This window comes from Komagataeibacter sp. NFXK3, assembly GCF_054182245.1.
Genome location: NZ_JAPIVJ010000001.1, coordinates 110,018 through 450,335, shown reverse-complemented (window position 1 = coordinate 450,335; position 340,318 = coordinate 110,018). Strand labels below are relative to the sequence as shown.

314 protein-coding genes, 6 tRNA genes, 1 other RNA gene, 1 pseudogene and 3 riboswitches (1 of these 325 only partly in view) are annotated in these 340,318 nt (G+C 64.4%); of the genes and pseudogenes, 166 read left to right on the top strand and 156 right to left on the bottom strand.

The genetic code is table 11. The annotated features are described in order from the left end of the window. Positions 1-8: 8 nt before the first annotated feature. Positions 9-710, top strand: coding sequence for an IS21-like element helper ATPase IstB (gene istB, locus OQZ28_RS02200; protein ID WP_458135025.1), 702 nt, complete (start codon positions 9-11; stop codon positions 708-710). A 196-nt stretch (positions 711-906) separates the two neighbouring features. Then, entirely contained in the window at positions 907-1,650 is a 744-nt protein-coding gene (locus OQZ28_RS02195; protein WP_207303420.1) for an amino acid ABC transporter ATP-binding protein, read from the top strand. Between the two features lie 175 nt (positions 1,651-1,825). Here the strand turns inward: OQZ28_RS02195 and OQZ28_RS02190 are convergent, their stop codons facing one another. The 9 genes from OQZ28_RS02190 to hpnA form a co-directional block, all read right to left on the bottom strand. Then, positions 1,826-4,195 carry a phosphoketolase family protein gene (locus OQZ28_RS02190; protein ID WP_130730882.1) on the bottom strand — a complete coding sequence of 790 codons (2,370 nt, stop codon included), beginning with the start codon at positions 4,193-4,195 and terminating at the stop codon, positions 1,826-1,828. Between the two features lie 38 nt (positions 4,196-4,233). Beyond that, the gene (locus OQZ28_RS02185; protein ID WP_458135011.1) at positions 4,234-5,448 is read right to left on the bottom strand and encodes an acetate/propionate family kinase; all 1,215 of its coding nucleotides are present in this window, start codon (positions 5,446-5,448) and stop codon (positions 4,234-4,236) included. A gap of 92 nt (positions 5,449-5,540) precedes the next feature. Then, complete coding sequence (locus OQZ28_RS02180) at positions 5,541-5,747, bottom strand: hypothetical protein (protein WP_458135010.1); 207 nt, start codon at positions 5,745-5,747, stop codon at positions 5,541-5,543. A 26-nt stretch (positions 5,748-5,773) separates the two neighbouring features. Then, positions 5,774-6,454, bottom strand: coding sequence for a phosphorylase family protein (locus OQZ28_RS02175; RefSeq protein WP_458135009.1), 681 nt, complete (start codon positions 6,452-6,454; stop codon positions 5,774-5,776). A 278-nt stretch (positions 6,455-6,732) separates the two neighbouring features. Then, the gene (gene hpnE, locus OQZ28_RS02170; protein ID WP_458135008.1) at positions 6,733-8,046 is read right to left on the bottom strand and encodes a hydroxysqualene dehydroxylase HpnE; all 1,314 of its coding nucleotides are present in this window, start codon (positions 8,044-8,046) and stop codon (positions 6,733-6,735) included. A 4-nt stretch (positions 8,047-8,050) separates the two neighbouring features. Beyond that, positions 8,051-8,932 (bottom strand): presqualene diphosphate synthase HpnD, encoded by an 882-nt coding sequence (hpnD, locus tag OQZ28_RS02165; protein WP_458135007.1) that lies wholly within the window; start codon positions 8,930-8,932, stop codon positions 8,051-8,053. 84 nt (positions 8,933-9,016) lie between these two features. Further along, on the bottom strand, positions 9,017-9,880 hold the full coding sequence (gene hpnC, locus OQZ28_RS02160) for a squalene synthase HpnC (RefSeq protein ID WP_458135006.1): 864 nt from the start codon (positions 9,878-9,880) through the stop codon (positions 9,017-9,019). Next, on the bottom strand, positions 9,877-11,109 hold the full coding sequence (locus OQZ28_RS02155; protein WP_458135005.1) for a glycosyltransferase: 1,233 nt from the start codon (positions 11,107-11,109) through the stop codon (positions 9,877-9,879). Before OQZ28_RS02155 ends, hpnC begins: the two co-directional genes overlap by 4 nt. Positions 11,110-11,119: 10 nt before the next feature. Further along, complete coding sequence (hpnA, locus tag OQZ28_RS02150) at positions 11,120-12,115, bottom strand: hopanoid-associated sugar epimerase (protein ID WP_061273926.1); 996 nt, start codon at positions 12,113-12,115, stop codon at positions 11,120-11,122. Between the two features lie 193 nt (positions 12,116-12,308). Between hpnA and OQZ28_RS02145 the strand changes: the two genes are divergently transcribed. Together OQZ28_RS02145 and OQZ28_RS02140 are read left to right on the top strand one after the other, a co-directional pair. Then, positions 12,309-13,376, top strand: coding sequence for a lysylphosphatidylglycerol synthase domain-containing protein (locus OQZ28_RS02145; RefSeq protein ID WP_130730874.1), 1,068 nt, complete (start codon positions 12,309-12,311; stop codon positions 13,374-13,376). A 47-nt stretch (positions 13,377-13,423) separates the two neighbouring features. Then, complete coding sequence (locus OQZ28_RS02140; protein ID WP_458135004.1) at positions 13,424-14,326, top strand: prephenate dehydrogenase/arogenate dehydrogenase family protein; 903 nt, start codon at positions 13,424-13,426, stop codon at positions 14,324-14,326. 118 nt (positions 14,327-14,444) lie between these two features. Here OQZ28_RS02140 and pyk read toward each other — a convergent pair whose 3' ends face one another. The 4 genes from pyk to OQZ28_RS02120 are packed head-to-tail and all read right to left on the bottom strand — an operon-like array spanning position 14,445 to position 18,133. Next, a complete protein-coding gene (gene pyk, locus OQZ28_RS02135) occupies positions 14,445-15,884 on the bottom strand; it encodes a pyruvate kinase (RefSeq protein ID WP_130730872.1) in 1,440 nt (479 codons plus the stop codon). A gap of 27 nt (positions 15,885-15,911) precedes the next feature. Beyond that, on the bottom strand, positions 15,912-16,910 hold the full coding sequence (locus tag OQZ28_RS02130; RefSeq protein WP_130730871.1) for an SH3 domain-containing protein: 999 nt from the start codon (positions 16,908-16,910) through the stop codon (positions 15,912-15,914). Between the two features lie 15 nt (positions 16,911-16,925). Beyond that, the gene (locus tag OQZ28_RS02125; protein ID WP_130730870.1) at positions 16,926-17,312 is read right to left on the bottom strand and encodes a DsrE family protein; all 387 of its coding nucleotides are present in this window, start codon (positions 17,310-17,312) and stop codon (positions 16,926-16,928) included. Beyond that, positions 17,309-18,133, bottom strand: coding sequence for a HesA/MoeB/ThiF family protein (locus OQZ28_RS02120; protein ID WP_130730869.1), 825 nt, complete (start codon positions 18,131-18,133; stop codon positions 17,309-17,311). The genes OQZ28_RS02125 and OQZ28_RS02120 overlap by 4 nt, the downstream gene beginning before the upstream one ends. A gap of 198 nt (positions 18,134-18,331) precedes the next feature. On the opposite strand from OQZ28_RS02120, the gene OQZ28_RS02115 reads away from it, so the two are divergent. Beyond that, positions 18,332-18,958: a DUF2939 domain-containing protein gene (locus tag OQZ28_RS02115; protein ID WP_458135003.1), complete on the top strand. Its 627-nt coding sequence runs from the start codon at positions 18,332-18,334 to the stop codon at positions 18,956-18,958. A 97-nt stretch (positions 18,959-19,055) separates the two neighbouring features. Here the strand turns inward: OQZ28_RS02115 and OQZ28_RS02110 are convergent, their stop codons facing one another. Further along, positions 19,056-19,283, bottom strand: a complete 228-nt coding sequence (locus OQZ28_RS02110; RefSeq protein WP_110568538.1) for a DUF3126 family protein — start codon at positions 19,281-19,283, stop codon at positions 19,056-19,058. Between the two features lie 268 nt (positions 19,284-19,551). On the opposite strand from OQZ28_RS02110, the gene OQZ28_RS02105 reads away from it, so the two are divergent. Then, positions 19,552-20,109, top strand: a complete 558-nt coding sequence (locus tag OQZ28_RS02105) for a hypothetical protein (RefSeq protein WP_242621738.1) — start codon at positions 19,552-19,554, stop codon at positions 20,107-20,109. On the opposite strand, the gene OQZ28_RS02100 is transcribed toward OQZ28_RS02105, so the two are convergent. Further along, the gene (locus tag OQZ28_RS02100) at positions 20,081-21,868 is read right to left on the bottom strand and encodes a hypothetical protein (RefSeq protein ID WP_458135002.1); all 1,788 of its coding nucleotides are present in this window, start codon (positions 21,866-21,868) and stop codon (positions 20,081-20,083) included. The two genes, OQZ28_RS02105 and OQZ28_RS02100, sit on opposite strands and share 29 nt — an antisense overlap. A 346-nt stretch (positions 21,869-22,214) precedes the next feature. Here OQZ28_RS02100 and OQZ28_RS02095 point away from each other — a divergent pair, with 346 nt between their 5' ends. The 7 genes from OQZ28_RS02095 (at position 22,215) to OQZ28_RS02065 (ending at position 30,989) form a co-directional block, all read left to right on the top strand. Then, positions 22,215-23,111: an MIP/aquaporin family protein gene (locus OQZ28_RS02095; RefSeq protein WP_130730866.1), complete on the top strand. Its 897-nt coding sequence runs from the start codon at positions 22,215-22,217 to the stop codon at positions 23,109-23,111. An 89-nt stretch (positions 23,112-23,200) separates the two neighbouring features. After that, a riboswitch (FMN riboswitch) is annotated at positions 23,201-23,360 on the top strand. Between the two features lie 135 nt (positions 23,361-23,495). Next, complete coding sequence (gene ribD / locus OQZ28_RS02090) at positions 23,496-24,494, top strand: bifunctional diaminohydroxyphosphoribosylaminopyrimidine deaminase/5-amino-6-(5-phosphoribosylamino)uracil reductase RibD (protein ID WP_130730899.1); 999 nt, start codon at positions 23,496-23,498, stop codon at positions 24,492-24,494. Positions 24,495-24,503: 9 nt separating this feature from the next. After that, positions 24,504-25,121 (top strand): riboflavin synthase, encoded by a 618-nt coding sequence (locus tag OQZ28_RS02085; protein ID WP_458135001.1) that lies wholly within the window; start codon positions 24,504-24,506, stop codon positions 25,119-25,121. Further along, on the top strand, positions 25,121-26,371 hold the full coding sequence (gene ribB, locus OQZ28_RS02080; protein WP_458135024.1) for a 3,4-dihydroxy-2-butanone-4-phosphate synthase: 1,251 nt from the start codon (positions 25,121-25,123) through the stop codon (positions 26,369-26,371). Before OQZ28_RS02085 ends, ribB begins: the two co-directional genes overlap by 1 nt. Before the next feature lie 120 nt (positions 26,372-26,491). Next, a complete protein-coding gene (gene ribH, locus OQZ28_RS02075) occupies positions 26,492-26,977 on the top strand; it encodes a 6,7-dimethyl-8-ribityllumazine synthase (RefSeq protein WP_061275522.1) in 486 nt (161 codons plus the stop codon). Positions 26,978-27,049: 72 nt separating this feature from the next. Then, positions 27,050-28,054, top strand: coding sequence for a lysylphosphatidylglycerol synthase domain-containing protein (locus tag OQZ28_RS02070; protein ID WP_458135000.1), 1,005 nt, complete (start codon positions 27,050-27,052; stop codon positions 28,052-28,054). 340 nt (positions 28,055-28,394) lie between these two features. Beyond that, positions 28,395-30,989: an MMPL family transporter gene (locus OQZ28_RS02065; protein WP_458134999.1), complete on the top strand. Its 2,595-nt coding sequence runs from the start codon at positions 28,395-28,397 to the stop codon at positions 30,987-30,989. Between the two features lie 144 nt (positions 30,990-31,133). Here OQZ28_RS02065 and OQZ28_RS02060 read toward each other — a convergent pair whose 3' ends face one another. The 7 genes from OQZ28_RS02060 to gmk form a co-directional block, all read right to left on the bottom strand. Further along, complete coding sequence (locus OQZ28_RS02060) at positions 31,134-31,370, bottom strand: DUF3297 family protein (RefSeq protein ID WP_061275528.1); 237 nt, start codon at positions 31,368-31,370, stop codon at positions 31,134-31,136. Positions 31,371-31,429: 59 nt separating this feature from the next. Continuing rightward, entirely contained in the window at positions 31,430-32,056 is a 627-nt protein-coding gene (locus OQZ28_RS02055) for an IMPACT family protein (protein WP_458134998.1), read from the bottom strand. Further along, positions 32,053-33,459 (bottom strand): DNA repair protein RadA, encoded by a 1,407-nt coding sequence (gene radA / locus OQZ28_RS02050; protein WP_458134997.1) that lies wholly within the window; start codon positions 33,457-33,459, stop codon positions 32,053-32,055. The genes OQZ28_RS02055 and radA overlap by 4 nt, the downstream gene beginning before the upstream one ends. A gap of 162 nt (positions 33,460-33,621) precedes the next feature. Continuing rightward, the gene (locus OQZ28_RS02045) at positions 33,622-34,416 is read right to left on the bottom strand and encodes an ABC transporter ATP-binding protein (protein WP_130730860.1); all 795 of its coding nucleotides are present in this window, start codon (positions 34,414-34,416) and stop codon (positions 33,622-33,624) included. Beyond that, positions 34,413-35,198 carry an MlaE family ABC transporter permease gene (locus OQZ28_RS02040; RefSeq protein ID WP_458135023.1) on the bottom strand — a complete coding sequence of 262 codons (786 nt, stop codon included), beginning with the start codon at positions 35,196-35,198 and terminating at the stop codon, positions 34,413-34,415. The genes OQZ28_RS02045 and OQZ28_RS02040 overlap by 4 nt, the downstream gene beginning before the upstream one ends. A gap of 121 nt (positions 35,199-35,319) precedes the next feature. Further along, complete coding sequence (locus OQZ28_RS02035; protein ID WP_458134996.1) at positions 35,320-36,558, bottom strand: multidrug effflux MFS transporter; 1,239 nt, start codon at positions 36,556-36,558, stop codon at positions 35,320-35,322. Between the two features lie 229 nt (positions 36,559-36,787). Then, positions 36,788-37,450, bottom strand: a complete 663-nt coding sequence (gene gmk / locus OQZ28_RS02030; protein WP_458134995.1) for a guanylate kinase — start codon at positions 37,448-37,450, stop codon at positions 36,788-36,790. 93 nt (positions 37,451-37,543) lie between these two features. On the opposite strand from gmk, the gene OQZ28_RS02025 reads away from it, so the two are divergent. The 6 genes from OQZ28_RS02025 (at position 37,544) to OQZ28_RS02000 (ending at position 45,059) form a co-directional block, all read left to right on the top strand. After that, positions 37,544-38,374, top strand: a complete 831-nt coding sequence (locus OQZ28_RS02025; RefSeq protein WP_458134994.1) for an SDR family NAD(P)-dependent oxidoreductase — start codon at positions 37,544-37,546, stop codon at positions 38,372-38,374. A gap of 58 nt (positions 38,375-38,432) precedes the next feature. Then, the gene (locus OQZ28_RS02020; RefSeq protein WP_458134993.1) at positions 38,433-41,726 is read left to right on the top strand and encodes an efflux RND transporter permease subunit; all 3,294 of its coding nucleotides are present in this window, start codon (positions 38,433-38,435) and stop codon (positions 41,724-41,726) included. A gap of 153 nt (positions 41,727-41,879) precedes the next feature. Further along, positions 41,880-41,956 (top strand) — tRNA-Arg (locus tag OQZ28_RS02015). 183 nt (positions 41,957-42,139) lie between these two features. Beyond that, positions 42,140-42,526: a hypothetical protein gene (locus OQZ28_RS02010; RefSeq protein ID WP_242621736.1), complete on the top strand. Its 387-nt coding sequence runs from the start codon at positions 42,140-42,142 to the stop codon at positions 42,524-42,526. 124 nt (positions 42,527-42,650) lie between these two features. Next, positions 42,651-43,862, top strand: a complete 1,212-nt coding sequence (locus OQZ28_RS02005) for a cytochrome b (protein WP_458134992.1) — start codon at positions 42,651-42,653, stop codon at positions 43,860-43,862. 59 nt (positions 43,863-43,921) lie between these two features. Continuing rightward, a riboswitch (TPP riboswitch) is annotated at positions 43,922-44,019 on the top strand. A 74-nt stretch (positions 44,020-44,093) separates the two neighbouring features. Next, positions 44,094-45,059 carry an ABC transporter substrate-binding protein gene (locus OQZ28_RS02000; protein WP_458134991.1) on the top strand — a complete coding sequence of 322 codons (966 nt, stop codon included), beginning with the start codon at positions 44,094-44,096 and terminating at the stop codon, positions 45,057-45,059. Between the two features lie 62 nt (positions 45,060-45,121). On the opposite strand, the gene OQZ28_RS01995 is transcribed toward OQZ28_RS02000, so the two are convergent. After that, positions 45,122-45,631: a DUF2721 domain-containing protein gene (locus OQZ28_RS01995; RefSeq protein ID WP_165399110.1), complete on the bottom strand. Its 510-nt coding sequence runs from the start codon at positions 45,629-45,631 to the stop codon at positions 45,122-45,124. A 170-nt stretch (positions 45,632-45,801) separates the two neighbouring features. On the opposite strand from OQZ28_RS01995, the gene OQZ28_RS01990 reads away from it, so the two are divergent. Both OQZ28_RS01990 and OQZ28_RS01985 read left to right on the top strand, forming a co-directional pair. Continuing rightward, positions 45,802-46,041, top strand: coding sequence for a hypothetical protein (locus OQZ28_RS01990; protein WP_130730852.1), 240 nt, complete (start codon positions 45,802-45,804; stop codon positions 46,039-46,041). A gap of 480 nt (positions 46,042-46,521) precedes the next feature. After that, complete coding sequence (locus OQZ28_RS01985) at positions 46,522-48,291, top strand: porin (protein ID WP_458134990.1); 1,770 nt, start codon at positions 46,522-46,524, stop codon at positions 48,289-48,291. 148 nt (positions 48,292-48,439) lie between these two features. Here OQZ28_RS01985 and OQZ28_RS01980 read toward each other — a convergent pair whose 3' ends face one another. The 17 genes from OQZ28_RS01980 to OQZ28_RS01900 form a co-directional block, all read right to left on the bottom strand. Then, a complete protein-coding gene (locus OQZ28_RS01980) occupies positions 48,440-50,110 on the bottom strand; it encodes an ArnT family glycosyltransferase (RefSeq protein WP_458134989.1) in 1,671 nt (556 codons plus the stop codon). 12 nt (positions 50,111-50,122) lie between these two features. Next, positions 50,123-50,878, bottom strand: coding sequence for a glycosyltransferase family 2 protein (locus OQZ28_RS01975; protein ID WP_130730895.1), 756 nt, complete (start codon positions 50,876-50,878; stop codon positions 50,123-50,125). Positions 50,879-50,899: 21 nt separating this feature from the next. Next, positions 50,900-51,394 (bottom strand): F0F1 ATP synthase subunit B family protein, encoded by a 495-nt coding sequence (locus OQZ28_RS01970; RefSeq protein ID WP_130730850.1) that lies wholly within the window; start codon positions 51,392-51,394, stop codon positions 50,900-50,902. Positions 51,395-51,424: 30 nt separating this feature from the next. After that, positions 51,425-52,039: a F0F1 ATP synthase subunit B family protein gene (locus OQZ28_RS01965; RefSeq protein WP_061275558.1), complete on the bottom strand. Its 615-nt coding sequence runs from the start codon at positions 52,037-52,039 to the stop codon at positions 51,425-51,427. 16 nt (positions 52,040-52,055) lie between these two features. Then, complete coding sequence (locus OQZ28_RS01960; RefSeq protein WP_003616715.1) at positions 52,056-52,280, bottom strand: ATP synthase subunit C family protein; 225 nt, start codon at positions 52,278-52,280, stop codon at positions 52,056-52,058. A 60-nt stretch (positions 52,281-52,340) separates the two neighbouring features. Next, positions 52,341-53,090 (bottom strand): F0F1 ATP synthase subunit A, encoded by a 750-nt coding sequence (locus tag OQZ28_RS01955; protein WP_130730849.1) that lies wholly within the window; start codon positions 53,088-53,090, stop codon positions 52,341-52,343. A 12-nt stretch (positions 53,091-53,102) separates the two neighbouring features. Further along, positions 53,103-53,444 (bottom strand): AtpZ/AtpI family protein, encoded by a 342-nt coding sequence (locus OQZ28_RS01950; protein WP_130730848.1) that lies wholly within the window; start codon positions 53,442-53,444, stop codon positions 53,103-53,105. A gap of 123 nt (positions 53,445-53,567) precedes the next feature. Then, complete coding sequence (locus tag OQZ28_RS01945; protein WP_458134988.1) at positions 53,568-54,338, bottom strand: hypothetical protein; 771 nt, start codon at positions 54,336-54,338, stop codon at positions 53,568-53,570. 96 nt (positions 54,339-54,434) lie between these two features. Then, positions 54,435-56,015, bottom strand: coding sequence for a bifunctional phosphoribosylaminoimidazolecarboxamide formyltransferase/IMP cyclohydrolase (gene purH, locus OQZ28_RS01940; RefSeq protein WP_458134987.1), 1,581 nt, complete (start codon positions 56,013-56,015; stop codon positions 54,435-54,437). Positions 56,016-56,029: 14 nt separating this feature from the next. Then, complete coding sequence (locus tag OQZ28_RS01935) at positions 56,030-56,224, bottom strand: hypothetical protein (RefSeq protein WP_458134986.1); 195 nt, start codon at positions 56,222-56,224, stop codon at positions 56,030-56,032. Between the two features lie 39 nt (positions 56,225-56,263). Then, positions 56,264-57,073 (bottom strand): aminotransferase class IV, encoded by an 810-nt coding sequence (locus OQZ28_RS01930; RefSeq protein ID WP_458134985.1) that lies wholly within the window; start codon positions 57,071-57,073, stop codon positions 56,264-56,266. Then, positions 57,070-58,446: an anthranilate synthase component I family protein gene (locus OQZ28_RS01925; protein ID WP_458134984.1), complete on the bottom strand. Its 1,377-nt coding sequence runs from the start codon at positions 58,444-58,446 to the stop codon at positions 57,070-57,072. The genes OQZ28_RS01930 and OQZ28_RS01925 overlap by 4 nt, the downstream gene beginning before the upstream one ends. After that, entirely contained in the window at positions 58,439-60,277 is a 1,839-nt protein-coding gene (ptsP, locus tag OQZ28_RS01920; RefSeq protein ID WP_458134983.1) for a phosphoenolpyruvate--protein phosphotransferase, read from the bottom strand. The genes OQZ28_RS01925 and ptsP overlap by 8 nt, the downstream gene beginning before the upstream one ends. Next, positions 60,264-60,563: an HPr family phosphocarrier protein gene (locus OQZ28_RS01915; protein WP_458134982.1), complete on the bottom strand. Its 300-nt coding sequence runs from the start codon at positions 60,561-60,563 to the stop codon at positions 60,264-60,266. Before OQZ28_RS01915 ends, ptsP begins: the two co-directional genes overlap by 14 nt. Further along, positions 60,553-61,014: a PTS sugar transporter subunit IIA gene (locus OQZ28_RS01910; protein WP_458134981.1), complete on the bottom strand. Its 462-nt coding sequence runs from the start codon at positions 61,012-61,014 to the stop codon at positions 60,553-60,555. Before OQZ28_RS01910 ends, OQZ28_RS01915 begins: the two co-directional genes overlap by 11 nt. Beyond that, positions 61,011-61,982 carry an RNase adapter RapZ gene (gene rapZ / locus OQZ28_RS01905; RefSeq protein ID WP_458135022.1) on the bottom strand — a complete coding sequence of 324 codons (972 nt, stop codon included), beginning with the start codon at positions 61,980-61,982 and terminating at the stop codon, positions 61,011-61,013. The genes OQZ28_RS01910 and rapZ overlap by 4 nt, the downstream gene beginning before the upstream one ends. Positions 61,983-62,116: 134 nt before the next feature. Next, the gene (locus OQZ28_RS01900) at positions 62,117-62,560 is read right to left on the bottom strand and encodes an HPr kinase/phosphorylase (protein WP_130730840.1); all 444 of its coding nucleotides are present in this window, start codon (positions 62,558-62,560) and stop codon (positions 62,117-62,119) included. A 71-nt stretch (positions 62,561-62,631) separates the two neighbouring features. On the opposite strand from OQZ28_RS01900, the gene OQZ28_RS01895 reads away from it, so the two are divergent. Then, positions 62,632-63,003: a RidA family protein gene (locus OQZ28_RS01895; protein WP_458134980.1), complete on the top strand. Its 372-nt coding sequence runs from the start codon at positions 62,632-62,634 to the stop codon at positions 63,001-63,003. Between the two features lie 51 nt (positions 63,004-63,054). Here OQZ28_RS01895 and OQZ28_RS01890 read toward each other — a convergent pair. Next, positions 63,055-63,130 (bottom strand) — tRNA-Ala (locus tag OQZ28_RS01890). 144 nt (positions 63,131-63,274) lie between these two features. Here OQZ28_RS01890 and OQZ28_RS01885 point away from each other — a divergent pair. Both OQZ28_RS01885 and OQZ28_RS01880 read left to right on the top strand, forming a co-directional pair. After that, the gene (locus OQZ28_RS01885) at positions 63,275-63,595 is read left to right on the top strand and encodes a YggT family protein (RefSeq protein WP_458134979.1); all 321 of its coding nucleotides are present in this window, start codon (positions 63,275-63,277) and stop codon (positions 63,593-63,595) included. Positions 63,596-63,687: 92 nt separating this feature from the next. Continuing rightward, on the top strand, positions 63,688-64,125 hold the full coding sequence (locus OQZ28_RS01880; protein ID WP_458134978.1) for a YjjA family protein: 438 nt from the start codon (positions 63,688-63,690) through the stop codon (positions 64,123-64,125). A 30-nt stretch (positions 64,126-64,155) separates the two neighbouring features. Here the strand turns inward: OQZ28_RS01880 and hemJ are convergent, their stop codons facing one another. The 3 genes from hemJ to hemE are packed head-to-tail and all read right to left on the bottom strand — an operon-like array spanning position 64,156 to position 66,376. Then, positions 64,156-64,605, bottom strand: a complete 450-nt coding sequence (gene hemJ, locus OQZ28_RS01875) for a protoporphyrinogen oxidase HemJ (RefSeq protein WP_130730837.1) — start codon at positions 64,603-64,605, stop codon at positions 64,156-64,158. Beyond that, the gene (locus OQZ28_RS01870) at positions 64,598-65,311 is read right to left on the bottom strand and encodes an HAD family hydrolase (RefSeq protein ID WP_458134977.1); all 714 of its coding nucleotides are present in this window, start codon (positions 65,309-65,311) and stop codon (positions 64,598-64,600) included. The genes hemJ and OQZ28_RS01870 overlap by 8 nt, the downstream gene beginning before the upstream one ends. A 3-nt stretch (positions 65,312-65,314) precedes the next feature. Further along, the gene (hemE, locus tag OQZ28_RS01865; protein WP_458134976.1) at positions 65,315-66,376 is read right to left on the bottom strand and encodes a uroporphyrinogen decarboxylase; all 1,062 of its coding nucleotides are present in this window, start codon (positions 66,374-66,376) and stop codon (positions 65,315-65,317) included. A gap of 407 nt (positions 66,377-66,783) precedes the next feature. On the opposite strand from hemE, the gene OQZ28_RS01860 reads away from it, so the two are divergent. Together OQZ28_RS01860 and OQZ28_RS01855 are read left to right on the top strand one after the other, a co-directional pair. Beyond that, positions 66,784-67,428, top strand: a complete 645-nt coding sequence (locus tag OQZ28_RS01860; protein WP_242621734.1) for a Maf family protein — start codon at positions 66,784-66,786, stop codon at positions 67,426-67,428. A 97-nt stretch (positions 67,429-67,525) separates the two neighbouring features. After that, positions 67,526-67,601: transfer RNA gene (locus OQZ28_RS01855), tRNA-Ala, on the top strand. Positions 67,602-67,815: 214 nt separating this feature from the next. Here OQZ28_RS01855 and OQZ28_RS01850 read toward each other — a convergent pair. Then, the gene (locus OQZ28_RS01850; protein ID WP_458134975.1) at positions 67,816-69,249 is read right to left on the bottom strand and encodes an MATE family efflux transporter; all 1,434 of its coding nucleotides are present in this window, start codon (positions 69,247-69,249) and stop codon (positions 67,816-67,818) included. 580 nt (positions 69,250-69,829) lie between these two features. On the opposite strand from OQZ28_RS01850, the gene OQZ28_RS01845 reads away from it, so the two are divergent. Further along, positions 69,830-70,450: a hypothetical protein gene (locus OQZ28_RS01845; RefSeq protein ID WP_458134974.1), complete on the top strand. Its 621-nt coding sequence runs from the start codon at positions 69,830-69,832 to the stop codon at positions 70,448-70,450. A gap of 210 nt (positions 70,451-70,660) precedes the next feature. Continuing rightward, a complete protein-coding gene (locus OQZ28_RS01840; protein WP_061275262.1) occupies positions 70,661-70,864 on the top strand; it encodes a hypothetical protein in 204 nt (67 codons plus the stop codon). Between the two features lie 73 nt (positions 70,865-70,937). Here OQZ28_RS01840 and OQZ28_RS01835 read toward each other — a convergent pair whose 3' ends face one another. From OQZ28_RS01835 to OQZ28_RS01805, 7 genes are all read right to left on the bottom strand, one after another. Further along, positions 70,938-71,876, bottom strand: a complete 939-nt coding sequence (locus OQZ28_RS01835; protein ID WP_130730831.1) for an electron transfer flavoprotein subunit alpha/FixB family protein — start codon at positions 71,874-71,876, stop codon at positions 70,938-70,940. 2 nt (positions 71,877-71,878) lie between these two features. Then, positions 71,879-72,628 (bottom strand): electron transfer flavoprotein subunit beta/FixA family protein, encoded by a 750-nt coding sequence (locus OQZ28_RS01830; protein WP_130730830.1) that lies wholly within the window; start codon positions 72,626-72,628, stop codon positions 71,879-71,881. Between the two features lie 72 nt (positions 72,629-72,700). Further along, a complete protein-coding gene (locus tag OQZ28_RS01825) occupies positions 72,701-74,341 on the bottom strand; it encodes an electron transfer flavoprotein-ubiquinone oxidoreductase (protein WP_130730829.1) in 1,641 nt (546 codons plus the stop codon). Between the two features lie 147 nt (positions 74,342-74,488). Next, positions 74,489-75,130: a 2OG-Fe(II) oxygenase gene (locus OQZ28_RS01820; protein WP_458134973.1), complete on the bottom strand. Its 642-nt coding sequence runs from the start codon at positions 75,128-75,130 to the stop codon at positions 74,489-74,491. A gap of 67 nt (positions 75,131-75,197) precedes the next feature. Continuing rightward, the gene (hemN, locus tag OQZ28_RS01815; protein WP_458134972.1) at positions 75,198-76,562 is read right to left on the bottom strand and encodes an oxygen-independent coproporphyrinogen III oxidase; all 1,365 of its coding nucleotides are present in this window, start codon (positions 76,560-76,562) and stop codon (positions 75,198-75,200) included. Positions 76,563-76,566: 4 nt separating this feature from the next. Next, a complete protein-coding gene (locus OQZ28_RS01810; RefSeq protein WP_130730826.1) occupies positions 76,567-77,367 on the bottom strand; it encodes an OmpW/AlkL family protein in 801 nt (266 codons plus the stop codon). 121 nt (positions 77,368-77,488) lie between these two features. After that, the gene (locus tag OQZ28_RS01805) at positions 77,489-77,974 is read right to left on the bottom strand and encodes a hypothetical protein (protein ID WP_242621733.1); all 486 of its coding nucleotides are present in this window, start codon (positions 77,972-77,974) and stop codon (positions 77,489-77,491) included. Between the two features lie 209 nt (positions 77,975-78,183). Here OQZ28_RS01805 and OQZ28_RS01800 point away from each other — a divergent pair, with 209 nt between their 5' ends. Further along, positions 78,184-78,954 carry a Crp/Fnr family transcriptional regulator gene (locus tag OQZ28_RS01800; protein ID WP_130730825.1) on the top strand — a complete coding sequence of 257 codons (771 nt, stop codon included), beginning with the start codon at positions 78,184-78,186 and terminating at the stop codon, positions 78,952-78,954. On the opposite strand, the gene OQZ28_RS01795 is transcribed toward OQZ28_RS01800, so the two are convergent. After that, positions 78,951-80,153: an AI-2E family transporter gene (locus OQZ28_RS01795; RefSeq protein WP_130730892.1), complete on the bottom strand. Its 1,203-nt coding sequence runs from the start codon at positions 80,151-80,153 to the stop codon at positions 78,951-78,953. The two genes, OQZ28_RS01800 and OQZ28_RS01795, sit on opposite strands and share 4 nt — an antisense overlap. Positions 80,154-80,511: 358 nt before the next feature. Between OQZ28_RS01795 and pqqA the strand changes: the two genes are divergently transcribed. The 5 genes from pqqA to pqqE are packed head-to-tail and all read left to right on the top strand — an operon-like array spanning position 80,512 to position 83,690. Then, the gene (gene pqqA, locus OQZ28_RS01790) at positions 80,512-80,592 is read left to right on the top strand and encodes a pyrroloquinoline quinone precursor peptide PqqA (RefSeq protein ID WP_010508617.1); all 81 of its coding nucleotides are present in this window, start codon (positions 80,512-80,514) and stop codon (positions 80,590-80,592) included. A 59-nt stretch (positions 80,593-80,651) separates the two neighbouring features. Then, positions 80,652-81,575, top strand: a complete 924-nt coding sequence (gene pqqB / locus OQZ28_RS01785; protein WP_130730824.1) for a pyrroloquinoline quinone biosynthesis protein PqqB — start codon at positions 80,652-80,654, stop codon at positions 81,573-81,575. Beyond that, the gene (pqqC, locus tag OQZ28_RS01780) at positions 81,572-82,309 is read left to right on the top strand and encodes a pyrroloquinoline-quinone synthase PqqC (RefSeq protein WP_130730823.1); all 738 of its coding nucleotides are present in this window, start codon (positions 81,572-81,574) and stop codon (positions 82,307-82,309) included. The genes pqqB and pqqC overlap by 4 nt, the downstream gene beginning before the upstream one ends. Beyond that, positions 82,306-82,587: a pyrroloquinoline quinone biosynthesis peptide chaperone PqqD gene (gene pqqD, locus OQZ28_RS01775; RefSeq protein ID WP_130730822.1), complete on the top strand. Its 282-nt coding sequence runs from the start codon at positions 82,306-82,308 to the stop codon at positions 82,585-82,587. Before pqqC ends, pqqD begins: the two co-directional genes overlap by 4 nt. Beyond that, a complete protein-coding gene (gene pqqE, locus OQZ28_RS01770; RefSeq protein WP_130730821.1) occupies positions 82,584-83,690 on the top strand; it encodes a pyrroloquinoline quinone biosynthesis protein PqqE in 1,107 nt (368 codons plus the stop codon). The genes pqqD and pqqE overlap by 4 nt, the downstream gene beginning before the upstream one ends. On the opposite strand, the gene OQZ28_RS01765 is transcribed toward pqqE, so the two are convergent. After that, positions 83,671-85,341 (bottom strand): stimulus-sensing domain-containing protein, encoded by a 1,671-nt coding sequence (locus OQZ28_RS01765; protein ID WP_242621741.1) that lies wholly within the window; start codon positions 85,339-85,341, stop codon positions 83,671-83,673. The two genes, pqqE and OQZ28_RS01765, sit on opposite strands and share 20 nt — an antisense overlap. A gap of 110 nt (positions 85,342-85,451) precedes the next feature. Continuing rightward, positions 85,452-86,162 (bottom strand): response regulator transcription factor, encoded by a 711-nt coding sequence (locus OQZ28_RS01760; RefSeq protein ID WP_061275238.1) that lies wholly within the window; start codon positions 86,160-86,162, stop codon positions 85,452-85,454. Positions 86,163-86,406: 244 nt separating this feature from the next. On the opposite strand from OQZ28_RS01760, the gene OQZ28_RS01755 reads away from it, so the two are divergent. The 5 genes from OQZ28_RS01755 to metK all read left to right on the top strand — a co-directional run bounded on the left by OQZ28_RS01755 (position 86,407) and on the right by metK (position 92,858). Next, a complete protein-coding gene (locus OQZ28_RS01755; RefSeq protein WP_458134971.1) occupies positions 86,407-87,027 on the top strand; it encodes a nucleotide exchange factor GrpE in 621 nt (206 codons plus the stop codon). A gap of 186 nt (positions 87,028-87,213) precedes the next feature. Then, positions 87,214-89,118 (top strand): molecular chaperone DnaK, encoded by a 1,905-nt coding sequence (gene dnaK / locus OQZ28_RS01750; protein ID WP_458134970.1) that lies wholly within the window; start codon positions 87,214-87,216, stop codon positions 89,116-89,118. A gap of 189 nt (positions 89,119-89,307) precedes the next feature. Continuing rightward, a complete protein-coding gene (gene dnaJ, locus OQZ28_RS01745; protein ID WP_458134969.1) occupies positions 89,308-90,432 on the top strand; it encodes a molecular chaperone DnaJ in 1,125 nt (374 codons plus the stop codon). Positions 90,433-90,616: 184 nt separating this feature from the next. Then, positions 90,617-91,405 carry a 4-hydroxy-tetrahydrodipicolinate reductase gene (gene dapB / locus OQZ28_RS01740; protein ID WP_458134968.1) on the top strand — a complete coding sequence of 263 codons (789 nt, stop codon included), beginning with the start codon at positions 90,617-90,619 and terminating at the stop codon, positions 91,403-91,405. Positions 91,406-91,670: 265 nt separating this feature from the next. Next, the gene (gene metK / locus OQZ28_RS01735; protein ID WP_130730815.1) at positions 91,671-92,858 is read left to right on the top strand and encodes a methionine adenosyltransferase; all 1,188 of its coding nucleotides are present in this window, start codon (positions 91,671-91,673) and stop codon (positions 92,856-92,858) included. Here metK and OQZ28_RS01730 read toward each other — a convergent pair. Continuing rightward, on the bottom strand, positions 92,848-92,988 hold the full coding sequence (locus OQZ28_RS01730) for a hypothetical protein (protein ID WP_165399108.1): 141 nt from the start codon (positions 92,986-92,988) through the stop codon (positions 92,848-92,850). The two genes, metK and OQZ28_RS01730, sit on opposite strands and share 11 nt — an antisense overlap. 39 nt (positions 92,989-93,027) lie before the next feature. Between OQZ28_RS01730 and trmB the strand changes: the two genes are divergently transcribed. Beyond that, complete coding sequence (gene trmB / locus OQZ28_RS01725; protein ID WP_458134967.1) at positions 93,028-93,732, top strand: tRNA (guanine(46)-N(7))-methyltransferase TrmB; 705 nt, start codon at positions 93,028-93,030, stop codon at positions 93,730-93,732. Here the strand turns inward: trmB and OQZ28_RS01720 are convergent, their stop codons facing one another. Together OQZ28_RS01720 and OQZ28_RS01715 are read right to left on the bottom strand one after the other, a co-directional pair. Continuing rightward, positions 93,733-94,674 carry an SDR family oxidoreductase gene (locus OQZ28_RS01720; protein WP_458134966.1) on the bottom strand — a complete coding sequence of 314 codons (942 nt, stop codon included), beginning with the start codon at positions 94,672-94,674 and terminating at the stop codon, positions 93,733-93,735. Then, the gene (locus OQZ28_RS01715; RefSeq protein ID WP_242621732.1) at positions 94,671-95,339 is read right to left on the bottom strand and encodes a DedA family protein; all 669 of its coding nucleotides are present in this window, start codon (positions 95,337-95,339) and stop codon (positions 94,671-94,673) included. Before OQZ28_RS01715 ends, OQZ28_RS01720 begins: the two co-directional genes overlap by 4 nt. A 96-nt stretch (positions 95,340-95,435) precedes the next feature. On the opposite strand from OQZ28_RS01715, the gene OQZ28_RS01710 reads away from it, so the two are divergent. After that, complete coding sequence (locus OQZ28_RS01710; RefSeq protein ID WP_458134965.1) at positions 95,436-97,412, top strand: S9 family peptidase; 1,977 nt, start codon at positions 95,436-95,438, stop codon at positions 97,410-97,412. Between the two features lie 48 nt (positions 97,413-97,460). Here the strand turns inward: OQZ28_RS01710 and OQZ28_RS01705 are convergent, their stop codons facing one another. The 3 genes from OQZ28_RS01705 to OQZ28_RS01695 form a co-directional block, all read right to left on the bottom strand. Further along, positions 97,461-98,939, bottom strand: a complete 1,479-nt coding sequence (locus tag OQZ28_RS01705) for a sugar porter family MFS transporter (RefSeq protein ID WP_130730811.1) — start codon at positions 98,937-98,939, stop codon at positions 97,461-97,463. Positions 98,940-99,003: 64 nt separating this feature from the next. Further along, the gene (locus OQZ28_RS01700; RefSeq protein WP_458135021.1) at positions 99,004-100,437 is read right to left on the bottom strand and encodes a protein adenylyltransferase SelO family protein; all 1,434 of its coding nucleotides are present in this window, start codon (positions 100,435-100,437) and stop codon (positions 99,004-99,006) included. A 25-nt stretch (positions 100,438-100,462) separates the two neighbouring features. Then, on the bottom strand, positions 100,463-101,524 hold the full coding sequence (locus tag OQZ28_RS01695; protein ID WP_458134964.1) for an enoyl-CoA hydratase/isomerase family protein: 1,062 nt from the start codon (positions 101,522-101,524) through the stop codon (positions 100,463-100,465). A 126-nt stretch (positions 101,525-101,650) separates the two neighbouring features. On the opposite strand from OQZ28_RS01695, the gene OQZ28_RS01690 reads away from it, so the two are divergent. The 5 genes from OQZ28_RS01690 (at position 101,651) to OQZ28_RS01670 (ending at position 105,108) form a co-directional block, all read left to right on the top strand. Further along, positions 101,651-102,145 carry a flavin reductase gene (locus OQZ28_RS01690; RefSeq protein ID WP_130730809.1) on the top strand — a complete coding sequence of 165 codons (495 nt, stop codon included), beginning with the start codon at positions 101,651-101,653 and terminating at the stop codon, positions 102,143-102,145. Between the two features lie 197 nt (positions 102,146-102,342). Then, complete coding sequence (locus OQZ28_RS01685) at positions 102,343-102,474, top strand: hypothetical protein (protein WP_275100972.1); 132 nt, start codon at positions 102,343-102,345, stop codon at positions 102,472-102,474. A gap of 75 nt (positions 102,475-102,549) precedes the next feature. Then, the gene (locus OQZ28_RS01680) at positions 102,550-103,038 is read left to right on the top strand and encodes a transcriptional repressor (protein ID WP_458134963.1); all 489 of its coding nucleotides are present in this window, start codon (positions 102,550-102,552) and stop codon (positions 103,036-103,038) included. An 88-nt stretch (positions 103,039-103,126) separates the two neighbouring features. Beyond that, entirely contained in the window at positions 103,127-103,648 is a 522-nt protein-coding gene (locus OQZ28_RS01675) for a hypothetical protein (protein WP_458134962.1), read from the top strand. Between the two features lie 44 nt (positions 103,649-103,692). After that, positions 103,693-105,108 carry a sugar porter family MFS transporter gene (locus OQZ28_RS01670; protein ID WP_130730806.1) on the top strand — a complete coding sequence of 472 codons (1,416 nt, stop codon included), beginning with the start codon at positions 103,693-103,695 and terminating at the stop codon, positions 105,106-105,108. 92 nt (positions 105,109-105,200) lie between these two features. Here the strand turns inward: OQZ28_RS01670 and OQZ28_RS01665 are convergent, their stop codons facing one another. From OQZ28_RS01665 to trpB, 4 genes are all read right to left on the bottom strand, one after another. Further along, positions 105,201-106,523: a bifunctional folylpolyglutamate synthase/dihydrofolate synthase gene (locus OQZ28_RS01665; protein ID WP_458134961.1), complete on the bottom strand. Its 1,323-nt coding sequence runs from the start codon at positions 106,521-106,523 to the stop codon at positions 105,201-105,203. 17 nt (positions 106,524-106,540) lie between these two features. Continuing rightward, positions 106,541-107,407 carry an acetyl-CoA carboxylase, carboxyltransferase subunit beta gene (gene accD / locus OQZ28_RS01660; RefSeq protein ID WP_130730804.1) on the bottom strand — a complete coding sequence of 289 codons (867 nt, stop codon included), beginning with the start codon at positions 107,405-107,407 and terminating at the stop codon, positions 106,541-106,543. 217 nt (positions 107,408-107,624) lie between these two features. Continuing rightward, positions 107,625-108,461, bottom strand: a complete 837-nt coding sequence (gene trpA, locus OQZ28_RS01655) for a tryptophan synthase subunit alpha (protein WP_130730803.1) — start codon at positions 108,459-108,461, stop codon at positions 107,625-107,627. After that, the gene (trpB, locus tag OQZ28_RS01650; protein WP_130730802.1) at positions 108,458-109,687 is read right to left on the bottom strand and encodes a tryptophan synthase subunit beta; all 1,230 of its coding nucleotides are present in this window, start codon (positions 109,685-109,687) and stop codon (positions 108,458-108,460) included. Before trpB ends, trpA begins: the two co-directional genes overlap by 4 nt. A 196-nt stretch (positions 109,688-109,883) precedes the next feature. On the opposite strand from trpB, the gene OQZ28_RS01645 reads away from it, so the two are divergent. Further along, on the top strand, positions 109,884-110,849 hold the full coding sequence (locus OQZ28_RS01645) for a magnesium transporter CorA family protein (RefSeq protein ID WP_130730801.1): 966 nt from the start codon (positions 109,884-109,886) through the stop codon (positions 110,847-110,849). Positions 110,850-111,003: 154 nt separating this feature from the next. Then, complete coding sequence (locus OQZ28_RS01640; protein WP_130730800.1) at positions 111,004-112,311, top strand: outer membrane beta-barrel protein; 1,308 nt, start codon at positions 111,004-111,006, stop codon at positions 112,309-112,311. A gap of 203 nt (positions 112,312-112,514) precedes the next feature. Here the strand turns inward: OQZ28_RS01640 and OQZ28_RS01635 are convergent, their stop codons facing one another. The 3 genes from OQZ28_RS01635 to OQZ28_RS01625 form a co-directional block, all read right to left on the bottom strand. Further along, positions 112,515-113,093 (bottom strand): helix-turn-helix domain-containing protein, encoded by a 579-nt coding sequence (locus OQZ28_RS01635; protein WP_130730799.1) that lies wholly within the window; start codon positions 113,091-113,093, stop codon positions 112,515-112,517. Between the two features lie 43 nt (positions 113,094-113,136). Beyond that, the gene (locus OQZ28_RS01630; protein ID WP_458134960.1) at positions 113,137-114,888 is read right to left on the bottom strand and encodes a Hint domain-containing protein; all 1,752 of its coding nucleotides are present in this window, start codon (positions 114,886-114,888) and stop codon (positions 113,137-113,139) included. Between the two features lie 308 nt (positions 114,889-115,196). After that, the gene (locus OQZ28_RS01625; protein WP_458134959.1) at positions 115,197-116,033 is read right to left on the bottom strand and encodes a glycosyltransferase family 92 protein; all 837 of its coding nucleotides are present in this window, start codon (positions 116,031-116,033) and stop codon (positions 115,197-115,199) included. 369 nt (positions 116,034-116,402) lie between these two features. Between OQZ28_RS01625 and rho the strand changes: the two genes are divergently transcribed. Beyond that, the gene (rho, locus tag OQZ28_RS01620) at positions 116,403-117,713 is read left to right on the top strand and encodes a transcription termination factor Rho (RefSeq protein WP_061275141.1); all 1,311 of its coding nucleotides are present in this window, start codon (positions 116,403-116,405) and stop codon (positions 117,711-117,713) included. 141 nt (positions 117,714-117,854) lie between these two features. Here rho and OQZ28_RS01615 read toward each other — a convergent pair whose 3' ends face one another. Both OQZ28_RS01615 and OQZ28_RS01610 read right to left on the bottom strand, forming a co-directional pair. Next, positions 117,855-118,826, bottom strand: coding sequence for a quinone oxidoreductase family protein (locus OQZ28_RS01615; protein WP_458134958.1), 972 nt, complete (start codon positions 118,824-118,826; stop codon positions 117,855-117,857). Between the two features lie 30 nt (positions 118,827-118,856). Continuing rightward, entirely contained in the window at positions 118,857-119,309 is a 453-nt protein-coding gene (locus OQZ28_RS01610) for a methylated-DNA--[protein]-cysteine S-methyltransferase (RefSeq protein ID WP_458135020.1), read from the bottom strand. A 99-nt stretch (positions 119,310-119,408) separates the two neighbouring features. Between OQZ28_RS01610 and mnmE the strand changes: the two genes are divergently transcribed. The 13 genes from mnmE (at position 119,409) to OQZ28_RS01545 (ending at position 133,850) form a co-directional block, all read left to right on the top strand. Further along, positions 119,409-120,716: a tRNA uridine-5-carboxymethylaminomethyl(34) synthesis GTPase MnmE gene (gene mnmE / locus OQZ28_RS01605; protein WP_458134957.1), complete on the top strand. Its 1,308-nt coding sequence runs from the start codon at positions 119,409-119,411 to the stop codon at positions 120,714-120,716. A gap of 12 nt (positions 120,717-120,728) precedes the next feature. Further along, complete coding sequence (gene mnmG / locus OQZ28_RS01600) at positions 120,729-122,600, top strand: tRNA uridine-5-carboxymethylaminomethyl(34) synthesis enzyme MnmG (protein WP_130730794.1); 1,872 nt, start codon at positions 120,729-120,731, stop codon at positions 122,598-122,600. Beyond that, positions 122,600-123,226, top strand: coding sequence for a 16S rRNA (guanine(527)-N(7))-methyltransferase RsmG (rsmG, locus tag OQZ28_RS01595; RefSeq protein ID WP_458134956.1), 627 nt, complete (start codon positions 122,600-122,602; stop codon positions 123,224-123,226). Before mnmG ends, rsmG begins: the two co-directional genes overlap by 1 nt. Further along, positions 123,219-124,046 (top strand): ParA family protein, encoded by an 828-nt coding sequence (locus OQZ28_RS01590; protein ID WP_130730792.1) that lies wholly within the window; start codon positions 123,219-123,221, stop codon positions 124,044-124,046. Before rsmG ends, OQZ28_RS01590 begins: the two co-directional genes overlap by 8 nt. Further along, entirely contained in the window at positions 124,043-124,942 is a 900-nt protein-coding gene (locus OQZ28_RS01585) for a ParB/RepB/Spo0J family partition protein (RefSeq protein ID WP_458134955.1), read from the top strand. The genes OQZ28_RS01590 and OQZ28_RS01585 overlap by 4 nt, the downstream gene beginning before the upstream one ends. A gap of 83 nt (positions 124,943-125,025) precedes the next feature. Beyond that, positions 125,026-125,101, top strand: a tRNA-Lys gene (locus tag OQZ28_RS01580). A 134-nt stretch (positions 125,102-125,235) separates the two neighbouring features. After that, positions 125,236-125,970, top strand: a complete 735-nt coding sequence (locus OQZ28_RS01575) for a gamma-glutamyl-gamma-aminobutyrate hydrolase family protein (RefSeq protein WP_458135019.1) — start codon at positions 125,236-125,238, stop codon at positions 125,968-125,970. Continuing rightward, positions 125,967-126,743 carry a pseudouridine synthase gene (locus OQZ28_RS01570; protein WP_130730790.1) on the top strand — a complete coding sequence of 259 codons (777 nt, stop codon included), beginning with the start codon at positions 125,967-125,969 and terminating at the stop codon, positions 126,741-126,743. Before OQZ28_RS01575 ends, OQZ28_RS01570 begins: the two co-directional genes overlap by 4 nt. Then, entirely contained in the window at positions 126,743-127,318 is a 576-nt protein-coding gene (gene rsmD, locus OQZ28_RS01565) for a 16S rRNA (guanine(966)-N(2))-methyltransferase RsmD (RefSeq protein WP_458134954.1), read from the top strand. Before OQZ28_RS01570 ends, rsmD begins: the two co-directional genes overlap by 1 nt. A 155-nt stretch (positions 127,319-127,473) precedes the next feature. Then, a complete protein-coding gene (locus OQZ28_RS01560; RefSeq protein ID WP_458134953.1) occupies positions 127,474-130,296 on the top strand; it encodes a DNA translocase FtsK 4TM domain-containing protein in 2,823 nt (940 codons plus the stop codon). Further along, positions 130,293-131,051, top strand: a complete 759-nt coding sequence (locus OQZ28_RS01555; protein ID WP_458134952.1) for an RluA family pseudouridine synthase — start codon at positions 130,293-130,295, stop codon at positions 131,049-131,051. Before OQZ28_RS01560 ends, OQZ28_RS01555 begins: the two co-directional genes overlap by 4 nt. After that, positions 131,033-133,144, top strand: coding sequence for a hypothetical protein (locus tag OQZ28_RS01550; RefSeq protein WP_458134951.1), 2,112 nt, complete (start codon positions 131,033-131,035; stop codon positions 133,142-133,144). The genes OQZ28_RS01555 and OQZ28_RS01550 overlap by 19 nt, the downstream gene beginning before the upstream one ends. 34 nt (positions 133,145-133,178) lie before the next feature. Then, on the top strand, positions 133,179-133,850 hold the full coding sequence (locus OQZ28_RS01545) for a histidine phosphatase family protein (RefSeq protein WP_458134950.1): 672 nt from the start codon (positions 133,179-133,181) through the stop codon (positions 133,848-133,850). Between the two features lie 146 nt (positions 133,851-133,996). Here the strand turns inward: OQZ28_RS01545 and tldD are convergent, their stop codons facing one another. Continuing rightward, positions 133,997-135,457: a metalloprotease TldD gene (gene tldD, locus OQZ28_RS01540; RefSeq protein ID WP_458134949.1), complete on the bottom strand. Its 1,461-nt coding sequence runs from the start codon at positions 135,455-135,457 to the stop codon at positions 133,997-133,999. 743 nt (positions 135,458-136,200) lie between these two features. Here tldD and treF point away from each other — a divergent pair. After that, positions 136,201-138,363: an alpha,alpha-trehalase TreF gene (treF, locus tag OQZ28_RS01535; RefSeq protein WP_458135018.1), complete on the top strand. Its 2,163-nt coding sequence runs from the start codon at positions 136,201-136,203 to the stop codon at positions 138,361-138,363. Between the two features lie 194 nt (positions 138,364-138,557). Here the strand turns inward: treF and OQZ28_RS01530 are convergent. The 3 genes from OQZ28_RS01530 to OQZ28_RS01520 all read right to left on the bottom strand — a co-directional run bounded on the left by OQZ28_RS01530 (position 138,558) and on the right by OQZ28_RS01520 (position 140,515). Continuing rightward, positions 138,558-138,634: transfer RNA gene (locus OQZ28_RS01530), tRNA-Pro, on the bottom strand. Between the two features lie 56 nt (positions 138,635-138,690). After that, positions 138,691-139,275, bottom strand: a complete 585-nt coding sequence (locus OQZ28_RS01525; RefSeq protein ID WP_458134948.1) for an LOG family protein — start codon at positions 139,273-139,275, stop codon at positions 138,691-138,693. 46 nt (positions 139,276-139,321) lie between these two features. After that, the gene (locus tag OQZ28_RS01520; RefSeq protein WP_458134947.1) at positions 139,322-140,515 is read right to left on the bottom strand and encodes an MFS transporter; all 1,194 of its coding nucleotides are present in this window, start codon (positions 140,513-140,515) and stop codon (positions 139,322-139,324) included. Between the two features lie 212 nt (positions 140,516-140,727). Here OQZ28_RS01520 and OQZ28_RS01515 point away from each other — a divergent pair, with 212 nt between their 5' ends. After that, complete coding sequence (locus OQZ28_RS01515; RefSeq protein WP_130730781.1) at positions 140,728-141,303, top strand: NUDIX domain-containing protein; 576 nt, start codon at positions 140,728-140,730, stop codon at positions 141,301-141,303. 121 nt (positions 141,304-141,424) lie between these two features. Here the strand turns inward: OQZ28_RS01515 and OQZ28_RS01510 are convergent, their stop codons facing one another. Further along, positions 141,425-142,177: a methylenetetrahydrofolate reductase gene (locus OQZ28_RS01510; protein ID WP_130730780.1), complete on the bottom strand. Its 753-nt coding sequence runs from the start codon at positions 142,175-142,177 to the stop codon at positions 141,425-141,427. Further along, positions 142,174-143,091: a bifunctional methylenetetrahydrofolate dehydrogenase/methenyltetrahydrofolate cyclohydrolase FolD gene (folD, locus tag OQZ28_RS01505; protein WP_165399112.1), complete on the bottom strand. Its 918-nt coding sequence runs from the start codon at positions 143,089-143,091 to the stop codon at positions 142,174-142,176. Before folD ends, OQZ28_RS01510 begins: the two co-directional genes overlap by 4 nt. Positions 143,092-143,319: 228 nt before the next feature. On the opposite strand from folD, the gene OQZ28_RS01500 reads away from it, so the two are divergent. After that, positions 143,320-144,819 carry an FAD-dependent monooxygenase gene (locus tag OQZ28_RS01500; RefSeq protein ID WP_458134946.1) on the top strand — a complete coding sequence of 500 codons (1,500 nt, stop codon included), beginning with the start codon at positions 143,320-143,322 and terminating at the stop codon, positions 144,817-144,819. A gap of 192 nt (positions 144,820-145,011) precedes the next feature. Here the strand turns inward: OQZ28_RS01500 and OQZ28_RS01495 are convergent, their stop codons facing one another. From OQZ28_RS01495 to OQZ28_RS01485, 3 genes are all read right to left on the bottom strand, one after another. Beyond that, entirely contained in the window at positions 145,012-145,812 is an 801-nt protein-coding gene (locus OQZ28_RS01495) for a putative phage abortive infection protein (RefSeq protein WP_458134945.1), read from the bottom strand. Positions 145,813-146,094: 282 nt separating this feature from the next. Then, complete coding sequence (locus OQZ28_RS01490; RefSeq protein WP_458134944.1) at positions 146,095-147,669, bottom strand: Do family serine endopeptidase; 1,575 nt, start codon at positions 147,667-147,669, stop codon at positions 146,095-146,097. Between the two features lie 122 nt (positions 147,670-147,791). After that, positions 147,792-148,253: a nucleoside deaminase gene (locus tag OQZ28_RS01485; RefSeq protein WP_458134943.1), complete on the bottom strand. Its 462-nt coding sequence runs from the start codon at positions 148,251-148,253 to the stop codon at positions 147,792-147,794. A 207-nt stretch (positions 148,254-148,460) separates the two neighbouring features. Between OQZ28_RS01485 and OQZ28_RS01480 the strand changes: the two genes are divergently transcribed. Beyond that, a complete protein-coding gene (locus OQZ28_RS01480) occupies positions 148,461-148,583 on the top strand; it encodes a hypothetical protein (protein ID WP_458134942.1) in 123 nt (40 codons plus the stop codon). 462 nt (positions 148,584-149,045) lie between these two features. Here OQZ28_RS01480 and OQZ28_RS01475 read toward each other — a convergent pair whose 3' ends face one another. From OQZ28_RS01475 to OQZ28_RS01460, 4 genes are all read right to left on the bottom strand, one after another. Further along, the gene (locus OQZ28_RS01475) at positions 149,046-149,792 is read right to left on the bottom strand and encodes a pyridoxine 5'-phosphate synthase (protein ID WP_458134941.1); all 747 of its coding nucleotides are present in this window, start codon (positions 149,790-149,792) and stop codon (positions 149,046-149,048) included. Then, on the bottom strand, positions 149,789-150,778 hold the full coding sequence (pdxA, locus tag OQZ28_RS01470; protein WP_458134940.1) for a 4-hydroxythreonine-4-phosphate dehydrogenase PdxA: 990 nt from the start codon (positions 150,776-150,778) through the stop codon (positions 149,789-149,791). Before pdxA ends, OQZ28_RS01475 begins: the two co-directional genes overlap by 4 nt. Beyond that, positions 150,771-152,177 (bottom strand): dipeptidase, encoded by a 1,407-nt coding sequence (locus tag OQZ28_RS01465; RefSeq protein ID WP_458134939.1) that lies wholly within the window; start codon positions 152,175-152,177, stop codon positions 150,771-150,773. The genes pdxA and OQZ28_RS01465 overlap by 8 nt, the downstream gene beginning before the upstream one ends. A 173-nt stretch (positions 152,178-152,350) precedes the next feature. Beyond that, on the bottom strand, positions 152,351-152,638 hold the full coding sequence (locus OQZ28_RS01460; RefSeq protein ID WP_130730772.1) for a hypothetical protein: 288 nt from the start codon (positions 152,636-152,638) through the stop codon (positions 152,351-152,353). A 121-nt stretch (positions 152,639-152,759) separates the two neighbouring features. On the opposite strand from OQZ28_RS01460, the gene OQZ28_RS01455 reads away from it, so the two are divergent. From OQZ28_RS01455 to OQZ28_RS01445, 3 genes are all read left to right on the top strand, one after another. Next, on the top strand, positions 152,760-153,176 hold the full coding sequence (locus tag OQZ28_RS01455; protein ID WP_458134938.1) for a LapA family protein: 417 nt from the start codon (positions 152,760-152,762) through the stop codon (positions 153,174-153,176). 43 nt (positions 153,177-153,219) lie between these two features. Continuing rightward, positions 153,220-153,939: an orotidine-5'-phosphate decarboxylase gene (gene pyrF / locus OQZ28_RS01450; protein WP_458134937.1), complete on the top strand. Its 720-nt coding sequence runs from the start codon at positions 153,220-153,222 to the stop codon at positions 153,937-153,939. A gap of 114 nt (positions 153,940-154,053) precedes the next feature. Then, a complete protein-coding gene (locus OQZ28_RS01445) occupies positions 154,054-154,680 on the top strand; it encodes a phosphoribosylanthranilate isomerase (protein ID WP_458134936.1) in 627 nt (208 codons plus the stop codon). Between the two features lie 255 nt (positions 154,681-154,935). Here the strand turns inward: OQZ28_RS01445 and OQZ28_RS01440 are convergent, their stop codons facing one another. The 3 genes from OQZ28_RS01440 to OQZ28_RS01430 all read right to left on the bottom strand — a co-directional run bounded on the left by OQZ28_RS01440 (position 154,936) and on the right by OQZ28_RS01430 (position 156,533). Further along, positions 154,936-155,334: a hypothetical protein gene (locus OQZ28_RS01440; protein ID WP_458134935.1), complete on the bottom strand. Its 399-nt coding sequence runs from the start codon at positions 155,332-155,334 to the stop codon at positions 154,936-154,938. A 135-nt stretch (positions 155,335-155,469) separates the two neighbouring features. After that, on the bottom strand, positions 155,470-155,796 hold the full coding sequence (locus OQZ28_RS01435; protein ID WP_130730768.1) for a hypothetical protein: 327 nt from the start codon (positions 155,794-155,796) through the stop codon (positions 155,470-155,472). A 236-nt stretch (positions 155,797-156,032) separates the two neighbouring features. Beyond that, on the bottom strand, positions 156,033-156,533 hold the full coding sequence (locus OQZ28_RS01430) for a DciA family protein (protein WP_130730767.1): 501 nt from the start codon (positions 156,531-156,533) through the stop codon (positions 156,033-156,035). 10 nt (positions 156,534-156,543) lie between these two features. Between OQZ28_RS01430 and mutY the strand changes: the two genes are divergently transcribed. The 3 genes from mutY (at position 156,544) to hemH (ending at position 158,928) form a co-directional block, all read left to right on the top strand. Then, entirely contained in the window at positions 156,544-157,617 is a 1,074-nt protein-coding gene (mutY, locus tag OQZ28_RS01425) for an A/G-specific adenine glycosylase (RefSeq protein ID WP_458134934.1), read from the top strand. Positions 157,618-157,674: 57 nt separating this feature from the next. Beyond that, entirely contained in the window at positions 157,675-157,800 is a 126-nt protein-coding gene (locus tag OQZ28_RS01420; RefSeq protein ID WP_458135027.1) for a hypothetical protein, read from the top strand. Between the two features lie 72 nt (positions 157,801-157,872). Beyond that, positions 157,873-158,928, top strand: coding sequence for a ferrochelatase (hemH, locus tag OQZ28_RS01415; protein ID WP_458134933.1), 1,056 nt, complete (start codon positions 157,873-157,875; stop codon positions 158,926-158,928). A 118-nt stretch (positions 158,929-159,046) separates the two neighbouring features. Here hemH and OQZ28_RS01410 read toward each other — a convergent pair whose 3' ends face one another. Together OQZ28_RS01410 and OQZ28_RS01405 are read right to left on the bottom strand one after the other, a co-directional pair. After that, positions 159,047-159,634 (bottom strand): hypothetical protein, encoded by a 588-nt coding sequence (locus OQZ28_RS01410; protein ID WP_458134932.1) that lies wholly within the window; start codon positions 159,632-159,634, stop codon positions 159,047-159,049. Positions 159,635-160,172: 538 nt separating this feature from the next. After that, positions 160,173-161,243: a COX15/CtaA family protein gene (locus tag OQZ28_RS01405; protein WP_165399186.1), complete on the bottom strand. Its 1,071-nt coding sequence runs from the start codon at positions 161,241-161,243 to the stop codon at positions 160,173-160,175. A 117-nt stretch (positions 161,244-161,360) separates the two neighbouring features. On the opposite strand from OQZ28_RS01405, the gene OQZ28_RS01400 reads away from it, so the two are divergent. From OQZ28_RS01400 to OQZ28_RS01385, 4 genes are all read left to right on the top strand, one after another. After that, positions 161,361-162,053, top strand: a complete 693-nt coding sequence (locus OQZ28_RS01400; protein ID WP_458134931.1) for a TVP38/TMEM64 family protein — start codon at positions 161,361-161,363, stop codon at positions 162,051-162,053. Positions 162,054-162,139: 86 nt separating this feature from the next. Further along, positions 162,140-163,438, top strand: a complete 1,299-nt coding sequence (locus OQZ28_RS01395) for a multidrug effflux MFS transporter (RefSeq protein WP_130732175.1) — start codon at positions 162,140-162,142, stop codon at positions 163,436-163,438. Positions 163,439-163,623: 185 nt separating this feature from the next. Beyond that, positions 163,624-164,154 (top strand): adenine phosphoribosyltransferase, encoded by a 531-nt coding sequence (locus tag OQZ28_RS01390; protein ID WP_129551551.1) that lies wholly within the window; start codon positions 163,624-163,626, stop codon positions 164,152-164,154. A 136-nt stretch (positions 164,155-164,290) separates the two neighbouring features. Next, a complete protein-coding gene (locus OQZ28_RS01385; protein WP_130732174.1) occupies positions 164,291-166,525 on the top strand; it encodes an FUSC family protein in 2,235 nt (744 codons plus the stop codon). 159 nt (positions 166,526-166,684) lie between these two features. On the opposite strand, the gene accC is transcribed toward OQZ28_RS01385, so the two are convergent. From accC to aroQ, 3 genes are read right to left on the bottom strand one after another with little or no spacing between them, the layout of a single operon-like run. Beyond that, the gene (gene accC, locus OQZ28_RS01380) at positions 166,685-168,034 is read right to left on the bottom strand and encodes an acetyl-CoA carboxylase biotin carboxylase subunit (protein WP_130732173.1); all 1,350 of its coding nucleotides are present in this window, start codon (positions 168,032-168,034) and stop codon (positions 166,685-166,687) included. Beyond that, entirely contained in the window at positions 168,034-168,498 is a 465-nt protein-coding gene (gene accB / locus OQZ28_RS01375; protein ID WP_130732171.1) for an acetyl-CoA carboxylase biotin carboxyl carrier protein, read from the bottom strand. Before accB ends, accC begins: the two co-directional genes overlap by 1 nt. Then, complete coding sequence (aroQ, locus tag OQZ28_RS01370; RefSeq protein ID WP_061274471.1) at positions 168,495-168,950, bottom strand: type II 3-dehydroquinate dehydratase; 456 nt, start codon at positions 168,948-168,950, stop codon at positions 168,495-168,497. The genes accB and aroQ overlap by 4 nt, the downstream gene beginning before the upstream one ends. A gap of 222 nt (positions 168,951-169,172) precedes the next feature. Here aroQ and OQZ28_RS01365 point away from each other — a divergent pair, with 222 nt between their 5' ends. Then, positions 169,173-169,625 (top strand): septal ring lytic transglycosylase RlpA family protein, encoded by a 453-nt coding sequence (locus OQZ28_RS01365; RefSeq protein WP_458134930.1) that lies wholly within the window; start codon positions 169,173-169,175, stop codon positions 169,623-169,625. A gap of 71 nt (positions 169,626-169,696) precedes the next feature. Here the strand turns inward: OQZ28_RS01365 and OQZ28_RS01360 are convergent, their stop codons facing one another. Next, positions 169,697-170,638 carry a YihY/virulence factor BrkB family protein gene (locus OQZ28_RS01360; RefSeq protein ID WP_130732167.1) on the bottom strand — a complete coding sequence of 314 codons (942 nt, stop codon included), beginning with the start codon at positions 170,636-170,638 and terminating at the stop codon, positions 169,697-169,699. A 378-nt stretch (positions 170,639-171,016) separates the two neighbouring features. Here OQZ28_RS01360 and OQZ28_RS01355 point away from each other — a divergent pair, with 378 nt between their 5' ends. Further along, complete coding sequence (locus OQZ28_RS01355; RefSeq protein ID WP_078525700.1) at positions 171,017-172,147, top strand: type III PLP-dependent enzyme; 1,131 nt, start codon at positions 171,017-171,019, stop codon at positions 172,145-172,147. A 123-nt stretch (positions 172,148-172,270) separates the two neighbouring features. Continuing rightward, a complete protein-coding gene (locus OQZ28_RS01350; protein WP_458134929.1) occupies positions 172,271-172,675 on the top strand; it encodes a copper resistance CopC family protein in 405 nt (134 codons plus the stop codon). 5 nt (positions 172,676-172,680) lie between these two features. Here OQZ28_RS01350 and ccmB read toward each other — a convergent pair whose 3' ends face one another. Together ccmB and ccmA are read right to left on the bottom strand one after the other, a co-directional pair. Continuing rightward, positions 172,681-173,361, bottom strand: coding sequence for a heme exporter protein CcmB (gene ccmB, locus OQZ28_RS01345; RefSeq protein WP_110569641.1), 681 nt, complete (start codon positions 173,359-173,361; stop codon positions 172,681-172,683). Then, positions 173,358-174,002: a heme ABC exporter ATP-binding protein CcmA gene (gene ccmA, locus OQZ28_RS01340; RefSeq protein ID WP_174520941.1), complete on the bottom strand. Its 645-nt coding sequence runs from the start codon at positions 174,000-174,002 to the stop codon at positions 173,358-173,360. Before ccmA ends, ccmB begins: the two co-directional genes overlap by 4 nt. Before the next feature lie 281 nt (positions 174,003-174,283). Between ccmA and acnA the strand changes: the two genes are divergently transcribed. Together acnA and OQZ28_RS01330 are read left to right on the top strand one after the other, a co-directional pair. Beyond that, positions 174,284-176,977: an aconitate hydratase AcnA gene (gene acnA / locus OQZ28_RS01335; RefSeq protein ID WP_130732163.1), complete on the top strand. Its 2,694-nt coding sequence runs from the start codon at positions 174,284-174,286 to the stop codon at positions 176,975-176,977. Between the two features lie 224 nt (positions 176,978-177,201). Continuing rightward, positions 177,202-178,098, top strand: coding sequence for a LysR family transcriptional regulator (locus OQZ28_RS01330; protein ID WP_110569639.1), 897 nt, complete (start codon positions 177,202-177,204; stop codon positions 178,096-178,098). A 123-nt stretch (positions 178,099-178,221) separates the two neighbouring features. On the opposite strand, the gene OQZ28_RS01325 is transcribed toward OQZ28_RS01330, so the two are convergent. The 3 genes from OQZ28_RS01325 to OQZ28_RS01315 all read right to left on the bottom strand — a co-directional run bounded on the left by OQZ28_RS01325 (position 178,222) and on the right by OQZ28_RS01315 (position 181,136). Beyond that, entirely contained in the window at positions 178,222-179,163 is a 942-nt protein-coding gene (locus OQZ28_RS01325) for a hypothetical protein (RefSeq protein WP_458134928.1), read from the bottom strand. A gap of 66 nt (positions 179,164-179,229) precedes the next feature. Then, on the bottom strand, positions 179,230-180,501 hold the full coding sequence (locus OQZ28_RS01320; protein WP_159261302.1) for an AAA family ATPase: 1,272 nt from the start codon (positions 180,499-180,501) through the stop codon (positions 179,230-179,232). Beyond that, positions 180,498-181,136, bottom strand: a complete 639-nt coding sequence (locus OQZ28_RS01315; RefSeq protein WP_130732157.1) for a hypothetical protein — start codon at positions 181,134-181,136, stop codon at positions 180,498-180,500. Before OQZ28_RS01315 ends, OQZ28_RS01320 begins: the two co-directional genes overlap by 4 nt. Positions 181,137-181,266: 130 nt before the next feature. Here OQZ28_RS01315 and rimP point away from each other — a divergent pair, with 130 nt between their 5' ends. Genes rimP through OQZ28_RS01285 form a run of 6 tightly spaced genes read left to right on the top strand, consistent with a single transcriptional unit; the run spans position 181,267 to position 187,456 of the window. Continuing rightward, the gene (gene rimP, locus OQZ28_RS01310) at positions 181,267-181,932 is read left to right on the top strand and encodes a ribosome maturation factor RimP (protein WP_165399185.1); all 666 of its coding nucleotides are present in this window, start codon (positions 181,267-181,269) and stop codon (positions 181,930-181,932) included. 20 nt (positions 181,933-181,952) lie between these two features. Further along, positions 181,953-183,491, top strand: a complete 1,539-nt coding sequence (gene nusA / locus OQZ28_RS01305; RefSeq protein ID WP_130732154.1) for a transcription termination factor NusA — start codon at positions 181,953-181,955, stop codon at positions 183,489-183,491. A gap of 34 nt (positions 183,492-183,525) precedes the next feature. Further along, positions 183,526-184,158: an RNA-binding protein gene (locus tag OQZ28_RS01300; RefSeq protein WP_458134927.1), complete on the top strand. Its 633-nt coding sequence runs from the start codon at positions 183,526-183,528 to the stop codon at positions 184,156-184,158. Further along, a complete protein-coding gene (infB, locus tag OQZ28_RS01295) occupies positions 184,155-186,848 on the top strand; it encodes a translation initiation factor IF-2 (protein ID WP_130732150.1) in 2,694 nt (897 codons plus the stop codon). Before OQZ28_RS01300 ends, infB begins: the two co-directional genes overlap by 4 nt. Continuing rightward, positions 186,845-187,300 carry a 30S ribosome-binding factor RbfA gene (gene rbfA, locus OQZ28_RS01290; RefSeq protein WP_408884468.1) on the top strand — a complete coding sequence of 152 codons (456 nt, stop codon included), beginning with the start codon at positions 186,845-186,847 and terminating at the stop codon, positions 187,298-187,300. Before infB ends, rbfA begins: the two co-directional genes overlap by 4 nt. A gap of 6 nt (positions 187,301-187,306) precedes the next feature. Further along, positions 187,307-187,456: a hypothetical protein gene (locus OQZ28_RS01285; protein ID WP_458134926.1), complete on the top strand. Its 150-nt coding sequence runs from the start codon at positions 187,307-187,309 to the stop codon at positions 187,454-187,456. Positions 187,457-187,465: 9 nt separating this feature from the next. Here OQZ28_RS01285 and OQZ28_RS01280 read toward each other — a convergent pair whose 3' ends face one another. Then, complete coding sequence (locus OQZ28_RS01280) at positions 187,466-188,437, bottom strand: MlaD family protein (RefSeq protein ID WP_458134925.1); 972 nt, start codon at positions 188,435-188,437, stop codon at positions 187,466-187,468. Positions 188,438-188,688: 251 nt separating this feature from the next. Between OQZ28_RS01280 and truB the strand changes: the two genes are divergently transcribed. From truB to OQZ28_RS01260, 4 genes are all read left to right on the top strand, one after another. Next, positions 188,689-189,609 (top strand): tRNA pseudouridine(55) synthase TruB, encoded by a 921-nt coding sequence (gene truB / locus OQZ28_RS01275; protein ID WP_458134924.1) that lies wholly within the window; start codon positions 188,689-188,691, stop codon positions 189,607-189,609. A 24-nt stretch (positions 189,610-189,633) separates the two neighbouring features. Beyond that, positions 189,634-189,903, top strand: a complete 270-nt coding sequence (gene rpsO, locus OQZ28_RS01270; protein WP_061274462.1) for a 30S ribosomal protein S15 — start codon at positions 189,634-189,636, stop codon at positions 189,901-189,903. Between the two features lie 304 nt (positions 189,904-190,207). After that, positions 190,208-192,346: a polyribonucleotide nucleotidyltransferase gene (pnp, locus tag OQZ28_RS01265; protein ID WP_458134923.1), complete on the top strand. Its 2,139-nt coding sequence runs from the start codon at positions 190,208-190,210 to the stop codon at positions 192,344-192,346. A 92-nt stretch (positions 192,347-192,438) separates the two neighbouring features. Continuing rightward, entirely contained in the window at positions 192,439-193,857 is a 1,419-nt protein-coding gene (locus OQZ28_RS01260; protein ID WP_130732144.1) for an NAD(P)H-dependent flavin oxidoreductase, read from the top strand. A gap of 138 nt (positions 193,858-193,995) precedes the next feature. Here the strand turns inward: OQZ28_RS01260 and rdgB are convergent, their stop codons facing one another. Continuing rightward, a complete protein-coding gene (gene rdgB / locus OQZ28_RS01255; protein ID WP_458134922.1) occupies positions 193,996-194,610 on the bottom strand; it encodes an RdgB/HAM1 family non-canonical purine NTP pyrophosphatase in 615 nt (204 codons plus the stop codon). Continuing rightward, positions 194,607-195,335 carry a ribonuclease PH gene (gene rph / locus OQZ28_RS01250; protein WP_458134921.1) on the bottom strand — a complete coding sequence of 243 codons (729 nt, stop codon included), beginning with the start codon at positions 195,333-195,335 and terminating at the stop codon, positions 194,607-194,609. The genes rdgB and rph overlap by 4 nt, the downstream gene beginning before the upstream one ends. Before the next feature lie 127 nt (positions 195,336-195,462). Here rph and hrcA point away from each other — a divergent pair, with 127 nt between their 5' ends. The 13 genes from hrcA (at position 195,463) to rimI (ending at position 209,101) form a co-directional block, all read left to right on the top strand. Beyond that, positions 195,463-196,542, top strand: a complete 1,080-nt coding sequence (hrcA, locus tag OQZ28_RS01245) for a heat-inducible transcriptional repressor HrcA (RefSeq protein WP_061274403.1) — start codon at positions 195,463-195,465, stop codon at positions 196,540-196,542. 111 nt (positions 196,543-196,653) lie between these two features. Further along, complete coding sequence (locus tag OQZ28_RS01240) at positions 196,654-197,541, top strand: aldo/keto reductase (protein WP_130732141.1); 888 nt, start codon at positions 196,654-196,656, stop codon at positions 197,539-197,541. A gap of 99 nt (positions 197,542-197,640) precedes the next feature. After that, positions 197,641-200,196, top strand: a complete 2,556-nt coding sequence (locus tag OQZ28_RS01235; protein ID WP_458134920.1) for a penicillin-binding protein 1A — start codon at positions 197,641-197,643, stop codon at positions 200,194-200,196. A gap of 68 nt (positions 200,197-200,264) precedes the next feature. Then, positions 200,265-201,396, top strand: a protein-coding gene (prfB, locus tag OQZ28_RS01230; RefSeq protein WP_458134919.1) for a peptide chain release factor 2 whose coding sequence is annotated in 2 segments (ribosomal slippage) — positions 200,265-200,333 and positions 200,335-201,396 — 1,131 coding nt in all. Because the reading frame shifts where the segments join, the coding sequence is not laid out codon by codon here. Between the two features lie 223 nt (positions 201,397-201,619). Then, positions 201,620-201,949, top strand: a complete 330-nt coding sequence (locus OQZ28_RS01225; protein ID WP_242621882.1) for a hypothetical protein — start codon at positions 201,620-201,622, stop codon at positions 201,947-201,949. Between the two features lie 108 nt (positions 201,950-202,057). Continuing rightward, the gene (locus tag OQZ28_RS01220) at positions 202,058-202,825 is read left to right on the top strand and encodes a MotA/TolQ/ExbB proton channel family protein (protein WP_061274394.1); all 768 of its coding nucleotides are present in this window, start codon (positions 202,058-202,060) and stop codon (positions 202,823-202,825) included. A 197-nt stretch (positions 202,826-203,022) separates the two neighbouring features. After that, positions 203,023-204,246 carry a hypothetical protein gene (locus tag OQZ28_RS01215; protein WP_458135017.1) on the top strand — a complete coding sequence of 408 codons (1,224 nt, stop codon included), beginning with the start codon at positions 203,023-203,025 and terminating at the stop codon, positions 204,244-204,246. Positions 204,247-204,482: 236 nt separating this feature from the next. Then, positions 204,483-205,256, top strand: a complete 774-nt coding sequence (locus OQZ28_RS01210) for a response regulator transcription factor (RefSeq protein WP_130732138.1) — start codon at positions 204,483-204,485, stop codon at positions 205,254-205,256. 102 nt (positions 205,257-205,358) lie between these two features. Next, the gene (locus tag OQZ28_RS01205) at positions 205,359-206,630 is read left to right on the top strand and encodes an ATP-binding protein (protein ID WP_242621885.1); all 1,272 of its coding nucleotides are present in this window, start codon (positions 205,359-205,361) and stop codon (positions 206,628-206,630) included. A 132-nt stretch (positions 206,631-206,762) separates the two neighbouring features. Then, positions 206,763-207,326, top strand: a complete 564-nt coding sequence (locus OQZ28_RS01200; RefSeq protein WP_130732136.1) for a NifU family protein — start codon at positions 206,763-206,765, stop codon at positions 207,324-207,326. Between the two features lie 35 nt (positions 207,327-207,361). Further along, positions 207,362-207,946 (top strand): malonic semialdehyde reductase, encoded by a 585-nt coding sequence (locus tag OQZ28_RS01195; RefSeq protein ID WP_130732135.1) that lies wholly within the window; start codon positions 207,362-207,364, stop codon positions 207,944-207,946. A 4-nt stretch (positions 207,947-207,950) separates the two neighbouring features. Further along, positions 207,951-208,661, top strand: a complete 711-nt coding sequence (tsaB, locus tag OQZ28_RS01190) for a tRNA (adenosine(37)-N6)-threonylcarbamoyltransferase complex dimerization subunit type 1 TsaB (protein WP_458134918.1) — start codon at positions 207,951-207,953, stop codon at positions 208,659-208,661. After that, the gene (rimI, locus tag OQZ28_RS01185) at positions 208,658-209,101 is read left to right on the top strand and encodes a ribosomal protein S18-alanine N-acetyltransferase (RefSeq protein ID WP_458134917.1); all 444 of its coding nucleotides are present in this window, start codon (positions 208,658-208,660) and stop codon (positions 209,099-209,101) included. Before tsaB ends, rimI begins: the two co-directional genes overlap by 4 nt. Here the strand turns inward: rimI and OQZ28_RS01180 are convergent. Then, positions 209,082-209,330 (bottom strand): sulfurtransferase TusA family protein, encoded by a 249-nt coding sequence (locus tag OQZ28_RS01180; RefSeq protein ID WP_061274383.1) that lies wholly within the window; start codon positions 209,328-209,330, stop codon positions 209,082-209,084. The genes rimI and OQZ28_RS01180 overlap by 20 nt on opposite strands. A 93-nt stretch (positions 209,331-209,423) precedes the next feature. On the opposite strand from OQZ28_RS01180, the gene OQZ28_RS01175 reads away from it, so the two are divergent. The 5 genes from OQZ28_RS01175 (at position 209,424) to OQZ28_RS01155 (ending at position 213,527) form a co-directional block, all read left to right on the top strand. After that, entirely contained in the window at positions 209,424-209,831 is a 408-nt protein-coding gene (locus OQZ28_RS01175; protein ID WP_130732133.1) for a Ros/MucR family transcriptional regulator, read from the top strand. 56 nt (positions 209,832-209,887) lie between these two features. Further along, positions 209,888-210,379 carry a Fur family transcriptional regulator gene (locus OQZ28_RS01170; RefSeq protein ID WP_458134916.1) on the top strand — a complete coding sequence of 164 codons (492 nt, stop codon included), beginning with the start codon at positions 209,888-209,890 and terminating at the stop codon, positions 210,377-210,379. Then, entirely contained in the window at positions 210,376-211,221 is an 846-nt protein-coding gene (locus tag OQZ28_RS01165) for a GNAT family N-acetyltransferase (protein ID WP_130732130.1), read from the top strand. The genes OQZ28_RS01170 and OQZ28_RS01165 overlap by 4 nt, the downstream gene beginning before the upstream one ends. Positions 211,222-211,257: 36 nt before the next feature. After that, the gene (gene lnt / locus OQZ28_RS01160) at positions 211,258-212,808 is read left to right on the top strand and encodes an apolipoprotein N-acyltransferase (RefSeq protein WP_458134915.1); all 1,551 of its coding nucleotides are present in this window, start codon (positions 211,258-211,260) and stop codon (positions 212,806-212,808) included. Between the two features lie 257 nt (positions 212,809-213,065). Next, positions 213,066-213,527 carry a helix-turn-helix domain-containing protein gene (locus tag OQZ28_RS01155; RefSeq protein ID WP_458134914.1) on the top strand — a complete coding sequence of 154 codons (462 nt, stop codon included), beginning with the start codon at positions 213,066-213,068 and terminating at the stop codon, positions 213,525-213,527. A 118-nt stretch (positions 213,528-213,645) separates the two neighbouring features. Here OQZ28_RS01155 and OQZ28_RS01150 read toward each other — a convergent pair whose 3' ends face one another. The 6 genes from OQZ28_RS01150 to OQZ28_RS01125 form a co-directional block, all read right to left on the bottom strand. Beyond that, positions 213,646-214,308 (bottom strand): tyrosine-protein phosphatase, encoded by a 663-nt coding sequence (locus OQZ28_RS01150; RefSeq protein WP_130731863.1) that lies wholly within the window; start codon positions 214,306-214,308, stop codon positions 213,646-213,648. Between the two features lie 94 nt (positions 214,309-214,402). After that, positions 214,403-215,185 (bottom strand): succinate dehydrogenase iron-sulfur subunit, encoded by a 783-nt coding sequence (locus tag OQZ28_RS01145; protein WP_130731862.1) that lies wholly within the window; start codon positions 215,183-215,185, stop codon positions 214,403-214,405. Between the two features lie 26 nt (positions 215,186-215,211). Further along, positions 215,212-217,023: a succinate dehydrogenase flavoprotein subunit gene (gene sdhA, locus OQZ28_RS01140; protein WP_130731861.1), complete on the bottom strand. Its 1,812-nt coding sequence runs from the start codon at positions 217,021-217,023 to the stop codon at positions 215,212-215,214. Between the two features lie 97 nt (positions 217,024-217,120). Beyond that, the gene (gene sdhD, locus OQZ28_RS01135) at positions 217,121-217,552 is read right to left on the bottom strand and encodes a succinate dehydrogenase, hydrophobic membrane anchor protein (RefSeq protein ID WP_061274364.1); all 432 of its coding nucleotides are present in this window, start codon (positions 217,550-217,552) and stop codon (positions 217,121-217,123) included. Between the two features lie 2 nt (positions 217,553-217,554). After that, complete coding sequence (sdhC, locus tag OQZ28_RS01130) at positions 217,555-217,947, bottom strand: succinate dehydrogenase, cytochrome b556 subunit (protein ID WP_082770802.1); 393 nt, start codon at positions 217,945-217,947, stop codon at positions 217,555-217,557. A 243-nt stretch (positions 217,948-218,190) separates the two neighbouring features. Then, on the bottom strand, positions 218,191-219,210 hold the full coding sequence (locus tag OQZ28_RS01125; protein ID WP_130731860.1) for an aspartate-semialdehyde dehydrogenase: 1,020 nt from the start codon (positions 219,208-219,210) through the stop codon (positions 218,191-218,193). A gap of 280 nt (positions 219,211-219,490) precedes the next feature. Here OQZ28_RS01125 and zwf point away from each other — a divergent pair, with 280 nt between their 5' ends. Next, a complete protein-coding gene (gene zwf, locus OQZ28_RS01120) occupies positions 219,491-221,035 on the top strand; it encodes a glucose-6-phosphate dehydrogenase (RefSeq protein ID WP_458134913.1) in 1,545 nt (514 codons plus the stop codon). A gap of 153 nt (positions 221,036-221,188) precedes the next feature. On the opposite strand, the gene OQZ28_RS01115 is transcribed toward zwf, so the two are convergent. The 4 genes from OQZ28_RS01115 to OQZ28_RS01100 form a co-directional block, all read right to left on the bottom strand. Further along, the gene (locus tag OQZ28_RS01115) at positions 221,189-221,719 is read right to left on the bottom strand and encodes a Spy/CpxP family protein refolding chaperone (protein WP_458134912.1); all 531 of its coding nucleotides are present in this window, start codon (positions 221,717-221,719) and stop codon (positions 221,189-221,191) included. 51 nt (positions 221,720-221,770) lie between these two features. Then, positions 221,771-222,127, bottom strand: a complete 357-nt coding sequence (locus OQZ28_RS01110; protein WP_458134911.1) for a hypothetical protein — start codon at positions 222,125-222,127, stop codon at positions 221,771-221,773. An 88-nt stretch (positions 222,128-222,215) separates the two neighbouring features. Next, positions 222,216-222,860, bottom strand: coding sequence for a 2OG-Fe(II) oxygenase (locus OQZ28_RS01105; RefSeq protein ID WP_458134910.1), 645 nt, complete (start codon positions 222,858-222,860; stop codon positions 222,216-222,218). Positions 222,861-222,968: 108 nt separating this feature from the next. Next, the gene (locus tag OQZ28_RS01100) at positions 222,969-223,307 is read right to left on the bottom strand and encodes a carboxymuconolactone decarboxylase family protein (protein ID WP_308719642.1); all 339 of its coding nucleotides are present in this window, start codon (positions 223,305-223,307) and stop codon (positions 222,969-222,971) included. Positions 223,308-223,427: 120 nt separating this feature from the next. Between OQZ28_RS01100 and zapE the strand changes: the two genes are divergently transcribed. The 4 genes from zapE (at position 223,428) to lpdA (ending at position 231,024) form a co-directional block, all read left to right on the top strand. Continuing rightward, on the top strand, positions 223,428-224,624 hold the full coding sequence (gene zapE, locus OQZ28_RS01095; RefSeq protein WP_130731854.1) for a cell division protein ZapE: 1,197 nt from the start codon (positions 223,428-223,430) through the stop codon (positions 224,622-224,624). Between the two features lie 347 nt (positions 224,625-224,971). Further along, a complete protein-coding gene (locus OQZ28_RS01090) occupies positions 224,972-227,845 on the top strand; it encodes a 2-oxoglutarate dehydrogenase E1 component (RefSeq protein ID WP_130731853.1) in 2,874 nt (957 codons plus the stop codon). Positions 227,846-227,967: 122 nt separating this feature from the next. After that, positions 227,968-229,227 carry a 2-oxoglutarate dehydrogenase complex dihydrolipoyllysine-residue succinyltransferase gene (gene odhB, locus OQZ28_RS01085; RefSeq protein WP_130731852.1) on the top strand — a complete coding sequence of 420 codons (1,260 nt, stop codon included), beginning with the start codon at positions 227,968-227,970 and terminating at the stop codon, positions 229,225-229,227. Between the two features lie 69 nt (positions 229,228-229,296). Continuing rightward, a complete protein-coding gene (gene lpdA, locus OQZ28_RS01080; RefSeq protein ID WP_458134909.1) occupies positions 229,297-231,024 on the top strand; it encodes a dihydrolipoyl dehydrogenase in 1,728 nt (575 codons plus the stop codon). 222 nt (positions 231,025-231,246) lie between these two features. On the opposite strand, the gene OQZ28_RS01075 is transcribed toward lpdA, so the two are convergent. From OQZ28_RS01075 to OQZ28_RS01045, 7 genes are all read right to left on the bottom strand, one after another. Beyond that, positions 231,247-232,983 (bottom strand): putative bifunctional diguanylate cyclase/phosphodiesterase, encoded by a 1,737-nt coding sequence (locus OQZ28_RS01075; protein WP_130731849.1) that lies wholly within the window; start codon positions 232,981-232,983, stop codon positions 231,247-231,249. Positions 232,984-233,033: 50 nt separating this feature from the next. After that, positions 233,034-235,256 carry an EAL domain-containing protein gene (locus OQZ28_RS01070; protein ID WP_458134908.1) on the bottom strand — a complete coding sequence of 741 codons (2,223 nt, stop codon included), beginning with the start codon at positions 235,254-235,256 and terminating at the stop codon, positions 233,034-233,036. Between the two features lie 307 nt (positions 235,257-235,563). Continuing rightward, a complete protein-coding gene (locus OQZ28_RS01065) occupies positions 235,564-235,815 on the bottom strand; it encodes a DUF6587 family protein (protein WP_458134907.1) in 252 nt (83 codons plus the stop codon). Further along, on the bottom strand, positions 235,815-237,650 hold the full coding sequence (gene feoB / locus OQZ28_RS01060) for a ferrous iron transport protein B (protein ID WP_458134906.1): 1,836 nt from the start codon (positions 237,648-237,650) through the stop codon (positions 235,815-235,817). Before feoB ends, OQZ28_RS01065 begins: the two co-directional genes overlap by 1 nt. Continuing rightward, positions 237,647-237,895, bottom strand: a complete 249-nt coding sequence (locus tag OQZ28_RS01055) for a FeoA family protein (RefSeq protein ID WP_130731845.1) — start codon at positions 237,893-237,895, stop codon at positions 237,647-237,649. The genes feoB and OQZ28_RS01055 overlap by 4 nt, the downstream gene beginning before the upstream one ends. Before the next feature lie 161 nt (positions 237,896-238,056). Continuing rightward, entirely contained in the window at positions 238,057-238,335 is a 279-nt protein-coding gene (locus OQZ28_RS01050) for a DUF6881 domain-containing protein (RefSeq protein WP_458134905.1), read from the bottom strand. A 72-nt stretch (positions 238,336-238,407) separates the two neighbouring features. Beyond that, a complete protein-coding gene (locus tag OQZ28_RS01045; protein ID WP_458134904.1) occupies positions 238,408-239,736 on the bottom strand; it encodes a cobyrinate a,c-diamide synthase in 1,329 nt (442 codons plus the stop codon). A 67-nt stretch (positions 239,737-239,803) separates the two neighbouring features. Here OQZ28_RS01045 and OQZ28_RS01040 point away from each other — a divergent pair, with 67 nt between their 5' ends. After that, the gene (locus OQZ28_RS01040) at positions 239,804-240,898 is read left to right on the top strand and encodes a cobalt-precorrin-5B (C(1))-methyltransferase (protein ID WP_458134903.1); all 1,095 of its coding nucleotides are present in this window, start codon (positions 239,804-239,806) and stop codon (positions 240,896-240,898) included. Positions 240,899-241,047: 149 nt separating this feature from the next. Here OQZ28_RS01040 and ggt read toward each other — a convergent pair whose 3' ends face one another. Next, the gene (gene ggt / locus OQZ28_RS01035) at positions 241,048-242,799 is read right to left on the bottom strand and encodes a gamma-glutamyltransferase (RefSeq protein ID WP_458134902.1); all 1,752 of its coding nucleotides are present in this window, start codon (positions 242,797-242,799) and stop codon (positions 241,048-241,050) included. Between the two features lie 116 nt (positions 242,800-242,915). Here ggt and OQZ28_RS01030 point away from each other — a divergent pair, with 116 nt between their 5' ends. From OQZ28_RS01030 to OQZ28_RS01020, 3 genes are all read left to right on the top strand, one after another. After that, positions 242,916-243,827: a LysR family transcriptional regulator gene (locus tag OQZ28_RS01030; RefSeq protein WP_458134901.1), complete on the top strand. Its 912-nt coding sequence runs from the start codon at positions 242,916-242,918 to the stop codon at positions 243,825-243,827. Between the two features lies 1 nt (position 243,828). Further along, positions 243,829-245,085 (top strand): MFS transporter, encoded by a 1,257-nt coding sequence (locus OQZ28_RS01025; protein ID WP_458134900.1) that lies wholly within the window; start codon positions 243,829-243,831, stop codon positions 245,083-245,085. 114 nt (positions 245,086-245,199) lie between these two features. Continuing rightward, positions 245,200-247,686, top strand: a complete 2,487-nt coding sequence (locus OQZ28_RS01020; RefSeq protein WP_458134899.1) for a TonB-dependent receptor — start codon at positions 245,200-245,202, stop codon at positions 247,684-247,686. Positions 247,687-247,839: 153 nt separating this feature from the next. On the opposite strand, the gene cobM is transcribed toward OQZ28_RS01020, so the two are convergent. From cobM to cbiE, 3 genes are read right to left on the bottom strand one after another with little or no spacing between them, the layout of a single operon-like run. Further along, positions 247,840-248,592, bottom strand: coding sequence for a precorrin-4 C(11)-methyltransferase (cobM, locus tag OQZ28_RS01015; RefSeq protein WP_130731840.1), 753 nt, complete (start codon positions 248,590-248,592; stop codon positions 247,840-247,842). Then, the gene (locus OQZ28_RS01010; RefSeq protein ID WP_458134898.1) at positions 248,589-248,963 is read right to left on the bottom strand and encodes a cobalamin biosynthesis protein; all 375 of its coding nucleotides are present in this window, start codon (positions 248,961-248,963) and stop codon (positions 248,589-248,591) included. Before OQZ28_RS01010 ends, cobM begins: the two co-directional genes overlap by 4 nt. Further along, entirely contained in the window at positions 248,960-250,198 is a 1,239-nt protein-coding gene (gene cbiE / locus OQZ28_RS01005) for a precorrin-6y C5,15-methyltransferase (decarboxylating) subunit CbiE (protein WP_458134897.1), read from the bottom strand. Before cbiE ends, OQZ28_RS01010 begins: the two co-directional genes overlap by 4 nt. 32 nt (positions 250,199-250,230) lie before the next feature. On the opposite strand from cbiE, the gene OQZ28_RS01000 reads away from it, so the two are divergent. Beyond that, a complete protein-coding gene (locus OQZ28_RS01000) occupies positions 250,231-250,974 on the top strand; it encodes a cobalt-precorrin-6A reductase (protein WP_458134896.1) in 744 nt (247 codons plus the stop codon). Positions 250,975-251,091: 117 nt separating this feature from the next. On the opposite strand, the gene cobJ is transcribed toward OQZ28_RS01000, so the two are convergent. The 8 genes from cobJ to OQZ28_RS00960 all read right to left on the bottom strand — a co-directional run bounded on the left by cobJ (position 251,092) and on the right by OQZ28_RS00960 (position 260,305). Then, the gene (cobJ, locus tag OQZ28_RS00995; protein ID WP_458134895.1) at positions 251,092-251,853 is read right to left on the bottom strand and encodes a precorrin-3B C(17)-methyltransferase; all 762 of its coding nucleotides are present in this window, start codon (positions 251,851-251,853) and stop codon (positions 251,092-251,094) included. Beyond that, complete coding sequence (locus OQZ28_RS00990; RefSeq protein WP_458134894.1) at positions 251,850-252,575, bottom strand: precorrin-2 C(20)-methyltransferase; 726 nt, start codon at positions 252,573-252,575, stop codon at positions 251,850-251,852. Before OQZ28_RS00990 ends, cobJ begins: the two co-directional genes overlap by 4 nt. Continuing rightward, positions 252,572-253,213, bottom strand: a complete 642-nt coding sequence (locus tag OQZ28_RS00985) for a precorrin-8X methylmutase (RefSeq protein WP_458134893.1) — start codon at positions 253,211-253,213, stop codon at positions 252,572-252,574. The genes OQZ28_RS00990 and OQZ28_RS00985 overlap by 4 nt, the downstream gene beginning before the upstream one ends. Next, a complete protein-coding gene (cobG, locus tag OQZ28_RS00980) occupies positions 253,210-254,439 on the bottom strand; it encodes a precorrin-3B synthase (protein ID WP_458134892.1) in 1,230 nt (409 codons plus the stop codon). The genes OQZ28_RS00985 and cobG overlap by 4 nt, the downstream gene beginning before the upstream one ends. Beyond that, positions 254,436-257,801 carry a cobaltochelatase subunit CobN gene (cobN, locus tag OQZ28_RS00975; RefSeq protein WP_458134891.1) on the bottom strand — a complete coding sequence of 1,122 codons (3,366 nt, stop codon included), beginning with the start codon at positions 257,799-257,801 and terminating at the stop codon, positions 254,436-254,438. Before cobN ends, cobG begins: the two co-directional genes overlap by 4 nt. 25 nt (positions 257,802-257,826) lie before the next feature. Then, positions 257,827-258,879 carry a cobalamin biosynthesis protein CobW gene (gene cobW, locus OQZ28_RS00970; RefSeq protein ID WP_458134890.1) on the bottom strand — a complete coding sequence of 351 codons (1,053 nt, stop codon included), beginning with the start codon at positions 258,877-258,879 and terminating at the stop codon, positions 257,827-257,829. A 5-nt stretch (positions 258,880-258,884) separates the two neighbouring features. Then, positions 258,885-259,280, bottom strand: a complete 396-nt coding sequence (locus tag OQZ28_RS00965) for a DUF1636 domain-containing protein (RefSeq protein ID WP_458134889.1) — start codon at positions 259,278-259,280, stop codon at positions 258,885-258,887. 151 nt (positions 259,281-259,431) lie between these two features. Then, positions 259,432-259,660, bottom strand: a riboswitch (cobalamin riboswitch). A gap of 39 nt (positions 259,661-259,699) precedes the next feature. Then, positions 259,700-260,305 carry a histidine phosphatase family protein gene (locus OQZ28_RS00960; protein WP_458134888.1) on the bottom strand — a complete coding sequence of 202 codons (606 nt, stop codon included), beginning with the start codon at positions 260,303-260,305 and terminating at the stop codon, positions 259,700-259,702. Between the two features lie 93 nt (positions 260,306-260,398). Here OQZ28_RS00960 and OQZ28_RS00955 point away from each other — a divergent pair, with 93 nt between their 5' ends. Beyond that, positions 260,399-260,620, top strand: a complete 222-nt coding sequence (locus OQZ28_RS00955; RefSeq protein WP_061275445.1) for a CbtB domain-containing protein — start codon at positions 260,399-260,401, stop codon at positions 260,618-260,620. Between the two features lie 181 nt (positions 260,621-260,801). Here OQZ28_RS00955 and acuI read toward each other — a convergent pair whose 3' ends face one another. Continuing rightward, positions 260,802-261,782: an acrylyl-CoA reductase (NADPH) gene (acuI, locus tag OQZ28_RS00950; RefSeq protein ID WP_458134887.1), complete on the bottom strand. Its 981-nt coding sequence runs from the start codon at positions 261,780-261,782 to the stop codon at positions 260,802-260,804. Positions 261,783-262,098: 316 nt separating this feature from the next. On the opposite strand from acuI, the gene OQZ28_RS00945 reads away from it, so the two are divergent. From OQZ28_RS00945 to OQZ28_RS00925, 5 genes are all read left to right on the top strand, one after another. Further along, positions 262,099-262,950, top strand: a complete 852-nt coding sequence (locus OQZ28_RS00945; RefSeq protein ID WP_458134886.1) for a nitroreductase family protein — start codon at positions 262,099-262,101, stop codon at positions 262,948-262,950. 141 nt (positions 262,951-263,091) lie between these two features. Next, positions 263,092-264,183: a branched-chain amino acid aminotransferase gene (locus OQZ28_RS00940; protein ID WP_458134885.1), complete on the top strand. Its 1,092-nt coding sequence runs from the start codon at positions 263,092-263,094 to the stop codon at positions 264,181-264,183. Between the two features lie 208 nt (positions 264,184-264,391). Beyond that, positions 264,392-264,784 carry a hypothetical protein gene (locus OQZ28_RS00935; RefSeq protein ID WP_458134884.1) on the top strand — a complete coding sequence of 131 codons (393 nt, stop codon included), beginning with the start codon at positions 264,392-264,394 and terminating at the stop codon, positions 264,782-264,784. Positions 264,785-264,900: 116 nt separating this feature from the next. After that, a complete protein-coding gene (locus tag OQZ28_RS00930; protein ID WP_458134883.1) occupies positions 264,901-265,053 on the top strand; it encodes a hypothetical protein in 153 nt (50 codons plus the stop codon). Between the two features lie 150 nt (positions 265,054-265,203). Then, complete coding sequence (locus OQZ28_RS00925; RefSeq protein ID WP_458134882.1) at positions 265,204-265,683, top strand: hypothetical protein; 480 nt, start codon at positions 265,204-265,206, stop codon at positions 265,681-265,683. 94 nt (positions 265,684-265,777) lie between these two features. Here the strand turns inward: OQZ28_RS00925 and thiC are convergent, their stop codons facing one another. Continuing rightward, on the bottom strand, positions 265,778-267,619 hold the full coding sequence (gene thiC, locus OQZ28_RS00920; protein ID WP_458134881.1) for a phosphomethylpyrimidine synthase ThiC: 1,842 nt from the start codon (positions 267,617-267,619) through the stop codon (positions 265,778-265,780). 395 nt (positions 267,620-268,014) lie between these two features. Between thiC and ade the strand changes: the two genes are divergently transcribed. The 4 genes from ade to OQZ28_RS00900 are packed head-to-tail and all read left to right on the top strand — an operon-like array spanning position 268,015 to position 272,116. After that, positions 268,015-269,715, top strand: a complete 1,701-nt coding sequence (gene ade, locus OQZ28_RS00915) for an adenine deaminase (protein ID WP_458134880.1) — start codon at positions 268,015-268,017, stop codon at positions 269,713-269,715. A gap of 22 nt (positions 269,716-269,737) precedes the next feature. Beyond that, entirely contained in the window at positions 269,738-270,604 is an 867-nt protein-coding gene (locus OQZ28_RS00910; RefSeq protein WP_458134879.1) for a tyrosine-type recombinase/integrase, read from the top strand. Next, complete coding sequence (locus OQZ28_RS00905) at positions 270,597-271,301, top strand: hypothetical protein (RefSeq protein ID WP_458134878.1); 705 nt, start codon at positions 270,597-270,599, stop codon at positions 271,299-271,301. The genes OQZ28_RS00910 and OQZ28_RS00905 overlap by 8 nt, the downstream gene beginning before the upstream one ends. Beyond that, positions 271,298-272,116, top strand: a complete 819-nt coding sequence (locus tag OQZ28_RS00900) for a segregation/condensation protein A (protein WP_130731820.1) — start codon at positions 271,298-271,300, stop codon at positions 272,114-272,116. The genes OQZ28_RS00905 and OQZ28_RS00900 overlap by 4 nt, the downstream gene beginning before the upstream one ends. A gap of 71 nt (positions 272,117-272,187) precedes the next feature. Here OQZ28_RS00900 and OQZ28_RS00895 read toward each other — a convergent pair whose 3' ends face one another. Further along, on the bottom strand, positions 272,188-272,367 hold the full coding sequence (locus OQZ28_RS00895; RefSeq protein ID WP_458134877.1) for a hypothetical protein: 180 nt from the start codon (positions 272,365-272,367) through the stop codon (positions 272,188-272,190). A gap of 372 nt (positions 272,368-272,739) precedes the next feature. Here OQZ28_RS00895 and OQZ28_RS00890 point away from each other — a divergent pair, with 372 nt between their 5' ends. The 6 genes from OQZ28_RS00890 to OQZ28_RS00865 all read left to right on the top strand — a co-directional run bounded on the left by OQZ28_RS00890 (position 272,740) and on the right by OQZ28_RS00865 (position 279,817). Further along, positions 272,740-273,408: a TonB family protein gene (locus tag OQZ28_RS00890; RefSeq protein WP_458134876.1), complete on the top strand. Its 669-nt coding sequence runs from the start codon at positions 272,740-272,742 to the stop codon at positions 273,406-273,408. 88 nt (positions 273,409-273,496) lie between these two features. Continuing rightward, positions 273,497-274,531 (top strand): MotA/TolQ/ExbB proton channel family protein, encoded by a 1,035-nt coding sequence (locus OQZ28_RS00885; protein WP_458134875.1) that lies wholly within the window; start codon positions 273,497-273,499, stop codon positions 274,529-274,531. Between the two features lie 2 nt (positions 274,532-274,533). Then, the gene (locus tag OQZ28_RS00880) at positions 274,534-274,956 is read left to right on the top strand and encodes an ExbD/TolR family protein (RefSeq protein ID WP_130732640.1); all 423 of its coding nucleotides are present in this window, start codon (positions 274,534-274,536) and stop codon (positions 274,954-274,956) included. Between the two features lie 54 nt (positions 274,957-275,010). Beyond that, positions 275,011-275,448: an ExbD/TolR family protein gene (locus tag OQZ28_RS00875; protein WP_078525813.1), complete on the top strand. Its 438-nt coding sequence runs from the start codon at positions 275,011-275,013 to the stop codon at positions 275,446-275,448. 489 nt (positions 275,449-275,937) lie between these two features. Then, a complete protein-coding gene (locus tag OQZ28_RS00870; protein ID WP_458134874.1) occupies positions 275,938-278,433 on the top strand; it encodes a TonB-dependent receptor in 2,496 nt (831 codons plus the stop codon). Between the two features lie 85 nt (positions 278,434-278,518). Next, entirely contained in the window at positions 278,519-279,817 is a 1,299-nt protein-coding gene (locus OQZ28_RS00865; protein ID WP_458134873.1) for a nucleobase:cation symporter-2 family protein, read from the top strand. Positions 279,818-279,933: 116 nt separating this feature from the next. Here OQZ28_RS00865 and OQZ28_RS00860 read toward each other — a convergent pair whose 3' ends face one another. From OQZ28_RS00860 to xseA, 4 genes are all read right to left on the bottom strand, one after another. After that, complete coding sequence (locus tag OQZ28_RS00860; protein WP_110569812.1) at positions 279,934-280,650, bottom strand: OmpH/Skp family outer membrane protein; 717 nt, start codon at positions 280,648-280,650, stop codon at positions 279,934-279,936. A gap of 126 nt (positions 280,651-280,776) precedes the next feature. Next, the gene (locus tag OQZ28_RS00855; RefSeq protein ID WP_130732642.1) at positions 280,777-281,184 is read right to left on the bottom strand and encodes a helix-turn-helix domain-containing protein; all 408 of its coding nucleotides are present in this window, start codon (positions 281,182-281,184) and stop codon (positions 280,777-280,779) included. A 328-nt stretch (positions 281,185-281,512) separates the two neighbouring features. Next, complete coding sequence (locus OQZ28_RS00850; RefSeq protein WP_458134872.1) at positions 281,513-281,893, bottom strand: hypothetical protein; 381 nt, start codon at positions 281,891-281,893, stop codon at positions 281,513-281,515. A gap of 20 nt (positions 281,894-281,913) precedes the next feature. Further along, positions 281,914-283,374, bottom strand: coding sequence for an exodeoxyribonuclease VII large subunit (xseA, locus tag OQZ28_RS00845; RefSeq protein ID WP_458134871.1), 1,461 nt, complete (start codon positions 283,372-283,374; stop codon positions 281,914-281,916). Positions 283,375-283,440: 66 nt separating this feature from the next. On the opposite strand from xseA, the gene purD reads away from it, so the two are divergent. Then, a complete protein-coding gene (purD, locus tag OQZ28_RS00840) occupies positions 283,441-284,733 on the top strand; it encodes a phosphoribosylamine--glycine ligase (RefSeq protein WP_458134870.1) in 1,293 nt (430 codons plus the stop codon). 44 nt (positions 284,734-284,777) lie between these two features. On the opposite strand, the gene OQZ28_RS00835 is transcribed toward purD, so the two are convergent. Continuing rightward, on the bottom strand, positions 284,778-284,918 hold the full coding sequence (locus OQZ28_RS00835) for a hypothetical protein (RefSeq protein WP_458134869.1): 141 nt from the start codon (positions 284,916-284,918) through the stop codon (positions 284,778-284,780). Between the two features lie 29 nt (positions 284,919-284,947). On the opposite strand from OQZ28_RS00835, the gene OQZ28_RS00830 reads away from it, so the two are divergent. Further along, positions 284,948-286,333: an MFS transporter gene (locus tag OQZ28_RS00830; RefSeq protein ID WP_458134868.1), complete on the top strand. Its 1,386-nt coding sequence runs from the start codon at positions 284,948-284,950 to the stop codon at positions 286,331-286,333. Positions 286,334-286,427: 94 nt separating this feature from the next. Here the strand turns inward: OQZ28_RS00830 and ybaK are convergent, their stop codons facing one another. The 6 genes from ybaK to metH all read right to left on the bottom strand — a co-directional run bounded on the left by ybaK (position 286,428) and on the right by metH (position 293,891). Further along, positions 286,428-286,904, bottom strand: coding sequence for a Cys-tRNA(Pro) deacylase (ybaK, locus tag OQZ28_RS00825; RefSeq protein ID WP_458134867.1), 477 nt, complete (start codon positions 286,902-286,904; stop codon positions 286,428-286,430). Further along, a complete protein-coding gene (locus tag OQZ28_RS00820) occupies positions 286,901-287,641 on the bottom strand; it encodes an SDR family NAD(P)-dependent oxidoreductase (RefSeq protein ID WP_458134866.1) in 741 nt (246 codons plus the stop codon). The genes ybaK and OQZ28_RS00820 overlap by 4 nt, the downstream gene beginning before the upstream one ends. Beyond that, positions 287,638-289,152 (bottom strand): amidophosphoribosyltransferase, encoded by a 1,515-nt coding sequence (gene purF, locus OQZ28_RS00815; protein ID WP_458134865.1) that lies wholly within the window; start codon positions 289,150-289,152, stop codon positions 287,638-287,640. The genes OQZ28_RS00820 and purF overlap by 4 nt, the downstream gene beginning before the upstream one ends. Before the next feature lie 52 nt (positions 289,153-289,204). Then, complete coding sequence (locus OQZ28_RS00810) at positions 289,205-289,729, bottom strand: CvpA family protein (protein ID WP_130732649.1); 525 nt, start codon at positions 289,727-289,729, stop codon at positions 289,205-289,207. 175 nt (positions 289,730-289,904) lie between these two features. Further along, complete coding sequence (locus OQZ28_RS00805) at positions 289,905-290,312, bottom strand: phosphoribosyl-ATP pyrophosphatase (RefSeq protein WP_458134864.1); 408 nt, start codon at positions 290,310-290,312, stop codon at positions 289,905-289,907. Between the two features lie 69 nt (positions 290,313-290,381). Further along, a complete protein-coding gene (metH, locus tag OQZ28_RS00800; RefSeq protein ID WP_458134863.1) occupies positions 290,382-293,891 on the bottom strand; it encodes a methionine synthase in 3,510 nt (1,169 codons plus the stop codon). A gap of 185 nt (positions 293,892-294,076) precedes the next feature. Here metH and OQZ28_RS00795 point away from each other — a divergent pair, with 185 nt between their 5' ends. After that, entirely contained in the window at positions 294,077-294,460 is a 384-nt protein-coding gene (locus OQZ28_RS00795) for a hypothetical protein (RefSeq protein ID WP_458134862.1), read from the top strand. Between the two features lie 341 nt (positions 294,461-294,801). On the opposite strand, the gene OQZ28_RS00790 is transcribed toward OQZ28_RS00795, so the two are convergent. The 3 genes and pseudogenes from OQZ28_RS00790 to OQZ28_RS00780 form a co-directional block, all read right to left on the bottom strand. After that, positions 294,802-296,298, bottom strand: coding sequence for a hypothetical protein (locus OQZ28_RS00790; RefSeq protein ID WP_458134861.1), 1,497 nt, complete (start codon positions 296,296-296,298; stop codon positions 294,802-294,804). Positions 296,299-296,797: 499 nt separating this feature from the next. Then, positions 296,798-297,629, bottom strand: a pseudogene (locus tag OQZ28_RS00785) (transposase); the annotation flags it as partial. Between the two features lie 24 nt (positions 297,630-297,653). After that, the gene (locus OQZ28_RS00780) at positions 297,654-299,135 is read right to left on the bottom strand and encodes a hypothetical protein (protein ID WP_458134860.1); all 1,482 of its coding nucleotides are present in this window, start codon (positions 299,133-299,135) and stop codon (positions 297,654-297,656) included. 458 nt (positions 299,136-299,593) lie between these two features. Here OQZ28_RS00780 and OQZ28_RS00775 point away from each other — a divergent pair, with 458 nt between their 5' ends. The 7 genes from OQZ28_RS00775 (at position 299,594) to OQZ28_RS00745 (ending at position 311,466) form a co-directional block, all read left to right on the top strand. Continuing rightward, positions 299,594-300,388 carry a polyprenol monophosphomannose synthase gene (locus OQZ28_RS00775; RefSeq protein ID WP_458134859.1) on the top strand — a complete coding sequence of 265 codons (795 nt, stop codon included), beginning with the start codon at positions 299,594-299,596 and terminating at the stop codon, positions 300,386-300,388. A gap of 204 nt (positions 300,389-300,592) precedes the next feature. After that, on the top strand, positions 300,593-302,839 hold the full coding sequence (locus OQZ28_RS00770; protein ID WP_458134858.1) for a peptidase domain-containing ABC transporter: 2,247 nt from the start codon (positions 300,593-300,595) through the stop codon (positions 302,837-302,839). Continuing rightward, on the top strand, positions 302,836-304,290 hold the full coding sequence (locus tag OQZ28_RS00765) for an HlyD family type I secretion periplasmic adaptor subunit (RefSeq protein WP_458134857.1): 1,455 nt from the start codon (positions 302,836-302,838) through the stop codon (positions 304,288-304,290). The genes OQZ28_RS00770 and OQZ28_RS00765 overlap by 4 nt, the downstream gene beginning before the upstream one ends. An 11-nt stretch (positions 304,291-304,301) precedes the next feature. Beyond that, positions 304,302-306,047 (top strand): tetratricopeptide repeat protein, encoded by a 1,746-nt coding sequence (locus tag OQZ28_RS00760; protein WP_458134856.1) that lies wholly within the window; start codon positions 304,302-304,304, stop codon positions 306,045-306,047. Then, complete coding sequence (locus tag OQZ28_RS00755) at positions 306,044-308,977, top strand: glycosyltransferase (RefSeq protein ID WP_458134855.1); 2,934 nt, start codon at positions 306,044-306,046, stop codon at positions 308,975-308,977. The genes OQZ28_RS00760 and OQZ28_RS00755 overlap by 4 nt, the downstream gene beginning before the upstream one ends. Before the next feature lie 79 nt (positions 308,978-309,056). Beyond that, on the top strand, positions 309,057-310,190 hold the full coding sequence (locus tag OQZ28_RS00750) for a hypothetical protein (RefSeq protein ID WP_458134854.1): 1,134 nt from the start codon (positions 309,057-309,059) through the stop codon (positions 310,188-310,190). Between the two features lie 28 nt (positions 310,191-310,218). After that, positions 310,219-311,466, top strand: coding sequence for a glycosyltransferase (locus OQZ28_RS00745; RefSeq protein WP_458134853.1), 1,248 nt, complete (start codon positions 310,219-310,221; stop codon positions 311,464-311,466). A gap of 104 nt (positions 311,467-311,570) precedes the next feature. On the opposite strand, the gene ppa is transcribed toward OQZ28_RS00745, so the two are convergent. Beyond that, a complete protein-coding gene (gene ppa / locus OQZ28_RS00740; RefSeq protein WP_061272287.1) occupies positions 311,571-312,098 on the bottom strand; it encodes an inorganic diphosphatase in 528 nt (175 codons plus the stop codon). Positions 312,099-312,361: 263 nt separating this feature from the next. Here ppa and OQZ28_RS00735 point away from each other — a divergent pair. The 4 genes from OQZ28_RS00735 to OQZ28_RS00720 all read left to right on the top strand — a co-directional run bounded on the left by OQZ28_RS00735 (position 312,362) and on the right by OQZ28_RS00720 (position 315,981). Next, positions 312,362-312,435: transfer RNA gene (locus tag OQZ28_RS00735), tRNA-Ile, on the top strand. 98 nt (positions 312,436-312,533) lie between these two features. Then, entirely contained in the window at positions 312,534-314,213 is a 1,680-nt protein-coding gene (gene ettA / locus OQZ28_RS00730) for an energy-dependent translational throttle protein EttA (RefSeq protein ID WP_130732100.1), read from the top strand. 75 nt (positions 314,214-314,288) lie between these two features. Continuing rightward, positions 314,289-314,819, top strand: a complete 531-nt coding sequence (locus OQZ28_RS00725) for a GNAT family N-acetyltransferase (protein ID WP_458134852.1) — start codon at positions 314,289-314,291, stop codon at positions 314,817-314,819. 178 nt (positions 314,820-314,997) lie between these two features. Next, positions 314,998-315,981, top strand: a complete 984-nt coding sequence (locus OQZ28_RS00720; protein WP_458134851.1) for an isoaspartyl peptidase/L-asparaginase family protein — start codon at positions 314,998-315,000, stop codon at positions 315,979-315,981. A gap of 321 nt (positions 315,982-316,302) precedes the next feature. Here the strand turns inward: OQZ28_RS00720 and OQZ28_RS00715 are convergent, their stop codons facing one another. Then, on the bottom strand, positions 316,303-317,385 hold the full coding sequence (locus OQZ28_RS00715) for a hypothetical protein (protein WP_458134850.1): 1,083 nt from the start codon (positions 317,383-317,385) through the stop codon (positions 316,303-316,305). 115 nt (positions 317,386-317,500) lie between these two features. Here OQZ28_RS00715 and OQZ28_RS00710 point away from each other — a divergent pair, with 115 nt between their 5' ends. Then, a complete protein-coding gene (locus OQZ28_RS00710) occupies positions 317,501-317,785 on the top strand; it encodes a hypothetical protein (RefSeq protein ID WP_458134849.1) in 285 nt (94 codons plus the stop codon). Between the two features lie 251 nt (positions 317,786-318,036). Here the strand turns inward: OQZ28_RS00710 and OQZ28_RS00705 are convergent, their stop codons facing one another. The 3 genes from OQZ28_RS00705 to thyX form a co-directional block, all read right to left on the bottom strand. After that, a complete protein-coding gene (locus OQZ28_RS00705; protein ID WP_130732092.1) occupies positions 318,037-318,651 on the bottom strand; it encodes an MlaC/ttg2D family ABC transporter substrate-binding protein in 615 nt (204 codons plus the stop codon). A gap of 19 nt (positions 318,652-318,670) precedes the next feature. Further along, positions 318,671-319,405 carry an MlaA family lipoprotein gene (locus tag OQZ28_RS00700; RefSeq protein WP_242621880.1) on the bottom strand — a complete coding sequence of 245 codons (735 nt, stop codon included), beginning with the start codon at positions 319,403-319,405 and terminating at the stop codon, positions 318,671-318,673. A 419-nt stretch (positions 319,406-319,824) separates the two neighbouring features. Then, on the bottom strand, positions 319,825-320,781 hold the full coding sequence (gene thyX / locus OQZ28_RS00695) for an FAD-dependent thymidylate synthase (protein WP_130732120.1): 957 nt from the start codon (positions 320,779-320,781) through the stop codon (positions 319,825-319,827). Between the two features lie 163 nt (positions 320,782-320,944). Here thyX and ssrA point away from each other — a divergent pair. From ssrA to OQZ28_RS00675, 4 genes are all read left to right on the top strand, one after another. Continuing rightward, positions 320,945-321,267, top strand: a transfer-messenger RNA (tmRNA) gene (gene ssrA / locus OQZ28_RS00690). Positions 321,268-321,461: 194 nt separating this feature from the next. Beyond that, the gene (locus tag OQZ28_RS00685; protein ID WP_458134848.1) at positions 321,462-322,046 is read left to right on the top strand and encodes an SspB family protein; all 585 of its coding nucleotides are present in this window, start codon (positions 321,462-321,464) and stop codon (positions 322,044-322,046) included. A 104-nt stretch (positions 322,047-322,150) separates the two neighbouring features. Then, on the top strand, positions 322,151-323,803 hold the full coding sequence (locus OQZ28_RS00680) for a fumarate hydratase (RefSeq protein WP_130732088.1): 1,653 nt from the start codon (positions 322,151-322,153) through the stop codon (positions 323,801-323,803). Between the two features lie 65 nt (positions 323,804-323,868). Further along, the gene (locus OQZ28_RS00675) at positions 323,869-324,261 is read left to right on the top strand and encodes a VOC family protein (protein WP_061272305.1); all 393 of its coding nucleotides are present in this window, start codon (positions 323,869-323,871) and stop codon (positions 324,259-324,261) included. 92 nt (positions 324,262-324,353) lie between these two features. Here OQZ28_RS00675 and OQZ28_RS00670 read toward each other — a convergent pair whose 3' ends face one another. Together OQZ28_RS00670 and OQZ28_RS00665 are read right to left on the bottom strand one after the other, a co-directional pair. Continuing rightward, positions 324,354-324,848, bottom strand: coding sequence for a kinase inhibitor (locus OQZ28_RS00670; RefSeq protein ID WP_130732084.1), 495 nt, complete (start codon positions 324,846-324,848; stop codon positions 324,354-324,356). Between the two features lie 61 nt (positions 324,849-324,909). Beyond that, positions 324,910-325,137, bottom strand: a complete 228-nt coding sequence (locus OQZ28_RS00665; protein ID WP_061272309.1) for a hypothetical protein — start codon at positions 325,135-325,137, stop codon at positions 324,910-324,912. A gap of 341 nt (positions 325,138-325,478) precedes the next feature. Here OQZ28_RS00665 and queA point away from each other — a divergent pair, with 341 nt between their 5' ends. From queA to OQZ28_RS00640, 5 genes are read left to right on the top strand one after another with little or no spacing between them, the layout of a single operon-like run. Beyond that, positions 325,479-326,537, top strand: a complete 1,059-nt coding sequence (gene queA, locus OQZ28_RS00660) for a tRNA preQ1(34) S-adenosylmethionine ribosyltransferase-isomerase QueA (protein WP_458134847.1) — start codon at positions 325,479-325,481, stop codon at positions 326,535-326,537. Next, positions 326,534-327,694: a tRNA guanosine(34) transglycosylase Tgt gene (gene tgt / locus OQZ28_RS00655; protein WP_458134846.1), complete on the top strand. Its 1,161-nt coding sequence runs from the start codon at positions 326,534-326,536 to the stop codon at positions 327,692-327,694. Before queA ends, tgt begins: the two co-directional genes overlap by 4 nt. After that, on the top strand, positions 327,694-328,761 hold the full coding sequence (gene queG / locus OQZ28_RS00650; protein ID WP_458134845.1) for a tRNA epoxyqueuosine(34) reductase QueG: 1,068 nt from the start codon (positions 327,694-327,696) through the stop codon (positions 328,759-328,761). The genes tgt and queG overlap by 1 nt, the downstream gene beginning before the upstream one ends. Beyond that, positions 328,758-329,057, top strand: a complete 300-nt coding sequence (locus tag OQZ28_RS00645; protein ID WP_242621876.1) for a ribbon-helix-helix domain-containing protein — start codon at positions 328,758-328,760, stop codon at positions 329,055-329,057. Before queG ends, OQZ28_RS00645 begins: the two co-directional genes overlap by 4 nt. A gap of 26 nt (positions 329,058-329,083) precedes the next feature. Beyond that, entirely contained in the window at positions 329,084-329,899 is an 816-nt protein-coding gene (locus OQZ28_RS00640) for a TerB family tellurite resistance protein (protein WP_130732076.1), read from the top strand. A gap of 515 nt (positions 329,900-330,414) precedes the next feature. On the opposite strand, the gene OQZ28_RS00635 is transcribed toward OQZ28_RS00640, so the two are convergent. After that, entirely contained in the window at positions 330,415-331,554 is a 1,140-nt protein-coding gene (locus OQZ28_RS00635; RefSeq protein ID WP_130732073.1) for an Mrp/NBP35 family ATP-binding protein, read from the bottom strand. A gap of 223 nt (positions 331,555-331,777) precedes the next feature. Between OQZ28_RS00635 and OQZ28_RS00630 the strand changes: the two genes are divergently transcribed. The 4 genes from OQZ28_RS00630 to OQZ28_RS00615 all read left to right on the top strand — a co-directional run bounded on the left by OQZ28_RS00630 (position 331,778) and on the right by OQZ28_RS00615 (position 337,228). Next, positions 331,778-332,929, top strand: coding sequence for an OpgC family protein (locus OQZ28_RS00630; protein WP_458134844.1), 1,152 nt, complete (start codon positions 331,778-331,780; stop codon positions 332,927-332,929). Positions 332,930-333,009: 80 nt separating this feature from the next. Further along, complete coding sequence (locus OQZ28_RS00625) at positions 333,010-334,593, top strand: DegQ family serine endoprotease (RefSeq protein WP_458134843.1); 1,584 nt, start codon at positions 333,010-333,012, stop codon at positions 334,591-334,593. 5 nt (positions 334,594-334,598) lie between these two features. Beyond that, the gene (locus OQZ28_RS00620) at positions 334,599-335,744 is read left to right on the top strand and encodes an FUSC family protein (RefSeq protein WP_130732066.1); all 1,146 of its coding nucleotides are present in this window, start codon (positions 334,599-334,601) and stop codon (positions 335,742-335,744) included. Between the two features lie 17 nt (positions 335,745-335,761). After that, positions 335,762-337,228: a mannitol dehydrogenase family protein gene (locus OQZ28_RS00615; RefSeq protein WP_130732064.1), complete on the top strand. Its 1,467-nt coding sequence runs from the start codon at positions 335,762-335,764 to the stop codon at positions 337,226-337,228. Positions 337,229-337,250: 22 nt separating this feature from the next. On the opposite strand, the gene OQZ28_RS00610 is transcribed toward OQZ28_RS00615, so the two are convergent. Beyond that, positions 337,251-337,895, bottom strand: coding sequence for a GNAT family N-acetyltransferase (locus OQZ28_RS00610; protein WP_458134842.1), 645 nt, complete (start codon positions 337,893-337,895; stop codon positions 337,251-337,253). Between OQZ28_RS00610 and OQZ28_RS00605 the strand changes: the two genes are divergently transcribed. From OQZ28_RS00605 to mdoH, 3 genes are all read left to right on the top strand, one after another. Beyond that, entirely contained in the window at positions 337,894-338,238 is a 345-nt protein-coding gene (locus tag OQZ28_RS00605; RefSeq protein WP_130732061.1) for a winged helix-turn-helix domain-containing protein, read from the top strand. The two genes, OQZ28_RS00610 and OQZ28_RS00605, sit on opposite strands and share 2 nt — an antisense overlap. Before the next feature lie 136 nt (positions 338,239-338,374). After that, positions 338,375-339,880, top strand: a complete 1,506-nt coding sequence (locus tag OQZ28_RS00600; protein ID WP_458135016.1) for a glucan biosynthesis protein — start codon at positions 338,375-338,377, stop codon at positions 339,878-339,880. Further along, a protein-coding gene (gene mdoH, locus OQZ28_RS00595; RefSeq protein WP_458134841.1) for a glucans biosynthesis glucosyltransferase MdoH crosses the window boundary here: on the top strand, positions 339,868-340,318 show its 5' end (the start). The gene runs 1,724 nt beyond the window's last position; only the first 451 of its 2,175 coding nucleotides appear in the window; the start codon lies at positions 339,868-339,870; its stop codon lies beyond the right edge, outside the window. Before OQZ28_RS00600 ends, mdoH begins: the two co-directional genes overlap by 13 nt.

Sequence of the window (340,318 nt, the reverse complement as noted above, 5' to 3'; positions counted from 1 at the left end):
TCCAGGCGATGGCGGAACTGAAACTCTACGGTATGAAAGCCGCCTATGATGAACTGGTGACCCATGCGGTCAAACGACAGTATCTGCCCCAGCAGGTCATAGGAGAACTGCTCCAGGCCGAAATACATGAAAAGCAGGCCCGGTCGATACGCTACCAGATGACCATTGCCCGGATGCCGCGGGCACAGGATGTCGAGGACTTTCAGTTCGCGGATACGCCCGTCAACGAAACCCTTGTCCGTGACCTGGCTCGGGGCGAATTCCTCGACCTCAAGCGTAATGTCGTGCTTGTGGGGGGCACAGGTACCGGCAAAACCCACCTGGCCACGGCCATTGGCCGGAGCTGCATCCGCACAGGTCGGCGTGGCCGGTTCTTCAACGTGGTGGACCTGGTCAACCGGCTTGAGGCTGACAGTCGGGCGGCAAGGGCGGGTCGGCTGGCCGAACAACTCGGCCGACTGGACTTTGTCATCCTCGACGAACTGGGATACCTGCCCTTTGCCCAGTCTGGCGGACAGTTGCTGTTCCATATGATCAGCCGCCTTTATGAACAGACCTCGGTCATTGTCACCACGAACCTGTCCTTCGGTGAATGGGCCAGTGTATTCGCCGACGCCAAGATGACCACGGCACTGCTCGACCGTCTGACCCATCACTGCGACATCATCGAGACAGGGAACGAAAGCTGGCGGTTCAGGAACCGTAACTGAACCTCTCTCCAGATCCATACCTGCCCCGGCCTGTCTCCTTACGCCTACGGCTTCAGGAGACAGGCCGGGCCTTCAACAGGGGGTTAATATTGCATGCCGATCAGGGGTTATTTTTGAGTGCCGATTGACATCCTGCTGGTGCAAAAGCGCGTCGAGCGCCGTTTTGCATGGGCCGGGCATGACACGGCGGGCGCGCATGCAGCCTGACCCCGGCGCCGTGCTGTCGATACGCAACCTGAGCAGGCTGTACAAGGGGTTCGTAGCCCTTGACCGCATCAGCCTTGACGTGCGGCGCGGCGAAAAGGTCGTGGTGCTCGGGCCATCTGGCGCGGGCAAGTCAACGCTGATCCGCTGCCTCAACCGTATCGAACCCCATGACAGAGGCTCGCTGCACATCAATGGCCAGCCCATTACCGCACGGACCGACCTGATCCGGCTGCACGCGCTCGTGGGGCTGGTGTTTCAGAACTACAATCTGTTCCCGCATCTCAGCGTGCTCGACAACTGCACGCTGGCGCCGCGCATGGTGCGCAAGATGCCGCGCGCGCAGGCCGAGGCACTGGCCATGCGCCTTTTGCAGCAGGTCAATATTGCCGGGCAGGCGCGCAAATACCCCATCCAGCTTTCTGGCGGCCAGCAGCAGCGCGTGGCCATTGCGCGCGCGCTGTGCATGCAGCCCGAGATCATGCTGTTTGATGAACCCACCGCCGCCCTCGACCCCGAGGCCGTGTCCGGCGTAGCCACGATCATGAACGACCTTGCGGCCCAAGGCATCACCATGCTGTGCGTCACGCATGAAATGCGCTTTGCGCGCCATATTGCCGATCGCATCGTGTTCATGGACCAGGGGCGCATCATGGAAATCACGCCCTCCGAGCAGTTCTTCACCAACCCACAGACCAAGCGGGCACGGGAGTTCCTGAACCAGATGATTGGCTAGGATCATAAACGTTTCCGGGTGCCGCCTTTTTTCAAAAAGGCGGTGTTCCTTGAAGCTTTTTGAAAAAAGCTTCACCAAAAACTTTGATCGTTAACGGGTTTTTTAAAACGCGCTTTTCATACCCCATGAAAAAAGGAGCCTTGCGGCTCCCTTTCCCATAACGATTGGACAGGTCTTATGACCAGCGCCAGTTCCTGATTTCGGGCAGGTCCTGACCGTACTGCGCCACATAGCGCGTGTGCTCGACCAGCTTGTCGCTGATCGCCTCGTTGGCATAGGCCGCCTTTTCGGCCAGGCCCGGCACGCGACGGATCACGTTCTGCACCAGATGGAAGCGGTCGAGGCTGTTGCGCACCGTCATGTCGAACGGCGTGGTGGTGGACCCTTCCTCGCGGTAGCCATGCACATGGAAGTTGCGGCAGTTGGTACGCTTGTAGATCAGCTTGTGGATCAGCGCCGGATAACCGTGGAAGGCGAAGATGACCGGCTTGTCGGTGGTGAACAGGCTGTCAAATACATAATCCTCCAGCCCATCCGGGTGCTGGCTGCGTGATTCAAGCGTGAGCAGGTCCACCACGTTGATGACGCGTATCTTGAGGTCCGGCAGGTGCTTGTTGAGCAGTTGCACGGCCGCCAGCGTCTCGATGGTGGGCACGTCGCCCGCACAGGCCATGACCACATCGGGCTCGCCGCCCTTGTCGTTGCTCGCCCATTCCCAGATGCCGATGCCCTTGGCGCAGTGGGCGATGGCGGAGTCCATGTCCAGCCATTGCGGCTCGGGCTGCTTGCCCGCCACGATCACGTTCACCCGGTCGCGGCTTTCAAGGCAGGTTTTGGCCGTGCACAGCAGGGTGTTGGCATCGGGCGGCAGGAACACCCGCACGGTCTTGGCCTTCTTGTTGAGCACATGGTCAATGAAGCCGGGGTCCTGGTGGCTGAAGCCGTTATGATCCTGCCGCCACACATGCGAGGTGAGCAGGTAGTTCAGCGATGCGATCGGCGCGCGCCACGACACCTCATCCGCCTGCTTGATCCACTTGGCATGCTGGTTGACCATTGAGTCCACAATGTGGATGAACGCCTCATAACACGACAGGAAGCCGTGCCGCCCGGTCAGCAGGTAGCCTTCCAGCCAGCCCTGGCAGGTATGCTCGCTCAGGATTTCCATCACGTGGCCATCAACGGCCAGATGGTCATCGTAATCGAAGGTCTCGGCGTTCCAGGCGCGGTTGGTCACGTCCAGCACGGCATTGAGGCGGTTGGAGTTGTTTTCATCCGGCGCCAGCACGCGGAAGTTACGCGCGGGCAGGTTTTCCTTCATCACATCGCGCAGCCACGTGCCCAGCACGCGCGTGCCCTCGCCCAGCGCATGGCCCGGTGATTCCACGCTCACGGCATAATCCGTCACATCCGGCAGGCGCAGGTCACGGCGCAGCAGGCCGCCATTGGCATGCGGGTTTGCACTCATGCGGCGGTCGCCTTTGGGGGCAAGGGCCGCGATTTCGGGCATCAGGGTGCCGTTTTCGTCAAACAGTTCCTCAGGCCTGTAGCTGTGCAGCCATTCATCAAGCAGCTTGAGGTGGGCGGGGTTGGTCATGTCGGTAATGGGCACCTGGTGGGCGCGCCAGTACCCTTCCGTGCGCAGGCCGTCCACCGTCTTGGGGCAGGTCCAGCCCTTGGGCGTGCGCATGATGATCATGGGCCAGGCTGGGCGCGTGGTGTCGTTCTTCTCACGCGCGGCTTTCTGGATCTGGGCAATCTTCGCAAAGGCCGTGTCCATCGCCACGGCCATCTTCTGGTGCATGATGTCCGGGTCATGGCCTTCCACCACGATCGGGTCGTAGCCGTAGCCCTTGAACAGGCTCACCAGTTCATCGGGCGAGATGCGGGCCAGCACCGTGGGGTTGGCGATCTTGTAGCCATTGAGGTGCAGGATCGGCAGCACCGCGCCATCGGTCCTGGGGTCGAGGAACTTGTTGCTGTGCCATGACGTGGCCATCGGCCCGGTCTCGGCCTCGCCATCGCCCACAACGCAGGCCACGACCAGGTCGGGGTTGTCGAACGCCGCACCATAGGCGTGCGAGAGCGAGTAGCCCAGTTCACCGCCTTCGTTGATCGAACCCGGCGTGGTGGGGGCAGCATGGCTGGGAATGCCACCGGGGAAGGAGAACTGCTTGACCAGCCTGGCCAGCCCGTCCGCATCCTGCGTCACTTCGGGGAAGTATTCGGTGTACGTGCCTTCAAGGTAGGTGCTGGCCACCACGCCCGGCGCCCCGTGGCCGGGGCCTGCCACGAACAGGATGCTGCGATCCTGTTCGCGGATGATGCGGTTGAGGTGCAGGTACAGGAAGTTCAGCCCCGGCGTGGTGCCCCAGTGCCCCAGCAGGCGCGGCTTGGTGTGTTCGAGCTTGAGCGGCTCGCGCAGCAGCGGATTGGCCAGCAGGTAGATCTGGGCAATCGACAGGTAGTTGGCTGCGTGCCACCATTTGTTGAACAGCGCGACATCCGCTGTGGACAGCGGTGTTGCGGATGCGGTTTCACTCATTTCCGTTCCTTCCAGAATGGTCCATTCCTGCCCGGCGCTCAGCCCAGACATATCAGCACGTGGCGGCGGATTGTCGTTTCCTCGTCGGTGGGGATCACCCGCACCTCCACGGCGCTATCGGCCGTGCTGATGATTTCGTGGTGCGCGGCATTCGCCGCCGCATCGAGGCGGATGCCCGCCCAGCCCATCCGCGCGCACACGGCGGCGCGGATGATGGCGTCATGCTCGCCAATGCCTGCGGTAAACACCAGCCCGTCCAGCCCCTGCAGGGCCGCCATCATGCCCCCCGCCTGCTGGGCGAAGCGGTAGACAAACAGGTCCAGCGCCTGTGTCACCTCGGCGCTGGTGCCTGCCTTGGCGTGCAGGTCGCGCATATCGGCCGAAACGCCGGACACGCCCAGCAGGCCGGAGCGGTGATAGAGGATGTTCTCGATCTCGGCCGCCCCCAGCCCCTCTTCCTTGAGCATGTACAGGATCACGCCGGGGTCGAGATGCCCGCACCTTGTGCCCATGACCAGCCCGTCCAGCACCGAAAAACCCATGGTGGTGTCAATGCTGCGCCCGGCCTGAAGCGCGCACAGGCTGCCACCGCTGCCGATATGGGCGACAAGCGTGCGCCCATTGGCCAGGTGCGGTGCGCGCTCGCGCAGGGCGGAGGCGATGTATTCATATGACAGGCCATGAAACCCGTAGCGCCGCACGCCACGCGCCGCATAGTCACGCGGCAGGGCCTGCGCCTGCGCCACGGCAGGCAGGGTGTGATGAAAGCCGGTATCGAAACACGCCACCTGCGGCAGGTCGGGATATTGCGCCAGCAGCGCGCGGATGGGGGCAAGGCTGCCGGGCTGGTGCAGGGGCGCAAACGGCGTCAGCGCCGCAAGCCGCGCCAGCACATCAGGCGTAATGCGCACGGGGGCGATGAACTCAGGCCCGCCATGCACCACGCGGTGCCCCACGGCCATGAGGTCCACGCTGCCAAGCTGTTTGCCCACCCATTCCATGAGGGTGGCCATGGGGCCGAGATGCGCCTTGTCGAGATTCGCGCCATCGGCGGTGGGGGCCCATGTCTCGTCCACCAGCACGCGGCCACCCGCGTCATGGGCGACAAAATGGGGGTGGCTGCCGATTCCCTCAAGCTCGCCCGAGGCGATGCGATGGCTCGGGGAGGTCGCCGTCTCGCCTTTTTCAATGGCGAAGAGGGCAAATTTCAGGCTGGATGAACCTGCGTTGAGTGCGAGCACCGCCCGTGTCATGCCTCTCTCCCTGCTGCGTGCCTAGAACCGGCAGCATGTCACGCCCATCTGCCGGACCTGACATTGATGCGAATCAATTGGCCGCACCCAGCCTAACCCAAAGCGGGCAGGAGAACAGCCATCACGCCACATGGCGCCTCCGCGCCACGCAGGTGGCCCAATGGCCGGGAAGGAGAAAAGTTTTTTCTGACCGAAGCAGAATCAGGGAAAGACGCCGGATAAAAGGCCATAAAAGGTTCCGGATGCAGCCTGTTTTCAAAAAGGCTGCATTCTTCAAAGCTTTTTGAAAAAAGCTTCACCAAAAACTTTTCCCTGATGCGGCATGTCAGCCAAAACGCCGGGCCAGAACGGCCCTGGCCGCCGTGCGCGCATGCCCCGCATCACGCCCCACCTGGATCAGGGCGGGAATCTGGAACGGATTGCACACGATGCTACGGGCCAGTGCGCCCACCGCAAGGCTGCCATCAGGCCGCAGCGCCACCACGGCGGCAGGCGGCAAGGTGCGGTCCGCGGGGTCGCACACCACGCGCAGCACGGCGAAGGGCACCTTGCGGGCAGCGGCCATTTCCGCCACCACGCCGCTTTCCATGTCCAGCGCCACGCATCCCGTCTCGCGGTACAGCGCCATCTTGCGGCTGGCGGCGGTTACGATCACATCGCTATGCAGCAGGTCGCCGCCCACCACATCCGCCCGGTCAGCTCCCAGCCATGACAGCAGCGCGGGGGCAGCGGGCAGGCGCTCGCCATTGACCAGCACATTATGCGGCACGACCACGGCACCGGGCTGCAGCGCCGGGTCAAGCCCTGCCGCCAACCCGAAGGAGAGCAGCGCATCCACCCCGCCTTCAAGCAGGTCAAGCACCGCCTGCCGCGCGCCAGACAGGGTCGCGCCACTCAGGCCAAAACGGGCATGGGGCACGAAGGGGCGGATAAGGGCGGCTTCCGCCTCCATGCCCACCACGATGCCCAACCGGGAAAACGGAGAGACTGCTGTGCTACCGGACATATTGATGAATCCCCCTGCCATTATCACAAGCCATGACCGGGGTGGCCGGGCAGTGCGCAACACGGCCATCAGCCCTGATCACACCCGCCCGACACCCGGCTGAAGCCAGTCGTGCCATACGGTGGCCGCTGCCCTTTCCCGCGCTCCGTGCGAACTGAAAGGACAGCACCACCCTGTCGGCGCGACACATACGCAACGCGGCGCCTGCCCCGGTCGCCATGGCCATCATATATTATCGCCCGCGTGCAGGCGCAGGCCGACAGGCCGCCTGTCGTGCCTCATCCCGGTCGGCCCGGCGCGCCCTTGCGGTCATGCACCGCGCGTGCGGCCGCAGCCCCGGAGCGGATCGCGCCCTCAATGGTGGCGGGCAGGCCCGTGGCCGTCCAGTCGCCTGCCAGCAAAAGGTTGGGCACCATGGTGTGCGTGCCGGGGCGCAGGCGGTCCTGCGCGGGCGTTGCGGCAAAGGTGGCGCGCTTTTCACGCACGATGCGCAGCGGCGGCATGGCCACCGGCAGCGGTGTCGTGGCCGCAGGGTCGATGGCGGCGCGCACCTCGTTCCAGATCAGGGGGGCCAGTTCATCCAGGTCACGGCTGGCATAGCGGTTGGCGGCGCTGACCGTGACCGACAGGATGCGGTCCTTGGCGAACACCCATTCACTGATGCCACCCACAACCCCGATAAAATGCGCCTGCGCCAGCCCGCCGGTCAGCACCGGGGCCTGCGGCAGCAGGAAATGCACGTTCAGGATCGCCTCGAACGCATCAGGCGCGCCAAACCCGGGCAGGTCCGCCAGCAGGCCGGAGGCCACCGGGGCGGGCACGGCCATGATGACCGTATCATCGGGGCTGATTTCAATGCGTTCCGCGCCCAGCAGCAACGCCGTGACCGGGCCGCCACGGGTGAACTCCACCGCGCTGACCCGGCTGCCCGTGCGCACCCGCGCCCTGAGCACGGCCAGATGGGCAAGGGCGGGGTCCACAAAACTTTCCGAAAGGCCAATGGCGGGGAAGCGCGGCAGGCAGTTGCGCCCGCCACGGGCCAGGCTTTCCTTCACCACGGCGCCCAGCAGGGCGGCGCTGCCGGTATCGGGCATGGTGTTGAGCACCGATATGGCGAATGGCTCGAGCAGGCGGCGCGAGAGGCTGCCCGCAGGCAGGCAGTCCGCCACCACCATGTCGGGCGTGGCCTCCATCAGCGCCAGCAGGCCACGCAGCTCGGCCAGCCGCATGCCCGGCACACGCCTGCGCTTTGAAAGCACCCATAGCGGCACCCGCCCGCGCGAGAGGTCGAGCGTCCAGCGCAGCCGGTCGGCCAGGTCAATGAACGGAAAGACCGGGCGCTTTGGCCCCACCAGCGTATCCTGCGCCCCGATCAGGCCCAGATAGCGGTACACCGCCGGGTTGCCCGACAGCAGCAGGTGGTTGCCATTGTCAATGCGGCAGTCAAGATGCCGGTCATGATAGGAGCGCGCGCGGCCACCACAGGCGGGCCCGGCCTCGTACACCGTAACCTGCTCGCTGCCACCCGCCAGCTCGACCGCGGCGGACAGGCCCGCAAGCCCACCGCCAATGATATGGACATGACCCGCCATGGCCTCAGCCCGCCAGCGCGCGCAGCGCGATCAGCACCTTGCGCGGGCGTGAGAGCGACACGCGCTTTTCTGGCGTGCCCCAGCCCTGCCGCTCCTGCGCGCCGAGAATGGCGGCATAGGTCGCCCCCATCAGCCGCGCGGGCCGCATGGCCGTGCGGTCGCACCGCGCCATGGCAGCGGCCGCCGAGCGGAAATGGTCATGCGCGCGGGCCGCCAGGATGCGCCCCACCTGCTCGAGCCGCCCGGCATGCACCACCGCCGACGGCTTTGGGGTGATGTCAAAGCGCTCGAGCAGGTCGCGCGGCAGGTAAAGGCGGCCAAGGCGGGCATCCTCGGCCACGTCGCGCAGGATGTTGGTAATCTGCAGAGCACGGCCCAGATGGTAGGCCACCTGGTCGGCCGCGGGCGAGGAATCGCCAAACACCCGCACTGAAAGCCGCCCCACGGCGGAGGCCACGCGGTCGCAATACAGGTCGAACGTCGCCTCGTCGGGGGCGACGATGGGGCCGCGCGCATCCATCTCCATGCCGTCGATCACGTCATTGAAGTCCTGCTGGCGCAGGTCGAAGCGGCGGATGGTGGCCATGAGCACGCGGTCAATGCCATCACGCGCCTCACCGCCGTAGAGCCGGGCAATGCGGGCGCGCCATTCCTCAAGCCTGCGGCTCTTGTCCTCCGCCTCGCCCTCGTCATCGGCCACGTCATCGACAAGGCGGCAGAAGGCATAGACGGCATACATGCCATATCGCCGGTCAGGCGGCAGGATACGCATGCCCTTGCCAAAGGACGTGCCCGACCGCACCACGACCTGCTCGACCTCGGCGAGGTCGGCAGCATCACAGCCCAGTACCGGCGCCTCATCATGCCGCGCGCGCAAAAAACCCATTCCCGCGTGTTCCGTTCACTTTACGAATTAACAGTTGCGCCTGTTCTTAGCGGCAATCACCCCCAAGGACAAAATCACGCCTGATCAGACCAGCGTGCGCACCGCCCCCGCAAGGGCGGCGAGCACATCCCCGCGTGACAGCTTGACCCGGCCCGCCACCGGGTCTTCCCCGCGCAGCCGGGCCGCCAGCCGCTTTGACAGCCCCACGATCACGGCCGCCTCCATGCGCATGCGCCTGTCACGGATCAGGCCGGGCAGCAGGGAGGCGCGGCGGTTGAGTTCATCAACCCGGTCAAGCATCTGGTTGAACACCCGGCGCAGGCCGGGGCTGGCATGGCGGCCACGCAGGTCATCAATGCTGGCCCCCGCCTGCGCAAGCCACGGGCGCGGCAGGTAGCAGCGATCAAGATTGCGCAGGTCATCGGCGCAGTCCTGCAGGTGGTTGAGCACCTGCAATGCCGTGCACAGCGCATCCGACGGGCCGAACGTGCCGGGATCCTCATCATGCAGCTCAAGCAGGAAGCGGCCCACGGGGTTGGCGGAATAGCGGCAGTATTCCTCCAGTTCCTCCCACGAATCGTAGCGGTTCTTCACCGCATCCTGCCGGAACGCCACGATCAGGTCGGTGGCCGTGGTGGTGGGCACGCCTGTCTCGCGCAGCGTCTGGCCCATGCGCACCGCCGTCTGGGCATCAGCGCGGTGGGGGGCGAGGCGCGTGCCGAGCACCACCTCCTCCATCGCGTCGAGGCGGGCGATCTTGGCAGGTGGATCAAGCTGGTCGGTATCGACGATATCATCGATCACGCGGGCGAAATCATAATAGGCATGCACATGCGGGCGCAGCCTGCGGCTGATCAGCAGGGAGCCTACGGGAAAGTTTTCATCCCCGGCATCCTTGCCCGACGAGACATCCGCGCTGCCCCATACATCCTGCTCATCCGTGTTCACCCTACGTCATCCCCCATGGTGCGGTTCATTACCGTTGCAGTACCCTCGCCGCGCATATGTGTCGAGATCGCGCCATCGGGTTCGGTATAGGCGCGGCTTTTCCAGACCACGCCCCGCCCCCGATGGTGGTCGAGCGCCGAGCCGATGGTGGCCAGCGTATAGAACCCCGCAATGACCGGCAGCAACACCGCCCAGGCGGGCGACTGGCCAAACCGGCGCAGCGTGGGCGTGTAGGATGCCATGGACAGCACCCATGCCCCCGCGCCAAGCCCGCAGGGCAGCCCGTGGGTGAACAGCGCAAGCTGCATCGGCAGCATCCATACCAGCACCATGCCGATTACCGTGCCCGCCAGCAGGAGCGGGGAATAGCCAAGCTGCACATAGGCCGTGCGCGCCACCATGCGCCAGATGTCGGACGGATGCGGATAGGGCCGGATGGAGCGCGCCAGGCAGCTATGGCCCAGATAGATCCGCCCCCCGCTATGCTTGACGTGGGCCGCCAGCGTACAGTCATCGATCAGCGCGCCGCGCAGGCTCTCGATGCCGCCAATGCGCGCCAGCGCACTCCAGCGCACCAGCACCGTGCCGCCAGCCGCCCCCGCCACCCTGCTGCGCGGGTTGTTCACGCTGGCAAACGGATAGAGCAGCGCGAAAAAGAAAACGAAAGCTGGCACCAGCATGCGCTCGGCAGGGCTGGCGCAGTTCAGCTCCACCATCTCCGATACCTGGTCGAGCCCGTCTGCCTGCGCCTTGGCCACCAGGGTCGAGACATGGCGCGGGTCGTGGGTGATGTCGGCATCGGTCAGCAGCACGAAACCGCTGGAATCGGGGGCGAGTTCACGTGCGCGCGCCACACCCTGCGCCACGGCCCACAGCTTGCCGCTCCACCCCGCAGGCCGCGCCTTTCCGGTTACCACGGTCAGCCGCCGGTGCGGGTCGGGCACGGCGCGCGCCAGCCGCCCGGTGCCATCGGTGCTGTTGTCATCAACCAGCACGACATGCAGCGCACCGGGATAATCCTGTGCCAGCAGCGAGCCGATGCACGCCGCGACCGACGGCGCCTCATCGCGCGCGGGCACCACCACGCACACATCGGGGCAGGTGGCCGCATCAAGCTGCGGGCCTGGAACGGGGGCCAGCACCGGCCCCGCCTGCCAGAAGCGGCCATGACAGAAAATAAGCCCGAGCCAGATGACCGCTGTCAGAATGGAAAGGGGAAGCACAAGCATGGCAGATGGCTCAATCCAGCATGCCGTGCTGGCGGAACCAGTCGATCGCGTCCGTCACCGCCTCACGCGCGGGGCGCGGGGCGTAGCCGAGTTCACGGATCGCCTTGTCTGACGAGAAGAACATCTTCTTGTGTGACATGGCCAGCATCTCGCGCGTGACGCGGGGCGCAATGCCAAAAGCGCGGGACAGCCATTCGCTCGCCACCGCCACCGGCCAGATCACCGCCTGCGGCAGGCTGATGCGCGGCGGCGCCACCCCCGCGATCTCGGCAGTCATGGCGAACAGGTCGCGCAGCAGGTAGTTCTGCCCGCCCAGGATGTATTTCTCGCCAATGCGCCCGCGTTCCAGCGCCAGGGCATGGCCCTCGGCCACGTCATCCACATGCACGATGTTCACGCCGGTATCGACATAGGCGGGCATGCGACCCGCCGCGCAGTCGAGAATCATCTGGCCGGTGGGCGTGGGCTTGATGTCGCGCGGGCCTACGGGCGTGGAAGGGTTCACGATCACGGCAGGCAGCGCGCGCTCATGCACCAGGCGCAGCACTTCCTGCTCGGCGCGGTATTTCGAGCGCTTGTAGATGCCGATCACGCCATGTTCATGCACCGGCGTTTCCTCATCGGAGATGGTGCCATCGCCAATCAGCCCCAGCGCCGCGACCGAGGAGCAGTACACGATCCGCTCGACCCCCGCCTTCTGCGCCGCCAGCATCAGGCCACGCGTGCCCTCCACGTTGGCCACCATCATCGGCACCGGGTCGGGCACCCACAGCCGGTAATCCGCCGCGACATGGAACACGTAGCGGCAGCCCTTCACGGCCGCATCAAAGCTTTCGGGGGTGGAGAGATCGCCTTCCACCAGCTCGGCGGGCAGATCGCGCAGGTTGGTCAGGTCGCTGCCTTTGCGCACCATGAGCCTGAGCGTATGGCCACGCTCCACCAGATTGCGGGCAACGGCCGAGCCGACAAAACCGGTCGCACCGGTTACAAGGGTTGGGGCAGTCATGGTCTGAACGATCACTCCGTCAGGGGACAGAATTCACGATTGCGATACGGACTCGCAACCGGCGGGCGTTCCATTTATCCCGACACCTCCCGGTGGCGCCAGACCCTGCTGTAGTGTAAGTCAGGCAAAACCAGCCACGGCGGCATCAATTTTCCCCGGTGTCCTGACGCCAACAGACCAAGACGGATCTTTTTTGAGAAAGCTCACAATCCTGCTGGCCCTCCTCGGCCTGGCCCTGCTGACTGGCTGCACCGCCTGGTTCGGGGCCGGATCGGTGATGAAGGCCATCGTCTCCATCGGGGCAGTCGGGTTCATGGCGACCGTGGTGGCACAGCTTGCAGTCGACGCAATACTGGGTCTTGCCTGGCACGCGGCTTGCCGGGACATTCCCTTCGTGCAACTGGTGGTATCGCGCATGATCCGTGATGCCGCCGCGTCGTGCCTGCCCTTCTCGCAGCTTGGCGGCATGGTGCTGGGCATCCGCGCCACCTGCTCGAGCGACCTGTTCGCCCCGCGCGGCAAGGGCCGCCCGGTCGATGGCAGCGAGGCGGCCTGCGCCAACCTTGTCGACATCACCACCGAGGTGATGGGCCAGATCCTGTTCATCCTGACCGCCGTGCTGTGCCTCGTGGCCCACCAGCAGTCCAGCCCGTTCGCGCGCCCGGTCATCATCGGCCTCGTGCTGCTGACCATGGGCATTGCGGGCTTTGTCTATACCCAGCGCCGGGGCGGCGACCTGCTCAAGCGCGCGGGCAAAATGCTTGGCCACAACATGGCCGCCCAGTGGCAGGACGCGATGCTGAGCAGCGCTGACAGCATACAGGAGCGTTTCGACGCCATCTGGTCGCATCCGCGCCGCATCATGGAGGGCGCGCTGCTGCACTACGTGGGCTGGCTGGGCAGTGCCGCCACGATCTGGGTGGCCTACTACTTCCTCGGCGCGCATCTGAGCTTTGGCGGGGCGGTTGCGATCGAGGGCGTTGCATGTGGCATCATGTCCGTCTCGTTCCTCGTGCCCGCGGGCCTTGGCGTGCAGGAGGCGGCCTACATCACCCTTGGCTCGGCCTTTGGCATCGCACCTTCCATCTCGCTGGGGCTGTCGCTGCTGCGGCGCGGGCGGGAACTGGTCATCGGCATTCCCATGCTGCTGTTGTGGCAGGCGATGGAAATGCGCGCCCTGCGCCACAAGAGCCCCGCGCAGCCGGAAGAGGCGCCCGCCCCCATGCCAGCAGCCGAGCCCGCCAAGCCGCCGCAGGACTGAGCGCGCAGCCCTTTCGTGTCACACCCAACAGCCAGACAGACCGCCCCATGACGGACACGCCCGCCCCCCTGTTCGAGACGCTGGTCATTATCGGCCCCGGCCTGATCGGCTCCTCCATCCTGCGCCGCGCACATGAGGACCGGCGCATCGCGCGCAGGCTGGTCGCGTGCGACATCAGCCCCGAAGTGCGCGCCCGCGTGGTGGAGCTGGGCATTGCCGATGACGTCGAAGCCGACCCGGCAGCAGCCGTGCGCGATGCGGATTGCGTCATCATCTGCGTGCCGGTGGGGGCCATTGCCATGGTGGCGGCCCAGGTGCTGCCCGCCATGAAAAAGGGCGCGATCCTGAGCGAGGTCGGCTCGGTCAAGGTGACGGTGATGGAGGCCATGGCCCCGCTGCTGGCGGCCTACCCCGATATTGCCTTCGTGCCCGCGCACCCCATGGCGGGCACCGAGTTCTCCGGCCCCGATGCCGGTTTCGCCACCCTGTTCGAGGACCGGTGGTGCCTGCTCACGCCGCCTGCGGGCACGCCCGCCCCGGCCCTCAGGCGCATAACGACCCTGTGGGAGATGATGGGCGCCCGCGTGCGCGACATGACGGTGGAGCACCATGACCGGGTCTGCGCCATTGTCAGCCACCTGCCGCACCTGCTGGCCTTTACCATATGCGGCACGGCGGATGACCTGGCGGATGAAACACGCTCGGAAGTGCTGGATTTCGCCGCCTCGGGCTTCCGTGACTTCACGCGCATCGCGGCGTCCGACCCCACGATGTGGCGCGACATCTTCCTGAACAATCGCGAGGCGCTGCTCGACATGCTCGACCGCTTCATTGCCGATGCGCAGGCCATGGGCCACGCCATCCGTACCGGCAACGAGGATGTGATTGTCAGCCGCATCAAGCGCGGGCGCGCCATCCGCCGCAGCCTGATCGAGAACCGGCAGGCCTGAAAGACGCTTTGATAATAAAAAGATAAAAGTTTGTGGTGAAGCTTTTTCCCAAAAAGCTTCTAAAGAACGCCGCCTTTTTTGAAAAAAGGCGGCACCCAAAAACTTTCACCATTTTTCTTCAGGTCAGCGTGGCGACCCGCAATGTATTGGTACTGCCCGCCACCCCGAAAGGCAGCCCCGCCACGATCACCACCGCATCGCCCGCAACGCCATAGCCATCGCCCTTGGCCACGGCCAGCGCCTGGTCCACCACGCTCTCCACGGTATGGACCGGGGTTTCCTGCCCGACCGAGATCGCCTGCACCCCCCAGGCCACCGCCAGCCTGCGGGCGATCTCGTCAGTCGGGGTCAGGCCAAGAATGGGGCAGGAAGGCCGCTCGCGCGCAATGCGCAGCGCGGTCCGCCCCGACAGGGTAAAGGCCACGATGGCGGCGGCATCGACCGTGGCCGCCACCTGCCGGGTGGCGGCGGCAATCGCGCCCGCAATGGCGTGGTCCGGCTCGGGGCTGGAGGTTTCCATCTGGCGGCGCCAGACTTCATCCTCCTCAACACGGCGCACGATGCGGTCCATGATCGACACCGCCTCGCGCGGGTATGACCCCACCGCCGTCTCGGCCGAGAGCATGACCGCATCCGCGCCGTCGAACACCGCCGTCGCCACGTCGGAGGCCTCGGCGCGGGTGGGGGTGGGCGCGTTGATCATGCTCTCGAGCATCTGGGTCGCCACCACCACCGGGCGGCCAAGCTGGCGGGCGATGCGGATGATGCGCTTTTGCGCCAGCGGCACGCGCTCGGGTGGCAGTTCCACGCCCAGATCGCCCCGCGCCACCATGACCGCATCCGACAGGGCGATGATCTCGTGCAGGTTGTCCATCGCCTGCGGTTTCTCGAGCTTGGTCATGATCCAGGCCCGGTCACCAGCCAGCGCGCGGGCCTCGCGCACATCCTCGGGCCGCTGCACAAACGACAGGCCGACATATTCAATGCCCAGGTCAAGCGCAAAGGCCATGTCCACCCGGTCCTTGTCAGTCAGGGCGGGAATGGGCAGCACCACATCGGGCACGTTCACGCCCTTGTGGTCCGATAGCGGCCCACCCACCACCACCTCGGTCAGCAGGAAGTCGGGGCCGCGCTCGCACACGCGCAGGGCCAGCTTGCCATCATCAAGCAGCAGCGTGCTGCCCACCTGCGCTGCCGCGATGATTTCGGGATGGGGCAGGTTCACGCGCTTTTCGTTGCCGGGTTCGGCGTCAAGATCGAGCCGGAAGGGCGCGCCCGGTGTCAGCTGCACCCTTGCATTGGCAAAATTGCCCACCCGCAGCTTGGGGCCCTGCACATCGGCCAGGATGCCGATGGGGCGGCCAAGCTCGGCCTCCACATCCCGAATGACCGCGTGGCGGGCGGCGTGGTCTTCATGGGCGCCGTGGGAGAAATTGAGCCGGAAAACATCCACCCCCGCCACGGCCAGGGCGCGGATGGTGGCATGGTCGGTCGTGGCCGGGCCGAGGGTCGAGACGATCTTGGTCCGGCGCATGGCACGGTAGGGTGTATCCGGCATTTCTTTCTCCGCCTGTTCACGTCATTTTCAGGAGGGCGCTATGACCTCCTGCGGCAACAGCCCCCACATGGCGCTGCGCTCGATCCAGCCACTGTACTGCTTGACCGAGACCTTGCACCACGGCGTGCCCGCCTGGCACTGGCGCAGCGTGCCCACCACGCCGGGGCGCAGCACGGCCACCACGGCGGATGAGGTGTTGGCATCCGCATGCAGCATGACCGCACCCTTGATGTCCGCCGCATCGGCCACATCCGCCACATGGCCCACGATGCGGGTATCGGCCCGGCCAATCACGTCGGTCTCCTTGGCGGTGGGCTGGCCCGCCTGCCGGGCATCACCCTGGGGGGGCAGGCCCGGTATGACAAACGTGCGGGTTCCCACCAGGGTTGCCTGATGGACCCAGCCCTTCTGCCCGTCCGAATCCTCGACAAGGCGCCACACATCGAACTCGCGCTCGATTTTTACCGGCAGGCCCCGGCGGTGGTACACCCAGTCAATGGGGTAGCGCTGGCCCGGCCCGGTGCGCAGGTTGACCTCATCGGCACGGAAGGAGGCAAAGCGCGGCAGGGGCAGGCCGGTCACGCTGCCCTTGGTGTTATCGACGGGCGCGAGTGCTGCGGCATCGGGCGGGGCGGCGGGCGGCGTGGCGGGGGCCGGGTGGGCAGCGCTGGCCGCAACCCCCGCGCCTGCCACGGCACCTGCGCCCACACCGGCGGCCACGGCTGCCGCATGGTGATGGTGACCCGCCGCATGCGCGGTTTTCCCGGCTTTTTTTTCCGCCTCTTTTTCCGCCTTTTTTGCAGCCTTGCCAGCCCCATGCACATGGGCATGGCCAAGGCTGGTGGCCGCCTTGTCCGCAGCCGCATGGGCGTGATGGTGGGCCGTGGCCGTTGCGGCCCGCACCGGCCCCGCCTCCATGCCCAGCACCGCCACGCAGGCCGCCAGATACCCCCACCGCCGGGTGCCACGCACCAGCGGCCTGCTGGCCACCCGCGCAAGGAATTCATGCCGCACGCACTGCGCCATCGTGTTCTTCAATCCTTAAAGGGTTATGATCTGCCGCCCCCGGGCGGCTTCGAGAAAGGTGGGAATACCCGCCACCTGCACGCCATCGAGCATCTGCCCGGGCGCAAGGTCGCACAGCTTCAGCGCGGCCTCGCACACCATGAGCGTTGCATCAAGTTCAATCACGGCTTCGCGCAGCGTATCCATGCCCGCAACGCCGCGCGCACGCACGCCCGCGTCATCCGCCGCATCATGCAGGCCACGCCAGTCGCGCGCCAGCGCATGCACGCCCCGCCCCGCCGCGAACACGATGACCGGGCGGCCAATGGCCAGCGCGCCCGCCGCCACCACAAAGGCATAATGCGCGCGGGCATAGGCGCCATCATACAACAGGATGGCCAGCGCCCCGTCATCGCGCATCATGGCGCAGCTCCCTCGGGCACGCCGCACTGGACGGGTGCGGGGTTGTGATGGGCCGAGAGGTCATGGATGGCGGGGTGCGCGCCACACAGGGCGCAGTCAGGGTCGGGCGGCAGGGTAATGGTGTGAAAGCGCATGGCCAGCGCATCCCATACCAGCAGGCGACCGGACAGGCTCTCGCCAATACCGAGGATTTCCTTCAGCGCCTCGGTGGCCTGGAGCGTGCCCATGACCCCGGTCACGGCGCCGAACACGCCCGCCTCCGCGCAGGACGGCACGGTGCCCGCGGGCGGGGCCTCGGGGTAGAGGCAGCGATAGCACGGCCCGCCGGGGCGGAAGGTGGAAAGCTGGCCCTCAAAACGCAGCACGGCGGCGGAAATGAGGGTGCGCCCCTCCAGCGCGCAGGCATCGGCCACGAGGTAGCGGGTGGCGAAATTGTCGCTGCCATCGCATACGAGGTCATATTCCCGCACCAGCGCGCGGGCATTGTCAGCCGCAAGCCGCACGTTATGACAATCGACCCGTGTTCCCGGATTGATCGCGCGCATGGCGGTTGCTGCCGACTCGACCTTGGGCTGGCCGACCCGGTCGGTTACATGCGCGATCTGGCGTTGCAGGTTCGACAGGTCCACCACGTCATCATCAACCAGCCCGATGCGGCCCACGCCTGCGGCAGCCAGGTAAAGGGCCACGGGCGAGCCCAGCCCGCCCGCGCCAATGACCAGAACACTGGCGTTTTTCAACGCTTCCTGCCCCGTGCCACCCACCTCGGGCAGGAGAATGTGGCGCGCGTAGCGCTGGATCTCTTCGTCGGAAAAATTCATTCCTCTCTCCTGCCCCGCCCGTTGCCGCACCCATGGCGGATACACCCTGCCCGACCCCGGCGCAGCCGGGAGAGACAGGCTTTCGATCACGATTACGTGAAAATTATGTCACGCAATCATGAAACCAATGCATGCCCGATATGTTTGCAGTATAAGCTCAAGGGCAAGGTGAAACCATTTTGGGGGGAGTATAAATCAATGTCTTATCTTTCCCGCATGGAAATTCCCGCCAACCTGTCCACCCTGCGCCGCCAGCAGGCGCGGTGGGTATGCGCGGGCACGCTGGCTGCCGCTACCACGCTGTACGCGGCGTCACCCTTTTTTACATTATGGTCCATCACGTCGGCCATCCGCAGCCATGACATGGGCAGCCTCAACACCTGCCTCAAATGGGAATCGGTGCGCAACGGGCTCAAGACACAGGTGGTCGATGACCTGATCGGGCCGCCCGTGGCCGATGATGAGCTGCCTGCCTTCGGGTCATCCTTCGCTTCATCCGCTGCATCCAACGCGATTGACGAGGAAGTGCGCCCCGACAAGCTGGGCATGCTGGTCGATCACCTGATGCCACATGAACAGCAGCCCGCCACGGCGGGCACGATGCTGGGCATGCTGTGGCGGGTGCATGCGCATTTCACCCACCCCGGCGTGTTCGAGGCAAGCGTGCTCATGCCCGGCCATGAAAACGAGACCCCGCTGCGGCTGCAGATGCGCATTCATGCCTTCCAGTGGAAAATCCACCGAATCGACCTGCCCGCGCGCCCTCCGCAGCCTCTTGTCGAGGCATCGGCAGGCCCCGTGCCCCAGCCGCTGACGCAGCCCTAGGCTGGCCAGGCCGCTCGACGGGGCCGGAACGCCGGGCCACGGTTCCTGAAGCTTCCTGAAAAAAGCTTCACCAAAAACTTCTTCCTGTTTCCGGGCCTTACTTCGCGGGGGGAAGGTCTTCTTCCAGCACGGTCATGTGGATGGCGTAGGACACTTCGCCCTCGTCTTCATCACGATGGACGGTGCCCACCACTTCACCATTGACCGCGAGTTCAACCGACAGCCCGGCGCGCGGCGGCGCATTGACGGTAAGCCCCGGCGAGCCCAGCAGACGGCGCAGGCAGACCTGAAGACGCGAAAGTTCGGAAGAGGACATGGCACCCATGAAACGTCTGTTCTCCACAATGGCGAGACCCGCCAGAAACAACAATTCAGGGCCTTGTCCGCCCCTTTGGTCAACGCGCGTGGCAGGTCCGGTCAGGATCGCGCGGCTGCCCCGTGACACAGGCGGGCATGGCCGCAGGCTATAAGCACATGTGCCCACCCCTGCAACCGGCGTGCCCATGATTTTCCCCATCCATGCCCCGCCCGCGCCACGATTGCGGTGTTTCCTCACCATAACGCAACACCAGTAAGAAGGGAGAACAAAGACAATGCGCCCCAGCACTTTTCCCCGGCTGATGCTGTTTGCTGCCCTGCTTGCCCCCACCATCGGGCTGACAGCACTTGCCGCCAGCCTGCCCCCCGCGGGCGCCCCCACCGAGGCCGGAATGGGCCTGAGCGCACGCGCCCTTGCCCGCCAGCTGCATGAAGACGGGGCGGATGCGACCATCAAGGCGCTTGACGAGCACAAGGCCTGGCCGCAGCTGCGCCGCGCCGTGGCGGCTGGCTGGTCGGGCTGGATCGAGCTGGTACCCGAGCTGATCACCCATACCGATGACCAGACGACGGCACGCCTGCGCACGGCCCTGCGCCTGGCCCTGCCACGCAACCCGCGTGCCGTGCTGGCGGTGGTTGATCCGGGCAACGGGCCGCTGCTCGGCGCGGGCGCGCTGTGCACGCCCCACGGCATGACCGCGCATTGGCGCACGACCACCATCCGCGCCGTAAGCGAGGTGCATGACATTCATCTCGCCCATCAGGCCGCCGATTGCCAGGCCGCCCTGGCAGCCAGCAGCGCGGCTACTGGAACGGCAAATAGCGGAACGTGACGTAGATGGTGTTGCCCCCCGTGGTGGGGCTGGCACCATCGCCGCCCCTGTAGGCGAATTTGCGCAGGTAGGTGTACTGCACGCCCGTCATCACCGCGCCATAGCCGCCCTGCAGCACATGCCACCAGCCGCCCACGGTCAGGTCGGCGATGGTATGGGTCTGGGCATCGCAGCTGCCGCCGGTAATCAGCTCCACGTTGCAGCTGCTCAGCGACAGGTCATTCACGCCATAGCCATATTCAAAGCCATCGCTGCCGGTATAGGTCCGCCTGCCAGCACTCTCCACGCCGCCATACAGATAGACCAGCAGGTTTGAGGTCGGGTGGCCGATCAGCCCCATGCTGCCGATGATCTCGGGGATGGGGGCGGGCGAGCCATTGGCCTTGAAGGTGGCGTCGGGCAGCATGGCGGGGCCATAACGGCCAATCCCCTCGCCTGCCAGCACGTTGCCGGTAAACTGCAGGTAGCGCGGGATGACATGCACCGTCACGTCGCCGCCCACGCCACCGGCGAAGGACACATGCTCGCGGATCGGGCCGCCCGGGGCCTGCCCCATCGCCTTGAACCAGCGCGCAAGACCATAGACCTCGTAATGGGCGGGCTTGGTGTCGAGCGCGCCCTTGAGCACGATGTCAGGTGCCACGTCCATGCTGTATTTGGCATTGGGGTTGAGCATGCCCGAACCGGCGTTGTTGTAGAGCAGCGTGGTGCCCGATGAGGCGAGGGTGTCATCATCCGTGCCGGTCATCATCGGGTGGTCGCCCGCGCTGCCCGAGGCCGCATAGGCCACCTGCGGCGCCTCGAGCGAAAGCCCGAGCCACCACTTGCGCCCGAAATCCTTGATGAAGCGGATCTGCGGCACGCGGGTGAACACGATGCCGGGGATCTGGTTGTTATCAACGACCGGCGGCAGCTGCTCATGGCGCGACAGCAGGCCCTGCGTATAGCCCGTGGTCAGGCTCCACGCCTGCCCAGCCAGCACATGGAAGCCCCATTTGGTGTTGCTGTAGGTCATGTACGCCTGGCGGATGCGCGGCGTGTAGCTGTTGGTCTGGTAGCTGTTGGCGGTGCCGGCCGCGCCGCCAAAATCGGTCTCGATATAGCCTGACAGCGTCTCGTCCTTGGTGGGCGAGCCCTGCAGCAGCACGCTCAGGCGGGTAAGCTGGGCGGAGGGGCGGTACTCGCCGGTATGGGCGTTGGGGCTGTTGGCGTAGGGAAACGCGCCCCAGCTTGTGGCGGGGCCGCTGGTCAGGTTCTTGCTGCGATAGATGTTCGAGAAATCGATAAAGCCACCCAGCCTGACCGAAACCCCGCCAATGCGGAAGATGGGCGGCAGGCTGTCCACCCCGGTCTGGGTAATGGCCAGCGGGCTGGAGGAATCAAGGTCGAGCTTGGGCTGGGTGGGCACGATGGATTCGGTCATGGTGTTTTCAGCCGCAGCAGCCGCCTGCGCGTCATCCGACAGGGCGGGGCCGCCGATGGTCAGCCGTGACAGGTCGGGCATGGCCGTGATCTGGCCCGACGGGTTGGTGACCGACGTGCTGCTGGCACCCGGGCGCGGGCCCGAGCGCAGCGTGCGCCCCGCCAGCACATGCGCGTTGCCCGCTGCCATGCCATGACGGGCCTCGAGCTGCTGCACCTTGGCCTCCAGCCGCTGCATCTCGGCATGGAGGGCGCGGATCTCGGCCATGTCATCGGCCCGGGCCGCCACAGGCGCCGCCATGCCCCCCAGCACGACCATCAGCCCGCCCAGCACCATGCGGGGCCTGCCCGCCCTGTCGGCCCGACATGAACAGCGGCCTTCTTTCCAACAGCAATCCATCAGCCTGGCGCGTCTGCCCCTGAATACATGATTGATAAAAACCCCGCCCGCCAGCCTGCCTGCAGCAACAGGCACCGACGGGGGGAAGAAACCTGCCACTACCCGCACCCCATGCCTGACGGGATACAGGATGGGTGGCGCATCCTATTATAGAAAAAACATTCAGCTGCTATGCATTAACTATTCTCATGCACGGCTTATATTCGCATGATTTCCTTTATTCCACACCATTCCCTGCTTTAATTCAAGGCCTCTACATGTGCCACGAAGGGAGTAACACGACATGACCGCACCCCGGCAGACCGGCTCCCCACCCCAGGAGGACCGGCCCCTTGCCGGCGCGCCCCACCCCGACCATCCGCTGCACTGGAAGCTGTATGCATGCGAGATGGTGGCGACAACGGTGCTCATGCTCTGCGGGATCGTGTCGGTTACGGTGCTGACCACGCCCTATACCCCCATTGGCCGTGCGCTCGCCCCCCACCCGCTGGTGCAGACCGCGCTGTGCGGGCTGTTCTTTGGCCTGTCGGGCACGGTGGCGGCGTTCACGCCGTTCGGGCGGGTCAGCGGGGCGCATGTCAGCCCCTCGGTCTCGCTGGCGTTCAGCCTTGCGGGCAGGCTGGGGGTGATCGACCTGTGCGGCTACATCGCAGCCCAGATGACCGGCGCCTGCCTGGCCACGGCACTGCTCGCGGGGCTGGGCCATGTCCTGCCAGTATGGGGGCAGATGGCGCAGGCCTCGGCCTATGCCGCCACCATCCCGTTCCCGCATGTATCGGTGCTGTGGCCACTTGTGACGGAACTGGTGCTGACCGTGCTGCTGGTGCTGATGATCTGTGCCCTTGCCGCCCACCCCACGCTGAAATGGCTCACGCCGTGGGCGGGCGGGCTGTTTTTCCTGGCGTGCAACCCCATCTCGGCCTGGCTGTCGGGCAACAGTTCCAACCTTGCGCGCAGCTTTGGCCCGGCGCTGGTTGCGGGGCAGTGGCAATCTTTCTGGATCTATGCGCTCGGGCCCTTCATGGGAGCGGCGCTGGCCATTGCCATCATCCGCTCGCGCCTGCTCGGCCGCATCGAGGTGGAGGAGGCACGGCTGGTCAATTTCGGCCATCATGGCCGCATCCCCTCGCTGCTCCATCCCGGCCGCCACAGCCAGGCGCGCGAACGGGACACATTATAGTTCCCCGCATGGGGGTGGGTTGCAATCGGCGCGAATTGTTCCCACTATCAGTGTCATTGAACACGAATCGGGGTTCTATCCCGGTTTACAGACGTTCTCAGGGCGGGGCGAAATTCCCCACCGGCGGTAATTGGTCCTGCATGCGGGGCCATAAGTCCGCGAGCGCCCGGCCGCGAAAGCGGGCGGGGTCAAGCAGATCCGGTGAGATTCCGGAACCGACGGTTACAGTCCGGATGAGAGAGAACGGAAACTATAGCCCTGCTTTCCCGCATGGAAGGCAGGCATGTGGTTTTACGCGCCCTGGGTCCGTCCAGATGGATGGAGTACTGTGTTTTGGACGCGTTGCCACAGGGTTCCCACGCCAGCACCGCGCAGGCCGCCGCCCTGCCACGCGCCATCGCCCACGCCTTTCGCGCGGCGGTGGACGAGGCGGCGCGCCATGTGGGCGCGACCGCGCCCAACCCGCCCGTGGGCTGCACCATCCTTGACAGCGAAGGCACCATCCTCGCCACGGGCGGCCACCACCGCGCGGGCACCCCCCATGCCGAGATCCAGGCCATAAACCAGTGCCGCGAACGCGGCCTGCTGGCACGCGCGCATACGGCGGTGGTTACCCTCGAGCCATGCAACCACACCGGGCGCACCGGCCCGTGCTCGCTCGCCATCCTCGCAACGCCCATCCGCACCGTATGGATTGGCGTGCGCGACCCCAACCCGCATGTGCAAGGCGGCGGGGCCGACACGCTGCGCCAGCGCGGCTGCACGGTGCATGTGCTCCAGCCAACCGGCGCGCAGGCCGCCATGCAGGCCCTGTGCCGCAGCCTGCTGGCCCCCTTCACGCATTTCACGCGCACCGGCCAGCCATGGATCACGGTCAAGCAGGCGCTTGATGTCAATAGTGCCATGGTGCCCCCTGCGGGCCGGACCACCTTCACCACCACGGCCTCGCTCGACCTTGCGCACCGCCTGCGCCGGGCGACCGATGCCGTGATTACCGCCACCGGCACCATCCGTGCCGACCGCCCCGGCCTGGACGTGCGCCGCGTGCCCGACCACCCGGATCGTGCGCCGCGCATCCTCGCCATCTGCACCCGCGCGGGCGAGGTGGATGAAGCCTACCTCACCGCCGCACGCAACCGGGGCTTTGAAATACGGGTCTGCACCGACATCGCCGCCCTGCCCGACATGCTCGGCCAGGCGGGTGTTACGTGGGCGATGGTGGAGGCGGGCCCAAAACTGCTGGCCGAAATCGAGGCCCGCGGACTGTGGCATGACTGGCTGAGCATAACCCATGGCCCCGATGGCACGGACCGGTACGCCGTGCGGGTGCGCGAGGGCTGTGTAACCCCGCTGCGCCTCTTCCCCGAACTTGCCGCCGCATAAGGAGTAAGCATGTTTTCTGGCATTATCGAGCACCAGGGACAGGTCAGCGCCGCGCGGCGGCTTGACCGGGATCTGGACATCACGGTGGAAACGGGCATCACCGACCTTGCCCTTGGCGAGAGCATCGCCGTCAATGGCGTGTGCCTGACCGTGACCTCCTTTGATGCGAAAGGCACGGCCACCTTCTTCATCAGTTCCGAGACGCTGGACCGCACGGCGCTTGGCCGCATCGAGGCCGGGCACACCGTCAACCTCGAACGCGCGGTCACGCCCGCCACGCGGCTTTCGGGCCATATCGTGCAGGGCCATGTCGATGGCACGGGCCGCCTGCTCGCCGTGCGCACGGAAGGCGAGGGGCGGCACATCACCTTCACCATTCCCGCCCGGCTGCGCCGCTACCTCGTCGAGAAAGGCTCCATCACCATCGATGGCATCAGCCTCACCCTGAACGAAGTGGGCGCACCGGGCGAGGATGGCTGCGATGCGGATGCATTCCGCATCGCCCTGATGATCATCCCCCACACATGGGAACACACCACCCTTGGCAGCCTGAAGCCAGGCGACGCCGTGAACATCGAAGTCGATGTCATTGCTAAATATGTGGAGAGCGTATGTCAGTATCGTTGATGCCCCCGGCACTGGCGCAGGCCGTGGAAACCATCCGCCGGGGCGGGATGATCATCCTTGTGGATGACGAGGACCGCGAGAACGAGGGCGACCTGGTCATGGCCGCCGAACTCATGACGCCAGAAGCCATGAACTTCATGGTCACCCACGCGCGCGGGCTGGTGTGCATGCCCATGTCGCCCGAGCGGATCACGCAGCTCAACCTGCCCATGATGACACAGGTGAACACCTGCCCGCGCGGCACGGCGTTCACCGTCTCCATCGAGGCGCGCGAGGGGGTGACCACCGGCATTTCCGCCGCCGACCGCGCCGAGACCGTGCTGGTGGCGGCAGCGCCGGATGCGAAGCCCGCGGATCTGGTCTCTCCGGGCCACATCTTCCCGCTGCGCGCGGTGCCCGGCGGCACGGTGGCGCGCCCCGGCCACACCGAGGCCTCGGTGGACCTTGCCCGCATGGCGGGGCTGATCCCGGCTGCCGTGATCTGCGAGATCATGAACGAGGACGGCACCATGGCCCGCATGGACGACCTGCGCCCCTACGCCAGGCGCCACGGGTTGCAGATCCTGTCCATCGCCGAACTGGCGAAATGGCTGAAAGACAACCCGATCGCGGCAGAAACGGAAGAAAAGCCCGCCATCGAGCAGGTCGCCCGCGCCCGCCTGCCCAGCCGCTTTGGCGGGCCTGACATGATGATCCACGCCTTTCGCGCGCCCGATGGCACGGAGCATGTGGCCATGGTCAAGGGCGAACCCGGCAGGCCGGGGAGCGTGCCGCTGGTGCGCCTGCATTCGGAATGCGTGACGGGCGATGCGCTGGGCTCGCTGCGCTGCGATTGCGGCGCGCAGCTACAGGGCGCGCTCGAGCAGATTGGCGCAGCCGAGTCCGGCGTGCTGGTCTATGTGCGCGGGCATGAGGGGCGCGGCATTGGCCTGGCCAACAAGATCCGTGCCTATGCGCTGCAGGATGACGGGCTGGACACGGTGGACGCCAACCACCGCCTTGGCTTCGAGACCGACGCGCGCGACTGGCAGGCCGCCTCGGACATCCTGCGCGCGCTGGGTGTTGACCGGCTCGACCTGCTGACCAACAACCCCGACAAGGTCCATGCCCTGCAACGCCACGGCTTTGACGTGCGCAGGCGCATTGCGCTGGCCATTGCGCCCAACCCCTTCAACCGCGCCTATCTGGAAGCCAAGCGCACCCGGATGGGCCACGCCCTGTGCGAACCCGCCACGGCGGATGCCGACTGACAAAAGTTTCTGGGCGCCGCCTTTTTTCAAAAAGGCGGCGTTCTTCAAAGCTTTTTGAAAAAAGCTTCACCAAAAACTTTCATCACTTTACCTCACCATAAAAACGGACAACGCCGGATAATGAGCACCAACATCCCCTCCACCACGGTCGAGCTCAGCTTCGCCCACCCGCCGCGCCTTGCCATCGTGGTCAGCCGCTTCAATGAAGAGGTGACCCATGGCCTGCGTGACGGCGCGCTGGCGTGGCTGAAGGAACACGCCATTTCCATGCGTGATGAAGATGTAATGTATGCACCCGGCGCATATGAACTGCCGCTCATCGCGCAGACGCTGGCAAAGACCGGCCGCTATGATGGCGTGGTGTGCCTTGGCTGCGTGGTGAAGGGAGATACCGCTCATTTCGAGTTCATCAGCCTCGGGGCGGCGGTTGGCCTGCAACAGGCGGCGCTGAACACGGATGTGCCGATCGCCTTTGGCGTGCTGACCACCTACACCGATGAGCAGGCCATCGTCCGCTCGCGCGATGACGTGCACAACAAGGGCCGCGAAGCCGTGGCGGCCTGTGTTGAAAGTCTCGCATTGCTTCAGAAAATCAGAGGCTGTTAAAGTAAGGCCGGGCCACATGAATGGCTGAAAACAGCCTTTCTGCGGTCCTGTTTTGGGTGACAGGGATGGCGGATGCGGCTGCTTACCTTCCTCGCCGGGGCATTCGGTGTCGGTCTTACGATCTGGATGCTGGGGCGTTTCGGCCTGCATGACATCCTCGGGCTGATCGCAGCCGGGGGGTGGAGCATTCCTGCCATCATCATTTTCCATGCAACCCAGGTCTGCGCCTCGGCGCAGGCATGGCGCCTTCTGGCCCAGACCGGGCGGCCAAAGCTGGCCTTTGCCGATTTCTTTGCCCTGCGCTGCGCGCGCGAGGGCATCAACAACCTGCTGCCCGTAGCCCAGGTGGGCGGCGAGGTCATCACCACCCGCCTGCTGGCCCGGCGTGATGACACGGGCATAAAGCAGGCCGCCGCCGCGACCATATGCGACCTGACCATCGAACTGCTCAGCCAGGTCACCTTCACCCTCATCGGGCTCGGGGTGCTGTTCTGCCTCGTCAACCGCTCGCCCGTGACCGATGAACTGATGGAAAGCGCGGGTGCGGCCCTGCTGCTGGGTGCTGTGTTCTTTGGCAGCCAGTACCTGGGCGCCATTGCACTGGTGGAAAAGCTGCTGGTGCGCATCGCCGCCCATCTGGGGTGGGACGGGGTGGACGACATCCGTGGCCTGCATGCGCAGATCCTGACCCTGTACCGCACCCGCGAGAACTCACTGCGCGCGGGTGCGCTGCAACTGCTGGGGTGGTCGCTGGGCACGTTCGAGGTTTTTGTGGTGCTCACGGCGATGGGGCACCCGCTTTCGCTTGCTGACAGTTTCGTGATCGAGAGCGTGGGGCAGGCCGCGAAATCGGCCGGGTTTGCCGTGCCGGGGGCGCTTGGCGTCTCGGAGGGCGGTTATATCCTGATTGGCGGGCTGTTTGGCCTTTCCCCGCAGGAGGGGATCGCGCTGTCGCTCATCAAGCGCCTGCGCGAGATTGCCTGGGGCCTGCCCTCGCTTGTGGCGTGGCAGGTGATGGAAATGCGCTGGGTCCACCCCGATCCCGCCAAGGACATGCGCCTGCCCCACCAGTCCTGACCGGAGCGGATCGGCTTTTTGTAAAAGAGTGTTACCCATCAAATAACTGGCAAGAAAAAATAACAGTTTCCGGGTATCGCCTTTTTTCAGCAAGACAGCATTTTTCAAAGCTTTTTGAAAAATGCTGTCCCAAAAACTTCTTTATGATTTGCCAGTTTTTCCGTGGGCAGGCTTTTCAGGCACGATGAGCCGCGCGGGCCCGCGCAACACAGGGGCCGTGCCCGCAGCGGTAAAGAACCACCTTGCATCGGCACCGCATCATGGGCCAAACCGTACCTCTTCACCGGATGCCGCATTCATGCGGCACGGGATCAGGTTTCTGAAGGGCTGAATACTCGTCATGCTATCGGTACCGCTTGGGCGTCTTGTCGCTTTGTGTTCCCGCCATGCCATTGCTGTCGTGCTGGCGTTTGCCGTGCTGATTGCTGGGGCGACCTATGCCAGCTACGCGCTGCTTGGCGTCACCACCGATACGGACCAGATGTTCTCGTCCTCGCTGGACTGGAAGAAGCGCTCGGACGAGATGGGCCGCCTGTTCCCGCAAAAGCAGGACCAGCTCGTGGCCGTGATCGACGCGGCCCTGCCCGAGGAGGCGCAGCAGACAGCGCTCGGCCTTGCAGCCAGGCTGCGCGGCGACCATGAGCACTTCAATTACGTCACCACCCCCCAGACCGATCCGTACCTGGTGCGCAACGGGCTGATGTTCCTTGACCCCAAGGCGCTCGAGCGCGTGCTTAACACCACCATCACCGCCCAGCCCTTCCTCAGCGAGCTTGCGGCCGACCCTTCGGGGCGCGGGCTGTTCAGCGCGCTCAACCTGATCGCGCTCGGCGTGGCGCAGGGGCAGGCCAACCTTGGCAACTTCCACGCTGCCCTCGATGGCTTCGCCACCACGTTGCAGCATTCGGTCGATGGCACGCCCGAGCCCCTTTCATGGGAGCGGCTGCTGGCGGGTGACCTGGCCGACCTTGGCGGCAAGTTCCAGTTTGTCGTGACCCAGCCCAAGCTGGATTATGATTCCTTCCAGCCCGGCGGCGCGGCATCGGACGCCATCCGCGCTGCCGCCAATGACCTGCCTTTCGTTAAAAGCGGGCGGGCGCATGTGCATATCACGGGCGATACCCAGATCGCGGATGAGGAATTCGCCACCGTGGCCGAAGGCATGGTGGCGGGCCTGCTCGGCTCGCTGGTGCTGGTTACGCTGTGGCTGATTCTGGCGGTGCATACGTGGCGCATCATCGTGCCCATCATCATCACGCTGGTGTCGGGGCTGCTGCTGACCACCGGGTTTGCCGCCATCGTGGTGGGCAAGCTCAACCTGATCTCGGTGGCGTTCGCCATCCTGTTCGTGGGCATCGCGGTGGATTTCGCCATCCAGTTCTCGGTCCGCTTCCGCGCGCAGGCCAACCCTGATGGCACGGCACTCAGCCTGCCCGCAGCCCTCGAGCAGACTGGCAACGAGACCGGCCACCAGATCCTTGTTGCCGCCATGGCCACCTCGGCGGGGTTCCTGGCCTTTACGCCCACCGCCTTCGTGGGGGTTGCGCAGCTGGGGCTGATTGCCGGTTTCGGCATGGTGTTCGCCTTTGTCTGCACGCTCACGCTGCTGCCCGCGCTGCTGCGGCTGTTCCGCCCCACGGCGGGGCATGGCACGATCGGCTTTGCCTTCGCGCGGCCCATCGACACCGCCATCCGCCACCATCGCAAGCCCATCCTTGCAGGCTTCGTGGTGGTGGCGCTGGTGGGGCTGGCGCTGGTGCCGCGCCTGACCTTCGATGCCGACCCGCTGCATACCAAGAACCCCAAATCCGAGGGCATGGTCACGCTGGGCATGCTCATGTCCGAGCCGCAATATTCGCCCTATACGGTCGATGTGCTGATGCCTGACCTCAAGCAGGCGGCCGCCATGTCGGACCGGCTCTCGGGCCTGCCGCTGGTGCATGACGCGCTGTGGCTCGGCTCGATGGTGCCTGCTGACCAGAAGACCAAGCTGCCGCTGATCCAGGATGCGGCCAACATCCTGCTACCCACCCTGATCGTGCCCGACCCCAAGCCCGCGCCCGATGCCGATGCCCTACGCAATGCTGCCGCCAAGACGGCGGGCGATCTGGGTGGCGTGCTGGACAAGCTGCCCGCCAACGACCCGCTGCGCCGCATCCAGTCAGCACTGGCCCAACTGGCGAAGGCTGATGATGCCCGCGTGCTGGCCACCAACGAGGCGCTGGTGCGCTTTTTGCCCATGCAGTTGGACATGCTGCGCGACATGCTGCAGGTGAAGGAAGTGGGCATCAGCGACGTGCCGCAGCAGCTTGCGCGTGACTACCTGCTGCCTGATGGCCGCGCGCTGGTCGAGGTCCACCCCAGCCATGACATGCAGGGCAATCGCGCGCTGCACCAGTATGTGGGCGAGATACAGAAGATCGCCCCCACGGCGGCGGGTTCGGCCATCGACATCGTGCAGAGTGCAGCCACCATGGTGCATGCCTTTGTGACCGCGGCCGGGGCGGCCATTGTCATGATCGCGATCATCCTGGCCGTAGCCCTGCGCAAGCTGCTTGATACCGCGCTGGTGCTGGCCCCGCTGCTGCTTTCCGCACTGATGACGGTCATCCTGATCATCGTGGTGCCCGAGCAGCTCAACTTCGCCAACATCATTGCCCTCCCCCTGCTGCTTGGTGTGGGCGTGTCGTTCAACATCTATTTCGTCATGAACTGGCGGGCGGGCATCAAATCGCCGCTGTCCAGCCCCACGGCGCGCGCGGTGCTGTTCTCGGCGCTGACCACGGGCACGGCGTTCGGCTCGCTTGCGGCCTCGCACCATCCGGGCACGGCCAGCATGGGCCGGCTGCTGCTGCTCTCGCTGGCCTGCACGCTGGTTGCGACCCTGATCTTCGTGCCCGCCCTGCTGCCCAAGCGCGCGATTGACAAGGAATGACCCTGTAGGGGAAACAGCAAAAAGGCCGCATCCCCTCAGGGTGCGGCCTTTTTTAGTTATAAAAGTTTTTGGGTACCGCCTTTTTTCAAAAAGGCGGCGTCTTTTGAAGCTTTTTGAAAAAAGCTTCACCAAAAACTTTTATCTTCAGGACTTGAACCAGACCTCGACCGGCCCCGTCACCTTCATGGTCATGGGGTTGCCAAAACGGTCGGTGCCACGCCCCACGGCCAGGCGCACCCAGCCTTCGCTGATGCAGTATTCCTCGACATTGTTCTTCTCGATGCCCTTGAAGCGCACGCCAATGCCGCGCTCGAGCAGGGCTTCGTCATAAAAAGGGCTGGTCGGATTGACGGACAGGCGATCGGGAGGGGTATCGGTCATGGCTGGTCTTTTTTCCGTATGCTGAACGTGAAACGCTGTCTGACATAGCGCCAATGCCGTTACGCTCCAACACCCTCCGCGCCATCTTCCTCCACTGTGCGGATGGTGGCCTGCCCGCGGGTTATGTCGGTAATGCGCGTGCGCACCTCCGCCTCATGCACCACGGGCACGGTTATGTGCAGGCCCACGCCCTCGGCGCCAAATTCCTCGGCCACGATCTGGCAGTCCATCGCCTCAAGGCGCGCGCGCAGCAGCGCGTGCTCGGAAAAGCCGCAGCCAAAAGTCAGATCCACCATCTCCACAATCGGCACGCGGGGGGCCGTGCGCAGGCATTCCGCCGCCGTGCCGCCATAGGCGCGCACAAGCCCGCCAGCACCCAGCTTGGTGCCGCCAAACCAGCGCGTGACCACGACTACCGTGCGGTCAAAGCCCTGCCCCTCGATCACCTGCAATATGGGGCGCCCCGCCGTGCCGCCCGGCTCGCCCGCGTCATCGCTGCGATAGGTCTGGCCAATCAGGTAGGCCCAGCAGTTATGCGTGGCATCGGGGTCGCTGACGGATGCGATGAACTCCATGGCCTCGGCCGGGGTGGCAACGGGGGCCGCCTGCGCCAGGAAGATGCTTTTTTTCACCTCCCGCTCCAGCATGGCGGGGGCGCTGAGCATGAAGCGTTCCGGCGTGCTCACGCCTCCGCCTCCTCCGTCGCCCCCGTAAACAGGCTGACCAGATCGCCCAGATGCCCGATTTCATGCAGGCCCAGCCCATCGGGCGCGGAAGGCTTGCGGTTGCCGCGTGCGATCCGGCGTGGCAGGAACGCCTGCTCAAAGCCCAGCTTGTGCGCCTCCTTGAGCCGTGTATCGGGCTGCGAGACCTGACGCACCTCGCCTGAAAGCCCGACCTCGCCAAAATAGACCGAGCCCGCGCTGGTGGGCTGGCCGGTCGCGGCAGAAACCAGGGCGGCGGCCACCGCCATGTCGGCCGCAGGCTCGCCCACGCGCAGCCCGCCCGCGATGTTGAGATGCACGTCCATGGCGTTGAGCTTGATGCCGCAACGCGCTTCGAGCACGGCCAGCAGCATGTTCAGCCGCCCCGTCTCCCACCCCACCACGGCACGGCGCGCGCCGCCATCGCCCGCCTTGGGGGAAAGCAGGGCCTGCACCTCGAGCAGCACGGGGCGCGTGCCCTCCATGCCCGCGAATACGGCGGAACCCGCAATGTGGCCCCGCCGCTCGGCCAGGAACAGGGCAGAGGGGTTGGGCACTTCCTCCAGCCCCTGATCGGTCATGGCGAATACGCCAATCTCGTCAGTCGCGCCAAAGCGGTTCTTGGCGGCACGCAGGATGCGGAACTGGTGGCCGCGATCGCCCTCGAAATACATCACCGCATCGACCATGTGCTCGAGCACGCGCGGGCCGGCCAGCGCCCCTTCCTTGGTCACATGCCCCACGAGGATGAGGCTGAAGCCACGCTGCTTGGCCAGCCGGATGAGCTCAAACGCACATGCCCGCACCTGGCTGACGGTGCCCGGCGCGCTCTCCACCGTTTCCATCCACATGGTCTGGATCGAGTCGATCACGACCAGCGCCAGATCCTTCTCCGCCTCGAGCGTTGCCACGATGTCGGCCACGTTGATGGCGGCGGCGAGTTCCAGCGTGGGTGCTTCCAGCCCCAGCCTGCGCGCGCGCATGCGGATCTGGTCCACCGCTTCCTCGCCCGAGATGTACATTACCTTGCGCCCGGCCCGCGCTAGGGCGCAGGCCCCCTGCAGCAGGAGCGTGGACTTGCCGATGCCGGGATCACCGCCCACCAGCACCACCGAGGCCGGCACCAGCCCGCCGCCGAGCACGCGGTCAAGCTCGCCGATATGCGTTTCAATCCGTGGGGGTGGCGGCGTATCGCCCGCAAGGCCGACCAGATTGATGCGCGCGCCGGTGCGCCTGCGCGCATTGGTGCCCCCGGTGGCGGTAGGCTCGACCGTCTCCTCGACAATGCTGTTCCACGCGCCACAGGCATCGCACCGGCCTGACCATTTGGGAAAGACCGCCCCGCAGGACTGGCAGACAAAACGGTTAGCGGGCCGACGCGCCATGATGGCTCCTTGGGCAAGAACAGATCGTGTATATCATATATGGAACGACCGGCCGCCTAGCCAAACGGGGAAAAGTTTTTGGTGAAGCTTTTTTCAAAAAGCTTCAAAAAGAACGCCGCCTTTTTGAAAAAAGGCGGCGCCAAAAAACTTCTGTCTTTTCAATTATTTCCCCACATCCACCTTGATCGGCCCCTCGCGGCGGCCGTGGGTGAACTGGTCCACCACCGGGTTGCCGCTGTCGAACAGGGTGGAAGGCAGGCCCTGCCAGATCAGCCTGCCTTCATAGAGCATGCCCACCCTGTCGCCGATACGCTGGGCGGAGGCCATGTCGTGCGTGATGGCGATGGCGGTGGAGCCGAGCTTGCGCACGCAATCGGCAATCAGCCCGTCAATTACCGCCCCCATGATGGGGTCGAGGCCGGTGGTGGGTTCATCAAAGAACAGGATCTCGGGCCGTGCGGCAATGGCGCGGGCCAGCCCCACGCGCTTTTGCATGCCGCCTGAGAGTTCGGCGGGTGAAAGCGCGCCCACGGCAGGGTCCATGCCCACCTGCTCAAGCAGTTCGCCCGCCCGCGCGCGCGACTGCGCGCGGGTCAGGCGCGGGCCGTGACCCATGCGGGCGGCGGCGGTCAGGCCGAAGGTCACGTTCTCCCACACGCTCAGGCTGTCGAACAGCGCGCCGTTCTGGAACAGCATGCCGATCCGCGCCATGTAGGGCTCGCGCTGGCGGGGCGTAAGCGTGGTCACGTCCACGCCATCAATCTCGATGGAACCTGCATCGGGCGTGATCAGGCCGAGGATGCAGCGCAGCAGCACCGACTTGCCAGTGCCCGAGCCGCCAATGACCACGAACGACGTGCCACCCATCACATCAAGGTCCACCCCATCGAGCACCACCTTGGGGCCAAACGCCTTTTTCAGGCCGCGAATGCGGATCTTGGGGGTCGGGTCGGTCATTGCGAGAAGAACACATCCGTCAGCAGGTAATCGAAGGTCAGCAGCAGGATCGACGCCGCCACCACAGCCGCCGTGGTCGCTGCTCCCACGCCCTCGGCCCCGCCACGGCTATGATAGCCGTGATAGCAGCCCATGAGCGTGATCAGGAAGCCGAAGATGGCCGCCTTGACCAGCCCCACCGTCACATCCATCACCTTGAGCGAGGCGATGGTGGCCGCGATATAGGCGGATGCCGAGAAATCCAGCTTCATCACGCATACGGTAAACCCGCCCAGCACGCCCAGTATGTCGGCGATCAGCACCAGGAAAGGCAGCGCCAGCGTGCCGGCCACCAGCCTTGGCGTGACAAGGTATTTCATGGGGTTGGTGGAGAGCGTGGTCAGCGCGTCGATCTGGTCGGTCACGCGCATGGTGCCGATCTCGGCCGACATGGCCGCCCCCACGCGGCCTGCCACCATCAGCCCCGCCAGCACCGGCCCGAGTTCACGCGTGACCGCAAGGATTACGATGCCCGCAATGGCGTTCTGGGCATGGTACTGGGCAAAGCCGGTATAGGATTGCAGCGCGATCACCCCACCCGAGAACAGGGCGGTCAACGCCACCACGGGCAGCGAGAAATACCCGATCTCGACCAGCGCCCCCCACAGCGTGCGCCAGTAAAACGGCGGGCGGACAACATGCGACAGCGCCACGGCCCCGAACAGCGCCACCTTGCCGGCCATGCGCACCACGTCCAGAACGGCCCTGCCCAGCCCGGCAACAAAATCGAGAATGCCGTTCACCCTGCCTCCCGCGCATAAGGATAACGGCCCGACCACGCAGCAGGCGCGGCCAAGCCTGTCCCTGCCGTAGCGCGGCAGGCCACCCACGTCAAAGCGAAAGCGCATGACCCTGATGGCCGCCTCAGGCCGCGGGAGTTTCCTTCGCCCGGCGTGCGCTGGCATGCCGCCAGATATTGCACGCCACCGTGCAGCACACGCCCGCCATCACCACTACCGCCAGCGGCGTGGGGCTGCGAAAGGTGACATGGCCCAGAATGAAGCCGCTGCCCGCGGCGAGCGAGAACTGGATCGTGCCCATCAGCGCCGAGGCGCTGCCCGCCTGGTGGCCATGGTGGGTAAAGGCCAGCACCGTGGCGTTCGGCCCGATAAAGCCGAGGCTGCCGGTAATGCAGCCCACCAGCACGCACACCAGCAGCGGGTGCGCGGGCCCCGCAACACCTGCCAGCGACAGGGCAAGGCAGGCGGAAGCCGCGATGATGATGGCCAGAATGCCATAATCAAGCAGGCGGGAAAGCGCGACATGATGCACCAGCCGCCCATTGACCTGCGCACAGGCGATGAACACCCCTGCATTGAGCCCGAAGAACAGACCAAACTGCCCCGGCGTAAAACCCAGCAGGTGCTCGAACACCATGGGGGCCGAGGTGATGTAGGCGAACATGACAAAGGAAGAGAAACTGTTGATCAGCGCGCTCGACATGAACACCGGCTCGCGCACCAGCCCTGCGTAGCGGCTGATCATGCCGGTGGGCGAGAACGCGATGCGCCGCTCGGGCGGCATGGTGTCGGGCAGGCTTGCAATGACCGTGACCAGACCCAGCACGCCATAGCCCACCGCAATCCAGAAAATCCAGCGCCAGTGCCCGAACGAGAGCACAAGGCTGCCCAGCGAGGGCGCCAGGATAGGCATGACGCCAAACACCAGCATGAGCTGCGACATGATACGCGCGCCTGCAGCCCCCGTGGCCACGTCGCGCACGATGGCGCGCGGAATGACCGCGCAGGCCGCCCCGCCCAGGGCTGCGATGAACCGGCACAGGCAGAACAGCCCGAAGCCGCCGGCCAGCGCACACCCCACCGAGCCGATGATGAAGAACGCAAGCCCGCCCAGCAGCGGCGCTCTGCGGCCCAGCCGGTCGGAGATGGGGCCCATGCTGAACTGCCCCACCGCCAGCCCCGCAAACCACGCGGCCAGCGTGACCTGGCTGCTGCCCGCATGCCCACCCACGAGTTCACGATCCATGACCGGGAAGGCAGGCAGGTACATATCCGTGGCCAGCGGCCCGATGGCCGTAAGCAGCCCGAGCAGGGCAATCATCCAGAACGGCATGACGGGGGCGGGGCGGCTACGGGCAGGCATGGGAATCCACGGTGGAAGAAACACAACGGCGCGCGACGGGGGCGCCGGTGCATATCCCCGTATTTCAGGCGGGTTGTCCATGCGGTGCGGCTGCATGCAACACATGCATTGCGGGCTGAAAAAGTTTTTGGTGAAGTTTTTTTTCAAAAAAGCTTCGATAACGCCGCCTTCCCTGAAAAAGACGGCGCACCGAAACTTTATCCCTTACGCCCCGCGATGAAGCGCGTGCTCACACGCCAAAACTGGCCACGAGGTCGATCAGCCCCACCTGGCGGTGGCGCTCGAGGCGGGCGGCGACCAGCACGGCGCGGGCCTCGGCAATGGCCTGATCGAGGTCAGAATTGATGATAACGTGATCGAATTCGTTCCAGTGCGAAATCTCGTCCCGCGCGGCCTGCATGCGGCGCGCGATCTCATCGGCCTCATCTGAAGCGCGGCCGTTGAGCCGGCGCTCGAGTTCCTCGATCGAGGGCGGCAGCACGAACAGGCTGATCACGTCATCGGGCAGCGCTTCACGGATCTGGCGGTGGCCCTGCCAGTCAATGTCGAACACCATGTCGCGCCCATCGGCCAGCGCCTGCTCGACCGGCGCGCGCGGCGTGCCGTAGCCACGGCCGAACACGGTGGCCCATTCCAGCATCTCGCCTGCGGCAGCCATGCGGTTGAATTCGTCCATGCTGCGAAAATGGTAATGCACGCCATCACTCTCGCCGGGGCGGGGCTGGCGCGTGGTGACCGAGACCGAGTGCAGCAGTTGCGGCTCGGAGGCGCGCAGGGCATTGGCAATGGTGGACTTGCCAGCGCCCGACGGGGCGGAAATGACCAGGCAGACCCCCCTGCGCCTGACCGGCGCCACGGGGGTTGGGCGGGGGGGGGTGGCAGGCTGGCTCATGCGGCTCTCCTTGGTCGGCGGTCCTGTGCAAATGCAGGCCGGGTAGGCAAACGGGGTAGCGCAGTTCTAACAGGGTGTATGTATTCTGCGAATATGAAACAGGATTCGATACTCATCACAGGCGCCTCGTCCGGAATCGGGCGCGGTCTTGCCCTTGCCCTCGCACGCCCTGGCCGCACGCTGCACCTTGGCGGGCGCAATGCCCGCAACCTCGAGGCCGTGGCCACCGCCTGCATCGCGCGCGGGGCGGATGCCCGCATGAAGGTGCAGGACGTGCGCGACGCGGGCGGCATGGAAGAGTGGATCACGAAGGCAGGCACGCTCGACCTCGTGTTCGCAGGTGCCGGCATTACCGCCTCGACCCGGGGCGGGGCGGATGCGCCCCATGAGCCCGATGCCCAGATCCGCCGCATGTTCGACACCAATGTCGATGGCGTGCTGAACACCGTGCTGCCCGCGCTGCGCGTCATGCGCGGCCAGCCACGCGGGGTGGACGGGGTGCGCGGGCGCATCTGCGCCATGGCCTCGGTGGCGGGGCTGGTGTCATTTCCGGGCACGCCGTCATATTGTGCCTCCAAGGCGGCGGTGGACCGCTTCATGGTGGCGACGGGGGCGAACATGAAGCGCGCGGGCATTGTCATGACCAGTGTGAGCTGCGGGTTTGTTGCCACCCCCATGACCGCTCAGAACAATTTCCACATGCCCGGCCTGACCCAGACAAATGATGCCGTGCGCGCCATCCTGTCCGGCATTGCACGGGGCAAGCGGCGCATCGCCTTCCCGTGGTGGCTGGCGGCGGGCTCGCGCTTCATGGACCTGCTGCCCATCTCGATTGCCGAGCACTACTACTTCCGCCAGCCCGCAGGCCAGGCAGGCACCATGCCCGAAACCGGGCTGACGCCGGACGCCGCCCCTTCTTCATGACCATCAATACCCGCGAGACAGGAACCGGCAGCATGGCCACGGGCACCGGGCGGCAGAAGTGAACCTGTGCCGCGTTTTCATCCTGCGCCCGGTGGCGACCACGCTCATGGCGCTGGCCATCCTGCTTTCAGGCATGTTTGCCTACAGGCTGCTGCCGGTGGGCGACCTGCCCAACATCGCGGTGCCGGTCATCTATGTCATGGCAACGCAGCCCGGCGCCTCGCCGCAGCAGATGGCCACATCCGTCACCACCCCGCTCGAGCGCAGGCTGGGGCAGGTGGCGGGGGTGAGTTCGATTGAATCGGATTCAAGCCAGGACAGCGCCTTCATCCTGCTCATATTCGATGAATCGACCAATATCGACGCCGCCGCCAATGACGTGGAGGCCGCCCTGCGCGCCGCCCGTGCCGACATGCCCGCCACCCTGCAGTCCCAGCCGCAATACTGGAAGGCCAACCCCTCCGACAACCCGATCCTGATCCTGGCCCTCACATCGGACACGCAGCCGGTATCGGAGTTGTACGACATTGCCAAGACCCGCCTGCAACCCCTGCTTGCGCAGGTACAGGGCGTGGGGTGGGTCGAGATCGCGGGCAGTTCCGCGCCCGCCGTGCGGGTGGACATCAACCCCTGGCCCCTGTTCAAATACGGGCTGGGGTTCGAGGATATCCGCTCGGCGCTGGCCTCGGCCAATGCCAACACGCCCAAGGGCATCATCGAAAACGACACGACGCGCGCCATGCTGGCCACCAATGACCAGGCCCGCACCGCCGCCCAGTACCGCGACCTCGTGATCGGCTACCGCGACACCCGCCCCGTGCGGCTGAGCGATGTCGCCACCGTGCGCAACGGCGTGGAGAACGAACGCCAGATCGGCTACCTCAACGGGCACCAGGCGGTCATGGCCATCATCCGCCCGCGCGCGGGTGCGAATGTCATCCGCGTGACCGATGACATCAAGGCCCGCATTCCCGCCCTGCGCACGGCGCTGCCGCGCGGGGTGACGCTAAGCCCGGTGATGGACCGCTCGATCACCATCCGCGCCTCCCTTGCCGATACCAAATGGACGCTGCTGGCCTCGGTCGTACTGGTGGTGGGCGTGGTGCTGGCCTTCCTGCGCACGCCGCGCTCGACGCTGATCCCGGCCATTACCGTGCCCATCTCGCTGGCGGGCACGCTGGCGCTGATGGCGGTGTTCGGCTTCTCGCTCGATATTCTCTCGCTCATGGCGCTGACCATCGCCACGGGCTTTGTTGTAGATGACGCCATCGTGGTGCTGGAAAACATCGCCCGCCACATGGAGGCCGGGCTGAACCGGCGCGAGGCGGCGCTGAAGGGCTCGCGCGAGATCGGATTCACGGTGCTGTCCATCACCATCTCGCTCGTAGCCGTGTTCCTGCCGCTGCTTTTGCTGGCGGGCACGCCGGGCAAGGTGTTCTTCGAGTTTTCGATGACGCTGGCCATCACGGTCACGGTGTCGCTGCTGCTGGCGCTGAGCCTCACCCCCATGATGTGCAGCCTGTTCCTTGAAGTGGGCGAGATCGCCCCCCTGCCCCCCACCGCCCCGTGGTGGCGCCGGTGGCCGCGCCAGGCAGGCGACTGGCTGGAGGCGGGATACCAGCACCTGCTGCGTGCCTACGAACGCACGCTTGACGTGGCACTGCGCCACCATGTGCTCACCGCCCTGACCCTGCCCGCAAGCCTTGCGGTGATGATCGGCGTGATCGTGCTCATGCCCAAGGGCATCTTGCCCAAGGAGGACGTGGCCATGGTCATGAGCTTCTTCCGCGCCGACCAGACCACCTCGTTCCCCGCCATGAAGGAAAAGATACGCGCCATCAGCAACGCGCTCTCGACCGACCCGGACACGGAGGAGGTCGTGGCCTTTTCAGGCGATACCAACATCGAGGGGCAGGCCTTCGCGCAGTTGCACGACCGCACGCGCCGCCGCGACAGCATCGATGACATGATCGCGCGCGTGCATGAGCGCCTCGCCGCGATACCGGGGCTGGACATATCGCTGTTCTCGGCCGGTGACATCAGCGGCGGCGGCGGGCGGCAGAAGGAGGGCGCCTACCGCTACCAGCTCACCAGCGACAATGCCGATGACCTGTACAAATGGGCCCCGATCCTGACGGCTGCGCTGCGCACGAACCCGGTGATGCGTGATGTCACGACCGATGTCATGAACAATGGCGCCGCCATCCATGCCGACATCATACGCGACCTCGCCGCGCGTTACCTCATTACGCCGCAACTGGTCAGCAACACGCTGTATGATGCCTTTGGCCAGCGCACGGCGTCCAACATCTCCACCCCGCTCACCACCTATCATGTGGTGATGGAAGTGGCGGATGCGTACCGCACCAGCCCCGAGATCCTTAGTTCCATGCGCATTTCCACCTCCGGCGGGAGTGCGGGCGGTGGCACGGTGTCGAACACGGTGCGCGCGCGCACGACCACCACCACGCAGGCCAGCCGCAGCACGCAGCTCAGCCAGCAATCCTTTCGCAACCAGATCGCCAACCGGCTGGCAGGCGGGGCCGGGGCCTCGAACGGGTCGGCTGTCTCGTCAAGCACCGAGACCATGATCCCGCTCTCCGATGTGGCGCGCCTTGAGCCGCGTGTCACGCCCATCACCGTCTCGCACCAGGACGGGTTCGTCTCGGCGGCCATTTCCTTTGACCTCGCACCCGGCATGGCGCTGAGCGATGCCTCCGCCGCCATTGCGGACACCATGATCCGGCTGCATGTGCCGCCCTCCATCCATGGCGGCTTCAGCGGGCAGGCGGCGCAGTTCAAATCCGCCATCATCAACGAGGTGCTGATCTTCATCGCGGCCCTTGTCACGATCTACGTGACCCTGGGCATATTGTATGAAAGCTACATCCACCCGCTGACCATCATGTCCACCCTGCCCTCGGCGGGGGTGGGGGCGGTGCTTGCCCTGTGGGCGCTGGGGCAGGAGTTCTCGCTCATCACCATGATCGGGATGATCCTGCTCGTCGGCATCGTGAAGAAAAACGCCATCCTGATCGTGGATTTCGCGCTGCATGCCGAGCGTGACCGGGGCATGGACCCCGCTCCCGCCATACGCGAGGCATGCATCCAGCGCTTCCGCCCCATTCTCATGACCTCGCTTGCGGCAGCCCTTGGCGCCGTGCCGCTGATTACCAATAGCGGCTACGGCATGGAAATGCGCCGCCCGCTGGGCATTACGGTGGTGGGCGGGCTGATGATGAGCCAGTTGCTGACACTCTACACCACGCCGGTCATCTATCTGTACATGGAGCGCATCCGTGTCGGCACGCGACGGCTGGGCCAGCGCCTGCGCACGCGGATGCGGCGATAAGCATTTGTTTGAACATTAAAAGCTTCACCAGAAACTTTTTCCTGATTGCAGGTCATTCCTGGGATGGCATTTCAGGCCGCCAAAAAAATTTTCCCAAAGCGAAAAAAGGGGCTTGCGGGGTGCAAGCACCTCGGCTAGAAACCGCCTCACAGCGCACCCGTAGCTCAACTGGATAGAGCACCAGACTACGAATCTGGGGGTTAGAGGTTCGAGTCCTTTCGGGTGCGCCACTTTCCTTAAAAATCTGGTCAGGCTGAACGTGGCATCTCAGGCAGATACCTGTTGCGTTTTTGCGGTCGTGACCGGATGCGCCACCATCCATCCTCCCCTATGCAACTTCCCCCGCCACGCGCGGTTCTACGGCGTGGCGCAGGGCGGGTCATGCCTGCGTTCTGGCATGAAGGATGAAGGCAATGGGCTACCGTTCACTCATGATGGGCGCACTCGCCGGCTTTGGCCTGATGGGGGGCCTGCCCCTGGCCATGGCGCAGACCCCCGCAGCACCCAACCCGCAGGCGATCCTGGCGGCGGCACCCGGTGCGCGGCTGGCGGGGTACCTCAATTTCTGCATCGGCAACGGGCTTGCCCGGCATGATGAGGCAACGCCGCTGCTGGTCGCGCTGATTGAAAAGACCCATGCCGTGCCGCCCGATGAAAAAGGCAACATGGATTACGCCTACGGCACGGCAGGCGTGCTGCACCCCGGCACGCCCGAGCGGGCACGGCTGACGGATCTCGACATACCCCAGCGCCGCGACCTGTGCGCGCAGGCGGTGCAAAAAGCCGGTATGGGCGCGTAATGACCTGCGGGCCGTAAAATCATGCGCCCCGCCCGCCACCTGATGAAAAAGAGAGCGTGCCCAGCCCCCGCCGGGCTGCTACACTACGGGCTGATTTTTCCGTCGTCTGATTCAGGAACCGAGAATGAGCGGGCCCAGCCTCCCCGAACATAGCACCACGCCTGCGCAGCCTGCCTCGGGTGGCGTCCTTTCATGGATTGACCGCAGGCTTCCCGTCATCAGCGGGTTTCGCAAGGAATATATCGATTTCCTCATGCCAGCGAACCTCAACGCGCTGTGGAATTTCGGGGCGATTCTGACTGCGGTGCTGGTGCTCATGCTGGCCACCGGCATCTTCCTGGCCATGAACTACACGCCCACGGCCAGCGGGGCGTTCGCCTCGGTCGAGATGATCGAGCGCCAGCTGCCCGGCGGGTGGATGCTGCGCGCGCTGCATGTAACAGGCGCCAGCCTGTTCATGGCGGCCCTTTATATCCATCTCTTCCGGGGGCTGTATTACGGCTCGTACAAGCAGCCGCGCGAGATCCTGTGGCTCAGCGGGCTGGGCCTGCTGCTCATGGTCATGGTCACGGCGTTTGCGGGCTACGTGCTGCCGTGGGGGCAGATGTCGTACTGGGGCGCCGACGTGGCGGGCAAGGCCGTGGGCGCCGTGCCGGGCATCGGCCCCATGCTTGAACACATCATGGAAGGCAGCGACACGCTGGGCGATATCTTCATTCACCGCTTCTTCGTGCTGCACTTCCTCATGGCGTTCGCGATCGTGGCGGTGGTGGGGCTGCATGTGGCGGCACTGCATGTGAGCGGGCCGAACAACCCCAGCGGCAGGCCGGTGCCCGCAAAGGAGAGCGTGCCCTTTCACCCCTATTACACCACCAAGGACCTGACCGGGCTCGTGCTGTTCGCGCTGGTGTTTGCAGCCCTTGCCTTCCTGTGGCCCGACCTGTTGAGCGAGCCGGAAAACTACCGCCCCGCCAACCCCATGCACACGCCTGCCGATATCGAGCCGGAATGGTATTTCCTGCCGTTTTACGGGCTGCTGCAATCCGTGCCCTCCAAATTCGGCGGGCTGGTGGCGGCTGCGGGTTCCATCCTCATCCTGTTCGTGGTGCCGTGGCTTGACCGCTCGCCCATCCGCTCGGCACGCGAGCGCCCGGCCTGCCGCCTTGGCATGGCGGGGCTGGTCATCGCCTTCGTGATGATGGGGCTGGTCGGCCGCCACCATGCCGAAGGGGGCTGGATGATCGCGGGACGGATCGCAGCGCTTTACTACTTCAGCTACTTCCTCGTGCTGCTGCCGCTCTGTGCGCGGCGTGAAATGAACCGGGCTGCCGCATAAGTCCTGCCCACGCGGTCCTGCATCCGTGACTTGACGCAGCTTGCGCCTGCCCACACTGTGCCGCCTGACCGGGGTGCCCCTCCATTGATGGGCTGAGATCATACCCGTTGAACCTGATCTGGGTCATGCCAGCGAAGGGAGACAGCACGGCCCCGCCACGGGGCCATGATACCGCTCCCTGCCTGCCGCGCATGCCCCATGTCCATGCTGGCCAGGGGGGCCTTTGATACCATGCACATCTTCAGGCACGCGCTGGGCATGATGGCCATTGCGGCCTGCACGCTCATGGCCCGGCCCGCCATGGCAGCAGGGCAGCCGGTCACGGTCGTGCTGGACTGGTTCCTCAATGCCGACCATGCCAGCCTGCTGGCCGCGCAGTACAGCGGGGCGTTTGCCCGCCACGGGCTGGATGTCAAACTCATCGCCCCCGCCGATCCCGGCTCACCGCCGCGCCTGGTGGCCGCCGGGCAGGCCGATCTTGCCGTGTCCTATCAGGCGCAGCTTGGCATGCTGGCCGACCAGGACATTCCGCTGGTGCGCGTGGGCACGCTGATCGATACGCCGCTGAACGTGCTCATCACCGGCGCAGATATTCACGACCTTGCGGCACTCAAGGGCAGGACCATCGGCATTTCCATGCCCGGCGTGGATGATGCCTCGCTTGACGCCATGCTGCATTCGGTGGGGCTGGGCCTGGGCGATGTCAGGCAGGTGAATGTCAATTTCCAGCTTGAGCAGGCCCTGATCAGCCATGCGGTGGATGGCGTGATCGGCGCGGTGCGCACCTATGAACTGCTCGACCTGCAGCAGAAGGGCATCAAGGTTTCCGCCTTCTACCCCGAAGAACATGGCGTGCCGATCGCCGATGAACTGATTTTCCTCGCCGCCCGCTCTCATGGGCATGATGCGTGGGTAAAAGCCTTCATGGAGGCGCTGGCCGAGGGCACGAACACGCTGATCAACCACCCCGACGCCATTCTGGCCCAGGCCATTCATGACCACCCGGAACTCGATACGCCACTCAACCGCGCGGCCTGGCAGGCCACGCTGCCGCGCCTGTGCAAGCAGCCCGCCCTGCTCAACCGGCCGCGCTATGAGGCCTTTGCCGCCTTCCTGCACGCGCACGGGCTGATGACGCATGACATTGCGCTGGAACAGTACGCGCTGGATCCCTTCAGCAGTCCCGCATCACCCTGAATAGTAAAGCTTCAAGGAACACCGCCTTTTTGAAAAAAGGCGGCACCTAAAAACTTTTATTTTCAATCGACCTGGTTCTCGAGCATTTCCTGCTTGTGCGGCAGGAAGGTGGTCACGCGCAGGCCATGCCACGCGACGATGCTGTCACCCAGGAACATGGCCAGCGCGATGACCGTGCACACCAGCGCATTGCCAAACATGAGCACCAGCCACCAGGCAATGGCGGAATCACGCACGCTGCCCAGAAAGAGCGCGAAAGCGGACCCGCAGGCCGAAGCCCCGCCCACGCCGCCAAACAGGATGGCGGCATCAAGCAGCAGGGTGCGATAATGCAGGTGGGTCAGGCGGCGCAGCAGCACGGCGCTGCTTTCACTGCCCTTCTTGTCATCGGCATTTTCCAGCTTGTCGCGCACGGTCTCGATATGGTCGCTGACGCGCGCAAGCCGCGTGTTGAACATGTTGAGCAGCGTGCCGATGCCTGACAGCATGAATACCGGCGTCAGCGCCGTCTGGATCAGGTGGGCAACGCCATCAACAGATTCATCAGGCACAAGGCCGGGAAAAGGGGACACGGGCAGGCATATCCTTGGCTGCGGGCAACCGTGCGTTTTTTGGGGTTATCCGCCGCCCCGTCAAGGGGCAGACTTGCGCCCTGAAGGTGGTTGAAAAGCGCGTTCCCCAAACATCAAGCACTCATAAGGACGTTTGTGGGGAACGCTTTTTGGAAAAAACGGAGGCACCCATGTCCCATAACTACGCAACGCCGCTTACACCCGAGAAAAGGCAGGCCCGCGTGCTGGCGCGCATTCCCGCCCCCTGGGGCATCACTATCGAACGCCTGCCCGAAGCGCCTGATGCCGCATGCTGGCGCGCGCGCCTCGACGTGCCCGGACACCCCCCGCAGGACTGGACCGCGCCCGCGCCCACCATGGTCGATGCGCTGGAGCAGGCCTGGCGGCAGGCCCGCACCCTGCTGGCCTGAACCGGCGGGCACGGAAGATACGGTCAAGAATTAAGTTAATAAAATACAAACACAGCTTTGTGAGGATATGCTGTGTATTTCTATGGCGGCAACCGACCTGCCCATGCCGTTTTATTGAACAGAAACCATGAACGGGACCGAACACGATTGTTTGATGGATCTTTGCACTCCTTGCGAAACCGGACTGTTCCAGTCCACCTGGCACCCTGACGTACTGCTCAGTCGCACACCACAAGACCGAAAACGCACATGTGTTCCGTTATGACCATTTTTTGAACATTGCATAAAAAAAAAGGAAGATTAACCAACGAATCCATAACAGAACCGGCCCCGAGCACCCTGCTTCTCCCACCATTGGGGGAGGAGTCCCTGCACGCTCCCGCGCCCTGCGGCCCGTGCACTCCCGCCTGCCAGGGCCAGCAGGGGCCATTGACCCGCCGGGTTTTATACAACAGGAATGCGCATAGGGAGTTTAATACTATGTCGGCAGGAAAATTGGCGCGTATTGGCGCGGTGGTTGTTATGGCAAGCGGGGGGGCGTCGCTTGCCTATGTCGATGAGGCATGGGCTGACGATTATAGTGAACTTCTCGATATCCTGAAGGCCAAGGGCAGCCTGACGCAGGGTGAATATCGCGGCCTGCTCGCCCATCACCTGCAACATGTGCATGAGGCTGCGGCCAGCGCGGCCCGCACGCAGCAATACGTGCCTGCTGCCCGCCACATGGGCACGACAGCCGGCCATGCCCCCATGCGCACCGCCATGGGGCAGGCGGTCCAGCCCCCAGGCCAGATCGAGATTGGCGGCAACGGCATGGACCCCGACTATGTGCTGGCCCAGGCGCAGCAGGCAGCGGCCAACGCGCAGGCCAGCGCGGCCTCGGCTGAGTCCACCTGGCTTGCCGCCCAGCATTCCATGGGGCTTGGCGGCGGCAACTCGCTGGTGCGGATGGAGAAATACGTGCCCGGCAAGGGCCTGACCTTCAAGGCCGGGCCGATCGACATCAACCTCTCGGGCTTCATCAACGGGTTCTATACCTATAACAGCCCCGCTGGCGGCATGCCGGTGGCGGGCGGCGTCTCGTCAGGATCGAGCGGGTTCGATTCCTCGGCGCTGCGTAACGGCCTGCTGCCCGCGGGCCTGATCCTCAAGCTTTCAACCACGCAGAACGGCATCGACCTTGCCGCCGTGATGGGCATGTATCCCGGTATCGACAATGCCAAGAACGGCGCCTTCAACGCCAATACCGGCGGCAGCCCGGTGGGCCTTGGCACCGCCGGCATCGATTTTCGTCAGGTTTACGTGACGGCGGGCAACAAGAAATGGGGCACGTTCAAGATCGGTCGTGACCTTGGCATCTTCGGTGGCGATGCCATCCTTGATGACGCGACGCTGCTCAGCGTGGGCTCCACCGGCAGCAACTCGGCGCCGGGCAATACCTCACTTGGCCGTATTGGCGTCGGTTACGTGTATGCCGACTGGATTCCGCAGATTTCCTACCAGTCGCCCACCATCAAGGGCTTCCAGGGCACGATCGGCATCCTGCAGCCGCTTGATGAGTTCGATTTCTCGGGCACGGATGGTAGCGGCAACGACTACTCGGCCTCCTCTACGCAGCACAGTTCGCCCATGATCCAGGGCAAGGTGACGTACGACTTCAAGGTCGGTGGCCTTACGGCGCGCATCTGGGCCAGTTTCCTGACACAGCACCAGCAGGATCTGACCCGCAACGAGATGACAATGGGGGCGGCTTCTCCCGTCCTGATCGATGGGGCTGCCCATACGCTGTCTACCGAGGCCAGCACGGCAGTGCCGGTTGTTCCCGGCCAGAAGCGTGGCGTTACGGCGGAAGCGGGCGAAATCGGCACCAAGCTGACCTACGGCCCGGCGCAGTTCGTGGGCTACTACTATCGCGGCAGCGGCCTTGGCACGACCGGGCTATTCTTCGATGGCGTGGCCAGCAATGGCCGCAAGCGCGCATCGGAAGGCTACTATGTCCAGATGATGTATAACTTCACCAAGAAGTTCAAACTCGTGGGCAGCTATGGTGTCAGTAACCTGTATCTGGCACCGGGCGAGAAAGACCCCGACCTCGTGCGCCGCAATGAATCCGAAGTGGGTGCCGCCTACTACAAGATGACCGACTGGCTGAACCTTGTGGCCGAATACGCCCATACCAGTTCCGCAGCCCACGGCCCCTACAAGGAAAGCGACAACAGTGCCTCGGGCGGTATGATCCTGCTGTTCTGAGCCCCTCCCCCCAAAAACAAAAAAGGCGCTGCCGGGCAGAACCCGCGCAGCGCCTTTTGTTTAAGAAGTTCTTGGTAAAGCCTTTTTCAAAAGGCTTTAAAGAACGCCGCCTTCTTGAAGAAAGGGGGCACCCGAAAACTTTTATCCTTTACGGCGCCACGGACGGCATCACCACATACAGCCCGATTTCCAGATGCTTGCCGGTTGAATAGTTCAGCCCCGTCTGCTGACCGAGTTCATGCAGGTCCAGGCCATCTTGCAGCGCGCGGGTGCTGAACGCCGCAAGCTCGCGCGCGCCCACCAGCACCATGCCGCATTTCTGGTTCTGCTGCAGGAAATCAGCCGCCGCCGTGGGCGTGATCAACCGGGTGTTTTCGCCAAGCAGAAAGACAAGGCTGGGTTCGGAATCCGATGTCGAGGCTACAATGCTCTCGCTTCCGCAGCGGCGATGGTCATCCACCATGGCGGCCAGCCGCGGGCTGAGCCATATGGTCTGCAGGCGCGGGATGACGGTTGTAAACAGCCCGACATGGATGATGACCGCTGCAGCAACCGCCGCCATGACCGCCCGCAACACCTCGCGGTGCAAAATGAGATAGGCCGACAGCCCCAGCACCGGCAGCGCCCCCACCGGGATCAACATGGCGGCGGGCGACACCGTGCCTTCCATGCGCCACAGCAGCACAGGCCCTGCAAAGGCCAGCACGGAACCGACCGTAAACCAGATCAGCGCATAGGCCGCGAGCAGGCCACGTGCCCACAAGGCGCGGGGCCATGCCCACTCCGTGGGAAAAGAGACCACGGCCGCAGCCGTGAGGATGGCAATGGCCGGATAGGTCGGCAGCACATAATGCGGCAGTTTGGTCGCGATGGCCTCGAACACCAGCCAGTGCGGCACGATCCAGCACAGCAGGTAGCGCACATGCGGCTGAAAACGCTGCGCCCACACAAAGGGCAGGCTCATGGCGGCAAAAAGCGAGCCGGGCCAGAAGGCAAGCGCAAACACGGCCAGATGATAGCCCGGCGGCAGGCCATGCGTTTCCTGCCCGCTCGCCACCTTGCCCAGAAAATTGCGCCCCACCGCGCGCGAGAAGAAATCACCATGGCTGATGACCCCGATGGCAATGCACCACGGCAGCACGATGGCCAGCATGAGCAGCCAGCCCCAGGCCGGGCGCAGACGGCGCCACCAGTCAATGCGCCGCTCCACCAGCGCCAGCGCCAGCGGCGTGCCAAAGCCGGGAATCAGCACCACCGGCCCCTTGAGCATGAGGCCACAGCCCAGCGCGATCCAGTATAACAGGGCTGCAGCCAGCGGCGTGGCCAGATCGCGCTCGCGGTCAAGATAGGCACGCAGCAGCCCGCATTGCGCCAGCAGCACGAACAACAGCAGGGTGGTATCAATCGTGGCCATGCGGCCTTCGGCGGTCATCAGCACCGAGACTGCCAGCAGGGCTGCCGCCAGCAGGCCACATTGCGGGCCGAACAGGGCCGCGCCAATCCATGCCGTGAGCACGGCAGCGGCCGTTACGGCCAGCAGCGACGGAATCCGGTAGGGCCACGTGGCGTGGCGGTCCTGCATGCCGGTCAGGCTTACGGCAGCCGCCTCCAGCCAGTAAATGCCGGCGGGCTGAAGGTAGCGGGGCTGATCAAGAAACCGCACATCGACATAATTGCCGCTGTGCAGCATCTGGGCCGTGGCTTCCATGTAGCGGGGTTCATCCCGGTCCAGCGGCGGCAGCGAGGCCCGCCCGGGCAGGAACAGGACAAACACGGACAGCGCCACAAAAACATAGTGGCGCAATGTCAGGCGCGTCATGGCACGGTCCCTTCAGCGTTCGGTAACGCGTTTCGGTATCCTGGCGCGGTTATTGAGCCACATGACACCCAGTATATCGCGGATGCCAACAATCGCCCGGTTGAGATTGGTGTATTTGGAGGAACCATGCAGCCGGTTACGGTGATGAACCGGCATGCACACCAGCGGCACGCCGCGCTGCCCCATCAGGGCAGGCAGGAAACGGTGCAGTCCCTCGAATTGTGGCAGCGGCAGGAAATCTTCCCGCCGGAAGGCCTTGAGCGAGGCCCCCGTATCGGGGCAGCCATCATCAAGCAGGCGGCGGCGCAGGCCATTGGCAAAACGCGAGGCCAGCCTGCGCGACAGGGTATCGCGCCGCTTGGTGCGCACACCCACCACCAGGGGCGCGCGCCCGCTGGCCTCCTGGCACAGCGCCATCATGTTGATGAAGTCGATGGGGTTATCCTGCCCATCGCCATCAAGCAGAATGACCCATTCCCCCCGCGCGGCTTCAACACCCGTACGCAGCCCGGCGGATTTGCCGTAGGCGGCCTCATGGCCGAGAATGCGCAGATGCGGCAGGATGCCATCACGCCTGACCGCTTCAAGCTCCGCCCCCGTGCCATCCGTGCTGCCATCATCCACAAAGATGATTTCAGCAGGGGGCAGGCGGTCGAGTACGGCCGCGATTTCCTCGCAGAGCGGGCGGATGTTGCCGCTCTCGTTCAGTACGGCAGCGATAATGGACAAAACGGGGCGTGAAGACGCCCCGTTATTGCTGTCCTGCATGGCGGGCGGCTGCAAAGGCAATCAGGCAGCGCGCTGGGAAAGGGCTGACGGCAGGTCGCCGATCGCCTTGTCGATGATCTTGGCATCAGCATCTGCGGGCAGGCTTGCAGCCAGCGTCTCGCGGGCGGCCTGGATGGCGATGTCAACAGCCGTCTCACGCACTTCGCGCAGGGCGGAACGCTCGGCTGATGTAATCCGGTCCTTGGCCATCTGCTCACGCCGCGCGGCAATATCCTCGGCGTCCTTACGGGCTTTTTCCGCAATGTTCGCAGCTTCGCGCAGGGAGTGCTCGACCAGTTCCTTGGCTTCGGCGAGTGCCGCCTCGCGGTCGCGCGTTGCGTCCTCCAGCATCTGCTCGGCCTCGCGGCGCAGGCGGGCTGCCTCATCAAGCTCGGCACGGATGCGCTCTGCCCGCCCGTCGAGCGCGCTCACCAGGGGTTTCCACAGTGAACGCCCGAACAGGACGAAAAACAGGACAAAGGCAACAGCCGACCAGAAACGGGGATCATGAAACATGATTATGACCTGTCTGTCTTGGGCAGCGGGTCAGAGACCACGTGCTGCCGCAGCAGAACCGACCTTTGCCGTCACGAAATCGGCCGGGGCGGCAATGCCAGATAACTGATTGATCAGCGTTTCCGCCGTGTTTGTGGAAATCTCGCGAACGGATGCCAGTGCCTGTGTCCGGGCCTGCGCGATGCGGGTCTCGGCATCACTGATCTCGGCGGCAAGGCGTGCGTTCATTTCCTCGGTCTGCCGGGCGGCGGCCAGGCGGGCCTCCTCGACAACCTTGTCCACATTGGCCTGTGCATCGGCCAGCGCCTTGCGGCGTGCGGCATGCAGGTCGGCCACGGCTTCATCAGCGCGGGTCTTGGCCTTGTGCGCGATGCCAAGGTCGGTCTCGATGGTCTGACGACGCAGCGAGAGAACCTTCTCCACCTTGGGCAGGGCCGAACGGCTCAGCAGCAGGTAGAGAACCAGAAAAATGCCAGCGCCCCATATCACCTGACCGATGACATAAGGATTGCCAAAATCAAGCTGGGGCATGCCCTCGGCGCGCGCGCCAGGGGCTGCCATGGCCATCAGCGGCAGAGCCAGCGCGGACGAAGCCAGGAAAGACTTCGCCCTTCGGATGTTGTTATACATCACGGCGCGCGCCATGTTCGCCTCCAGCGTATCAGACGAACAGGATCAGGAACGCGATCAGCAGCGCATAAAGGGCCACGGCTTCCGTCAGGGCGAAGCCCAGCATGCCAAGGCCGAACACGTGCGGGCGTGCGGACGGGTTGCGCGCGATGCTGCTGACCAGCGTAGAGAAGATGTTACCCAGGCCAATGCCAACGCCAGCGAGGGCGATAACGGCGATACCGGCACCAATTTCACGGGCTGCTGCGATATCCATGTCTTGTTTTCCTTGTTTCAGACGTTCTGGATTGAAATAGATGGAAGCGGGTGCGGCCTGTTAGTGGGCCACCGCCTCCCTCAGATAGATGCAGGTCAGGATTGCAAACACATAGGCCTGCAAGGCACCAACCAGCAATTCGAGTGCCATCAGCGCGATATTGATGACCACGGGACCAACGGCGATGATATCACCGAAGAAGCCCAGACCGGCCAGCATGATCGTGAAGGCGGCAAACATATCGAACATCACGTGACCCGCCACCATGTTGGCGAACAGACGGATCGACAGGCTCACGGGACGCGAAAGAAAAGAAAGGATCTCGATCGGGATCAGCAGCGGGGCCAGCGCCTTGGGCGCGCCCGCGGGCATGAAGTGGGCAAAGAACTTCGCCCCCTGCACCTTGAGCGATACGATGATCGAGAGACAGAACACCATCAGCGCCAGCGCCAGGGTCACGGCGATATGGCTGGTGAAGGCGAAGGAGAAAGGCAGCAGGCCAAGGTAGTTACCGGCCAGGATGAAGAAGAACAGCGTGAACACGAACGGGAAGAAGGCCTTGCCCTCCACGCCGATGGTGTCGACCGCCATGTTGTAGATGAAGTCGTAGCACATCTCGGCTGCGGCCTGAAGGCGACCCGGCACCACTGCAGCAGGGCGCATGCCCATGTACAGGAACGCCAGAACCAGCAAGGCGGCCACAATCATCATCATGGGGGACTGGCTGAACCGCAGGGATTCGCCCAATGCACCCAGAACTGGATGGAGCTCGAACTGACCGAGCGCGTCGATAGATGATCCGGCCGCCAACTTCGTTCTTCCCTATAACCGTCCGGGGCCGCCATCCGGCCCGTCTGCCTTAGTGCTTATGGCATCGGGCCTGACAAGACGCCAGACATTAAGTACACCTGCCACACCGCCAAGAAGCGAGAAGACGATGAGGAACCAGGGCTTTGTGCCCAGCCAGTGGTCAAGACCCCAGCCAATGCCAACCCCGACCACAAGAGCCGACACCAGTTCCGTTCCCGACCTGATGACCAGGCCCAGATCGGACATTGTCCCCCCCGTGTCGCGTTCAGCGGCCTTGCGGGGCTTCATGCGCTCGCGGGCCGCTTCCAGTCGCCGGTTGAAGGACTCGCCGGAAGGATCGTTATCCTTATCCACTTCTCGCACCTCCTTGAGGGTGCAGGCGGTAGCTAACGGGGCTGCAATAACCTGTCAAGCAAAGGGGGGCAAACAAAGCGGTTCCCCCGCATCTTTTTTGCCGGTCGTGCGTTTGGCGCACCTTTATTGCGCCGTGGCACTGCCCGGAATCACGTCATAACCCGCGCTGCCGGGAAAGGCGCCCGGCGGCGGCGCATCGGCGGGCTCGATGTGAATGGCCTGGTTCACGTCCGGCCCGATTTCACGCGCGTTGATGGCGGTGCCACGCTCGCCGCTCACGCCAATGCCGATGGCATGCAGGTTCGCACCCGGCCTGAGCCAGGCGGCAAGACGGGCGGCGTTGGCCTCACCCACATACACCACGCTGTGGTCGTGCATGATCGCACCCTGCACCTTGCCCTGCATGTCATAGAGCGGGGCGAGCACGGTGCCATCAACCGGCACGTCGGGGCCGATGGAGGGCGAATCATAAGGTGCCGGGGCCGTTGCGGGGCGCACATCGGCAATCCGCTGCCCGCGCGGGCCGGTTACGGCATAGGCCCGCACGATGGGGTGGCCAATGCCCTTGAGCCCGCTGATCGAGACCTGCTCACCGGGGCGGGCGATGGCGGGCATGTTCTCGCCAAGGTCCTGCGGGCAGAAAACCTGCGTGCCATCGGCCAGCAGCAGCCCTGCCACCTGCCCTGCCGGGCTGAGGATGTACTGCACGAGCTGCCCGCTGGTTACGGGCAGCGGGGCGAGGTCGAACACGGGGGCTATCTGCGTTGCGGCAGGGGGGGCGGCAGCAGGCTGCGCGCCCGTCTTGCCAGCCGCATGGGCACTACCCGCCGCCAGGCTGCCAGCAACAAGCACGCCCGCGAGCAGGCGGCAGGAGGAACGTCGATGAATGTCCATGCGGGTACCCGTCTTTCGTCTGTCTTGACCGGCACGCTGCCGGGCGTGCCATCTCATTCCATCCCCGCCCCGCAGACAAGGGGGCTTGACGACGGATCAGTGCCGGAAATGGCGCATACCTGTGAAGACCATGGCGATGCCTGCCCTGTCGGCGGCGGCGATCACCTCGTCATCACGGATCGAGCCGCCGGGCTGGATCACGGCGGTGGCCCCTGCTGCAATCGCGGCCTCAAGCCCGTCGGCAAACGGGAAGAACGCATCGGATGCCACGACGCTGCCCTGGGTCAGCGGGTGGTCGATCCCGGCTTCCTTCGCCGCATCGGCGCTCTTGGTCGCGGCGATGCGTGCGGAATCAACCCGGCTCATCTGGCCCGCGCCAATGCCCACCGTGCTCTGGTCCTTCACGTACACGATGGCGTTCGACTTGACGTGCTTGGCCACGCGGAAGGCGAAGATGAGGTCCGCCATCTCGGCGGGAGTGGGCGCGCGTTTGGTCACCACCTTCAGCGCATCAGGCGTGATGCGGCCGCTGTCACGCGTCTGGGCCAGGAAGCCGCCAGCTACCGAGCGCACCACCACGCCCCCGGCTGCGGGGTCCGGCAGGGCGCCGGTCAGCAGCAGGCGCAGGTTCTTCTTGCGCGACAGGATCTCGCGCGCTTCGGCCGTGGCGTCGGGAGCCACGATCACCTCGGTAAAGATGCCAGCGATGCGCGCCGCCGCTTCGGCTTCCAGCGTGCGGTTGAGTGCGACGATGCCGCCAAAGGCCGAGACCGGGTCGCAGCGCAGGGCGCGGTCCCAGGCTTCGGCCTGGGTGGGGGCGACAGCCACACCACACGGGTTGGCATGCTTGACGATGACAACGGCGGGCGCGTCAAATTCCGCCACCGCCTCAAACGCCGCATCGGTGTCGTTGATGTTGTTGTAGGACAGCGCCTTGCCCTGAATCTGCGTGGCCGTGGCCACACCGGGGCGGGTCGAGCCATCGGTGTAGAAGGCCGCCTTCTGGTGCGGGTTCTCGCCATAGCGCAGGCTTTCACGCTTTTCGCCCGCGATGACCATGCGCGGGGGCAGCACCTCGCCTTCCTGGCCTGCAAACCATGCGGCGATGGCGGCATCGTAAGCGGCGGTGCGGGCATAGGCTGCCCCTGCCAGCTTCGTGCGCTGGGCCAAATCCGTGCCGCCATTTTCCAGCGCGGTGATGATCTCGCCATACTGGGCGGGGTCGGTCACGATGGCCACGTGGGCATGGTTCTTGGCGGCGGCGCGGATCAGGGCGGGACCGCCGATATCGATGTTCTCGATGCAGTCCTCCGGCCCCGCGCCAGAGGCCACGGTGGCCTCGAACGGGTAGAGGTTGACGGCCACGAGGTCGATCGGGGCGATCTTGTGCTCTTCCATCTGCTGCACATGGGCAGGCAGGTCGCGCCGACCAAGGATGCCCCCATGCACCTGCGGCACCAGCGTCTTGACGCGGCCATCAAGAATTTCCGGGAAGCCGGTATGCTCGGACACGTCGCGCACGGCAATGCCGGCCTCGCGCAGGGCGCGGGCGGAGCCGCCGGTGGAAAGGATCTCGGCCCCGTGGGCGACAAGCGCGCGGGCCAGATCAAGCAGCCCCTTCTTGTCAGACACGGAAATCAGGGCACGCCGGACCGGCACGGTGGTGGGGGGGGTCATCTGCAAGTGACCTTTCACGCAAGCTGGAAATGAGCCAATGCGGGTTGGATTAGTCCAACCGCGCCGGAATGGGCAATAAGTGAAATGTTATGGCTGGCTTTCCCCGGCGCGGTTTGAAAAGTCCGCTTCTGAAACACCAGAAAGTTTTTGGTGACGCTTTTTTCAAAAAGCTTCGTAACGAACACCGCCTTTTTGAAAGAAGGCGACACCCGGAAACTTTTATCACTTTCCTTCAGACGGGCGCAAAATCAGCCATCAAGATGCGCCGCCAGCCCGGCCAGCAGGGCAGGCTGGCGCGGCAGTTCGTGGCCGTCAATTGCCACCACTTCCCGCGCGGAGAGGCTGTTCAGGGCAAAAACCGCCCCGGCGCCGCGCAGCATGGCAGGGCTGAGGCGGCTTTCGCGCAGCAGGCCTGCCGCCAGCAGCACGCCACGGGCAATGCCGGGCAAGGCGCCATCATGCACCGGGGGCGTCAGCGCTTCCCCCTCAATGATGGCGACAAGGGTGCTGGCGCTCGTCTCGGCCACATGCCCCGCCCGGTTGAGCAGCAGCGCATCATCCGCCCCCCGGCCTGCCGCCTCCATCCGTGCCAGGATGGAGGGCAGGTAGTTCAGGCTCTTGATGCGCGAAAGCACGCTCTCCTCATCGCGCCGGTGGCTGGCTGTCACCAGCCGCACGGGGGTTGCGGGTGGCAGGCTGGCGGTTGCGGTCAGCAGCACGGTGGGGCGCACCTCGGGCGGAGGCAGCAGCCCGCGCGGGCCGGGGCCACGGGTAAGCGTGAGCCGCAGCGCGCCATTCTGCACCCCACAGGCGGCCAGCAGGTCGGCCGCCGCCTGCGCAATCAGGCCCCTGTCGGGTGGCGGCAGCATGAGCACGCCAGCCCCATGCGCCAAGCGGTCCATATGAAGCGGGAAATGCCGGACCACGCCCCCCGCCACGCGCATGGTCTCGAACAGGCCATCACCCAGCAGCAGCCCCCGGTCCGCGGGGTCGATGCGGGCCTCGGCCTGATCGATGATGCGGCCATTGAGCCAGACGGGCAGGCCAGCAGGGGTCATGGCGTGTTTCCTTCACCTGGCTGCGGCCCGAACAGGGCCAGCAGGGCCGCGATTTTCAGCTGCATCTCACGGTATTCGCGCGCCGGGTCGGACTCCACGGTAATTCCGCCCCCTGCCGCCGCCGTAACGTGGTCGCGCGTGAACACCAGCGTGCGGATGATGACGGCGCTGTCCATCGCGCCATCGCAGCCGATCCGCACCACCGCGCCGCAATACGCCCCACGGGGCGAGGCCTCGAGCGTATCGATCACCTGCATGGCGCGGTGCTTGGGCGCGCCGGTTACCGAGCCGGGCGGCACGGTGGCGGCCAGCAGGTCACAGGCATCGCGCCCCGGCTCCAGCCGCCCGGTTATTTCGGATACCAGATGGTGCACATGCGCAAACTGCTCGACCGTAAAAAGTTCTGGCACCGCAATGCTGCCAAGCTGCGCCACGCGCCCGATATCGTTGCGCATGAGGTCAACGATCATCAGGTTCTCGGCCTGCTCCTTGGGGTCACGCCGCAGGGCATGGGCCAGGCGGGCGTCATCCTGCGCGGTGGCGCCACGCGGGGCCGTGCCCTTTATGGGCCGGGTGCTGACCCTCCCCGCCCCATCAAGGCTTAAAAAACGCTCGGGCGAGGCGCCGAGCAGCGCAAACCCGCCCTCACCCACCACAAACGCCCCGAACGGCGCGGGCGATGTGGCGCGCAACGTGCGATAGGCATCAACCGCCGAAAGCCCGGGCGGGCGGCTAGCCTGCATGCGCCCGGTAATGTTGACCTGAAACACTTCCCCCGCCGCGATCCGGGCCACGGCCTGCGCCACGGCGGCGCGATACGCCTCCTCCTCCTGGTCGGGCCGGAAACACAGCACGGGCAGGGGGGTGGGTTTGGCGGCCGGGCCAATCGCCGCCCACTGCGCGGCCAGATGCGCCGCGCGCGCGGCATCAAGCCCCGTGCCCGCCAGCCAGGCGCGGCCCGTCTCGCGATCAAGCACGAAGGCATGGTCATACAGGCCGAAAGCGGCTTCGGGCCCATCATCCCCTGCCTCATGGCGCGTGCCGACGCCTTCCATGCGCTGGCCCGCGCCATAGCCGATAAAGCCGACAGCCCCCCCGGCAAAAGGCACCTCGGGCGGGCAGCCGCCACCCGGCACGCACTGCCGCAGCAGGTGGGGCAGGTCATGCGCCACCTGCGTGCCATCCAGCCAGCACGCGCCATCGCGCTGCTCGATCCAGTGGGTGGGATCGCGGCAGATGATGGTCCAGCGCGCACGGGGGCCGACGGGGCCGCCACTGTCAAGGCAGGCAAAACCCGGGCAGTCGCCCCATGCGGCCAGCACGTCATCCACATGCCGCCAGGCCACGGGCAGGCAGGGGGTGGGACTAGCCATCTCCGGGGTGTCGCAGGGTGGCGGCATAGGCCATCAGCATGGCGCTGACTTCCGGCCCGTCGGCCGCTTCAAGCGCGCGGCAGGCCATGCGGCGGCAGTCATCCATCGCTGCCGCCCGCACCGCGCGCTTGACGCGTGGCACGGCGGAAGCATGCATGGAAAACGACCGCACCCCCAGCCCCACCAGCAGCGGCACGGCCAGCGGGTCGGATGCCATCTCGCCACACAGCGAGACCGGCCTGCGCTGGCGCAGCCCCGCATCGGCGGCAAGGCGCACAAGCCGCAGCACGGCGGGGTGCAGCGGGTCATACAGCCCTGCCGCATCCGTCGCCGCCCGGTCCGCCGCCAGGGTGTACATGGTCAGGTCATTGGTGCCGATGGCGAGGAACTCGGCCTCCTGCGCCAGCACATCGGCCATGAGGGCGGCGGCTGGCGTTTCGATCATGATGCCAAGCGGCGGCAGCGGGTCGGGTATGTCCCCCCCCCTGCGCCGCAGCCTGCGCCCCACGCGGACATAGGTTTCACGTGCCTCATGCAGTTCCGCCGGGCTCGACACCATGGGCAGCAGCACCCGCACCGGCCCCGCGGTGGCCGCGCGCAAAATGGCGGCGAACTGCGTTTCAAGCAGGGCGCGGTGGCGCAAAAGCAGCCTGATGCCGCGCAGGCCCAAAGCCGGATTGACATCGCTGCCCGCGCCAATGCCCGCCTGCGTCAGGGCATCGCTGTTCTTCTCGCTGCCCCAGTCCACCACGCGGATCGTGACCGGATCGCCCGCCATGGCCTCGACAAGGGGGCGGTAAAGCGCTTCCTGCCGGGCTTCATCGGGCAGGGTCTCGGCATTCATGAACAGGAACTCGCTGCGCAGCAGCCCGATGCCGGCGGCACCTGACTGCGCGATCATGGGCAGTTCGGCCGGAATTTCCAGATTGGCCTGCAATGTCAGCACCTCCCCGCTCGACAGGCGGGCAGGCAGGCGGCGCAGGCGGCCAAGCGCCTGGCGTTCACGCGCATAGGCCGCCACCTCCACCCGGGCTGCCGCCGCCGTGCGGGTGGAAGGCCGGATGATGACATGCCCGGTCGTGCCATCCACCACCAGCCGCGTGCGCCGCCCTATCTGCGCCAGCAGGCCGTGGGTGGCCAGCACGGCGGGGATGCCAAGGGCACGCAGCAGGATGGCGGTATGACCAGTGCTGCCGCCTTCCTCCGTTACCACGGCGGCAATGCGCGAGGGGTCGATCAGGGCGGCATCGGCAGGGCGCAACTGCTCGGCCACAAGGATCGCGCCATCGGGAATGGTGGAAAACGACCGGTAGGGCGTGCCGCTGAGGTTGCGCACCAGCCTGCGCCCGATCTCACGGAACTCGCCCGCCCGCCGCCGTGCCGCCACCGCATCCTCGCCCTCGGGCGCGGGGCGGCCGGGCGGGTTGAGCATGAAGGCGGCCAGGGCCTCGGTCTCGAGCTGCACCGCAGCCTCGGCCAGCATGCCATGGCCAAGCCGCGCCTCGATGCCGCGCCGCAGGCGCGAGGGGCCGAGCATGCGGCGATAGACTTCAAGCAGGGAGCCGATTTCCACCTGCCCATCCTCAGGCAGCAGGGCCAGGCGATCATGCAGCCGGCGCAGCTGGGCGGTGGAGCGGGTGATGGCCTCATGCAGGCGGGCGCGCTCATGGGCGGGATCACAGTCGCGCCGCGTGGTGTCGATGGGCGGCAGGGCGGGATCATGCGCGATGGCGGCATAACCAATGGCCACGCCTGATGAAACGGGCTGGCCTTCAAGCCGCACCTCACCGGGGCGGGGGCGACGGGAGGTGCTGCGTTCAGTCGTCTTCATCAAAACCGGCCCCGACCAGCCGCACGAGGGCCGCGAGTGCCGGTTCCGCCTGCGGGCCGTGGGCCGTGATGTCGATTGTCTCGCCTTTTCCGGCCCCCAGCATCATGAGCCCCATGATGGAGTGTCCTGAAACCGTCATGCCCGCATGGGTCACGTCGATGGTGGCATCGAATTTTTCCGCCACCGTGACGAATTTGGCCGCCGCCCGCGCATGCAGCCCACGCTGGTTGACAATGCCCACATCCGCCCGCCGGGGTGGCTCCTGCGCCACGGGTTCAGCCCCCATGGCCCGCAACGCTGTCCGTCGCCTCGCCCACGCAGGCCCCCACGCCCGACAGGCAGGCAGGCGGCAGGTGCGAGGCAACCGAAATATAGCGCCTGCCCGCCTCTTCCGCGCCACGCAGGCAGTCCTGCAGGCCCACCTGGCCGCGCATCTGCGCCAGCTTGACCAGCATGGGCATGTTGACGCCGGCCAGCACCTCCACGCGGTTGTTCTCCAGCACGGAAATCGCGACATTGGACGGCGTGCTGCCGAACATGTCGGTCAGCAGGATCACGCCCTGCCCGCTATCGACCGAGTCGATGGCCTGGCGCAGCGCCGCGTGGCAGGTGCCGGGCAGCGAGGCCGCCGTGACATTGAACACCGTGGCCTGCGCCTGCGGGCCCACCACATGTTCGAGTTCCGCCTTCAGGGTCTCGCCCAGAACGCCATGCATCACGAATACAAGACCGATCATTGCGGGTCCGTGTGCTCCGTTGGTTCAGTCAGCCCGCGCGGGCGGTTGGCCCAGCGCCAGCTGCTGCGACCCTGGCGGGCCAGTTCACGGTGCATGATCACGACGGGCCATGCATCCTGGGGGTGGGCACTGTCGGCACGCTGCGCCAGCCGCCGCGCAAGTGCCTCGACAAGGGTAACCGAGCGGTGCCGACCGCCCGAGCAGCCAATGGCGATGGTGGCGTATTTCTTGCCCTCGCGCACGAAGCGCGGCAGCACGAGCTCGAGCAGGCTGGCCATGCGGTCGAGGAATTCGGCGTAATCGGGGTCATTGGCCACGTAATCCGCCACGGCCGCATCAAGCCCGGTCATGGCCGACAGGGCGGGGTCGTAATACGGATTGGTGAGGAAGCGGGCATCGAACACCATGTCCGCCTCGCGCGGGAGGCCGGCGGGAAAGGCAAACGACATCAGTGCGACGGTCAGCCCGTCGAGGCCGCCTGCCGACCATTCGCCAAACCGCGCCTCGACAAGCTGGCGCAGCTCGGGCGGGGGCAGGTCGGAGGTGTCGATCACCACATCGGCGGCCTCGCGCAGGGGGGAGGTGAGGCGGATCTCGGCCTCGATCCCTTCCTTGACCGTGCCGTGCACGGCCTGCGGGTGGCGCCTGCGGGTGGCGGTATAGCGGCGGAGCAGCACGCTTTCCTCCGCCGTGGCATAGATCAGCTCGGCATTGAGGGCGGGGTTGACGCGCAGGCGGGCCAGGGCTGCCAGCACGGCGGAGGCATCGAAGCCGCGCGTGCGCGAATCCACGCCAATGGCCACCGGGCGCTCGGCACGGGCCACGATTTCATCGAGCATGCCCAGCGGCGGATTGTCGATCACCTCATGCCCCAGATCCTCCAGAATGCGCAGAATCGAGGATTTGCCTGCCCCGGACAGGCCGGTCACAAGCAGGATGCGACGGGGGAGAGGTGTGTCTTCATGCATGGTGTCAGTCACGCAAAACCCTGACTTCTCTCAGCCATTTGCCGGATGACAGATCGCTGTATCATGGCGGGATCGAAACCTTTTCCTGAACCCATTCTCCCCCGAAAGGGCAATCATGGAAAGTGGCAGCCGCATCACATCTGTCTTTCATCCAGCAATTGGCTGCGTCCGGCAACACAGTCAAGGATCAGCCCCACGCGCGCCACGGCCGAGGGCCGGGCCGGGTCGAGGCGGAACGCGGGCACGCCGGTCAGCGCATCGGGTTCGGGGGCCGGTGGCAGGCGGGGGGCATGATCGGGCGGCGTCACCAGCCGTGCAAGGGCTGCCACCCGCACCCGCTCCTGCCACGCCATGCGGATGATGCCGATGCCACGCACCTCGAGCAACCCCGCAAGGGCAGCGGGCGGGCTCGCCCACCCGGCGCGCAGGCAGACCTGGTCATCGGCCACGAGGGCATAGCCCGCATCGATCAGGCGCAGCAGCAGGTCCGACTTGCCCGCCCCCGATGGCCCCATGAGCAGAATGCCCTGCGCACCGCGCGCGGCACAGGAGGCATGGATGTGGAGCGGCGCGTTCATGACCGTGCTTTACCGGACAGGGCGTTGTTTCGGGAAAGGAAAAATTTTTATGGACAAAACATGGCGACTTCATGATTCTTTTACAGATGGAAGAAAACACGTCGTTGCGCCCGCAGCCTGAACTTCACCTCCGGCACCTGACCGGGATCAACGCACAGACCGGTGACTTCTCCCCTGAACTGTTCGGCCAGATCCGCCAGGCGCTCATGACAGGCATGGACCAGCTGGCCAGTCAGGGCCTGGGGGCGGAGAACGTCACGCGCATCATCTTCATGCTGCACGACACGGCAGGATTTGCCGCCTGTTTCCCGCTCCTCAATGACCTGTTTGGCCGCACCTGCCCGGCCACCACGCTGCGGCTGGTCAAGGCGTTTGAACAGCCGGGCCAGCTTGCCGAGATCGAACTGGTGGCCGCAACCGCGCCGGGCGACACGGAAGGCTGAAAGGCACCGGCCCGAAGGGCGTGCCGTCATTTTCATGAAAGAGGGGGATCGTGGTGGAGCTGAGGGGAATCGAACCCCTGACCTCCTCATTGCGAACGAGGCGCTCTCCCATCTGAGCTACAGCCCCACAATCCTCGCGCGATAGATAACCTGCAACCGGCGCAAGTCAAGGCCAAATTTTTGGTCATATATAATTTCAGGCAATGGGCTGGCGGTTCACGGCGGTTGTATGCGCCCCGTGACAACACTAGATTCCGGTGTGTCGTCCCCTATGAAAGTTGGCCCGTTGATCTCCATAATCTTTAACCTGCTGGCTGAACTGATACAGCTTTACACCTATGTGGTGCTGGTCTCGTGCCTGTTCAGCTTCCTGCTGGCCTTCGGCATTCTCGACCAGCGTAACCAGGTCGTGTGGAATATCGGTAATTTCCTGTACCGCATGACCGAACCTGTGCTGCGCCCGATCCGCAGCGTGCTGCCCAATTTTGGCAATATGGATTTCAGCCCGCTGGTACTGCTGCTGCTGATCCAGTACCTGGCGCTGCCGCTTCTGTGGCAGGTACGTTACATGCTGCTCACGGCCCTGAGTTAAGCGGACTATCCCCGCCGCCGCCGTGCGGCTTATAGTAAGAGCACGGGCCCTGCTTTTTTACTCGGACCGCATTTTCAGGAGTTGATATTCACATGAAAAAATCGAACCGTTTCCTGGCACTTCTCGCTGCCCTGCCCCTGACCGCAGTCCTCGCGGCCGCGCCGGCACATGCGGAAGGCTTTGGCGGGCTCGGCGGCCTGGGTGGCGACGCATCGAACCTGCTGTCGGGCAGTGGCATGAGCGTGCCCTCCGTTTCCTCGCTCGCGCCTTCCAACGTCACGGGCCTGCTGAGCTACTGCGTGCAGAACAACTACCTGCAGGGCAACAGCCCCACCACCCTGCTGTCCTCGCTCAAGCAGAAGGCCGGGCTTGATACCTCGGGCAGCCAGTATTCAAACGGCCAGAACGGCATTCTTGATACCGGCAATGGCAACACCTTCTCGCTGGCCTCGCTGAAGGGCAACCTCAAGCAGAAGGTGACCACCAAGGTCTGCAACGCCGTGCTCAAGCAGGGCAAGTCGCTGCTCTGATCCACGACTGACAGGGTCCGCCCAACCGGTTCAGAACGGGCGGACCACCACCATGATGACGATGACCATCATCAGCACGGTCGGCACTTCATTGGCCATGCGATAGAAGCGTTCGGGCCGCGTATTGCGGTCATGGGCGAAGTCACGCCGCCACCGCCCGCACGCCCCCTGAAAGCCCGCCATGGCGAGCACGCAGGCCAGCTTGACCACCCACCACCCGGAATGCCAGTCGATCAGCCCCGGTATGGCGGCCAGCAGCCCGCCAAACACGAACGTGCTGATCATGGCAGGCGCCATGATGAAGCGCAGCAGCTTGTATTCCATCACCTTGAAGCGCGCTGATTCCGGTGAGCCGGCCACCACCTGGCAGTGATAGACAAACAGGCGCGGCAGATAGAACAGCCCCGCCATCCACGCAATGAATGACATGATGTGGAACGCCTTGAGCCACAGCATGAAGGGAATGAGGAAGCTACCCATTCACGCGGCCCGCCTGCTTCTGGCTGGCCAGGATGCGGCCGAGCAGCGGCACGAATTCATCCAGATGCGCGATCCGCAGCAGTCCCGGCCATGCGGGCGCAGGCAGGTCGGGCGCGCGCAGCAGCACGCAGCCCATGCCGGCAGCCTGGGCCGCACGGGCGCCGGTATCGGTATCTTCCAGAACGATGCAGCATTCCGGCGGCACGCCCTGCGCCTTTGCTGCCGCCAGATAGACCGCCGGGTCCGGCTTGGGCTGGCCCATGTCGCGCGCGGAATGGATGTTGGCGGGCGCAATCAGTGCATCGAGCCCGGTGCGGCCGAATTTGGCCTCCATTTCCTCTACCGATGAGTTGGAGCCAATACGGTAGGGCAGCCCCAGCTTTGTCACGCCACGCAGCATGGCGGGCGCGCCCTCGATGGTTTCCGCCTCATCGCGCATGAGGGTGACGAGGTTGCGCTGCATCCGGGCGGGCCAGTCAGCAGGCAGGCTGATGCCCTCCGCATCCTCGATCTCGTGCTTGAGCGCGGTCAGGGCGTGGCCTGCAAAGCGGTGCACGGCCTCTTCATCGCTGATCTTGGGGCCATAATCGCGCAGGGTGCGGGCGATCATGCGGCATGACGGGCCTTCGCTATCGATCAGCACGCCATCACAATCAAAAATGACCAGCCTGAGCGCGCCATCAGGACGCAGGGCGGAGGGCAGCATGGCTCAGACCTCCCTGATGGTCTTGATCAGGTCGCCCACATGCTCGGGTGGCGTGGTGGGAATGACACCGTGGCCAAGGTTGAACACATGCGGGCGGCCCTTCATGGCATCGCGGATGGCCCGCGCCTCGGTGCACATGCCTTCGCCGCCAGCGAGGACGCGGATCGGGTCGAGATTGCCCTGCAGCACAAGTGTGCCGGGCACCTTGTCGGCCACGGCCTTCATGTCCGCCCCGGTATCGAGCGCCATCGCGTTCACGCCGGTTTCACGGCCATATTCAACCGCCATCAGCCCCGCCAGCCGGGGGAAGCCGATGACCGGCACGCCAGGATGGCGGGCATTGATGATGGCGGTGATGCGCTTTGCCGGTTCAATCACATGCTTGCGGAACTGCGAGGGCGGCAGCAGGCCCGACCAGCTGTCGAACAGCATGACCGCTTCGGCCCCGGCCTCGATCTGGGCGCACAGCATATCCGCCGTTGAGGTGGTGAGCAGATCGATCAGCCGGTCAAAGAACGCGGGATCGGTATAGGCGAGTTTGCGGGTTTCCTCGAACTCACGCGAGCCATGGCCTTCCACCATGTAGCACGCCACCGTAAACGGCGCGCCCGCGAAACCGATCAGTGTCACCTGCCCCGGTCGTGCAGGGCCAATCGCATCCGGACCATCGACAATGGCCCGCAGCCTGCGCAGTGCCTGCATGACCGGTTCGACCGCCTGCGCCACCCTGCCCGGGTCAAGCCGGTCGAGATCGGCCTGCGAGCGCACGGCCCCCAGGACGGGGCCACGGCCTTGCACGAATTCCAGCGACTGCCCCATGGCCCAGGGCAGGATCAGGATATCGGAAAACAGGATGGCCCCATCCATGCCGAAACGGCGGATGGGCTGGAGCGTGATCTCGACCGCCATGTCGGGGGTCATGCAGCGTGTTATGAAATCAGCCTTTTCACGCAGGGCCCGGAATTCCGGGAGGAACCGGCCCGCCTGCCGCATCAGCCATACCGGAGGGGGCCAGGTCGCCTCTCCCATCAGGGTGGCGAGCAGGGGTTTGCGTGTATCTGTCATCGATCCGTCGTTCTGTTTCGTTGTGGCCGGACTATCTCGTACTTTCGAGCCGACGGATAGCGGGCAGGACGCACCGCGCGCGCCCCTTTCAAAACAATAAAAGAAAAGAGAAAGAAATTTGTTGATGTGCTTTTAGTGCTGTGGATCACGGGGTACCCATGTTTCCGAAAATGTACCCCGTTTTCCCCACAGTGTGTACCGTTTCCGACTCCAAGGATTCCCACGGAGTCGGAAAGTTATCCCGGATGTACCGACATAAGGCTGTGTACAACTCACCGAAATGGGGCGGGTACACGTTGTCCACGGTACTCGGTACGGCACAGAATTGTTTGGAGTACTGTCCCCATGTACCCCAGTACTCCAGAGCCCCGAATTAAATGTTTCACTTCCGCAGTACGGAGAGCGCGATGCCAGACGACTCCAGTTTAGTACTAAAGCCCGCCCCATTACAGGTGGAGTCGCCACCGATAGTACTGGCCAGCGGCTCCAGCGCGCGGCGCGCATTGGTGGAATCGGCGGGGCTTGCGGCCGGGTTCATGGCGGCGGATGTGGATGAACACGCCATTCGCGCGGCCATGCGTACTGCTGGGCACGACGCCAGCGCGGCAGCCCTTGCGCTGGCGCGCGCCAAGGCCCGCGCGGTCAAGGTCGCACCCGGCACGGTGGTGATCGGCGCGGACCAGATCCTGTCGTGCGGGGAGGAATGGTTCGACAAGCCTGCCGACCGCGGCACGGCCCGCGCGCAGTTGCGGCACCTGCGCGGCCGCGCGCATGTGCTGCATACGGCGGTGAGCCTGCTGCATGATGGCCGCGAACTCTGGCACCATGTCAGCTGCCCGGTGCTGCATATGCGTGCCTTCAGCGAGTCCTTTCTTGAATGGTATCTGGCCACCGAGGGCGAGGCGATTCTGTCCTGCGTGGGGTGCTACCGGCTTGAAGGGCGTGGAATCCAGCTTTTCTCCCGCATCGAGGGGGAACAGTCGGCCATCATGGGCCTGCCGTTGCTGCCCCTTCTCGCCGCCCTGCGCACGCATGGCATTATCTTGCCCTGAATCGGTTCAAGGGGGGTTGCATCGGTCTGCGCTTGCGGTTATACCCCCGTCACCGGACCACGGTGGCCATGCAGATGGCCTGCACCGTCGGAACAGTGGGGCCATAGCTCAGTTGGGAGAGCGCCTGAATGGCATTCAGGAGGTCAGGGGTTCGACTCCCCTTGGCTCCACCAGATTCCTTGATCTGGTACCCCCACCCTTTCTCGTTAAGGCCTTCATGTGCTGCATGAGGGCATTATGCGTTCTGGAATCCAGAAAAAGTTTTGGGTGAAGCTTTTCTCAAAAAGCTTCCAAGAATGCCGCCTTTTGGAAAAAAAGGCAGCGCTAAAAAATTTTATCATTTTATATCAAATGGTTATTTTCATGGCATGCGGCATCGCGCTTTGATCAGGCCGAGTGGTCGAGCTCGTCGAGTTCGATCAGGCCCGCTTCGCCGGTCTGGGGCGGGGGAATGACCGGCATGGCCTGCTGCGTGGCCTGGTCGCCCGGATGCAGGCGCCGCACCACGGAAAAGGCGGTAAGCACCGCGCAGGAGCCAAACAGCACGCTGCCCAGCACCTGCCCCACCTGCACGCCGCCCGGCCCGTAACGCATGCCAATCCACACGAACGGAATGGTGCCCAGTGTCGCCCGCCCCCAGTTGAACAGCGTGGAATACAGCGGGTGGCCCAGATTGTTGAAGGCGGAATTGGCCACGAACAGCATGCCGATGAACACGTAGCCCGCAATGGTCCAGTTACAGAACAGGTGGATCAGCATCGCCGCCGTGCCCTGCGCTGAAAACACCCGCACCACCAGGTCCTGGGTCAGGAACAGGATGACCCAGGTGAGCGCCACGCAGCCTGCCACCAGCCACAGCGAGGCCACGAGTGTTGCCCGCACGCGCTCGAGTTTACCTGCGCCAAGGTTCTGCGACATGATCGGTCCTACCGATCCCGTCAGGGCAAACACAAAGGCGAAGGCCACCGGCACGATCCGCTCGATGGTCGCCTGCCCTGCCACTGCCGCCAGCCCGAACCCCGCCATGGCATGCGTTACGAACACGCTGCCTACCGGCGTTGCCAGGTTGGTCAGGATGGCGGGCATGGCCACCTGACCAACCAGCCTTGTGTCCGCCACGACATGGGTGCGCACGGGCCAGGCCAGCAGGCCATGACGGCGCGCGCAGCGAAAGCCCATCAGCGCCACGATCCCGCGCGAGAGAATGGTGCTGATCGCCGCCCCCTTCAGCCCCAGCCCGAGGATCAAGATCAGCACGGGGTCGGCAATGGCCGAGATCATAGCGCCGATCAGTGTCACGTTCATGGAAATGCGTGCGGCCCCGATGGCGCGCAGCAGGCCCGAGCACCCCATGCCCGCTGCGATCAGCGGCAGGCCGGGCGAGATGATGCGCAGGAACGTGGCCGCCTGCCGTGCCGCATTCCCCTGTGCCCCGAGCAGGGCCAGCAGCAGCGGTGCGAGCCATGCGGTGAACACCCCGATGAGCAGGCAGAAGCCGAGCATGACAATGCCGAACGATGACGCGACCCGCTGCGCCTGCTCCATCTTGCCCGCGCCGATCAGCCTGCCGGTAATGGCGCCGATGCCAATCGACAGCCCGATGGAAACCGCGATCTGCACGAAGCTGATCACGCCGGAAAAGCCGATGGCTGCCGTCAGCGCGGGGTCACCAAGCCATGAAATGTAGAAAAGGTTCAGCAGGTCAACCAGGAACACCGCCATCAGGCCAATGGCACCCGTACCGGCCATGACCACCACATGGCGGACAATGCTGCCTGTGCAGAATGCGGCTTTTGGTCGGGTCGCGGGTTGTCCCCCCATTCGGGTGTCCTGTCTGCTGCAGTGGGGGCGGCCTGGCCGGTGCCGCCATGGTCACGCCCCATGATGCGGGGCATTGAAACCGGGCACAAGACCCCCCGCCCGGCCTGTCCTGGCTGCCGGGCAGAAAATGGCCGCGTTATTGCTGTATATAATAAAATTTGATTGTGCAGTGCAAAATAACCATATCGATTGTGCAGTGCAAAAAAAGTAAAATCGAATTTTTATTTATATTTATTGTTGACGTTTAAATAGGGGAATGGCATAAGGGGTTACACGAAGCCGCTGGCTTCCATAAAAATCAATAAAATCCGGTCATGATGCCGGGCTGGACGTGTTACCCTCCGGTATCGACGTTCCACTGACAGGGTCGCCCTATGGGAGGCCCTGTCTTTTTTTGTTCCCTGCCCTTCTCGTATAATGTCCTGCAGGCCGCAACGGTTGCAGGCTGCGCTGGTGCCACGATGGCGGGCGTCAAGCCGGGTTACAAATTGGACTGTACCAGTCTATTTAAAAAAATCGCAGCCTTGGCTGCCGTGTAACCCGATCTGTCAGAGTGCCGCCCCTTATGAACAGACTGTCCTTGCTGCAAAAACACCCCTACCTGCTGGCTGGCGGCATGGGCATGCTGTCTGGCGCGGTGGATGTGCTGCTTGAGCCGGAAAACCCCTTTATCAAAGCCTTCGGCAGCCCGCAGATGCAGCATACCCTGCACCACCTGTCGGGCATCCTTGGGGCCGAGGGGTTCATGGTCCTTGTGTTGCTTATAGGGATTATCGCCGTGGTGCTGGTCAATCTTGTGGGCAATGCCGCATGCATGAGCCTGCCGTACTGGCTGATCGGGCGCCTGTCCCGGCTGCAGGCATGGCAGAAAAATGGGGTGTTTTTCATCGTTGCCATGGGCCTGCAGGGGGTGTTGACCTACTGGCAATGGGGTTACAGAAATGCGACCCATCTTGGGCTCGAGGTGCTGGAAATGCTGTGCATGACAGCCGCCTATCTCATGCCCGTCAGGCACAGGCTGTTGCTGAGCGTGTATTGTGGCATGATGTCCTGCGTTGTGCTTTTTGGTTTTTATTGCATCGAAGCCATGCCGACCCTGCGCGCGCAGATGCACCCCGTGGAGACCGCGCAGCCCCTGCCCGGTGGCCTTGCGCCTGACGGGCGGCATCACGTGGCCCATGAGGTCGAGCAGGATCTGTAAGTTTTCTGCTGCAAGAAGTTTCTGGTGCAGCTTTTTTCAAAAAGGCGGCACGCAGAAATTTTTATCATTTTTCATCAATGATCGGGGCAAGGGGTGATGGCAGCGCGGGAGACCAGCGCTTTTACCGCTGGTCGCGAATGGGGCGCCTCCATTACGCTAAAGCCGGTTCCCGCCCGTGGCAGGAACCCCTGCATTAAGGGAGGAATACCGATGTCCAGACTGACGGCGGCCGAACGCGATGCCCTGCCTGATTCAGCCTTTGCCCTGCCGGGCCGACGCTACCCCATACCTGACGTGACCCATGCGCGTGATGCGCTGGCCCGGGCAAGCGAGATGCTGCACCGTGGCGACCTGAGCCAGCAGGAATATGACACGGTGGTCGCCCGCGCCCATGCCGTGCTGGAAAATGAATAGGCCTGCATGACAAAAAAGGGGTGCCGGACAACCGCCCGGCACCCCTTTTGTGTTGTGATTTACCCGCAGGGGATCAGCCTGCCTTGTCGAGTTCCGCCTCAAGCTGCGGCAGGATGGTGAACAGGTCGCCCACGATCCCGTAATCCGCCACCTGGAAGATCGGGGCCTCCGGGTCCTTGTTGATGGCAACAATGACCTTGCTGTCCTTCATGCCGGCCAGATGCTGGATCTGCCCGGAAATGCCCATGGCGATATACAGTTCCGGCGCCACGATCTTGCCGGTCTGGCCCACCTGGTACTCGTTCGAGACAAAGCCCTTGTCCACTGCCGCGCGGGAGGCGCCAATGGCGGCGCCCAGCCGGTCGGCCAGCGGCTCGAGCAGCTTGAAGTTCTCTTCATTGAGCATGCCGTTACCGCCCGAAACCACCACGCGGGCGGATTCCAGTTCCGGCCGCTCGGATTTCGAGAGCTCGGTGGCGACAAAGGTGGAGCCACCCGGGCCTGCGGGCAGGGCAATCTCCTCAATGGTGGCGCTGCCACCTTCCGCCGGGGCGGGATCGAAGGCGGAGGCGCGTACCGTGATCACCTTTTTCGCATCAGCCGACTTCACTGTGGCCAGCGCGCTGCCCGCATAGATGGGGCGCACGAAGGTTTCGGCATCGTTGATGGCGACGATATCGGGGATCGGCTGCACATCGAGCAGGGCCGCCGCACGCGGCAGCACATTCTTGGCCGTGGCGGAAGACGCAGCCAGGATGTGCGTGTAACCGCCCGCAAGCTGTGCCAGCAGGGCGGCTACCGGCTCGGCCAGTTCGCTGTTGCCCGTGGTGTCGGTTACGGCAAACACCTTCTTCACGCCGGGAATGGCGGCAGCCGACTTGGCTGCTGCTGCGGCATCGGGGCCGGTGACCAGCACATCGACATCACCGAGCCTTGTGGCAGCCGTGATGGCGGAGCGCGAAGCCTGGCGGATCACGCCGCCTTCATGATCGAGGTAAACGAGAACGGTCATGATCAGATCACCTTTGCTTCGTTACGCAGGCGCGAAACCAGTTCGGCTGCCGAGTCGAGCTTTACGCCCGCCTTGCGCTCGGCCGGTTCTGACACCGAGATCACGCTCAGACGCGGGGTCATGTCCACGCCCAGGTCGGCGGGCGTGATCTTTTCCATCGGCTTCTTGCGCGCCTTCATGATGTTGGGCAGCGAGGCGTAGCGCGGCTCGTTGAGGCGCAGGTCGGCGGTGATGATGGCGGGCAGCGCCAGCTTCACGGTCTGCGATCCCCCATCGATCTCGCGTGTCACCGTCACCGCGCCGTCAGCCACTTCCACCTTCGAGGCGAAGGTGGCCTGCGGGCGGTCGAGCAGACCGGCCAGCATCTGGCCGGTGGCGTTCATGTCATCATCAATGGCCTGCTTGCCCAGGATGATGAGCTCCGGCTTTTCCTTTTCCACCAGCGCCTTGAGCACCTTGGCCACGGCCAGCGGCTCGGTCACCACATCGGTCTCGACCAGGATGGAGCGGTCAGCGCCCATGGCCATGGCGGTGCGCAGCGTGTCCTGCGCCTTGGCCTCGCCAATGGAGACGGCGATGATCTCGCTCACCACGCCTTTTTCCTTCAGGCGCACGGCTTCCTCGACCGCGATTTCGTCAAACGGATTCATGGACATCTTGACGCCAGCGGTCTCCACGCCGGAACCGTCGGCCTTCACGCGGGGTTTGATATTGTAGTCAATCACGCGCTTAACGGGTACAAGAACCTTCATTGCATATTTGCCTGTCTGTCTTCGGATAAGGGCAATCGGTGTGGCGGATACATTACCGTACCCGCCGGGCAATTACATCCCGCCCGGATAGTTCGGGCCGCCCGCCCCCTCCGGCGTGGCCCAGTCGATGTTCTGCGCCGGGTCCTTGATGTCGCATGTCTTGCAGTGCACGCAGTTCTGCGCGTTGATCTGCAGGTGCGGGTCGGTCGCCTCATCGGCCACTTCATACACGCCCGCCGGGCAGTAGCGGCTTTCGGGCGCGCGGAACACATCCCAGTTCACCGTCTTCCACAGCGACATGTTGCGCACCTTGAGGTGGACGGGCTGGTCCTCCTCATGGTTGGTGGCCGACAGGAACACCGAGGAGAGGCGGTCGAAGGTGATCTTGCCGTCGGGCTTGGGGTAGTCGATTTTTGGCGAGATCGAGGCCGGTTCCAGCACTTCGTTATCGGCGTGGCGGGTGTGCAGCGTCCATGGCGCGCGGCCACGCAGCAGCATGGCGTCGATGCCCGCGTACAGCGCGCCGCCCTTCATGCCGAATTTGGCGAAGGCGGGGCGGATGTTGCGCACCGTGCGCAGTTCATCCCACAGCCAGGAATCCTTGATGCGGCGGGTATAGGAGCCCGGCTCAACGCGGCTGGTGGCCAGCGCCTCGCCCACCGCCTCGGCGGCCAGCATGCCCGACTTCATGGCCGTGTGCGTGCCCTTGATCTTGGGCACGTTGAGGAAGCCCGCCGTATCGCCAATCAGCGCCCCCCCGGGGAAGGTCAGGCGCGGGATGGACTGGATCCCCCCCTCCGACAGCGCGCGCGCGCCATAGGCGATGCGCCGCCCGCCCTCGAAATACGGACGGAAGGACGGGTGCAGCTTCACGCGCTGCATCTCGTCAAACGGCGAGAGCCATGTGTTGGGGTAGTCCAGCCCCACCACGAAGCCGTAGGAGACGAGGTTGTCGCCAAAATGGTACATCCACGCCCCGCCATAGGTCCGGTCATCAAGCGGCCAGCCAAAGCTGTGCTGGATCAGGCCGGGGCGATGCATCTCCTTGGGAATTTCCCACAGTTCCTTGATGCCCAGCCCGTAGGTCTGCGGGTCCACGCCCTGGCGCAGGTTGTACATCGCCATGACCTGCTTGGTCAGCGAGCCACGGCAGCCTTCGGCAAACAGGGTGTATTTCGCGCGCAGTTCCATGCCCGGCGCGTAATTGCCGGTGGGCTCCCCGTCGCGGCCCACGCCCATGTCGCCCGTGGCGACACCGGCCACGCGCCCGCTGTCATCAACCAGCACTTCCGCACCCGCAAAGCCGGGATAGATCTCCACGCCAAGCTCCTCGGCGCGGCCCGCCAGCCAGCGGCACAGGTCGCCAAGGCTCACGATGTAGTTGCCGTGGTTGCGCATGTGCGGCATCACGCGGTCAAGAAACGGGATTTCAAGCCCGCTGTCGCGTGTCAGGTAGAGCATCTGCTCCTCTGTCACGGGGGTGTTCAGCGGTGCGCCTTCCTCGTGCCAGTGCGGCAGGAGTTCCGCCAGCGCGCGTGGCTCGATCACCGCGCCGGACAGGATATGGGCGCCAATCTCGCTGCCTTTTTCAATCAGGCACACGGTGGCATCAGGGGCAACCTGGCGCAGCCGGATGGCCGCGGCCAGGCCAGACGGGCCGCCACCAACAATGACGACATCGAATTCCATAGTCTCGCGCGGGGTCTCGCTCATACCTCTGTTGTCCTCTTGCGTCATGACCGGATGACATGGGATGAAAGGGGTTACACCTGTATAGTGTGTGTTTCCTAGAACCGATTGATGCGCGAATAAAGCCTTGCGCGCGCATTCTGTTGCGTCCAGCCGCATGGCGGGCCGTATTCAGGCGGAGTGTGGCCTCTGGGCCAGTTCCTCTGTCGCCCGCCATTCAGGGCTGACGTAATTGACGATCAGCGTGCGCCGCACGCCGTGCAATGGCCTGCGCACGAAGCCATGCCATGATTGCGCGGACGGAATGAACAGCAGCCCGGAATTGAATACCCCCGAGGCACGCGCCACCGGCGTGCCCTCCGCTGTCATGATATCGGTGCCCCAGTCCATCGCCTCGGCGCCCATGGAGAGCGAGACCAGAAGCGTCAGCCGCTTGGCGCCGATATCGGTATGTGGCTCAAGCCAGAAGCCATCGGTATCGAGGCACAGTTCAAGGCGCAGGGCGGCATCGTCCAGCCGGGCATTGCACTGGCGGGTGAAGTCCGCACGCGTGGCGGCATCATCGAACAGGCAGGCAAGCTGGTCGAGTGCGGGGTGGGCCGCGCGCTGGGCCGGGGTTACGAACAGCCGGTGCCCGTTGCGGCCCGCGCGCTGGCCACCGCTGTCGCCGCCGATGAACCGCGCGCCGGGCACCCACTGCACCAGGGCGGCGGCAATGGAGGCGGGCAGCACGTCATGCAGTTGCCAGTGGGGATAGGGCCACGGCAGGACTGGGCTTGCGGCAAGGGCGGCGGTGACGCAGTTGGTTTGCATGAAGGTCTGCTGCTGGCTTTGGGTTTGGGGCGTGCCGGGGAACTCCCCCGAAAAACGCTAGGCGGCGCTAGAGGGCGCTGGCGTGGCGGGTGCGGCTCTGGGCCGTGAGGTAACGGTCAAAGATTGCGGCGACGTGCCGCACGAAAGGTCGCCCCTTTTCGGTCAGATGCACCGTCCGGCCCGTGAGGGTGAGCAGTCCGTCAGCCACCATTGGCGCAAGGCGGTCACGTTCGGAGTCGAAATGACTGGCGGGCAGGCCGTGGCGGGCACAAAGTGCTCCAAGATCGACCTGCATGGCGCACATGAGCTGTTCAATAATGTCGGCACGGGCCCGGTCATCTTCGTGCAGGCGCACGCCACGCGCCACGGGCAGGCTGTCGGGGCGGGACATGAGGCGGGCATAGGCTGCGGCCGAGACGGCGTTCTGCGTCATGCCGCCGGGCAGCGAGGAGATGGCCGAGGCCCCGATGCCGATCAGCACCGGCGCGCTGTCAGTGGTATAGCCCTGGAAATTGCGGTGCAGCCTGCCCGCCTGCAGGGCATGGGCCATGCTGTCATCGGGGCTGACGTAATGGTCCAGCCCCACGGGCAGGAAACCGGCCGCGCGCAGCACGGTGTCCATCGCCGCGCGCTGGCTGATACGCTCCTGTGCGCCCGGCAGCTCGCCCACGGGCATGAGGGCCTGGCGCTTCTGCTTCCACGGCACATGGGCGTAGCCGAACACGGCCAGCCGGTCGGGCCTGAGGCTGGCCACGGCCTGCGCCGTGCGGGCCACGCCCTCGGTATCCTGCCGGGGCAGGCCGTAGATCAGGTCGATGTTGATGGAGGCGACACCCGCGCCGCGCAGCGCCTCGAGGCAGTCACGCGTCTGCTCCCAGCTCTGGATACGGCCACAGGCCTGCTGCACGCTGGCATCAAGATCCTGCACGCCCATGCTGGCGCGGTTGAAGCCGAGTTCATGCAGCAGGGCCGGGTATTCGGGGGGGAGATGGCGGGGATCGACTTCGATGCTGATTTCCGCATCGGGGGCGATGTCAAAGTCGCGGCGGATGGCTTCCATCACGCGGCGCATTGCACTGGCCGGGAGCGTGGTGGGCGTGCCGCCACCCCATTGCAGGTGGGTTACACGGCGGCCGGGGCCGATCAGGGCCATGATGCGGCGCAGTTCCTCGTGCAGCAGGGCGGCATAGGCGGCCCGCGCATCCGCATTGCGCAGCACGGCGGTATTGCACCCGCAGAACCGGCATAGCGTGTCACAGAAGGGAACATGCAGGTAAAGGGAGACCGGCTGGTCCGCCGGGAGGGAGGACAGCCAGTTGCGGCTGTCATCCGGGCCCACCGCATCCGTGAACTGGGCTGCGGTGGGGTAGCTGGTATAACGCGGCAGGTTGCCCCCGTAGCGCGAAAGCAGGGTGCTGTCCGCCGCGTTCATGCCATTAGAACCGGTAGGCGATACCGGCGGAAATGACGGTCGGGTCCAGAGAGTCGTGGGCCTTGACCTTCAGGCTTTCGTCGCTGTTTTCAGCCCAGGCGTGCATGCGCACGAACATCTGCTTCACGTCGAAGTTGAAGAACCAGTTGCCAACCAGCTGGTAATCCACACCGGCATTGATGGACGGACCACCGGTAAAGCCGGAGTTCAGCTTGCTCAGACCCAATGCACCGCTGGCATTCATGTTGTGGAACCACATGAAGGTGCCACCAATGCCCACATACGGGTTCAGGCGCTTGTGGGGGCGGAAATGCCAGGCCACCGTGACCGTGGGGGGCAGAACCCAGGCGCTGCCGACATCGGTCTTGCTGGCGCCGGTCAGCCCGGACAGGGCACCGCCATTGGCCTGCACTTCATGACGGGTGCTGGTCGCGATCAGGTCCAGCGAGATGTTGTCGGTCACGAAGTATTCGAACGTCAGCTCCGGCATGACCTGGTTGGTGGTCTTGACGCGGGTACCAGTCAGTGCCGCGCCGTTCGCCCATACCTTGCTGTCACGATCTTCGGGCAGCACACCCACGGCGGACAGGCGGATCATGAAGTCGCCGCGGCCCAGGCCGATCTTGGTCGACGCACAGGTCTCGAAGATGCCGCAGTGGCCCTTGGGCCGTGCGGGTGCGACGGGTGCCACCAGCGGGGCATTGACGTAGGTGGACGGCGCCGTCGTCTGTGCATGGCCTGCTACCGGTGCCAGCGCGGAGGCGCCGAGCACTGCCGACAGGGCGAGTTTGCGGATGTTCTTCATGGTAAGCAGACCCCAGTTTCTTTCCCGGCTGGCAGGCAGGCGAGAGGATTAAGAATATTCAAGTTCATTTGATGTGTGCAGAAATCACGGCCACCTAGCACTCGGCCTTGATATGAATCAATCAACCACGCGGAACTATTTGCGTGTTATGGTCCAGCCTGACTGTTCTTTCGGTAATGTTGCCGGATGAACACAGTTTCAGAACCGGGCTGTATGGTTTTGCAACGGGTTTACTGTGGGTAATGGTGCGCATGGCGTCACATCCCCACTCGCGTGCCAGTGTCTCCATGGCCGGGAGCAGCGCGTCGATAATGGTCTGCGCGCGGGTGTAGGACAGGGTGATGATGTAGTCCGATGTCAGGGTATCGCCTGAACACAGGTCAAACCCCCGGCGGAAGGTGGCCATGCCGCAGGGCGGTCTGTCATCGCCATAGCGGGCGACAAGGATGCCCTGCCGCGCCCGCGCGCCGGGGCGGGCCAGCCTGCGGCCGATCCGCATCCATTCGCGCAGCGTCAGGTGTGGAAAGGACAGGCGCACAAGCGGATAGAGGAGCGGGACATCGGCGGGGTCCAGTCGTCTGACCATGGGCGGGGGGACGGCCTGCACGCGTCGGGAGTTCCTCGGGTTAAGAATTTTTTGTTATGATCGGTCGTGTTTACCTTATATTTCCGGGTTGACCGCATTGATTTACATCAACCCATCAGCCATAGTCGGTGCTCTTGGCGAATGCATTTATTGTATTTCTAGGGAGCCAGGGCATGTCCGGTTACTTCGGCGCCGGAACGCGGGCGCCTGAAAGTGAATTGGAAATTATCATGTCGGATATGCCTTCGTGTCAGTTTGAATCGAGGCCACGGCGTATCGTGATCGGGTCGGGTGGCGTGCAGGCGGATTTCTGCACCAATTGCAGCGTTCGCCCCACCAGCGTCTGCAGCGTGATCGAACCCTCCGATATCTCGCGTCTGGCCGAGGTCGCGGTGGAGACCATCGTTTCCCCCGGTCGCGGCTTCATCGAGGAAGGCGCGCCCGCAACCGACTTCTTCAACGTGACATCGGGCACCGTGAAACTGTTCAAGGCCCTGCCCGACGGGCGGCGCCAGATCACCGGTTTCGCGGCGCCGGGGCATTTCCTTGGTCTTGCCGTGTCGGACAGCTACGCCTTTGGCGCGGAGGCGATCGATACGGTGCGCGTATGCCGCTTCTCGCGTGAGAAGATGGGCGAACTGCTCGATGATTTTCCCAAGCTCGAGCGCCGCCTGCTCGAGGAAGCCTCCAACGAACTCGTGGCCGCCCAGAACCAGATGCTCCTGCTGGGCCGCAAGACCGCGCGCGAGCGCGTGGCGAGCTTCCTGCTTGACCAGATGCAGGCAGGCCTCCTGCCCGGCCAGCCACCGCCATCGGGGGGCCGGCTGCACCTGCCCATGACCCGTGGCGATATTGCCGACTATCTCGGCCTGACCATCGAGACCGTCAGCCGCACGCTGAGCTGGATGCGCGGGCAGGGCATGATCGAGGTGGGCAAGGGCTACGCCATTACCATCGTGTCAACGGCCAAGCTTGAGGTGCTGGCTGCAGGCAACAGCTAGTCTTCCAGTCGGTCGGGGTCTTCATCCGGCGTGGCGCTGTCGGGCGTTTCGCTAAACAGCGGTTTTTGTGGCGCGGGATGGGCCGGACCACCGACGATGTGACCCAGCGGGGTCAGGATTTCCACATGGTCGCAGATGATCTTGAACACTGCCAGCAGGGGCACTGACAGGAACGCCCCGAAAATGCCCCACAGCCAGTCCCAGAACATGAGTGACGCCATGACCAGCACCGGGTTGAGCGTAAAGCGCCGCGCCAGCACCATGGGGGTTATGGTCTCGCCTTCCGTCAGGTGAATGCACAGGTAGATGGCCGGGGGCAGCAGCGCCTGCCACACCGACGGATAGACGAACAGCCCCACCAGGAAATAGATGATGATGCCCATCATCGGCCCGATGATGGGAATGTAGTTGAGCAGGAATGCCACAACCCCCCACAGCAGCGGGTTGGGCATGCCCAGCAGCCAGCACTGCACCATGTTCACCATGCCCACGAGGCTGTTGATGATGGTGATGGTGGCCAGGTATTCCGACACGTTGCGCTCGATCTGATAGGCGATCTGCACCGTGCGGCGCTTGTCGGCGAAGGTGGGCATGATCTCGACAAAGCGCCTGAGTAGGCTGTCCCCCTGCGCGAGCAGGAAAAACAGCATCAGGATCATGGTGAAGAACTGGCCCATGAAGGCCTGCGTGCCCAGCAGGATGGAGGAGGAAAAGCGGTCCAGCCCCGCCACCCCGCCACCGCCTGCGGGCGTGGAGACGATGATGACATGCCCGTCCGGCGTCTGCTGTTCTGTGCTGGCGGCGGCATGGCCGCCTGCGATGGTGAGGAAATTGTGGATCCGGTCCGAAGCCCCGGTCAGGAGCTGGAACGGCCCGCGCAGGAAGGCCAGGCGCTCCTGCAATGTATTGATGGCATCGGGCGCGCGCTCCAGCCAGCCCGTGGCGGGCACGGAAATGGCGGTGCCCACCGCTCCCACCACGCCAAATACGCACAGGATCAGGCACAGCGCCGCCAGCGGCTTGGGCAGGTGCAGCCGCGTGTGCAGGAAGCGCAGCGGCGAGGACAGCAGGAGGTTGACCACCAGCGCCAGGATCATGGGCAGGATGATGGCCGAGGCGAAATACAGCGTATAGAACACCGCCAGCACGCTGAGCAGCAGCAGGCAGGCCGTGCGGGTGTCGATGCGGCTATGGCGCATGACCTCGATGGCGCGCTGCTGCTGGACCTGCTCGTAGGATGGTGGCGGCGGGGGCGGTGTCTCGGGCGGCATCGGTTCAGGTCCTGGCTTGTGCTGGCTTGGCCCGTATGGCCGGGGGGGCTTGTCGTCCGCGTTTCCGTGCCAACCCGCTTCTTATGGCGGTATCGGGCAGGCAGGACCAAGGATTTTGGCACATTCCCGCTACGCAGCCATTGCAGGGGGCGGCATGGTACACGCTAACGTGAATTTTCAGGCCCCATATGACCCCACACACGACTTGAAAGTGGCGGGAGACCGGGCTCAAATACACCTTAGACGAAGGTTCCTGCCTTTCGCATACAATCAGATGGAGAGTCCCATGGCCTGGAATACCCCCAAGATCGTTGAAGTCCCCCTGGGCGCCGAGATCAACAGCTACGTCTGCGGCGAAAAGAAGTAAGATGGAAACATCGCCGCCTGTCTCGCACAGGCGGCGATTTTCTTTTACACTCTGCGTCCATGATCGACATTATCGTTCTCGGCGCGGCGGCGGGCGGCGGATTTCCCCAATGGAACTCCAACGCTCCCGGTTGCAGGCGGGCCAGGGCCGGCGATCCGGCAGCCCTGCCCCGCACACAGGCTTCCATCGCCATCAGCGGAGATGGAAAGAACTGGTTCGTGGTCAACGCATCACCTGACCTGCGCACCCAGATCAACCAAACCCCTGCCCTCCACCCCAGCGAGGGCCTGCGCTCAACGCCCATCGCCGGCGTGATCCTGACAGGCGGCGAGGTGGATACCATCACCGGCCTGCTCACCCTGCGCGAGCGACAGCCCTTTACCCTTCTGGCTACGCCCGAAGTGCTGTCCATGCTGGATGCAAACCCCATTTTTGAGGCCCTGAACCGCGCGGTCGTGACCCGTGAACCGATGGGACTGGACCAGCCCGTGGCGCTGAAGCTGACCGATGGCGCGCCCGCGGGCCTGACCATCGTGCCCTTCGCCGTGCCCGGCAAGGTGCCGCTTTATGCCGAGTCCGGCCCTGACCCTGCGGCCATCTGTGAAAATGGCGAGACGATCGGCCTCGAAATTTCCGATGGCAGCCACCGCGTGTGCTTCGTGCCCGGCTGCGCGCGCATGACCGATAACCTGCGCGTGCGCCTGCGCGGGGCGGATGCCGTGTTCTTTGACGGCACGCTGTGGGTGGATGACGAGATGGTGCGCGCGGGCCTGGGCGAGAAGACCGGCCGTCGCATGGGCCACATGTCCATGGACGGGATGGACGGCACCATCGCCGCCCTGCGTGACCTGGGCATCAAGCGCAGGATTTTCATACACATCAACAATTCCAACCCTGTGCTGCTGGCGGATACGCCCGAGCGCGCCGCCGTCGAGGCCGCAGGGTGGGAAATCTCCCATGACGGGATGAGGATTACGGCATGAGCGCACCCCTGCTTTCCCCCGATGAACTTGAAGCCGCACTCCGCGCCATCGGGGCGGAACGCTACCACAACCTGCACCCCTTCCACCGTGCGTTGCATGATGGCAGGCTCAACCGTGCGCAGGTGCAGGCCTGGGCGCTGAACCGCTATTATTACCAGGCCAGCATTCCCGCCAAGGACGCAACGCTGCTCGCCCGCCTGCCCACGGCGGAGCTGCGGCGCGAATGGCGCCGGCGGCTGGTTGACCATGATGGCGACGCACCGGGCACCGGTGGTGTCGCGCGCTGGCTCAAGCTGACCGACGGGCTGGGGCTGGACCGCGCCTATGTGGAGTCGCTCGAAGGGCTGCTGCCCGCCACCCGCTTTGCGGTGGATGCGTATGTGGCCTTCGTGCGCGACCGCTCCATCCTCGAGGCCATCGCCTCCTCGCTGACCGAGCTGTTCTCGCCCACCATCATCAGCGAGCGCGTGGCGGGCATGCTGCGCCATTATGACTTCATCACGCCTGAAACACTCGCCTACTTCCAGCCGCGCCTGACACAGGCCCCGCGTGATTCCGATTTCGCGCTGGGTTACGTGAAGGAACATGCCCGCACGCCCGAGCAGCAGCAGGCCGTGCTCGGCGCGCTCAAGTTCAAGTGCGGCGTGCTGTGGGCCATGCTGGATGAGCTGGAATATGCCTACGTCAATCCCGGCCGCATCCCCCCTGGTGCGTTCCGCCCGGATGCGGCATGAGCGCAGCCCTTACCGACGAGACGGTCATCCGCTTCGCGCGCGGGGTGCGGCTGCAGCATGACCGCGTGCGCGAGCGCTGGATCATCCAGGCGCCGGAGCGGGCCTTCATTCCCGACCCCATCGCAGCAGAAGTGCTCAGACTGGTCGATGGCACGCGCACGCTGGGCCAGATCATTGCCGATCTGGCCAGCCGCTTTGCCGCCCCGGTTGATGTGATCGGGCGCGATGTCCATGTCATGGTCAGTGACCTCATGACCCGACAGGTGCTGGTGGCATGACCGAAACCATTCTCTCGCCCATGAGCCTGCTGGCGGAACTCACGCATCGCTGCCCGTTGCAGTGCCCGTACTGTTCCAACCCGCTGGCGCTGGAGCCGCGTAAAAACGAGCTTTCCACCGCCGAGTGGATCAGCGTGCTCGACCAGGCTGCCGAGATGGGGGTGCTGCAGGTGCATTTCTCCGGCGGCGAGCCGATGAGCCGCCCCGACCTGCCCGAACTCATCCGCCATGCCGTGGGGTTGGGGCTGTACACCAACCTCATCACCTCCGGCGTGCTGCTCAACGAGAAGACCTTTCCCGCGCTGGTGGCGGCGGGACTCGATCACGTCCAGCTTTCGTTTCAGGATATTGATACGGCGAATGCCGAGCTTGTCGGCGGCATGAAGGGCGCGCAGGCCCGCAAGATCGAGGCGGCGCGGCTGGTTGCAGCCGACGGCATGCCGCTGACGCTGAACTTCGTCATCTACCGCGAAAATGCAGATCGCGTGCCGCAGATGCTTGAAGCGGCGCTGCAGATGGGCGCGCGCCGGGTCGAGATCGCCCATACGCAGTATTATGGCTGGGGGCTGGCCAACCGCGAGGCCCTCATGCCTACCGCCGCCCAGCTTGAGCAGACCACCGAGGCGGTGGAAGCCGCGCGGAAAAAATACGAAGGCCGCCTGACCATCGATTACGTCACCCCCGATTACTATGCCGATCGGCCCAAGCCGTGCATGGGCGGCTGGGGGCGGCGGTTCATCAACATCTCGCCCTCGGGCCGGGTGCTGCCGTGCCATGCGGCGGAGACCATCCCCAACGTCGCCTTCCCTGACGTAAGGCATGACACGCTGGACCATATCTGGCGTGAGGCCCCGCTTTTTACCATGTTCCGCGGCACGGACTGGATGCCCCAGCCCTGCCGGAGCTGCGACCAGCGTGAGAAGGACTGGGGCGGCTGCCGCTGCCAGGCCCTGGCGCTGGCGGGCAATGCCGCCGCGACCGACCCGGTGTGTTCGCGCGCACCCGACCATGAGCGGGTCAAGGCCGTGCTCGACACCCTGCCTGCCGAGCCGCCGCCCTTTCGCTACCGGCGTTACGCGCGCGCTACGGATGAGGTCGGCTGACCTCGCCCTTCACGTCCACGCGTGGCAGGCAGATCACGAAGCGCGCACCCTGCACGTGGCCATCGGCATCGACGCGGTTTTCGGCGCTGATGGTGCCGCGCAGGGCCTCGATGATCTGCTTGCTGATGGACAGGCCCAGGCCGGAATGCTGGCCAAAATTCTCGCTGCTCGGCCGCTCGGAATAAAAGCGGTCGAAAATGTTGTCGAGCTTGGCCTGCGGAATGCCGGGCCCTTCATCGCTGACCGCAATCTCCACCATGCCGCCCGCGGGCACCGCGCTGAGCAGGATCTTGCCATCAGGCGGCGAGAACGAGATGGCGTTGCCGATCAGGTTGCGCAGCACCTGCACCAGCCGGTCCTCCACCGCCAGCACCACCAGCCTGCGCTCCGGGCTGTCGCCGCTGCTGGCCACCGCCATGAAGGGCTGGCCCGGCTGGCGCGTGGCCTGATGGATTTCGGCCAGCACGGACAGCAGCGGCACGATGGCCACCGGCTCGGCGCGGGTGCGCGAGAGTTCGGCATCCACGCGGCTGGCATCGGAAATATCGGTAATCAGCCGGTCGAGCCTGCGCACGTCGTCATTGATGATGGACATCAGGCGGCGCTGGCGCTCGGGGTCATCAATGCGCAGCAGGCTTTCAATGGCCGAGCGGATGGAAGAGAGCGGGTTCTTGATCTCGTGGCTGACATCGGCGGCAAAGCGCTCGATGGCGTCCATGCGGGCCCACAGCGCGCTCGCACTGTCCTGCAATGCGCGGGCGACCTCGCCAATCTCGTCGCGCCGGGCCAGCAGGCGCTCGGGCACCATGTCGGTGCGGTCTGAGGATTCGCGCATGGTATGGGCCGAGGCGGCCAGCCGCAGCAGCGGGCGCGCAATGGTGAGCGACAGATACCACGAGAGCAGGATGGTCAGCGCCAGCGCCATGAGGAACAGCGACAGGATGGAGGAGCGCACCGCAAACAGCGAGCGATCGACATCCCTTGCCTCGCGCGTAAGCTGGATGATGCCCACCGTGGTCTGCCCCGCATGCATGACCGGCTCGGCCACGGTCACCATGAGCTGGTGGTCGGCGTTGCGGCGGATATAGGGCGGGATCTCCATCACCCGCGTGCCATCGGGCTGGGTCACGGGCTGGATCGACGGGTCTGAATCCGGCGTGTCCAGAGTCATGATCCGCTCGCCCGAGAGGGTGGGCAACTGCGCCAGAAGCCAGTTATACAGCCGCTCGCCCATATTGATCGATGTGCCGTGGGGCGGGCTTGCATGCTCATCTTCCTCCGCCGGTGGCAAAGGCGTGGCCTTGATGCCGAAGCCTGCCTGTTCCACGCGGCTGTCGGCCACGACCTGGCCATCGGGGGCAAACAGGCGGGCATGGGCGCTCGGGCTGGGCTCGGTCAGGCGCAGCAGCAGCGGGCCCGCGAGGTCAGGCGCCAGGGTCACGTCGCGGCGCGACACGATCACGGCACTCTGCCCCAGCGCGCCGGCATAGATGCGCGCCTGCTCGCGCAGGGCCGAGACCTCGGCCTCGAGCAGGCTGTTCTGGAACTGGGTCAGGTAGAGCAGCGTCAGCGCCAGCAGGCCAAGCGGCAGCGTATTGACCAGAAGGATGCGCCGCATGAGCGGCGAGACCAGCCGGGTGCGGTATTCCATGAATTCCGCGACCGCGTTCTGCCGCTCCCCGCTCCACCGCCGGGGCAGCAGGCGGCGCAGCGGGCGGGGAAGCGGCAGGGAAGACAGGAGGAGACGGGACACCGGCGTGGTCATTCCTCCTTGTAGCGGTAGCCGATGCCGTACAGCGTCTCGATCTGGTTGAACTCGTCATCCACCTGCCGGAACTTCTTGCGCACGCGCTTGATGTGGCTGTCGATGGTGCGGTCATCCACATAGATGTTCTCGCCATAGGCCGCATCGATCAGCTGGTCGCGTGACTTGACCAGGCCGGGGCGCGCGGCAAGCGCCTTGACGAGCAGGAACTCGGTGACCGTAAGCTGGATGTCGCGCCCGTGCCACAGGCACTGGTGGCGGGTTTCATCCAGCGACAGGCCGCCGCGCACCATGGTGCCGGTGGGGCTGATGCCCGCCGCCTCGCTGCGGCTGACCTCGTTGCGGCGCAGCAGCGCGCGGATGCGCTCGAGCAGCAGGCGCTGCGAGAACGGCTTGGTGATGTAGTCATCCGCCCCCAGGCGCAGGCCCATGAGCTGGTCCACCTCCTCATCCTTGGAAGACAGGAAGATCACCGGCAGCTGCGAGCGCGCGCGCAGGCGCTGGAGCAGTTCCATCCCGTCCATGCGCGGCATCTTGATATCAAGTACCGCCAGGTCGGCCGGGCGCGATGACAGACCATGCAGCGCGCTCTCCCCATCGGTATAGGTGCGGACGATGAAGCCTTCCGCCTCCAGTGTCATCTGCACGGAGGTCAGGATGTTCCTGTCATCATCAACCAGCACGATCGTCTGTTTCGTTGGCTCCATGGGGGCTCTCTTTTTGCTCCTTCGCCGATCCGGGCATGACCGCCAGCACCTTGCCTGGCAGGCGCGCGCAGCATAGCGTCATAACCGCCCGCATGTCATGAGGGGATGCGGGTGCCGGGATCCACTGGAATGATAACGTCATTCCGGCTGCTCCGTTCACGGCAGGGACGTTGCGCAAAATCGGCATGCCTGCCGGGAGCGCAGTGCCTTGTCCATCGGTCAGTCGTTACCTACTTGTAAGAGCATGAGCGAGAACACAGACCCCAACCCCTTTGCCGACGCCCCTCACGGCGACGGCACGCCCTCCGATGCGCATGAAGCGCAGGCCCAAGATGAAGCGCAGGCTCATGAAGCGGCAGCGCCCGAGGCGGAAGCCACGGCCGACCCGCGCATAGCCGAGCTTGAAGCCGAAGTCGCTTCCCTGCGCGACAAGTGGATGCGCGCGGAAGCCGATATGCAGAACCTCCGCGTTCGCACAAAGCGCGAAGTGGAAGAAGCCCGGCAGTATGCCGTGCAGAAATTCGCCAAGGACGTGGTCGAGGCTGCCGAGAACCTCAAGCGCGCGCTCGCCAGCCTGCCCAAGCCCGTCGAGGGCGAGGACAGGCTGATCACCAGCATGCGTGAAGGGATCGAGGGCACCGAGCGTTCGTTCATGGGCATTCTCGAGCGCAACGGCATCAAGGCGGAAGACGCGAAGGGCAAGCCCTTTGACGCCAACCTGCATCAGGCCATGAGCCAGCAGCACAGCGACGAACACCCCGAGGATACCGTGCTGGATGCCTGGACCCCGTCATGGACCCTGCACGGGCGGCTGCTCAAGCCGGCCATGGTGGTCGTGTCAAAGGGGCCGGCGCAGGAAGGGTGAAATCCCGCCCGTGCATGGCTGGATCCTCTTGAAAGCGACGCACGGGCTGCCTACATCGGATAATGATAACGGCGTGCGGGTGGATGTGAAAAAAGACAGTCCATGCCACGCGCCGGAATACTGAAAAAAGAAGGGTCTGTCCCGATGCTTCGGGTCCGGACAGGCCGCTGAAAAGGAGAAGATTACATGAGCAAGGTTATCGGTATCGACCTTGGTACGACCAATTCCTGCGTTGCCGTGCGTGAAGGCGACGAGACGCGGGTTATCGAGAACAGCGAAGGCGCACGCACGACCCCGTCGATGGTCGCCTTTACCGCCAGCGGCGAGATGCTCGTAGGCCAGGCCGCCAAGCGCCAGGCCGTCACCAACCCGGCCAACACGCTGTACGCCGTCAAGCGCCTGATCGGCCGCCGTTATGACGACCCGACCGTGGAGAAGGACAAGACCCTTGTTCCCTACGCGATCGTCAAGGGCGACAACGGTGATGCATGGGTCGAGGCACAGGGCAAGAAATACGCACCCTCGCAGATCGCCGCCTTTATCCTGGGCAAGATGAAGGAAACCGCCGAGTCCTATCTGGGCGAGCCGGTCAAGCAGGCCGTCATCACCGTTCCGGCCTACTTCAACGACTCCCAGCGTCAGGCCACGAAGGATGCAGGCCGCATCGCGGGCCTTGAAGTGCTGCGCATCATCAACGAGCCGACCGCTGCTGCCCTGGCCTATGGCCTGGAGAAGAAGAAGCAGGGCACTGTCGCGGTCTATGACCTTGGTGGCGGCACGTTTGACGTGTCCATCCTCGAGATCTCCGAGGATGTGGTCGAGGTGAAGTCCTCCAAGGGTGATACCTTCCTTGGCGGTGAAGACTTCGATGCCCGCATCATCGGCTTCTTGGCCGACGAGTTCAAGCGCGAGCAGGGCATCGACCTGCGTAAGGACGAGATGGCCCTCCAGCGCCTGAAGGAAGCGGCGGAAAAGGCCAAGATCGAGCTCTCCTCCGCCAAGGAGACCGAGATCAACCTGCCGTTCATCACCGCTGACGCGTCGGGCCCCAAGCACATCCAGGTCAAGCTGACCCGTGCGAAGCTGGAAAGCCTGGTCGATGACCTGATCCAGCGCACGCTCGAGCCCTGCCGCGAGGCGATGAAGGATGTGTCCCTCTCGGCGGGCCAGATCGATGAAGTCATCCTCGTGGGCGGCATGACCCGCATGCCCAAGGTGATCGAGACGGTGAAGGAGTTCTTCGGCAAGGACCCCGCCCGCAACGTGAACCCCGACGAAGTGGTCGCCATTGGCGCCGCCGTGCAGGGTGCGGTGCTGCAGGGTGACGTGAAGGACGTGCTGCTGCTCGACGTAACCCCGCTCTCGCTGGGTATCGAGACGCTTGGCGGCGTGTTTACCCGCCTGATCGACCGCAACACGGTCATCCCGGCCAAGAAGAGCCAGACCTTCTCGACCGCGGCGGACAATCAGGACGCCGTGAACATCAAGGTCTATCAGGGCGAGCGTGAAATGGCGGCTGACAACAAGCTGCTGGGCAACTTCGACCTGACCGGCATCGCACCCGCACCGCGTGGCGTGCCGCAGATCGAGGTGACGTTCGACATCGACGCCAACGGCATCGTGTCCGTCTCGGCCAAGGACAAGGCGACCGGCAAGGAACAGCAGATCAAGATCCAGGCTTCTGGCGGTCTGTCCGAGTCCGACATCGAAAAGATGGTGAAGGATGCCGAAGCCAATGCCGAGTCCGACAAGGCCAAGAAGGAGCAGGTCGAGGCCCGCAACCAGGCCGAAGGCATGACCCATCAGGTCGAGAAGTCGCTGGCTGAAGGTGGCGACAAGATCCCGGCTGCTGAAAAGACCGAGGCCGAAGCCGCGATCGCCGCCGTGCGCAAGGCACTTGAAGGCACGGACGCCGAGGCGCTCAAGGCCGCGACCGATCACCTGACGCAGGTTGGCATGAAGATTGGTGAAGCCATCCACAAGGCAGGTCAGGCCGCGGGTGCCGCAGGGGCCGCTGGTGAGGCCGCGCCGAAGGACGAAAAGGTTGTCGACGCCGACTTCGAGGACGTGGACGACTCCAAGAAGTCCTGATTGCCGCAAGGCGTCATACAGGCTCCGGAAAGCGGGGCGCGGGCCTGAGGGTCCGCGCCCCCTTCCACCAAGGTGGCGCCCGTGCTTCTTTGAAGACGGGCGCTTTTCATATGCTGCCCAACAACGACAGATGGAACGCGAGGATCGTGCCGCGACAAGCCGGGCGGCCGCGTTTGCTAGAGGACCGACATGGCCACCAATATAGATTATTACGCAACCCTTGAGGTTGCGCGCGATGCCAACGGCGACGAGATCAAGCGGGCATATCGCAAGCTGGCCATGAAATACCATCCCGACCGCAATCCGGGTGATGCGGAAGCGGAAGACACCTTCAAGAAAATCAATGAAGCCTACAACGTGCTGAAGGATGACCAGAAGCGCGCCGCCTATGACCGCTTTGGCCATGCCGCGTTCGAGGGCGGTGGCGCGGGAGCGGGTGGCTTCGATTTCGGTGGCGACGGGTTTGGCGACATCTTCGAGCAAATGTTCAACGCAATGGGCGGCAGGCGTGGTGGCCGCCGCTCGGGTGCCGATATCCAGGTGCAGGTCAGCATCACCTTTACCGAGGCCTTTGTGGGGGTGAAAAAGGAAATCACCATTCCCACCCGCGTCATCTGCAAAAGCTGTGATGGTTCCGGCTCCGCCGACAAGGACCAGGCGCCCGAAATCTGCCCCTCATGCCACGGCGCGGGCAAGGTGCGCGCGCAGCAGGGCTTTTTCTCCATGCTGGTTCCCTGCCCGACCTGCCACGGCACCGGTCGCCTGATCCGCAACCCGTGCAAGAAATGCCATGGCGCGGGTACGATGGAAAAGAACCGCACCATTGAGGTGGCGATCCCCGCAGGCGTCGAGGATGGCATGCGCATCCGTGTCAGTGGTGAGGGCGAGGCCGGCGGCAAGGGCGTGCCTGCAGGCGACCTGTATGTGAATGTGTCGGTGGAGGCGCACGGCATTTTCCAGCGTGATGGCGCCAATATCTATTGCCGCGTGCCGGTGCGTATGGGGCAGGCCGCCCTTGGCACCGAGATCGAGGTGCCGGTGGTTGATGGCTCGCGCGCCAAGGTCAAGATCCCGGCAGGCACCCAGACGGGCGAGCACTTCCGCCTGCGTGGCAAGGGCTTCTCGGTGCTGCGGTCTTCCGCAAGGGGCGACATGTATATCCAGGTCGTGGTCGAGACCCCGCGCCACCTGAGCAAGCGCCAGCGTGAACTGCTGGAAGAATTCGAGGCCGATGCCGTAGGCCACGCCAAGGGCAGCCCCGAAAGCACCGGCTTCTTCAGCAAGGTGAAGGACTTTTTTGAAGGCAAGCCATAAGCCTGTCCTCACGCCATGGCGACCATGGCCTGCAGGTGGTTGAAATTGCTTATGGGTCAGGTGTAGGGTCGATCCACTATTCATGGTGAATCCCCCCCAACCTGCACCATGGATAGAGTTCAGGCGGCGCGATCCCCCGGTCGCGCCGCCATTTGCATATCTGGGTACTGGTGGAGAAGACAGCATGAACGCGCAGCCCCTGCGGATCGGGATTACGGGCCTTAATGGCCGTGTCGGTCGCCTTCTGGCGCAGGAAGTGCCAGCGGCGGGGGCCGTGCTGGCTGGTGGCACGACGCGCGATGGCTGCCCTGTCGAGGGGATCGACTGCCCCGTGCATGGCAATATTGCTGATCTGGCGCGGGAATGTGATGTGGTGATCGACTTCACCCATGCCAGCACGGTGGTGGGCCATGCCCAGGCCCTGGCAACGGCAGGCACGGCCTGGGTGCTGGGCACGACCGGCCTGTCAGTGGCCGACCAGCAGGCGGTCGATCAGGCCGCGACCCGCATTGCCGTGGTGCAGGCGGCCAATTTCTCGCCCGGGGTGACGCTGGTCACCCGCCTTGCCCGCCAGATGGGTGCCGTCCTGCCCGGCAGCGAGTATGATGCCGAGATCCTTGAAATGCATCATCGGCAGAAAGTGGATGCCCCCTCGGGCACCGCGCTGGCCATGGGCCGCGCGGTGGCGCAGGGGCGGGGAATCAGGCTTGAGGACCATATTGAAAGCGGGCGCGATGGCCATACCGGCCCGCGTGCCGATGGCGCGATCGGTTTCGCGGCCCTGCGCGGCGGGCAGATCGTGGGCGAGCATTCGGTCATTTTTACCTCCAGCCATGAACAGATCAGCCTGACCCATCGTTCCTTTGACCGCAGGGTGTACGCCACGGGCGCGGTCCGCGCCGCGTACTGGCTGCGCGGGCATGAGGTGGGGCTTTATGACATGGAAGATGTGCTGGGCCTGCCGCGCGATTGATGTCAGATTATTGATAATAAAAGATAAAAGTTTTCGGTTGCCGCCTTTTTTCAAAAGGGCGGCGTCATTTGAAGCTTTTTGAAAAAAGCTTCACCAAAACCTTTTTCATGACAGTGCTTCGACCATCCGCGTGCCGCAGGCCATCCGGGAGGGTGGTATTCAGGGAAATGGCTTGACGCTTGGGCGGGTTTCGGCCAAACGCATGCGATCGTACGCCCGGTTTCGCAGGCGTTATTCTACTCCATACGAGGCAGACAGGACCATCATGCGCAATAAAGGCGATTTTCTGTTTACATCGGAATCAGTATCCGAAGGGCATCCCGACAAGGTCGCTGACCGGATCAGTGATACCGTTCTCGATGCATTCCTGACAGCAGACGGTGAATCCCGCGTTGCGTGTGAAACGATGGTCACCACCAACCGCATCATCCTTGCCGGTGAAGTGCGTGGTCCGTCTTCCGTAACCCCTGACCTGCTGATTCAGGGCGCGCGCGATGCGGTGAAGGACATCGGCTACGACCAGGCCGGTTTCTCATGGCGCAATGCCGAGGTGGAATACTACCTGCATGCCCAGTCCGCCGATATCGCCGTGGGCGTTGACAGCGCGGGCGAGAAGGATGAAGGCGCAGGCGACCAGGGCATCATGTTCGGCTTCGCCACGCGCGAGACCGAAAGCCTCATGCCCGCGCCGCTGTTCTACGCGCATGACATCCTTCACCGCGTGCGCGACCTGCGCAAGGCGGGCGACCCGCGCGCCGCAGCCCTGCAGCCCGATGCCAAGAGCCAGGTCACGCTGCGCTATGTCGATGGTAAGCCCGTGGGCGCCACCTCGGTCGTGATCTCGACCCAGCACGTGGAAGGCGCCAGCCAAGCCACCATCCGCGAGGAACTCGGCAGCATCGTGCGCGATGTGCTGCCCGAGGGCTGGATGCCGCCGGAAGATGAATTCTACGTCAACCCCACCGGCGTGTTCGTGATCGGCGGCCCCGATGGCGATTGCGGCCTGACCGGGCGCAAGATCATTGTCGACACCTATGGCGGTGCGGCCCCGCATGGCGGCGGCGCGTTCTCGGGCAAGGACCCCACGAAGGTGGACCGTTCGGCAGCCTATGCCTGCCGCTACCTGGCCAAGAACGTCGTGGCCGCAGGCCTTGCCGATCGCTGCACGCTGCAGATCTCCTACGCCATTGGCGTCTCGCACCCACTTTCGGTCTATGTGGACCTTGATGGCACGGGCAAGGACATTGATGAGGCAAAGCTGGGCCGCGTCCTGCGCGAGGTCATGGACCTCAGCCCGCGCGGCATCCGCAAGCACCTGCGCCTCAACCGCCCCATCTACACCCAGACCTCCGCCTACGGCCATTTCGGCCGCACGCCGGATGCAGCGAAGGACGACTTCACCTGGGAGCAGACCGATCTGGTCGATGCCCTGCGTGGCGCGTTCAACCGCTAAAAGACAATAAAAGTTTTTGGGTGCGGCTTTTTTTCAAAAAGGCTGCACCAGAAACTTCTGTATCAAGGGGGCTTGCCATGGCTGCTTGCAAAAGCGGGTCGTGGCGGCCCCCGATGCGTTTTTCAATCATGCCGTGCATTACGGCAGCAGGAGCAGGATTTTCGGATAGATGACGGCCTCCGTGGATGTAAAGCCATCGCCAGACCGACTGTACGGACGCCCGCGCGGCCATACGCTGCGCCCCCGCCAGCAGCGTCTGCTCGACCAGACGCTGCCGCGCATGCGTTTTCCCGAGGCTGCCATTGCTGATCCGGCCACGGGCTTTGGCCATAAGCCCGCGCAGATCTGGCTTGAGGTGGGTTTTGGCGGGGGCGAGCATTCGCTGGCCCAGCATGCCGCTCACCCCGACATAGGCTATATTGCCTGCGAGGTGTTCGAGAACGGCCTGTGTTCCCTGCTTTCGCGCGTCGTGCCCGATGGCGGCGAGGACACCGCCCCCGTCCCCGACATGCTGCGAATATGGGATGAGGATGCGCGCATCCTGCTGCGTGGCCTGCCTGACCAGTCGATCGACCGCATGTTCCTCATGTTCCCCGATCCGTGGCCCAAGTCGCGCCATGCCAAGCGTCGCTTTGTCCACCCCGAGACAGTGAAGCTGGTCGCCCGCGTGCTGCGCCCTGGCGCCCTATGGCGCGTGGCCAGCGATGACCCGACCTATCAGGCCTGGGTGGAGGAAGTGATGGGCGCGCAGGACCTGTTTGATACCGCACCTCCCGCCACCGTGCGGCCCGAGGGCTGGGCCCCCACCCGGTACGAGGCCAAGGCAATCAGGGCAGGTCGCCAGCCGCTGTACTGGACCTTCACCCGCCGCTGATCACGACAGCGACGTGCCGGTCAGCCGTTCGGCCGCCTGCCACAGCCGCCTGGCAATGGTCAGGTCGCGGGCGGCGGGCGGCACGAAGGCCTCGGTCACTGGCCCCCGGCGCTCGCCCCAGCCACCGGGGCCGTAGTAACCGCCATCACGCGCCTCGGGCGCCATGGCGGCGAATTCGATGGGCAGCGCCCCATCGGCAGCGGACTGCCCCATGAGCCGGAACGCCCATACCGCGCCAAAGCGGGTCATGCGTTCATGCAGGCCCTGTTCGGTATTGAGGCGGCTGGTGGCGATATCGGTCATGGACCAGCCGGGATGGGCTGCGATGGAATGCAGGTTCCAGCCATGCGTGCGGGCCTGCCGGTCAAGCTCCAGCGCCAGAATGAGATCGGCCAGCTTGCTCTGGCGGTAGGCGCGGAACGGCGCGTAGCGGCGGCGGGCCTGCAGGTCGTCAAACACGATCTGGCCGGTCAGCGCCGCAAGGCTCGCCACCGTCACCACGCGGCCGCCATGGCGGGGCGCGCACAGCAGTGGCCGCAGCCGCGCGGTGAGCGCGAAGGGGCCAAGGAAATTGGTGCCGAACTGCAGTTCGAACCCGTCGCGCGTTTCCAGCCGGTGGGGCGTGCCCATCACGCCCGCATTGTTGACCAGCACATCGAGCGTATCGGTCTCGGCGGCGAGGTCGCGGGCAAAGGTTGCGATGGATTCAAGCGAGGCGACATCAAGCAGGCGGAAGGAGGCGCTGGCTCCCGGTGCGTCCTGTTGCAGGCGCGTGAGTGCCGCCAGCCCCTTGTCGGGGTTGCGGCCCGCCAGCATGACCCGCGCGCCGCGCCGTGCCAGGCCAAGGGCGGTCTGGTAGCCCAGGCCACCGGTCGCACCCGTGACCAGGGCCAGGCGCCCGTCCATGCGGGGGGCCTGTTTTATGGTCCAGTGTCTGCTCATGGTTCAGCCTGTTCTCCGGGTTGGTTCATTTCTTTCTCGGCAGTGGCTTCCGCCTCGGCCGTCAGCCGTGCTTCGTTGCGGCGCAGGAAGATGATGGCACACACCAGCACGATCCCGCCACAGATGGCGACCGTCATGCCCACCGGGCCGGACAACCGCGTGATGCGGTTGCCCAGGTAATAGGCCGCGTAGGCATAGCCCCCCGCCCATAATATGCCCCCCATGGCATTGAACAGCAGGAATTTGGGCCATGACATATGGTTGGCGCCCGCCAGCAGGGCAACAAACACCCGCAGGATGGCGATAAAGCGCCCCACGAACACGATGATGCCTCCATGCCGGTGGAACAGGAAGCGCCCCAGTTGCAGCCGCCGCGCAGTCAGCCCGATCCGCGCGCCCTTGCGCTCGAGCAGCGGGTAGCCCAGCCATTTGCCAATCAGGTAGCCGCAGTTGTCGCCCATGATCGCGCCTATGATGGCAGCCGTCGCCACCCATCTTATGTCCAGCCTGTGGGTGGTGGCGCAGTAAAGGGCTGCGGAGATGACCAGTGTTTCCGCCGGGAGGGGGATGCCCATGCTCTCGAGCATGACAATGACGCCGATTACGCCATAGCCGTAATGCTGGAAAAGGGATTCAAGATGGTGAAGCAGCGGACTACCTGTCACAGATAAGAAGATTATGTAGGGTACGGGCACAGGCCGTGAAACACGGTTTGGGCAATCCCGATACCATTGTCACGCACAAATGGCAGGAGCTAAAGCATGACCCAGTCCGGCACCAGCAGCAAGGCGGACATCGCCATACGACCTTACGGCACATGGTCCTCACCCGTCAGTGCGGCGCTGGTGGCGGGGCAGACGGTGTCGCTGTCTGATGTGCGGGTCGATGGGCGGGATATTTACTGGATCGAGGGCCGCCCGGCCGAAGGCGGCCGCCGGGTGCTGGTGCGTGCCCGCGCGGGTGTTGTGGCGGACATGACCCCTGCCCCGTTTGATGTCGGCACGCGCGTGCATGAATATGGCGGCGGGGCATATGCGGTCTGCCAGGGCCGGATTGCACTGAGCAACCGGCGTGATGGCAGCGTGTGGCTGATGGAAGGCGGGCAGTCGCGCTGCCTTGCCGCAGGTGCGGGCCTGCGCTTTGCCGACCTGACCTTCAGTGCCGATGGCCGCTTCCTGTTCTGCGTGCGTGAGGATCATGGCGTGGAAGAGGGCGAGCCCGCCGCCGCCATCGTGGTGTTCGACTGCATGGCGGTGGTGGAAGACCCTGCCTTCAATGGTGGCACCCCGCTGGTGATGGGGCCGGATTTCCTGTCCTCGCCCCGTCCCTCGCCCGATGGGCGGTACCTGGCCTGGATCGAGTGGGACCACCCCGCCATGCCGTGGGACACCACCCGCCTGCGGGTCGCCACCCTGCTGCAGGAAGGCTGTGACCCCCCTCGCCTCGCCGCACCGTGGACGCTGGCGGGCGAGGATGGGCAGGCGGAATCGGTCATTGAACCAAGCTGGGATGCGGCAGGTCGCCTGCTTGCCCTGTCGGACCGCAGCGGGTGGTGGAACCTCTACCGTTTCGACACCACATCCTCCGCCCCGGTGGCGGTGGCCCCCATGCAGGCCGAAATTGGCCAGCCGCACTGGATCTTTGGCCTGCGCAGCTACGCGCTGCTGGCCGATGGCGCGATCCTGGCCATGATCGTAAGCGGTGGTGAAGCCCACATGGCCTGCCTGCGTGATGGCGTGGCGACACCCGTGGCCCTTGGCCACCCCGCCGGCTGCCCCGTGCCGGTGGAAGGCGGCGGCTTTGCGTGGCTTGACGCGCCGCCTGACAACGCGGCGGCGGTGGTGACAGGCAGCCCGGGGCAGACGCATGTGCTGCGCCGTGCAACCGATCTGCCGCTTGCACCCGCTGATATTGCCCTGCCGCGCGCCATCACCTTTCCCCTGCCTGCGGGCGAGGGCACGGGCCAGGCCTTTTTCTATGCGCCTGCCAGCAGCCGCTGCGGCGGCCCTGCGGGTGAAAAGCCGCCGCTGGTGGTCATGGCCCATGGCGGGCCGACCGGGCGGGCAAGTGCCGCCTTCTCGTTCAAGGTGCAGTGGTGGACCAGCCGGGGCTTTGCGGTCGTTGATGTCAATTATGGCGGCTCGACCGGCTTTGGCCGTGCCTACCGCCAGCGGCTTGAGGGCCAGTGGGGCGTGGTGGATGTGGATGACTGCATCGCCGCCTGCCATTATCTGGCGGCGCAGGGGCTGGTCGACCCCACCCGCATCGTCATACGCGGCAGCAGTGCTGGCGGGTTGACGGTGCTGCTGGCTCTGGCGCGCTCCGACCTGTTTGCCGCGGGCACCAGCCTGTATGGCGTGACCGACCTGCGGGCGCTGGCAACCGATACCCACAAGTTCGAGTCACGCTATCTTGATACGCTGGTTGGCCCCTACCCTGCCGATGAAGCGACCTATCTGACCCGCTCTCCCATCACGCAGGTCGCGCACATCAAGGCGCCGGTGCTGTTTTTGCAGGGGCTGGATGACAAGGTGGTGCCGCCCTCGCAGGCGCGCTCCATGGTTACTGCGCTGCGGGGGCAGGGCGTGCCGTGTGCCTTGTATGAATTTGCAGGCGAGGGCCACGGTTTCCGGCAGGAGGCGACCATACGGCAGGCCTGGGAGCTGGAACTGGCCTTCTACCAGCAGGTGCTGCGCCTGCCCGTGACCCCTGCCCTGTCGGTTGAACTGAAGGCGTAAGGCAGAATGCCGCCTTTTTGAAAAAAGGCGGCACCCAGAAACAAACTTTTATTCTTCTTCCTCCACGATCGCGGTGTTGCCGCGCGTGGGGCGGAAGCGCCCTTCACGCAGGGCCTCCTCGATATCCTCAAGCGAGGCGCCGCGTGTTTCAGGCACCATGAAATACACGAACAGCACCGAAAGCAGGTTCACCCCGGCATAGAACCACATGGTGCCCCCCAGCGTGATCTTGGTGACCAGCGTGAGCGCCGTGCTGGTGACCAGCAGGTCACTGCCCCACAGCATGGCCGAATGCAGGCTGGTGGCGTTGCCGCGCATGGAGAGCGGGAACATCTCGGCACCGAGCAGCCAGCCCACCACCTGAATGCCACCGGCGTTGAACACCATGAACAGCAGCATGAACACAATGATCAGCCAGCTGCCCATGCTGCCCGGCTGCGGGTGGGCGAGGAACATGATGCCCAGCCCGATCAGGCTCAGCACGCTGCCCGGCCCCATGACCAGCACAAGGCGGCGGCGGCCGATGCGGTCGACAATGTTCGAGCCCAGTACGGTCATGACCAGGTAGATGATGGAAATGCCGATGCTGGCCATCAGCGCCGATGAGCTGCCAAACCCCGCATCCGACAGGAAGGTCGGCGCGTAGTAGATCATCATCTCCAGCCCGCCTGCCTGCGTGAAGAACGCGACGCCAAGGGCGGCCACGAGTGCGGGGCGCACCCAGGGCTGGCGGATGCCGCGCCAGCCGATGTCGCGCGGGTCGGTCTCTTCATTGGCGTTGGCGTGGATGCGGCGCATCTCGCGGCGGATCTCGCGCTCGGAGGTGCGGATGCGCTGGAGCTGCTCAAGGGCGGAATCCAGGCTTTCATGCTCCGCCGCCCAGCGCGGGCTCTTGGGCAGGAAGAACATGGAGATGAACACGCCCGCCGCCGGAATGGCCGCAATGGCCACCATCGGCCGCCAGCCCCACGCATCACGCGCGGCAAAGCCTATGATGTTGGCGGCAAAGATGCCGATGCCGATGGCGATGTTGAACATCGTGACCATGTGGCCGCGCTTGTGCGCGGGGGCGAGTTCCGAGATGTACATCGGCACCACCTGCGTGGAGCCGCCGACTGCAAGCCCGAGGAACACGCGCGCCGCGATGAGCGTATAGACATCGGGTGAAAACGCGCAGGCCAGCGCGCCAAGCACGAACACCGCCGTGACGATCATGACCGATTTGCGCCGGCCATAATGCTCCGACAGCCAGCCGGTGAGCAGCGAGCCGAGCACGGCACCCGCGAGAATGGCGGAGGCCACCATTTCCTGCAGGAAGCTGCTGAGATGGAAGTCCTTGGTAATGAGCAAGAGCGCGCCCGACACGATGCCGGTATCGTAACCATAGAGGCCGCCACAGATTGCGGCCACGATGGCTGCGAGCCACAGGGTCTTGCGCGCGTTGGGTGAAATCTCGATCTGGGACAGATCGGGTAGCGGTTCGGTTGGTTGCTGGGTGTTCTGGGGTGGGGGGGACTGGGTGTTCATGCGGGTGCCTTTTCCTTTCCTTGTTGTTATAATTCATCCGTATCGGCCCGGTTCCCCCGCAGGGTCAGCCTGCCCCTTGGTGGGGCATGGCGTTCAGGGCGGCTTTCATGCGGGCAATGTGCCCCATGGTGGCGTGCAGGCCGCTCCAGTCATCGGCCGTGGCGATGGGCTGCCACAGGGCTTCCACTGTTTCGACCGGCATCAGGCATGGCGCCCCGTCGCTGAAATAGGGGTGCGACAGGTCACAGCCCGCCACGGGCTCATGCTGCATGAGCGCGCCCTGCACGGGACGGAAACTATCCTGTGCATAAAAGGATGCATGTGGCCCCGATACAGCCCGTTTCTGGCTCTTGGGGCCACCATACCAGTCAAAAAACGGAAATTCAAACCCAATCTGGCTTTCTTCCATGAATGAGAACAGACATTCACGTAGATGTTGCGATGATTTTCTTGAAATTTCGTTGATACCAAGCCGGTTTAATACAGAAATATCAAGGAATCTTTCATATCTGATCCAGAAGTCATCAAAAATACTTTGAATTTTCTCAAGTGACGAAAGCGCGATCAGGCACTCGCCCAGCCGGGCCACGTTCCACATCATCGCCTCGGGCTGGCGGCCATAGGCATACAGGCCCGAATGGTCGAAATAGGCGGCGGTGAAACGGGGGTCAAAGCTGGGCAGGAACCGCCACGGGCCGTAATCAAAGCTCTCGCCGGTCAGGTTTATGTTATCGGTATTGAGCACCCCGTGCACGAAGCCTGCCGTCATCCATTGCGCCGTCATCTCGGCCATGCGGGTGGTGGCGGCATCGTACAGCGCCGCCGCCGGGTCGGGTTCATTGGCAAGGTGGGGGTAATAGGTCTCGAGCACATAGGCCACGAGATGTTTCAGGCTGGCCTTGTCATCATTGGCGACAAGGCGCTGGAACGTGCCGATGCGGATGTGCGAATGGCTGAGCCGCGCCAGCACGCATGACCGCGTGGGCGATGGCTCGTCGCCCCGGTGCAGGGCCTCGCCGGTTTCGATCACGCTCAGTGTGCGCGAGGTGCGCACGCCCATCGCGTCAAGCCGTTCGCTGGCCAGGATTTCGCGCACGCCGCCCTTGAGCGTCAGCCGTCCGTCCCCCCCGCGTGACCAGGGCGTGGTGCCGCTGCCCTTGGTGCCGATATCGAGCAGGCGGCCATCCACGCTGTCCATGAGCTGCGCGAACAGGAAGCCCCGCCCATCGCCAAGGTCGGGGTTGTACGACCGGAACTGGTGGCCATGATAGCGCAGGGCCAGCGGCTGGGGCAGCGAGCCGGGCAGGGGGTCGAAATGACCGAAATGGCGGACCCATTCCGCATCCGTCAGCCCGTCAAGGCCGATGCGGGGTGAAACATCATGATTGCGGTAGCGCAGGATGTGGGCGGGAAAGGTGGCGGCTTGCACCACGTCATAGAATTCATCGCCGAGGCGGCTGTGATGGGTGGCGGGGGCGTAGCAGTCGGAGAAGGGCATTTTCATCTACTTTACGGGTGATAACTTATTGTTCCTGATCCGTATCGAGTACGGGCAGGTCAAGGGAAAAGGATGCATGGTTTTGCAGGCAGGAGGCAATTTCCCGCCCCGATACAGCACCCAGCGTGGCCGGTGACCAGTGCGGCGCGTTGTCCTTGTCGATCAGGCGGGCGCGCACGCCCTCGGCAAAATCGGGGCGGCGGAGCAACTGGCTGATGAGCTGGAATTCCTGCTCCAGCACATGGTCCAGGTCAGGCAGGGCGCGGGCGGCATGATAGGCGGCAAAGGTGATGCACAGCGAGAACGGGCACGCCCCCTGCAGGGCGGCAAGGTCGGCCTGCGCCCAGGGAGCCGGATAGGTTTGCAGCCGCGCCATGATCGTTGCCACGTCCGGCGCGTCATAGACCGGGGCGATGGTGGCGGTGTCCGGGCCGCCGTCAAGGGCAGGGCAGGGCGGCAGGCTGTCCATTACCAGCCCCGCGGGCGTGTGGGTGAGTGCGTGCCTTATGTTTTCAAGCTGGCCGGAGGGGGCCTGCCGGTCGGCAAAGCCTGCGGCTATGGCCATGGTGGCGTTCATGCGCCCGCCGGTCAGGCCAAGGCGCAGCCCGCTCAGCCCCGGCGCGCGCGCGAGCAGGTAGGACCCGCCTGCATCCGGTGTCAGCGCAATGGCGTTTTCAGGCATGGCCACGCAGGCGCGCTCGGTCACGATGCGGTGGCGCACATGCCCGCCAAGCCCCACGCCGCCGCCCATGCAGATCCCGTCAAGGAACGAGACAACCGGCTTGGGGTAGCCCGCCAGCATCGAGGCCAGCCGGTAGCTGTGGCGGAAGGGTTGTGTTGCCGCCTCCACCCCGCGCTCGCGCAGCAGGGCGCGGATGGCGCGGATATCACCGCCCGCGCAGAAGGCGCGCGGGCTGGTGCTGTCAAGCAGCACGGTTTCAACGCCCGGGTCATGGCGCCACGCGCGCAGGATGGCGGCAAGGTGGTTGATCATGTCCAGGTTAAGGGCATTGAGCGCCTCGGGGCGGGCGAGCGTGATGCGGCCGAGCGCGCCCTGCACGGTGGTCTGGATGGGTTCGGGGGGCACGGATTGCGTCCTTTCATGTGGTTTTGCGGTATTCAACGAGGGTAGAATGCGCTACCTCCGCTGCTGTCCGGCGTCACGGCTGCGTGCGGACCACAGGCATGCACAGTTACCGAAGGCAGAAGCACCATGGGGATTGACGCCCTCACCTTTCGCAACGCCATGGCCCGCCTGGGCGCGGCCGTGAATGTTGTCACGACGGGAACACTTGATGACCCGGCGGGTTTTACCGCCTCCGCCGTGTGCTCGGTGACCGATACGCCGCCCACGGTCCTCGTCTGCCTCAACCGCAACTCCCGCGTGCGCGACCGCTTTCGGGTGGATGCGGCCATGTGCATCAACGTGCTCGCCGCCGACCAGCAGGACATATCGGGCGTGTTCGCAAGCCCGCTCGAGCAGGCCGAGCGCTTCCGCTCCGGGCACTGGGATACGCTGACCACGGGTGCGCCGGTGCTGAACGAGGCGGTGCTGTCGCTTGACTGCCGCATCGAGCGGATTGTGGAAGTCGGCACCCACAGCGTCATGTTCGGCGCGGTGGAAAGCCTGCGCAATTCCAGCCCCCGTGGCGGGCTGGTCTATTTCAACCGCAGCTACCACATGTTGCCTCACGCGCCGGGCGAGTAAAGCACTGTTTGAAAACAGTTCATTGATAAAAAATGATAAAAGTTTTTGGGTGCCGCCTTTTTTCAAAAAGGCGGCGTTCTTCTAAGCTTTTTGAAAAAAGCTTCACCAGAAATTTTTTACACTTCTTCATATTAAGAAAAAATCCAGCCTTTTGCCGCATGCACAGCGCAGTAATGCGATGAGAAGGAGCAGATGCCATGGCACAGACCCCGCGCGCCCGCCCCCCGCAGGTTCCTGTCTTGACGCTGCGCGGACTGATCTGGATACATGCGGGACTTGCCCTTTTCGTGGCCCTGATGGCCATGTGGGTGGATCACCTGCCGGACTGACCGCCTGCCGGGGCGCAGGGCAGGGTGGTTGGAGCCCCCCGGCAAACCGCACAGGAGCACAGCATAGTGGCCCGCATGACACAGACGGCCGGAACCGGCCTGCCCGCGGGGACCGAGTCCCTGCTTGAGCAGGCTGCCAGCCTGTGCGCCGCGCGCGCGGTTAGGCTGACGGACATGCGCCGCCTGGTGCTCGGGCTGGTGCTGGCTGCCGAGCGGCCGCTGGGTGCTTATGAGCTGCTTGAGCAGATCCGTGCCAGCCGGGGCAGGCCGGTGGCGCCGCCCACGGTATACCGCGCGCTGGATTTTCTGATGGAGCAGGGGCTGATCCACAAGATCGAGCGGCTTTCGGCCTTTGTGGGGTGCAGGCACATGCTGGAATCGGGGCATGCCTGCCACGGGCATGTCCATGCGGCGCAGTTCCTGATCTGCAGTGCGTGCGGGCGCGTGACCGAACTCGATGATCCCCATATCCTCAAGGCCCTGCTGGAGGTGACGAAGGCACGGGGCTTTACGGTGCGGCAGACCACCATCGAGGCCGAAGGCCTGTGCGCCGCGTGTGGCTGAGGGTGGTTGAACGGAGCAGGCGCGACCCTGAGGGGGCGTGAGCCGGGATTGATGGGGCGGATGCATGGGGCAGGGGCGCAAGGGCAGGATGACAGGGCTGCCGCTCATACCGACCGCGCCCCGGCACCCGCGGCGCAGGCGGCCTGCGGCCCCACCCGCGCCGCCGCCGCCACCCGGCGACAGGGCGCAGCCCGACCTGTTTGCCGCGGCTGCGGCGGACCGCCCGCATGCGCTGACCTATCTTGATATCGCGGGCCTCGGGCTGGCCGTGGTGCCGGCCCGCACCCTGCGCCCTGATGACGGGCCGGATGGCTATCTCTACCACATCACCACCACCACCGGGATGGACACGCTGCGCGCGCGTGGCACGCTCCTGTTCTCGCCCCGCGCGCCGCTTGTGCTGACAGAACGCCCGGGCATATTGCCATGGCTTGCAAATATGATGGAAGTCATGGAATCGGACTGTGAAGCAGGGCATAGAGCGGATAGCCCTGTTGTTTTTAGGGTAAAACGATTTGTCATTGACAGGCTGCTGGAACATGATCCCGACCGGACGCGCGAATATGGTGTATCGTTCTTTCTCCTGACCGGCCTCGCGCGACAGGAATAATGTGGTCACCGGCAACAATAAGAATATCAAAGGACCGGATTTTAATGGAAAATCAGCCTGCGCCCGCCGTATTTGATCCGGCCCGGATGCGTACCCTCATCATTGGCTGCCTTGCCGCGCTGGCAGGCCTCATGGCCGGGCTTGACATCGGGGTCATATCCGGTGCGCTCGACCTGCTTGCCGCCACCTTTCATGCCACCACCCTCCAGCAGGAATGGATTGTCAGCGCCATGATGGGCGGCGCTGCCGTAGGTTCCCTGTGCGGGGGCTGGATGTCGCACCAGATCGGGCGCAAGCATGCGCTGCTGGTGGGGGCGGCGGTGTTCGTGGCAGGCTCGCTGGCCTGCGCGCTGGCGTGGTCGATCCCGTCCATGATTGCAGGGCGGCTCATCATGGGGCTGGCCATCGGGGTGGCGGCGTTCACGGCGCCACTCTACCTGTCCGAGATTGCCAGCGAGCAGGCGCGTGGCGCCATGATCTCGACCTACCAGCTCATGATCACGGCGGGCATTTTCATCGCCTTCCTGAGTAACACCATGTTCAGCTACGCGGGTAACTGGCGCGGCATGTTCGCTATTGCCGCCGTGCCGGGCGTGCTGTTCCTCATTGGCGTGCTGTTCCTGCCCTACAGCCCGCGCTGGCTCATGATGCGTGGCCGCAGCAAGGAAGCGCTGGAAGTGCTCGAAGACCTGCGCAACGACAAGAGCGTGGCCATGCAGGAGATCCAGAACATCAGCCGCCAGCTCCAGCAGAAGCAGCGCGGCTGGAGCCTGCTGCGCAACAACCGCAATTTCCGCCGCTCCATTTTCCTGGGCATGACGCTGCAGGTCATGCAGCAGCTCGCGGGCGTGAACGTGGTGATGTATTACGCCCCCAAGATATTCGCCCTTGCAGGCTATGTCGGCCCCGCGCAGCTCTGGTGCACGGCCATGGTGGGACTGGTGAACATGCTGGCCACCTTCATCGCCATCGGCCTTGTCGACCGCTGGGGCCGCAAGCCGATCCTGTATACCGGCTTCCTGATCATGGCCGTGGGCATGGGCAGCCTTGGCTTCATGCTCAACCGCCCGCATCTCGACCAGTCGGAGCAGATCATCGCGGTGTTCATGCTGCTGATTTACATCTCGGGCTTCGCCATGTCGGCGGGGCCGCTGATCTGGGTGCTGTGCTCGGAGGTGCAGCCGCTGCAGGGGCGTGACCTTGGCATTTCCATCTCCACGCTCACCAACTGGATCGCCAACATGATCGTGGGCGCAAGTTTCCTGTCGCTGCTGCAGTGGATGGGCAATGGCCCGACCTTCTGGCTGTTTGCGGGGTTCAACCTGTTCTTCGTGCTGATTACATGGCGCTTCATTCCCGAGACACGGGACATGTCGCTTGAAAAGATCGAGCAGCGCCTGATGGCCGGGTTGCCGCTGCGCGAAATCGGCCGGGGCGCGCCGCTGCCGGAGGAAAAATAGAAAGTTTTTGGGTGCCGCCTTTTTTTCACAAAAAGGCGGCGTTCTTCTTGAAGCTGTTTGAAAAAAGCTTCACCAGAAACGTTTATCCGTTTTCAGTCCGGCTGCCAGCCATCGTGCTGTAGCGCAACACCGGCCAGGTACAGGCTGCCGCATATGATAACGCGCGCAGGCGGGGCGTCAGGCCCAGCCTGGGCCGCAAGATGGCTCAGGGCAGCGTGCAGGGTCGGGCCTGCCGTGGCGCGCCCGCCGGATGCGGCCACGATATCGGCCACGGGCTGGGCCAGGTGCTGGCCTTCTTCCGCCACGGCCTGAATGGACGCGGCACGCGGCAGGAGCGGGGCGAGGAAGCCGGTGGCGTCCTTTGTCTGCTTCATGCCAATGACCAGATGGGTGGGCTGGTCCGACCACTCATCCATTACCTGCGCCAGAACGTGGCCTGCGCCGGGGTTGTGGCCGCCATCGAGCCACAGTTCCCACCCGGCAGGCAGCAGGGCCGCCAGATGGCCCGACAGGCGCTGCATGCGGGCAGGCCAGCGGGCCTGCGCAATGCCCGCCCAGCCGCTGGCTGGCACGGGCAGGCCACTGGCCCGCAGGGTGGCGATGGCAAGGCCCGCATTGTCGATCTGGTGGGCACCACGCAGGCCGGGTGGGGGCAGGTGCAGCGTGCCATGGGCATCGCGGTAGCGTAGGGCTGTGCCCCCCTCTACAGCTTCGATGAACCATTCATGGTCGCGCCGCCATAGCGGGGCGGCCTGAGCGTGTGCAGTGCGGGCGATGACCGCCATCACCTCGGCAGGCTGGCGGCCGGTGGCAACCGGCACGCCGTGCTTGATGATGCCAGCCTTTTCGCCCGCGATGGCACCTAGCGTATCGCCCAGAAAGGCCTCGTGATCCATCGAGATGGCGGTAATGGCACAGGCTGCCGGGCGCTGTATCACGTTGGTAGCGTCAAACCGGCCACCCAGCCCCACTTCCACGATTGTCAGATCCGCCGGGTGGCGGGCGCAGAGCATGAAGCCTGCTGCCGTCAGCACCTCGAACACCGTAATGGGCGCGCCTGCGTTGACCTGCTCGATCTCCTCCAGCACGGCGGCGAGTTCGTGCTCGCTCACGATCTGGCCCGCAATGCGGAAGCGCTCGGTCACATGCACGAGGTGGGGCGAGGTGAGCACATGCACGCGCCAGCCCGCAGCCTCGGCTACGGCGCGCATGAAGGCGCAGGTGCTGCCCTTGCCGTTGGTGCCCGCCACATGCACGACAGGCGGCATGCGGCGCTCGGGGTGGCCAAGGCGGCCAAGCAGCGTTTCAAGCCGGGTGAGCGACAGGTCGATCAGGGCCGGATACAGCCGGTTCAGGCGTTCCAGTATCTGCCCTGTGCGGCCCACGAATTCCGGCCCGAGGGCAGGCGCTTTCATGTGCGGGGTTCCGTAGCTCAGGCGGCGCGGGGGGCGATGTGGCGGTAGTTGAGCTGCGCTGTCAGGCGGCCAAGCACCGCGCGCAGGTCGCCGCGCTTGACCACCATGTCGAGCATGCCATGCTCAAGCAGGTATTCCGCGCGCTGGAAGCCTTCAGGCAGCTTCTCGCGCACCGTATCCTCGATCACGCGCTGGCCCGCGAAGCCGATCAGCGCATTGGGCTCGGCAATCTGCACATCGCCCAGCATGGCAAACGAGGCGGATACGCCACCCGTGGTCGGGTTGGTCAGCACCACGAAGTAGGGCAGGCCCGCTTCCTTGAGCATCTGCACCGCAACCGTCGTACGCGGCATCTGCATCAGGCTGATCATGCCCTCCTGCATGCGCGCCCCGCCCGATGCGGTGAACACGATCAGCGGCGACTGCTGCAGGATGGCCAGGCGGGCGGCGGCGAGGAAAGCTTCGCCAAGCGCTGCCCCCATGGTGCCCGCGATGAACTCGAACGCCATCACCGCCACTACCGCGTTATGGCCACCAATCTGGCCGTGGGCCACGGCCATCGATTCCTCAAGGTGGGACTTGGCGCGTTCATCCTTGAGCCGGTCGGTATAGCGCTTGCGATCACGGAAGGAGAGCGGGTCAACCGGCACCTTGGGCAGTTCGATGCGGGTGTATTCCCCGTTATCGAACGTCCATTCCAGCCGCTCGGGCACGGTGGCGCGCATGTGGTGGCCGCAATGCGGGCACACGTTCAGCGCCTTGCGCAGGTCCTTGGTCAGGATCATCTGCTCGCATGATTCGCAGTTGGTCCACAGGTTGTCCGGCACTTCCCGCTTGAGCAGGCCGCGGATCTTGGGGCGCACATATTCGGTCAGCCAGCTCATGTTGCCTCTCCCTTAAGCTTTCTGGAGGCCTGTTCCATACAGGCAGATGAACGATTGGGCCAGATTGTCATTGCAGGGAGCGTTCCGGAAAATTGCCTGTGAAACGGCCTGCAGACTGTAAAAAGTTTCTGGTGAAGCTTTTTCCAAAAAGCTTCGAGAGAACGCCGCCTTTTTGAAAAAAGGCGGCACCCGAAAACTTCTGTTCTGTATCAATGGATTATTTTGAGGCGGTTTTGCTCACGGCATGCACGGCGTCAGCCAGCCCGCGCAGCTGCTCCAGCACGGCGGGCACGGTTTTCGCTGTTGCCTGTCCATCCGCGTCAAGCGTGCCCTCAAGCGTGTTGAGCAGGGCCGAGGCCACCACGGCGGCATCCGCCACGCTTACGGCATTGGCCGCGAGTTCTGGCGTGCGGATGCCAAAGCCGATGGCGATGGGCAGGTCGGTCGCCTTGCGCAGGCGCGGCAGGGCAGCGGCCAGTTCATCGGTGCTGGCGGTGCGCGTGCCGGTCACGCCCGTGATGCTGACATAATAGACAAAGCCCGACGCGCCATTGAACACGATGGGCAGCCGCGCATCCGGCGTGGTGGGGGCGACAAGGCGGATGATGTCCAGCCCGGTGGCTGCTGCCGGGCCTGCCAGCAGGTCGGCTTCCTCGGGTGGCATGTCGACCACGATCAGCCCGTCCACGCCGGCTGCTTTCGCATCCGCGCAGAAGCGTTCGGCGCCGTAGGCTTCGATGGGGTTGGTGTAGCCCATCAGGATGATGGGCGTCCCGTCATCGCCTTCGCGGAAGGCACGCACCATCTCCAGCACGCGCTTCATGGTCGAGCCGCCCTTCAGCCCGCGCAGCGCGGCCTTCTGGATGGTCGGGCCATCGGCTGACGGGTCGGAGAAGGGCACGCCCACCTCGATCAGGTCGGCGCCAGCGGCGGGCATGCCGCGCAGGATGGCGAGCGACGTGTCATAATCGGGGTCGCAGGCCTCGACATACGGGATCAGGGCGCCACGGCCCTGCGCGCGCAGGGTGGCGAAGCGGCGGGCGATGCGGCTCACAGTTTCACTCCCAGGTGTTCGGCAACGGTGAAGATGTCCTTGTCACCCCGGCCGGAGATGTTGACCACGATGATCTGGTCCTTCGCCATGGTGGGCGCGAGCCTGGCGGCATAGGCGATGGCATGCGCGCTTTCCAGCGCGGGGATGATGCCCTCGGTGCGGGTGCAGAGCTGGAAGGCGTCGAGCGCCTCCTGGTCGGTGGCACCCACGTATTCCGCGCGGCCAATGTCGCTGAGCCATGAATGCTCGGGGCCGACGCCGGGGTAGTCCAGCCCTGCGCTGATGGAATGCGCCTCGGTGATCTGCCCGTCATCATCCTGCAGCAGGTAGGTGCGGTTGCCATGCAGCACGCCGGGCCTGCCGCGCTCGATGGAGGCGGCGGTGCGCCCGCTATCCAGCCCGCAGCCTGCCGCCTCGACGCCGATCAGCTTCACTTCGGGGTCATCGAGGAAGGGGTGGAAGATGCCCATGGCGTTCGACCCGCCGCCAATGGCGGCAACGATCGCATCGGGCAGGCGGCCTTCGGCTGCCATGATCTGCTCTTTGGTTTCCACGCCGATGACGGACTGGAAGTCACGCACCATCTGCGGGTAGGGGTGGGGCCCTGCCACGGTGCCAACCAGGAAGTAGGTGTCATGCACGTTGGTCACCCAGTCGCGCATGGCCTCGTTCATGGCATCCTTGAGCGTGCCCGCACCTGCCGTGACGGGAACCACTTCAGCGCCCAGCAGCCGCATGCGGAATACGTTGGGCTTCTGGCGCTCGACATCGGTGGCCCCCATGTAGATGGCGCATTTCATGCCGAACAGCGCGCACACGGTGGCGGTGGCAACGCCGTGCTGGCCGGCACCCGTCTCGGCCACGATGCGCGTGCGGCCCATGCGGCGGGCGAGCAGGATCTGGCCCATGACATTGTTGAGCTTGTGCGAGCCGGTGTGGTTCAGCTCCTCGCGCTTCATGTAGATCTTTGCGCCACCGAGCTGCTCGGTCATGCGGCGGGCAAGCCACAGCGGGCTGGGACGGCCGACATAATCCTTGAGGTAGTAATCCAGCTCGCGGTGGAATTCGGGGTCGGCCTGGGCGGCCCTGTAGGCGGCGTCCAGCTCCAGCAGGAGCGGCATCAGGGTCTCGGCTACGAAGCGGCCCCCAAAAATGCCGAAACGGCCGCGCCCGTCCGGCCCGCTGCGCAGGCTGTTGGCGCCTGCCTGTGTGTCTGTTGCGCTCAACTTCGCTACTCCGCAAGAAATAGGTGCGTGGCTCAGGTTCTGTCATGCAGCCGTCCCGGGCTGCCGTGTCATGCGGTTCTGGACCGGATGGCGGCAAAATACCAGCCCCCGCGGGCGAGGGGACATGTGTCATGATTTGACATGTTTGCCCCGGCATGATGGATGAACAGCGACAGGAATTAACGAAAGACAGCCCATGTTTCTAGCGCATCGCCCCGGCGCCCCGGCCCGCACAGTGACCGCAGCGGCCGATGTGGCCGACGCAGCATGGCTGGACCTGCTTGACCCCACCACGGATGAGGAAGCCCTTGCCGCCGAACTGACCGGCCTGCGCATTCCCACCCGTGCCCAGCTTGACGAGATCGAGAGTTCCTCGCGCCTGTTCATGGAGGGGAATGCCGTCTATCTCTCCACGCCGCTGGTGCGCAAGACGCCGGATGACTTTTTCGTCTCGCCCGTGGGGTTCGTGCTCATGCATGAGCGGATCCTGACCATCCGCTATACCGGCTTCAGCGCGTTTGACGTGGTGGCGCGGCAGGTGGCGGGGCAGGACACGCCGCTCAGCGCCAACGAGGCGGGAATCATGCTGCTTGAGGCCATCGTGGACCGGCTGGCCGATATCCTTGAACATCTGGGCCAGTCGCTTGATGGCATGTCCAAGGATGTCTTTCAGTCCGAGGCGCCAAGCCAGGCGCAGGCCGCCAACCTGCTGCGCAACATGCTGCGCCGGGTGGGGCGCTCGGGCGACCTGAGTTCATCCGTGCGCGACAGCCTGCTGGGGCTTGAGCGGATCTCGATCTTTCTGGGCGAGAACAAGCGCCATGACCTGAGCGAGCGGCTGCAGGCGCGGCTGGGCACGGTGGGGCGTGATATCCGCTCGCTCAACGATTTCGTGTCACAGACCGCCAACAAGGTGCAGTTCCTGCTTGATGCGACGCTGGGCTTTATCAGCATCGAGCAGAATAACGGCATGAAGATCCTGACCGTGGTCAGTTTCATTGGCGTGGCCCCCACGCTGGTGGCCGGTATTTATGGCATGAACTTTCACGATATACCGGAACTGAACTGGAAATACGGCTACTGGTATTCGCTCGCGCTGATGGCGGCCACCGTCGTGCTGCCGCTGTTGTGGTTCTGGCGGCGCGGATGGCTGGGAAAATAAAGATATATCTTATAGGGTATTGTTATAAGATCGAACCATTTCAATAATTTAGGTTTCAGACTGCCGGAAAATAAAATAAAAGAAATTTCATGATTGCCGGACAGGGCTGCACAGCCCTGGCGCTGTCGGCAGGTGCCGGAGGGGAAAACCGATCATGAAATCACACCACCGGGTTTGGGGCCTTCTGGTGGTCGCCTGCCTTTTTACCGGCGTTTCAGGCAGGGCGCGGGCGCAGGTCAAGGTTTTCTCGGGGTTGGGGCATGACACGGGTTTCACGCGCTGGCTTGGCGGCGTGACCCTGACGGGCCAGATCGAAGGCGGTATCATGGCCAACCCCGCCCGCCCCCAGCCCGGCTACAATTTTGGTGATTTCTTTGCCGACCACGCCAATCAGGTGCAACTGAACCAGGCGGAATTCACGCTTGCCAAAGCCATCGATTCCACCCGCAATACCTATCAGGTCGGTTTCACGCTTGAAGGGATGTACGGCTCGGATGCCCGCTATTACCAGCTGCTTGGCGTGAGTGACCGGGAATGGAACGCGCGTTACCAACTCATTCCGGCACAGGCGCATATGGATGTGCACCTGCCGTGGGCCACCCGCGGCGGGCTGGACATGCAGGCAGGCATATTGCAGGCCCCGATGGGGGTGGAAGGGCTGGACCCCACCTCGCGCCCTTTCTACACGTTGGCCTATACATCTGAATATTCGGTGCCGTTCCAGCATATCGGGGCCATGTTCAACTGGCATGTGACGCCGATGGTTGACGTGACGTTCGGGATCGATACCGGCAACCAGACATCTTTCGGCCATGCGGATAATAACAATGCGCCCGCGGGCTATTTTGGCTTCAACCTGAACAATCTGGCCCATGGCAGGCTGAAGATCGTGGAACTGAGCCGGGTCGGGCCGGAAAATGCCTGGCGTGACATCGGGCATTACGAAGCCGATCACACCCAGCGTTTCTGGAACGATGTCAGCGCCTATTACCAGGTCAACAAACGCCTGAGCCTGACGGCGGAGTTCAATTACCTGCATGATGAAGGCACGCGCGGCATGGGCGCGCGCGGGCAGTTTGCAGGCGTGGATGCGGAGAGCTTCATCAGCTTTCTCAGTTACCGCATCAACCGCGACCTGACCTTCAACTACCGTGGCGAGATCTATCGCGACAACAACAACGCCATGGTGGCTACCTTCCGGGGGAACAATTCCTACATGGAGGCCCTGGCGGGCACGGGGGGCGAGGTGGTGCCGGGGCCGCAGGCCTCGAGCCATGGCACCACCTATGGGGAAATGACGCTGGGGCTGAGCTACCGCCCGCAGATTGGCCACCATGTGCGCGTGTTCATGCTGCGGCCCGAAATCCGCTTTGACCGGGCGCTCAATGGCACCACGCCGTTCAATGGCGGGCGCAATAACGGCATGTTCACCTTTGGCGGGGATGCGGTGATCGGGTTTTAAGAGACTGTTTGAAAACAGATCATTGATAAAAATGATAAAAGTTTTTGGGTGCCCCTTTTCTACAAAAAGGCGGTGTTCTTCGAAGCTTTTTGAAAAAAGCTTCACCAAAAACTTTTTTATGATTTCTGGATGTCTGTGGGACTGACTTTTCAGGCAGTCTCTAATATTTGGAAGACGCTTTGTTTTTCAAGTCCTGTAATGCCTTACGAAGAATGTAGGTGCCTCTTATAAAGCATTTCCATGCGTTTTATCGCCTGGAGCCTGTCATCTATTGGAAGGGCCCTGTAGAGGTTGATGATATTTTCCTCGTCCCTTGTAACGGACATCTGGGTTTTTTCGCTGCTCTGCCCATTGAGGAAAACTTCCTCGCTGATACCAAAAATCTTTGCGATGCGGGGCACATGCCTGCTGATCCTGTTGGGGCGCCCCGTTTCCCAAAAACCAACGGCAGTACGCGAGACCCCGAGCATGTTGGCCAGTTCCTGCTGGCTCAGCCCCGCCGCCTTGCGCAGGAGCTGGATCCGCTGCCCGATTTCGCGTGATGGGGAAAACCCATGCATGCTGGCAGCACTCAGCCCATCACTGGAGATGGCCTGACTCTGCTGGATCCATTTGCGAAATCCCATGATCGTCGTGGTCTGATAGGTCAGGAAACGGCGCCTGGAGGTCTGTTTGTGAAACGAGACCTGGGTTTCCCCCACTTCGTCAATGCCGCGTATTTCGCGGCGGGGCGGCGCGCCGGTCCAGATCTGTCCGGCTTTGAGGGTAAAGGGTGCATTCATATGGCTGGTCGGCCCCTGCGCCCAAGGGCGCAGGGATCCTCTCTCATGCTGTCAGGGACTGCGGCTGGGGCGTAGCGCTGATGACATAGGGGCCACCTGCAAGGATTTCGAGGCAGAGCAGCCCCATGAGCGTGGGGTGCCGGGCGCCGAGGTGCACGGTGGCCTGCCCGTCTGTCCAGCGGCAGGGAACATTTTCGGGTGCGTACCAGCCATCATGCCAGCCCTCGGGCGCCTCATGGGCAAGGTGGGTGGTAATGGGGCGGGCCACGCTGCCGTCGAACAGTTTGATGTCCTTGACCAGAACGCCAAGCTGGCGGCGGTCGTCAATATAGGGGCCGATCGTGTCCGACGGGCGGCTGGTGCGGGACATGATGCGTACGCTCTCCACCCCCGGTGGGATCATGAAGAAGGCAAACCCGTTTGCCTCGCGCATCTTGTGGATGATGACGCCAGCCTGCGTCATCAGGTGCAGGTCGGCCTCGTCCGTCATGGTGGCGGCCTGTGCCTGGGGTTCATGCCCTGAAGCAGCGGCGCGGGCCGCGATCTGGCGGAACAGCGGCTCGACGAAGCCCGGCGATACGTCAAGCGGTGCGGCGGCCTGCGCCCATGTCAGGTTGCGGCTGCCACCGAGCAGAACGACATTGCCCTGTTGGCGGAAGGCACGGCGGTTTCCGGTATCGAGATAGCTTTCGGTCATCATGCCATCAGCGATGATGACCGCGTGTTCCTGCGTTTCAATATGGTAGTAATCATACGACGTGATCGTGCGATCGTAGAAAATGGACGTGTTATTGACGAGCATGCGGGCGGGCACGAACCGCCCCTCGAAATAAAGGCAGTGCTCCGCCGTAATCAGCATGTCCTTGTAGGGCACGCCCGCGCTTATGGCATCCTTGAGGATACGGACCGGGTAGCCTGCTTCATCATCGGGCAGTCCGGGGTGAACCATGGCATGCGCCCGGCCAGCCCATGTAATGGTGCGGGGCTGTGGCGCGCCATTCACCATGGTGATGATGGTGTCGCCCGCGCACAGGTCTTCAATGGCGATGTCAGCATCCGGGGTGCGGATCATGGAGCCGGCGAGGAAGCACACCAGGACCGTGCCTTCCCCATCCGCATCGGCCACGGTGGAGACGTAACCGGCGGCCTGCGGGTTGGTGTCCTGATACTGGCCCTGAAGCGCCAGCGTATCCCCGTTGGAGAAGGTGAGGGTGGAAGAACCAAGCAGGCTATCATAGCTGACGCCGGTTACCGTTGCGGGGGTGCCATCACTCTCCACGATAATGGAATCACCACTGCCGAAGTTGTTGATGGATGCGCCCGACAGCAGCGCAAGCCCCGTGTCGGAACCGGCAAGGTTGAGCGTGCCGCCGCCGCTGCCAAAGTTGATGGTGGCGCCCGCCAGGGCGGAAATGATGCCAGACCCGTTGAATGTGCCGCCATTTGTCAGGTTGATTGTCACCCCGCTTGCCGCGTTCAGCAGGCCGCCAGCCAGCGCCACCGTGCCCCCATTTGCATCGAGGGTGGTTGTGGTCAGCGTGTTTACGGCGCCCGCGCTGACTGTCACGACCGTATTCTTTTCAGCGGTGACGGTAAAAGAGGCAGCGGCGGTTACGGGCAGGTCAAGCAGGCCTGCGAGGTCGATTGTCGCATCAACGGGCTTGCCGTCTGGAGAGGAGACGGTGATGGCCGCAGGCGAAAGGAGGCCGAGCAGGCCGCCGGGGTCCAGTGTATATGAGCCGCTTTCGGTTACGGTGTTGCCTGTTCCATAATAAACGCCGAGGATATCGGACATATTCATACTCCTGAATCTGGATGGCCGAAATATTTTCTTTTGGAAGTTGCAGAATATGCGCCAATGAATAATATTTATTTAAAGATCTGGTTATGATTTCTTTTTGTAAGCATGATATGAATACCTGTCTGAAAAGTTGAGCCTGAGGCAGGATGGAGGGGACCGCTCATGTGAAGTCATGAGGGCGATCTTTTGGGGTGAATGCTTCATAAGTAACTGGAATTAAAAAAGTTTTTGGCAAAGCTTTTTTCAAAAAGCTTTGAAAACGGCCGCTTTTCTAAAAGGTATGCGGTGCACGCCCTGCCCGCTCATGACAGGCTGGATAAAAGATCGACTGCGGAAATGATTTCTTTTGTCCGTTTTAAAAAACGCAGGGCTGATACATCGACAACATCATTCAGGTCAGCATAGCGGAAACCTTCCATGATCTTGTCATTGTCAAATGCTGATGTATCCATATCGGGATACCCGCGTTTTATTTTACGAATCCACTCGCTCTGGCTTCTGGTATAATAATGATTGATCTGGCATTCATCATAGATAGGCCCGTGATTGACTATGCCCGGCTTTTCCCATGTCGGTTCACGATGCAGGACATTGATGCTCCTGCCATCAATTTCAAAAACATGAGGATTGATGCAGTGTTTTGTTTTTTTGGGGTTCAGAATGGTTTTGACATGGCGGGTATTGTAAAAATTTTCATCCGATCTTCTGGTGAAGGATTCCATCATCAATCCTTCGGGCGCATTGATATGGCCTGATGACCCGAACATGGCCCAGTTGAGAACCAGGGCATCATACGCATCATATTTTTCAAGAAAATCGTTTATATTCTCGTCGTTTTTTGGAACGATAAATTCATCGGAATCAATGAAAGCCATCCATCTGAATTCCTCACGATAGGTCGAAATACAGAAATTATAAGCATCTATCTGATAAAAGAAGTCCTCCTTTTCCCATAAATGGTATCTGACATCCATGAACCTGCCGAGTTTTTCAATTTCAGGGCGGGTATTATCAGTTGAATTGTTATCAAGTATAATGATTGTATCGAATCCCAGTGCCTTGTGGTAGCAGACCCATTCCTTGATGTGGGCTTCTTCATTTTTGATAATCATGCACACAGAGGACTTGGAGGGATGCATTTTCAGGGCCTAAAATATTCCAGCAAGGTCAGGCACTAGACGGGATAATCTTTTACAATCTGTAAAAATGGCCCGCAGGCGGCGTGTGTCGCGGAGAATGCCTGGCCGGACCTGCTGTGTGTATGGACCTTCCGGTCTATAGATAATGCTGTCCGGCTGTGCAAAAGCTTGACCTTGGGCGGGGAAAAGCATATTATGGCGACCATTCCTGATGGTGCTCCGGCCCAGATGGAATCCCTTCCTGTCAGTCAAGCAGCATCAACCGTTTCATCCGAACATGGTCAGGCCCCTTTCGTGGCGCGCCTTCGTCCCTCTGATTGCTGACTTTTCTTTCCCTCCGTGAACTGCCCACTTATAGGCACATCCTGCATGCAACTCGCCGAACTCAAGGCCAAAACTCCAGCAGACCTTCTGGCTTATGCTGAAAGTCTGAACATTGAAAACGCATCATCTCTTCGCAAGCAGGAGCTGATGTTCACGATCCTCAAGACCCTGGCTGATAACGACCAGGCCATCTATGGGGACGGCACGCTTGAAATCCTGTCCGATGGATTTGGCTTCCTCCGCTCGCCCGAGGCCAATTACCTGCCAGGGCCGGATGATATCTACATCTCTCCCAGCCAGGTCCGCCGCTTTGGCCTGCGCACCGGTGATACGGTGGAAGGCCAGATCCGCGCCCCGCGCGATGGGGAGCGGTATTTTGCGCTGCTCAAGGTCAACGCCATCAATTTCGAGCCGCCCGAGGCCGTGCGCCAGCGCATCAACTTCGACAACCTGACTCCGCTCTACCCCGAGCGGCGGCTGAAGATGGAAGTCGAGAACTCGGCCGTGGGTGGCGCTGAAGCCCCGGTGCCCACCGGCAAGGGGAAGGGCAAGACCCCGAACCGCGATTTCACTTCCCGCGTGATCGACCTTGTCTCGCCCATCGGCATGGGCCAGCGCGCTCTGATCGTAGCCCCCCCGCGCACCGGCAAGACCGTGATGCTGCAGAGCATCGCCTCCTCCATTTCCGCCAACCACCCCGAGGTCTTCCTCATCGTGCTGCTGATTGACGAGCGGCCCGAGGAAGTGACCGACATGGCGCGTTCCGTGCGCGGCGAGGTGGTGTCCTCCACCTTTGACGAGCCCGCCACCCGCCACGTGCAGGTGACGGAAATGGTGCTGGAAAAAGCCAAGCGCCTTGTCGAGCACAAGCGTGACGTGGTGATTCTGCTGGATTCCATCACGCGCCTGGCCCGGGCCTACAACACGGTCGTGCCCTCATCGGGCAAGGTGCTGACCGGTGGCGTGGACGCCAATGCGCTGCAGCGCCCCAAGCGCTTCTTCGGTGCGGCCCGTAACATCGAGGAAGGGGGGTCGCTGACCATCATCGCTACCGCCCTGATCGATACCGGCAGCCGCATGGATGAGGTCATTTTTGAAGAGTTCAAGGGCACCGGCAACTCGGAGCTGATCCTTGACCGCAAGCTGGCCGACAAGCGCACCTTCCCCGCGATCGACATCACCAAGAGTGGCACGCGCAAGGAAGAACTGCTGGTTGATCGTGCCGACCTGGCCAAGATGTGGGTGCTGCGCCGTATCCTTGCGCCGATGGGCACGATGGATGCGATGGACTTCCTGCTCGACAAGCTGAAATACAGCAAGACCAACCACGACTTCTTTGATGCGATGAATACCTGATCGCATCAGGACGTGTGATGAATCAAAAAACCCCGGCTTTGCAGCCGGGGTTTTTTATTGAAAGTTTTTGGTGAAGCTTTTTTCAAAAAGCTTCGGAAGACGCTGCCTTTTTGGAAAAAAGGGGGCACCCAAAAACTTTTATCAGGGCAGCAGGATGGTGCTGCCGGTGGTCTTGCGCGATTCCAGTGCGATATGCGCCTGTGCCGCATCCTTGAGCGCAAAGGACTGGCCGATGCGCGGCGTCAGCACGCCTTTCTCAACAAGGGCAAACAGTTCATGGGCTGCATGCTCAAGGGCCGTGCGCTGGGCGATATAGGTCATGAGCAGGGGGCGGGTCAGGTAAAGGCTGCCATGGCTGGCCAGCGTGCCCACATCCACTCCGGTCACGGCACCTGTGGCATTGCCGTAGCTGACCATCAGCCCCCGTGGCCGGAGGCAGGACAGGCTGGCCTCGAACGTGGCCTTGCCGAGACTGTCATACACCACGGGCAGCATGCGGCCTTCGGTCAGGGTGCGGACCTGTTCGGCCACAGTGTCGGTGCCGATGATGACATCCGCCGCGCCATTGGCCTTGGCCAGTGCAGCTTTTTCCGGCGTGGAGACTACGCCGATCACGCGCGCGCCCAGATGCCGTGCCCACTGGCACATGAGCAGCCCCACGCCGCCTGCTGCCGCATAGACCAGAATGTCATCGCCCGGCTGCACGCAGTACACCTCGCGCAGCAGCATGTGCACGCTCAGGCCGCGCAGCATCATGGCGGCGGCTGTCTGGGCCGTGATATCGGGCGGAAGCACCACGACCCGGTCTGCCGCGATGGCGCGCAGGGTGGCGTATCCACCCGGTGTTGCGGGGTAGGCCACCCGCATGCCGACCTCCAGCCCCGTTACGCCTTCACCCACTGCCGTGATGGTGCCAGCCCCCTCCATGCCGGGAATGGCGGGCAGGGCGGGGAATTTGTACAGCCCGCTGCGGAAATAGGTATCAATGAAATTGACGCCGATCGCCTCCTGCCGCAGCACAACCTCGCCGGGGCCAGGTGTCGGGACAGGCAGCGTTTCCACGCGGAGGACATCGGGCCCCCCATAGTCATGCACGCGGATGACGGTATTCATGATCGTGGCTCCTGTTCTGCTATGCGGGGTTCAAAGCGGGGTGGCGGACAGGGTTTCAAGGTCAAGCAGGAACTGCCGGTCACGGGCACCTTCATCGCCGGGATAGCTGTCGGGGTCATAATCCGGGCAATCGGCAAAATCGATGCGGTGGCAGGGAATGAAAATGGGGATGGGGTTCTCGGCGCAGGCACTGAGAATGGTCTCGGGCGATACGCCTGCCCGGCGAGCGGCATCGCGCCAGTTGACCTGCTGGCCCACGGGAATGGTCTGCATGAACTGCCACGCCGCCTGCTGCTCTGGCGTGCCATAGGGGGCAAGCGGCAGGTCGCACAGCGCGACCTCGCCATCAAAATAGGCTTCCAGCCAGGAGCGGGCTTTATCGAGCAGGGGTGTTTCTTCCTGGTCGCGGCCCCAGCCCCAGTCAAGCGCCACGATCTGCCCATCCTCGGCGGAGACGGTCAGGGGGGCCAGTGGCGAATGCATTGAAAGTTGTGGCATGAGTCACCTTGATCAGGACAAAGAGGTGAACGATAACGCCGTTCGCAGCACCGGCAAAATGATGATGACCTGATGGAGGCAAGAATGCAGGACAATGATGGCTCTCCCCCGGTCATTTTCGCCCTGGCCAGCGGCCTGTCGCGCGCGGCAATCGCCGTTATGCGCCTGAGCGGGAAGGGGAGTGGCCGGATGCTTGAAAGCCTCTGTGGCCGCCTGCCTGCGCCCCGCCGGGCCTCGCTGCGCGGGTTGTGGAACCGGCAGGGCGCCACGCCCGTGCTGCTCGATCGCGCGCTGGTGCTGTGGTTTCCCGGCCCGGACAGCTACACGGGCGAAGATAGCGTGGAACTGCACCTGCACGCTGGCCCTGCCGTGATCAATGCCGTGGCTGATGCGCTCGTAGCCCTTGGCGCGCGCCCAGCCGAGCCGGGCGAGTTCAGCCGCCGGGCCTTTGGCAACGGGCGCATCGACCTCATGCAGGCGGAAGGTATTGCCGACCTGATCGATGCCGAGACCGAGGCCCAGCGCAGGCAGGCGCTGGCGCAGGTTGATGGCGCGCAGAGCCGCCTGTATCACGCATGGGCTGACAGGCTGCGCACGCTGCTGGCCCATCAGGAAGCGCTGATCGACTTCCCCGATGAAGAACTGCCGCCGGAAGTGGAGCAGGGCCTGCTTGATGGCCTGACGGCGCTGCACGCAACCATGACGGCCTACCTGCGCGAGGGCGCGGGAGCAGAGCGGCTGCGGCGCGGGCTTGTCTTTGCCATTGTGGGCGAGCCGAATGTGGGCAAGTCCAGCCTGCTCAACGAGCTGGCGGGGCGGGATGCGGCAATCGTATCCGCCCGTGCCGGTACCACGCGCGATGCGATCGAGACCCGTATCGTGCTGGGTGACGTGCCGGTAACGCTTGTCGATACCGCCGGATTGCGCGAAACAGAGGATGAGATTGAAGCCGAGGGTGTGCGGCGCTCGATGTTTCACGTGAAACAGGCGGATTGCGTGGTGCAGGTCTTTACCGGCAGCACCCTTCCGCCCCGGCTGGAAGAGGGTGGCCTGCTGGTGTGCAACAAGATCGACCAGCACCACGCGCCTGAGGGGGCAATTGGCATCAGTGTTCTCACCCATGCGGGCATGGATGTGCTACGGACAGTGCTGGCCGAGAAAGCCCGCGCCCTGACAGCAGGCCGGGCCAATGCCCCGCTGACCCGCGCGCGCCATCGTGCCGCAATCGAGGAGACGGCGCACCATATCGGGCGCGCGCTTTCGCTGGCGTGGCCGGAAATGCGGGGTGAGGAAATGCGGCTGGCCATGCGCGCGCTTGGCCGCCTGACCGGGGCTGTGGATGTGGAAGCGCTGCTGGATACCGTGTTTGGCCAGTTCTGTATTGGCAAGTAGGAGCAAGGGGTGATGGATCGGGCCTATGATGTGATTGTCGTCGGGGGCGGGCATGCGGGGTGCGAAGCCGCCGCTGCCGCCGCGCGCACGGGTGCCCGCACCCTGCTGCTCACGCACCGGCGCGATACGGTGGGCATCATGTCGTGCAACCCGGCGATTGGCGGCATTGGCAAGGGGCATCTGGTGCGCGAGATCGATGCGCTGGACGGGTTGATGGGCATTGCCGCCGACCGGGCGGGCATCCACTTCAAGCTGCTCAATCGCTCCAAGGGCCCAGCGGTCCATGGCCCGCGCGCGCAGGCGGACCGCACGCTGTACCGGCAGGCCATACAGGACCTGCTGGAACAGACCGCGGGGCTGGAAATTGTGGAAGGCGCTGCGGGTGACGTGCGGCTCGATGCGCAGGGCCGCGTGGGCGGCGTAGTGTGTGAGGATGGCCGGGTCTTTTCTGCCGGTGCCGTCGTGCTGGCCACCGGCACCTTCCTGCGCGGCACCATCCATGTCGGGCATGACAGTGAGCCGGCGGGCAGGGTAGGGGATCGGCCCGCCAATGCGCTGGGTGAGCGTCTGGCCGCACTCGGCCTGCGCATGGGTCGCCTCAAGACCGGAACACCCGCCCGCATCGCGCGTGACAGCATCGACTGGGACAGCCTGCCCGAAGACCGGGGCGATGCCGAACCCGAACCCTTCAGCCGCATGACGGACGCCATCACCAATCCCATGGTCTCGTGCCGCATCACGGCCACCACGCCGCGCACGCATGAGATCATTCGCGAGAACCTGCACCTCTCGGCACTGTATGGTGGTGCAATCTCGGGGCGGGGGCCGCGCTACTGCCCCTCCATCGAGGACAAGGTGGTGCGGTTCGCGCAAAAGGATTCGCACCAGATCTTTCTTGAGCCCGAAGGCCTGCCCGGCAACCCCGATGGCGGGCTGGTCTACCCCAATGGCATTTCCACCAGCCTGCCTGCCCATGTGCAGCTTGAAATGCTGCAAAGCATTCCGGGGCTGGAAAACTGCCGCATCGTGCGGCCGGGCTACGCCGTTGAATATGATTATGTCGACCCGCGTGAACTCGCCCCCACGCTGGAACTCAAAAGCCTGCCCGGCCTGTTCCTGGCGGGGCAGGTCAACGGCACGACGGGTTATGAGGAAGCCGGGGCGCAGGGCCTGATCGCGGGCATCAACGCCGCCCGGCACGCAGCCGGTGAGGCAGGGGTAACGCTGGAGCGTGGCGATGCCTATATTGGGGTTATGATTGATGACCTGACCACGCAGGGCGTGTCCGAGCCATACCGCATGTTTACCTCGCGCGCGGAATACAGGCTGACCCTGCGGGCCGATAACGCTGACCTGCGTCTCACGCCGCGTGGCATGGAATGGGGGTGTGTTGCGGCACCACGCGCCGCGCGGCTCAAAGCGGAGCGGGCGGCCATTGATGCAGCCACCCGCCGGGCCGGGCAGGAAACCTATGCGCCGGAACTCCTGCGCCGGGCCGGGATCAGTGTCTCGGCAGACGGGCGCGCGCGCTCGCTGCTTGATGTGCTGGCCACTGACGCAACGCCCGCCATGATTGCCTCCATCGCCCCGTGGTTTGCCGACCTGCCGCCCCGCGTGGCCCGGCACCTGGCCACCGAGGCTCGCTACAGCGGCTACATTACCCGTCAGGATCGTGAGATCCGCCAGCTTGCCACCGAAGGCCGCATCACCCTGCCGCCTGACCTCGATTATGCGCAGGTTGGCGGGCTGAGCAGCGAGATGCAGGAGCGCCTTGCGCGCGTGCGGCCCGTAACCTTTGGCGCTGCCCAGCGCATTCCCGGCATTACGCCCTCAGCCCTTGTGGCGCTCTTGGCCCATATCCGCCAGCGCCAGGTTGCAGCCTGATGGCGCGCGACGACGCCGTAGCGGTGCTGGCCGATGTTTCACGTGAAACAGGCGAACGGCTGGAGCAGTATGCCGACCTGCTGCTGCGCTGGAATGCGCGCATCAACCTTGTCTCCCCCCATGACCTGCCGCATCTGTGGTCACGCCATATCGGCGATAGCCTTCAGCTTGCCAGCCTGATCCCCCCCGGCGGGGTGGATCTTGTCGATATGGGCTCGGGCGGGGGGTTTCCCGGTCTGGTCATTGCATGTGCGACCGATGCGAATGTGACGCTGGTTGAATCCGACCAGCGCAAGGCCGCCTTCCTGCGTGAGGCGGCGCGGGTGGCGGGGGTGAAGGTGCGGGTCTGCGCGCAGCGGCTGGAGGTGGCCGATGTGCCGCCAGCGCAGGTGGTGACGGCCCGGGCCCTCGCACCCCTGTCGCGCCTGCTGGAATGGGGCACGCGGTTCCTGCGGCCCGATGGTGTCTGCCTGTTTCTGAAAGGACGCAACGCAGAGGAAGAATTGACGATGGCCCGTGCCGATTGGCACATGGCGACAACCCGGATTCCAAGCCGTACCAATACGGATGGTGTGATTCTAGAATTGAGCGATATCAGGCGTGTCAGAGACCATAACAATGAATGATACGGGAAGCCGGTCCGCGTCTTCCCCCCGCATTATCGCGCTGGCCAACCAGAAGGGCGGCGTAGGCAAGACAACCACCGCCATCAACGTGGCGGCGGCGCTGGCTACCTCGGGGCTGAAAGTGCTGCTGGTCGATCTCGACCCGCAGGGCAATGCCTCGACCGGTCTGGGCGTTGGGTATGACGCCCGCAGCAGCGGCACCTATGCCATGCTTGAAGATGGCGCGCGCGCCGCAGGCGTGGTGCAGGCCAGCGCGGTGCCGGGCCTGTCGCTGATTGCGGCGGATACCGAACTGGCTGGCGCCGAACTGGAACTGGTCATGGCGGAAGGGCGTGAATACCGCCTGCGTGAGGCGCTGGCCCAGATTGGCAGCGATTATGACGTGGTGCTGATCGATTGCCCGCCCAGCCTTGGCCTGCTCACGCTCAACGCGCTGGTGGCGGCGCAGTCGGTGCTCGTGCCGCTGCAATGCGAGTTCTTCGCGCTTGAAGGCATCAGCCAGCTGGTGCGTACCGTCAACAGCGTGAGCAAGGGGCTCAATCCCGCGCTCAAACTCGATGGCATCGTGCTGACCATGTATGACCGGCGCAACAACCTGTCGGAACTGGTGGCTGATGATGCCCGCAGCTTCTTTGGCAACAAGGTGATGGAAACCCTCATTCCCCGCAATATCCGCATCTCCGAGGCACAGAGCCATGGGCAGCCGGTCATGAATTATGACCAGCGCTCGTCGGGCAGCCAGGCCTATCAGGCGCTGGCAACCGAACTGGCCCAGCGCCTTGGCCTGTCGGCTGGCCATAAAGGGAAGGCACGCGCGTGAAAACCAAGAAGGAAGCAGGCCGCCCCCGTCTGGGTCGCGGGCTTGCGGCATTGCTGGGCGAGCAGGTCAATGCGCTGCCTGCCGCGCCGGCTGTTGAAGGACGCAAGGCGCCGGAAGCCATTTCCAGCCTGCCGGTTGATGTCATGGAGCCAAGCCCCTTTCAGCCGCGCCAGCAGATGGAACCGGGCGCGCTGGATGAACTGGCCAGTTCCATCCGCGTGCGCGGCATTTTGCAGCCCATTCTGGTCCGGCCCCATCCGCAGCGCCCGGGCACCTACCAGATCATTGCGGGCGAGCGCCGGTGGCGGGCTGCGCAGATCGCCGGGCTTCATGACGTGCCGGTGCATATCCGCCCGCTTGATGATGGCGATGCCATGGCCGCGGCCCTGGTCGAGAACCTCCAGCGCGCCGACCTCAACGCCATCGAGGAGGCCGAGGGCCTTCAGCGCCTGCTTGATGACTATGCCCTGACCCAGGATGAACTGGCCGGCGCCATCGGCAAGTCGCGCCCGCATGTGGCCAACATGGTCCGCCTGCTGCAACTGCCGCCGCCCGTGCGCGATGCGGTGCGCCATCAAAGCCTCTCCGCCGGTCATGCCCGGGCCCTGCTGGCGCATCCCGATCCGGTGGCCGCACTGAAGGTGGTGCTGGCGCAGGGGCTGAACGTGCGCCAGACCGAGGCCCTGGCCAAACAGCATGAGCGCAAGGTCGCTACCGCGCGCGAGAAGGGGGAGAAGGCTGCCAGGAACCCCGAGATCACCGCCCTTGAGCGCGATCTTGCCACAAGGCTGGGCCTGAAAGTGCAGATCAGCTTTGATGGCAAGGGTGGGAGCCTGAAGATCGATTACCGTTCTCTCGAGCAGTTTGATGGGCTGCTGCGGCTGCTCCAGCGCTAGGGAGTATAAAAAAGTTCAAAAAACCCCTTGCCACCCAACGGGGTGACTGCTAGAAGCCCTCTCACCCGAGAGGGTAACCCTGTGGGCGCATAGCTCAGTTGGTAGAGCAGCTGACTCTTAATCAGCGGGTCCAAGGTTCGAGCCCTTGTGCGCCCACCATAGGGTTTAATAAGATTACATAAGTCCCCATCAAGGCTCTGCCGGTGGGGATTTTTTGTATCATGCACGCAGCACAGAAGGGGGAACAGCATGATGACTCCGTTCCGCCCGTTCGCCGGTCCCGCAGGGCCATGATCTCTTCGCGTGCCCCCCTGATCGGTATCACGCTCGATAGTGAGCCACCCTCCACCACGGGCGGCTATTCCCGCTTTGCATGGTACGCGCTGCGCCAGAACTACATGGACATGATTTCCGCCTGTGGCGGCCTGCCCGTGGCTGTGGGGCATGATGCGGCGCAGGCTGCGCAGATGATGGCGCGGCTCGACGGGCTGGTGGTGACCGGGGGCGCCTTTGACGTGTCGCCACAGCTTTATGGCGATGAACCGCCGCATGCCACCGTGCAGACCAAGCCGCGCCGCACGGCAGCGGAACTGGCGCTGCTGGGGGCGGGACTGGATCTGGGGCGACCCGTGCTGGGCATTTGCGGCGGCATGCAGCTGCTCGCCGTGCTGCTCGGTGGGCGGCTGGTGCAGCATATTCCCGATACCTATCCCGCGGCCCTGGCGCATGAACAGCCCAACCCGCGTGACGAGGCGGGGCATGTGGTGCATGTCACCCCCGGCACGCAGCTTGCGCGCCTGGTGGGGCGCGATACGCTGGCCGTCAATTCATCGCACCATCAGGCGGTGGCGGATGCCGGGCGCGGAGTCGTCTGCGCCACGGCGCCCGATGGCGTGGTCGAGGCCATTGAGCTTTCCGGCTATCCGTTCTGTATGGGGGTGCAGTGGCACCCCGAATTTGGCATATCGGCAGGAGACCGTCTTCTGTTCGAAGGGTTGATCGACGCTGCGAGGCAGACAGGAACATGACACAGGACCATTCCACCGAAGCCCCCCCCGCGCGTGGCGACCGTATTGCCAAATGGCTGGCCCGTTCGGGCGTGTGCAGCCGGCGCGATGCCGAGCGCCTGATTGCCGAGGGCAAGGTGCAGCTCAACGGCGCGCCCGTCACCCATCCGGCCACTTTTGTCGATGAAGGCGATATCGTTCAGGTCGAGCAGAAGGTGGTCGGCGCGCCCGACCGCACGCGGCTGTGGCGCTACCACAAGCCCGACGGGCTGGTCACGACCCACCGTGACCCCGAGGATCGCCCCACCGTGTTCGATTCCCTGCCGCCGGGCATGCCGCGCGTCATCAGCGTGGGCCGCCTTGACCTGAATAGTGAGGGGCTCTTGCTGCTCACCAATGATGGCGCGCTCGCGCGCAGGCTGGAACTGCCCAGCAATGGCTGGATCAGGCGCTACCGCGTGCGCGTGTTTGGCGTGGTTGATGAGCGCGCGCTGGCATCCCTGATCAGGGGCAGCGAGTTTGATGGCGTGCGCTATGGCCCGATCGAGGCGCAGCTTGATTCCGTCAAGGGCGATAATGCCTGGCTGACCGTATCGCTGCGTGAAGGCAAGAACCGCGAGATCCGCAAGGTGATGCAGGGGCTGAACCTGCATGTCAGCCGCCTGATCCGCACTTCCTACGGGCCGTTCCAGCTTGGCACGCTCAAGCGGGGCGAACTCGAGGAGGTGACCGGCAAGGTGATCCGTGAGCAGATCGCGGGCCTTGCGGGCGGCAAGACCCCGCGCGGGGCCTGATGCGCATCATCGCGGGCGAATGCCGAGGTCGCAGCCTGCTGGCGCCGCCGGGGCAGGTCACGCGGCCCACGGCGGACCGGGTGCGCCAGGCCCTGTTTGATACGCTGGCCCATGCGGCATGGGCCGGGGCGGACCGGCTGCGCGGCGCGCATGTGCTCGACGGGTTTGCCGGAACGGGTGCTCTGGGGCTTGAGGCCCTTTCACGCGGGGCGGCATCGGCGCTGTTTGTCGAGCGCGACCGCGCGGCCCAGCGGTGCCTGCGCGAGAATGTGCGCGGCTGTGGCGTGCAGGACCGTGCCACGATTCGCGCCTGCGACATGCTGCGCCTGCCGCCGCGTGGCACTGCTGCCCCCGCTGATCTGGTCTTTCTTGATCCACCCTATAACCAGGATCTGCCCACAAGGGCGCTGGCCGTGCTTGAACGGGGCGGGTGGCTGCATGCCCGCACCCTCATCGTGGTCGAGACGGCGGCGGCGGAAGAGGCTCCCGTGGCGGCGCAGCGCCTGCTGCTCGAGCGGCGGCACGGGGCGGCCTGCCTGTATGCCTGGCAGCATGGGGTGGATGATAACGGGTGATTCATCGCCGTATTTTATCCTGTCGGCCTTCTTTCTGTCGTGTGGACAGGGTTATAGTTGTTTCGTTTGGCGGGAATGGCAGGCGCGGCATGCAAGGTCATCTCCCTCGTGCTTTTGGTCCCCGCAGGCGGGCCTTATGATCGGGATGTGGATTTTTGGCGATCTTCAGCCGTTTTTTTCCTGAATCACTTTCCTCTGGCCCGGCCCGTTCGCGCCTGCGCGAACGGTTGGCCGAAGCCGGTGGCGTGGGGTTGTGGATTCTGGCGCTGTGTCTCGTCATCGCGTTATGGAGTTACGATCCGCGCGATCCCTCCGCCAATACGTCAAGCGCGCAGCCGCCAGGCAACCTGCTCGGGCGGCCGGGCGCCTATATGGCGGACTTCATGCTCCAGAATTTCGGGATCGTGGGCACGCTGACCATTTTCTGCCTCATGGCATGGGGCTGGCGCCTGATCCGCCATCATGGGCTGGCATCGGCACTGCTGCGTCTCATCGCGCTGTTGTGCGGCCTGCCGGTCATTGCGGCTGATGTCGCGGCCCTGCCGCTGCTGGCGGGGCTACACGCGCCGCAATGGCCCACGCAGGCGGGCCTGGGCGGTGCGGTTGGCCTGTCGGTCGCGCATATGTCGATTCAGGCCGCCACCGTGTTCATGGGGCGCGGCGGCCCCTTTCTCGTCTGGGTGCTGGGGCTGGTGCTGGGTGGCCTGCTGGTGCTGCTGGCGCTCGCCCTGTCCCTGTCGGAATGGCAGGGCATGGGGCGTGGCTTCCTGTCCGGGCTGCGCCAGCCCATGGTGCTGGTGGCCTGGCTGCGCCGCATGACGGCCCGGCCCGAAGCAGGGCAGGGCAGGGCGCAGGCACCGGCCTGTCCACCCGCCTCTCAGGCTGTCCCTGCCGCAGCGCCCCCTTCATCACAGGCCGCGCTGATGGAGGAAGAGGACGAACCGCTTTTCAATACCGCCCTGACAGTGTCCACGCCCCATGCTGAAGCAGCCGTTCCCGCGACCGTTCCCGGCACGGGCCTGACGCCGGTGAATGATGCGGCCTCCCCGGGCAGCCTGCGCGCGAACGTGCCCGCCACCACGACAAAGCCGGATGCGGCGCGCCCGGCGCTGCCCGGCAGCCGCAAGGTGGAAGGGGGGCGACCGGCGCAGGTGTCGTTGCAGAGCAACTGGATGCACCCGCCCGGCATGGATGAGGACATTCCCCAGCCGCTGCTGATGGGGGGGGATGACACGCCCTCTGACCGCGCGCCATGGCATGACGAGCCGCCTGCGCCTGAAAACAGGGCCATCACCGATCATCCGGGCACGCCGCCCGCTGTTGAGGAACCCGCGCGCCCGAACATCTTTTCGCGCCTTTTCTCCGGCGGCTCGCGCGCTGAAGAGGCGCCCGCCCGCCCGGATGCATATGAGTCGCCTGCGCCCGCAGCGTCCGCCACGCCCGCCTATACGCCGCCGCAACAGCCGCAGTGGCAGTTTCCCTCGCTGTCACTCCTGACCCCGCCGCCGCCGGCCTCCACGACCAAGCCGACCGAGGAACTGCTCAAGGCCAATGCCGCCCAGCTCGTGACCGTGCTGTCCGAATACGGGGTGCAGGGCACGATCGTGGCCTATCATGCAGGCCCCGTGGTCACGCTGTATGAACTCCAGCCTGCTGCCGGCATCCGCGCCGCCCGCGTGATTGGCCTGGCGGATGACGTGGCGCGTTCCCTGTCGGTGCTCAGCGTGCGCATCGCCACCGTGCCGGGGCGCAACGTGATTGGCATCGAGGTGCCGAACTCACGGCGCGAGACGGTCTATTTCTCCGAATTGCTCATGGACCCCAGATGGGCGCATTCTCCCGCGCGGCTCAACCTTGCGCTTGGCAAGGATATTGCGGGTGAATCGGTTTACAGCGACCTTGCCGCCATGCCCCACCTGCTGATCGCGGGCACCACGGGGTCGGGCAAGTCGGTGGGGGTGAACTCCATGATCCTGTCGCTGCTCTACCGCCTCTCGCCCGAGCAGTGCCGCCTGATCCTGATCGATCCCAAGATCCTCGAGCTGTCCATCTACGAAGGCATTCCCCACCTCATGACCCCGGTGGTGACGGAACCGGCCAAGGCGGTCGCGGCCATGAAATGGGCGGTGCGCGAGATGGACCGCCGCTACCGCGCCATGGCGCACCTGCAGGTGCGTAACATCGCCAGCTACAACGAGCGCGTGACCGAAGCCCGCGAACGCGGCGAGATCGTGACCCGGCGCGTGCAGACCGGCTACGACCCCGAAACCGGCAAGCCGACCTTCGAGGAGCAGCAGCTTGCCCTTGATTCGCTGCCGTACCTTGTCATCGTGGTTGATGAGATGGCCGATCTCATGATCGTGGCGGGCAAGGAGATCGAGTCCCTGCTGCAACGCCTTGCACAGAAGGCGCGCGCGGCGGGCATCCATCTCATCCTTGCCACCCAGCGCCCCTCGGTCGATGTGATTACCGGCACCATCAAGGCCAATTTCCCCACGCGTATTTCCTTTCAGGTCATCAGCAAGTTCGACAGCCGCACCATTCTGGGCGAGCAGGGGGCCGAGCAGCTTCTGGGCCGGGGCGACATGCTGTTCATGCAGGCGGGCGGGCGGATCACGCGCGTGCATGGCCCCTTCGTGGCGGATGCGGAGGTGGAAGCTGTCGTGGCCTTCCTGCGCACGCAGGGCGAGCCGATCTATGATGATGACGTCATCTCGCCGCAGGAAGAAGACAGCGCTGACAAACCGTTTGCCGCCCCCTCTGGCGGCGCTGATGAAGATGGCCTGTTTGCCCAGGCGGTCGAGGTGGTGGCGCGCGAGGGCAAGGCCTCGACGTCCTTCATCCAGCGCCATCTCTCCATCGGCTATAACCGTGCGGCCAAGATCATCGAACAGATGGAAAAGGAAGGGCTGGTCAGCGAGGCCAATCATGTGGGCCGCCGTGAAGTGCTGATGCGCCGCTCGACAGAAGACGAATGAGGCCATCTTCGCCCCGACCCGCATCCGTGCAGCCCACTGGCTCCCTGCCGTTCACGGTTCTGTACCGTGACAGCCGCTTCGTGGTGCTCGACAAGCCGCCGGGGTTGCCGGTCCATCCCGGCCGCAGGGGTGGGGCGAGTGTCGAGGACTGGTTTCCCCTCCTGTCCCGCCACCGCAACGGGCCGTGGCTGGCGCACAGGCTGGATCAGGATACGGCGGGCTGCCTGGTCGTGGCGCTGCGCAAGCAGGCCCTGGTAGCGGCGCAGGCCTGTTTTGCTTCAGGCCTGGCCCGCAAGACCTACTGGGCCATCGTGCATGGCACGCCTGCGGGCCTGTCTGGCGTGGTTGCAGATCCCCTGGGCCGCGTGGAAGAGGCCGGGCAGTGGCGCATGCAGGCCAATGTGAAGGACGCGCAGCCTGCCCGTACGCGGTGGCGGGTGCTGGGGCAGGGCAGGGATGCGGCCGGTGCACCCATAAGCTGGCTGGAACTGGTGCTGGAAACCGGGCGCACCCATCAGGCCCGCGTGCATTGCGCCCTGATCGGCTGCCCCATACGGGGGGATGAGCGCTATGGCGCGCCCACGGCCGGGGCGCTACACCTCATGAGTCGCGGCATCAATCTGCCGCTTGACCCGCCCGTGCGGGCCATGGCGCCCCCACCGGACCATATGCGCCGCATCATGGCCGAGGCAGGCTGGGTCGTGCCGCCCGCCAACGTGGAAAAGGAAACAGCACGGTGTTCGCCCATACTCTGACGCAGGAGCTGCTGCGTGTTCTGGAACGGCCAGACCTGCGGGTGATTGCGGGCGCGCGGCGCATCGTGCTGGACCCGGTGCTGCACGCACCCTTCCGCATCCTGCCCGATGGGGGGATCGTGCTTGGCCTGCCGCTTCAGGGTGACCTTGAGCAGACGGCCTTTTTCCTGCGCCATGCGCTTGAACTCGCCGCCCTGCTGGAACGCGCGCCCCGGCAGCCTTTTCATGCCGCCTTCTGCGCCGCCCGTACGGCAGCGCTGTTCTGGTACCTCGATACGGGCCGCGCCGATACGGATGCGCCAGCCGCATGGGTGCCCCTGATGGCCGGGGCCTGTGTGCCGGACAGCGCCACCCTGCGCGCGACATGGCCTGCCCTGGCCCCCCTGCAGCCCGCACTTGCCGCCACGCCCGTGGAGGCCGATTTCACGGCATTGCAGGGCGCGCTGACCCGGTTATGGAAGCTGCTGGGGCCGATCGAGACCCTGATGGCAACGGGCGGCGATGCCCGGCTGGCGCTGGACCCGGCAACGGGGCTGAATCATTACGGCTGTTCGCACCGGCCCCGGCCCTGGGCCATCACCTTTGCCTCGTCCACGGCCTCGTCCCTGTCCGAGCGTGGCTTTGCCGGCGCCGAAACGGCCCGTCTCGCCCTGGTGGCGGGGGCCTTGCAGGACCGGGCGGAGGAGGCGGCCCGGGCACAGGATGCCGATATACAGGCCCGTATCGCCACCGCGTTTGGGCTGACCGGGCAAGAAGGCGTGGTGCTGGCCCCGTCGGGCACGGATTGCGAGCTGTATGCGCTGGCCCTTGCGGCGCTGGCGCCCTGTGGCCGCCCCGTCAGCAATATCCTCCTTGCCCCCGAGGAGACGGGCAGCGGTGTGCCCCTGGCCGCGCAGGGCCGTCATTTTGCCAATGACACTGCCCTCGGCCACGGCGTGACACGGGGCGCGCGCATTGCGGGTTTCCCTGATGACACGGAGGTGGTCAACGTGCCCATGCGCGATGGGGCGGGCCATGTGCGCGCCCTGGCGGATGTGGATGCACAGACGCGCCGCCTGACGCATGAACTGCGCGCGGCAGGCCGCCATGTGCTGCTGCATCGGCTTGACCTGTCCAAGACGGGCCTGCTCGCACCGGGGCTTGCGGCGCTGGAAGAGGCGACCGCCCCGCTTGGCGCAGGCCCGGATGACCGGCCCGACGTGGTGGTGGATGCCTGTCAGGCACGGCTCGACCCGGCACGGGTGCGTGCCTATCTGGACATGGGCTGGATGGTGATGGTGACCGGCTCCAAATTCTTTACCGGGCCGCCCTTTTGCGGGGCGCTGCTGCTGCCTGCCTGCGTGCGCCGCAGGCTTGATGGACCGCGCAGTCTGCCCGCCGGGCTTGCGGATTACAGCTATCAAGCCGCCTGGCCAGCAGGCCCGGCGCGTGATGGCCTGGCGCCGGGGCACAATATCGGCCTGATCCTGCGCTGGCAGGCGGCCCTGGCTGAAATAACGGCGTTTGGCGCCATACCGCGTGCCGTGGTGCGCGACCGGCTGCGCACTTTCCTTGCGGCCGTGACGGCGCAGATCGCGGCCAGCCCCGTGCTGGAACTGCTGCCGCCTGTTGCGCCCGCCCGGCCCGGGCCCGATCAGGCATGGGACTGTCTGCCCACCATCATGAGCTTTTTTGTCCGTGCGCCCGACAGCCCCGAAGGCGGCTTTCGCCCGCTGGCGGTGGCCGAGGCGCGGCAGTTATATGCGTGGCTCAATACCGATCTTTCCGGCTGTATTCCCCCTGATGACGCTGATGCAGCCCTTGCCGCGGTGTTGTGCCATGTAGGCCAGCCGGTGCCGCTGGCCCATCCCGACCTGCCCGATGCACTGGCGGGGGCGCTGCGCATTTCGGCTGGCGCGCGGCTGGTTTCGGGCGAGCCCTCGCATGAGGGCATGGACCCGACCGAACGCCTGCACCGCGAGGCGCGCAATGTCGGGCGCATCCTTGACAAGATTGGCCTGATCCTGCGGCACTGGCCCCGCCTTGCCGCCATGGCGCCCGTGCAGACCTACCTGCCGCATGGCTGGCGCGCGCGTGCGATTCTGCCTGCCTGACCTTTTCCTGTTTTTTCCATGATGGATTTCCGGTGTGACGATACAGACCAACCACGGCAATTTTCTTGATACCCCGCAGCTGGAAAAGGGGGTGACCCGCTTCTGGCTGATCCGCCACGCCCTGGTGGAACAGAATGCCCGCATGCGGCTGTATGGGGCGATGGATGTGCCGCTCTGCCCCGACAGCCTCGTGGCGCAGCGCGAAATGTATGAAACGCTGGCCCGCCGCCTGCCAAAACCCGCCTTGTGGTTTACCTCGCCGCTGTCACGCACCCAGCATACCGCGCGCGCCATCCAGAAGGCCGGGTATGGCCCGCATGAATGGTGCGTGGAGCCTGACCTGACCGAACAGTCGATGGGCGAGTGGCATGGCATTACGCATGATACGCTGCCTGACAAGCTGAGCCTGCCCGCTCATCCGTTCTGGTCAGTGGGTGCAACCGAGCTGCCGCCGCAGGGTGAAAGCATGGTGCAGGTATGCTCGCGCGTGGGGGCCTGCCTTGACCGCCTCGCTGCCGAGCATGAGGGGCAGGACATGGTGGTGGTCAGCCACGGGGGCGCCATTCGCGCGGCCCTGGCCCATGCCCTGCGGGTTCACCCCGAAACGGCGCTGCATTTCTCCATCCAGAACCTGGCGCTGAGCGTGGTCGAGCGCCTGCCTGAGGGGTGGCGCATCGTGACCGTAAACGACCTGCCCTTGCCCTGAACAACAGGGGTCATGAATCAATAGGTCATGCCCCTACCGTGTGGGGCCAGGAGCATACAGGCGTTAAGGGCACGATCATTTACTGCCAGGTTGACGTGTGCGGGGTCGGGAGCATGCCGGCGGCATGATCCCCAGTCCGCCCATCATCAGCCCCCCGTGCCACCCACGGTCAGGCCCGTCATTTTAAGGGTTGGCTGGCCCACGCCCACCGGCACCCCCTGGCCTGCCTTGCCGCAGGTGCCAATGCCGGGGTCAAGGGCGGGTTCGCCGCCAATCATGGTCACCTTGGTCATGGCGTCCGCGCCATTGCCGATCAGGGTGGCGCCGCGCACGGGGGATGTGATCCTGCCATTCTCGATCATGTAGGCCTCGGATGCGGCAAACACGAACTTGCCCGAGGTGATGTCCACCTGGCCGCCGCCAAAATTGACGGCATACAGGCCGCGCTTCGTGCTGCGGATCATGTCCTCGGTCGTGGCATCGCCACCGAGCATGATGGTGTTGGTCATGCGCGGCATGGGTGCATGGGCGTAAGACTGGCGGCGGCCATTGCCGGTGGGGGCAACCCCCATCAGGCGGGCATTGAGGCGGTCCTGCAGGTAGCCGGTCAGGATGCCATCCTCGATCATGACCGTGCGGCCGGTCGGCGTGCCTTCATCATCAATGGTCAGGCTGCCCCGACGTTCGGGAATGGTGCCATCATCCACCACGGTCACGCCAGGGGCCGCCACGCGCTGGCCCATCAGCCCGGCGAAGGCCGACGTGCCCTTGCGGTTGAAATCGCCCTCAAGCCCGTGGCCCACGGCCTCGTGCAGCAGGATGCCGGGCCAGCCCGCGCCCAGCACCACCTCCATCTCGCCCGCGGGTGCAGGGCGGGCATCAAGGTTGACCAGCGCCATGCGCAGCGCCTCGTCCACCGCGTTCTTCCACACTTCGGGGGCAAGCAGGCGGCTGTAGGCATAACGGCCGCCCAGCCCGTGGCCGCCGCTTTCGCGCCGCCCGTCCTGCTCAACCACCACCGACACGTTCAGCCGCACCAGCGGGCGGATATCGGCCATGCGCTGCCCGTCGGGCCGCAGGATCTGGATGGCCTGCCACTCCGCCGAGATCGAGGCCATCACCTGCACCACGCGCGGGTCACGCGCGCGGGCATAGGCATCAAGCTCCGACAGCATGGCCGCGCGCGTGGCGAATTCGCCCTCCGCCAGCGGGTTGATGTCGGGGTAGAGGCGGTGATTGGTTGAACGGGGGCCTGCAGCCAGCATGCCCGAACGGCCCGCGCGCACCTGGCTTACGGTCTCGGCGGCGCGGCGGATCGCGCTTTCGCTGATCTCGTCGGAATGGGCGAAGCCGGTTTCCGTCTCCAGCACGGCACGCAGGCCGAAGCCTGATGACGTATCGAAGGTTGCGGAGCGGATCACGCCCTCATCAAGCGAAATGCCCTCGCTTTCACGATATTCCAGGAAAAGCTCGCCATCATCCATCCCCTCGAGCGCCTGCTGCACAAGGCGCTCGGCATCGGGGCGGCCAAGGCGGGCACCGGCGCGTTCAAAGAACAGGGCATCGGTTGTGGCCAGCGGGGTGAGACCCTGAAGGGATGAGGGCATGAAAGGACGACTCCGGTTTGGCGGAACAGGAAAAACACGAACGCTCAGGCCGCGCAGGCCGGGAGGGCACATAGCATAGCCGGATTTGTACCCTATGGAAAAGCAGGGACATGTTCATGACAGCCACCATGCCTGAAAATGAACTTCCCTTCATCTGCATGGTTTCCCTTTGTGGTAGGCAGGCAAGGCAGGGCATGGTGCACGGATCATATTTATCTTTTTATTATCTGGAGAATTGGCGTCTCGTGAAAGTTTTACTCCTGTGCGGTTCAAACCTGTCCCGGTCCGCGCCCCGTCAGGCCGGGCTCGTGCTGGCCAGCCTTCTTTACGCGGGTGCGCCCGCCGTGGCCCAGACAGCGCCTGAGTCCACACAGGCCACGCCTGGCGCCCAGACCCCCGCTGCCATCCCGTCCGCGCCCACCGGCACGGAACGGACAGCAGCGGCACCGTCAGCCCCTGCCGCCGCTGCAAGCCCGGACGCAGCAGCGGAGCAGACCTATTCGGTGCCAACGCCCGAACCGCTTTCGGGGAGCGGAAGCATGCCACCTGCACCAGCCGCCACCACGCCATCCGTAAGCCCCACGCCGCCGCAGGCCACGCCGGGTACTGCCACGCCCCCCGTGCCCACACCCGCCGCACCGCAGGCGGGCGCTCCCCCGGCCAGCCCGCCCACGGCCACGCCGGGCACGGGCAGCGCCGACCATGCCGATGCCACCCCGCCGGGCACCCAGCCCGGGCAGACCATGCACAAGGATGGCCCGGCATCGAGCGGCAGCAGCCCGGTCCCGCCCGCCGATGCCCTGCTGTCCGATGCCGCAGCGCCTGCGGCCCTGGCACAGGACCTGCGCCCGCCCTCGATCGCGCTTGACGGCCTGTTCCAGGCCATTGGCGAGGCGCATATCTACACCGATGCCAAGACCGCGGCCGACGCCATACCCGATGAAGCGCCCGCCGACCTCATGGCGCAGTACAACCTGGCCCGCCAGCGCCCCGATTTCTCGCTCAAGGATTTTGTGGCCCAGCACTTCACCCTGCCCGAGCGCAAGACCGTCTCCTACCAGCGCACGCCTGATGAAAACGTGCGCGACTACATCGTGGGCATGTGGGAAGTGCTCAGCCGCCCGCCTGATACGCAGGTAGCCTATTCCTCGCAGCTGCCCCTGCCTTTCACCTATGTGGTGCCCGGTGGCCGTTTCAGTGAACTGTATTACTGGGACAGCTACTTCACCATGATCGGCCTGTATGAAAACCAGAAGATCGACCTCATGCGCGACATGGTGCGCGACATGGCCTCGATGATCGACCGGTACGGCCATATCCCCAACGGCAGCCGCACCTATTACCTCAGCCGCTCGCAGGCGCCGTTCTTCTCGCTGATGGTCGACCTGCTGGCCATGCATGACGGGCAGGTGGCCTACACCACCTTCCTGCCCGAACTGCAGGCGGAATATGACTACTGGATGGACGGGCAGGATTCGGTCGCCCCCGGCGGCGCCTACCGCCACGTGGTGCGCCTGCCCGATGGCACGATCATGAACCGCCACTGGGATGACCGCGACACCCCGCGTGATGAAAGCTACCCGCAGGACATCGCCACGGCTGCCGAGTCCGGTCGCCCGAAGAACGAGGTGTACCGCGACCTGCGCGCAGGCTCCGAGACGGGGTGGGACTTCAGCTCGCGCTGGCTGGCGGACGGGCATACGCTCTCCACCATCCACACCACGGAACTGCTGACCGTGGAGCTCAACTTCCTCATCCCGCACCTGCAGCAGACACTGGCCCACGCCTATGACCTGAAGGGCGACAAGGAGGAAGCGGCCCGTTACGCGCACCTGGCCGAAGAGCGCATCAGTGCCGCACAGCGCATCCTGTGGGATGAGCGGCGCGCGGCCTATATCGATTATGACTGGAAAAAGGGCGAGTCGACCTCCATCCTGTCAGGTGCCACCGTCGTGCCGCTGTTTTTGCAGATGGCAACGCCCGAGCAGGCCAAGGCCGTATCGGAAACCGTGCGCAAGAACCTGCTCAAGGTTGGCGGCCTGATCGCCACCGAGCGCACCAATAGCGGCCAGCAGTGGGATGCCCCCAATGGCTGGGCCCCGTTGCAGTGGATGGCGGTCAAGGGCTTCAACCAGTATGGCTATGACCAGCTTGCCAGCGACATCGCGGCCCGCTGGATGGGCCGCGTGATCGGCACCTACGAGAAATCGGGCGTGCTTCTGGAAAAATATGACGTGGTCAATCCCTATATCAGCCCCAAGGGCGGCAAGGGTGGTGGCGAATACCCGATGCAGATCGGCTTTGGCTGGACCAACGGCACGCTGCTTGGCCTGATGAACCGCTACCCGCAGAACACCCGCGTGGTGCTTGACCGCAACCCGGCGGCGGATCAGCCCTCGCCCCAGCCCCTGCCGCCCATGAACGCCTATGGCGTGCAGAGTGACGCCGATGCGCTGAACCGCTACACCCAGCCCACCGTTACCCTGACCCCGCGCCCGGTGGCTCCCACCCCCACGCTGCCACAGGTTTCGAGCGTGGGTGCCAGCGCGCCGACCGCAGCCACCGAAGTGCCGCCTGCCCCAGCGCCCGCGCAGGCGGCGGCACCAGCCACGCCGCCTGCCGAAGCACCCGCGCCAAGCGCCACCCCGGCGGAAATCGCGACACCTACGGCCCCGGCTGCACAGCCTGCCGCAAGCGCGCCCGCAACGCCTGCGGTGCCGGATACGACCAGCGCTTCCACTCCTGCGGCCAGCCCGCCCGCGCCGTCCACGGCGCCTGAACCCACTACGCCGCCCGCAGCCCAGCCAGCACCGGCTAATGCGCCTGCCAGCGATGCGACAGCCCCAGCCAGCCAGCAGGCAGCCCCCGCAAGCCCGGCCACGCCGCCACAACCGGCCCAGCCGTAAAAAACACAGGGGGAGACCTGCAGGTCTCCCCCTTTTTTAATGGAAGCCACAAAGACGTTTCTGGTGAAGCTTTTTTTCCGAAAAGCTTCGAAAAGAACGCCGCCTTTTTGAAAAAAGGCGGCACCCCAAAACTTCTGTCATTCAGGCAGATACGAAAACAGGCCGACCGCCCAAGGGCAATCGGCCTGCAAATCTGGTCGGAGTGAGAGGATTCGAACCTCCGGCCCCTGCGTCCCGAATACAGTGCTCTACCAGGCTGAGCTACACTCCGTTGCACGCGGCTATACTAGCCTGCTCCCTTTTGCGCAAGGGGATAGATGAAAAGTTTTACAGCGTTGCCACCGCATCGCGCGCGCCGGAGGGTGCCGGAAGGGTTGCAAGGACGGCCATGAGGGTGGCCACATCCGGCACCACCGCAAACAGGTCACGTGCGCTGGGGGAGGCGAATCCATCCTCGATACAGGCATCGATCATGGCCAGCAGCGGGTCGGCCCAGCCTGCGATGTTGACGATATAGATCGGCTTGTCATGCTGGCGCAGCTGCCGCCATGTCATGATCTCGATCGTCTCGTCAAACGTGCCCAGGCCGCCGGGCATGACCACAAAGGCATCCGAGCAGGCAAACATGCGCGCCTTGCGGTCATGCATGCTGTCGGTCACGGTCAGGTCGGTCACACCTTCATGCATGATCTCGCGTGAATGCAGGAAGCGCGGGATCACGCCCGTCACGGTGCCCCCTGCCGCCAGCGTGGCATCGGCCACCGTGCCCATGAGGCCGACATGCCCGCCCCCATAGACCAGCCGCAGCCCCGCATGCCCCAGCGCCGTGCCCAGCGCGCGCGACTGGGCTGCATATTCCGGCCTTGAGCCGAAACGTGATCCACAAAAAACCGCTACAGATGAAATCTGCATCTATCCAGCTCAGCTCCCGCAAGGTTGGTCATGCGCCACGCACCCTTCAGCGCGGCAGGAATTTCAATGCCATGGTGACACCCACGCCTGCCAGCGTAAACAGGGCCGAGACCAGAAACAGCGCCCCGTAGCCCATTGTCTGGATCACCAGCCCCAGCAGCGGGCCGGACAGCCCCACGGCAATATCGAGAAATACGGAAAAAGCGCCCAGCGCCGCCCCCCGGTTCTCCGCCCCCACGCGGCCCACGGCCAGCACCCCCATGGCGGGAAACACCAGCGAGAACCCGGCCCCGGTCAGTGCCGCCCCAAGGGCTGCGCCTTCCACGCTCGAGCACTGCCACAGCACGCCCAGGCCCAGCGTTTCCACCAGCAGGGAGATGAGGGTGACCTGTAACCCGCCCCGGCGGTCGATCTGGCGGGCGAACAAAAAGCGCATCATCACGAAGGTCAGGCCAAAACCGGCCAGCGCCACGGCGGCGCCATTCCAGTTGTTATGGGCATAGAACAGCGCCAGGCAGGCGGAAATGGTGCCAAATCCCACCGACCCGCAGGCCAGCACCATGCCATGGGGCAGCACGCGCATGAACACCTGCCCGAAGGGCATGGGCGGCGCCTTGGCAGGCACGGGCGGCACTGGCGCATACTGGCGCGCCAGCACGAAACCGAACAGCGTCAGCCCCGCCGAGAGCGCGCCCACCAGCGTCAGCCCCCCATAGGGCATGGGCAGGCCGGACAGGATCTGCCCGATCGGCGCACCAAGGGCGATGCCGCCATAAGAGGTCACGCCATTCCACGAGATCACCTGCGCGGTACGTCCTGCGCCCACGCGGCCGATATTCCACATGATGGCGCCCGTCGCCGTCCAGCTTTCGCCAATGCCCAGCAGCACGCGGCTCAGGATCAGCAGCCCCACCGACAGGGCCGCAAAATGCAGCAGCACGCCCGAGGCCAGCAGCATCAGCCCCGAGAGCGTGCACATGGCCAGCCCCACGATGACCGTGGGCTTGGCGCCGCGCCGGTCGGCCTGGCGCCCCGCGCCCGCGCGCGAGGCGAAGGTTGAGAGATACTGCACCGAGACCGCCATCCCCGCCAGCACGGTATTGTAGCCCAGCACCTGGTGCACAAAAACCGGAATAACCGCCATCGGCAGGCCGATATCGATGTAACACAGCAGATTGAACAGCACGACGGGCAGTATCCGCCGTGTCGGTGACGCCGATGATGCCTGCGGCCCGGTCATGATATGCCTGCACTCCCCATAGAAAACGAACGCGCCGCACCAGCGCGCATGACAACCCTGATTTTTCGCGCCGCAAAAGAGCTTGGGCACAACGCCGGATACGGCTTATGGAAAAAACTGAAAAAACCAACCCGCAACCATTCGTTCCCGCACCACAGCCCCGTGCAGGATGCATGGACATGCCTCAACAGGCCACGAAGGAGACAGGTTTCATGACGCAACGCCCCACCCCCGATGCAGGCGGCTACACCACGCTTTCCACCCGCACGGCCTACGAAAACCCCTGGACCCGCGTGCGCGAGGACATCATCCTGCGCCCCAATGGCCGCGAGGGGCTGTATGGCGTGGTGGAGCGCGGTGATTTTGTCGTGATCCTGCCCTTGTGGGAAAGCCCCGAGGGTCCCCGCGTCACCCTGATCCGCCAATACCGCTATCCCATACAAAAGCGGATGTGGGAACTGCCCATGGGCATGTGGGAAAACCGCCCCGACGCAACACCCGATGAGGTGGCGCGTGGCGAACTGCGCGAGGAAACCGGCCTCATGGCCGCCGAGATGCGCGATGCGGGGCTGCTGTATCAGGGCGCTGGCTACACCACCCAGAAGGGCCGCGCCTTCCTGGCCACCGGGCTGACGCAGGGCAGCCACCAGCGCGAGGAGACGGAGGAGGACATTACCTGCCACACCGTTCCCCTGTCCGAGATGGAGGCGATGATCCTGGACGGGCGGATCACCTGCATGGTCACGATTGCGGCATTTGGCCTGATCCGGGCGCGTGGCTGGATCTGAACACCTGGGTAGCGTGAACCCTGAAAAAGTTTTTGGGTGCCGCCTTTTTTCCAAGAAGGCGGCGTTCTTCGGAGCTTTTTGAAAAAAGCTTCACCAAGAACTTTTTCCTTTTATCAATATTCTAGTCTGAAACGCCCTGATCACGCCGCAGCGGCGTCAGGTAGCGCTCAAGGTTGACGCGCAGCGGCATGAGGTAGGTGTTGCCGCCCGCGCGGGCCACGACCTCCATCATCTGCCGGGCAAAGGTGATATTGGCCTCGAATGTTGGCTCAAACCCGTGGGGGAAGATGACGTGGTTCGTCGTCTCCCAATATGAGCGCGATTTTGGCCCCACCACGGGCGAGATGCCCCAGAACACGTTTTCCCCATGCAGCCAGTTCATGCACAGATCCAGCATGGGCAGGTCGAATATGGGCTGGGTGAAGAAGCCGATGGCACCGGCTTCCTTCTTGCGCGCGATGGCTTCCATTTCCAGATACGGTGCGCGGCGATACGGGTCGAACGCGGCATAGACATCCAGATGCGGCGCCTCGCGGCGATAACGCGCGATCACGCTCTCGCTGCTGTTGGGATAGGTGCGGTGGCGCAGGTCCGATGGCGGGTCGCCCTTGACCACCAGCACCTCGCGCAGGCCCGGATCATCCGCGCCCGGCAGGGGCGCGTCAGGCGCAATGTCAATGGCGCGGATATGCGGCACCACGCGCGCGAAAACCGGGCGCACCAGCCGCGCCGCCTCCCAGCTGCGCAGCGGAAAGCGCAGCAGGTCGGGGATATTGATCATCCCCGCATCGGGGAACAGCCGGGCGACTTCATTGGCGTCACGCAGCAGGGTTTCCGCATCCCGCGGGATCAGTTCAACGGAGGTCAGGGTCATGAGCGTGCCTGCCCCGTCACGATCTGGCGGGCCGCATCAAGGGTGTTGCGCAGCAGGCAGGCAATGGTCATTGGCCCCACGCCGCCGGGCACGGGCGTAATCAGGCCCGCGCGCTCAACGGCCTCGTCAAACTTCACGTCGCCCACCAGCCGCGTCTTGCCCGAAGGCAGCGTAACGCGCGAAATGCCGACATCGATCACCGTGGCACCCGGCTTGATCCAGTCGCCGCGCACCAGTTCGCGCACGCCGGTCGCCACCACCACGATATCGGCCTGACGGGCCAGGGCCGCCGTATCGCGCGTGTCGACATGCGCCACGGTAACGGTGCAGCCCTCCTGCAGCAGCAGTTCGGCCATGGGGCGGCCAACGAGGTTCGAGGCCCCGATCACCAGCGCATCCTTGCCACGCATGTCGCCCACGTAATGGCGCAGCAGCAGCAGGCAGCCCAGCGGCGTGCACGGCACGATGCCCGGCAGCCCCAGCGCCAGCCGGCCGGCATTGACCACGCCCAGCCCGTCCACGTCCTTTTCGGGCGCGATGGCGTTGGTCACGGCCACGGGGTCGAGCCCCGCAGGCAGGGGCAGCTGCACGAGGATGCCATGGATCTCGGGATCGACATTGAGCCGTGCGATCAGGCTGAGCAGTTCGTTCTGCGCGGTGGTGGCGGGCAGCATGTGCATGAACGAACGCATGCCCGCGCGGTGGGTCTGGAGCGCCTTGTTGCGCACATAGACCTCGCTTGCGGGGTCATTGCCCACCAGCACCACGGCGAGGCCGGGGGTGACGTGGTGCTTTTCATAAAAGGCGCTGACATCGGCTGCGATATCCTGAGTGAGGCGGGCGGCGAAACCCTTGCCATCAATCAGGCGCGCGCGAGACGACCCCTGGGCATCGGATAGTGCTGGACCGGTCATCATCCCCTCCGGAAACGAACATGCAATGCGTGCAGATACGGCAAGAAACCCTGCCACGACAATCAGGGTGGGCCGTTTTTTTAAGGAAACGGGGGGAAAGTCGCCCCATTTCCGTGCCACAACCGCCTGCCTGCCCGGGAGCAGGCAGGAACAGTCCGGCTGCGTCCGGCGTTAACGTGGTGGCATCCGTTCATATGGCCTGACACGTCCTTTCCTTTGGATAAAACCATGTCGAAGCCCGTCCTTGTTAGCGGTGCGGGGCCTGTCGGCCTGATCATGGCCGCCGAACTGGCCCGCTACGGTACGCCTGTCAGGGTTATTGACAGGTTGCCGGCTCGCACCACCCAGTCCCGCGCCCTGGCCATCTGGCCCCGGACACTGGAACTGCTTGATGCAGCGGGCTGTGCCGATGCGTTTATGGCCACCGGGCTGCGTGCGGATGCCGTGAGCATTCATGTTGGCAACACGACACTGGCCCGGATCCCGTTCGGCACGATCGCCTCATCCTTCAATTACCTGCTGATGATTGCGCAATCGGAAACCGAGCGGTTACTGGAAGACCATCTCGGGACTTTTGGCCAGACTGTCGAACGCGGGACCGAACTGACCGACTTTACTGGCAGGGATGACGGTGTGTCCTGCACGCTCAGGCATGCGGGCGGCAGGATCGAGACCGTGGAAGCGGCGTGGCTCATCGGGTGCGATGGGGCGCATTCCCTTGTGCGCAGCACGCTGGGCCTGGCATTCGCGGGGGACACGCTGCCCATGGGTTTTGTCATTGCTGACGTGCACGTGGCGGGCCTTGCGATCCCGCCTGACGAACCGGCGATTTTCTGGCACCCCGACGGCGCTGTCATGTTCTTTCCAATATCGCGGGGCCATTACCGTATCATCGCTGATCTGGGGCCGGTTGCATTGCATAGGCCTGACCTTGCGGAAATGCAGGCACTTGTTGACCGGCGCGGACCGGGCGGGGTCATCCTGTCCGATCCGGTGTGGCTGTCGGATTTCGGGGTTAATGAACGCAGGGTCAGGGATTACCGCAGGGGCCGCGTGTTCCTGGCTGGCGATGCGGCCCATATCCATAGCCCTGCCGGTGGTCAGGGCATGAACATGGGCATGCAGGATGCCTTCAATCTTGCGTGGAAGCTGGCCCTGGTCGAGCGGCAGGACGCCAGCCCGCGCCTGCTGGACAGCTACAGTAGCGAACGCAGCGGTGTTGCGCGGCAGATCCTGTCGGATTCCAGCCGCATGACCAGAATTGTCCTGCTCAGAAGCCATCTGGCGCAGAGGGTGCGCAACTTCATTGTAAAGCAGGGCTTCCGCATTCCGGTGGTCCGGCGTGCCATTGCCAATCGGCTTTCCGGAATCCTGATCGGCTACCCGGACAGCCCCCTCAATATGGGTTCAGCCCGGGGGGTGCGTGGCCCCGGGCCGGGGCAGCGACTGGTTTCACGGCGATGTTCCGGACAGGGCAACATGCCGCCCCGCTTTGTGCTTGCGGCCAGGAACAGCGCTGCAGCGCGGGCCATGATCGCACGCCATCCAGCCCTGCTGATGCCCGAACCATGCCTGCCACCGGATGAAAACGGTATCTGGCTGATACGACCCGATGGCTATGTCGCTGCCACTGCGAAATGTGGGAACTGGGCGGTCATCGACATGGCCCTGAAGAATATGGCAGGCAGTCAAAACATCAGGGCTTATGATAAAATTGAAAGACATTGATGGTACCCGGTTATGAAACCGGGTGGGCGGTAGTCGCCCTCCTTGGCGACATTTAGAAGCCTTGTGCGAGCGTTGAGGAGCAGACATCGATTGAAACGGGAAAGGCGTTTTGACAACGCTTTAGACCCGATTACAAAGCGGACGAAATAAACAATCCTTAAAATAAAGATGTGGCAAATTTAGACTTTTCACTTAGCCTCGCCGGATAAAAGTTTCCGGAGGAAAAATTTCTTTTAGATTGTTCTTAAGGACTGAATTTCCCATATATCTGAGCAATCTAAAATATATAACTAATTGTTCTAGGTCGTTAGAGTATTTCGTAAGTGCATTAACCCCGAGAATGGCTACATCTGCTGATGTTAGCTGTCCACGTATTAAGTTCCCATAATTCCGCTTTTCCTCATCTGTCAGAAACTTGTCAGATCGAATTTTATCGAATGTGTAGTATACAACTCTGAAGAAAGCACCAACTCTACTCTCAAAGCGAGAATGGAAGCCTCTCGAGTATATTGTCGCGAGGCGTTCCTTAGGTAAGAATGCCCCGGCATGGGTAGCTCTGTAAGATAATATTTGATCTATTAAATACCTTTCAACTTGCCTTGTGGCATCTCTGCCATGATATTTATTTTTTGTTGCAGAATTCACGAAGATGATCTCATCCCTAGTTTCTCTTATTAAACGAATTTGTTCAAATATTGTAGACTCAAATCTCTGTTTGTGCAGATCAATTTTCTGGTTGGCGTTCGCGACATATTGCATTGATATTGTAAAGATAATTCCAACGAAACCTAACGCACTAATCAGTGCGTTTAGTGCTCCGTAAGTATCTCCCCACGTCCCGGTGGTTTGATAGTAGTCTTTTTTTAAAGATGTTCCTGTAATATATTTGAATATGCTATATTCGTTTTTACCCCACTCATACCAAGTAAAGGAGAATATAATTAATAAAACAAATGGAGCAGCATAGGCGGCGATATTCTTGTACTTATTCATCTTGTGTTTATTTTCTTCAAAATTTCCGATCTTATTGAATTTTATCAATTTGTGTATTTTTTTGCAAGCAATCAAAACCTAGGACGCGCGGCGTGAATATTGGCACAGGCTTTTCCTTAAAACTTGGGGGCGACAAATGTCCGTATCAGCGTATTCTTGCCAGAAAGTGGACATTCTGCTTCCCCAGCAAAACAGTCACAGCTCCATCCCCGCCCCCACACAAAAAAGGCCGGGACAGAACTGCCCCGGCCCTCATGCCAATCCGTTCAGTTCACCCGGATATTACTGATCGTCATCATCATCCGTCGCCGCATCGTTATCATCGGCATTGGGGCTGACCGCCACGAACACGCTCTGCCCGTTGCGCACCACGCGCAGCAGCACCGAGTGATTGGCCTGGAAAGCCTGCCTTATGGCCGAGACGGTGGCGCGCGGGTTTTCAACCGGCACTTCGCCCACCGCCTGAATGACGTCACCGGCATGGATACCGGCCTGCTCGGCGGGCGAGCCGGGCTGCACGTCGCTCACCACCACGCCGCGCACGCTTTCCTCCAGCCCGAGCTGCTGGCGCAGGTCAGGCGTAAGGGGCGCAAGGGTTACGCCGAGTTTTGGACCTTTGTCAGCATCATGCGTGCTGTCGCCCACCGTGCCATCGGCTGTGCTGCCCTTGCCCAGGCTTGAAATCAGCACGGTTGCCGTCTGCGGCTTGTTGTTGCGCAGGTAGGCAATCGACGCCTTGGTGCCCGGCGTAATGGAGGCCACATTGACCGCCAGCGTGTGGGGCGTATCGATGTTCTGGCCGTTGAGCTGGGTCACCACGTCACCGGCCTTGAGCCCCGCCTTTTCGGCCGGGCTGCCCACGCTCACACTGGCCACCAGCGCCCCGGTGGCCGGCGCACCCGTGGCCGAGGGCTTCATGCCCAGCGCGCTGGCCATCGACGGCGTGATTTCCTGCGCCGTCACCCCCAGGTAGCCGCGCGTGACATGGCCGGTCTTTTCAAGCTGCTCGACAATGTTCTTCACGGTATCGGACGGAATGGCGAAGCCAATGCCGATCGATCCGCCCGAGGGCGAGAGGATGGCGGTATTCACCCCCACCACCTTGCCATCCTGCGTGAACAGCGGGCCGCCAGAGTTGCCACGGTTGATGGGCGCATCCACCTGGATGAAGGAATCATACGGCCCATCGCCAATATCACGCCCGCGCGCGGAGACGATGCCCGCCGTCACCGTGCCGCCAAGGCCGTACGGGTTGCCCACGGCCACCACCCATTCGCCCGGCTCGACCTTGTCGGAATCACCAAGTTCGATAAAGCGCAGCTTGCCCGAGGGCGAGACCTTGAGCAGGGCGATATCGGTCTTTGAATCGCGGCCCACGATCTTGGCGGGCAGCGCCGTGCCATCATCAAGCGTGACCGTGACCTTGGTGGCGCCCTTGACCACATGGTTGTTGGTCACGACGTAGCCATCGGGCGAGATGACGAAGCCCGAGCCACGCGCCTCAACCGTGCGGTGCGCCTGCTGCGGCATCATCTGGAAAGGGAACGGGAACGGAAAGCCGCCCGGCATGCCGCCACCGCCGCCCATTTCCTCGCCCGTGTCAGCATCCTTGATGCGGGCCGTGATCGAGACCACCGCCGGTTTGACCTGCTTGACCAGATTGACGAAGTTGGGCAGCTGCTGGATCTGGGTATCGGGGTGGATGACCCCGGTTTCATCGGCCCGCGCCACAGGTGCGCAGGCCAGTCCCGCCCCGGCAACCGCGCTGGCCACCAGAGAGGCCAGCAACCGCGTGCGAAACCGGCGGGAGGAAAGGGTGTTCGACCGTACTACGTCTGACATGGCATCCCTGAGCATGGAGGTCCTGCTGAAATCTCGAAACAACGGGGCGGGACTGGCCGCCTGGGCATGACAGTCCCATTCCCTGCATTGTGCCGCAAGAGAGCCGACCCGTGTTATACCGTTGCATGACAAATAGGTTAGGCGCGCCTTTGGGCAAAAAAATCCCGTAGCAGCGCCCCGGCCTCGCGCTCGCGCACGCCGCCCACCGTTTCGGGCCGGTGCAGGCAGCGGGCTTGCGCAAACACCCGCGGGCCATGCTCCACGCCCCCGCCCTTAGGGTCATAGGCGCCAAACACAATCCGGCCGATACGGAAATGCACCGCCGCCGCCGCACACATGGGGCATGGCTCAAGCGTGACATAAAGCGTGCAGTCCGCCAGGCGCTGGCCGCCACGCAGGCGGGTCGCAGCGCGCATGACCTGCATTTCGGCATGGGCGGAGGGATCATGCCATTCCTCCACCCGGTTGCCCGCGCGCGCGAGCACCTGCCCCTGTGGCCCGGCAAGGACGGCCCCCACCGGCACCTCGCCACGCAGCGCCGCGGCCCGTGCCTCTGCCATCGCAATATCCATGAAATAAGCCGGGAGCGGACGTGTCATGCCCGCATGATACCCGGCCCCCCCGGCACGGGCCAGTCCCGCGCGGCGGCACAACTTTTCCGCGATGGGCGCAACCGCGTCCGGCCCTGGTGGTTAACCGTTTACGGGCCGGGCGTTACAGCCGCCCTGCCTCATGCAGACAGGCCGCGCGCGACCGGCCACACGGCGGATCGGCGCATGGTTATCCCACACGCGGAGGAAAGGGTCATGCACATGCTTTCGCTCATTCTGGCAACCGCCGCGATCGTGGCGGGCCTGGCCGCATCAAATGACCTGCACCCCGCTGCACGCCCGGCCGGGACCTGCCTGCTCACCTGTGCCCTGCCGTGACCCTCTGCGCTTACGCAGGCCGTGATGCCAAAGCCACCACGTACGCGGCCAGGAGCTGCATGATTCCTGTGGCATCGTCCGTGCCCCCTTATTGAGCCGCCCCGGCCGCTTTCACTGATGAGACAGGCCATTCTGGAAGCCTCTGATTTGGGGCACGATATTATCGCCTGATCCGTGGCGCATGATGGCTGCGACCCGCTGGCGGTATCAGAATGGCAGGAAATGGCGGCATATCCGCGTTGGGCAGAGGTTATGTTGATGGTCTGCCCAGCGTTTCATCCGTTGGGTAAAGAATTGCACCCGCGAGCGTCTACAGTTGGTTCAGGAACGACAGGCACCTGCGCTGGGCATGGCCTCTTTCGGTCGATGGCACGAACATGAGGGCCGACGGCCAGGCGGCCTTATCCTCATGGGCGAGGTCATGTTGAAGCGCCTGGCCGCCCCGTGCCAGGCCGGTTCTTCTCATCCACGCGCCGCAGCAATTACGGCCTTCATGTGCCTGATTACCGCAGGCAGTCCGTCAAAAATGGCCTGCCCGATCAGGAAATGCCCGATATTGAGTTCCATGACCTGCGGCAGGGCCGCGATGGGGGGCACGTTATCGTAAGTCAGGCCATGGCCCGCATGCACTTCCAGCCCGCAATGGGCGGCATGGGCCGCGCCCGTGGCCAGGCGGCCCAGTTCCGTTGCGCGTGCGGCGGCATCAGGCGCATCGGCATAGGCGCCGGTATGCAGTTCCACCACGGCGGCCCCCAGTTCTGCCGCAGCCTCGATCTGTGCGGCATCGGGATCAATGAACAGCGAGACACGGATGCCCGCCCCGTTCAGCCGCGCAATACGCGGGGCCAGCGTTCGGGCCTGCCCCAGCACGTCCAGCCCGCCCTCGGTCGTGACTTCCTGCCGCCGTTCGGGCACCAGGCAGCACGCATGGGGGCGCAGGCGGGTGGCGATGGTGGTCATCTCCTCGGTCGCCGCCATTTCCATGTTCAGCGGAATGGCCAGCTCCGCGCGCAGGCGCTCGAGGTCGGCATCGCGGATGTGGCGGCGGTCCTCGCGCAGGTGCGCGGTAATGCCATCAGCGCCCAATTTCTGGGCCAGCAGTGCGGCCCTGACCGGGTCGGGATGCGTGCCGCCGCGCGCGTTGCGCACGGTGGCGACGTGATCGATGTTCACGCCCAGCCTGATGGCGGCGGGAGAAGATGCGCTCATGACCTGTTCCTGTGTTCGGCCATCTGCATGGCCATGCGTAATGCCGCGACAAGGCTCGAGGGGTCTGCCGTGCCGTGGCCTGCAATATCGAAAGCGGTGCCGTGATCGGGCGATGTGCGGATGATGGGCAGCCCCAGCGTGGTGTTGACCCCCTGCGTCATGTCGATGGTTTTGAGCGGGATCAGCGCCTGATCGTGATACATGCACATCGCCACGTCATAGCGCGCGCGGGCGGGGGGCGTGAACATCGTATCCGGTGGCCACGGGCCGCTTACATCCATGCCGTGCGCGCGCAACGCCTCGATGGCGGGGATGATGATGGTCTGTTCTTCCGTGCCCATGGTGCCCCCTTCGCCTGCATGCGGGTTCAGCCCGGCCATGGCGATGCGCGGGCGGGCGATGCCAAAATCACGCATCAGGGCCGCATGGGTGGTGCGGGTGGCGGCGATGATGCCTTCAGTGGTGAGTTCATCAAGCGCGCGGCGCAGGCTGACATGGATGGTAACGGGCACCACGCGCAGTTTTGGGCAGGCGAGCATCATTACCTCGCGCCCCGGCACGTTGCACAGGGCGGCCAGGTATTCCGTATGGCCGGGATAGGCGAATCCCGCCTTCTTGAGCACGATCTTGCTGATGGGGTTGGTGACCACACCTGCCGCATGCCCGTGGCGGGCCAGTTCCACCGCGCGCGCGATGGAGGTGGTGATGGCACCCGCATTGCGGCTGTCTGGCTCTCCGGCCACGACGGGGGCCGCCAGCGTGACCGGCAGCACCGGCACGGCATCGGCAAACACGCCCGCGGCCTCGCCAATGCTGCCAATCTCGCGCACTTTCACGCCATGGCGGCCAATCAGCCCTGCATCGCCAATCACGGCAAAGGCCGTGGGGCCAGCCCGCATGGCCCGCCAGGCGCCTGCGGTAATTTCCGGCCCGATCCCGGCGGGGTCGCCCATGGTCAGGGCGAGGGGGGGCGTGGCCTCAGGCATCGGTCGTGGCCAGGGCGTGCAGGATGCGGATCCATGAGCGCATGCCCTTGTGGAAGGAGGTCAGGTCATATTTCTCGTTGGGCGAATGGGCGCGGTCATCGTCAAGGGCAAAACCCACCAGCAGGGCAGGCATGCCCAGCACGCGCTGCATGTCGGCGGCTACCGGGATCGAGCCGCCACAGCCGATGGTCACCGCAGGCGTGTTCCATTCCGCGCCCAGCGCGTCGAGGGCGGCTTTGAGGCCAAAGGCATCCTCAGGCAGGGCGCTGGCCACCGATCCGCCGCAGGGCGTAAACGTAACCGTGCAGTCATCCGGCACCATGTTGCGCACATGGCTGCAGAAGGCCTGGCGGATATGCACCGGGTCCTGCCCGGCGACGAGCCGGAACGAGACCTTGGCTACGGCCTCGCCGGGCAGCACGGTCTTGAAGCCCGCGCCGGCATAACCGCTGGCAATGCCATTGATCTCGAAGCTCGGGCGGCACCATGTCTGCTCGATGGCGGTGTAGCCTTTTTCACCCGCCGGGCATGAAAGCCCGACTTCACCCAGAAAGGTCGCGTCATCGGGCGCAATCTCGCGCCAGCGCGCGCGCAGTTCGGGCGTGGGGTCCTGCACGCCCGCATAGAAGCCGGGCAGCGTGACCCGGCCCGTGGCCTCATCACGGATGGAGGACAGCACCTGGCACAGCACCTCGGCGGGATTGCGTGCGGCATTGCCGTATATGCCGGAATGCAGGTCGCGCGTGGCGCAGCGCAGATGCACCTCCTCGCCCAGCATGCCGCGCAGCGTGGTGGTGATGGCGGGCACGCCGGGCAGCATGGCGGTATCGCAGATCAGGCCGACATCGGCGCGCAGTTCCTTGCGGTGCGTTTCCATGAAGGGCAGCAGGCTGGGGCCGCCGCATTCTTCCTCGCCCTCGATCAGCAGCGAGATGCGTACCGGCATCTGCCCGCCCGTTGCCCGGATGGCGCGGATGGCCTCGATAAAGGTCATGACCTGGCCTTTGTCATCCGAAGCCCCCCGGGCGACGATGCGCTTCGTGCCATTTTCCCCCGTGACCAGCCTGGGTTCGAACGGCCCGCTCTCCCACAGGTCCAGCGGGTCGACGGGCTGCACGTCGTAATGGCCATAGAACAGCACATGCGGGCCTGCGGGCGGCGTGCGGTCATGGGCTGTAAGAATGGGGTGGCCGGGGGTCTCGTGCAGGGTCACGTCAAAGCCGAGGCCATCGAGTTCATCACGCAGCCATTGCGCTGCGCGCCTGCAGTCATCGGCATGTTCGGGCTGGGTGGAAATGCTGGGAATGCGCAGGAAGGCAAAAAGCCGCTCAAGGGCCGCATCGAGCGTGCGGTCCGCCTGTTCCAGAACGGGAGAAAGGGGGGAGGCGGTCGCGGTCATGAAATCTCCGTTTGCTGCAATCGGCTTGTGGCCGGGCATGGGCCTGACCGCGCTTTATACCATACCCCACGGCGGGTGAGCGAAGGCGGGGGCAGGGAAAAAAGCTTCAGAAGAACGCCGCCTTTTTGAAAAAAGGCGACACCCAGAAACTTTTACTGTTTTTAATCAATTAATTAGTGGCATTGCCCATGCAGGAAGCCCAGCGCGGGCAGGGGGCGCCACGCACGGGGCAGGTCCGCGCGGCGATAGGGGCGGATGCTGTATTGCGGCACCGCCACCGCATTGCGCTCGAGAAAGGCGCGATAGGCCATGACCTGCTGGTTGCGCCACGCGCAATCGGCCTCGGCCGCGGCACGGGTGGCATAGATGCTGGCGATGCAGGTCTCGCGCCCGGTGCGGGCTTCCACCGCCCAGGATTCATCACGCCGCGCCGTGTTGCGAAAAACGACAACCTTGCCCATTGCCACGCTCCCTGCACCCTGTGTCCTGCAGGCAACCATGCCCGTGCCGCGCGATCAAGGCAGCGCCGCATGAATTGATTTTCTTGCAGGCTCTGGTTGTTGGGGGTAGGGAAACAGGATCATGATACGTCTTTTCATCACCCTGCCCGTGACCGTGGCACTGATCGTTTTCGCGGCCTGCAACCAGGCGCCGGTGGAACTGTCATGGCTGCAGTGGAAGTGGACGTCATCCCCCGGCGTGCTGGCGCTGCTGGTGGCTGCCCTGTTCTATGCCACCGGCTCGGCCAGTGTCTGGATCGTGGTGCTGCGCCAGATCCGCCGCGCCCGCCGCGCCGAGCTCGAACTGCGCACCCTGCGCGCCAGCCAGCCTGATGCCGATGCAACTGCCCGCCCGCCGGGCCTGACATCGGCCCCGGCCAATTCCCCCATGCTCAAGGCCTATGCCGCGGCCCAGCCGGTCGAGACGCAGCCCGAACCCGAGGTGGACCCGGCCCCTCAGACGGCCGCGCAGCTGCCCAGGCCGCCCGAGCATTCCTGATCCCGACCAACCCGCCATTTTATCTGCCTGAGGAGCGCCGCCAATGAGCCATGGACGGTCCACCCGCCTGATCGTTGCCCTTGACACCAAGGACACGGCGCAGGCCGTAAGCTGGCGCGAGCAGGTGGCGGGGCCTGCCAGCATGGTCAAGCTGGGGCTTGAGTTCACCTATGCCTGCGGGCTCGATGCGGTGCGCAAGGCGGCAGGCGAAAGCCCACTCTTTCTTGACCTCAAGCTGCACGACATTCCCAACACCGTGGCCTCCGCCATTGGCAGCCTTGCAGCCCTGCGGCCCGCCATGCTGACCATCCATGCCAGTGGTGGCCGCGCCATGATCGCCGCTGCCCGCAGGGCGGTTGACGAGACCTTTCCCGAAGGGGCCCGCCCGCTGCTGCTGGCCGTGACCGTGCTGACCAGCATGGATGAGGCCGCCCTGCACGAAACCGGGGTGCAGGGCAGTGTGGAGGCGCAGGTGCTGCGTCTCGGCGCGCTGGCCATGGAATCCGGGGCGGATGGGCTGGTCTGTTCCTCGCACGAGATCGCGCCGCTGCGGGCAGCGCTTGGTGATAAACCGGTGCTGGTGGTGCCCGGCATCCGCCCAGCAGGCAGCGCCTTGGGCGACCAGAAGCGGGTCATGACCCCGGCACAGGCCAGTGCCGCTGGCGCAGACTGGATCGTGGTGGGCCGCCCCATTACCCGGGCCGACAACCCCGCTGCTGCCGCCGCCGCGATTGCCGCCGAACTGCAAACAGCGCATTCCTGAAAAAAAGTTTTTGGTAAAGCTTTTTTCAAAAAGCTTTGAAAGAATACCGCCTTTTTTGAAAAAAAGGCGGCGCCCGAAAACTTTTTGAACCTTAAAATTGGCGGCAGGACCACAATGACAGTCAGGGTCAAGATATGCGGCATCCGTGACGAGGCGGGTCTGGAGGCTGCCAGTGCCGCCGGGGCCGACTGGGTGGGGTTCGTGTTCTTCAGCCGCTCGCCGCGCCATGTCACGGCCCCGCAGGCCGCTCCGCTGGTGCGCCGCCTGCCGCCTGGTGGCCCACGCGCCATCGGCCTGTTCGTGCGCCCGAGCGATGATGAGATCCGTCACGTGCTGGATGCGGTCGCACTTGATGGGGTGCAGATCTATGACACCGCAGCCCGTGCTACAGCCATCCGCGCGCGGTTTGGCGTGCCTGTGTGGCTGGCTGCCGGTATTGCCGCCCGCGCCGACCTGCCGCAGAGCTGCGCGGTGGATGGGCTGGTGATTGAATCCCGCCCGCCCGCCGGTGCACAGCGCCCCGGCGGCAATGCCCAGGCCTTTGACTGGAGCCTGACCGAGGGCTGGCAGGCGCCAGTGCCGTGGATGCTGGCTGGTGGCCTGCGGCCCGATAACGTGCGCGAGGCCGTGATGCGTAGCGGGGCGCGGGCAGTGGATGTCTCATCCGGGGTGGAAACCGCCCCCGGCATCAAGTCGCCCGCGTTGATCCATGAATTCGTGCGGGCGGCCCGCACTCTTTGATCGTGTTTTGGTGCGGCCTTTTTAGAGACTTTGAAAAGTTAGCTCAGCAAACATCCAGGAATCATGAGGGAGTTTTTGGTGAAGCTTTTGTCAAAAAGCTTCAAAGAACACCGCCTTTTTGAAAAAAGGCGGCACCCAAAAACTTTTATCATTTTTTATCAATGAGTTGTTTTCAACAGTCTCTTAAATGGCGGTGTCTTTACGAAGCTTTTTGAAAAAATCTTCACCAGAAACTTTTATCTGTTCTTGAAGTATTTAGCCGTATTTGACCGGGTCCAGATGGGTTTCATCTGGCAGAAGCCTGCTGGCGTCAATGCGGTACAGCGTGCGCTCGGGCGCAAGCCAGCCGGGAATGGTGGCGATGTGCTCGTAGGCCTCGAGTACCAGCAGCACGTTATCGAGGTCATAGGTCGTCGTGCCGTCCAGATCTGTAGCCATGGGGCAGTAAAGCAACAGGCCATCCGTCATGTAGTCGGATGTTTCGATTTCCAGCCACAGGTCAGGCTGGGTCGCGGCAGGGTTGGCGCGAACGCGGCCCATGCGGTCCCAGATACCCCACAGGCCGTCAATTTCCTTCAGGTCCATCATGATATTGTACTGGTGGCGCGTGAGGACGCGCGTGCCCAGCGCATCAGCGCGGAGGGGAGAGAGCATGCGATCCTTTCCTGCCCTGCCTTGGCCCAACCCTAGCGCCATTCCACTGAACTCTGGCGCGGTGGAATTGCCCTAACTCATTGTTTATCGAGCACCTTCACCAGTTCAAATGTGTCCATTCAAACTGGATCTGCTCTAGCGGTAATAACCATAATAGGCCGGAGGCGGCGGGGGTGGTGGCGGCGGATAGGCATAGACCGGGTAGGGCGGCGGCGGATAGCCGTAAACCGGATAGCCATACCCGTAGCCATAAGGCCGGTAGCGATAGGGCGACATGGCTACCCCAAGGGCCGTGCCAGCGGCCATGCCCACGCCAAAGCCGCCCCAGCCCCAGCCACGGTGCCAGCCGCCCCCCCAACCGGGGCCACCTCGCCAGCCACCACCCCATGCATGGGCGGCAGGGGCGGGCAGGACGCCAGCCAGTCCCATGGATACAGCCAGCAACAGAGCCAACTTACGCATCTGACGGGTTCCTTTTGTGTACCATTGCAAAGCCGATATTGGCACGGATCGGCCAGATATCCAGCCCCGCTACCTCACCGTTCCGTGATGTCGCGTGTCAGGAAACCCCCGGAACAGGGCGACGCATCCGGGCTGCTTCCAGCAGAATAAAATTGCCCGGGTGCCGCCTTTTTTCAAAAAAGGTGGCGTTTTACGAAGCGCTTTGAAAAAAGGCGGCACCCAAAACTTTCATCTTTTCAGCGATCCTGTCGGGCGCGGAGCCATCCGCCGAGTGAAGCCAGCGCCTCTTTCAGCGGGCCGTCGGGCATGTCGTCAATTTCCACCGGGGGTGGGGGGGTGCGCGGCGGGGCAGGGGGTGCGGCCTGCCGGGGCGCGGGCAGCAGGTCCTGCACCATTTTCAGCCGCTTGACCACGCCGGTGCCGCAGGTGGTGTTGATGCGGGCAATGACGGTGGGGGCGAGGTGTTGCAGTTCCATCGCCACCGGCCCCTGGCAGCCTACCGTCAGCGTGCCGGCCGAGAGCCTGCGCGGCACGGTTAGTGCTGCCAGATGGGGGCCGACAATATCCGCCCAGTCCGTCATGACCTGCACGGCGGCAGCCGACTGCTTGCGAAAGACAGGCTGGCTGATCTGGGGCAGAAGGGCGGCCATGCTGCGCGCGCGAAAGGCCCGGCGCGGCGGCTCGGGGGCAGCGGCGGCTTCGTTCTTTTTCTTGCTGCGTGGCGGCGGGTTCGTCATAAACGGGTCCGTGTTACCTTGTGCTACCGATCTGTTACGCTGGTATGACCGGCACCGTCGCATTCTGCCATGGCGCGCGCTGCCCGGCCAGAGCGTTGATCCCTATCGGGTCTGGCTGAGCGAGATCATGCTGCAGCAGACCACGGTTACGGCGGTCATGCCCTATTTCGAGCACTTCCTTGCCGCCTTCCCCGATGTGACGGCACTGGCCCGCGCGCCGCAGGACCGGGTCATGGCGCTATGGGCGGGGCTTGGCTACTATGCCCGCGCGCGCAACCTGCATGCCTGCGCCAAGGCCGTGGCGGCACTGGGCGGCACCTTTCCCGATACGGTGGAAGGGCTGCTGGAACTGCCGGGAATCGGGGCCTATACGGCAGCGGCCATCGCCGCCATCGCCTTTGGCCGCCCCGTGGTGCCGGTGGATGGCAACGTGGAACGCGTGACCAGCCGCCTGTTTGCCCTGACCGACCCGCTGCCCGGCGCCCGCAAGGCCATTGCCGCCCGCGCCGTGACCCTGAACGCGGATGCGCAGGCAAAAGCCCGCCCCTCCGACTTCGCGCAGGCCCTGTTTGACCTTGGGGCAGGCATCTGCACGCCGCGCAACCCCGCCTGCGTGCTGTGCCCGTGGCGCGACGCCTGCGCGGGCCACGCGCAGGGCATTGCCGCCACCCTGCCGCGCCGCGCGCCCAAGGCCGTGCGGCCCGTGCGGCACGGCGTGCATTTCTGCCTGGTGGATGAAGCCGGTGGCCTGCTGCTGGTCCGCCGCCCCGAAAAGGGGCTGCTGGGCGGCATGATGGGCCTGCCGGGGCCGCACTGGCGCGATGACCCGTGGCCTCAGGCGGAAGCGCTGGCGCAGGCTCCTGCCGCCCCCTGGCTGCAACCCCGCTGGCGCATGGTGGGGCAGGTGAAGCATGTATTCACCCATTTTACGCTGCTGGTGGATGTGTACGCAGCCACGATCGCGGCCTTTCCCAACAGCATGGCGGCAGGGGGGTGCGTGCATTACCCCGGTGACGATGCCTTGGCGCTGCCCTCGCTCATGGGCAAATGCGTAAAGGTTGCACGCAAGGCCGGTATTTTTTGATTGACGCCGGTATGATCCGCGCTGTTGAGTAATGGGTGTCCGATCAGGAAAGGGACCGTGATGTTCGCTTTTGTCCAGATGCTTTCCCCCGTTGTGGCCCTGCTGGGCCTTGTTGCCGCCGCCCGTTACTGTTCAGCCCCCGCGCGCGCCATGCAGCCGGTCCGGGTGCGCGCCCGCCGCTAGGGCGCCCCTTGTGCAGGGTGAGGGTCCGCTGTTCCTTTGCATCCACCTCCGGCTTCCTGTAGCAGCCGGAACATGACATTCATTACCGTAAAGCGCGCGGCGGGGCATGAAGATGCGCCGCCGCGCACCGGGGTACTGCTGAGCAATCTTGGCACCCCCGATGGCACCGGCTATGGCGCGGTGCGCCGCTATCTGGCTGAATTCCTGTCAGATCGGCGCATTATCGAAGCCAGCCCCCTGGTCTGGAAGCCGATCCTGTATGGCCCGGTGCTGACCTTCCGCCCGCGCAAGTCGGGCGAGGCCTATCACCGCATCTGGCACCATGACCGTAATGAAAGCCCGCTGCGCACCTATACGCGCGACCAGGCGGAAATGCTGGCAAAAAGGCTGGCGGCTGACGATGTGCCGGTGGCCTGGGGCATGCGCTATGGCCAGCCCTCCATCAAGCAGGCGCTGCATGAGCTGGTGGCCCAGGGGTGCGACCGCATCCTGCTTGCCCCGCTCTACCCGCAATACAGCGCCACCACCACGGCCACGGCCAATGACCAGGCGTTTCGCGCCCTGATGCGGCTGCGCAACCAGCCTGCCATCCGCACACTGCCGGCCTTCCCCGACCATCCGGCCTATATCGCGGCCCTCGGGCGCTCGATCACGGCCCGGCTCGAAACGCTGGATTTCAAGCCGCAGATGATTGTCGCCTCCTTCCATGGCCTGCCCAGGGTGTATGTGGAAAAGGGCGACAGCTATGCCGATGAATGCGCGCGCACCATCACCGCGCTGCGTCATGCCATGGGGTATGACGAGCGCATGATGCCGCTCACCTTCCAGTCCCGCTTTGGGCCGGCAAAATGGCTGGAGCCCTATACCGCGCCGTTTATCGAGTCGCTGCCCGCGCAGGGCATCGAGCGCATTGCGGTGATTACGCCGGGCTTCATTTCCGACTGTATCGAAACGCTTGATGAAATCGGCAACGAGGCGGCGGAAGACTTCATCAAGGCTGGCGGCAAGGAACTGGCCCTGATTCCGTGCCTGAACAACTCGCCCGATGCCATAGACCTGCTCGAGACCCTGGTGCGCGAGGAACTGGCAGGCTGGCTGCCCCGTAAAGCGGAAGCCTCTGCTGGCTGAGGTCTCTCCCGCCCGCTAACGGAGAAGAGTTTTTGGTGAAGCTTTTTGCAAAAAGCTTCAGGAAGTGCCGCCTCCGGCAAAAAGGCGGCACCCGAAAGCATTGATGATGCGCCCCCTGTCAGGGCCGGTCGCAGCTTTCGGTCAGGTCGTTATAGACCTGCCCTTTGGGGCATGAAGCCGGAGGGCGCTGCGGTGCAGGCTGGCCATTGCCCTGCGGGCCGCCGGGCTGCGGCTGCGCGGGGGCCAGCAGGGTGGACAGGTCCTTGTCATAGACGGAATCGTCTTCAGGCGCGTTGTTGCCCGTGGCGTTATAGACTTCGGGTGCGGCCCGATAGCTGGCACTTGCCGCGGCAGCCCCCATTGCAGCCCCCGCGCCATAATAGCCGGGCCAGCCCCAGCCACCCCAGCCGCCGCCCCAGCCCCAGCCGCCCATGGGGTAACCCCAGCCGACATAGCCGGGGTAGTAGCCAGCCCCCCAGCCACCCCAGCCCCATCCACCATGCCAGCCGCCGCCACCGTGCCAGCCCCCGCCGCCATGCCAGCCGCCACCACCGCCGCCACCATGCCAGCTCCCACCGCCACCGCGCGGGCCGCCGCCACCAAAGCCGCCGCCGCCATGGGGGGCAGCATGGGCGGGCAGGCTCAGTGAGCCGCATGCGATCAGTGCCAGCGTCACGCCTGTCAGTGCCTGTTTCAGCTTGTGCATGTTCCATTCCTGCATGTCTTGATGGGGTTTATCGCAGAAAATCACCGAGCGGGAAAAGACGCGGCGCGGCCGCTCTCCTGACGCCGCATTGCATAACGCAGGGATTGCCGCGCCGGATGCCCTTGTGGGGCAGGGAGACGGGTGCGCGCCTCTTTATTCATGAATGGCATTTCTGCCCGGTTTGGGCCGATGCGCAAGCGTGGGGTGCAGCGCCGTAACACTCCGTAGCATAAACCCGCCTCAGCGCCGGATCAGGTGTGCATGGCCAGCAAGCCGTTATCGAAACAGACAGAAGCTAAGAGACTGTTTGAAAACAATTCATTGATAAAAAAATGACAAAAGTTTTTGGGTGCCGCCTTTTTTCAAAAAGGCGGTGTTCTTCGAAGTTTTTTGAAAAAAGCTTCACCAAGAACTTCCTTATGAGTTCTGGATGTTTGCTGGGCTAACTTTTCAAACAGTCTCTAAATTAAAAGTTTCCGGTGCCGCCTTATTTTTCAAACGGCGGCGTTCTTTTGATCCATCGCGTATTCCAATACGCTCAGGGTCGGCCAACCCCACGCAGCCGGTGCAGCGTGATGATGGCCGCCGTCAGCACGATGGCGGCACAGGTCTGGTGCACCGTGCCCGCCCATACCGGCACGACCAGCAGCAGCGTGGTCACACCCAGCGCATATTGCACCAGCACCAGCCAGCCCAGCATGGTCAGGGCCGCATGCACGTCCTTGCCCAGTTGCGGCGTGCGCAGCCCCAGCACGATTGTTACGCCAATCAGCACCACCGTGGTGGTGGCCAGCAGCCGGTGGTCGAACTGGATGGCGGGAATGTTCTGGAACCAGTTCAGCCAGAAGGGATGCAGCTTCGCATAACCCTGCGGGATCAGGTGCCCATCCATGAGGGGGAAGGTATTGTAGGCGAAGCCCGCATGCGTGCCTGCCGTAAAGCCGCCCGCGATCACGGTTATGCCCACCAGCAGGCAGATGGCCCAGACCAGCGCGTGCACGCGCCGCACTTCCGGGATTGCGGGAATGAAGGCGGGGCGTGGCGTGCGCACGGACAGCGCCGTCCACAAGATGGCGATGTAAAGCGCGAAGGCGCAGCACAGGTGCAGTACCAGGCGCACGGGGGCGACCGCCGTGCTGTCCGGGTTGAAGCCCGATGCCACCATGAACCACCCGATGGCGCCCTGTAGCCCGCCCAGCACGAAAAACAGCACCAGCCGCAGCGCCAGCCCCCGGCTCAGCGCCCCGGTGATGGAAAACCACACCAGCGGCACCAGCAGCACGAAGCCCATCAGCCGCCCCCAGAAGCGGTGCGTCCACTCCGCCCAGAAGATCTGCTGGAAGCCCGCAAGCCCGAAGCCATCATGCAGGATCTTGTATTGCGGGATGGTCTTGTACAGTTCGAACTGCCGCTCCCACTCCGCATGGCTTAGCGGCGGGATCATGCCGGTAATGGGCCGCCAGTCCATGATCGACAGGCCCGAGCCGGTCAGGCGCGTGTAGCCGCCAAGGGCGATCATGCCCACGAGCATGAAGCAGATGGCGAACAGCCATGTGGAGATACGCTGCCTGTTGCGCAGATCCTGCGCGGAAGGGGGCGTGCGGCCCATCAGGGAGCCAGTGGAAGGATATGCGGACATAACCGGATTTAGACTGGCCTTGCAGTCAGCCGCAAGGCGATGCTAGGCGCGGAGGAACATATATTCTTCCATGACCGGGACGCACGCATGACCGCACCGCACGCCGCACCGCCCGCGCCCGGAGTACAGGGCAGCCTGCGCGTGATGGCCCGGCCCCTGCTTCTGCTGGCAGCCTTTGTCGTGCTGACGGTGGTGCTGGGCCGCCTGCCGGGCGTGCGCGGCATGCTGGCGGCGGGGCATGGCCTGCAGGCAGGCGCGGGCGGCGTGGCCGTGTTCGTGCTGCTGGGCAGCGTATTCTGTGGGCTGGGCCTGCCCCGGCAGGCGGTGTGCTTTGCCGCGGGCGCCGCCTACGGAATCGGGGCCGGATGCGCGTTGGCCACGCTGGCCACGGTGGCCGGGTGCCTGTGGGGCTATGGCTGGGGCCGGTGGGCGGGGCGCGTGCGCATGCCCGCCCGCCTTGGTGCAACCCTGGCGCGGGTGGAAGGTTGCGTACGCGCGGCCCCCTTCGCCTCGGTGCTGGCGCTGCGGCTCATGCCGGTGGGCTCGGCGCTGCTGCTCAACCTGGCCGCGGGCATGCTGGGGGTCAGGGTCGTACCGTTCGTGCTGGCTACCCTGCTGGGCAGCCTGCCGCAGACCGTGGTGTTCGTGCTGGTGGGCACGGGCATGCGGCTTGGCGGGGGTGCGCGCATCGGGGTCGCCATCGGGCTGTTTGGCCTTTCCGCGCTGGTGGGGCTGTGGCTCATGCGCCGCATGCGCGGCTTGCCGCCATGGCGGGAATGAATTGCAGTGATGCTGTAATTAGAGGGTGAAAAAATGGACCACGCTGGTCTACTAGTCCCCACAGTCCTTTAATATTGGAGCGCCTCATGGGCTCATCCGTAACGGCGGGCCGTCCGGCAGAAACCCCCGTGCCTGAAACGACCGGCCGCCCCATGGGCTGGATCGCAATCCTGCTGGGGTTCCTGACTGCGGTCGGCCCGGTCTCGACCGATATCTACCTGCCCGCCTTCCCCGAGCTTGAAGCCACGCTGCATGGCCGTGCGGGCTCGGCGCAGATGACGCTGGCGGTATGGTTCGTGGGACTGGCCATCGGCCAGATCACCATGGGCCCGCTATCGGACCGATTCGGCCGCCGCAGGCCCATGCTGCTGGGCACGCTGGTCTATACGCTGGCCTCGGTCGGGTGCGCCATGGCGCGTGACATTCCCACCTTTTCGTTCTTCCGTTTCGTGGCCTCGCTCGGGGCTTCGGCCAGCCTGATCATTCCGAGTGCCTGCGTGCGCGACATGTCGCATGGCAATGAATCCGCGCGGCTGATGTCGCGGCTGGTGCTGGTGATGGGGGTCGTGCCCATCCTGGCGCCCACGCTGGGCGGGCTGGTGCTGTCGATCGCGTCGTGGCGGTCGATCTTCTGGGCGGCGGCGGTCTATGGCGTGATCTGCATCGGGCTGATCTGGCGCGTCCTGCCCGAGACCCTGCAGCCCGCCAACCGCAGCGAGTTCTCGCCGGTAACCCTGTTCAGCCGCTATGTCATGCTGGCGCGTGACAGGGGGTTCATCACCCATGCCATGATTGCGGGTTTCGCGTGCTTCATGTCCTTTACCTACCTGTCGGCAGCGCCTTCGGTGTTCATCCACCAGTTCGGGCTTACGCCGGCGCATTTCGGCATGATGTTTGGCGTCTTCGCGGTGTGCATGATCGGGGCCTCGCAGCTTAACGGCGTGCTGGTGGGGCGCATTGATGCCGCCCGCATCCTCGGCGTCTCGGTCGGTGTTGCGGTGGCAGGCACCATTTCCATGACGGTGATGGCCGTTGTCATTGCGTTTGCCATGCAGCATGGCGGCCACCCGCCACTGTGGATGATGGGGCTGCTGATCCTGGCCATGATGGTCTCGCTGGGCACGACCGGCATCATCGGCCCCAATGCCACGGTGGGCGCGCTGGCCGACCACCCGCGTTTTGCGGGCAGTGCCTCGGCTTTTGTCGGCACGCTGCAATATGTGCTCGGCGCCGTGGCCGGTGCGTTCGTGGGCATGCTGCCCGCCAACTCGCCGCTGCCCATGGCGGGCGTGATGCTGATGGGGGCCGCGATCATGATGGTGATGGTGCTGCTGCGCCCCGCCCGCGTGCCCACGTCCCTCCCAGCCGGGGCGGCTGAGGAATAAAATCTTCTTCCTCCCGCCCTGGCGCGTGATGGATGCCAAAGCATGCGCAAGGGGTGCGGATGGGGTTGTCGGGCTGGCGCGTGGCGGCTACAGCGGGGGGCCGTCCAGTGGGCGACAGTTTTTCGTGAACGGGGCGCGTATGTCCCGGATTTGTATGACCATGCAACGGGGACCGTGCACCGATCATGACGACCGCCCAGATCGACCTGAAACAGTATATTCGCCATATCCCGGATTTTCCCAAGCCCGGTATCCTGTTCTACGATATCTCGACGCTGATGCGGAACGCCGATGCCTGGCAGATCGCCATGGGCCGCCTTGCCGCCGCCGTCGCACCGTGGGCGCCTGATGTGCTGGCCGCCATCGAATCGCGCGGGTTCCTGACGGCAGCACCCCTTGCCAGCCGCCTGGGCTGTGGGCTGGTCATGCTGCGCAAGCCGGGCAAGCTGCCGGGCGAGACGGTATCCTACAGCTATGATCTGGAATACGGCTCCGATTCGCTGCACATCCAGGCCGATGCGATCCTGCCCGGCCAGCGCGTAGTGGTGATGGATGACCTGCTGGCGACCGGCGGCACGCTGGTGGCCTCGGTGGCCCTGCTGCACAAGGTGGGCGCCAATGTGGTGGGGGCTGCCACCCTGATCGAACTGACCGGCCTTGGTGGCCGCGACCGGCTGGATGTGCCGGTCAAGACGCTCGTCTCTTACGACGAATAACCTGCCGTCCGGGCGCTGGTGGCATGCGGCATACGCTTTCTTCCATGCGGCCATTCGGCTGTGAGCCTGTTCGTACAACCGGTATGGTGTACGATATGCAGGCATCGTATCTGGACAGGGGGAGCCACGCGCCGGGATGAAAGGTCTTGAGCTTTCCCTGACCCGTTTTCAGGATCAGATACGGGCATTTTTCCGGCGGCTGTGGCCGCCGGGCATGACCCTGCGCCAAGACCATCTGCGGTGGCTGTACGCGCCGGGCATCTTCACCTTCGGCTATGCGCTGCGCACCACCATCACCTCGCTCATCGCGCTGGGTATTGCGCTGTGGTGGGAGCTTGGCAGCCCGCAATGGGCGGCGCTCACGGTGTGGATGGTGGCGCAGGGCACGCGTGGCAAGAGTGTTGCCAAGGCGCGGTGGCATCTGTTCGGCATGGTGGTGGGCACGATCTGCGCCGTGCTGCTGGTGGCGGCGTTTCCACAGGCGCCGCTCATGTTCATCCTGCTGCTGGCCATCGGCATCGGCACGTTCTGCTTTATCGGCACGTTGCTGCCTGGCCCCGCCACCATGACCAACTACCGCATTCACGGCATGCGGGCGAGCGGGTTCACCTATGCCATCATCTCGCTTGATGGCATTGCCGACCCGCAGAACATCTTCATGACCGCCATGTCGCGCGCGACCTATATCGTGCTGGGCATCGTGCTCGAGAGTACGGTCTCCTCGCTGTTCCAGTTCAAGCTGGCCAAGCGCGCGGAAGACCGGCTGGCCGACAATTTCATGACCGCCATCAACGGCGCGGCCCAGACATTGGCCTCCCTGCTGTCGGGCAATACGCAGGTGCTCAAGCAGGCGCGGGGCGTGTTCTCCAACATCACAACGCTGAGCGACCAGATCGAGTTTGCCGAGGTCGAGATGGGTGCTCATCGCGGCCATGAAGGAGACCATGCCCGCGCGGCCCTTGCGCGTGTGGCCATGCTGCTCTCGCGCGGGCTCGACCTTGCCGCCCTCATGCAGGGGCCGGTGGGCCAGCCCGATGCTGCCTTCAACGCGACATCGAGCAAGGTGCAGGCCTTCCTCAAGGACATGGCGGGCGAGCTTGAGGCCAGTGACGACATCCACCCCGTGCTGGCCCGGCTGGCGGAACTGCAGGCGGCGTGCCGGCAGAGCGTGGCCGATTCCCTCGACCAGGAAATGGGCAGCCCCGGCAGCCTGCCGGTCGACCCGCAACTGGTGCAGATGCTCTCGCAGCAGCGCATGCTCAATTACGCGCTGGGCCAGATCCTTGATGAACTGGAACAGGCGCTGATCCAGTTCGACGCCAGCCGCAACCCGCTGGCGCATGACCATTTTCACTACCGGCTCAAGACCTTCCGCGACTGGCAGCAGGCCTTTACCAACAGCCTGCGCGCGTCTGTCACGATCTTCGGGGCGGGGGTGATCTGGATCACGACCGCATGGTCGGCGGGGCTGACCTTCATCATGTTCGTCTCCATCGTGTGCAGCCTGTTCTCCACGCTGGAAAAACCTGCCCTTGCCACCCGCGCTTTCCTAGGCGGCGCCATTATCGCCTCGATCGTGGGGGGCATACTGGTGCTGTGGCGGCTGGCCGAGCCCACCACGTATGAAATCATGGCGGTGTGCCTGTTCCTGCCCATGCTGGCGGGCGGGCTGGCCTTTGCCTATCCGGCGCTGATCCTTGGCGCCGTGTCGTACAACCTGTTCCTGCCCATCCTGCTCGGGCCGGGCAACCAGAGCCGGCTGGACGAGGTGGCGTTCTTCAACACCGCCATGCCGCTGGTGGTCGGGCTGTGGTATGCGATGTGGGCGTTCAGGCTGGTGCTGCCGTTCGATACGAACGACATGCGCTGGCAGATGCGCACCGGCATCCTGCGCGGGCTGCGCTACGTGGCGCGCGCGCGCACGCTGCCCACCACGCTGTATGTGGTCGAGCACAACGTGGACCGCTTCGTGCGCCTGCTGACCAATGCGGAAAATACGCCCGACACCATTATCGACGCCTACCTGCAGGGCATCCTGTCAGCCATGACCATCGGGCTGAACGTCATCCGCCTGCGCGCCATCCTTGAGCGGCACCTCCTGCCGCCCGAGGCGCAGCGCGTGGTGGGCGAGATGATGGGCCGCATGGCGCAGTTCAGTGGCCGTTATGGCGGGCATTACGGGCGCACGGCGCGCTCGGCCAAATTCGCCATTGTGCATCTGCAGCAGCTTGCGGGGCAGACCGATAATCTGGGCGTGCGGCTGGAAATAGACAGCGCGCTGGGGTGCCTGTACGTGATTTCGTTCGAACTGGACCACAACCAGAAATTCTTTGATGCTTCCAGCCCTTACCTTGATCCGGTCATGGCGTGACGCGCGGTATGATTTCGATGCCGTCATGCATGAGGGACGTTATCTGACGTTTCTTGGGAAAAGCTTCACCAAAAACTTCCTTCTTACGTTTTCAGCCATAAAAAAAAGCGGCCCCTGCTGTATGGCAGGAGCCGCTTTCTGTTTTGATGTAATGCGTGATCAGCCCTGCTGCTGGCGGGCCACGAAGTTTTCCAGCCAGTGAATGGTGTAGTCACCCTTGCGGAACTGGGGGTCTTCGAGGATCTTGCGGTGCAGTGGGATGACCGTCTTGACCCCTTCGATCACGAATTCATCGAGCGCGCGGCGCATGCGCTCGATCGCCTCAAGCCGGGTCGGCGCGCGCACGATCAGCTTGGCGATCATGCTGTCGTAATAAGGCGGCACGCGGTAGCCCGCATACAGCGCGCTATCGATTCGCACGCCCAGGCCACCCGGCGGATGGTAGACCGTGATCGTGCCCGGCGTGGGCATGAAGGTCTGCGGGTCCTCGGCGTTGATGCGGCATTCGATTGCATGGCCGGAGAAATGGATGTCCGACTGGCTGTAACCAAGCGGCTCGCCCGCCGCGATGCGGATCTGCTCGCGCACGAGGTCCACGTCGCACACCATTTCCGTCACCGGATGCTCCACCTGCAGGCGGGTGTTCATCTCGATGAAGCAGAACTGCCCGTCCTGGTACAGGAACTCCAGCGTGCCCGCGTTGCGGTAGCCGAGCTTGGTCAGGGCGGAGGTGGCAATCGCGCCGATCTCGTCACGCTGCGTGGCTGTCAGGGCGGGGGAGCCCGCCTCTTCCAGCAGCTTCTGGTGGCGGCGCTGCAGCGAGCAGTCACGCTCGCCATAATGCACCACGTTGCCATGCGTGTCGGCCATGATCTGGAGTTCGATATGGCGCGGCTTGTCGAGGTATTTTTCGAGGTAGACCTCGTCATTGCCAAAGGCGGCGCGGGCCTCGGTGCGGGCCACGCTCCATGCCTCCTCAAGGTCGGCCTCGGTGGGGGCGACCTTCATGCCGCGCCCGCCGCCACCGGCGGCAGCCTTGATCAGCACGGGGTAGCCGACTTTCGCCGCAACCTCGCGCGCCTGCTCCAGGCTCTCCAGCGCGCCATCCGAGCCGGGCACCAGCGGCACGCCCAGCGCCATCATGGTGGTCTTGGCGGTGATCTTGTCGCCCATCATGCGGATATGTTCCGCCGTCGGCCCGATGAAGGTCAGGCCGTGGGCCTCGACCGTCTCGGCAAAATCGGCGTTTTCCGACAGGAATCCATAGCCGGGATGGATGGCGTCCGCCCCGGTGATGGTGGCCGCCGAGAGGATGGCCGCGACATTGAGGTACGAATCGCGGCTGGCGGGCGGCCCGATGCACACGGCTTCATCCGCAAGGCGGACATACATGGCATCCGTATCGGCCGTGGAGTGCACGGCAACGGTCCGGATGCCCAGTTCGCGGCAGGCCCGCAGGATGCGCAGGGCGATCTCGCCACGATTGGCAATGAGGATCTTGGAAAACATTACTCTATGATGACCAGCGCTTCGCCAAACTCGACCGGGTCGCCGGACTGCACCAGGATCCGGCTGACCGTGCCTGCGCGCGGGGCCTTGATCTGGTTGAAGGTCTTCATGGCCTCGATCAGCAGCAGCGTCTGGCCGGCAGCCACCTGCTGGCCTTCGGTCACGAAAGCGGGCGAGGACGGATCGGGCGCCAGGTAGGCCACGCCCACCATCGGGCTGGTGACCGCGCCGGGGTGCTTGGACAGGTCGGCCGGGTTGGCGGCGGGCGGGGCCACCGGCGTGGGCGCAACCGGTGCCGCGGCCACGGGGGCCGGGGCGGGCACGGCATGCGCCACGGGGGCGGCGGCGCGCACCACGCGAATGCGGTTGTCCTTTTCCGCGATCTCGATTTCGGTCAGGCCGGTATCGGTGAGAATTTCAGCCAATGCCCGTATGGCATCCGCATCCACGAGCAGTCGGCTCATTGATCGTCCTCGTCCAGAATCATGTCTGTCATGGCCTGAAGCGCCAGGGCATACCCCCGTACGCCCAGCCCGCATATGACGCCAATGGCGGCCTGGGAGACGTAGGAGTGATGACGGAAGGCTTCACGGCGGTGAATGTTGGAGATGTGCACCTCGATCACCGGCAGATCAACGGCCAGCAGCGCGTCGAGTATGGCAACCGAGGTGTGGGAATAGGCCGCCGGGTTGATGATGATGCCGCGTGCGCGGCCCCGGCATTCCTGTATCCATGAAACGAGTTCCCCCTCGCCATTGGTCTGGCGGAAGTCGATGGCGACATCGAGCCGTTCGGCGGCCTGGACACAGACCTGCTCCACGTCATCAAGCGTGGCATGGCCATAGACCTCGGGCTGTCGCAGTCCGAGCATGTTCAGGTTTGGGCCGTTCAGCACGGCAATGAGAGGGCGCTCCATGATGCACGCGCCTAGCACGCCCGCCGCCCGGTTCCAAGTCCGATCATGCGTCAGGCCCTCCTTGCAGCGCCCCTGCGCCCGGCCTGCAGGCTGAATTATGCCTTGCGGGTCCAATTATGCTATGGTGGCGTCATGACAGGAATAACCGATCATAGGCCAGCAGGCGGGGCGCGGGGCGGTAATGCGGCGCGTCTCGGGGCCTCTGTGGCGGTGGCATGCCTGATGCTGGCAATATCGGGCCAGCCCGGCGCGGCGCAGGCGGCGGCACGGCATGCGGCCACCACCACGCGGCACGGCGCGCGCACCAGCGTAAGGCGCCCGCCCGCCATGGCGCATGTGCCTGCCAACTGGAACCAGCACGGCCTGGCAAGCTGGTATGGCACGGGCAGGCAGAACGGACATACCACCGCCTCGGGCGAGCAGTTCGACCCCGATGCGCTGACCGCCGCCCACACCCAGCTGCCGCTGGGCACGCGGGTCAGGGTGCATGCCGTCAGCACCGGGCGCTCGGTCGTGGTCAGGGTCAATGACAGGGGGCCGTATCGTGGGCACCGCATCATCGACCTGTCACCCGAGGCCGCGCGGCAGCTGGGCATCATGGGCCGTGGCGTCTCGACCGTTGAAATAGAACCCGCGCGCGAGGCGGATGAGGAAGTGGCCAGCGCCACGCGCTAGGAACGCTTCCTTAATAAGGAAGCATCACGCATGAATAAGGAAGCATCACGCATGCGGGGGCCTGCGCATGTTCAGAGGCGCTGGTGCTTGGTCCAGCCTTCCATTGTCTTGTTGGGCGAGCAGCGCAGCTTCATCTCGATCTCGAGTCCCGCATTCAGTTCCGCGCCGAGCAGCACCACATAGGCCGAGACATAAAACCACATCATGATGGCGATGAACGCGCCCAGCGGCCCATAGGTGGCGCTGTAGCCCGCGATATGGCTGACATAATACGAGAACCCCGCCGAGGAGAGCAGCCACAGCAGCGTGGCCCCGATCGAGCCGGGCAGGATGCACCGCCAGTAGGTATGGGGCCGGTTGGGGCCAAAGCGGTACAGCGCCGAGCACAGCGACAGCACGAACAGAAGCATGAGCATGGGCCCGCCCATGCGCACCAGCAGCTCGACCGAGCCGGGCGGGGGGGCGAGTTCAAGCTTCTGTGGCAGGTAGTCGAGCAGGAACGGCAGGCCCACCATCAGCGCCAGCGTGAGGATGCCGCCGCAGATCGAGCAGAAGGTCAGCGCCATGCCCATGGCCTGAAAGCGCAGGAAGCTGCGGGTTTCGGGCGTGTTGTAGGCCACGTTCATCGCCAGGATGAGCGAGCGCGTGGCGGCCGAGGCCGACCATGTGGCGATGGTGGTGGAGATGATCAGGTTCAGTGTAAGCGATGAATGCGATTCGGCTACCAGCAGGTGGATGCGCGCGCCGATCATGTCATAGGCCGAAGGCGGCAGCACGTTGCGCAGCACCACGAGCTGGGGCTCCACCGTCTGCGGGTCGAACAGGAGGCCATAGAGCGAGATGAGCGTGCTCATGGCCGGAAACAGCGAGAGCGTGGCGTAGAACGCACAGCCTGCCGCAGCCAGCGTGATCTGGTCAGATACGATGTTGCGGGCGACCTGCCGCAGCACTTTCCTCACCTGCTGCATGGAAAAATGCGGCAGGTGGGGCGCAGGCGGGGGTATGTCCGTCATATCGATTTCAGTAGATGAGGAACCAATCAAGGCGGGCTTCTTGTCCTGTTGTGCGGTGGCACGCCGGGCGCGGAGTGGCGCGGCCTGTGTGCATTGTGCCACGATCGTGTGATCCTAAAGGAAAAATTGCAGACCGTGAGGATTTTTCTATTGCGTCGGGCGCGTATTGTGCGCATATGCGCTCCCTACGCAACAACGCACGTGCCACTGGCCCTCTGAGGTTACGCAACGACGTCAAGCGTTCTGGCAATCGGGCCACCACATGGTGGGGGTCCTTATTGGTCGCTGGTCCGTTAGACCGTTTCGCAACATCTGTCCGTTTGTGCAATTCCAGAATTGTGTTCATCCGGGCGGCAGTACAGAAGGGATTTGGGTGCGATGACTCCCAAAATCGCTCGTTATCTGGCTGAGCAGGCTCCTGCCACGCCATGCCTTATCGTTGATGTCGACCGGGTGGAAGAACGCTACCGCGCCCTGCGCGAGGCGCTGCCGCTGGCCCGGATCTACTACGCCGTAAAGGCCAATCCCGCCCGTGAGATCCTGACCCGCCTGGTGGGTCTTGGCTCGTCGTTCGATGCCGCCTCGTGGGAAGAGATTTCCATGTGCCTCGAAGCAGGCGCGCGGCCGGCCGATGTCTCGTTTGGCAACACGGTCAAGAAGGCCTCGAACATCGCCCGCGCATTTGCCGCAGGCGTGGACATGTTCGCCTTTGACTGCGCGGAAGAACTCGAGAAGCTGGCCCGCCACGCACCGGGTTCGCGCGTCTATTGCCGCCTGATCGTGGAGAACGAGGGCGCTGACTGGCCGCTGTCGCGCAAGTTCGGCACCACGCTGGACAATGCCCGCGACCTGATGCTGCGCGCGCGTGACCTCGGGCTTGACCCCTATGGCCTGTCCTTCCACGTGGGCAGCCAGCAGACCGAGACCGGCGCGTACGAGGCGGCGATCGCCCGCGTGGGCATGCTGTTCACCGACCTCAAGGCCGCGGGGCTTGACCTGCGCATGGTCAACCTTGGTGGCGGGTTCCCCATCCGCTACCGTGACGACGTGCCGGGCATCGATCGCTTTGCCGTGGCCATCAGCCACGCCATGACCGAGCATTTCGGCAATGACCTGCCGGAAATGATCATCGAGCCGGGCCGCTTCATGGTGGGTGATGCGGGTGTCGTGTCATCGGAAGTGGTGCTGGTCAGCCGCCGTGGCATGGATGACGGCGTGCGCTGGGTCTATCTCGACATCGGGCGGTTCGGCGGCCTGGCCGAGACCGAGGGCGAGGCCATCCGCTACGGCATCCGCACCCCGCATGATGGCACGGCAACCGGCCCGGTCGCCATTGCAGGCCCGACCTGCGACGGGGCGGACATCATGTATGAAAAGACTCCCTACGCCCTGCCGCTGGGGCTGGAATCGGGCGACCGGATCGAACTGCTGTCCACCGGGGCATATGTCTCGACCTACTGCTCGACCGGGTTCAATGGCCTCAAGCCGATCCAGGAACACTATATCTGATCGCGTCCTGCACGGTCTGGACACGTCTGAATAACAGGGCGGCGGGACGAAAGTCTTGCCGCCCTGCGTGTATCGGGGGGATACACAGGGCAGTTCCATCCATGCCGGAGGTGTTCCTTGCCCGTGTCCCGTGTTTCAACGCTGCGTTTGCTGGGCCTGTCCTTCCTCGGGTGTGTCGTGGCGGTGCGGGTGTCTGCTGCCCCCGTGCTGGTTCACGCCACGCCAGCGGCAGGGCAGCATGTGCCTGCGGGCAATGTGGCGATCAAACTGAACTATAACAGCGTGATCGACCCGTTCCGCGCGCGCCTGCTCCTGCTGGGCCCGAGCGGTGTGCCGCAACTGCTTGCGGCCTCTCCCAGTGATGATGAACAGCAGGGCCTGGCCACCACCGTGGCGCTCACGCCGGGGCATTACGTGCTGCACTGGCGCATGCGCGCGCCCGGCGGCACGCCTGCGGAAGGCAATGTGCCCTTTGATGTCGACCCCGCAGGCCCCGCAATTGCAGCAGCGCCCGCGGGCGGGAAGTAGCCGCCTTATTCCACCGCCGCCCGCAGCCCGGCGCCTGCTGCCAGCGGGCAGAGTGGCAGGGCCGCGGCAAGGAACGCGCCCAGCAGTTCAAGGTCCGGCCCCCATGACAGGCCGGTCTGCGCCGCATCAAGCGCTGCCGCGCCAAAGATCAGCGCGGGTGTGGTCAGCGGCAGCACCAGCAGCGGCAGCAGCACGCCGCCGCGCCGCGCGCCCAGCACGACCGATGCCGCCATGCCGCCAATGAGCGAGAGGATGAGCGTGCCCAGCAGCAGCCCGGTCAGCAGTACCACCATGGAGGTGGTGGGCATGCCGAGCATGATGGCCAGCGGCCCTGCTGCCAGCAGCAGCGGCAGGCCGGTGGTCAGCCAGTGGGCCATCATCTTGGCCAGCGCGATGAGCGAGGGCGGCAGGCCGGTCATGAGCAGCTGGTCCAGCGAGCCATCTTCCAGCTCCGAGCCGAACAGCCGGTCAAGCGGCAGGAGGGCCGCAAGCAGCGCGCACACCCACACGATGCCCGGCGCCATGCGCCGCAGCAGCTCGGGCGAGGGGCCAAGGGCGAGCGGGAACAGCGCGCCCGCAAGGATGAAGAACAGCACCGCCCCCAGCGTGTCGGCCCCGTGGCGTAGTGCGAGCCGCAGGTCGCGTTCAAGGATGGCGGTGATGAGGGCGGGAATCCGGAGTGTCACAGCAGGTCGTCCTCGGGGAAATCCTCCAGCGGCTGGGGGATGTCGGATTCGTTCAGCCCCGGCAGCGCATGCGTGCGGGCATCGGGCAGGGGCAGGGGAACATGGGTGGTTGCAATCACAATTCCGCCAGCCTGCCGGTGGGCGGCGAACAGGGTGCCAAGCAGCCCCATGGTATTGATATCCAGCCCCAGGCTCGGCTCATCGAGCAGCCAGAGCGGGGCCTGCGCCAGCAGCACGCGCGCCAGCGCCGCGCGGCGTTTCTGCCCCGCCGAGAGCATGCGCGCGGGCAGGTCGGCCAGGCCGGAAATGTTGAGTGATTCCATGCACAGGTCAGGATTTCCGCCGCTTGCGCGCGCGGCCAGCGTCAGGTTCTCGCGCAATGTCAGCCCCAGCTTGAGCGCATCCTGGTGGCCCAGATAGGCCACCCGCCCCGCATGCTGGCTGCGATCGGCCAGCGCATCCACGCCAGACCACAGCACATGGCCGCCTTCCGGTTTGTGCAATCCCGCCAGCACGCGCAGCAAGGTGGACTTGCCAGCCCCGTTCGGGCCGGTCAGGAGCAGGGCGTCACCAGCTTCAAGCGTAAAGCCGACACGGTCCAGAACCAGCCGTTCACCGCGGAAAACCGAGATATTTTCCACTTCCAGCAGCGGGCGGCCGGGGGGAGTAAAGGCAGGAATGACGGAAATCCTCCGGGCAATGGGCAAAGGATGGGAGTGGGGCAAAAAAATGCCTGCTCCCGGTTTCTTGTTACCGGCTCCAGCTTGTGTCGCAACCGCGTCCGGGTATGTTCTACCACCGTTGGGAGATCAAGCAGGTTGTCCCCGACAAGGTCACAAACCCCGCGCCACAAAAAGGGCAGCGGAGGATACACGATCACACGGGACGATCCGTTGCTGATGCCTCGGAGGAAACAAAGCCAATGAAGACGGTTGGGCACGACTCACTGAAAACGGGCCGCACACTGAACGTGGACGGCAAGACCTACCATTATTTCTCAATCCCGGAAGCGGAAAAGACCATCGGTTCCGTCAGCCGCCTGCCAGTCAGCCTGAAAGTGCTGCTGGAGAACGTGCTGCGGTTCGAGGACGGGCATTCCTATTCCGTGGAAGATGCCAAGGCCATCGCCGAATGGCTGAAGGAAGGGCGCAGCACGAAGGAAGTGCCCTTCAAGCCCGCACGCATCCTCATGCAGGATTTCACCGGCGTTCCCGCCGTGGTTGACCTTGCCGCGATGCGCGATGGCATTCTCAAGCTCAAGGGCGACCCGCAGAAGGTGAACCCGCTGGTTCCCGTCAACCTCGTGATCGACCACTCGGTCATGGTGGACGTGGCCGGCACGCCCGACGCGCTGCAGGACAACGTGACCATCGAGTTCGAGCGCAACGGCGAGCGCTACGCCTTCCTGCGCTGGGGCCAGGAAGCGTTCGAGAACTTCTCGGTCGTGCCGCCGGGCACGGGCATCTGCCATCAGGTGAACCTCGAATACATCGCCCAGGCGGTGTGGACGGCCAATGTCGGCGGCAAGGACTATGCCTACCCCGACACCCTGTTCGGCACCGACAGCCACACCACCATGGTCAATGGCATGGGCGTGCTGGGCTGGGGCGTTGGCGGCATCGAGGCGGAAGCGGCCATGCTGGGTCAGCCCATCGCCATGCTGATCCCCGATGTGATCGGCTTCAAGATGACCGGCAAGCTGCCCGAGGGCGCCACCGCCACCGACCTGGTGCTGACGGTGACCCAGATGCTGCGCAAGAAGGGCGTGGTGGGCAAGTTCGTCGAGTTCTTCGGCCCCGCCCTTGACCACCTGCCGGTGGCCGACCGCGCGACCATCGCCAACATGGCGCCGGAATACGGCGCGACCTGCGGTTTCTTCCCCGTTGATGACCTGACGCTGGACTACCTGCGCCAGACCGGCCGTGAAGAGCACCGCATCAAGCTGACGGCGGAATACCTCAAGGCGCAGGGCATGTTCCGCCACGCCGAATCCGCCCACCCTGTGTTTACCGACACGCTGGAACTCAACCTCGAGACCATCGTGCCCTCGATTGCAGGCCCCAAGCGCCCGCAGGACCGCGTGGTGCTCAAGGGTGCCGACAAGGCCTTCGAGACCGAGCTGACCGGAAGCCTGGGCGTGCCCGCGGCCGACAAGGACAAGAAGGCCAAGGTGGCTGGCACCAATTACGAGATCGGCCACGGCGACGTGGTGATCGCGGCCATCACCTCGTGCACCAACACCTCCAACCCCGCCGTGCTGATCGCGGCAGGACTGGTGGCGAAGAAAGCCCGCGCGCTGGGCCTGAAGCCCAAGCCGTGGGTCAAGACCTCGCTCGCGCCGGGCTCGCAGGTGGTGACGGATTACCTCAACCGCGCAGGCCTGCAGGACGAGCTGGACGCGATGGGCTTCAACACCGTGGGCTATGGCTGCACGACCTGTATCGGCAACTCCGGCCCGCTGGAAGATCACATCGTCGATGCGATCGAAGGCAACAAGCTGGTGGCGGTTTCGGTGCTGTCGGGCAACCGTAACTTCGAGGGGCGTATCTCGCCCAACGTGCGCGCCAACTACCTGGCCAGCCCGCCGCTGGTGGTCGCCTACTCGCTGCTGGGCACGATGCGCGAGGACATCACCACCGCGCCGCTGGGCACCTCCAAGGACGGCAAGCCGGTGTACCTCAAGGACATCTGGCCCACCAACCACGAGATCGCGGCCCTCATGGGCACCGCCATCACGCGCGAGGAGTTCATCAACCGCTACAAGCACGTAAGCCAGGGCACGAAGGAATGGCAGGCGCTGAAGGTTGCCACCGGTTCCGAGACCTACAAGTGGGATGCCTCCTCCACCTACGTGCAGGATCCGCCGTATTTCCAGGACATCACGCCCGAGCCCAAGTCGCGTGGCGACATCATCGGCGCGCGCCTGCTCGCGCTGCTGGGTGACAACATCACCACCGATCACATCTCGCCTGCCGGCGCGATCAAGGAAAGCTCGCCCGCGGGCAAGTACCTTGAAGAGCATGGCGTGGCGAAGAAGGACTTCAATTCCTACGGCTCGCGTCGTGGCAATGACCGGGTGATGGTGCGTGGCACGTTCGCCAACATCCGCATCAAGAACGAGATGCTGCCCGGCACCGAAGGGGGTGTTTCCAAGCACTTCCCCGATGGCAAGGAAGGCTCCATCTATGATGTGGCGATGGAATACAAGAAGGAGGGCGTGCCCCTGGTCGTGATTGGCGGCAAGGAATACGGCATGGGCTCCTCGCGCGACTGGGCGGCCAAGGGCACCCTGCTGCTGGGCGTGCGTGCGGTCGTGGCCGAGAGCTTCGAGCGTATCCACCGCTCCAACCTGGTGGGCATGGGCGTGCTGCCGCTGCTGTTCGAGGAAGGCACGACGCGCAAGACGCTGGGCCTGAAGGGCGACGAGACCTTCGAGATCCGTGGCCTGGACAAGATCACGCCCCGCATGACCATGACCATGACCATCACCCGTGCCGATGGCTCCAAGCAGGACGTGCCCCTGCTGTGCCGTGTCGATACGCTGGATGAGGTGGAGTATTTCCGCAATGGCGGCATTCTCCAGACCGTGCTGCGTGGCATGACAAAGGCGGCCTGATAACAGGCGGCACCATCCTGGCCTGCGCCGGGATGGAGCGATGAAGACGGCGGCCCGTAGTATGCGGGCCGCCGTTTTTTTATGGCCGCTCATCTATGCGTGGGTAGTATAAGTTACCTCTGCGTCACACACATATCGGCGGTGTTTTTTCTCTATATTGTGTATAAATACGATGCCGTTTAAAGCCGTAATTGTGTAATAACATACCGGATGTAATAGGCCCCATGGATCTGCTTTCCGCCCTGCACAGCTTTGTCCGTGTGGCTGCGACGGGATCGTTCTCCGCCGTATCAAGGGAGACTGGTGCAAGCCAGCCGACCATTTCCCGCCATATTGCCCTGCTTGAGGCTCATTACGGCGCAACCCTGTTTGCCCGCACCACCCGCAGCCTGATGATGACGGAAGACGGGCGCAGCCTCCTGCCGCATGCCTATGAAGTGCTGGAAATTCTTGAAACGGCGGAAACCGCGCTGGGCCGCAGGCGGGCCTCGGTGTCGGGGCTGGTGCGGCTGGGTGTGACCACGGCGTTCGGGCTGTACCTGACCAGCCGGCTGAGCAGCCTGCTGGAGGAACATCCCGACCTGTCGGTCGAACTGGTCATGCGCGACGGGTTTGGCGACCTGGTGGAAGAGGGACTCGACCTTGCCATCCGCATTGGCTCCATTGCCGAGGGGTCACTGATTGCCCGCCGCCTGGGTTCGGTGCATCGCTGCGTGATCGCCTCAAGCGATTACCTTGCCCGCCGTGGCACGCCCGCCCATCCACGCGACCTGCTCAATCACCCCTGCATTGCCTACAGCTATGGCGGCACGCGGCATGACTGGCAGTTCACACGCAAGGGCGAGAGCGAGACCACGGTGGCGGCAAACGGGCCCTTCCGCGCCAATAGCAGCGAGGCCGTGCTGCAGGCCGTGCGGGCGGGGCTTGGCATTGGCATGCTGCCGACATTTCAGGTGGAAGAGGACATCGCGGCAGGCCGCCTGGTGCACCTGCTGCCGGAATGGACCATTCCCGAACTGCCCTTCTATGCCGTGCACACCGGCCCGCGCACGCTGCCGCTGCGCACGCGCACGGTGCTTGATTTCCTGATCGAGATATCGGACGTGCTGCGTCAGGGCTAAAAGTAGAATATTGATAAAAAACAACAAAAGTCTTTGGTGAAGCTTTTTTCAAAAAGCTTCAGAGGAACGCCGCCTTTTTGGAAAAAGGCGGCACCCAAGAACGTTCCGGGTTTCAGGCCCCGTTCAGTCCAGCGGGTTGCCCTCGCCGGGGCGGGGGGCTGCCGGGTCAACCGAAAGCCGGGCGCGCTGCTCGTCGCTCGAGGCCAGCATGTCGCTGTTGAAGCCATCATGCAGCACCGGCGCCCAGCCTGCCATCCATGTATTCATGTGCTTGACGAAGGTGTCCGCGGCCGGTTGCTGCGCCAGCGCGTCCTTGGTCCAGAAATCAGGCGAGCGCAGGATCTTGGTATCGTTGACATTGACGGGGTTGAGATAGATCGTCACCGTCTCCGCATTCATGTTGTCATCGGTGGCGGGCGTGCTGTTGACCCAGTTCGCCCTGAGCATGACCGGCGGCAGCACGAAGCCTTCCTGCTGCAGTCGCCCGGCAATGACGTTCATGTGGTTGATCGAGGCCGGATCAACCAGACGCGTGAACCAGCATTCCGTCATGGGCGGGTGACTGGCCCCGACATGCGACATGTAGTTGCGGTCGTCATGGCATTCTATGTCCATCGGCGGGCTGGCCACGTCCGGTACCGGCTGTGTCGTGCCCTTGGCCACGATCAGGCCGGTCACGACATGGCCCTGCACCCGCACCAGGACATTTTCCAGCAATTCGCCATGCGGGCCTTCGATCACGTTGATGATCGGGTGCCATACGCCTGCGGGCAGCGGCAGGATGCGCCCGGCAAACGGAATGGCCTTGGTCAGCCTGTCGGTCATGGGCATCATGGTCACGACCCCATCGCCCGGGCTGCCGCCACCGGGCTGGTCACCATCGGCCGGTGCGTCCTGCATGCCCAGGCGGTTATGGATGGCCGTGGCGATCTGCGCCAGCCGGGGCAGCCTGCGCGTAAGATAGGCTGGCGGGAAGACGAACGTCAGCACCACGAAGGGCAAAATGAGATACAAGCACAGCCGCCATAGCGGCGCACGATACCAGAGGCGCGAAAAAGCGGACATTCAGCAGGCCATGCCTTTCGCCATGCGGGAGGCCACGGGGGCAGGGCGGAACAGCGCGGCCATGGGTCAGGAACTGATCCGGGCCTGCTGCGCGTCGCTCTTGTCCGCGATTTCGGCCACGATGCCATCTTCGTTCTGCACCACGCGCACCAGCTTGGCGCCCTGCTGGCGGGCGGTGATGAGCGAGTCGCTGATCATGTCCTCGATCGAGCGGGCCAGGTCGCGCGCGCTGGCGGCGGGGCCCATGCGGTCCTGGCGGCGCATGACCTCGAACAGCAGGGCGGGATCGATGCCCCCGGTCTCGACCTTGAGACCATAGCTGTCGATCATCGACTCGATTTCCAGCGCGGAAACGCGGGCGATATCCAGTCCTTCGAGCGGGCGGAACACAAAGATGCGGTCCAGGCGGTTCAGCACTTCGGGCGCAAAGCCTGCCTGGCGCAGCGCCTCGACCGACTCGGCGCGCATCTTGTCGGGTTCATCGGCCAGCCGGTCCGCGATCTCGGACAGCGCATCGGTGGCGATGTTCGAGGTCAGGATGAAGATGCAGCGCACGGTCGAGATCTGCTGCCCCGTCGAGGCCTCGGTTACGTGCCCGTCATTCCATGCGGTGAGGAATTTCTTGAACACATCGGGATGCGCCTTCTCGATTTCATCGAGCAGCACCACCGCATCGGGCTTTTCCTTCAGGCCGCCGGTCAGCTTGCCGTAGGTGTCCGAGCCGACATACCCCTTGGGTGAGCCGAACAGCTGCGTTGCGGCATGCGGCGAGCTCATCTGCGTCATGTCGAAGTTGAGCAGCGGGCGATCGAGCTGGCGGGCGAGCTGCTTGGCAAGATAGGTCTTGCCCGTGCCCGGCGGCCCTGCCAGCAGGAAGATCCCTACCGGCTTGCCGCGCACCTGCAGCGCCAGGCGGCGGCGCAGCTGGGTTGCCACGTCCTCGCATACCTGGTCCTGCCCGATCACGCGCGCGCGCAGGCTGGCTGCGAGTTCCTCGGCATCGATCACGGTTTCTTTCTGTTCGCGCGCCAGCATTTCTTCAAGTGCGCTACGATTTGTCAGCCTGGCCAGTACGTCCATCATCCATCCCCGTCTGCGTCGGATTCCCTTGCGGGCGAGTTTCTCGGCCCGGCTCTCGAACCACAGCCCGCTCAGCGCCAGCAGGGCGCTCGCCGCCGCTATGACCGGATAGGCCGGTGCGCACCATTCCATGAAATGCCGTATGCTGGCGAGCGAAAGATGCAACGCCATCGCGGCCTGAAAACTGCCGAGCACCAGGAAAATGACCATGGCGATCGGCACGACCCGTTCCATCAGGATCGGATAGAGCGGCTTCATTGCACCACAACCCCGATGACAAGATGGGCCCCGCGCATCAGCACCGGCAGCGGTGTGGGCCCCGGCACGAACACCGCCCCGGCATGCACGCCCATCGGGCCGGGGTCGCCCGCCGGCGTAATCGACACATCGCCTGCGATGCGGATGGGCAGGATCACGCTGCGGGGCTGCGGCCCGAGATGCACGGTCTGCACGAGACCAAGGGATTCCACGTTCACGACTGCTCCGCTGCCTGTCATGTCATACATCGGCATGTCGGCGAGTATGATCTCGCGCCGCCGCAACGCCGCCATGATCTCGGCCTGCTGCTGCAACGTAAAGCTGGTCTGGCGCAGCATGTCCGCCGCGCGCTCGGGCGAGATCATGGGCATTTCGCCCATCATGTCGGGCTTGCCCTGCACCGGCGCGTTGAGTGTCAGGTGATTGCCGCCACCGCCCCGGCCGCCGCCAGCCTCGGCCGCGACGGGGGGCGTCTGGCTGCCGCTGCCGCCCTCCTGCGGGGTCAGGAACCCGCCTGCGCCCAGGCCCCCGCCTGCCACGACGGCCGCGATCAGCCCCACCACGACCAGCTTGCGGCTGGATGGGCGTTCGCTGCGTTCCCGTGTCGGTTCCGGCGGGGAGGGCGTGGGCATCATGCGTACATAATGCGGGCGAGGCGGGGAGAATGGCAAGACGTTAAGAGAGAGGAAATGTAACCCCCGCGTGCCCATATAGTCCTTGCGGTCAGGCATGGCGTGACCTATGTTGCCGGTTATTCCTTCATCTATGGTTTTTTCTTTGGGGGGTGGCCGCAGGGCTGCCTTTTTTGCATTGGACGCTGATCTGCCTTTCCTGTCGGGCCTTGATGCCCGCATCGCCGCAATGGTCGCCCCGGCGCTGGCCGACATGGGGTTCGACCTCGTGCGCGTGGCGGTGCTGGGCCGCGAGTCCCCTACCGTGCAGATCATGGCGGACCGTGCTGATGGCACGCTCCTGCTCATTGAGGACTGCGAGCAGATCAGCCATGCGGTTGGCGCGATACTGGACGTGGAAGACCCGCTGCCCGGCGCATGGACGCTGGAGGTCTCATCCCCCGGCATCGACCGCCCCCTAACCCGTGCGAAGGACTGGGAGCGGTTTGCCGGCCACCTTGCCCGCGCCGAGATGAACATGCCCGTTGAAGGCCGCAAGCGCTTTGCCGGGATCGTGCTCGGCGCGCGCGAGGGCCATGGCCTGATGCGGCTTGATGACGGGAGCGAGGTTGCGCTGCCTTTTGCCGAGATGCGCAAGGCGCGCCTTGTCCTGACCGATGAACTGATCGCGGCGAGCGCCCGGATGATGAAGCCGGCCGCAAGCCCCGAGGAGACTGGCCTGGAGGAAGATCCTTCCCCGGCTGAAGACCGCAAGCCCGGTGTTAAGTCGGGTCGCAAGTCGGCCCGCAAGGCCAATTGAACGATGTTGTGGAGACACTGATGGATACGTCCGTTGCCCGTCCCGAACTGCTGCTGGTGGCCGATGCCGTAGCGCGGGAAAAGTCGATTGACCGCGAGGAAGTGCTCGAAGCGATGGAGCAGGCCATCCAGAAGGCCGGCCGCGCGAAATACGGTCATGAAAAGGATATCCGCGCCACCATCGACCGCCGCACCGGCGATGTGCGCCTGTCGCGCTGGACCGAGGCGGTCGAGGCGGTGGAGAACGAGGAAACCCAGATCCCGCTCTACATCGCGCGCAAGTTCAAGCCCGAGATCCAGCTTGGCGAATACCTGATCGACCCGCTGCCGCCCATCGATTTCGGGCGCATCGCGGCGCAGACGGCCAAGCAGGTCATTGTCCAGCGCGTGCGTGAGTATGAGCGCCGCCGCCAGTTCAATGACTTCAAGGACCGCGTGGGCGAGATCGTCAACGGCACCGTCAAGCGCACGGAATATGGCAACCTGCTCGTCGAGATCGGCGATGCCGAGGCCCTGCTGCGCCGTGACGAGCTGATCCCGCGTGAAAGCTTCCGCAACTCCGACCGCGTGCGCGCCTATATCTATGACGTGCGCGACGAGCCGCGTGGCCCGCAGATCTTTCTTTCGCGCACGCATCCGGCGTTCCTCGCCAAGCTGTTCGCGCAGGAAGTGCCCGAGATCTATGATGGCATCATCGAGATCAAGGCCGTGGCGCGTGACCCCGGTTCGCGTGCCAAGATGGCCGTCATCTCGCGTGATGCCTCGATCGATCCGGTCGGTGCCTGCGTGGGCGTGCGTGGCCGCCGCGTGCAGGAAGTGGTCAAGGAACTCCAGGGCGAGAAGATCGATATCATTCCCTGGAGCCCGCAGGCCGCGACCTTCGTGGTCAACGCGCTTGCGCCGGCTGAAGTCAGCAAGGTGGTGATGGATGAGGAAGCGGGTCGCGTCGAGGTTGTTGTGCCCGATGACCAGCTCAGCTTGGCCATTGGCCGCCGCGGCCAGAACGTGCGCCTTGCCAGCCAGCTTACGCGCTGGGACATCGACATCCTGACCGAGGCCGAGGAATCGGAGCGCCGCCAGGAAGAATTCCGCCGCCGCAGCAACCTGTTTGTTGAAGCGCTGGACGTGGATGACGTGATCGCGGGCCTGCTGGTGACCGAAGGCTTCCATTCCATCGAGGAACTGGCTTTTGCCGACCCCGAGGAACTGGCCAACATCGAAGGCTTTGACGAGGACGTGGCCAGCGAACTGGTCCGCCGCGCCGAAGGCTATCTGGCCGGCCAGGAAGAGGAACTCGACACCAAGCGCCGCACGCTGGGCGTGAGCGATGATATCGCCGTGCTGGGCGTGTTCACCAACCAGATGCTGGTGACGCTGGGTGAAAAGGGCGTGAAGACGCTGGATGACCTAGCCGATCTGGCCGGTGACGAACTCGTCGAGATCCTGGGCAGCGATGCCATTGACGAGGACGCGGCCAACGAGATCATCATGGCGGCGCGCGCCCACTGGTTCGATGATGATGAGGCGAAGCCCGCGCAAGAGGAGACGTCCGACGTCTGAGCAAACCGACCTGAACGTGCAGGGGCCGGACGGCATGGAGCCTGAAGAGCGCGGGCCGCTGCGCCGTTGCGCCGTGACCCGGCTCCGGCTCCCCAAGGAGGAAATGATCCGGTTTGTCATTTCCCCCGATGGAGTCGTGATCCCTGATCTGGCCGCACGGCTGCCCGGACGGGGAATTTGGTTGAGCGCACGCGCGGATGTGCTAGAAACAGCACGCACACGCGGCGTATTTGCCCGCGCGGCGAGGGGAAGGGTTGTTATTCCCCCTGACCTGACCCATCTTGTGCGAGATGGGCTGCTGCGGCGCATGATGGATGTCGCGGGGCTGGCACGGCGGGCCGGGCAGATTGTCTGTGGTTTCGCCAAGGTGCGTGAGTGGGTTGTGGGCGGTCGTGCCGGTCTGGTCATACAGGCCGCCGATGGCAGCCCCGACGAGAGGAAGAGAGTTTTGTCTGGTGCACGGGAACTGCCGGTTGTGGCTGTTCCTACGGCATCGGGTCTGGGTGCGGCATTTGGCCGCGACCATGTTGTTCATGCAGCGATTCTGCATGGTGAACTGGCGCGCCGTTTCCGTATCGAGAGTGAACGTTTTGCGGGTCTGTCCGGCAGGATTGGCCCGAATTCGGCGGATCGTTCCGCCGGACGGTGTGAACAGGCGGGTACATGAGCGAAGGCAACGATCAGGATCAGGGTAAGGGACGCTTGTCTCTGCGGCCGGCGGGCCGCAGGGAGGTCGGACGGACGGTGGATGCCGGTTCCGTGCGACAGAGCTTCAGCCATGGTCGTTCAAAGGTGGTTCAGGTCGAGGTGCGCAAGAAGCGCGGGGCCGGGGCCGCAGGTAACGGATCGGGGCCGGCTGGCGGTCGCGCCGGTGGTCGGGGCGGTCGCGCGCTGACGGCAGCGGAACTGGCGACACGCCAGCGCGTGCTCGATGAGCAGCGTCGCGCCGCCATCCAGCGTGAGAAAGAGGCCCGCGAGCAGGAGAAGATCACGATCCTCTCCGCCGCGGAGGAAGCCCGCCGCGCTGAAGAGGAAAATGCCCGCCGTGCTGAAGAAGAGGCACGCGCCAAGGCAGATGCCGCAGCCGCGGTCGAGGAAGCCCGCAAGCAGGAAGCCAGCAGCGCACCGGCTCCCGCGGCACCCGACTCGACAGATCCGGCAGGTCCGGTTGTCTCGTCCGTGCCCATTCCGGGTGAAGTGACGCTGGCGCCGCCCATGCAGCGCCTGCGCCCGCTGGCCGAGCGCGCGATCATGCCCGCCCAGCCGCTGCGGCCGTCGCGGCCCGCTGGTGGTGGTGCGGCTACTACGGCACGCCCCGCAGGCGGTGCTGGCGAGACGCTGCGCCTGCGCACGGGCCGTGCGGATGGCGGCGAGGAAGAACGTCGCCCCAGCCGTCGCCCCGGCAATGCCGTGCCGAACCGCCGCCCCTCGGGCGGCGCCAAGAAGAACAACGACAGCCGTCGCGCAGGCCGCATTGACGTGCAGGCCGCGATCGAAGGGGATGACGACAAGACCCGCTCGCTCGCCTCGGTCCGCCGCCAGCGTGAGCGTGAGCGCCGTCAGGCCGAGCTTGAGCGCCTGCGCTCCGACCAGGTGCGCGTGGTGCGCGATGTTGTTCTGCCCGAGAGCATTACGGTGCAGGAACTCGCCAACCGCATGGCCGCCCGCCAGGGCGAGGTCATCAAGGCGCTGATGAAGATGGGCGTGATGGCCACCGTGACCCAGTCGCTCGACGCGGACACGGCGGAACTGATCGTGCAGGAATTCGGCCATCGCGTGCGCCGTGTTTCCGACAGCGATGTCGAGATCGGCATCGAGGGCATCGAGGACAGCGAAGAAGACCTCATGCCCCGTCCGCCGGTCGTGACCGTGATGGGTCATGTCGATCACGGCAAGACCTCGCTGCTTGATGCGCTGCGCACGACCGATGTCGCCAATGGCGAAGCCGGTGGCATTACGCAGCATATCGGCGCGTATCAGGTCACGCTGGCCTCGGGTGCCAGGATCACCTTCATCGATACGCCGGGCCATGAGGCGTTTACCGCCATGCGTGCCCGTGGCGCCTCGGTGACCGACGTGGTCATTCTGGTAGTGGCGGCCGATGATGGCGTGATGCCGCAGACGATCGAAGCCATCAAGCATGCCAAGGCGGCTGATGCCCCGATCATCGTGGCCATCAACAAGTGCGACAAGCCGGGTGCGAACCCCGACCGCGTGCGCCAGGAACTGCTGAACCACGAGATCGTGGTGGAAAGCATGGGTGGCGATACGCAGGATGTCGAAGTCTCGGCGCTCAAGCGCACGGGTCTCGACAAGCTTGAGGAAGCGATCCTGCTGCAGGCCGAAATCCTTGACCTCAAGGCCAATCCCGACCGGGTGGCCGAGGGCTCGGTGATTGAAAGCCGCCTTGACCGTGGGCGTGGCCCGGTTGCGACCGTGCTGGTCCAGAAGGGCACGCTGCGCCGCACCGACATCGTGGTGGCCGGGGCCGAATGGGGCCGCGTGCGCGCCATGATCGACGACCGCAACCGCCAGCTTGGCGAGGCGGGTCCGTCCATGCCGGTGGAAATCCTGGGCATTACCGGGGTTCCGGGCGCAGGCGAGCCGTTCGTGGTGGTGGAAAACGAGAATCGCGCCCGCGAAATCTCCGAGTTCCGCCAGCGCGTGATCAAGGAGCGCATGGCCGCTGGCCAGACTGCCGCACGCGGCACGCTCGACCAGATGCTCGCCCGCATCCAGGCAGGCGCGCAGAAGGAAGTCGCGGTTCTGATCAAGGCCGATGTCCAGGGTTCGGCGGAGGCGCTTGAAGCCACCGTGCAGAAGCTTGAGCATGAGGAAGTCAAGATCCGCGTGCTCAACGCGACCGTGGGCCAGATTACGGAAAGCGATGTGCAGCTTGCCAAGGCATCGGGCGCGATCATCATCGCGTTCAATGTCCGCGCGACTGCACAGGCCCGTGAGCTTGCACAGCGCGAAGGCGTTGACATCCGCTACTACTCGATCATCTACCAGGTGGCAGATGACGTGGAGCAGCTGGTGCGTGGCAAGATCGCGCCCAAGCATCGTGAGAAGTTCCTGGGTTATGCCGAGATCCGCAAGGTTTTCGAAATTACCAAGGTTGGCAAGGTTGCCGGTTGCTACGTGACCGAAGGCGTGGTCAAGCGTGGCTGTGGCGTGCGCCTGCTGCGTGACAACGTCGTGATCCATGAAGGCGATCTGAGCCAGCTCAAGCGCTTCAAGGATGACGTGAAGGAAGTGGCGCGCGGTTACGAATGCGGCCTGTCCTTTGCCGGGTATAATGACCTGCGCGAGGGTGACGTGGTCGAGTGTTATGAAATGGAACTCGTCCCGGCATGAGCCGTAATTCATCCAGAAAAGGGATGAGCGAGAGCGGGCCGGCAGGGAAACTTGCCGGCCATTCCGCGTCTGGTCCCTCGCAGCGCCAGCTGCGCGTGGCGGAAGAAGTCCGTCGCGTGCTGGCGGAGATATTTGCCCGCACCGAATTCCGTGACCCGGATCTGGCTGATGTGCGCATTACGGTCACCGAAGTGCGTATCTCGCCCGATCTCAAGCATGCCACGGTTTTCGTAGCCCGCCTAGGTCGGAGCGATGTGGCGGAACTGCTGCCCGCGCTCAAGCGCGTGACGCCGTTCCTGCGCACCCGCCTGTCGCATGCGCTCAGGCTGCGCGGCGTGCCGGACCTGCACTTCCAGCCCGATACGGCGCTCGATTACGCCATGGAAGTCGATACCATGCTGCGCCAGCCTGAAGTGCAGCGCGACCTTGAGGGTGATGAGGGAACAGAATAAAAGTTCTTGGTGAAGCGCGTACGGAAAGCTTCAAAAAATGCCGCCTTTGTAAAAAAAGACGGCATCCAGAAATATTTATTCCTGAAAAGTCAGTTCATGGAAAAGGCCGGTTGGGGCAATACCCTGACCGGCCTTTTTCACAATGCGGGCGGGTGAAACGCCCGGTCAGTTGCGCCGTCCCATGAGCAGGAGCTGGGGGTTGCGCTCCACGTCGGTCGCGAACCCGCGCAGGGCGGCGGCGGCGGCGGCAAGGTCACGCAGTGACGAATCGATATTGGAGCGGTCAGCCGAACTCGGGGCGGTAATGTCATGCAGCCCGGCCAGAGCGCCGCGGGCCTCGGTTACCGTATCGTTGGAGTTGACCAGCAGCGTGTGCAGTTCGCCGCCACGCGCATCAAGCTGGGCGGTGCCGGTATCGGCCAGATGGTCGATGGAGGCCAACGTGGTGTCCAGGCGCTTGTCGAGGTCGCGGATGGTATCGGTCGCGGTGTCAACGGTCACGCGCGTATGGTCGGATGTGTCGCGCACGCTATCCACCAGCGGCGGCAGGTCCTTGTCCAGCTTGTCGGCCAGGGTGCGGATGCTGACCAGCATGGCGTCGGCATTGTTGGCGATGTTCTTGAGCGGCAGGGCCGTCAGGGCATCGGTCAGCTTCTGCATTTCCGATTCGCGGGTCGGGATCTCGATCAGCGAGCTCAGGCCGGGATGCAGGTGGGCGGGGATGCCGGGGTCGAAGGTCAGGTCGATCTCTTCCTGCCCGGTCACGAAGCTCTGCATGTGCAGCTCCGCGCGCAGCCCGTTTTCAATCAGCTTTGGCAGTTCGTTGGCATCGAGCGCGCGACCGTGCGAGCCTGCCATGCGCGCGCCATTGGCCTCGAGTTCCACCGTGACCGGAATATAGGCCTGATGGGTCTGGGGGTCGAACTGAACGGCGATGTGGTCCACATGGCCCACCTGCACGCCATCGAACGTGACCGGCGCGCCCACGCCCAGCCCGTTGATGGGGCTGTCAAAAACGACCACGGCGCGGTTGGTGGGCGAAAAGGGATGAAACTGTCCGAACAACGCTATGGCCGTCACACCAAGCAGGGCTCCACCCAACACAAATGCACCGACCGTGGTCTGCCGTTCAGCCATGGTGTTCAGGACTCCCTAGACGCGGAATGAAAATACTGTGGCACACGGTTATCCATGCATCCGTTTGCTGCAAGATGGCACTCCATGCCCCGTTGGCCAAGCAGGCTGGGGGGATGGCAGGCATGTGCCCGCCCTAACCTTTTAACATGTGTGGCGCAGGCGGCCAGCCCCCGTGGCTCAATGGGGCATTGAAGTGCATGCGTGCCTCGTCTAAACGCACGGCACTCCCATTCCCTGCAAGGTGCCGTGCAATGCGACGCAGACGTGGCCGCCCGCTTGACGGCTGGCTGATCATCGACAAGCCCCTGGGCATGACCTCCACGCAGGTGGTTGGCCGCGCGCGCTACCTGTTCGATGCCGCCAAGGCCGGGCATGGCGGCACGCTCGACCCGCTGGCCACCGGCCTGCTCCCCATAGCCTTCGGCAAGGCCACCAAGACGGTGCCCTACATCATGGATGGCACCAAGCGCTACCACTTCACCCTGCGCATCGGCGAGGCGCGCGATAGTGATGATGCCGAGGGTGCGGTTACCGCCACATCGGACGTGCGGCCCGACAATGCCGCGTTCGAGGCTGCCCTTGCCGCCTTCCGCGGCGAGATCATGCAGGTGCCCCCGGTGTTCTCTGCACTCAAGGTGGGCGGCCAGCGCTCTTATGACATGGCGCGCGCGGGCAATGCCCCCGAACTCGTACCACGGCCCGCGCGCATCGACCGCTTCGAGCTGATTGCCCGGCCTGATGCCGATACGGCAGTGTTCGAGGTGGAATCGGGCAAGGGGGTGTACATGCGCGCCCTCGCGCGTGACATTGCGCTGGCCTGCGGCACGGTGGGGCATGTGGCGGCGCTGCGGCGGCTGAACGTGGGGCCATTTGATGAATCCCATGCGATTCCGCTGGACAAAATTGTCGCAAGCGCCGACAACGCGCCTGCCCCACCGGATCTGCTGCTTCCGGTCGCGACCGCGCTGGCCGACATCCCGGCGCTGGCCCTGACCCGTGAGGAAGCGGATGCCCTGTCATTTGGCCAGGTGATCGACCTGGACCGGCTGGCAGGCCGGATGCCCGCGCACACCGACCCCCGCAGCGGGGTCGTGCGTGCGATGGATGGGGCGCGCGTGGTCGGGCTGTGCCGCCCCGAGGGCGGCGTGCTGCGATCAGTGCGCATGCTGTGAACCGAATGATCAATGGAGAGAATGATGTCGATTACTGCCGAACGCCGCACGGCGCTTATTGGTGAATACCGCAACGCCGCTACCGATACCGGCTCGCCGGAAGTGCAGGTCGCCCTGCTGACCGAGCGGATCGTGAACCTGACCGACCATCTCAAGACCCACGCGAAGGATTTCCATTCCCGCCGTGGCCTGCTGATGCTGGTTGGCCGCCGCCGCCGCCTGCTTGACTATGTCAAGCGCAAGGACGTGGCCCGTTACGAAACGCTGATCAAGCGCCTCGGCCTGCGTCGCTGATTTGCGACCGCGCGGGAGGGCGGGCATAATGCCCGCCTCCCGCGTGGCCCATGCGGGCATGGCGCGTGCACAGGCATGGCCATGCCCCGCAGGGCCGCATTTTTTCAGGCGCCCCTGACGGGCGCCGCCAACACGCTGCCGACGCCACGGCGGAGATGTCCGGACCGGATCGCAGCGTTTCAGGCCACATGGTGTTCTGGCGGTATGTGCCGCCATCGCTCCATGCCGTCCGAGGCGCTGCCATCATACGTTCCAATGTCCGGCCCGCCTGCATTGCGGCAGTCAACGGACAGGGTTTGTCTGGATGTTCAATTATTTTCGCAAGGAAATGGAATGGGGCGGTCGCCCGCTGGTGCTGGAAACGGGCAAGGTCGCCCGTCAGGCCGATGGCGCGGTGGTCGTAACCTATGGCGACACGGTGGTGCTGTGCACGGCCGTTGGCGCCAAAAGCGTCAAGCCGGGGCAGGACTTCTTCCCGCTTACGGTCAACTATCAGGAAAAGGCCTACGCGGCTGGCAAGATCCCCGGTGGCTTCTTCAAGCGTGAAGGCCGCCCGAGCGAGGCCGAGGTGCTGAACTCGCGCCTGATCGACCGCCCGCTGCGCCCGCTCTTCCCCGAGAACTTCCGCAATGAAGTTCAGGTCGTGGCCACCGTGCTCAGCCACGACATGGAAAATGATCCCGCCGTCGTGGCGCTGATCGGCTGCTCGGCGGCGCTGACGCTGTCGGGCATTCCGTTCTTCGGTCCGGTGGGCGCGGCCCGCGTCGGCTATTCCGATGGCAAATACGTGCTGAACCCGACCATCTCGCAGCTCAAGGACAGCGCGCTTGACCTGGTCGTGGCCGGCACTGCCGAAGGCGTGCTGATGGTCGAGTCCGAGGCGGTCGAGCTGTCCGAGGACGTGATGCTCGGCGCCGTGACGTTCGGCCACGAAGCCTTCCAGCCGGTGATCGACCTGATCATCGACCTCGCCGAAGATGCCGCCAAGGCCCCGTGGGACCTGGCCGAGCCGACGGCAGAGGAAATCAAGCTGCGCAAGAAGGTGGACAAGGCCGGTCGCGCCCTGATCGCCGAGGCTTACAAGGAACGCGCCAAGCAGGTGCGCTACAAGAAGGTCGCCGCCGCCCGTGAGGCGATCCTCGCCAAGATCGGCGAGGCCGAGGCCGACGCCGCCAAGCCGATGATCAAGGACCTCGAGGCCGATGTGGTGCGCACCGAGGTGCTCGACACCGGCTACCGCATCGATGGCCGTGACCTCGAGACGATCCGTCCGATCGTGTCCGAGGTTGGCATCCTGCCGCGCGCGCATGGCTCCGCCCTGTTCACCCGTGGCGAGACGCAGGCGCTGGTTGTCGCCACCCTCGGCACCGGCCAGGACGAGCAGATCGTGGACGCGCTGGAAGGCGAGTACCGCAACAACTTCATGCTGCACTACAACTTCCCCCCGTTCTCGGTGGGTGAGTGCGGGCGCATGGGCTCGCCGGGCCGCCGTGAAATCGGTCATGGCAAGCTGGCATGGCGCGCCATCCACCCGCTGCTGCCGGGCAAGGACACCTTCCCGTACACCATGCGCGTTGTGTCCGAGATCACGGAAAGCAACGGTTCGTCCTCCATGGCAACGGTGTGCGGCACATCGCTGGCGCTGATGGATGCGGGCGTGCCGCTCAAGCGCCCCGTGGCCGGTATCGCCATGGGCCTGATCAAGGAAGATGACGACTTCGCGGTTCTGTCCGACATCCTTGGTGATGAAGACCACCTTGGCGACATGGACTTCAAGGTGGCGGGCACCGAGCAGGGTGTGACCGCGCTGCAGATGGACATCAAGATCACGTCCATCACCCCCGAGATCATGAAGATCGCGCTGGGCCAGGCGCGCAATGGCCGCATGCACATCCTGGGCGAGATGGCCAAGGCGCTGACCGAAGGCCGCACGGATGTCTCCTCCTCCGCGCCGAAGATCACCACGATCTCCGTGCCGAAGGAAAAGATCCGTGATGTGATCGGCCAGGGCGGTAAAGTCATTCGTGAGATCGTTGAATATTCGGGTGCGAAGATCGATATCAACGATGACGGCACGATCATGATCGCCGCCTCCTCCGATGATCAGGCCGCCAAGGCCATCGAGCGGATCCGTGGCATCGTGGCTGAACCTGAAGTGGGCCACATCTACAACGGCAAGGTGGTCAAGACCGCCGATTTCGGGGCGTTCGTCAACTTCCTCGGCCCGCGTGATGGTCTGGTGCACATCTCCGAGCTGGGACAGGGCCGCGTTTCCAAGACGACGGACGTGGTCAAGCAGGGCGACGAGGTGAAGGTGAAGGTTCTGGGCTTTGATGACCGCGGCAAGGTGAAGCTGTCCATGCGCGTGGTTGATCAGGAAACCGGCGCCGACATCACCGAGACCGTGGGCGCCAAGCCCGGCCGTGCTCCCGCCGCACGCTAAGCGCGCGGTTCCGGCCTATAGACACCCCGGCCATCAAGGCGCGCCTGCCGGGCGCCCTTGTGGCCGGGTAGACACATGACGATGGAATGGTGATGAAGCCGATCAATGCGATCCGTATGGGCGGGACGGATATTCTGCCCCTGGTCGAGGGGGGGAAGGGCGTCTCGATCTCGACCGGCATTTCCGCCGGGCACTGGGCGGCAGCCGGGGGGGCGGGCACGGTCTCGATCGTGAACGCCGATTCCTATGATGCGGACGGCAACATCGTGCCGCAGGTCTATCACGGCAAGACCCGGCGCGAGCGCCATGAGGAACTTGTTGACTACGCCATTCGCGGCGGCATCGCCCAGGCCCGCATCGCGCACGAGATTGCCGGTGGCAGGGGCCGTATCCACGCCAATATCCTGTGGGAAATGGGCGGGGCGGAACGGGTCATCAATGGCGTGCTCGAAGGGGCGCCGGGCCTGATCCAGGGCCTGACCTGCGGCGCGGGCATGCCGTACCGCCTGTCGGACATCGCGGCGAAATTCGGCATTCATTACTACCCCATCGTCTCATCCGCCCGCGCGTTCAACGCCCTGTGGCGGCGGTCGTATCACAAGACCGCCGAACTGCTCGGCGCGGTGGTGTATGAAGACCCGTGGCGGGCGGGCGGGCATAATGGCCTGTCCAATACCGAGAACCCGCTGGCGCCGGAAGACCCGTTCCCCCGCGTGCTGGCGCTGCGCCAGCAGATGCGCGCCTTCGGGCTGAATGATACCCCCATCATCATGGCCGGTGGCGTGTGGTGGCTGGAGGAATGGCAGGACTGGATCGACAACCCCGAACTCGGGCCGATCGTGTTCCAGTTCGGCACCCGCCCGCTGCTTACACAGGAAAGCCCGATTCCGCAGGCATGGAAAGACCGCCTGCTGACGCTGAAGAAGGGGGATGTGTTCCTCAACCGCTTCTCGCCCACGGGTTTCTATTCCTCCGCCGTCAATAACAGCTTCCTGCGCGAGTTGCGCGGGCGCTCGGAGCGGCAGATCCCGTTCTCGCCCGAGGCACTGGGCGAGCACACCATGGCGCTTGCCATTGGCGCGCGCGGGCGGCAGGTGTTCGTCACCCCCGCCGATGGGCAGCGCGCCCATCTGTGGATGGAAGAAGGCCACACCGAGGCCATGCGCACGCCGGACAACACGCTGGTGTTCGTCTCGCCCGAACGCGCGCGTGAAATCCTGACCGACCAGGGCGCCTGCATGGGCTGCCTGTCGGAGTGCCGCTTTTCCAACTGGTCGCAGAAGCCGCCTGCCTATTCCAACGGGCACAAGGCAGACCCGCGTTCCTACTGCATCCAGAAAACCCTTCAGGATGCGGCGCACGCCCACGGGCCGGACCAGGCCGAGGTGATTGACCACAACCTCATGTTTGGCGGCACCAACGCGTGGCGGTTTGCCACCGACCCGTTCTATGCCAACGGCTTTGTGCCCACCGTGGCGCAGCTTCTCGAGCGGATCATGACCGGGCGCTAAGCCTGATCGGATCACGAAAAAAGGCCGGTGCCCGCATGGGACCGGCCTTTTTCAATAAAGACGTTTTTGGTGAAGCTTTTTTCAAAAAGCTTTGAAAAGAACGCCGCCTTTTTGAAAAAAGGCGGCACCCAAAAACTTTTATTCCGCTGCCTTCGGTAGGCAGGCTTCGCTAAACAGCGCGAAGGCCAGGCCACGGTGGCTGATGGCGTTCTTTTCGGCGTCCGTCATGTCGGCAAAGCTGCGCGTGCCGGTGCCGGGGGCGAAAAGCGGGTCATAGCCATGGCCGTTGGTGCCATGTGGCGGCCAGATGACGTGGCCATCAATCCGGCCCTCGAAGGTTTCGGTGCGGCCATCGGGCCAGGCCAGGCACAGCACGGAAATGAACCACGCGCTCCGGTCGGGGTTGTCGCCCATCTGCTCATGGATGCGGCGCATGGCGTCGGGGTAGTCCTTGGCGGGGCCAGCCCAGCGGGCCGAGAAGATGCCGGGCGCGCCACCAAGGGCCGCGACACAGAAGCCGGAATCATCGGCCAGCGCAGGCAGGTTGGCAGCCCTGGCGGCGGCCAGGGCCTTGATGGCGGCATTGCCAGCAAAGCTGTCCGCCGTCTCGTCCGGTTCGGGCAGCGACAGGTCGCCCGCGGACACGACGCGGATGCCGTAGCCGCCCAGCAGGGCCGCAAATTCGGCAATCTTGCCCCTGTTATGCGTGGCAAGCACCAGCGTGTCGCCACGCTTGAGGTGGGGGGTGGTCATGATGCGAGCGCCTCGTTCACGGTTACGGTCTGGATATGGAACAGTTCGGCGGTGCCCGTGCGGGCCAGGCGCATGAGCGTGTTGAACTGCGCCTCGGTAAAGGGATCCTTTTCCGCCGTGCCCTGAATTTCCACAATGCCGCCATCAGCGGTCAGGACAAAGTTGGCGTCCGCGCTGGCATTGCTGTCTTCATTGTAGTCAAGGTCAAGCACGGCGCCCGCCGCGGTCAGCCCGCAGGATATGGCCGCGACCTGCCCCTTGAGTGGCACGGCAGGCAGCGTGCCCTCACGCACCAGCTTTTCCAGCGCGAGGCGCAGCGCGACCCATGCGCCGGTAATGGCCGCGCACCGCGTGCCGCCATCAGCGTTGAGCACATCGCAATCTACCGTGATCGAGATCTCGCCAAGCGCCTTGAGGTCCACCACGGCGCGCAGCGCGCGGGCGATCAGGCGCTGGATTTCGAGCGTGCGGCCGCTCTGCTTGCCGCGCGCGGCCTCGCGCGGGCCGCGGTTATGGGTGGCGCGCGGCAGCATGCCGTATTCCGCCGTGACCCAGCCCTGTCCCTTGCCACGCAGGAAGGAGGGCACGCGCGGCTCGATGCTGGCGGCGCACAGCACCTCGGTGCCACCCATGCGGATCAGGGCGGAGCCTTCCGCATGACGGGCAAAGCCGGTCTGGATGAAGACGGGACGCAGCGCGTCGGGGGCGCGGCCGGATGGGCGCATGGGGCAACTCCGCAAGGTGAGGGGGCGGCATAGCGCGCAATCCGCTTCTATTTCCAGTCCCGCGTGGGCACGGGCGTGCGGGATCTGCTATGATGGGGGCTTGCGGATGACTGCGTGCAAAGGAGGCATGGCGATGGAAACCCGATCACCGGTATCGCAGCCGGCCCTGCTGTCCGGGCTTGATGCGCGTTCCGCCGCGATCCTGCGCGAGATCGTGGAACAGTATGTGGAAACGGGCGAGCCGATGGGCTCGCGCACCCTGTCGCAGCGCCTGCCGCTCTCGCTCTCGCCCGCCACGATTCGCAACGTGATGGCGGACCTGACCGATGCGGGGCTGCTGTTCTCGCCCCATGCCTCGGCCGGCCGGCTGCCCACCGAGAAGGGTGTGCGGCTGTTTGTCGATGGCCTGCTGCAGTTTGGCAGCCTGAGCGAGGAGGAGCGTGAAAGCATCGCGGGCACGCTCGATGTCAAGGGCCGCTCGCTCGAGGACATGCTGGCGCAGGCGTCATCCATGCTCTCGGGCCTGTCTTCGGCGGCGGGGCTGGTCATGGCGCCCAAGAGCGATTCCTCCACCATCAAGCACATCGAATTCGTGGCCCTTGGCCCGGGGCGCGCGCTGGTCATTCTGGTCAGCGCGGATGGGCAGGTGGAAAACCGCGTGATCGAGACACCCCCCGGCCTGCCGCCCTCGGCGCTGGTGGAGGCGGGCAATTACCTCAACGCCCACCTGTCGGGCCAGACGCTCGACCGCCTGCGCGAGACGGTCAGCACCGACATGACCGCCAACCGCAACGAACTCGACCACCTGACGGCAGGCGTTGTGGCCAGCGGCCTTGCCACATGGAGCGATGCCGAGGAGCGCGGCGGCACGCTGTTCATCCGCGGGCAGGGCCGGCTTCTGGCCGATGTGACCGAGATCGAGCGCCTGACCACCATCCAGATGCTGTTCGAGCGGCTGGAAACGCAGGAGACCATGCTGCGCCTGCTCGACCTTGCGCGTGAGTCGGAGGGGGTGCGCATCTTCATCGGGGCGGAAAGCGGGCTGTTCGGCATGGCGGGCATGTCGGTGGTGGTCGCACCCGCGCGCACCGACACCAACCGCATCGTGGGCGCGATTGGCGTGATCGGCCCTACCCGCATCAATTATGGCCGTATCATCCCGGTCGTGGACTACACCGCGCGCGTGATCGGCCGCCTGCTGGGCTGAACTGCCGCATCTTCATGCAACCGTGCCCGCCACGCGCCCTTATGGTGGGCAGGCAGCAACCGCACGCCCGCCATACTGGCGCGGGCGTGCCCATCAAGCAGGGAGAAAGCCATGTTCACGCCTGATGCACGCCAGTCCGGGTCCTTCATGATCGGGGGCGATATCGAGGTGACAAGGCTCGGCTTCGGGGCCATGCGCATTACGGGCCCGGGCATATGGGGCGAGCCTGCCGACCGGGCGAAAGCGCTCGCCACGCTCAAACGCCTGCCCGAACTGGGCATCAATCTTGTCGATACCGCCGATGCCTATGGCCCGGAGGTGAGCGAAAACCTCATCCGCGAGGCGCTGCACCCCTATGAGGGCATGCTCATTGCTACCAAGGGCGGCCATACGCGCCACGGGCCGGATATATGGAAGCCGGTGGGCAACCCCGATTACCTGCGCCAGTGCGTGCTGATGAGCCTGCGCAGGCTGGGTATTAAGCGCATCGACCTGTGGCAACTGCACCGCGTGGGCGCCGACTGCACGCCCGAGCAGCAGTTCGAAGCCATTGCCGCCATGCGTGCGCAGGGGCTGATCCGCCATGTGGGCCTGTCGGAAGTGACGGTGGAGATGATCGAGCGCGCGCGGCTGTATTTCCCGGTCGCGACGGTGCAGAACCGCTTCAACCTCGTCAACCGCTATTCGGAGGATGTGCTGGACTACTGCACGCGCGAGAATATCGGCTTCATCCCGTGGGCGCCGCTTGCGGCGGGCGGGCTGACCAAGGGCGATACCGTGCTCACGCGCCTTGCGGGGGAGAAGGGCGTGCAGCCCGGCCAGATCGCGCTGGCGTGGCTTTTGCGCCGCGCGCCGGTCATGCTGCCCATTCCCGGCACGTCCAGCCCCGAGCATGTGGCCGATAACGCGGCCGCCGCCGCGATTGAACTCAGCGACGAGGAATTCCGCCAGCTTGACAATGATGGCCGGGCTGAATGGGCCCGCCGTAACGCGGGCTGAGCGAGCCGGGGCGGATCGGGGGCGACGGCAGCGCGGGACAATGCTAGACAGGGGCCTTACGACATATGATGGCCCCTTTCTCTCCTTATTGGACACCGGATGACGCTTGCTGACGGATCAGGCCGCGATGGCCGGATGGATGGACCCTCCCGCCCCGGTGGGGGTGGCCCGCGCCGCCCGCGCTACCGCATGGTGCGCTGGCTGGCGGGCACCACGCTGGCGGTGCTGCTGCTGGGCAGCGGCGGCGCAGGCATCGTTGGCTGGTACGAATACGAGCGCCTGAGCGAGGGCCTGCCCACCGTCGATGGCCTGCGCACCTACCAGCCCCCCGTCATGAGCCGCCTGTATTCCGGTGATGACCAGGTCATGGCCGAGCTTGCCGCCGAGCGGCGCATCTTCGTGCCCTACAGCGCCATACCCGAGCGCGTGCGCAGCGCCTTCCTCGCCGCCGAGGACCAGAAATTCTTCAGCCATGGCGGCGTGGACCCGCTCGCCATCCTGCGCGCTGGCGTGACCGACATGATGATGCACGGCACCAAGCACCGCCCCATCGGGGCCTCGACCATCACGCAGCAGGTCGCGCGCATCATGCTGCTGGGGTCGAATGCCGTTTCCATCGACCGCAAGATCAAGGAAGCGCTGCTGGCCATGCGGCTGGAGCAGACGCTGAGCAAGGAGCAGATCCTCGAAATCTACCTCAACGAGATCTATCTGGGCGAGGGCGCGTACGGCATCGGCGCCGCCGCCCAGACCTATTTCAACAAGCCGCTCGACCAGCTTGACAATGCCGAGGCCGCCTTCCTTGGCGCGCTGCCCAAGTCACCCACCAACTACAACCCGCACCGCTACGTGCAGGCGGCGACCAACCGGCGCAACTGGGTGCTCGACCGCATGGCCGACCTCAGGGTGATCACGCCCGAGGAGGCGCGCGCAGCCCAGCTTGAGCCCCTCGTGCCCGCCAACTTCACCCGTCCCGGCCCCGTGCCCGGCTCGGAATGGTTTGCCGAGGAGGTGCGCCGCGAACTGATCGAGCGCTACGGCATCGGCACCACCATGGAGGGCGGGCTTTCGGTCCATACCTCGCTGGATTCGCACCTGCAGCAGGTCGCCACCGGCGCATTGCGCGAGGGGCTGCTGCGCTATGACCGCGCCCATGGCGGCTGGCGGGGCGCATTCGCGCATGTCGGGGCTGCTGACGTGGCGGGCGACTGGGCCAATGCGCTGGCGCATGTCACGGCACCCGCCGCCATGCTGGAGCAGTGGCGGGTGGCCGTAGTGCTGTCGGCCACCACGGGCCGGGTGGGCTGGCTCGAGGGGCGCGATCCCGTCATGCCCCATACCGGTGTGATGCTGGCGCGTGACATGGCGTGGATGCGCACCGGCAAGGGCGTGCAGACCGGCGACGTGGTGCTGGTCGAGCCCCAGGCCGATGGCGGCGGCGTGGCCATCCGCCAGGTGCCGCGCGTGGAGAGCGCTCTTGCCACCATCGATGTGCGCACCGGGCGCGTGCTGGCCATGGTGGGGGGCTGGTCGTTCCGCGAATCGCAGTTCAACCGCGCCATCCAGGCGGCACGCCAGCCGGGGTCGTCGTTCAAGCCGTTCGTCTATCTGGCGGCGATGGAGCAGGGGATCTCGCCTTCGCAGAAATTCGATGACTCCCCCGTAAGCTATGGCGAGTGGCACCCCAACAACTACGAGAAGGATTTCTGGGGCCCCACCACCCTGCATGACGCGCTGCGCGAATCGCGCAACCTCGTCACCATCCGCCTTGCCGCCCAGATCGGCATGAAGCCGGTGGCCAGCCTCGCGCAGAACCTTGGCCTCGTGCATTCCATGCCGCTGGTGCTGCCCGCGGCGCTTGGCGCGGTCGAGACCACCGTGATGAAGGAGGCCGGAGCCTACGCCACCATCGCCAATGGCGGCAGGCTGGTCACGCCTTCCCTGATCGATGACATCAAGGACCGCAACGGCAATGTGGTCTGGCGGCCCGAGGGCGTTGCGTGGCAGCCCGGCGGCACGCCGGCCACCGGCCCGCAGGTGGCTGATACCCGCCCGCAGGTCGTCTCCGCCACCAGTGCTGCCCAGATCGTGGCCATGATGCAGGACGTGGTGCGCCGGGGCACGGGCGTGCGCGCGGGTGCGGGCATCGACCGGCCCATCGCGGGCAAGACCGGCACCAGCCAGGACTTCAATGATGCGTGGTTCGCGGGCTTCTCGCCCGATCTGGTCACGGTGGTGTGGATCGGGTTCGACACGCCGCAGTCGCTGGGCAAGAACGAGACCGGCGGCGTGATCGCGGGCCCGATCTGGAACCAGGTGATGAAGGTGGCGCTCGCCACCCGCCCGCGCCTTGACTTCCGCGTGCCTGATGGCGTGCAGCTCGCACGCTACGATACCGGCATGGGAGTCGCAATCGATGCGTTCAAGCCCGGCCAGGTCCCCGGTGAGAGCGTGGATCTGGGCGCAGGCTCGGGCATGGCGCTGACGGCGGCGGATACGGGGGCCGAGAACATGCCCGATTCCGAGAACGACATGGCCACGATGCCCGTCAGCCCCACCGCCCAGCCTGATGGCACGACATCGGCCGGGCATGCGGCCGTGCCTGCCCCCGCCCCGCCTTCCGGGGGTGACATTGGCATGGGCGGGCTGTATTGACGCCGTTCATGGCCGGGCGTGACATGGCGCACGCCCGCACTGTTGACCGTTGACCAAGGAGCAAGCCCATGTCTGCCGAGACAGAGGCCCTGAACGACCAGATCAAGCAGTCGGTGGCGCTGCTGAGGAGGCATCTTTGACTGGGATGTCGCAATCGACCGCCTCGCGGAACTGAACAACCGGGCCGAAGATCCCGACCTGTGGAACGATTCGGACGCAGCGCAGAAGCTCATGCGCGAGCGCACCATGCTGGCCAGCCAGATCGAGGGCGTGCAGCGGCTTGAAGCCGATGTAAACGATACGATCGAACTTGTTGAACTGGCCGAGATGGAAGGCGACGAGGCCGTGGTGGCCGAGGCGCTGGCCACCCTGCGCGCCCTGGCCGAGGAAGCCAAGCGCCGCGAGACCGAGAGCCTGCTCTCTGGCGAGGCGGACAGCAATGACTGCTACCTCGAGGTCAATGCGGGCGCGGGCGGCACCGAGGCGCAGGACTGGGCCGAGATGCTGCTGCGCATGTACACCCGCTGGGCCGAGCAGCATGGCTACAAGGTGACCATGATGGAAAGCTCGGAGGGCGAGCAGGCGGGCATCAAGTCAGCCACCATCCAGGTAACCGGCCCCAACGCCTATGGCTGGCTCAAGACCGAGGCGGGCGTGCACCGGCTGGTGCGCATCTCGCCGTTCGATGCGGCGGCCCGGCGGCAGACCTCGTTTGCCTCCGTATGGGTGTATCCGGTGGTTGATGACTCGATCGAGATCGAGATCAACGAGGCCGACCTGCGTGTCGATACCTTCCGCGCCTCCGGTGCTGGTGGCCAGCACGTCAACAAGACGGAATCGGCCATCCGCATCACGCACATCCCCACCGGCATCGTTGTGGCGTGCCAGACCGACCGCTCCCAGCACCGCAACCGCGCCACCGCCATGACCATGCTCAAGGCGCGGATGTACGAGCAGGAACTCCAGCGCCGCGAGGCCGCCGCCGCCCAGACCGAGGCCAGCAAGACCGATATCGGCTGGGGGCACCAGATCCGCTCCTACGTGCTGGCCCCCTACCAGCTGGTCAAGGACCTGCGCACCAACGTCGAGAAAACCAACCCGGACGCGATTCTGGATGGTGACATCGATGACTTCATGGCCGCCGCCCTTGCCGCCCGCGTGGGGGCCACCCGCTCGGAAGCCAGCGCCCAGGCGCAGTAACGCCGCAACCGGGGCGTGCAGGCAGCCAACCCCGTGGCCCAGGCCACGGGGTTTTTTCATGCCGTGGGCGCTGGGCCATTGTTCTGCCAAGAGAAAATTGTTTCGAATCTGTGTTATATGATGCTTGACACAGCGCCCCTGAGCACGCCCAATTCCGCTCAGGGCAATTTGAACAGCAGGCGCCCGCGCGGGATGCCGCGCAGGGGGGCTGGACAGGAGCGGCATGTGGTCTGACGAAGTCATGGGAAAGGATTATGCCGCCAGGCAGCGACGGCGCACGCCGTACCTGCGCGTGGCGGGGGTGATCGTGCTGGTCCATGTCGTTGTCGTGTCGGCGCTGGCCTACGGGCTGCGGCCCAAGGCCAAGCCCATGTTTCCCGAGCCTTACCGCCCCCTGCCGCCGCTTGCGATCCGGATCATTCCCGAGCCGCCGCCGCCCGTGCCCCCCGCGCCGCCGCCGGTGCGCCCGGTCATGGTCATGCCGGTGGTTCCGGCCATTCCCGCCCCGGTCATCGGGCGTGATAACAGGGTCCGCCAGCCGGAATTGTTCTGAAAACGATACAGGTGGATTGATTTTCAGCGTCCGGACTGGTCAGATAACAGTCATGAAATGTGTTGCGGGCCAGAAGCATGGCCCTATTCGTCAGAGGATTTGAGGTAAATGACCCGACAGCATCGTAAACCAGTCATGGCGGCCGCGCTGCTGACCGCCTTTTCGGCACTGGCCTACGCCACGCCCGCCGCCGCGGCCGACAATCCCTACGGGCTGGGCGCGCTGTGGTCGAATGGTGACTTCATTGCCCGCACCGTGCTGATCATCATGGTCGTGATGTCTGTCGGGACATGGTACATCATGATCACCAAATTCCTCGAGCAGGCCCGCATGATGAAGGCCGCCAAGGAAGTGAAGGCCAAGTTCTGGCCCGCGCACGACATCAAGGAAGGGGCGGCCCTGCTCGATACCGCATCGCCCTTCCGCTACATTGCCGATACCGGCATTACCGCCGCCGAGCACCATGAAGGCACGATGCAGGAGACGATCGACCTGTATTCCTGGACCACCATGTCCATCCAGCGCTCGGTGGATTTCATCCAGAACCGCCTGCAGGGTGGCCTTGCCTTCCTCGGCACGGTGGGGTCCACCTCGCCGTTCGTGGGTCTGTTCGGCACCGTGTGGGGCATCTATCACGCCCTGACCGCCATCGGCATCGCAGGCCAGGCCTCGATCGACAAGGTTGCCGGCCCGGTGGGTGAATCGCTGATCATGACCGCCATTGGCCTCGGCACCGCCGTTCCCGCCGTGCTCGGCTACAACATGCTGGTCCGCCGCAACAAGGGCGCGCTGGACGAGGTGCGCAACTTCGCGGCCGACGTGCAGTCCATCCTGATTGGCGGTTACCGCCATGAAACGCACGATCCGGCGGAATAAGCCTGCCATCCGCACGTAACCTGATTTCAACGTCACGACGCGGCGGCCCGATGGAGCCGCCGCGCCAGCGGTCGGGGGCGGATTGAATGATGGGCCGCACGGGTCCATCGTGATGCCCTGGCCGATCATTCGGGCCATGACCCGTTCATGGAAGGACATCACAGTTGAAAAACATCACATCCAAATCGCTGTTCCGGCTGCGTGGCCGCCTGCTGGCCGGGGTCATGATGGCGCTGCCGATGGCGGGCGTCCTGCCCATGCACGGCGCGCATGCGGCTGACCAGCTTGGCCAGAAGGTGGGCACGGCGCTGCAGAAGGCCCAGACCGACCTTGCCGCCAAGAAATACCCCCAGGCCATGGCCGATGTGGACGAAGCGGACGCCGTAAGCGGCAAGTCCGACTACGAATCCTACACCATTGCCCAGATGCGTGCCGCCGTGGCTGCCCAGTCGGGCAACGTGCCTGCCGCCATCGCGGCCTATGACAAGCTGATCGCCTCCCCGCGCACGCCTGCCGCCACCAAGGAGCAGATGGCGCTGGCCGAAGGCAGCATGGCCTTCACCGCCAAGGATTACCCCACCGCCGTTGCGGTGAGCGAGAAATACATCAAGGCGGGTGGCAAGAACCCGCAGATGCTGACCATCCTGATCCAGGCCTATTACCTGCAGCATGACTTCGCCAACGCCGCCCGCGTGCAGCAGGGCCAGATCGATGCCACGATCAAGGCAGGCGGCAAGCCGACCGAGAACCAGCTCCAGCTCCTTGCCGCCTGCCAGGCGCAGCTCAAGGACAACGCGGCGCTGACCAAGACCTACGTCATGCTCGCCACCTACTACCCCAAGCCCGATTACTGGGCGCAGGTGGTGCATTCCGTGCTGAGCAACCCCAACATGGCGCCGGGCCTGCGGCTTGATATCGACCGCGTGCGCCTTGAGTCCGGGCTGGTCAAGACCTCGGCCGAATACATGGACATTACCGAGCTGGCCATGCAGGCGGGCCTGCCCCAGCTTGCGCTCGACATCATCAACCAGGGCTATGCCAGCGGCGTGGTGGGGCATGACGCCTCGGCACCCCGCAGCGAAAAGCTGAAGGCGATGGTGGCCCAGAATGCCGAGAGCACCAAGGCCAACCTCGATACGGCGGCCTCGCAGGCGGCAACCGGCAACGCCATGCTCACGGCAGGCTACAACTACGTGCTGAATGGCCAGGCCGACAAGGGGCTGGCGCTGATGCAGCAGGGCCTGGCCAAGGGGCCGACGGACATCAATATCGGTCGCCTGCATTATGGCCTGGCGCAGGCGGCGGCAGGCAAGAAGGATGCCGCCATCGCCACGTTCAACAGCGTGGAAGGCACCAATGGCGCGCGTGACATCGCGCAGTTCTGGGTGCTCAAGCTGAACGCGGCGCCTGCCGCGCACTGATAAAGACAGGAGTTTCTGGTAAAGCTTTTTTCAAAAAGGCGGCACCCAAAAACTTTTGACCTTTACAGGTTGTCTGCCAGACGGGGCGCCGGATTATCCGGCGCCCCGTTTGCGTGTGTGGCAGACATTTTATGATATGATCGGTGGCCTTATCCGCATGCCGTGCGTTGGTTATGCTGGGTGCTGTTGCATGAAGGGCATCATGCCTGCCCCTGAACCGGAACATGGCCAAGAGAATGACACAGATACCCGCCACAGCCGATCTGCCCGCCCGCATCCTCGTGGTGGAAGATGATCCCGGCATGCGCACCCTGATCGTCCGCGCCCTGCAGGGCGATGGCTACCGCGTGCGCGGCGTGCAGGATGGGCCTGAAATGTGGGATGCGCTCAAGGCGCAGGCCGCCGACCTCATCATCCTTGACGTGATGCTGCCGGGCACCAACGGGCTGGACCTGTGCCGCAGCCTGCGCGCGCATGCCGACCCCTGCGTGCCGGGCGAGGCGCCGCTGACCGAGGTGCCGGTCATCATCGTCTCCGCCCGTGGCGAGGAACTCGACCGCGTGCAGGGCCTCGAACTCGGCGCGGATGACTACGTGCCCAAGCCCTTTGGCCAGAAGGAACTGCTTGCCCGCGTGCGCGCGGTGCTGCGCAGGCGCGGCGGCGGCGTGACCACGCCCAGTGCCGGGCGGCAGCGCAAGGAAACCGTGCGCTTTGGCGGGTGGATGCTCGACCTGCGGCGGCGCGAACTGACCGACCCCTCGGGCATGGCGGTCGAGATTTCAGGGGCGGAGCATGACCTGCTCACCAGCTTCCTTGACAATCCGCAGCGCGTGATCGGGCGTGACCGGCTGCTGGAACTGTCGCGCACGCGGCTGGGCGATGTGTCCGACCGCAGCGTGGATGTGCTGGTCAGCCGCCTGCGGCGCAAGCTGGGGCCGGATTCGGATGGGCTGATCCGCACCGTGCGCGGCATGGGCTACATCTTCACCGCCGAAGTGGAGCGGGTCTGAGCGCGCGCCGTGGCGGGGCAGGGGAACGCACAGGCCGCGCGGGTGCCGCAGGCGGTTGCACGGCGCATCACGCTGTGGCCGCGCGGGCTGGTCGGGCGTGTCATGTTCGTGCTGCTGGTTGCGGTGGCGCTCGTGTTCGTGGGCAGTTCCGTTTTCTATGAGGAAGCCGAGACCTACACCATAGACGACGCCCAGCTTGAACAGGTGGGCGAGCGGCTGGTGATCGATGCACGCGTGCTGGCGGCAACGCCAACCTCGCAGCGCATGGTGCTTGCCGCCATGCTCTCCACCAGCGACCTGACGGTAGACTGGCGCAACCAGGGCCAGCAGGGCGCGCTCAAGGTCGAGCCACCCTCGCTGCGCAAGCTGCATGACCGTCTGGCGGGCACATTGCCGGTGCTGCAGGGCGATGCGCTCAACCTGTCGGGCACCATCATGGGCACGGCGGATGTGCGTGGCACGCTGCGCCTGCCCGATGGCAGCTACATGGGCTTCCTTGCCCCCGATATCCTTGAGCCGCACCATATGCGCCGCGGGCTTGTCTCGGCGGCCATCCTTGCGGGCGCGGTCATCGGGGCGGCCGGCATGCTGGTGCGCGCGCTGAGCATGCCGCTGCGCGCGCTGGCCGATGTGGCCGATACGGTGGGCTCGGGCCGGTGGGTGCCACTGGCCGACAAGGGCCCGCGTGAGGTGCGCTACCTTGCCCGCGCCATCAACGCCATGCAGGAGCGCATCAACCGCCTGATCGCCGACCGCACCGAGGCCCTTGCCGCCGTATCGCACGACCTGCGCACGCCGCTGGCCCGCCTGCGCCTGCGTGCGGGTTTTCTGGAGGATACGAACGCGCAGAAGGAGATCGAGGCCGACGTGACCGAGATGGAGGCCATGATCACCGGCGTGCTGGCCTACCTGTCGGGCGAGAAGGACCCCGAGCCCGCGCGTTCGGTCAACGTGGCCTCCATTCTGGCCACGCGCGTGGATGACGAGGCCGATCAGGGCCGCGACGTGACCTATGATGGCCCCGACCAGGCGCAGGCCATGGTCCGCCCGCTGGCGCTCAAGCGCGTGGTGGGCAACCTGATTGACAATGCCGTGAACTATGGCGGCAATGCCCATGTCAGCCTGACGCTGATGGAGGATGCGCTGTGCATCCGCGTGGAGGATAATGGCCCCGGCCTGCCCGAGGCCGAGCTCGACCGGGTCACCACGCCATTCTACCGCGTTGAGGGCTCGCGCTCGCGCAGCACGGGAGGGCTGGGGCTGGGGCTGGCCATCGTCAGCCGCGAGGTGGCGCGTGGCGGCGGGCGGTTCAGGCTGTTCAACCGGCTGGGGGGCGGGTTATGCGCGGAAATTGTCCTGCCGCGCATGCCGTGATAGGCCACGGGGCGTAAATGCACGCCGTGCGTGTGCGTGGGGTTGGATTTGCGGGCGGGTCGATCATATAACAGGACCCGGGAAGTACTTTTGCCTGTCCCCCCTTTCCCGTCATGTCTGGAAGACCGAGCAATGTTCATCGAAACGGAAGACACACCCAATCCCGCCACCCTGAAGTTCCTGCCGGGGCGCGAGATCATGGCCAGCGGGGCGACGGCCGACTTCATCAGCCCCGATTCCGTGGCGGGCCGCTCGCGCCTGGCCGAACTGCTGTTTGACCTTGATGGCGTGGCCCGCGTCTTCTTTGGCAATGACTTCGTGGCCGTGACCCGCGCCGATGCCACCGAGTGGGAGGCCCTGCGCCCGCAGGTGCTCGCGGTGCTGGCTGATTACCTCTCCACCGACCAGCCCGTGGTGGAAAGCGAAGCCGTGGTGGTTGAAGACCTGATCGCGCCGGGAGATGAGGAGATCGTGCAGCAGATCAAGGAACTGCTCGACACCCGCGTGCGCCCCGCCGTGGCGGGCGATGGCGGTGACATCGTGTTCCGTGGCTACCGCGATGGCGTGGTGCGCCTGACCATGCAGGGTGCGTGCTCGGGCTGCCCGTCGTCACGCGCCACCCTCAAGCACGGGGTCGAGAACATGCTGCGCCATTACGTGCCGGAAGTGGTATCGGTGGAGCAGGTAGAGGCCTGATCGGCAGGTCTTGCGCGTAAGCTTGGGAATGTTTCATGGCGCTTGATGACGCTGGGCTTGACCTTCTGTTCCGTAACGCACGCACGCCGGTGGCGTGGAATGACCGGCCCGTCGGCACCGATACGCTGCGCCAGCTTTATGATCTGGTGCGCCTTGGGCCGACATCGGGCAACAGCTGCCCCGCCCGCTTCGTGTTCCTGACCACGGAGGGCGCGCGCGAGCGCCTGCGCCCCGCCCTTTCGGCAGGCAACGTGCAGCGCATGATGACCGCGCCGGTTACGGTGATCGTGGCGCATGACCCGCTGTTTTTCGAGCGCATGGACACGCTGAACCCGCAGGCCCATGTGCGCCAGTGGTTCGCCGCCGATGTGGGTCTGGCCGAGGAAACCGCCCAGCGCAACGGCACGCTGGAAGGTGGGTACATGATCATGGCCGCCCGTGCGCTGGGCCTGTCGGCGCTGCCGCTTTCGGGCTTCGATGCCGCGATGGTGGAGGACGCCTTTCTGGCCAATCAGGGTTGGCAGGCCAATTTCCTGCTCTGCCTGGGCTATACCGACGGGCCGCCGCCCACGCCGCGCGCGCCGCGCCTGGGCTTTGATGATGCCTGCGTGATTGTCTGACCCCATGCGCATTGTGGTTATGGATGGTGCCGCGACCGGGGCGCAGGCACAGGCCCTGATTGCCTGCCTTGCACCCGATGCTGCGGGCAGGCCCGCAATTCTCGCCACCCGTATCGCCACCGGGCGTGGTGCTGCCGAGCAGTTCCCGCTGCTGGCCACCGAACTGTTCGCGCAGTGTGGCTGGGGCCATGCCATGCCTGACCTTGCGGGCGTGGTGGTGGGACCGGGATCGTTCACCGGGCTGCGGGCCTCGCTGGCATTCGCGCACGGGCTGGCCGCGGGTTCGGGCTGCACGGTGGTGGGCGTGACCGGGGGCGAGGTCATGGCCCCGGCCCTGCGTGCGGCGGCCGCCCCGCTGGGGGCTGTAGCACTCCATTGCACCATGGCCCGCCGGGGCCGTGTGTTTATTGAAACGCTGGGTACGCCATCGGCATTGGCGCCTGTGCGCGCCTGCATGCTCGCGGCACCTGACCTGCCGCCGGGGCCCCTGCTGCTGGCCGGCAATGGCGCGCAGGCGGTTATGGAGGCAGCGGGCGGGCGCGACGGTCTGCACCTGCTGCCCGATGCGCCACCCGACCCGCAGGCCATTGCCGCCGCCGCCCTGCTGCGCCTGCGGGGTGACCTGCCCCCGCGTGCAGCCCAGCCGCTTTATGTCGATGCGCCGGAAGCCAAACTGCCCGCAGCCGGCCTGCGCCCGGCCCCCGTTACGCCATGACGGACGATGCCGTGCCCGCAGGGCAGGCCGGGCTGCTGGCCCGCATCCATGCTGCGGCCTTCCCCCCCGTGCACCGGTGGGACGCGCAGACCATGGCAGCCCTGCTGGCCATGCCCGGCGTGTTCGTGCTGTTTGCGCAGGGTGAGGGTATTCCCCCCGCTGCCGGTTTCATCATGGCCCGCGCCTTGCTTGATGAAGCCGAGATCCTGACCTTTGCCGTGGACCCCGCCTGGCAGGGGCAGGGCATTGGCCGCGCCCTGCTGGCGCGCTGCCTGGATGAGGCCGCGCGGGAAGGGGCAGTACACCTGTTCCTTGAGGTGGCGGATGATAACGTGGCCGCGCTGGGGCTTTACCACGCGGCGGGATTTGCGGTGGTGGGGGTGCGGCGGCGGTACTACCCCGATGGCACCGATGCGTGTGTCATGAAGCGGGAGATTTGAGCACGGTCAGCCGGTGGGTTATGCCATCTGTTTCTGTCTGTATTTCTTCCACGACATGACCAAGCAGCTTCAGGCTGCGCGAAACATTGTCCAGCGGGCCTGCGCCGCGCAGGCGGACAAGCAGTTTTTCCCCGGCTGGAAGTCTGTCAAGAGCCAGACGGGTGTGCACGAAAGTCATGGGGCACACTTCATGGGTGATATCCAGTTTCACCATCTCTATATCAGACATATTACCATAAAACCTCTGCTATGGCCGGTTGCGATCCTTCTGGAATTATTTATATAAGATGCATCATTATTCCAGAGTGACAGGATCAGATTAATGGCTGATGCAGCGGCAGAAGTTGAAGTGCGCGAACTCGCTGCCGAAATCGTTTCGGCATATGTCTCGCGAAATGAAATCGACGCGGAGAGCCTCCCCGATCTGATTCATCAGGTCTACGAGGCTGTTGCCTCCCTCGGGCGCGCCGAGCCCGTGCCCGAGAAGCCGGTGCCCGCGGTGCCGCTCAAGAAGTCCGTCTTCCCTGACTACATCGTCTGCCTCGAGGACGGGAAGAAGCTCAAGATGCTCAAGCGCCACCTCAAGACCGCCTATAACATGACGCCCGATGAATATCGCGAGCGCTGGGGCCTGCCGCATGACTACCCCATGGTGGCGCCGAGCTACGCCAGCCACCGCTCAACCCTGGCCCGCAAGATCGGGCTTGGCACGAAACAACGCGAGGACTGACCCATGCCGGGCGGTCATATGGACAGGTATCGGCATGATCGGCTACGTCCATAGACATGGCAACAGATCGTAATGGACTACAGACGCGCATCGAGCGCATGTGCATGGAGCGCGGCCTGAAGATGACAGGCCAGCGCCGTGTCATTGCGCGCGTGCTGTCCGAGGCCCATGACCATCCGGATGTGGAGGAACTCTACCGCCGTGCCTCGGCACTTGACGGGCGCATATCGGTTGCCACGGTCTACCGTACCGTTCGCCTGCTGGAAGAAAACGGCATTCTCGAACGCCGTGACTTTGGCGGCGGTCGCGCGCGTTACGAGACCACGGAGGAAGGCGATCACTACCACCTGATCGACGTGGAAAGCGGGCAGGTCGTTGAGTTCACCCATGCCGCCCATGCCGAACTGCTGCGCCAGATCACGGCTTCCCTGGGGTTCGAGCTGGTGTCCCATCGGCTGGAACTGTTTGCGCGCAGGCTGCCCGACGTGGCACAAGAAAACACGGACCACACGGTGCAAACGGAGCAGAAGGGCGGGTCACGGCCTTGAGTATCGAGAAAACCATACAGTCCCTTTCCACCCTGGACCTTGAGCGCAACGGTTTCCCCGAATTGCGGGGGGGGAACCTTGGCGTCAGGATCGCCGCGACGGATGAAGAGCGCGATGCCGCCCAGGCGCTGCGCTACCGTGTCTTCTATGAGGAAATGGGCGCCCGCCCCGATTCCCGCACCGCGCGGCTCAAGCGCGACGTGGATGAATTCGATGAATATGCCGATCACCTTCTGGTGATCGACCATGCCATCTCATCGGGTGCGAAGGGCGTTGTGGGCACCTACCGGCTCATGCAGGGGGATGCGGCGAAGAAGCTGGGCAAATTCTATACTTCGGGTGAATATGACATCTCGCGCCTGACCGAGTTTCCCGGCCGGTTGCTTGAGGTGGGCCGGTCTTGCGTGGACCAGAACTATCGCGGTCGCGCGGCCATGCAGCTGCTGTGGCGCGGCATTGCCTCCTACATCTTCCTGCACCGCATTGACGTGCTGTTCGGCTGCGCGAGCCTGCCGGGCACCAATCCCGATGCGCTGTCTGATGAACTGACCTACCTGTATCACAATCACCTTGCCCCGCCCGCGCTGCGGATCAGCGCCGTGCCGGAGCGCCGGGTGGAGATGCTGCGCTCCGACCCGCAGACGCTCGACCACCGCCGCTCGCTCGCGCGCCTGCCGCCCCTGATCAAGGGTTACCTGCGGCTTGGGGGCTATGTGGGCGATGGCGCGGTGATTGATGAGCAGTTCAACACCATTGATGTCGCCGTGCTCGTCAAGAGCGAGCTGCTGGCTGACAAGTATTACCGTCACTACGAGCGCCGCCTGCGTGACGCGCTGGACTAGGCGCGTCCTCCCCCACGGCGCGGGTCGTGGTGCTGCATGAGATTCCTTCGTGATCTGTATATGAGGCTGTCGCGCCAGCATGGCTGGCGCGCGGACCTTGTCATGGTGCTGGCGGGCGGCTTGTACGCGCTGGGCTTTCCGCCCGTGCATGCGGTCGTGGTGCTGCCGGTGGCCTTCTGCCTGCTGGCGCTGGCCATTGATCAGGCGGCTGGCTGGAAAGAAGCCGCACGGCGTGGCTTCATGTTCGCCATGGGGCTGTACACCGTGGGCCTGTACTGGCTCATGTACGCCATCCTGCTCCGGGCAGATGATTTCTGGTGGCTGGTGCCGCTGGCCTCGCCGGGCTGCGCGGTAATCCTGGCTCCCCTCAGCGCGCTTTCGGCCGCCCTGAGCCGTCTTGTGCCGCGCGGCACCGGGCGGCTGGTGGTTCTGGCGGCGCTATGGACGCTGACCGACATGGCGCGGGTATACGTGTTCAGCGGTTTTCCGTGGAATCCGCCTGGCAGCGTGTGGGCGTTTCCGGGGCTTGCGGGCGATGTCATGCTTCAGCCCGCCGCGTGGATCGGGGTGGATGGGCTGACACTGCTGACCTGCCTGCTCTCGCTCGCGCCGCTTTATGGCCGCACGGGGCGCCTGGCCTGCGCGGGCGTGCTGGCCGCATGGATGGCGTGTGGTGCGCTGCGGATGGCCAGTATCCATGACACCTATGGCCACAACCCCGAGGTGGTGCTGGTGCAGGGCAATGTGCCCGAGACCGAGAAAATATCACGCGACTCAGATGTGGCGGTGTTCCGTCGCTATCTGGATCTTACGCATGCGGGCGTGCAGGCGGGGCTGCGCGAGGCGGAGAATCGGCCGGTCGTGTTCGCGTGGCCGGAATCGGCCTTTCCCGGCCTGCTGCTGGAAGATGACATCGCACGCCCCATGATCATGCGGGCGGGGCAGGGAGCGGCAGCGGGCGTGATCGGCACGCTGCGCTGGCTGGAGGACAAGCACTGGCGCAACAGCATGGTGGCCCTGCTGCCTGATGGAGAGCCCGCCCCGCCCTATGACAAGGCGCATCTGGTGCCGTTTGGCGAATACCAGCCCGCGTTCCTGCCCTTTCATGTCGTGCCGGGGGATGGGCTGACCCCCGGCCCCGGCGTGCAGACCTGGCACCTGCCGGGTGTTGCCCCGGTGGGGCCGCTGATCTGCTACGAGGTGATTTTCTCGGGTCAGGTGGTCGACCCGCATGATCGCCCCGCCTGGCTGCTCAACAGCACGAATGATGCCTGGTATGGCAACAGCGCCGGCCCGCGCCAGCACCTTGCCGCCGTGCGCATCCGCGCGGTGGAGGAGGGCCTGCCGGTGGCGCGTGCCGCCAATACCGGCATTTCAGCCATTTTTGACGGGCGTGGCCACGAACTGGCCCGGCTGGGATGGGACCGGCAGGGCGTGCTGGTCCATGCGCTGCCCGATGCGCTGCCCGGCACGTTTTTTGGCCATTATGGCCGTCTGGTGCCCCTTTTCCTGGTTGGGGTCACGGGGCTTGCAGGGTTGTTCTGGCGGCGGTCAGGTCATAAAGAAGGTTCTGGAATACCGCTTTAGGACAAGGTCATTTTTTATTCGTGCATTTAAAATGCATGAATATTTTCCTAATTTTCCTCTGCCTGTCGCAGTGGGAAAGTTTTATGCACGCCTGCCTTATTTGAACGCAGACAGTGCAGAAAATAGCGTATGTATTGTATCCGGCGCGGCTTTAAAAAAGATTAACGCCCGGCCCATCATCTGATGGGTATCGGCACGTTCCAGCGGTTTGCGCCGCGTGAGAGAGGAAAGGTAAGGCTATTACTGTGATCGGGAAAATGGCTGCTGCGTCCAACCCGGTGGATGTGCATGTTGGCAACCGTATCCGCCTGCGCCGCACCCTGCTTGGCATGTCACAGGAGCGGTTGGGCAATGCCCTTGGCCTCACATTTCAGCAGGTGCAGAAATACGAGCGTGGTCGCAACCGTGTTGGTGCGTCACGGCTGTATGATCTTGCCTGCGTGCTCGACGTGCCGGTGGCCTTCTTTTTTGATGGCCTGCCCGATCGTGGCATGGAACACGATGGCAGTGCGGATGAAGTCGCTGGCATGGCTGAACCGGCGGCCTGCGTGGCCCCGATCCCTGCCATGAAGGAAGAAGGCAGGGGGGAGATGCGTGCCGATGATCTCGCCCTGCTGTCGCGCCGCGAGACGATCGACCTGGTGCGCGCCTATTACGGAATCGAGGATAGCGGCACGCGCCGCCGCGTGCTCGACCTTGTACGCTCCATGGGGGCGTAAGCCTGCCATCATGAGAAAATTGTTGGGTGCCGTCCGTTTTGAAAGAGGCGGCGTTCTTTAAGCTTTTTGAAAAAAGCCGCGCCAGGAACTTTTTTATGATGGCTGGCGTCCCTTGCTTTCATTCGCGCCGCAGCACCTGATCGGTCATGAAGGATGCGATTTTGCCGGCGCGGAAGTCGTGGCGCAGGCGGTCTTCGTCATATTCCGTGCGCACCCAGTCCATGAAGGGCATGCGCCCTTCCGCCTCTGCCTGATAGCGCAGGAAGAAGGCATCCAGCACGCCGGTGCGGGATGAATTGAAATGCCCGTTCTTCCATGAAAGCTGGCGTAGCGCCTGCTGCGCCGTGCCGCCCTCGAACAGGATGACCAGCCCTGCTGCAAGCCCGGTGCGGTCAGCACCCGACTTGCAGTGCATGAGCATGGGAAAGCGGATATCGCGGTAAATCCGCTCGAAGCGCTCGATGCGGTCGCGGTGCGGGGCGTTGCGGCTTTCGAATGCCATGTCGATATGGCGCAGGCCAAGGGCGTGCGCCGCCTCGCGTGACAGCGCATCGGAGCCACATTTGCGGTGCCCGCGCAGGTTGACCAGCGTTTTCAGGCCCAGCCTGCGCGTGGCCAGCCGCAGGCGCCACGGGGTTGGGTGGTTGCAGCGATAGACCCGACCGGGAATGACCGTGCGGAAGTTGGTCCAGGTCTGGCGCAAAATGGCATGGTCAACAAACAGGCTATCGATCCACGCACGGCTTCGGCCAGCGGGGGTGGACAGGTTTCCCTCAAACACCGGCCTTGTCCTTTCAGGTGGGTGGAGACGAAAAAAGCGCTGGATTTTTCACATCCAGCGCTTTCCACGTCAATCAGGAATGAAGGGGCAGGGGCTATGCCTTGCGTTCGAGCTGCAGTTCCTTGATCCGGCCAATCGCCTTGGCGGGGTTCAGGCCCTTGGGGCAGGTCTGGGTGCAGTTCATGATCGTGCGGCAGGCATAGAGCTTGAGCGGATCTTCCAGCGCATCAAGCCGGTCGCCCGCATGCTCGTCGCGGCTGTCGGCAATCCAGCGGTAAGCCGCCAGCAGCGTTGCCGGGCCAAGGTAGCGATCGCCATTCCACCAGTAGGACGGGCACGAGGTGGAACAGCAGAAGCAAAGGATGCACTCCCACATGCCATCCAGCTCGGCGCGTTCCTCAATGCTCTGGCGGCGCTCGGAATCCGGCGGCGGTGCCGTGTCGGATTTCAGCCACGGGTCGATCGAGCGCAGCTGGGCATAGGCGCCATCAAGGTCGGGCACCAGATCCTTGATGACCGGCATGTGCGGCAGCGGGTAGATGGCGACATCGCCCTCGATGTCGCGGATGGGCTTGAGGCAGGCCAGCGTGTTCTCGCCCGCGATGTTCATCGCGCACGACCCGCAGATGCCCTCGCGGCACGAGCGGCGGAAGGTGAGCGTGGAGTCCACATCGTTCTTGATGTGGATCAGCGCATCGAGCACCATCGGGCCGATCTTGTCGAGGTCGATCTCGTAGGTATCGACCACGGGGTTGCTGTCATCATCCGGGCTCCAGCGATAGATCCGGAAGTTCTTGACATTGGAGGCACCGGGAGCGGCCGTGAAAATGCGGCCTTTGCCCACCGTGCTGTTCTTTGGCAGTCTGAATTCGACCATCGTCTCGTTCCTTTTCCGCCGTTACGTCAGTAGACGCGCTTCTTGGGGGGGAAGACCTGCACATCGTCGGTCAGCGTTTTCATGTGCACGGGGCGGTAGCTCAGCGTGACATCGCCCGCGTCGGTCATGTGGGCGACGGTGTGCTTCATCCAGTTCTTGTCATCACGATCGGGGTAATCGTCATGCGCCTGCGCGCCGCGGCTTTCGTGGCGGGCATCGGCGCCAGCCATGGTCACAGTGGCGTTGGCCAGCAGGTTCTCGAACTCGAGCGCTTCCATCAGGTCACTGTTCCAGATCAGCGAGCGGTCGTTGATCGAGATGTCGGGCAGTTCCGACCAGATTTCCTTTATCTTCTCCACACCCTGCGCCAGGCTCTCGGTGTTGCGGAACACGGCGGCGTGCTTCTGCATGGTGCGCTGTAGCTTGGAGCGCATGTCGGCCACGTGGGTCTTGCCCTTGGCGTAGCGCAGCCTGTCAAAGCGTGCGATCGCGGCTTCGCCAGCACCCTCGGGCAGCGGGCGGATCACTTCCTCGCTCTTGATGGTGGCGGCGGCGCGCTGGGCGGCGGCGCGGCCAAACACCACAAGGTCGAGCAGCGAGTTGGTGCCAAGGCGGTTGGCGCCATGCACGGACACGCAGGCCGCTTCACCCACGGCCATCAGGCCGGGCACCACCGCATCGACATCATCAGCCGTGGGGCGGATGACCTCACCATGGTAGTTGGTGGGGATGCCACCCATGTTGTAGTGCACCGTGGGCAGGACCGGCACCGGCTCCTTGGTCACGTCGATGCCCGCGAAGATGCGCGCCGTCTCGGAAATGCCGGGCAGGCGCTCATGCAGGATCTCGGGGCCAAGATGCTCGAGATGGAGCATGATGTAGTTCTTCTCCGGCCCGCAGCCACGCCCCTCGTTGATCTCGATGGTCATGGCGCGCGAGACCACATCACGCGAGGCGAGGTCCTTGGCGGTGGGCGCGTAACGCTCCATGAAGCGCTCGCCCTTGGAGTTGGTGAGGTAGCCACCCTCGCCACGGCAGCCTTCCGTCAGCAGGCAGCCTGCGGGGAAGATGCCGGTGGGGTGGAACTGCACGAACTCCATGTCCTGCATGGGAATGCCCGCACGGATCGCCATGCCGCCGCCATCGCCGGTGCAGGTATGGGCCGAGGTGCATGAATGGTAGGCGCGGCCATAGCCGCCGGTGGCCAGCACCACCTTCTGCGCGCGGAAGCGGTGCAACGTGCCATCTTCAAGGCACCAGGCCATTACGCCACGGCAGGCGCCTTCCTCATCCATGATCAGGTCGATGGCGAAGTATTCGACAAAGAATTCGACGTTATGCTTCAGGCACTGCTGGTACAGCGTGTGCAGGATGGCATGGCCCGTGCGGTCGGCGGCGGCGCAGGCGCGGGGCACGGGGGCCTCGCCATAGTTGCGCATGTGGCCACCGAAGGGGCGCTGGTAGATCTTGCCATCTTCCGTGCGTGAAAACGGCACGCCCATGTGCTCGAGTTCCTGCACGGCGGGCACGGCCTCGCGGCACATGTATTCGATGGCGTCCTGGTCGCCCAGCCAGTCCGACCCCTTTACGGTGTCGTACATGTGCCAGCGCCAGTTATCCTCGGCCATGTTGCCAAGCGATGCGCCAATGCCGCCCTGGGCTGCAACGGTGTGGCTGCGTGTGGGGAAAACCTTGGTCACGCAGGCGGTCTTGAGGCCAGCGGCCCCCATGCCCAGCGTGGCCCGAAGGCCGGAGCCACCAGCGCCTACGACAACCACGTCATATGCGTGGTCAACGATCCTGTAGGAGCCGGTGAGTGGTGAAGTGGTCGCGTTCATGTCTTGGACGTGTCCCGATGCTCGTTCGGACGGCCAGCCGGAAGTGCGGCCCGCCGGTCCGCGAATGTCATGTTCTGCTCAGGCGATGGCGCGGGGCTCAGCCCGCGGCAATCGTGCTCCGGCTGCTGCCGGCGAGCGCCAGCTTCAGTACCGAAACGGCGCCGAACAGACCCAGAAGGAAGACGATCCCCTTCATCAGCAGCCCGGCAGGCAGGTGCGCCTTGCCGTGCACGTAGTCATCAATGATGACCTGCAGCCCGAGCTGGGTGTGATAGAAGGTCAGGATCACCAGCGACAGCATCATGGTGGTGTTGAAGGGGCGTGCCCCCCACTTCGCCACTTCCGGCTGGGATGCGCCAGCCAGGCGGAACACCTGGATCACGAACCAGCCCGAAAGCGGCACGAGGGCCACCGCCGAGGCGCGCTCGGCCCACCAGTGGCCGACACCGGCCTGCCCCGAACCCAGCCCGCGCGCGCGCGAAAGCTGCGAGCGCATGACCGTGACATGTGGCTTCTTTGGATTGCTCATGGTCAGGATGCCTTCTTGCGGGAGCGACAGATCGCAACGCCAACGATACCGGCGACAAGGGCCAGCGTGGTGCCGACCGTGACACCCACGGCAACCGGACCATCCTCGTTGATTTCCTTTTTGGAGAAGCGATAGCCGCTATCCCACGCCAGATGGCGCAGCCCCGCCACGAAGTGGTAGACCAGAGCCAGCGCCCAGCCAGCCATCAGCATCTGGCCGAGCGGGTTGCCGGTCACTTTCTGGACCTTCTTGAAAGATTTTGGTCCCTTTGCCGCCGCGCTGATCCAGCACAGGCCAAGTGCCGAACCGCCTGCGGCGGCGACACCGGCGGCGCGGTTCGCGATTGAAAGGAACATGGAAAGACGGAAGCGGTAGACCTGGAGGTGTGGGGACATAGGCCGCCTGGTCAGAGTTCCGTCGCTTCGCTGCCCTACATAGAGCGCATCACGGACATCCTGCATGGTCGTCTCGTCAATTTCCCTGTTATGGCTTCGGTTTGTTCCGTCGCCTTGTCTGAATTCGGTCCTACGCCGCGCGGCGGGCGGGGTCAACGCAGGCAGGGAACACGAGGTTGAGAGACCCAGCCCCCGCCATGGTGGCGGTACAGCCGCGCTGCACCGCCACCAAAGACCTGTGCTTCAGTGCCCGAGCAGGTCGAGGGCAACCATGGTCTCGGCAATCTGCACCGCGTTCAGGGCAGCGCCCTTGCGCAGGTTGTCGGCAACACACCAGAAGCCGAGTCCGTTGGGCACGGTGGGGTCGATGCGCAGGCGCGAGACATAGGTCGCATCCTCGCCCACGATCTCGAGCGGGGTGGCGTAGCCGCCATCCTCGCGCTTGTCGTGCAGCACCACGCCCGGCGCCTCGCGCAGGGCCTCGCGGGCGCGTGCAAGATCAACGGGTTCCTCGAATTCCACGGTAATGGCCTCGGCATGGCCAATGAATACCGGCACCCGCACGCAGGTGGCGAAAACCGCGATGTCGGGGTCGAGGATCTTGCGGGTCTCGACCGTCATCTTCCACTCTTCCTTCGTCGCCCCGTCATCCATGAAACGGTCGATGTGCGGAATGCAGTTGAACGCGATCTGCTTGGTGAACTGCTCGGCCTTGATCGGGTCGCCCACAAGGCTGCCACGCGCCTGGTTGAACAGCTCGTCCATGCCGCTCTTGCCAGCCCCCGCAACCGCCTGGTAGGTGGCCACCACCACGCGCCTGATTGTGAACAGGTCGTGCAGCGGCTTGAGCGCCACCACCATCTGGATGGTCGAGCAGTTCGGGTTGGCAATGATGCCGCGCTTCGCCTTCTTCACATCGTTGGGATTGACCTCGGGCACCACGAGCGGCACATCCGGTTCCATGCGGAAGTGGGATGTGTTGTCGATCACGATGCAGCCTGCCTTGGCCGCGCGCGGCGCGTGCACGGCCGAGACCGCGCCGCCGGGCGAGAAAAGGGCAACATCCCAGCCGGTGAAGTCGAAGGTCTCGAGGTTCTGTACCTTGAGCACTTTTTTGTCGCCAAACGAGACTTCCTTGCCCGCCGAGCGGGCGGAGGCGAGGGCCACGATCTCATCCACAGGGAACTGGCGCTCGGCCAGAGTCTTGAGGATTTCGCGCCCCACAGCACCGGTGGCGCCCACCACCGCAACGCGGTAACCCATAATCTTCTTTCCTGTCCTGTCATGCCGGTCCATTCGCGCGGAACGGGCCGTTTTCCGTCACTGTAGGGACACCTAGAGCCTGTATCGCCAACGTGCAAGCAACCTGTGCCGCCCCGAACGGAGGAATCGAATCGGGGGCAGGTCAAGGTGGCGGGTTCCATGCGATGATAGGTGTTGTGGCGTACCGCGTGCCCGAGGCACGCTTGACCCATCGCGCCCGTGCGTGGGGGCCTTTGTGGCCTGCCCCGCGGCCGCGCAGGCAAGGACGGTTAAAGAGATCATGGCCCCATCAACTGATATTCCCGCAACGCCCGCCCCGGTGCGCCCGGTCACCCCTGCGGGCGCGCACCGTGCGCCGCCGTGCACGCTGGTCATATTCGGCGCGCATGGCGACCTGACCAAGCGGCTGCTCATGCCCGCGCTGTACAACCTGGTGGGCAGCGGCCTGCTGCACCCGGATTTCCGCGTGATCGGGGTGGACCGGGTGGACAGCACCACGGCGGCGTGGCGCGATGGGCTGAATGCAATGATGCAGTCCTTCACCCACGACCCCAATGCCGAATTCCACCCCGCCAGCATCAATGCCGCGCAGTGGGACTGGCTGGCCCAGCGGCTGGAATACGTGAAGGCGGATTTCAGTGACGTGGCGGCCATCCGCGCGCTTGGTGAAACACTGCCCGCCAATGCCATCTTCTACCTTGCCATCCCCTCGCGCTTTTTCGCCACCGTGGTGGAAACGCTGGGCGCTGCCGGAGTCGTGGCGCAGAAGGATGGCGCCTTCCGCCGGGTGGTGATTGAAAAGCCGTTTGGCTCGGACCTTGCCTCGGCCAGGGAACTCAACCGCCGCGTGCTGTCGGTGCTTGACGAGTCGCAGGTGTTCCGCATCGACCATTTCCTGGGCAAGGAGACGGTGCAGAACATTCTCGCCATGCGATTCGGCAACCTGATTTTCGAGCCGCTGTGGCGCAACGAATATGTCGACCATATCGAGATCACCGCCGCCGAGACCATTGGCGTGGAGCAGCGCGGCGCGTTCTATGAGCCCACCGGCGCGTTGCGCGACATGGTGCCCAACCACCTGTTCCAGCTTTTCGCCATGGTGGCGATGGAGCCGCCCAACACCTTTGATGCCGAGAGCGTGCGCAACGCCAAGGAGCAGCTGTTCGAGGCCGTGACCCCCATCGCCCCGGAGGACGCCGTGCGCGGCCAGTACGCAGCCGGCACCGTGGAGGGCAAGCCCATGGTGGGCTACCGCGAAAGCCCCGGTGTTTCGCCCCACAGCAATACCGAGACCTATGTGGCGCTCAAGCTGCATGTCGATAACTGGCGCTGGGCGGGCGTGCCGTTCTACCTGCGCACCGGCAAGGGGCTGGGCGGCCGGCGCACGGAGGTGGTGGTGCAGTTCCGCAAGCCGCCGATGCTGATGTTCCGTGATACCGAGACCGAGAACCTGCCGCCCAACCGCATCATCCTCAACATCCAGCCCGCACAGGGGCTGACGGTGGAGCTCGGCGCCAAGAAGCCGGGGCCGGAAATGGACCTGACCGACGTGCAGGCCCGTTTCCGCTACGAGGACGTGTTCGCCAAGTCACCCAACGTGGGTTACGAAACCCTGCTCTATGACTGCCTGATGGGGGATGAGACCCTGTTCCAGCGCGCCGACAATATCGAGGCGGCGTGGAAGGCGGTCGATCCGGTCCTGCAGGCCTGGGCGCAGGACAGCACCGGCCCCGAACTGTATGAAGCTGGCACCACCGGCCCCAGGGGCGCGGATGCGCTTCTGGCACGTGACGGACGGGCCTGGTACCCGCTGGACAAAGCCTGAAAGAACGGACGTTTCCGGGCGCCGCCTTTTTTTCAAAAAGGCGGCGTTCTTTCGAAGCTTTTTGAGAAAAGCTTCACCAAAAACTTTTTCACTTAACAAAAAAGCCCGCACCATCATGGTGCGGGCTTTTTTTAATGCCTTTGGCGCAGTTGGTTACTGCGCGGCGGGGGCCGCTGTTGCGCCCTGCGTTGCGGCGGCACGCTCCTGCTGCTTCTCGGCATGCTCGCTGTCGCCCTGCACGAACAGGGTATCGGCATGCTTGCGCTGCTTTTTGGAGAAGCTGCCATAAAGCGGTGCAAACGCGCTGTTCAGCGTCTGCATGTCATGCGCGCGCTCGGCCACGAGGTCGGCATAGGACTGCATGTTTTCCACCGCGTTCATCTTGGGCAGCTTTTCGCGGCGCGCCTCGATGGCGTCATGCAGGCGCTGGGCGTTGTCCATCATGTCCTGCGCGAACGGCGTCCAGAGCGTTTCCTGTTTTTTGGTGATGCCCAGCTCGTCATGCAGGGCCTTGATGTGGGCCTCGACCTCATCGGGGGCCGGGTCGCGCGGGGTGTGGGCGAGCGATGCGGTCGTGTTGGGCGTGCCCTGCGCTGCGGGGGTTGCGGCCTGCGGGTCGGCGGCCATGGCCATGGCGGGCAGCATCATTAGGGCGGCAGCGGGGAGAAACCGGCGGAACATCATGTTGTGTATTTTCCTTCGCGGGAGAGATCAGGTGCGTGGGATGTCAGGCGGTCAGTAACCGCCGCCATACGGGTAGTAGGCCGGGGGCGGGGGCGGCGGAGGGGGGGCCGGATAATAGGCGGGCGGCGGCGGGGCGGCGCCCCGTTCGGCAAGTGCGCTGCCCAGCATGGCGCCAACCGCAAGGCCGGCAATGCCGCTGCCTACGGCAAGCCCCGCGCCACCACCGCCACGGCGGTAGCCACCACCACCATGCCAGCCGCCACGGGGCGGGCCGCCATGCCAGCCGGGGCCGGGACCGCGCGGGCCGCCGTGCCAGGGCTGGGCATGGGCCGCAGGCATGGCGGTGGCCAGCAGGCCAAGGGCGAAGCTGGCTGACAGGAGGGAAGCAGTGAGTTTACGCAGCTTCATGGGCTTTGAGTACCTCGGCATGACGTGAAGGCGAAGAACAGGAGCATGATAGGCGCCCCGCGTGGCGAAACAATGGCCCGGGCCGTGTTCAGGCCACCCAGGGCAACCGCTTGGTCAGGGCGGATAACCGGTGGCGGCGCAGTTCGTTGCGTGCGCGGGTGTCATTGGTCATGTAATTGAGCTGGATGGTATGGCGTGGGCCGACATACTGCCGGTGCCCATGCCATGTGTCCGGCCCGTTGGGAAAGATGAGCAGCGTGCCATTGACCGGCGGGATCTCGGCGGCGAAATCCTCCAGGTCGTGTCCATTGCGCAAAAGGCGCAGGCAGCCTTCATGCCGGGCCCAGGCGGCCTCGTCGGCAGCGTTGAGGTACAGCAGCACGGTCACGCGCTTGCTGTCGGAATCGCGGTGGATGCGCCCGTCCTTCGCCCGCGTGCGCCCGCGCAGGGTCAGCATGGTAGGGGCGCCATCAAGATCGAGGCCGAACTTGGCGGCGATGGCCTGCCGTAGGCGCGGCCCTTCAAGCTCCGCCACCAGGCCCGCCATGAGCGGTGAGAGGCTGAGGGCCGCAGGCGGGAACGACCCGCCCGAGCGGATGTCGGGCAGGCTCGTGGCCAGCGCCTTGAGGTCGGCGGGGGGAATGAAATGCGGCACCACCACGTGGGCGAAAGGCGTGGCTGCGACCGGCGTCGCCTCAAGTGCTGCATAGTCGGGGGTGACGGGTTGGATCATGCCATCTCTGCAGGCACGCGGGTGAAAATGGCCCCGGCAACCGGGGCCTGCATGCCAATACGCGCCAGATTAGGGCCAGTTGCCTTCACCCGCAAGTGATCGCGCGGATCAGGGCTTGAGCGTATCCACCGCATCAAGCACGCGGCTGGAATAGACCACGGCGGCCCCCGCGTTCAGCGCCACGGCAACGCCCAGCGCCTCGGCTATTTCCGCCTTTGTGGCGCCGGCCTTTACCGCCGCGGTGGAGTGGACGGAAATGCACCCGTCGCACCGCGTGGTCACGGCCACGGCCAGCGCGATGAGTTCACGGGTCTTGGCATCGAGGTGGCCGGTTTCGGCGGCGGCGCGGTCGAGGGTCTGGAGTCCCTTGAGCGTGCCGGGCGAGAGGGTGGCGAACGCGCCGATGGACTCGCCAAGATGGGCGCGGTAGGCGTTCCAGTCAGTCATCACAAATCCTCCATCTGGTAGGGTTTGAGTTCACCAGATGGAGAGAACCCCTGTCATGACACAGTTTGGCGAGATCGGGGCCTTGCTGGGCCTTTTTTAACGGACTATCGCCAAAATATCATGAATACCGATATCGCACCCGCCCGCCTGTCCGCTGCGGCGCAGCCCGCAGGCACAGGCCCCTTCGCCGCCTATGAGGCCCGCGTGGCTTCAGGCCGTCTGGATCGCGACCCCGAGCAGGAAAAAGCCGCCCGCAGGCTCGACCAGCTCTGGCGCGAACTGCGTGACTACCACCCGGTGGTCCAGTCCACCCCGCCCGCGAGTGGCTGGCTGGGCGGGCTCAGGGCGCGGCTCGGCCTCGCCCGCCCGGCTCATGAACAGGCCCGGCCGCGTGGTGTGTACATGGTGGGGCAGGTGGGGCGTGGCAAAACCATGCTGATGGACCTGTTCTTCAGCCTCGCCCCGGTCGAGCACAAGCGCCGGGTGCATTTCCACCGCTTCATGCAGGATGTGCACCAGCGCCTGCATGACATGAAGGAAGCCGACCCCTCCCTGTCCGACCCCATCCCGCCGCTTGCCCGCCAGATCGCGCAGGAGGCGTGGCTGCTGTGCTTTGATGAATTCCAGGTCAATGACATCGCGGACGCCATGATCCTTGGCCGCCTGTTCGACTACCTGTTCGCCGATGGCGTGGTGGTGGTGGCCACATCCAACACAAAGCCCGAGGACCTGTTTCAGGACCGTCCCGGCGCCGATGCGTTCAAGCCCTTCATCGCCGCGATCCTCAAGGAGGTCGATACCGTCATCCTCGATTCCCCGCGTGATTACCGCCGCGGCAACGCGCGCGGCATGCAGACATGGATCATCCCCGTCGATGCGGCGGCGACGAAGGAACTCGACTCGATCTTTGCCCGGCTGGCCGATGGCGCGCCGGTGGCGCCTGTCGCGCTCGACATCATGGGCCGCACCCTGAACGTGACGCGCGCCGCAGGCCCTGTTGCACGGTTCAGCTTTGCCGAGCTGTGCGGCAGGCCGCTCGGCGCGGGCGATTACCTGGCACTGGCCACGCGCTTCCCCAACCTCGTGCTTGATGGCGTGCCGCGCATGGGGCCGGACAATTTTGACGAGGCGCGGCGCTTCATCGTGCTGATCGACACGCTGTACGAACAGAACGTCAAGCTGTTTGCCTCGGCCGAGGACCGGCCCGACGCCATTTACGCCAAGGGGCAGGGGGCGACCGCGTTCGAGCGCACGGCCTCGCGGCTGGAGGAGATGCAGAGTGCGGCCTACATGCAGCTGCCGCACCTCAACGCATGATGGGCAAAAACGGCCGAAGGGTCACGCCATCGTGACGGTTATGGCGGTGGTGTGACTGCCGGGGCGGTAGGCAAGCCGTGCGGTCTTTGCTTGGGTATGGGCAAGTTCGCATCAGCCGGGAGCCGTGCCGCGCAGAGCGATGTTTTGCAGCGCCCCGTCCCGCCACCGTGGGGTCAGGCACGAAAATGTCAGTATGCGCGGCAAGCAGACCTGATCCTGATGAATGATGGCGGCATCCCGGCAAGGGTGCGGCTAGGGTAGCGATACAAATCGGACCGGCTGCCGTTTCAGGCCGGATCCGGAAATAGCGCGGCCACAAAGGCCGCCAGCGAGGAGATGTCTTCAATATGGCGGGCGTAGATATTCTTTCGACCGCATTCAGCGGCGCCAATACGGCCTATCTGGCCGAGTTGTATGCGCGCTGGGTGGCCGATCCCAACAGCGTCGATCCTTCCTTTGCCTCCCTGTTCCAGGAGCTGCATGAGGAAGGCTCCGAAATCGTTCATGATGCGGAAGGGGCCTCCTGGGCGCCGCGCCCGCATATCATCACCGGCGATGAACCGGCCCCCCTGCCGGATGGCAAGGCGGCGGGCGTTACGGCGGAGAGCCTGAAGGCGGCAGCCGATGACAGCCTGCGCGCGACCCAGCTCATCCGCGCCTTCCGCGTGCGCGGCCACCTCGAGGCGCGGCTCGACCCGCTCGGCCTGCAGGTGCCCAAGCCCCATGCGGACCTTGACCCCGCCACCTATGGCTTCGGCCCCAAGGATTGTGACCGCCCGATCTATCTTGGCCACATCGTCGCCAGCCTGATCGGTTCGGACACCGCCACCATCAACCAGGTGCTCGATGCCCTGCGCGCGGTCTATTGCGGGCCGATCGGCGCGGAGTTCATGCACATCCAGGACCCCGAGCAGCGCATGTGGGTGCAGGCCCGGCTTGAGGGCGACAACTGGCGCAAGGGTGCGACACCCGAGCAGAAAAAGGTCATCCTGCAGCAGCTGACCGAGGCGGAGGGCTTCGAGTCCTTCTGCCAGAAGCGCTATGTCGGCACCAAGCGCTTCGGCCTTGAGGGCGAGGACGTGACCATTCCCGCGCTGCACGCCATCATCGACCAGGCCGCCTCGGGCGGGGTGCGCTCGGTGGCCATCGGCATGCCGCATCGCGGGCGGCTGAACACGCTCGTCAACATCGTGCGCAAGCCCTACACCGCCATCTTCAGCGAGTTCGCAGGCGTATCCTTCAAGCCCGACGACGTGCAGGGCTCGGGCGATGTGAAATACCATCTCGGCACCTCCACCGATGTCGAGATTGGGGGCACCCCCGTTCATATCTCGCTCCAGCCCAACCCCTCGCATCTCGAGGCGGTCGACCCGGTCGTGATCGGCAAGGTGCGTGCCACACAGGATGATGACGACCCCCACCAGCGCGGCCGCCACATGGGCGTGCTGCTGCATGGTGACGCGGCATTCGCGGGCCAGGGCATCGTGTATGAAACGCTGGCCATGTCGCAGCTGATCGGCTACCGCACCGGCGGCACGATCCATGTCGTGGTCAACAACCAGATCGGGTTCACCACCGTTTCGGTCCATTCTTTCTCGGGCCTGTACTGCACGGACGTGGCCAAGGCGGTGCAGGCGCCGATCCTGCACGTCAATGGCGACGAGCCGGAGGCGGTGATCTACTGTTCGCGCCTTGCCGCCGAATTCCGGCAGAAATTCGCATCCGACGTGGTGCTCGACATCGTGGGTTACCGCCGCCACGGCCATAACGAGTCCGATGAGCCGTCATTTACCCAGCCCACCATGTACAAGGCCATCGCGGCGCGGCCGACCATCCGCACGCTCTATTCCGACCGCCTGGTGCGCGAAGGCGTGGTGACCGAGGCCGAGGTCACCGCCGAGTGGGATGGCTTCCACAACAGGCTCGAGCAGGCCTATCAGGCCGCCCAGGGCTACAAGCCCAACAAGGCCGACTGGCTGGAAGGCGCGTGGAAGGGCCTCAAGCCGCCGCCGGTCGACACCACCCTGCCCGCGCCCGAAACCGGTGTCGCCATCGACCGGCTGAAGGAAGTCGGTGCATCGCTGGCCCATGTGCCTGATGACTTCAACGCCAACCCCAAGATCATCCGCCAGCTCAAGGCCAAGGCGAAGATGTTCGAGACCGGCGGCGGCATCGACTGGGCCACGGGCGAGGCGCTGGGCTTCGGCACGCTGCTGCTCGACAAGCACCATGTCCGCCTGTCGGGCGAGGACTGCCAGCGCGGCACCTTCAGCCAGCGCCACGCGGTGCTGATCGACCAGGTGAACCAGAACACCTACGTGCCGCTCAACAACATCGCCAAGGATCAGGCCGCCATCGAGATCTACAACTCGCTGCTGTCCGAATTCGGCGTGCTGGGCTTTGAATACGGCTACTCGCTGGCCGACCCCAACGCGCTGGTGCTGTGGGAGGCGCAGTTCGGTGACTTCGCCAACGGCGCGCAGGTCATCATCGACCAGTTCATCGCCTCGGGCGAGACCAAGTGGCTGCGCATGTCGGGCCTCGTGATGCTGCTGCCCCACGGTTATGAGGGGCAGGGGCCGGAGCATTCCTCCGCCCGCCTCGAGCGCTACCTGCAGCTCTGCGCCGAGAACAACATGCGGGTGTGCAACATCACCACGCCGGCCAACTACTTCCATGCGTTGCGCCGGCAGCTGTTCCTCGACTACCGCAAGCCGCTCATCATCATGACGCCCAAGTCCCTGCTGCGCCACAAGCTGGCGGTGTCGGACCTCAAGGATTTCGGTCCGGGCACGCGCTTCCTGCCGGTGATTGGCGAGATCGACCCGATTGCAGCGCCTGACAAGGTGGACCGCGTGGTGATCTGCTCGGGCAAGGTCTATTACGACCTGCTGGCCGAGCGGCGCGAGCGCAAGCTCGACAATGTCGCGATCCTGCGCCTCGAGCAGTTCTATCCCTTCCCGGCCAAGATGCTGGGTGAGGAACTGGCCCGCTACAGGCAGGCCAAGGTGATCTGGTGCCAGGAAGAACCCGAGAACATGGGCGGCTGGACCTTTGTCGATCGCCTGATCGAGGGCGTGCTGGGCGATATTGGCCACAAGAGCACGCGCCCGACCTTTGTGGGGCGGGTTGCGGCAGCAAGCCCGGCCACGGGCCTGGCCAAGGTGCACGTGGCCGAGCAGGCGGCGCTGGTGAACAAGGCGCTGGGCGTCAGCGCCTGACACTGGCTGGGTAGAACACACAAAACATGGGGGCGGCCTTCGGGCTGCATCCCCGGATAACGAATGGGGCCGCCCCGCAGCCCGCTTGGGGCAGGGGTGGCCAAGGGATTGGGAAACAGGAAATGTCCGCCGAGATCAAGGTACCGACACTGGGTGAAAGCGTAACCACGGCAACCATCGCCAAGTGGCTCAAGCAGCCGGGTGACGCCGTGAACGAGGATGACCCGTTGGTGGAACTCGAAACCGACAAGGTCAGCGTGGAAGTGCCCGCCCCGCAGGCTGGCGTGCTTGGCCCGCTACTGGTGCCCGAGGGCGCTGAAGTGGAAGTGGGCACCGTGCTCTCCACCATCGAGGCCGGGAGTGGTGCGGCCCCCAAGGCTGCGGCTGCCCCCGCGCCCAAGAAGGAAGCCGCACCTGCTGGCGTGCAGGCCCAGCCTGCAACGCCCGGCCCTGTGGCCCGCCCGGCCACCCCGCCGTCAGATGTGGCAGCGCAGGGTGCGGCCAACGTGGCTTTCCCCGCCGCGCGCAAGGCCATGGCCGAGCAGGGTGTAACGCCAGCACAGGTTGGCACCGGCACGGGCAAGGACGGGCGCATCACCAAGGGTGATGTGCAGAGCTTTCTCGCACAGCCGCGCGCGGCAACCCCCGCCGCTGCCCCGCGCCCGCCGCGCCAGGACGACCCGCGTGAAGAGCGCGTGAAGATGACGCGCCTGCGCCGCACCATCGCCCGCCGCCTGAAGGATGCGCAGAACACCGCCGCCCTGCTGACCACCTTCAACGAGGTGGACATGTCGGCGGTGATGCAGATGCGCGCCGAATACAAGGACCTGTTCATCAAGAAGCATAACGGCGTGAAGCTGGGCTTCATGTCCATCTTCAGCCGTGCGGTCGTTGCGGCGTTGCAGGAATTCCCGGCCATCAATGCCGAGATCGATGGCGATGACGTGATCTACCGCGAGTTCGTCAACCTCGGCATTGCCGTGGGTGGCCCCAACGGGCTGGTCGTGCCCGTGATCCGCGATGCCGACAAGATGGGCTTTGCCCAGATCGAAAGCGCGATTGCAGGCTTTGGCAAGAAGGCGCGCGAAGGCACGCTCAAGATTGATGAACTGTCAGGCGGCACGTTCTCGATCACCAATGGCGGCATCTATGGCTCGCTCATGTCCACGCCCATCATCAACGCGCCGCAGTCGGCCATCCTTGGCATGCATGCCATCCAGGAGCGCCCGGTGGCGGTGAACGGGCAGGTGGTGATCCGCCCGATGATGTATATCGCGCTGACCTACGACCACCGGATCGTGGATGGCAAGGAGGCGGTCAGCTTCCTTGTGCGCGTCAAGCAGAACGTGGAAGATCCGCGCCGTCTGCTGCTGCAGGTCTGATGCCTGCCGGGGCCGCGCCTGTGTCGCGGTCCCTACGCGCAACCGCATAGCAAGCAGGACTGACAAGACATGACAATCGATATCAAGGTGCCCACGCTGGGCGAGAGCGTGACCACGGCCACGGTCGCCAAATGGCTCAGGCAGCCCGGCGATGCGGTCAATGCCGATGACCCGATCGCCGAACTGGAAACCGACAAGGTCAGCGTGGAAGTGCCTGCCCCGCAGGCGGGCGTGCTGGGCGCGCATGCGGTCAATGAAGGCGACGAGGTCGAGGTCGGCACCGTGCTGACCACCCTTACGCCGGGCGCTGGCGGCGCCAAGGCGGCTCCGGCTGCCCCCGCAAAGCCTGTGCAGGCTGCCACACCCGCCCCGGCTGCCGCTCCCAAGCCTGCGGTCGAGGCGCCATCCGAGACGGATTACGACGTGATCGTGATCGGCGCGGGGCCCGGCGGGTATGTGTGCGCCATCCGCGCGGCCCAGCTTGGCTTCAAGGTGGCATGCGTGGAAAAGCGCGCCACCCTTGGGGGCACCTGCCTCAATGTGGGCTGTATCCCGTCCAAGGCGCTGTTGCAGCAGTCCGAGAACTTCCATGCCGCCAAGGATGAATACGGCGAGATGGGCATCATCATCGACAGCGTGAAGCTGGATCTGGCGAAGATGATGGCGCGCAAGCAGTCCGTAGTCGATGCGAACGTGAAGGGCGTGGAGTTCCTGTTCAAGAAGAACAAGGTCACCTGGCTCAAGGGCACCGGCAAGGTTGAAGGCACGGGCCGCATCACGGTTGATGGCAAGCCGGTTACGGCCAGGCACATCGTCATTGCCAGCGGCAGCGACAGCGCGGGCCTGCCGGGCGTGGATGTGGATGAAAAGCAGATCGTCACCTCCACCGGCGCGCTTGAGCTTTCCGCCGTGCCCAAAAGGATGGTGGTGATTGGCGGCGGCGTGATCGGCCTTGAGCTGGGCAGCGTGTGGCACCGCCTTGGCGCGGATGTGACGGTGATCGAATATCTCGACCGTCTGGTTCCGGGCACCGATAACGAGGTGGCCAAGACCTTCCAGCGCATCCTGACCAAGCAGGGCCTGAAGATGAAGCTGGGCCACAAGGTGACCAAGGCGGAAAAAGGCCCCAAGGGCGTGACCCTGACCGTGGAGCCTGCCAAGGGTGGTGCGGCTGAAACGCTGGAAGCCGACGTGGTGCTGCTGGCCATTGGCCGCACGGCGGCGAGCAAGGGCTTCGGGCTGGAAGAGGCGGGCATCGCACTCGACAAGCGCGGCCGCATCGTGACCGACGCGCATTACGCCACCAGCGTGCCCGGCATCTATGCCATTGGCGATGTGATTGCAGGCCCCATGCTGGCCCACAAGGCCGAGGAAGAAGGCGTTGCCATAGCCGAGCTGCTGGCAGGCCAGGCAGGTCATGTGAATTACGGCGCGATCCCCGCCGTGGTCTATACGTGGCCGGAAGTGGCCACCGTGGGCAAGACCGAGGAAACTCTGAAGGAAGAGGGCGTTGCCTACAAGGTTGGCAAATTCCCCTTCACCGCCAATGGCCGTGCGCGCGCCATCGGCATGACCGACGGGTTCGTGAAGGTTCTGGCCGATGCCACCACCGATCAGGTGCTTGGCGTGCACATCATCGGCCCGATGGCGGGCGAACTGATTGCCGAATGCACCATGGCGATCGAGTTTGGCGCCTCGTCGGAAGATATTGCCCGCACCTGCCACGCCCACCCCACGCTGAGCGAGGCGGTGAAGGAAGCGGCACTCGATGTGGACAAGCGCGCCATCCATATCTGACCTGCCACCGCAACAAAAACCCACCCGGCAACCTTGTTGCCGGGTGGGTTTTTTTATGAATGCCAAAAAGAAGTTTCTGGGTGCCGCCTTTTTTCAAAAAGACGGCGTTCTATCGAAGCTTTTTGAAAAAAGCTTCACCAAAAACGTCCTTATGATTTCTGGATGTTTTCCGGGCCGACTTTTCAAACAGCCTCTAAAAAACGGCAGGGCAGGGGATATGCCTCAGGCCGTTTTCGTCTTCGCCGGGTTCCAGGCATCACGCTGGGTGATGCGGATCAGTTCCGTGGCGGAAACCGCGCGTGAGATGAAGAAGCCCTGCACGTAATCCACGCCCAGCGCGCGCACGGTGTCGAATTCCTCCTGCGTTTCCACGCCTTCCACCGTGACCGCCAGGTTATAGCCATGGCCGAGCTTGATGAGGGCGGCGAGCAGGTTGCGGGCTTCCGCGTCGGTGGCGATGTCGCGCACGAGGCAGCGGTCAAGCTTGAGCGACTGCAGCGGCAACTCGCGCAGGGTGGACAGGCGCACCGTGCCGTAGCCGAAATTATCCATCGCCAGGCCAAACCCGTCTTCCGCCAGGGCGCGCAGGCGCAGGCGGCTTTTTTCCGCCCGCCGCCCCTGCAGCATCTGCTCGGTCACTTCCAGCATGAAGGTGGAGGGCTCGAGGTTGAGCTCACGGATCTCGCTGAACAGGTCGATCTGCTGCTCAAGGTTGAGCAGGTCCAGATGCGACAGGTTGACCGCCAGCCGCAGGCTCGGCAGGCCTGCTTCCTTCCATTTCTGGATATCGTCATGGAAGGACTGCACGAGGTGCGTCTCCATGATCTGGGCCAGGGCCGAGTCGGCAAAGACATCGGTAAACGCCCCGGCGGAAAGCAGGCCCCGGTCAGGGTGGTGCCAGCGCATCAGCGCCTCCGCCTGCTCTATGCGGCCCGTGCGCGCGTTGAGTATGGGCTGGTAGTACACCTCGAACTGCCTGAGTTCCACGCCCTTGCGGGCCTCGGTCAGGATCTTGGCCCGTTCCATCGTGGTCTTGTGCAGGCTGGGCGTGAACATGCGCGCCTGCTTGCCGCCTGACTGCTTGGCGGCATAGACCGCCACATCGGCGTTTTTCTGCAGGCCCTCAAGCGTGTCCGCCGCCGTGATCGGCGTGGCCCCGATGCTGCCGGATATGCGCACCGTGGCACTTTCCAGCATGATCGGCTCTTCAAGCAGGTTCTGCACCTTGGTCAGGATGGTTTCGAGCGGCATGAGCTTGAGGCTGTGGCGCAGGATGATGGCGAACTCATCGCCCCCCAGCCGGCTGATCGCATCATCAGGGCCGATCAGCTCGATCAGGCGCCGCCCGATCACCTTGAGCACCTCATCGCCCGCATGGTGGCCATGGATGTCATTGACCGGCTTGAACCCGTCGAGGTCGAACATGACCAGCGCCTGCGGCTCGGGGTGCGGGCGCTTGGCGTTCTCGAGTGCGGTGACAAGGCTGGCATTGAAGCCGCCACGGTTGAGCAGCCCGGTCAGCACATCGGTCGCGGCCTGTTTCTTGAGCCGGACCTTGGTGTTCATCAGTTCCGTGATTTCAAACCGGCTCGCCACGAAACCGGTAATCTCGCCCTTGGCATTGCGGTGCGGCATGATGGTGGTGGCCACCCAGTAGTGGCTGCCATCCTTCGCACGGTTGCACAAATTGCCGTACCAGGTGCGGCCTGCGAACAGGGTCTGGTACATCTCGCGGAAGAAGGCCTTCCCATGCTCGCCCGAGTTCAGGATGCGATGGGTATGGCCCAGCAGTTCCTCGCGGGAATACTGGCTGATCTCGCAGAATTTATCATTGACGTAGGTAATGATGCCCTTGCGGTCCGTGACCGCGACAATAAGGACATTATCCACCACGTCCGCCCAGAAGTCGGCATCTTCATGTGTAAGGGCGCGGAGCCTGTTATCATGCGGTGCGGACATTCTGTTACCTCGGATGCGGATCGGAAAACCTGAATTGACCGGTTGGTAATTTAGGATGATTTCTTTTTAGGCGAAACATTTTTGGCAGCCGGCGTGGCGGGCAGCATCTGGCGGATCGTCTTGTGGTGGCGCATCCACTTCTCGAAGTCGTCAGGTGCGAGCGGCTTGGCGAACAGGTAGCCCTGCATCACGTCGCAATTGAGTTGTTCCAGCAGGTCGCGCTGCTGCTCGGTCTCGACGCCTTCGGTCACCACCGTCATGCCCAGCCGCGAGCCGATGCCGATCACCGCCATGGTCACGGCCTGGGCGTTGGTATCATGCTCGAAATCGTTGATGAAGCTGCGGTCGATCTTGATCTCGGTCAGCGGCAGGCGGGTCAGGCGCGAGAGCGAGGAGTAGCCGGTGCCGAAATCATCCATCGACAGGCCGCAGCCGATATTGCGGATCGACTGGAGCACTTCCTCGGTGTCGCGGCTGTTATCCATCATCACGCTCTCGGTAATTTCCACCGTCAGGCGCGAAGGCTTGAGGTTATGGTCCTTGAGCAGGGCCGCGATATGCTCGGGCAGCGCACGGTTGCGGAAATGCACGGCGGACAGGTTCACGGCCACGGTGGGCACATGGATGCCGTCACGGTCCCACTTCACGATCTGGCGGCAGGCCTCGAGCAGCGACCAGCGGCCAATGGCCTCGATCTGGCCGGTCTCCTCCGCCACGGCGATGAAGCGCGAGGGGAAGATGTTGCCAAGATGCGGATGGTGCCAGCGCGACAGTGCCTCCACACCGCTGAGTTCAAGCGTATGGGTACGCACCTGCGGCTGGTAGTGCAGGTTGAGCATGCCCTTGGCCAGCGAATCACGCAGCGCCGAGCCCAGCACCAGCCGGTCCTGCGCCACCTGGTTCTTTTCCAGGTTGGCGAAGCGGAAGATGCCGCGCCCGTCTTCCTTCGCCTGGCGCAGCGCCACATCGGCGGTGCTGAGCAGGGATTCGCTGTCCGGCCCGTTATCGGGGTAGGTGCTGATGCCGATCGAGCATGAGATGGTCAGCGTGTTCTGGCCGATCTGCATGGGCAGGGTCATGGTGGCGAGCAGGTGCTTGGCAAAGGCCGTGGCTTCCTTGTGCGGGCAGTTGGGCACCACCACCACGAATTCATCGCCGCCGGAGCGGCTGAGCACGTAATCCTCCTTGGCGATGGAGCGGATGCGCCCTGCGATCTCGACCAGGAACTGGTCGGCATAGACATGGCCAAGCGCATCGTTGATATCGCGGAAACGGTCGATATCGAGCATGAAGATGGCGAACTGCCGGTTGCCATCCTGCTTGCTTATCATGCCCTCGATCACCTTGTGCACCGAGGAGCGGTTGAGCAGCCCGGTCAGGCTGTCAAAATTGGCAAGGTGGGAGATATGCTCCTGCGTGGCGTTCTGCTCAAAGGCCAGCGCGCAGAAGGGAATGCACGAATCAACAATGCGCTGCGGCCACGTGTTGCGGCCCTGGTCTTCACGCGCATAGAGCGCGAAAATGCCCTTGACCTGCCCCGAGCGCGTGCTGACGGGCGTGCAGAAGCACTGCTGCAGCCCCAGCGAGATGCCGAGCGAGCGGTAGCTGTCCCACACCATGCGGGTGGCATGCATGGGGTCGACGCGCAGCTTCTCGAGTTCGGATGACGAGACATACAGGCTCTCGAGCGAGGCGCGGTAGCGCTTGGGCAGGGTGGGGCTGGACAGGACGCGCAGCTGCCCGTCTGGCGTAATGAGCATGAGCACGGCCACCGTGCCGGGCACGAAGCTTTCCACCCGGCGGCACAGAAGGTCGGCCACGTCCTGGATCATCATGTCGCTTGCAAGCGCCTGCAGCACGTCGTTCTGCAGGATCAGGATCTTGCGCTGCTGGCTTTCGGTGGTGACATTCTTCATCACGCCCATGAAGAAGATGCGCCCGTCATCGGTCACGACCTTGGACAGCGAAAGCTCGCCGCAGATATATTCCCCATCCGAGCGGGTGAACTCCACCTCGCGCGAGGTGCCGACAATGCGGTTGTGTTCGCTGCCCCGGCTGCGCTCGACAAAGGCGTCATGCCCGGCCTGATGCAGCGTGGGCACCAGCACGTTCACGTTCCTGCCCAGCACGTCCTTCTTGTCGAGGCCCCACAGGTTCGACGCCGCCTGATTGAAGAAGATGACCTCGTTCCTGTCATCAATAATCACGGTTGCGTCTATGGCCTGCTCCAGTGCCGAAATCAGGACTTCAGCGCTCAGGTTAGGCTTTGACATTGAATTACCTCGTAAAAGGGACAAGGGGCAACGACCGGCAGGCGGTTGCAGCAGGGGTATAAGGCGGCCTGAAATGCCCGCGCGGGCCGCACCATCGCCCGGGCGGGGACGATGCATGGCGGCCGCAGGAATATCATAGGATGGTGATAGGCATATTATATATTATTCAAGATAATCATTATACCACATTGATATGAATTAAGGCCGTCTTTAATAATTTCCGTATGAAACTGAAAGGTCCATATAGCATTCACGGCGCGGTTGATCCATCGCATCGCGCACGCAAAATTGCCCTATTCCACGCATGTCAGCTTTTCGGATCGCAGTTCCCGCCTTCGCAGCCTGAACAGCCACCACATCCGCCCTTGCGGCGTGGGCGGCCCCTGGCCTGCGCGTGGCGTATCAGCGCCTCGGGCGCATGGAGGCGGCCGAGCATCCCGGCCGTGGCCTGCCAGCCCTTCTGCCCCAGCCGGGGGAACAGCCGCCCCAGCCAGTAGGCGGCACACGCCATGACCAGCATTGCCGCCACCAGTACCTGCAGCCATTGCGGTGCGTGCATCAGAGCATCCGCACGATGTGATAGGTCAGGAAGGCCGCCGCGTAGGCCAGGCCGAACAGGTAGCCCGCCGTCAGCGCCACCACGCGCCATGAGCCGGTCTCGCGCCGGATGACCGCAAGCGTCGCCACGCATTGCGGCGCATAGACGTACCATGCCAGCAGCGAAAGTGCTGTGGGCAGGCTCCAGTGCGTGGGCAGCATGCCGCCAAGCTGGAGGGCTGCCTGGTCGGTATCGGTTCCTGAGCCGAGCGAATAGACCGTGGCCAGCGCGCCCACCGCCACCTCACGCGCGGCAAGGCCGGGAATGAGGGCGACACAGATCTGCCAGTTGAAGCCCAGCGGCGCGAAGACGGGCAGCATGATGTGCCCGATGCGCCCGGCCAGGCTCCAGTCGATGGCGGGGCCCACGGCGCCCGCGGGCGGCTTGGGAAAGCTGGACAGCCCCCACAGCAGCACCGTCAGCGAGACGATGGTGGTGCCCACGCGCATGAGGAAGATGCGCGCGCGCTCCCACAGCCCCAGCGCCAGGTCGCGCGGGTTGGGCAGGCGGTAGGCGGGCAGTTCCATCAGCAGGGTGGCTTCGCGCCGGTCGGGGTTGCGCCAGCGCATGACGCGCGCCACCACCAGCGCCGAGATGATGCCCAGCGCGTACAGCCCGAACAGCACCAGCCCCTGCAGGTTCATGAAGCCCGCCACGTTGCGGTGCGGAATGAACGCCCCGATCAGCAGCGTATAGATTGGCAGCCGGGCCGAGCAGGTCATGAGCGGGGCGACAAGAATGGTCACCAGCCGGTCGCGCGGGTTCTGGATGGTGCGGGTGGCCATGATGCCCGGCACCGCGCAGGCAAAGCTGGACAGCAGCGGAATGAACGAGCGCCCGCTCAGGCCCGCAACCGACATCAGCCGGTCGAGCAGGAAGGCGGCGCGCGGCAGGTAGCCTGACTCCTCAAGGGCAAGGATCCACGCGAACAGGATCAGGATCTGCGGCAGGAACGTCACCACGCTGCCAGCACCTGCGATCACGCCATCCACGATCAGGCTGCGCAGCACGCCATCGGGCATAATGCGGCCCACCTGCTCGCCCAGCAGCCCCATGCCCGCGTCGATGCCATCCATGAGCGGCTGCGCCCAGGCGAACACCGCCTGGAACATGAGGAACAGCAGCACGAGCAGGATCACCGGCCCCCACACCGGGTGCAGCACCCAGCGGTCGAGCCGCTCCTCCATCCGGTCCGACAGCGGGGTGGCGTGGGTTACGCAGTCCGCCAGGATCTGGCGCACCATGGCGTGCAGGTCGGTGCCCGGCGCCAGGGGCGTGGGCACGGGCGGCGGCACGCCATCGAGCCGGGCCAGCAGGTCGCGCGCGCCATTGCGCTTTATGCCCACCGTGGGCACGACGGGCATGCCCAGCTCCGCCTGCAGGCGCGGCAGGTCGATCTCCATGCCGCTGCGCTGGGCTGCGTCGATCATGTTCAGCGCCAGCACCACGGGGCGGCCAAGGCTGCGCATTTCCAGCACGAAGCGCAGGTGCAGGCGCAGGTTGGTGGCATCGGCCACGCACACCAGCAGGTCGGGCGCCGCCTCGCCGCGATAGGTGCCTGCGCAGACATCACGCGTCACTGCCTCGTCAGGGCTGGTGGCGTTGAGGCTGTAGGCGCCGGGCAGGTCGAGCAGCCGCACGCTGCGGCCCGCGGGTGTTGTGAACCAGCCTTCCTTGCGCTCCACGGTGGCGCCGGCGTAATTGGCCACTTTCTGCCGGCTGCCGGTCAGCAGGTTGAACAGGGCGGTCTTGCCACAGTTGGGGTTGCCGACCAGGGCTATGTTGAGCGGGGTCATGCCGCCGCTTTCGCCACATGCACGCACACGCGCTGCGCCTCCGTGCGGCGCAGGGCAAAGCGGGTAAAGCCGATGCGCACGGCCAGCGGGTCGCCGCCCAGCGGTGCGGTCGCCACGATGCGCACGGCCTCGCCCGGCACGAAGCCCAGCTCGCGCAGGCGCTGGGCCACGGGGTCGGGGCTGCCGTTATCATCAACGCTGTCGATCACGGCGTCGGTTCCGCGTGGCAGGTCATTCAGTCGCATAAGACAGGGACAATCCGGATGGTAAAAGTAAGTAATAATTATTATTAAATACTGCCGGGAATATTGTCCATCACGTTTGCCCCGATGCCTGCGTTATCGCTGGTACCGATATGTTGGCAGTGCAGGGGTTGGGTGGGGTGCTGCGATGCGTGCATGCCGCGTCAGGGCTGGCACGCCTGCCATGCCGCCTCGAATTCCGCCGCGGTTATGTCACGGGCTTCAAACTGGGGGTCTGCATTGATCCCTTCAAGCGGGGGGATGGCAATATCGGCGAGGTGGGTATTACCGGTCAAGAATGTTTCTGTCACCACGCCGCACTGGCCATTTTCATACAGTTCGATTTTTCTCAGTTCGGTTCTTGCGCCATCAAACTCGCAATAAATGAGATTTGGTTGCTCGGAGCCAAAATCGTGTTTCCATAAACACTTGAGATAAAACAATTTAAATATCCAACATGAAAAAGTTTCTGATGCCGCCTTTTTCAAAAAGGTTCGGAACAGATTGCCTCGCGTTCAGGCTGCATGTCCAAGCGTGGACAGCACATGGAAGAACGTGCCCGAAACATGCCCCCGCCGTGCCCCGCCGGTGCCCCGGTCCACACCGTAGCCATCGGTCATGTCAGCCAGTGGCGCATCGAGACCGGGGTCGGTGACCGTGGCATAGTGGAATTCATGCCCGCGCAGCACGGTGCCCGCAGGGCCTATGGCGCAGCCTTCGCGCAAGGTGGCGCTGCGGTAGCCAAGGTTCATGCGGCGTGTGGCAAAGGACGTGGCATGGCCGAGCAGGCCGGTCATGCGGTGGGTCTCGCCCGCCTTGTCGGTCAGGCTCTCGCCCAGCACCATGAAGCCCCCGCATTCCCCATGCACGGGCCGGGTGCGGGCGAAACGGGCCAGTGACGTGCGGAAATGGCTGGCTGCGGCAAGGCGGCCCGCATGCAGCTCAGGGTAGCCGCCGGGCAGCCAGCAGGCATCGCAGTCTTCGCCCGGACCTTCATCGGCAAGGGGGGAAAACGGCTGGAGTTCCGCCCCGGCCTGCCGCCAGCCCGCAATGATGTGGGCATACAGGAACGAGAACGCCGCATCATCCGCCACCGCAATGCGCTGCCCTGGCGGCGGCAGGGCGCACGGGCTGCTGGCGGGCGCGGGCAGGCGGGGGGCTGCCGCGCAGGCCAGGATGGCGTCAAGGTCAAGGTCGCGTTCGGCCTGCGTGGCCAGCCGTTCGGCCAGCGCGTCGAGCCCGCCATGCTCGCGGGCCTGCACCAGCCCCAGATGGCGCTCGGGCAGTTCAAGCTGCGCCTCGCGCCCGAAGGCGCCCAGCACCGGCAGGCCGATGGCTTGCATGGCCTGTGTTGCCATGGCGGCATGGCGGGGCGAGCCCACGCGGTTGAGGATCACGCCCGCAATCTTTACCGCCGGGTCCAGCGTGGCAAAGCCCAGAGCGGTGGCGGCGGCGGATTGGCCCTGGCCTGAAATGTCGAGCACCAGCAGCACGGGCAGGCCGTAGCGGGCCGCGATGTCGGCTGGTGCCCCGCGTGCGCCCGCAGGTTCCATCAACCCGTCGAACAGGCCCATCGAGGCCTCGGTTACCAGCACGTCACAGCCTGCCTGCGCCTGTGCCATTACGCCATCGAGCAGGTGCGGGGGCATGGCCCAGCTATCAAGGTTGAGGCTGGTGCGCCCGGTCAGGGCTTCATGGAAGGCGGGGTCGATGTAATCCGGCCCGGTCTTGGCGCCGCGCACGGCAACGCCCCTGCGGCGCAGGGCGGCCAGCAGGGCGAGTGTGAGCGTGGTCTTGCCCCCGCCCGAGCGGGGGGCGGCGATCATCAGCCCTCGTGTCATCATGTCCGTTCCTGCTAAAGCGTGGCGAGCGATGCCACCCTTACCCCTGTTGGACGAGAAGGTCATCCCGATGGAGCGTACCCATACCATCCTGCGCCGGGGGTGGACGACCGGCAGTTGCGCCACTGCCGCAGCAAAGGCCGCGTGGGCAGCCTTGTGCGGGCAGGGCTTTCCCGACCCGGTCACCATCACGCTGCCCGGCGGGCAGGAGGTGGCCTTTGCGCTGGCCGCCCATGGTCATGGTTCTGGCAGCGCCTGGGCGGAGGTGGTGAAAGATGCGGGCGACGACCCTGATGTCACCCACGGTGCGCATGTGCGCGCGGATGTGCGCCGTGGGCCGCCGGGCAGCGGCGTGGTGTTCCGCGCGGGGCCGGGCGTGGGCACCGTGACCCTGCCCGGCCTGCCTATACCGCCCGGCGAGCCTGCCATAAACCCCGTGCCCCGGCGCATGATCCGCACTGCCCTGACCGGCGCGGACGGGCGCGTGCCCGATGCGGAGGTGACCATCTCGATTGAGGGTGGTGCGGAAATGGCGCGGCATACGCTCAATGGCCGGCTGGGCATTGTGGGTGGCCTGTCCGTTCTGGGCACGACGGGGATCGTGGTGCCGTTTTCCTGCGCTGCGTGGATCGACAGCATCCATCGTGGCGCGGACGTGGCGCGCGCGCTGGGCCTGCCGCATGTGGCGGGCTGCACGGGCGATGTGTCGGAACGCGCCACCCGCGCGCTGTACGCCCTGCCGGAGGAAGCCATGCTGGAGATGGGCGATTTTGCCGGTGGCCTGCTCAAATACCTGCGCCGCCATCCCGTGCCGCGCATCACCATTGGCGGTGGCGTGGCCAAGATGACCAAGCTGGCGCAGGGGTTCCTTGACCTGCATTCCCGCCGGGGGCAGGCGGACATGACCCGCCTGGCGGAACTGGCGCGCGGCATTGGCGCGCCCGATGCGCTGGCGGCGGCCATTGCGCAGGCCCATTCGGTTGCCTCCGCCTTCGCGCAGGCCGCCGGGGCGGGTCACCCGCTTGGCGCAGCAGTCGCACGAGGAGCCTGGCAGACGGCGTGCGACGTGTTGGCAGGCACGCCATGCATGCTGGATGTGCTGCTGTTCGACCGTGCGGGCACGCTGGTGGCCCGGCATGGCCCGCACCCGGTTGCTGGCGGATGAAGCATGCAGGCTGCCGGGCGCCGCCCTGTTTTTTAAAAAGGCAGTGTTTTCCGAAGGCCCGCATGGCGCGGCCGTGAAGGGCCTTCAGGAGGGCTGCGGGTTATGGGTGCTGGCTGGCGCCATCAATGGAGACCCCGGCAGGCACGGCCTTACTGGCCCATCGCCACGCCATCGCGATGCGGGTCGCCCCAGCCCTGCAGGCCGTCCGGTCCGACCGTAATGGCCTGAACCGCCGCATTCATGACCGCAATCTTGGGTTTATGGCCCATCTTGCGCAGCTCTGGCTCCAGTGCCGCGGCCTTGGTGCCGCGTTCAAGCTCCTGGTTGTGGTTCTGTGCCCCGATGCGGGGCTGCTCGATGGCGGTGCGGATGTTCTGCCCCCAGGCCAGGTAGCCCACCAGCGTCTGCACCACCGAATCAATGATGCGGGCCCCGCCGCCCGCGCCAATAATGACCTCTGGCTGGCCGTCCTTGCCGAATACGATGGTGGGGGCCATGGTGGTGATCGGGCGCTTGCCCGGTGCCGCTATATTGGCCACGGGCTGGCCATCCACCACCGGCAGGGTGGCGAAATTGGTGATGGCGTTATTGAGCACCACGCCATCAACAACAATATCCGCCCCGAAATTCAGGTTGATGGTGGTGGTGAAGGACACCGCATTGCCCTTGCTGTCACGTATGGCGAGATGCGTGGTGGCCGGGACCGTCATCGCATCGGAAGCAGGATGCATGAAGGCATGCTGCGCCAGCGCGCCGGGCATGACCTTCTCCATCGCGGTGCTGTCGGAAACAAGGGCGGCCCGGCTGTCCAGATAGGCAGAATCAAGCAGCTGGGCTGTTGCCACCGGCACGAAATCGGGGTCAGCCGCGTATTTGCGGCGGTCGGCCTCCGCCAGCCGCGAGGCCTCGAGCAGCAGGTGCGCCGCCTGCACGCTGCCGGGCGCGTAACGGCCAATATCCAGCCGGTCCAGAATGGCCAGCTGCTGCAGCACCGACAGGCCGCCGGCCACCGGCGGCGCTGCCGAACAGATCCGGCGTTTAAACGCGGTGATGCATAGCGGTGCGCGTTCGCGCACCCGGTAGGCGGCAAGGTCCGCGGGCACGATCGTGCCGGGATAGGGCCCGGTGGCGACGGCCGTTTCGATCTTGCGGGCGAAGGCGGGTTTATAGAGATACTCCGCGCCTTCATGCGCGACATGCTCGAGTGTCTGCGCCAGGGGTTCGTTATGCACCGTGGTGGCCACGGGCAGGGGGTGCCCCGTCTCATCAAAATACTGCGCAAGTGCCGGAACATGGGCCAGTTCGGGCCGTTCGGTCAGCACAAGGTGCAGGTAGCCGGGCAGGGGAAAGCCGTTGCGGGCCAGCCTGATGGCATCGGTGAACAGGCTCGCCCACGGCATCTTGCCAGAACGCGCATGCAGCAGCGCCAGCGTGCGCAGCGTGCCCGGAACCGCCACCACGCGGCCGCTGCGCGCCAGCGCCTCGGGCGGGAGGTGCTTTCCGGCCGCGTCATGCGCGTAATCCTGCGGCACGCTGGCCGGGGCGCTGGCCAGGCCATCATAAAAGGCAAGTTTCTTCTGTGCCTTGTCCCAGTACATGATGGCGGAACCACCGCCGAGCCCCGAGGCCTGCGGCTCGACCACGGCCAGGACCATCTGCCCCGCAATGGCGGCATCGACCGCGTTGCCGCCCTGCGCCAGCACGTTTGAGGCCGCCTGCGATGCCAGCGGGTTGGCCGTTGCCACCATGAAGTGGCGCGCCGTGGCGGCGCTGTCCGTCTCCTGTGCCTGGCCCATCGTCGCTGAGCCAAAAATCAGCATGAGCGTGCCCACCGCGCCCGCGGCGAGGCGCTTCTTGCGTGAACGGAAGGAAGGAGGCGGGTTGGGGGCAGATGCTTGCATATTGGAATCAGCAACTTTCATACTCTGAACCAAAATATCGTCGCTTTACCGATACGAACTTCACGTAGGCTGATAAATGCGCTTACGATCAGAAGATTATCAAATCGTGGTTTATAATGAATGTTTTCCAGGCTATCACCATCTTCGTCGCAGTCGTTGAAACCGGCAGCATGACAGCCGCGGCCGACCGGTGCGGCATTTCCTCCACAATGGTGGGGAATTACGTGCGCGTGCTGGAAGAGGAACTGGGCAGCACCCTGCTGCGGCGCACCACCCGGCGGCAGAGCCTGACCCCGTTTGGCGCCCTTTATTTTGAAAAATGCAAGGAGATCCTGCGCCTTGTGGATGAAACGAAGGAACTGGCGCAGGCCGCTCAGGACAGCCCGGCGGGCACGCTGCGCATAACAACCCCCATTACCTATGGCATTGAAAGTGTGACGCCGTGCATTGCCCGCTACCTGACGCGGCACCCCGCGGTGGATATCGAGGTGGTGCTGAGCGCGCGCGCCATGGACCTGACACGCGACAAATTCGACGTGGCCATCAGGCTGGGCAACCTGGAGCCTTCATCGCTGATCTGCCGCAGGCTGGGGGATTATCGCATGACCCTGTGCGCCGCACCCGCCTATGTCGCCTGCCACGAGGAGATCGTGGACCCCCACCAGCTTGCCACGCATGACGGGCTGGCCTTCGCCTATTCCACCACCTCCCCGCAGGCATGGGGCCAGCGCGAATGGCGGCTCGAGGGCGCGGAAGGGCAGGTGGTCGTGCCCATGAAGCGCCGGATGCTGTTCAACAACACGCAGGCCATGCACCGCGCCACGCTCGCGGGGCTGGGCGTGGCCATGCTGCCCGAGGACATGGTTCAGGCCGACCTGCATAATGGCCAGCTCCAGGCGCTGCTGCCTGAATATGCGCTGCCTTCGCGGCCCATCTACCTGCTGTACCACAAGGAGCGGTACAATGCCCCCACGCTGCGCTCGTTCATTGACTTCCTGATCCGCAATCTTGGCACCTCCACGTCCTGAAATGGCTGCTTGTGCCCCTGATCGCAGGCTGCTCACCTGTGCATGCGTCATTGGAAGCGTGATCGAATATTACGATTTCGTCATATACGCCTATTTTTCGGGTTCCATCGCCCAGACATTCTTTCCGGCCGGGCTGGCCTTTTCCCCGCTGGCGCTGGTGCTGGCCACCTTTGGCCTGACCATGATCGGCCGCCCGCTCGGGGCGGTGGTGCTGGGCACCTATGCCGACCGCAGGGGGCGGCTGCCGACCATGATCCTGTGCATCCGGCTCATGACGCTGGGCAGCCTCCTGCTGGCCCTGAGCCCGGGTTATGACACGATTGGCGTGCTGGCGCCTGCCGCCATCATTGGCGCGCGGCTCCTGCACGGCTTCTCCCTCGGGGGGGAGTTCAGCAGCGCCACGTCCTGCCTGATCGAGAATTCGCCCCATCATGAAGCCCGCGCGGCAAGCTGGCAGCCCATCGGGCAGATCCTTGCCTCTTTCCTTGCCGCCGCGATGGCGCTGGGCCTCAGCGTGGTCCTGCCGCCGCCTGCGTTTGACGGCTATGGCTTCCGCGTCGCGACCCTGGGGGGTGTCTGTGCGGGAATAGGCGGGCTGGTGCTGCGCAGGCGGCTGTTCTCCCTGCGCTCCCTTGCGCCGCCAGCCATGGCGCTCCCGTTTGTCGAACCCGGCACGCTCATCCGCACCATGCTGGTCGCGGGCATGATTTCCCTTGGCAGCGGGATCACCTATCTCGGGATCTACATGCCGTACTACGCGCGGCACCATTTCCATATCGCGACCCATACGGTCTATCTGGCGAGTCTTGTCACGTATGCGGTGCAACTGCTGTTGACGCCCGTGCGGTGGAAGCTCGCCGCCTATTTCGACCGCACCCATGACATACGCCCCCTTGCGCTGGGCTGCGTCATCATGATGATCCTGCCATGGCTGGCCTTTGCGGTCCTGCACCGTCATTCATACGCCTTGCTGGCGATGCCGCTGGTTTTCAATATGGCGGCCCTGATGTATTTTGCGGCCCTTGATGGGTTCATCAGCCTGCTGTTTCCGCGCGGGAACCGGGGGCGGGGCCTGGCGATCGGGTATTCATCCGGCGTGGTGGTGTTCGGCAGCCTTGCGCCGCTGGTCAATGCCGCCCTGATCGCGCATACGGGCCTGGAGAGCATTCCCATGCTCTATGTCGCGGGGCTGGCCATGCTGGCGCTGGCTTCGCTGTTGTTGTCGGCGCGTCTTTTCAGGCGGGGCGCGGCAGCATGAGGGCGGGACTATCAACGACAGGTTGATAATTTCCCCATTCAGGTGTTCTTTATCATCGTGCCTGTATTTGAAACGATACTGCAATGTTGATGCCCTGCTAGGATAACGTTGCCCATGTCGTTTCATGTGTTCTTCCCTGTGAATGCCACCCGGCCCGTGTCGGGGCGCGCCCAGTGGAGCGGAAAGAACTGCCTGGTCATGGCAACGGTCCTTGGCGGGTTGGGCATTGTGGATACCGCCTGCGCGCGGCAGGTGGCCACGGCCACGCCTCCATCGTCCGCCGGCGTGGCGAAGAAGGCGGCACCCGCGCCGTCTGGCGCCACGGCGGCTACGGGCCGGCCCGAGAGCATCGATGTCATCGCCCGGCGCAATAACGCGCCCGGTGGCGGCATGATGCGCAGGGAAACGGCAGCGCACGCGGTCCAGACGGTAACGCAGGACTATATCGCGATGCAGAGCCCGACAAGCGCGCCGCTCGACCTGATCCGCAACCTGCCCAGCGTCAACGTATCCTCTTCCGATCCCAGTGGCATCGATGGGGGAGCGATCAGCAGCCGTGGCCTGAACGACAATGACATCGGCGTGCTCGTCAACGGCATGCCGATTGCCAATGGCTCGACCTCCTCGGCCACCGGCTTCATCCAGAACTACGTGGACAGCAACAATATCGCCGCCGAATCGATGGCGCCCGGCTCGACGTCCGTTGGCGCCCCGCTCAACTCGGCTGCCGCCGGTTCGCTCGAGGTGACCACGCGCGCGCCATCGCAGAAGTTCGGCGGCATGATTTCGGGCAGCTACGGGTCGTTTGATACCTCACGCGAGTTCCTGCGCGTTGATTCGGGCGAGATCGGGCATTCCGGCGTGACCAGCTACATCTCGCTTTCCCATACCCGTGCGGAGCCGTGGCGCGGCTCGGGCATCAGCGACCGCAAGCATCTTGACTACCGGCTGCAGAAGAAGTTCGGGGAAAACACCTCCATCGACTTCTTCCTTGGCTATAACCATTCCCATAACTTTCAGAACCGCTATCCCACCATGGCGAACCTGAAGGCGGACATGGACGGAGGCAAGCCAAGCATCCCGCTCAACTACGATGCCGGCCCCATCCCGACTTCACCCTCGAGCTATTATGGCGTCCATGCCAATGACAAGGACACCTTCTATGCCTCGCTGCCGGTCAAGGTCGGGCTGACCCATCAGCTCTCGCTCAGCATCGTGCCGTATTACGAGCGTTCCGCCTTTACGGAAAACACGGCCGCCCGCCTGCGCGAAGGCCATACCTATTCTGGCTCGGAGAGTGTTGCGGTCGATCTTGACGGCAATGGCAAGGTCACGTCCGCCTATCAGGACGTGTCCGAGCCGGCCATCTCCCTCAACCAGCAGGGCGGGGTGGTGAGCAGCCTGCACTGGCACCTGAGGAACAACGAGGGGCAGGCGGGCTACTGGTACGAGCAGAGCGCCTATTCGCTCAGGACCCCCGTCCAGCGCATGAACCAGACGAATGAGGGGCAGTACGCGGATAACGATGTCGCCTCCTATTACCGCCTGGCGAATGGTTCGATCTATTACGCCACGAATTACGTGGGCACCTATCGTTCGCATACCGGCTTTGTGGAAGACACGCAGTATTTCCTCAACCACAAGATGTCCGTGACCGCGGGCTTCAAGATCTTTACTGAGGAACTGACCGGGCAGAGCAACCTGCCGGGCGCAAACAGCAGGATGACGAGCCATTTTGTCTCGCCCATGCCACGTTTTTCATGGTCGTGGAACATCTCGCGGCGCCACCAGGTCTATATCAATGCGGAAGGCGATTTCCGCGCACCTTCCCCCGAAGGGCTGGTGACGCGCTACAGCCTGACAACAGGCGCCATGACCACGTCTGGCGCGAACGTGAAGCCGCAGTATTCCATCAAGGAAGAACTCGGGTACCGCTATTCAGGCAAATTCCTGATCGCGGATGTGAGCCTGTACAACTTCAATATCACCAACCGCCTGCTGACCCTGAACACCTATACATCAAACAATGATGCCGTCAGTGAAACCGTCAATGCCGGTGGCGAGACCATTCGCGGCGTTGACCTGATGCTGTCCACGCGCCCGCTGCTGCACCGGTTCCGGCCTTATGTATCGTTTGAATACCTGCATGCGACCATGGACAACAACCTGCCCGCCGCCGCGGAAAATGGCCAGATGGACTACCTGCGCACCAAGGGCAATACCCCTGTGATGACGCCAAAGGTCATGTTCAGCCTCGGGACGACCTATAATGAAGGACCGTTCTTCATGAATGTCAGCGTGCATTATACCGGCAGGCAGTATTCGACCTTCATGAACGATGAATACATGAACCACTATTATACGGATACGCTGTCGCTGGGTTATCATTTCCCCAAGATCTGGCGCGCGCAGTCTCCGACCTTCCAGCTGAACTTCACCAACCTTACGGGCACGTACAAGGCGGCTGGCGTCTACAGCTTTTCCACCAATGCGCATCCGACCTATGGCCTGAATGGAAACCGCATCGCGGGCGGTGGATCGCCGCTTTATTACCCGATGGCGAATTTCTCCATGATCGGCACGGTCTCGACCTCATTCTGACGGGCGCAGGCGCACCTGCCTGCCATTGTCGGGCCGCAAGGATGCCGCCTTTTTGAAAAAAGGCGGCACCCCAAAACTTTTATTTTTTATCGACGAGTTGTTTTCAAGAAGTCTTTAAGGTTTTCCCTATTCCTCAAATGCTCCCGGCACGTTTCAGGAGCGGAAGCGGCGGTGGTAATCGGCGTTATACAGTGCGCTTTCACGGAAGTCATGCGTGCCCAGCGCCCGGCCCACCAGCACCAGAGCGGTGCGCTCGATGGGGTTTTCGGCCAGTTTTGCACAGATGTCGCCCAGCGTGCCGCGCAGCACGAGCTGGTCGGGCCATGTCGCGCGCGCCACGATGGCCACGGGGCAGTCCGCGCCATAAAACGGGGTCAGGTCAGCCACGATCTGGTCGAGCACATGAATGGCCAGGTGGATGGCGAGTGTTGCCCCCGTAGCCCCAAAGGCGGCCAGCTTCTCGCGCTCCGGCATGGCCGAGGCCCGGCCGCTCACGCGCGTCAGCACCACGCTTTGTGCCACTTCCGGCACGGTCAGTTCGCGCCCCAGCACGGAGGCGGCGGCGGCAAAGGCGGGCACGCCGGGGGTCATGGTCCATGGAATATTGTTGCGGTCGAGCCTGCGGATCTGTTCGGCCACGGCGCTGTACACCGAAAGGTCGCCCGAATGCAGCCGCGCCACATCCTGTCCTGCCGCATGGGCACGAATGTATTCCTGCTCGATCAGGTCGAGCGTGAGGGGGGCGGTATCAACCAGCCGGGCACCGGGCGGGCAGTGTTCGAGCATCTCGGTCGGCACGATGGAGCCTGCGTACAGGCACACCGGGCATTTTGCCAGCAGGTCGCGCCCGCGCAGGGTCAGCAGGTCGGCGGCACCGGGGCCTGCGCCAATAAAGTGTACGGTCATGCATCCTCTCCCTGTGCCATGGCACATGTTGCACCGCTGCCGGTCAGGCGCGGCACGATCAGCCTTGCGTGCGGTCCTGCTGCCGCCAGCGCGCAGCCTTCCGCCACCGAGGCCACGCCCAGGGCTGCCTGCGCCCGGGCGGAATGGGTGACGCAGCGCGGCTGGACGGCCAGCAGTTCATCTGGCGTGATGGCCCGCAAGCGCAGCCCCAGCTGGCGGGCGGCATCCTGCACGCCCGCCTCGCGGTAGCGTAAGGCGGGCACGGCCACAAGCTCCGCGCGCCTGCCGCAGCGCTCCTGCGCGGCCAGCACAAGGGCAATGAGTGCCTGCGCATCGCACAGGCTGCGCAGGCCCAGACCAGCCACGATCATGCGGGTTTGCTCACGGTGTAGCTGGTCACGGTCATGCCGGGGCGAAAGCCGTGAAAGCGCCCGATCGGCTCCAGCCGCTCCACATGCAGCCGGGTCAGCGTGCCGCCCCAGCGGGCATGGGCGGCCATCACAGCAGCCTCGCTTTCCAGCGTTACGGCATTGGCCACCAGCCGCCCGCCGGGGCGCAATACATCCCATGCGGCCTCGAGCATGCCGGGGTTGCTGATGCCGCCGCCGATGAAAATGGCATCGGGCGCAGGCAGCCCTTCGGCCCGCATGCGCGGCAGGATGGCGGGGGCCTCGCCCGCCATCACGCGCAGGCCGGGCACGCCAAGGTTGAGCGCGTTATGGGCGATCCGCGCGCCGCGTTCGGGCGATTTTTCAATGGCGATGGCGTGGTTGGCGGGGTGGCGCAGCATCCATTCGATGCTGATCGAGCCTGAGCCGCCACCAATATCCCACAGCATCTCGCCCCGTCGTGGCGCAAGGGCCGACAGCGTGACCGCCCGGATCTCGCGCTTGGTGATCTGCCCGTCATGGGCGAACATCCCGTCAGGCAGGCCGCAGGCCAGCGGAATGACCTGCGCATCCCGGCCGGCCACCACTTCCAGTGCCATCAGGTTCAGCCGGGGTGGCCGTGGCCCTTCGCCCCGCGCGGCCTCGGCCACCGTGGCAGTGTGGTGGCTCTGCCCCGGGCCGCCCAGTGCGCCCAGCACATGCAGCACGGAAGCCCCGAAGCCACGCGCGTCAAGCCAGTGGGCAAAGGCGTGGGGCGTGTGCTCATCAGCCGAGAGCACGACCAGCCTGCCACCGGGCTGAAGTGCCGGGGCCACCGCCTCCATCGGGCGGCCACATAGCGAGAGCACGCTCACATCCTGCTCCGCCCAGCCCAGCAGGTTGCACGCCAGCGCCACGCATGATGGCGCGGGCAGGCCCATCATCTCGGCCAGGGGCACATGGCGGCGCAATGTGGTGCCAATGCCGAACAGGAACGGATCGCCCGAGGCCAGCACGCATACGCGCCTGCCCCGCCAGCGCAGCACCTCGCCAATGCCATCGGCCAGCGGATGCGGCCAGGCCAGCGTCTGGCCCGTTATCAGGGGGCCTGCAAGGGTAAGGTGGCGCGCGCCCCCCACCACCAGTTCCGCGCCTGCGATCAGGGCACGGGTGGCGGCGGGCAACCCCTCGACACCGTCCTCCCCAATGCCGATAACATGCAGCCACGGCGTGCTCATGGCGTGGCCTTGCAAACAGCAGGAAGGAAAAGATGCGGGTTCTGGTTCTGGGCGGCACGACGGAGGCCCGCCAGCTTTACGCAGCACTTGAGCAGTGCGTTGACCGCTTTAAGGTCACCGTCTCGCTGGCAGGGGCCACCCGTGCGCCGGTCCTGCCCAGGCTCGATGTGCGCATTGGCGGCTTTGGTGGCGTGGACGGCCTGCGGGACTGGCTGCTGACCCACCGGATCGAGGCGGTGATTGATGCCACCCACCCCTTTGCCGTGCAGATGAGCAATCATGCGGTGGCCGCCTGCACGCAGGCCCATGTAAGGCTGCTGCGCGTGCAACGTCCCGGCTGGAAGCCTGTTGCGGGCGATCGCTGGACCTGCGTTCCCGACATGCAGGCCGCAGCGGACGCGCTGGGCAGCACACCCCGCCGCGTGCTGCTGACCGTGGGGCGCAAGGACCTGCTGCCCTTCCACCACGCAGGGCCGCATGACTGGCTGCTGCGCTGCGTGGATGCGCCTGACCCAACCCTGCTGCCCGCGGGCACGCGGCTGCTGCTGGCCCGTGGCCCGTTTGATGAAGCGGGTGAGGAAGCGCTTTTGTGCCGGGAACGGATTGATGTGATCGTGACCAAGAATTCCGGCGGCACGGCAACACAGGCCAAGCTCGCGGCGGCCCGCAGGCTGGGCCTTGGCGTGATCATGGTCGAGCGCCCGCCCGTGGCCCAGGCCAAGACCGTGGCGGATGCCACGGCTGCCATGATGTGGTTGGAAAGCCTGTCGGAATGATGTGGGAAACCTGCTCACGAAAAACCCTAGAATCAATAAGAAGTTTTTGGTGAAGCTTTTTTCAAAAAGCTTCGAAAACACGCCGCCTTTTTGAAAAAAGGCGGCACCCAGAAACTTTTATTCTGCCTTATCCACCCGCCGCGCGGTGTAGAGCCATTTTTCCCCGTTTGCCCGCTCAATGATGTGGGTCAGCGGGCAGCCGATCAGCACCAGCGTGCTCATATCCACCTGCCCGGGGTCGGCATGGGCAATATCTGTCAGGATCACGCGCTCATCGGGGCGACCAATGGCGCGGGCAAAGGCGACCGGCACGGTGCCCGGCAGGATGGTGCGCAGCAGGTCGAACGCCTCGCCCAGCTGGTGCGGGCGGGCTTTCGAGCGCGGATTGTACAGCGCCATCACCAGCCCGGCTTCCGCCGCTGCCGCCAGCCTCTTATGCACGACCGCCTGCGGCTTGAGGTTGTCAGACAGTGAAATGACGCAGAAATCCCCGCCCAGCGGCGCGCCCAGCCGCGCGGCTGCGGCCAGCACGGCCGAGACACCGGGAATGACCGTCACCTCCACCCCGCGCCATGCGGCGGGGCCGTGGTCAATCGCCTCGAACACCGCACTCGCCATGCCGAACACGCCCGCATCACCACCCGACACGACTGCAACCGTGCGCCCTGCCAGCGCCAGTTCAATGGCATGCTGCGCACGTTCAAGCTCCACGCGGTTGTCGCTGGCATGGCGCACCACGTCGGGGCCTGCCTGCACGCGGGCCACATAGGGCGCGTAGCCGATCAGGTCGGTGGCCTGCGCCAGTGCCTCATCGGCCTGGGGCGTGCGCTGGGCCGGGGCACCGGGGCCAAGGCCCACGACAAAGATGCGGCCACTCATCGCGCATCCTCCCGCCCCGGCACGAGGATGATGGAGAAATAGGGGGCAGGGCCGGTCACGTCGGTCAGTTTCAGGCAGCGCTGGGCGGGCTGGCTGGCGCGTTCCACATAGATCGCGCGCGCCTCGCGCCCGGTGCGGCGCAGGGCGGTGCGCACTTTTTCAAGGTTGCGGCCCAGCTTCATGATGACGGCGGCATCGGCCTTTTCCAGCCACCCCACCAGCGCGTCCTCATCCAGCGTGCCGGGAATGACGCACAGCACGTCATCACCATGCACCATGGGGCGCCGGGCTGCCGACCAGCAGCCGCTCATGGCGGTGATGCCGGGCACGATGGTGCTCTCGAAGCGTTCATGCAGCCGGTCGAACACATACATCGCCGAGCCGAACAGGAACGGATCACCCTCGCACAGAAGCGCCACGTCCTGGCCTGCCTCAAGGTGCGTTGCAACCCGGGCCGCGCATTCATCATAGAACTGGCCCATGCGCATAAGGTACGCCGGGTCGCTGACCGCAATCTCGGTGGTGAAGGGGTAGGCGAAGCGCAGCGTGGTGGCGTCGGGGGCAATCATGTCGCCTGCGATCTGGCGGGCATGGCCGGGGCGGTCGTGGCGGCAGAACCAGCCCACCACCGGGCTTTCGCGCAGCAGGCGCGCGGCCTTGATGGTCATGAGTTCCGGGTCACCCGGCCCCATGCCGAGGATGGACAGGCGGCCCGTGCTCATTCCGTGTCACTCGCCAGCGCGTTGACGGTGGCCGCCGCCATGGCGCTGCCACCCAGCCTGCCACGCACGATGATGAAGGGCAGGTCGCCAAATTCGGCCAGCGCCTCCTTCGATTCGGCAGCACCGACGAAACCCACCGGCATGCCGATCACGGCCGCCGGGCGGGGCGCGCCCGCGCGGATCATCTCCAGCAGGTGGAACAGGGCCGTGGGCGCATTGCCAATGGCCACCACGGCCCCGGCCAGCTCCGCGCCCCACAGGTCCATCGCGGCAGCCGAGCGGGTATTGCCGATCTGTTTCGCAATTTCCGGCGTGCGCGGGTCGCGCAGGGTGCAGATAACCGGGTTGTCGGCAGGCAGGCGTGCGCGGGTCACGCCGTGGGCCACCATGTTGGCATCGCACAATATGGGCCTGCCTGCCTTCAGCGCCGCCTGCGCGCTGGCCACGAAATCGGGCGACATGCGCACGGCTTTCACCACATCCACCATGCCGCAGGCGTGGATGATGCGCACCACCACGCGGGCTTCGGCCTCACTCAGGCCGCTCAGGTCGGCTTCTTCACGGATGATGGCAAAGGAACGGGCATAGATCGCCGCCCCGTCGTGAATGTAGTCGTACGGTTCCGTTTGCGCGGTCATGCCGGTTGGGTTCTCCCGTTCCGTGGCGTGGTCAGGTTGCGGGGCCAGTCCCGCAGGATGTGCTGTATCTGTGCCAGCGAAAGCCCGTTGTCTACAGGCGTATCAGCCGCCCGGCCATGCGGGCACAGGCCATAGCCCTCCGGTTGCGCCACCAGCGTGATGTCGGCAGGCCCCGGATGGGCGCAGCCCTTGGGGCAGCCCGATACATGCAGGCGCACGCCCTGCGGCAGGGCGGGGGCCAGAACCTGCGCATCGGCAATCACGTCACGCGCGGCGCAGCCACAGCCGCGCGTGCCGATGCAGGCGCTGATGCGCAGGCGCGGGTCATCCGCGTGGGTGATCAGGCCGGGCAGGGGCGGGGTCGTGGCGCAGTGTTCAACAATAAGGGCGCGCATGGGGGCCACGCGCATCTGGCCATTGCCAGCCTGTTCGGCCCATTGCGCCACATGCGCCAGCAGGTCGGCCCCAATGGGGCCGGGCGGCAGGACCAGCCCCATCGCGCCACCGGGCAGCGGCCCGGCAAGGCAGGCTGGCGCGTGAGGGGGCGTGGTTGCGGCGCATGTGGCGGCCAGTTGCCCGATCCGGGCAAAGGCCTGTGCGCCAAGCGCCGGATTGCGCAGCGGGCGGGGTTGGCCGCCCATATCGGCCAGCACATGGGCAAGGGCCAGCACGGTGAGAGGCACATCCTGCGCGGCACAGGGCAGGGCGCGCGTGCCGCAGGTGACCTGCCAGCCATCGCTGTCCGCCCGGACCATGATATCGCCCCGCAGGCTGCCGGCGGGCACATACCCGCCGCACTCCACCGCAATCGCGAACTTGGCGGGCAGGCCGCGCAGGGTATCGGCCCCGGCGAGTGCGGCATCGAGCGCGTGGATGAGGGCCGGGGCACCGGGTGCGGCTTCAGGGTCGATGCCTGCAAGGGGCGAAATCAGTAGCGCGCGCCGGGCCTCGGTCGCGGCGTCCGTGCTGGCAAGGCCCGCATCAGCCATGTCACGGGCGAAGGCGCGGGCGCTGGCCGGTGTCAGGCCACGTAGTTGCAGGTTGCCCCGGCTGGTCAGTTCAATCAGCCCGTTGCCATGCGTGCGGGCGGCTTGGGCCACGATGCGGGCCTGCGCTGCGGACAGGCGGCCAAGTGGCGGGCGCACGCGTACCAGCCAGCCATCGGCGGCCTCCATGGGGGTGTGCAGGCCGGGGCACCAGCCGCGCACGGAAGGGGCCGTGGTCATGGCGCGGGGTCCAGCAGCATGGCGGCACTGTTGCTGCGCGGCCGCCACAGGTCGCGGCGCAGGGCATCGGCCATGAGGCGGCGGATCGTGGCATGGGCATCGGGGTTGGCCGCGAGCAGGAAGGCGTCCATCTCCGGGTCATCGAGCAGGCGGCTGAAGGCGAGGTCAAACTGCCGGTCAAAGCGCGCAGGCACGGTGGCGGCAAAGCCGTGCAGGGCTTCCACGCCGCGTGCGATCTCGCCCGCCCCCCGGTAGCCATGGCGGCGCATGCCCGCAAGCCAGGCCGGGTTGGCCAGCCGCCCGCGCACCACGCGGGCCACTTCCTGCGCCGTGCCGCGCAGGCGGGGCGTATCGGGGCGGGAGGTGTCGCCATGCACGAGGCGCGGCGTGTTGCCCAGCATCGTGGCGGCCGCCGCCATGCCGCCCTCATGGGTGGCCATGTCCACGCTTTCGAGGATGTCGGTCTCGGCATTGTCCTGCACATGCAGCAGCACGCCCGCCTGCGCCATGCGCCCGGCCAGGATGTCAGGCGCTTTTTGCCCTTCACGCCCGCCGCCATAGGTCCAGGCCGAGCCATCAAGCCATGCCTGCCCCAGCCCGTCGCGCGCGCGCCACTGGCCGCTGGCCAGCACATCTTCCACCCCCGTGCCATAATTGCCGGGGGCTGCGCCAAACATGCGGGCGGTGGCGGTGTGCCTGGCTGCGCCTTCAAGCCCTTCGGTGCTGGCGGCCAGCGGGTTGAGGTCGGGGGCCTCGAACGTGCGGGCGGCAATGGCCTGCACCGCCTGCTCGAACAGCGCGATCTGGCCGGGAAATGCATCGCGGAACAGCCCCGACAGGCGCAGCGTCACATCCACGCGCGGGCGGTCGAGCGCAGCCATGGGAATGACCTCGATACCGCTTACGCGCCCCGATGCGCCATCCCATACCGGTTTCACGCCCATCAGCAGCAGGGCAAGGGCCAGGTCCTCGCCGCCGGTGCGCAGGCTGGCCGAGCCCCACAGGTCGATGACCAGCGCGCGCAGCGGCTCGCCCTGATCCTGCAGGTGTTCCTCCAGCAACAGCGCCGCCGTGCGCTCGGCCAGCACAAGCGCCGAGCGGGTGGGAATGGCGCGGGGGTCCATGGCGTAAAGGTTGCGCCCCGTGGGCAGCACGTCGGCCCGGCCACGGGTGGGGGCACCCGCAGGGCCTGCCGGCACGAATCGCCCATCAAGGGCGGCCAGCAGGGCCGCTCCCTCCGCCGCGCCGCAGGCGTGCAGGCGGGCGGGCAGGTCAGCAGGTGCGCTTTCACCGCAGGCGCGGGCAATGGCATGGGCCAGTTCCACTGTGCGGGTGGGGGGGCGGCCAAACACATGCAGTCCGTCACGGATCTGGAGGTCTTTTACATCGCACAGATAGGCATCGAGCCGGGCGAGGGCTTCATCCTCGTTATCGGCGCGGGCAATGCCGCCTTCGTCGAGCAGGCCAAGACTGTCGGCGCGTTGCAGGATCTCGCCACGCAGGATGGCGCCCCGCCTGCGGTCGAGCCCGTCGGCTGCGGCATATTCGTCAATCAGGCGTTCGAGTTCACCCGTATCGGCGCCTGCGTTGTTCACGGCCGCGATGGGTGGCGTCATGTGGCCGATGGTCACGGCCCCCAGCCTGCGCCGCGCCGCCGCCGCCTCGCCGGGGTTGTTGACGATAAAGGGGTAGATGACCGGCAGCCCCCTCACCAGCATCGAGGGCCAGCATTCGGCCGATGGGGCCGCCGCCTTGCCCGGCAGCCATTCCAGCGTGCCATGCGTGCCCAGATGCACCATGGCGTCCAGCCCGCAGCCATGGCGCAGCCACAGGTAGAAGGCCACGTAGGCATGGCGCGGCGGGGTGTCGGGGTCATGGTAGCCGCCGTGGCGGTCGGTGGCCGTACCCCGGTCGGGTTGCAGCGCCAGCAGGATACGGCCTGCATGCAGGTGGCGCAGGTGGAACTGGCCGTGCTGCACGGCGGGATCATCCTCCGGCGCGCCCCAGCAGGCGGCAAGCTGGTCGCGCAGGGCCTGTGGCAGGGCCTCGAGCCACTGGCGATAGGTCGCAACCGAAATAAAGGGCGTGGCAGGGGCGCGGGCCAGCGCATGCGTCAGCTGGTCCGCCGTGGGTACATCACCCGTGTCGTAGCCTGCCGCATGCAGCAGGCTCAGGATGTGTTCAAGGCTTGCAAAACTGTCCAGCCCCACGGCATGGGCGGCCTGCCCGGTGGGCGCACCCTGCGCGCCGGGATAGTCGGAGAGGATGATGCCCACGCGGCGCTGGCCGGGCAGTTCATGCCCCAGCCGCGCCCAGCCCAGCGCGCGGGCGGCGGTCAGCGCAATGCCCTGCGCGTAAGGCACATGGCGGGCGGGCAGGCCGGGGGTGGTGTCCTCCTTGAAGGAGATGGGGAAGGCGGGAATGCGGCCATCGAGTTCGGGCAGCACCACCTGCATGGCAAGGTCCGCCTGCGACAGGCCGCGCACGCTGTCGCGCCACAGGCCGTGGGGAATGCCGGGCTGCTGCACCTGCAGCACCGGCACGCCCGCCATGTCGAGCGGGGCGTGGCCATCCCCCCCGGAGCGTGCGGAAAAGAAGGTGGCGTTGATGATGACATCCGGCGGCGCCTCCGCCAGCCGGGCCGTAACGAAAGCCGCCGATTCCGGGTTCTTGAGGGAGGTGACATAAACAAGGTCCGCCCCCATGTCATGCTGCTCCAGTTCAGCGGCAAGGGCCGTGACGGGGGCGATATCGGCGGCCAGCAGGTGGGCGCGGTAGAACACCACCATGGCGCGAAACGGTAGGGCCGGGCTGGCGGCATGCAGCACGCCCGCGGGCGGCAGCGGCTCGGCGGGCATGCCATCATCCGGCCCGCGCCCGGCAATATGGGCCATGAGCCGCAGGGCGGTGGCGGTGTTGGCGGCCCCCCCCGTGCGCAGCAGGGCATCAAGCCGGGTGCGGATGGTGTCGGGCACGGTGGACAGGCTGGCAAGACGCGGGTCATCGCGCCCGTCGCCCGCCAGCAGCACCAGCGGAATGCCCGCCTGCTGGCAGGCCCGTCCCAGTTCCTCCACCCCGTAGCGCCAGTATTCCAGCCCGCCCAGCAGCCGCACCACCACGCAGCGCGACTCCATGATGGTGTCGGCTACGTACAGGTCGATCGACATGGGGTGGCGCAGGCGCGACAGCGTTGCGGTGCGCAGGCTGGCATCGGGGGTGGCCCCTGCCGCATGGGCGGCGTTGAGGCACAGCAGGTCACTGTCCGAAAAGGACAGGAACACGATATCAGCCGGGGCATGGCCGAGATCCTCGGCCTGATCGGCCTCGTCGAGCGTGCGGACCTCGCGTGCCAGCAGGTGCATGATGCGGCTCCCGTCTGCCCGGTGTCTAGCCCTGGGCCAGTGCCGCCGTAATGGCAGCCTGATCAAGGCCCTTCTGGCCGATCACCACAAGGTTGCCGGTGCGCGGGCCATCCTTGAGCACAGGCTGGTCGAACTGGTGGCGAAAGCGGCTGCCCACGCCCTGCACCGCCAGCCGCATGGCCTTGCCGCGCACGGTGGCGTAGCCCTTCATGCGCAGGATGTCGTGCTGTCCGGCCAGTTTTTTCAGCCGCGTGATGAAGCCTTCCACGCTGTCCTGCTCGGGGATGGGCAGCACGAAGCTCTCGAAATCATCATGCTCGTGCTCGCCGCCCTCGGCATCGTGGTGGGAGGGGCGGGCGGCCAGGTCATCTTCCGCTGCCGCATCGAGGCCGAGCAGCACGGCGGGGTCGACCTGCCCGTCGGTTGCGCGCACGACCTTGACCGCGCGCGGGATCTCGGCGCGGATCGCGGCCTCGACCGCATCGGCCTGCTGTGGCGTCATGAGGTCGGTCTTGTTGAGCACCACGAGGTCGGCGCACAGGAGCTGGTCCTCGTACACCTCGGCCAGCGGGTTGTCGTGGTCGAGAGAGGGGTCGGCCGCCTGCTGGCGGGCGACTTCGGCGGGGTCATCGGCAAAGCGGCCGGCTTCCACGGCGGGGCCATCGACCACGGTCACCACGCCATCAACCGTCATGCGCGTGCGGATGGTGGGCCAGCCGAACGCCTTGAGCAGCGGCTTGGGCAAAGCGAGGCCGGAGGTCTCGATCACGATATGGTCGGGCGGGGTCGCGCGGTCGAGCAGGGCCTCCATGGTGGGCAGGAAGTCATCGGCCACGGTGCAGCACAGGCAGCCATTGGTCAGCTCGACAATGTCCTCATCCGTGCAGCCTTCCACGCCGCAGGCGCGCAGCGTGTCGCCATCAATGCCCAGCGTGCCGAATTCATTGACCACGATGGCAATGCGCCTGCCCTTCGCATTGGCCAGCACGTGGCGCAGAAGCGTGGTCTTGCCCGCGCCCAGAAAGCCGGTGATGACGGTAACGGGTACCTTGGCGCGGGCCGTGGCGGCGGTGTTCATGGCAGTCAGACTCCGGAAAAGAGGGATGAGGGAAAGCGGCCGCGCACCATGTCGCTCAGGCTTGCGGGCCTGCGCGAGGGCATGACGGTGCCTTTGGCCGATGCGGCATAGGCGTCGATATAGGTCAGCAGGTCATCCGCCTTTTCGGGGCCAAGATTGGCCAGCAGCCAGCCCCATTTGCCCGGCGTGGCAATAACGGCGGTGCAGCCATCGTTGCACGCGGCAAGGCAGGCGACCTCATGCACGACAAGGTTTGAGTTGCCCGCGGCGAGCGCCTGCATGGCGTCGTGCAGCTGGCGGCCCTGCGGGTTGTCCGATGCGGGCAGGCCCCGGCGGCAGGTCACGCACACATGCAGGTGCACGGGCGGTGGTGTCGTGTCTGGCGGGGGGGGAGTGGTCATCTGGTCCGTGCCCTTTCGCGGCGCTGCCGGGCGGGCAGCACAAAAAGCGGGGTGCACGGTCATGCCCCACCCGGCGGCAGGCATTGCCCGGGTGGTGGCCAGTCGCGTGCCGGGCACCCCGCCAGCCATGCGATCGAAACGGTAATTCTATCCCGCACGGGCGGGGATGGCAGGTCTCCTGGCTTGTGGCGAAGGGCGTGGCGGGCCACACCCTCAGTATCCGGCCGCCTTCCCGGCCCCTTCGGGACCAGTGGCGGGGCCAGTGCATGCACCGGGCCGGATTCGACCACCTACAGTTGCGGGGGCAGCGACGGCATTGCTGTCAGGCGCACCGTCTTCCCTATTCTCCCTGGTGGGGAACCATCAGCGGCGGATCTAGCCGATTGCGGGGCGCGCTGTCAAAAAAGACACGGCCGGTTTCAGGGCAGGGGCACGCCGCTTGTGGCCAGCCGCCATGTGGCGTGGCGGGTGAGCACCGTGCGGGTGAGGGGGGCGATATCCAGCCGCGCCATCATGGCGCCATCACCCCCAAGAGCCGCGATGGCAAGGGCGCGGACGGTCGTGGCATCGGCCAGCGCCAGCAGGCGGGCTGGCGTTGCGGGCAGGGCGGCCAGCCATGTGGCCACGCGGCGCAGCAGCGAATCGCGGCTTTCACCCCCCGGTGGGGCAAAGCTGGCATCCCCGACCCAGCGGGCCAGATCGGCAGGAGGCAGGGCCTTGAGCGAAAGCCCGTGCCACGCCCCCATATCGGCAGCATTCAGGGCGGGCACGGCTTCGCCCGCATCGGTCCCGATGGCTCTGCTCAGGGCGGGTGGCACAAAAAGGCGGTCGGCTGGTGGCAGCGCGCCCATGAAGCCTGCGGGCAGGATGGGAATGGCATCGCGCGGGGGCATGATGCCCCGGCGCAAGCCATCGGGCGCGGGCAGGGCGATGCAGGTCAGTGTCTGGTGCATGATGCCCTGCGTGGCCTGAAAGGGTGGGGCGAGCAATGGATGATTGACCTTGCCGGTCGATTTTGGAACCATGGCGACTGATCCGGTTACACGGCAAGGGCATTGCATGCCGCCCTGTCATGCCATACTGCTCCGGGTCGAGCATGATCCATGGAGTTTTTCAGCATGAGCCAAGACACATCCGTCCTGTCCGCCAATATTGCCGCCCCGCCGGTTGCCATCCCGGTGCGCGACCTGCTGCCGTGGGGTGTGTTCGGGCTGGTTCTGGCCTCGCTGCTGATCTACTTCGTTGGCGCGGAGCAGGGGGCGACTTCGCTCATTTCCGGGCATTACGTGCATGAATTCGTGCATGATGGCCGCCATCTGCTTGGCTTCCCCTGCCACTAAGGGGCGCGGGGCTCCTGCCCCGCATGGCCTGATGTGAAGAACGGCATGCGCCCCTGCGCCTGCCGTTTTTTATTGCCTGCTTCAAAAGCAGAAGTTTTTGGTGAAGCTTTTTTCAAAAAGCTTCAAGGAACGCCGCCTTTTTGAAAAAAAGGCGGCATCCAAAAACTTTTGTTATTTTCAATTAGTCAAGGTGGACGACCGTCCGCCCCCTTATATGTCCCGCCAGCAGGCGCGGCGCGATGTCGGGCACCTCGGCCAGGGCTGCGTCATGCAGCATGCTGTCCAGCCGGGTGGGGTCGATGTCACGCGCCAGCCGCGCCCAGGCTGTCATGCGGCGCGGGCGGGGGCACATCACGCTGTCGATTCCCTGCAGGCGCACATTGCGCAGGATGAAGGGGGCCACCGTCAGTGGCAGCGCCATGCCTCCGGCCAGCCCGCAGGCCGCCACCGTGCCGCCATGCATGATCGAGGCGCACATCGTGGCCAGCACCGCGCCCCCGGCCACGTCAATCCCGCCCGCCCAGCGCGCCGTTTCCAGCGGTTTGCCGGTGGGGGCCAGCGCCTCGCGCGGCAGCACTTCGGCCGCACCCAGGCTGATCAGATACGCTTGGAGCTGTGCGCGCCCGGTCACCGCCACCACCTGATAGCCCAGTTGCGCCAGCAGCATCACGGCCATGCCGCCCACGCCGCCGCCCGCGCCACTCACGATGATGGGGCCGGAGGCAGGCGTCAGCCCGCCATCCTCCAGCGCCATGACGCACAGCATGGCCGTAAAGCCCGCCGTGCCAATGCCCATCACCTGCCGCCCCGACAGGCCCGCAGGGTGCGGCAGCAGCCACCGCCCCGGCAGGCGGGCCATGCCAGCCAGGCCACCCCAATGCTTTTCCCCCAGGCCCCAGCCAGTGGCCAGCACCTGATCGCCGGGACGAAAGACCGGGTCATCGGAATGGAGGACGCGGCCTGCAAGGTCGATGCCCGGAATCATGGGAAAATGCTGCACCACCGGCGCCCCGCGCGTGATGGCCAGCGCATCCTTGTAGTTCAGGCTCGACTGCGCGACTTCAACCGTCACATCGCCCTGCGGCAGGCTTGTCGGGTCGACCTGTTCCAGCCGGGTGGTGGTCGCGCCATCGGCCTGGCGGATCATGAGGGCCTCGAACATGCGAACGGGTTTCCTTGCAGGTGGTGAAAACAGGGGGCGTGCTGTGGCCTTCATGCTCCATTTTAGGTGTTTCTTCCTATTTACAGCCGTGTGATTTCGCATGAACGTGATGGGCGGGCTGCAATAAACACCTGATCTGGAAACGAATTTTGACAAAAGCAGACCGCGCCCGAAAGGCGGCCGGAGGCACCGCCCCCATGCTGCGGCCCGCGGCATGAAAATGCGCAGGGCAGGTGTGAGATCGCCCCGCTACCTGTCCCTGTTGCGCTGTGGTGTGCTGCTTTTTCAGCCAGCATTGCACAGGCAGGAGGCATGCATGTCCAACAGTACCGTTTCTTCCTTTTCCGCCCAGTCCTCCATGAACGCGCTGTGGCAGGCCCGTTATGGCACGAAGCCGCCTGAAAAACCGCTGCCCGAAAGCCCGGTGGCGCGCAGCCTCATGGCGCATCGTTCCGTGCGGCATTTCAGCCCCGCCCCCCTGCCCGAAGGCGTGGTGGAGGCAGCGATTGCCGCCGCCCAGTCGGCATCGAGTTCATGCAACCTGCAGGCGTGGAGCGTGATTGCCGTGCGCGACCCCGCGCGGCGCGCCCGCCTGGCCAGGATTGCGGGGGAGCAGGCGTTCATTGCGCAGGCGCCGCTGTTCCTCGTGTGGGTGGTGGACCTGTCGCGCCTTGAGCATGTGGGCCACGCGCAGGGCCACGCACTGCCTGGGCTGGACTGCCTCGATACATTTCTGGGCGGCGTGGTGGATACGGCGCTGGCGGGGCAGAATGCGGCGGCGACGTTTGAATCCTACGGGTTGGGAATCGTGTACGTGGGCGCCGTGCGCAACCAGCCCGAGGCCATTGCTGCCGAACTCGGCCTGCCGCCCCAAACATTCGCGCTGTTTGGCATGAGCGTGGGCTATCCCGACCGCGCGCAGCCCACCTCCATCAAGCCGCGCCTGCCGCAGGCCCTGGTGCTGCATGAGGAACACTACAACCCCGGCACTGCCACCGATGACGCCAGCATCAGCGCCTATGACGCCCTTCTCGCGGCCAGCCGCGCGGGCGCGCGGAGCTGGAGCGGGAGCGTTGTGGCGCGGCTGGGTGATGTGGCGGCACTCCATGGCCGCGAGCGCCTGCCTGCTGCCCTGCACGCCTTGGGTTTTGTGCTGGGCAAGGCGTAAAAGCAGGGGTCATGCGCACAGGGCGGGGTTGACCGGCGCAATGTTCTGGTGAACTTCTGGTGCGGCTGCCCGCAGCTTGTCGCGGGCAGGGGCGCGCTCCGTATGGCGCGCCAGCGCCATGATGAAAGAGAAATAACGGCTATGGACAGCGCCACTTCCCTTCCCTTCACGCTTTCACCCACCGCAACGCCGGTCTCACCCGAGCGACGGGCGGAAATTCTGGCCAATCCCGGTTTCGGGCGTGTCTTTACCGACAACATGGTCGTGATCCGCTACCAGGAAGGCAAGGGGTGGCACGATGCCCGCGTGCAGCCTTATGCGCCGTTCACCATCGACCCGGCGGCGGCCGTGCTGCACTACGCGCAGGAAATTTTCGAGGGTATGAAAGCCTACCGCACGGCGGAGGGGGGCATCACCCTGTTCCGCCCGCAGGCCAATGCCGCGCGCTTCCGCAAATCGGCGGCACGCCTTGCCATGGCCGAACTGCCCGAAGACGTGTTTGTCGAGGCCGTGCGCCAGCTCGTGCGCGTGGACCATGCCTGGGTGCCGTCCAGGCCCGATGAGAGCCTGTACATCCGCCCCTACATGATTGCGAGCGAGACGTTCCTTGGCGTCAAGCCTGCGTCGGAATACCTGTTCATGGTCATTGCCTCGCCCGTGGGGGCGTATTTCGGGGCGGAAGCGGTGAGCGTGTGGGTGTCCGATTTCTGTCGCGCCGCCCCCGGCGGCACGGGCGAGGCCAAGTGCGGCGGCAACTACGCCGCAAGCCTGCTGGCCCAGCAGGAGGCCAAGGGCCATGGCTGCGCGCAGGTGCTGTTCCTTGATGCGGTGGAACGCCGCTGGATCGAGGAAATGGGCGGCATGAACGTGTTCTTCGTGTTTGATGACGGCTCGGTTGCCACTCCGCCGCTGACCGGCACCATCCTGCGCGGCATCACCCGCGATTCGTTGCTGACGCTGGCGCGTGAGATGGGCATGACCGTGCGCGAGGAGCCCTATGCCATCGACCAGCTTTATGCCGATGCCGCCTCGGGCCGCCTGAAGGAAGTGTTCGCCTGCGGCACGGCGGCGGTGGTCTCGCCCATCGGGCGCTTCCGTGGCCATAAAGGCGAGGCGGTGATTGGCGATGGCGCGGGCATCGGCCCGGTGACGGCAAAGCTGCGCAATGCCCTGATCGGCATCCAGCGCGGCACGGCGCCTGACACCCATGGCTGGGTGGAAAAGGTCATCTGACATGAGCAAAGGTTTTTGGTGAAGCTTTTTTCAAAAAGCTTCAAAGAACGCCGCCTTTTTAAAAAAGCGGCGCCCGAAAACTTTTATTTCTGCTGAATGCCCGGATCCGGTCATTGGCATTAAATGGACGGGTCATGCCATAAGGCGTGACCCGTTTTTGATTGAAGATGACCCCACGGGCGGCAGAAAGGCTGGAGGCCACGGCACGATGGATGCAAACCGACTTAATGTGACAGGCCAGTGGGAGGGGCAGTTCAGCTACCCCCATGCGCTGCCGCCGGAGTCGTTTTCCGCATCGCTGTTTGAGGCAGGGGCCATGCTGGGCGGCACGGTCACGGAACGCGCGCCATCGGCGCAGGCGTGTTTCATTGCCACCGTGCAGGGCCAGCGCCATGGCGTGACCGTGCGCTTTACCAAAACCTATGACGGCAGCGGGAACCGCCAGCATCCGGTGCTCTATACTGGCCTGCTCAATGCCGATGGCACCGAAATTGAAGGGGAGTGGCGGATTGCCGGGTCATGGTCGGGGGCATTTCGCATGTCGCGCCGCAAGGGTGCTGCAACCGCTGTACGACGTGAAGCCGAAGCCTTGGTCGATTGAGTCCGTGCCCCTGATTGTTCCCGATCCAGACCGGAAATCTCAAAAATGATCTATGAAGGCCCGCGTGACATGACGGATCAGGAGATCGAGGTGGTCCTGTGGGAACCTATTACCCCATGCGCAAGACGAGTTACAGGATCAGGGAAAGTCTGGCCCTGGCAAAGGCGTTCCATAAGACAGTGAATAAACAGACACCTTATGCCGAAGGCACTGTACAGGACTGCATTGAAGAGCTGGAACATTGCCTGAAAATTTTTGGCAAGAAATGATCCGGGTTCGTGGTGAATATTTTTCAAGCAGACAATTCCCGGCACCCATGATTCATGACAGGCAACAGATTGATCCCGGCCATAAGGATTTCCGCATTCTGTATTCTGTTTCTGTCTGCCGCCTGCACGGGCCATGCGAGACCGAAAGCCGTGCCGGCTGACACGACATGGTCACGCGTGCCGGGCACGGCGCAACTGGCCGGTTATGCCTACCGGCAGGTCTTCAGGCATGCCAGCGTGCCAAACGGGCATGGGGGGCTGATCCGGTACAGTACGGGCAAGGGCGCGCTGCTCACCTGTGCGGGGCATGACGTGCTGCTCATGCCGCAGGGCGCCCCGTTTGACCATGCGGTGGACACTATGTTCCGCTACAATACCCTGACGGATACAGCCCTCGCGCCTGCCGATGTGGCACAGAATGTGCGCCATCAGGCCTGCGGGGAAGATGGGCGTTTCACGTTTGGTAACCTGCCCGTCGGTGCGTGGTATGTCGTGACCATGATCGGCAGCGATCCCGGTGATGTGGCGGTCAGCGCGGTCCGCACGCAGGCGGGCCAGGCCGCTCATGTTACCTTGCAGCATCGCTGGAACTGGCCACCTTCATGGCGGCATCCACCATCCCTGTGGTAGAATGCCGATAGAAGTTTTTGGTGAAGCTTTTTTCAAAAAGCTTCAAGGAATGCCGCCTTTATTGAAAAAAGGCGGCACCCGAAAAACGCCTGCCTTATTCCGCAGGCGTCGCAGCCTCATCCACCGGCACATAGAGCCGGTTGCCGTGGCTGCGGAACTCCTCCTTTTTCTGTTCCAGCCCGGCCATGCGCTCGGCATTGGCCTTGAGGTCGTGGCTGATGCGCATGGAGCAGAATTTGGGGCCGCACATCGAGCAGAAATGCGCGTTCTTGTGCGCCTCGCGCGGCAGGGTCTCGTCATGGTACGAACATGCCGTATCGGGGTCGAGCGAGAGCTTGAACTGGTCATTCCAGCGGAAGTCGAATCGCGCGCGGCTGATGGCGTCATCGCGGATCTGCGCCGCCGGGTGCCCCTTGGCCAGATCGGCGGCATGGGCTGCGATGCGGTAGGTCACAACCCCCACCTTCACGTCATTGCGGTCGGGCAGGCCGAGATGTTCCTTGGGTGTGACGTAACACAGCATGGCGGTGCCGAACCACCCGATCATGGCGGCACCGATGCCTGATGTAATGTGGTCGTAGCCCGGTGCGATATCGGTGGTGAGCGGGCCAAGCGTGTAGAAGGGGGCCTCGCCGCATTCGCGCAGCTGCTTTTCCACGTTGACCTTGATCTTGTGCATGGGCACGTGGCCCGGCCCCTCGATCATGACCTGGCAGCCTTTGGCCCAGGCGATTTTGGTCAGTTCGCCCAGCGTTTCGAGTTCGGCGAACTGGGCGGCGTCATTCGCATCGGCAATCGAGCCGGGGCGCAGGCCGTCACCGAGCGAGAACGAGACATCATAACGGCGCATGATGTCGCAGATTTCCTCGAAATGCTCGTACAGAAAGCTCTCGCGGTGATGGTGCAGGCACCACCCGGCCATGATCGACCCGCCGCGCGAGACGATGCCGGTCACGCGGTTGACGGTCAGCGGCACATGCTGCAACCGCACGCCCGCATGGATGGTGAAGTAGTCCACGCCCTGCTCGGCCTGCTCGATCAGCGTGTCGCGGAAGATCTCCCATGTCAGGTCCTCGGGCACGCCGCCCACCTTTTCCAGCGCCTGATAGAGCGGCACCGTGCCGATGGGCACCGGCGCGTTGCGCAGGATCCAGTCGCGGATGTTGTGGATGTTGCGGCCTGTCGAGAGGTCCATCACCGTGTCGGCCCCCCAGCGGATGGACCAGACCATCTTCTCCACTTCCTCCGCGACCGATGAGGTCACGGCGGAATTGCCGATATTGGCGTTGACCTTCACCAGGAAGTTGCGCCCGATCACCATCGGCTCAAGCTCGGGGTGGTTGATGTTGGCGGGCAGGATGGCGCGGCCCGCAGCAATTTCGGAGCGCACGAATTCAGGGGTGACGAAGGCGGGAATGTCAGCGCCAAAATCCTCGCCATTGGCGCGGCGCTCTTCGGCGCCCTCGGCCATGGTGGTGCGGCCAAGGTTCTCGCGGTGGGCGGCGTAGATCATCTCCTGCGTGATGATGCCTGCGCGCGCGAACTCGTATTGCGTGACCATCTGGCCCGGACGCCCCTCATGCACCACATGCGGCGCGGGGCAGGCGGGGACCAGATTCTCGCCCTTGGCAAAGCCGTTATCTTCCGGCCGCACGGCGCGCGGCCTGACCGCAGGCAGGCCACGGGTTACGATCCACGGCGCGCGCACGGGCTTGAGCCCCTGGCGCACGTCGATGTGGGCATTGGTGTCGGTATAGGGGCCAGAGGTGTCATACACGCGCACCGGCGGCTCGTTGGCGCTGGGTTCGAGTGCGATTTCACGGAACGGCACGCGGATATCCGCATGCCCCTCGGGCGATGACCAGACCTTGACGGACCCCATGATGGGGCCGGTGGTGACATGGTCGGGAGATGAAGGCGAAGCGGCGGTCGTCATGGCAGTGCTCCTCGCATCCTCTCTCCGACAGGGGGTGTGGAGAGAAAATCGGGGATGCCACGCCTCATGCGGGCGACCGCGTGCCGGGGGCAGGCGGCGTGTTGCCGATTGTCCGCACCAGTCCCTCCGCCGGTATGAGCCGGATCAGGTTCCCCGGAACGCACAATGCGCCCGGAAGGGTCTCCGCGCGCAGGGTTGCCCCTGCCAGCGGTCTCTCAGCCCCTTGCCGGGACTCCCCTTGGTCCGGTCAGGATCATCAATCGCGCCTGTCTTGTCAATCATGCAGGCGGGGTGCGGGGCGCAGGACCTGAAAAAGAATTCGTGTGCCGATTTGCCAGCCGCCCCGTTGTGGTAGAGTACTGGCGAACATCATTTTTGCGGGGAAGCGATACAGGATGGCAGCAAGCACGATTTCCAGCCGGATTGCACAGGGTAGCGGGCGCGCGGTGGCCGATACCGTCATCCGCAATGTGCGCCTGTTCGATCTGGTGACGGGGGAACTGCTGCCAACCGATATCGCCATCTGTGGCGACACGATTGTCGGCACGCTGGACCATTACGAGGGCACGAACGTGATCGAGGGCCATGGCCGCATTGCCGTGCCCGGCTTCATCGACACGCACCTGCATGTCGAATCCTCGCTCATCACGCCCTTCGAGTTCGATCGCTGCGTGCTGCCCCATGGCGTGACCACCGCCATATGCGACCCGCACGAGATGGCCAACGTGCTCGGCCGCCCGGCGCTGGATTACTTTACCGAGGCCGCCCTGCGCACGGTGATGGACCTGCGGGTCAACCTGTCGAGCTGCGTGCCGTCCACCCACCTTGAAACCTCGGGCGCCACGCTGGGGGCCGCCGACCTGCTGGCCTATCGCGACCACCCCAAGGTGATTGGCCTGGCCGAGTTCATGAACATCCCCGGCGTGCTCAATGGCGACCCGGTCTGCATGGAAAAGCTGGAAGCCTTTGCCGGTGGCCATATCGACGGCCATGCCCCGCTGCTGCGCGGGCGCAAACTCAATGGCTACCTGAGTGCGGGCATCACCACCGACCACGAGGCCACCACGGCTGAAGAGGCGCTGGAAAAAGTGCGCAAGGGCATGATGGTGCTGATCCGCGAAGGCTCGGTGTGCAAGGACCTGCGTGCGCTGGTGCCGCTGCTCAACCCGGTTACGTCGCCGTTCTTCGCCTTCTGCACCGATGACCGCAATCCGCTGGAAATCGCGCATGAAGGCCATCTGGACTACCTGATCCGCCTGGCCATCTCGCTGGGTGTCGAGCCGCTGGCAGCCTATCGCAGCGCCTCGCTCAGTGCAGCCAATGCCTTTGGCCTGCGTGACCGGGGCATGATCGCGCCGGGCAGGCGTGCCGATATCGTGCTGCTTGATGACCTGCGGGAATGCGTTGTGTCGGATGTGATCAGCGCAGGCCGCCTGGTGGATGACGCGCTGTTCGCCGCCCGTGAGGTCATCGCCCCCGTGGGGCTGGAGAGCATCAGCCTGCCCGCCCCGGTCAGGGCTACGGATATGGAAATAAAGGGCAGCGGCACGCAGCGCCCCGTGATCGGCCTGCTGCCCGGCCAGATCATCACACCCTTCCTGCATGCCGACCTGCCTGTTGTGGATGGCATCGTGCAGCCCGACCCGGCGCAGGATATCGCGCGCATCTGCGTGGTGGCGCGGCATGGGCATAACGACAATATCGGCCGGGGCTTCGTGAAAGGCTTTGGGCTGTCTGGCGGGGCGCTGGCCTCATCGGTGGGGCATGACAGCCATAATATATGTGTGGTGGGCATGAACGATGCCGACATGGCGCTGGCGGTCAACCACCTGGAAAAGACCGGCGGCGGCTTTGTGGTGGTGCGTGATGGCAAGGTGGTGGCCGACATGCCGTTGCCCGTGGCGGGGCTGATGAGCGATGCGCCGTTCGAGACCGTGCGCGACCAGCTCGAGGTGCTGCGTGCCGCCGCCCGCGCGCTGGGCTGCCAGCTTGATGAGCCGTTTCTCCAGCTTGCCTTCCTGCCGCTGCCGGTGATCCCGCACCTCAAGATCACGGATTTCGGCATGGTCGATGTCAACCGGATGGAACTGGTCTGATCCGGTCAGGCAGGAAGTGCCCATGATCCCGCCACAGGAGGCCCCCACGCGGGAGGCCACGGCTACCCTGCGTGCCTACCGGGCGGACTGGGTGCATTTTACGCAATGGTGCGCGGAGCATGCGCTTTCCCCCATTCCCGCAGCGCCTGAGGGGGTGGCCGCCTACCTGCGCAGCCTTGGTGCGTTTGCCCCCGCCACCATCCGCCGCCGCCTTGCCGCCATTGGCAAGATGCACCGTTTCAACGGGCTGGCGTGGGATGTCACGCATCCGCTCATCCGCGCGGCACTGGCCGAGATGCTGGAGCAGGCCCGCCGCCCCGCGCCACCCCCCGCCGTGGTCACGCCCGCCATGCTGCGTGCCATGTCCGAACGCTGCACCGACGGCATTCGTGGCCTGCGCGACCGCTGCCTGCTGCTGTTCGGCTTCGCGGGTGCGCTGCGCCGTTCGGAACTGGTGGGCCTGCAGGTGGAAGATGTGCGCCTTACCCCCCAGGCGGTCATGCTGACGGTGCGCGACGGCCATGAGGCCCCCACCATTGCCCTGCCCGTGGCGCAGGAGCGTGACCTGTGCCCTGCAATGGCCTTTACGGCATGGCAGCAGGTGGCACACCGGCAGACCGGGCCGCTGTTCCGCGCCATTTCCAAGGGTGAGCGCGTGGGCGGGCGGGCGCTGACGCCCTATGCCGTGACCCGTATCCTGCAACGCCGGGCGCTGATGGCCGAGGTGCCACCCGCTACCGTGGCCCGGCTCAGCGCCCATGCGCTGCGGGCGGGCTTTATTGTCGAGGCGCTGCGCCATGGCATGGACGCCGCGGCCCTGGGCCAGCGCACCCGCTACCGTGATCCGCGCGCCCTGCGTCCCTATGCGGAACTGCTGGCCCATGACTGAAACCCTGCGCCTGCCCTGGGCCGACCTGCCACCCACCACCTTGCGCGAGGGGGAAGGTTCATCCGCCCCGGCCCGCCGCCCGCCCGCGCGCCGGGGGCGGCGACCGCTTTCCGCCTGGCCCGCGCCCGCAGGGCCGCTGCCGTGGCAGGGCTGGCACCTGCTGGTGCATGGCCCTGACGCGGGCATGGCGGCCTTTGCCACCGAGGCCACCGGGCCGGGACTGATTCCATGGCCGTTCGATGCGGAGCGGGTGGAAGAAGACATGTTCGCGCTGGCCATCGGGGCCAACAGGCCCGGTCAGGACCGGGGCGGCCTGTCGGTGGAAGGGTGCCGCATCCTTGCCCGCCAGTTCCGCGCGGCGGCGGAGGCGCGTCATGCCCGTCTCGCCCTGCGGCCTGATGGCGCCTGCCCGCTGGACTTCAACCGCCTGGTGCCCGTGCCGGACCGCATCCTGCACCTGGGCGCGACCCACCCCGATGCCCGCGCCTGGCTCATGGCCAACTGGGGCGTGCCGGAAGCGCCCGCCCGGATGGCGCCGGTGCCGGGGCGCAGGGCGGGGCGGCGGCTGCCGCGCGGGCATCGGGCGGTGGTGTATGGCTTCTTTACCCGTGGCGGCACGCCAGCACCCGTGGTGCGCCGGATGGAGGAGCATTACCCCCTGCTGACCTTCCGCCTGACGTCGCGGCCTTTGACATGAGCGGCCAGCCCGACCTGTTCGACCCCGCGCGGCCCGGCCTTGAGCCGGTCATCATGCTGGATGCGTATCAGGGTGATCTCACGCATCTGGTGCAGCTGGCCCATGCGCGTGAAATCGACCTGACCCGGCTTGATATCGTGGCCCTGATCGACCAGCTGGCCGAGGCTGCGCGGGCGCATGCCGCCCTGCCGCTGGGCATGAAGGCGCAGTGGGCGGTCATGGCATCGGGCCTGCTGCTGCTGCGCTCGCGCCTGCTGCTGCCTGCCGATGATCCGCGCCAGCAGCAGGCGGAACAGGAGGCGCATGACCTGCGCGCGCGCCTGATTGCGGCCGAGCAGGCGGGGCAGCTGGCCGGATGGCTTGCCGCGCGCGCGCAGCTCGGGCGCGATGTCCATGCCTTTGGCGGCGCACAGCCCGCCCTTTGTCACGAATCGGCTGCATGGGAAGTCGACCGGATCGAATTCCTGTGGGGCTGCCTTGCGGTGTTTGATGGCAACTGGGGCGCCATGCCCGAGCAGACGCCCTTCTATGCCCCGGTGCAGCTTGACCTGTTCTCGGTCGAGGAGGCGCGGGTACGGGTGCGCGCCTGCCTGGCGCATGCCCGCAAACCCGTGCCGCTGGACCGCATGCTGCCCGATTCCGTTCGGCGGGGGGCGGAGGAGGGTGCGCGGGGCACGGGGCTGCGGCGTTCGGCGTGGAGCAGCACGTTCACCGCCTGCCTCGAAATGGTCAAGCAGGGTGAGGCGCTGGCCTACCAGCCTGGCCCCGATACGCTCCCCCGTTTTGGCAACGTGGAGCGCGACGGCGCGGCCTGAACCGTTTTTGGCAAGAAACCAAGGCGGTGGCGGCATGAATGTTGCCGCCTGTATTGCTGGCGCGGCCCCATTCATATCGAATAAGTAATATGCTGGCGGCGTGGCTGGCCCGCAGGGGCGTGAGCCGATTTTTCTCTTATTTTTTTAACACTTTGCTTGACTGAATTTTTTTTTTGATCAAGCTGGAACAAACGGTTTTTTGTCTGGCTGCCATGCGGAAGGAGCACAGCTTCATGGAGGCTTTCTACCATGGAAAAAGTAACCTGCCGGGCAGCAGGGTCACATAAAGATATTTCATATAAGATCAGGGTTGATTTCGAGATGTTAATAATGTTTATGGATAAAACGTGATGAATGAATGGCTTGGCTTGTCAGGGCAGGATGCATCCAGTGTCCGTGCATTGGCGTATGGACTGCCGGAGGCTACGACTGTCATGCTTTTCCGTTCCGCCGGGAAAGAGGATTATCGTGCTTCAGGGTCAAGCCGGGGAGAACAAGGCGGATCGCATCAGTCGTTTCGTAGAAATCTGGTCATACTCCCGTAGTCAAATTGGTGAAATCAGAACATCCAGAACAAATTCTGTAATAATCCTTCCTAAAAACTATGCCGTTCTGAGTGAGGTATGGGTATGACGTATGCGGAACAGAGTGATAACACACTACAAAAGGTAATCGTTTTTGCCCTCGTCCTGGCATTCGAGGGGCTGCTGGTGCTCGCGCTTCTGTTCGGGCTCAGCTCGCCGCCAGATGCGCCCCAGGAGCCGCCCAAGCCGCCGGTCGAGGTGCACATGATCAAGGAGCCGCCGCCACCTCCTCCTCCGCCGCCGCCACCCCCGCCGCCGCCGGAAATTACGCAGCCGCCGCCGCCGTATATTCCGCCGCCGAAGATTCAGGTGCCGACGCCGCCGCCGCCGATGAAGGTGACCCACGAGAAGCCGCCCAAGGCCATGCCGCCCGCAAAGGCGCAGCCGCCGGCTGATGCGCCCGTCTCCAACGCGCCGCCCGTGCCCGATCACTCGGCAGGCACGTCGCCGCTGAACCATGTCGTGCCGGAATATCCGGAGGACATGTCGGAAGAAGGCCGTGAGGGCGTTGTGTCCGTGGCATGCGACGTGGAGCCGACCGGCGTGACCAGAAACTGCCAGGTGGTCAGCGTAAAAGGTGGCCAGGCATTTGCCGACGCAGCCCTGAAGGCGGTCCGCCGCTCGCGTTATGCGCCGGCAGTCAAAAATGGTGTGCCCGTCAAGGAATTCCACCATCTCTATACGATCACGTTCAGTCTGAACGACTGAGCCTGAGTGTTAGGTCAGGCGCGGCGGGGGCCGGCAGCACCCCGCCGCATCGCGAAAAAAACATCCTGCTCCAGAGGATTTTGGTTAAATGATCAGACTGCATCGTAAACACACTCTTGTTGCCTCGGCCGCGTTCGCTGCCATGCTGTGTGCTGCCTCGCCGCTTGCGGCGCTGGCGCAGGATGCCGCCCCGGCCGCGAACGATGCGGCCACGGCTCCGGCGGTTTCCGCCCCGCCCACCGATGGCGCTGGCGCACCCGCAGCCCCGGCTCCGGGCGCCGACGCCCCGGCCGCCGAAGCACCTGCCCCCGCCGCTGACGCCGCGCCGGCAGCCCCTGCGCCGGCACCCGCGCCTGCTGCTGACGCAGCCCCGCCGGCCGATGCCCCCAAGGCCCCCGAGGGCAACCCCTACGGCCTTGGCGCGCTGTGGGCCAATGGTGACTTCATCGCCCGTGGCGTGCTGCTCATCATGGTGTTCATGTCACTGGGCACCTGGTACATCATGATCACCAAGTTCTTCGAGCAGGCCCGCGTGATGAACGCCGCCAAGCAGGTGATGACCGATTTCTGGACCAAGGGTTCGATCAAGGAAGGTGCCGCAGCGCTGCCCGCGAACTCCCCGTTCCGCTACATTGCCGATACGGGTGTCAAGGCCGCCGAGCACCATGAAGGCACGATGCAGGAATCCATCGACCTGCATTCCTGGACCACCATGTCCATCCAGCGCTCGGTTGACGTGATCCAGACCAAGCTGCAGGGCGGCCTTGCCTTCCTCGGCACCGTGGGTTCCACCTCGCCGTTCGTGGGTCTGTTCGGCACCGTCTGGGGTATCTATCACGCCCTGACCGCCATCGGCATCGCGGGCCAGGCCTCGATCGACAAGGTTGCAGGCCCGGTTGGTGAATCGCTGATCATGACCGCCATCGGCCTCGGCACCGCCGTTCCCGCCGTTCTGGGCTACAACCTGCTGGTCCGCCGCAACAAGGGCGCGATCGACAAGGTGCGCAACTTCGCCGCTGACGTGCAGTCGATCCTGATGGGTGGCTACCGCCATGGTGCGGAAATCACCATCCATCCCGACAACTCCCCCACAACCACGACTATCGATAACCGGGTGGCCTGATCATGGGTATGCAAGTTGGAGGTGGCGGCGATGAAGACGAGGTGGTGTCGGCCATCAACACCACACCGCTTGTCGACGTCATGCTGGTGCTGCTGATCATCTTCCTGATCACCATCCCCGTCGCGACACATACCATCAAGGTTAGCCTCCCCATGGATGCTAACCAGCCAACCCGGACGTTGCAGAACAACATCGTCGTGGCGATCACGCCGAGCGGGCAGGCCTACTGGAACGAGACGCCGCTCACCAGCTACGCCGACCTGGAATCGCACCTGGAGCACGTGGCCGCGGAAAACCCGCAGCCCCAGATCCAGATCCGCGGTGACCAGACGGCTAAATACGAAGGTGTGGGCAAGGTGATCGCGGCCTGCCAGCAGGCCGGCATCGTTCACGTCGATTTCATCACTGAGCAGCCACACGGCTGATATCCATTCCCGGCCAGGGTTCATGCCCCGGCCACATTGGGGAGAGTAGACACCATGGGCATGAATGTCGGCTCAGACAGCACGACCGAGGACGAAGGTATTGTCGATATCAATACCACGCCCCTGATTGACGTCATGCTGGTGCTGTTGATCATGCTGATCATCACCATCCCGCTCCAGACGCATTCAGTCTCGATCGACCTGCCGCAGGGCAACCCGCCGCCTTCAGCCGCACCCGACCCGGTTGTGGATACGGTGGCGATCGATTTTGACAACACCATCACCTGGAATGGCGAGCCCGTTGCAGGCGAGGCGGACCTCCAGTCCCGCTTCAAGGATGCGGCGGCCCAGCCGGTCCAGCCCGAGATGCACATCCATCCCGATCGCCTGGCCAGCTACAAGGTCGTGGCGCATGTCATGGCGGATGCACAGCGCCTTGGCGTAACCAAGCTGGGGATCATGGGAAGCGATCAGTTCATGGACGCGCAGTAAGCGCTCCGTTTTCACGACGCATCATTGTGACCTGAAAAGCGGTCCTTCCCTTGCGGGGAGGGCCGCTTTTTCATGTGTTCGGCATGGATATGAAATGCCGTTTTTTAGGGCATATGGCCCTGACGGGCTGTAGCATAAAAAGCACGCAACCCACATTGTTGGGGCTGATCGGACGGCTTTCATTCATATCGAATAGAAAACGGAATGATGCAAAATCGTTGGTTTATAGCACGATAGGCGTGATTACGCCTATTGGAGCATTCCGGGTTTCCAGATAGATAAACACTCTGTTGCGTTTTTTAAGCTTGGCCTGCCCAAGTGTATTTCATAAGTCAACGGAAAGGCGGAATGTTCAGTTTCCGCAACTAGTTCAGCATGGCCGGTACGGGACGGAAAATGCTGTCAGTACGGCAGACGGGGATGGCTGCCGCTGAAAACTGTATGGCTGCACGCAGTGGCGCGCCGCGGGAAAGATTTGCGGGGGAATGAATGAAGACGGGCCGGGATATCTATAACGTCGTGATACGGCAGGTACGCAATGCGGCGGGGCAGGGCGGATTGGCCGGGCTGCGCAGGCCAGGGCTGAAAACGCACCTGCGTGCCGTATCCTGCCTGGTGGGCACGATGTGCATCGCCACGGGCAGCGAGGCATGGGCGCAGGTGGCCACCACGCATGCCACCACCACTCATCGCCACGCACCGGTCCGGCAGGCGGCGGCACCGAAGCAGCAGGCTGCAGCGCCCGCGGGTGTTACGGACACATCGGCACCCGAGCAGATCCGGGTGGCCTCCTCGCGTGAGGCCCGTGACGGCGGCGGCGGCATGATGCGCCAGGAAACCGCGCCCCATGCGGTGCAGACCATCGGCAAGCAGTTCATTGAAATGCGCAGCCCCACCAGCACGGCGCTCGACCTGGTCAAGAACCTGCCGAGCATGAACGTGACCACGCCGGACCCGTCGGGCATGGAAGGTGGCCAGATCCAGACCCGTGGCCTGACCGATCTCGACATGGGGCTGATGCTTGACGGCGCACCGGCGGAAGCAGCCAAATACCTGAACGAGGATATCGATTCCGAAAACATCGAGAGCGTCGAGGTAACGCCTGGCAGTTCCGCCACCGACCTGCCGGCCATGTCGGCCGCAGGCGGCGTGATGAACCAGCGTTCGCGCACGGCGTCGAAGAAATTCGGCGGTATGATGGATTTCTCGTACGGCACGAACAACATGTCGCGCGAGTTCATCCGGCTGGATTCGGGTGAGATCGGCCACACTGGCGTGCGCAGCTATTTCTCGTTCTCCAACACGCATTCGCGTTCATGGATGGGCTCGGGCATCAACCAGCGCAAGCACATCGATTTCGGCCTGCAGAAGGACTGGAACAACGGCTCCAACGCCAGGCTGTTCGTGTCGTGGAACTCCGAGGATTTCACCATCGATGCCTACCCCGACAGCACCGCGTTTGAAAACTACAAGCGCACGGGCGAAGGCTATGGCCGCAACTCCGACCCCACCAGCGACAACTACTGGAAGAACAACAACGACCACTGGAACCAGATCTTCCTGACGGCACCGATCCATGTGGTGCTGCCTGCCAAATTTACGTTCGACCTGCAGTCTTATTTCAGCTTTGGTCAGGGTTGGGATGCCTCACCGGGTAACGGCACGCCCTATGTGTCGTCTTCCGGCACCAATGCGAGCGGTCCGTACTGGAATGTAAAGCAGAACCCGAACCAGACGGCGTATTTCCAGGAAAACGAAGCCCGTCAGGTCGGTGTGGTCGCCAAGCTTGGTTATGACATCGACAGGCATAACCATCTGTCGTTCGGCTACTGGTATGAAAACAACCAGACGATCCAGAACTATCCGACCAGCAATACCATGGCCAATGGTGCGGCCGCGAGTCCGAACTGGTCCGCCTATCAGGACACGTCGTTCGGTACGACGGGGGTGAATGCGGGTTATGAACTGCATGCCCTGTTCATTCAGGATACGGCGAAGTACTTTAACGACAAGCTGCAGATCCATGCTGGCTTCAAGTTCGTCATGTCCGATGCATGGGACAAGGGATGGACGTCGAATTCCAACACGGGATCATGGGTTTACGGCAAGAATGGTTCCATGACCGGCAAGATGGGGGCCAACACGACCGAGCCGCTGCCGCAGCTTTCCATTGGCTACACCTTCAACAACCATCACCAGATCTATGTGAATGCCGAAGGCGATTACCGCGAGCCGAGTGCAAACGATCTTGGCTGGCTTGATCCCCAATATGCCAAGATGCTGAAAAACCAGTATTCCATCAAGGAAGAGCTGGGTTACCGGTATCACGACAAATATGTCATGTTTGACCTGTCACTGTTCAACTACAACGTGACCAACCGTATTCTGAGCACCTATATTGGTGCCAATCAGTACATGCCGATCGAAGGTGGCAACCAGACCATGCGCGGCTTTGACGCCATGATCGCAAGCCGCCCGATTCACGGGTTTAGCCCTTACGCGTCATTTGAATACCTGCACGCGACGCAGGATTCCAACGTCACGGATCCCACGACCGGCATCACCTATGCCGCCAAGGGGCAGCAGGCCATCATGGCGCCGCGTATCATGGCCAATTTTGGCCTGACGTATAAGTACAGGGGCTTCTTTGCCAATGCCGCCGTGCATTACACTGGTCCGCAGTCGGTAGCGATCGATAACAGCGAGCGCATTCCCGGCTACGTGACCGATACCCTGTCGCTTGGCTATCACTTCAAGCCGTTCATGTATGCCAAGTCGCCCACCTTCAAGCTCAACTTCAGCAACCTGACCGGTTCGATCGTGCGGACTGGCGCCATGGGAGCGATCTACCACGCCGGACAGCAGAACAGTTCCTCCGCCTATCCCGTGTTCTATGGCGCCAGTAACGGTCGCTATGCGGATGGCAACTCCTTCATGGTTGAGCCGCGCTTTACCATGACGGGCTCCGTCTCCACCTCCTTCTGATCCTCCTAGCGCCTGCCGGACCCCGCCTTTACCAGAAGGCGGGGTTCTTCTTGTGCAGGCGCGTAGCTGCAAGTGGAGAGGGCGTGTGACAGCACACAAAACCCACCCGGTTGATGAAATGCTGCCCATGGGCATGCTGTTTGCCTTCGGGCTGCAGCATGCGCTGGTCATGTACGCGGGCACGGTGGCGGTGCCGCTGGTCTTTGCAGCCGCCATGCACCTGTCAGGCCCGCAGACGGTCATGCTGATCAATTGCGGGCTGATGACTTCGGGCATCGCCACGATCATCCAGAGCGTGGGGGTATGGAAATTCGGCTCGCGCCTGCCCATCGTGCAGGGATCATCCTTTGCCATGCTGGCATCGATGCTGCTCATCGGGCAGATCTATGGCGTGCGCTCGGTGTTTGGCGCGGTGATCGGCGCGGGGCTGGCCATGGTGGTGCTGGCACCGGTCATGGCGCGGCTCATGCGCTTTTTCCCGCCCGTGGTCATTGGTTGCCTCATCATCATCATCGGGCTCACGCTCATTCCCGTGGCGGGGCGGTGGATCGGGGGCGGCACGCCCGGTACGCCGGGGTTTGGCAGCGTGGCCAACCTTGCGCTGGCCTTCGCCACCATTGTCATCACGGTGGGCGTTCAGGCCTGGGGCCGGGGGTTCTGGTCCAATATCAGCGTGCTGGTGGGGCTGGTGGCGGGCAGCGTGGTTGCGGCCCTGTGCGGCATGGGGCATTACGGCATGGTGGTTGAGGCGCCGTGGTTCGCCATCAGCACGCCCTTCGCCTTTGGCCTACCCGAGTTCCATGCCATGCCGGTGTTCATCATGCTGCTGAGCATGGTCATCATCGTGGCGGAGACAACCGGCAACTGCCTGGCCATTGGCCGCGTGGTGGATCTGCCGGTCAATGACACGACCATTGCAGGCGCGCTGCGGGCCGATGGCCTGTCCACCATGCTGGGCGGGGCGTTCAACAGCTTTCCCTATAATGCCTTTACCCAGAATACCGGGCTGATCGCCATGACCGACATTCGCAGCCGCTTTGTGGTGGCGGCAGCAGGCGTGGTCATGATCGGGCTGGGGCTGTTCCCCAAGCTTGGCGCGTTGATTGCCGCCCTGCCAGCCCCGGTGCTGGGGGGCTGCGGACTGGTCATGTTCGGCATGACCACGGTTGGCGGCATACGCGAACTGCTGCATGTGCGCTTTGAAGGCACGCGCAATGGCCTGATTGCTGCCGTATCACTCGGGCTGGGGCTGTTGCCCATGGCCTGCCCGGACCTGTTTACCCACATGAACGCTCTGGCGCGGCTGTTGCTGGGTAACGGGGTGCTGCTGTGCATCCTGTCCGGCGTGGCGCTTAACCTGCTGGTGGGGCAGGATCGTAACTGATTGATAAAAGATAATAAAAGTTCTTGGTGAAGCTTTTTTCAAAAAGCATGCGAAGAATGCCGCCTTTTTGAAAAAAGGCGGCACCCAAAAACTTTTATCGTTAAAGACCTTGAGTGTTACTCGCCGCCGTTATCAGCAGGCTGGAACGGCATGACGGGGTATTTGCCGCTCTTGGCAATTTCCTCGGGGTCTTCCGTGGGGCCGGGCAGGTAAACGGTGGGCAGCACCTGGTTGAGGTAGGTCACAACCTGGTCGCTGATATCGAGGCTGTTGTCATGCAGGGCGGCGGTACCGGCCTGCAGCACCATGTTCATGCCACGGGCGGCGGCAATGGCGCTGACAACCTGCTGCATTTCACGCTGCACCTGGTTCAGGGCGACCTGCGCGTCTTCTTCAAGGATGCGGTTGCGGTTGCCGAACTTGGTGCGGTCGGCCATCACGCGCTTCTGCAGGTCCTGCTGCTGCTCGGGCGTGGGCGCCTTGCCCGCCTTGATGATGGACTGGCGCAGCGCCTGCAGCTGCGTGTCCTCGGCGCGCACGTCCTTGACCAGCGCTTCACGGCGGTTGCCCAGCTCGGTCTGCAGCTTCTGCACGGCAGTGGACTGCGCCATGATCTGCTGGGTGTTGAAGATGCCGATAACAGGCGCCGCAGGCTTGGTGCCAGCAGGCAGGGGCTTGAATTCCGGCACGGGGGGCATGGGCAGAATGGGGTTCTGCTGCTGGCCACCTGCGTCCTGCGCCATGGCAAGGGCCGGTGTCAGGGCAATAGCCAGCCCACAAAGCGCGCCACGCAGGCGGGCGTGTCCGGTCCGGGCCATAATGCTGCTCCGCATACCTGTCATTATCCGATCCATTATTGTTCCGCTATCGTGGTTTCTGCGTAGCGGATCGTATGGCGAAAGAACATCCCCGCACAGGCAAAAAAAGCGCCTTTGGCACGAAATGGCGGACCGATCCCCCTATAGCCGCCAGATCAGGGGGGTATGCGACAGGAAAATGAGGCACAGACCGCCAAGGAATAGTACCCGGAAGCCCCGGTTGGCCCCTTTTTCCAGCAATTCGTCGCGGGTTACGATCTGCATGAAGGAATCGGACTGCCTGGCGCGCGCATCCTCGGGCAGGGCGGCCAGCCTGCCGCGCCATTCGGTGCGCTGGCGGGCCTGCTCGGTGTGGGAGATATTGGCCCGGCGGTACAGGCCATCCACATATTCATCAAGGTCTTCGATGCGGAACATCGCCTTGCGGCCATGGCGCATGGCGGCATGCGGGCCTGCCCCCACCAGCCTCAGGCTGCGGAGCCTGCGCGGCGTGATCCCGACATATTCCGCCGCCTCGCGCATGGAGAGCATGCGCTTGAGGGGGAACATGTGGACCGTCGCCTGTTGCTCACCTATGGGACCGGACGAGGGGGGCAGGGTCATGATGCCCTTGAAACTCGACCATCCCTTCCGGCCAAGTCAATGGGAATATGGCGCGGGCCTGCCCGCCTTGGGCATATGACCCATGCAGCATGCTTCTATGGGCCGGTCCCGTATTGCGGCGTGAAAAGGCAGGCCAGCCAATACCCTGAAATGATAAAAGTTTTTGGTGAAGCCTGTTTTCAAAAAAGCTTCGAAAGAACGCCATCTTGTGAAAAAAGCCGACATCCAGAAACTTTTGTCATTTCTTATCAATGGCTTGTTTTCAGGCCATCCCCTAACGGCAGACCCGGCGGCTGCCATCGGCCGCGATGTAGGTGCCCGTCTGGGCATCGAAGCAGGCATTGGCCGCGCAACTGCTGGCGGCGGGCGTGACCTCGGGGTGGATTGCAGCCCCCATGGCATTGGCCTCGCGCGCGGCATGGCCACAGAGCGGCGTATCGGCCGGGGCGGACGGGTCGTTGGTCAGGATGGTGCCCGCGGGCGGCGCGCCTTCCTCGCCCGTAAGTCCGGGGGCGAAGTCCTGTGGCGGGATGCGGCCGGGCGTGGCCGCGGGCCGGGCCGTCGCATGGGGGGCGGGCGTGTGGGGCGGGTTATGCGTGCATGCGCCAAGCAGCAGGGCTGCCAGTGTTGCGCAGAAGCGTGAGCGTAAGGTCATGTGAGGGGCCCGTCTATGCATTACAGATCCAGCTTCCCCTGCGGGCCGGGGGGCGCTGCAAGGGGGCGGGCCGCGACCTTGCCATCGGCAAAGGTCATGATCACCTCGGGCACGGCACGGGCCTGTGCCGCCTGGGCCAGGGGCCTGCCCGCGCGGTCGGTCACCAGCACGTAGCCCCGCTCGAGCACGGCCTGGGGCGAGAGGGATTCAAGCTGGCCTGCGGCACCCGCCAGCACGCTCTTGCTGGCCCGCAACTGCGAGACCAGCACGGCGGGCGGCACGCGCAGGCGGCCAAGGGCGGCGGCCCGGCGGTGCAGCAGGCTGGTCATGGCCTGCTGGCTGGCAGTGCCCACGCGGTCGAGTTCCGCGCGGCGCAGGGCCAGGATCATCTGCGGGGCGGGCAGGCGGTCCGAGGCGTTCTGCACGCGCTCACGCAGGCGGCTGAGGCGGGCGGGCAGGGCAAGCTCGAGGCGGTAGGCGCGGTCATCAAGCCTGCGGCGGGCGTTTTCCACCACGGCAGGCAGGTCGGGCAGGCCCGCTGCCGCCCGGTCCAGCCGGGCACGGGCGAGTTGCAGGCCGCGCTCCAGCCCGCTGCGCAGCCGGGCGGCACGCTGGGCCAGGCCCGCTTCAAGCTCGGCGCGTACCGGCACGGCCATCTCGGCCGCCGCCGTGGGCGTGGGGGCGCGCTGGTCGGATACGAAATCGATCAGCGTGGTATCGGTCTCGTGCCCCACGGCGGAAATGACCGGAATGCGGCATGCCGCTACCGCCCGCAGCACCTCTTCATCATTGAAGGCCATCAGGTCTTCCAGCGAACCGCCGCCACGCGCCACGATCAGCACATCGGGGCGGGGCACGCCGCTTTGGGGGCCGATGGCGTCGAATCCCGCAATGGCATGGGCAATGCGCTCGGCCGCGCCCTCGCCCTGCACCGGCACCGGCCAGACCAGGACCGGCAGGGGAAAGCGCCGGGCGATGGTGGTGCGGATATCATGCAGCACGGCCCCCTGCGCCGAGGTCACGACGCCAATCAGGCGTGGCAGGAAGGGCAGGGGGCGCTTGCGTTCGGCGTCAAACAGCCCCTCCTGCGCCAGCCGTAGGCGCAGGCGTTCGATCCGGGCCAGCAGCGCGCCTTCGCCCGCATATTCCAGCCGGTCGATCACCATCTGGTACGACGAGCGCTCGCCATAGGATGAAATCTTGCCCGTGGCGATGACTTCCACCCCGTTCTCCGGCTTCAGCCCCAGCCGCGAGACCGTGCCCCGCCACACAACCGAGGAGAGCTTGCCCCCTTCATCCTTGAGCGAGAAATACAGGTGCCCCGAAGGGTAGCGCTTGAATTCGGTAATCTCGCCGCGCACGCGGATGCGCCCAAACGTGCCCTCGAGCACGCGGCGGATGGCGCCTGAAATCTCGGCCACCGAAAATTCAGGCGTATTGCCGCCCATGGCGCGGCCGGAGTCGGGAAACTGTTCAACCATCCGCACAAGGTATGATAGAGACGGCCACCCCGAAAGGGCAGAGATGAAAAACGGGAGAAACAAGTGATGCGGGTGCTGCTGGTTGGATCAGGCGGACGGGAACATGCCATGGCCGCTGCCATTGCGCGCTCGCCGCGACTTGAGGCCCTGTTCATCGCGCCGGGCAACCCCGGCACGGCAGCGCTGGGCACGAACTGCGCCGTGAAAGCCGATGACGTGGCAGGCCTGATCGCCCTGGCGCGGCGCGAGCGCATCGACCTTGTGGTGCCCGGCCCCGAGGCCCCGCTGGTGGCGGGCCTGGCCGATGCCTGCAAGGCAGCGGGCATTGCATGCGCAGGCCCCACCCAGGCCGCCGCCGCCCTTGAGGGCAGCAAGACCTTCACCAAGGAAGTGTGTGACGCGGCGGGCATTCCCACCGCGCGGTGGGAGCGCTTTGATGCAGCCGCACCCGCGCTGGACTACGTGCGCCGCCACGGTGCGCCCGTGGTGGTCAAGGCGGACGGGCTGGCCGCGGGCAAGGGCGTGGTCGTGGCCCAGAGCGTGGCCGAGGCCGAGCAGGCCATTACCGACATGATGACCGATGGCACGCTGGGCCAGGCGGGCCACAGCGTGGTGATCGAGGACTGCCTTATGGGCGACGAGGTCTCGCTGTTCGCCTTCTGCGCGGGTGAGACGGCGGTGCTGATCGGTGCCGCGCAGGACCACAAGCGCATTGGCGATGGCGATACCGGCCCCAATACCGGTGGCATGGGCGCGGTCTCGCCGCCGACCGGCTTTGGCCGCGAAAAGCAGGAAGCCGCCCTCGATGTGCTGGTGCGCCCCATGCTGCGCGAGATGGCCCGGCGCGGCACGCCGTTCACCGGCATCATCTTCGCGGGCCTGATGCTGACCCCTGATGGCCCGCAACTGATCGAATACAATGTCCGCTTTGGCGACCCGGAGGCCGAGGCCCTGCTGATCCGGCTGGAAAGCGACCTGCTCACCGCCCTTGCCGCCGTGGCGAAGGGCGACCTTGCGGGCACGGATATCCGCTTTTCCGGGCAGTCCTCCATCAGTGTCATCATGGCGGCGAAGGGCTACCCCGGCAGGCCGGTAACCGGCGGCGTGATCCGTAACCTGGCAGCGGCGGAAGCATTGCCCGGCGTGCATGTGTTCCAGGCGGGCACGAAGCGCGATGACGCGGGCGAGATCGTGGCCGCAGGCGGTCGCGTGCTGGCCGTGTGCGCCACGGGCGACACGCTGGCGCAGGCCCGTGAGCGCGCCTATGAGGCCGTGGGGCTGATCGACTGGCCCGATGGCATCTACCGCCACGATATTGGCCAGCGTGCGCTCGCGGCGCAGGAAAAAATTGGGCAATAATAAAAGTTGCCGGGCGCTGTCTTTCTTCAAAAAGGTGGCGTCTTTCAAAGCTTTTTGAAAAAAGCTTCACCAAAAACTTCTTTATGATTTGCACGATATTGCGCGAGCAGCCTTTTCAGGCTGCCTCCTGCCCACGGTGGATTGATGGACAGGGCAGCTCGAATATCGTTTACAGAGCAGAACATTTTTTCTTCCCGCCTGAAAAGCTCCTGCCATGCCCCTCCAATCAAAACCTGTCCTGACCGAAGGCGAAGGCCTGCATGGCGCGGCCCGCGTGCGTGCCGTGACCGCCGTTGCCCTTGCAGTGCTGCTGGCCCTGCTGGACTACGCCATTGCCAACGTGGCGCTGCCCACGATTGCGGCGGATATTCATGTCTCGCCCGCCTCGTCGGTCTGGATCGTCAATGCCTACCAGCTGGCCTCCGTGGTCTCGCTGCTGCCCATGGCGGCGCTGGGCACGCGCATCGGCTTTGCGCGGCTGTGCCAGATCGGGCTGGCGCTGCTCACCGTGGCCTCGCTGTTTTGCGCCATGTCGCATTCACTGCTCATGCTCTCGCTGGCGCGTGCGGTGCAGGGTGTGGGCGGCGCGTGCATCATGAGTGTCAGCATCGCGCTGATCCGCTTCATCTACCCGCATGCCATCATCGGGCGCGGCATTGCGCTTAACGGGCTGATGGTGGCCCTTGGCGTGGGCGGCGGCCCGACCGTGGCTTCGATCATCCTGTCATTCGCCACATGGCCGTGGCTGTTCCTCATCAACATTCCGCTGGGGGCCACGGCCCTCGTGCTGGCGCTGGTGTCGCTGCCGCGCACACCGGTCAGCCCCGGCTCGTTCGATGGCATGAGCGCGGTGCTCAACGTGGTGGCATTTGGCGCGCTGATCATGGCCGGTGATTCCGTGGCCCACCATGCAGGGGCGGCCCAGGTGGTGGCGCTGCTGGTGGCGGGTGTTGCGGCGGGCGTGCTGCTGGTGCGCCGCCAGCACGGGCAGACGCACCCCATGTTCCCCGTCGACATGCTGCGCATACCCGCCTTTCGCATCGGCACGCTGGTGGGGTTCGTGGCCTTTGTCGCCTCCAACCTGTTCATGATCTCGTTTCCGTTCACGTTGCAGTCGCTGTTCCATTACCCGCCCGCCACCGTGGGCCTGCTCATGACGCCGTGGCCGGTGGGCATCATGGCGGTCTCGCCGCTCATCAGCCGCCTGAGCGACCGGGTGCCCGCGGCCATTCTGTCCTCGGTGGGGCTGTTCATGACCTCGATGGGGTTCCTGGCGCTGTACCTGCTCCCGCCTGATCCGGGCTGGTTCAATATTGCCTGGCGCATCATGCTGGCGGGCATGGGGTTTGGCATTTTCCAGCCGCCCAATAACCGGGTGATGATGGTGACGGCGCCCCCGGGGCGCTCGGGCGGGGCTTCGGGCATGGTGCAGATTGCCCGGCAGTGCGGGCAGGCCACTGGGGCGATGTGCGTGGCCATGGCCTTTGGCCTCATTGCCCATGACGCGGAACGGGACTGCCTGGGCTTTGGCTCGGTCGTGGCCATGACCGGCGCGCTGTGCAGCGCCAGCCGCCTGATCTGGCGGCCCGCGACGCGATGAGGAAAAGATAAAAATTTTTGGTGAAGCTTGTTTCAAAAAGCTTCAGGAAACGCCGCCTGTTTGAAAAAAGGCGGCACTCGAAAACTGTTGATTTTCAGGCCAGCAGGTCAGCCGTCACGGCATCCGTCGCGGCAATGGCATCGGCAGCGCTCAGGCGCACCAGATAGCCGCGCTTGCCACCATTGATGACAACATAGGGCTGCTCCAGCGCCTCGCGCGCAAGGGCCGTGCGCACGCGTTTGCGCTGGCCAAACGGGCTGATGCCACCCACGCGGAAGCCCGTGCTGCGCTCGGCGATGGCGGGCGGCATCATGTCCGCCGATTTGCCGCCAAAGGCCGCCGCCACCTTTTTCATGCTCAGGCTGGCCGCGACCGGCACCACCACGCAGGCGGGTTTGCCATCGACAAGCACCATCAGCGTCTTGAACACGCGGTCGGGGTTCTCGCCTATGGCGGCTGCGGCGTGGTTGCCGGTCTGGCCTGCGGTGGGGTCGTATTCATATTCCACCACCTCGAAGGCGATGCCTGCCTTCTGCAGGGCGGCCGTACCGGGTGTTGCCTTGGTGCTCATGCCACGCTCCCGTGCAGGTTGGCCGTCATATACTGCCCCTGTGGCTGGGGGCCTGGCTGGCACAGACTTACGATATGGGGCGCAATGTCGTGGGGCGTGGGCAGGCTGGCCATGTCGAGCGCGGGCATGGCCAGCCTGCGCAGGCGGGTGGCGACGGGGCCGGGCTCAAACAGGTTGATGCGTAGCGGGCTGCCTGCCGGCAGTTCACGCACCCATGTGTTCACAATGGCCTCCTGTGCTGCCCGCGTGGCGGCGACCAGCCCCCAGAAGGGTGCGGGCTGGCGGGCATGCCGGTCGGTCAGGAACACCGCACGGCCCGCAGGCGCACGCTCGAGTAGGGGGGCAAGCGTGCGGATCAGCCGCCATGCGGTGAGCGGGCCGGCTTGCAGCGCGCGCTCCCAGTCCTTGGGTTGCAGGTGCGCCAGTGGCGAGAGCACGCCCAGCGTGCCCGCGCAGTGCACCACGCAGTCCAGCCGACCGAAGCGGGTTGCGATGGAGGGGCCGAGCGTGTCGAGCTTTTCGCCATCAGTCAGGTCAAGCGGCAGCAGGGTGGCGCTGTGGCCGGTATGCTGGCGGATCTGGTCATCCGCCTGTTCCAGGCCGCCCTGCGTGCGTGCGGTCAGGATGCAGCGCATGCCCGCGCGCGCCAGTGCAATGGCCACCGCCTGCCCGATGCCCCGGCTGGCCCCGGTTACGAGTGCTACCGGGGCATTGGCCATGGTGGCGGGGTCGGTCATGCGGGTTCGGGGTGGTGTTCGGCCTCGTAATCCACCAGTTCGATCGGGTAGTCACCGGTAAAGCAGGCATCGCAGTAGCGGTTGGCAGCACTCTTGCGGTCCTTGTAGCCCAGCGCGCGGTACAGCCCGTCAAACGAGATGAAGGCAAGGCTGTCCACGCCGATCAGCTTGGCCATTTCCTCAATATTGTGCTGGGCGGCCAGCAGCTGGCTGCGCTCGGGCGTGTCGATGCCGTAGAAGCATGAATGCGTGGTGGGCGGCGAGGAGATGCGCATATGCACTTCCTTGGCCCCTGCCGCGCGCACCATGTCCACGATCTTGCGCGAGGTGGTGCCACGCACGATGGAGTCATCGACCAGCACCACGCGCTTGCCATCGAGCACCGGGCGGTTGGTGGAATGCTTCATCTTGACGCCGAGGTTGCGGATCTGGTCGGTCGGCTCGATGAAGGTGCGGCCCACGTAATGGTTGCGGATGATGCCAAGCTCGAAGGGAATGCCGCTCTCGGCGGCAAAACCCATGGCCGAGGGCACGCCGGAATCGGGCACGGGCACGATCACGTCGGCCTCGACGGCACTTTCACGTGCCAGTTCCACGCCGATCTGCTTGCGCGTGTCATACACCGCGCGGCCATCCATGACCGAATCGGGGCGGGCGAAATAGATGTATTCGAATACGCAGAAGCGTGACTGCGTGTTGTTGAACGGCCGCACCGAGCGGATGCCCTCGTCATTGATGATGACGATCTCGCCCGGCTCCACGTCGCGCACGAACTCGGCCCCCACGATGTCGAGCGCGCAGGTCTCGCTGGCCAGCACCCACGGGCCTTCCGTGCCGTCTTCCTCGCGGATGCGGCCCAGGATCAGCGGGCGCACGCCCAGCGGGTCGCGCACGCCAATCAGTTCATCACGTGACAGCACGATCAGCGAATACGCGCCAAGCACCTGCTTGAGCGCATCGATCAGCCGGTCAACCACGTTGGAATAGAGCGAGATGGCGATGAGGTGGATGAACACCTCGCTATCGGTGGTGGACTGGAAGATGCAGCCGCGCCGCACCAGCGCCTTGCGCAGGGTCTCGGCATTGGTCAGGTTGCCGTTATGGGCCACGGCCAGCCCGCCGAACTCGAAATCGGCAAACAGCGGCTGCACGTTGCGGATCAGGGTTGCCCCGGTGGTGGCGTAGCGGTTGTGGCCCACCGCGCAGCTACCGGGCAGGGTGGCCATGACGCGGGCATCGCCAAACACGTCGCCCACCAGCCCCAGCCCCTTGTGGGTGTGGAAGCGCTCGCCATCATAGGACACGATGCCGCTGGCTTCCTGCCCGCGATGCTGGAGCGCATGCAGGCCAAGGGCGGTCAGGGCGGAGGCATCCTTGGTGTTCCATACGCCAAAGACGCCACATTCCTCATGCGGCTTGTCATCATCATGGCGCCACTGGGCGGCGATGTCATCGCGCTCGTGCTGGGTGGGCGGGTTACCGGATGTGGTGTGCAGGCTGGTGCGGGACATGGTGGGCGATCTTTCCTTGACGGACGGGGGCGGCGGGGACCGACGATAAGGTTCAGATGGGCGCGTCATGCCGCGTCCCGGCGGGTTGCGCAAGATGCGCGGGGAAGTTATCGGGCGCGTGGGCGTGCAGATAGGTCACGCTGTTGCCGATAAGGGGCATAACCTTGCTTGTGCGCATGACCTCGGGCCATTCATTGGCGGGCACGAGGGCGGTAATGCCCGCATAGATCAGCACAAGGCACACATAACCCCGCACCAGGCCAAAAAGCAGGCCGAGCACGCGGTCCAGCCCTGACAGGATGGAGCCCTGCACCGCCCGACCCGATAGATGGGCAGTGGTGGTGAAAATGACAAGAAGGGCCAGGAACAGCACCGCGAAGGATGCCAGCGAGGCCAGCGTGTGGTTGCTGATCCATTGCGAGGCGTAGGGCAGCAGCGCGCCGTACCATGCCACGGCCAGGATGGTGGCCATGACCCAGGCGGCAAGGCCAAGCACCTCGCGCGAGAAGCCGCGAACAACGCCCACCACCCCCGACAGCCCGGCAATGGCGAGGGCCGTGATGTCAATCCAGTTCATGCGTGCCGGGCCGGGGCAGGCCCCACGGGCACGTAACAGGCATGGACCCGGTCCATCTTATCGCGACATTCCCTGCTGTTCCGCCTGCGGCCAGCTTATGCCACCCGCATGCCCCAGCGGCTAGGCCAAAAAGCGGCTCGTTGCGATTTCATGCAATCGTGGCGTGGCGGGGCGTTCAGGGCAGCTTGGTGGTGCGGATCTTCCATGGCCGCCTGCGCGCGCGGGTGGGGGCGGAGGTGCGCTCGGCCGTGTTGAGTGCGAGCAGCAGGTTGCCCATGCGGGTGCGGCGGTCGATCTCGGTCCACACATCCTCTGGGTCGATGCCCTGGGCCACCCAGACCTGCAACAGGTTGGTCAGTACGTCGGCGCTGTGTTCCACCAGGCCCGCGTGGTCCGCGGTCATGAGGTCCATCACGCATTGCTCGGCAGCACAGGTAAAGGCGCGCCCGCCGTGGCGCGTGGCGCGGTTGCCCTGGGCCGCCTGTGGTGCGGCCCTGTGCAGCCGCGCCAGCAGGCGACCGAGCGCGTGGTCGGCGCACGGTGCTTTGGCGGGGTTGGATGGCGTATGGCGGGGGCGAAACATAATGCAATGATGGGCACCATTTTCCGCACCGGTCAACACGTCCCGCAGGGCTGCGGGACGCCGTTTTTATCAGATCGAGAAATACTTCGCGTGTGGGTTGAAAATGACCAGCGCCGAGGTGGACTGCTCGGGGTGGAGCTGGAAGCCATCGGTCAGCGAGACGCCGATCTTTTGTGCATCGAGCAGCTTGAGTATCGGCTCCTGCTCCTCCAGCCGGGGGCAGGCGGGGTAGCCGAACGAGTAGCGCGAGCCGCGATAGCCCTGCTGGAGCAGTTTGGCCATGTCGCGGTCATCCTCGGCGGCGAAACCCATCTCGGCGCGGATGCGCTTGTGGGTGTATTCCGCCATGGCTTCCGCCATCTCGACCGACAGGCCATGCAGGTAGAGGTAATCCTTGTAGCGATCGGCCTCGAACCATTCCCGCGCGCGGTCGGAGGCATCCTGCCCCACGGTCACCACCTGCAGGCCGATCACGTCGCGCTGCTTGTCATCAATGTCGCGCACGAAGTCGGCAATGCAGGCCCCGTCCGCGCGCGGCTGGCGGGGCAGGGTGAAGCGGGCGGCCTCGGTGGTGCCGTCCTCGTTAAACAGCACGAGGTCGTTGCCTTCGCCCGCCGCCTTCCAGTAGCCGTAGCTGGCCTTGGGGTGCAGGATGTCCTGCTCGGCGCACAGGGCCAGCATGTGGCGCAGCACCGGGCGCAGTTCCTTGCGCGCCCAGACCATGAAGTCATCAAGCGAGCGGCCCTGTTTGCGGAAGCCCCACTGGAACTGGTACAGCGAACGCTCATTGAGGAACGGCAGCACCGCCTCGGGTGTCGCTTCAAGCACGCGCGGGCCCCAGAACGGCGGGGTCAGCACGGGTTCATCCGCCGTCAGCTTCTCGCGCCGGGCGCGGGCGGCGGCCACATCCACCGGGCCGAAGCCCCGGGTCTCGGCGGCTTCGATATCCTGCGTGCGGTTGCTGCGCGTGGCCTTGCCCGCACGGCGGGACTGGATGGCGGCAAGATAGGTGTCGAACTCGCCCTGCGCCACCTTGTCCATCAGCGAGAGGCCATCGAACGCATCGCGCGCATAGGCCACGCGCCCGCTTTCGCCATAGGCTGCGGTGCAGTCCTCTTCCACGTAGTTGCGGGTCAGCGCGGCCCCCCCGAGCATGACCGGCACGTCCACGCCCTGGCGGTTCATTTCCTCAAGGTTTTCACGCATGATGACGGTGGACTTGACCAGCAGGCCGGACATGCCGATGGCGTCGGCCTTGTGCTCGCGGGCGGCTGCGATCATGTCGGCCACCGGCACCTTGATGCCGAGGTTGATGACCCGGTAGCCGTTATTGGTCAGGATGATATCGACAAGGTTCTTGCCGATGTCATGCACGTCGCCCTTGACCGTGGCCAGCACCATGGTGCCACGGGCCTGGCCCTCGGCGCGCTCCATGTGCGGCTCGAGCCAGGCCACGGCGGCCTTCATCGTCTCGGCGGATTGCAGCACGAAGGGGAGCTGCATCTTGCCTGCGCCAAACAGTTCGCCCACCACCTTCATGCCATCGAGCAGCACGGTGTTGATGATGTCGAGCGGGGGCATGTCCTGCATCGCCTCCGCCAGGTCATCTTCCAGCCCCTTGCGGTCGCCATCGACGATGCGGTCCTTCAGTCGCTCGGGCGCGGTCTCGGCGCGGGCTTTTTTGACCGCATCGGCGGCCTTGCGGTCGGCGAAGATTTCGAGCATGCGCTGCAGCGGGTCATAGCCTTCGGCGCGGCGGTCGAAGATCAGGTCCTCGGCCACCTTCACTTCCTCGGCGGCGATGAGGTGCAGCGGGCGGATTTTCGACACATGCACGATCGCCGCCGTCATGCCCGCGCGCACCGCATGGTCAAGGAACACCGAGTTCAGCACCGCGCGCGCCGCCGGGTTGAGGCCAAACGAGATGTTCGACAGCCCCAGCACGATCTGGATATCGGGGAAGCGCTCGCGGATGAGGCGGATGCCCTCCAGCGTCCATTCACCCAGCTTGCGGTCATCTTCCGTGCCGGTGCCGATGGTAAAGGTGAGCGGGTCGATCATCAGGTCGGATTGCGGCAGGCCGTGCTTTTCGCAGGCGAATTCGACCAGGCGGGTGGCAATGCGCAGCTTGTCTTCCGCCGTCTTGGCCATGCCCACTTCATCAATGGTCAGGGCGATGACGGAGGCGCCGAATTTGCGTGCGAGCAGCATGCGCTCGTTGGCGATGTCTTCCCCATCCTCGAAGTTGATGGAGTTGATGATGGGCTTGCCGCCATGCAGCTTCAGGGCTGCCTCGATTACCGGGGTCTCGGTGGAATCAATGACCAGCGGCGCGTTGACCGAGGAGGTGAAGCGGGTGATGACCGCATTCATCTCCTTCATTTCATCACGGCCGACGAAGGCGGTGCAGATGTCGAGCGCATTCGAGCCTTCGGCCACCTGCTCGCGGCCCAGCGCCACACAGCCATCCCAGTCACCGGCTTCCTGCAACTGCCGCCATTTTTTCGACCCGTTGGCGTTGCAGCGCTCGCCGATCGAGAAATAGCTGTTCTCCTGCCGCAGCGGCACCTGTGAATACAGGCTGGCGACCGAGGGGATCCACACCGGCTTGCGGGCCACCGGGGCGGGGCGGATGCGGCCCGTGCCTTCGGCGCGACGGCGGAGCATCTGATCGAGCGCCTGCGTGTGGGGCGTGGAGGTGCCGCAGCAGCCGCCGATCAGGTTCAGGCCGTCCTCGGTAATGAAGCGGTCCACCCAGCTTGCCATCTCCGCAGGGGTGAGCGGGTAGTGGGTGGTGCCATTGACCAGCTCGGGCAGGCCAGCGTTGGGCTGGACCGAGATCAGGCCCGGCCAGTTCTCGCTCAGCCAGCGCACGTGCTCGGCCATTTCCTGCGGGCCGGTGGCGCAGTTCAGGCCCATCAGCGGCACATCGAGCGCGTTGATGACCGTGGCGGCGGCGGCAATGTCGGGACCGACGAGCAGCGTGCCCGTGGTCTCGACCGTGACCTGCACGAAAATGGGAGTATCAACACCCATCTCGGCGCGCGCGATCTTGGCGGCGTTGACGGCGGCCTTGATCTGCAGCGTGTCCTGGCATGTCTCGATGAGGAAGCAGTCCACGCCGCCTTCGATCAGGCCCCGGCACTGCTCGGTCAGGCCCGCCTCGAGCGTGTCGTAGTCGATATTGCCCAGCGAGGGCAGCTTGGTGCCCGGCCCGATGGAGCCGACCACATAGCGGTGGCGGCCATCGGCAAAGGTCTCGGCGGCCTCACGCGCCAGGTGGCCTGCGGTGCGGTTGATCTCGCGCGCGCGGTCGGCCAGCCCGAATTCGGCCAGCGTTATGGGCGAGCCGCCAAAGCTGTTGGTTTCCACCATGTCGGCCCCGGCCTCGAAGTAGCCACGGTGGATTTCACGCACCAGTTCGGGGCGCGAGAGGTTCAGGATTTCGGTGCAGTTTTCCTGCCCCCAGTAATCGCGTTCGACCTCAAGGTCCAGAAGCTGGACGCGCGAACCCATCCCGCCGTCACACAGCAGGACCTGGTCGCGGAGGGCATCAAGAAGGTGGGGGCGAGTGGTCATGGTTATCCTGAAATCCTGGTGAATGCCGGGCACAAGCCGGTGTTTGCCGCGGTTTTCCAGCACGGTCTGTCCGGGCCGGGCTTGCATATGGATCGGTCCGGTGCCTTTTATTCCCCGAACTTTCCGCTGGTGTCCAGCATCATTGGCTCAAATGGAAAAACGCCACAGGCCCGGAGTGACGAGACGTGGAGCATGCCACAATGACGGATGGGCGCATCGCGCTGGAGTTTCAGGTGGCAGGCACGCCTTTGACCCCTCGTGCCGATACGCTGCTGCTGGTCGGTGATGGGAGCCAGCCCGACCCGGCTGAAGGCTGGGCAGGCGTGGTGGCCGTGCGTTCCGCACCGACCGCTTTCGCGCAGCACGCGGCGGGTTGCCTGTGCTGTACTGCGCGCGGGGGGATTACCGGGGTGCTGGGTGAAATTTTCCGCCAGCGCGCGACGGGGGACCAGAAATGGTTCACCCGCGTGGCCGTGGTGCCCCCGCCCGGGCAGGAGGCGGCATGGCGTGCCGATGTGGCCCGGGATGTGCTGGCGCAGGCCCGATTTTCCATCATCCAGAAATCATAAGGAAGTTTTTGGTGAAGCTTTTTTCAGAAAGCTTCGAAGAACACCGCCTTTTTGAAAAAAGGCGGCACCCAAAAACTTTTATCATTCTCATCAATGAGTTGTTTTCAAACAGTCTCTTAATGCCAATGTCCGTGCTGACTTGCGCTCTTTTACCGCATCCGGGACTTTAGGGCAGCATGGCCGGAAAAGAACTGACAGGCCGCCTCGACGACCCGGTCTGTCAACAATACAACAGGCGTTTCTGGATTGCATAGTGCAACCATTCACCGGACCCTGTTCGCATTGTGGAAACATTTTATGCGTCCTGCCAAGGTGGTTCTGCACTGGGCGCCAAGGCATGCTTAATCGTTGGGCGCATAGAATGCCAATACATCATAAAACCTGTCAAAAGTACCAAATCGACGTTCTATTCTTATCATATGATAGTTGCTTAGAGCGTTTTGGAACAGTGCTTTCTTTTCTATTTCGCAGTCCTTATCAGAGCAGTAGCTGTATTCAATGATCCCAAATTCTTTATTTTCAACCATGTCATGGAATATTTTGTTTTTTCCATTCAATTTTAGATATTGTCCCAGATTAAACATGTCTACGGTGTAGGGTTGGCCCGCCCAATAGCAAATAGATAACATGCGACATGCAGAAGGACGTGGATCTGAAATTATCATATTATAAATGGCATCCCACCTTTTCTGCTGCGCAGGTATCTGCTGTATTTTTTTAATGTTTCCCGGTAAATGTGTTATGCTTTTTATTGCAGGGGGAGCAATGGAGACTATGGTCAGCAATATCATGCTGGGCGTTCTGTATCCTTGCCATTTTTCAGGAAATACAGATACACCCATGCCGATGACAATTGCCAAAGCAATCAGCGTATCAATTTGTGCGTTATCGGATACGCCTTCCCCAGTCCTCTGGCATATGCCCAGGACCAGGCATACTGTAAAAATGATGGCTATTACGTTTCTTAATTTTTTATCCTTCATTGCGAACAGGCACGGTATGGAAGCAATATAAAGCGTTGCCATCCAACCAAGCGAAACCAGAATACTTTTCAGGTATGAAAGAGACATGACCCGAGGATGAAAGAAAACATCTTCAATCATGTTATGGCCAAAAATGGCGTCAAGGCATAGAAATGCTAATGCAGTAAAAACTATTCCAGAGATGCACCATGTATAAAAAATTTTCCTATCGTACAAAAATAGTATAATAGTTATGGATAGGGGGGTGGACAATTCATTATGCTTTGCCGTGCCGGCCACAACAGAGAAAAATGCGGCCAGGCATATGTAAAAATACCTATCGTTTTTATTACTTTTCATGCAGTTGATGGATATGAAAAGAGAAATCAACACAAAGAAAATGCTGACCCATTGCGGATCATTGGTCGCGAACCACCACCTGAAATACAGGGCTGTGTAAAGGAAGGGAATGAAAAAGGATAATATTATGCCAATAGGCTTTCCGCCCAGGCTTTTCACGCACAGGCTACATAAAAAGCATGACGCAGTCATAAATAAAAAACTGACAATCCGGCCGGCAACCATGACGTCATGCGTTACATATTTACTAAAATATCCAACTATGTAAAATGAAAGTGGCGGATAGTTGTTGAAAATCAGGCCATTCTGTGGGTCGGGATAAAGAGGGCCCAATGCCGGATTTATGACCCTGTCGATCTGATAGGCATTCCATCCTTCATTCTGGGCAAGGGGGATATGAGTAAAAATTTCAGAGAATGGGAATAAAACTGCAGATATTGAAGAAAGTATTAGAAAAAATAAAATATAATAAGTAAATTTTTTTGTGTCATCATTTGTGCAGATTGGTTTTTTCATTGAGCGTCCCTACGTTCTTTATCCAGTGCCGGGCTGAAAATTTTTCATAATTTATATAAATTATTACATTATGTAAAGTTTGAATTCGGAATGTATCAATGCATTCTCATAATAATCTTCTGTTGCTATAGTTGCGCGATGGCTTCAGTGTGACTTGGGCATTGCAACTGATCAGCCGCGCCTTCATGCTCGGGATCTATTGCCTACAGACCAGTAAGATGCTTTTTGATTCGCCTGCAAAAGCGTTTCGCGTGCCTGGTTGCGTGCCGCTTTTGCCACATCAACCCTCACATACTGCCTGTTCCGATCAGTGGTGCGCCGTCTCCACATCTGCCATACCGCTTAGCCAGTTTTTTACGAACAGGTGGAGGGACCGAAGAACCGTTGATTGAGGTGCCAGTGTCCTGATTTTGGGATCAACGGGCAGGTATTGATGGTTTTGGGTAATGTTTTTCGCTCTGCGTCTAGGGCAGAGCGGGGAGCGTTATAGCCTTGTTTTCTAAATTGGGGTGCTGATCCGTTCCAGGAACAGAAAGCGGCACATGTTGTAGACGATATTGGCCAGCCTGATCCTCATGGTGGCACGGACAATGCCCGCTGTCCGGACAACCCGTCCCGCCTGTGATTTCTGATCAGCAAAGACATGCTCGACACGGGACCGAACGATGGATTTTCCAGCATTTAATCTCTGGATATGCTGGGGCATGGGCTTGAGATGAGGCTTGTTCCCGTGAACCTTTGAAACAGAACCCTGCTTTTCCATGAAGGCTTCATTGGTCTTTGACCGATAGGCCGTGTCGGTCCAGAACCCAGACATCAGATGCGGTATTGCTGCGATCGCGCAACCCTTCTCTCAGTTGCGCACCATTGCTGGCGGCGGCATCTGTCGCCTTCCATTTCCGGATCAGCCGGAACTTCCGGTCGATGGAAATATGCGATTTATGGCCAAAGAACGGTATGGTGAGATCCGTTGACGGGATCGTTCCATCCACCTGCCGCTTCGCTTTGGTGAACTTTAGCGTTCATCGGGCCTGTCTTGCCGGCCTGTTTCTCCAGCCTTCGGGGATACACCCCGCCCGGAGATCCGCCTTCTCCGCGTTGGTATTGCGCTGCCCTGGTGCCGGCGTTGCCTCCAGGATCGGGTCTGGCATCGGCAGATAACCGGCGTTCCATAGAGTGGCATTGAAGCGCTCGAACAGTCTTTCAATCGCGCCGGCCTGCGTCAGACGTTCACGAAACAGCCAGACCGTTTTGGCATCGGGCACCCGACCCGACAGGCCCAGACCAAGGAAACGCATAAAAGACAGGCAGTCATTGATCAGGTATTCCGTAATTTTAATGTCGCATAATAAAATTTACCAAATTTTCCAGATCTCGTTATATTTTTTCTTTATATCAGGCTGTTCAACAAATCCTACCATATTTTCAAACTGTTTGTAATCGGGCTTGCCTAAGCATTTATCGCTTATTTTGAAGAGGCAATACTGATCAGCGCAAGTGATATTTTTTTTGGAAAGGTTGTGAGGATCATAATATCTGTATGAAATAACGTAATTATAATGCTTGTTTTCTTCATATACATTGAATTCAAATGGATAAAAATATAGCGGAACATCTTTTTTTCTTACTAAAGTATATCCGCCAGAAGCTCCCCAAGTGTAATAATCTGTCATGAGGGCAAGACCGCACATGTCATTATATCCAGAAACCTTGACCATGAGATCTGTTATTGAACTGGCTTTTCTCATCTGATCAACCACATAAGTACGATTGAGCTGACAAAAGACAAAAACAGCAAGCCCATACTTGAATAATGTTTCCTTGCTGCAGTTTTCTATCATTGATGAAAAGCTGAGAGAGGAGACAAGTATGATCAAAGGAAGGGCTGCATATATGAAGGATACTTCCTTATGATTTATGGCACTATGAAAAAATATTATAAATACGGCTAATGTTGCGGGAAGCGCATATTGACGGAACCCACGGAAAAAAAAGTAAAAAACAATAGGAGTAGATATTTTCCAGTCTTTTATGAAAAAAGAAATGTAATAATATACATGTTCCACCCCATAAGAATCAGCAACACCTTTATAGGCATTTAAGTAAAAATTATTGTAAACAGATATGAAATAACCACCAAGCGTTATCTTGTCCAATATACCCAGAAAAAATACAGGAATGAGGAAAAATATCAAAAAACAGAACCGGTAGGTCCAGTTTTTAATCCAGTAACCGATCCATAAAATGGCGAGGCCACATGCAGGCACCAACTGAAATCTCAGGTCAAAAGTAACGCCTATAAAGAAAGCGCTAAGAATATAAAGGGCATAATATTTTTTTGCATTTTCCTGCTGGAATTTTCCAATCAAAGCCAGACAGATTGCGAGGGCAAACGTATTGCCCGCCTGAAATTCTCCCCCTGTTCTTGCTGCCCCTATCAACAGGTCAGGCCAGAAAATCGCGGTTATGCCGCAGATCATTAATCCAGTACGCCCATACCGCAGTTTGCCCAGAACGCTGAACGCCGCGATAATGGAAACAGACAGGACTGAAAAAAATACCCTTACGGCTGACGGGGGTAAACCGAGTCCCATCAGGGATGTCGCTTTCCAGATCACGATGGCCACGCCCGGCATGATCCAGTTACGGATTTTGGCCTGCCATTCCCATGTTATGACACCATGGCCGGTAAGATACCAATGAGCAGGTTCTAGATTCTGAAAAATTTCATCAGGCCTCCAACCGCCAGAGTAGTAGAACGCGAATAAAATTCGCATCAGAAAACCAAAGGCCAATATAGTGGCTAGTAATGTAACAGGTTTGTGACGTTTTGTCATGTTTCTTAACAAACTTATGTCGGGATAAATGTTTCTTTTCTTATCCTTTATTTTCTGAATTTATAGAAGGCTTAAATTTTAAGAAAGAGTTCGCCGGCCCTGTCTGAAAACATCACGAACGGGCGGTACCACGCATGATGTAGGTGCTCCTGGAGGCGGAGCCCTGCGGGAAGCGGGAGAAACATCGCAGAGTATGACAGGAAAATTTCAAGGAACCGCGCGTCGGCTGACAACGCGCCCGGCGTATCCGCGACATTCAGAAGATCATTCAGGAGTTATTTCGTCCTGAAATTTCAGATCGATAATATAACATACCGTAACTTATCGAAAAACTTTGCCGTGTTGTGAATGAAGGGAAAATCCTCTATGCGCTAGGGTCGTCCTGGCCATATCCGACTTTGTATAGTGTTTCTGTCGTCCGGCCGCCCATCATGTGGTTTCCTTGGATCTTATTGATTATGCCAGCCTTTTCTGCTCCTACATCGCACGATACACATGACGGAAATGGCACCCGCTCAGGGCCTGAATTCAGCATCATCATTCCGTGCTACAACGAACGGGGCAATGTGGAGCCCCTGTTCCGTGCTGTCGAAAAGGCGATAACGCGCTACAGGTGGGAACTCATCTTCGTCGATGACAATTCCCCCGACGGCACCATAGATGAGGTCTGGCGGCTGGCGCAGGCCGACTGTCGGGTGCGGGGCCTGTTGCGGGTCGGGCGTCGGGGGCTTTCATCGGCCGTGATCGAGGGCATCCTGTCCTCCTCGGCGCCTGTGGTGGCCGTGATGGATGGCGACATGCAGCATGATGAAACCCTGCTGCAGAAAATGGCTGATGCCATCGTGCGTGATAACTATGACGTGGCGATTGGCAGCCGTCATGTTGAAGGCGGCGATAATGCGGGCCTGGCCAATGCATGGCGGCTGTTCCTGTCCAATGCGGGCATTCACATCGCGCAGTACCTGCTGCCTGTTAAGGTAAACGACCCGATGAGCGGCTTTTTTGCCGTGCGGCGGGAGATGTTTGTCCAGTCTGTCAGCAGGCTGTCCGGCAAGGGCTTCAAGATCCTGCTCGACATGCTGATGGTGCAGGAAACCAAGCCAAGGGTAACTGAACTGCCATTTGTCTTCCGCTCCCGCCATGAGGGAGACAGCAAGATGGACAGCAAGGTTCTGCTGCAGTTTGCGCAGATGATCTTTTGCAATCTGCGCAACAGAACAAAAGCGGCTGGCGCAGCGAAAAAAATCACCTGAGCGCGCAGCCGGGTTCAGTTTATTGAACCACGTGCCGCGTTATATCTCACAGGCTCACCAGGTGTGGGTGAGCCCCTGAGGGCAGTCTTCCTGCCGGGGCAATAGGCCCTGCATGCAGGCCCGTTTACGTGCGCGAAAAAGCGCCGTTAAGGAACCCTTTGCTTTCTTTCCCTACCCTTGGCCGGGTTGAGGAACGAACATGCAATGCAAAGGGGTGCCGTGGCCCATCCAGACCAAGCAGGCGGCCCCGCCGGGGGGCAGACACCGCCACGGCGCGCGCCGGAACTGATCCGCCTGCAGGCGGTGCTGCGCGCGGCGCGCTTTCATGGCATCGACCTTGATGTACGCGACTTTGCCGGTGAGCCGGATGACCCCGCCCCCTCCATTCCCGCCCTTGCGCGCTGGGTGGAGGAAAATGGCGGCACCGCAAGGGGCATGCGCCTGCAATGGCGCGATCTCGTGCGCCTGCGCGACGTGCCGCCGGTCGTGCTCATGTTTGCCGATGGCTCGGCAGGGCTGATGGTGGGGGCTGATGAAGCCGGCGGCGTGGTCTGGCTGGCCGATCCCTTCGCCAGCCCCGAGGCGCCCCCGGTCGCGATCGATGCCCTGCGGCTTGAGGCGGTCTGGACAGGCGACGTGCTGCTGGTGCGCGGCCAGCATGACAGCACGCGCCCCGAGCCGCCGGTCGATTTCGCATGGCTGCGCCGCCTCGTACTGGGCGAGCGCAGGCTGCTGCGTGATGTGGTGCTGGCCTCCATCGTGATCAGCGTGCTGGCCATCTTCCCGCCGCTCATCGTCATGCAGGTGATCGACCGGGTGGTAAACTTCCATTCCATGGCCACGCTGGTCTCGCTCACCGGGCTGGTCGTGGTCATGGCGGTGTATGAAATCCTGCTCACCCATGCGCGGCGCGAGATCACGCTGGTGCTGACCACGCGGCTCGATACACGCATCTCGCTTGCGGTGTTCGACCGGCTGCTGGCCCTGCCGCTGGAGTTTTTCGAGCGCGAGCAGGCGGGCAACATCATTGGCCGCATCAGCGCCATCTACAAGGTGCGGCAGTTCATGACCGGCAAGCTGCTGGGCACCTTCCTTGACCTGTTCACCCTGCTGGTGGTGCTGCCCTTCCTGTTCTGGCTCAGCACCACGCTGGCGTGGATGACCGTTGTGGGCGCGGCGCTGATTGGCGTCGTCATCCTGCTGGCCATGCCTACCGTGGGGCGGCTGATCAACCGGCAGATCCGCGCCGAGATGGCCCGCAGCGCCGCACTGTATGAAACGGTGGCCGGCATTCGCACCGTCAAGACGCTGGCGCTGGAGCCGGTGCGCCGCGCGGTGTGGGATGAAAAAACCGCCGATGTCGTCACCGCCTCGCTTGATGCCGGGCGCATGGGCAACTGGGTGGGCACGGCGGTCATGCCGCTCGATCTGTTCATCAATCGCGGCATCATCCTCATCGGGGCGTACATGGCCATTACCTCCACCAGTTCGGGCATGGAGGCGGGCGCGCTCATGGCGTTCATGATGCTGGGCGGCCGCGTGGCCGCGCCGCTGGTGAGCATGGCCCGGCTGATCGATGACCTTAACGAGGTGCGCGCCGCCCTGGCCGAGACCGGCTCCGTGCTCAACCGCCCGACCGAGACCCGCGCGCTCACCACCGGCCTGCGCCCGCCGCTGCACGGCGCGCTGTCATTCGCCAATGTGTGCTTTACCTATCCCGGTGCATCGGCCCCCGCGCTGGATGACATCACCTTCAGCGTGCCTGCGGGCACCATGCTGGGGCTGGTGGGGCGCAGCGGCTCGGGCAAGTCCACCATCACGCGGCTGCTGCAGGGGGTGAGCCGCAGCTATAGCGGCCACCTGCGGCTCGATGGCATCGACCTGCGCGAGATCAACCTGACCTACCTGCGCCGCTCCTGTGGCGTGGTGCTGCAGGATAACTTCCTGTTTCGCGGCACCATCCGCGACAACATCATCGCGGGCCGGCCGGGCCTGACGCTGGAGGACGTGGTGCGCGCCGCCCGCCTTGCGGGGGCGGAGGAGTTCATCGAGCGCATGCCCGCGGGCTTCGATACCTGGATCGAGGAAGGGTCGACCAACATTTCCGGCGGCCAGCGCCAGCGCCTCGCCATCGCGCGCGCCGTGATTTCCGACCCCAAGCTCATGATCCTCGATGAAGCCACCTCCGCCCTTGACCCCGAGAGCGAGGCGGTGGTCAACGCCAACCTGCGCCACCTCGCGCGCGGGCGCACCATGGTCATCGTGTCGCACCGGCTGGCCTCGCTGGTGGAATGCCACCAGATCTGCGTGCTCGACCATGGGCGGGTGGTCGATATCGGCACGCATGCCGAACTGCTGGGGCGCTGCGACATCTACCGCACGCTGTGGATGCAGCAGAACAGCCTGGCTGAAACCGGATCGCTCACCGCCATGCACGGAGATGCGGCATGAGCGGGCAGGCGCTGCTCCCCCCACCCGATGCGCAGGGCGGCCCTGCGGAAGGCGCGATCCTGTCGGTGCTGCCACCGCCCACGGCGGATGTGCCAACCGACCTGCCGCCCGCGCTGCTGTCCTTTTACTCGCCCAGTGCAGCACTGGTCGGCCTGCCGCCATCGGATGCCGCGCGTTACGTGGTCTGGCTGATCGCGGCCCTTGCAGGGGCGGGGCTGCTGGTCATGACCTTCCTGCCGCTCGACCGGGTGGTGAGTGTCAATGGCAGGCTCACCCCGTTTGACGAGACGATGGTCATCCAGCCGCTCGAGACCGCAATCATCCGCTCGATCGACGTGCATGAGGGCGACACCGTGCGCAAGGGGCAGGTGCTGGCCCGCCTCGACCCCACCATGACCGATGCCGACGTGACCAACCTGCGCCGTCAGGTCATGGCCTATCGCGCCGAGGTGGCCCGCCGCACTGCCGAGGCCGCGGGCCAGCCCTACAGGGCGGATGTGAACGACCCCGCTTCCGTGCAGGAGGCAGCGGCATTTTTGCGGCGCGAGGCCGAATATACCGCCCAGATGGCCAATTACGACCGGCAGATCGCGGGGCTGAAAAGCGAGTTGCAGGGTTATGAGGCCAGTGCCGCGATGTATGCCGCCCGCGCCCGCGTGGCGCGTGACGTGCAGGACATGCGCATGCGCCTGCAGCACGAGCAGGTTGGCAGCAGGCTTTCCACGCTGGCAGCACAGGACAGCCTGATGGAGGTGGTGCGCTCGCAGGTTTCCGCCCGGCACGAGGCGGACAGCACGCGCGCGCGTCTTGATGGCATGACGGCGCAGCGCGATGGCTATGCCAGCAACTGGCACGCCACCGTGTACCAGGACCTGGCCCTGGCCCAGCACCGTCTGGCCGATGCCGAGGGCAGCTACAGCAAGGCCATGCTGCACCATGACCTTGTCATCATGCGCGCCGACCGGGATGCGGTGGTGCTGAGCATCGCCCATCTTTCCGCAGGCTCGGTCATTCAGGCCGCCAGCCCGCTCATGACACTGGTGCCCGCTGCCGCCACGCTTGATGTCGAGGCCACGCTGCGCGGGGTGGATGCGGGCTATGTGCGCGCGGGCGATCACGCGCTGCTCAAATTCTCGGCTTTTCCCTACACGCAATATGGCGGCGGCGATGCCACGGTGCGTGTTATCAGCCCTGATGCGTTTACCGATACCTCAGGCCACGCAGGCGGGGCTGGCGCGCAGACGGGCGAGGAAGATGGCGACCCGATGAACGCTTTCTACCGCGTGCGCCTGTCCATCGACCGTTACACCCTGCATGGCGTGCCGCCCTTCTTCCACCCGCAGCCGGGCATGCCGGTCGAGGCCGATATCCATATCGGGCGGCGCACCATGATGCAGTACCTGCTCAACCGCCTGTTGCCTGCCGTGACCGACGGCATGCGCGAACCCTGAGCGGGGGGTAGATGTACAAGCTGCTTTCGCGCTGGCGGGAGGGGTTCTCCGCGCAGGGGCGCCTGCAGCGCGCCATGGGCTGGCTGGAGCATGAAGGCCGCGCCCCGCAGGGTTTTGCCCTGCTGGGCAGGCTGGCGCAGGAGGGCATGGTGGCCGCGCAGTACCAGGTGGCCCGTGCCTATCTGGAAGGCTGTGGCGCACCCCGCAGTCCGGCCGAGGGCGTGCGCTGGATGCACCGTGCCGCAACCGCCGGGCATGCCGAAGCCTGTTTTGCCATGGCGCTCATGCTGCTGGTTGACCCGCCTGATGGCAGGGGGGGTGATGGCCTGCTGCCCGCAAGCCTGCCCGCAGGCATCGAACGCTGGCCCGACCCTGTTGCCGCCACCGGCTGGGCGCAGCGTGCGGCCACCCTCGGCCTGCCCGATGCACAGGCGCTGTATGGCTACCTGCTGGCCTGCGGGCCAGCAAGCGTGCGTGATGTGCGGGCGGCACGCGAATGGTGTATGCGCGCGGCACAGGCGGGGTGCCCGCAGGGGGACCTGGGGCTGGCGGTGGCGCATCTTGCGGCGGAAGTGCCGGGTACTGACCCCGATGCGGTGGCCGCCCTGAACCGGGCGGCACAAGGCGGCCTGCCCACCGCGCAGTACATGCTGGGCCTTTTGCATGAGCGCGGCTGGGGCATGGCGCGTGACACGGGTCAGGCCGCATTGTGGTACGGGCGGGCGGCAGAGCAGGGCGTGCGCCCCGCGCAGGCCCGCTATGGCGCGCTGCTGCTGCAGGACCGGGCGGATGGTCCGCGCAATAGGCTGATGGCCGAGACATGGCTGCGCCGCGCGGCCCATGGCGGCGACCGCGAGGCCGCTGCCCTGCTGGGCGACCTGCATGCACGTGGCGAGGCGGCCATTCCCGCCGATCATGAAGCGGTGGCGTGGTACCGTATGGCGGCAGAACACGGTCATGCGCTGGCCTGCCGCATGCTGGCCGTGCTGTACCAGCAGGGGCGCGGCGTGGCGGCTGACCCTGAACTGGCCCGCCAGTGGCTGGAGCGCGCGGCGGAACTTGGTGATGTCACCGCCATGAGCGACCTTGCCGCTGGCCTGCTGGCTGGCGGGGCGGAACAGCCCGCCACCACTCCCGCCCTGGTTGATTTTGAACCGGCGGCACAAGCGGGTGACCCGGTTGCCGCTTTCAACCTCGCGGTCAGCCTGCATGAAGGCGTGGGCCGACCCATGGACCGCGTGGCGGCCGCCATGTGGATGGAACGCGCCGCCCGCGCGGGCGTGGTCAATGCCGGCTACTGGCATGGCCGCATGCTGCTCGAAGGTGATGGCGTGGTGGCTGATCCGGCGCAGGCGCGGCAGTGGCTGGAGCAGGCGGCCATGCAGGGCCTGCCCGAGGCCTGCCTTGCCGCAGCCCAACTCCGGCTGGAGGGGCGTGGCGGCCCGCGCGACCATGCGGGGGCGCTGGCCCTGTATCACAAAGCCGCCGCCGCTGGCCGGGCGGAGGCCATGTTCTCGCTGGGTGCGCTGTATGGCGGCGGGCATGACATCATGCCCGACCGGGCGCAGGCCTTGCGCTGGTTCCTTCAGGCGGCAGAAGCGGGCCATGCGCTGGCACAGATGATGGCGGGGCGCTACCTGGCGCGGGGGCTGGCCGGGCGCGTGGATGTTGCACAGGCCCGTCACTGGCTGGAACACGCACTTGCACAGGGACTTGAGGCCGCGCGGGCCGATTACGCGCAACTGGCGGGCAGATGAACGGCCAGCAGCCCGATGCCGTGCCGGAGAAAGAGGTCACCGCCGCCATGCGGCAGGCCTGGCGGCTGGCGGCGGCGGGGCAGCATGCGCAGGCCGTGGCGTGGATGGCGCGCGCGGCCCGCATGGCCGCGGGCGACCGGGCGGTCCGTTTCGCGCAGGCGGCGGTGCTGCTGGGCGCCGGGCAGGCGATACAGGCCGCGCAGGGCATCGAGCGGCTCATGGCCGGGCAGGAATTCCGCGCGGGGCTGAAGCTGCTGGTGCTGGCCCTGTGCGGTGCCGGGGCATGGAACCGTGCGGCGGCGGCGCTCGAGCGCTTTTTTACCCGTTATGGTTTCGACCCCGACCTGTGCCGCGCGGCAACGCTGGTGTGCCAGCATACGGGGCGGCCCGGTTGGTGCGCGCTTGACCCCGATGGCGTGCTGCGCTGGGGCGACCTGCCCGCGCGCGCCCTGCCCGATATCATGCTTGATGGCCAGCCCTGCCCGACGCAACCGGGCGGCAGTTTGCGGCTGCCCCCGCACTGGCGGCATGGGGGCGAGATCGCGGTGCGCCATGCGGGCAGCGTGCTGCTTGGCGGTCGCCCCGACCGCGCGGCCTTATGCGCAACACTTGGTGCCATGTGGCCCGATGACAATGGGCTTGCAGGCTGGGCCTTCATGCCCGCCCGGCCTGATCATTGCCCCGTGCTGCACCTGACCGATGCACAGGGCAGGCGGCCCCTTACGCTCATGCGCGGCAAAACGGGCGCGCAGGACAGCGCGGCAGGCCCCGGCCTGCCGGTCTGGACGTTTCATGTGCCATGGCAGGCCATGGCGACAGGGGGCAGCGTGCGGGTGGTGCGGCCTGATGGGCGGGACCTGACCGGCTCGCCGCTACCCCTCGGGCTTCCTGCCGCCCGGCCCGTCTTTCCTGCCATGCGTGGCCGTGGCGTGGCACCGGTGCGCGTGCCGCCATGTGCCGCGCAATGCCGGATCGTCATTCCCGTCTATGCCGACCGCGCGGGCACGCTGGCCTGTATCGACAGCGTGCTGGCCAGCCTTGCGGCCCCGGCGCAGGCCACGACCGAGATCATGGTGGTGGATGACGCCACGCCGGACCCTGACCTTGCCCGCGCGCTGGATGCGCTGGCAGGACAGGGGCGTATTGTGCTGCGCCGCCATGCCCGTAACCGGGGCTATCCGGCTGCGGTGTGCACCGCACTGGCCGATGCGCAGGGCCGTGACGTGGTGCTGCTCAACAGCGACACGCTGGTGGCACCCGGCTGGCTGGAGGAAATGCGGCTTGTCGCCTATGCCCGCGCCGATACGGGCACCGTCTCGCCGCTTTCCAACGATGCCACCATCCTCACATGGCCCGATCCTGCACGCCCCGCACCGCTGGCGGGCGGCCCTGCGGCAGTACGGCGGCTGATGGACGCGGCAAGGCGTGCCAATGGCGGGCAGGATGTGGAGATTCCCACCGCGCATGGGTTCTGCATGTTCATCCGCCACGACTGCCTGCGCCAGACCGGCTCCTTTCGCCCCGAACTGTTTGGCCGGGGGTATGGGGAGGAAAATGATTTCTGCATGCGCGCGCGCCTTGGTGGCTGGCGGCACCGGGCGGCGGTGGGCGCGTTCGTGGGGCATGTGGGGGGCGTGTCGTTTGCCAGCGCGCGGGCTGACCTGCTGCGGCGCAATATCTGGATTCTGAACCGGCTCTTTCCCGGTTATGACGCGCTGGTGGCCGCTCATGGCAAGGCTGACCCGCTGCGGGCGGCGCGGCACAGGCTGTCGGTTGTGGTGTGGTGCCGGGGTGCTGCGGCAGTAGCGTTGGGGGCGGCGGTGCTGCTGGTCAGCCACGGTGAAGGCGGCGGGGTGGCGCGCGTGGTACGGGAACGGGCACGGCACGGGCTGGCGGCAGGGCAGTTGCCAGTCGTGCTCGACCCCACGCCCGAGGGGTTCGTGCTGCGCGATGGCAGGCCCGATGCCCACTGGCCCGACCTGCATTTTGCCTGGCCCGCCGATGGGCAGGCCCTTGTGGCCCTGCTGCGTGCGCTGGGTGTGGCAAGGGTCGAGATCCATCATCAACTCGGCCACGACGGGCGCGCGCGGGCTTTGTGCCGCGTGCTGGCGCTGCCCTATGCGTATTACGTGCATGACTATGCCGGGCTGTGCCCGCGCGTCACATTGGTGGGGCCTGCGGGGCGGTATTGCGGCGAGCCGGATGCGGCAGGCTGCGCGGCCTGCGTGGGCGTGCTCGGCTCCGTGGTGGGCGAGCGGGATGTGGCGCGCCTGCGCCGTGACACGGCCCGTGACCTTGCCGGTGCGCGGCGGGTGATCGTGCCCTCGGCGGAGGTCGCATTGCGGCTGGGCCGGTATTTCCCTCATGTCACGCCCCATGTGCACGCACTGGAGGATGATTGCCCCGCGCAGTCCCTGCCGCAGTTCGCAGCCCGCGATGGCACGCCTGCCGCCACCGGCCTGCCGCCGCGCAATGAGCGCTGCCGGGTGGTGATCGTGGGGGGGATCGGGCTGGAAAAAGGCCATGCCATCGTGCTCGCGGCGGCACGCGATGCGCGCGCGCGTGACCTGCCGCTGGAATTCGTGGTGGTGGGCCACACGGCGGATGATGCCGCCCTGCTGGAAACGGGCCGCGTGTTCGTGACCGGCCACTATGACGAGGCGGATGGCCTGGCGCTGGTGCGTGGCTGCGCGGGCGATGTGGGCTTCATGCCAGCACTCTGGCCCGAGACATGGTGCTTCACGCTTACGCTGCTGTGGCGGGCGGGGCTGCGGGCCGTGGCGTTTGATATCGGCACCATCGCGCAGCGCATCCGCGCCACGGGGCGGGGCATGTGCGTGCCGCCGGGGCTGCCCGTTCACCAATTGAATACGTTTTTGCTGTCTTATGCACGGATCGGGCATGACGTTGCACGCCCGGCCTGTTCCTGACCCGTTGCGAGAGGCCCGCCTTGACCTATCCCGCCTTTGTCCGTGCGCCCGTGCCGTTCCTTTTGCTGGTCGAGCGGCCATGATGCAGACCGCAAGCGAACCCGCATCCGTGGCAAAGCCCGATGCCGTGCAGGCCACCGCACGGCTCATGCAGCTTGAAGCGGGTCTGTACTGCCTGTTTCATGCGGCCCTGTCCGCCCCCACGCGCTTCGGGAGGCTGACGGGCATGCGCGTCAGCGTGCCGCCGGGCAATGATGGGGTGCGGGTCAGCACGTTTGACGCGCAGGGCTGGATCGGGGCCAGCGGCGGCGCGGCGCTGGTCATGGTGGCCGCAGGGGGCGGTGCGGTGCTGGTCACCACCTATCGCGACCACGATGCACCCGGTGAACTGCCTGCCCTGCAGATTGTCCGCCTTGGCAGCCCGGCCGCAGCCCGGCCCACCACCGAGCCGGCACGCGGTGAGCAGGAGGCACCCGCGCCGGGTAGCATGATCGCCCATATCCAGCGCCGTGGCGATGTGCAGGCCGCGCTTGGGGCATGGATGGGCGAGAGCGGGAGCGGGCACTGGCTGGAGGGGTTTTCCATCCAGCCCGCCCCCGGCGTGGCCCCGACCGATCTCGAATATCAGGCCATACTGGGGCAGGACTGGTTCTCGCCTTGGGTGAGCGGGGGCGTGTATTGTGGCAGCCGGGGCATGGCGCTGCCCCTGCTGGGCCTGCGCGTGCGGCTGAAAGGCGCAGCGGCTGAAGCCTGCGAATGCGAGGTGGAAGCCAGCTTTACCGATGGCAGCCGCATCGGGCCGGTGGCGGATGCGCCGGTCATGGCCGCAACACAGGCCCCGCTCGAGGCTTTTCGCGTGGTGGTGCGGCCCCGGACCCCGGTTCAACCGCCTGCCCCGGCGCAGGGTGATGCAGGCATGGAAGATCAGGTGCTCGATGCGCTGGTCCCGCCCGTAGCCCCCGCGCCGCCTGTGGGGCGGGTGAGGCGGGGCAGGCGCGTGCCGCCGCAGCAACGGCGGGAGCCATCCGGCGCGGTAGAGGCCGCGCAGGACGGTGCCCCGCCTGAAAAAACAAAGCGCAAGGCGCAGGCCAGCCCGGACCAGCCCGTGCCGTGGTGGCACCGCAAGCCTGGTGGCGCGGCGGTCTCGCCCGCCCGGTCGCCCCGGCGTGGGGGCACAACACCCCGCAGGCCCGGCGTGCTGGCCGGTTCATGACTGAAAGTGGCGGGCGCGGAGGGCGTGCATGAAATACCTGTTCGTGCACCAGAATTTCCCGGCCCAGTTCCTGCACCTGCTGCGCGACCTGCGCGGGCAGGGCGGTAACGAGATCATTTTCATCAGCGAATCAGGAACGTCCCATATGGCGGGCGTGCGCCGGGTGTCCTACCGCCTGCCGCCCGCGCCGGAACTGGCCGCACCGGGGCCGGTGGCGGAACTCGCCCGCGGCATGCAACGCGCGGCGGCCGTAGCAAAGGCGGCCCGCGCCCTGCGGGGGCTGGGCTATGTGCCCGATATCATCATCGGCCACCATGGCTGGGGCGAGATGCTGGACCTGCCCGATGTGTATCCCGGCGTGCCGCTGCTGGGCTATTATGAATTCTTCTATCATCCCACCGGGCTGGATGTGGGCTTCGACCCCGAATTCGCGCCCGCACCCGATGTGGCGCCGCTCATTCGCGCGCGCAATACGCTCAACCTGCTCGCCCTTGCCCTGCCGGGGTGGGGGCATACGCCCACGCGCTTCCAGCACGCGACCTATCCCGACTGGGCGCGCCCGCGCCTGACCCTGCTGCCTGAAGGGGTGGACCTGCGCAACTGCGCCCCGGACCCGCAGGCCCGCCTGCGCCCCTTCACGCTGGGCAATGTTGTGGTGCGGCCTGGCGAGAAACTGGTCACCTATGTTGCGCGTGACCTTGAGCCGTATCGGGGCTTTCATGTGTTCATGCGCGCGCTGCCGCATATTTTGCGGGCGCGGCCTGATGCGCAGGTGGTGCTGGTGGGTGGCGATGGGGTCAGCTATGGCGGCCCCGCGCCGGGTGGGCAGACATGGCGGCAGCACATGCTGGCCGAACTCGGCAGCGTGCTGGACATGCGACGCGTGCATTTTGCGGGAAGGGTAGATTATGACGATTTCCGCCGCCTGCTGCAGCGATCGGACGCGCATGTCTACCTGACATACCCGTTTGTTGCGTCATGGTCCCTGCGTGAGGCCATGGCCTGTGGCTGCGCGATCGTGGGTAGCCAGACCGCGCCGGTGCAGGAATTCCTGCACGATGGCCGCACCGCGCGGCTTGTGCCCTTCCTCGCGCCACGGCGCATTGCGCAGGGCGTGGTGGAACTGCTCGAGGATGGAGAGATGGCCGCGCGACTGCGGGCCAATGTCCGTGCTCATGCCGTAAAAACCCTGGCCATGGAGGACTATATGGCGCGCTACCATAAACTGATCGGGGAACTGACCCGAGGTGGCAGCAGGCTCGTCAACGCGGCCTGACAAGGAAGATAAAAGTTTTTGGGTGCCGCCTTTTTTTTTAAAGGCGGCGTTTTTTCAAGGCTTTTTGAAAAAATCTTCACCAAAAACCTTTATCCGGTAGCGTCTTACTTGCCAGCGACGGCCTTGACGGATTCAAGGATCACTTCGCCCGCGACCTTCTTGTCGGCCCAGCCTGCAACCTTGACCCACTTGCCCTTTTCCAGGTCCTTGTAGCGGGTGAAGAAGTGCTCGATCTCCTTGAGCACGATCTCGGGCAGGTCCTCGAGCTTTTCCACGTTGGAATAGTACGGGTGCACCTTGTCGTGCGGCACGCAGATGATCTTTTCGTCCTGGCCGCTCTCGTCTTCCATGCGCAGCACGCCGATGGGGCGCGCGCGCACCACAACGCCGGGCACCACGGCGGCGGGCATCAGCACCAGCGCATCGGTCGGGTCGCCATCGGCGGCCAGCGTGTTGGGAATGAAGCCATAGGCGGCCGGATAGACCATGGGCGTGAACAGGATGCGGTCCACCACCAGCGCGCCGCTATCCTTGTCGATCTCGTACTTGACGCCTGAACCCTGCGGAATTTCGATCACGACGTTGATGTCGTTGGGTACGTCCTTGCCGGGGGAAATCTTCGATACGTCCATTGCTGTTCAGGCCTCCTGCTGCCTGTAATGTGCGTTAAGGGCCACCCCAGAGCGGGGCGGCATGAATTAACGGGGGATGACGGTATATCTGCCCGCGTTTTCTGTGCAAGTCATGTTCCGTGGCTGGGTGGCTCACCATGAGCCAGATCATGAACCTGTTTTTTTTATGGCGATATCGCCCCTGTAACGGAAAAAATTACGCACAAAAAGGCACGTTGACCTTGCCAAATCCCGCGACATGCGCGAGATCAGGGGCTGCCTGCGCGCCCGTAGCTCAATTGGTTAGAGCGGGCCGCTCATAACGGCTTGGTTGCGGGTTCAAGTCCTGCCGGGCGCAGGCTTTTCAGCATGCGGCACGGCGGGCATGCCCCGATGCAGCCCACGCCGTGCGGCGACTTGACCATTTTCTCATCAGTTTATCAGGAGCCGACCGTCATGGCCGCCACGCAATATGTCTATGTGATGAAGGACCTGACCAAGGCGTATCCGGGTGGGCGTGAGGTCTTCAAGGGCATTACCCTGTCCTTCCTGCCCGGCGTCAAGATTGGCGTGCTCGGTGTCAACGGTGCCGGTAAATCGACGCTGCTCAAGATCATGGCGGGCGTGGAAAAGGAATTTGGCGGCGAGGCATGGGCCGCCGAGGGCGCGCGCGTGGGCTACCTCGAGCAGGAACCCAAGCTCGACGAGAGCCTGACGGTGGGCGAGAACGTGGCGCTGGGCTTTGGCGAGCTGAAAAAGGCCGTGGACCGCTTCAACGAGATCTCGATGAAGTTTGCCGAACCCATGTCCGATGACGAGATGAACACCCTGCTGGCCGAACAGGCCGAGCTGCAGGAAGTGATCGACGCGGGCGATGGCTGGGAACTCGACCGCAAGCTCGAGATCGCGCTCGAGGCCCTGCGCTGCCCGCCCGCTGACAGCCCGGTGGACAAGCTCTCCGGTGGTGAGCGCCGCCGCGTTGCCCTGTGCCGCCTGCTGCTTGAAAAGCCCGACCTGCTGCTGCTCGATGAGCCGACCAACCACCTTGATGCGGAGAGCGTGTCCTGGCTGGAAAAAACGCTGCGTGACTACGAAGGCACCGTGATGGTCATTACCCATGACCGTTACTTCCTCGATAACGTGACCAACTGGATTCTCGAACTCGAGCGCGGCCGTGGCTATCCGTTCGAGGGCAACTACTCCTCCTGGCTGACCCAGAAGCGCAAGCGCCTGGCGCAGGAGGAAAAGGAAGAGAGCTCACGCCAGCGCGCCCTTGCCGCCGAGCAGGAATGGATCGGCTCCTCGCCCAAGGCCCGCCAGGCCAAGAGCAAGTCGCGTATCGCGCGCTATGAGGAAATGCTGGCCCAGAACAACGAGAAGGCGAATGGCGTGGCCGACATCGTCATTCCGCCCGGCCCCCGCCTTGGCGGCACCGTGATCGAGGCCGAGGACCTGCGCAAGGGCTTTGGCAACCACCTGCTGATCGATGATCTGAACTTCAAGCTGCCGCCGGGCGGCATCGTGGGCGTGATCGGGCCGAACGGCGCGGGCAAGTCCACCCTGTTCAAGATGATCATGGGGCTGGAGCAGCCCGATGGTGGCAAGCTTGTCATCGGTGACACGGTCAAGCTCGGCTATGTGGACCAGTCGCGCTTCAGCCTTGATGATGACAAGACCGTGTGGGAGGAAATCTCCGGCGGGACCGACGTGATCTACCTTGGCAAGCGCGCCGTGCCGTCGCGCGCCTATGTCGGCGCCTTCAACTTCAAGGGTGCTGACCAGCAGAAGAAGGTGGGCGTGCTCTCGGGTGGTGAGCGCAACCGCGTGCATCTGGCCAAGATGCTGCGGCAGGAAAGCAACGTGATCCTGCTCGATGAGCCAACCAATGACCTTGATGTCGATACGCTGCGCGCGCTGGAGGAGGCCCTGGCCGAATTCGCGGGCTGTGCTGTCATCATCAGCCATGACCGCTGGTTCCTTGACCGCCTGGCCACCCATATCCTCGCCTTTGAGGGTGACAGCCACGTTGAGTGGTTCGAAGGCAACTTCCAGGCCTATGAAGAAGATAAGCGCCGCCGCCTTGGCCCGGATGCGACCGAGCCGAGCCGGATCAAGTACCGCCCCATCGCGCGCTGATTCCATTTGCCATCGGCCCCATTATCTGCCTTCAATAAAGGCCGGGTTTCACGCACCGGCCCTGGGGAGGCGGTAATGGGATGTCGATGTCACATACAGACAGGCCATCTGCAGCTTGATCCGGTCTCATGGACCGACCTTGAAGATGTAGTGCGGCTCAAGGCCAGCGCAGGCGTGACCGGACGGCTGGCAGGCGGTGTGTGCAACCGCGCGCTGAGCGAGCAGGACATGCTGACCGATCTCATGACCTGGGGCCGCGAGGGCGTGGGCATGTTTACCGTGCGCCAGCAGGGGCGGTTCATCGGGCTGGCTGGCGTGCAGCCTTCCACCACCGCGCCTGACTGCCATGAATTGCAGTTCACCATGATAGCTGACGCGCGTGATACGGCGCTCTCACGCGAGGCAACGACCACGGCGCTGGCCTTTGCGCATGATGCGGGGGTGAGCCACGTCATTGCCTATGTGCGTGAACATGACATCGTGGCCCGGCAGGTTTTTGGCGGGGCGGGCATGAGCGTGTGCCCGGAGCAGCCGGAGCGTTGTGGGCCGGATATCCTGCTCTATCACAGCCTGCGTGGCGCGCCCGCATGGGCCAGCCTGCATTAAAGCTGTTTTGAAACCCGCACAGGCAGCCTGAGGCAGGGCTGTTTGCCCGAAGGCCGTAAAACGGTTCCGCTCAGTCAATGCTTTTGCAACACGCGTGCGGCTGCGTGTGGAAGAATTCGTTTCCTGTCCGTATTATTTCTGTAAACTCCCTGCCTTGGTTCTCCGGGGAGATGGACAGGTGAAAATATTTTCTGCGGCGCTGGCCTGCCTGCTGTGTTCCGTGGCGGTGTCGGCCCATGCGGCCGAGCCGGTGCTGGTCATTCATGGTGGGGCGGGCGTGATCCGCAAGGACATGACGCCCGTGCGTGAAAAAGCGGTCAAGGCAGCCCTCAGGCGCGCGTTGCGCACCGGCTACAAAAAGCTGAACACCGGCAGGCCCGCGGTCGAGGCCGTTGAAGCCGCCGTGCAGGTGCTGGAGGATGACCCGGAATTCAACGCAGGCAAGGGCGCGGTTTTTACGCATGATGGCCACAACGAGATGGATGCCGCGATCATGGATGGCGCGACATTGCGGGCCGGGGCCATTGCGGGGGTGACGCATGTGCGCAACCCCATAACGCTGGCAGCCGCCGTAATGGCGCATTCGCCCCATGTGTTCCTGATTGGCGATGGGGCGGAAGCCTTTGCCGCAACGCAGGGCGTGGCCCTGGTTGACCCCGCCTATTTCCGCACCGACCGGCGCTGGGCGCAGTTGCAGGAGGCGTTGGAAAAAGACCGGCAGAAGCAGGCGCAGGAGGCTGATACCCATCATGGTACGGTGGGCGCCGTGGCCCTTGACCGCAACGGGCACCTGGCGGCCGCAACCTCGACAGGGGGGCTGACAGACAAGATGTGGGGCCGCGTGGGCGATTCGCCGCTGATCGGGGCGGGCACATACGCCAATGCAGGCTGCGCCATGTCAGGCACGGGGTGGGGTGAATATTACATCCGCACGGTCGCCGCCCATGAAATCTGCATGCGGGTGACGATGATGCACCAGCCACTGGCCCAGGCGGCGGATGAGGTGATCAACCACGAAATTCCAGCACTTGGCGGTGATGGCGGTGCGATCCTGCTCGATGACAGGGGCAATATCGCCATGCCCTTCAACACGGATGGCATGTACCGGGGCTGGATCACGCATGATGGCGTGGCTCATGTTGCCATTCTCAAGGGTGCATGAACCCTTGGGCAGGCGGCCTGTCAGCGGTTATCTTGACGGGCCGGCAGGGTGGGGCAGGACGCATTCGTGCCCTTTGTCCTGGCATATGGGCCGGAACCGCCAGGTTTCCATGTCGGGATTGGCTTCCCTTAGTGCATCGTAATCGTATAGCTCCCTGGAATTGTATTCTGTAGTCGATATGTTTTTCTTTATGAAATAATCCATGTAATTTTTACTTGTATCCGGATGCATGGCCTTGTACAGGACAAATATATTAAAAGCAGATATAATAATAAAAAAGGTAATTATCAATCTATTTGACATATTGCAGTACCTTCCTGCTCAGAAAAGGTAATGTGAGTCATTGAACCACATATATGCGGCAATGAGGCCAAGAATAAAAAGTATCAAAAGGGAATAGTTCGTAACCTTCTGGCTTTTATTGTCAAATATGCGGCAGAAAATCATGACGAATAAAGGATTGCCAAAGATAAATCTGTGCAGTGACAGAACGCCGGAACTGAGGGCGAACAGGAATGTAACGGTCAGGATCGATGTTTCCAGATACATCCGCTTCCTGAAGCCGTAATACAGGAAAAACATGCTGATGAAGGCCGCAATGACCCCGTTGATCCGGCGGCCGTGGATAATGGCTTCAATGATCCACTTGCCGGGAAAACCGAACGCGCGCCCCCAACTGCTCTGCATATGGGAGAAGGCCATCGCATCACCGGTCAGGTAATAGAGGTAGAGCATGTAGACGGACAGGCCCAGACTGCCCGCCATGACGGGAAAACCGCCATTCAGGAAGGCATTCAGGTTGCGTGTCCTCAGGGCATCGATCATGAGGTAGGCGCTGCATGTTCCCACCACAAGGATGCCCGTGGGGCGCGTCAGGGTTTCAAGGAAGGAGCAGATGAAAAGAGGTATGTACCTTCTGTCGCGCGTAAAATAAGCAATACACACCATCAATGCGCCGTAGATACATTCAGTATATTGTATCTTGTACCACAGGGCGAATGGCGACAGGCACAGCACTAATATGAACAGGGCATATTTCTGGCTATCGACGAATTTCCTGTAATACAGGGCCGATATGGCGACGAGAAAGAAAAAGAGGGTCTGGTTCAGCAGCAGCGCCGAGGCTTCGGCACTCAGGCCCGTCAGGTATCTTATACAGGCGGCAAGCCCCGGAAAAAGCGGGAAAAACGGCCATGCCGCAAAGCCCATATGGCGAAGCGACAGGTAGGTATCAGGCTGGTAGCCATGCAGGATGATATCTCTGTACCACAGGCAGTCCCATTTGCAGGTGCTGTATGTCAGGCCGCCAAAGGGTATGGTCTCGAGATCAAAGATAACAAGGGACAGGGCGGATATAATAAACGAGAAAAAGAGAATCTTATCCGATTTCAGAATATTTTTCATTTTACGTTCTCTTTTTCTCGGTCATTAGCCGAAATCGTACGATTTTACGGGGCGCCCAACCCTGTATGATGAGCGCTCCGTTACTTCATCGGAGACGCAACCAAGATATTCATCAATGCTGCCTGTAGCCACGAAATGCACTCCCCGGGGCATCAACCGTATCCGCATCATGACAGGTACCGATGAGACTGGTCTTGGCTTCGGGCGGCACCTGCGGGTGGAATTGAGGATGACCGCCGCATGGGTGCCCGGTGCGTGGTCTGGCCCGGCAGGCTGGCTGACACATGGTCGGGTCATCGGTCGTGCCGTCATGGACACAGGCAATCTTCCCCATCCCGCCTTTCTGCTGCATGACACGGGAAAGACGCAGATTTCTCCCTTCATTATAACGAGGCCGTGAGGATTGTTGTAATGTCATGAAACGCAAGACGATATGGGCATGGGGTGAATTTACGCAGAAGTGCGGTTTGAGCATATTTTCTGCGTGATCGCAAAGAACATCAGCGCGGAACTCCCGTGCAGCGGATGCAAACAGCTTTCCGTAATGCGTCGTGCACTTTTGCTGTCACAAAGGGCCAGGTGACCATCAGCATTAAAAAAGCCGGTATAAACCGGCTTTTTTATGTCTGCTGCCCGCGATAGGGAAAGCTTTCAGTGATGGTTGGCGATCTGCTTGTCGAGCGCGCGCAGCAGGGCGTCCACATTGCCGCCATTGCGTGCGATGAAGGAGCCGTAATCCTGCCGCTGGGTCAGGCGCAGGCTTGCCCCTTCGCCCACCACATCCACCACCTTGGGGCTGCCGCTGGCAGTGCTGATGATCCACTGCGTATCTGCGCCCGGCTGGCCGGGGCGGTTGATGACGGTGGAGACGGCCGTGTCATCGCCCGAGGGCGCGCTTGAGCCGACCACGAAGGTCACGCCGCGATAGTCACCGATCTTGTCGGTAATGGCATTGACCAGCACCTGATGGAACAGCTTGATGTAGCGGGCCTGCTGGTCTGGGGTTGCGGTGCGCCAGTAGCGGCCAAGGCAGTAGCGACCGATGGCGTCAACATCCACATACTGCTCGAGCAGGGGCAGGATGTCCTGCTTCTTCTTTTCCAGCGAGATGTCGCTGTTGACCACGCCAACGAGCTTGCTGCCAAACATGGTGACGAAGGAACGGGCCTGCGCGCCAGCATCAACCGCCCATGCTGAAGCAACAGGCATGGTGGCGAGTGCTGCCAGCAGGGCCAGTGCGTGGCGACGGGGGATGAATCTCTGCATCGCTGTGTCCCTTTATTGGTTATTTCGTGTGGTACCAGTCGGGCACGGTGGCCCGGTGGTCGTTCTTTATGGCTTCGGCCATGGCCTTGCGCTGCTGTTGGTAGGCGCTGCGGATGGTGGCGTAGGGATCGAGCGAATCCTTCATCACCTGGTCAAGCGCATCGACATTGTTGGCCATGCCGTTGATGGTGCCCATGATGTTATAGGCCCAGTTGAAGGTCACCAACCCATAACCGCTGGGCACATAGTTCCACGGTGACAGGCCGGTATCGATGCCGTAGCCGACGCCGTCACGGAAGGAGGACGGGCCAAGCACCGGCAGGAACAGGTACGGCCCCGAGGGCACGCCCCATGTGGCCAGTGTCAGGCCGGCATCGTTGTCATGGTGCTTGTAGCCCGCATAGTTCGCCACATCGATCAGGCCGCCGATGCCGACCGTCATGTTGATGCACCAGCGCACGAAGGCGTCACCCGCGCGGCGGGGCCTGCCCGCGCCCACGTCGTTAAAGAACACCACCGGCTCGTTCATGGTCTGGTACAGGCCGCCAAACGCATTGCGCAGCGGGCGCGGCACGGCCCAGATATAGGCCTTGGCCACCGGGCGCAGGGTGTATTTGTTGGCCCACATGGTAATGCCGAAGGCCTTGCGGTTCAGCTTTTCGTAGCGGTCGTTGGCTTCCTTGTATTCAGCCAGGGCGTCCGGATCGGTGGGCGGCGGGGCCGCGCATGAGGCAAGCCCCAGCAGGCCCAGCATCACCCCCACGACGCGCAGCGCCGGACGACGCGGGGACGGGAACGGGCGGGACGACCAAGAATTCGATCCTGTCTCTGCGCGCATACTCGTTTCCGCTTCCCTCTGTCTTTGCTTCACCGTCATGCAGGCATGGCGGGGTGGCCCAATGTGTTTGCAAGAATCCTGAACCGGGCGATACCGCCCCTTTCTCGCGTCACTCTCTAGCATGGGATGGCTGTTGTGCAATCCGCTAGCCCGATGATGAGGGAAGATTGTGGCTGCCCTGCAGGATGCACATGGGGCTGAACCCGGGCCGGACGGGCCTGCGGGGAGGGGATGCTGGCAGAATTGCCGCGTTGGGTGTGACGTAAAATCCACATCCCCTCAACGCCACCGCAACGGAGCAGTGGCACCGGATCACGCTTTGTTGAACGCGCCCGTCAGCCCTGGCGGACCAGCCGGGGCGCAATTTCGGGGAACATCTCGGCAAGCTCGCGCGCCTCGCGCTTGCTCAGCCCGTGGGCTGCGGGGTCAATGTCCTGCCCGCCCATGGCCGCGCGCAGCACGCGCAGCGCCGGGCCGGACAGCAGCACGGCGTCGCGCATGTAGTCGGTAAACGCCTCGTAGGTGAGCGGCGCCCATTTTTCCACGATCTGCAGGATGGCGTCGGCATAGGCGCGGATTTCGTACTGGGCGTGGCTGTCGGCGCGCAGCCGCAGGAAGTGCAGCAGGTTCCACAGGTTAATCTGCCAGTAGAACTGCGTCATGATGTTGACCGGCAGGTTCATGCGCGCCAGCTCGCGGGCGATGGCGGGGCGCGACGGGTCACGCTTCTCGCCGTTCTCGTCCTCGTTGAGCAGGTCGAGATAGTGCTCATAGCAGCGCGAGGCGTCATTGCGCAGGATGTCGAGCACCTGTGCCGCCTGCTCGGGCGGCAGGGCGTCGGCGCGGCCCTGCTTGTTGTTGGTTGACTGTGCGGCGATGTCCTCGGGGCGGGGGAAGTAGAATTCCTTCTCCAGCACGGAGTAGCGCGCCGAGTATTCATTGATGCTGGCGGTGCGGTGGCGGAACCACTGGCGGGTGACGAATATGGGCGCGCGCACATGCAGCTTGATCACGGCCAGCTCGAACGGGCTGGTGTGGCGGTGGCGCATGAGGTAGCGGATCAGGCCCCGGTCATCGGACGTGCTGCGCGTGCCCTTGCCGTAGGAGACGCGCGCCCCCTGCACGATGCCGCTATCGCCGCCCATGTAGTCCACCGCGCGCACGAAGCCGGTCTCGAGCACGGGAATGGGGGAATACAGCACGTCTTCCACCGCGGGCACGACCAGGCGGCGGGTCTGTGCCCATCCGGCGCGGGCTGCCTCAATGGCCGATTTCTGCTCGCTGGAAAACATGTGTCCTACCGCCTCGCTCATATGCATCACCACAGGGACGCGGGCCATACCATATCCTTGCAGGCCTGTCCTAGGGGCGTTTTCCTAGGCAGCCATCACGGCGGTATCATGGCGTATGGGCCGGGCAGGGACCAGCCGTCCTGCACGTCATGGCATGCCGCCACCCCTTGCCAGATGCGGGGCGAACACCTATGTTGGTAAGTGCCGGAGGGGCTTGCCCCTTGGCTATGGCGATAAACGGCGCGTGGAATAAGTGTTGTGGACCCGGGGGCGGTACCCGGCGTCTCCACCAGTTTCCCTCCCAGGTGGGGGATATGGGGACGAAACAGGCTCGACACGCATGGTAAAGACCCGCCTTTTGCCCGGCATTGTACCACCGTTATCGGGCTAAATCACAAGTGCCAACGATAACTCAGAGGTGCTCGCTGTCGCTGCATAAGCGATAAGCGCGGTTCGGGAGGGCACCGGGCAACAGAAGCCCTCCCACCTTTTCTTCTGCTCATGTTAGGTTGATGGCACGGTATCCGCTTCGTGAAGGGATGCCGCGCGCCCGTGGCTTGCCATGCCATGAAGTTTGACGCACAGCTTGGTGCTGTGGCACGGCGTGGTCCGAACCCGCATGTCTGCAAAAATCCGTTCCGGGTCAGCATTGCCCGGGCGGATGTACGGAGAAGTCCGAAATGTCTGATGATCACGACGAGGAAAACGGTTTCGATGCCGCCATCCCCGACAGCCTCATGCCCTATGATTCCTGGATCGAGGATTCATACCGCCATGTCATGCTGCGCGCGCTTGATTATGCCGCAGCCCACGGCCTGCCCGGCGATCATCACTTTTACCTGACATTCAGGACCGACTGGCCGGGCGTTGAAATGCCCGACCGCCTGCGCGCGCAGTACCCCCACGAGATCACGATCGTGCTCCAGCACCAGTTCTGGGATCTCAAGGTCGACCGCGCCCGGCAGATTGTCTCGGTCGGGCTGTCGTTTGGCGGCGTTCCCTCCACGCTGGTGATCCCGGTGGCCGCCATCTCCGCCTTTGCCGATCCGCATATCCGCCTTGCCCTGCGCTTCAGCGTGCCCGAGCAGCCGCCCGTGGCCGCCGTGCCCGAGGGCGAAAACGTGGTACCGGTCATGCCCGCAGCCGCCGCACAGGTGGACGCACCCGCAGCGCAGGAAGGCGAGGGGGAAAAGGACAGGGGTGAAGGCTCGCAGGTCGTAAGCCTTGCCGCCTTCCGCAAGCGCGGGCCGGGCGGGCCGGGCTGAGCCACATCAACCATCCGGGTGCGCCGGATGCACCGGACGCGCCCTGATTCGACAACGCCGCCACCCGGAACCAATCCGGGGGAAAAGGCAGAGGAGAGTGTCCGTTGAACGTATCCGCACCCGCGCGCAAGCCATTCGTGTATGGCCCGCTCTTTCCGTTGCATGATGATGACACACCGTGGAAGAAGCTTGAGGTCGAGGGCATCACCACCTCGACCCTCGCGGGCCGCACGGTGGTCCATGTCCGCCCCGAGGCGCTGACGGCTCTGGCCGCCCGCGCCTTCAACGACGTGGCGCACCTGCTGCGGCCGGGCCATCTGGCGCAGCTTGCCAAGATCCTGAAAGACCCCGAGGCGTCGGAGAACGACCGCTTCGTGGCGATGGACCTGCTCAAGAACGCCTGCATCGCGGCCGGCGGCGTGCTGCCCATGTGCCAGGATACCGGCACGGCCATCGTGTACGGCAAGAAGGGCCAGCGCGTGTGGGTGGATGGCAATGAGGAGGAAGCCTTCTCGCGCGGGGTGTACGATACCTATACCGGCACGGCGCTGCGCTATTCGCAGATGGCCCCGGTCTCCATGTTCGAGGAAGTGAACACCGGCACCAACCTGCCGGTGCAGTTCCATATCTCGGCCACACCGGGCGACTACCATGCCGAGCAGATGGACCTGATGTTCATCGCCAAGGGTGGCGGGTCGGCCAACAAGACCTTCCTGTTCCAGGAGACGCGGGCGCTGCTCTCGAACAAGGAAAACCTGCTGAAATGGCTGGACGGCAAGATCCGCACGCTCGGCACCTCCGCCTGCCCGCCCTACCACCTTGCGGTGGTGATTGGCGGCATGTCCGCCGAGCAGAACCTCGAGACCGTCAAGCTCGCCTCCACCCGCTGGCTCGACAGCCTGCCCACCGAGGGCAGCGTGCACGGCCATGCCTTCCGTGATCTTGAGATGGAAGCGGAAATCCACAAGCTGACGCAGCGCCTCGGCATTGGCGCGCAGTTTGGCGGCAAGTATTTCTGCCATGACGTGCGCGTGGTGCGCCTGCCGCGCCATGGCGCGTCGCTGCCGGTGGGAATCGGGGTGTCGTGCTCGGCCGACCGGCAGGTCAAGGCGCGGATCACGGGCGATGGCGTGTTCCTTGAGCAGCTCGAGACCGATCCCGCCCGCTTCCTGCCCGAGACCACGGATGACGACCTCGAGGGCGAGGCGGTGCAGATCGACCTCAACCAGCCGATGGACGAGATCCGCCGCAAGCTCTCGCAGTATCCCGTGCGCACGCGCCTGTCGCTGACCGGCACGATGGTGGTGGCGCGCGACATCGCCCACGCCAAGTTCCGCGAGCGGCTGGAAAAGGGCGAGGGCCTGCCGCAATACCTCAAGGACCACCCCGTCTATTACGCCGGTCCCGCCAAGACGCCCGAGGGCATGCCCACCGGCGCGTTCGGCCCCACCACGGCTGGCCGCATGGACAGCTACGTTGCCATGCTGCAGAAGGCGGGCGGCTCGTACATCATGCTGGCCAAGGGCAACCGCTCGAAGGCCGTGCGCACTGCGTGCCACGAATATGGCGGCTTCTATCTCGGCTCCGTCGGTGGGCCTGCGGCCCGCCTTGCGCAGGACTGCATTCGCAAGGTCGAAGTGCTTGAATACCCCGAGCTGGGCATGGAAGCGGTGTGGAAGATCGAGGTCGAGAATTTTCCGGCCTTTATCGTGATCGACGACAAGGGTAATGATTTTTATGATGGCCTGACCGGCTGAACGTCACCCTGATGGGCGTCCGGCCTGCCTGAGTCGGGCCGGACAACCGAAGGTTAGGGAGCGCCATGCGTTTTACCGTCGATCGTCTTGACCACCTTGTGGTGAGTGTGCGGGACCTTGAGGTCTCGGCCTCGTGGTACCAGCGCGTGCTGGGCATGGAGCGCGAGGAATACGGGCGCAACAACCGCACGGCGCTGAAATTCGGCGGCCAGAAGATCAACCTCCGCCCGCACGGGGCCGAGGGCTGGGTCACGGCGGAAGATGCGCTGCCCGGCACCAATGACCTGTGCTTCACCACCGCGCTCAACAGCGTGGATGTGATTGAACACCTTGAAAAATGCGGTGTGCGCGTGACCGAAGGGCCGGTGGCCCGCCTTGGCGCGCTCGGGCCGGTCACCTCGGTTTACTGCCACGATCCGGATGGCAACCTGATCGAGATCGCCTCGTATCAGGGGTAGTACCGGATAAAAGGTTTTGGTGAAGCTTTTTTAAAAAGCTTTAAAAAAAACGCCGCCTTTTTGAGAAAAAAGGCGGCGCCCGAAAACGTCTCTTATTTCGGCTTCTTGCCATAAACGGCAGTCAGCCTGGCCGAGCCCAGGCTGTGCTGGTTGATTACGAACCCCACCATTGCGCCTGAGGCATCGCTCGGCAGTTCGATCTGCGCGATGTCAAGTGCATGGATGGTGAAGATGTAATGGTGGTCCGGCCCCGGCGGGGGGGCTGCGCCGCCATACACGTTGCCGCCAAAGTCGGTGCGCGTCATCTCGGCATGTTCGGGCAGGTTGTTGTCGCCCGAGCCCGCACCGGCGGGCAGTGAGGTGACGGTGGCAGGGATGTTGATGACAACCCAGTGCCACCAGCCCGAGCCGGTAGGCGCATCGGGGTCATACATGGTGATGGCGAAGCTCTTGGTCCCGGCGGGCGGGTCCTGCCATGCCAGCGGCGGCGAGATGTTGCCGCCGCAATAGCCCATGCCTTCAAACACCTGTGCTTCAGGCAGGCGGTCGCCATCGTTGAAGGAGCGGCTGGTCAGTGTAAACGTCATGTGGGTTTCCTGCTTTTCGCGCCGGGTGGCGCGAATAGGGGGAGGGTAATGGCGCCGGGAATTACCAGTTCTGGCTGATCAGCCAGAATTCTTCCGAGGTCAGGGTAATGACCTGGTCGTTGTTCTTGCTCTCGGCAGCGGCGCGGGCCAGCGCCTCGATGCGCTGGATCATGATGGTCTTGCGCTGGTGGGCCTCGCTGCGGTCCTTTTCTTCCACCGTTTCGAGCACATGCAGCGCGGTCTTGCAGGCGCGGGCAATGCGGACGGCATCAAGGGCGGCGTAGGACATGGCATAACTCCATAAATTTCGCGGCATCCGGCTGCGCCGGGTGCGGGCGGGAACATTCCCGTGCGGGAATCGCTGCCGCATTGTGGCTTTCCCGGCTGCGTCTGTCCAACGCCGCCATGCGGCAGGCGCAGGAAGCGTATTGGAAAATGGAATAAAAGTTTTTGGGTGCCGCCTTTTTTCAAAAAGGCGGTGTTCTTTGAAGCTTTTTGAAAAAAGCTTCACCAAAAACTTTTCCATGATTTGCGGCATATGCCGTGATCAGGCGTTTTCAGCAGTTTCTTTGTAAGGGTCATGAGAGTTCATGCTGGCAACCGGGGTGCGGATTCCGTAAAGGGGGCCGCATGACGGATCTGGTTTCTGATTTCGATTTCACCCTCCCGCCCACGAGCATCGCCGACCACCCGGCCCGCCCGCGTGACAGCGCGCGCCTGCTTGATGTGCCCGCGGCAGGCCCCTTCATCGACCGCCACGTGCGCGACCTGCCGGGCTGCCTGCGGCCCGGCGACATCCTGGTGGCCAATGACACGGCAGTCATTCCGGCCCAGCTTGCCGCCATGCGCGGCGAGGCCAAGATCGGCATAACGCTCGACCGAATCCTGCCCGATGGCTCATGGCATGTGCTGGCCCGCAACGCCCGCCGCCTGCGCCCGGGTGATACGCTCACTTTTGGCCGTAGCGCGGTTACGGCGGAGGTCATCAGCCGGGGCGATGCGGGCGACGTGACCCTGCGCTTCAGCGTGGAGGGTGCTGCATTCGACCAGTTCCTGCACGATGCGGGCAAGCTGGCCCTGCCGCCCTATATCGCCCGCCCCGATGGCCCGACCGAGGCAGACCGCAAGGACTACAGCACCATCTTCGCCCAGCATCGCGGTGCCGTGGCCGCCCCCACGGCAGGGCTGCACTTTACGCCTGACCTGCTGGCAGCACTCGATAGGGCAGGCGTGATCCGCCAGACCCTGACGCTGCATGTGGGCGCGGGCACCTTCCTGCCCATGCGCAGCGACCAGATTTCCGCCCACCGCATGCATGCCGAGCGTGGCACCATCTCGCCGCATGCGGCCCAGCGCATCAATGCCGCGCGGGCTGCAGGCGGGCGGATCGTGGCCGTCGGCACCACCTCGCTGCGGCTTTTGGAAAGTGCGACGGACGAGAACGGCACCGTCCATCCCTTCCATGGCGAGACGGCCATCTTCATCAGGCCCGGCTACCGCTTTCGCGCGGTGGACATGCTGCTGACCAATTTCCACCTGCCGCGCTCGACCCTGTTCATGCTGGTCTGCGCCTTTGGCGGCTACCACCGCATGCAGGCGGCCTATGCACATGCCATTACCAGCGGCTACCGCTTCTATTCCTATGGCGATGCCTGCCTGCTGCACCGCACCGAGGGAGACCTGCCATGACCACTTTCCGCTGGCGGCCCGAAGCCCGCTCCGGCCATGCCCGCGCGGGCTGGCTCGATACCGCGCATGGCACGGTGGCCACTCCCACCTTCATGCCCGTGGGTACGGTGGGCACGGTCAAGGCCATGACGATGGACAGCGTGCGTTCTACGGGCGCTGGCATCGTTCTGGGCAATACCTATCACCTCATGCTCCGTCCGGGGGCGGAGCGGGTGCGCCAGCTTGGTGGCCTGCACCGCTTCATGGACTGGCCGGGGCCGATCCTGACCGATTCGGGCGGGTTTCAGGTCATGTCGCTCGGCCCGCTGCGCAAGCTGGACCAGGACGGCGTGACCTTCCGCTCGCATATCGATGGCTCGAAGCACCGCCTCACCCCCGAGCGCTCGACCGACATCCAGCACGCGCTCGATGCCACCATCAGCATGTGCTTTGACGAATGCCCCGCCCTGCCTGCGGCGCCAGAGGTGATCGCGCAATCCATGCGCATGTCGATGCGCTGGGCGCAGCGGTGCCGCGCGGCGTTCGTGCAGCGGCCCGGTTATGCGCAGTACGGCATCATCCAGGGCGGCACCGAGCCGGAACTGCGGGCCGAGAGCGTGAAGGCGCTGACCGGCATCGGCTTCGAGGGCTATGCCATCGGTGGCCTTGCGGTGGGCGAGGGGCAGGAGCTGATGTTCTCCACCCTTGATTCCACCGTGCCGCTCATACCCGATGGTAGCCCGCGCTACCTGATGGGCGTCGGCACGCCCGATGACCTGCTCGGCGCGGTGGAGCGCGGGGTGGACATGTTCGACTGCGTCATGCCCACGCGGGCGGGGCGTACGGCGCGCGCCTATACCGAGCGCGGCACGCTCAACATCCGCAATGCGCGGCATGCCAGCGATTCGCGGCCCATCTCGCCGCATTGCGACTGCCTGGCCTGTTCGCGCCATAGCCGCGCCTACCTGCACCACCTGTTCCGCGCCAACGAGATGCTCGGCCCCATGCTTCTGACATGGCACAACATCGCCTATTACCAGCGGCTGATGCGTGGCATGCGGGCGGCCATTGTCGATGGCACGTTCGAAGCCCACGCCGCCCACCTGCGGGCGCAGTGGGCGATGGATGACTGGAGTGGGGATGAAATGCCCTTTCCCGACATTCCGCCCGTGCCCTGATGGCCAGCATGCCCCCTGATCCGGCCCGGCTTGCGGCCCGCATCGAAGCCCATGCGCGCGCGCTGGGCTTCGATGCCGTGGGTTTTGCGCCAGCGCGGCTTGATGAGGCGACGCGCGCCCGCCTTGCCGCCTTTGTGGAGAACGGATTTGCGGGCAGCATGGGCTGGATGGCCGAGCGCATGGCCCAGCGCGGCGACCCTGCCAGCCTGTGGCCCGCGGTGCGCAGCGTCATCGCGCTGGGGCTGAACTACGCGCCGCCGGGCGACGCGCTGGCCACTACGCGGGTGCCCGATGCGGGCAATATTTCCGTCTATGCCCGCAACCGCGACTATCACGACGTGGTCAAGGGCATGCTCAAGCATCTGGCGCAGTTTGTGGTCAACGAGGGCCGGCGGGCTGGTCTTGAGGCAGAGGTCAAGGTGTTTGTCGATACCGCCCCGGTCATGGAAAAGCCGCTGGCGCAGAATGCGGGGCTGGGCTGGCAGGGCAAGCATACCTCGCTGGTGTCGCGCCAGCACGGGAGCTGGCTGTTCCTGGGCGAGGTCTATACCACGCTCGACCTGCCGCAATCCGTCCCCTCGGGCGGGGGGTGCGGCACCTGCACCCGCTGCCTCGATGCCTGCCCGACCGATGCCTTTCCCGCCTCCGGCGTGATGGATGCGCGGCGGTGCATCTCCTACCTCACCATTGAGAACCGCGACCCGATTCCCGAGGCCCTGCGCCCGGCCATGGGCAACCGCATCTATGGCTGCGATGACTGCCTTGCCGTGTGCCCGTGGAACCGGTTCGCGCAGGCGACTGGCCACATGAAGCTTGCCGCGCGCGATGACCTGCGCGCCCCCGCGCTACGCGAACTTGCGGCGCTGGATGATGCGGGGTTCCGGGCGCGTTTTTCCGGCTCGCCCATCAAGCGCATCGGGCGCAACCGGTTCGTGCGCAACGTGGCGGTAGCCATTGGTAATAGCGGGCAGGCGGCCCTGCGCCCGGCAGTCGCCCGCCTGTGCAATGACCCCGACCCAGTGGTGGCCGAGGCCGCGCAATGGGCCACCCTGCGGCTGCCCGCATGAGCGCGCCGCCCGCCATGCCGCTGCCCGCCCAGCGCGGCGCGCGGATGTTGCAAAAGCGCAGCCTCAACCTGTCGGGCCACCGCACCTCCGTTGCGCTGGAGCCAGAGTTCTGGCACGCGCTGCACCTCATTGCACAGGCACGCGGGCTGGCGCTGGCGGCCCTTGTGGGGCAGGTCGATGCCGCGCGTCCGCCTGACCGGCCCCTGGCGTCCGCCCTGCGGGTGGAGGCATTGCGCGAATGGATGCCAGCCCTGCCGGAAATGGCTGGTGGGGAAAGGCAAGATCAGTTGGGTTGACCGGGCAATCGTGCTAGCGTTGCGGCATGGCGATCTGGGGCAAGATTTTTGGTGGCGTTGCGGGGTTCGCGGTTGGCGGCCCCATGGGCGCGGTCGTGGGCACGGCGCTCGGGCACGCGGCGGATAACGGCTCGTTGCTGGAAACCCCGGCAGGCGGCTGGACCGACCGCTGGGGCCCGCGGCTCAATGCCGACCCCAACGGGGCGGCCACCTTCATGGCTGCCAAGATGGCAGCCGCCATGGGCAAGCGCGACCAGTTATACGGGTTGGTCATCATTGTCCTGTCCGCCAAGGTGGCCAAGTGCGACGGGCCGGTGAACCGCGCCGAGATCGACGCGTTCAAGCGCCGCTTCCAGCTGCCGCCCGAGAACATGAAGGAAGTGGGGCGCCTGTTCGACAACGCCCGCCAGCGCACCGATGACTACAAGGCCTTCGCCACCGAACTGGGGCGCGCCTTTGCCAACAAGACCGACATGCTCGAGGAGGCACTGGCCGCGCTGTTCGTCATTGCCCGCGCCGATGGTGACGTGAACGTGCAGGAGGAAGCCTTCCTGCGCGGCGTGCACAGGGCCTTCAACCTCAGCCCCGGTGCGTGGGACCGCGCGCGCGAAGGCGGCGCCCGCCCCGGCGTGAGCGAAATCAGCGCCTATGAGGTGCTGGGCATTTCACGCGATGCCAGCGATCACGAAGTGCGCGTGGCCTGGCGCCGCCTCGTGCGTGAGAACCACCCCGATGCGCTGTGCTCACGTGGCGCGAGTGAAGCCGAACGCGCGCAGGGCCAGACCCGGACTGCCGAGATCAACGCGGCATGGGACCGGATCAAGCGTGATCGCAAGCTGTAAGGCCCTGTCGATAAGATCCGTGCCCTGACTCATAAAAAGCGGCACGGATCAACCATCGGACGGTCATGGGGCGCGGGCTGCACCTGAAGCAGGCTGAACGGGTTGCTACGGGCGTTTGTCTACAGCTTCCAGCCAAACAATATCATCTCCGCCAGGATAGGGGCTGGATCCCGATCAGGATCGGGGGGATGCGACCGGACTTTCCACCCGATGCACGGCACCCGGCGGCAGGTAGAGATTTTCGGTTTCCCGTATCAGGGCAGTTTCGTCAGTGCGCGTCACCTGCTGCCCAAACATGCCTTCTGGCGCATTTCGCCGCAGCCATCGCACAGGCACAAGAGGCCGGACAGGTTGCCGTTTCCGGGCTTCCCGGCCGCGCCCGGATGTGCGTGGCGCTTTTTAATCACCGCTCACGCAGCGAACCCCCGCACACCCTCGCGCAGTGGGCTGACATCCCGATCGGGACTCCAGCCTCTGCCCGCGCCCCCACTTTTTGCGTGATCTGATTCCTGCACTCAGGTCGTGGGCTTCTTTTTCTCCAGCAGGCGACGCAGCGCCGTGCCGACCGTATGCGCCAGTGCGCGATAGGCCTGGCCTGCCGGGCTGTCGGGGGCGGCGATCACGATGGGGGCACCCTCATCGGCACTGGCGCGGATATCGGCCAGCAGCGGGATCTCGCCCAGAAAGGGCACGCCCATTTTTTCGGCTTCCGCCCGTGCCCCACCATGGCCGAACAGTTCGGTGCGGTGGTTGCAGTTGGGGCAGCAGAAATAGGACATGTTCTCCACAACGCCCAGCACCGGCACGTTCATCTTCTCGAACATGGCAACACCGCGCCGGGCATCGAGCAGGGCGATGTCCTGCGGGGTGGAAACGATAATGGCTCCGGCCAGCGCGGTTTTCTGTGCAAGGGTCAACTGGGCGTCACCCGTGCCGGGCGGCATGTCCACCACCAGCACGTCAAGCGCGCCCCATTCCACATCGCCCAGCAGCTGGCCAATGGCGCCCATCACCATCGGCCCGCGCCAGATCATGGCCTTGTCCTCTTCCACCAGCATGCCGATCGACATGGCGGAAATGCCCCATTCATGCGGCGGAATCAGGCGGCCATCGCGTACTTCGGGCTGGCCGTGCACGCCCATCATGCGTGGCAGGGAGGGGCCATGCACGTCGGCATCCATCAGCCCCACCTTCAGCCCTTCCAGCCCCAGCCCCACGGCAAGGTTGACCGCCGTGGTGGACTTGCCAACGCCCCCCTTGCCCGAGGCCACGGCAATGACCACGCCCACGCCTGCGGGCAGCGGGCCGGTGGGGGCCTTCCTGCCCGCCTTGCCACCGCCAAGGTTGAGCGGGCGGTGGCCGCCGCCTGCCGCAGGCGCGGGCGTGGTGGGTGCCGGGGCCGGGCGGTGCGCGGTCAGGATGACACTGGCCCCCGTGCTGCCGGGAACCGTGGCAACAAGGGCGCGTTCGAGTGCGGGTAGCAGGGGCTGCAGGCGTTCGGCCCGCGCCCGGTCTGTCGCCAGGGCGACATGGAGCACGCCGTCACGCATCATGAAGGCATCAAGGCTGCCCAGCTCCGCAACACTTGCGGCCCTGTCGTCCGTGCGCACCTGTCGCAGCACGGTTTCTATGGTTGCCCGGTCGGGACTGGTCATGGTTGCGCTCCCTGCTCTCTCGCCCGTGCGGGTATAGAAGGGGTGGGGCAGGGTGGTCGAGTCATGAAACGGTGCGCAGGCGCCACCGGCGCGCCATGACAGTGTTGCGGGGCATCCCTGCCATGATGAGAATGGTTTGCGATCCGATTTGCTGCTTTACGCTCATCGGGGCGCCGCCGGGCCACGGTCCGGGCGCATCGTGTTGAGGCAGGCAGGGAACATCATGGGCATTTCCAGCGAGCGGGCGCAGGCCCCGCACCGGCGTGACCACCGTATCGACGCCCTGCGGGGTGCGGCCCTCCTCATGATGTGCATCGACCATATCCCCCAGAACTGGCTCAACCGCTTTACCATGCGCAATATCGGCTTTGCCGATGCGGCGGAGGTGTTCGTGCTGCTGGCGGGCTATGCCTCATGGCTGGCTTACGGGCGGGCCTTTGCCAAAAAGCCGGTGGTCGCGGTTCTGGCCCGTATCGGGCGGCGGTGCTGGCAGCTTTACGTGTTCCAGATCGTGATGGTGGTGGTGTGTATCGCCACCATCCGAATCTGGCGGCATTTCTGGCCGGTGCCGGTTGATTTTTTAGAGCCGGAACTGGCGCATGGGCTGGATTCGGCATGGCGGGTGCTCTCGCTCGTGGCGTTGCCGGGCAACCTCAACATCCTGCCGCTCTATATCGTGCTGCTGCTGGGTTTCGCCCCGCTTTACGCCCTGCTGCGCGGGGTGGGCACGCCCGTGGTGCTGGGGCTGAGTGCGGCGGTGTGGCTGGGGGTGAATTATGACCCGCGGCTGAACTTTCCCAACTGGCTCGACCCTGATGGCTGGTATTTCGACCCGCTGGCCTGGCAGTTCCTGTTCGTGCTGGGCGTGTGCGCCGCCCGGGTTGCGGGCCGGCATGATGGCAGCCTGCCGCGCGCGCGCTGGCTTGCGGCGCTGTGCGCGCTTTACCTGGTGTTCTCCGCCGTGCAGTCCTTTCCGTGGACGGACTGGGGCTTTGCCGATCTGAGGCCCGTGGTCATGGCGCTGCCGGACAAGATGATCCTCTCGCCATGGCGGCTGGTTGATGTGCTGGCCCTGTTCTACCTCGTGCAGTCCTCACCGCGCGCCACCGTGTGGGCCAATGCGCGGCCGGGCCAGCTCATGGCGCTGTTTGGCCGCCACTCGCTGGAAATCTTCACCGCAGGCACGCTGGTCGACCTGTACGGGCGGCTGGTGCTGACCAGTTTCGGCACGGGGTGGATGATGCAGGTGGCGGTGAACGTGGCGGGATTTTACGTGCTGCTGGCCGTAGCAAGGGTGAAGGAACGCCAGCGCGTGGCGGCAAGGCAGGGCCGGGCGGCATCGGTGCCCGCGGGCGCCCCGCTGTGCCGGGGCTGAAGCCGTGGTTTCCGCCCCCGTGAAGGGCGTGATATAGGTGCCCGTCCGATCGATCCCGTTCAGCAGGATTTAAGAGTCCCATGTCCTTTCGCGCCGCAGTCTTTTCCCGATCCTGCCTTGCCATGGGGCTGGTCACGGCCCTAGGGGCCCAGGCCGCCCGCGCGGTCGATACCGCCCCGGCGTCAACACCCGTTCCGGCCCCCGCCACGCCGCCTGCCCCGGCCGCCCCCCTGCGCCTGCCCGGCGAGGGGCGCAACATGCCCGACAGCTTTGCCGACCTTGCGGCCCGGCTGCTGCCCGCCGTGGTGAACGTGTCCACCACCGAGATGGTCCGCCCCGGCGAGGACGATGACGACGGCGATGATGGCGACAGCACGCCCCAGGTGCCCAACTTCCCCGAAGGCTCGCCGTTCGAGAAATTCTTCCACGACTTCATGAACCGCCAGGACAGCCCCAACGCGCCGCCGCGCAAGATGCAGGCGCTGGGCTCGGGCTTCATCATCGACCCCTCCGGCGTGGTCGTGACCAACAACCACGTCGTGCGCCATGCCGACCAGATCACCATCACGCTGCAGGACAACACCGTGCTCAAGGCCCGCCTGCTCGGCCATGACGACCGCACCGACCTTGCCGTGCTGAAGGTGGATAGCCCCAAGCCCCTGCCCGCCGTGCCGTTTGGCGATAGCGACCACGCCCGCGTGGGCGACTGGGTGCTGGCGATCGGCAACCCGTTCGGTCTGTCGGGCACGGTGACGGCGGGCATCGTCTCCTCGCGCGGGCGCAATATCGAGCAGGGGCCGTATGATGATTTCATCCAGACCGATGCGCCCATCAACAAGGGCAATTCCGGCGGCCCGCTGTTCAACCTGCGCGGCGAGGTGATCGGCATCAATACCGCCATCTACTCGCCTTCGGGCGGGTCGGTCGGCATCGGCTTCTCCATTCCCTCGGCTGAGGCGCAGGGCATCATCGAGCAGTTGCGCCATCGTGGCCGGGTCACGCGCGGGTGGATTGGCGTGCGCATTCAGGACGTGACGCAGGAAATTGCCGATGGGCTGGGCCTGAAAAGCCCCCATGGCGCGCTGATCGCGGGCGTCGAGCCCAAGGGGCCTGCGGCGGTGGCGCATCTGCAGACCGGTGATGTGATCCAGAGCCTGAACGGCAAGGATATCGATGGCCGCGCCCTGCCGCGCCTCGTGGCCGAGCTTGCGGGCGGCAGCATCGCGCATCTGGGCATCTGGCGTAAGGGCCAGCAGATGACCGTGGCCATTACCATCGGCGCCCTGCCTGAGGAAAAGACCGACAAGGCCGACAGCAAGCCCGCCAGCAAGAACCCCGCCCAGGGCAGCCTGGCCATTGCGGGTATGGGCTTTACGGTAGGCGAGATCGACGATATCGCGCGCCAGAAATACAACATGGCCGAAGGGCAGAAGGGCGTGCTGGTGACTGGCGTGACCGATGACAGCCCCGCCGCCGAGCGCGGCCTGCGCCCCGGTGACGTGGTGACCGAGGTGCAGCAGGCAGCCGTGAACACGCCCGCCGACCTGCGCCGCCAGATCGATGCCGCCCGCGCCCAGCACCGCAAGACCGTGCTGTTCCTGGTGCAGAACGCCGATGGCCTGCGCTGGGTGCCCTTCCCCCTGCCTGAAGGGGGCGGGCACTGATCTGCATGCCTGAGCGCCTGAAGAACCTGCTTTATTCCATCATGGGGCCGGGCACGTGGCGGCAGGTCGTGCGGATGAATGTCTCGCTCATCCTGTCCGGCATCGTCGCCACCGTCATCCATCTTGATGAGCCGGTCTGGGCGCTCATCACCTCGGTCATCGTCATCACCCAGAGCCGCCTGACGCAGACACTCTCGACAGGGCGCGAGCAGATCGTGGGCACGCTCATCGGCGCTGCGGCGGGCATGTCCGCCATTGCGCTCGAGCAGTATACTTCGCTCTCGGTGGGCATGGTGTTCTGGGTCATGCTCATGCCGCTTGCCGTGCTGGTGGCGCTGCGGCCCAAGATGCGGGTGGCCATTGTCACCCTCATGGTGGTGCTGCTGTTCCCCGCCACGGGCGAGCCGTTTTCGCGGCCGCTGCAGCGCATCGCCTCGATCATGACCGGGGTCGTGGTGTCGTTTGCGGTGTCGTTCTTCGTGCTGCGCGGCGAGGCGCGGCGCGAGGTGCTGGGCAATGCCGCAAGCCTGCTGCGCCGCCTGTCCGACCTGCTTTCGGGCGCGTTGCACAATCACCCCGACCATGACGCGCTGGCCACCATTGATACGATGTGCCGCTCCCTGTTGCAGGACCTTAATGACGGCGTGCAGGAGGCGGAGGTGGAGCACCCGTCTTCGCTGGCGAAGCACGACCCGCTGGTGCTGCGCCTGCCGGGGCTTTTGCGCCGCATCCGCTCGGATGCCATTTTCATCGCGCGCGCGGGCACCGAAGGCGAAACCGCCCATACGGGTGACATCCTGGCCCATGAGCGTGACATGCTGGCCGATGTGCTGGGCCAGATGGCCGCGCGGTGCGACATGCTGGCCAGGACCCGCCGGGGCCACGCCCTGCCCGATGATGACATGCGCCCCCTGCTTGACCGGCTTGAACAGCAGGGCGGGGAACACTGGACCCCTGTCATGCGTTTCGCTGTTGGCCTGCTGCATGCCGACATGCGGCTGGCCGTGCGGAATATCTGGTCGGACGGGCGCACGGATGATGGTCCGTTCCCGCTTGATGGCCACCCGCTGGTGGCCGAGGCCGGATTTGAGCCCGCGGGCAAGGCTGCCTCCGTTCCCATGCCGGAGGGTCGTGCCCGCCCCTCACCCTGAAGGAGCACAAGAATACCATGCTGAACGAAACAACCCTCACTACCCTTCCCGCTGGCGTGCAGGCGCTGGCCTACAGGCGTGAGGCGGTAGGGCGAGGGATCGTTCATTTTGGCGTGGGCAATTTCTTCCGCGCGCATGAGGCGTGGTACGTCAATCAGTGCCTTGGCCTGCCGGGGCAGTCGCAATGGGGCATCGTGGGCGTGGGGCTGAACGGTGGCCCGCGCGGGGAGGCCAAGGCGCGCCAGTTCCAGCAGCAGGACTGCCTGTATTCCCTGACCGAGGTGGCCGCCGATGGCGCGCGCACCGTCTCCATCATCGGGGCGCTGCGCGAATACCTGCTCGCCCCCGCCGACCCCGAGGCCGTGCTGGCCCGGCTGGCCGACCCCGAAACCCGCATCGTCAGCATGACGATTACCGAGGGCGGCTACAATATCGATGAGAAAACCGGGCTTTTCCGCCTTGATGAGGCGGGCGTGAGCGCGGACCTTGCCCATCCGCGCAGGCCGGCTACCGTGTTCGGTTACGTGGTGGAGGGGCTGCGCCGCAGGCGCGAGGCGGGCGTGCCGCCCTTTACCGTGCTTTCATGTGATAACCTGCGCAGCAATGGCCATGTCGCCCGGGCAGCCTTTGTGGGCTATGCCCGCGCGGTTGACCCCGATCTGGCCGGGTGGATCGAGGCCAACGTCACCTTCCCGTGCTCCATGGTCGACCGCATCACGCCCGGCGTGGACCGCGCCACGCGCCAGGCGCTGAACGAGGCCAGCGGTCTTGATGACGAACTGCCCGTGCTGGCGGAGGATTTCAGCCAGTGGGTGCTGGAGGACAATTTCTGCAATGGCCGCCCCGCGCTGGAAAAGGCAGGCGTGCAGTTTGTTGATGACGTGGCGGGCTATGAGCAGGTGAAGGTGCGCATGCTCAACGCATCGCACATCCTGCTGGGGGCCGTGGGCCTGCTGCTTGGCTACCGCTACGCGCATGAAACCGTGGCCGATGCCGACCTCGAGCGCCTGGCCAACGCTTACTGGACGCTTGACGCCATGCCGCAGATCGATGCGCCGGCGGATTTTGACCTTGATGCCTATCGCCGGCGGCTGCTCAGCCGTTTCTCCAACCAGGCAGTGGCCGATACGCTGCTGCGGATCTGTAGTGACGGGGCCTCGAAGGTGCGGGTGTTCTGGACCGATACCGTGCGCCGCTCGCTCGAGAGCGGGCATGACCTGGGCCGCATCGCCTTCGGCATTGCCGCCTACCTCGAGATGCTGCGTGGCCGTGACGAGACGGGCGAAAGCTATGCCCCGCTCGAGCCCACGCTCGATGCCGATGACATGGCGCTGGTCAATGAGGCCAATCTTGCCGCAGCCCTGGCCCTGCCGGCCTTTGATGGCTGGCGTGACATGGATGCGGCAGCGCTTGACGCCGCCGTGGTGGCCACGCGCCGCGCCATCCGTGAACGCGGGGTGCGGGCCGTCATGAAGGAACTGTAAAAAGTTTCTGGTGCAGCTTTTTTCAAAAGGTTTCGCGACCTTTATTATTTTGAAATATGTCCGCTGCCCGGCGCATGGGGCAGGCATCCGCGCCATAGCTTGCGGTAATGGCGGCGGGCACCTCAGGTATTGGCGCAAACCCCAGATGCGCCCAGAGCGCGCGCGCCCCTTCCGCGGCCATCAGGGCCAGCCATTTCACGCCATGCAGGCGCGCCTGCGCACCGAGATGGCGCAGCGCCGCATGGGCATGGCCCTGACCGCGCAGCGCGGGATCGATAGCAATATCATGCAGATACCAGCAGTCGGGCCGGGCGGGCAGGCGGCCAAGGAGGGTATCGAGCGCGGGCGGGTGGGCCATGCGCCACGGGTGGCTCAGCATGTAGCCGCGCACCTGCCCGTCCGGCTTGACCAATACCTGGCAGCCCGCCGGGCACAGGCTGCGGCGTTCATCAAGCACCTCCGCCCGTTCGGGGCAGCCGGGGTGCATCCGGGCGGCGAGTGCTGCCACAGCAGGCAGATGGCCCGGCTGCATCGGGGCCCATGAAGCCGAAGGTGACCCCGATGCGGGGGCAGGGTGGTACATAATGGGAAAAATCCATTCCAGATAAGGATATTTCAGGTAGAAGAGGCCATTATCATAGCGGCCTGCCGGGAGTATGGAAAACATGACACAGATGCGCCTGACCTTGCGGCTCGACGCCGATGGCACGCCCCTGCTCGGGCATGGCAAGATCCGCCTGCTCGAGCAGATTGGCGAGACCGGCTCGATCTCGGCGGCCGCACGGGCCATGGGCATGTCCTACCGGCGGGCGTGGCTGTTGGTTGAGGCGATGAATACCACTTTCGCCCGCCCGCTGGTCAGCGCGCGACCGGGCGGCGGCGGCGGGGCCGGCCTTTCGGCGGAGGGGGAGGCGGTGCTGCGCCTGTACCGTGAAATCGAACAGGCTGCGCGCGAGGCCGTACGGGGCCCACTTGAAACATTGGCAGGCATGTGTTCATCCACGCCGTGAAAAAGCCATCAGCACTGTTGATCACGGTTGTGGCATAAGTGCCTTTGCCCAGTGGTAAAAAATTAAGAATAAATGTGTCAGCACTTCTGAAAAGAAGAACGGACTGGAGTTGAACTAGGTGTTACGACGTAATTTCATGAAAGCGGGCACGGCCCTGTCCGCCCTGTCGGTCGTGGGGTTTGCCGCGCCACGCGCAGCCAGGGCAACCCAGAGCAGCAATTTTGATTCCAACACGGTTCGCACCCTGGCCCACCAGTTGTCGCAGCAGGCTTACCAGCCGCCTTCCCAGTCCTTGCCCACAGCCCTGCGCAACCTGAATTTCGATCAGTACAATTCCATGGCCTATCGCCCCGAGCAGGCGCTGTGGCATGGTGAGAACCTCGGTTTCGAGGTCGAGTTCTTTCCCCGTGGCTATCTGTACGCGCCCCGGATCGACATGAACGAGGTGGTTGATGGCCAGAGCCGCCCCATCGCCTTCAACCCCGACATGTTTACCTATAACGACCCCGCCCTGCGCGTGAATGATGATATCGGCTTTGCCGGGCTGCGCCTGCGCGCGCCCATCAATACGCCGGGCGTGATGGAGGAGTTCTGCGTCTTCCTCGGCGCGTCCTATTTCCGCGCCGTGGCCAAGGGGCAGACCTATGGCCTGTCCGCCCGTGGCTTCGCCAATGGCACCGGCGACCCGACGGGCGAGGAATTCGCCCTGTTCCGTGCCTTCTGGCTGGAAAAGCCCAAGGCGGGCGTGGATAGCGTGGTGCTGCATGCGCTGCTCGACAGCCCCTCGCTCACCGGTGCGTTCCGCTTTACCATCCGCCCCGGCGAGACCACGGTGTTTGACGTGCAGTCCTCGCTTTACCCGCGCAAGGCGATTGCCGAGTCTGGCATCGCCCCGCTCACCGGCATGTTCTATTTTGATGCCAATGACCGCTCGCACGTGGATGACTGGCGCCCCGCCGCCCATGACAGCGAGGGGCTTTCCATGTGGACCGGCAGCGGCCAGCAGTTGTGGCGCCCGCTGCGCAACCCGCGTGACCTGCAGTTCTCCGCCTTTACCGATGTGCGGCCGCATGGCTTTGGCCTGATGCAGCGCAAGCGTGCCTTTGCTGACTTCGAGGACGTGGCGCTGAATTACGAAAAGCGCCCCTCGCTATGGATCGAGCCGATCGGGGACTGGGGGGCAGGGGCGGTTGACCTGGTGGAAATCCCCACCCCCAACGAGGTCAATGACAACATCGTCTCGTTCTGGCGCCCGCAGGAGCCGCTCGCCGCTGGCCGTGAATACGTGTTCACCTACCGCATGTACTGGGGGTGGGATACGCCGTGGCCCACGAAGCTTGCGCGCATCGCCGCGACCCGCGTGGGGGATGCGACCGATGATTCGCATACGCGCTTCTTCGATCTCGATTTTACCGGCATGCCCTTCGACAAACTGCCTGATAACCCGCATTTCCACCTGCAATGCCGTACCTCGGCGGGGGAAATCCGCAATGTGGTGGTCGAGCCGGTCGAGCCCATCCATGGCTGGCGCAGCACGTTCGAGTTTGCCCCCAATGATGCCAAGGTGGCGGAACTGAACTGCGTGCTGGCCGATGACAATGGCCCGGTATCAGAAGAATGGGTCTATCGATGGACGCCATAGGGGCGCCACCGCGCCCGGCCCGGCCCGTGCCGCCTGCCAGCCTGCTGCCGCAGGGCTGGGCCGCCCTGCCGCCCGAAGCCCCGCTCGACATGCCCGTGCGCGCGCTCGAAGCCGAGCCCGACCGGCATGGCCGCCCCCCGGTGCCCACCACCGAGTGGCGGCTGATCGGGCTGCGGCGGCTGCTGGTGATTGGCGGCGCCGTGGCCATGACCGCCATGGCCGGTTACGAGATGGACCTCGTGTTCAATGCCGTGCAGCGCTCGGTGGCGGGCATGGTCATGCTGCTGCTGTTCGTCATGCTGTTCCTGTGGATCGCGCTGGCCTTTACCTCGGCGCTGGCGGGCTTTGCCTCCATGCTGGCGCATGGCGGGCTTGGGCTTGGCATCAGGCGCAGTGGCGCGCTGCCGCGGGTCACCACCCGCACGGCGCTGCTCATGC

What these genes read in the sequence shown, in the direction of transcription:
- istB (WP_458135025.1), top strand. Translation starts at nt 9, where the DNA reads ATGGCGGAACTGAAACTCTACGGTATGAAAGCCGCCTATGATGAACTG.
- OQZ28_RS02195 (WP_207303420.1), top strand. Translation starts at nt 907, where the DNA reads ATGCAGCCTGACCCCGGCGCCGTGCTGTCGATACGCAACCTGAGCAGG.
- OQZ28_RS02190 (WP_130730882.1), bottom strand. Translation starts at nt 4,195, where the DNA reads ATGAGTGAAACCGCATCCGCAACACCGCTGTCCACAGCGGATGTCGCG.
- OQZ28_RS02185 (WP_458135011.1), bottom strand. Translation starts at nt 5,448, where the DNA reads ATGACACGGGCGGTGCTCGCACTCAACGCAGGTTCATCCAGCCTGAAA.
- OQZ28_RS02175 (WP_458135009.1), bottom strand. Translation starts at nt 6,454, where the DNA reads ATGTCCGGTAGCACAGCAGTCTCTCCGTTTTCCCGGTTGGGCATCGTG.
- hpnE (WP_458135008.1), bottom strand. Translation starts at nt 8,046, where the DNA reads ATGGCGGGTCATGTCCATATCATTGGCGGTGGGCTTGCGGGCCTGTCC.
- hpnD (WP_458135007.1), bottom strand. Translation starts at nt 8,932, where the DNA reads ATGGGTTTTTTGCGCGCGCGGCATGATGAGGCGCCGGTACTGGGCTGT.
- OQZ28_RS02155 (WP_458135005.1), bottom strand. Translation starts at nt 11,109, where the DNA reads ATGCTTGTGCTTCCCCTTTCCATTCTGACAGCGGTCATCTGGCTCGGG.
- hpnA (WP_061273926.1), bottom strand. Translation starts at nt 12,115, where the DNA reads ATGACTGCCCCAACCCTTGTAACCGGTGCGACCGGTTTTGTCGGCTCG.
- OQZ28_RS02140 (WP_458135004.1), top strand. Translation starts at nt 13,424, where the DNA reads ATGACGGACACGCCCGCCCCCCTGTTCGAGACGCTGGTCATTATCGGC.
- pyk (WP_130730872.1), bottom strand. Translation starts at nt 15,884, where the DNA reads ATGCCGGATACACCCTACCGTGCCATGCGCCGGACCAAGATCGTCTCG.
- OQZ28_RS02130 (WP_130730871.1), bottom strand. Translation starts at nt 16,910, where the DNA reads ATGGCGCAGTGCGTGCGGCATGAATTCCTTGCGCGGGTGGCCAGCAGG.
- OQZ28_RS02125 (WP_130730870.1), bottom strand. Translation starts at nt 17,312, where the DNA reads ATGATGCGCGATGACGGGGCGCTGGCCATCCTGTTGTATGATGGCGCC.
- OQZ28_RS02120 (WP_130730869.1), bottom strand. Translation starts at nt 18,133, where the DNA reads ATGAATTTTTCCGACGAAGAGATCCAGCGCTACGCGCGCCACATTCTC.
- OQZ28_RS02115 (WP_458135003.1), top strand. Translation starts at nt 18,332, where the DNA reads ATGTCTTATCTTTCCCGCATGGAAATTCCCGCCAACCTGTCCACCCTG.
- OQZ28_RS02110 (WP_110568538.1), bottom strand. Translation starts at nt 19,283, where the DNA reads ATGGGTGCCATGTCCTCTTCCGAACTTTCGCGTCTTCAGGTCTGCCTG.
- OQZ28_RS02105 (WP_242621738.1), top strand. Translation starts at nt 19,552, where the DNA reads ATGCGCCCCAGCACTTTTCCCCGGCTGATGCTGTTTGCTGCCCTGCTT.
- OQZ28_RS02100 (WP_458135002.1), bottom strand. Translation starts at nt 21,868, where the DNA reads ATGGTGCTGGGCGGGCTGATGGTCGTGCTGGGGGGCATGGCGGCGCCT.
- OQZ28_RS02095 (WP_130730866.1), top strand. Translation starts at nt 22,215, where the DNA reads ATGACCGCACCCCGGCAGACCGGCTCCCCACCCCAGGAGGACCGGCCC.
- OQZ28_RS02085 (WP_458135001.1), top strand. Translation starts at nt 24,504, where the DNA reads ATGTTTTCTGGCATTATCGAGCACCAGGGACAGGTCAGCGCCGCGCGG.
- ribB (WP_458135024.1), top strand. Translation starts at nt 25,121, where the DNA reads ATGCCCCCGGCACTGGCGCAGGCCGTGGAAACCATCCGCCGGGGCGGG.
- ribH (WP_061275522.1), top strand. Translation starts at nt 26,492, where the DNA reads ATGAGCACCAACATCCCCTCCACCACGGTCGAGCTCAGCTTCGCCCAC.
- OQZ28_RS02070 (WP_458135000.1), top strand. Translation starts at nt 27,050, where the DNA reads ATGCGGCTGCTTACCTTCCTCGCCGGGGCATTCGGTGTCGGTCTTACG.
- OQZ28_RS02065 (WP_458134999.1), top strand. Translation starts at nt 28,395, where the DNA reads ATGCTATCGGTACCGCTTGGGCGTCTTGTCGCTTTGTGTTCCCGCCAT.
- OQZ28_RS02060 (WP_061275528.1), bottom strand. Translation starts at nt 31,370, where the DNA reads ATGACCGATACCCCTCCCGATCGCCTGTCCGTCAATCCGACCAGCCCT.
- radA (WP_458134997.1), bottom strand. Translation starts at nt 33,459, where the DNA reads ATGGCGCGTCGGCCCGCTAACCGTTTTGTCTGCCAGTCCTGCGGGGCG.
- OQZ28_RS02045 (WP_130730860.1), bottom strand. Translation starts at nt 34,416, where the DNA reads ATGACCGACCCGACCCCCAAGATCCGCATTCGCGGCCTGAAAAAGGCG.
- OQZ28_RS02035 (WP_458134996.1), bottom strand. Translation starts at nt 36,558, where the DNA reads ATGCCTGCCCGTAGCCGCCCCGCCCCCGTCATGCCGTTCTGGATGATT.
- gmk (WP_458134995.1), bottom strand. Translation starts at nt 37,450, where the DNA reads ATGAGCCAGCCTGCCACCCCCCCCCGCCCAACCCCCGTGGCGCCGGTC.
- OQZ28_RS02025 (WP_458134994.1), top strand. Translation starts at nt 37,544, where the DNA reads ATGAAACAGGATTCGATACTCATCACAGGCGCCTCGTCCGGAATCGGG.
- OQZ28_RS02010 (WP_242621736.1), top strand. Translation starts at nt 42,140, where the DNA reads ATGGGCTACCGTTCACTCATGATGGGCGCACTCGCCGGCTTTGGCCTG.
- OQZ28_RS02005 (WP_458134992.1), top strand. Translation starts at nt 42,651, where the DNA reads ATGAGCGGGCCCAGCCTCCCCGAACATAGCACCACGCCTGCGCAGCCT.
- OQZ28_RS02000 (WP_458134991.1), top strand. Translation starts at nt 44,094, where the DNA reads ATGCACATCTTCAGGCACGCGCTGGGCATGATGGCCATTGCGGCCTGC.
- OQZ28_RS01990 (WP_130730852.1), top strand. Translation starts at nt 45,802, where the DNA reads ATGTCCCATAACTACGCAACGCCGCTTACACCCGAGAAAAGGCAGGCC.
- OQZ28_RS01985 (WP_458134990.1), top strand. Translation starts at nt 46,522, where the DNA reads ATGTCGGCAGGAAAATTGGCGCGTATTGGCGCGGTGGTTGTTATGGCA.
- OQZ28_RS01980 (WP_458134989.1), bottom strand. Translation starts at nt 50,110, where the DNA reads ATGACGCGCCTGACATTGCGCCACTATGTTTTTGTGGCGCTGTCCGTG.
- OQZ28_RS01975 (WP_130730895.1), bottom strand. Translation starts at nt 50,878, where the DNA reads ATGCAGGACAGCAATAACGGGGCGTCTTCACGCCCCGTTTTGTCCATT.
- OQZ28_RS01970 (WP_130730850.1), bottom strand. Translation starts at nt 51,394, where the DNA reads ATGTTTCATGATCCCCGTTTCTGGTCGGCTGTTGCCTTTGTCCTGTTT.
- OQZ28_RS01965 (WP_061275558.1), bottom strand. Translation starts at nt 52,039, where the DNA reads ATGGCGCGCGCCGTGATGTATAACAACATCCGAAGGGCGAAGTCTTTC.
- OQZ28_RS01960 (WP_003616715.1), bottom strand. Translation starts at nt 52,280, where the DNA reads ATGGATATCGCAGCAGCCCGTGAAATTGGTGCCGGTATCGCCGTTATC.
- OQZ28_RS01945 (WP_458134988.1), bottom strand. Translation starts at nt 54,338, where the DNA reads ATGGACATTCATCGACGTTCCTCCTGCCGCCTGCTCGCGGGCGTGCTT.
- purH (WP_458134987.1), bottom strand. Translation starts at nt 56,015, where the DNA reads ATGACCCCCCCCACCACCGTGCCGGTCCGGCGTGCCCTGATTTCCGTG.
- OQZ28_RS01930 (WP_458134985.1), bottom strand. Translation starts at nt 57,073, where the DNA reads ATGACCCCTGCTGGCCTGCCCGTCTGGCTCAATGGCCGCATCATCGAT.
- OQZ28_RS01925 (WP_458134984.1), bottom strand. Translation starts at nt 58,446, where the DNA reads ATGGCTAGTCCCACCCCCTGCCTGCCCGTGGCCTGGCGGCATGTGGAT.
- ptsP (WP_458134983.1), bottom strand. Translation starts at nt 60,277, where the DNA reads ATGAAGACGACTGAACGCAGCACCTCCCGTCGCCCCCGCCCCGGTGAG.
- OQZ28_RS01915 (WP_458134982.1), bottom strand. Translation starts at nt 60,563, where the DNA reads ATGGGGGCTGAACCCGTGGCGCAGGAGCCACCCCGGCGGGCGGATGTG.
- OQZ28_RS01910 (WP_458134981.1), bottom strand. Translation starts at nt 61,014, where the DNA reads ATGATCGGTCTTGTATTCGTGATGCATGGCGTTCTGGGCGAGACCCTG.
- rapZ (WP_458135022.1), bottom strand. Translation starts at nt 61,982, where the DNA reads ATGCATGAAGACACACCTCTCCCCCGTCGCATCCTGCTTGTGACCGGC.
- OQZ28_RS01900 (WP_130730840.1), bottom strand. Translation starts at nt 62,560, where the DNA reads ATGAACGCGCCGCTCCACATCCATGCCTCCTGTGCCGCGCGCGGTGCG.
- OQZ28_RS01895 (WP_458134980.1), top strand. Translation starts at nt 62,632, where the DNA reads ATGATTCTTTTACAGATGGAAGAAAACACGTCGTTGCGCCCGCAGCCT.
- OQZ28_RS01885 (WP_458134979.1), top strand. Translation starts at nt 63,275, where the DNA reads ATGAAAGTTGGCCCGTTGATCTCCATAATCTTTAACCTGCTGGCTGAA.
- OQZ28_RS01880 (WP_458134978.1), top strand. Translation starts at nt 63,688, where the DNA reads ATGAAAAAATCGAACCGTTTCCTGGCACTTCTCGCTGCCCTGCCCCTG.
- hemJ (WP_130730837.1), bottom strand. Translation starts at nt 64,605, where the DNA reads ATGGGTAGCTTCCTCATTCCCTTCATGCTGTGGCTCAAGGCGTTCCAC.
- OQZ28_RS01870 (WP_458134977.1), bottom strand. Translation starts at nt 65,311, where the DNA reads ATGCTGCCCTCCGCCCTGCGTCCTGATGGCGCGCTCAGGCTGGTCATT.
- hemE (WP_458134976.1), bottom strand. Translation starts at nt 66,376, where the DNA reads ATGACAGATACACGCAAACCCCTGCTCGCCACCCTGATGGGAGAGGCG.
- OQZ28_RS01860 (WP_242621734.1), top strand. Translation starts at nt 66,784, where the DNA reads ATGCCAGACGACTCCAGTTTAGTACTAAAGCCCGCCCCATTACAGGTG.
- OQZ28_RS01850 (WP_458134975.1), bottom strand. Translation starts at nt 69,249, where the DNA reads ATGGGGGGACAACCCGCGACCCGACCAAAAGCCGCATTCTGCACAGGC.
- OQZ28_RS01840 (WP_061275262.1), top strand. Translation starts at nt 70,661, where the DNA reads ATGTCCAGACTGACGGCGGCCGAACGCGATGCCCTGCCTGATTCAGCC.
- OQZ28_RS01835 (WP_130730831.1), bottom strand. Translation starts at nt 71,876, where the DNA reads ATGACCGTTCTCGTTTACCTCGATCATGAAGGCGGCGTGATCCGCCAG.
- OQZ28_RS01830 (WP_130730830.1), bottom strand. Translation starts at nt 72,628, where the DNA reads ATGAAGGTTCTTGTACCCGTTAAGCGCGTGATTGACTACAATATCAAA.
- OQZ28_RS01825 (WP_130730829.1), bottom strand. Translation starts at nt 74,341, where the DNA reads ATGAGCGAGACCCCGCGCGAGACTATGGAATTCGATGTCGTCATTGTT.
- OQZ28_RS01820 (WP_458134973.1), bottom strand. Translation starts at nt 75,130, where the DNA reads ATGCAAACCAACTGCGTCACCGCCGCCCTTGCCGCAAGCCCAGTCCTG.
- hemN (WP_458134972.1), bottom strand. Translation starts at nt 76,562, where the DNA reads ATGAACGCGGCGGACAGCACCCTGCTTTCGCGCTACGGGGGCAACCTG.
- OQZ28_RS01810 (WP_130730826.1), bottom strand. Translation starts at nt 77,367, where the DNA reads ATGAAGAACATCCGCAAACTCGCCCTGTCGGCAGTGCTCGGCGCCTCC.
- OQZ28_RS01800 (WP_130730825.1), top strand. Translation starts at nt 78,184, where the DNA reads ATGTCGGATATGCCTTCGTGTCAGTTTGAATCGAGGCCACGGCGTATC.
- OQZ28_RS01795 (WP_130730892.1), bottom strand. Translation starts at nt 80,153, where the DNA reads ATGCGCCATAGCCGCATCGACACCCGCACGGCCTGCCTGCTGCTGCTC.
- pqqA (WP_010508617.1), top strand. Translation starts at nt 80,512, where the DNA reads ATGGCCTGGAATACCCCCAAGATCGTTGAAGTCCCCCTGGGCGCCGAG.
- pqqB (WP_130730824.1), top strand. Translation starts at nt 80,652, where the DNA reads ATGATCGACATTATCGTTCTCGGCGCGGCGGCGGGCGGCGGATTTCCC.
- pqqC (WP_130730823.1), top strand. Translation starts at nt 81,572, where the DNA reads ATGAGCGCACCCCTGCTTTCCCCCGATGAACTTGAAGCCGCACTCCGC.
- pqqD (WP_130730822.1), top strand. Translation starts at nt 82,306, where the DNA reads ATGAGCGCAGCCCTTACCGACGAGACGGTCATCCGCTTCGCGCGCGGG.
- pqqE (WP_130730821.1), top strand. Translation starts at nt 82,584, where the DNA reads ATGACCGAAACCATTCTCTCGCCCATGAGCCTGCTGGCGGAACTCACG.
- OQZ28_RS01765 (WP_242621741.1), bottom strand. Translation starts at nt 85,341, where the DNA reads ATGGAATACCGCACCCGGCTGGTCTCGCCGCTCATGCGGCGCATCCTT.
- OQZ28_RS01760 (WP_061275238.1), bottom strand. Translation starts at nt 86,162, where the DNA reads ATGGAGCCAACGAAACAGACGATCGTGCTGGTTGATGATGACAGGAAC.
- OQZ28_RS01755 (WP_458134971.1), top strand. Translation starts at nt 86,407, where the DNA reads ATGAGCGAGAACACAGACCCCAACCCCTTTGCCGACGCCCCTCACGGC.
- dnaK (WP_458134970.1), top strand. Translation starts at nt 87,214, where the DNA reads ATGAGCAAGGTTATCGGTATCGACCTTGGTACGACCAATTCCTGCGTT.
- dnaJ (WP_458134969.1), top strand. Translation starts at nt 89,308, where the DNA reads ATGGCCACCAATATAGATTATTACGCAACCCTTGAGGTTGCGCGCGAT.
- dapB (WP_458134968.1), top strand. Translation starts at nt 90,617, where the DNA reads ATGAACGCGCAGCCCCTGCGGATCGGGATTACGGGCCTTAATGGCCGT.
- metK (WP_130730815.1), top strand. Translation starts at nt 91,671, where the DNA reads ATGCGCAATAAAGGCGATTTTCTGTTTACATCGGAATCAGTATCCGAA.
- OQZ28_RS01730 (WP_165399108.1), bottom strand. Translation starts at nt 92,988, where the DNA reads ATGATTGAAAAACGCATCGGGGGCCGCCACGACCCGCTTTTGCAAGCA.
- trmB (WP_458134967.1), top strand. Translation starts at nt 93,028, where the DNA reads ATGACGGCCTCCGTGGATGTAAAGCCATCGCCAGACCGACTGTACGGA.
- OQZ28_RS01720 (WP_458134966.1), bottom strand. Translation starts at nt 94,674, where the DNA reads ATGAGCAGACACTGGACCATAAAACAGGCCCCCCGCATGGACGGGCGC.
- OQZ28_RS01710 (WP_458134965.1), top strand. Translation starts at nt 95,436, where the DNA reads ATGACCCAGTCCGGCACCAGCAGCAAGGCGGACATCGCCATACGACCT.
- OQZ28_RS01705 (WP_130730811.1), bottom strand. Translation starts at nt 98,939, where the DNA reads ATGAACACCCAGTCCCCCCCACCCCAGAACACCCAGCAACCAACCGAA.
- OQZ28_RS01700 (WP_458135021.1), bottom strand. Translation starts at nt 100,437, where the DNA reads ATGCCCTTCTCCGACTGCTACGCCCCCGCCACCCATCACAGCCGCCTC.
- OQZ28_RS01690 (WP_130730809.1), top strand. Translation starts at nt 101,651, where the DNA reads ATGGGGATTGACGCCCTCACCTTTCGCAACGCCATGGCCCGCCTGGGC.
- OQZ28_RS01685 (WP_275100972.1), top strand. Translation starts at nt 102,343, where the DNA reads ATGGCACAGACCCCGCGCGCCCGCCCCCCGCAGGTTCCTGTCTTGACG.
- OQZ28_RS01680 (WP_458134963.1), top strand. Translation starts at nt 102,550, where the DNA reads ATGACACAGACGGCCGGAACCGGCCTGCCCGCGGGGACCGAGTCCCTG.
- OQZ28_RS01675 (WP_458134962.1), top strand. Translation starts at nt 103,127, where the DNA reads ATGACAGGGCTGCCGCTCATACCGACCGCGCCCCGGCACCCGCGGCGC.
- OQZ28_RS01670 (WP_130730806.1), top strand. Translation starts at nt 103,693, where the DNA reads ATGGAAAATCAGCCTGCGCCCGCCGTATTTGATCCGGCCCGGATGCGT.
- OQZ28_RS01665 (WP_458134961.1), bottom strand. Translation starts at nt 106,523, where the DNA reads ATGAAAGCGCCTGCCCTCGGGCCGGAATTCGTGGGCCGCACAGGGCAG.
- accD (WP_130730804.1), bottom strand. Translation starts at nt 107,407, where the DNA reads ATGAGCTGGCTGACCGAATATGTGCGCCCCAAGATCCGCGGCCTGCTC.
- OQZ28_RS01645 (WP_130730801.1), top strand. Translation starts at nt 109,884, where the DNA reads ATGTTTCTAGCGCATCGCCCCGGCGCCCCGGCCCGCACAGTGACCGCA.
- OQZ28_RS01640 (WP_130730800.1), top strand. Translation starts at nt 111,004, where the DNA reads ATGAAATCACACCACCGGGTTTGGGGCCTTCTGGTGGTCGCCTGCCTT.
- OQZ28_RS01635 (WP_130730799.1), bottom strand. Translation starts at nt 113,093, where the DNA reads ATGAATGCACCCTTTACCCTCAAAGCCGGACAGATCTGGACCGGCGCG.
- OQZ28_RS01630 (WP_458134960.1), bottom strand. Translation starts at nt 114,888, where the DNA reads ATGTCCGATATCCTCGGCGTTTATTATGGAACAGGCAACACCGTAACC.
- OQZ28_RS01625 (WP_458134959.1), bottom strand. Translation starts at nt 116,033, where the DNA reads ATGCATCCCTCCAAGTCCTCTGTGTGCATGATTATCAAAAATGAAGAA.
- rho (WP_061275141.1), top strand. Translation starts at nt 116,403, where the DNA reads ATGCAACTCGCCGAACTCAAGGCCAAAACTCCAGCAGACCTTCTGGCT.
- OQZ28_RS01615 (WP_458134958.1), bottom strand. Translation starts at nt 118,826, where the DNA reads ATGAATACCGTCATCCGCGTGCATGACTATGGGGGGCCCGATGTCCTC.
- OQZ28_RS01610 (WP_458135020.1), bottom strand. Translation starts at nt 119,309, where the DNA reads ATGCATTCGCCACTGGCCCCCCTGACCGTCTCCGCCGAGGATGGGCAG.
- mnmE (WP_458134957.1), top strand. Translation starts at nt 119,409, where the DNA reads ATGCAGGACAATGATGGCTCTCCCCCGGTCATTTTCGCCCTGGCCAGC.
- mnmG (WP_130730794.1), top strand. Translation starts at nt 120,729, where the DNA reads ATGGATCGGGCCTATGATGTGATTGTCGTCGGGGGCGGGCATGCGGGG.
- rsmG (WP_458134956.1), top strand. Translation starts at nt 122,600, where the DNA reads ATGGCGCGCGACGACGCCGTAGCGGTGCTGGCCGATGTTTCACGTGAA.
- OQZ28_RS01590 (WP_130730792.1), top strand. Translation starts at nt 123,219, where the DNA reads ATGAATGATACGGGAAGCCGGTCCGCGTCTTCCCCCCGCATTATCGCG.
- OQZ28_RS01570 (WP_130730790.1), top strand. Translation starts at nt 125,967, where the DNA reads ATGACACAGGACCATTCCACCGAAGCCCCCCCCGCGCGTGGCGACCGT.
- rsmD (WP_458134954.1), top strand. Translation starts at nt 126,743, where the DNA reads ATGCGCATCATCGCGGGCGAATGCCGAGGTCGCAGCCTGCTGGCGCCG.
- OQZ28_RS01555 (WP_458134952.1), top strand. Translation starts at nt 130,293, where the DNA reads ATGAGGCCATCTTCGCCCCGACCCGCATCCGTGCAGCCCACTGGCTCC.
- tldD (WP_458134949.1), bottom strand. Translation starts at nt 135,457, where the DNA reads ATGCCCTCATCCCTTCAGGGTCTCACCCCGCTGGCCACAACCGATGCC.
- treF (WP_458135018.1), top strand. Translation starts at nt 136,201, where the DNA reads ATGCACAAGGATGGCCCGGCATCGAGCGGCAGCAGCCCGGTCCCGCCC.
- OQZ28_RS01525 (WP_458134948.1), bottom strand. Translation starts at nt 139,275, where the DNA reads ATGCAGATTTCATCTGTAGCGGTTTTTTGTGGATCACGTTTCGGCTCA.
- OQZ28_RS01520 (WP_458134947.1), bottom strand. Translation starts at nt 140,515, where the DNA reads ATGACCGGGCCGCAGGCATCATCGGCGTCACCGACACGGCGGATACTG.
- OQZ28_RS01515 (WP_130730781.1), top strand. Translation starts at nt 140,728, where the DNA reads ATGACGCAACGCCCCACCCCCGATGCAGGCGGCTACACCACGCTTTCC.
- OQZ28_RS01510 (WP_130730780.1), bottom strand. Translation starts at nt 142,177, where the DNA reads ATGACCCTGACCTCCGTTGAACTGATCCCGCGGGATGCGGAAACCCTG.
- folD (WP_165399112.1), bottom strand. Translation starts at nt 143,091, where the DNA reads ATGACCGGTCCAGCACTATCCGATGCCCAGGGGTCGTCTCGCGCGCGC.
- OQZ28_RS01500 (WP_458134946.1), top strand. Translation starts at nt 143,320, where the DNA reads ATGTCGAAGCCCGTCCTTGTTAGCGGTGCGGGGCCTGTCGGCCTGATC.
- OQZ28_RS01495 (WP_458134945.1), bottom strand. Translation starts at nt 145,812, where the DNA reads ATGAATAAGTACAAGAATATCGCCGCCTATGCTGCTCCATTTGTTTTA.
- OQZ28_RS01490 (WP_458134944.1), bottom strand. Translation starts at nt 147,669, where the DNA reads ATGCTCAGGGATGCCATGTCAGACGTAGTACGGTCGAACACCCTTTCC.
- OQZ28_RS01485 (WP_458134943.1), bottom strand. Translation starts at nt 148,253, where the DNA reads ATGACACGTCCGCTCCCGGCTTATTTCATGGATATTGCGATGGCAGAG.
- OQZ28_RS01480 (WP_458134942.1), top strand. Translation starts at nt 148,461, where the DNA reads ATGCACATGCTTTCGCTCATTCTGGCAACCGCCGCGATCGTGGCGGGC.
- OQZ28_RS01475 (WP_458134941.1), bottom strand. Translation starts at nt 149,792, where the DNA reads ATGAGCGCATCTTCTCCCGCCGCCATCAGGCTGGGCGTGAACATCGAT.
- pdxA (WP_458134940.1), bottom strand. Translation starts at nt 150,778, where the DNA reads ATGCCTGAGGCCACGCCCCCCCTCGCCCTGACCATGGGCGACCCCGCC.
- OQZ28_RS01465 (WP_458134939.1), bottom strand. Translation starts at nt 152,177, where the DNA reads ATGACCGCGACCGCCTCCCCCCTTTCTCCCGTTCTGGAACAGGCGGAC.
- OQZ28_RS01460 (WP_130730772.1), bottom strand. Translation starts at nt 152,638, where the DNA reads ATGGGCAAGGTTGTCGTTTTTCGCAACACGGCGCGGCGTGATGAATCC.
- OQZ28_RS01455 (WP_458134938.1), top strand. Translation starts at nt 152,760, where the DNA reads ATGATACGTCTTTTCATCACCCTGCCCGTGACCGTGGCACTGATCGTT.
- pyrF (WP_458134937.1), top strand. Translation starts at nt 153,220, where the DNA reads ATGAGCCATGGACGGTCCACCCGCCTGATCGTTGCCCTTGACACCAAG.
- OQZ28_RS01445 (WP_458134936.1), top strand. Translation starts at nt 154,054, where the DNA reads ATGACAGTCAGGGTCAAGATATGCGGCATCCGTGACGAGGCGGGTCTG.
- OQZ28_RS01440 (WP_458134935.1), bottom strand. Translation starts at nt 155,334, where the DNA reads ATGCTCTCTCCCCTCCGCGCTGATGCGCTGGGCACGCGCGTCCTCACG.
- OQZ28_RS01435 (WP_130730768.1), bottom strand. Translation starts at nt 155,796, where the DNA reads ATGCGTAAGTTGGCTCTGTTGCTGGCTGTATCCATGGGACTGGCTGGC.
- OQZ28_RS01430 (WP_130730767.1), bottom strand. Translation starts at nt 156,533, where the DNA reads ATGACGAACCCGCCGCCACGCAGCAAGAAAAAGAACGAAGCCGCCGCT.
- hemH (WP_458134933.1), top strand. Translation starts at nt 157,873, where the DNA reads ATGACATTCATTACCGTAAAGCGCGCGGCGGGGCATGAAGATGCGCCG.
- OQZ28_RS01410 (WP_458134932.1), bottom strand. Translation starts at nt 159,634, where the DNA reads ATGCACAAGCTGAAACAGGCACTGACAGGCGTGACGCTGGCACTGATC.
- OQZ28_RS01405 (WP_165399186.1), bottom strand. Translation starts at nt 161,243, where the DNA reads ATGGGCCGCACGCCCCCTTCCGCGCAGGATCTGCGCAACAGGCAGCGT.
- OQZ28_RS01400 (WP_458134931.1), top strand. Translation starts at nt 161,361, where the DNA reads ATGACCGCACCGCACGCCGCACCGCCCGCGCCCGGAGTACAGGGCAGC.
- OQZ28_RS01395 (WP_130732175.1), top strand. Translation starts at nt 162,140, where the DNA reads ATGGGCTCATCCGTAACGGCGGGCCGTCCGGCAGAAACCCCCGTGCCT.
- OQZ28_RS01390 (WP_129551551.1), top strand. Translation starts at nt 163,624, where the DNA reads ATGACGACCGCCCAGATCGACCTGAAACAGTATATTCGCCATATCCCG.
- OQZ28_RS01385 (WP_130732174.1), top strand. Translation starts at nt 164,291, where the DNA reads ATGAAAGGTCTTGAGCTTTCCCTGACCCGTTTTCAGGATCAGATACGG.
- accC (WP_130732173.1), bottom strand. Translation starts at nt 168,034, where the DNA reads ATGTTTTCCAAGATCCTCATTGCCAATCGTGGCGAGATCGCCCTGCGC.
- accB (WP_130732171.1), bottom strand. Translation starts at nt 168,498, where the DNA reads ATGAGCCGACTGCTCGTGGATGCGGATGCCATACGGGCATTGGCTGAA.
- aroQ (WP_061274471.1), bottom strand. Translation starts at nt 168,950, where the DNA reads ATGGAGCGCCCTCTCATTGCCGTGCTGAACGGCCCAAACCTGAACATG.
- OQZ28_RS01365 (WP_458134930.1), top strand. Translation starts at nt 169,173, where the DNA reads ATGCTGGCAATATCGGGCCAGCCCGGCGCGGCGCAGGCGGCGGCACGG.
- OQZ28_RS01360 (WP_130732167.1), bottom strand. Translation starts at nt 170,638, where the DNA reads ATGACGGACATACCCCCGCCTGCGCCCCACCTGCCGCATTTTTCCATG.
- OQZ28_RS01355 (WP_078525700.1), top strand. Translation starts at nt 171,017, where the DNA reads ATGACTCCCAAAATCGCTCGTTATCTGGCTGAGCAGGCTCCTGCCACG.
- acnA (WP_130732163.1), top strand. Translation starts at nt 174,284, where the DNA reads ATGAAGACGGTTGGGCACGACTCACTGAAAACGGGCCGCACACTGAAC.
- OQZ28_RS01330 (WP_110569639.1), top strand. Translation starts at nt 177,202, where the DNA reads ATGGATCTGCTTTCCGCCCTGCACAGCTTTGTCCGTGTGGCTGCGACG.
- OQZ28_RS01325 (WP_458134928.1), bottom strand. Translation starts at nt 179,163, where the DNA reads ATGTCCGCTTTTTCGCGCCTCTGGTATCGTGCGCCGCTATGGCGGCTG.
- OQZ28_RS01320 (WP_159261302.1), bottom strand. Translation starts at nt 180,501, where the DNA reads ATGAAGCCGCTCTATCCGATCCTGATGGAACGGGTCGTGCCGATCGCC.
- OQZ28_RS01315 (WP_130732157.1), bottom strand. Translation starts at nt 181,136, where the DNA reads ATGATGCCCACGCCCTCCCCGCCGGAACCGACACGGGAACGCAGCGAA.
- rimP (WP_165399185.1), top strand. Translation starts at nt 181,267, where the DNA reads ATGGTTTTTTCTTTGGGGGGTGGCCGCAGGGCTGCCTTTTTTGCATTG.
- nusA (WP_130732154.1), top strand. Translation starts at nt 181,953, where the DNA reads ATGGATACGTCCGTTGCCCGTCCCGAACTGCTGCTGGTGGCCGATGCC.
- OQZ28_RS01300 (WP_458134927.1), top strand. Translation starts at nt 183,526, where the DNA reads ATGGAGCCTGAAGAGCGCGGGCCGCTGCGCCGTTGCGCCGTGACCCGG.
- infB (WP_130732150.1), top strand. Translation starts at nt 184,155, where the DNA reads ATGAGCGAAGGCAACGATCAGGATCAGGGTAAGGGACGCTTGTCTCTG.
- rbfA (WP_408884468.1), top strand. Translation starts at nt 186,845, where the DNA reads ATGAGCCGTAATTCATCCAGAAAAGGGATGAGCGAGAGCGGGCCGGCA.
- OQZ28_RS01280 (WP_458134925.1), bottom strand. Translation starts at nt 188,437, where the DNA reads ATGGCTGAACGGCAGACCACGGTCGGTGCATTTGTGTTGGGTGGAGCC.
- truB (WP_458134924.1), top strand. Translation starts at nt 188,689, where the DNA reads ATGCGACGCAGACGTGGCCGCCCGCTTGACGGCTGGCTGATCATCGAC.
- rpsO (WP_061274462.1), top strand. Translation starts at nt 189,634, where the DNA reads ATGTCGATTACTGCCGAACGCCGCACGGCGCTTATTGGTGAATACCGC.
- pnp (WP_458134923.1), top strand. Translation starts at nt 190,208, where the DNA reads ATGTTCAATTATTTTCGCAAGGAAATGGAATGGGGCGGTCGCCCGCTG.
- OQZ28_RS01260 (WP_130732144.1), top strand. Translation starts at nt 192,439, where the DNA reads ATGAAGCCGATCAATGCGATCCGTATGGGCGGGACGGATATTCTGCCC.
- rdgB (WP_458134922.1), bottom strand. Translation starts at nt 194,610, where the DNA reads ATGACCACCCCCCACCTCAAGCGTGGCGACACGCTGGTGCTTGCCACG.
- rph (WP_458134921.1), bottom strand. Translation starts at nt 195,335, where the DNA reads ATGCGCCCATCCGGCCGCGCCCCCGACGCGCTGCGTCCCGTCTTCATC.
- hrcA (WP_061274403.1), top strand. Translation starts at nt 195,463, where the DNA reads ATGGCGATGGAAACCCGATCACCGGTATCGCAGCCGGCCCTGCTGTCC.
- OQZ28_RS01240 (WP_130732141.1), top strand. Translation starts at nt 196,654, where the DNA reads ATGTTCACGCCTGATGCACGCCAGTCCGGGTCCTTCATGATCGGGGGC.
- OQZ28_RS01235 (WP_458134920.1), top strand. Translation starts at nt 197,641, where the DNA reads ATGACGCTTGCTGACGGATCAGGCCGCGATGGCCGGATGGATGGACCC.
- OQZ28_RS01225 (WP_242621882.1), top strand. Translation starts at nt 201,620, where the DNA reads ATGTGGTCTGACGAAGTCATGGGAAAGGATTATGCCGCCAGGCAGCGA.
- OQZ28_RS01220 (WP_061274394.1), top strand. Translation starts at nt 202,058, where the DNA reads ATGACCCGACAGCATCGTAAACCAGTCATGGCGGCCGCGCTGCTGACC.
- OQZ28_RS01210 (WP_130732138.1), top strand. Translation starts at nt 204,483, where the DNA reads ATGACACAGATACCCGCCACAGCCGATCTGCCCGCCCGCATCCTCGTG.
- OQZ28_RS01205 (WP_242621885.1), top strand. Translation starts at nt 205,359, where the DNA reads ATGTTCGTGCTGCTGGTTGCGGTGGCGCTCGTGTTCGTGGGCAGTTCC.
- OQZ28_RS01200 (WP_130732136.1), top strand. Translation starts at nt 206,763, where the DNA reads ATGTTCATCGAAACGGAAGACACACCCAATCCCGCCACCCTGAAGTTC.
- OQZ28_RS01195 (WP_130732135.1), top strand. Translation starts at nt 207,362, where the DNA reads ATGGCGCTTGATGACGCTGGGCTTGACCTTCTGTTCCGTAACGCACGC.
- tsaB (WP_458134918.1), top strand. Translation starts at nt 207,951, where the DNA reads ATGCGCATTGTGGTTATGGATGGTGCCGCGACCGGGGCGCAGGCACAG.
- rimI (WP_458134917.1), top strand. Translation starts at nt 208,658, where the DNA reads ATGACGGACGATGCCGTGCCCGCAGGGCAGGCCGGGCTGCTGGCCCGC.
- OQZ28_RS01180 (WP_061274383.1), bottom strand. Translation starts at nt 209,330, where the DNA reads ATGTCTGATATAGAGATGGTGAAACTGGATATCACCCATGAAGTGTGC.
- OQZ28_RS01175 (WP_130732133.1), top strand. Translation starts at nt 209,424, where the DNA reads ATGGCTGATGCAGCGGCAGAAGTTGAAGTGCGCGAACTCGCTGCCGAA.
- OQZ28_RS01170 (WP_458134916.1), top strand. Translation starts at nt 209,888, where the DNA reads ATGGCAACAGATCGTAATGGACTACAGACGCGCATCGAGCGCATGTGC.
- lnt (WP_458134915.1), top strand. Translation starts at nt 211,258, where the DNA reads ATGAGATTCCTTCGTGATCTGTATATGAGGCTGTCGCGCCAGCATGGC.
- OQZ28_RS01155 (WP_458134914.1), top strand. Translation starts at nt 213,066, where the DNA reads ATGGCTGCTGCGTCCAACCCGGTGGATGTGCATGTTGGCAACCGTATC.
- OQZ28_RS01145 (WP_130731862.1), bottom strand. Translation starts at nt 215,185, where the DNA reads ATGGTCGAATTCAGACTGCCAAAGAACAGCACGGTGGGCAAAGGCCGC.
- sdhA (WP_130731861.1), bottom strand. Translation starts at nt 217,023, where the DNA reads ATGAACGCGACCACTTCACCACTCACCGGCTCCTACAGGATCGTTGAC.
- sdhD (WP_061274364.1), bottom strand. Translation starts at nt 217,552, where the DNA reads ATGAGCAATCCAAAGAAGCCACATGTCACGGTCATGCGCTCGCAGCTT.
- sdhC (WP_082770802.1), bottom strand. Translation starts at nt 217,947, where the DNA reads ATGTCCCCACACCTCCAGGTCTACCGCTTCCGTCTTTCCATGTTCCTT.
- OQZ28_RS01125 (WP_130731860.1), bottom strand. Translation starts at nt 219,210, where the DNA reads ATGGGTTACCGCGTTGCGGTGGTGGGCGCCACCGGTGCTGTGGGGCGC.
- zwf (WP_458134913.1), top strand. Translation starts at nt 219,491, where the DNA reads ATGGCCCCATCAACTGATATTCCCGCAACGCCCGCCCCGGTGCGCCCG.
- OQZ28_RS01115 (WP_458134912.1), bottom strand. Translation starts at nt 221,719, where the DNA reads ATGATGTTCCGCCGGTTTCTCCCCGCTGCCGCCCTAATGATGCTGCCC.
- OQZ28_RS01110 (WP_458134911.1), bottom strand. Translation starts at nt 222,127, where the DNA reads ATGAAGCTGCGTAAACTCACTGCTTCCCTCCTGTCAGCCAGCTTCGCC.
- OQZ28_RS01105 (WP_458134910.1), bottom strand. Translation starts at nt 222,860, where the DNA reads ATGATCCAACCCGTCACCCCCGACTATGCAGCACTTGAGGCGACGCCG.
- OQZ28_RS01100 (WP_308719642.1), bottom strand. Translation starts at nt 223,307, where the DNA reads ATGACTGACTGGAACGCCTACCGCGCCCATCTTGGCGAGTCCATCGGC.
- zapE (WP_130731854.1), top strand. Translation starts at nt 223,428, where the DNA reads ATGAATACCGATATCGCACCCGCCCGCCTGTCCGCTGCGGCGCAGCCC.
- OQZ28_RS01090 (WP_130731853.1), top strand. Translation starts at nt 224,972, where the DNA reads ATGGCGGGCGTAGATATTCTTTCGACCGCATTCAGCGGCGCCAATACG.
- odhB (WP_130731852.1), top strand. Translation starts at nt 227,968, where the DNA reads ATGTCCGCCGAGATCAAGGTACCGACACTGGGTGAAAGCGTAACCACG.
- lpdA (WP_458134909.1), top strand. Translation starts at nt 229,297, where the DNA reads ATGACAATCGATATCAAGGTGCCCACGCTGGGCGAGAGCGTGACCACG.
- OQZ28_RS01075 (WP_130731849.1), bottom strand. Translation starts at nt 232,983, where the DNA reads ATGTCCGCACCGCATGATAACAGGCTCCGCGCCCTTACACATGAAGAT.
- OQZ28_RS01070 (WP_458134908.1), bottom strand. Translation starts at nt 235,256, where the DNA reads ATGTCAAAGCCTAACCTGAGCGCTGAAGTCCTGATTTCGGCACTGGAG.
- OQZ28_RS01065 (WP_458134907.1), bottom strand. Translation starts at nt 235,815, where the DNA reads ATGCACGCACCGCAATGGCTGCAGGTACTGGTGGCGGCAATGCTGGTC.
- feoB (WP_458134906.1), bottom strand. Translation starts at nt 237,650, where the DNA reads ATGACCCCGCTCAACATAGCCCTGGTCGGCAACCCCAACTGTGGCAAG.
- OQZ28_RS01055 (WP_130731845.1), bottom strand. Translation starts at nt 237,895, where the DNA reads ATGCGACTGAATGACCTGCCACGCGGAACCGACGCCGTGATCGACAGC.
- OQZ28_RS01045 (WP_458134904.1), bottom strand. Translation starts at nt 239,736, where the DNA reads ATGATGACACGAGGGCTGATGATCGCCGCCCCCCGCTCGGGCGGGGGC.
- OQZ28_RS01040 (WP_458134903.1), top strand. Translation starts at nt 239,804, where the DNA reads ATGGAGCGTACCCATACCATCCTGCGCCGGGGGTGGACGACCGGCAGT.
- ggt (WP_458134902.1), bottom strand. Translation starts at nt 242,799, where the DNA reads ATGCAAGCATCTGCCCCCAACCCGCCTCCTTCCTTCCGTTCACGCAAG.
- OQZ28_RS01030 (WP_458134901.1), top strand. Translation starts at nt 242,916, where the DNA reads ATGAATGTTTTCCAGGCTATCACCATCTTCGTCGCAGTCGTTGAAACC.
- OQZ28_RS01025 (WP_458134900.1), top strand. Translation starts at nt 243,829, where the DNA reads ATGGCTGCTTGTGCCCCTGATCGCAGGCTGCTCACCTGTGCATGCGTC.
- OQZ28_RS01020 (WP_458134899.1), top strand. Translation starts at nt 245,200, where the DNA reads ATGTCGTTTCATGTGTTCTTCCCTGTGAATGCCACCCGGCCCGTGTCG.
- cobM (WP_130731840.1), bottom strand. Translation starts at nt 248,592, where the DNA reads ATGACCGTACACTTTATTGGCGCAGGCCCCGGTGCCGCCGACCTGCTG.
- OQZ28_RS01010 (WP_458134898.1), bottom strand. Translation starts at nt 248,963, where the DNA reads ATGATCGTGGCTGGTCTGGGCCTGCGCAGCCTGTGCGATGCGCAGGCA.
- cbiE (WP_458134897.1), bottom strand. Translation starts at nt 250,198, where the DNA reads ATGAGCACGCCGTGGCTGCATGTTATCGGCATTGGGGAGGACGGTGTC.
- OQZ28_RS01000 (WP_458134896.1), top strand. Translation starts at nt 250,231, where the DNA reads ATGCGGGTTCTGGTTCTGGGCGGCACGACGGAGGCCCGCCAGCTTTAC.
- cobJ (WP_458134895.1), bottom strand. Translation starts at nt 251,853, where the DNA reads ATGAGTGGCCGCATCTTTGTCGTGGGCCTTGGCCCCGGTGCCCCGGCC.
- OQZ28_RS00990 (WP_458134894.1), bottom strand. Translation starts at nt 252,575, where the DNA reads ATGAGCACGGGCCGCCTGTCCATCCTCGGCATGGGGCCGGGTGACCCG.
- OQZ28_RS00985 (WP_458134893.1), bottom strand. Translation starts at nt 253,213, where the DNA reads ATGACCGCGCAAACGGAACCGTACGACTACATTCACGACGGGGCGGCG.
- cobG (WP_458134892.1), bottom strand. Translation starts at nt 254,439, where the DNA reads ATGACCACGGCCCCTTCCGTGCGCGGCTGGTGCCCCGGCCTGCACACC.
- cobN (WP_458134891.1), bottom strand. Translation starts at nt 257,801, where the DNA reads ATGCACCTGCTGGCACGCGAGGTCCGCACGCTCGACGAGGCCGATCAG.
- cobW (WP_458134890.1), bottom strand. Translation starts at nt 258,879, where the DNA reads ATGAACACCGCCGCCACGGCCCGCGCCAAGGTACCCGTTACCGTCATC.
- OQZ28_RS00965 (WP_458134889.1), bottom strand. Translation starts at nt 259,280, where the DNA reads ATGACCACTCCCCCCCCGCCAGACACGACACCACCGCCCGTGCACCTG.
- OQZ28_RS00960 (WP_458134888.1), bottom strand. Translation starts at nt 260,305, where the DNA reads ATGGTTCCAAAATCGACCGGCAAGGTCAATCATCCATTGCTCGCCCCA.
- OQZ28_RS00955 (WP_061275445.1), top strand. Translation starts at nt 260,399, where the DNA reads ATGAGCCAAGACACATCCGTCCTGTCCGCCAATATTGCCGCCCCGCCG.
- acuI (WP_458134887.1), bottom strand. Translation starts at nt 261,782, where the DNA reads ATGTTCGAGGCCCTCATGATCCGCCAGGCCGATGGCGCGACCACCACC.
- OQZ28_RS00945 (WP_458134886.1), top strand. Translation starts at nt 262,099, where the DNA reads ATGTCCAACAGTACCGTTTCTTCCTTTTCCGCCCAGTCCTCCATGAAC.
- OQZ28_RS00940 (WP_458134885.1), top strand. Translation starts at nt 263,092, where the DNA reads ATGGACAGCGCCACTTCCCTTCCCTTCACGCTTTCACCCACCGCAACG.
- OQZ28_RS00935 (WP_458134884.1), top strand. Translation starts at nt 264,392, where the DNA reads ATGGATGCAAACCGACTTAATGTGACAGGCCAGTGGGAGGGGCAGTTC.
- OQZ28_RS00930 (WP_458134883.1), top strand. Translation starts at nt 264,901, where the DNA reads ATGCGCAAGACGAGTTACAGGATCAGGGAAAGTCTGGCCCTGGCAAAG.
- thiC (WP_458134881.1), bottom strand. Translation starts at nt 267,619, where the DNA reads ATGACGACCGCCGCTTCGCCTTCATCTCCCGACCATGTCACCACCGGC.
- ade (WP_458134880.1), top strand. Translation starts at nt 268,015, where the DNA reads ATGGCAGCAAGCACGATTTCCAGCCGGATTGCACAGGGTAGCGGGCGC.
- OQZ28_RS00910 (WP_458134879.1), top strand. Translation starts at nt 269,738, where the DNA reads ATGATCCCGCCACAGGAGGCCCCCACGCGGGAGGCCACGGCTACCCTG.
- OQZ28_RS00905 (WP_458134878.1), top strand. Translation starts at nt 270,597, where the DNA reads ATGACTGAAACCCTGCGCCTGCCCTGGGCCGACCTGCCACCCACCACC.
- OQZ28_RS00900 (WP_130731820.1), top strand. Translation starts at nt 271,298, where the DNA reads ATGAGCGGCCAGCCCGACCTGTTCGACCCCGCGCGGCCCGGCCTTGAG.
- OQZ28_RS00895 (WP_458134877.1), bottom strand. Translation starts at nt 272,367, where the DNA reads ATGGTAGAAAGCCTCCATGAAGCTGTGCTCCTTCCGCATGGCAGCCAG.
- OQZ28_RS00890 (WP_458134876.1), top strand. Translation starts at nt 272,740, where the DNA reads ATGGGTATGACGTATGCGGAACAGAGTGATAACACACTACAAAAGGTA.
- OQZ28_RS00885 (WP_458134875.1), top strand. Translation starts at nt 273,497, where the DNA reads ATGATCAGACTGCATCGTAAACACACTCTTGTTGCCTCGGCCGCGTTC.
- OQZ28_RS00880 (WP_130732640.1), top strand. Translation starts at nt 274,534, where the DNA reads ATGGGTATGCAAGTTGGAGGTGGCGGCGATGAAGACGAGGTGGTGTCG.
- OQZ28_RS00875 (WP_078525813.1), top strand. Translation starts at nt 275,011, where the DNA reads ATGGGCATGAATGTCGGCTCAGACAGCACGACCGAGGACGAAGGTATT.
- OQZ28_RS00870 (WP_458134874.1), top strand. Translation starts at nt 275,938, where the DNA reads ATGAAGACGGGCCGGGATATCTATAACGTCGTGATACGGCAGGTACGC.
- OQZ28_RS00860 (WP_110569812.1), bottom strand. Translation starts at nt 280,650, where the DNA reads ATGCGGAGCAGCATTATGGCCCGGACCGGACACGCCCGCCTGCGTGGC.
- OQZ28_RS00855 (WP_130732642.1), bottom strand. Translation starts at nt 281,184, where the DNA reads ATGTTCCCCCTCAAGCGCATGCTCTCCATGCGCGAGGCGGCGGAATAT.
- OQZ28_RS00850 (WP_458134872.1), bottom strand. Translation starts at nt 281,893, where the DNA reads ATGACCTTACGCTCACGCTTCTGCGCAACACTGGCAGCCCTGCTGCTT.
- xseA (WP_458134871.1), bottom strand. Translation starts at nt 283,374, where the DNA reads ATGGTTGAACAGTTTCCCGACTCCGGCCGCGCCATGGGCGGCAATACG.
- purD (WP_458134870.1), top strand. Translation starts at nt 283,441, where the DNA reads ATGCGGGTGCTGCTGGTTGGATCAGGCGGACGGGAACATGCCATGGCC.
- OQZ28_RS00835 (WP_458134869.1), bottom strand. Translation starts at nt 284,918, where the DNA reads ATGTTCTGCTCTGTAAACGATATTCGAGCTGCCCTGTCCATCAATCCA.
- OQZ28_RS00830 (WP_458134868.1), top strand. Translation starts at nt 284,948, where the DNA reads ATGCCCCTCCAATCAAAACCTGTCCTGACCGAAGGCGAAGGCCTGCAT.
- ybaK (WP_458134867.1), bottom strand. Translation starts at nt 286,904, where the DNA reads ATGAGCACCAAGGCAACACCCGGTACGGCCGCCCTGCAGAAGGCAGGC.
- OQZ28_RS00820 (WP_458134866.1), bottom strand. Translation starts at nt 287,641, where the DNA reads ATGACCGACCCCGCCACCATGGCCAATGCCCCGGTAGCACTCGTAACC.
- purF (WP_458134865.1), bottom strand. Translation starts at nt 289,152, where the DNA reads ATGTCCCGCACCAGCCTGCACACCACATCCGGTAACCCGCCCACCCAG.
- OQZ28_RS00810 (WP_130732649.1), bottom strand. Translation starts at nt 289,729, where the DNA reads ATGAACTGGATTGACATCACGGCCCTCGCCATTGCCGGGCTGTCGGGG.
- OQZ28_RS00805 (WP_458134864.1), bottom strand. Translation starts at nt 290,312, where the DNA reads ATGTTTCGCCCCCGCCATACGCCATCCAACCCCGCCAAAGCACCGTGC.
- metH (WP_458134863.1), bottom strand. Translation starts at nt 293,891, where the DNA reads ATGACCACTCGCCCCCACCTTCTTGATGCCCTCCGCGACCAGGTCCTG.
- OQZ28_RS00790 (WP_458134861.1), bottom strand. Translation starts at nt 296,298, where the DNA reads ATGAAAAAACCAATCTGCACAAATGATGACACAAAAAAATTTACTTAT.
- OQZ28_RS00780 (WP_458134860.1), bottom strand. Translation starts at nt 299,135, where the DNA reads ATGACAAAACGTCACAAACCTGTTACATTACTAGCCACTATATTGGCC.
- OQZ28_RS00775 (WP_458134859.1), top strand. Translation starts at nt 299,594, where the DNA reads ATGCCAGCCTTTTCTGCTCCTACATCGCACGATACACATGACGGAAAT.
- OQZ28_RS00770 (WP_458134858.1), top strand. Translation starts at nt 300,593, where the DNA reads ATGCAAAGGGGTGCCGTGGCCCATCCAGACCAAGCAGGCGGCCCCGCC.
- OQZ28_RS00765 (WP_458134857.1), top strand. Translation starts at nt 302,836, where the DNA reads ATGAGCGGGCAGGCGCTGCTCCCCCCACCCGATGCGCAGGGCGGCCCT.
- OQZ28_RS00760 (WP_458134856.1), top strand. Translation starts at nt 304,302, where the DNA reads ATGTACAAGCTGCTTTCGCGCTGGCGGGAGGGGTTCTCCGCGCAGGGG.
- OQZ28_RS00755 (WP_458134855.1), top strand. Translation starts at nt 306,044, where the DNA reads ATGAACGGCCAGCAGCCCGATGCCGTGCCGGAGAAAGAGGTCACCGCC.
- OQZ28_RS00750 (WP_458134854.1), top strand. Translation starts at nt 309,057, where the DNA reads ATGATGCAGACCGCAAGCGAACCCGCATCCGTGGCAAAGCCCGATGCC.
- OQZ28_RS00745 (WP_458134853.1), top strand. Translation starts at nt 310,219, where the DNA reads ATGAAATACCTGTTCGTGCACCAGAATTTCCCGGCCCAGTTCCTGCAC.
- ppa (WP_061272287.1), bottom strand. Translation starts at nt 312,098, where the DNA reads ATGGACGTATCGAAGATTTCCCCCGGCAAGGACGTACCCAACGACATC.
- ettA (WP_130732100.1), top strand. Translation starts at nt 312,534, where the DNA reads ATGGCCGCCACGCAATATGTCTATGTGATGAAGGACCTGACCAAGGCG.
- OQZ28_RS00725 (WP_458134852.1), top strand. Translation starts at nt 314,289, where the DNA reads ATGGGATGTCGATGTCACATACAGACAGGCCATCTGCAGCTTGATCCG.
- OQZ28_RS00715 (WP_458134850.1), bottom strand. Translation starts at nt 317,385, where the DNA reads ATGAAAAATATTCTGAAATCGGATAAGATTCTCTTTTTCTCGTTTATT.
- OQZ28_RS00710 (WP_458134849.1), top strand. Translation starts at nt 317,501, where the DNA reads ATGCTGCCTGTAGCCACGAAATGCACTCCCCGGGGCATCAACCGTATC.
- OQZ28_RS00705 (WP_130732092.1), bottom strand. Translation starts at nt 318,651, where the DNA reads ATGCAGAGATTCATCCCCCGTCGCCACGCACTGGCCCTGCTGGCAGCA.
- OQZ28_RS00700 (WP_242621880.1), bottom strand. Translation starts at nt 319,405, where the DNA reads ATGCTGGGCCTGCTGGGGCTTGCCTCATGCGCGGCCCCGCCGCCCACC.
- thyX (WP_130732120.1), bottom strand. Translation starts at nt 320,781, where the DNA reads ATGTTTTCCAGCGAGCAGAAATCGGCCATTGAGGCAGCCCGCGCCGGA.
- OQZ28_RS00685 (WP_458134848.1), top strand. Translation starts at nt 321,462, where the DNA reads ATGTCTGATGATCACGACGAGGAAAACGGTTTCGATGCCGCCATCCCC.
- OQZ28_RS00675 (WP_061272305.1), top strand. Translation starts at nt 323,869, where the DNA reads ATGCGTTTTACCGTCGATCGTCTTGACCACCTTGTGGTGAGTGTGCGG.
- OQZ28_RS00670 (WP_130732084.1), bottom strand. Translation starts at nt 324,848, where the DNA reads ATGACGTTTACACTGACCAGCCGCTCCTTCAACGATGGCGACCGCCTG.
- OQZ28_RS00665 (WP_061272309.1), bottom strand. Translation starts at nt 325,137, where the DNA reads ATGTCCTACGCCGCCCTTGATGCCGTCCGCATTGCCCGCGCCTGCAAG.
- queA (WP_458134847.1), top strand. Translation starts at nt 325,479, where the DNA reads ATGACGGATCTGGTTTCTGATTTCGATTTCACCCTCCCGCCCACGAGC.
- tgt (WP_458134846.1), top strand. Translation starts at nt 326,534, where the DNA reads ATGACCACTTTCCGCTGGCGGCCCGAAGCCCGCTCCGGCCATGCCCGC.
- queG (WP_458134845.1), top strand. Translation starts at nt 327,694, where the DNA reads ATGGCCAGCATGCCCCCTGATCCGGCCCGGCTTGCGGCCCGCATCGAA.
- OQZ28_RS00645 (WP_242621876.1), top strand. Translation starts at nt 328,758, where the DNA reads ATGAGCGCGCCGCCCGCCATGCCGCTGCCCGCCCAGCGCGGCGCGCGG.
- OQZ28_RS00640 (WP_130732076.1), top strand. Translation starts at nt 329,084, where the DNA reads ATGGCGATCTGGGGCAAGATTTTTGGTGGCGTTGCGGGGTTCGCGGTT.
- OQZ28_RS00635 (WP_130732073.1), bottom strand. Translation starts at nt 331,554, where the DNA reads ATGACCAGTCCCGACCGGGCAACCATAGAAACCGTGCTGCGACAGGTG.
- OQZ28_RS00630 (WP_458134844.1), top strand. Translation starts at nt 331,778, where the DNA reads ATGGGCATTTCCAGCGAGCGGGCGCAGGCCCCGCACCGGCGTGACCAC.
- OQZ28_RS00625 (WP_458134843.1), top strand. Translation starts at nt 333,010, where the DNA reads ATGTCCTTTCGCGCCGCAGTCTTTTCCCGATCCTGCCTTGCCATGGGG.
- OQZ28_RS00620 (WP_130732066.1), top strand. Translation starts at nt 334,599, where the DNA reads ATGCCTGAGCGCCTGAAGAACCTGCTTTATTCCATCATGGGGCCGGGC.
- OQZ28_RS00615 (WP_130732064.1), top strand. Translation starts at nt 335,762, where the DNA reads ATGCTGAACGAAACAACCCTCACTACCCTTCCCGCTGGCGTGCAGGCG.
- OQZ28_RS00605 (WP_130732061.1), top strand. Translation starts at nt 337,894, where the DNA reads ATGACACAGATGCGCCTGACCTTGCGGCTCGACGCCGATGGCACGCCC.
- OQZ28_RS00610 (WP_458134842.1), bottom strand. Translation starts at nt 337,895, where the DNA reads ATGTTTTCCATACTCCCGGCAGGCCGCTATGATAATGGCCTCTTCTAC.
- OQZ28_RS00600 (WP_458135016.1), top strand. Translation starts at nt 338,375, where the DNA reads ATGAAAGCGGGCACGGCCCTGTCCGCCCTGTCGGTCGTGGGGTTTGCC.